Source organism: Variovorax sp. 679 (assembly GCF_003952185.1).
Classification (GTDB): Bacteria; Pseudomonadota; Gammaproteobacteria; order Burkholderiales; family Burkholderiaceae_C; genus Variovorax.
In genome coordinates this window covers 113,321-569,130 of record NZ_RXFS01000004.1, presented here as the reverse complement: position 1 = coordinate 569,130, position 455,810 = coordinate 113,321, and the positions used below count along the sequence as shown (strand labels likewise).

Annotated in this window: 395 protein-coding genes (1 of these 395 cut by a window edge); 170 read left to right on the top strand and 225 right to left on the bottom strand. The window is 68.7% G+C overall.

Features of this window, described 5'->3' with window-relative positions:
- On the top strand, positions 1-1,434 hold the 3' portion of the coding sequence (locus EJO71_RS13000; RefSeq protein ID WP_125949115.1) for an alkaline phosphatase D family protein. It extends 480 nt beyond the left edge of the window; only the last 1,434 of its 1,914 coding nucleotides appear in the window; the start codon falls outside the window, past its left edge; its stop codon occupies positions 1,432-1,434.
- Positions 1,435-1,451: 17 nt separating this feature from the next.
- Here EJO71_RS13000 and EJO71_RS12995 read toward each other — a convergent pair whose 3' ends face one another.
- Positions 1,452-2,162, bottom strand: coding sequence for a response regulator transcription factor (locus EJO71_RS12995; protein ID WP_125949114.1), 711 nt, complete (start codon positions 2,160-2,162; stop codon positions 1,452-1,454).
- A gap of 243 nt (positions 2,163-2,405) precedes the next feature.
- Between EJO71_RS12995 and EJO71_RS12990 the strand changes: the two genes are divergently transcribed.
- Together EJO71_RS12990 and EJO71_RS12985 are read left to right on the top strand one after the other, a co-directional pair.
- Positions 2,406-3,740 (top strand): DotU family type IV/VI secretion system protein, encoded by a 1,335-nt coding sequence (locus tag EJO71_RS12990; RefSeq protein ID WP_125949113.1) that lies wholly within the window; start codon positions 2,406-2,408, stop codon positions 3,738-3,740.
- Positions 3,737-4,840 (top strand): type VI secretion system protein, encoded by a 1,104-nt coding sequence (locus EJO71_RS12985; protein ID WP_125949112.1) that lies wholly within the window; start codon positions 3,737-3,739, stop codon positions 4,838-4,840. The genes EJO71_RS12990 and EJO71_RS12985 overlap by 4 nt, the downstream gene beginning before the upstream one ends.
- A 6-nt stretch (positions 4,841-4,846) precedes the next feature.
- Here the strand turns inward: EJO71_RS12985 and tssJ are convergent, their stop codons facing one another.
- A complete protein-coding gene (gene tssJ / locus EJO71_RS12980; RefSeq protein ID WP_125949111.1) occupies positions 4,847-5,359 on the bottom strand; it encodes a type VI secretion system lipoprotein TssJ in 513 nt (170 codons plus the stop codon).
- 71 nt (positions 5,360-5,430) lie between these two features.
- Between tssJ and tssA the strand changes: the two genes are divergently transcribed.
- From tssA to EJO71_RS12955, 5 genes are all read left to right on the top strand, one after another.
- On the top strand, positions 5,431-6,465 hold the full coding sequence (gene tssA / locus EJO71_RS12975) for a type VI secretion system protein TssA (protein ID WP_125949110.1): 1,035 nt from the start codon (positions 5,431-5,433) through the stop codon (positions 6,463-6,465).
- Positions 6,466-6,525: 60 nt separating this feature from the next.
- Positions 6,526-7,044 (top strand): type VI secretion system contractile sheath small subunit, encoded by a 519-nt coding sequence (gene tssB / locus EJO71_RS12970; protein ID WP_125949109.1) that lies wholly within the window; start codon positions 6,526-6,528, stop codon positions 7,042-7,044.
- 49 nt (positions 7,045-7,093) lie between these two features.
- Positions 7,094-8,590 (top strand): type VI secretion system contractile sheath large subunit, encoded by a 1,497-nt coding sequence (gene tssC / locus EJO71_RS12965; protein ID WP_125949108.1) that lies wholly within the window; start codon positions 7,094-7,096, stop codon positions 8,588-8,590.
- A 166-nt stretch (positions 8,591-8,756) separates the two neighbouring features.
- On the top strand, positions 8,757-9,236 hold the full coding sequence (locus EJO71_RS12960) for a type VI secretion system tube protein Hcp (protein WP_093204164.1): 480 nt from the start codon (positions 8,757-8,759) through the stop codon (positions 9,234-9,236).
- A gap of 86 nt (positions 9,237-9,322) precedes the next feature.
- The gene (locus EJO71_RS12955; protein WP_125949107.1) at positions 9,323-9,862 is read left to right on the top strand and encodes a peptidoglycan-binding protein; all 540 of its coding nucleotides are present in this window, start codon (positions 9,323-9,325) and stop codon (positions 9,860-9,862) included.
- A gap of 73 nt (positions 9,863-9,935) precedes the next feature.
- On the opposite strand, the gene EJO71_RS12950 is transcribed toward EJO71_RS12955, so the two are convergent.
- From EJO71_RS12950 to phnD (EJO71_RS12790), 32 genes are all read right to left on the bottom strand, one after another.
- Positions 9,936-10,730 (bottom strand): PP2C family serine/threonine-protein phosphatase, encoded by a 795-nt coding sequence (locus EJO71_RS12950; RefSeq protein ID WP_125949106.1) that lies wholly within the window; start codon positions 10,728-10,730, stop codon positions 9,936-9,938.
- Between the two features lie 55 nt (positions 10,731-10,785).
- A complete protein-coding gene (gene tagH / locus EJO71_RS12945) occupies positions 10,786-12,531 on the bottom strand; it encodes a type VI secretion system-associated FHA domain protein TagH (RefSeq protein ID WP_125949105.1) in 1,746 nt (581 codons plus the stop codon).
- Between the two features lie 89 nt (positions 12,532-12,620).
- Positions 12,621-12,788 (bottom strand): hypothetical protein, encoded by a 168-nt coding sequence (locus tag EJO71_RS34315; RefSeq protein WP_164546814.1) that lies wholly within the window; start codon positions 12,786-12,788, stop codon positions 12,621-12,623.
- A gap of 3 nt (positions 12,789-12,791) precedes the next feature.
- The gene (locus EJO71_RS12940; RefSeq protein WP_125949104.1) at positions 12,792-14,054 is read right to left on the bottom strand and encodes a TIGR02270 family protein; all 1,263 of its coding nucleotides are present in this window, start codon (positions 14,052-14,054) and stop codon (positions 12,792-12,794) included.
- 32 nt (positions 14,055-14,086) lie between these two features.
- The gene (locus EJO71_RS12935) at positions 14,087-14,995 is read right to left on the bottom strand and encodes a hypothetical protein (protein WP_125949103.1); all 909 of its coding nucleotides are present in this window, start codon (positions 14,993-14,995) and stop codon (positions 14,087-14,089) included.
- 27 nt (positions 14,996-15,022) lie between these two features.
- Entirely contained in the window at positions 15,023-16,288 is a 1,266-nt protein-coding gene (locus EJO71_RS12930) for a PAAR-like domain-containing protein (protein ID WP_125949102.1), read from the bottom strand.
- Positions 16,285-17,319 carry a hypothetical protein gene (locus EJO71_RS12925; protein WP_125949101.1) on the bottom strand — a complete coding sequence of 345 codons (1,035 nt, stop codon included), beginning with the start codon at positions 17,317-17,319 and terminating at the stop codon, positions 16,285-16,287. The genes EJO71_RS12930 and EJO71_RS12925 overlap by 4 nt, the downstream gene beginning before the upstream one ends.
- Positions 17,316-18,437: a DUF2169 domain-containing protein gene (locus EJO71_RS12920; protein ID WP_125949100.1), complete on the bottom strand. Its 1,122-nt coding sequence runs from the start codon at positions 18,435-18,437 to the stop codon at positions 17,316-17,318. The genes EJO71_RS12925 and EJO71_RS12920 overlap by 4 nt, the downstream gene beginning before the upstream one ends.
- Before the next feature lie 13 nt (positions 18,438-18,450).
- Entirely contained in the window at positions 18,451-18,948 is a 498-nt protein-coding gene (locus EJO71_RS12915; protein WP_125949099.1) for a DUF6484 domain-containing protein, read from the bottom strand.
- A gap of 33 nt (positions 18,949-18,981) precedes the next feature.
- Positions 18,982-21,360, bottom strand: a complete 2,379-nt coding sequence (gene tssI, locus EJO71_RS12910; RefSeq protein ID WP_125949098.1) for a type VI secretion system tip protein TssI/VgrG — start codon at positions 21,358-21,360, stop codon at positions 18,982-18,984.
- A gap of 78 nt (positions 21,361-21,438) precedes the next feature.
- Positions 21,439-21,834, bottom strand: a complete 396-nt coding sequence (locus EJO71_RS12905; RefSeq protein WP_125949097.1) for a DUF4150 domain-containing protein — start codon at positions 21,832-21,834, stop codon at positions 21,439-21,441.
- 23 nt (positions 21,835-21,857) lie between these two features.
- Positions 21,858-22,490: a DUF3540 domain-containing protein gene (locus EJO71_RS12900; RefSeq protein WP_125949096.1), complete on the bottom strand. Its 633-nt coding sequence runs from the start codon at positions 22,488-22,490 to the stop codon at positions 21,858-21,860.
- A 42-nt stretch (positions 22,491-22,532) separates the two neighbouring features.
- Positions 22,533-23,591: a pentapeptide repeat-containing protein gene (locus EJO71_RS12895; RefSeq protein ID WP_125949095.1), complete on the bottom strand. Its 1,059-nt coding sequence runs from the start codon at positions 23,589-23,591 to the stop codon at positions 22,533-22,535.
- Entirely contained in the window at positions 23,588-26,179 is a 2,592-nt protein-coding gene (locus tag EJO71_RS12890; RefSeq protein ID WP_125949094.1) for a DUF2169 domain-containing protein, read from the bottom strand. Before EJO71_RS12890 ends, EJO71_RS12895 begins: the two co-directional genes overlap by 4 nt.
- Before the next feature lie 15 nt (positions 26,180-26,194).
- Complete coding sequence (gene tssI, locus EJO71_RS12885; protein ID WP_206169014.1) at positions 26,195-29,263, bottom strand: type VI secretion system tip protein TssI/VgrG; 3,069 nt, start codon at positions 29,261-29,263, stop codon at positions 26,195-26,197.
- Between the two features lie 22 nt (positions 29,264-29,285).
- On the bottom strand, positions 29,286-31,997 hold the full coding sequence (tssH, locus tag EJO71_RS12880; protein WP_125949093.1) for a type VI secretion system ATPase TssH: 2,712 nt from the start codon (positions 31,995-31,997) through the stop codon (positions 29,286-29,288).
- A complete protein-coding gene (gene tssG / locus EJO71_RS12875) occupies positions 31,994-33,058 on the bottom strand; it encodes a type VI secretion system baseplate subunit TssG (protein WP_240651380.1) in 1,065 nt (354 codons plus the stop codon). Before tssG ends, tssH begins: the two co-directional genes overlap by 4 nt.
- On the bottom strand, positions 33,055-34,947 hold the full coding sequence (gene tssF, locus EJO71_RS12870) for a type VI secretion system baseplate subunit TssF (protein WP_125949091.1): 1,893 nt from the start codon (positions 34,945-34,947) through the stop codon (positions 33,055-33,057). The genes tssG and tssF overlap by 4 nt, the downstream gene beginning before the upstream one ends.
- A 7-nt stretch (positions 34,948-34,954) precedes the next feature.
- Complete coding sequence (tssE, locus tag EJO71_RS12865) at positions 34,955-35,470, bottom strand: type VI secretion system baseplate subunit TssE (protein ID WP_093204116.1); 516 nt, start codon at positions 35,468-35,470, stop codon at positions 34,955-34,957.
- On the bottom strand, positions 35,463-36,290 hold the full coding sequence (locus tag EJO71_RS12860) for a type VI secretion system accessory protein TagJ (RefSeq protein ID WP_125949090.1): 828 nt from the start codon (positions 36,288-36,290) through the stop codon (positions 35,463-35,465). Before EJO71_RS12860 ends, tssE begins: the two co-directional genes overlap by 8 nt.
- Positions 36,291-36,318: 28 nt before the next feature.
- On the bottom strand, positions 36,319-36,876 hold the full coding sequence (locus EJO71_RS12855; protein ID WP_125949089.1) for a type VI secretion system tube protein Hcp: 558 nt from the start codon (positions 36,874-36,876) through the stop codon (positions 36,319-36,321).
- Positions 36,877-36,933: 57 nt separating this feature from the next.
- Positions 36,934-39,054 (bottom strand): caspase family protein, encoded by a 2,121-nt coding sequence (locus EJO71_RS12850; RefSeq protein WP_240651379.1) that lies wholly within the window; start codon positions 39,052-39,054, stop codon positions 36,934-36,936.
- Entirely contained in the window at positions 39,051-40,205 is a 1,155-nt protein-coding gene (locus EJO71_RS12845; RefSeq protein WP_125949088.1) for a hypothetical protein, read from the bottom strand. Before EJO71_RS12845 ends, EJO71_RS12850 begins: the two co-directional genes overlap by 4 nt.
- Positions 40,206-40,232: 27 nt before the next feature.
- Complete coding sequence (locus EJO71_RS12840; protein WP_125949087.1) at positions 40,233-40,982, bottom strand: hypothetical protein; 750 nt, start codon at positions 40,980-40,982, stop codon at positions 40,233-40,235.
- Positions 40,983-41,009: 27 nt separating this feature from the next.
- On the bottom strand, positions 41,010-42,635 hold the full coding sequence (locus EJO71_RS12835; RefSeq protein WP_125949168.1) for an MltA domain-containing protein: 1,626 nt from the start codon (positions 42,633-42,635) through the stop codon (positions 41,010-41,012).
- 57 nt (positions 42,636-42,692) lie between these two features.
- The gene (locus EJO71_RS12830) at positions 42,693-44,621 is read right to left on the bottom strand and encodes a serine/threonine-protein kinase (protein ID WP_125949086.1); all 1,929 of its coding nucleotides are present in this window, start codon (positions 44,619-44,621) and stop codon (positions 42,693-42,695) included.
- Between the two features lie 682 nt (positions 44,622-45,303).
- Entirely contained in the window at positions 45,304-45,954 is a 651-nt protein-coding gene (gene tagF, locus EJO71_RS12815) for a type VI secretion system-associated protein TagF (RefSeq protein WP_125949085.1), read from the bottom strand.
- A complete protein-coding gene (gene tssM / locus EJO71_RS12810; RefSeq protein ID WP_125949084.1) occupies positions 45,951-49,553 on the bottom strand; it encodes a type VI secretion system membrane subunit TssM in 3,603 nt (1,200 codons plus the stop codon). Before tssM ends, tagF begins: the two co-directional genes overlap by 4 nt.
- On the bottom strand, positions 49,550-50,878 hold the full coding sequence (locus EJO71_RS12805) for a DotU family type VI secretion system protein (RefSeq protein WP_125949083.1): 1,329 nt from the start codon (positions 50,876-50,878) through the stop codon (positions 49,550-49,552). Before EJO71_RS12805 ends, tssM begins: the two co-directional genes overlap by 4 nt.
- Before the next feature lie 121 nt (positions 50,879-50,999).
- On the bottom strand, positions 51,000-52,331 hold the full coding sequence (tssK, locus tag EJO71_RS12800; RefSeq protein ID WP_125949082.1) for a type VI secretion system baseplate subunit TssK: 1,332 nt from the start codon (positions 52,329-52,331) through the stop codon (positions 51,000-51,002).
- A gap of 164 nt (positions 52,332-52,495) precedes the next feature.
- On the bottom strand, positions 52,496-53,566 hold the full coding sequence (gene phnD / locus EJO71_RS12795) for a phosphate/phosphite/phosphonate ABC transporter substrate-binding protein (RefSeq protein WP_240651378.1): 1,071 nt from the start codon (positions 53,564-53,566) through the stop codon (positions 52,496-52,498).
- Positions 53,563-54,600, bottom strand: coding sequence for a phosphate/phosphite/phosphonate ABC transporter substrate-binding protein (gene phnD / locus EJO71_RS12790; protein WP_125949081.1), 1,038 nt, complete (start codon positions 54,598-54,600; stop codon positions 53,563-53,565). The genes phnD (EJO71_RS12795) and phnD (EJO71_RS12790) overlap by 4 nt, the downstream gene beginning before the upstream one ends.
- A 162-nt stretch (positions 54,601-54,762) precedes the next feature.
- Between phnD (EJO71_RS12790) and EJO71_RS12785 the strand changes: the two genes are divergently transcribed.
- From EJO71_RS12785 to EJO71_RS12775, 3 genes are all read left to right on the top strand, one after another.
- Positions 54,763-56,652 (top strand): hybrid sensor histidine kinase/response regulator, encoded by a 1,890-nt coding sequence (locus EJO71_RS12785; protein WP_125949080.1) that lies wholly within the window; start codon positions 54,763-54,765, stop codon positions 56,650-56,652.
- A gap of 166 nt (positions 56,653-56,818) precedes the next feature.
- Entirely contained in the window at positions 56,819-57,877 is a 1,059-nt protein-coding gene (locus EJO71_RS12780; RefSeq protein WP_240651377.1) for an ABC transporter substrate binding protein, read from the top strand.
- On the top strand, positions 57,874-59,859 hold the full coding sequence (locus EJO71_RS12775; protein ID WP_125949078.1) for an ATP-binding protein: 1,986 nt from the start codon (positions 57,874-57,876) through the stop codon (positions 59,857-59,859). Before EJO71_RS12780 ends, EJO71_RS12775 begins: the two co-directional genes overlap by 4 nt.
- A 332-nt stretch (positions 59,860-60,191) precedes the next feature.
- On the opposite strand, the gene EJO71_RS12765 is transcribed toward EJO71_RS12775, so the two are convergent.
- The gene (locus tag EJO71_RS12765) at positions 60,192-61,157 is read right to left on the bottom strand and encodes a helix-turn-helix domain-containing protein (protein ID WP_125949077.1); all 966 of its coding nucleotides are present in this window, start codon (positions 61,155-61,157) and stop codon (positions 60,192-60,194) included.
- A 101-nt stretch (positions 61,158-61,258) separates the two neighbouring features.
- Between EJO71_RS12765 and EJO71_RS12760 the strand changes: the two genes are divergently transcribed.
- Positions 61,259-61,897 (top strand): cysteine hydrolase family protein, encoded by a 639-nt coding sequence (locus tag EJO71_RS12760; protein WP_125949076.1) that lies wholly within the window; start codon positions 61,259-61,261, stop codon positions 61,895-61,897.
- Between the two features lie 12 nt (positions 61,898-61,909).
- On the opposite strand, the gene EJO71_RS12755 is transcribed toward EJO71_RS12760, so the two are convergent.
- From EJO71_RS12755 to EJO71_RS34310, 5 genes are all read right to left on the bottom strand, one after another.
- Positions 61,910-67,309, bottom strand: a complete 5,400-nt coding sequence (locus EJO71_RS12755) for a filamentous hemagglutinin N-terminal domain-containing protein (RefSeq protein ID WP_125949075.1) — start codon at positions 67,307-67,309, stop codon at positions 61,910-61,912.
- A 2-nt stretch (positions 67,310-67,311) separates the two neighbouring features.
- Positions 67,312-69,042 carry a ShlB/FhaC/HecB family hemolysin secretion/activation protein gene (locus EJO71_RS12750; protein WP_125949074.1) on the bottom strand — a complete coding sequence of 577 codons (1,731 nt, stop codon included), beginning with the start codon at positions 69,040-69,042 and terminating at the stop codon, positions 67,312-67,314.
- A 1-nt stretch (position 69,043) separates the two neighbouring features.
- Positions 69,044-71,086, bottom strand: a complete 2,043-nt coding sequence (locus EJO71_RS12745) for a CHAT domain-containing protein (RefSeq protein WP_240651376.1) — start codon at positions 71,084-71,086, stop codon at positions 69,044-69,046.
- Between the two features lie 249 nt (positions 71,087-71,335).
- On the bottom strand, positions 71,336-73,555 hold the full coding sequence (gene katE, locus EJO71_RS12740; RefSeq protein WP_125949072.1) for a catalase HPII: 2,220 nt from the start codon (positions 73,553-73,555) through the stop codon (positions 71,336-71,338).
- A gap of 24 nt (positions 73,556-73,579) precedes the next feature.
- Positions 73,580-73,732: a hypothetical protein gene (locus EJO71_RS34310; RefSeq protein WP_164546813.1), complete on the bottom strand. Its 153-nt coding sequence runs from the start codon at positions 73,730-73,732 to the stop codon at positions 73,580-73,582.
- Positions 73,733-74,030: 298 nt separating this feature from the next.
- Between EJO71_RS34310 and EJO71_RS12735 the strand changes: the two genes are divergently transcribed.
- The gene (locus EJO71_RS12735; RefSeq protein WP_125949071.1) at positions 74,031-74,849 is read left to right on the top strand and encodes a transglutaminase family protein; all 819 of its coding nucleotides are present in this window, start codon (positions 74,031-74,033) and stop codon (positions 74,847-74,849) included.
- Positions 74,850-74,945: 96 nt separating this feature from the next.
- Positions 74,946-75,962, top strand: a complete 1,017-nt coding sequence (locus tag EJO71_RS12730; protein ID WP_240651375.1) for an intradiol ring-cleavage dioxygenase — start codon at positions 74,946-74,948, stop codon at positions 75,960-75,962.
- 13 nt (positions 75,963-75,975) lie between these two features.
- Here EJO71_RS12730 and EJO71_RS12725 read toward each other — a convergent pair whose 3' ends face one another.
- Positions 75,976-76,968, bottom strand: a complete 993-nt coding sequence (locus tag EJO71_RS12725) for a succinylglutamate desuccinylase/aspartoacylase family protein (protein ID WP_125949070.1) — start codon at positions 76,966-76,968, stop codon at positions 75,976-75,978.
- Between the two features lie 94 nt (positions 76,969-77,062).
- Positions 77,063-77,758, bottom strand: a complete 696-nt coding sequence (gene rpe, locus EJO71_RS12720; RefSeq protein WP_125949069.1) for a ribulose-phosphate 3-epimerase — start codon at positions 77,756-77,758, stop codon at positions 77,063-77,065.
- A 60-nt stretch (positions 77,759-77,818) separates the two neighbouring features.
- On the opposite strand from rpe, the gene apaG reads away from it, so the two are divergent.
- The 4 genes from apaG to EJO71_RS12700 are packed head-to-tail and all read left to right on the top strand — an operon-like array spanning position 77,819 to position 82,721.
- Positions 77,819-78,214, top strand: coding sequence for a Co2+/Mg2+ efflux protein ApaG (gene apaG / locus EJO71_RS12715; RefSeq protein ID WP_125949068.1), 396 nt, complete (start codon positions 77,819-77,821; stop codon positions 78,212-78,214).
- A 39-nt stretch (positions 78,215-78,253) separates the two neighbouring features.
- Positions 78,254-80,239, top strand: a complete 1,986-nt coding sequence (locus tag EJO71_RS12710; RefSeq protein ID WP_125949067.1) for a site-specific recombinase — start codon at positions 78,254-78,256, stop codon at positions 80,237-80,239.
- On the top strand, positions 80,236-81,507 hold the full coding sequence (locus tag EJO71_RS12705; protein ID WP_125949066.1) for a cation:proton antiporter: 1,272 nt from the start codon (positions 80,236-80,238) through the stop codon (positions 81,505-81,507). Before EJO71_RS12710 ends, EJO71_RS12705 begins: the two co-directional genes overlap by 4 nt.
- The gene (locus tag EJO71_RS12700) at positions 81,504-82,721 is read left to right on the top strand and encodes a YbdK family carboxylate-amine ligase (protein WP_125949065.1); all 1,218 of its coding nucleotides are present in this window, start codon (positions 81,504-81,506) and stop codon (positions 82,719-82,721) included. Before EJO71_RS12705 ends, EJO71_RS12700 begins: the two co-directional genes overlap by 4 nt.
- A gap of 33 nt (positions 82,722-82,754) precedes the next feature.
- Here EJO71_RS12700 and phnE read toward each other — a convergent pair whose 3' ends face one another.
- The 10 genes from phnE to phnG all read right to left on the bottom strand — a co-directional run bounded on the left by phnE (position 82,755) and on the right by phnG (position 91,343).
- The gene (gene phnE / locus EJO71_RS12695) at positions 82,755-83,558 is read right to left on the bottom strand and encodes a phosphonate ABC transporter, permease protein PhnE (RefSeq protein ID WP_125949064.1); all 804 of its coding nucleotides are present in this window, start codon (positions 83,556-83,558) and stop codon (positions 82,755-82,757) included.
- Positions 83,559-83,601: 43 nt separating this feature from the next.
- A complete protein-coding gene (gene phnD, locus EJO71_RS12690; protein WP_125949063.1) occupies positions 83,602-84,549 on the bottom strand; it encodes a phosphonate ABC transporter substrate-binding protein in 948 nt (315 codons plus the stop codon).
- Between the two features lie 73 nt (positions 84,550-84,622).
- Complete coding sequence (gene phnC, locus EJO71_RS12685; RefSeq protein WP_125949062.1) at positions 84,623-85,474, bottom strand: phosphonate ABC transporter ATP-binding protein; 852 nt, start codon at positions 85,472-85,474, stop codon at positions 84,623-84,625.
- Between the two features lie 104 nt (positions 85,475-85,578).
- The gene (locus tag EJO71_RS12680) at positions 85,579-86,733 is read right to left on the bottom strand and encodes an alpha-D-ribose 1-methylphosphonate 5-triphosphate diphosphatase (RefSeq protein ID WP_125949061.1); all 1,155 of its coding nucleotides are present in this window, start codon (positions 86,731-86,733) and stop codon (positions 85,579-85,581) included.
- Complete coding sequence (phnL, locus tag EJO71_RS12675) at positions 86,730-87,443, bottom strand: phosphonate C-P lyase system protein PhnL (RefSeq protein WP_125949165.1); 714 nt, start codon at positions 87,441-87,443, stop codon at positions 86,730-86,732. Before phnL ends, EJO71_RS12680 begins: the two co-directional genes overlap by 4 nt.
- On the bottom strand, positions 87,443-88,231 hold the full coding sequence (phnK, locus tag EJO71_RS12670; RefSeq protein WP_125949060.1) for a phosphonate C-P lyase system protein PhnK: 789 nt from the start codon (positions 88,229-88,231) through the stop codon (positions 87,443-87,445). The genes phnL and phnK overlap by 1 nt, the downstream gene beginning before the upstream one ends.
- Positions 88,228-89,115 (bottom strand): alpha-D-ribose 1-methylphosphonate 5-phosphate C-P-lyase PhnJ, encoded by an 888-nt coding sequence (locus tag EJO71_RS12665; RefSeq protein ID WP_125949059.1) that lies wholly within the window; start codon positions 89,113-89,115, stop codon positions 88,228-88,230. The genes phnK and EJO71_RS12665 overlap by 4 nt, the downstream gene beginning before the upstream one ends.
- Positions 89,112-90,203: a carbon-phosphorus lyase complex subunit PhnI gene (locus tag EJO71_RS12660; protein WP_125949058.1), complete on the bottom strand. Its 1,092-nt coding sequence runs from the start codon at positions 90,201-90,203 to the stop codon at positions 89,112-89,114. The genes EJO71_RS12665 and EJO71_RS12660 overlap by 4 nt, the downstream gene beginning before the upstream one ends.
- A gap of 1 nt (position 90,204) precedes the next feature.
- On the bottom strand, positions 90,205-90,843 hold the full coding sequence (phnH, locus tag EJO71_RS12655) for a phosphonate C-P lyase system protein PhnH (protein ID WP_125949057.1): 639 nt from the start codon (positions 90,841-90,843) through the stop codon (positions 90,205-90,207).
- Positions 90,840-91,343: a phosphonate C-P lyase system protein PhnG gene (phnG, locus tag EJO71_RS12650; protein WP_125949056.1), complete on the bottom strand. Its 504-nt coding sequence runs from the start codon at positions 91,341-91,343 to the stop codon at positions 90,840-90,842. Before phnG ends, phnH begins: the two co-directional genes overlap by 4 nt.
- A gap of 77 nt (positions 91,344-91,420) precedes the next feature.
- Between phnG and phnF the strand changes: the two genes are divergently transcribed.
- The 4 genes from phnF to thiL are packed head-to-tail and all read left to right on the top strand — an operon-like array spanning position 91,421 to position 94,434.
- The gene (gene phnF / locus EJO71_RS12645) at positions 91,421-92,176 is read left to right on the top strand and encodes a phosphonate metabolism transcriptional regulator PhnF (RefSeq protein ID WP_125949055.1); all 756 of its coding nucleotides are present in this window, start codon (positions 91,421-91,423) and stop codon (positions 92,174-92,176) included.
- A complete protein-coding gene (locus EJO71_RS12640) occupies positions 92,169-92,888 on the top strand; it encodes a DUF1045 domain-containing protein (protein WP_125949054.1) in 720 nt (239 codons plus the stop codon). The genes phnF and EJO71_RS12640 overlap by 8 nt, the downstream gene beginning before the upstream one ends.
- Positions 92,885-93,457 carry a phosphonate metabolism protein/1,5-bisphosphokinase (PRPP-forming) PhnN gene (phnN, locus tag EJO71_RS12635; protein ID WP_125949053.1) on the top strand — a complete coding sequence of 191 codons (573 nt, stop codon included), beginning with the start codon at positions 92,885-92,887 and terminating at the stop codon, positions 93,455-93,457. The genes EJO71_RS12640 and phnN overlap by 4 nt, the downstream gene beginning before the upstream one ends.
- Positions 93,458-93,477: 20 nt before the next feature.
- Complete coding sequence (thiL, locus tag EJO71_RS12630) at positions 93,478-94,434, top strand: thiamine-phosphate kinase (protein WP_125949052.1); 957 nt, start codon at positions 93,478-93,480, stop codon at positions 94,432-94,434.
- A 119-nt stretch (positions 94,435-94,553) separates the two neighbouring features.
- On the opposite strand, the gene EJO71_RS12625 is transcribed toward thiL, so the two are convergent.
- Both EJO71_RS12625 and EJO71_RS12620 read right to left on the bottom strand, forming a co-directional pair.
- A complete protein-coding gene (locus EJO71_RS12625) occupies positions 94,554-95,264 on the bottom strand; it encodes a DUF3053 domain-containing protein (RefSeq protein WP_125949051.1) in 711 nt (236 codons plus the stop codon).
- Positions 95,265-95,296: 32 nt separating this feature from the next.
- Positions 95,297-96,193 carry a LysR family transcriptional regulator gene (locus tag EJO71_RS12620; protein WP_125949050.1) on the bottom strand — a complete coding sequence of 299 codons (897 nt, stop codon included), beginning with the start codon at positions 96,191-96,193 and terminating at the stop codon, positions 95,297-95,299.
- Positions 96,194-96,290: 97 nt separating this feature from the next.
- On the opposite strand from EJO71_RS12620, the gene EJO71_RS12615 reads away from it, so the two are divergent.
- Together EJO71_RS12615 and EJO71_RS12610 are read left to right on the top strand one after the other, a co-directional pair.
- On the top strand, positions 96,291-97,310 hold the full coding sequence (locus EJO71_RS12615) for a tripartite tricarboxylate transporter substrate binding protein (RefSeq protein WP_125949049.1): 1,020 nt from the start codon (positions 96,291-96,293) through the stop codon (positions 97,308-97,310).
- Positions 97,311-97,328: 18 nt separating this feature from the next.
- Positions 97,329-99,047 carry an FAD-dependent oxidoreductase gene (locus EJO71_RS12610; RefSeq protein ID WP_125949048.1) on the top strand — a complete coding sequence of 573 codons (1,719 nt, stop codon included), beginning with the start codon at positions 97,329-97,331 and terminating at the stop codon, positions 99,045-99,047.
- A gap of 10 nt (positions 99,048-99,057) precedes the next feature.
- Here EJO71_RS12610 and EJO71_RS12605 read toward each other — a convergent pair whose 3' ends face one another.
- Both EJO71_RS12605 and EJO71_RS34945 read right to left on the bottom strand, forming a co-directional pair.
- Entirely contained in the window at positions 99,058-100,524 is a 1,467-nt protein-coding gene (locus tag EJO71_RS12605; RefSeq protein WP_125949047.1) for an MFS transporter, read from the bottom strand.
- 65 nt (positions 100,525-100,589) lie between these two features.
- Complete coding sequence (locus EJO71_RS34945) at positions 100,590-100,715, bottom strand: hypothetical protein (RefSeq protein ID WP_276311659.1); 126 nt, start codon at positions 100,713-100,715, stop codon at positions 100,590-100,592.
- Between EJO71_RS34945 and EJO71_RS12600 the strand changes: the two genes are divergently transcribed.
- Together EJO71_RS12600 and EJO71_RS12595 are read left to right on the top strand one after the other, a co-directional pair.
- Positions 100,714-101,241, top strand: a complete 528-nt coding sequence (locus tag EJO71_RS12600) for a phosphatidylglycerophosphatase A (protein WP_125949046.1) — start codon at positions 100,714-100,716, stop codon at positions 101,239-101,241. The genes EJO71_RS34945 and EJO71_RS12600 overlap by 2 nt on opposite strands.
- A gap of 5 nt (positions 101,242-101,246) precedes the next feature.
- The gene (locus tag EJO71_RS12595; protein WP_240651374.1) at positions 101,247-101,771 is read left to right on the top strand and encodes a CinA family protein; all 525 of its coding nucleotides are present in this window, start codon (positions 101,247-101,249) and stop codon (positions 101,769-101,771) included.
- Between the two features lie 21 nt (positions 101,772-101,792).
- Here EJO71_RS12595 and EJO71_RS12590 read toward each other — a convergent pair whose 3' ends face one another.
- Entirely contained in the window at positions 101,793-102,977 is a 1,185-nt protein-coding gene (locus tag EJO71_RS12590) for a twin-arginine translocation pathway signal protein (RefSeq protein ID WP_164546812.1), read from the bottom strand.
- A 78-nt stretch (positions 102,978-103,055) separates the two neighbouring features.
- On the opposite strand from EJO71_RS12590, the gene EJO71_RS12585 reads away from it, so the two are divergent.
- Genes EJO71_RS12585 through EJO71_RS12575 form a run of 3 tightly spaced genes read left to right on the top strand, consistent with a single transcriptional unit; the run spans position 103,056 to position 104,804 of the window.
- Positions 103,056-103,952: a LysR family transcriptional regulator gene (locus EJO71_RS12585; protein ID WP_125949043.1), complete on the top strand. Its 897-nt coding sequence runs from the start codon at positions 103,056-103,058 to the stop codon at positions 103,950-103,952.
- Positions 103,953-103,986: 34 nt separating this feature from the next.
- Positions 103,987-104,484: a nuclear transport factor 2 family protein gene (locus EJO71_RS12580; protein WP_125949042.1), complete on the top strand. Its 498-nt coding sequence runs from the start codon at positions 103,987-103,989 to the stop codon at positions 104,482-104,484.
- Positions 104,481-104,804, top strand: a complete 324-nt coding sequence (locus tag EJO71_RS12575) for a GNAT family N-acetyltransferase (RefSeq protein WP_125949041.1) — start codon at positions 104,481-104,483, stop codon at positions 104,802-104,804. The genes EJO71_RS12580 and EJO71_RS12575 overlap by 4 nt, the downstream gene beginning before the upstream one ends.
- A gap of 104 nt (positions 104,805-104,908) precedes the next feature.
- Here the strand turns inward: EJO71_RS12575 and EJO71_RS12570 are convergent, their stop codons facing one another.
- Both EJO71_RS12570 and EJO71_RS12560 read right to left on the bottom strand, forming a co-directional pair.
- Positions 104,909-106,090 carry an MFS transporter gene (locus tag EJO71_RS12570; protein ID WP_125949164.1) on the bottom strand — a complete coding sequence of 394 codons (1,182 nt, stop codon included), beginning with the start codon at positions 106,088-106,090 and terminating at the stop codon, positions 104,909-104,911.
- Between the two features lie 167 nt (positions 106,091-106,257).
- On the bottom strand, positions 106,258-107,049 hold the full coding sequence (locus EJO71_RS12560) for a UPF0149 family protein (RefSeq protein ID WP_093301652.1): 792 nt from the start codon (positions 107,047-107,049) through the stop codon (positions 106,258-106,260).
- 55 nt (positions 107,050-107,104) lie between these two features.
- On the opposite strand from EJO71_RS12560, the gene EJO71_RS12555 reads away from it, so the two are divergent.
- A complete protein-coding gene (locus tag EJO71_RS12555) occupies positions 107,105-108,802 on the top strand; it encodes an FMN-binding glutamate synthase family protein (protein ID WP_125949040.1) in 1,698 nt (565 codons plus the stop codon).
- Positions 108,799-109,719: a hypothetical protein gene (locus EJO71_RS12550; RefSeq protein ID WP_125949039.1), complete on the top strand. Its 921-nt coding sequence runs from the start codon at positions 108,799-108,801 to the stop codon at positions 109,717-109,719. Before EJO71_RS12555 ends, EJO71_RS12550 begins: the two co-directional genes overlap by 4 nt.
- Here the strand turns inward: EJO71_RS12550 and EJO71_RS12545 are convergent.
- From EJO71_RS12545 to EJO71_RS12535, 3 genes are all read right to left on the bottom strand, one after another.
- Entirely contained in the window at positions 109,716-109,964 is a 249-nt protein-coding gene (locus EJO71_RS12545) for a hypothetical protein (protein WP_240651373.1), read from the bottom strand. The genes EJO71_RS12550 and EJO71_RS12545 overlap by 4 nt on opposite strands.
- 11 nt (positions 109,965-109,975) lie before the next feature.
- A complete protein-coding gene (locus EJO71_RS12540) occupies positions 109,976-110,236 on the bottom strand; it encodes a hypothetical protein (protein WP_125949037.1) in 261 nt (86 codons plus the stop codon).
- 121 nt (positions 110,237-110,357) lie between these two features.
- Positions 110,358-110,789: a putative toxin-antitoxin system toxin component, PIN family gene (locus EJO71_RS12535; RefSeq protein ID WP_125949036.1), complete on the bottom strand. Its 432-nt coding sequence runs from the start codon at positions 110,787-110,789 to the stop codon at positions 110,358-110,360.
- A 115-nt stretch (positions 110,790-110,904) separates the two neighbouring features.
- Between EJO71_RS12535 and EJO71_RS12530 the strand changes: the two genes are divergently transcribed.
- Positions 110,905-111,390, top strand: coding sequence for a surface-adhesin E family protein (locus EJO71_RS12530; protein WP_125949035.1), 486 nt, complete (start codon positions 110,905-110,907; stop codon positions 111,388-111,390).
- On the opposite strand, the gene EJO71_RS12525 is transcribed toward EJO71_RS12530, so the two are convergent.
- Entirely contained in the window at positions 111,376-112,605 is a 1,230-nt protein-coding gene (locus EJO71_RS12525) for a THUMP domain-containing protein (RefSeq protein WP_125949034.1), read from the bottom strand. The two genes, EJO71_RS12530 and EJO71_RS12525, sit on opposite strands and share 15 nt — an antisense overlap.
- 82 nt (positions 112,606-112,687) lie before the next feature.
- Between EJO71_RS12525 and EJO71_RS12520 the strand changes: the two genes are divergently transcribed.
- The 5 genes from EJO71_RS12520 (at position 112,688) to EJO71_RS12500 (ending at position 117,152) form a co-directional block, all read left to right on the top strand.
- Complete coding sequence (locus tag EJO71_RS12520; RefSeq protein WP_125949033.1) at positions 112,688-114,523, top strand: ATP-binding protein; 1,836 nt, start codon at positions 112,688-112,690, stop codon at positions 114,521-114,523.
- Between the two features lie 75 nt (positions 114,524-114,598).
- Positions 114,599-115,192 (top strand): cytochrome b, encoded by a 594-nt coding sequence (locus EJO71_RS12515; protein ID WP_125949032.1) that lies wholly within the window; start codon positions 114,599-114,601, stop codon positions 115,190-115,192.
- A complete protein-coding gene (locus tag EJO71_RS12510) occupies positions 115,189-115,776 on the top strand; it encodes a YceI family protein (protein ID WP_125949031.1) in 588 nt (195 codons plus the stop codon). The genes EJO71_RS12515 and EJO71_RS12510 overlap by 4 nt, the downstream gene beginning before the upstream one ends.
- A 64-nt stretch (positions 115,777-115,840) precedes the next feature.
- Positions 115,841-116,479: a YceI family protein gene (locus EJO71_RS12505; protein ID WP_125949030.1), complete on the top strand. Its 639-nt coding sequence runs from the start codon at positions 115,841-115,843 to the stop codon at positions 116,477-116,479.
- Between the two features lie 22 nt (positions 116,480-116,501).
- Positions 116,502-117,152 (top strand): LysE family translocator, encoded by a 651-nt coding sequence (locus tag EJO71_RS12500; RefSeq protein ID WP_125949029.1) that lies wholly within the window; start codon positions 116,502-116,504, stop codon positions 117,150-117,152.
- A gap of 10 nt (positions 117,153-117,162) precedes the next feature.
- Here the strand turns inward: EJO71_RS12500 and EJO71_RS12495 are convergent, their stop codons facing one another.
- From EJO71_RS12495 to argS, 7 genes are all read right to left on the bottom strand, one after another.
- Entirely contained in the window at positions 117,163-118,761 is a 1,599-nt protein-coding gene (locus tag EJO71_RS12495; protein ID WP_125949028.1) for a phospholipase D family protein, read from the bottom strand.
- A 10-nt stretch (positions 118,762-118,771) separates the two neighbouring features.
- Positions 118,772-120,361: an RNA polymerase factor sigma-54 gene (rpoN, locus tag EJO71_RS12490; protein WP_125949027.1), complete on the bottom strand. Its 1,590-nt coding sequence runs from the start codon at positions 120,359-120,361 to the stop codon at positions 118,772-118,774.
- 17 nt (positions 120,362-120,378) lie between these two features.
- Positions 120,379-121,173, bottom strand: a complete 795-nt coding sequence (gene lptB / locus EJO71_RS12485) for an LPS export ABC transporter ATP-binding protein (RefSeq protein WP_125949026.1) — start codon at positions 121,171-121,173, stop codon at positions 120,379-120,381.
- Entirely contained in the window at positions 121,170-121,892 is a 723-nt protein-coding gene (gene lptA, locus EJO71_RS12480) for a lipopolysaccharide transport periplasmic protein LptA (protein WP_125949025.1), read from the bottom strand. Before lptA ends, lptB begins: the two co-directional genes overlap by 4 nt.
- 201 nt (positions 121,893-122,093) lie before the next feature.
- Positions 122,094-122,741, bottom strand: coding sequence for a thiol:disulfide interchange protein DsbA/DsbL (locus tag EJO71_RS12475; RefSeq protein ID WP_125949024.1), 648 nt, complete (start codon positions 122,739-122,741; stop codon positions 122,094-122,096).
- A gap of 166 nt (positions 122,742-122,907) precedes the next feature.
- Positions 122,908-123,669 (bottom strand): SPOR domain-containing protein, encoded by a 762-nt coding sequence (locus tag EJO71_RS12470; RefSeq protein ID WP_125949023.1) that lies wholly within the window; start codon positions 123,667-123,669, stop codon positions 122,908-122,910.
- Positions 123,670-123,680: 11 nt separating this feature from the next.
- Positions 123,681-125,366, bottom strand: a complete 1,686-nt coding sequence (gene argS, locus EJO71_RS12465; RefSeq protein ID WP_125949022.1) for an arginine--tRNA ligase — start codon at positions 125,364-125,366, stop codon at positions 123,681-123,683.
- A 131-nt stretch (positions 125,367-125,497) separates the two neighbouring features.
- Here argS and EJO71_RS12460 point away from each other — a divergent pair, with 131 nt between their 5' ends.
- Positions 125,498-125,842 carry a hypothetical protein gene (locus EJO71_RS12460; RefSeq protein WP_125949021.1) on the top strand — a complete coding sequence of 115 codons (345 nt, stop codon included), beginning with the start codon at positions 125,498-125,500 and terminating at the stop codon, positions 125,840-125,842.
- Between the two features lie 88 nt (positions 125,843-125,930).
- On the opposite strand, the gene EJO71_RS12455 is transcribed toward EJO71_RS12460, so the two are convergent.
- From EJO71_RS12455 to EJO71_RS12430, 6 genes are all read right to left on the bottom strand, one after another.
- Positions 125,931-127,967: a fused MFS/spermidine synthase gene (locus EJO71_RS12455; RefSeq protein ID WP_125949020.1), complete on the bottom strand. Its 2,037-nt coding sequence runs from the start codon at positions 127,965-127,967 to the stop codon at positions 125,931-125,933.
- Between the two features lie 7 nt (positions 127,968-127,974).
- Positions 127,975-128,427, bottom strand: coding sequence for a DUF2214 family protein (locus tag EJO71_RS12450; RefSeq protein WP_125949019.1), 453 nt, complete (start codon positions 128,425-128,427; stop codon positions 127,975-127,977).
- Positions 128,428-128,623: 196 nt separating this feature from the next.
- Entirely contained in the window at positions 128,624-129,550 is a 927-nt protein-coding gene (locus EJO71_RS12445; protein ID WP_125949018.1) for a LysR family transcriptional regulator, read from the bottom strand.
- Positions 129,551-129,587: 37 nt separating this feature from the next.
- A complete protein-coding gene (locus EJO71_RS12440; protein ID WP_125949017.1) occupies positions 129,588-130,568 on the bottom strand; it encodes a tripartite tricarboxylate transporter substrate binding protein in 981 nt (326 codons plus the stop codon).
- 4 nt (positions 130,569-130,572) lie between these two features.
- Positions 130,573-131,763: a CaiB/BaiF CoA-transferase family protein gene (locus tag EJO71_RS12435; protein WP_125949016.1), complete on the bottom strand. Its 1,191-nt coding sequence runs from the start codon at positions 131,761-131,763 to the stop codon at positions 130,573-130,575.
- Entirely contained in the window at positions 131,756-132,691 is a 936-nt protein-coding gene (locus EJO71_RS12430) for a hydroxymethylglutaryl-CoA lyase (protein ID WP_125949015.1), read from the bottom strand. Before EJO71_RS12430 ends, EJO71_RS12435 begins: the two co-directional genes overlap by 8 nt.
- A 117-nt stretch (positions 132,692-132,808) precedes the next feature.
- On the opposite strand from EJO71_RS12430, the gene EJO71_RS12425 reads away from it, so the two are divergent.
- Positions 132,809-133,549: an IclR family transcriptional regulator gene (locus EJO71_RS12425; RefSeq protein WP_125949014.1), complete on the top strand. Its 741-nt coding sequence runs from the start codon at positions 132,809-132,811 to the stop codon at positions 133,547-133,549.
- A gap of 4 nt (positions 133,550-133,553) precedes the next feature.
- Here EJO71_RS12425 and EJO71_RS12420 read toward each other — a convergent pair whose 3' ends face one another.
- Positions 133,554-134,522: a Bug family tripartite tricarboxylate transporter substrate binding protein gene (locus tag EJO71_RS12420; RefSeq protein WP_125949013.1), complete on the bottom strand. Its 969-nt coding sequence runs from the start codon at positions 134,520-134,522 to the stop codon at positions 133,554-133,556.
- 70 nt (positions 134,523-134,592) lie between these two features.
- Positions 134,593-135,570, bottom strand: a complete 978-nt coding sequence (gene hisC / locus EJO71_RS12415) for a histidinol-phosphate transaminase (protein WP_125949012.1) — start codon at positions 135,568-135,570, stop codon at positions 134,593-134,595.
- Between the two features lie 208 nt (positions 135,571-135,778).
- Here hisC and EJO71_RS12410 point away from each other — a divergent pair, with 208 nt between their 5' ends.
- Together EJO71_RS12410 and EJO71_RS12405 are read left to right on the top strand one after the other, a co-directional pair.
- Positions 135,779-137,953 carry a malate synthase G gene (locus EJO71_RS12410; RefSeq protein WP_125949011.1) on the top strand — a complete coding sequence of 725 codons (2,175 nt, stop codon included), beginning with the start codon at positions 135,779-135,781 and terminating at the stop codon, positions 137,951-137,953.
- A 144-nt stretch (positions 137,954-138,097) separates the two neighbouring features.
- On the top strand, positions 138,098-139,357 hold the full coding sequence (locus EJO71_RS12405) for an MFS transporter (protein ID WP_125949010.1): 1,260 nt from the start codon (positions 138,098-138,100) through the stop codon (positions 139,355-139,357).
- On the opposite strand, the gene EJO71_RS12400 is transcribed toward EJO71_RS12405, so the two are convergent.
- The 3 genes from EJO71_RS12400 to EJO71_RS12390 form a co-directional block, all read right to left on the bottom strand.
- Positions 139,347-139,784, bottom strand: coding sequence for an EamA family transporter (locus tag EJO71_RS12400; RefSeq protein ID WP_125949009.1), 438 nt, complete (start codon positions 139,782-139,784; stop codon positions 139,347-139,349). The genes EJO71_RS12405 and EJO71_RS12400 overlap by 11 nt on opposite strands.
- Before the next feature lie 77 nt (positions 139,785-139,861).
- The gene (locus tag EJO71_RS12395) at positions 139,862-140,641 is read right to left on the bottom strand and encodes a hypothetical protein (RefSeq protein WP_125949008.1); all 780 of its coding nucleotides are present in this window, start codon (positions 140,639-140,641) and stop codon (positions 139,862-139,864) included.
- Positions 140,634-140,858 (bottom strand): hypothetical protein, encoded by a 225-nt coding sequence (locus EJO71_RS12390; protein WP_125949007.1) that lies wholly within the window; start codon positions 140,856-140,858, stop codon positions 140,634-140,636. The genes EJO71_RS12395 and EJO71_RS12390 overlap by 8 nt, the downstream gene beginning before the upstream one ends.
- Positions 140,859-141,327: 469 nt before the next feature.
- On the opposite strand from EJO71_RS12390, the gene EJO71_RS12385 reads away from it, so the two are divergent.
- A complete protein-coding gene (locus EJO71_RS12385; RefSeq protein WP_240651386.1) occupies positions 141,328-141,840 on the top strand; it encodes a fasciclin domain-containing protein in 513 nt (170 codons plus the stop codon).
- A 7-nt stretch (positions 141,841-141,847) separates the two neighbouring features.
- On the opposite strand, the gene EJO71_RS12380 is transcribed toward EJO71_RS12385, so the two are convergent.
- A complete protein-coding gene (locus EJO71_RS12380; RefSeq protein ID WP_125949005.1) occupies positions 141,848-142,783 on the bottom strand; it encodes a LysR substrate-binding domain-containing protein in 936 nt (311 codons plus the stop codon).
- 82 nt (positions 142,784-142,865) lie between these two features.
- Between EJO71_RS12380 and EJO71_RS12375 the strand changes: the two genes are divergently transcribed.
- Genes EJO71_RS12375 through EJO71_RS12360 form a run of 4 tightly spaced genes read left to right on the top strand, consistent with a single transcriptional unit; the run spans position 142,866 to position 145,614 of the window.
- Positions 142,866-143,219: a DUF2917 domain-containing protein gene (locus tag EJO71_RS12375; protein ID WP_125949004.1), complete on the top strand. Its 354-nt coding sequence runs from the start codon at positions 142,866-142,868 to the stop codon at positions 143,217-143,219.
- Between the two features lie 32 nt (positions 143,220-143,251).
- On the top strand, positions 143,252-144,067 hold the full coding sequence (locus tag EJO71_RS12370; protein WP_125949003.1) for an enoyl-CoA hydratase-related protein: 816 nt from the start codon (positions 143,252-143,254) through the stop codon (positions 144,065-144,067).
- Positions 144,068-144,124: 57 nt separating this feature from the next.
- Entirely contained in the window at positions 144,125-145,381 is a 1,257-nt protein-coding gene (locus tag EJO71_RS12365; RefSeq protein WP_125949002.1) for a 6-phosphofructokinase, read from the top strand.
- The gene (locus EJO71_RS12360) at positions 145,378-145,614 is read left to right on the top strand and encodes a cysteine-rich CWC family protein (protein WP_125949001.1); all 237 of its coding nucleotides are present in this window, start codon (positions 145,378-145,380) and stop codon (positions 145,612-145,614) included. The genes EJO71_RS12365 and EJO71_RS12360 overlap by 4 nt, the downstream gene beginning before the upstream one ends.
- On the opposite strand, the gene EJO71_RS12355 is transcribed toward EJO71_RS12360, so the two are convergent.
- A complete protein-coding gene (locus tag EJO71_RS12355; RefSeq protein ID WP_125949000.1) occupies positions 145,605-146,927 on the bottom strand; it encodes a putative zinc-binding metallopeptidase in 1,323 nt (440 codons plus the stop codon). The genes EJO71_RS12360 and EJO71_RS12355 overlap by 10 nt on opposite strands.
- 128 nt (positions 146,928-147,055) lie before the next feature.
- On the opposite strand from EJO71_RS12355, the gene EJO71_RS12350 reads away from it, so the two are divergent.
- Entirely contained in the window at positions 147,056-148,576 is a 1,521-nt protein-coding gene (locus EJO71_RS12350; RefSeq protein ID WP_125948999.1) for a DHA2 family efflux MFS transporter permease subunit, read from the top strand.
- A gap of 66 nt (positions 148,577-148,642) precedes the next feature.
- A complete protein-coding gene (locus EJO71_RS12345; protein WP_125948998.1) occupies positions 148,643-149,782 on the top strand; it encodes an ABC transporter substrate-binding protein in 1,140 nt (379 codons plus the stop codon).
- Positions 149,783-149,791: 9 nt separating this feature from the next.
- On the opposite strand, the gene EJO71_RS12340 is transcribed toward EJO71_RS12345, so the two are convergent.
- The 7 genes from EJO71_RS12340 to EJO71_RS12310 are packed head-to-tail and all read right to left on the bottom strand — an operon-like array spanning position 149,792 to position 157,513.
- Positions 149,792-150,562, bottom strand: coding sequence for an SDR family oxidoreductase (locus EJO71_RS12340; protein ID WP_125948997.1), 771 nt, complete (start codon positions 150,560-150,562; stop codon positions 149,792-149,794).
- Entirely contained in the window at positions 150,559-151,353 is a 795-nt protein-coding gene (locus EJO71_RS12335) for an SDR family oxidoreductase (protein WP_125948996.1), read from the bottom strand. Before EJO71_RS12335 ends, EJO71_RS12340 begins: the two co-directional genes overlap by 4 nt.
- Entirely contained in the window at positions 151,350-152,741 is a 1,392-nt protein-coding gene (locus tag EJO71_RS12330; RefSeq protein WP_125948995.1) for a transaminase, read from the bottom strand. The genes EJO71_RS12335 and EJO71_RS12330 overlap by 4 nt, the downstream gene beginning before the upstream one ends.
- 15 nt (positions 152,742-152,756) lie before the next feature.
- The gene (locus tag EJO71_RS12325) at positions 152,757-153,425 is read right to left on the bottom strand and encodes an HAD-IA family hydrolase (protein ID WP_125948994.1); all 669 of its coding nucleotides are present in this window, start codon (positions 153,423-153,425) and stop codon (positions 152,757-152,759) included.
- Entirely contained in the window at positions 153,422-154,672 is a 1,251-nt protein-coding gene (locus tag EJO71_RS12320; protein ID WP_125948993.1) for a Tm-1-like ATP-binding domain-containing protein, read from the bottom strand. Before EJO71_RS12320 ends, EJO71_RS12325 begins: the two co-directional genes overlap by 4 nt.
- The gene (locus EJO71_RS12315; protein ID WP_125948992.1) at positions 154,669-156,048 is read right to left on the bottom strand and encodes an aminotransferase class III-fold pyridoxal phosphate-dependent enzyme; all 1,380 of its coding nucleotides are present in this window, start codon (positions 156,046-156,048) and stop codon (positions 154,669-154,671) included. Before EJO71_RS12315 ends, EJO71_RS12320 begins: the two co-directional genes overlap by 4 nt.
- A 22-nt stretch (positions 156,049-156,070) precedes the next feature.
- Entirely contained in the window at positions 156,071-157,513 is a 1,443-nt protein-coding gene (locus tag EJO71_RS12310; RefSeq protein WP_125948991.1) for an NAD-dependent succinate-semialdehyde dehydrogenase, read from the bottom strand.
- Positions 157,514-157,660: 147 nt separating this feature from the next.
- Between EJO71_RS12310 and EJO71_RS12305 the strand changes: the two genes are divergently transcribed.
- The 12 genes from EJO71_RS12305 (at position 157,661) to EJO71_RS12250 (ending at position 170,999) form a co-directional block, all read left to right on the top strand.
- The gene (locus EJO71_RS12305) at positions 157,661-158,188 is read left to right on the top strand and encodes a MarR family winged helix-turn-helix transcriptional regulator (protein WP_164546811.1); all 528 of its coding nucleotides are present in this window, start codon (positions 157,661-157,663) and stop codon (positions 158,186-158,188) included.
- Positions 158,189-158,326: 138 nt separating this feature from the next.
- A complete protein-coding gene (locus EJO71_RS12300; protein ID WP_125948989.1) occupies positions 158,327-159,313 on the top strand; it encodes a helix-turn-helix domain-containing protein in 987 nt (328 codons plus the stop codon).
- Between the two features lie 85 nt (positions 159,314-159,398).
- A complete protein-coding gene (locus tag EJO71_RS12295) occupies positions 159,399-160,874 on the top strand; it encodes an amidase (protein WP_125948988.1) in 1,476 nt (491 codons plus the stop codon).
- Positions 160,875-160,911: 37 nt separating this feature from the next.
- On the top strand, positions 160,912-161,895 hold the full coding sequence (locus tag EJO71_RS12290) for a tripartite tricarboxylate transporter substrate binding protein (protein ID WP_125948987.1): 984 nt from the start codon (positions 160,912-160,914) through the stop codon (positions 161,893-161,895).
- Between the two features lie 116 nt (positions 161,896-162,011).
- Positions 162,012-163,322 carry an ABC transporter substrate-binding protein gene (locus EJO71_RS12285; RefSeq protein ID WP_125948986.1) on the top strand — a complete coding sequence of 437 codons (1,311 nt, stop codon included), beginning with the start codon at positions 162,012-162,014 and terminating at the stop codon, positions 163,320-163,322.
- A 28-nt stretch (positions 163,323-163,350) separates the two neighbouring features.
- The gene (locus tag EJO71_RS12280) at positions 163,351-164,109 is read left to right on the top strand and encodes an ATP-binding cassette domain-containing protein (protein WP_125948985.1); all 759 of its coding nucleotides are present in this window, start codon (positions 163,351-163,353) and stop codon (positions 164,107-164,109) included.
- Positions 164,096-164,794 carry an ABC transporter ATP-binding protein gene (locus EJO71_RS12275; RefSeq protein ID WP_125948984.1) on the top strand — a complete coding sequence of 233 codons (699 nt, stop codon included), beginning with the start codon at positions 164,096-164,098 and terminating at the stop codon, positions 164,792-164,794. The genes EJO71_RS12280 and EJO71_RS12275 overlap by 14 nt, the downstream gene beginning before the upstream one ends.
- Positions 164,795-164,810: 16 nt before the next feature.
- Positions 164,811-165,677: a branched-chain amino acid ABC transporter permease gene (locus EJO71_RS12270; protein ID WP_125948983.1), complete on the top strand. Its 867-nt coding sequence runs from the start codon at positions 164,811-164,813 to the stop codon at positions 165,675-165,677.
- A 12-nt stretch (positions 165,678-165,689) separates the two neighbouring features.
- Positions 165,690-166,742 (top strand): branched-chain amino acid ABC transporter permease, encoded by a 1,053-nt coding sequence (locus EJO71_RS12265; protein WP_125948982.1) that lies wholly within the window; start codon positions 165,690-165,692, stop codon positions 166,740-166,742.
- Complete coding sequence (locus EJO71_RS12260) at positions 166,739-167,857, top strand: class II histone deacetylase (protein WP_125948981.1); 1,119 nt, start codon at positions 166,739-166,741, stop codon at positions 167,855-167,857. The genes EJO71_RS12265 and EJO71_RS12260 overlap by 4 nt, the downstream gene beginning before the upstream one ends.
- Before the next feature lie 45 nt (positions 167,858-167,902).
- Positions 167,903-168,670: a class II glutamine amidotransferase gene (locus tag EJO71_RS12255; RefSeq protein WP_125948980.1), complete on the top strand. Its 768-nt coding sequence runs from the start codon at positions 167,903-167,905 to the stop codon at positions 168,668-168,670.
- A 112-nt stretch (positions 168,671-168,782) separates the two neighbouring features.
- The gene (locus EJO71_RS12250) at positions 168,783-170,999 is read left to right on the top strand and encodes a TonB-dependent receptor (protein WP_125948979.1); all 2,217 of its coding nucleotides are present in this window, start codon (positions 168,783-168,785) and stop codon (positions 170,997-170,999) included.
- Positions 171,000-171,017: 18 nt separating this feature from the next.
- Here the strand turns inward: EJO71_RS12250 and gshB are convergent, their stop codons facing one another.
- From gshB to leuS, 7 genes are all read right to left on the bottom strand, one after another.
- Positions 171,018-171,977, bottom strand: a complete 960-nt coding sequence (gshB, locus tag EJO71_RS12245) for a glutathione synthase (protein WP_125948978.1) — start codon at positions 171,975-171,977, stop codon at positions 171,018-171,020.
- Between the two features lie 127 nt (positions 171,978-172,104).
- Positions 172,105-173,973, bottom strand: a complete 1,869-nt coding sequence (locus EJO71_RS12240; protein WP_125948977.1) for a potassium transporter Kup — start codon at positions 173,971-173,973, stop codon at positions 172,105-172,107.
- Between the two features lie 169 nt (positions 173,974-174,142).
- Positions 174,143-175,465 (bottom strand): glutamate--cysteine ligase, encoded by a 1,323-nt coding sequence (gshA, locus tag EJO71_RS12235; RefSeq protein ID WP_125948976.1) that lies wholly within the window; start codon positions 175,463-175,465, stop codon positions 174,143-174,145.
- Between the two features lie 105 nt (positions 175,466-175,570).
- Complete coding sequence (locus EJO71_RS12230; protein ID WP_125948975.1) at positions 175,571-176,863, bottom strand: glutamate-5-semialdehyde dehydrogenase; 1,293 nt, start codon at positions 176,861-176,863, stop codon at positions 175,571-175,573.
- An 84-nt stretch (positions 176,864-176,947) separates the two neighbouring features.
- Entirely contained in the window at positions 176,948-178,024 is a 1,077-nt protein-coding gene (gene holA / locus EJO71_RS12225; RefSeq protein WP_125948974.1) for a DNA polymerase III subunit delta, read from the bottom strand.
- 28 nt (positions 178,025-178,052) lie between these two features.
- Positions 178,053-178,574 carry an LPS assembly lipoprotein LptE gene (gene lptE, locus EJO71_RS12220; RefSeq protein WP_125948973.1) on the bottom strand — a complete coding sequence of 174 codons (522 nt, stop codon included), beginning with the start codon at positions 178,572-178,574 and terminating at the stop codon, positions 178,053-178,055.
- Positions 178,575-178,609: 35 nt separating this feature from the next.
- Positions 178,610-181,240, bottom strand: coding sequence for a leucine--tRNA ligase (gene leuS, locus EJO71_RS12215; protein WP_125948972.1), 2,631 nt, complete (start codon positions 181,238-181,240; stop codon positions 178,610-178,612).
- Positions 181,241-181,400: 160 nt separating this feature from the next.
- Between leuS and EJO71_RS12210 the strand changes: the two genes are divergently transcribed.
- A complete protein-coding gene (locus EJO71_RS12210; RefSeq protein ID WP_125948971.1) occupies positions 181,401-182,375 on the top strand; it encodes a tripartite tricarboxylate transporter substrate binding protein in 975 nt (324 codons plus the stop codon).
- A complete protein-coding gene (locus EJO71_RS12205; RefSeq protein ID WP_125948970.1) occupies positions 182,368-183,447 on the top strand; it encodes an NAD/NADP octopine/nopaline dehydrogenase family protein in 1,080 nt (359 codons plus the stop codon). The genes EJO71_RS12210 and EJO71_RS12205 overlap by 8 nt, the downstream gene beginning before the upstream one ends.
- Here EJO71_RS12205 and EJO71_RS12200 read toward each other — a convergent pair.
- Genes EJO71_RS12200 through EJO71_RS12190 form a run of 3 tightly spaced genes read right to left on the bottom strand, consistent with a single transcriptional unit; the run spans position 183,442 to position 186,003 of the window.
- A complete protein-coding gene (locus tag EJO71_RS12200; RefSeq protein WP_125948969.1) occupies positions 183,442-184,038 on the bottom strand; it encodes a peroxidase-related enzyme in 597 nt (198 codons plus the stop codon). The two genes, EJO71_RS12205 and EJO71_RS12200, sit on opposite strands and share 6 nt — an antisense overlap.
- A complete protein-coding gene (locus EJO71_RS12195; RefSeq protein WP_125948968.1) occupies positions 184,035-184,529 on the bottom strand; it encodes a CMD domain protein in 495 nt (164 codons plus the stop codon). The genes EJO71_RS12200 and EJO71_RS12195 overlap by 4 nt, the downstream gene beginning before the upstream one ends.
- 13 nt (positions 184,530-184,542) lie before the next feature.
- Entirely contained in the window at positions 184,543-186,003 is a 1,461-nt protein-coding gene (locus EJO71_RS12190) for an NAD(P)/FAD-dependent oxidoreductase (protein WP_125948967.1), read from the bottom strand.
- 131 nt (positions 186,004-186,134) lie between these two features.
- Here EJO71_RS12190 and EJO71_RS12185 point away from each other — a divergent pair, with 131 nt between their 5' ends.
- From EJO71_RS12185 to EJO71_RS12155, 6 genes are all read left to right on the top strand, one after another.
- A complete protein-coding gene (locus EJO71_RS12185) occupies positions 186,135-187,811 on the top strand; it encodes an alpha-glucosidase (RefSeq protein ID WP_125948966.1) in 1,677 nt (558 codons plus the stop codon).
- A gap of 5 nt (positions 187,812-187,816) precedes the next feature.
- Complete coding sequence (gene glgB, locus EJO71_RS12180) at positions 187,817-190,000, top strand: 1,4-alpha-glucan branching protein GlgB (RefSeq protein ID WP_125948965.1); 2,184 nt, start codon at positions 187,817-187,819, stop codon at positions 189,998-190,000.
- Positions 190,001-190,691: 691 nt separating this feature from the next.
- Positions 190,692-192,788 (top strand): glycogen debranching protein GlgX, encoded by a 2,097-nt coding sequence (gene glgX, locus EJO71_RS12170; RefSeq protein WP_125948964.1) that lies wholly within the window; start codon positions 190,692-190,694, stop codon positions 192,786-192,788.
- Between the two features lie 91 nt (positions 192,789-192,879).
- Positions 192,880-194,217 (top strand): glucose-1-phosphate adenylyltransferase, encoded by a 1,338-nt coding sequence (glgC, locus tag EJO71_RS12165; RefSeq protein WP_171022538.1) that lies wholly within the window; start codon positions 192,880-192,882, stop codon positions 194,215-194,217.
- A 10-nt stretch (positions 194,218-194,227) separates the two neighbouring features.
- Positions 194,228-195,697, top strand: coding sequence for a glycogen synthase GlgA (glgA, locus tag EJO71_RS12160; protein ID WP_125948963.1), 1,470 nt, complete (start codon positions 194,228-194,230; stop codon positions 195,695-195,697).
- Positions 195,698-195,717: 20 nt separating this feature from the next.
- Complete coding sequence (locus tag EJO71_RS12155; protein WP_125948962.1) at positions 195,718-198,201, top strand: glycogen/starch/alpha-glucan phosphorylase; 2,484 nt, start codon at positions 195,718-195,720, stop codon at positions 198,199-198,201.
- 102 nt (positions 198,202-198,303) lie between these two features.
- Here EJO71_RS12155 and EJO71_RS12150 read toward each other — a convergent pair whose 3' ends face one another.
- The 4 genes from EJO71_RS12150 to EJO71_RS12135 form a co-directional block, all read right to left on the bottom strand.
- On the bottom strand, positions 198,304-198,777 hold the full coding sequence (locus EJO71_RS12150) for a biopolymer transporter ExbD (protein WP_125948961.1): 474 nt from the start codon (positions 198,775-198,777) through the stop codon (positions 198,304-198,306).
- Positions 198,778-198,798: 21 nt separating this feature from the next.
- A complete protein-coding gene (locus EJO71_RS12145; protein WP_125948960.1) occupies positions 198,799-199,494 on the bottom strand; it encodes a MotA/TolQ/ExbB proton channel family protein in 696 nt (231 codons plus the stop codon).
- A gap of 23 nt (positions 199,495-199,517) precedes the next feature.
- Positions 199,518-200,363 (bottom strand): 4-hydroxy-tetrahydrodipicolinate reductase, encoded by an 846-nt coding sequence (gene dapB, locus EJO71_RS12140; RefSeq protein ID WP_125948959.1) that lies wholly within the window; start codon positions 200,361-200,363, stop codon positions 199,518-199,520.
- 109 nt (positions 200,364-200,472) lie between these two features.
- Positions 200,473-201,036, bottom strand: coding sequence for an outer membrane protein assembly factor BamE (locus EJO71_RS12135; protein ID WP_125948958.1), 564 nt, complete (start codon positions 201,034-201,036; stop codon positions 200,473-200,475).
- 93 nt (positions 201,037-201,129) lie between these two features.
- Here EJO71_RS12135 and fur point away from each other — a divergent pair, with 93 nt between their 5' ends.
- Positions 201,130-201,549 (top strand): ferric iron uptake transcriptional regulator, encoded by a 420-nt coding sequence (gene fur, locus EJO71_RS12130; protein WP_125948957.1) that lies wholly within the window; start codon positions 201,130-201,132, stop codon positions 201,547-201,549.
- A 49-nt stretch (positions 201,550-201,598) separates the two neighbouring features.
- On the opposite strand, the gene hprK is transcribed toward fur, so the two are convergent.
- The 4 genes from hprK to EJO71_RS12110 form a co-directional block, all read right to left on the bottom strand.
- Positions 201,599-202,558, bottom strand: coding sequence for an HPr(Ser) kinase/phosphatase (gene hprK, locus EJO71_RS12125; RefSeq protein ID WP_093053985.1), 960 nt, complete (start codon positions 202,556-202,558; stop codon positions 201,599-201,601).
- Positions 202,559-202,653: 95 nt separating this feature from the next.
- Positions 202,654-203,121, bottom strand: a complete 468-nt coding sequence (locus EJO71_RS12120) for a PTS sugar transporter subunit IIA (protein WP_125948956.1) — start codon at positions 203,119-203,121, stop codon at positions 202,654-202,656.
- A 212-nt stretch (positions 203,122-203,333) separates the two neighbouring features.
- Positions 203,334-203,663: a ribosome-associated translation inhibitor RaiA gene (gene raiA / locus EJO71_RS12115; RefSeq protein ID WP_125948955.1), complete on the bottom strand. Its 330-nt coding sequence runs from the start codon at positions 203,661-203,663 to the stop codon at positions 203,334-203,336.
- A gap of 334 nt (positions 203,664-203,997) precedes the next feature.
- A complete protein-coding gene (locus EJO71_RS12110; protein ID WP_125948954.1) occupies positions 203,998-206,118 on the bottom strand; it encodes an ATP-dependent helicase in 2,121 nt (706 codons plus the stop codon).
- Positions 206,119-206,354: 236 nt separating this feature from the next.
- Between EJO71_RS12110 and corA the strand changes: the two genes are divergently transcribed.
- Together corA and EJO71_RS12100 are read left to right on the top strand one after the other, a co-directional pair.
- Positions 206,355-207,341 (top strand): magnesium/cobalt transporter CorA, encoded by a 987-nt coding sequence (gene corA / locus EJO71_RS12105; RefSeq protein ID WP_057593823.1) that lies wholly within the window; start codon positions 206,355-206,357, stop codon positions 207,339-207,341.
- Between the two features lie 61 nt (positions 207,342-207,402).
- On the top strand, positions 207,403-208,167 hold the full coding sequence (locus tag EJO71_RS12100; protein WP_125948953.1) for a YoaK family protein: 765 nt from the start codon (positions 207,403-207,405) through the stop codon (positions 208,165-208,167).
- Here EJO71_RS12100 and EJO71_RS12095 read toward each other — a convergent pair.
- The 10 genes from EJO71_RS12095 to EJO71_RS12045 all read right to left on the bottom strand — a co-directional run bounded on the left by EJO71_RS12095 (position 208,160) and on the right by EJO71_RS12045 (position 219,580).
- Positions 208,160-208,945: a 5'-methylthioadenosine/adenosylhomocysteine nucleosidase gene (locus EJO71_RS12095; protein WP_125948952.1), complete on the bottom strand. Its 786-nt coding sequence runs from the start codon at positions 208,943-208,945 to the stop codon at positions 208,160-208,162. The two genes, EJO71_RS12100 and EJO71_RS12095, sit on opposite strands and share 8 nt — an antisense overlap.
- Before the next feature lie 108 nt (positions 208,946-209,053).
- Positions 209,054-210,685 carry an ABC transporter substrate-binding protein gene (locus tag EJO71_RS12085; protein ID WP_125948951.1) on the bottom strand — a complete coding sequence of 544 codons (1,632 nt, stop codon included), beginning with the start codon at positions 210,683-210,685 and terminating at the stop codon, positions 209,054-209,056.
- A 35-nt stretch (positions 210,686-210,720) separates the two neighbouring features.
- The gene (locus tag EJO71_RS12080) at positions 210,721-211,767 is read right to left on the bottom strand and encodes a dipeptide ABC transporter ATP-binding protein (RefSeq protein ID WP_125948950.1); all 1,047 of its coding nucleotides are present in this window, start codon (positions 211,765-211,767) and stop codon (positions 210,721-210,723) included.
- Positions 211,764-212,789 carry an ABC transporter ATP-binding protein gene (locus EJO71_RS12075; protein ID WP_125948949.1) on the bottom strand — a complete coding sequence of 342 codons (1,026 nt, stop codon included), beginning with the start codon at positions 212,787-212,789 and terminating at the stop codon, positions 211,764-211,766. The genes EJO71_RS12080 and EJO71_RS12075 overlap by 4 nt, the downstream gene beginning before the upstream one ends.
- Before the next feature lie 131 nt (positions 212,790-212,920).
- Positions 212,921-213,826 carry an ABC transporter permease subunit gene (locus EJO71_RS12070; RefSeq protein ID WP_125948948.1) on the bottom strand — a complete coding sequence of 302 codons (906 nt, stop codon included), beginning with the start codon at positions 213,824-213,826 and terminating at the stop codon, positions 212,921-212,923.
- Positions 213,827-213,830: 4 nt separating this feature from the next.
- Complete coding sequence (locus tag EJO71_RS12065; RefSeq protein ID WP_125948947.1) at positions 213,831-214,835, bottom strand: ABC transporter permease subunit; 1,005 nt, start codon at positions 214,833-214,835, stop codon at positions 213,831-213,833.
- Between the two features lie 63 nt (positions 214,836-214,898).
- Positions 214,899-216,578 carry a long-chain-fatty-acid--CoA ligase gene (locus EJO71_RS12060; RefSeq protein ID WP_125948946.1) on the bottom strand — a complete coding sequence of 560 codons (1,680 nt, stop codon included), beginning with the start codon at positions 216,576-216,578 and terminating at the stop codon, positions 214,899-214,901.
- A 100-nt stretch (positions 216,579-216,678) separates the two neighbouring features.
- Complete coding sequence (locus EJO71_RS12055) at positions 216,679-218,103, bottom strand: NAD(P)(+) transhydrogenase (Re/Si-specific) subunit beta (protein ID WP_125948945.1); 1,425 nt, start codon at positions 218,101-218,103, stop codon at positions 216,679-216,681.
- Entirely contained in the window at positions 218,100-218,429 is a 330-nt protein-coding gene (locus EJO71_RS12050) for an NAD(P) transhydrogenase subunit alpha (RefSeq protein WP_125948944.1), read from the bottom strand. Before EJO71_RS12050 ends, EJO71_RS12055 begins: the two co-directional genes overlap by 4 nt.
- A 20-nt stretch (positions 218,430-218,449) precedes the next feature.
- Positions 218,450-219,580 (bottom strand): Re/Si-specific NAD(P)(+) transhydrogenase subunit alpha, encoded by a 1,131-nt coding sequence (locus EJO71_RS12045; protein WP_125948943.1) that lies wholly within the window; start codon positions 219,578-219,580, stop codon positions 218,450-218,452.
- Positions 219,581-220,029: 449 nt separating this feature from the next.
- On the opposite strand from EJO71_RS12045, the gene EJO71_RS12040 reads away from it, so the two are divergent.
- The 3 genes from EJO71_RS12040 to EJO71_RS12030 all read left to right on the top strand — a co-directional run bounded on the left by EJO71_RS12040 (position 220,030) and on the right by EJO71_RS12030 (position 221,788).
- Positions 220,030-220,752: a response regulator transcription factor gene (locus EJO71_RS12040; RefSeq protein WP_125948942.1), complete on the top strand. Its 723-nt coding sequence runs from the start codon at positions 220,030-220,032 to the stop codon at positions 220,750-220,752.
- Between the two features lie 101 nt (positions 220,753-220,853).
- Positions 220,854-221,288, top strand: coding sequence for a DUF4019 domain-containing protein (locus tag EJO71_RS12035; RefSeq protein WP_125948941.1), 435 nt, complete (start codon positions 220,854-220,856; stop codon positions 221,286-221,288).
- Positions 221,289-221,299: 11 nt separating this feature from the next.
- On the top strand, positions 221,300-221,788 hold the full coding sequence (locus tag EJO71_RS12030) for an NUDIX hydrolase (RefSeq protein WP_125948940.1): 489 nt from the start codon (positions 221,300-221,302) through the stop codon (positions 221,786-221,788).
- A 13-nt stretch (positions 221,789-221,801) separates the two neighbouring features.
- On the opposite strand, the gene mnmA is transcribed toward EJO71_RS12030, so the two are convergent.
- Positions 221,802-222,902 carry a tRNA 2-thiouridine(34) synthase MnmA gene (gene mnmA / locus EJO71_RS12025; protein ID WP_125948939.1) on the bottom strand — a complete coding sequence of 367 codons (1,101 nt, stop codon included), beginning with the start codon at positions 222,900-222,902 and terminating at the stop codon, positions 221,802-221,804.
- A gap of 189 nt (positions 222,903-223,091) precedes the next feature.
- Here mnmA and EJO71_RS12020 point away from each other — a divergent pair, with 189 nt between their 5' ends.
- Complete coding sequence (locus tag EJO71_RS12020; protein WP_125948938.1) at positions 223,092-224,819, top strand: long-chain fatty acid--CoA ligase; 1,728 nt, start codon at positions 223,092-223,094, stop codon at positions 224,817-224,819.
- 6 nt (positions 224,820-224,825) lie between these two features.
- Here EJO71_RS12020 and EJO71_RS12015 read toward each other — a convergent pair whose 3' ends face one another.
- The 4 genes from EJO71_RS12015 to EJO71_RS12000 form a co-directional block, all read right to left on the bottom strand.
- A complete protein-coding gene (locus EJO71_RS12015) occupies positions 224,826-225,818 on the bottom strand; it encodes an LLM class flavin-dependent oxidoreductase (protein ID WP_125948937.1) in 993 nt (330 codons plus the stop codon).
- A 45-nt stretch (positions 225,819-225,863) separates the two neighbouring features.
- Positions 225,864-227,543: an FxLYD domain-containing protein gene (locus tag EJO71_RS12010; protein WP_125948936.1), complete on the bottom strand. Its 1,680-nt coding sequence runs from the start codon at positions 227,541-227,543 to the stop codon at positions 225,864-225,866.
- A gap of 126 nt (positions 227,544-227,669) precedes the next feature.
- Positions 227,670-229,481, bottom strand: coding sequence for a VanW family protein (locus EJO71_RS12005; protein WP_240651371.1), 1,812 nt, complete (start codon positions 229,479-229,481; stop codon positions 227,670-227,672).
- Positions 229,478-230,083 (bottom strand): hypothetical protein, encoded by a 606-nt coding sequence (locus EJO71_RS12000; RefSeq protein WP_125948934.1) that lies wholly within the window; start codon positions 230,081-230,083, stop codon positions 229,478-229,480. Before EJO71_RS12000 ends, EJO71_RS12005 begins: the two co-directional genes overlap by 4 nt.
- 263 nt (positions 230,084-230,346) lie before the next feature.
- Between EJO71_RS12000 and EJO71_RS11995 the strand changes: the two genes are divergently transcribed.
- On the top strand, positions 230,347-231,039 hold the full coding sequence (locus EJO71_RS11995) for a hypothetical protein (protein ID WP_240651370.1): 693 nt from the start codon (positions 230,347-230,349) through the stop codon (positions 231,037-231,039).
- A 53-nt stretch (positions 231,040-231,092) separates the two neighbouring features.
- On the opposite strand, the gene EJO71_RS11990 is transcribed toward EJO71_RS11995, so the two are convergent.
- Positions 231,093-231,461, bottom strand: a complete 369-nt coding sequence (locus tag EJO71_RS11990; RefSeq protein WP_125948933.1) for a helicase SNF2 — start codon at positions 231,459-231,461, stop codon at positions 231,093-231,095.
- 188 nt (positions 231,462-231,649) lie between these two features.
- On the opposite strand from EJO71_RS11990, the gene EJO71_RS11985 reads away from it, so the two are divergent.
- Positions 231,650-232,129 (top strand): DUF6314 family protein, encoded by a 480-nt coding sequence (locus tag EJO71_RS11985; RefSeq protein WP_125948932.1) that lies wholly within the window; start codon positions 231,650-231,652, stop codon positions 232,127-232,129.
- Positions 232,130-232,138: 9 nt separating this feature from the next.
- On the opposite strand, the gene EJO71_RS11980 is transcribed toward EJO71_RS11985, so the two are convergent.
- The 7 genes from EJO71_RS11980 to EJO71_RS11950 form a co-directional block, all read right to left on the bottom strand.
- Positions 232,139-232,732, bottom strand: a complete 594-nt coding sequence (locus EJO71_RS11980) for a biotin transporter BioY (RefSeq protein WP_125948931.1) — start codon at positions 232,730-232,732, stop codon at positions 232,139-232,141.
- Positions 232,733-232,766: 34 nt separating this feature from the next.
- Complete coding sequence (locus EJO71_RS11975; RefSeq protein ID WP_125948930.1) at positions 232,767-233,360, bottom strand: energy-coupling factor transporter transmembrane protein EcfT; 594 nt, start codon at positions 233,358-233,360, stop codon at positions 232,767-232,769.
- Positions 233,353-234,102, bottom strand: coding sequence for an ABC transporter ATP-binding protein (locus EJO71_RS11970; RefSeq protein WP_125948929.1), 750 nt, complete (start codon positions 234,100-234,102; stop codon positions 233,353-233,355). The genes EJO71_RS11975 and EJO71_RS11970 overlap by 8 nt, the downstream gene beginning before the upstream one ends.
- A 42-nt stretch (positions 234,103-234,144) precedes the next feature.
- Positions 234,145-234,981 (bottom strand): isocitrate lyase/phosphoenolpyruvate mutase family protein, encoded by an 837-nt coding sequence (locus EJO71_RS11965; protein WP_240651369.1) that lies wholly within the window; start codon positions 234,979-234,981, stop codon positions 234,145-234,147.
- A gap of 75 nt (positions 234,982-235,056) precedes the next feature.
- Positions 235,057-236,352 (bottom strand): MFS transporter, encoded by a 1,296-nt coding sequence (locus tag EJO71_RS11960; protein WP_125948927.1) that lies wholly within the window; start codon positions 236,350-236,352, stop codon positions 235,057-235,059.
- Positions 236,349-238,664, bottom strand: coding sequence for a LamG domain-containing protein (locus tag EJO71_RS11955; protein WP_240651368.1), 2,316 nt, complete (start codon positions 238,662-238,664; stop codon positions 236,349-236,351). The genes EJO71_RS11960 and EJO71_RS11955 overlap by 4 nt, the downstream gene beginning before the upstream one ends.
- A gap of 11 nt (positions 238,665-238,675) precedes the next feature.
- A complete protein-coding gene (locus EJO71_RS11950; protein ID WP_125948925.1) occupies positions 238,676-240,088 on the bottom strand; it encodes an aspartate aminotransferase family protein in 1,413 nt (470 codons plus the stop codon).
- A 105-nt stretch (positions 240,089-240,193) separates the two neighbouring features.
- On the opposite strand from EJO71_RS11950, the gene EJO71_RS11945 reads away from it, so the two are divergent.
- Positions 240,194-241,111 (top strand): LysR family transcriptional regulator, encoded by a 918-nt coding sequence (locus EJO71_RS11945; protein WP_125948924.1) that lies wholly within the window; start codon positions 240,194-240,196, stop codon positions 241,109-241,111.
- A gap of 7 nt (positions 241,112-241,118) precedes the next feature.
- Here the strand turns inward: EJO71_RS11945 and EJO71_RS11940 are convergent, their stop codons facing one another.
- Positions 241,119-242,822, bottom strand: a complete 1,704-nt coding sequence (locus EJO71_RS11940) for a M14 family zinc carboxypeptidase (protein WP_125948923.1) — start codon at positions 242,820-242,822, stop codon at positions 241,119-241,121.
- 105 nt (positions 242,823-242,927) lie between these two features.
- Between EJO71_RS11940 and EJO71_RS11935 the strand changes: the two genes are divergently transcribed.
- Positions 242,928-243,641: a YebC/PmpR family DNA-binding transcriptional regulator gene (locus EJO71_RS11935; protein WP_125948922.1), complete on the top strand. Its 714-nt coding sequence runs from the start codon at positions 242,928-242,930 to the stop codon at positions 243,639-243,641.
- Positions 243,638-244,051, top strand: a complete 414-nt coding sequence (locus EJO71_RS11930) for a GFA family protein (RefSeq protein WP_125948921.1) — start codon at positions 243,638-243,640, stop codon at positions 244,049-244,051. The genes EJO71_RS11935 and EJO71_RS11930 overlap by 4 nt, the downstream gene beginning before the upstream one ends.
- 36 nt (positions 244,052-244,087) lie before the next feature.
- Here the strand turns inward: EJO71_RS11930 and EJO71_RS11925 are convergent, their stop codons facing one another.
- The 4 genes from EJO71_RS11925 to EJO71_RS11910 all read right to left on the bottom strand — a co-directional run bounded on the left by EJO71_RS11925 (position 244,088) and on the right by EJO71_RS11910 (position 249,043).
- Positions 244,088-246,607 carry a TonB-dependent receptor gene (locus EJO71_RS11925; protein ID WP_125948920.1) on the bottom strand — a complete coding sequence of 840 codons (2,520 nt, stop codon included), beginning with the start codon at positions 246,605-246,607 and terminating at the stop codon, positions 244,088-244,090.
- A 129-nt stretch (positions 246,608-246,736) separates the two neighbouring features.
- Positions 246,737-247,750: a FecR domain-containing protein gene (locus EJO71_RS11920; protein WP_240651367.1), complete on the bottom strand. Its 1,014-nt coding sequence runs from the start codon at positions 247,748-247,750 to the stop codon at positions 246,737-246,739.
- Positions 247,717-248,244: a sigma-70 family RNA polymerase sigma factor gene (locus tag EJO71_RS11915; RefSeq protein ID WP_125948918.1), complete on the bottom strand. Its 528-nt coding sequence runs from the start codon at positions 248,242-248,244 to the stop codon at positions 247,717-247,719. The genes EJO71_RS11920 and EJO71_RS11915 overlap by 34 nt, the downstream gene beginning before the upstream one ends.
- A gap of 46 nt (positions 248,245-248,290) precedes the next feature.
- Positions 248,291-249,043: a hypothetical protein gene (locus tag EJO71_RS11910; protein ID WP_125948917.1), complete on the bottom strand. Its 753-nt coding sequence runs from the start codon at positions 249,041-249,043 to the stop codon at positions 248,291-248,293.
- Between the two features lie 137 nt (positions 249,044-249,180).
- On the opposite strand from EJO71_RS11910, the gene EJO71_RS11905 reads away from it, so the two are divergent.
- The 3 genes from EJO71_RS11905 to EJO71_RS11895 all read left to right on the top strand — a co-directional run bounded on the left by EJO71_RS11905 (position 249,181) and on the right by EJO71_RS11895 (position 252,563).
- On the top strand, positions 249,181-249,534 hold the full coding sequence (locus EJO71_RS11905) for a hypothetical protein (protein ID WP_240651366.1): 354 nt from the start codon (positions 249,181-249,183) through the stop codon (positions 249,532-249,534).
- A 304-nt stretch (positions 249,535-249,838) separates the two neighbouring features.
- Complete coding sequence (locus tag EJO71_RS11900) at positions 249,839-252,022, top strand: TonB-dependent siderophore receptor (protein ID WP_125948916.1); 2,184 nt, start codon at positions 249,839-249,841, stop codon at positions 252,020-252,022.
- Between the two features lie 43 nt (positions 252,023-252,065).
- Positions 252,066-252,563 (top strand): hypothetical protein, encoded by a 498-nt coding sequence (locus EJO71_RS11895; protein WP_125948915.1) that lies wholly within the window; start codon positions 252,066-252,068, stop codon positions 252,561-252,563.
- On the opposite strand, the gene EJO71_RS11890 is transcribed toward EJO71_RS11895, so the two are convergent.
- Positions 252,526-253,011 (bottom strand): transcriptional repressor, encoded by a 486-nt coding sequence (locus tag EJO71_RS11890; protein ID WP_125948914.1) that lies wholly within the window; start codon positions 253,009-253,011, stop codon positions 252,526-252,528. The genes EJO71_RS11895 and EJO71_RS11890 overlap by 38 nt on opposite strands.
- A 259-nt stretch (positions 253,012-253,270) precedes the next feature.
- On the opposite strand from EJO71_RS11890, the gene EJO71_RS11885 reads away from it, so the two are divergent.
- Together EJO71_RS11885 and EJO71_RS11880 are read left to right on the top strand one after the other, a co-directional pair.
- Positions 253,271-253,969 carry an HAD-IA family hydrolase gene (locus tag EJO71_RS11885; RefSeq protein WP_125948913.1) on the top strand — a complete coding sequence of 233 codons (699 nt, stop codon included), beginning with the start codon at positions 253,271-253,273 and terminating at the stop codon, positions 253,967-253,969.
- Positions 253,970-253,971: 2 nt separating this feature from the next.
- Positions 253,972-254,325, top strand: a complete 354-nt coding sequence (locus tag EJO71_RS11880; RefSeq protein ID WP_125948912.1) for a cupin domain-containing protein — start codon at positions 253,972-253,974, stop codon at positions 254,323-254,325.
- A gap of 112 nt (positions 254,326-254,437) precedes the next feature.
- Here the strand turns inward: EJO71_RS11880 and EJO71_RS11875 are convergent, their stop codons facing one another.
- The 7 genes from EJO71_RS11875 to EJO71_RS11845 all read right to left on the bottom strand — a co-directional run bounded on the left by EJO71_RS11875 (position 254,438) and on the right by EJO71_RS11845 (position 261,352).
- Positions 254,438-255,595: an FAD-binding oxidoreductase gene (locus EJO71_RS11875; protein WP_125948911.1), complete on the bottom strand. Its 1,158-nt coding sequence runs from the start codon at positions 255,593-255,595 to the stop codon at positions 254,438-254,440.
- Positions 255,592-257,007, bottom strand: a complete 1,416-nt coding sequence (locus EJO71_RS11870; RefSeq protein WP_125948910.1) for an NAD(P)/FAD-dependent oxidoreductase — start codon at positions 257,005-257,007, stop codon at positions 255,592-255,594. Before EJO71_RS11870 ends, EJO71_RS11875 begins: the two co-directional genes overlap by 4 nt.
- On the bottom strand, positions 257,004-257,384 hold the full coding sequence (locus EJO71_RS11865) for a (2Fe-2S)-binding protein (RefSeq protein ID WP_125948909.1): 381 nt from the start codon (positions 257,382-257,384) through the stop codon (positions 257,004-257,006). The genes EJO71_RS11870 and EJO71_RS11865 overlap by 4 nt, the downstream gene beginning before the upstream one ends.
- A gap of 22 nt (positions 257,385-257,406) precedes the next feature.
- Positions 257,407-257,901, bottom strand: a complete 495-nt coding sequence (locus tag EJO71_RS11860) for an Lrp/AsnC family transcriptional regulator (RefSeq protein WP_125948908.1) — start codon at positions 257,899-257,901, stop codon at positions 257,407-257,409.
- A 78-nt stretch (positions 257,902-257,979) separates the two neighbouring features.
- The gene (locus EJO71_RS11855) at positions 257,980-259,383 is read right to left on the bottom strand and encodes an aspartate aminotransferase family protein (RefSeq protein WP_125948907.1); all 1,404 of its coding nucleotides are present in this window, start codon (positions 259,381-259,383) and stop codon (positions 257,980-257,982) included.
- Positions 259,384-259,537: 154 nt separating this feature from the next.
- Positions 259,538-260,470: a glyoxylate/hydroxypyruvate reductase A gene (locus tag EJO71_RS11850; RefSeq protein WP_125948906.1), complete on the bottom strand. Its 933-nt coding sequence runs from the start codon at positions 260,468-260,470 to the stop codon at positions 259,538-259,540.
- A 3-nt stretch (positions 260,471-260,473) separates the two neighbouring features.
- The gene (locus EJO71_RS11845; protein ID WP_125948905.1) at positions 260,474-261,352 is read right to left on the bottom strand and encodes a GNAT family N-acetyltransferase; all 879 of its coding nucleotides are present in this window, start codon (positions 261,350-261,352) and stop codon (positions 260,474-260,476) included.
- Between the two features lie 587 nt (positions 261,353-261,939).
- Between EJO71_RS11845 and EJO71_RS11840 the strand changes: the two genes are divergently transcribed.
- The 8 genes from EJO71_RS11840 to EJO71_RS11805 all read left to right on the top strand — a co-directional run bounded on the left by EJO71_RS11840 (position 261,940) and on the right by EJO71_RS11805 (position 271,787).
- Positions 261,940-262,605: a haloacid dehalogenase type II gene (locus EJO71_RS11840; RefSeq protein WP_125948904.1), complete on the top strand. Its 666-nt coding sequence runs from the start codon at positions 261,940-261,942 to the stop codon at positions 262,603-262,605.
- Positions 262,606-262,639: 34 nt separating this feature from the next.
- Positions 262,640-263,932, top strand: a complete 1,293-nt coding sequence (locus EJO71_RS11835) for an FAD-binding oxidoreductase (RefSeq protein WP_125948903.1) — start codon at positions 262,640-262,642, stop codon at positions 263,930-263,932.
- A 72-nt stretch (positions 263,933-264,004) separates the two neighbouring features.
- Positions 264,005-265,633: an ABC transporter substrate-binding protein gene (locus EJO71_RS11830; RefSeq protein WP_125948902.1), complete on the top strand. Its 1,629-nt coding sequence runs from the start codon at positions 264,005-264,007 to the stop codon at positions 265,631-265,633.
- Positions 265,634-265,667: 34 nt separating this feature from the next.
- Positions 265,668-266,624: an ABC transporter permease gene (locus tag EJO71_RS11825; RefSeq protein WP_125948901.1), complete on the top strand. Its 957-nt coding sequence runs from the start codon at positions 265,668-265,670 to the stop codon at positions 266,622-266,624.
- Positions 266,625-266,640: 16 nt separating this feature from the next.
- Positions 266,641-267,546: an ABC transporter permease gene (locus EJO71_RS11820; protein WP_125948900.1), complete on the top strand. Its 906-nt coding sequence runs from the start codon at positions 266,641-266,643 to the stop codon at positions 267,544-267,546.
- Positions 267,546-269,183, top strand: a complete 1,638-nt coding sequence (locus EJO71_RS11815; protein WP_125948899.1) for an ABC transporter ATP-binding protein — start codon at positions 267,546-267,548, stop codon at positions 269,181-269,183. The genes EJO71_RS11820 and EJO71_RS11815 overlap by 1 nt, the downstream gene beginning before the upstream one ends.
- Positions 269,184-269,194: 11 nt before the next feature.
- Positions 269,195-270,283, top strand: coding sequence for a tartrate dehydrogenase (locus tag EJO71_RS11810; protein ID WP_125949160.1), 1,089 nt, complete (start codon positions 269,195-269,197; stop codon positions 270,281-270,283).
- A gap of 22 nt (positions 270,284-270,305) precedes the next feature.
- Positions 270,306-271,787 carry an NAD-dependent succinate-semialdehyde dehydrogenase gene (locus tag EJO71_RS11805; RefSeq protein ID WP_125948898.1) on the top strand — a complete coding sequence of 494 codons (1,482 nt, stop codon included), beginning with the start codon at positions 270,306-270,308 and terminating at the stop codon, positions 271,785-271,787.
- Here EJO71_RS11805 and EJO71_RS11800 read toward each other — a convergent pair.
- From EJO71_RS11800 to EJO71_RS11790, 3 genes are all read right to left on the bottom strand, one after another.
- Positions 271,784-272,797 (bottom strand): AraC family transcriptional regulator, encoded by a 1,014-nt coding sequence (locus EJO71_RS11800; protein WP_240651365.1) that lies wholly within the window; start codon positions 272,795-272,797, stop codon positions 271,784-271,786. The genes EJO71_RS11805 and EJO71_RS11800 overlap by 4 nt on opposite strands.
- A gap of 64 nt (positions 272,798-272,861) precedes the next feature.
- A complete protein-coding gene (gntK, locus tag EJO71_RS11795) occupies positions 272,862-274,421 on the bottom strand; it encodes a gluconokinase (protein WP_125948897.1) in 1,560 nt (519 codons plus the stop codon).
- 11 nt (positions 274,422-274,432) lie between these two features.
- A complete protein-coding gene (locus tag EJO71_RS11790) occupies positions 274,433-275,785 on the bottom strand; it encodes a GntP family permease (protein ID WP_125948896.1) in 1,353 nt (450 codons plus the stop codon).
- A 219-nt stretch (positions 275,786-276,004) separates the two neighbouring features.
- Here EJO71_RS11790 and EJO71_RS11785 point away from each other — a divergent pair, with 219 nt between their 5' ends.
- Positions 276,005-277,036, top strand: a complete 1,032-nt coding sequence (locus EJO71_RS11785; RefSeq protein ID WP_125948895.1) for a LacI family DNA-binding transcriptional regulator — start codon at positions 276,005-276,007, stop codon at positions 277,034-277,036.
- Positions 277,037-277,041: 5 nt separating this feature from the next.
- On the opposite strand, the gene EJO71_RS11780 is transcribed toward EJO71_RS11785, so the two are convergent.
- From EJO71_RS11780 to ssb, 22 genes are all read right to left on the bottom strand, one after another.
- Positions 277,042-279,279 (bottom strand): LamG-like jellyroll fold domain-containing protein, encoded by a 2,238-nt coding sequence (locus EJO71_RS11780; RefSeq protein ID WP_125948894.1) that lies wholly within the window; start codon positions 279,277-279,279, stop codon positions 277,042-277,044.
- Between the two features lie 206 nt (positions 279,280-279,485).
- Positions 279,486-281,306, bottom strand: a complete 1,821-nt coding sequence (locus EJO71_RS11775) for a hybrid sensor histidine kinase/response regulator (protein ID WP_125948893.1) — start codon at positions 281,304-281,306, stop codon at positions 279,486-279,488.
- Between the two features lie 61 nt (positions 281,307-281,367).
- Positions 281,368-282,078 carry a response regulator transcription factor gene (locus EJO71_RS11770; RefSeq protein ID WP_125948892.1) on the bottom strand — a complete coding sequence of 237 codons (711 nt, stop codon included), beginning with the start codon at positions 282,076-282,078 and terminating at the stop codon, positions 281,368-281,370.
- A 173-nt stretch (positions 282,079-282,251) separates the two neighbouring features.
- Complete coding sequence (locus EJO71_RS11765; RefSeq protein ID WP_125948891.1) at positions 282,252-283,493, bottom strand: PepSY-associated TM helix domain-containing protein; 1,242 nt, start codon at positions 283,491-283,493, stop codon at positions 282,252-282,254.
- 16 nt (positions 283,494-283,509) lie between these two features.
- Positions 283,510-284,247 carry a DUF4198 domain-containing protein gene (locus tag EJO71_RS11760; protein WP_125948890.1) on the bottom strand — a complete coding sequence of 246 codons (738 nt, stop codon included), beginning with the start codon at positions 284,245-284,247 and terminating at the stop codon, positions 283,510-283,512.
- 11 nt (positions 284,248-284,258) lie between these two features.
- The gene (locus tag EJO71_RS11755) at positions 284,259-286,700 is read right to left on the bottom strand and encodes a TonB-dependent receptor (RefSeq protein WP_164546810.1); all 2,442 of its coding nucleotides are present in this window, start codon (positions 286,698-286,700) and stop codon (positions 284,259-284,261) included.
- 206 nt (positions 286,701-286,906) lie between these two features.
- Positions 286,907-288,052, bottom strand: a complete 1,146-nt coding sequence (locus EJO71_RS11750) for an FAD-binding oxidoreductase (RefSeq protein ID WP_125948888.1) — start codon at positions 288,050-288,052, stop codon at positions 286,907-286,909.
- A 79-nt stretch (positions 288,053-288,131) separates the two neighbouring features.
- Complete coding sequence (locus tag EJO71_RS11745) at positions 288,132-288,884, bottom strand: ABC transporter ATP-binding protein (RefSeq protein WP_240651364.1); 753 nt, start codon at positions 288,882-288,884, stop codon at positions 288,132-288,134.
- The gene (locus EJO71_RS11740; protein ID WP_125949158.1) at positions 288,881-289,930 is read right to left on the bottom strand and encodes an iron ABC transporter permease; all 1,050 of its coding nucleotides are present in this window, start codon (positions 289,928-289,930) and stop codon (positions 288,881-288,883) included. The genes EJO71_RS11745 and EJO71_RS11740 overlap by 4 nt, the downstream gene beginning before the upstream one ends.
- Positions 289,931-289,935: 5 nt before the next feature.
- Positions 289,936-291,126, bottom strand: a complete 1,191-nt coding sequence (locus EJO71_RS11735) for an ABC transporter substrate-binding protein (RefSeq protein WP_125948886.1) — start codon at positions 291,124-291,126, stop codon at positions 289,936-289,938.
- Positions 291,127-291,145: 19 nt separating this feature from the next.
- On the bottom strand, positions 291,146-293,635 hold the full coding sequence (locus EJO71_RS11730) for a TonB-dependent receptor (protein WP_125948885.1): 2,490 nt from the start codon (positions 293,633-293,635) through the stop codon (positions 291,146-291,148).
- Between the two features lie 106 nt (positions 293,636-293,741).
- Positions 293,742-294,728: a FecR family protein gene (locus tag EJO71_RS11725; RefSeq protein WP_240651363.1), complete on the bottom strand. Its 987-nt coding sequence runs from the start codon at positions 294,726-294,728 to the stop codon at positions 293,742-293,744.
- A gap of 4 nt (positions 294,729-294,732) precedes the next feature.
- A complete protein-coding gene (locus tag EJO71_RS11720) occupies positions 294,733-295,239 on the bottom strand; it encodes a sigma-70 family RNA polymerase sigma factor (RefSeq protein ID WP_125948884.1) in 507 nt (168 codons plus the stop codon).
- 135 nt (positions 295,240-295,374) lie between these two features.
- Entirely contained in the window at positions 295,375-296,394 is a 1,020-nt protein-coding gene (locus EJO71_RS11715) for a FecR domain-containing protein (RefSeq protein WP_125948883.1), read from the bottom strand.
- Positions 296,384-296,893 (bottom strand): sigma-70 family RNA polymerase sigma factor, encoded by a 510-nt coding sequence (locus EJO71_RS11710; protein WP_125948882.1) that lies wholly within the window; start codon positions 296,891-296,893, stop codon positions 296,384-296,386. The genes EJO71_RS11715 and EJO71_RS11710 overlap by 11 nt, the downstream gene beginning before the upstream one ends.
- Positions 296,894-296,945: 52 nt before the next feature.
- On the bottom strand, positions 296,946-297,536 hold the full coding sequence (locus EJO71_RS11705; RefSeq protein WP_125948881.1) for a sigma-70 family RNA polymerase sigma factor: 591 nt from the start codon (positions 297,534-297,536) through the stop codon (positions 296,946-296,948).
- Between the two features lie 16 nt (positions 297,537-297,552).
- Positions 297,553-310,122, bottom strand: coding sequence for a filamentous haemagglutinin family protein (locus EJO71_RS11700; protein WP_125948880.1), 12,570 nt, complete (start codon positions 310,120-310,122; stop codon positions 297,553-297,555).
- Between the two features lie 135 nt (positions 310,123-310,257).
- A complete protein-coding gene (locus EJO71_RS11695; protein ID WP_125948879.1) occupies positions 310,258-311,262 on the bottom strand; it encodes a FecR domain-containing protein in 1,005 nt (334 codons plus the stop codon).
- 30 nt (positions 311,263-311,292) lie between these two features.
- Positions 311,293-311,829, bottom strand: coding sequence for an RNA polymerase sigma factor (locus EJO71_RS11690; RefSeq protein ID WP_125948878.1), 537 nt, complete (start codon positions 311,827-311,829; stop codon positions 311,293-311,295).
- A 12-nt stretch (positions 311,830-311,841) separates the two neighbouring features.
- Complete coding sequence (locus EJO71_RS11685; protein WP_164546809.1) at positions 311,842-312,492, bottom strand: secretin and TonB N-terminal domain-containing protein; 651 nt, start codon at positions 312,490-312,492, stop codon at positions 311,842-311,844.
- Between the two features lie 194 nt (positions 312,493-312,686).
- Complete coding sequence (locus EJO71_RS11680; protein ID WP_125948876.1) at positions 312,687-313,124, bottom strand: hypothetical protein; 438 nt, start codon at positions 313,122-313,124, stop codon at positions 312,687-312,689.
- 259 nt (positions 313,125-313,383) lie between these two features.
- Positions 313,384-313,899, bottom strand: a complete 516-nt coding sequence (gene ssb / locus EJO71_RS11675) for a single-stranded DNA-binding protein (protein ID WP_125948875.1) — start codon at positions 313,897-313,899, stop codon at positions 313,384-313,386.
- A 108-nt stretch (positions 313,900-314,007) separates the two neighbouring features.
- Between ssb and EJO71_RS11670 the strand changes: the two genes are divergently transcribed.
- Genes EJO71_RS11670 through EJO71_RS11660 form a run of 3 tightly spaced genes read left to right on the top strand, consistent with a single transcriptional unit; the run spans position 314,008 to position 319,474 of the window.
- On the top strand, positions 314,008-315,408 hold the full coding sequence (locus tag EJO71_RS11670; RefSeq protein WP_125948874.1) for a chloride channel protein: 1,401 nt from the start codon (positions 314,008-314,010) through the stop codon (positions 315,406-315,408).
- Positions 315,409-315,426: 18 nt separating this feature from the next.
- Entirely contained in the window at positions 315,427-318,543 is a 3,117-nt protein-coding gene (gene uvrA, locus EJO71_RS11665) for an excinuclease ABC subunit UvrA (protein WP_125948873.1), read from the top strand.
- Positions 318,544-318,586: 43 nt separating this feature from the next.
- Entirely contained in the window at positions 318,587-319,474 is an 888-nt protein-coding gene (locus tag EJO71_RS11660) for a DMT family transporter (RefSeq protein WP_125948872.1), read from the top strand.
- A 9-nt stretch (positions 319,475-319,483) separates the two neighbouring features.
- Here EJO71_RS11660 and EJO71_RS11655 read toward each other — a convergent pair whose 3' ends face one another.
- The 3 genes from EJO71_RS11655 to EJO71_RS11645 are packed head-to-tail and all read right to left on the bottom strand — an operon-like array spanning position 319,484 to position 323,549.
- A complete protein-coding gene (locus EJO71_RS11655) occupies positions 319,484-320,239 on the bottom strand; it encodes a GntR family transcriptional regulator (RefSeq protein WP_093209064.1) in 756 nt (251 codons plus the stop codon).
- Complete coding sequence (locus tag EJO71_RS11650; protein ID WP_125948871.1) at positions 320,236-322,005, bottom strand: glycerol-3-phosphate dehydrogenase/oxidase; 1,770 nt, start codon at positions 322,003-322,005, stop codon at positions 320,236-320,238. The genes EJO71_RS11655 and EJO71_RS11650 overlap by 4 nt, the downstream gene beginning before the upstream one ends.
- A complete protein-coding gene (locus tag EJO71_RS11645; RefSeq protein ID WP_125948870.1) occupies positions 322,002-323,549 on the bottom strand; it encodes an FGGY family carbohydrate kinase in 1,548 nt (515 codons plus the stop codon). The genes EJO71_RS11650 and EJO71_RS11645 overlap by 4 nt, the downstream gene beginning before the upstream one ends.
- 181 nt (positions 323,550-323,730) lie before the next feature.
- On the opposite strand from EJO71_RS11645, the gene EJO71_RS11640 reads away from it, so the two are divergent.
- The 12 genes from EJO71_RS11640 (at position 323,731) to EJO71_RS11585 (ending at position 339,521) form a co-directional block, all read left to right on the top strand.
- Complete coding sequence (locus EJO71_RS11640) at positions 323,731-324,777, top strand: substrate-binding domain-containing protein (RefSeq protein WP_125948869.1); 1,047 nt, start codon at positions 323,731-323,733, stop codon at positions 324,775-324,777.
- 14 nt (positions 324,778-324,791) lie between these two features.
- Complete coding sequence (locus tag EJO71_RS11635; protein ID WP_125948868.1) at positions 324,792-326,306, top strand: sugar ABC transporter ATP-binding protein; 1,515 nt, start codon at positions 324,792-324,794, stop codon at positions 326,304-326,306.
- On the top strand, positions 326,303-327,334 hold the full coding sequence (locus tag EJO71_RS11630; protein WP_125948867.1) for an ABC transporter permease: 1,032 nt from the start codon (positions 326,303-326,305) through the stop codon (positions 327,332-327,334). The genes EJO71_RS11635 and EJO71_RS11630 overlap by 4 nt, the downstream gene beginning before the upstream one ends.
- A 17-nt stretch (positions 327,335-327,351) precedes the next feature.
- Positions 327,352-328,332 (top strand): aldo/keto reductase, encoded by a 981-nt coding sequence (locus EJO71_RS11625; RefSeq protein WP_125949156.1) that lies wholly within the window; start codon positions 327,352-327,354, stop codon positions 328,330-328,332.
- A gap of 50 nt (positions 328,333-328,382) precedes the next feature.
- Positions 328,383-329,234, top strand: a complete 852-nt coding sequence (locus EJO71_RS11620) for an aldolase (protein WP_125948866.1) — start codon at positions 328,383-328,385, stop codon at positions 329,232-329,234.
- Between the two features lie 217 nt (positions 329,235-329,451).
- Entirely contained in the window at positions 329,452-334,158 is a 4,707-nt protein-coding gene (locus EJO71_RS11615) for an RICIN domain-containing protein (RefSeq protein ID WP_125948865.1), read from the top strand.
- A gap of 167 nt (positions 334,159-334,325) precedes the next feature.
- A complete protein-coding gene (atpE, locus tag EJO71_RS11610) occupies positions 334,326-334,565 on the top strand; it encodes a F0F1 ATP synthase subunit C (RefSeq protein WP_012745530.1) in 240 nt (79 codons plus the stop codon).
- 267 nt (positions 334,566-334,832) lie between these two features.
- The gene (locus EJO71_RS11605) at positions 334,833-336,038 is read left to right on the top strand and encodes an ABC transporter substrate-binding protein (RefSeq protein ID WP_125948864.1); all 1,206 of its coding nucleotides are present in this window, start codon (positions 334,833-334,835) and stop codon (positions 336,036-336,038) included.
- A gap of 132 nt (positions 336,039-336,170) precedes the next feature.
- Positions 336,171-337,091, top strand: coding sequence for a branched-chain amino acid ABC transporter permease (locus EJO71_RS11600; protein ID WP_125948863.1), 921 nt, complete (start codon positions 336,171-336,173; stop codon positions 337,089-337,091).
- Positions 337,088-338,050: a branched-chain amino acid ABC transporter permease gene (locus EJO71_RS11595; RefSeq protein WP_125948862.1), complete on the top strand. Its 963-nt coding sequence runs from the start codon at positions 337,088-337,090 to the stop codon at positions 338,048-338,050. The genes EJO71_RS11600 and EJO71_RS11595 overlap by 4 nt, the downstream gene beginning before the upstream one ends.
- Positions 338,047-338,802: an ABC transporter ATP-binding protein gene (locus EJO71_RS11590; RefSeq protein WP_125948861.1), complete on the top strand. Its 756-nt coding sequence runs from the start codon at positions 338,047-338,049 to the stop codon at positions 338,800-338,802. Before EJO71_RS11595 ends, EJO71_RS11590 begins: the two co-directional genes overlap by 4 nt.
- Entirely contained in the window at positions 338,799-339,521 is a 723-nt protein-coding gene (locus EJO71_RS11585) for an ABC transporter ATP-binding protein (protein WP_093209095.1), read from the top strand. The genes EJO71_RS11590 and EJO71_RS11585 overlap by 4 nt, the downstream gene beginning before the upstream one ends.
- 19 nt (positions 339,522-339,540) lie before the next feature.
- On the opposite strand, the gene EJO71_RS11580 is transcribed toward EJO71_RS11585, so the two are convergent.
- The 12 genes from EJO71_RS11580 to EJO71_RS11525 all read right to left on the bottom strand — a co-directional run bounded on the left by EJO71_RS11580 (position 339,541) and on the right by EJO71_RS11525 (position 350,339).
- Positions 339,541-340,158, bottom strand: a complete 618-nt coding sequence (locus tag EJO71_RS11580; protein ID WP_125948860.1) for a class I SAM-dependent methyltransferase — start codon at positions 340,156-340,158, stop codon at positions 339,541-339,543.
- Positions 340,159-340,165: 7 nt separating this feature from the next.
- Positions 340,166-340,879, bottom strand: a complete 714-nt coding sequence (locus tag EJO71_RS11575; protein WP_093209100.1) for an SDR family oxidoreductase — start codon at positions 340,877-340,879, stop codon at positions 340,166-340,168.
- 112 nt (positions 340,880-340,991) lie between these two features.
- Positions 340,992-341,600, bottom strand: coding sequence for a glutathione S-transferase (locus EJO71_RS11570; RefSeq protein WP_125948859.1), 609 nt, complete (start codon positions 341,598-341,600; stop codon positions 340,992-340,994).
- Between the two features lie 22 nt (positions 341,601-341,622).
- Positions 341,623-343,338 carry an FAD-dependent oxidoreductase gene (locus EJO71_RS11565; RefSeq protein WP_125948858.1) on the bottom strand — a complete coding sequence of 572 codons (1,716 nt, stop codon included), beginning with the start codon at positions 343,336-343,338 and terminating at the stop codon, positions 341,623-341,625.
- On the bottom strand, positions 343,338-344,081 hold the full coding sequence (locus EJO71_RS11560) for an SDR family NAD(P)-dependent oxidoreductase (protein WP_125948857.1): 744 nt from the start codon (positions 344,079-344,081) through the stop codon (positions 343,338-343,340). Before EJO71_RS11560 ends, EJO71_RS11565 begins: the two co-directional genes overlap by 1 nt.
- A gap of 24 nt (positions 344,082-344,105) precedes the next feature.
- The gene (locus EJO71_RS11555) at positions 344,106-344,855 is read right to left on the bottom strand and encodes an SDR family oxidoreductase (protein ID WP_125948856.1); all 750 of its coding nucleotides are present in this window, start codon (positions 344,853-344,855) and stop codon (positions 344,106-344,108) included.
- A gap of 25 nt (positions 344,856-344,880) precedes the next feature.
- Complete coding sequence (locus EJO71_RS11550) at positions 344,881-345,603, bottom strand: ABC transporter ATP-binding protein (RefSeq protein ID WP_125948855.1); 723 nt, start codon at positions 345,601-345,603, stop codon at positions 344,881-344,883.
- Positions 345,596-346,372 carry an ABC transporter ATP-binding protein gene (locus tag EJO71_RS11545; RefSeq protein WP_125948854.1) on the bottom strand — a complete coding sequence of 259 codons (777 nt, stop codon included), beginning with the start codon at positions 346,370-346,372 and terminating at the stop codon, positions 345,596-345,598. Before EJO71_RS11545 ends, EJO71_RS11550 begins: the two co-directional genes overlap by 8 nt.
- Positions 346,369-347,364, bottom strand: a complete 996-nt coding sequence (locus EJO71_RS11540; RefSeq protein ID WP_125948853.1) for a branched-chain amino acid ABC transporter permease — start codon at positions 347,362-347,364, stop codon at positions 346,369-346,371. The genes EJO71_RS11545 and EJO71_RS11540 overlap by 4 nt, the downstream gene beginning before the upstream one ends.
- Entirely contained in the window at positions 347,361-348,263 is a 903-nt protein-coding gene (locus EJO71_RS11535) for a branched-chain amino acid ABC transporter permease (protein WP_093209123.1), read from the bottom strand. Before EJO71_RS11535 ends, EJO71_RS11540 begins: the two co-directional genes overlap by 4 nt.
- A gap of 16 nt (positions 348,264-348,279) precedes the next feature.
- Positions 348,280-349,506, bottom strand: a complete 1,227-nt coding sequence (locus EJO71_RS11530) for an ABC transporter substrate-binding protein (RefSeq protein ID WP_171022537.1) — start codon at positions 349,504-349,506, stop codon at positions 348,280-348,282.
- A gap of 53 nt (positions 349,507-349,559) precedes the next feature.
- Positions 349,560-350,339 (bottom strand): SDR family NAD(P)-dependent oxidoreductase, encoded by a 780-nt coding sequence (locus EJO71_RS11525; protein WP_125948852.1) that lies wholly within the window; start codon positions 350,337-350,339, stop codon positions 349,560-349,562.
- A gap of 146 nt (positions 350,340-350,485) precedes the next feature.
- On the opposite strand from EJO71_RS11525, the gene EJO71_RS11520 reads away from it, so the two are divergent.
- The gene (locus EJO71_RS11520; RefSeq protein ID WP_125948851.1) at positions 350,486-351,208 is read left to right on the top strand and encodes a GntR family transcriptional regulator; all 723 of its coding nucleotides are present in this window, start codon (positions 350,486-350,488) and stop codon (positions 351,206-351,208) included.
- Here EJO71_RS11520 and EJO71_RS11515 read toward each other — a convergent pair.
- The 8 genes from EJO71_RS11515 to gtdA all read right to left on the bottom strand — a co-directional run bounded on the left by EJO71_RS11515 (position 351,183) and on the right by gtdA (position 359,493).
- Positions 351,183-352,082 (bottom strand): acyl-CoA thioesterase II, encoded by a 900-nt coding sequence (locus EJO71_RS11515; protein WP_125948850.1) that lies wholly within the window; start codon positions 352,080-352,082, stop codon positions 351,183-351,185. The genes EJO71_RS11520 and EJO71_RS11515 overlap by 26 nt on opposite strands.
- An 86-nt stretch (positions 352,083-352,168) precedes the next feature.
- Positions 352,169-352,882 carry a hypothetical protein gene (locus tag EJO71_RS11510; RefSeq protein WP_125948849.1) on the bottom strand — a complete coding sequence of 238 codons (714 nt, stop codon included), beginning with the start codon at positions 352,880-352,882 and terminating at the stop codon, positions 352,169-352,171.
- Between the two features lie 30 nt (positions 352,883-352,912).
- Positions 352,913-354,262, bottom strand: a complete 1,350-nt coding sequence (locus tag EJO71_RS11505) for an FAD-dependent oxidoreductase (protein ID WP_125948848.1) — start codon at positions 354,260-354,262, stop codon at positions 352,913-352,915.
- Positions 354,262-355,239: a tripartite tricarboxylate transporter substrate-binding protein gene (locus EJO71_RS11500; protein WP_125948847.1), complete on the bottom strand. Its 978-nt coding sequence runs from the start codon at positions 355,237-355,239 to the stop codon at positions 354,262-354,264. The genes EJO71_RS11505 and EJO71_RS11500 overlap by 1 nt, the downstream gene beginning before the upstream one ends.
- Before the next feature lie 96 nt (positions 355,240-355,335).
- Positions 355,336-356,313: a tripartite tricarboxylate transporter substrate binding protein gene (locus EJO71_RS11495; RefSeq protein ID WP_125948846.1), complete on the bottom strand. Its 978-nt coding sequence runs from the start codon at positions 356,311-356,313 to the stop codon at positions 355,336-355,338.
- 58 nt (positions 356,314-356,371) lie between these two features.
- Positions 356,372-357,637 (bottom strand): 3-hydroxybenzoate 6-monooxygenase, encoded by a 1,266-nt coding sequence (locus EJO71_RS11490; RefSeq protein ID WP_125948845.1) that lies wholly within the window; start codon positions 357,635-357,637, stop codon positions 356,372-356,374.
- A 24-nt stretch (positions 357,638-357,661) separates the two neighbouring features.
- Positions 357,662-358,366: a fumarylacetoacetate hydrolase family protein gene (locus tag EJO71_RS11485; RefSeq protein ID WP_125948844.1), complete on the bottom strand. Its 705-nt coding sequence runs from the start codon at positions 358,364-358,366 to the stop codon at positions 357,662-357,664.
- Positions 358,367-358,431: 65 nt separating this feature from the next.
- Complete coding sequence (gtdA, locus tag EJO71_RS11480) at positions 358,432-359,493, bottom strand: gentisate 1,2-dioxygenase (protein ID WP_125948843.1); 1,062 nt, start codon at positions 359,491-359,493, stop codon at positions 358,432-358,434.
- A 122-nt stretch (positions 359,494-359,615) separates the two neighbouring features.
- On the opposite strand from gtdA, the gene EJO71_RS11475 reads away from it, so the two are divergent.
- The 6 genes from EJO71_RS11475 to EJO71_RS11450 all read left to right on the top strand — a co-directional run bounded on the left by EJO71_RS11475 (position 359,616) and on the right by EJO71_RS11450 (position 363,633).
- A complete protein-coding gene (locus EJO71_RS11475; protein WP_125948842.1) occupies positions 359,616-360,512 on the top strand; it encodes a LysR family transcriptional regulator in 897 nt (298 codons plus the stop codon).
- 102 nt (positions 360,513-360,614) lie between these two features.
- Complete coding sequence (locus EJO71_RS11470; RefSeq protein ID WP_125948841.1) at positions 360,615-361,064, top strand: acyl-CoA thioesterase; 450 nt, start codon at positions 360,615-360,617, stop codon at positions 361,062-361,064.
- Between the two features lie 96 nt (positions 361,065-361,160).
- Complete coding sequence (locus EJO71_RS11465) at positions 361,161-361,640, top strand: phasin family protein (RefSeq protein ID WP_125948840.1); 480 nt, start codon at positions 361,161-361,163, stop codon at positions 361,638-361,640.
- Between the two features lie 120 nt (positions 361,641-361,760).
- A complete protein-coding gene (locus tag EJO71_RS11460) occupies positions 361,761-362,471 on the top strand; it encodes a TetR/AcrR family transcriptional regulator (protein ID WP_125948839.1) in 711 nt (236 codons plus the stop codon).
- A 4-nt stretch (positions 362,472-362,475) separates the two neighbouring features.
- Positions 362,476-363,309: a hypothetical protein gene (locus tag EJO71_RS11455; RefSeq protein ID WP_125948838.1), complete on the top strand. Its 834-nt coding sequence runs from the start codon at positions 362,476-362,478 to the stop codon at positions 363,307-363,309.
- Between the two features lie 66 nt (positions 363,310-363,375).
- The gene (locus EJO71_RS11450; protein ID WP_093209162.1) at positions 363,376-363,633 is read left to right on the top strand and encodes an acyl-CoA-binding protein; all 258 of its coding nucleotides are present in this window, start codon (positions 363,376-363,378) and stop codon (positions 363,631-363,633) included.
- A gap of 16 nt (positions 363,634-363,649) precedes the next feature.
- Here the strand turns inward: EJO71_RS11450 and EJO71_RS11445 are convergent, their stop codons facing one another.
- The 4 genes from EJO71_RS11445 to EJO71_RS11430 form a co-directional block, all read right to left on the bottom strand.
- Positions 363,650-364,564, bottom strand: a complete 915-nt coding sequence (locus EJO71_RS11445; protein WP_164546808.1) for a DNA/RNA non-specific endonuclease — start codon at positions 364,562-364,564, stop codon at positions 363,650-363,652.
- Between the two features lie 59 nt (positions 364,565-364,623).
- Complete coding sequence (locus EJO71_RS11440; protein WP_125948836.1) at positions 364,624-364,875, bottom strand: hypothetical protein; 252 nt, start codon at positions 364,873-364,875, stop codon at positions 364,624-364,626.
- A complete protein-coding gene (locus tag EJO71_RS11435) occupies positions 364,872-366,494 on the bottom strand; it encodes a S8 family serine peptidase (protein WP_125948835.1) in 1,623 nt (540 codons plus the stop codon). The genes EJO71_RS11440 and EJO71_RS11435 overlap by 4 nt, the downstream gene beginning before the upstream one ends.
- A 62-nt stretch (positions 366,495-366,556) precedes the next feature.
- Positions 366,557-367,801, bottom strand: a complete 1,245-nt coding sequence (locus EJO71_RS11430; RefSeq protein WP_125948834.1) for a CaiB/BaiF CoA-transferase family protein — start codon at positions 367,799-367,801, stop codon at positions 366,557-366,559.
- Positions 367,802-368,057: 256 nt separating this feature from the next.
- Between EJO71_RS11430 and EJO71_RS11425 the strand changes: the two genes are divergently transcribed.
- From EJO71_RS11425 to EJO71_RS11395, 7 genes are all read left to right on the top strand, one after another.
- Positions 368,058-368,948, top strand: coding sequence for an AraC family transcriptional regulator (locus EJO71_RS11425; RefSeq protein WP_125948833.1), 891 nt, complete (start codon positions 368,058-368,060; stop codon positions 368,946-368,948).
- Positions 368,949-369,058: 110 nt separating this feature from the next.
- On the top strand, positions 369,059-369,982 hold the full coding sequence (locus EJO71_RS11420) for an ABC transporter substrate-binding protein (RefSeq protein WP_125948832.1): 924 nt from the start codon (positions 369,059-369,061) through the stop codon (positions 369,980-369,982).
- Positions 369,983-370,007: 25 nt separating this feature from the next.
- Entirely contained in the window at positions 370,008-371,516 is a 1,509-nt protein-coding gene (locus EJO71_RS11415; RefSeq protein ID WP_125948831.1) for a sugar ABC transporter ATP-binding protein, read from the top strand.
- Positions 371,513-372,493, top strand: coding sequence for an ABC transporter permease (locus EJO71_RS11410; RefSeq protein WP_125948830.1), 981 nt, complete (start codon positions 371,513-371,515; stop codon positions 372,491-372,493). Before EJO71_RS11415 ends, EJO71_RS11410 begins: the two co-directional genes overlap by 4 nt.
- Before the next feature lie 131 nt (positions 372,494-372,624).
- Positions 372,625-373,755, top strand: a complete 1,131-nt coding sequence (locus EJO71_RS11405) for an alcohol dehydrogenase catalytic domain-containing protein (protein ID WP_125948829.1) — start codon at positions 372,625-372,627, stop codon at positions 373,753-373,755.
- Positions 373,752-375,281 carry an FGGY-family carbohydrate kinase gene (locus tag EJO71_RS11400; protein ID WP_125948828.1) on the top strand — a complete coding sequence of 510 codons (1,530 nt, stop codon included), beginning with the start codon at positions 373,752-373,754 and terminating at the stop codon, positions 375,279-375,281. The genes EJO71_RS11405 and EJO71_RS11400 overlap by 4 nt, the downstream gene beginning before the upstream one ends.
- Before the next feature lie 17 nt (positions 375,282-375,298).
- Positions 375,299-376,036, top strand: a complete 738-nt coding sequence (locus EJO71_RS11395; RefSeq protein ID WP_125948827.1) for an SDR family oxidoreductase — start codon at positions 375,299-375,301, stop codon at positions 376,034-376,036.
- A 12-nt stretch (positions 376,037-376,048) separates the two neighbouring features.
- On the opposite strand, the gene EJO71_RS11390 is transcribed toward EJO71_RS11395, so the two are convergent.
- From EJO71_RS11390 to EJO71_RS11380, 3 genes are read right to left on the bottom strand one after another with little or no spacing between them, the layout of a single operon-like run.
- Complete coding sequence (locus tag EJO71_RS11390; protein WP_125948826.1) at positions 376,049-376,363, bottom strand: polyhydroxyalkanoic acid system family protein; 315 nt, start codon at positions 376,361-376,363, stop codon at positions 376,049-376,051.
- A complete protein-coding gene (locus tag EJO71_RS11385; protein ID WP_125948825.1) occupies positions 376,356-377,492 on the bottom strand; it encodes an aminopeptidase in 1,137 nt (378 codons plus the stop codon). The genes EJO71_RS11390 and EJO71_RS11385 overlap by 8 nt, the downstream gene beginning before the upstream one ends.
- Positions 377,489-379,552, bottom strand: a complete 2,064-nt coding sequence (locus EJO71_RS11380) for a molybdopterin oxidoreductase family protein (RefSeq protein WP_125948824.1) — start codon at positions 379,550-379,552, stop codon at positions 377,489-377,491. Before EJO71_RS11380 ends, EJO71_RS11385 begins: the two co-directional genes overlap by 4 nt.
- A 51-nt stretch (positions 379,553-379,603) precedes the next feature.
- Between EJO71_RS11380 and EJO71_RS11375 the strand changes: the two genes are divergently transcribed.
- Entirely contained in the window at positions 379,604-380,731 is a 1,128-nt protein-coding gene (locus EJO71_RS11375; RefSeq protein ID WP_125948823.1) for an ABC transporter substrate-binding protein, read from the top strand.
- 18 nt (positions 380,732-380,749) lie between these two features.
- Here the strand turns inward: EJO71_RS11375 and EJO71_RS11370 are convergent, their stop codons facing one another.
- The 4 genes from EJO71_RS11370 to EJO71_RS11355 all read right to left on the bottom strand — a co-directional run bounded on the left by EJO71_RS11370 (position 380,750) and on the right by EJO71_RS11355 (position 384,886).
- Positions 380,750-381,844, bottom strand: coding sequence for a M14 family metallopeptidase (locus EJO71_RS11370; protein WP_125948822.1), 1,095 nt, complete (start codon positions 381,842-381,844; stop codon positions 380,750-380,752).
- 31 nt (positions 381,845-381,875) lie between these two features.
- Positions 381,876-383,078 (bottom strand): M20 aminoacylase family protein, encoded by a 1,203-nt coding sequence (locus EJO71_RS11365; RefSeq protein ID WP_125948821.1) that lies wholly within the window; start codon positions 383,076-383,078, stop codon positions 381,876-381,878.
- A gap of 92 nt (positions 383,079-383,170) precedes the next feature.
- Entirely contained in the window at positions 383,171-383,671 is a 501-nt protein-coding gene (locus EJO71_RS11360) for a nucleoside deaminase (RefSeq protein WP_125948820.1), read from the bottom strand.
- Between the two features lie 18 nt (positions 383,672-383,689).
- Entirely contained in the window at positions 383,690-384,886 is a 1,197-nt protein-coding gene (locus tag EJO71_RS11355) for a glycerophosphodiester phosphodiesterase (protein WP_125948819.1), read from the bottom strand.
- A 105-nt stretch (positions 384,887-384,991) separates the two neighbouring features.
- Between EJO71_RS11355 and argE the strand changes: the two genes are divergently transcribed.
- From argE to EJO71_RS11300, 11 genes are all read left to right on the top strand, one after another.
- A complete protein-coding gene (gene argE / locus EJO71_RS11350; protein ID WP_125948818.1) occupies positions 384,992-386,158 on the top strand; it encodes an acetylornithine deacetylase in 1,167 nt (388 codons plus the stop codon).
- Positions 386,151-387,413 carry a DUF445 domain-containing protein gene (locus EJO71_RS11345; RefSeq protein WP_240651362.1) on the top strand — a complete coding sequence of 421 codons (1,263 nt, stop codon included), beginning with the start codon at positions 386,151-386,153 and terminating at the stop codon, positions 387,411-387,413. Before argE ends, EJO71_RS11345 begins: the two co-directional genes overlap by 8 nt.
- A 125-nt stretch (positions 387,414-387,538) precedes the next feature.
- Entirely contained in the window at positions 387,539-389,188 is a 1,650-nt protein-coding gene (locus EJO71_RS11340; RefSeq protein ID WP_125948817.1) for a hypothetical protein, read from the top strand.
- A 136-nt stretch (positions 389,189-389,324) separates the two neighbouring features.
- A complete protein-coding gene (locus EJO71_RS11335) occupies positions 389,325-390,098 on the top strand; it encodes an MHYT domain-containing protein (protein ID WP_125948816.1) in 774 nt (257 codons plus the stop codon).
- Positions 390,099-390,188: 90 nt separating this feature from the next.
- Positions 390,189-391,799 (top strand): acyl-CoA carboxylase subunit beta, encoded by a 1,611-nt coding sequence (locus EJO71_RS11330; RefSeq protein ID WP_125948815.1) that lies wholly within the window; start codon positions 390,189-390,191, stop codon positions 391,797-391,799.
- Complete coding sequence (locus tag EJO71_RS11325) at positions 391,796-393,751, top strand: acetyl-CoA carboxylase biotin carboxylase subunit (RefSeq protein WP_125948814.1); 1,956 nt, start codon at positions 391,796-391,798, stop codon at positions 393,749-393,751. The genes EJO71_RS11330 and EJO71_RS11325 overlap by 4 nt, the downstream gene beginning before the upstream one ends.
- 37 nt (positions 393,752-393,788) lie before the next feature.
- The gene (locus EJO71_RS11320) at positions 393,789-394,694 is read left to right on the top strand and encodes an SDR family oxidoreductase (protein ID WP_125948813.1); all 906 of its coding nucleotides are present in this window, start codon (positions 393,789-393,791) and stop codon (positions 394,692-394,694) included.
- Positions 394,695-394,715: 21 nt separating this feature from the next.
- Entirely contained in the window at positions 394,716-395,876 is a 1,161-nt protein-coding gene (locus tag EJO71_RS11315) for an acyl-CoA dehydrogenase family protein (protein ID WP_125948812.1), read from the top strand.
- Between the two features lie 17 nt (positions 395,877-395,893).
- Positions 395,894-397,057 carry an acyl-CoA dehydrogenase family protein gene (locus EJO71_RS11310; protein WP_125948811.1) on the top strand — a complete coding sequence of 388 codons (1,164 nt, stop codon included), beginning with the start codon at positions 395,894-395,896 and terminating at the stop codon, positions 397,055-397,057.
- 105 nt (positions 397,058-397,162) lie between these two features.
- Positions 397,163-397,924, top strand: a complete 762-nt coding sequence (locus tag EJO71_RS11305; protein WP_125948810.1) for a slipin family protein — start codon at positions 397,163-397,165, stop codon at positions 397,922-397,924.
- A gap of 125 nt (positions 397,925-398,049) precedes the next feature.
- On the top strand, positions 398,050-398,352 hold the full coding sequence (locus EJO71_RS11300) for a Dabb family protein (protein WP_125948809.1): 303 nt from the start codon (positions 398,050-398,052) through the stop codon (positions 398,350-398,352).
- An 11-nt stretch (positions 398,353-398,363) separates the two neighbouring features.
- Here the strand turns inward: EJO71_RS11300 and EJO71_RS11295 are convergent, their stop codons facing one another.
- Positions 398,364-399,641: a DEAD/DEAH box helicase gene (locus EJO71_RS11295; protein ID WP_125948808.1), complete on the bottom strand. Its 1,278-nt coding sequence runs from the start codon at positions 399,639-399,641 to the stop codon at positions 398,364-398,366.
- 32 nt (positions 399,642-399,673) lie between these two features.
- On the opposite strand from EJO71_RS11295, the gene EJO71_RS11290 reads away from it, so the two are divergent.
- The 5 genes from EJO71_RS11290 to EJO71_RS11270 all read left to right on the top strand — a co-directional run bounded on the left by EJO71_RS11290 (position 399,674) and on the right by EJO71_RS11270 (position 403,113).
- A complete protein-coding gene (locus EJO71_RS11290) occupies positions 399,674-400,063 on the top strand; it encodes a translation initiation factor Sui1 (RefSeq protein WP_125948807.1) in 390 nt (129 codons plus the stop codon).
- A 7-nt stretch (positions 400,064-400,070) separates the two neighbouring features.
- On the top strand, positions 400,071-400,307 hold the full coding sequence (locus tag EJO71_RS11285; protein WP_125948806.1) for a DUF3820 family protein: 237 nt from the start codon (positions 400,071-400,073) through the stop codon (positions 400,305-400,307).
- Between the two features lie 187 nt (positions 400,308-400,494).
- On the top strand, positions 400,495-400,908 hold the full coding sequence (locus tag EJO71_RS11280; RefSeq protein ID WP_125948805.1) for an RNA-binding protein: 414 nt from the start codon (positions 400,495-400,497) through the stop codon (positions 400,906-400,908).
- A gap of 191 nt (positions 400,909-401,099) precedes the next feature.
- Positions 401,100-401,588 carry a tripartite tricarboxylate transporter TctB family protein gene (locus EJO71_RS11275; protein ID WP_125948804.1) on the top strand — a complete coding sequence of 163 codons (489 nt, stop codon included), beginning with the start codon at positions 401,100-401,102 and terminating at the stop codon, positions 401,586-401,588.
- A 13-nt stretch (positions 401,589-401,601) separates the two neighbouring features.
- On the top strand, positions 401,602-403,113 hold the full coding sequence (locus tag EJO71_RS11270; protein ID WP_125948803.1) for a tripartite tricarboxylate transporter permease: 1,512 nt from the start codon (positions 401,602-401,604) through the stop codon (positions 403,111-403,113).
- A gap of 129 nt (positions 403,114-403,242) precedes the next feature.
- On the opposite strand, the gene EJO71_RS11265 is transcribed toward EJO71_RS11270, so the two are convergent.
- Complete coding sequence (locus tag EJO71_RS11265; RefSeq protein ID WP_125948802.1) at positions 403,243-404,001, bottom strand: TSUP family transporter; 759 nt, start codon at positions 403,999-404,001, stop codon at positions 403,243-403,245.
- Positions 404,002-404,419: 418 nt separating this feature from the next.
- On the opposite strand from EJO71_RS11265, the gene EJO71_RS11260 reads away from it, so the two are divergent.
- Positions 404,420-405,658, top strand: coding sequence for an ammonium transporter (locus tag EJO71_RS11260; RefSeq protein ID WP_125948801.1), 1,239 nt, complete (start codon positions 404,420-404,422; stop codon positions 405,656-405,658).
- Between the two features lie 18 nt (positions 405,659-405,676).
- A complete protein-coding gene (locus tag EJO71_RS11255; RefSeq protein WP_093206947.1) occupies positions 405,677-405,979 on the top strand; it encodes a hypothetical protein in 303 nt (100 codons plus the stop codon).
- Between the two features lie 7 nt (positions 405,980-405,986).
- On the opposite strand, the gene EJO71_RS11250 is transcribed toward EJO71_RS11255, so the two are convergent.
- The 6 genes from EJO71_RS11250 to EJO71_RS11225 form a co-directional block, all read right to left on the bottom strand.
- Entirely contained in the window at positions 405,987-407,660 is a 1,674-nt protein-coding gene (locus EJO71_RS11250; RefSeq protein WP_125948800.1) for a thiamine pyrophosphate-binding protein, read from the bottom strand.
- Between the two features lie 25 nt (positions 407,661-407,685).
- A complete protein-coding gene (locus EJO71_RS11245; protein WP_125948799.1) occupies positions 407,686-408,915 on the bottom strand; it encodes a pyridoxal phosphate-dependent aminotransferase in 1,230 nt (409 codons plus the stop codon).
- On the bottom strand, positions 408,912-409,814 hold the full coding sequence (locus EJO71_RS11240; RefSeq protein ID WP_125948798.1) for an amino acid ABC transporter substrate-binding protein: 903 nt from the start codon (positions 409,812-409,814) through the stop codon (positions 408,912-408,914). The genes EJO71_RS11245 and EJO71_RS11240 overlap by 4 nt, the downstream gene beginning before the upstream one ends.
- Positions 409,815-409,914: 100 nt before the next feature.
- Positions 409,915-411,453 (bottom strand): aldehyde dehydrogenase family protein, encoded by a 1,539-nt coding sequence (locus EJO71_RS11235; protein WP_125948797.1) that lies wholly within the window; start codon positions 411,451-411,453, stop codon positions 409,915-409,917.
- A gap of 147 nt (positions 411,454-411,600) precedes the next feature.
- Positions 411,601-412,020 carry an MAPEG family protein gene (locus EJO71_RS11230; RefSeq protein WP_125948796.1) on the bottom strand — a complete coding sequence of 140 codons (420 nt, stop codon included), beginning with the start codon at positions 412,018-412,020 and terminating at the stop codon, positions 411,601-411,603.
- Between the two features lie 14 nt (positions 412,021-412,034).
- Entirely contained in the window at positions 412,035-412,904 is an 870-nt protein-coding gene (locus tag EJO71_RS11225; protein WP_125948795.1) for an IclR family transcriptional regulator, read from the bottom strand.
- Positions 412,905-413,122: 218 nt separating this feature from the next.
- Between EJO71_RS11225 and EJO71_RS11220 the strand changes: the two genes are divergently transcribed.
- The 9 genes from EJO71_RS11220 to EJO71_RS11180 all read left to right on the top strand — a co-directional run bounded on the left by EJO71_RS11220 (position 413,123) and on the right by EJO71_RS11180 (position 421,567).
- The gene (locus EJO71_RS11220; RefSeq protein WP_125948794.1) at positions 413,123-414,196 is read left to right on the top strand and encodes an ABC transporter ATP-binding protein; all 1,074 of its coding nucleotides are present in this window, start codon (positions 413,123-413,125) and stop codon (positions 414,194-414,196) included.
- Positions 414,193-415,053 (top strand): ABC transporter permease, encoded by an 861-nt coding sequence (locus tag EJO71_RS11215; RefSeq protein ID WP_125948793.1) that lies wholly within the window; start codon positions 414,193-414,195, stop codon positions 415,051-415,053. Before EJO71_RS11220 ends, EJO71_RS11215 begins: the two co-directional genes overlap by 4 nt.
- A 4-nt stretch (positions 415,054-415,057) precedes the next feature.
- Positions 415,058-415,852 (top strand): ABC transporter permease, encoded by a 795-nt coding sequence (locus EJO71_RS11210; protein ID WP_125948792.1) that lies wholly within the window; start codon positions 415,058-415,060, stop codon positions 415,850-415,852.
- A 6-nt stretch (positions 415,853-415,858) separates the two neighbouring features.
- A complete protein-coding gene (locus EJO71_RS11205; RefSeq protein ID WP_125948791.1) occupies positions 415,859-416,164 on the top strand; it encodes a (2Fe-2S)-binding protein in 306 nt (101 codons plus the stop codon).
- A complete protein-coding gene (locus EJO71_RS11200) occupies positions 416,161-417,567 on the top strand; it encodes an NAD(P)/FAD-dependent oxidoreductase (RefSeq protein ID WP_125948790.1) in 1,407 nt (468 codons plus the stop codon). Before EJO71_RS11205 ends, EJO71_RS11200 begins: the two co-directional genes overlap by 4 nt.
- Complete coding sequence (locus EJO71_RS11195; RefSeq protein WP_125948789.1) at positions 417,564-418,715, top strand: FAD-dependent oxidoreductase; 1,152 nt, start codon at positions 417,564-417,566, stop codon at positions 418,713-418,715. The genes EJO71_RS11200 and EJO71_RS11195 overlap by 4 nt, the downstream gene beginning before the upstream one ends.
- A 21-nt stretch (positions 418,716-418,736) precedes the next feature.
- Positions 418,737-419,792 carry an ABC transporter substrate-binding protein gene (locus EJO71_RS11190; RefSeq protein ID WP_125948788.1) on the top strand — a complete coding sequence of 352 codons (1,056 nt, stop codon included), beginning with the start codon at positions 418,737-418,739 and terminating at the stop codon, positions 419,790-419,792.
- A gap of 146 nt (positions 419,793-419,938) precedes the next feature.
- Entirely contained in the window at positions 419,939-420,295 is a 357-nt protein-coding gene (locus EJO71_RS11185) for a YciI family protein (protein ID WP_125948787.1), read from the top strand.
- 6 nt (positions 420,296-420,301) lie between these two features.
- Positions 420,302-421,567, top strand: coding sequence for a DUF6596 domain-containing protein (locus EJO71_RS11180; RefSeq protein WP_125948786.1), 1,266 nt, complete (start codon positions 420,302-420,304; stop codon positions 421,565-421,567).
- Between the two features lie 4 nt (positions 421,568-421,571).
- Here the strand turns inward: EJO71_RS11180 and tet are convergent, their stop codons facing one another.
- The gene (gene tet, locus EJO71_RS11175; protein WP_125948785.1) at positions 421,572-422,792 is read right to left on the bottom strand and encodes a Tet(A)/Tet(B)/Tet(C) family tetracycline efflux MFS transporter; all 1,221 of its coding nucleotides are present in this window, start codon (positions 422,790-422,792) and stop codon (positions 421,572-421,574) included.
- 89 nt (positions 422,793-422,881) lie between these two features.
- Here tet and tetR point away from each other — a divergent pair, with 89 nt between their 5' ends.
- Positions 422,882-423,565: a tetracycline resistance transcriptional repressor TetR gene (tetR, locus tag EJO71_RS11170; RefSeq protein WP_125948784.1), complete on the top strand. Its 684-nt coding sequence runs from the start codon at positions 422,882-422,884 to the stop codon at positions 423,563-423,565.
- On the opposite strand, the gene EJO71_RS11165 is transcribed toward tetR, so the two are convergent.
- Together EJO71_RS11165 and EJO71_RS11160 are read right to left on the bottom strand one after the other, a co-directional pair.
- Positions 423,513-425,138 carry a GMC family oxidoreductase N-terminal domain-containing protein gene (locus EJO71_RS11165; protein ID WP_125948783.1) on the bottom strand — a complete coding sequence of 542 codons (1,626 nt, stop codon included), beginning with the start codon at positions 425,136-425,138 and terminating at the stop codon, positions 423,513-423,515. The genes tetR and EJO71_RS11165 overlap by 53 nt on opposite strands.
- Before the next feature lie 79 nt (positions 425,139-425,217).
- Complete coding sequence (locus tag EJO71_RS11160; RefSeq protein ID WP_125948782.1) at positions 425,218-426,726, bottom strand: CoA-acylating methylmalonate-semialdehyde dehydrogenase; 1,509 nt, start codon at positions 426,724-426,726, stop codon at positions 425,218-425,220.
- A 119-nt stretch (positions 426,727-426,845) separates the two neighbouring features.
- Here EJO71_RS11160 and EJO71_RS11155 point away from each other — a divergent pair, with 119 nt between their 5' ends.
- From EJO71_RS11155 to EJO71_RS11130, 6 genes are all read left to right on the top strand, one after another.
- Entirely contained in the window at positions 426,846-427,778 is a 933-nt protein-coding gene (locus tag EJO71_RS11155; RefSeq protein ID WP_125948781.1) for a LysR family transcriptional regulator, read from the top strand.
- Between the two features lie 133 nt (positions 427,779-427,911).
- Complete coding sequence (locus EJO71_RS11150) at positions 427,912-429,078, top strand: ABC transporter permease (RefSeq protein WP_125948780.1); 1,167 nt, start codon at positions 427,912-427,914, stop codon at positions 429,076-429,078.
- A 12-nt stretch (positions 429,079-429,090) separates the two neighbouring features.
- Positions 429,091-429,933 carry an ATP-binding cassette domain-containing protein gene (locus EJO71_RS11145; protein WP_125948779.1) on the top strand — a complete coding sequence of 281 codons (843 nt, stop codon included), beginning with the start codon at positions 429,091-429,093 and terminating at the stop codon, positions 429,931-429,933.
- Positions 429,934-429,949: 16 nt separating this feature from the next.
- Positions 429,950-430,909 carry an MlaD family protein gene (locus EJO71_RS11140; protein WP_125948778.1) on the top strand — a complete coding sequence of 320 codons (960 nt, stop codon included), beginning with the start codon at positions 429,950-429,952 and terminating at the stop codon, positions 430,907-430,909.
- A 25-nt stretch (positions 430,910-430,934) separates the two neighbouring features.
- On the top strand, positions 430,935-431,639 hold the full coding sequence (locus tag EJO71_RS11135; RefSeq protein ID WP_125948777.1) for an ABC-type transport auxiliary lipoprotein family protein: 705 nt from the start codon (positions 430,935-430,937) through the stop codon (positions 431,637-431,639).
- Positions 431,640-431,666: 27 nt separating this feature from the next.
- Complete coding sequence (locus tag EJO71_RS11130; protein ID WP_125948776.1) at positions 431,667-431,888, top strand: hypothetical protein; 222 nt, start codon at positions 431,667-431,669, stop codon at positions 431,886-431,888.
- Between the two features lie 6 nt (positions 431,889-431,894).
- Here EJO71_RS11130 and EJO71_RS11125 read toward each other — a convergent pair whose 3' ends face one another.
- Together EJO71_RS11125 and EJO71_RS11120 are read right to left on the bottom strand one after the other, a co-directional pair.
- On the bottom strand, positions 431,895-432,659 hold the full coding sequence (locus tag EJO71_RS11125; RefSeq protein ID WP_125948775.1) for a Sir2 family NAD-dependent protein deacetylase: 765 nt from the start codon (positions 432,657-432,659) through the stop codon (positions 431,895-431,897).
- Positions 432,656-433,519 (bottom strand): IclR family transcriptional regulator, encoded by an 864-nt coding sequence (locus tag EJO71_RS11120; protein ID WP_125948774.1) that lies wholly within the window; start codon positions 433,517-433,519, stop codon positions 432,656-432,658. Before EJO71_RS11120 ends, EJO71_RS11125 begins: the two co-directional genes overlap by 4 nt.
- 146 nt (positions 433,520-433,665) lie before the next feature.
- Between EJO71_RS11120 and EJO71_RS11115 the strand changes: the two genes are divergently transcribed.
- The 6 genes from EJO71_RS11115 to fahA all read left to right on the top strand — a co-directional run bounded on the left by EJO71_RS11115 (position 433,666) and on the right by fahA (position 440,266).
- Positions 433,666-434,625, top strand: a complete 960-nt coding sequence (locus EJO71_RS11115; protein ID WP_125948773.1) for an MBL fold metallo-hydrolase — start codon at positions 433,666-433,668, stop codon at positions 434,623-434,625.
- A 62-nt stretch (positions 434,626-434,687) separates the two neighbouring features.
- On the top strand, positions 434,688-436,325 hold the full coding sequence (locus EJO71_RS11110) for an FAD-dependent oxidoreductase (protein WP_125948772.1): 1,638 nt from the start codon (positions 434,688-434,690) through the stop codon (positions 436,323-436,325).
- 5 nt (positions 436,326-436,330) lie between these two features.
- Positions 436,331-436,531, top strand: a complete 201-nt coding sequence (locus EJO71_RS11105; RefSeq protein ID WP_125948771.1) for a DUF2783 domain-containing protein — start codon at positions 436,331-436,333, stop codon at positions 436,529-436,531.
- Positions 436,532-436,574: 43 nt separating this feature from the next.
- Positions 436,575-437,885 (top strand): homogentisate 1,2-dioxygenase, encoded by a 1,311-nt coding sequence (gene hmgA, locus EJO71_RS11100; protein WP_125948770.1) that lies wholly within the window; start codon positions 436,575-436,577, stop codon positions 437,883-437,885.
- Positions 437,882-438,856 carry a tripartite tricarboxylate transporter substrate binding protein gene (locus EJO71_RS11095; protein WP_125948769.1) on the top strand — a complete coding sequence of 325 codons (975 nt, stop codon included), beginning with the start codon at positions 437,882-437,884 and terminating at the stop codon, positions 438,854-438,856. The genes hmgA and EJO71_RS11095 overlap by 4 nt, the downstream gene beginning before the upstream one ends.
- A 141-nt stretch (positions 438,857-438,997) precedes the next feature.
- Positions 438,998-440,266: a fumarylacetoacetase gene (gene fahA / locus EJO71_RS11090; protein WP_125948768.1), complete on the top strand. Its 1,269-nt coding sequence runs from the start codon at positions 438,998-439,000 to the stop codon at positions 440,264-440,266.
- A gap of 112 nt (positions 440,267-440,378) precedes the next feature.
- Here fahA and mrdA read toward each other — a convergent pair whose 3' ends face one another.
- From mrdA to EJO71_RS11070, 4 genes are all read right to left on the bottom strand, one after another.
- A complete protein-coding gene (gene mrdA / locus EJO71_RS11085) occupies positions 440,379-442,349 on the bottom strand; it encodes a penicillin-binding protein 2 (protein ID WP_125948767.1) in 1,971 nt (656 codons plus the stop codon).
- 54 nt (positions 442,350-442,403) lie between these two features.
- A complete protein-coding gene (gene mreD / locus EJO71_RS11080; protein WP_125948766.1) occupies positions 442,404-442,925 on the bottom strand; it encodes a rod shape-determining protein MreD in 522 nt (173 codons plus the stop codon).
- Entirely contained in the window at positions 442,922-443,881 is a 960-nt protein-coding gene (gene mreC, locus EJO71_RS11075) for a rod shape-determining protein MreC (RefSeq protein WP_125948765.1), read from the bottom strand. Before mreC ends, mreD begins: the two co-directional genes overlap by 4 nt.
- A gap of 172 nt (positions 443,882-444,053) precedes the next feature.
- The gene (locus tag EJO71_RS11070) at positions 444,054-445,097 is read right to left on the bottom strand and encodes a rod shape-determining protein (protein ID WP_007833435.1); all 1,044 of its coding nucleotides are present in this window, start codon (positions 445,095-445,097) and stop codon (positions 444,054-444,056) included.
- Between the two features lie 215 nt (positions 445,098-445,312).
- Between EJO71_RS11070 and gatC the strand changes: the two genes are divergently transcribed.
- The 3 genes from gatC to gatB are packed head-to-tail and all read left to right on the top strand — an operon-like array spanning position 445,313 to position 448,615.
- Complete coding sequence (gene gatC / locus EJO71_RS11065; protein ID WP_056515488.1) at positions 445,313-445,612, top strand: Asp-tRNA(Asn)/Glu-tRNA(Gln) amidotransferase subunit GatC; 300 nt, start codon at positions 445,313-445,315, stop codon at positions 445,610-445,612.
- Complete coding sequence (gatA, locus tag EJO71_RS11060; RefSeq protein WP_125948764.1) at positions 445,612-447,123, top strand: Asp-tRNA(Asn)/Glu-tRNA(Gln) amidotransferase subunit GatA; 1,512 nt, start codon at positions 445,612-445,614, stop codon at positions 447,121-447,123. Before gatC ends, gatA begins: the two co-directional genes overlap by 1 nt.
- 1 nt (position 447,124) lies before the next feature.
- Positions 447,125-448,615 (top strand): Asp-tRNA(Asn)/Glu-tRNA(Gln) amidotransferase subunit GatB, encoded by a 1,491-nt coding sequence (gene gatB, locus EJO71_RS11055; RefSeq protein ID WP_125948763.1) that lies wholly within the window; start codon positions 447,125-447,127, stop codon positions 448,613-448,615.
- 42 nt (positions 448,616-448,657) lie between these two features.
- Here the strand turns inward: gatB and EJO71_RS11050 are convergent, their stop codons facing one another.
- Both EJO71_RS11050 and pyrE read right to left on the bottom strand, forming a co-directional pair.
- Positions 448,658-449,353 (bottom strand): DUF4124 domain-containing protein, encoded by a 696-nt coding sequence (locus tag EJO71_RS11050; protein ID WP_125948762.1) that lies wholly within the window; start codon positions 449,351-449,353, stop codon positions 448,658-448,660.
- 24 nt (positions 449,354-449,377) lie between these two features.
- Entirely contained in the window at positions 449,378-450,064 is a 687-nt protein-coding gene (gene pyrE / locus EJO71_RS11045; RefSeq protein WP_125948761.1) for an orotate phosphoribosyltransferase, read from the bottom strand.
- Positions 450,065-450,076: 12 nt separating this feature from the next.
- Between pyrE and EJO71_RS11040 the strand changes: the two genes are divergently transcribed.
- Positions 450,077-450,880, top strand: a complete 804-nt coding sequence (locus tag EJO71_RS11040) for an exodeoxyribonuclease III (RefSeq protein WP_125948760.1) — start codon at positions 450,077-450,079, stop codon at positions 450,878-450,880.
- 21 nt (positions 450,881-450,901) lie between these two features.
- Here EJO71_RS11040 and EJO71_RS11035 read toward each other — a convergent pair whose 3' ends face one another.
- Positions 450,902-451,807: a LysR family transcriptional regulator gene (locus EJO71_RS11035; RefSeq protein ID WP_125948759.1), complete on the bottom strand. Its 906-nt coding sequence runs from the start codon at positions 451,805-451,807 to the stop codon at positions 450,902-450,904.
- A 103-nt stretch (positions 451,808-451,910) separates the two neighbouring features.
- Between EJO71_RS11035 and EJO71_RS11030 the strand changes: the two genes are divergently transcribed.
- Positions 451,911-453,149 (top strand): flavin-dependent oxidoreductase, encoded by a 1,239-nt coding sequence (locus EJO71_RS11030; RefSeq protein WP_125948758.1) that lies wholly within the window; start codon positions 451,911-451,913, stop codon positions 453,147-453,149.
- A 37-nt stretch (positions 453,150-453,186) separates the two neighbouring features.
- The gene (locus EJO71_RS11025; protein WP_125948757.1) at positions 453,187-454,155 is read left to right on the top strand and encodes a tripartite tricarboxylate transporter substrate binding protein; all 969 of its coding nucleotides are present in this window, start codon (positions 453,187-453,189) and stop codon (positions 454,153-454,155) included.
- Positions 454,156-454,164: 9 nt separating this feature from the next.
- Here the strand turns inward: EJO71_RS11025 and EJO71_RS11020 are convergent, their stop codons facing one another.
- Both EJO71_RS11020 and EJO71_RS11015 read right to left on the bottom strand, forming a co-directional pair.
- Positions 454,165-454,911, bottom strand: a complete 747-nt coding sequence (locus EJO71_RS11020) for a GntR family transcriptional regulator (RefSeq protein ID WP_171022498.1) — start codon at positions 454,909-454,911, stop codon at positions 454,165-454,167.
- Between the two features lie 32 nt (positions 454,912-454,943).
- On the bottom strand, positions 454,944-455,612 hold the full coding sequence (locus EJO71_RS11015) for an isochorismatase family cysteine hydrolase (protein ID WP_125948755.1): 669 nt from the start codon (positions 455,610-455,612) through the stop codon (positions 454,944-454,946).
- Positions 455,613-455,810: the final 198 nt, after the last annotated feature.

Here is a 455,810-nt window from a genome sequence, read left to right as displayed (position 1 = left end):
TACCGCTTTCGCGATGCCAGCGGCGCGTCGTCGACCATAGGCACCACGCGCACACTGCCCGCGACCAACGCTGCGTCGGTCAAGTTCGCCGTGTTCTCCTGCTCGCTCTACTCCGAGGGCTACTTCCACGCATACGACGCGGCCGCGAAATCCGACGCGCTGTACGCGCTGCACGTGGGCGACTACATCTACGAGTACGGCTCGGACCCCGGCAAGTACGGCAACTCGAACATCCCGGGCAACCGCGTCACCAGTCCCGCCAACGACATCGTGACGATGAACGACTACCGCACACGCCATGCGCTCTACAAGTCGGACCTGAACCTGCAGGCCGCGCATGCCCGCATGCCGTGGATCACGGTGTGGGACGACCACGAGCTTGCGAACGACGCCTACGTGAACGGTGCCGAGAACCACAACCCGGCCACGCAGGGCGACTGGGTGACCCGCAAGAACATCGCCGCCAAGGTCTATCACGAGTGGATGCCGATCCGCACACCGGACCCGGCCAACCTGCTGAAGATCTATCGCCGCTTCGACTTCGGCAACATCTTCACGCTGCACATGCTGGACACGCGCATCGAAGGCCGGGACCGCCAGTACAACAACTTCGGCGATGCCGACGGTGGCATCGCGCGCTATCTCGCCGGACTGACGCCGGCCGCGAATGGCGTGCGTCCCGACGCGTCGCGCCAGATGATGAGCGCCGAGCAGCAGAACTGGCTCACCAGCGGCATGAATGCATCGACGGCGACATGGCAGTTGCTGGGCAACCAGACCATCATGGCCCGCATGTGGTTCCCGGCATCGGTACTGACCACAGTGGCCTCCAACCCCGCGGGCACCCCGGCGGCGATCGGCGCGTACCTCCAGGCCAAGGCGGTTCGCGCTTCCGGCGGCACTCTCGATCCGACACAGACTGCGCTGCTCGACCCCGCGACCAATCCGCGGCTGCCGTACAGCCTCGATGCATGGGATGGCTATCCGGCGCAGCGCGAGGCCATCCTGCAAACCATCAAGACGCAAGGCAAGCGGCTGGTAACGCTCTCCGGCGATTCGCACAACGGCTGGTTCACCCATCTGACCACCCTGGCAGGCGACAAGGTCGGCGTCGAGTTTGCCGGCACCTCGGTCACGTCGAGCGGATTCGAAGGCGCCGGGCTTGGCACAGTGGCGAGCTCCATCGATGGCAGCGCCCTCGTCCCGCAACTGGGTCAATCGGCCATCGGGGCAGGACTGGGCTTGATCGACGACGTCGGCTACTGCGACACGACGCGCCGCGGTTACCTGCTGATGACGGTCACGGCCGCCGCGGTCAAGGGCGAGTACGTCTACGTGACCAGCGTCAAGGATCCGACCTACACCGCAACCGTGGGGCGTACCGTCACCGTGGCCGCGACAGTCAACGGGATCGCGGCACCGGTCATTGCCTGAGACCGTGCACGGGCTGCTCAGGCCTGCTGCGCCTCGGTCAGCGCCTGCGCCGCCACCACCGCCTCGGTACGGTTGCGCACGTTGAGCGCCCGGAAGATGGCTGCCAGGTGGATCTTCACCGTGCCTTCGCTGATGCCCAGGCTGCGCCCGATGAGCTTGTTGGGCTTGCCCTGCGACAGCAGCTGCAGCACCTCGACCTGCCGCTCGGTGAGCACGCTGCGCAGGTGCTCCAGCGTCTGGGTGCCACCGCCACCACCGTTGCTGCCGGCGCCGCCGCCACGCACGAGCGATTCGGCTCCGGCCTGCGGCGCCATGCCGGCAACGATGCCAGGCGGCAGCGCCGTCAGCATCATCGGCGGCACGTACACGCCGCCGGCCAGCACCAGCCGCACGGCCGAGAGCATGACGTCGGGCGAATAGGCCTTGGGTATGAATCCGAGCACGCCGCGCTCGAGCGCGCTGCGCATGATGGCCGGGTCTTCGTAGCCCGACAGCACGATCACCGGCACCGCCGGATGGCGCTGCCTGATTTCGTCGATGTGGGCCTGGCCATCGGCACCGGGCATGTTGAGGTCGATCAGGGCCAGGTCGAGGTCGTCGGTGGCTCCGGCAAGCAATTCGTCGACGCTCATCGCCAGGACGAATTCGATGCCGGGCTCCAGCTCCGACAACTTGGCTTTGACCGCCTCGATGACGAGCCGGTGGTCGTCGGCGATCAGTATTTTCATGATGTCTTTTCCCCGTGTCCCAGCGTGCAACGCACGGCAGACGCCGAAGATACCGGCGAATGCCCCGCGCAGCAAGGCCGGCGGCCCCACCAACGGCATAGACCCCAAGCGGTATGGCGCCTGTCGCAAGCACTTTGAAAGAATGAACGCCCACTCGAAGGAACCGGGGACATGGGCATGTGCCATCGCTGCAGACGCCGGTGCAAGGCATCCTTCGCAATGCATGAATGAGCGGGCCCGCCCATGGCCCGCCTCCTAGACTGCTTCTCCAGCTTCATCTCGTCCGGCCTTGCACTGGACGCATCGATCGCGTCCGGCGCGCCCCTGCTGCCGCATGACGCGGCGCAGCAGCGGGCCCGGCAATTGCTCGATGCGGCGCGCGCCGCCGCCGAGGCTTCGGGCACGCCCGCATCGCAGATCGAGTCCGCGGCTTTCGCGATGGTGGCCTGGATCGACGAGATCCTCGCGCGCCACCCCGACGCCGCCACGGCAGCAGGCACGGTGGCCCCGCTGCAGGTGCAGCTCTTCAACTCCAACAACGCGCACAGCGAGTTCTTCCACCACCTGTCGGCCCTGGGCGCCAGCGACGATGCCGTGCGCGAGGTGTACTGGCACGCACTGTCGCTCGGCTTCAAGGGCCAGTACTACTTCGAGGACGGCGACCACGGCGAACTGGGCAAGCTGAAGGACCTGCACGGCCGCCAGCTCCTGCTGCGCCCGCTCTCCACGGGCAGCCTGGTGCAGGACCACATCACGCCGCAGCCGTACGACGTGCCCGACCCGCGCGGCCCCAACGACACGCGCCGGCGCGACCGCACGCTGCTGCTCAGCGGCGCCGCGCTGGCGCTCGCGGTGCCCCTGCTCTACATGCTGTGGCTGTGGTCGAGCGGCCCGCCCGCGGCCGCCACCGGCCTGGCCCAGCGCATCGAGCAGCACCTTCAGACTTTTGCCTGTGCCGACCTCACGGCCAGCGTCGACCACGAGGGCCGCACGCGGGTCACCGGCTTCGTCTCGCTGCCCGGCGACCTGCCGCGCGTGGAGCACGAAGTGAGCGCGCTGCCCGGCGTGAAGGCGCCGCGCTTCGACATCGGCCTGCGCGTATGGCCGCACTGCGAGGTGTTTGCCATCCTCAAGCCTTACCAGATGCGCAACACCGAGAAGGCCTATGGGCTGGACATCGACGCGCCCTCGGCCCGCGAAGGCCGCCTGCGCGAAGGCGACAACGTACGCGTGCAGGTCGTCGCGCCGCGCCACGACAGCTACATCTGGGTCGACTACTACACCGTCGACGGCTCGGTCATGCACCTCAACGCCGGGCAGGTTCCCACCCGGCTGCAGGCCGGCGAGACGCTGCAGATAGGCCGCGACATTCCCTCGAGCTGGCTGGTGAGCCCGCCCTTCGGCAGCGTGCTGATCACCGTGCTGTCGTCGCCCACGCCGCTCACGGAGACTTCCGACCGGCCACCCTTCGAACTGGCCTCGACCTACCTGCTGCGGCTGCGCGAATCGCTCGCGGCCAGCAAGAACAGCGAGCGGCTGATCGCCGACTTCGTTTTTCTCGAGACCGTCCCCCGATGAACGCGCTGCTGCTGTCGCCCACCCATCGCCTCTGGCTGCTGCTGTCGTTGTGCCTGCTAGGTTTCTGCCTGCTGTACGCGGTGGTGCGCGACGCGGGCCGGGGCGCGCGCCGGCGTGGTCTGCAAAAGCGCATCTCGGCGCTCGGCGACCCCGCTGCCGGCGCCGGCGAGAGCGCCATCGCCGCGCTGAGGGAAGGCATGACACAGGCGCAGCAGGCCATGCGCCGCGTGCACCGGCAGAAGCCCGCGGCGCCGGTGCCGTGGTTCCTTTGCTTCGGCGACGCGGCGGCCAACCTGCCGGGCCTGTTCGCGACGGCGCATGCCGAATGCGCGGACGACACTGCCCCCGGCGGCGCGTGGTGGCGCTGGTGGCTGACGTCCCGGCTGATGGCCATCGAGATCGATGCGGCGGCGGTCGGCGACATGGCCGGCGCGCCGCAATCGCGCGGCCTGTGGCTGCACTCGCTGCTCGCGCTGGCCGAGCGGCGCGACCGGCTGCCGCTCAACGGCCTGGTGGTGTGCGTGGCCGCCACCGACCTGCTGGAGGCCGACGCGGCGGAACTGAAAGCCCTGGCCGCGCGGGCGCGCCGCCTGCTCGACGAGACCAGCGACACGCTGCGCCTGCAGATGCCCACCTACCTCGTCGTGACCGGGCTCGAACGGCTCGCGGGATATGAAACCCTGCACGGCGCGCTGCCGCCCGAAGTGCTGGCACAGGTGCTGGGGCACCGCTTGACCGATCCGTCGGCCTTCATAGAGACGCCGGCCGGGGAGCGGCTCGATGCCGTGTTCGACCCGATCGCCGAGCAGTTGCACGCGCTGCGCATGGCATTGCTGCGCGAGCAGCCCGGTGCGACGGGCCGGCTCGCCATTCATGAATTCCTGGAGGCCGTGCGCGCCCTGCGGCCCGGCCTGCGCGAGTTCGCGCAGGTGCTGTTCGAGAACCACGGCAAGAGCCCGCGCGCGCCGCGCTGGCGCGGCCTGTATCTCACGGCCGCCGCATCGGGTGCTGTCGGCGGCGCCTTCGTGACCGACCTGTTCGAGCGCTTCCTTCCGGTCGACCAGCCGCTGGTGCGGCCGGGCCGGCCATCGCAGCCGTAGCTGCTGCTACTTGCTGTCGACGCGCATCGCGCGCGCGCCGAAGGTCACGTCGAGCGACTGCGCCTTGCCCGTGACGACGGGACGCACCTCGCGCCAGCGCGCGCGGTCCAGGTCGCGGTAGGCCGCCATCACGCCCATCGACTTCGCGTCGGGCGGCAGGTTGAAGTCGAGCTTCTTCGTCTCGCCGGGCCGCAGCAGCACTTCTTCGCGCTGCACGAGCTCGGCGCCGAGCGTGGCCTGATCCTTCTCGAACAGCGAGAAGAAGTCGGAGCCCTCGAACGGGCCCGGCGACTTCAGTGCATACACGCGCACGGTGAGCGGAGATGCGCGGCCGCGCGCATCGGGGTTGGCGTCGGCCCCCGCCGTGAGCGTGACGGCCACCGTGGTGACGACCGGCTTCGCCGCGCAGCCCGCAAGCAGAAGACCGGCTCCAGCAAGGCCGAGGATCGCGATGCGGCGCCGCGTTGCCGCGCCGAGGAAGCCTTCATAGGACGAATGGTGTGTACCCAGCGTGCGCATGCTATTCCCTTCGTTGCATTGACCGGTCAAGACGCATCTTTGATTATCACCAGCGGACTCCAACAGGCAACATGCTGAACAACGAACTCGCTGCAACACTGCTCGCGCCCATCGGCGATGCGTCGCCATGCGGCGACGATCTCGAGTACGACGCGGACTTCATGGCACTGGTCGCGGATGCGCAGGGCAAGCCCGAGCAGCAGTTCGGCGACACCGTGATTCCGGCGGTCGAGCCCGAGTGGCGCGAGGTCGGCGAGAAGGCCGAAAACATCCTTCGCCGCAGCAAGGACGTTCGCGCGGCCGTGCTGCTGCTGCGCGCATCCACCCGCATGCAGGGCGTGGAAGGCTTCGCCGCCGGGCTGCGGCTGCTCAACGGATTGCTCGACACCTTCTGGGACGGCATACATCCAAAGCTGGATGCCGACGACGACAACGACCCGACGATGCGCCTGAACGCGCTCGCGCCGCTGACCGACGAGAACATGGGCCTGCGCGACCTCTACGAGGCGCAGCTCGGCATTGCGCGCGGCGTGGGCCCGATCCGCGTGCGCGACATCGCCATTGCCCACAACGCGCTCACCGCCGTCGGCGGCGAGGCGGCGTATTCGATGGCGCAGGTGCAAGGCGGCCTGGAGGCCATCCAGTCCGAGCGGCCCGAGGCGATCCAGGCCGCGCTCGACGTGCCCGCGCAGGTGGATCAGCTGAGGAAGCTCATCGCCGACCGCACCGGCCGCGCCGATGCCTTCGACCTCGATCCGCTGCGCGCCATCGCGCGCGTGCTGCAGAAGGCCTGCGCCTCAGCCAGCGGTGCGCCGGCCGAAGCGGCCGCGGACGAAGCCTCAGGCACGGCGGACGCCCAGGCCAACGGCGCGGGTGCGCCCCGCTCCGCCGCGCGCGGCGAGATCCAGAGCCGGCAGGACGCTGTGCAGATGCTCGACCGGGTGATCCGCTATCTCGAGCAGGCCGAGCCAGGCAACCCCGCGCCGCTGCTGATCGAGCGCGCGAAGAAGCTCATCGGCGTGAGCTTTCTCGAAATCATGGCCAACCTCGCGCCGAACGCGATGGACACCATCGAAACGGTCACGGGGCGCCGCCCTTCCGAGTAAGCCCGGACCACATCTCTATCCGCCTCATCCGCCCCATTCACACCCGCAAGGAGCATCTCCATGGCCAAGAGCAGTCAGAAATTCATCGCCCGCAACCGGGCGCCCCGGGTCCAGATCGAATACGACGTGGAGCTCTACGGGGCGGAGAAGAAAGTGCAGCTGCCCTTCGTGATGGGCGTGCTGGCCGACCTCTCGGGCAAGCCGGCCGATCCGCTCGCACCGGTGGCGGACCGCAAATTCCTGGAGATCGACGTCGACAACTTCGACTCGCGCATGAAGGCCATGAAGCCGCGCGCGGCCTTCGCGGTGGAGAACTCGCTCACCGGCGAGGGCGACCTGAAGGTGGAGCTCACCTTCGAGAACATGGAAGACTTTTCGCCCGCCGCGGTGGCGCGCAAGGTCGGTGCGCTCAACAAGCTGCTCGAGGCGCGCACGCAGCTGTCGAACCTCGTCACCTACATGGACGGCAAGGGCGGCGCCGAAGACCTGCTGGCCAAGGTGCTCGAAGACCCGGCCCTGCTGCAGACGCTGGCCGCGAGCAAGAAACCCGAAGACAGCGGCAGCACGCCCGCCGCCTGACGACGACACCCTTCCGACCGTCACACAGGATCACGAGGAGTAAACCACCATGGCCACCGAAGCACTCGAACAGAGCGCGCTGAAAGATGTCGCGTACGCGGGCAGCGACTTTTCTTCGCTGCTGCAGAAGGAATTCAAGCCCCGCAGCGACGAAGCCAAGAGCGCCGTCGAAGCCGCGGTGCTCACGCTGGCGCAGCAGGCGCTGGCCAACAGCACCGTCATCGGCAAGGACGTGACCAAGTCGATCCAGGCCATGATCGCCGCGATCGACGCCAAGCTCACCGACCAGGTGAACAGGATCATCCACCACCCCGACTACCAGAAGCTCGAGAGTGCGTGGCGCGGCCTGCACTACATGGTGAACAACACCGAGACCGACGAAAACCTCAAGATCCGGGTGATGGACATCTCCAAGACGGAGCTGGCCAAGAACCTCAAGAAGTTCAAGGGCGCGGCCTGGGACCAGAGCCCGATGTTCAAGAAGATCTACGAGCAGGAATACGGCCAGTTCGGCGGCGAGCCCTTCGGCGCGCTGGTGGGCGACTACCACTTCGACCAGAGCCCGCCCGACGTGGAACTGCTCGGCGAGATGGCCAAGATCGCCGCCTCGGCGCACGCGCCCTTCATCACCGGCGCCAGCCCCAACCTGATGCAGATGGAGTCGTGGCAGGAACTCGCCAACCCGCGCGACCTGACCAAGATCTTCTCCACCCCCGAGTACGCCGGCTGGCGCAGCCTGCGCGAATCGGACGACTCCAAGTACATCGGCCTGTGCATGCCGCGCTTCCTGGCGCGCACGCCCTACGGCGCGAACACCAATCCGGTGGAGGAGTTCGACTTCGAGGAAGACACCGCCGGCGCCGACCACGGCAAGTACGCCTGGGCCAACGCGGCCTACGCGATGGCGACCAACATCAACCGCTCGTACAAGCTCTACGGCTGGGGTTCGCGCATCCGCGGCATCGAGTCGGGCGGCGCGGTGGAGAACCTGCCGCTGCACACCTTCCCGAGCGACGACGGCGGTGTGGACCAGAAGTGCCCCACCGAGATCGCCATCAGCGACCGCCGCGAGGCCGAGCTGTCGAAGGCCGGGCTGCTGTCGATGATCCACCGCAAGAACTCCGACTTCGCGGCCTTCATCGGCGCCCAGTCGCTGAACAAGCCGGCCGAGTACGACGACCCCGACGCCACGGCCAACGCCAACCTCGCGGCGCGCCTGCCCTACCTCTTTGCCTGCAACCGCTTCGCGCACTACCTGAAGTGCATCGTGCGCGACAAGGTCGGCAGCTTCAAGGAGCGCGAGGACATGCAGCGCTGGCTCAACAAGTGGATCATGAACTACGTGGACGGCGACCCCGCCAACTCCTCGGAGATCACCAAGGCCCAGAAGCCGCTTGCCGCCGCCGAGGTGATCGTGGAGGAAGTGGAGGGCAACCCGGGCTACTACACCTCCAAGTTCTTCCTGCGCCCGCACTACCAGCTCGAAGGCCTCACGGTTTCGCTGCGGCTGGTGTCGAAGCTGCCCTCGGCCAAGGGCGGCGCGTGAAAACCTGAAAAAACGGGCCGGATCTTCTTGAAATTCCGGCTCCCGTTTCGTTCTATCAACAGCTGCCACATACCGGCCTTGCCAGCAAGCCGGCGGCAGCCCAGGCATCCGTCTCGATCATCAACAGCAACTGCCCGAACGCAATCGGGTTCCAAGGAGTAGGAACATGTCTTCTGACTTTCACATCAAGCTCGACGGCGTCAAGGGCGAGTCTTCCCACAAGGACCACAAGGACGAGATCGAGATCTCGTCGTGGACCTGGAACGTGAGCAACGCGTCGGGCGCAGGCTCCGGCGGCGGCTCGGGCAAGGGCAAGGCCACGCCGGGCGAGTTCCACTTCACGCACACCTACGACAAGGCCTCCCCGGTGCTGGCCAAGAACTGCGTGAGCGGCAAGCACTTCAAGGACATGGTCCTGACCTGCCGCAAGTCGGGCGAAGGCCAGCAGGAGTACCTCAAGGTCACGCTCAAGGAAGTGTTCATCGCCATGGTCGGCCCCGGCGGCGCGCAGGGCGGCGACGTGCAGGAACAGGTTTCGTGCTCGTTCAAGGACATCGAGTTCGCCTACAAGGCCCAGGACGACAAGGGCGCGGCCGGCGGCGAAGTCAAGTTCGGCTGGAACGTCGCCACCACCGAGACCCGCTGACGGACGACGGACCCGCGGGGCACGGCATCGGGCGCGCCAGTGCCCGGTGCGGTTTCCACGCGTCCTCACCGCACCGGAGCAATGCTATGGCATTCAGCACCCCACTCATCGGCACCAGCGGCGCGCTGCTCACCGCCTACAACATCGACTGGTCGGTAGGCCGGATCGGTTCCAACACGCGTGAAGACGTGATGCTGGTACAGGCGCTGTTCAAGATCTTCTACTACGAGCTGATGGGCTTCAACCACGACCTGGACCCACCCCCGGGCCAGACCGAGGTGATCGTCGTGGACGGCTACTACGGGCCGATCACGCAGAAGCACATCACGCACTTCCAGACGCAGGCGATCGCGCTGGGACAGAAGGTCCTGCCGGACGGCATCTTCGATCCGTTCCGCGAGCCCGGCGCGTCCAGCACGCTGAGCAAGACGCGCTACGCGCTCGACCTGCTCAACAACGGCTGCGCCAACTGCTGCAAGGAGCAGGGCATCGACAACTACACCAACCTGCCCAACCGCCAGGACATGCCGCAGCTGCTGCGCAGCGCGCTGAAGAAGGTGAAGAAGACCGCGAGCAAGTACACCTACGTCGCGCCCGCCACCGTGCCCAGCACGGGCGGAGCCTGAGCGAAGGCTTCGGCACCGGAAAGCAAAGGGCCCCATCCGGGGCCCTTTCTTCTTGCGCCGGACGGGTGGGGAATCAGGGGTCGGTCGACGCGACGTTCTCCGGCATCAGCCGCGTCACGTCGTCGCCGTCCTCCTCGATTACCCACAGCGTGAGCGCCGTGTAGTTGTCGTGGCCCGGCTTGGCGTTGGCCTTGACCTGCGCGTCGATCAGCTCGGTCCATTGGCTCGGCGTGCGCGAGGCGTGCAGCGTGTCGATCAGGCATTCGTCGCCCAGCGGCTCCCACACGCCGTCGCTGCACAAGAGCAGCACGTCACCGGGCAACAGGCGCATGCGCTCCGACACCGAGATGTCGGGCGCCTCCTCGATCGAGCCCAGTGCCGACAGCAGCATGTTGCGCTGCGGATGCAGCCGTGCGCCCTCTTCGTCGAGCATGCCGCCGGCCACCATCTGCTGCACCAGGCTGTGGTCGGTGGTGCGCGCCACGATCGCGCCACCGCGAAAAAGATAGGCGCGGCTGTCGCCGCTGTGCACCCATGCGAGCGCCTGGCTCTCGAGGTCGATGGCCGCGAACACGATGGTCGAGCGCATGCCCGCGAGCTTGCCGCCCTCGGCCTGGCGCGCCACCACGTCGAGGTTGGCCTGCTCGACCAGCCCGCGCAGCGTGGCCTCGTCCAGCCCCGGCGTGGCCGAGAAGCCGCCGAGCATGCTGCCGCGCGCGATGGCCGCCGCCACGTCGCCGCCGCCATGGCCGCCCGCGCCGTCGGCCACCAGGCAGGCGACAAAGCGCTCGTCGTGCCAGTGGCCGTGCACGTCCTCGTTGTAGTTGCGGCCGCCCTGCCGGGAGAGCGTGACGATTTCGATTTCCAAGCGGGGTGCCTCGCGGGTGCTGGGGTTGTGTTGTTCGCTCTTCTTTTTCTTCTCTTCAGGCGTCGGACTTCAGGCGCGCCATCTGCTCTTCGTAGGCTTCGAGGAAGGCCTTGCCGAAGAGGCTGTGGAAGTCGTCCTCCGCCTCGCTCGCGATGCCGCCGTAGAGCGACACGAACTGGTCCCACAGCTTGGCCTTGCGGTTGGCGGTGAAGAGCGCGTCGAGCGCCGTCTTCGCGCTGATCTTCTTCTCCAGCTCCGCCGGCTCGAAGCGCGCGATGACATGGGCCAGCGCCGCGCGCATGCCCACCATCACGCCGAACTGGTGCGCGCGCAGGTCGTTGAACGCGTCGCGCATCGCGGCCTCGGGCGGCATGAAGCCGCGCACGCCGGGCCCTAGCAGGTGCGCGAGCGCCACCTCCACCGTGGGCGAGAACTTCAGCGGATTGTTGGCCTGCGCCGCGATCATCGTGACCTCGGCGCGCACCTCGCGCTTGAACTCCTGGCGCGTGAGCAGCAGCTGCAGCGTGCCCTCGGTGGCGCTGCGCAGCATCGAGCCGATGCGCTCCATCAGGCCCGGCGTGAGCATCTCGGGCGGCTGGTGCGTGCTCGCGAGACCGCGCAGGAAAGCGGCGAGCAGCTCGTCGTCGCTGGCCATGCGCTCGGGTGGCGGCGCGGCCGGGCGTGGAGCCGGTGCTGGTGCAGGTGCAACGGCCGGTGCAGGAGGCCGCAGCGGCTCCAGTGGCTTGCCGGAGCCCTCGGGCCCGCTGATGCGGATCGGCTGGCCGGTCATGTCGTCGAACTGCGCAGAGGGCAGAGCTGGTGCCGCCACGGGCGCGGGCTTCGGTGCGGGCGCAGGTGGCGCCATCGCCGGCGGCGGTGGCTCGATGGCCTTCGGCGGCGTGAAGCCGAACTGGTCGATGGGCAGGTGGTCGGAGCGCGGCGTGGGCGTGGCGGGCGCCGCCTGCTGCAGGGCTGCCAGCGGATCGGCGTTGGACGCCGTGTTCGGCTGCAGCAGCGGATCGGCCAGCGGCGACAGCGCGAGCGGATCGCCGCCGATGCCGCCACCGCCGGCGCCTCCCATGCCGCCGAACAGCTCGTCGATGCTCGCCGCCTTGCCATGCGCGGGCGGCGCGCCGAGATCGGAGAAATCGTCGAGCGCGCCGAGGCCGGCCGCCGGCGTCGAGGAGGGCGTGGGCCCGAGCAGGTTGGCGAAGGGATCGACCTGCGCGGCCTGCACGTTGCGCGAGCCGCTTTCCATCGGGTCGGGGAACAGCAGCGAATCGGGCAGCGCGGCGGCGGGCGAGGAAGCGGCGGGTGCCGCGGCCGGTGACGGTGGAGCGGGCGGCGGCGCGAGGCCCGCCAGCAGGTCGGCGAAGGGATCGTCGCTCGTCGGCTTTGCAGCGGCAACAGCGGCTGCGGGAGCGCCTCCGAGCACCGTTTCCGGAATGATGGGCGATGACTGCGCCGGCGCTGCTGCAGCAGCTGCCGGGGCCGTCACGCGCACCGTGAGCTCGAAGCTGCCCACCACCAGCCGCGCGCCATCGGTCAGCGCGGCCTCCTTGCCCGAGCCCAGCGACACGCCGTTGCACTGCATCGGATTGCTGCCCCGGTCGATGACGAAGTACTGCCCGTCGCGGCACAGCACCTGGGCATGCACGCGCGAGACCGTGCGGTCGGGATCGTCGAGCACCAGCGTGTTGGTGTCGGCCCGGCCGATGGTGCCTCCATTGGGGCCGAAGTCCGCCGAGATGGACTGACCAGCCGGAGCGCCTTGCCGGGTGATGACAGCGATATGGATCATGAATCGGCCCCCGAAGGCTCTGCGCCTGAATGCGCCCGAACAAACTCGCAAGGAGTATTCATTCCGTAAGGCATGTTGGCAATCTCGCCTTAAGAGGTATGCCATTGCAGCCAGGCTGCGATGGCGGTGAAGATGAGGGCGATGAGGAGCCAGGTGCGGGTGGCGGGGTCGGCATGCTTGGCGTTGCGTCTCCATCGCAGCGCCGCCGCGAGCAGGAAGGCTGCCGCCAGCAACGCGAGGATGAAGCGGGCTTGCACGGTTCAGGCCTCCATCTGCGACAGCAGCCACTGCTGGCGCCAGGCAGGCGCCGCGGTGTTGAAAAGCGGCGTGCCGGGGGACATCAAAGACAGGTACTCGGCGGCGGCGATGCGCTGGCGCTGCGCGCCCGTTCGCAGCACGGCGAGACAGTGCCGCGACGAGACCGGTTGCCCCATGAAGAAGCAGCTGCCAGAAGGAAAGCGAGCGCCGTTGTGCTGCCACCAGACGTCGATCTTCTCCGGGTCGGGCCAGGGAAGTCCGTCGTCCTCATCCATGGCCACGTCCTCGTCGTCCGGGTCGTCGCCGGGTCCGGACTCGTGCCCCTGCGGAGGCTTCAGCTCGAGATCCCCGGCCGCCAGGTCGAGCCCGGTGATCATGCTGAACGCCTCTCCGGCAAGCCGCGCGAGCTGCGGGTCGGCCATGCGTGCGATGAGCCAAGGCACATGGTGCGGATCACCGCCTGCGCCGACGCCGCGGACCAGGGTGCGCAGCGAAGCCTCTTCCTGCGCAAGCGCGCGCAGCAGCCCTTGCGCCTGAACCACAGGAAGGACTTTGAGGGCCAGCACCACTGCAACCGCCTGCTGCGGGCCGATCACTTCCGCCAGCGCGACAAGCGTCCGCAGCGCTTCCTGTCGATCACCGAGCAGCAGCGCGGCGCGAGCCGCCACGAAGCGCAGCACGGAGTCTTCGCGCGGCAATGCCGCCAGGCACCCGGCGAGCAGGTCGATCCGGCCCAGCTCTCCGGCGACCGCGATCGCTTGCGCCGCGTCCTGCGTATCGGCCATGGCCTCTTCCAGCACGCCTTCCGGATCGGCATGGTGCATGGCACAGGCCGCAAGGCCGATGTCGCGTCGAAAGGCATGAGGTGAATCCAGCAACGCACGGGTGATGCCCCGCAACGCGGTGGCCGGCACCCACCCGAAAGCCGAGACCAGGCCCGGCCGCGATTCGGGCACGGCCTCGGCAATCGACAGCAGCCTTTCGAGCCATGCCGGATCGCGCGCCTCGATCGCGCCCACGGTGTTGGCGAACATCGCACCCGGGCCGGGTGCGTCCAGCGCAGCCAAGCACAGGTCACGCCCGAAATCGCCAGCCACGGCAAGCCCGTCGAGGCTTGCCGCGAGGCGATCGTCCAAGCGGCGCAGGCGGTGGAGCTGGACGTGGGGCGCACACACGAGCACGGCGCGCGTGCCGCTCAGGACGACGGTGTTGTCGAGGTGCTGTTGCACGACGACGGGGATGGGGGGACGGAGCACGGCGGACATGAAGGCGCTTCTGTCTCTATCTCTCTCGGCGGCTAGTCGATGACGAACTCGCGCTGTGGCGTGACGAGCACCACGTCCTTCGCTCCCGTCGACAGCAGGACCTCGCCCCTCTTTGCATCCAGCCAGTAGAAGGCGCGAGGATCGCTGTCCAGCCCTATGGACTGGGGTTCGTCACCTTCGAAGCCGAACCTGAAGAGCTCCAGCGTGGAGGTCGCGATGACGGCATCCTGGTAGAGCGCCAGCGACCAAAGATTCTTGGAGAGTCCCGTCTCCAGGGCCCGCCACGCGCCTCGCCGCCCCTTCACGACAGTGCCCTCCTGCCCGCACGCCCAGAACGTGCCATCCGCGAGACCGATCACGTCGGAGAGGATCAGGTTGACCGGGCTGTCCTGGATCTCCCATTGCCTGCCGTCGAAACACCAGATCGCACCGTCCCATCCGACCGCGACAATGTCCGCGTGGGAGGTTCCGGCTACAGCCTCGAAGCCCAGGCCAAGCCCATCGGCGGGAACGCCGAGGTGCTGCGCCGACAGGTCAAGGCGCTCGTCATCGGGGCCTACCATCGCGCAACAAAAGCCGGTCCCGACGGCAAAGAGCCGGCCGTCGATGACAGCCGCGCCTTTCCAGAGGCACAGCCCGGATGACGCGCAAGTGGGGAGCACGTCCTCCACCAGGCTGCCATCGGCGCGCACCTTCAACAGTTGGCCTTGCTCGCCGATCACCGCGAATTCGGCATCGGGCCAATCGAGGAAGACCGCAGTGCAGGCGGTCCATGCCGTGGTGACTACAGGACGGAAACGCCCGTTGTCCCACAGCACCACGCCAGTGTGCGCCGCCCCTTCTTGCGCCATCTCGTCGTTGACGAGCAGCAGCAGAATGCGGCCATCCTTGCCGAGGCAGCCGCGACGGAATGAGTGAGCTCGGGTGAAGGTGCCTGGCATGGTGTCCGTTCCTGCGCGTTCGTTGATTCAGTGGAATGGAAAGCCCGGCACCCCCGAGGCCATTCCCTCGAGGCCGACGCCCGCGATCTCCATGGGCTCGGGTGCAACGGCCGCACATTCGGCGATGCCGCTCTGCGCGCGGGCTATACCTTCCCCGGGGTTGATGTTGCCCTCGACGACGGCCTTGATCTTCGTGTCGTCGGTGACGCCGCACTGGTTGTGATAGTTGTCCAGCTGGGCTTCCAGGCACTTGGGATCGCACTTGGAGCCAGGAAACACTTTCTGCATGGCCGTGATGGCATTTGCTTTCGCGGCCTTGTAGGTGGTGACGTTGGGAAACTCCTTGTCCACCCCGTTGACCGGAATCATCCCCTTCGGACACTTGTCGTTCTCGACGCTCTGGAGCGTATGCATCCAGCCGTGGGAACCGTCCATGTGCTGGCTCGTGCCTTCCGCACAGACGCATGGCGCCTTGTTCTCGTTGTACACGTTGTCCGGCCCTGTCGAGTTCACGCCGCCCAGCGGAACGGACCCAGTGCCGCCGCGCCCGTCGACAAACAGCGAGGATGCCTCGATGAGGTGATGCGGTGTCTGCGGTGGACAGCAGTTCGTCTTCTTGCGGTCGTACTGCTGGAGAAAGCACCGCCGCGCGCTCTCGCACTCGCTGGCAGCCACGTGCTTGGACAAGTCCCTGCTCTGCGGGCTCTCCAGCGACTGCTTGGGCTTGCCGCTGGCAGTCACCTTCGGGTAGGGCAGAGGTTCCAGCGCGGCACAGCGTTCCTCCTTGTCGCCGCAGTCCTTGCAGGCCAGCGTCGCGCGCGCAGCATCCTCCTGGCATGCCGCCGGCATGCTCATGGCGCTTTCGTCCAGGTAGGGCCAGGTGGGGCTGTTCCCGGGCACGGAGGCATGGTTGTGCGTCGTTATGTCCAGATTGCGCACGACGTTCTCTCCCTCCACCTTCACGTCCATCGACCAGGCGTTGAAGTACACCTTGCCCATGTTCTTGCTGGTGACAGCGCCTTTCTTCGGCGCACACCCGGCCTCGTCGCCCGAACTCTTCTTGAAGTAGCTCTTGTTCTTGAGCATCACCTCCTGGCCCGATATCTGCACGCTGGTCGATCCGTCCGTCGTGTCCGAAGCCATGCCCGTGTTCGGATAAGGAATCGGCACGCCGGGCGGCGTGGCGGGCGTCTGCGGCGGCGTGAAGCATACGTCGGGAAACGCGCATACGGCCTTGCCCGCGGCCTGCTTGCACGACACCTCCATGGCATTGGCGTAGACCTGGTTGCTCATTGGCGCACCGTGTATTGCAGGCAGAGCGCGGCGCGCTGCCCCGCGTCATTGGCCATGTGCGCGAGGATGTTCGGTCCGGGCGCGTACTGCTTGTCGCACGCCGCCTTGGCCGCGGCGACGATTACCACGCCGGAAGCAGCACCTGCCTCCCCCACGCACTCGGCCGGGTGCCAGAGATCGAACGCCTCTTTGCGCACGCGCTGGATGCGGCTGTATGCCAGCGCCGCCTCCTTGAAGTAGTACTGCTCGCCCGCGATGTCGGTGATGCGGAAATCCATGTGATGCAACTGGCAACCTGCATCAGCCAATGCCGCACCGATCGCCTGCATGAGCCCTTCGGCGCGCAGCGGTTGCCCGCCGCCGATGGCCGCGGCTTCGACACCGAATCCGATGCCGGTGCACAGCAGCTCGCCCGCGCCCCCCTGCGGGCGCCCTACCAGCAGAGCGCCGGCAGCTTCTCCGGGCATGAATCCGTCGGAGTTCTTGCCTGTCAACAACCGGTCCTGCCGGTCGTAGTGTCCGAGCGTCGGCCAGGACAGCAGACTGTCCACCGCCGCCACCAGAACACGCGGCGCGCCGAATCCCTCCATCAACGCCTGTGCCCGGGACAACGCCACGGCCACAGCCACACGGCCCTGCGCGACGACCACCGAGTCCGGAGAGAAGGCGATGCCCAGCTCTTCCTGTATCCGCAGAAAGAGCTCATCGTCCAGCTCCGGCCGGCGACCCGGCCGCTGCGCATCGGCAACGCAAAGGATCAAGGGCAGTCGGGCCCGCTCTTTCGCGGGCATGCCTTCCAGCACCTCGTCGATCGCCATCGCGGCCATCTTCGCGAGCTTGGCGATGCCACGCCATGGCTGCGCCAAGGGCACTTGGTGAGCCATGATCCACTCGCCGGCGAAGTCGATGAAGCGCGTCTCGGTGGGATTCGTGAGCTTGGCGCGGAAAGCCGCGCAACTCGACTCCGCATCCAACCCCACCGGGGTGACCAATCCGGTGCGCAGAACGGCGATTGGCGAGATCGCGCTCATGCCTGCGCCGCCCCCCCCGCGGCCATTGGAACCATGACGACCGGTACCGGAAAAGTGACGCGGTCGCGCTGCTGCCACCACTCCCGCCCCTTCTTTCCGACCAGCACTTGCCCGATTTCGAAGATGCTGTTCTCGAGCTGCCGTGTCACCCGCCAGGACAGAGTGAACCGCTGCGCATCCGGCTCGATCAACACCGTATCGAGCATCGCCGCATGGTCTTCGCGCGCTCCCTTTTTCGGAAACACATGCACCGGCGCCACCAGATGCGGAATGGTGAAGCGCGTGATGCCCTCCGGCGTCAGGTTGCCGAGCACCACCTCCACAGGACCTTGCTGAAACATCTCCGGCGGCACTTGCTGGTCCATCGGCGCCGCCTGGAAATATTGCGGATCGAAGTCCCGCGGGAGGAACGGGAAGTCCTTCTCCAGCCACTCGTCGTCGTAGGTGCCAGCGAAGCAGGACCGCGTGGACCAGCCCCTGCCCACCGGGCCGAAAGCCATCGGCCGATAGTTGCCGCCAGGGTCGCTCACCGTGTGCCCGATTTCCTCGGTGCTCGGCAGCGGCATCCCATCGACCCAGCTCGCGCGCAGATGCCTGTGGAAGCCACGACCCACGGGGTTCGGCATGAAGGCGGCATGCTCGGACGGGTCTTCATGCCTCAGGTCGGTCCCACCGAAAGCCACGTCGTACGACAGCGGCTGCCGCACGAACACGCCCGGCGGCGAGGCCGTGGCACCGAGCGGCCCGCATTCCCAGTGGCGCGGCCCCACGACCGACAGGCTCTTGCTCCAGTGGCCCACACGCAGGCCCGCCTCGATGCGGGTCGTCGGCCGACCCTGCGGTGCGTGGGCGCTGCCTACCAGCAGGATGTCGCATCGCTGCTTGCGCGGCGCGAAGTCGACCTCGTAGACCGGCGAGGAAAGGCCCGGCTCACCGGTGAAGGTATCGGCCATCACCAGTGGAAGCTGCTCCTCGTGCAACGAGAAATGACCCGCGGGCGCATCCGGCGGCGGCATGCGGAAGGTGCCCTTGACGATCACCACGAGCGATTCGCGCCCGCTGGGCTCCACACCCAGGTTGTAGCCGGCGACCATGCGCGTGGCGTTGATCAGTTCCACCGCAGGCTCCCGGTCAGTTGAGCTGCACCGAACCGCCCGAGATGCGGTTGACGCCGCTCGACCGGCTCGACACGTAGCTGCCCTGTATCAACACCTTGCCCGCCTTCGTCAACGTGATGCTGGCCTTGCCGCAGCGCAGCACCAGCTGCTCCTTCGCGCTCACGACCAGCCGGTGCCCATCCGCGTCGACATCGACCTGCGGCGCCGGTCCGGGCAACGGCGCGGCTTCGCCGCCTCGCAGCACGCCCATCACGACAGGACGATTCGGGTCGGAAGCCTCGAACAGCAGCAGCACCGGTCTCCCGATGTGCACGCCGTGCAGGTCAACCACGCTGCGCGCCCGAACGGCAGCGCTTCCCGGCTGCCCGGGAAACATGACAAGCGGCGTGCATCCGTCGTCCACGAGGGCGATGAGTTCGCCCGTCACGGCGACGCCGAAGGCCGTGGTGGCGCCGGCCGCATGAAGTTGCGATTCGTGCAGTTGCGCTTCGATCAGGTCCCTGCCGCTCATGGTCGGTCCTCCTTCATTCGTCGGATGGTCGGTTCAGTTCTGCAAGATCTTCGAGCCCTTGATCACCACGTCGCTGCTGGCCTTGACGTTGATCTTCCCGGAGCCCTCGACCGTGATGTCCTTGCCCTTGATCACGATCGTCCCGTCCTTCTTCATCGTGATGCTGGCGCTGCCGGTCTTGATGGAAATGGAATCGCCCGCATCGATCACGAGGTTCTTTCCCACCTTCAGCGCGTCGTCCTTGCTCACGCTGGTGGTCCGGCCCGCGCTCACGCTGCGCGACTCGTCCGCCCCCACGTTCGTCGACAGATTCGCCCCCACATCCACCGATCGGTTCGCCCCGATGCTGCTCGACTGGTTCGCGCCCACATTGATCGTCTGGCTCGCGCCCACCGTCACCGCCTGCATCGCGCCCACCGTGATTTCCTGCGCCGCGCCGACGGTGATGGTCTCGTTGATGCCCACCGTGTGCGTGCGCTGCAGCGCCACCGTCGCCGTCTCGCTCGCACCCACCGTGATGGTGCGGTTCTGCCCGATGGAGATCGTCTCGTTCAGGTCCACCGTCTCCGTGCGGTTCTGGTGGATCGTGATGGTCTCGTTCTTGTCCACCGTCTCAGTGCGCTGCCCGTGCACGGTGATGGTCTCGTTGTTGTCGACCGTCTCGGTGCGGTCGTGCTTCACGTGCGTGGTCTCGTCGTGGTCGATGGTCTTGGTGCGATCGTGGCCCACCCAGTGCGTCTCGTCGTTCTCGACCTCGATGTCCTGGTTCTTCTCGGCGTGCAGGTACACCTGCTCGGAGCCCTTCTTGTCCTCGAAGCGGAACTCGTTGCAGTTGGCCGCGCTGCCCTTGGGCGTGGAGCGCGTGCGGAAGCCGCTCTGCGTGTGAGTGCCGAAGGGAATGGGCTGGTCGTCGTTGTAGACGCGGCCCACGATGAGCGGGCGGTCGGGGTCGCCGTTGAGAAAGTCGACGATCACCTCCTGGCCGATGCGCGGGCAGAAATACCCGCCCCAGCCCTTGCCGGCCCAGGGCTGCGAAACGCGCACCCAGCAGGTCGACTTCTCGTTGCTCTTGTCGTAGCGGTCCCAGTGAAAGTGCACCTTCACGCGGCCGAAGTCGTCGGCGTGGATCTCCTCGCCCGAGGGCCCCACGACGATGGCCGACTGCGGCCCCGGCATCACCACGCGCGGCGTCAGCCGCGGCGGACGGAAAGGCATGTCGACCGGAAACACCGTCAGCAGGAAGGCACTGGTGCCCGGGCGGCTCGCGTCGAGCGAGGGCATGCGCGCGGCGACCGCCTCGAAGGCCGGCAGCGTGTCGGCCAGCACGGCGTCGTCGGCGAGCGCTTCGCGCAGCAGCTGCGTGGGCGGGGTGGGCGGCGCCTCGATGTCGGCGCCCTCGTAGCCCGGGTGGCTCGCGACGAAGGTGCAGGCGGCGATCACGTAGTCGCTGTCGCGCGTGCCGTCGGGGTCGTTCTCGAACTTGAAGCTGCGGCCGGCGGCCACGTCGGGCCATGGCGTGAGCGCCCAGTGCCGCTGGCGGCGCGCGCCGATCTCCTCGCCGCGCAGCTTGCCCTTGTCGTCGGCATCGCCGCCCGTGAAGTAGCCGCCCGCGAACTCGAAGGCTTCGAACTCGGCCAGCTCGTGCTTGTCGGGCGTGCCGCCGGCGGCCTCGAGCTTCTTCTTGATGGCCTTGAAGTCGCTGTCGGCCGAGGCGTACTTGCCGGTGTCGAACTGCCGCTCGCTGACCCAGCGCGAGATCTCGTTGAAGCGCGCCTCGGCGGCGTCGCTCGACACGTAGCGCAGGGTGCCGGCCGCGGACAGCTTCTCGTGCGCCATGTCGCTGGCATCCGAGAGGTGCATGGTGCCGGGCGCGTCGTGCGCATCGAACCAGTAATAGATACCTTCGTCTTCCAGCAGCCGCGATAGGAACTGATAGTCGCTTTCCTGATGCTGCACGCAGTAGCGCCGGGGCTTGTGGGTGCCGACGACGTTGTCGGTCCGGGTCTTCTTGAAGCGCTTGATCGGGCTGTCCTCGAACACCGCGTCGAGTACCTCGAGCACGGGCTTCTCCTGCAGGATGCGCGAATTGGCGCGCTTGGTGAGCAGCCAGAACCACGAGCGCAGGGTGAAGCGGTATTCGAAGTAGCGCCCTGCATGGCCTGCGCGCACGAAGCGCACCGCATGGCCCTGGCAGTGCCGCTCGTGCCTGGCGCCGTCGGCATCCTCGAAGCCGATGACGATGTCGAAGGCGCGCCCGAGCACGTCCTTGGCGTCGATGGCCTTGTTCTCCGACAGCACGGTGAGTTCGTAGGTCGAGGGGCGTGCCAGTGCCTCGTGACCCACGATGCGCCAGAACATCAGCTCGTCCTTCACGGGCGAGTCGCTCTCGATGCGGAACTCCTGATCTGCCATGAATGGCTTCTCCCCTCTTTCTCTGTACATGCGGCGCCTGGTCTGCGCGCCGAGGCTCCCCAGGGCGCTCCAGGCGCTCTATGGCGCCAGCAGCAGCACCAGCGGCTGGCTCGGCACGGTCCGCACGCCGGGGCAGTTGGTGCTGTTCTGCAGCGACACGCTGGTCAGGCGCGATGCGGGCATGCCCATCAGCAGCACCGTGAAGGCGCCGGTGAGATGGCGGCTCGGCCCCATCACCGTGCCCGAGGCCACGCCCAGCATCACGCCCGCGTTGTCGCCGTTGGTCATCGGAATGGTGGTGCCGAGGTTGTGGGCCGGACCGCCCATGATGAGGATCGTCGGGCAGTTCGGAATCGCCATCGGTCCCATGGCGATGTTCGGATACGGCACCGGAATCGGCGAAGGCGCGGCGGGCGTGATGCAGACATCGGGAAAGCCCATGTCCGTGCCCATCAGCTGGCAGTTGGCGAACATTTCTTTTCTTCTCCGCTGCCGCTTCAGCCGAAGTGGATCTGCGCGCCGCGCGCCTTGACGAGTTCGCGGCCGTTGACCAGCGTGTGCTCGCCCTCGATGCGCATCAGCTGCTTCGCCTCGCATTCGACATGCGTGGCCGCCACGCGGTCGATGCCGTCGGTGGTGCGCAGGTAGTGCCTGCTGAAGTGCTGCACGCGGTCCATCACCGACGACAGCACCGAGCCCACGAGCTTGAGGCTGGTGCCTACCACGCTGAGCTGGCGGCCGACGACATCGGCGCTGTCGGTAGCAAGGCGGGTGCGCTGCGTGGCGATGTCGAGCTCCTCGGCCGCGAGTTCGATGCGCCCGCCCTCCGCGGCGATGCGCATGTTGCCGCCTTCGCAGCTCACGACATTGGCCGTGCCTTCCTCGCGCTGCAGCACGGCCATGACCCAGACTTCGTCGGGTGCGATGCGCAGGCAGGCCACGCTGTCGCCTGCCGCGGGCTCTAGCAGGCAACTCGCGGCGCGGCGCGCGCGCAGCTTCAGGTCGCCGCTGGCAACGACCTGGCGGCCCTTCGCGTCGATGCCCAGGATGCCCACGCACCATTCGCCGCCGATGGCCTTCGCGGCCTGGCGCTGGCGTGTGCGGGTCTTCAGCGTCGTTTCGTTGTTCATGGCGTTTCCCCTCTGTGTTCGTTCATTCGTCGGATCGGGCGATCAGGCAACCTGCGGCTGCCAGCGCTCCGATTCCGCGAGCTCCGGATCGGTCTCGAGCGCACGCGCGCGGTCGCTCATCTGTGCGTTCTCGGTGATGGCGGCATGCAGCACGGTGCGCAGCATGGTGGCGCGGTGCAGGTCGGCCGACGTGAGGTCGGCATGCCTGAAATCGGCGTATGTCAGCTCGGCGCCGCTGAAGTTGGCACCCTGCACTTTCGCGCCCGCGAAATGGGTCTGGTACAGGTCGCAGCCCGCGAAGTTGGCTTGCGGCAGCACGGCGCCGGTGAAGAGGGCCTGCCGCAGGCGGGCGCCCGAGAAGTCGGCGCCCTTGCCGGTGGCCGCGCAGAAGATTGCCGACGGCGCGATCGCGTTCACGAACTTTGCGCCTTCGAGATTGGCGTTCTGGAAATTGCACTGCTGCAACGCAACGCCGCCGAAGTCGGCTCCGCTCAGGTCGGCGGACGAGAACTGGCAGCCATCGAGATCCAGCCCGGCGAACGACATGCCCTTGAGCGAGGTCTTGAAGAACACGTTGCGCTGCATGCGCGCGCCGGCCCACGTCAGGTGCGAAAGATCGCACTCGGTGACCGTGGTGTATTGCCAGCCTGTGTCGTCGGCGCACACGTCGAGCAGCACCGACTGGGTGATGACGGCCGCATCGAGCCGGACGCCGCGCAGGTTCGCATGGTCGAGCCGGCACTTGTCGACCGTCGCCATCGACATCGCGGCATCCGCGAGCTGCGCATGCATCAGGTCGCATTCGGTGAACACGGCACCGTGCAGGTTGGCCTGGCGCAGATCCGCATGATCGAGCTGGCAGCGATTGAACACCGCCTTGCGCAAGTTGGCGCCCGAGGCAATGAGGCCGCGCATGTCGCACTGGTCGAACACGGTCTCGCGCAAGTCGGCCTTGCGAAAATCGGCCTCGGCCATGCGTACCTGCGAGAACACGCCGCCACCGAGCGCCGCTCCGGCAAAACGGCCCTTGCCGAGGTCCGTGCCGTTCAGGGTTTCGCCCATGCGCACGGCCAGCGTCAGCAGCTTGGGAGTGACGGTCATTGCGCGGCCTGCTGTTCCGGCGTGAGGCGGGGCCAGGTGCGTGCCCGCTTCAGCAATGCCCCATCGAAGAGGGTGTCGCCATCGAGTCTCACGCGTCCGAGATCGGCGCCGAAGAGATTGCTGCGCCGCAGGTCGGCGCCGCGCAGGTCGGCTTTCTGGAGCACCGCATCGCTGAAATTCACGCCCGACAGCAACGCACCCGCGCAACCGGCCAGGCGCATCAGCGCTCCCTTGGCACTGGAAAGCCTCAGGTCGGCACCGTCGATGCGTGCCTCGCAGAGATTGGCACCATCGAGCGTAGCCCGGACCATCTTCGCGCCACGCAGATCGCCGGCGCCGAAATTGAAGCTGCGCAGATCGGCGCCACTCAGGTCGGCTTCTTTCATATGCGAGTTCTGGACCGCCACGGCGCCTGCACAGCGTGCAGCCCTCAGATCGACGGCATCGAGATTGCTGTTGACGAAGGTGGCGCTCTCGAGCGTCGCGCCATGCAGGTCGACACCCGACAGGTTGCACTCCATGAAGGTCGTGGCCGAAAGATCGGCCTCCGGCATGCGCATGCCCCGCAGATCGCGCTTGTGGAAAGTCTGGCCCGCCAGCTTTGCGCCCTGCCAGTCGGCGCTGCCCCAGGTGGTCTCGAGCAGATTGGCGCCCGCGAAGACGGCGCGGCGCATCTGCGTTTTCGCGAACGCGCAGCCCATGAGCACCGCGCCGGAGAAGTCGGCTTCGTCGAACACCGCGCCGGACAGTGTCGCCTTGCCGATGTTGGCCTTGCAGAACCTGGTGCCGATGGCAATCGCGCCGTCGAGCCGGGCATGCGCCAGCACCGCTCCCGAGAAATTGGCTCCCGAGAGATTGGCATTGCGCAAGTCCGCGGCCTCGAGCCAGGCGCCTTCGAAATTCGCTTCGCGCAAGTCCAGCCCCGAGAGATCGGCTCCGGTGAAGTCGATGCCCGCGAACATCCGGATGCCGGCCGGCACGGCGCGCGCCATTTCGGCGCGCAGTGCCGAAGCTTCCGCAGCCGGCATGGGATCGACCCGCGGCTGCATGTGAGCCGTTGCCAGGTAGCCCTGGCGATGTGTTTTCTCGAGCTCGTAGAGCTTGGGCAGCACCGGCGCGAGATCGATCGGACGGGTTCCCGAAGCCACCAGCGCACGCATCTCGGCCAGATGCTTCTCGGCGCGATAGACGGGCGGTCCGCGGTGCTGGAGTTTCGCGACGTCCATCTTGCCTGGCGGCAGCGCCATCGCCTTCTCGAGAACGCCCACGGCATCCTCGACGGCGGCCCACTGCTGCGCTTCCGCGAGCTTCATCTGCTCTTCGAGGTAAGGCGGCAGGGCGTCGCCGGTGGGCACCTTCTCCCGGGGCGGCATTCGGATGCCGAGCGCGTCGGGGTCCAGTCCCGCCTGTTCGGCCTTTCCACGCGCGATCGCGACATCCGCCTTCGCCCGGCGGTACTGGCCTTCGGCCTGCAGGTTGTCGGTGGCGAAAGACGCCTTCGCGGCCTCGACGCTCGGGTCGGCCGTGCTGACGCCTTCGGGCAGCAGGTCGTTGTCGAACAGCGCGTAGATCGAGCCCGTCTTCGGGTCAACGCGCCTGGCGGCGGCGTCGAGGTAGTACTGGTCGGTGCGGACCTCGCCCAGGCGCTCGACGGCGCCCATGAGGCTCAGCACGTCGGCACTGTCGTCCGTCCCCACTTCGGCCAGCCCCTGGAAGATCGCGATGCAGCGCTCCGCATGCGGGAAGAACCACACGGTGGTCAGGCGCAGCGGAACCTCGCGGATCTTCGGCTCGGCGTCCGGCATGCGATAGCCGGCGAACACGCGCACCCTCATGCCGGGCAGCCGGCCTTCGATCAGCGGCTTGCCGGGGTGCATGTTCTCGAACGAGAACGCCTCGTCACCGGCGAGCGCGCCACCCATCCACTGGTCGGGCTGCGCGAGGTTGAAGTAGCGCCAGTCGGTATCGGGCGCGAAGCCCGGTGCGTGCTGCTTGAGATAGTCGGCGTCGTAGGTGCCGCGGTACTGCGCGCGCTGCGGATGCATCAGGTCGAGCGCGCCAAGGCCGGCCGGCACGATGGCCTGGTCGGGGCGCAGCAGCCGGTCGGCCGGCAGCTCGGTGTTGGGCAGCCAGGTGACTCCATCCTTCGTGTCGCGCCCGCGCCCCTGGGGGTTGCCGGCGAAGTCGGCACCGCCATAGGCCGCGGACCAGTCGAGCGGCATCGATTCGAAAGCCTGCGGCGCGCTGGGCCGGCTGCCGTCCCAGTAGCGGTCGCCGAACACGAGCAGGGTCTTCTCGCGGTCGCCGAAGCGCGCGCGCACCGCGCAGGCCGAAGGCCGGTCCTTCGGCGGAAACGCCTTTCCGTGCACGAGGAACTCGGGCGTGAGCTTGGCCACGCCCTCGTCGATCAGCGGCTGCGCCATCTCCTGCGAGAGGAAGCCCCACATCGACTGCTCGGCCCACAGGCAACCGCGCGCGCCCTGCTCGAAAGGCAGATGCAGGTACGCGCTGATGCTGAGTCCGAAGCGCTTGCGGAACTCGATGGGCCTGGTGGACAGGCCGAGCGCCTGGGGTTTGAGGACTTGCATGCCGAGCTTGCGTCGTTAGATGCCGCCGCCAGAACCACCGCCTGCGCCGCCTGCTCCACCGCCGCCACCACCCGAGGACCCGCCGGAGCTTCCACCGGCGCCACCGCCGCCTCCAGCGCCGCCCCCGCTGCTGCCGCCCGCACCCGTGCCGCTGCCGCCGCCGGTGCCTCCACTGCTCCCACCGCTTCCGCCGCCGGTGCCCCCCGTACCCGAAGACCCACCCGTGCCACCCGCACCGCCGCTGCCGGGTGGCGGTGGCTGCCATGCCTGCGTAGGCTCGATCTCGCCGGGCGGCGGTGGCGGCGCGGCGGTCGTGCCGTCCGCATTGCTCGACTGGTCGCCGGCCAGTGCACCGGTCCCCGTCGAATCGCCGCCGGTGAAGACCTCCAGGAACACCTCGAGCCCCGTTCCGAGCACGGGCACCGCGCCCATGATCCCCTGGTTGTGTCGCATGCGGGTGATGGTCGCCAGGCTGGACAGGCGCCCGGCCAGGCCGGGCAGGCCGGCCGCCTCGGCCTCCTTGGCCGCGGTCTTCAGTTGTTCCTCGGCCGCCGCGTACTGGTCCAGCGTGGCGAGCACGTCCACGATGGCACTGCCCGCGCCGGCGACCGCCCCCAACGCAGCGGCGGCCGCGGCACCTGCACCCGCACTGCCGCCCGCGCCCGGCGTGAAGCACTGCAGCGTCGACTGGCGCACGTTGCTGGTCCTCTGCTCGATCGCCACGGCGGCCACGGTATCGATCGCTATGCCCGCCGTGTTGTCGATCTTGATGCCCACGAAGTTCGACATGCTCAGCGCGAGGGCGTTGTCGACGCTCATCCCCATGAAGGTCGCGCGCGCGATGCCCAGGTTGGCCTCGCTGTTGATGCCGATGTAGCCGCTCGAGTTCGGCCCCAGCACCGTGGTGTTGCTCCCAATGGAGGTGGCGTCGATGTTGCCCACCGCCATCATCTCGATGCCGGTGTTGCTCATCAGCTTGATCTTGTTGGCCATCAGGTGCAGCGGCCCGGTGGGCACCGTGATGTACTTCGAGCTCGCGCCCGTCACCATCCAGTCGATGTGCGCGGCCTCGAAGCTCATCTTCGCGGCCTTGTAGGTCAGGCTCCCGCTGACGGTGATGGTCTGGTTGCCGGTCACGCTGCGGGTTTCGCCGGCCCGCGAGATGTCGCTGCGCGCCCCCACCACCTCGTGCGTGCTGGTGCCCTTCACCTTGAGCGAGTCGTTGCCGTCGACGAAGGAGTCGCGGTTGCCCACCACCTGGTTGTTCTGCTTGCCCTTGACCGTGTTCTTCTGGTCGACCACCACCATGTTGGTGTCGTTGCGCGTCACCGTGCTCTTGCGGTCGCGGTCCACATGGTTGGTCTGGTCGCGCTTGACGGTGACGCTCTGGTCGCGGTCGATGGTGGTGGAGTCGTCGCGCTCCACGCTGCGGCTCATGTCGAGCTCTGCGTGGATGTTGATGTTCTCCTCGCCCTTCTTGTCCTCGAACATGATCTCGTTGTAGTTCGCGGGACCTCCGCCGGGCGTGGAACGGGTCTTGAAGCCGCTCTGCGTGGGCGACTTGTACGGTATGGGCTGCTCGTCGTTGTAGACGCGGCCCATGATGATCGGCCGGTCGGGGTCGCCGTTGAGGAAATCGACGATCACCTCCTGCCCGATGCGCGGAATGAAGTAGCCGCCCCAGCCCTTGCCGCCCCAGGGCTGCGACACGCGGATCCAGCAGGTCGACTTCTCGTTGCTCTCGTCGTAGCGGTCCCAGTGGAAGTGCACCTTCACCCGGCCGTGGTCGTCCACGTGCAGTTCGTCGCCCTTGGGACCGACCACGATGGCGGTCTGCGGGCCCGGCATGGTCACGCGCGGCGTGAGTCGCGGCGCGCGGAACAGGCGTTCGGCGGGCATCACGGTCAGCAGGAAGATGCTGTTGCCGGTCTGCGCGGCCGAGAGCGCGGGCGTGGTGGCGATGAGCTCCTCCAGCACCGGCAGCGTGTCGGCATTCACCGCGTCGTCGCGCAGCACTTCGGCCAGCGCGTCGAGCACCGGCCGGGCCGGGGCGCTTCCGCTCGCGCCCTCGTAGCCGCGATGGCTGGCGACGAAAGTGCAGGCCGCGATGATGTAGTCGCCGTTGCGCGTGCCGTCGGGGTCGCCCTCGTACTTGAAGCCGCGCCCTGCCGTCACGTCGGGCCACGGCGTCACGGCCCAGTGGCGATCGCGGCGCGCATTGAGTTCGTCGCCGCGCAGCTTGGCGCGGGTCTCGGCGTCGTCGCCCGTGAAGTAGCCGCCCGGAAACTCGAACAGCTCCAGGCTCGCCAGCTCGTGGTCGTCCGAGGCGTCGATGTCGGCGCCCAGCTTCTTCTTGATGGCCTTGAAGTCGCTGTCGCGCGAGGCATGCTTGCCTGTGTCGAACTGCCGCCCGCTCACCCAGCGCGAGATCTCGTTGAAGCGCGGCTCGGCGGCGTTGACGGCCATGTGGCGCAACGTGTCGGCCGCCGGCAGCTTGTCGTGCGCCATGTCGCTGGCGTCCGAGAGGTGCATGGTGCCGGGCGCGTCGTGCGCGTCGAACCAGTAGTAGATGCCCTCGTCCTCCAGCAGGCGCGAGAGAAAGCGGTAGTCGCTCTCCTGGTGCTGCACGCAGTAGCGCCTCGGGTTGTGCGTGCCGACGACGTTGTCGGACTTGGTCTTCTTGAAGCGCTTGATGGGGCTGTCCTCGAACACCGCGTCGAGCACTTCCAGCACCTTCTTTTCCTGCAGAATGCGCGAGTTGGCGCGCTTGGTGAGCAGCCAGAACCAGGAGCGCAGCGTGATGCGGTACTCGTGATGCCGCCCCACGTGGCCCGCGCGCACGAAACGCACCGCATGGCCCTGGCAGTGGCGCTCGTGCGTGCCGCCGTCGGCGTCCTTGAACTCGATGACCACGTCGAAGGCATGCCCCAGGATGTCCTTGGCGTCGATGGCCTTGTTCGTCGAGAGCACCGTGAGCTCGTAGGCCGAAGGACGCGCCAGCGCCTCGTGCCCCACGATGCGCCAGAACATCAGGTCGTCCTCGGCGGGTGAATCGCTCTCGATGCGGAACTCGTTGTCGGCCATCTTCTTCTCTTGAGGGTGGAATTCAGTCGAACGCGTAGGTGAAGTCGGCGTCCTTCACATCGAGCGCCACGCGACGGATCTCCCCACCCGAGGCCAGGCGCTGCAAGTACTCGACCGAGATCGTGGGCAGCACGGTGTTGGTGAGGATCGCGTCGATCACGCGTCCGCCCGACTCCGGGTCCTGGCAGCGCGCGACCACCTGCTCGACCACCGCCTCGCTGTACTCGAAGGGCACGCCGTGGTTGGTCTCGACGCGCTTCTTGATGCGGCCCAGCTGCAGCCGCACGATCTTCTTCATCATCTCGGGCGACAGCGGGTAATAGGGAATGGTGACGATGCGACCCAGCAGCGCGGGCGGAAACACCTTCATCAGCGGCGCCTTCAGCGCATCGGCCAGGCTGTTGGGCTCGGGCAGCAGCTCGGGGTCGCGGCACATGCTCATCACCAGCTCGCTGCCGGCGTTGGTGGTCAGCAGGATGATGGTGTTCTTGAAGTCGATCATCCGGCCCTCGCCGTCTTCCATCCAGCCCTTGTCGAAGACCTGGAAGAAGATCTCGTGCACGTCGGGGTGGGCCTTCTCCACTTCGTCGAGCAGCACCACGCTGTAGGGCCGGCGGCGCACCGCCTCGGTCAGGATGCCGCCCTCGCCGTAGCCCACGTAGCCCGGAGGCGCGCCCTTGAGCGTGGAGACGGTGTGCGCCTCCTGAAACTCGCTCATGTTGATGGTGATGATGTTCTGCTCGCCGCCGTACAGCGCTTCGGCCAGCGCGAGCGCGGTCTCGGTCTTGCCGACGCCGGAGGTGCCGCAGAGCATGAACACGCCGATGGGCTTCTGCGGGTTGTCCAGCCGCGCACGCGATGTCTGGATGCGCCGCGCGATCATCTCCAGCCCGTGCTTCTGGCCGATCACGCGCTGGTTGAGCGTGTCGGCGAGCTTGAGCACCGCTTCCACTTCGTTCTTCACCATGCGGCCGACGGGAATGCCGGTCCAGTCGGCGACCACCGAGGCCACGGCCTGCTCGTCGACCGAAGGCAGGATGAGCGGCGACTCGCCCTGCACCGCGTGGATCTTCGCCTGCAGTTCGTGCAGTTCGGCGAGCAGCGCGGCCCTGTCGTGAGCAGGTTCTGCAGCGGCGGGGGCTGCATCGGTGGCCGTGGCGGCAGCCGGCGTATCCACCGGCTTGTTGCCCGCGCGCAGCTTGCTGCGCAGCTCCAGCAGCCTATCGACCAGCCCTTTCTCTTCCTGCCAGCGCGCATTCAACGCATCGAGCTGCACCTTCGACTCGGCCAGCAGCGCGGCCACCTGCGCGGCGCGCTTGGTCACGTCGATGCCGATGGCTTCCTCGCGGCCGATGATTTCCTGCTCGACCGTCAGCCCTTCGATGCGGCGCATGCAGTCTTCCACCTCGGGCGGCGTCGCATGCTGCGACACGGCCACGCGCGCGCAGGCGGTGTCGAGCAGGCTCACGGCCTTGTCGGGCAGCTGGCGCGCGGGAATGTAGCGATGGCTCAGCTTCACGGCCGCCTCGATGGCCTCGTCGAGCAGCTGCACGCGGTGGTGCTTCTCGAGCACGCTGGCCACGCCGCGCAGCATCAGGATCGCCTTGGTCTCGTCGGGCTCCGGCACCTGCACCACCTGGAAGCGGCGGGTGAGCGCCGGGTCTTTCTCGATGTACTTCTTGTACTCGGCCCATGTGGTGGCGCCGATGGTGCGCAGGTTGCCGCGCGCCAGCGCAGGCTTGAGCAGGTTGGCTGCGTCGCCGGTGCCGGCCGCGCCGCCCGCGCCCACCAGCGTGTGGATCTCGTCGATGAAAAGAATGATGGGCGTGGGCGAGCTCTGCACCTCGTCGATCACCTGGCGCAGGCGCTGTTCGAACTCGCCCTTCATGCTCGCGCCGGCCTGCAGCAGGCCGATGTCGAGCGTGAGCAGCTTCACGTCCTTCAGCTGCGGTGGCACGTCGCCGCGCGCAAGTCGCTGCGCGAAGCCTTCGACGACGGCAGTCTTGCCGACGCCGGCCTCGCCGGTGAGCAGCGGGTTGTTCTGGCGGCGGCGCATGAGGATGTCGACGATCTGGCGGATTTCCTCGTCGCGGCCGGTGACCGGGTCCATCTCGCCCTTCTTCGCCTTCTCGGTGAGGTCGACAGCGAACTTCTTCAGCGCGTCGCCCTTGCCCATGGCGGCCGGCGCCATCGCGCCGGAATCTTCGCCCGGCGCGCCGCTGCCCATGCCGGTGCCGTCCTGCGCGCGCATCTGCGCTTCGGGCGATGCATCGCAGATCTTCGCGAAGTTGTCGGCCAGGTCCTCGACCTTTACTTTCTCGAACTGCTTCGACAGTCCGAACAGCGGATTGCGCAGGCTCTGCGTCTTCAGCATGCCCACCAGCAGGTAGCCGGTGCGCACCTGCGCCTCGCCGAACTGCAGCGTGGCGTAGGTCCATGCACGCTCGATGGCGTTCTCGATGTGCGGAGAGAAGTCGCTGATGGCGGTGGCGCCGCGCGGCAGGCGGTCGAGCGCGGCGGTCATGTCCTTGGCGATGACCGATACGTCGAGGCCGTAGTGCTGGATCACGCGGTGCAGGTCGGAGTCCTGCGCCTGCAGCAGCTGCGCGAACCAGTGCTCCAGCTCCACGTACGGATTGCCCCGCATCTTGCAGAACACGGTGGCGCCTTCGATGGCCTTGTAGGCCAGCGAGTTGAGCTTGCCGAAAAGGGCGGTGCGGCTGATTTCACTCATGAGGGACTCCGTATCTCTTCTGAACGAATGAAGATGGGCTTGTTGAAAGACTGGTTGCCGATGCGCACGTCGGCCGCGTCGCGCGAACGCGGGCGCTCGCCGAGCCACGACACCCAGCCGAGGCGCGGCGCGCTGCCCTTCGCGTCGCCCAGGCACGTGGCCGGCACCTGCGCCTTCTCGAGCACGAGCTCGGCATCCCACTCGAGCTCGTCGCCGAGCAGCTGCTGCATCCAGCGCTGGAGCACGGGGCGCGCATTGCCTATGGGCAGGAACATGCGGTACTGATCCAGCGTGAGCGGCCCCAGGTGCAGGCGCACGCGGTGCTGGCGGTCCCATGCTCGGGTGCCGAGCATGGCGCCCATGCCCATGGCGCGCGAGCTCTCGCCCTGCCCCAGCCGCGTGAGTTCACCGGCAGGCAGGCTCATCCAGTGGCCGACCCAGCGCTCCAGCTTCACCGGCACGCCGAAGTAGCTGCACAGCACCGACTCCACGCTCTCCACGTTGTGCACGCGGCGCGCGAGCCAGCCCGAGAAGTGCAGGCGCGCGTCGTCATGAATTTCGTCGCGCTCCACGCGGCCCGGCGTGCCGATGCCCACCAGCGCGCCGATCTGCAGGCGGAAGCGATCCTCGCCCGGCCGGTCGAGTGCCACGGCCGGCCGCGACTGCGCCCATGCGCGGTAGAAGTGCAGCGAGAAACGGTGCGAGAAACTGTCGAGAAAGGCCAGCCACGTGGGGTCGCCATGGTTCAGGCTGCGCTCGCGGATGAAGTCGCTCAGGTGCACCGGCAGCGGCCCGTTGGGGCCGATGTAGCCGAAGAACTGCTGGCGCAGGCGCGGTGGCGATTGCGCGGTGGCAGGCTCGAAGCGGCTGAAGCTCGCGGGCGCGAAAGACAGCGACGGCTCCTGCCCCACGCGCACGGGCTCGGCGCCGGGCAGCAATGCGCGGCCCCAGCGCGGCGTGGTCCGCGCGACCGATTCGAGCCGCCGCATCACGGCGAAGTAGTCGAAGGCCCACGGCTGCGCCGACCACTCGCGCAGTGCGTTGTCGACGCGGGTGCTCACAGAATCTGTCGCGTCCCGCACAGCGGCCTCCAGCGCATGGTCTCGCCCTTGCCCGCGATGCGCAGCACGGTCTCGACGAAATGGTTCACCTCGACATGGCGCGAGAGAAAGCGCGCCAGCACCGCGCCGAACAGGAAGCTGCTGTGGCCGTGAAAGGCATCCTTGTCGACTTCGAGCGTCACCTCGAGCCCGCGCCCGAAGGCGATCGGTCCCTTCAGCGGCAGCCTGCGCGCCACGGGCTTGCACTTCACCGAGAGCAGGCCGCGCACCTGGCCCTGCCGCATCTCGTCGGCATGCACCGCGTAGAGCATCAGCGTCTCGCGCAACGCGGCCGCACCCTGCTCCGGCGTGCTGTCGGACAGCGACAGGTAGTTGAGCGCGAGGTGATCGACCACGCGCCACCCGAGCCCCTGGCTCACCACCGGCGACACCGGCCGCGACGGCCCGCGCACCATGCGCACGCGCTGCACGGGGAATGAGTCGACGCAGTCGAAGTCGTTCTCGCGGCCCAGCGGCATCAAGAGCGGCAGGTCGCGGTTGGTGCACAGCGCCGTCACCGCGAGCTGCCGCAGCGTGGCCGCGTAGGGCGCCTGCTGCGGATCGACGATCTGCATGTAGACCTCGGAGCCGATGTGGCTGCTGCGGTTGCCCTCGGTGCGCTGGCGCACCGACAGCATGCGCGGCTCGCGCGTGGTCGTGAAGTAGGCCGGGTGGCTCATGCGGCTGCCGTGGAAGGCCGAATAGAAAGGCCGGAACGGCTGCTCCACCGCGGCGGCATCGGTACCGGGCACGCCGTGGCCGATGACCTCGGTGACGGTGTGAACCTCGAAGTCCTGCGGCCGCGTGCGGTCGGGCACCAGGTGGAACTGGCTCACGCCCTCGGTCATGGCCACGCGGTCGAGCCGCTTGCTGAAGATGTTCACCGCCGGCACGCAGTGCAGCAGCACGTTGTCGGCACTCACCAGCTTCTCGAGCGCCGCGTCGCCGCGCGAGAACAGCAGCACGATCTCGACCTCGGTGACGGGCATCTCCGACAGCAGCGCCTTGAGCCCGCCGATGCGCACGAACTGGAAGCGCTGCGGGAACGCGAAGTACTCCTGCAACAGCCTGAAGCCCGAGAAGCCGGTGGCGGTCACGGGCAGCAGCGCCTCGTCGTCCTCGAAGCCGACCGCGCCGATGGCGCTGGCCGGCAGGCTGCGCGCCGTGCCTTGCAGGGCACCGCTGGGCGAAAGGGGCCGCACCAGCACGCCAACGGGTTGGCCGAGTGCGCATTCGTGCAGTTGCCAGGCCACGTCCTCGGCGCCGCCGAAGTGCAGCACCAGGTCGTCGAGTGCGATCTGGCTGAAGTCCAGCCCGGCCGTGGCGCGCAGGGCGATGCGCAGGCCGCCGCGGATGGCGCGCGACTGCGGATGGGTGTTCAGCGGCAGGTCGGGCGCATAGGTGAAGTACTGCGCGCGCTGCACCTCGATGGGCCAGATGCGCAGCGCGCTCGCCGTGCGGAACTCGCAGTGCGTGTTCTGCCCCACCGCCTGCCGTGCGCGCAGGCCGCTGCCGCGCGGCAGGCTCGGGCCGGTGGCGAGGTTGGCGTCGTCCGGGTCGGGCGCGAAGGACACGACCACCATCGCCGGCGTGGGCGCGAGGAAGTGCGGATAGACGATGTCGAGCAGGTGGCCCGTGAAGCGCGGGTATTCGGCGTCGAGCTTCAGGCCCACGCGCGCAGAAAGGAACGCGGTCGCCTCGATGAGCCGCTCCACGTAGGGGTCGGCCACCTCCTGGCCCTCGATGCCAAGTCGATGCGCAATCTTTGGAAATGCCCGTGCGAACTCCGAAGAGCTCTCACGGAAGTAGCGCAGTTCCTGTTCATACAGGCTCAGCAGCCGAGGGTCCATGTCGGACTTACCTTGGGTTTTGCGCCATGTCCACGATCTCTATGCGGCCCTCTTCCAGGTCAACGCGGCTTCGCATGAGGAACTCCAGCGGCACGGGCTGCGCCCACAGCATGCCGCGGATCTGCAGGCCGATGCTGTTGTGGGAGTCCAGTGCCGGGCCTTCCATGATGAGTTCGACTTCGAGTGTTCGGGACAAGATGCGCGGCTCGAACTGCAGGATTGCGTTCTTCAAAGCCTGTTCCATGCTGACACGCTGCACCGACGAGGTGAACTGGCCAGACAGCATAGGCAATCCGTAGTTGATGACCGAGCGCGCCGCGTTCGGGTACTGCCTGTCGTCCATCGAGAGGCCGTAGCCGGTGGCGTTGAACAGCCAACCCAGGTCGCGCAGCACGGCCTGCCGCAGCGCCTGCTTGGTCAGCGTGCGCTTGTCGTCGCCTTCGCGCTTCTCGTCGGGCGCGTTGTCGACGAGGCGGTCGAGCAGCGATGGCTGCAGCCGCTCCTGCGCGGTGAGCTCAGCCATCGACCGCACCTTCGTCCGGCATCTCGGACGGCGTGAAGAGGATCTCGCGCACGTCCATCAGCGCATGCTCGCTGCCGTCGCTGCTGCTGAGCACGCGCTGGCCGAAGCCGGCCCAGACCTCGGGGCGCAGCTCGCGCCATTCGGTCTTGCGCGCGAGGCGCAGATCGCCGTCCTCCACCTTCTCGGTGCCCTCGTAGCGCGTCGGGATCAGCGCGAGCGTCTCGCCGCCATTCTCGAACTGCAGGTGCGCGGGCATCCACACGCAGTCCCGCAGGTCCTCGGGCGGATCGATCTTGATGTGCGCGAGACGTGCGTACGGGATCCAGTAGTACTTGCCGTTGACGAAGGCCTCGAGCACCGGCCCGAGGCGCATGTCGGCATCGGACAGCCACTCGAAGGGCTTGCCGTCGATGGTTCCGCCGATGGCGGGCGCGCCGTCGAATGCGCGCTGGCGCAAGTCCTCGGCCAGCTCGCTCTCGCCACGGCCCTGGCGCAGCAGGGACTCGATGAGCAGCGCCAGCCACTCGTCGGGCTGGCCGAAGATCATCGGGGTGCGCGTTCCGGCGAACACTTCGGCGCGCAGGCCCTCGCAGCGCACGGCCTCGCCGTAGACCTGCTTCATGGGCACGGCCAGCGCGTCGAGTTCGGCCGCGACGGTGAGCTGGTTGAGCGCGCGCTCCCACTGCCCCATCACGCACAGCAGCTGCGCCATGAACACGCGGTGCTTGCTGTCGGAGGGCTTGGCGCGCACATCGTCGCTCAGGGCCTTGAGGGCGGCGGCCGGGTCGGCGGCCTTGAGGAATTCGGCGGCGGTCGTCATGGCGTGCGGCTCCTTGTGGCTGTGCGACTCAGGCGCGGGTGAACTGGCATTCGCGCACCGCGCCGCGCAGGCCGGTGGTCTTCTGCGGTGCGGAGCGGATCTTCACCGTGCGGTAGCTGATGGAGATCAGTTCCGAGGGCACGCCCCAGTGGCCGCCGGAGCTCAGCACGAGCCGGCAGATGCGCGCGTTCTCCAGCACCATCTCGAAGGTCGACTGCGCATCGGGCGAACGCTCGTCGCCGCCGGACTTGAAGGCGCTGATCATGACCTTCAGGTCTTTCTCCTGCGCGCGCAGCAGGCTGGCGATGGTGGCGGTGGCCGCGTCGCTGCGGCGCGCGACGATCAGGTTGTTGGGCACGACCTGGTTCTGCGCGGAAGACTCGGGCACCTGCACCGACCAGTAGTAGCCGCCGATGTTCAGGCGGGCCTTGCCGTCGTCGAAGCTGCGGTCGAGTTCGCCTTCCACCGGCGCGCCCTTGTTCTCGATCAGCATGACAAGGTCGGTTTCGGCCGAGCCGGTGCCGATCAGTTCGTAGAACCGCCGGGCGTCTTCAGGGCTCCAGGAGCCGTCGTCTAGAAATGCCATATCACCTCCGGAAATCGAGAGAACAAGAACAGAAAGGAAGAAGAACCGGAACCGTCGTCATGGCCTGGCTCCCGCGTCCGCCGTGCCGCTCCTGCGCAGCAGGGCCGCGAACACCTGCCGCTCGCCGCTGTCGGCAGGCGGCTGCCCGCCGCGCACGCGCACTTCCGACACGTCGGCCTGCGCATAGGCCACGCCGAAGAGGCGCGGCGCGCTGTAGGGCGTCGCGGGCACGGCCATGACCAGCAGGCGCGCGTCGCCGGCGGCGTCGAGCCAGGGCAGGTCGAAGCGCTTCACCGAGGGCTGTTCGGGCGTGCCGCGCTTGAAGCGGTTGGTTTCGCCGGACTCGTCGGGGTAGACAGGCTGCAGGTTGCCGCGCGCGTCGATGCCGGCAATGACCAGGTCGAGCGAACGGCCGCTGGTGTTGCGCACGTTCAGGCGCAGGCGCTCGCCGGTGCGCGGCGGGGGCAACGCACCGGCCTGCGAAACGGGCACGCTGCGCAGCATGCTGTCGGCGTTCCACACTTCGATCGCCGCGTCGAAGCCGTCGAGCTGGCCGTCCTTGCCGTAGCTCTGCAGTTGCGCGAGCCACTTGAGCTGCGCCAGCGCCTGCAGCCTGCGGCGCAGCGCGGCGGTGTCGGGCAGCACCACGGTGGAGACGGTGGCACCGAAGAGCGGCGCAAGCAGTTCGAGGCGCTGGCCCGAGGGGCCAAGGTCGGTCCAGCGCACGTCGGCGGTTGCCACGTCGTCGGCCGGGCGAATCGCGGCCGGGTAGTCGAGGCTGAGGCCGGCGGGCAGCGGCTTGTCGGCGCGCACGCGCAGCGCGGTGGCGGACGGCTCGGTGACGGGCGTGACGCTCCAGAAGGCACTGCCCGGCGCGTCCTTCAGCGCGGCAGGCACGGCGAGCCAGGCGCCGCCGAGCTTGATCTGCGACACCGCGGCGGGTGCGCTGCGCACGGTGCCGTCCTCGAGCGCAGCGAGCACGCGCAGCTCCTGCTGCTGCGCAAGGCCGTCGAGCAGGCCCGCCTTGATGGCCAGGCTGTCGCCGCTGCGCTGCGCGCGCCACACGGGGCGCGTGGATGCGGGCGCGCCGCTGTTCGCGAACAGCGGCGCATCGAGGTTTCCTTCGGCCACCGGCGACGGCAGCTCGCGCGTGGGAAAGCGCTGCGCGAGTTCGTCGATGACCGGCGGGTACAGCGCGAGCACGCCGTCGAACAGCTCGCGCCAGGTGGCGGGCTTGCGCGACAGCGCTTCCACCACCGCCCAGGTCAGCAGGCCCTGCGGCCTGGCGTTGCGCGCCTTGCGCGGCAGGCGCAGCTCGGGCGTGATCTGGTGGCTTTCCGATGCGAAGAAGGCGACGTAGCGGGCGCGCGGCACGGCCTCGGCCGGCACGGGCGGCGCCAACGCGCGCGCAGGCGGAGCACCGCCTGCAAGTTGCGTTGCGCGCAGCCCCCGCCAGCGCACCTCGTCGTCGGGCGGCCCTTCGGCGGTGGCGGGCGCATCGGCGGTGCCGCGTGTCATGGAGTTGGCGGAACAGGTGTCGAACACCGAGGCGACGAACACGTTCTTCGCCAGGAAGGACTGGATCCACGCATCGAAGTCCACGTCGCGCAGGTCGCCGGCGAGCGCGTTGTCGCTGCCGAGCGTGCCGCGCACGTCGCGCGCGAGGAAGTTCTCGGACAGCCCGTCGGGCTCCTGGTAGCGCTTGACGATGTCGCGCAGGCGGGTGCCGTGGCCGGAGAAGTACAGCAGCACGAAGTCGCCGCTCTTCGATTGCGCGAGCAGCCGCGTCAGCGCATCGTGGATGGCCTGTGCCTCGGGCAGCGCGGCGCCGTTCACGCCGTCGGCCAGCACGGCGATGTCGGTCGCGGCAAAGCCCTGCTTCTGCAATGCGTCGCGCATCAGCATCACGTCGTTGCGCGGCGCCTGCAGCCACAGCGCCTGCGGCTGGTTGACGAGTTCGGAAACGCCTACGAGCAGCGCGCGCTGGGTGGCGAAGGCGAGGCTGCAGCAGGCGAGCAGCCACAGGATGAGCAGCACCTGCAGCAGGCGCAGTTGTCGCGTGCCCTCCTTCTTCGGGGAAGGACGGCGGGCTGCGCCGCGCGCCTCCGCTCCCGCTCCCCCTCCCGTTCTCCCCCAATGAGGAAGCGAGAAGGACGACTGGTGCATGGCGCGTCTCATGGCCGCTGCTCCCCGGCCGGTCGTGCCGGCCCGGCCGACTCCACCAGCGGAGAGGCCGCGAGCACCGCCAGCGCATCGACCGGCTCGGGCACCCGCAGGCGCCACACATTGCCGTTGCTGCCCGGCCCACCCACCACGTCGGCCGAAATCGACTGCAGCAGGCGGTCGGCTTCGTCCATGCGAACGCCGGCCTTCCAGCGCACCACCAGGTCGGCCCGCGCCGGTACGGGTGCGGCAGGCACGGCGCGGAAGCGCACTTCGTCTTCCTCGGGACCGGCGCCGCGCCCGCCGAGCAAACCGACGTTCTGGACCACCACGACCAGCGCGAGCACGGCGAAGGCCGGGCGCGCCCAGCCTTCGGCGCCGAACCAGCGGCGGATGCTGCCCCACCAGCCGCCTTCGGGTCCGGGCTGCGGCCGCGCGGGCGCCGGAGCGGGCGAGGAAGAAGCCTCGTCGCCCTGCGGCTGCGTCAGCGCCTTGCCCAGCTGCAGGCCCACGTCGCGGTACAGCTCCTGGTAGTCGGTGCGCGGGTCTTCGGGCCCGAGCGGCGTACCCGACAGCACCGAGAACACGCCGCCCACGCCGCGCAGCGCGATGCGCCCCGGCTCGGGCGCGATGGGCAGCGCCGCGTGCGCGGCCCACTCGTCGTGCACCGCGCGTATCGCCGCGAGCCGCGTGGCGGAAATCTCGCCGACCACGCGCGCGCACAGCTGCGGGCCGGGTTCGAGCCCGAGCACGTTCCAGGCCTGGATCACGCCGAACGCGGGCTCGAAGGGCTCGTCGTCGGGCTCCAGCAGCACGTCGAAGGCACCCGCCCAGTCGGCTTCGCCGGCGGCCATCCAGCCCTGCCAGCGTTCGCCCTGGATGCAGCGGTCGAGCAGCACGCCCAGCATCCGCCCCTGGTGCACCACGCTGACGAGGCGGCCCGGCGCCCAGCGGGCCGGGAAGGCTCGCTGGGCGACAGCCTCGCGGCGCCGGGCCAATTCGGTGAGAGGCAGCAGCAAGTCGGATGCCGGGGCGGCAGGAGCCGGATCCGGAGGCGCGCCGGGCATGGCGACGGCCGCGATGCCGGGCGCGCCGTCGGGCACGGCCGAGCCGGTTTCCAGCGCGCTGCGGATCACGCTGAGCGGGGGCCAGAGGTCGTGGGTCATGGCGTCTGTTCCTGAATGGCTATGTCTTCAGGCGTAAGACGCTTCAGCACCGAGGATTTTGAAAACCTGCAGGATCGCGGCCATGTTGTCGGGCTCGATGGCGATGCCCAGCGTCTGCTGGAGCCAGCCGCCGAGCCGCGTGCGGGCGTAGTCCGCGGTGAGCCCTTCGCGCTTGTGCACCAGCCCAAGCCGGCCCGCGCGGTAGTGGTAGGACGCGATGGCATGGCGCGAGGCGATGCCCGACAGCCCGCCCTCGGCCTCCTTGCCGAAGCCCTCGCACAGCAGCAGGCGCTCGGGCTCGGGCAGCCCGGCGATGAACTCGCGCGCGGCCTGCTGCACGGCCTGCGCGCTCAGGCCGTGCTCGGCGAGGCAGCCGTCGAGGTCCTCGCCCGGGCCGATCTCGTCCTCGAGCTGCGCCTCGGTGATCTGGTCGCCGATGGAGAGCTTGCGGCGGAATGCGCTGGCGCGCGTGCAGTCGATGAGGTAGCGGCGGAAGTAGGCGCACAGCGCGAAGGCGGTGGACGGCGCGCTGTGGCCCGCGCGCTCGTCGGTCTCGTCGGGGTCGGCGTCGAGCCGCAGCACCTTGACGTAGATGAACTGCGCCACCAGCTCCTGCCGCCCTTCGCCCAGCACCTGCAGCTCGGGCGGATTGCAGGCCACCAGCGCGTCGCCCACGATGCGGTACATGGCGCCCATCTCGCCCGGGGACAGCGTCTGCCTGCGCCGCCAGAGGCGGACGAGTTCAGAGCTTTCCGCTGACGAAAGGGTTTCCTGCATGAAGAGTCAAGGCGCCCGATCGACCGATCAATCGTCGACGCAGCTGCCCTCCGAAGGCACCAGGCATTGCGGCAGGTTCGCGCCTACCGGCCCGCCGCGCGTGCGGATGCCCGAGGACACGGCCGCCTGCGCCACCGCAAGGCCGCGCGGCAGCAATATCCAGAGCTGGCCGCGCTCCTTCATGCGGCGCGCATTGGTCGCGGCCTGCTGGCCGTTGCCGAAGAAATAGTCGGCCCGCACCGCGCCGCGAATGGCGCCGCCGGTGTCCTGCGCGATGGTCAGCCGCTGCATCGGCGCGCCGCTGCCGGGCGTGCGCGTGGAGACGAACACCGGGTAGCCCAGCGGCGTGCTGCGCGGATCGACGGCAATCGAGCGCCCCGCCGACAGCGGCACGCCGAAGGCCCCCACCGGGCCGCCCACGGGCGAAGGCGATTCCTTGAAGAACACGTAGCTCGGGTCCTTGATGCCCGAGCCGGTCACCGCGCCGCCGGCCGTCGGCCGCCGCCCCGGCACCACCACCGGGCCGCTCGCCACGGGCCGCACGAGCGTGAAGCCGCGCGTGCGGATGGTGCCGCTGGCCACCGCGCCGACATCGCTGTCGTCATCGTCGCCGTCGTCGAGCTGCAGCTCGATGGACGAGCCGCGCACCTTCACCGGGCTGCGCGGCTTGCCGTTGGCGGCCTGCGCCAGCGTCGGGCGGAAAGGTTGGCCGTTCTGCTCGGCGTAGGCGACGCGGACGATGTCGCCGTTGGCCATCTTGATGCGGCCCGAGCCCTGGATCTGCATCTCGTACAGCGCGGTGGCGCTGCTCACGAAGGCCAGCACCTTGGCGTTGGGCGCGCCCTTGGTCTCGATCTCCTCGCGCGTGTAGTACGGCAGCAGCTGCTTGCCCTCGACGCGCAGGCGCACCTTGCGGTCGAGCGTGTCGCGCGAGATGCCCGAGAGGTCGAGCGCGTAGAGGCCCGGCGCGCCCATGTCGCGCGTGCTCAGGCCGGTCTGCACCACCACGTTGCGCCCGTCCACGCGGGCCGCCACGGTGCCGTTGCCGGGCGGCAGCTTGCGCGCGTCGGCGAACAGCATGTCCTCGGGCTGGCCGTAGACGGGGTAGATGAAGGGCGCGCCGTACTGGCGCGCGCCCGCGATCTCGGGCTCGAAGTAGCCGGTGACCACGCCGTCGGGCCGGCGGTCGTCGTCGCGGATCTGGTAGGCCGAGAACTCGCCTTCGAAGAAGCCACGGATGGCGTTGTTGCTCTTGCCGTCGACCTTCTGTGCGCGGTCGCACACCTCCTTCCACTCGGCGCCGCGACCGTTCAGCACCTTGCAGCTGCCGAGGAAGGCGGGCCAGCTCTCGGAGAAATCGTCGCGCGACCAGCCCGGCACCGCGTCGAAGCTCACCGAGGTGTAGGTGGCGAGCTGGGTCGAGAAGGTGCGCGCCTGGCCGGCCACGCTCGCGCCGGTGGGCGGCGGGCGCGATGCCGTGCTGGATGTGTCGGTGGTGGCAGTCGTGGTGTCCGTGGCCGCCGGTGGCGGCGCGGCGCAGCCCGCCAGCGATGCGATGGCGGCGGCAACGCTCCAGCGGAGCGCACCGGCGAGAAGGCGCTGCCGTGGCTGCTGGTGTTGTTGTTCCTGCTGCGGTTGCGATGTGGTGGTCATCATGAAAGCCTCCTTGTCTGGAAAGTCACGGCCCGGGGGCCAACGCTCTGCAGACGATTACTTCTCGACGATTTTGAAATTGCCGACGCCGTAGACGTCGTTGCACGGGGTGTTGGGCGCGCACACCGGCTTGCCCAGCAGCGGCGACGGACCGGCGCCGCGCGTGGCCTCGAGCGCGGCCAGCACCGGCAGCGGGAACACGGGGAACACGCCGTCGTTCTGCACGCCGGCGGCACTGAAGTCGCGCTCGTGCTCGCTCACGAGCACCGCGAACTGGTCGGTGCCGGCCGGGCCGCCCGCGTCCATCGGCCACGAGGCGCGCGGCAGCGAGAGCGAACCGCCCGCGGTGATCTTGTTGTACTTGTCGAGCAGGTTCGGGAACAGCAGGAACATCTCGCCGCCGCTGGACAGCAGGAACACGTAGACGTAGCCCTCCCGCTTGCTGCGGACCTCGAAGGCGAGCCGGTCCTTGCCGATGGTGACCTCGGCCTTCTTCGGCGTGGCCGTCACGTCGAAGCCGGGCGCGGCGCCCGTGGCGAGCGACTGCAGCGACTCGGCCGGCGTGCGCGGGGCCGGAGGGGGAGCCGGTGGTGGCGGCGGCGGCGGCGGCGCTGGCGGTGCCTCCGCGACCTTGGTGTCGGACGGCGGAGCCGGCGTGGTGGTGACGACCGGCTTGTTGTCGTCGGCGCCGCCCCGGCCCTGGAACCACCACCAGCCACCGCCGGCAGCGGCCGCGAGCACGGCGATCGATGCGAGCGCGATCACTGTCTTTCCGCTGCCGCCCGCAGCGGGCGCCGGCGCGGGCGACGATGGCGACTTGCCGCCCACGGCCTTCTTGCCGCCGGTGGCGATGACCGTTGCGGCATCGGCGTTGCCCGAAGCACCTCCACGCGCGCCCGACGGCGGCTGCGTGCGCGGCGTCGGCGCGATGCTGTGCCCCACTTCCAGGTCGAGCGCCGCACGCAGCTCGGCCATCGACTGCGGCCGCTGCTCGGGCCGAACACCGAGACCCGCATCGATCGCCTCCAGCAGGCGCGGGCTGTAGCGCTTGCGCAGGATCTCGTTGCCCGCCAGCGGCACATAGCTGTCGGACAGCAGCCGCGCCACCGAAGGCGGCGGCGCGCGCCCGCACACCGCGACGTGCATCACCGCCGCGAGCGCGTACACATCGGTCCATGCGCCCTGCGACATGTCGGGCATCTCGGCGTACTGCTCGATGGGCGCGTAGCCCGGCTTCAGGATCACCGTGATCGCCTGCGTCTTGTCGGTGATCACGCGGCGCGCGGCACCGAAGTCGAGCACCACCGGGCGGCCCGAGCCTTCGAGCAGGATGATGTTGTCGGGGGCGATGTCCCGGTGGTAGCAGTTGGCGTTGTGCATCACCGCGAGTGCCTGCGTCACGCCGTCCATGATGCGGATCAGCCAGGCCTCGTCCACGCCGGCCGGGATCGCTACCAGGGCCTCCCTCAGCGTGTCGCCGCGGTAGAAGGGCATGACCATGTAGGTCGTGCCCTTTTCCTGCCAGAAGCGGTAGACCTTCAGCAGCGAAGGATGGTCGAACTGGGCCAGCAGGCGGGCTTCGTTGATGAAGCTGCGCATGCCCAGGTCGAAGGTTTCCCTGTGGCGCTCTGAGAGGGGGACTACTGTGCCGTCGTTCTGTCTTGTCGACAGGGATGTGGGGAGGTATTCCTTGATCGCGACCACGCGTTCGAGCGTGTGGTCCCAGGCTTCGTAGACGACGCCGAAGCCGCCCTGGCCTATGACTCTTGTGATTTCGAATTCTGCGAGGCGGCTGCCTACGGGGAGGAGGCCTGCGTCGGTTACGCCTGTGGCTGGGCCTGTTACCGGGTTTGTGCCGGAGATGCTTGTGGGCTGTGCGCCTGCCGTGATGACTGTGGCTGACGTGTCGCCTGTTGTCGTCGGCTGCGACGGCGGGGGTGATTTGGGGACTACGCGGGTGCGGTCGTCTTCGTTGGAGTCGGTCATTGACTGGCTCCTTGCTTGGTTGTGCTGAGGGTTTGCTTCCCGAGGCCGGGTCTCGGCCCGGCGGCCGACCTACTTTTCTTTGCTTCGCCAAAGAAACGTAGGCAAAAGAAAGGCGACCCCACTGTCTGCGACCCCTTCGCTTCGCTACGGGGCAACCTGCGGTGCTCGCGTTTCGCGGGGTCCGCAGAACTCGCTTCGCTCAAACAGCTGCGGCCCTGATCCGCGAAACGCTGCGCTCCTCGGCGCAGCCAGAGGGGAGTGGAGACGCACGGGCCTTTGCTTCGCTCGGCCACCAAGGCACAGCAAGCGCTTTGCGCCTGCTGTGCTTGGAATGGAGCGTTGGTCTTGTTTGGTTCACTGGGGTTGAATGCGCGGCCGAGCGAAGCGAAGGCCAGTCCAGGCTGTTCTGCGGCCGAGCGCAGCGATGGCGCGTTTCGCTCCCTTCTGGCTGTGCCGAGGAGCGCAGGCGCAGGAGGGATCAGGGCCGCAGCTGTTTGAGCGAAGCGAGTTCTGCGGACCCCCTCCTGCGCCGAGCACCGCAGGTTGCCCGTAGCGAAGCGAAGGGACACAGACAGTAGGGTCGCCTTTTCTTTGCCTACTTTCTTTTGGCGAAGCAAAAGAAAGTAGGTCGCCCGCCGGGGCGAGACCCGGCCTCGGGAAGCAAGACGAGGAGAAGCGCTCATCACCCCTCCTCCGCAAACCCAAGAAACAAAGCATCGAACTGCTCATCCCGAGGCAACCCGGTACTCAGCATCCGAATCCCATGCTCCGCAGCAGGATCACTCAACCACAGCGAAGCCCCCGCCAGAGGCAAGTCCAGCGACTCGACCGCCCCCTCAGGCACACCAGAAGCAGCGCCTTCAACAAACAGCCGATGCAACACAGCATCAAACCGCAAAGCATCCAGATCCCCATCAAGCCCTTCCAACGCAGCCTGCGTAGCATGAGCCCACCACCGCAACGCAGCAGCCAGCGCTTCCCCCCGCAAACACCCGGGCGCCGAAGCATCGAGCTCGATGGCCAGCGCAAACGGAAAGTACCGCCCCACTCCATCGACAGAAGGCATCAGCACCCCGATCCAAGCCTGTTCCCCTGCCACCTGCCGCCCGAGCGCAAAGCACCAGATAGGCGCCTCCAGATACCGCTCGGTCCAATCCGCCCGATCCCGCAGCCGAGACATGCCCCGCTGCAGCCAAAGATCCCACACCGCGCGGAACGGCTCAGGCAGCCGCCGATGCGCGAAGTCCCCCATGCCCGGCAGCTTGCCGAACCATCCCGGCAGCGCAGTCGATGCAAACAGCAGTGGAGAAGAAGAAGAGGAAGCCTCGCTCACAACCCCTCCGGACAAGAGAACTCGCGCAGCTCGCGCAAGCGGATCGGATGCTGCACGCTGTTGGTCGTCACCTCGAAGCGCGTCTTCCGGGCACCGACCTGGAAGGTGATGAAGAACTTCTCCGGCGCATCGCCCGCTTCGAGCTGCCCGTCGTCCAGCGCGCGGAACAGCGCCCACGGCCCGTCCACCGCCGACCCCGAGCTGCCGGTGGTCGAAGGCGGGCTCACCTGGATGCGCACCTGGTTGCTTCCCTTCGGGCCAGGCCACTGCACGGCCATCGGCACCACCGGCCCGTGCGCGTACTTCACGAGCTGTCCATCCACGTCGAGGATGAACTGGGTGATGCCCGCATCCATCTCCACCGGCTTGAAGTCCAGCCGCATCGACGGCCCCCGGCCGCCGCCGCGGAAGAAGATTTCCTTGATGCGCGCGGCGCGCTCGAACTGTGCGATCGCCTGCGTGGTGATGGCGCCGCGCTCGGCCACGGGCTTGTAGCGCCACGGGCGGGTGCTGGTGTCGACGATGGCGGCCAGGCGCTTCTGGAAGAAGTCATCCATCAGGCCACCGGGGCCGAACATCTGGCCGAAGTCCTCGGGCAGCACGTCGCGCTTGCTGCTCTGCACGAAGGGGTAGCGGCCGGCAATGGCGCGCGCGCAGAACTCGGTCACGGGGCGCAGGTCCTGGCTGAGGTTGCCGCGCTCGGCCACCTGCGCCTGCGCGGCGCCGGCCTGGCTCAGGTTCTCGACCATGGAGCGCACCGGCTCGGGCAGGCGGCCGGCGTCGGACTTGAGCTTGCCGGCCACGTCGCCGGGCGGCGGCGATGTGCGGCCCTTCACTGCCGTGTCGACCGCGTTGAGGTACACGTACACCTCGTTGAAGAGCTTCAGCGCGTCGTCGATGGGCGCTGGCTGGTTGGGGCCGCCGGCGGTGACGAGACGGCGCAGCGCCTCGAAGCGGTCGTCCACGATGCTCTCGATGCGCTTGCCCGGCGCCACCTGGCGGCCGGGGTCGCTGCCGAACAGGTCTTCCAGGCCCTTGCGGGTGTTGCGCACGGTCTCGGTGGCCTTGCTGACCACGTCCTTGTTGGCGTCGGCCGCGGGAATCAGCGTGGTCTGCTTGACCACCGCGCGCAGGAAGTTGGCAAGCGGCGAATCGACGCCCGAGAGGATGCGCGCGGTCTCGATGTTCTTCTCCAGCCCGCTCACGCGGATCAGGCGCACGTCGGCGAGCAGCGCCTCCCACTGCTTGACGTATTCCTCGAGGTACAGGCGGCGCACGCGGTCGGTCAGCGCGCCGAGCGCGGCCACGTCGCGCAGGCGGTCGGCGGCGTTGCGGTCCTGTCCCAGCACCCATGGGTCTTCATTCGCGAGCAGGCCGGTGAGCACCGTCACCTCGTTCTGGAAGCGCTTGTGATAGCCGTCGTAGGTGAACATGCCCGGCACGCCATCGGACAGCGGCTTGCCGCTGATGCGCTCGAACACCAGCGGGCCAGAAGGGCCGGTGGCGGCCGCCACGCTGAAGGCCGGAATGTCCTTGCTGGCGCGCTGGCGCTTCAGGCGGCTGAACACGCGCTGCTCCAGCGGATAGCTCGCGAGCACGGCACGCACGCTGCGCACCAGGTTCTCGTCCATCTTCAGCGGCGAGCGCGGCGGGCCCTGGGCGATGAGCACGTCGAGCTGGTCTTCGAGCTGCCTGCGCTGGTCCTCGGGAATGCCGCGGTCGAGGTTGCGCGACCAGTCGAGCGTGATCCAGGCCTTCAGCGCCTCGGCATCGAAGTGCTCGGGCTGGTAAAGCATCAAATAACTCTTGAGCGCCTCGTAGGTGAACTCGAGGTTGTCCTTCTGCGCGGTGCGCAGCTGGTCCTCGATGCGCTTGGCTATCTGCGGCAGGAAGGCGTCGTTGAGCGCGCGCTGGTGCGTGAGCATGGCTGCCGCGTCGAGCTTGTCGCCCTGGTAGAGGCCCAGCGTCATCGACAGCGGCTCGTCGCCCTGGCGGTTGTCGGGCGTCTTCCAGATGTCGCGCAGGCTCTGCAGCACGGGCGCGACCTCGACCAGGTTCTGCACGCGCGCCGGCAGCGCCGCGAGGTTCTGCCGGGCGGGCTCGACGCGGGCCTCGACCGACTTCAGGTAGTTCATGTTCTGCAGCGTGCTGTAGCCCCAGGCCGCGAGCAGGCCGACGGTGAGCAGCGTCATCGCCGTCACGCCGATCACGCGCAGCGTGTGGCGGCGGCGCTCCAGCTTCACGTCGGCGCCGGCAAGGCGCTGCTCGGGGAACACCACCTCGCGCAGCAGCGAAGTAAGGAAATAGCTGCGCCCGCTGGACTTCTGCGGCGCGAGCATCGCGCGCTCGATGCCGAAGCTGCGCGCAAGGCTGCCCATCACGCGGTCGATGGGGCTGCCTTCCTGCGTGCCGCTGGTGAAGTACACGCCGCGCACCCACGGCGGCTGCGCAAAACGCGAGCCGGTGAACACCTGCTCCAGCAGGTCGGACAGCAGCGGGCCGATGGAGCCGAACTGCGCCGGAAAGCCGAAGATCGCCGCGCGGCGGTTGCCGTCGGTCTCGCGCTGCATGCGCGCAATGAGGCCGTCGTTCACGCGGTTGTGCAGCAGCGCGAACTCGCGGTTGAAGGCGACGGAGAGCCCCTTCTCCTCGACCTGCAGGTTCTCGTCGACCGGCAGCGTGAAACCGAAGACCTGCGCGCGCTGTTCCTTGCCGAGGTCGTCGAAGTAGTCGGTGAAACCGTAGAGCAGGTCGCTCTTGGTGACGAGCACGTACACCGGCAGCCGCGTGGTGAGCTTGCCGTCGAGCTCCAGCAGGCGCGCGCGGATCGACGCGGCGAGCTGGGTGCGCGCCTCGGGGCCCTGGCTCAGCAGGTCGGCCACGCTGACGGTAAGGAACACGCCGTTCAGCGGCCGGCGCGGGCGCACCTTCTTCAGCAGGCCCAGGAAGCCCTCCCATGCGCTCTTGTCTTCCGACTGGTGGCTGTCCTGCGTGGTGTAGCGCCCGGCGGTGTCGATGAGCACAGCCTCGTCGGTGAACCACCAGTCGCAGTTGCGCGTGCCGCCCACGCCGCGGATGGCGCCGGGGCCGAACTTCTCGGCCAGCGGGAAGCTCAGGCCGGAGTTCACGAGCGCGGTGGTCTTGCCCGCGCCCGGTGCGCCGATGAACACGTACCAGGGCAAGTCGTAGAGATAGCTGCCGCCCGAGATGGAGAGCCAGTCGCGCCAGCCCGGCTTCTTGCCGGCGGCGTGCATGCGCATCTGCTTGAGCGTGGCGACGGCCTCGCTGAAGCGGGTGTCGAGGATCTTCTGTTCGCCATTGATGGGCGCGTCGGCCTTGGCGGCGGGCGCCTTCATGAGGCCGTCGGTCAGGTGCTGGCTCGCGCGGCGGGCGCGCCAGCGGCGGTACAGCGCACGCAGCACCACGATCAGCACGATGACGCCGATGACGACGGCGCGCGTGGTCTCGCTTTCGAGCGGCGCGAGCGATCCGATCTTCACCAGCGGGCCGATCCACCAGATCAGCAGCGCGACGACGATGAGCGCCAGCAGCGTGAGCAGCAGCGGGCTGAACAGGAAGCCGAAGATTTTCTTGATCATTTCGTCGCTCCAGCGGCAACGACGCCGTCCGGCCCGCTCAACAGCACGATCTCGACGCGGCGGTTCTTCGCACGATTGGCCGGCGTGTCGTTGGGGGCCACCGGCTCGGCGTCGGCCTTGCCGTCGGAGCGCATGCGCGCCGGGTCGACCAGCGTCGACAGAGCGCCCTTCACCGCGTCGGCGCGCGCGGCCGACAGGTGCCAGTTCGACGGGTAGCGCAGCGAGCGGATCGGCTGGTTGTCGGAATGGCCGGTGATCAGCACGTCGCCCTTCACCTCGGCCAGCGCCTGGCCGATGCGGTTCAGCACCGGCAACGACTGCGCCATCGGATCGGCGCTGCCGGAGCTGAAGAAGGAGTCGCCGCGCAGGCGCACCACGCTGCGGTCGGCCTCGTCGGTCACGGTGACCAGGCCCTGCTTCACCTCGGGCTCCAGGAAGCGCGCGAGGCGCGGCGTCTTTGCCGGCAGCGCGGGCGGCGCGATCTGGATGTTGGGCGCGCGCAGGCTGGACACCGCGGCATACGTGGTGTCGGAGCGGTAGTTGAGCGTGAGCCAAAGCCCGAACCAGGCAAGCGCCAGCAGCAGCGCGAAGCCGGCCGCGAACACCCACAGCGGCAGCGACTCGCGCAGCCGCACCGTGCCCGCGCCCTGCCCACGCCAGTGCGGCGAGAGCTCGGCTTCCACCGGCGGACGGTCCTTGGCGATCAGGTCGGCCAGGCGCTGGCGCACCGAGTCGAGCTGCGCGCGGCCGTTGTCGATCACGCGGTAGCGGCCTTCGAAGCCGAGCGCGAGCACGCTGTAGATCAGCTCCAGCAGCTGGCGATGCGTGGGCACGTCCTGCGCGAGCTTGGCCAGCAGCTGGAACACTTTCTCGCCGCCCCATGTCTCGTTGTGGAACTGCACCAGCAGGCTCTGCTTGTTCCAGCCCGCCTGCACGCCCCAGGGCGTGTTGGCCACGGCCTCGTCGAGCGCGGTGCACAGCACGTAGCGCGCGGCGAGCACCGATTCGTTGCCCACGCCGGCACGGCGCGCGCTGGCATCGAACTGGTTCACCGCCTCGGCGGTGGAGGCGCGCAGCGCCGGCACGTTGGGCGGCTGCGCGAGGTTGCGCAGCTTGCCGATCAGCACCAGCAGCTTGCCGGCGGCCGACACCAGCGGATTGAGCAGGCCGAGTTCGCCGACATCGGCGGCTGGCGTGGGGTCTGCGCCACCGAAGAAAGGCGCCGGTGCGGGCGCGCTCGGCGTGCCGCCCGGCGTACGCGGCTTCGGCTTGATGACCGTGCGTTCCGACTCGAAGGCGGCAAAGGGATCGGGAGGTGTGCTCATGATGGCTCCACGCTGACGGCGCCAATTCGCGGAACGCCGCGGAACCGGCTTTGCCGGGCCGCTGGCGTTGCCCTCTGGAAGCGGGTTTGCGTAGCGACACGAAGTGCGCGAAGACTGGGGGTCATGCTCGTATTGCCCAGAACTGGAGGTCGAGGCCGGGGAAGTCGCCCGCGATGTGCATCGCGATGCCGCCCGACTGCTCGAGCTGGCGCCACAGGTCGCTGTTGCGCGTTTCGAGCTCGAAGTAGTTGGCGCCCGTGTGGAAGGGGATCTGCCTCGGCGCCACCGGCATCGGCGTGAGCGTGACGCCCGGCAGCGCGAGGTTGACCAGGTCGCGGATGCGCTCCACCGGGCCGATCTTGACCTGCGTGGGAAAGCGCGCGCGCAGCGCCTCGCTGGGCATGTTGGCGTTCACCGCGAGAACGAAGGTCGCCTTGCGCTGCAGCTCCACGTCGGTGACCACTGCCACGCGCACGCCGTGCTTGCGGTCGTGCAGCTCGATGCGGATGGCCGACTGCTCGAACACCATCGAGAGGCTGCGGCGCAGATCGTCCATGAGCGGCTTGAAGCTCATGGCGAGGTCGTCGTGGATGTAGGGGCCGAAGCGCGACACGCGCCGCGAGTCGCGGAAGCTCGCGAGGTCGCCCGCGAGGCCCAGCGCATGTTCGAAGAAGTGCTGCGGATGCAGCATCGCGCTCTTCGCGAGGTGCGCGAAGATGGCCTCGTTGCGGTTCACGGCCTGCAGCAGCATGAAGTCGGCGATCTCGGCCACGCCGCCTGTGCCGCCCTGCGTGAGGCGGCCGGCCAGCGCCTCGCCGCGCTGGCGCAGCAGGCCCAGCAGCTCGTCGAGCCAGGCGCGGATGACGGCATGGCCGGCCACGTCGAGCAGCGGCGGCAGCATGGCGCGGTCGAGCTGCACCTGGTTGTCGACGCGGCGCTCGACCACGCGGGCCACGCCGATGGTGGTCCACGCATCGGTGGCCTCGCTGGCACGCATCAGGCGCGTGTGGAGCTGGCCCAGCTGCAGCATCGCGGTGCGCTCGCCGGCGGTGTTGGAGTCGGGCACTTCCGACTCGAGCACGCGGTGGCGCACCAGCTCTTCATATTCTTCCGCGTCGGCCTCGCGCGCGCCGGCGCGGCGCAGCGGCAGCGCGAGCACCACGGCCTCGTCGCGCATGGACGAGGGAATGTCGATGGGCTCGGGCAGCGGATCGACCGCCGGCATGTCGAACACCGTGCCGTCGCCGAAGACGCCGACCGCGCGCACCAGCGCCAGCTTGCCCAGCGTGAGCGCGGCGGGGTCGATCTCCAGCTCGGCGAAGCCCCAGGCGTAGGGGGTGGTGGAACGCAGCAGCACGTGCCGCGCGTGATCGGCATGACGCTCGCTCTGCTGCAGGTGCTGAGGCTGCAACAGCATCCCCTCGCTCCAGACCACTTTTGTTCGCCAACTCATCCGCACTCCGTCAACGGCAAGGGTGCCTGAAAGAAACACGAAGTTTCCGGCCCGGGGGACGGCAGGCAAATCCGCCTTAAGGCCTAGCTAATGGCCTAGGCGCGGGGATTTGGAGCTACGGCGAAGGGAGTAGAAAGAAGCGGGAAGAAAGCGGAAAGACCGGCTCAGCGGGCGGCGGCGCGCAGCGTCTCGACCTGCTCCGCGTAGGTCTTCTCGACGCGCTGCAGCCGCTGCTCGCGCGCGGCCTCGTTGACCCATGACGCCGCCATGGCGCGCTGCCTGCCGAGCTGGTGCTCCAGCCGCGCCTGGGGCAGCAGCGCGCTGTCGTCGGCCGCGACGTAGCCGTAGGCCGCGCGCAGGTTCTTGAGCACTTCGCGCTCGGCGTCTCCGCGCGCGCCCTTGCCCTTGCCGTAGCCGGTCAGGAAGTTCTGCAGCCGCGCCTGGAACTCGGGCGGGAAGTCGCGCCGCACCACCATCGGCGCGCCGGGCGGCGGCTCCGACTCCCACACCACCTGCAGCCGCCCGGCCTCCACCGGGAACTGCTGGCGGAAACGCTCGAGGTCGGTCGTGTTGTTGGTGGCCACGTCGGCGTCGCCGTTGGCCACGGCCAGCGCGGTGGCCTGGTGGGTGCCGACGAACTCGCTGCGAAAGCGCGTCTCCATCTCGATGTTGTTCGGCAGGAAGAGCTGGCTCTGCGGCACGATGAAGCCTGTGACGGAGCGGCTGTCGCCGCGCGCGAGCCGCCATTTCTCGGGCTGCGAGAGCACGCCCTCGAGCGTGTTGAGCGGCCCGGCCTTGCGCACCAGCAGCACGGCGCGGTGCTCGGGCACGTTGGAGTGCCGCGCGATCTGCGCCACCACCTTCATGCGCCGCTGCATCACGGCGTCGAGCGCCATCTTGGCCGAGAGGAAGGCCATGTCGATCTCGTCGCGGCCGATGGCGCGGTCGAGTTCCTCGTAGGTCGGCACCGAATACATGCTGACCGGCATGCCGAGGGCGCGGCCCATGTCGGTCATGAGCGGCGTCCACAGCGCGCGCGATTCAACGGTGCCGCCCAGCGGCAGCACGCCGAAGCGGATCATCCTGATGGCGGGCGGCGGCGCTGCCTTGTCGGGCGACGCGGCGGCGGCGGCGGTAGCGTGCTGCGCCGTGGCCGGCAGGACGGCGAAGACGAAGAAGACGAAGGCCAGCAGCACGGCCGCCGCGCGCCGAAGCCTTGCGAACGTCGTCGTCACGGCGAAACGTCCTTCAGCACGGCGACCTGGTCCGCGTAGCTGCTCTCGATGCGCTGCAGGCGGGCTTCGCGCGCGGCGTCGTTCACCCATTGCGCGGTCATGGCGTTCTGCTTCGCAAGCTGGTAGGCCAGCTTGGCCGCCGGCTGCAGCGAGCTGTTGTCGGCGGCCACGAAGCCGGCCAGGTCGTGCAGCGACTTGAGCACCGCGCGCTCGGCGTCGCCGCGCGGGCCCTTGACGCGGCCGTAGCCGGTCAGGAAGGTCTGCACGCGCTTGCGCAACTCGGGCGCGTATTCGCTGCGCACGACGATCTGGGCGTGCGGGATCAGCTCCGACTCCCACAGCACCTGCAGCCGTTCCGACTCGGCCGGAAAGCGCAGCTTGAAGCGCTCGAAGTCGGCGGTGTTGTTGGTGGCCACGTCGGCTTCGTTGTTGGCCACGGCCAGCGCGGTGGCCTGGTGGGTGCCCACGATCTCGCTGCCGAAGCGCGTCTCCATCGCGATGTGGTTCGGCAGGAAGAGCTGCAGCTGCGGCACGATGAAGCCCGACACCGACTGCTTCTCGCCGCGCGCCAGCCGCCAGCGCTCGGGCTGGTCCAGCATGTTCTTCAGCGAATTGAAGGGCGGCGCCTTGCGCGCGAGCAGCAGCGCGCGGTAGCCGGGCAGGCCGTCGTGCCGCACCACCTGCGCCACCACCTTCATGCGACGCTGGGTGACGGCGTCGAGCGCCATCTTCCCGGACAGGAAGGCCATGTCGACCTCGTTGCGCATGATGGCCTGCTCCAGCGCCTCGTACGAGTTGACCGACAGCACGCTCACCGGGCGATTGATGGCGCGGCTGAGTTCGGCCAGCAGCGGATCCCAGTCGCTGCGTGACTCGAAGGCGCCCCCCAGCGGCAGGATGCCGAAGCGCACCGGCCCGTCCAGCGGATTGACCTGGGCCGGGGCCAGCAGCGGCAGGCCCGCCAGCAATGCCAGGGCCACCGCGCGGAGGACCACTGCTGAGAATTCGGCGAATCGGCGCATGGAAGCCAGCATTTCAGGACCTAAAGACATAGGGCCGTTGCGCATCGGCGGGTCTAACATGGGCAGCGCGGACGCCATTAAATATCAATTGCCGACATTTTTTGTGATGTTTTTCCTAGCTTTCCCGCCCCGGATTGCCCTCATAAGCTCGGCGCCCATGCGTCCGAAGCCCCCATGAACTGGAATTTCCGCGTCATCCGCGGCCTGGCCCGCCTGACCTTCGCCCAGCAGCTGATCCTGCTGGCGATGGTGCCGGCGGCGCTGGCCACGCTGGCGGCAATCGCCGTTCTGACGCGGCAGCACTTGGGCAACCTCACCGAGCTGATGCGCGCCAATGCCCAGACGGTGGCGCTGCAGGTGGCCACGGTGGCGCAAGCGCCGCTGGCGCGCATGGACCGCCGCGCGCTGGCCCGTACCGCCCAGTCGGGCACCTACCAGCCCAACGTGCAGCAGGTGCAGATCTGGACGGAGGACGGCGAGATCGTGGCCAACTCCGAGACCGTGGACCGCGCCCGCGGCGACGGCCTGCAGGTGGTGGTGCCCATCGTGGGCGACGACGGCCGCCACAACGGCAAGGTGATGGTCGAGATGAGCCTGGCCGCCGTGCAGAGCGCTCGGCGCTCGGTCTGGTTCAACGTGGGGCTGGTGCTGGCGATCAGCCTGGTCGGCGTGGGCCTGGCGGGCTGGTGGGCGGCGCGCCGCATCAGCGAGCCGATACGCGCGCTGGGCGACGCGGTGGACCGCCTCGGCGCGGGCGAGAACGCGAGCGTGGCCATCGAGGGCACGGCCGAGGTGCGCCACCTGCAGCACGGCTTCAACCAGGCGGCGCGCGCGCTCGCGGAGAGCCACCGGCTGCTGCAGAGCCGCATCAACGAGGCCACGGCCGAGCTGGCGCGCAAGAACCAGCAGCTCGAAGTGGCGAGCCAGGCCAAGACCCGCCTGCTGGCCGCCGCCAGCCACGACCTGCGCCAGCCGCTGCACGCGCTCACGCTGTTCTCCGACGGGCTGGCCAACGGCGAGAACGACCCGGTGAAGCTGCAGCGCATCGGCCACATCCGCGAGTGCGTGGATTCGCTCGACCGGCTGTTCTCGGAGCTGCTGAACCTGTCGCAGCTCGACGCCGGCGTGCTGCAGCCGCAGTGGATCGACTTTCCGCTCGACCGGCTGTTCGAGGAGATCAGCCGCAACTTCCGCCCGGTGGCCGAGCAGCAGGGCCTGCGGCTGGTGGTGCGCAAGACCGACACGTGGGTGCGCTGCGACTACGTGATGCTCTCGCGCATCCTGAACAACCTGGTGTCGAACTCGCTGCGCCACACCATCGAGGGCGGCGTGCTGATCGGCGCGCGGCGGCGCGGCCGGGGCGTGCGCATCGACGTGGTCGACACCGGCGTGGGCATCGCCGCGCAGCACCAGGCGCGGGTGTTCGAGGAGTTCTACCAGGTGGAGCCCGCCGGCCGGCAGGCGGCGCGCGGCGCGCGCGGCATGGGGCTGGGCCTGGCCACGGTGCAGCGGCTGGCCGAGCTGCTGAACACGCGCGTCGAGCTCAGCTCGAAGCTGCACAAGGGCACCTGCGTGCGGGTGCTGGTGCGCTCGGCGCCGGCCGCGCTGCCGGCCCCCGCCGCGTCGCCGGCCTTCGCCGCCATCGAGGAGGAGGAAAGCCTCGCCAACGTGCGCATCCTTGTGATCGACGACGAGCGCACCATCCTCGAAGGCCTGACGGTGGTGCTCTCCAACTGGGGCGCCGAGGTGCTGCCCGCGCAGACCCGCGCCGAGGCGCTGGCCATGGCCGATGCCTGGGAGCAGCCGCCCGACGTGGTCATCAGCGACCTGCTGCTGCAGGGCGGCGACAACGGCCTCGACGTGATCGCCGCACTGGAGCGCCATCCGCGCGGCATCGGCGCCGGCACCGCGCGCCTGCTGGTGACCGGCGAGACCAAGCCCGACCGCCTGCGCGAAGTGGCGAGCGCGGGCATCACGGTGCTCTACAAGCCGGTGTCGCCGCGCGTGCTGCGCCAGGCCATCCAGGCGCAGCGCGCGGCGGCTGCCCAGGCGGTAGGTGCGTAGGTACGCCATCGGACATAGGCCGAGCGGCCATTTCCCCGTGGAATCCGTCACGCCGGCAGGCCCCCTCCGGCACTGACATAAGCCCTCCGCCTTATCGCGCAAAGCAGGGGGCGTCCTTACATTGGATCATCGCCCCTCGCTGCGGAAGCAGTCCATGTTTGTTGCCGTGAATTCCGTTCTCCCGCCCTTCTTTCGAAGGCTGCGGCGCGCCGTCCGCACCGCGCTGGCCGCGGGCCTCGCATGCGCCGCGGGCGTGGCTTTCGCGGCGGTCAATCTCACGGTGCTGATGGGCGACGACATGGCGGCGTCTTCCGAGTTCGTGCAGCAGCTGCGCGCGGACCAGGAGCCCGGCGGCAAGTTCGAGCTGGTGCGCCTCGCGCCCGGGGGCGCGGACCCGCAGGCGGCCGCCGAGCCCACCGACACCGAGCGCGCCGCGAACGCCGGCGTGCGCACGCGCAGCCTGCGCAGCGCCTCCGCCTCTTCTTCCGTCGACATACCGCTCACCATGGCCGTCGGCCCCGCCGCCGCGCGCGCCGCCGTCGAGCGCCCGGGACAGGAGCCGCTGGTGCTGGCGATGCTGAGCCGGCTCGAGTACGAGACCCTCAAGGCCTCCAGCCCCGCGCTGAAGCGCGGCGACCGCCGCGTGGGCGTGCTGCTGCGCGATCCGGCCATGGCCGACCAGCTCGCGCTGGTCAACGCGGTGCTGCCGCAGAAGCACCGCCTGGGCGTGGTCGCAACGCCCGAGTCTGAGCCGCTGGTGCGCGAACTGCAGCGCGCCGCGCAGGGCGCGAACCCGGCCTGGGACCTGCGCGTGGAGTACGCGCCCGACGCGAGGTCTCTCGCCAACGCGCTGCGCCAGGTGGTGCCGCAAAGCGACGCGCTGATGGTGCTGCCCGACCTGATCGGCGACAACCAGGCGGCCACGCTCTCGGTGCTGCGCGCCGCCGCGGGCGCCGGCCTGCCGGTGTTCGGCGCCAGCGAAGGGCTGGTGCGCTCGGGCGGACTGGCGGCGGCGGTTTCCACGCCGTCGCAGCTCGCGCAACAGGCCCGGCTGCTCGGCCAGAAGGTCGCGAGCGCCGGCACGGGCTCCGGCAACAGCAACGCCCCGCTGGTCGAGGCCGCGACGCCCGCCACCGTGCGCGTCAACGCAACCGTGGCGCGCGGACTCGGCCTGCGCCTGCCGGAGGAACGGGAACTGACCGACAGGCTCGCGGCCCCGCGATGAGCACCGCCGCACCTCCCCACAGCCTCGCGGCGTCCACCGGGCCGGAGGACGCCGCCGCGCCGCGGCCGCCGCCTCCGACCCAGCCGACCCCGTCGGCCCACACGCTCGTCGTGCGCGGCAACCTGCAGCGCGACCTGTTCCGCCTCGGCGTGGTGCCGTGCGCGGCGGTGGCGCTGGCGCTCACGGGCTGGTTCACGCACAACCGGCTGCAGACCCTCGAGGCCGCCTTCGACGCCGAAGGCCAGGCCGTGGCGCGGCAGGTGGCGGCCATGTCCGACCTGAGCCTGTACGCGGGCGACGTGCCGGCGCTGCAGAACGTGGCCAACGCGGCGCTGCGCGGCGGCCAGGTGACGCGGGTGGAGATCAGCAACAGCGCGGGCGTGTACGTCACGGCCGGGCCCAAGACGGCGTCGCTCGCGCAGCTGCGCATGTTCACCTCGCCGGTCACGCTGCGCGAGGCTTCGCGCGCCAGCGCCTTCGCGCCCGCCGGCTCCACCGCGGCGGGCGACACGCCCATCGGCCTGGTGCAGACCTTCCGCGACACCACCGCCTACACGCGCGAGCGCGGCCGCTCGCTCATCGCTGGCATCGGCATCGCGCTCGTTGCGCTGATCGCGGCGTGGGCCTCGGTGCGCCACATGGCGCGCACGGTGGCACGGCCGCTGCGGCGCGTGTCGCGCACGGTCGCCGCGCTGGAGGCCGGGCATTTCGAGGTGCGCTGCGACGTGGTGGAAGGCGGCACGCGCGGCACGCACGAGCTCGCGGTGCTCGCGCACGACATCGACCGCCTCGCCGAACGGCTGCAGCGCAACCGCCAGGTCAGCGAGGAGCGCGTGCGCGAAGCCACCGCCGTCGCGCTGCAGCGCATGGCCGAGGCCGAGCAGGCGGCGCTGTCGCGCGCGCGCTTTCTCGCGGCCGCGAGCCACGACCTGCGCCAGCCGCTGCATGCCATGGGCCTGTTCATCGACGGCCTGCTGCCCGGCGCCTCGTCCGCGCAGCGCCCGGCGGTGCTGCGGCTGCAGGAAAGCACCGAGTTCATGGGCGTGCTGCTCGACGACCTGCTCGAGATCTCGCGGCTCGACGCTCAGGTGCTGACGCCGGCCATCGCCAAGGTGCCGCTCGCGGAGCTGTTCGACCAGCTCGACGCGCAGCACGCCGCAGCCGCCGTCGAGGCCCGCGTGCGGCTGCGCTGGAGCGATCGCGGGCTGGCGGTGCGCAGCGACGCGGCGATGCTGCGGCGCATCGTCGGCAACCTGGTGACCAACGCGCTGCGCCACGCGCCCGAGGGCGGCACGGTGCTGGTAGCTGCGCGGCGCGCCGCGGGCGGCGTGCGCATCGAAGTGCGCGACAACGGCGTGGGCATCGCGCCCATCCACCAGGGCCGCATCTTCGAGGAGTTCTACCAGGTGGCGAACACCGAGCGCGACCGGCGCCGCGGCTTCGGGCTGGGGCTGGCCATCTGCGCGCGCATCGCGGCGCTGCTGGGCACGCGCATCACGGTGCGCTCGGCGCTGCAGGCGGGCAGCACCTTCGCCTTCACGCTGCCGGCCGCGCGGCTGGCCGACGTGACGCCGCCCGAGCCGCCGCCGCTGGCTCCCGCGCCGCTGGTGGGCCTGCGCTGCCTGGTGGTGGACGACGACCCCGTCATCCTCGACGGCAGCCGCACGCTGCTGGAGCAATGGGGCTGCCAGGTCGAATGCGTGAACTCCGGCGCCGAGGCCATCGCCCGGCTGGGCACCGGCGACATCCACTACGACGCCGTGCTGTGCGACCTGCAGCTCGCGGGCGACGGCGACGGCGTGGACGTGATCGACGCCGCCAAGCGGCTGCAGCCGGAGGCGCTGGCGGTGCTGGTGTCGGGCGCCACCGGGCCCGAGGTCCTGCAGCGGCTGCGCCATGGCGGTGTGATGCTGCTGACCAAGCCGGTCGCACCGGCCAAGCTGCGCGCGCTGCTCACCACGCGGCGGCAAGTTGCTGTCTGACCCCCAGGCTTCGCGCACTTCGTGTCGCTTCGCCACCCCCCCTTCCAGGGGGCGATACCTGCGGCCCGGCAAAGCCGGTTCCGCGAGAGCTTGAACTCACCCCCAGGCTTCGCGCACTTCGTGTCGCTTCGCCACCCCCCTTCCAGGGGGCGATACCTGCGGCCCGGCAAAGCCGGTTCCGCGAGAGCTTGAACTCACCCCCAGGCTTCGCGCACTTCGTGTCGCTTCGCCACCCCCCTTCCAGGGGGCGATACCTGCGGCCCGGCAAAGCCGGTTCCGCGGTATCCCTGGCATTCAGGGTTTCCTGATGCGAAGCACGCCCTCTTTCTCATTCATGCGCGCGAGAACTGCTGGCGATACGCCGTGGGCGACAGCTTGAAGGCCGAGACGAAATGCTTGCGCAGCGACACCGCCGAGCCGAAGCCGGCGCCGGTGGCCACGCGCTCCACCGGGTGGTCCGTGGTTTCGAGCAGCCGCTGCGCGAGCGCGAGGCGCTGGTTCTGCACCCACTGGCCGACGGTGGTGCCGGTGGATTCGCGAAAGCGCCGCGTGAAGTTGCGCCGGCTCATGAGCGCGCGCCGCGCCAGGTCGTCGAGCTCGTGCGGCGTGTCGAGGTTGCTGCCGAGCCATTCGAGCAGCGGCGCTAGACGGTCGCGCTCGGCCATGGCGGGCACGGGCTGCTCGATGTACTGCGCCTGCCCGCCCTGCCGGTGCGGCGCCACCACCATGCGCCGCGCGGCGCGGTTGGCCGTCTCGGCGCCGTGGCGCACGCGCAGCAGGTGCAGGCAGCAGTCGATGCCCGCGGCCGTGCCGGCGGAGGTGAGCACGCTGCCGTCGTCCACGTAGAGCACCTCGGGCTGCAGCTTCACCTTCGGATACTGCCTGGCGAAGATGGGCGCCAGCTTCCAGTGCGTGGTGACGGGACGGCCGTCGAGCAGGCCCGCCTCGGCCAGCACGAAGGCCCCTAGGCAAAGGCCCATCACGGTGGCGCCGCGCCTGTGCGCGGCCTGCAGCGCGCGGATCAGCTCGGGCGGCGCCACCGAGCAGTCGTCGTGCCATGAAGGCACGACCACGATCTGCGCGCGGCGGATGGCTTCGAGCCCGTGCGGGACGACGAGCGCGAAGCCGGCGTTGGTGCGCAGCTCTCCCGGCTCGGGCGCGCACACCTTCACGCGGAAGCGCGACTCGCCGGTCTCGGTGCGGTCTTCGCCGAAGACCATGCAGGGCACGGACAGGTGGAAGGGACTGATGCCGTCGAAAGCGACGACGGCGACGGTTTCGGCGGTTTGCTTCAGCATGGCCCGATCTTATCGATGAATGGCTTTCGGGCCACTGTCGGAAAACGAGGCCAAGGCGAAGAATCAGGCCATCCGAACAACCGAAGAAAGAGGAGCCTTCCATGAGCACAAGCACAGCAACCCCGCGCCGCGCCCTCGTCGTGATCGACGTGCAGAACGAGTACTTCGAAGGCGGCGGCCTGCCGATCGAGTACCCGCCCATCCTCGACACGCTGCCGAACGTGACGAAGGCCATGGACGCCGCCCACGCCACCGGCACACCCGTGATTGTGGTGCGCCACCATGCGCCCAAGGGAGCACCTGTGTTCCAGGCCGACACGCACAACGGCCAGCTGCATCCCGAGATCGCGAAGCGGCCGCACGACCACCTCGTCACCAAGAGCTTTCCGAGCGTGTTCACCGGCACCGACTTCGCCGACTGGCTCGCGCGCCACGAGATCGACACGCTGAGCGTGGCCGGCTACATGACGCAGAACTGCGACGCATCGACCGTGTTCGAGGCCATGCACCGGGGCCTGAGCGTGGAGTTCCTGTCTGACGCGAGCGGCGCGCTGCCCTACGAGAACGCGGCGGGCAAGGTCACGGCGGAGGAGATCCACCGCGTCTTCAGCGTGGTGTTCCACAGCAACTTCGCGGCCGTGACCACGACGGATGCGTGGATCTCCGCGATGCGCGAGGGCCAGGTCATTCCGAAGGACAACGTCGTCCTGTCCAACCGCCGTGCACGCGGCCTGGCGTAACCCGGTCGCCGGCTAGAAGTCGGCGCAGCCGTTGCGCTTCTCGGTGTCGACGCAACTCGACAGGTTGGGCCGCGAGCGCACGCGCGACCATTCGCGCGCCAGCACGTCGCCGCCCTGCGTCGCGCGGTCGCCTTCCAGCGGCCCGGTGGCGAAGCAGATCGGCGGCGGGCCGATGTTGCGGTCGTACACCCATGTGGCGGGCAGGTCGCGCAGCGCATCGGGCCGCGGCAGGTTGGGCACGCCGCCGACGAACAGGTTGCCCGGCACCACGTTGACCCTGTAGCCCTCGGCCGAGGTGAAGGCGCCGTTGATCGGGTACACGCCCGGCGGGCTCGGCTGCAGCGCCGGCGAGAACATGAAGCCGGCGAAGCCCGCGCCCGTGTCGCCCAGGATCAGCCCGGTCACGAGGTAGCTGAAGAGCGGATTCGGATAGCCGAAGGGCCGGGTCGCATTGGCGATGAGCACCGTGGCCACCGGCTGCTGCGCGTAGATGAAGTGGTTGGCGCCCGCCGGAATGCTCACGGCGCACAGGCCCGAGTAGGCGCAGTGGTACAGGTTGGGATACAGCCCCGAGCCCGCGAGCCCGCCGCGCGTCTCGCCCACCCAGGTGTCGGCCCACACGCGCCACGGTGCGCCGGCGATGGTGTAGCCGCCTGTGTTCTGGAAGCGCGAGGCCGCCACCAGGTCGACTCCATTGGTGCTGCTCACGTTGGTGCCCAGCAGCAGGTCGCCGCTGAGCGTGCGCACGAACACGGTGTCGGCCGCCATCGAGGTGGCGGACACCACCTGCGGCGCATTGCCTGCGGCGTCGTAGCCGGTGACGCTCACCGACCCGAGCTTGACGGTGTCGACGTCCACGTACCGGAAGGCGCCGGCCGCGCCGCCGCCCACGGTGTCGGCGCTGACGTTGTTCGCCGCCTGGTCGAGCAGCACGCTGCCGCCGGTGGAGCGCGCCAGCAGCGTGCCGGCGGTGATCGGTGCGGAAGCGGTCTGCGTGATGTTGCCTGCCGAGATCAGCCCGATGGTCGACGCGGTGAGCGCGCTGCCGAGCTGGATGCCGCCGCCGGCGCCGTTCTGCAGGGTCAGCGCACCGGGCACGGTGAGCGGCCCGACCACGCTGATGTTGCCCGCGTGCGCATTGCTGCCGGCCACGATGGTGGGCGCGTCGAGCCGCGAGAACTCGGCGGCCGACACCGCGAAGCCGGTGGCCGCCGTGCCGCCCAGCGTGATCGTGCTGCCCGTGCGGTCGACCGCGTTGCCGGCGGCATCGACGCCGCCGGGGCGCAGGTCGAGCACGTTGCCGGCGCGCACCGTGCCGGTGAGCACGAGCGCGTCGGTGCTGCCGTCGTTGCTCGCGCGCAGCACCACGTTGCGGTTGCCGTCGATGCGCCCGCCGGTGCCGAGGGTGACACCCGTGCCGTTGGCCTGCGACTCGCCCGCCACGTCGATGTCGCCCGCGCCCAGCGTGGTCACCAGCGCGTTGTTGGCGATCAGCACGCCGCCTGACGTGCTGCTCATGGGACCGGGCGTCACGAGGCCACGGATGCCGATGTTGCCGTCGACGCTGCGCACCGTGACGTTGCTGAGGTCGACGGCCTGCACGGCCAGCGGGCCGGTGCTGGGGTCCGTCACGCCGCTGCCGATGCCGACGATGGAGATGTCGCCGCTGGTGGTGAGGATCTGGCTGGGCCCCGTGCCCGCGCCGATGCGCACGCCGGTGCCGCCGGGCGCCGTGCCCGTGATCGACACGTCGCCGGTGCTGCTCTGGATGGTCGCGCCGCTCAGCTGCACCGTCGCGGTGAAGCCCGAGAAGGTGGGCATGCCGCGCTTGCCCGTGATCTGCACCGAGCCGCCGGGGCCCGCGTCGCCCAGCGCGGTGGTGCGCGTGTCGATCGTGGTGTTGGTGATCGAGACGGCCTGGTTGCCCGTGGGGCTGGTGTCGGCCGTCATCGTGACGTTGCCGCCGTTGGTGGCGATCTTCGCGCCGCTGAGGAAGATCGATCCGTTCTGCCCGCCCACGCCCGCGTTGAACACCACGTTGAGCGCGCCGGAGTTCGACTGGATCGAGTTGTTGCTGAAGGCGTTGATGTTGTGCGCCGCGTCGAGCTCGAAGGTGAGCGGCGTGGCGCCCTTGCTGCGCACGATGGCGGCGTCGGCCGCGAAGGTGATGTTGCCGTCGGTCGCGACCCCGCCGGTGCCGGTGGTGATCGTCACGCTGGTGCCGCCGTCCAGCGCGTTGTTGATGTCGCCGTCCTGGATGGTCGAGTTGGCCAGCGGATCGAAGGGGTTGCCCGTGAGGCTGCCCGAGGCGGTGCCGTGCGCGATGTTGACGTTGTAGGGGTCGATCGTCCACTTGCCCGCCGTGCCCATGGGTGCCGAGGCATCCACGCGCAGGCCGGTCAGATCGAAGTGCGGAGCCGAGGTCTCGATGTTGCCGCCGTTGCCTCCGCTGGCACCGCCGCGTGCCGACAGGCTGCCGTAGCCGCGCAGCGTGTCGCCCGCGATCACGTTGATCGTGCCGCCGTTGCCGGTGGCCGACTTCGCGTCGGCGCGCAGGCTGGCCTGGTCGCTGATGGCGATGGTGCCGGTGGCGCGCACGTCGATGGTGCCGGACTGGCCCGCGCCGCCCGCGTCGATGGTGGTCACGTTGTCGAACGAATCGAGCACCAGCACGTTGCGCCCGGCGAGGCTGACGGTGCCGCCCGCGCCTGTGCTGCTCGACACATCGAGCACCGGCAGGAAGACGGTGCCCGAGGGCACGTCGCGCACATTCACGCGCCCCACGCGCACGTCGCCGCCGCGTCCGTCGATCGCGATGCGCCCGCCCTCGGCGCGCACGGTGCCGCCTGCTTCCATGGCGAGCGCCACCGCCGATGCGTCGCCGCCGATGGTCGCGGTGCCGTTCGCCACGTCGAAACCCTTGCCGCCCGCCGTGCCGGAGATCGATATGTCGCGCCCCTTGCCAGCCGTGATGCTGCCGCCGAAGATGGTCACGCCGTTGCCGGCGGCGTAGGTCACGCCGGCGCCGCCGTTGGCAGCCGACGCCGAGGTCAGGAAGGCGCTGTTCGCGGTCAGCCCCTGCATGTCGCTGCCGGTGCCGTCGATGGCCACGCGCCCGCCTGCGTCGATGGTCGCGCCGCGCATCGAGATGCCGCCGATGTTGCTCGTGGTCACGTCGGGGAAGGAGCTGTCGACGAAGTCCACCGTGCCGCCGTACACAGCGACAGGGTCGGTGGCGGTCCAGCTGCGCGAGCTGCCGGTGATGCTCACGTCGCCGGTGCCGGTGCGCAGCACCGTGTCGTTGCTCTCGGTGCTGTCCATCAGGACGCCGCCCGCGCCGATGCCGCCCGCGCCGGTGATCGAGATGTTGCCCGCGCCGGTGGTCAGGCTGCTGCCCGAGACTTGCACGCCGTCGGAGCTCACGTAGTAGCTCGGATCGCCCGCCGAGGTGCTGGTGCCCTGCCCGCGCAGCGTGATGGAGCCGCTGCCGCCACAGTTGCCGGAGGCCATCGCGCAGGTGTTCAGCGAGCTGTCGAACAGCGAGATGCCCGCGCGCCCGACATTCGGCCCGCCATCGGTGGGCGCGATGCCGCCGACCGCGTAGCCGTTGACCGGATCGCCCTGGCCGTAGAAGCGGATGTTGCCGCCGTTGGTGGCGATGCTCGCGTTGTCGAGCTCGATCACGCCGCCGTTCTTGCCGCTGTTCGAGTTGGCGTCGAAGTCCACGTGCAGCGCGCCGCTCTCCGAGCGGATCGAGGAGCCGCTGCCCATGCGGATGTCGCGCAGCGAATCGACCGTGAGGCGCGCGTCGCGCCCCTCGGACTTGACGATGCTCGCGTTGTCCTGGAACACCACGTCGTTCGACTCGCCGTCGTTGGAGCCGGTGCGCAGCTTCACGTCGGTGGAGCGGCCCAGCGCATTGCCGATGGCGGTGGAGCTCACGCGCGTGTCGGCCGTGTTCAGCCCGTAGTCGTTCGGGTCGTACGCCGGCACGGTGTTGTCCACGTTGAGCGTGCCCTTCGACTCGACCACCCAGGTGCCGTTGGCGCCGCTCGCGCCGCCCGCCGCGTCGATCTGCGCGAGCTCCGTCACCTCGACCTGCCGGGCCGTGGTGGTGATGGTGCCGCCTGCGCCGCTGCCCGCGCCGCGCGCCTGGATCTGGCCGGAGACGTGCGTGTAGTCTGCGCTCAGGCTCACCGTGCCGCCCTGGCCGTTCTCGCCGGTGGCGTTGGCGCGCAGCGCCGAATCGGGCGACATGCTCACCGCGGCGTTGCCGGTCACCTGGATGCTGCCGCCCTTGCTTCCGCTGGCGTCCGCCGTCAGTCCGGACAGCCGCACGTAGTCGGCGCTCGCGGTGATCGAACCGCCGGCCACGCCGGCCTCGGAGCCGGTCGCGTCGATGGTGCCACCCAGCAGCATCTCGTTGCTGCGCGCGCTCGACTGGCCGCCGTCGAGCACGATCTCGCCGTTGCGCGTGGACAGCGAGCGGGCGCGGATCACCCCAGTCTGGCTCACCACGAGCTGGCGAGCGTCCACGTCGGCCGCGGCCGCCATCAGCACCACGCGGCCACCGTCGGCCGTGACCTTGCCGGTGCTCGTGTTCATGAGCTGTGCAGTGGTGGTCTTGTCGGTGGCCTGCAGGTCGGCGAGCTTGAAGGTGGTCTGCCCGTCCAGCGGCACCTTGAATGTGGTGAGCCCGTCGCCGTCGAAGTCCAGGTTCATCGAGAGCTTGCTGGCCGACACCAGGCCCACCGAGCCGCGCGCAACATTGATCTCGCCATCGTTGCGCACCGAGCCGCCGACCAGTGCCACGGTGCCGCCCGGCGAGGCGGTGATCGAGGCCCCCTGCTCCAGCCGCACCTGCGCCACGCTGTTCGCCGGCCCCACGAAGACCAGCTGCTCGCTCTTGTCGAAGGCCTTGTTCTCCGAGCCCGCGGGCATGAAGTTGCTGTTGGCGATGTCCAGCGTGGAGGCCACAAGCCCGCCCACGTTGACCGACGAACCGTTGCCGAACACGATGCCGCTCGGGTTGATGAGAAACACGCTGCCGCCCGGCAGGTTCGGATTGCCGATCAGCGATGTCCTCAGCGCGCCGTCGATGCGCGACGCCTGGATGGTCACGCCGTCGCCCACCACGCGGTTGAGCAGCACGGCGCGCGTGCTGGGCTGCGCGATGTTGACCGTGCCGCCCGCGCCGATGGAGAAGGTCTGCCAGTTCGCGATGCCACGCATCATCGGCTGGTTGATGCTCATCACGCTGCCGCTCTGCGTCATGGTGACGCCGCCGGCAATGGAGTTGAAGCCCGTGGGCAGCACCTGCGCCATGGCCGGCGCGGCGCCCGCGCAGATCAGCGACAGCGCGATGGGCCGCAGCTGCAGCCGCCGTTGTGTGAATCGGTTGCGTTGCTTCATGGTCAGAACGCCTTGATGAGCTGCACGTAGAGGCGCGGGTTGCGCCCGCCGCCGTCGGTCTGTGCAGGCGGCGTGCCCGCGCGCCAGGCCAGCGTCGCGTTGATCGAGAAGTTGCCCGGGCGCGACCAGCTCAGGCCCACGCCGTAGCCGCGCAGGCTGTGGCTGTTGACGCCGTCATAGGGCGTCGGGTTGCGCACGATCTTTCCGTGCGCGGCGTCGTAGAACAGGAAGGGCGTGAGCTCCTCGTTGAACGACCAGCGCCATTCGACCGTGCCGATCACGCCCTGGTCCACCAGCAGTTCGCCGGAAGGGTAGGCGCGTACCGCGCGCGCGCCGCCGAGCGCGAGCTTTTCCGAAGCGTCGAGGTTCTTGCTGGCCCACTGGCCGCCGACGGACAGGTACAGCGAATGGCGCGGCACGATGGCCTGCAGTCGCGAGAACTGGAAGCTCAGCTTGGTGAAGCCGCCTTCGGTGTGATGGCCCGTGACGCCCCGGTCGAAGTCGCGGCTTTCCGGATCTCGGATCGAGAGGTTGCCGTGGTACAGCGTGCCGGAGCTGGCCCAGTAGCCGCCGCCCAGCAGCTCGTCGCGGCGCTCCCAGGTCCAGCCCAGGCTGAGGCCGTTGACGCGCTTCTTCGAGTTGAAGTCGGCCGCGCGCAGTTCGTCGGTGAGGTCCTTCACGTCGACGCCCAGGCGCAGGAACAGGTTCTGCTGCCGCTGGCGGATCACCGGGTAGCTCAGCGAGAAGTCGAGCACGTTGGCGCGGCCGCGCGCATCGAGGTCGGCGAACTGGCCACCCAGCTCGTAGCTCACGCGCGAGAGGCCCACGCCCGCGCGCAGCCCGCTGGTGCCGATGGGCGCCTCGTAGGCGATGCGGCCGAACTGCAACGCGTTGCTGTTGGAGACCATCAGGCGCATGTCGAGGTTGTCGCCGATGCCGAACGGGCTGAGCCAGCGCGCGGTCCCACCGACGCGATAGCGGCCCGACTCCTTGGTGCCGTGGTTGTCGCCCTCGGCGGTGAAGGCCCAGCGCGGCGCGGCGGTCACTTCCACCGCGAGGTCGGTGGTGCCCGGCTGCGTGCCTTCCTGCAGGCCCGAGGACACCTTGATGCCGGGCTGGTCCGACAGCAGCAGCATCGCGCGCTCGTAGTCCGGCGCGCTCACGGCGGCACCCGGCTGCAGCGGTGCGAGGAAGCCGCGCACGCGCGACTCGGCAATCGGCGCATCGGGCGCGACCGTCACGTCGACCTTGCCGAGGCGGCCCTCGATCACGCTGATCTCGACGATGCCGTCGCGCACCGTCTGCACCGGCACCACGGCCTGCGCGAGGAAGTAGCCTCGCTCCTTGTAGCGGGCGGTGATGGCCTTGGCGAGTTCTTCCAGGTCGGTGAGCGTGACGTCGCGGCCGATGTACGGGCCGGTGATGGCCTGCAGCTCCTCGTTGCTCAGCGCCTTCACGCCGTTGAGGCGCAGGTCGTTGAGCTTGAATGTCGCGCCTGCTGCACCACCCGTGTTGCGGGGCGGCGCGGGCAGGCTCTGCGGGGCGACGGTGCCGGTCGGGGCCTGCGCAATGGGCCGGTCGCAACTGCCGCAGGGATCCTTGGTGGGCAGCAGTTCGGTGCCGCTGCTGTCCGCATCGGCGGCGTGCGTGCGCTGGGCCGCAATCAGCAGGGTCGCGCCGACGAGGGCCGTGACAGCGAAGGCGATCGGTGTGGGACGTTGACGGACTTTCATTTCAACTCCCGACCGTCAAGCGCCAGTTGCCGATCAGGTTGAACGGCGCCCAGAAGAAGGGATGGGACATCTTGGGATCCTTCAGCACCGCGAGCTGCCCGGCCTGCATGGCCTTCTGGATGTCGCGGCCCTTCGAGAGCTCGCCGTAGAGCGTGCTCATGAGCACGGCCGTGGCGTCGTCCGACACCGGCCACAGCGAGGCGATCAGGCTGGAGCTGCCGGCCGAGAGAAACGAGCGCGTGAAGCCCAGCACCTCGTCGCCCTGCGCGATGCGACCGAGACCCGACTCGCAGGCCGAGAGCGTGACCAGCGCGGTGCTGTCCATCGGCAGCCCGAGGATCTCGTGCGCCTCCAGGAAGTTCTGCTTGCCGCCCTCGTTGGCCAGCAGGATGCGCGAGTACAGCGGATCGACGGCGTCGGCCTCGGCGTGCGCCGCCACGTGCATCAGCGGCGAGCGCGCGGCCACGTCGCGGAACTGGGTCTTGGTGGCGGCCGCGCCCATGTACACCGCGTTGCGCGGGAACAGTCGCGCGAGCTGCTTCACCTCGGTCTCGGCGCCGGGCAGGTCGTACTTGTCCTCGATGCGCGGATTGCCGAATGCGGTGAGCGATGCGTTCACGCGCGGCGTGCGCTGCGCGAGCTGCACCGCGATGCTCATCGACGGCGCCACCGCCACCGGGTGCGTCTCGATGATGTAGCGGCCGTCGAGCCGAAGCGCCTGGAACGGCAGGTAGTGCAGCGGCCCGTGCGGCACCACGATCAGCCGCTGCCCCGGCGCAAGCCCGAGCGGCCCGAGCAGCGCGGCGCCCAGCTTGTCCGCATTGGTGATGGCGGTGCGGCGGCCACGCACGATGGAATTGCGGAAGGTCTCGACCAGCTCGTTGAGCTCGTCGCGCTTCACCGCCACCGTCTTCTCGGCAATGCCGTCCGGGCTCACGACCCACACCACGAGACGGTCGGGCAGCGAATGGAACTGCACCACGCGCTCGTCGGCCGCCAGCGTGCGCTGCAGCGTGGCCAGGTCGACGGTGGTGGCGGCCTGCTCGTTGATCTTCGCGCGGCCGCGCACCGCGTCGAGCAGCGCGCGCGAGCGGCTGTGCTCGCTCACCTCGAAGGCCTGGCGCGCATCGCCCGCGTCGCTGTAGATGGCCACGCCGCGCTCGAACACCGTCTGCAGGTCCGAGAACAGGCCCATCTTGAATTCCTCGCTGCGGAACCTGGCGCGCACCTTGTCGACGTCGCCCAGCGCACGGCCCACGGCCTCGGCGGCGGCCTGTTTCTGGCCCAGCGCGAGTTCGCTGCGCGCCACGCCGTCCCAGGCCCAGAGGCGGTAGTACTCGGTGTCGGCGCCCACCTGGCGCGCGGTGAGCGCGCGGTACGCATCGCGCGCTTCGGCGGGCTTGTTCTCGGCCAGCAGCAGGCGCGCGCGGGTGCGGTCGAGCTGCGCGGTGAGCGGCGCGTCCTTCGGCGGAGCCATGGTGCCGAGCACCTCGCGCGCCCGTGCCGGGTCGCCCGATTCGATCAGCGCATTGACCAGCGATGCCTGCACCAGCGGCGCATAGCGCTGCGAACTGTTGGCCAGTGCCTCGTCATAGCTGAGCACCGCGCCGGAGTAATCGCCGCGGCGCGAGCGCACGTCGCCGATCACCTTCTGCACGGGGCCGACCACCAGCTTGGGGTCGCGCGCCTGATGCCTGAGCGCTTCGCGTGCGAATTCCTCGGCCTTCTCGAGCTGGCCCGAGTAGCTGTAGACGATGGCCAGGTCGCGATTGGCCATGGCCATCAGGTTGGGATCGTTGGTGGCGTTGGCCAGGTGCAGCGCCTTGCTCGCGGCGCGCACGCTCTGGCGGAACTCGCCCGCCTCGGCCAGCGCGACGGCCTGGCTGCAGTACTGGTAGCCCGAGAGCTTGACCGAGTCCTGCCCGTAGAGCACCGCGCCTTCGCTGGTCAGGGCCAGCAGGGTGTCGGTGTCCGCAAGGCGGGCCTGCTCCATCCTGCTGGCCGCGGCCTCGGCGCTCGTCGCCTGCTGCTGCGCCGATGCCACGGAGCCGTAGCCCGCGAGAAGAATGCATGCCAGACCGAGTGCACCCGCGACTCCCGCACGGCGACGTGCAGGGCACTCCCATCCCCATCTCGAAAACCACGCCATTGGACCCCCGCCCGTGGCCCATGCAGCCGCTGTGCCGCGGATGCTCGACGCGGCGAAAGTGCGCGCCGTTCAGGCCTCGTGGGGGCGAAGTCTAGGAGTGGCCTTTTGCCGCGCCTATTCGCAATACGGTCTAGCGCTAAAGGACTAAGCTGGCACGGCGTCGGTGTTCGCGCGGTCCCAGTGCCGGTGCTTCGCGATGGCGGCGATGAAGCGGTGCGCGATGTCCGTCGCGCTCGTGCTGTCGCCCAGGTTGGTGACCGGCGTTGCGGCCACCACCAGGCCCGCGGGCAGCTCGTCGGCCGGCGTGTCTTCGGCGATGCCGAGCGTGGACAGCAGCCGCGCACCCTCGCCCACCGTGCAGATCGCCTTGCAGTGCTTGTAGGCCTCCAGCACGAAGTGCACCGCGTCGCCGATGGCCGCGAGCGCGGCGGCGCCTTCGCTGCCGGCCGGCACCAGCACGGCGTCGAACATCACCGAGGGCGTGTTGGCGAAGGTCGCGTCCACGTCGATCTGGCGCTTCGATGCGCTGGCCACGGTGCCCAGTCGCGGCCCCACCACCTTGCATTGCGCGCCGGCCTGCTCGAGCGCGTCGCGGATCGGCTTGAGCGAGGCCGAGTCGACGCCATCGGCCACGAGGATCGCGACCTTGCGCGTGCGCACGGATCCGTCGCCGCTGCCGGCCATGCTCAGCGCGGGCGACTCGTCGACGGGCAGCTCGATGCGGTGTTCGCGAAAACCCGCACGGCCGGCCGCGGCCTTCGCATCGGGCTCGCCGATGCCCAGCGGTTCGGCCACGCGGCGCGCGAGTTTCTCGTCGACGTGCGCGAGGTTGTCGACCACGCGCTGGCGGATGGCCGGCACCTCCAGCTTCGACAGCTCGAAGCGGAAGGCCGCGACGATGTGCTCCTTCTCGGCCGCGCTCTGGCTCTCGAAGAACAGGCGCGCCTGCGTGAAGTGGTCGTCGAACGAAGCGCTGCGGCGCCGCACCTTGGGCGGTTCGATCTCCTCGGGGAAAGACTGGAAACCGTGGCTGCCGCCGTCCACGCGGAACTCGGTGCCGCTGCCCAGCGTGTTGGGCTCGTAGGCCACCTGGCCGCGCGCGATGATCTGGCGGTGCATACCGTCGCGCTGGAAGTTGTGGAAGGGACACACGCCCTTGTTGATCGGCAGCTCGTGGAAGTTGGCGCCGCCCAGGCGCGAGATCTGCGTGTCGGTGTACGAGAAGAGTCGCCCCTGCAGCAGCGGGTCGTTGCTGAAGTCGATGCCTGGCACGAGGTGGCCGGGGTGAAAGGCCACCTGCTCGGTCTCGGCGAAGAAGTTGTCGGGGTTGCGGTTGAGCACCAGCCGGCCGATCTTCTGCACCGGCACCATCTCTTCCGGAATGAGCTTGGTGGGGTCGAGCAGGTCGAAGCCCAGTGAATGCTCCCTGTCCTGCGGAATCAGCTGCACGCCGAGCTCCCACTCGGGGAAGTCGCCGTTCTCGATGGCTTCCCACAGGTCGCGGCGGTGGAAGTCGGCGTCCTTGCCGGCGATCTTCTGCGCCTCGTCCCATGCCAGGCCGTGCACACCGAGCTTCGGCTTCCAGTGGAATTTCACGAAATGGCTCTCGCCGCGGCTGTTGACGAGGCGGAAGGTGTGCACGCCGAAGCCTTCCATCATGCGCAGGCTGCGCGGGATGGCGCGGTCGCTCATGGCCCACATCAGCATGTGGGTGCTCTCGGGCATCAGCGAGGCGAAGTCCCAGAAGGTGTCGTGCGCGCTCGCGGCCTGCGGCATCTCGTGGTGCGGCTCGGGCTTGACGGCGTGGATGAGGTCGGGGAACTTCATCGCGTCCTGGATGAAGAACACCGGGATGTTGTTGCCCACGAGGTCGTAGTTGCCCTCGCGGGTGTAGAACTTGACGGCGAAGCCACGCACGTCGCGCACGGTGTCGGCCGAGCCGCGCGAGCCGGCCACGGTGGAGAAGCGCACGAACACGGGCGTCTTCGCGTCCGGGTCCTGCAGGAAGTCGGCGCAGGTGAACTGCGACATCGACTTGTAGACCTGGAAGAAGCCATGCGCCGCCGAGCCGCGCGCATGCACCACGCGCTCGGGAATGCGCTCGTGGTCAAAGTGCGTGATCTTCTCGCGCAGGATGAAGTCTTCCAGCAGCGTGGGGCCGCGCGCGCCGGCCTTCAGCGAGTTGTGGTTGTCCGGCAGCTGCAGGCCCTGGTTGGTGGTGAGGGTCGTCGGGTGCTCGACGGTGAAGCCCTCGAGCTGCTGCTGCTTGGCGCTGCCGGCTTCACCCGCCCTGGCGGTGCTGGCGCGGCGGCCGGCGGCGGCCTTGTTCTGGGGCGACATCGTGGACTTGCTGGAATCTTTCATGGGATGGGAATGAAGGACAGGCGTTCAGCCTGTTCCGTTGCCGCCGTCGAGGAACATGTCGAGCACGTTGACCACGGCGACGAGACAGATGCAGCCCGCCACCGCGGCGACGGACCAGACGAGGATCTCGTCGCCCCAGCTGCCGGCGAGCGAGTCGAAAAGCGTTGAAAACTCCATGGTTCCCCTCCAGGGCGGCAAGCGAAATGCAAGGTTATGTTTCGCATGGTCCGCGCCCCGTAGTGGCCGCCCTCCCACCGCTGTGGGAGAAGGAATGCGCACAAGGTAGGAGTGCGCCGACAGCGCATCGCGCGCGCCTACGCAGCTTCGAGGGCCATCGCCGCAGCGGTGAAAGGGTTCGTCGCATAGGATGGGTCGGCGACGGCATCACGGCATCTTTCGTGCTTGTCGCTCACTGCCTCGCGCACCGGCCACTTCACCAGGATCGCCCGGATAGCACCGGGAAGAAAGTATCTCCATGCAGATCAGGATCGGTTTCGACATCGAACTCGGCGTCACCGCGCCCACGGCCGTCATCTACATGCTGCAGGTGCATCCGTCGCACGCCGGAGCCCTGCAGGGCGGAGAGCACATCACGCTCACCCCGCCGCTGCCCACGGACCACTACCAGGACGGCTTCGGCAACAGCTGCGCGCGCGTGCATGTTCCTGCGGGAGTGAGCAACGTGCGCCTGCGCAACCATGCGGTGGTGTACGACACCGGCTGGCCCGACCCCGTGGACCTGAGCGCCCGCGAGCACGCCGCAGCCGATCTTCCGGTGGAAACGCTGCCCTTCGTGCTGCCCAGCCGCTATTGCGAGGTCGACAGCGAGCTGCTGGCGTTCGCCTGGGCCAACTTCAGGAACGTGACGCCCGGCTGGCCGCGCGTGCAGGCGATCTGCGACTTCGTGCACCGGCACCTGCGCTTCGACTACGCGAGCGCGCGACCCACGCGCACCGCGCTGGAGGGTTTTCGCGAAGGCACGGGCGTGTGCCGCGACTTCGCGCACCTGGCGATCGCGCTGTGCCGCTGCATGAACATCCCGGCGCGCTACGTGACGGGCTATCTCGGCGACATCGGCGTGCCGCCCGTGCGCTCCCCGATGGATTTCAGCGCATGGTTCGAGGCCTACCTGGGCGACCGCTGGCACACCTTCGATGCGCGGCACAACACGCCGCGCATCGGCCGCGTGGTGATCGGGCGCGGGCGCGACGCGGCGGACGTTCCGATCACGATGGTGTTCGGCGCGAACGAGCTGCGGCGCTTCGAAGTCACGACCGAGGAGGCGACCGGCTAGCAGGCAACGGCCTCGCAACAAGCTGCCATACGGTGAAATCCGCGAGCAACATCGCGGCCCGACGCTCGCCGCTCCAACCACGATCGAGGAGCAAAAGTGTCGATTCCAGAATACCGGCAGCCCGGGCAGAACCACAACCACAAGCACGGCCGGAGGCACGCGGTCGCCGAACCGGTGCACGGCCACAACCTGGCCGACGATCTTCCGCTGATGGCTGCGCAGCTCGGTCTCCAGCGCCGCCGGGCGCTGGCGTGGCTCGGCTCCGCCGCCGCGGCCGGCCCGGCGCTTCTGCTGGGCGGCTGCGGTGGCGGCGGAGGAGGTTCCGACGCAAGCAGCAGCCTCGCGGGGCTGGTCGCGGCCTCGGGCACGACCTCGGCGAGCACGACGACGCCGGCCACTTCCACGTCGAGCTCATCCACGACCACCGGCAGCAGCACGAGCAGTTCCAGCAGCAGCAGTTGCACCGCGCTGCCCGGCGAGACGGCGGGGCCGTATCCGGCGGACGGCACCAACAGCTCGTCGGGCTCGACCTCCGACATCCTCACCGCCAGCGGCATCGTGCGCAGCGACATCCGCAGCAGCTTCCTCGGCACCACCACGCAGGCGGGCGGCGTGCAGACGACGCTGACGCTCACGCTGCTGAACACCTCATCGAGCTGCGCGCCGCTTTCGGGCTACGCGATCTACCTGTGGCACTGCGACCGCGACGGCAACTATTCGCTGTACTCGGCGCCCACCGAGAGCTACCTGCGCGGCGTGCAGGTGACCGACAGCAACGGGCAGGTGACGTTCACGACGATCTTTCCGGGCTGCTATTCGGGCCGCTGGCCGCACATCCATTTCGAGGTGTTCCAGAGCCTTTCCACCGCCACGACCGGAAAGAACTCGGTCCTGACCTCGCAGCTGGCGATGCCCAGTGCCGTGTGCAGCGCGGTGTACCCCTACGCCACGGGCTACACAAAAAGCGTGGCGAACTTCGCGGCGATCAGTCTCTCCACCGACAACGTGTTCGGCGACAACACCTCGGCGCAGATCGCGGCGATGACGCCGACCATGAGCGGCAGCGTCGCCGCCGGCTACACCGCGACGGCGACCATCGGCATCGCGCGCTGAGCCGAAGGCGCGGTCAGGTCACCGCCCCGAGCCGGCGTTCGCTCGGGTGCGCGAAGTAGAACCACTCGGCGCCCGGCAGCGCCATCGCGTTGGGAAACACGATGAAGCCGTCGTCGGGCGCGCTCACCAGCGTGCCGTCGTGGCGCATGCCGATGGGCTCGCCGCGCTGCACTTCGTCGAAGGTGGCCCAGTCGCGCACGAAGCTGTCTTCCTCGTGCAGGCGGTCGGTCACGCTGGCAAGGCGCAGCAGCTTCGGCGGCTGCGCGGGGCCGCCCGAAAGCCCCTCGGGCAGCTCGGCCATGCCCAGCAGCGCGAGCGTGCGGCGGATGGCGCGCCACGCGACCTCGGGCGCCTGCGGGTCGAGGTGCTGGCCGCATTCGAGCGTGACGCCGTAGCCGCCGCGGCTGCGGATGTATTCGTTGGTGCCGCGGCCGAAGTCGAGTTCGGCCTCGCTGGCCGGTGCACCGCCCGCGCGCTGCGCGAGGCCGGCGGCGTAGATGTCGAGCCAGCCCTCCACCACGATGGGCGTGCCGATGTGCAGCGCGAGCTGGCCTTCCTCGAACGAACGGGCGAAGGGCTCCAGCGTGCCGCTGTTGTCGCGCGGGCCGATCATGGCGAAGGCCTCGCCCTCGCTCTGGAAGGAATGCAGGTCGAGCAGCACCTCGTGGCGCTCGATGAGAGGGGCCAGCACGTTGGTCACGCGGGCCTCGTAGTCGGCCGGCGCCTCGGTGGGACGGAACAGGCGGTTGAGGTTGCGCTCGCCCTCGCGCTGCAGGCGCCGCCGCGCGAGCGGGTTGGCGACGGGCACCATGGTCAGCTCGCCGCGCAGCAGCCGCAGCGAGCCGGCCGCGAATTCGGCCAGCACGCGCTCGATGCCCAGGGTGCCGGAGACTTCGTCGCCGTGCACGCCGCCCATCACGAGCAGGCGGGGACCGGGGTTCAGCGAGGCGAAGGCGTGGATGCGCAGGCTGTCGGTGGCCACGCCGGCAAAAGGATCGGAAGACATCGGGGGATTATTGCGGAGCCCTTTCCCTGTCCGCAAAAGCGCTATTCATTCAATAGCAACCGGCGGCCCCGCGACCGCCTTGCCGCGACCCGGTTCAGGCCTTGGCGACGCCCGCCAGCTGCTTGCGCATGTCGGTGATGACGGCGCCGTAGTCCTTGGCATTGAAGATCGCGCTGCCGGCCACGAAGGTGTCGGCGCCGGCCGAAGCCACGCGCGCGATGTTGTCGGCCTTGATGCCGCCGTCGACCTCCAGGCGGATGTCGCGCCCGCTCTGCTCGATGCGCTTGCGCGCCTGCTCGATCTTGCGCAGGGCCGAGTCGATGAAGCTCTGGCCGCCGAAGCCGGGGTTGACGCTCATGATGAGGATCAGGTCGATGTCGTCGATGGCCCAGTCCAGCGCCTCCAGGCCCAGCCCCGGGTTGAACACCAGCCCGGCCTTGCAGCCGGCCGCCTTGATGGCCTGGATGCTGCGGTGCGTGTGGGGCGAGGCGTCGGGGTGGAAGCTGATGTAGTCAGCGCCCGCTTGCGCGAAAGAGGCTGCCAATGCGTCGACCGGCTGGATCATCAGATGCACGTCGACGGGCACCGGGGTGCCGTCGGCGGTTTTCGCGTAGGGCTTGAGCGCCTGGCAGATCATCGGGCCGAAGGTCAGGTTCGGCACGTAGTGGTTGTCCATCACGTCGAAATGGATCCAGTCGGCGCCGGCCGCGATCACGTCGGTCAGTTCTTTGCCGAGGTGCGCGAAGTCGGCGGACAGGATGGAGGGCGCGATGCGGAACGGGGTGCTCATAGCCCCTGATTCTCGCAGCCGGCGCAAGCCCGACCAAAGGCCTCCGTTACCATGCGCCCCATGTCACACAGCCCCTTCAGCGTACAAGTCGAGCCGCGCTACCTGGCCGACCAGTCTTCGGCCAAGGACAACATCTACACCTTCTCGTACACGGTCACCGTCACGAACACGGGTTCGGTGGCCGCCCAGCTGATCGCGCGCCACTGGCTCATCAACGACGCCTCGGGGCATGCGCAGGAGGTCAAGGGCCTGGGCGTGATCGGCCAGCAGCCGCTGCTGGCACCGGGCGAATCCTTCCGCTACACCAGCGGCTGCCGCCTGCAGGCGCCCAGCGGCACGATGCACGGCAGCTACTTCGTGGTGACGGAAGAAGGCGAGCGCTTCGACGTGCCGATTCCGATGTTCGTGCTCGAAGCCGACATCGGCGGAGCCCCGGTCTCTCGCGTCCTGCACTGAGCGCAGCGCCCTCTCTTTTTCTTCCCCCCGCCCCCCGACATGGCTGCCGCATCGCGCGACTTGCAGGGGCTGCTTGCCGGCCTCGATCCCACGGCCGATGTGGCGCAGCGCCACATCTGGCTCATCAACATCTTCGACTGGGTGCGCGGCGACCGCGCCTCGCCCCAGGCGGCCATCGGCCGCGTGCAGCTGCTGCTCGACGCCATCGAGGCCCGGCCCGAACTGCGCGAGCGGCTTCGCGCCTGGTGGCGCGCCTTCACGCGGACGGTCGACCTGACCACGCTGCTGGCCGACTACGGCTTCGCCCCGCGCACCGCCTTCGCGAGCGAGCTCGGCGAGAGGCTGCGCCGCAAGATCCTGCCCGGCACGCCCGAGACCACCGACGCCTCGGACCTGTTCCGCATGGTGCTGCCCGGCGTGTTCGACGCGGGCTGGATCGCGCTGCTCGACGAGACGCAGCTCGCCCGCATCGGCGCATTGCTGGCCGACGCCGCGCTCGACGAAGACGGCGCGCCGCGCTGGCGCCACACGGTGATGGACGCCGTCACCTACTGCAGCAGCCAGGTGGTGGCGGCCGGCTTCTCGCCGGAATTGCGCCTGCGCATGAACTCCGAGGTGCTGGGCGAGACGCGCCCCTTCCACTCGCTGATGGCCGACCTCGACGAACTGCGCGAGCAGATGTTCGACCGCCCCGGCGAGCCGCGCAACGAGGAGGCGCTGCAGGCCGCCTTCGTCGCCTTCCGCGACCGGCTCGACGCCTGCCGAGGCGGCGCCGCCTCGGTCTACACGCACCTGGAAGACAACGGCATCTCGGTCGGCCTGGTGTTCCGGCTGCGCCAGCTGCGCGAGCGGGTGCTGCGCATCCGCGAGCTGCTCGACTGCCTGATGGCGCCCAACCCCGGCCCCAGCGTGGCGCGGCTGGTCGGCAGGCTGGTGCTGGCCGGCGGCGAGCGCAACAGCATCCGGGCGCTGATCGCCTCCAATTCGTCGATGCTGGCCGCCAAGGTGACCGAGCGCAGCGCCGAGACCGGCGAGCACTACATCACCCGCGACCGCGCCAGCTACCTGCAGATGGTGAAGAAGGCCGCCGGCGGCGGCGCGCTCACCTCCATCACGGTGCTGCTGAAGTTCAGCATCTACGCGCTGGGCCTGTCGGCCTTCTGGAGCGGACTGGCCGCAGGGCTGATGTACGCGGCCAGCTTCGTCGCCATACAGCTGCTGCACCTGACGCTGGCCACCAAGCAGCCCGCGATGACGGCGCCGGCCCTGGCGGCGCGGCTGCGCGACATCAAGTCGGACGCGGCGGTGAGCGATTTCGTCGACGAGGTCGCGAACCTCGTGCGCTCGCAGGTGGCGGCGGTGCTGGGCAACGTATTGGTGGTGGTGCCGGCGATGGCGGCCGTCGCGCTGCTGGCCCAGCTGGCGCTGGGTCGGCCGCTGCTCAACGCCGCCCACGCGGCCGCCACGCTGAAATCGCTGTCGCTGGCCGGCCCGACCGCGCTTTATGCGGCAATCACCGGCATCCTGCTGTTTTCGGCCAGCATCATCGCCGGATGGACAGAAAACGCCTTTGTCCTGCATCGGATGGACTCGGCCATGCGGTACAACCCCCGCATTGGCGCCTTTCTGGGCGCCGCACGGGCTCGCCGCTGGGCCGATTTCATGCGCACACACATCTCAGGCTTCGCCTCCAACATCTCGCTGGGACTCATGCTCGGACTGCTGCCCGCGTTCGCGGGTTTCTTCGGGCTCGGGCTGGATGTGCGGCACGTGACACTGTCTGCCGGACAGATCGCCGCAGCCGCGGCATCGACCGGTCTGGCAGTGCTGCAGCAGCCCGCGCTGTGGTGGGCGGTGGCGGCGATCCCGGTCATCGGCGCGCTCAACGTGAGCGTGAGTTTCTACTTCGCTTTCCGGCTGGCGCTGCGCGCGCACAGCGTGAGCCTGGGTGACCGCGCGCGCATCCGCAGCGCGATCTGGGCCCGCTGGCGCAGCCGGCCGGTGAGCTTTTTCCTTCCTGGATGAATTTGACGAGCTTCTTCAACGATCTGCTGGGTTTCTGGTCCGAATGGGTTCGCCCCTCGGCGGGCCTGCCCACCGTGCTGTGGTCGCTGCTGCTGGCGGCTGCGGCGGCTTCCGGCCACCTGGTGCAACGCTACCTGGGGCTTCCCAAGGTGATCGGCTACTCGCTGGTCGGCGCCGTGGTCGGCTTCGCCGGCTTCGAGGGCGCGATCTGGCCGCTGCGCGGCATCAGCCTCTTCCTGCTCGAACTCGGAGCGGCCGTGGTGCTGTTCGAAGCCGGCGGGCGGCTGCCGCTGCGCTGGTTCCGCCACAACCCGATGGTGCTGGTGCAGAGCCTGCTCGAAGCCACGCTGACCTACTTCGGCGTGTACTGGATCCTGACGCTGCTGGGCCTGCCCGAGCCGGTGGCCAACCCGATCGCGCTGATGGCCATCGTCGCCTCGCCGGCCGTGCTGAGCCGCGTGATCATCGACACCCGCGCCGCCGGCCCCGTGACCGAACGCGCGATGACGCTGGCCACGCTCAACACCTTCTATGCGCTGGCACTGGGCTACGCGCAAGCGGGGCTGATCGAGCGCGCGCCGCAGACCATGCTGCAGAAGCTCTACCCCATTGCCGTGGTGCTGGGCCTCTCGTTCGTGGTGGGCGCGATCATGGCGCTGGCGCTGCGCTCCGCGCTGCGGGTGATGAGCCCGTCGAGCGAGAACACGTCGATCCTGCTGCTGGCGATCATCGCGGCGGGCGCCGCGCTCACCGCGCACATCGGCGGCTCGGCGCCGCTGGCGGCGCTGATCGGCGGCGTGCTGCTCAAGACGCTCAACCCCAAGCCCTGGGCCTGGCAGCGGCAGCTGGGCACGGCCTCCTCGCTGCTCACCATGCTGATGTTCGTGCTGGTGTCGATCGTGGCGGCGCAGGCCGACTGGACCTTGCCGGTGGCCAGCGTGGTGCTGGCCGTGATCGGCGTGCGCCTGCTGACCAAGATCGCCGGCGTGGCCGTCGCCAACCCCGGCAGCGGCGCGAGCTGGAAGCAGGCCTTCTGGGTCGGCTGCGCGATGTCGCCGCTGTCGTCGATCGCACTGCTCATCGCCTCCAACTTCGCCAGCGCCTCGCCGCTGCTGGGCACGATGATCACGCAGGTGGCGCTGCCCTCGATCCTGCTGATGGAGGTGGTGGGCGCGGTGCTCGCCACGTTGGCCATCCACGCGGTGGGCGAGAGTTCGGTGCCCTGGGCGCCCCAGGCCTTCAGCATCACGGAGGACACGCAGCGATGAGCACCGCAAGCCACAACAGCACGCCGCCCGTCGACCCGGACAGCGACGACGTGCGCTCGGCGCCGCTGCCCTCGGACCCCGAGAGCCGCGCGGTCAAGCTCGAACCCTTCAACAAGTCGGAGGCGCTGTCGCTGGGCGTGGAGCTCGAACTGCAGCTCGTCAACACGCACGACTACGACCTCGCCCCCTACGCCGAGGACATGCTGCGCCTGATGGCGCAGACCCCGCTGCCCGGCAGCGTGGTGCCCGAGATGACGTCGAGCATGATCGAGATCTCGACCGACATCTGCCACTCGGCACAGGACGTGATCACGCAGCTCTCGCCGATCCGCGAGGCGCTGATCCGCAATGCCGACAAGCTCAACATCGCGGTGGTGGGCGGCGGCACGCACGCCTTCCAGCAGTGGCACGAGCGGCGCATCTACGACAAGCCGCGCTTTCGCGAACTGTCGGAGCTCTACGGCTACCTGAGCAAGCAGTTCACCATCTTCGGCCAGCACGTGCACATCGGCTGCCCCGACGCCGACGCGGCGCTGCTGATGCTGCACCGCATGTCGCGCTACATCCCGCACTTCATCGCGCTGTCGGCGTCTTCGCCCTTCGTGCAGGGGCAGGACACGCAGTTCGACTCGGCGCGGCTGAACTCGGTGTTCGCGTTTCCGTTGTCGGGCCGCGCGCCCTTCACGCTGAGCTGGAAGGAATTCGAGGCCTACTTCGAGCGAATGACCCGCACCGGCGTCGTGCGCAGCATGAAAGACTTCTACTGGGACATCCGCCCCAAGCCCGAGTTCGGCACCATCGAGATCCGCGTGTTCGACACGCCGCTCACCGTGGAGCGCGCCGCCGCGCTCGCGGGCTACGTGCAGTCGCTGGCCGCCTGGTTCCTGCAGGAGCAGCCCTTCGAGCCGACGGAGGACGACTACCTCGTCTACACCTACAACCGCTTCCAGGCCTGCCGCTTCGGCCTCGACGCGGTGTACGTCGACCCGGCCACCGGCCAGCACATGCCGCTGCGCGATCACATCCTGATGACGATGACGCAGCTCGAATGGCACAGCGAGGCGCTCAACGCCACCAAGGCGCTGGGCGAGCTGCGCACCAGCGTGGAATCGAACCGCAACGATGCGCGCTGGCTGCGCGAGAAGCAGGGCAAGGAACGCCTGCTGGCCGAAGTCGTGCGGCAAGCGGCGCTGAGGTTCCGGGGCGCGGCCTGACCAGGGTCCGGGGCTTGGCCCCGGGCCGCGGCCTCAGATCAGCACCTTGCGGATGCGCGCCGACACCAGGTCGATGAGGCTCACGCTGATCACGATGATGATCATCACGGCGCAGGTCTCGGCGTACTGGAAGCCGCGGATGATTTCCCACAGCACCACGCCGATGCCGCCTGCACCCACCATGCCCACCACCGACGCCGAGCGCACGTTCGACTCGAAACGGTAGAGCGCGAAGGAGATCCACAGCGGCATCACCTGAGGCAGCACGCCGTACACGATCTCGTGCAGGGCGCTCGCCCCGGTCGAGCGGATGCCCTCCACCGGCTGCGGGTCGATCGCCTCCACCGCCTCGGAGAAGAGCTTGGCCAGCACGCCGGTGGTGTGTACCCACAGCGCCAGCACGCCGGCGAAGGGGCCGAGGCCCACGGCCACCACGAACAGCATCGCAAACACCATCTCGTTGATGGCGCGGCAGCTGTCCATCAGCCGGCGCATCGGCTGGTAGATCCACCACGGCACGATGTTGGCCGAGGCCAGCAGCGCCAGCGGCACGGCAGTGGCCACCGCCAGCGCGGTGCCCCACAGCGCGATCTGCAGCGTGACCAGCATTTCCTGCAGGTAGATGCGCCACTGCGTGAAGTCGGGCGGAAAGAACTCGGCGGCGTAGGTCGCCATGTTGCCCCCGTCCCGCAGCAGGTCGAGCGGCCGCATGTCGGCGCCCTTCCATGAGGCCAGCAGCAGGAGCAGCAGCGCGGCCCAGGAGAGCTGCCACGCCAGGTTGCGCTTGGGGGCCGTCGTGGCGAGCGGCGGGCGGTTCATCGGGATCGAGGAAGACATGGGTGGCGAACGAGCGGTCGTCGGAAAGGAAGCGGTCTTGCGCTCAGTTCAGCGCGGCCAGCTTCTTGTCGATGTCGGCCAGCTTCGCCTTCTTGTCCGCGTCGTTCAGCGCGGCGTCGGCCTCGACCTTGTTGCGCTGGCCGAAGAGTTCGATCTGGCGGATCGGCAGCAGCTGCTTGTCGCTCGACTCCTTGAAGCCCGCGAGCTTCGAGATCTTCATGACGATCTCCTTCTCGCGCGGATCGGTCTTGGCGTAGTTGACGAAGAAGTTGCGGATCTTCGCCTTCGTGGCCTCGGGCAGGTCCTTGCGCATGACCAGCGGATCGAGCGGGATCAGCGGCGAGGTCCAGATCACGCGGATGTCCTTGAACTTCTCGGGGAAGCGTTCCTTGATCTTCTCCAGGTTCTCGCTGTTGTTGGTCGCCACGTCCACCTGCTTGTTGGCCACGGCCAGCGCATTCGTCTCGTGGTTGGCGCTGCGGGTGATGCGGAAGGCGGTCTTGGCGTCGACCTTGTTCTGCGCGAAGACGTAGAAGCCCGGCACCAGGTAGCCCGAGGTGGAGTTCGGCTCGCCGTTGCCGAAGCTCAGGCTCTTGGCGTTCTTCAGCACGTCGTCGAGCGTCTGCAGCGGGCTCTCGCGGTTGACGATGAGGTACGAGTAGTAGCCCAGCGTGCCGTCGGCATTGACCTTCTGCGCGAAGACTTCACCGTTGGCGCGGTCGACCGCCTCCATGGCCGACTTGTTGCCGAACCAGCCGAGCTGCACCTTGTTGAAGCGCATGCCTTCGATGATGCCGGCGTAGTCGGGCGCGAAGAAGGCATTGACCTTCAGGCCGGTCTGCTTGCTCAGGTCGTCGATCAGCGGTTGCCAGTCGGCCTTGAGGTTCTGCGACGACTCGGTCGAGATGAGGCCCATGTTGAGGGTGTCCTGCGCGAATGCGCCGGCCATGCCGAGGCCGAACGCCGCGGCGGCGATGAGTTTCTTGATCATGCATGACTCCAGTGGATGCGGAGGGGAAACGGGGGATGGAAGAAAGGGAGCGTCCGAAGACACCCCGGGGAAATCAGGCCGCGCTTGCAGGCTGTGCGCCCCACGGCAGCGCGGCGGATGGTTGCGGCTCGGGTGCCGGCCCGGCGGGCCGCAGCAGCTCCTCGGCCTGCACGCCGTACAGCTCGTGCAGCAGCGCGGGCGTGAGCGCCGACGAGGGCCCGTCGAACACCACGCGGCCCTGGTTCAGCGCCACGACGCGCGGGCAGTACTTCATCGCGATGTCGACCTGGTGCAGCGACACGATGACGGTGCAGCCGTCCTCGCGGTTGATGCGCGCCAGGATCTCCATGACCTTGCGCGACGACTCCGGGTCGAGCGAGGCGATGGGCTCGTCGGCCAGCACCACCTTCGCGCCCTGCACCAGCGTGCGCGCGATGGCGGCGCGCTGCTGCTGTCCGCCCGAGAGCGTGGATGCCCGCTGCGCATGGCAGTCGGCGATGCCCACGCGCGCCAGCGCCTCCAATGCCTGGGCGCGCTCCTGCGCGGTGAACAGGCGCGCCCAGCTGCGCCACCACGGCATGCGATGAAGCGAACCCACGAGCACGTTGACCAGCACAGGCAGCCGCGCAACGAGATTGAACTGCTGGAACACGAAGCCGACCTGCGAGCGCACCTTGCGGATGTCGCGATGGATGCGGCCGCCCTGCTGCACGCAGCAGCCGTCGATTTCAATCAGCGACTCCGAACCGCCATCGGCCGCCACCAGCCCGGCGACGTGGCGCAGCAGCGTCGACTTGCCCGAGCCTGATGCGCCGATGAGCGCCACCATGTCGCCGCGCGCCACGTCGAGGTTGATGTCGCGCAGTGCGTGCCGGCCGTTGGCGAAGTGCTTGTCGAGTTTGCGGATGCGCAGGAGGGCGTTCATTTCTTGTCTCCAAGTCGTCTAGACAAGTTGAGTTTGTCCAAGCCGTGTGACGAGGCGGCGACACTTCGGCGACGACGGCATGTCAGGCCTGGAGCGCGAGGTTTTCAGAGCACCCTGCGGCCTTCGCGCCAGACGCCGCGCACCACCGGATGCCGCACGCCGTCGGACAGCGTGCACATGCGCACCTGCACGAGATCGGCGCGCAGGCCGGCTTCCAGCGCGCCGCGGTCATGCAGGCGGGCTGCACGCGCCGGCGTGCGCGTCACCATCGCGACGGCCTGCGGCAGCGTGGCGATCTCGTCGTTCACCAGCCGCATCGCAGCGCCCAGCAGGCTGCTCGGCACATAGTCGGACGACAGGATGTCGAGCAGCCCGTGGCGCGCCAATTCGGCCGCGGCGACATTGCCGGAGTGCGATCCGCCGCGCATCACGTTGGGCCCGCCCATCACGTTCGACAGGCCCAGCCCGTGCGCAGCGCGCGCCGCAGCCAGCGTGGTCGGGAACTCGGACATGCTCGCGCCCTCCGCATGCGCCTGCTCGACGTGCGCCACGGTGGTGTCGTCGTGGCTCGCAAGCGCGATGCCGTGCGCGCGGCAGTAGTCGACGAAGTGCCGCCGGTGCGGCTGCGCGTACTCGGCCTGCAACATGCCGGCCTGCGCCACGCGCTCGTCGAACTTGCGGTCGCTCCAGCCCTTCTTGCCGGTGTAGTAGATGCGGGCGAGTTCGATGTTCTCCCACTGCCGCTGGCCGGGCGTGTGATCCATCAGCGAGATCAGCGACACGCGCGGGTGGCCCCTGAACGGCTCGAACAGCTCGATGGTGTTGGGCGCCGGCAGCTCGCAGCGCACGTGCAGGTGATGGTCCGCGCGCAGCACGTCCTGCGCGGCGCAGGCGTCCAGCGTGGCCAGCGTCGCGTCCCAGGTGCTGCCGCGCAGGCTCTCGGGGTCGGCCTCGCCGACGCCGAGCGCGTCGAACACCGTGGTGATGCCTGCGGCCGCCATCTCCGCGTCGTGCGCCAGCAGCGCGGGCAGCGGGTTCCAGTGCACCTTCGGGCGCGGCACCAGGTGGCGCTCGAAGTTGTCGGTGTGCACCTCCACCAGGCCGGGCAGCAGGAAGTCGCCGTCGAGGTCGACAGAGCCTTCGGCGGTGGGACCGCCATCGATGCTTGCGATGCGCCCACCGTGCACGGTCAGGGCACCCGAGATCACCTCGTCGGGCAGCACCATGCGTGCGTTGGCAAAGACCGTCGTCGCACTCATCCCTTGCTCCTGAAGGCGCCGACGTCGACGCGGCGCGTCGCGACGGCCGCGCCGACCTCGGCATCGTGAAAGATCCCGACCGTGGCGGCGCCGCGCGCGGTGGCTTCGCGGATCAGCGAGATCACGGTGTCGGTGTTGGCCGCGTCGAGCGAGGCGGTCGGCTCGTCGAGCAGCAGCAACGGCTTGGGCTTGATCATGTTGCGCGCGATGTTGATGCGCTGCTGCTCGCCGCCCGAGAAGGTGGCGGGCGGCAGGTGCCACAGCCGCTCGGGAATGCGCAGGCGCGCGAGCCAGCGGCGTGCTTCCTCGCGCGCGGCCTCGATGCCGGCGGGGTCGTCGCCCGCGTCCTCGGCCAGCGGCTCGGCCACCACGTCGAGCGCCGGCACCCGCGGGATCACGCGCAGGAACTGGCTCACGTAGCCGATGGTGTCGCGCCGCAGGCTCACCATCTCGCGCGGCGACGCCTGCGTCACGTCGACCGGGCCGGCCGCCGACTGCACGGTGATGCGGCCCGCGCTCGCGCGGTAGTTGGCGTAGACCAGCTTGAGCAGCGTGCTCTTGCCGAGGCCGGAGGCGCCGTCGAGCACCACGCATTCGCCGGCGGACACGCTCAGGTCCACGTCATGGAACACGGGCAGCTCGAGGCTGTTCTGCCGGTGCAGCGTGAAGCGCTTGGCCACGCCCTGGAGTTGAAGCATTGGAGTTGCCATCATGGTTGCAGTACCGAGGAAACGAGCAGTTGGGTGTAGGCGTGCTGCGGGTCGTCGAGCACCTGGTCGGTGAGGCCGGCCTCGACCACCCGCCCCTGCTGCATCACCAGCATGCGGTGCGCGAGCAGGCGTGCCACCGCCAGGTCGTGCGTGACGACGATGGCCGCGAGCTGCATCTGCCGCGTGAGCTGGCGCAGCAGGTCGAGCAGGCGCGCCTGCACCGACACGTCGAGGCCCGAGGTCGGCTCGTCCATGAACACCAGGCGCGGCTGCGTCACGAGGTTGCGCGCAATTTGCAGGCGCTGGCGCATGCCGCCCGAGAAGGTGCGCGGTGCGTCGTCGATGCGCGCCGGGTCGATCTCGACGCGGCCCAGCCATTCGGCGGCGGTGGCACGCAGGCGGCTATAGTGGCGCTCGCCCAGGCCCATGAGCCGCTCGCCGACGTTCGCGCCGGCAGACACGTCCATGCGCAGGCCGTCGGCCGGGTTCTGGTGCACGAAGCCCCAGTCGGTACGCGCGAGCATGCGCTGCTGCGCCTCGGTCATCGTGAACACTTCCTGCAGGCCGCCGCCGCGCACCTGGAACTCGACGCTGCCCGCGTCGGGTTTGTCGCGCGCGGCAATGGCATTGAGCAGCGTCGACTTGCCCGAGCCGGACTCGCCGACCACGGCCAGCACCTCGCCGGGCCAGAGGTCGAACGAAGCGTCGTGCAATGCCACGCGATCGCCATAACGCTTGGCGATGCCGCGCACGCGCAACAAGGGGGAATTCGTATTCGGGGTGTTCATGCAAGGGCCTGTTCGGGTTCGGGCCGTGGCACGGGAGCCTGTTGCTGCTCCTGCTGGCGCGAATGGCAATGGTCGGAGTCCGAGCACACGTGCATGCGGGTGCCGCGGTCGTCCGTGATGATTTCGTCGAGGAAGCTGTCGGTCGCGCCGCACAGCGCGCACGGCTCGTCCCAGCGCTGCACCTCGAAGGGGTGGTCGTCGAAGCACAGGCTCTCGACCGGCGTGTAGGGCGGCACGGCGTAGATGCGCTTCTCGCGCCCGGCTCCGAAGAGCTGCAGCGCGGGGTTCATGTGCATCTTGGGGTTGTCGAACTTCGGGATCGGCGAAGGCGACATCACGTAGCGGCCGTTGACCAGCACCGGGTAGTCGTAGGTGGTGGCGATGTGGCCGTAGCGCGCGATGTCCTCGTAGAGCTTGACGTGCATCAGGCCGTACTCGGCCAGCGCGTGCAGCGTGCGTGTGGCGGCCTCGCGCGGCTCCAGGCGCTGCATCGGCTCAGGCACCGGCACCTGGTAGACCATTACCTGGCCTTCGGCCAGCGGCGCCTCGGGAATGCGGTGGCGGGTCTGGATGAGCGTGGCGTCGACGGTGCGCGTGGTGGTCTCCACGCCGGTGGTGCGCTGGAAGAAGCGGCGGATGTTGACCGCGTTGACGGTGTCGTCCGAGCCCTGGTCGATGACCTTGAGCACGTCCTTCGGCCCGATGACCGCGGCAGTGACCTGGATGCCGCCCGTGCCCCAGCCGTAGGGCAGCGGCATCTCGCGCGAGCCGAAGGGCACCTGGTAGCCGGGGATGGCCACGGCCTTGAGGACGGCACGGCGGATCATGCGCTTGGTGCGCTCGTCGAGGTAGGCGAAGTTGTATTCGGTGGTGGCGGTGGTCATTGCGGCTCTTCTCCTGCGCCGTTGGCGCGCATCTTCCGAACGAGTTCGAGTTCGGACTGGAAGTCGACGTAGTGCGGCAGCTTCAGGTGCTGCACGAAGCCCGAGGCCTCCAGGCTGTCGCTGTGCGAGAGCACGAACTCCTGCATCTGCGCGGGCGCCTCGACGGGCTCGCCCAGCTCTTCCGCGCGCAGCGCGCGGTCGACCAGGCTCATGGCCATCGCCTTGCGCTCGCTGTGTCCGAATGCCAGGCCGTAGCCGCGCGTGAACTGCGGCGGCTCGGTCTTGCTGCCGGCGAACTGGTTGACCATCTCGCATTCGGTGAGCGCCATGTCGCCGATGGAGATGGCGAAGCCCAGCTCTTCCGGCACGACTTCGAGTTCGACGGTGCCCACGCGGATCTCGCCGACGAAGGGATGGCTGTGCGAGTAGCCGCGCTGCGTCGAGTAGGCCATGGCGAGCAGGAAGCCCTCGTCGCCTCGCGCGAGGTTCTGCAGGCGCGTCGCGCGGTCGGCGGGAAAGCGCAGCGGCGTGCGCGTGAGGTCCACGGGGGCCGGGTCGCCGGGGGGAACCTCGTGCGTCTCGATCAGGCCCTCGTGGTTCAGCAGGTCGACCACGCGCGGCGTGAAGGCCGGCGCCTCGCTTGCCGGTGTCGCGGCGGGCGTGTCCTCGGCCTGCTGCCCGTTCGCGAGCAGCGTGAAGTCGAGCAGGCGCTGCGTGTAGTCGTAGGTCGCACCCAGCACCTGCCCGCCGGGCAGGTCCTTGAAGGTGGCGGAGATGCGGCGGTCGAGCTGCATGCGCGCGGTGTCGAGCGCGACGCTGGTCCCCAGGCGCGGCAGCGTGGCCCGGTAGGCGCGCAGCAGGAAGATGGCCTCGACCACATCGCCCGCCGCCTGCTTGATGGCGAGCGCGGCCAGCTCGGGGTCATACACCGAGCCTTCGGTCATCACGCGGTCGACTGCGAGCCTGAGCTGCTCGCGGATCTGCTGCACCGACAGCTCGGGCGTATCCGCGTCGCCGCGGCGCCGCTCGGCGAGCAGCCGGTAGCTGTTGAGGATGGCGGTTTCGCCGCCCTTGACTGCGACGTACATCTCAAGCCTCCTGTGCCATGTGCGTTTCGATGCGCGTAGTGCGCGGAAGGCCGACGATCTGCCGTGGCGAGGCCAGGAACACGTCGATGCCGCGCGGGAAGGCCTCTTGATTGGCACGCCACTGCGCCGCGAAGGCGGTTGCGCCGGTGCGCGGCAGGCCCACGACCGCGATGGACGCGCTGTCGCGGATGCCGGGACCGCGCAGCGTCCATGCATCCGTGCCGCCCTCGTCCAGGGCGACCACGTCGACCACGCAGGTCGTCGACTGGTCGGGATAGGCGTCGCTGCCCTGCGCGAAGCTGCCGAGCCTCGGGCATTCATCGCCCTGCGCAACCCATGCGAACTGCGCGGCCACGGGCGTGTCGACCAGCACGCAGCCGGTGTGAAAACGCAGCCATGCGGCGGCATCGCTGCCAGCGAGAGATGGCGAGAGCCAGAGCGTGCAGTCGGGGTCGAGCAACGCGAGCAGCAGCGCGGCGGAGGCGGGGTGTCCGCGCGACGGTGTCTGCGCGTCGTGCGGCAGGGTGACCGCGCGGCCGGGATGCGAGAGCGCATGCAGCGCCGCGCGGAACACCGACTGGCTGCCCAGGGCCTCGTCGGAAAAGCCGGCGCCCAGAGTGGAAAGATCGAGCGCGGTCATTCGGCGTCGTCCTCGCCTTCGGTGTCGCCGGCTTCGCGCGCGACGGTGAAGAACTCGACCTTGCTGCTCTGCGCACTGGCGTGGCGTTGCGCACGTTGCAGTTCGAGATGGCGGCGCACGGGCGCCAGCAATTGCGTATCCAGCAGCGGCTGTTGCGCGGGGTCTTGCAGCAGCGCATCGGCCACGGCGGCCAGTTGCGCATGCCGGTGCGAGCGGCCCATGACGTAGGCGACGCCGACAGCGGAGCCGACCTCGCCCAATCGCAGGGCACAGCGCGTCACCGTGACTTCACCGAGATTGAAACGCTCGCCCGAACCACCGGCGCGGCCCTGCACCATCACGAGGCCGGTCTCCGGCGCACGCAGCCACTGCGGCGTACCCTGCGCGTGGGTGCCCAGCGCCGGCTCCAGCAGTTCCAGCGGAGCCCGCGCCAGCGTTGCCATCCACTGGGCGCGGTCGAGCGGACGCCCGGCCGGTTCCGTGTCAAAAGCATGAAACATGTAAGTGATACTCTGAGAAAGTTGTATAGACAAATTCGACAACCGGCGCGAGCTTAGATAGCGCCCAAGACAAGTTCATGACAAGCACGACAAGCTCTTCCGCATCGCTTCCCGCACGCACTCCACGCGACAGCTTCTGGACCCGCATCGCAGCCGACATCGCCGACGCCATCGCGCGCGGCGTCTATCCGCCTGGGCAGCGGCTGCCTTCCGAACACGCGCTGGCCGAGCAGTTCGGCGTCAACCGCCACACCATCCGCCGCTCACTGGCCGACCTCACGAGCCAGGGCCTGCTGCGCGTGACGCAGGGCAGCGGCACCTATGTGGAAGACTTCGCGATGGACCTCGCACTGGTCAAGCGGCCGCGGCATCACCAGCGCATGGCGCTGGCCGGCCTGCGCGGCGCGCTGAACGTGGTGGCCGCCAGCACGGTGCGCGCAACCGCTGCGCAAGCCCGCGCACTCGATGTGGCGGCGCGCGGCCCGCTGCTGTGCCTGAACGTGATCGGCGATGCCGAAGGGCAGCCGCTGCATTTCAGCGAGCGCTTCTTTCCGCTGCCGCGCTTCGCGAAGCTCGAGGAAGTGGTGCGCGAGACCGGCTCCATCACCGCGGCCTTCGCGGCCCACGGAGTGGACGACTACACGCGGCGCGACAGCCGCATCACCGCGCAGATGCCCGAACCCGTGGTGGCCGGCCATCTGCGCCAACCGGTGAGCCGGCCGGTGCTCTTCGTCGAGAGCGTCAACGTCGACACCGCCGCCGTGCCCATCGAGTACGCCCGCACCTGGTTCGCAGGCGACCGCATCTCGCTGACGGTGACCCACGATGAGTGACGGGCGCCGTCACCGCTACGCGGCCTACTTCGCGCCGCAAGTCGAAAGCGCATGGTGGGAGGCCGGCAGCCGCTGGCTGGGCCGGTGCGCCGCGAGCGAACGCACATGGCCGCTGCCGGCCATCGCGGAAGTGCCGATGGAACTGCTGCAGCGGCTCACGGCCGCGCCGCGACGCTACGGCTGGCATGCGACGCTCGCTGCGCCCTTCGTGCTGCGACAGCAGTTCGGCGAGCAGGAGTTGCGCGCCGGCATGCAGGCGCTCTGCCGCACGCTGGAGCCCTTCGACATGCCTGCGCTGGAGGTCGCGCTGCTCGACGATTTCCTCGCGCTCGTGCCGGCCCGGCCGAACGCGTCGCTGCGCGCGACAGCCGATGCCTGCGTGACGGCGCTGCATGCCTTCGCCGAGCCGCTTCCACCCTCCGAACTCCAGCGACGCCGCGCGGCCGGCCTCACGCCCGAGGAAGACGCACTGCTGCTGCGCTGGGGCTACCCCTTCGTGATGGACCGCTTCCGCTTCCACATGTCGCTGACCGGCTCGTTGCGCGACGTCGAGCCCGGCATCGTGGCGGCGCTGCAGGCGGCGGCACGGCAGCACTTCGCGCCACTGCTCGCATCGACGGCACCGCTGCGCTTCGAGGCCGTCAGCCTCTTCGCCGAACCGTCGCCCGGAACCGACTTCGTGTGCCTCGCACAGATGGAGCTGGGCCGATGACCGGCCGCCTCGTGTACGTGGCGGGCCCTTCCGGCGCCGGCAAGGACAGCCTGCTCGGCTGGCTGAAGGAACACCTTCCGCACGACGCACCGGTCGCCTTCGCCCGCCGCACCATCACGCGCGCCGTGGCCGCCGGTGGCGAGCAGCACGACAGCGTCGACGTGCCCGGCTTCCTGCAACTGCGCGGGGCCGGCGCCTTCGGGCTCGACTGGGAGGCCAACGGCCTTTGCTACGGCGTGCGCCATGCCGAGCTGGTGCCGCCGCGCGATGACGGCACGGTGATCGTCAACGGATCGCGCGCCTACCTGCCACAGGCCGCGCGCCGGTTTCCGCACATGACGGTCGTGCACGTCACCGCCAGCGTCGAGACGCTGCGCAGCCGCCTGATGGCGCGAGGGCGCGAGTCGGCCGAGATGGTTGAAGCACGCGTGCGGCGAGCGCTCGATTTCCGCATTCCACCGGGGCTGGCGGCCATCGAGATCCACAACGAGGACGTGCTTGCGGACGCCGGCGCCAGGCTGCTTCAAGCGCTGCGGCTGCCGCGCCGGGAACTCCGCCCGGCGGCGTAGCCTTTATGCTCTCACCCCCAATGGGTGAATTCGACCTGATCGCACGCTATTTCAAGCGCCCCGCCACGCGCTCCCCGCTCGGCGTGGGCGACGACTGCGCGCTGCTCGCGCCGGCTGCGGGCATGCAGCTCGCCGTCTCCTCCGACATGCTGGTCGAGGGCCGGCACTTTCTTTCCACCGTCGATCCGGCCCGGCTCGGCCACAAGGCGCTGGCGGTGAACCTCAGCGACCTGGCGGCCTGCGGCGCGAAGCCGCTGGCCTTCACGCTGGCGCTGGCGCTGCCGGGTGTCGACGAACACTGGCTCGAAGGTTTCTCGCGCGGCCTGCTTGCGCTGGCCGACGCGCACGGCTGCGAGCTGGTGGGCGGCGACACCACGCGCGGCCCGCTCAACATCTGCATCACGGTGTTCGGCGAGGTGCCGGCCGGCGCGGCGCTGCTGCGCTCGGGCGCGCGCGCGGGCGACGACATCTGGGTGAGCGGCACGCCGGGCGAGGCGCGCCTTGCGCTCGAGGTGTTCCGCGGCACGATCGCACTGCAGGCGGACGCCTTCGACGTGGCGCGCCGGCGCATGGAACAACCCACGCCGCGCGTGGCGCTAGGGCAGGCCCTGCGCGGCATCGCCACTTCGGCGGTGGACGTGAGCGACGGACTCATCGGCGACCTGGGCCACATCCTCGCATCCAGCAATGTAGGCGCCACGCTCGACGCCGACGCGGCCACCGCGCTGATCTCGGTCGACACCGGCAACCTGAGCGAGGAGCTGCGCCGCACCTGCGCGCTCTCGGGTGGCGACGACTACGAGCTGGTCTTCACCGCGCCCGCATCGGCACGCAACGCGATCGGGCAGGCGGGCATGGACAGCGCCACGCGCGTCACGCGCATCGGCCGCATCGAGGCCGACGCCGGCCTGCGCATCGTCGACGCGGCCGGCGCGCCGGTGTCGCAGCGCTTCGGCTCATTCGACCATTTCATCTAGCCTCCCGCAATCCCGATCTTTCGGGAAACACCGAGGAACCGGCTTTGCCGGGCCTCAGGTGTTGCCCCCGGTAGGGGGAAGGCGAAGCGACACGAAGTGCGCGCAGCCTGGGGGCGAGCCTATCCTCCTCGCACCACCGCCTGCATCTTGCGTTGCGCCGCGTTGATGGCGGCCGACTGGCCGTTGAGCTGCTGCAGCATCTTGTTGAGCTCGGCCTGTACGGCAGGGTCGGTCACGGTGATGCTGCTGCCGGCGATCTGGATCTTCGACTTGTTCTTCTCGAGGAAGTCTCCGATGGCCAGTGCGCTGTCGAACACGGTGTCGAGCGCGGGGAACACTTCCTTGAAGGTGGTGGCCGGCACGGTCACGGTCCGGTCGAAGGCCTTGTCGTAGACCTGCTTCAGGTCGTCGGGCTGCTTGAGCTGCGCGTGCGCGGCATCGGCCTTGGCGGCCTGCTGGTCGAGCGCGGTGCGCAGGCCCGTGAGGCCGTCCTTCGCGGCCTTGAGGTCGTCGCGGCGCGCCGGGAGGTCGGCGATGGAGCGCAGCGCGCCCTTGGCCATGATCTGCGTCATGGGCTGGCTCACCGACTTGTTCATGCCTTCGTTGAAGTCGGTGATCACGGCATAGTGCTGCGCGTAGTCGCCGAACGAGGCTTTTTCTTCCGCGCTGGGCGTCGGCACGTGCAGGCCGGGCCTGTCGAGCACGCGGGCCTGCAGGAAGGTGATGAACGCCTTGCGCTGCTCGGCCTCCTTGTTGCCGCAGGCCACCAGCGCGAGGCTGAAGGCAACGAGGAGCGACATCGCCCCGAGACGTCGAATGAAAGTTCTCATGGGCCGGGCCCTCCTGTTGTTGTGCCGAAAAATTATAGGGAGCGCTTCAGTGCCTCGATGAAGGCGCGCGCCGCGGCCGAGAGCGAATGGCCGCGCTTGGTGACGATGGAGATGTCGCGCGACACGCGCGGCGAGCTCAGCACCTTGATGACCAGCGACGGATCGGCCTCCGCGCGCGCGAAGGCCGAGGGCATGATCGACGCGCCCATGCCGGCGGCCGTCATCCAGATGGCGGTGGATAGGAACGACACCTCGTTCACCACGTCGAGCGCCACGCCCGCCTCGGCCGCAGTGCCGTCGATGAGCGGGCGCACGCCATACCCCGGGCGCACCGTGATGACCGGATGGCCGCCCAGGTCGCTCCAGCGCACCACGCGGGCCCTGGCCAGCGGATGGTCGGTGCGGCAGACCACGGCGAGGTGGTCGCGCATGAGGCGCTGCACCTCGACCTCGGGGCCGGGCCGCTCGGGGGTGCCGATGCCGAAGTCCACGTGCTCGCCGATGATGCGCGAGATGAACTGGTCGGGCGCGCAGTCGTTCACCAGCACGCGGACGCCGGGGTGCTGTTCGTTGAAGGCGCGTATGGCATCGGGCAGCAGGAAGGCCGCGAGCGTGGGCGTGATGGCCAGCGTGACGCGGCCGCGCTCGAGCGTGGCCAGCTCTCGGAAGTCGTTCGACAGCGAATCCACGTCGCGCAGGATGCGCTCGACCGTCACCATCATCTGCTCGGCCGCCGCCGTGGCCTTGAGCGAGCGCGTGGTGCGATCGAACAGGCGCGTGTCGAGGCCCTCCTCGAGCTGGCGGATCAGCATGCTCACCGCAGACTGCGTGACGAACAGCCGCTGCGCCGCCGCGCTGAGCTTTTTCAGCTGGTAGACGGCGAGGAACGCACGCAGCTGGCGGATCGTAGGACTGAAGTTCGCATTCATCAGCAAAGATGATATTTCATTAGAAATTTCTTGATTTACGAATGAATACTCTCATCGTTCAATCATCCAAAAGACACATCACATTCAAGGAGTCTCGATGGCAGCACCCCTTGCCCGCGGGAAGAGCGTGCTTCGCCGGCAACTGCTGCTGGCGGCCGCCGGCGCGGCACTGACCGGCGGCGCGGCGCTCGCGCAGGCGCCCTCTTCGACAGCCGCCGATTTCCCGAACAAGCCCATCCGCCTGGTCGTGACCTTCCCGCCCGGCGGCAGCGCCGACGCAGTGATGCGCATGCTGGTGCCGCGGCTCAACGAGAAGCTGGGACAGCCGGTGGTGATCGACAACAAGCCGGGCGCGGGCGGCAACGTGGGCCTCTCGCTGGTGGCGAAGACGCCCGCCGACGGCTACACGCTCGGGCTGGGCGCGGCGGGCGCGCTGGCCGCCAACGTCAGCCTCTATCCGCAGATGCCCTTCGATCCGGTGAAGGACTTCAAGCCCGTGGCCATGGTCGCGGCCACGCCCTTCGTGATCGTGGGCCACCCTTCCATTGCCGCGCGCACGCAGCGCGAGCTGATCGCGCTGGCCAAGGCCAACCCGGGCACGCTGTCGATCGGCCACGGCGGCAACGGCACGGCGATGCATCTGTCGGCGGCCCTCTTCGCGCAGATGGCCGACGTGAAGCTGGTCGAGGTGCCATACCGCGGCTCGGGCCCGGCGGCGCTCGACGCCATCGCGGGGCAGATCCCGCTCGCGCTGGTCGACCTGCCGGCTTCGCTGCAGCAGATCAGGGCCGGCAAGCTGGTGGCCTTCGCGGTGACGAGCGCGCAGCGCGTGCCGATGCTGCCCGAGGTGCCCACCGTGGCCGAAGCCGGGTTGCCGGGCTACGACTCCACCGGCTGGTTCGGCGTGGTGGCTCCCGCAGGCACGCCGGCACCCGTCGTCGCGCGCCTCAACGCAGAAATCAACGCCGCACTCGGCGACGAGCAGATCAAGGCCTCGATGCGCAACCTCGGCGCGGAGCCCGCGCCTGCCTCCACCGAGGCCTTCGAGGCCTACATCCAGTCCGAAACGAAGAAGTGGGCGAAGGTGATCCAGGCCGCCCGCATCCGGCTCGACTGACGACGCACCCGCCAGAGCATGACCGACCGCCACCACACCTCAGCAGCACTGCAGGCCGACGTGATGATCGTCGGAGCCGGCCCCGTGGGCCTCACGCTGGCCATGGACCTCGCCTCGCGCGGCGTCTCCGTCCTCATCTGCGAGACGCGCCGCTTCGCCGAGCCGCCGAACGTGAAGTGCAACCATGTGGCTTCGCGCACCATGGAACAGTTCCGCCGCCTGGGCGTGGCGCAGAAGCTGCGCGACGCGGGGCTGCCGGCCGACCATCCGAACGACGTGGTGTTCCGCACCACCGTCACGGGCACCGAGCTCACGCGCATTCCGATTCCCTGCCGGCGCGACCGCTACACCGAGACCGAAGGCCCCGACGCGTGGTGGCCCACGCCGGAGCCGCCGCACCGCATCAACCAGATCTACCTGGAACCCATATTGCTGAAGCACACGGCCGCGCTGCCGGGCGTTCAGCTGCTCAACCGCACACAGTTCGCGGGCTTCACGCAGGACCACGAGGGCGTGACCGCCATCGCCACCGACATGGACAGCGGCGTGACGCGCAGCATCCGCTGCCGCTACATGGTGGGCTGCGACGGCGGCTCCTCGGCCGTGCGCAAGCAGATCGGCTCGAAGCTCGAGGGCACGGCGGTGATCCAGCGTGTGCAGTCGACCTTCATCCGCGCGCCGGAGCTGCGCGCGCTCATTCCTGGCAAGCTGGCGTGGTCGTACTACGCGATGAACCCGCGCCGCTGCGGCACGATGTTCGCCATCGACGGGCACGAGACCTGGCTGGTGCACAACCACCTGAACGCGGAGGAGCCCGAGTTCGACTCGGTCGACCGCGACCAGTCGCTGCGCGACATCCTCGGCGTGGGCCCCGACTTCGAGTACCAGATCATCAGCAAGGAAGACTGGATCGGCCGCCGCCTCGTGGCCAACCGCTTCCGCGAGGGGCGCGTGTTCCTCGCCGGCGACGCGGCGCACCTGTGGGTGCCCTACGCGGGCTACGGCATGAACGCGGGCATCGCCGATGCGCTCAACCTCTCGTGGCTGCTGGGCGCGGTGGTGCAGGGCTGGGGCGACGAGGCCATGCTCGATGCCTACGAGGCCGAGCGCCAGCCGATCACCGAGCAGGTGTCGAACTTCGCGATGGACCATGCGCAGAAGATGATCCGCGCGCGCCGCGCCGTGCCGCCGAACATCGAGGAGCCCGGCCCGGCGGGCGACGCATTGCGCGCCGACATCGGGCGCGAGGCCTACGAGCTGAACGTGCAGCAGTTCTGCTGCGGCGGGCTCAACTTCGGCTACTTCTACAGCGGCTCGCCGATCATCATCGCGGACGGCGAGCACAGGGCACCGCCCTACTCGATGGGCGAGTTCACGCCGTCGACCGTGCCCGGCTGCCGCGCGCCGCACTTCTGGCTGTCCGACGGGCGCTCGCTCTACGACGCCTTCGGCCCCGGCTACACGATGCTGCGCTTCGACCGCAGCGTGGACGTGCGGCCGCTCGAGCGCGCGGCGGCCGCCTACAACATGCCGCTCACGGTGCTGGACATCGAGACCGAGGACGTGCCCAAGGCCTACACCCACCGCCTGGTGCTGTGCCGCGCCGACCAGCACGTGGCCTGGCGCGGCGCGCACCTGCCGTCCGAGGTCTACGACCTGGTGGGCCTGCTGCGCGGAGAGATCCAGCGGATCAGGGCGCGCCGGCGGGCGCTGGCGTGGGAAGGCGTGGTCGCCTGAGCCACCCCGCTCACCAGCCGCGCCGCGCAACGACGCGGTACGCGAGCCATGCCGCAGCAACCGGTGCGAGCGCGAAGCCCGCGAACAGCCACACGGCCGCCGACCGGGCACCCTCCGCGCCTCCCGGCACGCTGAGGCCCGCCGCGTTCGCCACCAGCCCCGCCACCGCCGCGCCCACGGCCATGCCGTAGAGCTGCACGGTGGTGATCGAGGCCGATGCAAGGCCCTCCTCGCCCTTCGGCGCCAGCGACATCACGCGCGTGATCAGGTGCGGCCAGCCGATGCCCACGCCGAGCCCCACGGCGGCGAGCGCGGCGGCGATCAGCAGGGTCCCGGCGCCCGCGCCCAACACCCCGGGCGAAGGCAAAAGCAGCGCGAGCGCCACCAGCCCCAGCGTGCAGGCGACCGGCCCGGCGCGCAGCATGGCGTCGGCCTTCGCGCCGCTGCGGCCCGAGGACAGCAGCGAGCCGGCGCTCCAGCCGCCCGCCATCGCGGCCGTCAGGTAGCCCGCCGCCAGCGGCGAGTGGCCGTGCAGCAGCTGCAGGAAGTACGGCACGAAGATCTCGGTGGTGCTGCCGATCAGCAGCAGCGCCACGCTCGCGTAGATGGCGCCGAGCGGCGCGCTCACGGCGTAGGCGCCCGACGGCAGTACGCGCACGGGGGCGCGGCTGTCGATGCGCGTGGCGGCGAAGCCGATGGCCAGGCCCAGCACCACGCCGACGGCCTGTAAGGCGAGGTCAGGCACCAGGCCGCTGGCGGCGATCACCAGCACCGAGGCCGCGAGCAGGCCGATCTGCAGCGCCGGCACGCGCGGCGCAGCGGCGGGCCGCGTGTGCTTCACGCCCATCGAGGGCCGCAGCTGCACGAGCACCAGCAGCGCCTGCGCCGCCGCCACCGGCAGCAGGAACCAGAAGGCCCAGCGCCAGTGCCCGGCCTGCGCGAACAGCCCGCCCACGGCCGGCCCGCACAGCGTGGCCACGCCCCACATGCCCGACACCAGCGCCACCGCGCGCGGCCACAGCCGCTGCTCGAACACCAGCTGGATCAACCCGTAGCTCAGCGCCGCAAGCAGCCCCCCTCCCAGCCCCTGCACCGTGCGGCCCGCGAGCATCCACGGCATGGCCGGCGCGAGCGCGCAGCCCACCGAGCCCGCGCTGAACACAGCCAGCGCCGCCAGGCAGGCGCCGCGCGGGCCGAGCACCGCGAGCAGCCGCACAGACAGCGTGGCGCCGAGGATCGAGCCGATCACGAAGAGCGTGGTGCTCCACGCATACCAGTCGAGCCCGCCGATCTCGCGCACCACCGAGGGCAGCACGGTGGTCACGATGTGCACATTGACCGCATGCAGCGCGACGCCGCCGGTCAGGGCCAGCGCGCGCCAGCCGTTGCGGCCGCTGAACAGTTCGCTCCAGGCGGCGGTGGGGGCGGTGGGAACAGGGGGCGGCAAAGCGGCGGAAGAGGAGGACGCGGAAGGCATGGCGCGGACGGGAAGAAAGGTCTGGAGGAGCCCGGATACTAGGCGCCGCACGCCAATTAAACAAGCTATTGCTTTGATAAATAAAACTGCGCCGAACCGGTGCCGCCGCAGATGCGCGACACTCCTGCCCCGATGCAAGCCGCTTCCTCCATTCCTTCTTCATCCTCGTCCACCGCGACTTCCGGCGCCATGCCCCGACCCTCGATGCGCCGCCCCACGCTGGGCTTCCTGCTCTCCCACCCCGCGCACTTCATCGCGCTGGGCTTCGGCTCGGGCCTCTCGCGCCTCGCGCCCGGCACCGTGGGCACGCTGTGGGCCTGGGTGGCGTTCTCGGTGATGCAGCTGTGGTTCACGCCCGCCACCATCGGCTGGATCATCGCGGCCTCGCTGCCCGTCGGCTGGTGGGCCTGCACGGTGACCGCGCGCGACATGAACGTGGCCGACCCCGGCTCCGTGGTGTGGGACGAGGTGGTCGCCTTCTGGATCGTGCTCTGGCTGGTGACGCCGGCCGGCCTGCTCGCGCAGACCGTGGCCTTCCTGCTGTTCCGCTTCTTCGATGCCGCCAAGCCCGGTCCGGTGGCCTGGGCCGACGCGCTGTTCAAGCAGCGCGACGCGGCGCAGGTGCGCTGGTGGCGCGCGGGCTTCGGCATCATCCTCGACGACCTGGTGGCGGCGTTCTGCACGCTGCTGGTCATCGCGCTGTGGCGCGCATGGTGAACCCGATGGACTCCTCCCCCTCTTCGACCACGCCGCTCGCGGACCAGGGCACGCCCGAGCTGGTCGTGACCCTGGCCGGCCTGCTGCAGAAAAAAGGCTGGATGCTGGCCACGGCAGAGAGCTGCACGGGCGGGCTGATCGGCGCGGCCTGCACCGATCTCTCGGGCTCGAGCGTCTGGTACGAGCGCGGCTTCATCACGTATTCGAACGAAGCCAAGACCGAACTGCTGGGCGTGGACGCCGGCGTGATCGCCGCGCACGGCGCCGTCAGCGAGCCGGTGGCGCGCGCCATGGCCACCGGTGCGATCGCGCATTCGCCGCCCTCGCGCGTGGCGCTGGCCGTGACCGGCGTGGCCGGCCCCACGGGCGGCACGCCCGACAAGCCGGTGGGCACCGTGTGGTTCGGCTGGTCGGTCGATGGCGACGTGCGCACCGAGCGCCGCCGCTTCGACGGCGACCGCGCCACGGTGCGCGCGGCCACTGTTCACCACGCGCTGCAGACCTTGGTCGAACTGCTGCTCGCGCGCTGAGCGGCCGGAACGCTCCGGCGCTCAGACCGTCATGAAATCGGCGAGCGGACGGCGCGGCGCGGCCGGTACCGGCGCCATCGGGTAGCCGAGGCGGCACATCATCTGCAGCGTCGGGCTGCGCTTGTCGCGCGGCGGCGCGGTGCCCAGCAGCATGTCGTGCGCGGCGGCGTGGTGCGGCGCCATTTCCGCGAACTCCTCCAGCGGCTGGCTCATCGGGTGCATGCCCAGGCCCAGGTCGGTGGCGCGCAGCTGCTGGCGCACGTAGGCGCGGCCCGCCGCGATCTGCTCGGTGCGGCTGTTACCGCGCGTGCTGAGCCAGACGAAGCCCATCGCGGTGTTGGCCTGGTCCTCGAACAGCTGCAGGGTGCGGCGGAACGAGAGACTGTCCTCGGCCGCGGGCGCGCCGCGGTCGAACTGCCCCAGCGCAACGGCGACGCGCAGCGCCGGATCGTTGAGCGAGAAACCGTCGCGGTGCTCGAGGATTTCCTGCGGGCCGACGCGCAGCAGTTGCAGGTTTTCCATCGCGGTGCCGGGCGTGGCGAGTTCCACTCGCGCGGCTGCCGCGCAGAGCTTGCGCAGGGGCAGCACGCGCGCCATGTCCACCGTGCCGGCCGAACTCACCGTGCCGCCCGCGGGTGCGATGGCGGTCAGGCCCTGCAGGATGTCGGCCGACACCGGCCGCGAGAGATCGAAGCGCTGCTTGGGCGTGCGCCGCCGCAGTACCTGCGCGAACAGCGGATCGGGCACGCCGCCGCCAGCCAGCCGCAGACGCGCCACCGGGACGTGCGGCCAGTGCCTCGGCTCGCCGGTCAGCTCGCCCTGCGGCCAAAGCTGCACGCCGGCCTGCACGCCCTGCTGGGCGAGTGCCATCACCAGCAGCTCTATGAAGGCACCGTGGCCGATGATGATCTGGCGACCGTACGGATCGGTCTCGGGCTGCACGCGTTCGCGATCGCAATAGACAACGATGGCGTCGGGCTCGCGCAGGTCGACCAGCCAGGGCTGGCGGTTGTACGCGGTGGGGGCGGTGACGGCGTACGCGACGGCGCGCTTGCGCACGTCGGGCTCGTCGCCGGGGCCGTTCCATATCTCCAGCGCGGCCGCCGGCACCTCGGAGTTCAGCCACCAGGTCGCCAGCGCGGCCGCACCCGCCGCAATGACAACGCCGCCTCCCAGCAGCCGGACAAAGTTTCTACGTTCATCCATCGGGCGGATTATCGAAAGCGCACCTGCGGTTAACAATGGCTTAAGCTTTCATAACAGCTATTCAAAACTGAATACCCGATGAGAACCGACAACGAACTCGGCTTCGACTGGCGGCTGGTGCGCGCCTTTCTTGCCGCGCTCGACCACGGCAGCCTGCTCGCGGCCGCGCGCGCCACGGGTACCAGCCAGCCGACGCTGGGCCGCCACATCGCGGAGCTGGAGTCGCAGCTGGGCGTGCTGCTCTTCGAGCGCACCGGCCGGGGCCTGCGGCCGACGGCCATGGCCACACGCCTCGCGGACTCGGCGCGTGCCATGGAAAGCGGCGCGCTCGCGCTGTCGCGCAGCGTGTCGGGCGCCAACACCGCCACGGCGGGCTCGGTGCGCATCTCGGCGAGCCAGGCCACGGCGCGCCAGATGCTGCCGGGCCTGCTGGTGCGGATGCGGCAGGAGCTGCCGGAAATCCAGGTCGACCTGGTGTCGACCAGCGAGATCAGCAACCTGCTGCAGCGCGAGGCCGACATCGCCATCCGCATGACGCAGCCCACCACGGCCACGGTGGTGGCGCGCCGCATCGGCAGCTTCGCGCTCGGCGCCTTCGCCCACACCGACTACCTGCGCCGCCGGGGCACGCCGCGGCAGGCGACCGACCTGTACCGGCACGACGTGCTGGGCTACGACAGCATCGACACCATCATCCGCATGTCGGCGCAACTGGGCACGCCACTGCAGCGCGAGCACTTCTGCTTTCGCACCGACGACATGGGCGCCTATTGGGAAGCACTGCGCCAGGGCATGGGCATCGGCTTCGTCAGCGAGTCGCTCGCGCGCACCGACGGCTCGGTGGTGCGCGTGCTGCCGCAGCTGAAGATCAAGTCGCTGCCGGTGTGGCTCGCGGTGCACCGCGAGATCCGCACCGACCGGCGCATCCGCGCGGTCTATGATTTCCTCGCGCGCAACATCCCGGCGTCGATCTGACGCCACGCCGCTCCGACCCACCCCAAGAGGCCTCATGACAGCAGCCACCAACGCCCAGACCATCGAACGCTTCTACAGCGCCTTCGCCAAGCTCGACGCCCCCACCATGGAAGCCTGCTACGCGCCCGACGCCGTGTTCGACGACGAGGCCTTCTCGCTGCGCGGACGGCGCGAAGTGGGCGGCATGTGGCGCATGCTGGCCGGTGGCACGAGGGCCAAGGGCGCCGATGTGTGGCGCCTGACATGGCGCGACGTAAAGGCCGGCGACGACGGCACCGGCAGCGCCCACTGGGACGCGCACTACCGCTTCAGCGCCACCGGCCGCATCGTCGACAACAGCATCGACGCGCGCTTCACCTTCACGCCCGATGGGCTGATCGCCACGCATCGCGACAGCTTTCCTTTCTGGACCTGGTCGCGCCAGGCGCTCGGCACGCCGGGCCTGCTGCTCGGCTGGAGCCCCATGCTGCGCAACAAGGTGCGCGCCACCGCCGCAGCCAACCTCGCAACCTTTCTCGCACGCCAACCATGAGCAACACCAACGACACCGCCCTCGCCTTTTCGAACAACGAAGCGCAGCACCGCTACGAGGCCACGCTCGACGGCAAGCTCGCCGGCTACGCCGAATACAACATGCTGACCGACGCGATCATGTTCACGCACACCGAGGTGCTGCCCGAATTCGAGGGCAAGGGCGTGGGCTCGGGCATCGCGAAGCATGTGCTCGGCGAGGCGCGCGCCAGGGGACTGCATGTGATTCCGGTGTGCCAGTTCATCGCCGGATATATCCGCAAACACCGCGAGTACGTCGACCTGGTTCGGCCGGACATTCAACGCGCCTTCAAGATCTGAACAAGGCTCGCCCCCAGGCTGCGCGCACTTCGTGTCGCTGCGCCAACCCCCTACCGGGGGCAACACCTGCGGCCCGGCAAAGCCGGTTCCGCGGTGTTCCTTGATCAGGCCGAGGAACTCTTCGGCGCGGGCAACCACGCGAAGGCCGCGATGCCGATCACCAGCAGCACGGCGATGGTCGCCAGCACAGCAGTCAGCGGATCGCCTCCATGCGCCGCCGCCACCGAAGCGGCCACGCCGGTGCCCCACTGCATGAGCGCCACGCCGAGGAACATCGCCATCGTGAACACGGCCATCGCGCGGCCGGTGAGCGTGGCCGGGTAGGCACCGCGCACGTCGGCGTACTGCCAGACAATGAAGCCGGAGAGCACGCCGATCAGCACCATGCCGGCGATGTCGAGCCAGGCCGAGTGCAGCACCGCGATGAGCGCGAAGAGCCCCGCATAGCCCAGGCCGCAGATCACGATCCATCGGCGGCGCGCGGTGCCGTCGCGGTCGAGCCGGCCGAACAGGGGCGCGCCGAACAGCGAGATCACCGACACCGCCAGCGCGACATTGCCGCTCTGCACCAGCGAGTAGCCGTGGCGCTCCATCATCAGCGGGCCCAGCCACAGGCCGCGCAGCGAGATGAAGGCCGCGTACGTGACCGCGCCCAGCACCATGATGCCCAGCGTGTGCGGCATGGCGAACAGCGCGCCGAACTGGCGGATCGCCTCGGGAATTGACTCCCGCTTGCCCGGCACGGCCGAAGCCGGCTCGTGCACCCAGTACCAGATCGCCAGCCACGCCAGCGCCGCGGCCACGGCCAGCACCAGGAAGCCCGCGCGCCAGGAATACGCCTGCACCAGCCACGCCAGCGGCGTGCCGGTGGCCAGCATGCCGATGCCGCCGACAGCCAGCACCATGCCCGACACGGTGGCGAAGCTCGCCGCCGGAAAGTGCCGCGCGATGAACACCGTGCATACCAGGAAGGCCGGCGCGCAGCCGACGCCGATCAGCGCCTGCCCGGCCACCAGCACCAGGTAGCTGGACGACACCGCCGACAGCAGCGCACCCGCGATGGCGACCGGAAAGGCCACCAGCACCGTGCGGCGCACGCCGTGCAGGTCGATGCCGATGCCCATGAACAGCTGCATCGCGCCGAACGCGAAATGAAAAGCCCCCGAGAAGATCCCGAGGGCCTGTGCGGAAAGATGGAAATCGGCCTGCAGCGGGCTCGCCATGATGGCGCCCACCGTACGGAACGCCTGGCTCAGCGCGACCCCGGCGCACAGCGCCAGGACCATCACCCATGCCGCGCGGGGCGTCAGGGGTTCTGCGGCGGAGCGCTGCGCCAGGACTGAGCTCATTTCAGGAATACCGCGGAACCGGCTTTGCCGGGCCGCAGGTATTGCCCCCTGCAAGGGGGTTGGCGAAGCGACACGAAGTGCGCGAAGCCTGGGGGTGAGCCCAGTCACTCACCGTGGCACTTCTTGTACTTCTTGCCGCTGCCGCAGGGGCAAGGGTCGTTACGTCCGGGCGTGGCTTCCTTGCGGATGGTCTCGGCCTTCGGGCCCAGGCTCTTCCAGAGCTGGCGCAGGTCGTACACGGCCCAGATGGCGGCGCCGAAGTCGTCCAGCCGCTGCTGGCTCACGCTGGGCGGGGCGTCGTCGCTGTACATCGACAGCGTGGGCTTGCCGGTGTCGTCCTCGGTGAGGGCGACGATGTTGTCGAGCGCGTCGTTCAGCATGCGCGCGGCGTCCTTGTCGCGCGGCTCGGCCCAATCTTCGGGCCAGTTCTCGACCGCGTACATGAAGCCGAGCGCCCAGACCTGCGCGAACGAAGGAATGGCCTCGCCGGCGACTTCGGCACGCTCTTCTTCCGGCAGGGAGGCGATGGCGCCGCGGGTGTCGAGCACCTCGGGCTGCCAGCTGCGTTCGTCGTCGAGGGTTTCGACGGGGGCGTCGAGGCCCTCCTCGATCTCGATCCAGCGGCGCTTCCAGTTCCAGACGAACTCCATGTGCTGGGCGGACGAGAAGCTGTCGCCCAGCAGGACGGGCCAGTATTCGGACGGCAGGATGGGCCGGCGGGTGCAGATCAGGGCGGCCATGAAGCCTTCGCAGAACTCCCACTGGGGGATTTCCTCGTCGTGCTCGCGCATGGCGTCGAGCGCCTGGTCGAGAGCGTCGAAATCGTCGGGACCGAGGGGAGTGCGGGCTGCGGGGGTGCTGTCGGGGGGCGAAATGGGGTCGGGAATGGTCGTCATGGCAAGTTCGAGGCAGCCCTCTATGATGCAGCAGGCCACGGTCGAGACTATTTCTATGCCCACGATTATTCCGTTTCCGACGCGCTACAGCGCTTTCGCCCTGTGCGTGGTCGGCTTGGTGGCATGCCTGGCCTTCGTGCTGGTTTCGCCCCACCTGTGGCTGGCCTGGATCGGCGTGGCCGTTTTTGCGGTACTCACAGGTACCGGCGTGCACGACCTGCGGCAGGCCCGCCACGCCATCCTGCGCAACTACCCGGTGATCGGCCACCTGCGCTTTTTGCTGGAGTTCATCCGCCCCGAAATGCGGCAGTACTTCATCGAAAGCGACTCCGAGGCCGCCCCCTTCTCGCGCGCCCAGCGCTCGCTGGTGTACCAGCGCGCCAAGGGCGACCCCGACAACCGCCCCTTCGGCACGCAGATGAACGTGACCATCGCGGGCTACGAGTGGATCAACCACTCGATGCGGCCGACCAAGCTCGCCGACCACGATTTCCGCATCGTGATCGGCGGCACGCCGCAGCCGGCGGGCGCCAACCCCGCCCAGGTCTGCACGCAGCCGTACAGCGCCAGCGTGTTCAACATCTCGGCCATGAGCTTCGGCGCGCTGTCGGCCAATGCCATCCTCGCGCTCAACAAGGGCGCCAAGATGGGCGGCTTCGCGCACGACACCGGCGAGGGCTCGATCTCGCAGCACCACCGCGTGCACGGCGGCGACCTGATCTGGGAAATCGGCTCCGGCTACTTCGGCTGCCGCAACGAGGACGGCAGCTTCAGCGAAGAACGCTTCACCGCCAACGCGCGCGACCCGCAGGTGAAGATGATCGAGATCAAGCTGAGCCAGGGCGCCAAGCCCGGCCACGGCGGCGTGCTGCCGGCCCCCAAGGTCACGCCCGAGATCGCGGCCGCGCGCGGCGTGCCGGTGGGTGTCGATTGCATCTCGCCCGCCTCGCACAGCGCCTTCTCCACGCCGACCGAGATGATGCATTTCGTCGCCAGGCTGCGCGAGCTGTCGGGCGGCAAGCCGACCGGCTTCAAGTTCTGCCTGGGCCATCCGTGGGAATGGTTCGGCATCGTCAAGGCGATGCAGGCCACCGGCATCACGCCCGACTTCATCGTGGTCGACGGCGCCGAGGGCGGCACCGGCGCGGCGCCGGTCGAGTTCAGCGACCATGTGGGTGCGCCGTTGCAGGAAGGCCTGCTGCTGGTGCACAACACGCTGATCGGCGTGAACCTGCGCCACCGCATCAAGATCGGCTGCGCGGCCAAGGTGATCACCGCCTTCGACGTGGCGCGCATGATGGCGCTGGGCGCCGACTGGTGCAACGCCGCGCGCGGCTTCATGATGGCCCTGGGCTGCATCCAGGCGCAGAGCTGCCACACCGGCCACTGCCCCACCGGCGTGACCACGCAGGACCCGCTGCGCCAGAAGGCGCTGGTGGTGCCGACCAAGGCCGAGCGCGTGCACAACTTCCACCACAGCACGCTGCACGCGCTGCAGGAGCTGGTGCAGGCCGCCGGGCTCGACCATCCGCAGCAGATCACCGCGCACCACATCGTGCGCCGCATTTCCGACACCGAGGTGCGCCTGTTGAGCAACCTGGTGATGCAGGTGCAGCCGGGCGCCCTGCTCGGCCCGCTCGACGAGCAGCACAATGTCTTCCGTACCTACTGGCCGCTGGCCAGTGCAGAGAGTTTCCAGCCCGTGACGCAGGGCCCGCAGGGGCTTGTGTCGGGCTTTGCATTGGCCGCATGAACCCACTGAGTAGAGGCGCCAGCCGGCGCCTGCAAACGCGCAAAGGCGCAGCTTCGGCGCCCGCGCCCCTGGACGCGCTTTCCCCCAACCCGCCGGCGCCCGGCGACTACGCGGAATTCCTGCGCGCCACCCTGCCCCAGCAGCAGAAGAACGTGGCCAGCCACCGCTTCGGCAGCGAACGCGTGTGGCTCAAGAAGGCCGGCCCCCGGCACGGCAAGTGGGGCTACCGCGTGATGGCGGCGGTCGCGCGTATGGCGCGGCTGGACATCATCAAGCCCGTGCCCAACCCGGGCGGCGAGGCCGCCATCGCCACGGAGGCGCGGCGCCTCAAGCAGCTCGCGGCCGCCGGCCTGCGCGTGCCGGTGGTGCTGGCGCAGCAGCCGGACGGCCTGCTCATTTCCGACCTGGGCGAAAGCGGCCGCGCGACGGTGGTGCTGCAGGAGCGGCTCGACCACGCCGCAGCCGCCGGCCCCGCCGCGCTGCTGGCCGTATGGCGCGAGGGCCTCGCCGCCATTGCCGCCGTGCACGTCTGCGGCCAGCACCTGAGCCAGGCCTTCGACCGCAACCTCGTGCAGTGCCCCGACGGCGTGATCGGCTACATCGATTTCGAGGACGACCCGGCCGAGGTCATGACGCTGGCGGAATGCCAGGCGCGCGACTGGCTGAGCTACCTGCACTCGACGGCCATGATGCTCGAGGCCGCCGCGCCGCAGGCTGCAGGGCAGCACTGGCACGCGGCGCTGGCAGACGTGAACGAGGAAGTGCGCGAGCGCATCGCGAACGCGGCGAGGCGCATGAAGTGGGCGCAGAAGCTGCCGGCGAGCCGGCGCTGGGGGCGGGATACGCAGCGGGTGCGGGCGGTGGCGCGGTTGTTGGGGCGGTGGCATCTGCAGGCTGCCAACGGGGTGCAGCACTAGCGGCTGTCGAGCTGCTTCCGCCGCAATCTGCGGAACAGCCGGTCGCCAAGCCAGCCGCCGATGACGACAAGAATCCCCTGGGCGACAAGCGCGAGAACATAGGCCTGCGACAAGTCGTCGAAATCCTGGGCCTTGTTCATTTCGTACCACTGCCCGATGGGAATCAGTACGGTCTTGGTCCCGAGAAAGCTGAACGCCAGAGCCCCTGCAAGGATGCAAAGCAGCCGAACGAGCAGCTGCGTCAAGGCAGACAGAGTCAAGCTTCGTACCTCTTCCGGCGCCATCTGCGGAACACCAGGTCGCCCAGCCAGCCTCCGGCAAACAGCGCGACCAACTGAACGGCGAGCGCGACCATGTACGCGCGGCCCAGGTCGTCGTCGTTCCTTGCGAAGTTGAACTCGTACCAACGGCCCACCGGCCCGATGAGCTTGTAGAAGACAAGGCCGAGCACGATCGCGCCGACGGCGATGGAGAGTGTGCGAACGACGGGAAGAATGGCTGGGAGATTTCCGCTCATCACGAGTTGGGAGGCATGGCATGGCCCTGCCGGAAATCTAGTGCCGCTTCAAAACCGCTCGATGAACGAAACGTTGTCAATTGCTTCCTGACGCCGGCGCCGACACCGCCGCCAGTCGCCGCTACACCCCGTACGCCGCCTGCACCACCACTCCTCGCAGCGCCAGCCGCTTCTTCATCGACAGCACCGCCCGGTCCTTGCTCAGCAGCAGCGCCTTGTGCGCCACTGCCAGGTCGATGAAGACCTGATCGTCGGGGTCGCTGCACACGCAGGGCGCGCGCGGCGGAGTGCCTTCCACCATCCGCACCCGCGCGTCGAAATCGGCGAGCACCGCCGGCACCTGCAGTTCGCGTTGCGCCATGCGCCTGGCGATCAGGGGGTAGCCCAGTACGCGCTCGAGTTCGGTGCGCATGGCGGCGGTGGCCAGCCAGTGCAGTTCGCCGGCGGCGAGCCGGGCGGTCAGCGGCCCCCAGGCGGGGTCTTCGAAGACCAGCAGGTCGAGGGCGATGTTGGTGTCGATGACGACAAGGCTGGCGGGTTCTGTCAACGTCATGGAATGTGCGGGGAATATCGCCGATGTTGCACCATGCAATGCAGCGGTCAGGCCTTCGTTAGCCCGGCCGACGACAATCGGACCTCACCAATCACAGCCCTCTCTGCCTTCCTTCATGAAACGCCTGCCGCTGCTCTGCCTCGCCCTGCTCGCATCCGTGGGCGTCCGGGCCGAGTGGCTGACGCTGTCGGGCACGCCGGGCGACGACAGTTCCAGCTATGTGCAGGTCGATCCGACCAGCGTCGAGGCGGACGGATCGAAGCGCCTCGTGAGCCTTCGCATGAGCCTGCCGCAGGACCGCACGAGCCGCGACGGCATCCGGTACCGCTCCTTCCAGGCCCAGGCCAGGGTCGATTGCGAGGCCCGCAGCGCGCGCTACGTGAGTGCCACCTACTTCGGACATCCGAACTTCGTCGGCGAACCGGTGGCGGTGAGGCATTTCGAGGAGGACGACCTGCGCACGGTGAGCCTGGCCGGCGCGCGCGACCTCGTCACGCGAACGATCAACGCGGCCTGCGCGGTGCGCCCCAGGGAAGCCGTCAAGGAGCCGCAGCAACCGCAGCCCAGGCCCGAGGGCGAGCCTGCGCTACTTCCGCGCTGAGCCCGCAACCATGTCGAAGCGGAACAGACGGCATTCGATCGGGCCGTTCCACATCGGCACGCGGCGCGATTCCTTCAGGCGCATCTGCCTGGGCAGCTTCAGGTCGGGCGTGAGCACCCAGGCGGTCCAGCCGGCGTAGTTCTTCTTCCAGTGGGTGGCGAGCTGCGCGAAGAAGTCGCCGGCATCGCCTTCGCTGGACTGAGCCGCCTCCCGCGCGCCGGGACGCCCCGCGCCAGCCACGCCGCCCACTTCGATGCGCTCGCCGTACGGCGGGTTGAGCATGATCACGCCGCCCTCGGCCGGCGGCATGCGCTGCAGGGCGTCACCGCCGCGGAACTCGACGGCCTGCGCCACGCCGGCGCGCTCGGCATTGCGCTGGGCGAAATCGACCATGCGGTGCGACACGTCGGAGCCGAAGATCGCCACGCCGCCCTCCCGCACGGCCGCCTCGGCCTGCTGCCTGATGGCGGTCCACACATGCGCCTGGAACGGCAGCAGCTTCTCGAAGCCGAAGCGCCGCAGCGACCCGGCCGCGATGCCGCGCGCGATCTGCGCCGCCTCGATGGCGATGGTGCCGCTGCCGCAGCAGGGGTCGTACAGCGGCTGGACCGACACCTCGCCGGTCTCGGGGTTCCACCAGCCGCTGGCGGCGAGCATGGCGGCGGCCAGGGTTTCCTTCAGCGGGGCGTCGCCCTTGTCCTGGCGCCAGCCGCGCTTGAAGAGCGGCTCGCCGCTGGTGTCGATGTAGAGCGTGCAGGTATCGGTGGTCAGGTGGGCGAACACGCGGCAGTCGGGCCACTGGGTCTCGATGCTCGGGCGCACGCCGTTGGCCTTGGCGCGGAAGCGGTCGGCAATGGCGTCCTTGATGCGCAGGGTGGCGAAATTCAGGCTCTGCAGCGGGCTGTGCTGGGCGGTGGTCTCGATCTTGAAGGTCTGCTTCGGCGTGAACCAGATCTCCCAGGCCACGCCGCTGGCGATGCCGTACAGGTCGTTTTCGTTGCGGTACGGCCCGTGGGCCAGCTCGACCAGCACGCGCTGCGCGAGGCGGCTGTGCAGGTTGAGCTTCAGGCCGTCGCGCCAGTCGGCGCGCACGCGCACGCCGCCACGCAGCGAAAGCAGATCCTGGCCGGCGCGGCCGGTCAGGGCGTGCACCTCCTGGGCGAGGAGTTCCTCGACGCCGGCGGCGCAAGGCAGGAAAAAGGAGAGATCGTTCACGGCAAGCTGACCATCGGGAAGCCCGACTAAGGGACTCCATTGTCGCCGCGCTGCAAACCTTCTCTATATAGTCGATTCGCCGATGACCCCCACCCACGCATCTCCGCCCGCACCGGCCTCCGCCGGCAACGGCAGCGACCCCTTCGCGATCCAGTGCGAGGTGCTGCGGCTGTCCATCAAGCCCATCGGGCCGGTGCTGCTGGTGCAGTTCCTGCTGAACTGCGGCGTGGCGGCGCTCTTCGCCTGGCAGTTCTCGCTCGCGCGCGCCCTGGTGTGGATCGCGCTGATCACCGGCGTGACGGCAATGCGCGGCTTCTTCCCGCAGCGGCTGCCCGAGCCCTTCACGCCCGCCAGCCTGCGCGAGGCCCAGCGCAAGCACACGCTGCGCACCGCCGTCTGGGAGCTGGCGCACGGGCTGGCCGGGGTGCTGCTGTTCGACCCAGGGCGCGTCGACATGCAGCTTCTGCTGGGCGTGATCATCATGGGCATGACGCTGTCGTCGGCCTTCTCCGTGTCGTTCTACACGCCGGCCACGCAGCTGGCGATCACGCTGCTGCTGGCGCCGATCATCGTCACCGGCCTCTGGCTGGGCGCCCCGGTGATGGCGGCGGTGGCCGTGATCGGCATCGGCCTGACCGCGATGATGTGGAAGCTGGTGGCCGAGCGCTCGCGCCAGCTCGAGGAAAACATCGGCCTGCGGCTCAACGAGCACAAGCTGCGCGAACAGGCCCTGGCCGGCCTGCGCGCCTCCGAACAGGCGCAGGCCGAACGGCTGCGCTTCTTCTCGGCCGCCAACCACGACCTGCGCCAGCCGGTGATGGCCATCGGCCTGCAAGCCGAGGTGCTGCGCCAGCAGCTGAACAACGGCGCGGACATGGTGGCGGTTCAGCACACGGTGGACTCGCTGGCGCGCGCACAGCAGGCGCTGGAGGGGCTGACCAACCAGTTGCTCGAAATCGGCCGCATCGAAGCCGCCGTCGACCCGCTGCGCCCGACGGCCGTGGCGCTGGCGCCGCTGCTGCAGGAGCTGGCCCGGCAGGCGGGCGACGGCCGGGTGCTGGTGCGCTGCCCGGGCGGCGCAATTGCCTGGAGCGACACGGTGTCGCTGCGCCGCGTGCTCGCCAACCTGGTCGACAACGCCGTCAAGTTCACGCCGCGCGGGCGCGTGCTGCTGGCGGTGCGGGCGCGACGGCGCGGCACCGGCCTGGCGTGGCGCGTGGAAGTGCGCGACAGCGGCATCGGCATCGCGGCCGAGGCGCAGCAGCGCGTGTTCGACGACTTCGAGCAGATCGGCAACGTCGAGCGCAACCTGCAGCGCGGCCACGGCCTGGGCCTGGCGATCGTGCGGCGGCTGGCGGCGCAGCTCGGCATCGAGGTGTCGCTGCGCTCGGCGCCGGGGCGGGGGTCGGTGTTCAGCTTCGAGCTGCCCGCCGCGCCGGCGGGCGCGGAGGTGGCCGCGCGGCCTGACGCTTCCGCGGCGAGGCACGACGGCACGGGCGCCGACGCCGCGCACGCGCTGCGCCCCGGTCTCGCCGTGCTGGTGGTGGAAGACAACGCGGTGGTGGCCGACAGCCTCTCCGCGCTGCTGCAGCAGTGGGAGGTGGAGCCGCGCGTCTATGCCAGCGCAGCCGAGGCGCTGGCGCTGGCCGACCTGCACGCGCTCGACGCGGCGCTGTGCGACATCCGCCTGCCGGGCGCGCTCGACGGCATCGCGCTGGCCGAGAAGCTGCAGCGGCAGAAGCCCTCGCTGGCGATCGCGCTGATCTCGGCCGACATCAACGAAGCCACCCAGCGGCTCGCCACCGAGCGCGGCTGGCATGCGCTGCGCAAGCCGGTGCAGCCCGAGGAGCTGCGACGGGTGCTGCTGGGAGCGCAGCGGGTGCCCCGGGCGCATCCGGTGCATCCGGCACAGGGCTGACGCGGGAGCTGGCACGGCCCGTGCTGTCATCGCTTCCGGGATATGCTCCGCGCACAGGCCGCCAGCCCTGCCCCGATGTCCACCGACACGCCTTCCTCCCCTCTCGCCGCCGACCCACCCGGCCCGCGCTACGACCCGTTCGCGATCACGCTGCACTGGCTGCTGGCGGTGCTGATCGTCGGCTCCTTCGGCGTGGGGCTCTACATGACCGGACTGCCGTTCTCGCCGCTGCGGCTGAAAATCTACAGCTGGCACAAGTGGGCCGGCGTCACGATCCTCGCGCTGTCGGCGCTGCGGCTGCTGTGGCGGCTGGGGCATCGCCCGCCGGCGCTGCCGCGGGGCGTATCGCGCCTGCAGCTGGCGAGCTACCGCATCAGCCACACCTTGATGTACCTGCTGTTCTTTGCGGTGCCGTTGACCGGGTGGGCCTACAGCTCGGCCATGGGCATGCCCGTCGCGTGGTTCGGCGTGCTGCAGCTGCCCGACTTCGTGCCGGTCGACCACGACTTCGCCGAGGCGGTGCTGCAGCCGCTGCACCGCAACTGCGCCTTCGCGTTGGCGGGCGTCACGCTGCTGCACGTGGTGGCGGTGCTCAAGCATCACTGGATCGACCGCGACGGTCTTCTGAAACGCATGTGGCCCGCGCCACGCCAGGAATCAGCTCGATGACGATGAAGATGAAACTCCCGCTGTTCACCCCGGCGCTGGCCCTGGCCATGGCGCTGCCGGCCGGCGCGGAGCCCCCGGCCGCGAAGCTCGTTGCCGACAAGAGCCAGATCGTCTTCGTCAGCAAGCAGATGGGCGTACCGGTGGAAGGCACCTTCAAGAAGTTCGACGCGCACGTCGCCTTCGATCCGAAGAAGCCCGAGGGCGGCAGCATCGTGCTGCAGATCGACACGGCCAGCGCCGGCTTCGGCGTTCCGATGAGCGACGCCGAGCTGCCCAAGCAGCCGTGGTTCGACGCTGCGCACTTCCCGCAAGCGAGCTTCCAGTCGAGCGCGATCAAGGCGCTGGGCGAGGGCAGGTTCGAGATGGCGGGCAAGCTCACCATCAAGGGCACGTCGAAAAACGTGACGGTGCCCGTCAGCATCGCGCCGGCGCCCGGCGGCAACTACGCGGTGGTCACCGGAAGCCTTACGATCCAGCGGCTCGACTACAAGGTGGGCGACGGCGAATGGACCGACACCTCGATGGTCGGCAACGAGGTGCAGGTGCGCTTCAGGTTCACGCTGGCCGGCCTCGGGCCGCTGTGATCTGCTTGGTCCGCCCGCCCTCCTTCATCCGTTTTTCTCTTTCATGACCCATACGACCAACGCCATGAAAAAGCTTCTTCTTGCCGCGGCCCTGTCGGCCGCCGTGTTCACCGGCGCCACGGCGCAACAACCGCTGCCCTCGGAATTCGCGCCGGCAGCCTCCGCCAAGCCCGCGGGCGGGCCGGCGAAGAACGCCAACTACGTGATCGACCCCACCCACACCTTCGTGATGTACGAGATGGGCCACTACGGCACCACCACCAACCGGGGGCGCTTCAGCACCAAGGACGGCTCCGTGCAGATCGACGGCAGCGGCAACAGCGGCAAGGTCGACATCACGATGGACATCAGCTCCATCAACACCGGCGTCGACCTGCTCAACCGCCACGTGCAGAGCAAGGACTTCTTCAACGTGGCGGAGTTTCCGACCGGCCGCTTCGTGGCCGACCGCATCGAGTTCTCCGGCGACAAGGTGGTCGACGTGCCCGGCAAGCTCACGCTGATGGGCCAGACCCGCCCCGTGACGCTGAAGGCCGTGCGCTTCAACTGCTACCTGAGCCCGCTGATCAACCGACAGGTGTGCGGCGGCGACTTCGAGACAACCGTGGAGCGCAGCGACTGGGGCATCACCTGGGGGCTGAACTTCGGCTTTGAGAACAAGGTGAGGCTGCTGGTGCAGGTCGAGGCGGTCAACGTGCAGTGACACGGATGCAGGAGACAACAACATGATGGACACCACCCTCGCCCTCCTCGGCATCGCCGGCGCCATGACCGTGGGCGCCATGAGCCCGGGCCCCAGCTTCGTGATGGTGGCGCGCACCGCCGTGACCTCGCGTGCCGACGGCCTTGCGGCGGCACTGGGCATGGGAGCGGGCGGGCTGGTCTTCGCGATCGCGGCGCTCGCAGGGCTGCAGGCAGCGTTCCTTGCGGTGCCGGCGCTGTACCTGGCGATCAAGGGGCTGGGCGGCGCCTACCTCGTCTACCTGGGCATCCGCATCTGGCGCGGCGCGCGGCAGCCGCTGGCCGTGGCGCAGGAGGCCGCTGACCCTTCGCAGCGTCCGCAGGGCCGCGGCAGGCGCACCTTCCTGCTGGGCCTCGCCACGCAGGTCAGCAACCCGAAGACCGCGGTGGTCTACGCGAGCATCTTCGCGGCCTTCCTGCCGCGCGAGGTGCCGTTGGTGCTGGCGCTGGCGGTGCCGGCGGTCATCTTCTGCATCGAGACGGGGTGGTACGCCATCGTGGCGCTGGCACTGTCCTCGGCGGCGCCGCGCTCGGCCTACCTGCGCTACAAGGTCTGGATCGACCGCTCGGCAGGCGGCGTGATGGGCCTGCTGGGGCTGCGGCTCGTGTGGTCGGCCGTGCACGACGGCCACTGAGCGGCAGGGCTCAGAGCAGGCTTTCCGGCGTCAGCGGCGCCAGTATCTCGAGCATGGTTCGGTCCCAGAAGCTGGAGTCTGGCTCCTCGGTCAGCACGGTGAGCTTGCCGGCGTCGTCGCTGACCCATTCGATGCGCGACTCGTTGCTGCCCTCGGCAAAGCGCAGCCGGTAGGCGCCCTGCTGCTTGAGCACGTCGATGAGTTTCAGCGCCTGCTGCGCCATCTCGGGGCTGCGGATGAAGAGGCCGATCTCGGTGTTGTGCGACTCCGAGCGCGGGTCGAAATTCATCGAACCGACGAAGAGGATGCGCTGGTCGATCACCGCCGACTTGGCATGCAGCCGGCCTACCGAGGTGCCGAAGAGGCCGAGCCGCACGCTGCGCCGGGTGCGGTTGGTGCTCAGCTCGTAGAGGTCGGCGCCCAGCTTGAGCATGTCGGGCCGGTAGCGGCGGTAGGCGGTGTGCACCAGCGGCTCGTCGGTCGCGGCGAGCGAATTGGTGACTACGCTGATCTTCACGTTGCGCCCGCGGATCTCGCGCATCACGTCGAGCCCGGAAGCCCCCGGGATCAGGTAGGGAGAGACGATGGTCACCTCCGAGCGGGCGCGGCGCATCTGCTCGACGACGTTGTAGCGCACGCTGTCGACGTCGAGCAGCGGCACGCCGCCATAGGAGGCCGTCTTGCCGATCACGCGTTCGGGCGAATCGGCATAGGCCTCGGCGGTGGTCCAGATCAGGCCGAGCTTGCCGGCATCCAGGTCTTCCGCCATCGGGCTGTAGCCGAGCAGGTCGTTCGGCGCGGGCTTGGGCGGCGGCGGCGTGGTGTCAGGACCGGTGGCGGCGTCGAAGCGCTTCTGCAGCTCCTCGCGTGACAAGGCACTGCTCGCCACCGACTGGATCGGCCGCACGTAGACGCTGTTCCAGTACTGGTCGAACAGGCTGCCCAGCCGCGGCACCAGCGCACCGGTGACGAAGGTGTCGAGGTCGATGAAGTTCTCGCCCGCCGTGCGCCTGAAATACTGGTTGCCGATGTTGCGCCCGCCCGCCACCGCCATCGCGCCGTCGGCGATGAACAGCTTGTTGTGCATGCGGCGGTTGACGCGGCTGAAGTCGAAGAGCGAGGCGGTGAAGCGCTTCAGCAGGCTGCCGCGCCCGGCCGGGAAGGGGTTGAACAGGCGCAGCTCCACGTTGGGCGTGGCGGCGAGGCCGAGCAGCAGCTCGTCTTCGCCGGATGTGTAGAGGTCGTCCATCAGCAGCCGCACGCGCACGCCGCGCAGGGCGGCGTCGCGCAGGGTGCGCAGCAGGTAGCGGCCGGTCTCGTCGTTCTCGATCTGGTAGTACTGCACGTCGAGCGTGCGCTGCGCGCGGCGGGCGAGCTGGATGCGGGTGTCGAAGGCGAAGTCGCCGCCGGGCATCAGGCGGAAGCCGCTCAGGTCGGGATCGGGCTGGGAGGCCAGCGCGATCTTGCCGAGGGCGGTGTCGGCCGAGACGGCCATGGCCTTGGTGGGCGTGCGCGGCGCCTCGTCGGGCAAGGTGGCGCAGCCGGTGAGCAGCAATGCCGCCATGACGAAGACCCAGAGCCCACAACGCGACAGCAGGCGACAGGTCATCGGCAGCTTTCTACAGAGCCTTGCGAAGGTTGGCGGGAGCGATGCGCAGCGCTTCGCGGTACTTGGCCACGGTGCGGCGCGCGCACTCGATGCCCTGCTCCTTCAGCATCTCCGAGATCTGGCTGTCCGACAGCGGCTTCTTCACGCTCTCCGAACCCACGAACTGCTTGATGAGCGCGCGCACCGCGGTGCTCGACGCATTGCCGCCGGTCTCGGTGCCCAGCGCCGAGCCGAAGAAGTACTTGAGCTCGACCGTGCCGAAGGGCGTGGCCATGTACTTGGCGGTGGTCACCCGCGAGATGGTGGATTCGTGCAGGCCCAACTCGTCGGCGATCTCGCGCAGCACCAGCGGGCGCATCGCGAGCTCGCCGTGCACGAAGTAGCTCTTCTGCCGCTCGACGATGGCGTTGCTCACGCGCAGGATGGTGTCGAAGCGCTGCTGGATGTTCTTGATGAACCAGCGCGCCTCCTGCAGCCGCTGCGACAGCGCCTGGCTGCCCTCGCCCTTGTGCGACTTGAGCGCGCCGGCGTAGATGTCGTGCACGCGCAGGCGCGGCATCACCTCGGGGTTGAGCATGACGCGGAACTTCACGTTCGTGCCGCGCCCGGTCTTGGTGACGATCACGTCGGGAATGACGATGTTGCGCTCGACGTCCACGAAGCTGCGACCCGGCTTGGGCTCCAGCCGCGCGATGATCTGCAGCGCCGAGCGCACCAGCTCCTCGCTGCTGCGGGTGAGCGTGGCAAGGCGCTTGAAGTCGCGGCGCGCGAGCAGCTCCATGGGCTGCTTGCAGACGGCGATGGCGGTCTTGCGGACCAGTTCTTCTTCCTCGGTCTCGTCCTCGCTGGCCATGGCGCGCAGCTGGATGCTCAGGCACTCGCCGAGGTCGCGCGCGCCGACGCCGGCGGGCTCCAGGCTCTGCAGCAGGCCGAGCGCCACCTGGAAGTGATGCACGAGGTCGTCGAACTGGTCGTTGTCGTCGCCGGCCAGGCCCGAGGCCAGCGCGGGCAGCGAGTCTTCGAGGTAGCCGTCGTCGTTGAGCGATTCGATGAGAAAGCGCAGCGCGGCGCTGTCGTTCTTGTCGAGCCGCAGGCTCAGCGCCTGGCGGTGCAGGAAGGACTGCAGCGACTCCTGGCTGCGCGCGAGTTCGGTGGCGTCGGCACGTTCGTCGTCGCCCAGGTTGTTCTGGCGCGCGGGGGCGTCGCTGCCCCATTCGCTGTCGTCGGGCGCCATGTCGACGGTGCCGTCGCCTTCCCAGTCGGGCTCGCGCTCGGCGACGTCGGCGGTGGGGCCTTCGGAGTCGGCCGTGCTGGCGGCGGTTTCGGTGGAACTGGTGGATGCGCTGGGGGCCGACGAAGCGAAGTCGCTCTCGCCCTCACCGCCTTCGTCGCGTGGCACCGGGGCGTCGGCGGTGTCGAGCCCGAACTCCTCGCGCGCGGCCTCTTCCGCCGTGCGTTCGAGGAACGGGTTCTCGTCCAGCATCTGCTCGACCTCCTGGCTCAGTTCGAGCGTGGAGAGCTGCAGCAGCCGTATGGACTGCTGCAGCTGCGGCGTGAGCGCCAGATGCTGCGAGACGCGAAGGGACAGCCCCTGCTTCATGGAGAACCCGACCTTCCTTACATCCGGAAGTGTTCGCCCAGGTACACCCTGCGTACCTCGGCGTTGTCGACGATCTCCGAAGGCGTGCCTTGTGCCAGCACGTGCCCGTCGCTGATGATGAACGCGTGATCGCAGATGCCCAGCGTCTCACGCACGTTGTGGTCGGTGATGAGCACGCCGATGCCGCGCTCCTTCAGGAAGCTGATGATCCGCTGGATCTCGATCACCGCGATCGGGTCGATGCCGGCGAAGGGCTCGTCCAGCAGGATGAAGCGCGGCTGCGTGGCCAGGGCGCGCGCGATCTCGACGCGGCGGCGCTCGCCGCCCGACAGCGCGAGCGCGGGCGAATCGCGCAGGTGGTCGACGCGCAGGTCGGCCAGCAACTCGGACAGGCGCTCCTCGATGTGCTGCTTCGACAGCGGGGCCATCTTGCCGTTCGCGTCGGGCTCCATCTGGAGCTCGAGCACGGCGCGCACGTTTTCCTCGACCGTGAGCTTGCGGAAGATCGAGGCTTCCTGCGGCAGGTAGCTCAGGCCCATGCGAGCGCGGCGGTGGATCGGCATGTGGGCGATGGGCTCGCCGTCGATGGTGATGTCGCCGGCATCGGCGCGCACCAGTCCCACGATCATGTAGAACGAGGTGGTCTTGCCTGCGCCATTCGGCCCGAGCAGCCCGACGACTTCGCCCTTCTGCACGTCGAGCGAGACGTCTTTCACGACCGTGCGGCTGCCGTAGCTCTTCTTCAGGCCGCGCGCGACCAGGCGGCTGCCCGGTGCGCCGTTGGCGTCCTGCGTTCCTGCGGATTCGATCACTTGCGGGTATCTCCCTGGTCACTGCCGAGCGTGGTGCTCTGGCGCAGGCCCTTGCCGGGTGCCGGGGTGGGCGCCGGCGGCGGAGCCTTCGCGCCGGCCGGGGCCGAGGCGCCGGCAGCGGGCGCGGTGGCGGTCGCGGCCTTGGGGGTCAGGATGGTCCTGACGCGTCCGCCGGGGGCCGAGGCGTTGACGGCGGTGTTCGGCGGCACGGTGGAGCCGTTGACGGTGTAGGTGTCGTTGCTCTGGTCGTAGACGATCAGTGCGCCCTGGCTCTCGTCGTTCGGCGTGGCGCCGAGCAGGCGGCGCATGGTGGCGTTGCGGATGAACTTGACGTTGTCGGCGCGGCTGTCGTACTCGATGACTTCCGACTCGCCCTCGATCCACTCGTCAGGAGCGTTGCGCTTCTGCTTGTAATAGGCCCGTTTGCCGGGCGCCGCCGTGACCACGCCGTACTGGTAGCCCTCGGCGTCCTGGCGCACGTCCAGCCGCGCGCCGCGGATGATGATCGTGCCCTTTGTCACCAAAACGTTGCCGGTGAACACGCTCGTCTGCTTCAGGTCGTCGTAGCGCATCGAGTCCGACTCGATGTTCATCGGCTTGGAGCGGTCGGCGGTCTCGGCCAGGGCGCCCGAAGCGAGGCCGGCCAGCAACAGCGCGCCGGCGGCCAGGCGACCGATGCGACGGAGGAAGGGGGTGGTGGGGTAAGAGTGCAATGTCATAGAGGCACGAAACTTGCTCGGCATTGTATGCGGCTGATTGCGTCAGCCCCGCACGCACAGATGAAAAAGCCCGCCGAAGCGGGCTTGACTTCCTCCCGGATTCCCTTCCGGGAACACCGCGGAACCGGCTCCGCCGGGCCGCAGGTGTTGCCCCCTGCAAGGGGGTAGGAGAAGCGACACGAAGTGCGCGAAGCCTGGGGGTCAGCCCTTTTTAGCTTCGCCGATCAAATAGTTCACGACCTGAAGCACTTTGGTCATGTTGCCGGCGGTTTCGCCGTCCACGTACCAGCGGCCTGCGACGGCCATCGCGGGCACGCCGGCCACCTTGTAGGAGTCGGTCATCTGCGAGGCGCGCTTGGCCTTGCTGGCCACGCCGAAGGAGGTGAAGGTTTCCTTGAACTTGGCGGCATCCAGGCCGTTGGCGGTGGCCCAGGCGATGATGTTGGCGTCGCCGTTCACGTTCTGGCGCTGCGCGTGGATCGCGTTGAACACCTTCGGCTGGTACTCGTCGACCTTGCCCATGGCTTCCAGCGTGTAGTACAGGCGCTGCTTGGCCTCGACGTCGTTGCCCACGAAGGGCACCGGGATGCGGCGGAAGGCGACTTCCTTCGGCGCCGTCTTGATCCAGGCTTCCAGCGACGGCTCGAAGTCGTTGCAGTGCGGGCAGTTGTACGAGAAGAACTCGACCACCTCGATCTTGCCGGCGGGCGCGTCGACCGGCACGCGCTTGTCGAGCACCAGGTACTCGGAGCCGGCCTTGGGCACGCGCGCCTGGGCGTGGGCCTGGTTGGCGGTCAGGGACAGCAGCCCGAGCGAAGTGGCGGCCAGCGAAAAGTCACGACGTTTCATTGAAAGAGCTCTCCAGTTATTACGGCAGACTGAGCCGGCGCGCGGCGGGGAGTTCCCCCGCATCCGGCGCGCCCGAGGCTGTGGATGGTGGCGGCAAATGCCGCACGGCGAAGTTTGGGGGCTATTCGTGTCGGTTGCCGGCCAGCCTGCGCCGGGTAAGGGCCGGTCAGCGCTGCACGCGGACCAGCGCCGAATCCATGCCGCCGCCGTCGAGCCGCTCCTTCAGGCGGTCGGCGTCGTCCTTCTTGTTGAAGGGGCCGGCGCGCACGCGATACACGGTGCGGCCCGCCTGCTCGCGCTCGGTGACCTTGGCCTCGACGCCCATCAGCGACAGCTTGGCGCGCTGCGCCTCGGCGTCCTCGGTGGTACGGAAGGCGCCGGCCTGCACGAAGTACATGAACGGATCGGGGCCGGAGCTGCTGCCGCTGCTGCTCGGCGCGGCCGAAGCGGTGGTCGTGCTGCCGGAGCCGGAAACGCTGCCCGATCGCGCCCGGGCCAGGTCGCCCAGCGGATCGTTCGACGGCGGCAGGGCATTGGCCTCGGCCGGCACCGGCGCGGTGCGCGGCTTGGGCGCCACCACCACGGGCACCGGCGGCGCGGTGTTGGGCGATGCGGTGGCCGGGGCCACGGCGGTGGTGCCAGTGGCCGGCTCGCCGGTGACGGGATTGACAGGGCCGGTCGGGGTGGCGGGTGCCGCCGGCTTGGCTGCGCCGGCCTTGCCGGCCAGCGGCGCGTTCGGATCCCAGTCGCGGTTCTTGCGGGCCTCGGCCTCGTCCTGCTCGGCGCCGCCGCGCTGCGTCTTGGTCACGAACGGGATCGGCACCTTGGTCACGTAGACCGCAATGCCCAGCGCGACGCCCAGGCCGAGCACCAGCCCGATGATCAGGCCGATGACGATGTTGCCGCGTTGTCTGGTTGTCTTCTTCATGGTGAGAGAGTTCACATCTTGCTCGGCGCACTGACGCCAAGAATCGCGAGGCCATTGTGCAGCACCTGCGCGGTCGCGGCGACCAGCGCGAGGCGGGCCAGCTTGACCTTTTCGTCGTCGACCAGGATGCGCTCGGCGTCGTAGTAGCTGTGGTAGCTGGCGGCCAGTTCGCGCAGGTAGAAGGTGACGTCGTGCGGGGCGAAGTCCTTCGACGCGGCGGTCAGCATGGCCGGGTACTTGGCCAGCAGCAGCATCAGCGCCTGGGCGGCCGGGCTTTCCAGCGGCGACAGGTCGACGTCCTTGAGCGCGGCGGCGTCGCCGCCCCAGCCGGCCAGCACCGAGCAGATGCGCGCGTGGGCGTACTGCACGTAGTAGACCGGGTTGTCGTTGTTCTTCGTCACCGCGAGGTCGACGTCGAAGGTGTACTCGGTGTCGGGCTTGCGGCTCAGCAGGAAGAAGCGCACGGCATCGGTGCTGGTCCACTCGATCAGGTCGCGCAGCGTGACGTAGCTGCCCGCGCGCTTGCTGATCTTGACCTCTTCGCCGCCCTTCATCACGCGCACCATGGTGTGCAGCACGTAGTCGGGGTAGCCCTCGGGGATGCCCTCGCCGGCGGCCTGCAGGCCGGCGCGCACGCGGGCGATGGTGCCGTGGTGGTCGGTGCCCTGGATGTTGATGACCTTGTGGAAGCCGCGCTCCCACTTGGCGATGTGATACGCGACGTCGGGCACGAAGTACGTGTACGTGCCGTCCTGCTTCTTCATCACGCGGTCCTTGTCGTCGCCGTAGTCGGTCGACTTCAGCCACAGCGCGCCGTCCTGCTCGTAGGTCTTGCCGGCGGCCACGAGCTTGCGCACCGCTGCATCGACGCGGCCGCTGGTGTAGAGGCTGGACTCCAGGTAGTACTGGTCGAAGCGCACGCGGAAGGCCTGCAGATCCAGGTCCTGCTCGCGGCGCAGGTAGGCCACGGCGAACTCGCGGATGGCGTCGATGTCCTCGATGTCGCCGCTGGCGGTGACTTCGCGGTCTTCCGACTTGACGGTCTTCTTCGCCTTGAAGTCGGCCGCGATGTCGGCGATGTAGTCGCCGTTGTATGCAGGCGCCTTCTCGCCGCTGGGCCATTCGGCGTCGCCGGGCTTGAAGCCGCGGGCGCGCAGCTGCGTGCTGTTGGCCAGCGTCTGGATCTGCACGCCGGCGTCGTTGTAGTAGTACTCGCGCCACACGCTCTCGCCCTGCGAGGCACGCAGGTTGCAGATGGCGTCGCCGAGCGCGGCCTGGCGGCCGTGGCCGACGTGCAGCGGACCGGTCGGGTTGGCCGAGACGAACTCGACCAGCACCTTCTCGCCGGTGGCCGGCTGTTGACCGAAAGTATTCGCGGCCGACAGCACCTCGCGCACGATCTGCTGCTTGGCCGCCGTCTTCAGCCGGATGTTGAGAAAGCCGGGCCCGGCGATCTCGATGGCGTCGACCCACTGGGCGAACGCGGGGGTGGCGAGCAGCGCGGCGCTCAGTTCCTCGCCCAGTTCGCGGGGCTTGCGCCCCAGCGGCTTGGCGAGCTGCATCGCGGCCGTGCAGGCGAAATCGCCGTGCGCGGCCATCTTGGGCGACTCGAACGCGGCCTTGGAGCCGGCGCCGGGCGAGAGGGATTCGAGCGTGTTCGCGAGCGCCGCGAGCAGCTCCTGTTTGACCAATAGCATCCGTGAATTTTACCGGGGGCAAACCCGGGCGCTGTTGACGATGGTCATCCGATCGTTGCCTTGGCCCGTTACGATGGTCGGCCCCGAGGCGGGGAACCTGTCACAACTCAATCTTGCGAGGACATATCACCATGAAGAAGCTCCTTTCCCTGCTTGCACTCGGTGCCTGCCTTTCCTTCGGCGCCGCACAGGCTCAAGACAAGGCTCCCGCTCCGGCTGCAGCCCCCGCCGCTGCCGCTGCACCCGCAGCAGCCCCTGCTGCCGGCGCGACCTGCGAAGCCAAGGCCGTCGACAAGAACGGCAAGGCCCTGGCCGGCGCCGCCAAGGCCAGCTCCATCAAGAAGTGCGAGAAGGAAACCAAGGCCGCAGCGGCTCCCGCCTGTGCCGCCAAGGCCATGGACAAGAACGGCAAGCCGCTGGCCGGCGCCGCCAAGAACAGCTTCATGAAGAAGTGCGAGAAGGAAGCCAAGGCCTGATTAGCCACGCCGGACCGACATCCATGAAAGAGGCCCGCTTCACGCGGGCCTTTTCTTTTGCGCGGCCGCCCGCCCTCCCGCCAGCCCTCTACTTCAGCGCGCCGAGCAGGTTGTTGAAGTCGTCGGTCCAGGGCCGCTGCCCCGGCTGCGTGGCGATGGCAGCGGCGGCCTCCCCCACCGGCTCGCGCGCCAGCACCCGCGGATCGCGCGCGACCAGCACCCAGTCGGTGCGATTCAGCCAATCGGCCTGCTCCGCCTCGTCGTGCACCAGCACCGCGTGCAGCCCGCGCGCCTCGGCCACCTTCGCGACCACGGGCGCCAGCGCCAGGAAGCGGTTGGTCACGTGGAAGGCGATCACGCCGTCGGGCTTCATATGCCTCAGGTACGCATCCATCGCCTCGGCCGTGAGCAGGTGGACGGGCACGGAGTCGCCCGAGAAGGCATCCACCGCGAGCACGTCGAAGCCCTGCGACGGCTCGCGCTCCAGCGCCAGCCGGGCATCGCCGAGCACACGTTCGATGCGCGCGGCGCTGTCGCGCAGGAAGCTGAATTCCTTGTCCGCCATCTCGAACACCTGCGGATTGATCTCGTAGAAGCGGTAGACGTCGCCTGCGCGGCCGTAGGTCGCGAGCGTGCCGGCCCCCAGCCCGATCAGGCCCACGCGGCGCGGCCCTTCGGGCGCCGCCGCGATCGCGAGGCCGATACCCGAGGTCTCGCCGTAATAGGTGGTGGGCTCGCGCCGCCGCGCGGGGTCCATGAACTGCGCGCCGTGCTTGACCGAGCCGTGCGCCAGCTGGCGCAGGCTTTCGGAGGGCGGGTCGAGAATCGTGTCGTACGCGAGCAGCGCCCCGTAGAAGTTGCGCTGCAGGCGGCGTGCGTCCGAGCGGTCGTTGCCGATCTGCAGCAACAGGAAGAAGGCGCAGCAGGCGGCCAGTGCCACGCAGGCGACCCGCAGCCAAACGCGCCTGCGCAGCACGGCGGCGCCGGCCAGCGCGGTCAGCATCAGGCCGAGCCCCAGTTCGTAGTACGCCACCAGCACATGCGGCGCGACCAGCCCGACCGTCACGCCGCCCAGCGCCCCGCCGAGGGACAGCATCAGGTAGAAGCGCGTGAGATGGCGCGGCCCCGGCCGCAGCCTCGCGGTTTCGCCGTGCAGGAACATGCACAGCACGAACAGTCCCGACACATACAGCGGCAGCGCGATGCGCACGTCGCCGCCGATCCAGTGCCGAAGCCCGAACGCGCACAGCAACAGCAGGGCGGCGGCCAGCGGCAGGAACACGCCGCGCCGGTACCAGCGGTCGCTTTCGAAGCACAGGATGAAAGTCAGCAGGTACAGCGACAGCGGCAGCACCCACAGGAAGGGCACCGCTGCGACGTTCTGGGTGATGTGGTTCGTCACGGCCAGCAGCAGCCACGAGGCCAGCGCCGGCAGCGCGAGCCACAGCAGGTAGTCGGCAAGGCGCGGCGGATTGTCCGGCGCGGCAGCCTGGCCGTCCGGCTGCTGCGGCACGACCTCGCCCGGCAACCGCCGCGCCATGTACAGCGTCGTGCCCGCGCACAGCAAAACGAACGCGCCGTAGCCCCACGACCATCCATGCGCCTGCTGCCGCAGCGCACTGAACGGCTCGATCAGCACCGGATAGCTCAGCAGCGACAGCAGCGAGGCCAGGTTCGACAGCGAGAAGTACCGGTACACCTTCGTGCCCCACGGCGTGCGCGCCACCCACGACTGCACCAGCGGCCCGGTGGTGGAAAGCAGGAAATACGGCAGGCCGATGGTGCCGAGCAGCAGGCCCAGGATCCGCCAGGCCGGGTCTTCGGCGCCGGTCGGCTTCCACTGCGCACCCACCACGATCGGAAGAAAAGCCAGGCTGGCGACGAGCAGCGCCACATGCAGCACGGCCTGCGCCCGCATGCGCAGATGGCGTGCCACCCAGTCGGAATACGCGTACCCCGCGAGCAACACCACCTGGAAGAACACCATGCAGACCGACCACACCGCGGCCGAGCCGCCGAACCACGGGAGGATCTGCTTCGCGATCAGCGGCTGGACCAGGAACAGCAGGAACGCGCTGCTGAAGATGGTGCCGGCAAACAGGAGCTGAATGCCGGCGCGTCCCATGTTGCGCCTACTTGCCGAAACCCCGGGCCAGGAACACCGCCACCAGCGGGATCAGCGCGATCAGGTGCGCCTGGATCATCACCAGCTTGCGCGTCTTGAGGATGTCGGCCTCGGCCGGCAGCTTGCCGGTGGCGCGCAGCGTCTTGCGCCAGCGGAAGTAGGTCAGCGTCGGGAAGATCGACAGCACGCCCACGATGATGAAGAGCCCCAGCTTCACGTGCAGCAGCGGGTTGGTCCAGTACCAGGCCGTGCCCTTCACGCCCCACCAGGTGCGCGCGATGCCGGTGGCGAGCACCGCGATGGCGGCGATGCCGTAGACCATGTCGACCTTGGCAAGCCGCTCGACCACAGCCGCATTGAGCCACTGCACGCGGCACAGCGCCGCTTCGCTGGAAATGAACACCACCATCGTCAGGATGGCGAGCAAGTGCAGGTACGCGAGGATGGCTTCGAGCGTCATCGATGGCTTTCAAGGTAGCTCGCCCCCAGGCTGCGCGCACTTCGTGTCGCTTCGCCACCCCCCTACCGGGGGCAACACCTGAGGCCCGGCAAAGCCGGTTCCTCGGTGTTCCGCGAAAGACCTCGATCGCTGTCAGCGTGGGGAGCGTATCAACGAAATTTCAAATGTGAACAGATTGTGCAGCCGCTAGGCGAGCTCAGGCCCTTCCTCCCCAGAATTCCGGATTTCCGTATTGCTCCTTGAGGAAATCAAGCCACAGTCGCACCCGCAGCGGCATGTGCTTGGCGCCCGCGAACACCGCGTAGATGCCGTTGGGCGGCGCGGCGTACTCGTCGAGCAGGGGCACGAGCAGGCCGGCGTCGATCTCGGCCTCGACCTCCCAGGTGCTGCGCCAGGCGATGCCGTGGCCGGCGAGGCACCAGTCGTGCAGCACCTGGCCGTCGGAGCAGTCGAGCGGGCCGCTCGGTCGCAGGTGGATCAGCTCCTGGTTGCCCTCTTCGTTGACGATGCGGAAGGCCCAGCCGCGCGTCTGCGAGGCGTCGCTCGACAGCGTGAGGCAGGCGAAGCGCGAGAGCTCGCCCGGGTGCTTCGGCATGCCGTGGCGGCGCACGAACTCCGGCGTGGCGACGCAGCGGCGGCGGTTGTCGGCGAGCCGCACGCTCACGAGGGAGGAATCGGGCAGGTCGCCCACGCGCACCGCGCAGTCGAAGCTCTCGCCGGTGACGTCGACCACGCGGTCGCTGAGGTTCAGCGAAATGGTCACTTCCGGATGCAGCGCATGGAAGCGCGGCACCAGCGGCGCGACGTGGCGGCGGCCGAAGCCGGCCGGCGCGGTCACGCGCAGGTGGCCGCTGGCCTTGAGGCCGCCGGCGCTCACGCTGGCTTCGGCATTCGCGAATTCGGCAAGGAGGCGCTGGCAGTCCTCGAGGAAGGCGCTGCCCTCGTGCGTGAGCGTGATGCGGCGCGTGGTGCGCACCAGCAGCTTGACGCCCAGCCGCTCTTCCAGCGCATCGAGCCGGCGCCCCATGATCGCGGGCGCCACGCCCTCGGCCTTGGCCGCGGCGGTGAGGCTGCCGCGGGTCGCGACCGAGACGAAGGATTCGAGTTGCTTCAGGCGGTCCATGGGGCGGGAACTATATCGCCCGCCGCCCGGAGGGCGCCTACTCGGGCCGCACGCCCGCCTCGCGCACCGCCGCGCCCCAGCGCGCGTGCTCGGCCTTGATGTACTGCGCCGCCTGCTCCGCGCTGCCTCCGACAGGCGTGCTGCCTTCGGCCAGCAGTTGCGAGATGGTCGCGGGCTTGGCCAGCGCCTTGTCGACCGCGGCGCTGAGCTTCTTCACGATGTCGGCTGGCGTGCCTGCCGGCGCCACGAGCGCCTTCCAGTCCACCGCCTCGAAGCCCTTGTAGCTCTCGCCCACGGTGGGCACCTCGGGCATCACCGGCAGGCGCTTGGCCGAGGTGACGGCCAGCGCGCGCAGCTTGCCGCCCTTCACCATCGCGAGCGCGCCCTGCGGCGTGGCGAACATGTAGTCGGTCTGGCCGCCGAGCAGGTCGGTGATGGCGGGCGCGGCGCCCTTGTACGGCACGTTGAGCACCTTGAAGCCCGCGCGCTTTGCAAGCACCTCGCCGGCCATGTGGCCCAGCGTGCCGGTGCCCGCGAGCGCCTGCCTGATCTCGCCCGGCTTCGCCTTCGCGGCGGCGACCAGGTCGGCCAGCGACTTGAACGGCGCGTCGGCGCGCACCACCAGCACCACGGGCTGCGAGGCCACCACCGACACCGGCACCAGGTCCTTCAGCGCGTCGTAGGGCATCTTCGGGAACAGCGTCGGGTTGATCGCGAGGTTGGCGGTCTGGCCCAGGCCGATGGTGTAGCCGTCGGGCTTGGCCTTGGCCACCACGTCCATGCCGATGTTGCCGTTGCCGCCCGCGCGGTTGTCGACGATGAAGGTCCACCTGGTGTCGTCGGAGAGCTTCTGCGCGACGAGCCGCGCCACGATGTCGGTGGCGCCGCCGGGCGTGTACGGAACGATCAGCCGCACGGGCTTGTCGGGCCAGGCGGTGTCGGCGAGGGCGGGAGCGGCGTTCAGCCATGCGGCGGCCGCGGCGCACGCCAGCAAGGCGCGCCGTGCAGTGAAAAACATGAGGTCAGTCTCCGAGGGTGATGTTGCGCGTTTCGAGCGCGGCGATTTCTTCGTCGCTGTAGCCCACTTCTTTCAGCAGCTCGCGGCTGTGTTCGCCGACGTGCGGCGGCTGCAGGCGGATGCCGGGCCGTTCGCCGTCGAGCGTGAACGGCATCAACGGCACCTTGGCCGTGCTGCCGTCGTTCATGCGCACCGGCGCGAGGCCGCCGGTGGCGTTGAGGTGCGGGTCGTCGAACAGCTCCTGCGGCCTGGTGATGGGCGCGAAGGGCAGCTCGTTCTTCTCGAACACCGCGGCGAGATCGGCCGCGCTGTGGTTCGCGAGGTGCGAGCGCAGGATCGGCATCATCCATTCGCGCGCCAGCACGCGGTCGTTGTTGGTCTTCAGGCGCGGGTCGGCCAGCATCTCTTCGAGGCCGAAGGCCTTGCAGAAGATGGCCCACTGCTTGTCGCTCACCGCCGCCAGGAAGATCTGCTCGCCGTCCTTCACGGTGAACACGTCGTACACGGCCCAGGCCGAGATGCGGCTGGGCATCGGGTCGGCGGCCTTGCCCGTGGCGGCGAACTGCATCATGTGCTGCGCGACCAGGAACACGTTGTTCTCGAACAGTGCCGACTGCACTTCGCAGCCCTTGCCGGTGATGTCGCGCTGGCGCAGCGCGGCCATCGCGCCGATGGCGCCGAACATGCCGCCCATGATGTCGTTCACGCTGGTGCCCGCGCGCAGCGGGTCGCCCGAGCGGCCGGTCATGTAGGCGAGGCCGCCCATCATCTGCACCACTTCGTCGAGCGCCGTGCGGTGGTCGTAGGGGCCGGGCAAAAATCCCTTGTGGCTCACGTAGATGAGGCGCGGGTTGAGCTTGCTCAGCGCGTCGTAGTCGAGCCCCAGCTTCTTCATGGTGCCGGGCTTGAAGTTCTCGCTCACGATGTCGGCGGTGGCGATGAGGCGCAATGCAGCCTCCACGCCCTCGGGTTTCTTCAGATCGAGCGCGATGCTCTTCTTGTTGCGGTTGAAGGTCGGGAAGAAGCCCGAGCCCGAACCCAGCAGGCGGCGCGTGTTGTCGCCCTCGATGGGCTCGACCTTGATGACCTCGGCTCCCAGGTCGGCCAGCAGCAGGCCGCAGGTCGGGCCCATGACCATGTGCGTGAACTCGACGACGCGGACGCCGGCGTACGGCAACGGATTGGCTTCAGACATGTGCGGTGTGTTCCTGGACAAAGCCTTTTGGCAGGCCGGCCTCGGGCGTCATGCCGTAGACCGGTTCGCCGGGCAGGCCGGCCATGAGCGGCGCGCGCGCCGCGATGAGTTTCCGGATGTCGATGCCAGTGCACACGCCCATGGCCTCGAACATGAAGACCAGGTCTTCGGTGACGGCATTGCCCGAGGCACCCGGCGCATAAGGGCAGCCGCCGAGTCCGCCGAGCGATGCGTCGAAGGTGCGCACGCCCTCGTCCCACGCCGCGAGGCAGTTGGCGATGCCGAGGCCGCGCGTGTTGTGCATGTGGGCCGCGCCGGCGTGGCTGCCGATCTCGGCACGCAGCCGCTTGAAGAGACGGCGCACCTGCGCGGGGTTGGCATAGCCCACGGTGTCGGACAGGCCCGATTCGTCGGCCCCGGCCTCGACGCATTGCGCGGCCAGGCGGATCACGTCGTCCTCGGGCACCTGCCCCTGCAGCGTGCAGCCGAAGGCGGTGGAGATGCCGGCCTCGAGCTTCACCTGCGGCGCGATGGCGCGGCGCAGCTCGGAGATGGCGCGCACCTCCTCGACCATCTCGGTCGGCGTCTTGCGCACGTTGGCCAGCGAATGCGCCACGCTGGCCGACACCGGCATCGTGAGCTTGTGCACGCCGGCTTCGAGCGCGGCCTGCGCGCCCTTGCGGTTGGGCACCAGCGCCATCACCACGAGGCCGGGCAGCGTGACGGCGTGGCGCACCACCTCGGCGGCATCGGCCATCTGCGGCAGCAGCTTCGCGGGCACGAAGGAGGCGACCTCGATCTCGCGCACGCCGGCGGCGTAGAGCGCGTCGATCCAGCGCAGCTTGTCGGCCGTGGGCATGGTGGCCTTGACCGACTGCAGGCCGTCGCGCGGACCGACCTCGCTGATGAGGACGTCGGGGGTTGTCATGGGATTCAGTCTCCTGTTCCGGGATCGCTTGACTGTTCTGTCTTGCAGAACTATATTCCGTTAAACAGAATTAGACCGTCGATCCACCACGACTGTCAAGCCGAGCCATTCCCGCCCATGCCCCGCAAAGCCCAGACCGAATCCGTCTCCGACCTCAATGCCGCCCCCGGCGGCGCGGCCGCGGTCGACCGCGCGCTGAGCCTGCTCTCGGCCTTCCAGCCGGGCGACGAGGCGCTGTCGCTCGCGCAGTTCGCCGAGCGCACGCAGCTCTACAAGAGCACCGTGCTGCGGCTTCTGGCCTCGCTCGAACATGCGCGGCTGATCCGCCGCCGCGACGACGGCCGCTATGCGCTGGGCATGGAAATCGCGCGGCTGCACGGGCTGTACGCGGCATCGCTGTCGCTCGACCACATCGTGCTGCCGGTGCTGCGCGCGCTGGTCGCGGCCACCGGCGAGAGCGCGGCGTACCACGTGCGCCAGGAGCAGGGCGACAGCTGGGTGCGCCTGTGCCAGTTCCGGGTCGATTCGTCGCATGTGGTGCGCGACCACGTGCGCGCCGGCGACCTGCTGCCCAACGATCGCGGCGCGGGCGCGCGCGTGCTGATCGCCTTCGGCCCGGAGGCCGAGCTGCCGCGCGGCGCGAAGGAACGCAAGCTGTACGACGGCATCCGCGCGCAGGGGTTTTGCGCGCTGGTGGGCGACCGCACGGCCGAGCTGGCCGGAATCTCGGCGCCAGTGTTCCGTGCCGACGGCAGCCTGGCGGCGGCCGTCACGCTGACGATGCCCACGCACCGCTACGACGAGCGCTACATCGAGCCGGTGCGCGCGGCGGCGAAGGAACTCAGCGGGCAGGTCTGAGCGATCAGGACTCAGCCTTGAAGCCGGAGTTCTTGATCGGCATTTCCCAGCGCTTCAGATGCGCCGCCTGGATGGCCGCCAGTTCGACCGGCCCCGCGTGCGCAGGCACGAGCCCCAGCGAATAGATCTTTTCCTGCACGTCGGGCATGCGCAGCGCATCGGCCACGGCCTTGTCGATCCGCGCGACCAGTTCGGGCGACATGCCCGGCGGGCCATACAGCCCGAAGAAGGCATCGGCCGCCACGTTGATGCCCGCCTCCTTCAGCGTAGGCACCTCGGGCAGCGCGCGGCTGCGCTGCTCGCCCGTCACCGCGAGGATGCGGACCTTGCCGGCGCGGTGGTGCTCGATGGTTTCCGAAGCGGTATCGACCATCAGCGGCACCTGGCCGCCGATCAGGTCCTGCGCGGCCGGCGCACCGCCGCGATAGGCCACGTGCGTCATCGGCACGCCGATCGCCTGTGCGATCAGCTGCCCGGCGAAGTGCGGCACGGTGCCCGCGCCCGAGGTGGCGTAGTTGGCCTTGGCGGGGTTGGCCTTCATCCATGCGAGCACCGTCTTCAGGTCGCCGGCGGGCGCGCCGGGCCCGGCCGTCACCGCGAAGTCGAAGGTGCTGCCGAGGGCGATCGGCGTGAAGTCCTTGGCCGGGTCGTAGCCGAGGTTCGGATAGAGCCACGGGTGGATCACCATCGCGCCGCTGGGCGAAAAGGCCAGCGTGTTGCCGTCGGGCGCCGCGCGCTTCAGCTCGCCCAGCGCGAGCCGGCCGGCAGCGCCGGGCTTGTTGTCGATGATGACGTTCTGCCCGAGCGACACGCGCATCTTCTCGGCCAGCACCCGCGCCACCACGTCCACCGACCCGCCCGGCGGAAAGCCGACCAGGATGCGCACCGTGCGGTCCTGCGCGAACACCAGCGGCGCGGCGGCCGCGACGGCGAGAACGGCAGCGGATTGCGCTGCGAACTGACGGCGTTTCATGGTCTTGTCTCCTCGGGGCGTTGTGGAAATGTCGGACCCGCCGGGCTCCCCCGGCTTTACTCGGCTCGGCTCAGCGCAGGGCCGCCAGCACCGCGCCGTTCTGCCCGGGCAGGCCGATGCTGACGCGCAGCCACTCCGGCAGGCCGTAGGGGCCGAGCAGCGAGACCTCGATGCCGGCCGCCAGCAGGCGCGCATGCACGGCCTGCGCGTCGCCGACGCGCACCATCAGGAAATTGCCGGACGAAGGAACGTACTCGAGGCCGAGTTCCCTGAAGCCCGTGGCGAGCTGGTCGCGCCCTGCCGTGTTGAGTTCGTAGGTGCGCGCCAGAAACTCCGCATCGGCCAGCGCCGCCACCGCCGCGGCCTGCGCCGGCGTCGTCACGTTGAAGCGCGGGCGGTGCGCGTTCATGCGTGACGTGAGCGCCGGCTGCGACACGCCGTAGCCGATGCGCAGCCCGGCCAGGCCGAAGGCCTTGGAGAAAGTGCGCGCCACGATCAGGTTGGGCAGCCGCCGCACCCACTCGATGCTGTTGTAGCGCTGCGCGGGCGACAGGTATTCGGTGTAGGCCTCGTCCAGCAGCACCGTCACGTGCGCGGGCACCGACTGCAGGAAGGCCAGGAGCGGCGCCGCATCGATGAAGGTGCCGGTCGGGTTGTTCGGGTTGGCGACGAACACCAGCTTCGTGTCGTCGCCGATGGCTGCGCGCATCGCGTCGAGGTCGTGGCCGAAGTCGCGCGACGGCACGACAGTTGCGTGCGCATGGGCATGCGCCGTGGCGGCCGCGTAGACGATGAAGCCGTACTGCGAATAGACGACGCCCTCGCCCGGCTTCAGGCTCACCTGCGCCGCTAGCTCGAGGATCTCGCTTGATCCGCTGCCCAGCGTGAGCCAGTCGGCCGGCACGTCGAGCCGGGCGGCCAGCGCGTTCTTCAACGCCGTGCCGTTGCTGTCAGGGTAGTTGCCGGCGCCCGCGAGCGCTTCGGCGGCCGCGCGGCGGGCCGATTCGGGCATGCCGAGGGGGTTTTCGTTGGAGGCCAGGAGGATCATGGAATTGGAATTCGTTTTTTATTTAAGAAGTTAAATATATCCGGCACTTGCGACGCTCTTATCAGTGCCTACCCTTTGCGCCGCGGGGCGCCCGACACCGATTACCTCCATTTTTGTCACGGATAAATCCCGCTTCCGGCTCTTACTCTCCAGCAAAGTATCGAATAAAGTTCGTCCCAGGATTGCATTTGTCTCAAGGAGAACCCCCATGACCGCCCGCACCACCGCCCACGGACTCCAGGTCGCGACCGAGCTGCACCGCTTCATCGAGGACAAGGTCCTCCCCGCCAGCGGCGTGGCCAGCGACGTCTTCTGGAAGGGCTTCGACGCCATCGTCAGCGACCTCGCGCCGAAGAACATCGCCCTGCTCGCCGAACGCGACCGCCTGCAGAGCGAGCTCGACGCCTGGCACAAGAAGAACCCCGGCCCCATCGCCGACATGCCGGCGTACCGCGCCTTCCTCGAGAAGATCGGCTACCTGCTGCCCCAGCCCAAGGGCACCAAGGCCACGACCGCGAACGTCGACTCCGAACTCGCGCTGCAGGCCGGCCCGCAACTGGTGGTGCCGATCCTGAACGCGCGCTACGCGCTGAACGCCGCCAACGCACGCTGGGGCTCGCTGTACGACGCGCTCTACGGCACCGACGCGATTCCCGAGACCGGCGGCGCCGAGAAGGGCAAAGGCTACAACCCCGTGCGCGGCGCCAAGGTCATCGAGTTCGCGCGCAACGTGCTCGACCAGGCCGTGCCGCTGGCCAACGGCTCGCACAAGAACACCACCGGCTACAGCGTGAAGGACGGCCAGCTGGTCGTCGCGCTGCAAAGCGGCAGCACCGGCCTGGCCGACGCCTCGCAGTTCATCGGCTACCAGGGCGATGCCGCCGCGCCGTCGTCGGTGCTGCTGAAGCACAACGGCATCCACCTCGACATCCGCATCGACCGCAGCACGCCCATCGGCAAGAGCGACGCGGCCGGCATAAGCGACCTGGTGCTCGAAGCCGCGCTCTCGACGATTCTCGACCTCGAGGACTCGGTGGCCGTTGTCGACGCAGCCGACAAGGTGGTCGCGTACTCGAACTGGCTCGGCATCGTCGAAGGCACGCTGACGGAAGAAGTCGCCAAGGGCGGCAAGACCTTCACGCGCGGCCTGAACGCCGACCGTGAATACACCGGCGCAGACGGCAAGCCCGTGAAGCTGCACGGCCGCTCGCTCATGTTCCTGCGCAACGTGGGCCACCTGATGACCAACCCGGCCATCCTGTATGCCGGCGGCAAGGAGATTCCCGAGGGCATCCTCGACGCCGTGGTGACCACCACCATCGCCACCATCGACCTGAAGCGCAAAGGCAACTCGCGCACCGGCAGCATCTACATCGTCAAGCCGAAGATGCACGGCCCGGCCGAAGTGGCCTTCGCCAGCGAGCTGTTCGGCCGCGTCGAGCAGCTGCTCGGCCTGCCCGCCAACACCGTGAAGCTGGGCATCATGGACGAGGAGCGCCGCACCAGCGTGAACCTGAAGGCCTGCATCGCCGAGGCCGCCGCGCGCGTGGCCTTCATCAACACCGGCTTCCTCGACCGCACCGGCGACGAGATGCACACCGCCATGCAGGGCGGCCCGATGATCCGCAAGGGCGACATGAAGTCCAGCGCGTGGATCGGCGCCTACGAGAAGAACAACGTGCTGGTCGGCCTGTCGAGCGGCCTGCGCGGCAAGGCCCAGATCGGCAAGGGCATGTGGGCCATGCCCGACCTGATGGCCGCGATGCTCGAGCAGAAGATCGGCCACCCCAAGGCCGGCGCCAACACCGCCTGGGTGCCCTCGCCCACGGCCGCCACGCTTCACGCGCTGCACTACCACCAGGTCAGCGTGACCGCGGTGCAGCAGGAGCTGGAGAAGATCGACGCCGACGCCGAGCGCGACAACATCCTCAACGCGCTGCTGCAGGTGCCGATCGCGGCCGAAGCCAAGTGGTCTGCCGAAGAGCGCCAGCAGGAAATCGACAACAACGTGCAGGGCATCCTCGGCTACGTGGTGCGCTGGATCGACCAGGGCGTGGGCTGCTCGAAGGTGCCCGACATCCACAACGTCGGCCTGATGGAAGACCGCGCCACGCTGCGCATCTCCAGCCAGCACATCGCCAACTGGCTGCTGCACGGCGTCGTGACCAAGGCGCAGGTCGACGAGACCTTCCAGCGCATGGCCAAGGTGGTCGACGAGCAGAACGCGGGCGACCCGCTGTACCAGCCGATGGCCGGCAACTTCAACACCTCGGCCGCCTACAAGGCTGCGCAGGACCTGGTGTTCAAGGGCATCGAGCAGCCCAGCGGCTACACCGAGCCGCTGCTGCACGCATGGCGCCTGAAGGTGAAGGGCGAGGCCTGATAGGCAGCCTGTGCCGCGGCCCGGCGCATTGCCGGGCCTGAACGGATGATCGAACGAACGGCGCCCGAGGGCGCCGTTCTGCATGAGGTGCGGCAAGCCGGTAGCATTCGTGCCGCTTCTTTTCTCCGACCCCCTCCCCTCCTGATGAACACGAACGCGGCATCGCCGCCTCCGCCGCGCTGGTCCTCTTCCGCGGCCGCCATGCTCGTCGCACTGGCCACCGCCTTCGCACTGAGTCAAGCCTTCCGCACCGTCGGCGCGATGATGGCCACGCCGCTCACCAGCCACTTCGGCCTCACGCCGCAGCAGCTGGGCACCTGGGCGGGCACCTTCCACTTCATGTTCGGGATCATGCAGCTCGCGATGGGCGTGTCGATCGACATGTTCGGCGTGCGCCGCACGGTGCTGACGGCCTTTCCGCTGGCCATCGCGGGCGCTGTGCTGTGCGCGATGGCGCCGAACTTCCACGCACTGCTGCTGGGACAGGCGCTGATCGGCGTGGGCTGCGCGCCGGCCTTCCTTGCCTGCACGGTGTTCATCGCGCGGCACTTCGACGCATCGCGCTTCACCGCGATGTCGGGGCTGGTGATGAGCCTGGCCGGCCTGGGCATCCTGTTCACGGGGACGCCGCTGGCCTTGCTGATCGAGGCTTCGTCGTGGCGCGTGGGCTATACGGTACTGGCGGGGTTCGCCGTGCTTTCGTGGCTGGTCATCTCATGGCGAGTGCATGAGCCTGCGCGTGCAGCGGATCTTCCCGGGCAGACCGAACGCCAGTCGCTGCGCAAGGCCGTGCGCGAACTGCTGCCGCTATTCGCCATGCCCCACACGCTGGGGCTGCTGTGCTTCGCCTGCGTTTCGTATGCGGCCTTCATCACGCTGCGCGGCCTGTGGCTCGGCCCGGTGCTGCACGACCGCCACGGCCTCTCGCTGGTGGCGAGCGGCAACGTCGCGCTGGTGATGACCGTCACCGGCATGATCAGCCCCACGCTGTTCGGCCGCATGGACCCGGGCGGCGTGCGGCGCACGCGCTGGATGATGGGTTGCGCGTTCGCCGGTGCGCTGATGTTCGGCGCGATGGCGCTCACGCATTCGCGCGTGGTGGACATCGGCCTGCCGATCATCTACGGGCTGCTGTCCGGCTACAGCGTGCTGCAGTACGCGTACACCAAGAACGCCTACCCGGCCGCCATGACGGGCCGCGCGATGGCGCTGATGAACATGGCCATGTTCCTGGGTGTCTCGCTTATGCAGTGGACGACCGGCGTGGCCGCGTCGTGGGCGGTGGCGCAAGGCACGGAGCCGTTCCGCGCGGTGTTCCTCACGGTGGCGGGCATGCTGGCCGCGGGCACGCTCGCGTTCATGTTGCTGCCGCGGGCGCCCGTGCCAAGGCGACCTAGCGCTTGATTGCCAGCATCAGCACGCCGCCCGCGATCATCGCGACGCCGGCCCACTCGCGCCCGGATGGCCTCTCGCCGAGGAACATCACCGCGAAGAGCACGACCAGCACCACGCTGAGCTTGTCCACCGGCGCCACCTGCGAGGCATTGCCCATCTTCAGCGCACGGAAGTAGCAGACCCACGACGCACCCGTGGCGAGCCCCGAGAGCACGAGGAACAGCCAGGTGCGCGGCGACAGCTCCAGCGGGTTCGTCCACTTGCCGGTGGCGTGCACGAAGACCAGGAGAACCGCGAAGATCACCACAGTGCGAACCAGCGTGGCCATGTCGGAGTCCACGCCGGCGAGGCCGAGCTTGGCGAGAATGGCCGTCAAGGCGGCGAAGACAGCCGACAGGACGGCCCAGAGAAACCAGTTGGAAGCGGTGAGGCTCATGGTGCTTTCTTTCATCGACGGCGAGGGGACGCCCCGATCATGCGCGATCCGACCCCGTCTCAACCTGACGCACGGCGTCAGGCATCTTCGCCAAGCCGCGCCCAAACGGCCTTTCGACTGAGCTGGCGCTTGGTCGCCGCATAGACATCCGGCCGTCCGTACATGGCCTGGTTGCTCGATACGCCGAACTCCGGTCGGCCCCATGCGCAGGTTGTCTTGACGAAGCAGCGTCGCAACACATCGAAGCGCTTGTCCCAGACACCCGGGGCCTTCATCGGTGGCGTTGGCCCCAGCGTGATCTCATACCAGTAGCCGTCCACGCGGTGCCATTGCGTGAGCTCGTCGATCACGATGAACGAGGCCTCCGGCTTCTTGCCGCGCTGCCCGTTTCTCTCGTCCCGCTCGCGCTGCCGCGCCTGGGCGATGCGCCGGTTGGGCAGCAGGATGCCGGTGACCGGGTGCACGAAAAGCTCCACGCTCGAAGCCTCCTCCAGCGGAACGCGACCACCGCGTCCCCACCAGGCAGCACGCACCAGCACTTCGCCATCGCGCATCACCGCATCGCGCACGACGAACTGGTCGATGTGCTCGAAGATGTGCGCCTGCACCGTGCTGCGCTTGTCGATGCCGCTGCAGAGTTCGGCATACACCTTGTCCCACGGCCGGTGCACCTGCTTGTGCAGCCAGCGCTTGAGCGGCGCGAGGTTTTCGTTGAGCCACTTGGTGCGGCCATAGCCGCGCTTCATGCCCAGGTGCGAACCGCGCTCCTTGCTGTTGCGCCACTTGCGCCCATCTCCCTGCACACGGCCGCCGCGGCGCGGCCGCTCGACGATGACCTTGTCCATGTCGTCACGCATCGTCGGCCCTCCCGATGCTGCGCGCGGCCTTCTGCAGCGCCACCTTCTGCGCGCGCCGCTCGGCGCGATGGGTGCGCAGGTGACGCCCGGCCTTCTGGTTCGATTCGCCGCGCGCCATCGCGGCCACCACCGGATTGCGAGGTGCCGCAGTCGGCACCGAAAAATAGAACCGGCCCAGACGCTTGTCGTCGTCTCGGGCCTTTCGTTGAGCACTCATGTGCACACACTCCGAAAAACAAAAAAGCCCCGGCGAATGGCTGCGCGGGGCCTTTGTCGACGGGCCTCGGGCGGGTGCATGGATGCACATCCGGCCGGGGCGGTCGGTGTGCGGGTCAGGTGTTCAGGAAACGGTTCATTGAATTGGTTTGCCGCCCGGGAGGTTGGTCGTCGCCGGGCGCGGTGAAAAGAAACTGTTGCTGAGCTGAAAAACGAAGGGCGGATTCTGGCGAGCGTGCATGCGATGCGCAAGTGCCGCGTGCGCTGCTGTGGCGCAAAGCCTACGCGGCACATCCCGTGAATCCAGTTGCGCGAACGCGCCGTATCCGGTTCAAGCGCTTCGCGCCTCCGAGCTGTTGGCGGTTTCCACAGAGAACTTCAAGAACCAACCATCTTTCCAGGAGCCTTCCATGAAAAAACTCGTGATCGCAGTCGGTGTATCGGTCCTCCTCGGCGCCTGCGCGGGCGGCATGGGCATGAGCGGCAGCAGCAGCGGCATGTCGAACCCGATGGTCGGCGGCGCGCCGATGTACCCGACGAAGGACATCGTCGACAACGCCGTGAATTCGAAGGACCACACCACGCTGGTCGCCGCGGTGAAGGCAGCGGACCTCGTCGGCACGCTGAAGAGCCCCGGCCCGTTCACCGTGTTCGCGCCCACCAACGCGGCTTTTGCGGCGCTGCCGGCCGGCACGGTCGACACGCTGCTCAAGCCCGAGAACAAGCCCACGCTGACCAAGGTGCTGACCTACCACGTCGTGCCCGGCAAGCTCGACGGTGCGGCGCTCATGAGCGCCATCAACGCGGGCGGTGGCAAGGCCGTGCTGAAGACCGCGAGCGGCGGCACGCTGACCGCGACCATGAGCGGCAGCAACGTGATGGTGACCGACGCCAAGGGCGGCACGGCGATGGTGACGATCGCCAACGTCTACCAGTCGAACGGCGTGATCCACGTCGTCAACAAGGTGCTGCTGCCGGGTTGATCCTCGGTCAGCTTCGCTGCGCGGCCTCGGCTTCGTCGCGCAGCCACTGCGCGAAGTCCTGCGCGTCGCGGTTGCCCGCGGCGCGCCTCGACATCTCGATGAAGTAGCCGCGATGCGATGCAACGCCCTCGCCGAGCGGCGCCACGAGCCTGCCATCGCGCACCAGCTCGCCCAGCAGCGGCAGCCGGCCGATCACCACGCCCTGGCCCGCCACCGCGGCGGACACGGCATCGGCGTACTGCGTGAAGCGCAGCGTGCTCTTCATGCGCAGGTCTTCCAGCCCCATCACCTTGAGCCAGGGTTCCCAGTCGACGGTCGGGGCCTCGCTGTGGTCCGGGTACTCCACGGTGAGCAGCGTGAGCTTCGAGAAATCGGATAGCTCGCGCAGCGACGCGGCCAGCTGCGGCGAGCACAGCGGGATCACCGACTCCTCGAACAGCGCCGCTCCGATGCCGCGGCCGATGGGCACGAAGCGCACCGCCAGGTCGATGCGGCTGCTTTCCAGGTCGAGCACGTCGAGCGTGGCCGACACGCGCACGTCGACCTGCGGATGGCTGCCGGTGAAGCGCGCCAGCCTCGGAATGAGCCACAGCGACGCGAAACCCGGCGTGGTGGTGATCGCCACCTGGCGCGGTGCCGAACTCGCGCGCACGCGCGCCGTCGCGTCGCGCAGCCGCTCCAGGCTGTCGGTGACGGCGCGCTGCAGCACGCCGCCGGCCTCGGTGAGCGCCAGCGCGCGATGGCGGCGCTCGAACAGCAGCACGCCCAGGTTGGCCTCGAGCTGCTGGATCTGCCGGCTCACGGCCGACTGCGTCAGGTGCAGTTCGCCGGCCGCGAGCGTGAAGCTCAGCCGGCGCGCGGCCGCCTCGAAACTGCGCAGGAGCTCGAGCGGCGGCAGCTCGCCGCTCATGGCTCCGGGGGCTTTCGCATTCTCTGGATGCATGCAACGAGTTCCGAATGACCGTGTGCAAAGAAGGGATCGGCTCACTATATTCATTCGCATGACGAATGCAATGGAGCTTGCCATGAGCACCTCTTCCTCCTCCGACTCGCCCTCGATCACGTTTTCCTCCAGCACCTCGCGCTTCCACGTGAGCCTGCCGAAGCGTTCCGTCTTCGCCGTGCCCGATGGCGCGGGCGTGGGCATCGAATGCCGCAGCGGCTCGGTGTGGGTCACGCTGGACAGCGACACGCGCGACATCGTGCTGGAGCCCGGCGAGCGCTTCGAGAGCACCGATCACCGGCGCGTGCTGGTGTCGGCGCTGGAGTCTTCGTGCATCACCGTGTCGGATGCGCGGCCGGCTGCAATGCCGCTGCGGACGAGCCCGCGCGCATGGTCGCCATGGCGACTTCTGCCCCACGGGTTGTCCCCGGCTTGACCGGCTCCCATGTGCATCGAACCATCGATGCCATGAGTTCCGACACACCGAATCAACCCTTCATCCTTGTCGAGCAGGCCGACGGCATCGCGACGCTGACGCTGAACCTGCCCGCCAAGCTCAACCCCATCGCGCGCGACCTGCAGGTCGAACTGCGCGACGCGCTGGAGCGCATCCGCGACGACCGCTCGGTGCGCGCGGTGATCCTCACGGGCGCCGGCAAGGCCTTCTGCGTGGGCGCCGACCTGAGCGCGATGACGCCGCCCGAGGAAGGCAAGTCGCTCGGCACGCAGACCGCCGAGTGGATGCAGAGCCTGAGCAATCCGCTGATCGAGACGCTGCGCACGCTGCCGGTTCCGGTGGTGGCCGCCGTGAACGGCCCCGCGGCCGGCGCGGGCGTGGGCCTGGCACTGGCGGCCGACGTAACCATCGCGGCACGCAGCGCCTATTTCTACCTGCCCTTTTTGCCAAAGCTCGGCATCGTGCCCGACCTGGGCTGCACCTGGGCCATTCCTCGCCGCGCCGGCCGGGCGCGCGCCATGGGCATGGCGCTGCTCGACGAGCGCGTGGGCGCTGGCCGCGCGGTGCAGTGGGGCCTGATCTGGGCCTGCGTGGACGATGAGCAGTTGCTCGAAGAGGCCAAGGGCATCGCACAGCGCCTTGCCCGCCTGCCGGCGCATGCGGTGATCGAGGCGCGTGAAGCCTTCGAGGCCTCCGAGCACCACACGCTGAAGGAACAGCTTCACTACGAGAGCGAGCGCCAGCGCGAGCTGATCGACCGCCCGAGCTTCCGCGAAGGCGTGAGCGCCTTCCTGCAGAAGCGCCCGCCGGTCTTCGGGGGCCGCTGACAATCCGACACCGGCGCCCACTGGCGCCGGCCAGGGGGGTGCAGGACAATGCCGCGCATGTCCCTCCCCAACGCCTTCTACGCCCAGTCGGGCGGCGTCACCTCGGTCATCAACGCGTCGGCCTGCGGCGTGATCGAGACGGCGCGCCGGCACCCCGACCGCATCGGCAAGCTCTACGCCGGGCGCAACGGCATCATCGGCGCGCTGACCGAGGACCTGATCGACACCGGCGCCGAATCGGCCGAGGCCATCGCGGCGCTGCGCACCACGCCCTCGGGCGCCTTCGGCTCCTGCCGCTACAAGCTCAAGTCGCTGGAGAAGAACCGCCGCGAATACGAGCGGCTGATCGAGGTGTTCAAGGCGCACGGCATCGGCTATTTCTTCTACAACGGCGGCGGCGACTCGGCCGACACCTGCTTCAAGGTGAGCCAGCTCTCGCAGTCGATGGGCTATGCGCTGCAAGCCATTCACGTGCCCAAGACCATCGACAACGACCTGCCGCTGACCGACTGCTGCCCCGGCTTCGGCTCGGTCGCGAAGTACGTGGCGGTGTCGACCATTGAGGCCTCGTTCGACGTGCGCTCGATGGCGGCGACATCGACCAAGGTGTTCGTGCTCGAGGTGATGGGCCGGCACGCGGGCTGGATCGCCGCGGCGGGCGGCCTGGCGGCGGACCAGGGCATTCCGGTGGTAGTGCTGTTCCCCGAGATCGAGTTCGACAAGGCGCGCTTCCTCGCGCGTGTCGACGAGCTGGTGAAGCAGCACGGCTACTGCTCGGTGGTGGTGTCCGAGGGCTGCCATCACCCCGACGGCACTTTCCTCGCGGAGCAGGGCACGCGCGACGCCTTCGGCCATGCGCAGCTCGGCGGCGCAGCGCCGGTGGTGGCGCAGATGATCAAGGAAGCGCTGGGCCACAAGTTCCACTGGGCCGTGGCCGACTACCTGCAGCGCGCCGCGCGCCACATCGCATCGGCCACCGACGTGAGGCAGGCCTACGAGCTCGGGCAGCGCGCGGTCGAGCTGGCCCTCGAAGGCCGCAACGCGGTGATGCCGACCATCGAGCGCACGTCCGACGTGCCGTATGCCTACCGCATCGGCAGCGCGCCGCTCGAATCGGTCGCCAACGTCGAGAAGCCGATGCCGCGCGACTTCATCTCCGACGACGGCTACGGCATCACCGAAAAATGCCGGCGCTACCTGCTGCCGTTGATCGAGGGCGAGGACTACCCCGCCTACAGCGGCGGACTGCCGGTGTACGTGACGCTGCGCAACGTGGCCGTGCCCAGGAAGCTGCCGGCCTTCGAGATCGCATGATGACGACCCTGGCGACGCCTCCGGGCCTGATCGACGCCACGCGCTGTCCACTGTGCGGCGAGCCGAACCGCTGCGCGATGGAGATCGAGCGCGAAACGGGGCAGGCGCAGCCGCCGTGCTGGTGCATGCAGGTCGACTTCAGCAAGGCGCCGCTCACGAACCTGCCGGAAGACATGCGCGGACTCGCGTGCATCTGCATGCGATGCGCGACGGGCGCGGCGTCTCAGGACTGACCGGGCGTCTGCTGCTGCTGCACCTGTGACTGCGCCTGCCCGGGCGCGGGCTCGGCCACGTCGGCGGCCACCACCATCGTCGGCGCGTCGCCGGGCCGCTGCTGCGTGATCACGCGATGGATGAACTGCAGCTTGCCCACCGCCACGCGCGGCATCACGAAGGGGTAGTAGTCGGGCTGCCCCATGCTGCGCGACAGCTCGTTGAGCACGTTGGTGAGCAGCACCCAGCCGTTGACGAAGTCGAGGAACTTGCCGGCATCGGGGTCGTCCGGCTGCCAGAGGTCGTCGAGGGTGAACAGGTCGCTCGCGAGCTCGACGTTGGTGGCGTCGACGCCGAAGCTCATCGCGGTGTCCGCCGTGTCGGCCATGTGCAGGTAGTGGGCCCAGGTCTCGGCCCAGTCTTCCCACGGGTGCGTGCTCGCATAGCTGCTCACGAAGCGGTCGGCCCAGTCGGGCGGCGGGCCCTGCTCGTAGTGCGTCTGCAGCGCGGCGGCGTAGTCGGCGCGCTCGTCGCCGAAGAGCGTGCGGAAATCGTCGATCCACTGGGTGGGCTGCACCAGCAGGTCCCAGTAGTAATGGCCGACCTCGTGGCGGAAGTGGCCCAGCAGTGTGCGGTAGGGCTCGCGCATCTCGGCACGGATGCGCTCGCGGACGGCGTCCTCGGCCTCCTCTGCGTTGAGCGTGATCAGGCCGTGCTGGTGGCCTGTCATGACGTGCGGGCCGCCCGGCACGTTGCTCAGGAAGTCGAAGGTCAGGCCGTGCACCGGATCGACATGGCGGCTCACCACCGGCAGGCCGAGCGCCAGCAGCTGCGAGACGAGCCGGCGCTTGGCGGTCTCGAGCTTGCGCCACAGCTCGCCGTTGCCCTCCACCGATAGATCGGGAATGGTGCGCGTGACGCTGCAGGCCAGGCAGTAGCCGGGCGCGAGGCCCTGGGTGTCGGCCGGCAACTGCTCGCCGTCGCGCGCGGCAGGCACCATCCAGTTGCACGCGGCCGGCGTCATGAGGTTCGCGCAGCGGGAATAGGTCTTGCCGTGCGGGTCGCCGAACACGGTGAAGGTGTCGGGCTGCGCGCCCTCTCCCGCCGCCGGCGCGAGCGGCACGACGCCCAGCCGTTCGATCACGTAGCCCAGCGGCGTGTGGCACGCCAGGCATTCGCTGTTGCGCAGGAAGATGGGACGGCCGCACTGGCAGCGATAGGCGCGGCTGACGGTGGGCGCGGCCAGCTCGGCGGCGAGCGTGGGTGCGCCCTCCGGCTCACTGGCGACCGGCTGTGCGTTGGCTTGTTGTTGTTCGTCGGGCGAAGAGTCCATGTTCTTGTCTTGATCTTCTTGACGCGGAGGGGACAGCGAAGGCATTGTGCGGCCGCCCCGTGCGTTCCCGCTCACTCAAAGGCCGATATGCTTGTAGGACGACGGACCCCGAGACATTCCGCCGCCCCATGACCTCCCCACAGACATCCGAAGCCGCGAGCACGCCGGCCCCGCCCTCCATCGGCACGCTGCGCCAGCGCTACGGCGAACGCTACCGCTGGTACCTGCTGCTGTCGGTGATGGTGGGGACGATGGCGTCGATCATGTCCTCGACCATCGTCAACGTGGCCATTCCGGGCATGAGCCATCACTTCTCGCTAGGCCAGGAGCGCGCGCAGTGGGTGAGCTCGGGCTTCATGGTGGCGATGACGGTGTCGATGCTCACCACGCCGTGGCTGCTCTCGCGCTACGGCTACCGCCGCACCTACGTGGGCACGATGCTCCTGCTGCTGGTCGGCGGCATCGTGGGCGGCCTGGCCAACGACTTCTCGCTGGTGCTGTTCGCGCGCGTGGCCGAAGGGCTGGCTGCCGGCGTGGTGCAGCCCATTCCGGCCATCATCATCCTGCGCGCCTTCGAGCCGCACGAGCAGGGGCGTGCAAGCGGCATCTTCGGCATGGGTGTGGTGCTGGCGCCGGCCATCGGGCCGAGCATCGGCGGGGTGCTGGTCGACCTGTTCGGCTGGCGCTCGATCTTCTTCATGGTGGTGCCGTTCTGCCTGGCCTCGCTCTGGCTGGCCTACAAGTTCGTGCCCAAGACCGCGCCCGGCGGCGTGGCCGCGACGCGCGGCGACGGGCTCGACGCGCGCGGACTGGCGCTCGGCACGGTCGGCACGCTGTGCCTGCTCAACGGACTGGTGGCGCTGCGCGGCGATTCACCGCTGCAGGCGGCGCTGCTGCTGACCGGCGCGCTGGTGGCATTCGGCGTCTTCGTGTGGTGGCAGAAGCGGCTCGCGGCATCTGGCGGCACGCCGCTGATGAACCTGGCGCTCTTCCAGTACCGGCAGTTCGCGATGGGCAGCGTGGTCGCCTTCATCTACGGCACGGCGCTGTTCGGCTCCACCTACCTCCTGCCGGTGTACATGCAGGTGGGGCTGCACCTGTCGGCTTCGCACGTGGGCACCATCCTGCTGCCGGCGGGCATCGTGCTGGCGCTGACGATCGCTGGCGTGGGCCGGCTGGCCGACAAGCACCCGACCTGGGTGCTGGTGACCATCGGCCTCGCGCTGCTGGCCGCCTCGTTCGCGCTGATGATGATGCTGCGGCTCGACAGCGCGCTGTGGCTGCTGGTGGCCTTCGCGATCATCGGGCGCGTCGGGCTGGGCTTCATCCTGCCCTCGCTCAACCTGGGCTCGATGCGGCCGCTGGCCAAGCCGCTGATTCCGCAGGGCGCGAGCGCAATCAACTTCGTGCGCATGCTCGGCGGCGCGGCCGGTGTGAGCCTGTGCGCCATCGTGCTCGAGTGGCGCCTCGCGGCGCATGGCGATTCGCTCGCCAACCCGATGAGCAGCCCGGCGCGGCTGGCAGCCTTCGACGAGGTTTTCGCAATGCTGGCCGGGCTCTGCGCCCTGGCCATCTGCGCGGCCTGGCAGCTGCGCCAGGGGCCCGCAGAACCCATGAAGCCGGCGGGGCCGCCGCGCAACACGGGGTAAACCCCGGCGGCGGAAGACGGGGCTTTCGCATTCAATTGTTATCAGTTGTATCGTAATCAGGCCCCCATGCATCGCAGAAATTTCATCGCCGCCTCGGCTGCGGCAGTGGCCGGCTTCGGCCCGCTTTCATCCGCCCTGGCCGCCGAGAACGGCGTCACCGACAGCGAAATCGTCCTCGGCCACACCGGCATCCTGAGCGGACCGCTGGGCGTGCCGGTCAAGGTGGTGATGGCCGGCGCGGGGCTGGCCTTCGATGCGGTCAATGCGCAGGGCGGGTTGTCGGGCCGCAAGATCAGGCTGGTCTCGCTCGACGACGAACTGAAGCCCGAGAAGGCCGTCGCCAACTACGAAAAGCTGCTGGCGGAACATCGTGTCTTCGCCTTCTTCGGCTGTGTCGGCTCCGCCACCACCGCCGCGGGGGCCAAGGTGCTGAACCAGAGCGGCGCGCCAACGGTGGGCGGCTACGCGGTGTCCGACTCGGCCCGCGAGAAGGTCGGCGGCGCCGGCTACTTCGTGCGCGCCACCTTCGCCCGCGAGGCCCAGGCGCTGGTGCAGCACCTGACGACCATCGGCGTCTCGCGCATCGCCGTGGCCTACCTCGACAACCCGGGCGGCGCGGAGGTCGCCAAGCTCGTCGGCGAGGCACTGACCGCGCTGAAGCTGAAGCCCGAGGCGGCGGTGGCGGTGAAGGGCGACGGCACGACCAACGAGGCGTCCGGCAAGGCGCTGGCCGACAGCAAGGCGCAGGCCGTGATCATGTACCTGGGCGGCGGCATCGGCGGCGAGGTGATGAAGGCCGCCTGGGCCGCGGGCGGGCGCCAGATGTTCTACGGCATGTCGATCGTGCCGGGTGACGTCACCGCGAAGTTGGTGGGCGACAAGACCAGCGGCCTCGCCATCTCGCAGATCGTGCCCTACCCCTGGAGCGAGGTCGACGCCGGCGCGAAGGAATACCGCCAGCTCGCCGAGCGCGCCAAGGTGGACATCGGCTACCTGAGCTACGAGGGCTACGTGAACGCGATGGTGATGATCGAGGCGCTGCGCCGCACAGGCCGCGACCTCACGCGCGCGAAGCTGCACGCAACGCTGAAGGCCATGAAGCTGCGCATGAGCAACATGGAGATCGACTTCACCGGCGCCAGCAACACCGGCTCGCGCTTCATCGAGATGGTGCGGGTGACGAAGGAAGGCAAGTTCCTGCGCTAGGAACGCCCCTCACGCGGCCCGCGCCGATGCCGGCACCCGCGCGCCGCCGTCGGCCACCAGCGCTGCGCCAGTGACGAACGCAGCCTCGTCGCTGGCAAGGAAGAGACACACGGCGGCCATTTCCTCCGGCGTGGCCATGCGGCCCAGCGCGATGCGCGCCACCGTCTGGGCGCGCGCGGCGTCCTCGTCGATGCCGCGCTCGGCCGCGAGGTCGCGCATCTCCTGCCGGCTCATCGGCGTATCGACCCAGCCGGGGCACAGCGCGTTCACGCGCACGCCCTTCGGCCCGTAGGCCTGCGCCGCCGAACGCGTGAGCGCGACCACGCCGGCCTTGCTCGCCGCGTAGCTCGCCATGCCGGCACCGGCATTGAAAGCCGCGACCGAGGCGATGTTGACGATGACGCCGCCACCCTGCGCCACCATGCCGGGCAGCACCGCGCGCTGGCAACGCATGGTGCCGCCGAGGTTGACCTCGTGCAGGCGCCGCCAGTCGTCGTCGTCGATGTCGGCCGCGTCGTCGTTGCGCACGATACCGGCGCAGTTCACCAGCACGTCGATGCGGCCGAAGGCGGTCTGCACCGCGGCCACGGTGGCGCGCACGGCCGCGTCGTCGGTCACGTCGCAATCGAAGGCAGGGCCATCGCCCATCGGCTGCGGCTTCGGCCAGCCGGCCACCGCGACGCGCGCGCCCTCGGCCGCGAAGCGCGCTGCCACAGCGGCGCCGATACCGGTGGCGGCGCCGACCACTAGACAAGCCTTGCCCTGCAGGCGCCCGGTCATGCCTGCTCCGCGAAGAACGGGCTCTCGGGCAGCGTGGAGCCGCCATCGACCACGATGGTCTGCCCGGTGATGTAGCGCGCCGCCGGGCTGGCCAGGAAGCGCATCGCATACGCGATGTCCTCGGGCCGCCCCAGTTCGCCGGCCGGAATGTGCCGCGCGATGCGCGCAGCCTTGGCCGGGTCGGACAGCAGCGAGCCGCCCTGCTTGGCGATGTAGCCCGGCTCCACGCCGTTGACGGTGATGCCCTCGCGCGCGTACTCCAGCGCCGCCGTGCGGATGAAGCCGTTCACGCCCGCCTTGCTCGCCGCGTAGTGCGCGCTGCCCGGCATCGCCACGCGCGGCCCCGTCACCGACGAGGTGACCAGCAGCCGCCCGCCGCCGCGCGCGCGCAGGTGCGGCACCGCCGCCTGCGCGAGCCAGAAGCAGGCCTTGAGGTTCACGGCCAGCGTGTGTTCGAGCTGCTCGTCGGTCATCGCGTCGATCGCGGCCCAGGGGTTGACGGCCGCGTTGTGGACCACAATGTCGAGCGCGCCGAAGATGCGCACCGCCTCGGCCACTGCTCGTTCGGCTTCATCGCGTCGGCCGATATCGCAGGCCAGCGCCTGTGCGCGAAGGCCACGCTCGCACAGCGCGGCCGCCACCGCCTCGCCCGCGCTGCCGGTGCGATTGGCGATCAGCACCGAGGCGCCGGCCTCCGCGAACACCTGCGCGATGGCCGCGCCGATGCCTCGCCCGCCGCCCGTGACCAGCGCGACCTTGCCTTCGAGGCCGAAAGCGTCGCCCGCGCTCATCCCCTGCACTCCCGCACGAAGTCGGCGAAGGCGGCGTTGTGCTCATCCACCTCGCGCTCGGTGGTGCCGGGGCAGCACAGCATCATGTTGTGGAAGGGCGTGATGAGTACGCCGCGGTTCATCAGGTAGAGGTGCAGCAGCGCCTCCAGGTCGCCGTCGCGCGTGCGGCGCACGTCGGCGGCGTTGCGCGGCGCGTCGGGGCAGAAGAGCGTTTCCACGCGCGCACCGACCTTGGTCGCGTGCCACGGCAGGCCCGCTTGCGCGATGCTGGCGTTGACGCCATCGGCCAGCCGCTGCGCGAGCGTGCGCATGCGCTCGAAGGCCTCGGGCGTGAGCACCTGCGAGAGCACCGCGCGCATCACGGCCACGGTGAGCGCGTTGCCCGCCAGCGTGCCGCCGAAGCCGGCATGCGCCGACTGGCGTTGCGTGGGATGCAGCTTGGGCAGCACCTGCCAGACCCGCTCGGCGGTTTCCGAGCTCAGCCCGAAGGCTGCGGCGGGAATGCCACCCGCGATGGCCTTGCCGATCACGAACATGTCGGGATCGAGCCCGTGCTCGCGGGTGTAGCCGCCGGGCCCGCTGGAGATGGTGTGGGTCTCGTCGATGACGAGCAGCGTGCCGGTCTCGCGCGTGAGGCGGCGCAGTGCCTCGTGGAAGCCCGGGTCGGGCGCGATCATTCCGTAGTTGGTCATCGCGGGCTCGGCCAGCACGCAGGCCACGTCGCCGGCGCGCAGCGCGCGCTCCAGCGCCGGCAGGTCGTTGAACTCGACCACGGCCGAAAGCTTCTCGTGCGGAAAGCCGTTGGGGTGGATGTTGTTGCGCATCGCGATCGCGCCGTCGCGCAGCTCCACGTGCGCCTCTTCCACCGAGCCGTGATAGCAGCCCGAGAACACCAGCACGCGCGGCCGGCCCGTGACCATGCGCGCCAACCGGATGCAGGCGCGGTTGGCGTCCGAGGCCGAGGTCGTGAGGTTCCAGTACGGCAGGCCGAAGCGGCGCGCGAGTTCCTCGCCGACCCAGGCCGCGTCGTCGTTCGGCAGCATCAGCGAGGTGCCCACGCGCGCCTGCCGCGCCATCGCCTCGACGATGGCGGGATGGCCGTGGCCGCACATGCCGCCGGTGTCGCCGAGGCAGAAGTCGGCATAGCCGTTGCCGTCCACGTCGACGAAGCGCGCACCATAGGGCAGCTGCGCATCCTGCACGTACAGCGGCCAGCCGCCGATCCAGCGGCGCATCCAGTGCGATGGGGCGCCGTAGAGCCAGGCCTGCTGGCCCTGGGCATAGAGTTCGCCGGAGCGGGCGTGGGTGCGCGCGTAGCGCTCCTGTTCGGCCCGCATCAGGGCCTGCACGCGCTCGCGCGGCACGGTGGGTTCGAAGGTCGGTGTCATCGGAAGAAAGATCAATCAGTCGAAGGAAGAAGCGACACCCAGCAGCGCCAGGGCCTTCGCATAGCTCGCGCCGGGATGCATCACGTCGAAGTGCACGGTGCGCATGCCCACGCGCTCGGCGCCGGCGATGTTGCGCAGCTGGTCGTCGACGAACACGCACGCATCGGCGCTCAGGCCCAGCTGCTCGATGCATTGCCGGTAGGCGCGTGCGTCGGGCTTGAGGATGCCGGTGTGCGTGGCGTCCACCACCACGTCGAAGGCGGCCATGAAGGGCAGGCGCTTGCGGAAGTCGGCGCCGTAGAACAGGTCGAGTTCGTTGGAGAGGATCGCGAGCCTGCAGCCCGCGCGGCGTGCCGCGTCGATGGCCGCGATCGCCTCGGGGCGGATCGCCGCCTCGGGGTCGGCGCCGCGTGCGCGCTGCACGAAGGTTTCCATGCGGTCCCAGCGCTCGCCGACCAGCGCACCGACTTCGCGGGTGCGCGCCATCCAGTAGTCGCGCTCGGAGATCCTGTCGGCCTGCATGTCGCGCCACAGCGGATCGCTCGCGACGTCGAAGGGGCCGCGCCAGGTCAGCGTGCCGCGCGGCAGCGACAGCGCCTCCTCGGTGAGCGCGTGCGTCTCGAACAGCGTGCGGCTGATGACGCCGCCGAAGTCCAGCACCAGTGCCTGGGTGCCGCGACTCATGCGGGCCTCCCCGCGGGCACGGTGCCGTCGGCCACCCAGGCATCGAACACGCGCAGCGCGGCGTCGCAGAACGCGTCATCGTTGATGTGCGCGTCGAGTTCGATCAGTCGCGTGGCATTGCCGATGCTGCCGCGCAGGCCGTCGGTGAAGGCCGCGAGGCCCTCGGGGTCGTGCAGCGGCTCGCCGGGGCGGTCCCAGCCTTCGATGCCCTGCAGCGGCATCAGCACGCAGGTGGCGCCTTCGGCACGGGCCAGCCGGCGCGCGATCTCGGCCGCGACGCCGCGGCGGAAATCGGGGGCGCTCAGCGCGGAGGCCAGCAGCCGGTTGTGCATGTGCGCGGGCCGGCCTTCCAGTCCCGCAGGCATCGGCTGCCACGCGGGGTAGTCGAGCATGTCGATCGCACCCGGCGCGACGATCTGCGGCGTGCCCGCGCGGCCCGCGCCGAGCAGCCGGTCGGGGCCCGCGTTGACGCAGGAGCCGCCGAGCTGGTTGGCCAGCTCCTGCAGGCTGAAGTCCATCACCGCGCAGAAGCGGCCCTCGGCGGCCAGCGCCTCGAAGGCGCGCCCGCCCATGCCGGTGGTGTGGAACACGGCCACCTCGTAGCCGCGCGACTCCAGCGCGGGCTTGAGCGTCTTCATGTAGGTCAGCGCGCTGGAGCCCAGCGAGGTCATGCCCACCAGCGGCCGCCCGAAAGCCGGCGCGCGCACCTGGCGGCAGGCGCCCAGCACTGCGCCGGCCGCCTGGCTCAGGGCCGAGCGGCACAGGCTGTTGAGGCCGTAGAGGCCGCCGGCCCACAGCACCATGATGAGGTCGGGCGGAATGCGCTCGGGCGGCAGCAGGTGCGAATAGGCGATGGTCGAGACCAGCACCTTCGGCACGCCCAGCGGCAGCGCCTGCGCCACGTCGAGCGCGAGGTCGGTGCCCATGGTGCCGCCGAGCGCCAGCATGCCGTCGATGCGACCCTCGGCCTGCCAGCGGGCTGCAAGTTTCGCGGCGCCGTGCGCCATCAGCGTCATCGCGGTGTTCTCGTCGCCGCTGGCCGCGACTTCGGCGACGGTCTTGCCTGCCGCCGCGGCCACTTCGACGTGGGTGATCTCGGGCACGAAGGGCGCGCCGTCGAGCACGCCCACGTCCATCACCACCGTGCGGCCGCCGCCGGCCTCGATGCACTCGCGCATGAAGAGCAGCTCGGCGCTCTTGGTGTCGGCGGTGCCGATCAGGAGGATGGTCGGAACGGTCGGTGTCACAGCGTCGCTTCCACCTCGGCGAACGCGCCTTCGAGCGCATCGACCATGAAGTCCACCTCCTCGCGCGTGATGACCAGTGGCGGCGAGAGGATCAGGTTCGGCCCCGAGATGCGCACCATCAGACCGCGCCGGTAGGCGGCCTGCGCCACCTTCGCCGCGACCGGGTTGCCGCGCGGCAGCGTGGCGCACGTGGCCTTGTCGGCCACCATCTCGATGCCGAGCATCAGGCCCATGCCGCGCACGTCGCCAACGAAGCTGAAGCGCTCGGCGAAGGGCCGCATGCGGGCCTGGAAATGCGCACCCACGCGCGCGGCGTTGCCGGGCACGTCGAGCGCCTCGATCTGGTCGAGCGTGGCCAGTGCGGCGGCGGCCGCCACCGGGTGCGCGCTGTAGGTGTAGCCGTGGCCCACCGCGGCCTGGCCCGTCGGGTCGTCCATGAATGCCTCGGCCACCTTGGCGCCGATGGCGGTGGCGCCCAGCGGCACGTAGCCCGAGGAGATGCCCTTCGCCAGGCACCAGAGGTCGGCCTTCACGTTCCACAGCCGCGTGCCGAACATCGCGCCGCCGCGGCCAAAGCCGGTGACGACCTCGTCGGCGATCAGCAGCACGCCGTACTTGTCGCAGATCTCTCGCACGCGCGGCCAGTAGTTGGGCGGCGGCACGATCACGCCGCCGGCGCCCTGGATCGGCTCGGCGATGAAGGCGGCGACGGTGTCGGGGCCCTGGAACAGGATCTCGCGCTCCAGCAGCGTGGCGCAGATCTCGCCCAGCTCCTCCGGGTCTTGCGTATACGGGTTGCGGTACAGCCATGGCGTGTCGACATGGAAGCAGCCGGGCAGCAGCGGCTCGTAGGCACGGCGGAAGTTGAGGTTGCCGTTGACGCTCATGCCGCCGAAGTGCACGCCGTGATAGCCCTGGCGCAGCGCGATGAACTTGTGGCGGTCGGCCTGCCCCTTGAGCTTCCAGTACTGGCGCGCGAGCTTGAGCGCGCCTTCCACCGCGTCGGAGCCGCCGTTGCTGAAGAACACGGCCGTCACGCCATCGGGCTCCATGGTCTGCACGATGCGCTTCGACAGCTCGATGGCGCGCGGATGCGTGGTGCCGCGGAACACGTTGTAGAAGGGCAGCTCGTCGAGCTGCGCGACGATGGCGTCGCGCACCGCCTTGTTGCTGTGGCCCAGGTTCGCGGCCCACAGGCCGCCGACGCCGTCGAGCATCCTGTGACCATCGACGTCCCAGATCCAGCAGCCCTCGCCGCGCGCGATGATGTCGGGCTTCGTCTTCTGCATGGCCTGCGGATGGGCCATGGGGTGCCACAGGTACTGGGCGTTGTCGCGCTTGAGCGCCGCCACTGCGGCGGCATCGGTCGATGTCATGCGTTGTCTCCGGAAATTTGCGTCAGGCGGGTACGCCGACGGTGAGGGTCTTGACTTCGGTGTAGTGCAGCAGCCCTTCGGCGCCCATCTCCTGGCCGATGCCGCTTTCCTTCCAGCCGCCGAAAGGCATCTCGGGCTGCGAGACGCCGAAGTGGTTGATGCCGACCATGCCGGCCTCCAGCGCCTCGCCGAGGCGGTGAGCGGTCTGCAGGTCGCGTGTGAAGGCGTAGGCGCCGAGGCCGTAGGGCAAGGCGTTGGCGCCCGTGATGGCCTCGTCGAGCGTGTCGTAGGGCTGCAGCACGGCGATGGGGCCGAAGGGTTCCTGGCGCATCACGCGGCTGTCAGGCGGTGCGTTGGCGATCACTGTGGGCTCGAAGAAGTAGCCGGGCCGCTGCGCACGCTGGCCGCCGCACAGCAGCTGCGCGCCGCGCTCGACGGCGTCGTCGACGAAGCGCTGCATGTCCTCGATGCGGCGTGCATGCGCGAGCGGGCCCATCTGCGTGGCCGGGTCTCTGCCCGGGCCCATGCGCAATGCGCGCGCGGCCTGCACGAAGGCTTCGCTCCATTCGCCGAAGCGGCTGCGCGGTATGTAGAAGCGGATCGGCGAGGCGCACACCTGGCCTGCGTTACGGAACTTGGCAGCGATGGAGTTCTTCAGTGCGAAAGGGAAGTCGGCGTCCTCGCAGACGATCACCGGCGCGTGGCCGCCGAGCTCGCCGGTGAAGCGCTTGACGTGGCGCGCAGCCTGTTCGCCCAGCAGCTTGCCCACCGCGACCGAGCCGGTGAACGACACCTTGGCGATCGCCGGATGGTCGATGAGGAACGAAGAGACCTCGGCCGGCTCGCCGCACACCATGTTGAGCGCCTCGGGCGGCACGCCCGCATCGAGGAAGGCGCGCACCAGCAGCATGCAGGTGCCCGGCGTTTCCTCCGCGGGCTTGATGACCACGCTGCAGCCCGCGGCAAGTGCGCTCGCCAGCTTGCGCGCCGGCAGGTTGGCCGGAAAGTTCCACGGCGTGAAGGCCGCCACCGGCCCCACCGGCCGGCGCACCACGGCCTGCGAAAGAATGCCCTCGACGCGCGGCGGCACCAGCCGGCCGTAGAGGCGCTTGGCTTCCTCTGCCTGGAAATCGACGATGTCGGCCGACAGCGTGACCTCACGCACCGACTCGGCCAGCGGCTTGCCCTGTTCGAGCGTGAGCACCTGCGCAATGGTCTTCGCCTGTTCGCGGATCTTCTGCGCGGCGGCGCGCAGGATGTTGCAGCGCTCGAGCGCGCTCTTCGCGCGCCATTGAATGAAGCCGCGCTGCGCGGCCTCGGCGGCCTCGGCCAGTTCCTCGCGGCCTGCGAGCGGCAGGTGCGCGATCGTTTCTTCGGTGGCGGGGTCGATCACGGCGCGGCGGCCGCCTTGGGTCTGCGTGCGCCACCGGCCAGCGATGTGCAGTGCGAGTTCGGGGTAGTCCATGCCTGCACGATAGGTAGCGACCCGCATGCGGCGTTATCGAAAACTGGCAAACCTCGCGCGGCCCTGTTCGCGATGCGCGAAGGCCTTCCTATACTGCTCCTCGCTCCGATCCATCGACGACACGCACACTCACCACACACTCGCACCGTGCCCCGTTCACGCACTCCATCACAGCCAAGTTCCAGGACCTCCACGCGCGCGCGCAGCAATGCGAGCGTCGATGCATTCGACCTCGAGACCTTCCTGCCCTTCCAGCTTTCGGTGGTCGCCAATCGCGTGAGCCAGACGGTGGGCCAGTCGATCGCAAGCCGCTTCTCGCTGCAGATTCCCGAGTGGCGCATCGTGGTGGTGCTGGGCAAGTACGGTGCACTCTCGGCATTGGAGATCGCGCAGAAGACGAGCATGGACAAGGCCCGCGTGAGCCGCGCGCAGCACCGGCTGGTGGACCTGGGCCTGGCCAACATGCATCCGTCGGCCGAAGACCGCCGCAAGGTCATCGTGTCGCTGGAGGAAGAAGGCCTGGCGCTGTACCGCGACATGGTGCCGCTCGCGCACGACACGGCGCAGCGCCTCTTCGCGCAGCTCACGCCCGACGAGCAGCAGGTGCTGCAGACCATCGTGCAGAAGCTGTTCGACAGCACCACCGGCTTCGAGCCCAGCGGCGAGCTCGAATAGCCTGCGCACAGGCACTTGCCCCTTGCGCTTAGGGGTTTGTCCTGTCACTTTGAAATCGTTGTCAACGAAACAATCTGGTCTGGAGATTGCTTGAGGGAGGGCCACGCACGCCCTTGCCGAAAGACTCGCCGGACCGCCATGAACCGCCAGACCGCCTCCGCCCAACACCAACCCGCAGTCGAGCGCTGGACGCTGACCACGCACGACATCGACGCCTACGCCACCAGCCAGAGCGGCTGGCATCTGGAGTGCGACATGCTCTCCGGCGGCAGCTTCGCGGGCTTCCTCGACCATGTGCAGCTGCCCGGCCTACGGCTGGTGCGCGAGACCACCAACCGCGCGTTGCGCCAGCATGGCGAGATGAACCCCGACTGCTGCGGCTTCGCGCTCACATGCAGGCAGGACGGCGAGGCGCGCTTCTCGGGCCAGCGGCTGGACACGGAATCGGTGATGGTCGGCCGCTGCGACGAACTCGACCTGTGCAGCCCCGCAGGCTTCGAGCTGACGGGCATCGTGGTCGACAACGCACTGCTGCAGTCGCTCGCCGAGCGGCTGAACGATCGCGCGCCGCCCGCGTGGCTCGAACGCCGCGTGGTGCTGCACTTCGACGAGACGACGATGCAGTCGCTGCGCGGCACGCTGCGAGGCGCCTTCACCGCGCTCGACGCCATACCCGCCCTGCTCGACGACCACGTCGCCACGATGCAGCTGCGCGACGACGTGCTGCTGGCCTGGCTCAGTGCGCTGCCCGAGGACGTGGACCTGCGCGAGCTGCGCTCCACCGAGGCGCAGCGCCGCGTGGTGCGCCGCGCCTGCGAGCTGATGATGGCGCGGCCCGACGAACCGCTGTCGATGCTGGAGGTGTGCAACCGCATCGGCGCGAGCCAGCGCAAGCTGAACTACTGCTTCCAGGAAACGCTGGGGCTGAGCCCTGCTCGCTATCTGCGGGCGCTGCGCCTCAATGGCGTGCGCCGCGCACTCAAGCGGCCCGAATCGCGTTCGGTGCAGGACATCGCGGCGCACTGGGGCTTCTGGCACCTGAGCCAGTTCGCCACCGACTACCGTCGCCAGTTCGGCGAGCTGCCATCGCAGACGCTGCGCAGCGCGGCGGTCACGCACCACTGAAGCGCCGGTCCCGCGCGGCGGGCGCGCGAAGTTTGCCGTTTTTCGATACTGGCTTGGCGAGGCGGTCGCTATCGTTGACCGCCATATGTCCGCCTCCACGTCGACCGAGCCGACCACGCTGAGCGCCCGCGCGCTCGCCACCGCCCTGCAGCGCCGCGAGCTCTCGTGCCGCGAACTGATGCAGGCCTGCCTCGCGCAGATCGAGCGCTTCAACCCGGCCGTCAACGCACTGGTCTCGCTGCAGCCCGCGGCACAGCTTCTGCAGCAGGCCGACGCCTGCGATGCACGCCTCGCGCGTGGGGAGGCGGTGGGAAGGCTGCACGGCTTTCCGATGGCACCCAAGGACTTCGTCGCCACCGCCGGCATGCCCACCACCATGGGCAGCCCGGTGTTCGCGAAGCAGGTCACGGCGCATGACGCGATCATGGTCGAGCGCCTGCGCCGCGCCGGCGCCGTCTTCGTCGGCCGCAGCAACACGCCGGAATTCGGCCTGGGCTCGCACACCTACAACACGGTGTTCGGCACCACGCGCAATGCATGGAGCACGGACCACGCGGCCGGCGGCAGCAGCGGCGGTGCCGCGGTGGCGCTCGCGCTGCACATGCTGCCGGTGGCCGACGGCAGCGACATGATGGGATCGCTGCGCAACCCCGCCGCCTGGAACAACGTCTACGGCCTGCGCCCCTCGCTGGGCCGCGTGCCCACCGGGCCGGGGCCGGAGCTCTTCTTCCAGCAGTTGGGCTGCGAAGGGCCGATGGGCCGCACGCCGGAGGACGTGGCATGGCTGCTGTCGGTGCAGGCCGGCCACGACGAGCGCTCGCCGCTGAGCCTCGCGGGCGACGGCGAAGTCTTCGCGCAGCCGCTCGACGCCGAGCTGCGCGGCCAGCGCATCGCATGGCTGGGCGACCTCGGCGGCCATCTGCCGATGGGGCCGGGCGTGATGGCGCTGTGCGAGTCAGCGCTGCGGCACTTCGACACGCTGGGCTGCAGCGTCGAAACGGCCGTGCCCGATTTCGACTTCGACGCGCTGTGGACCGCATGGCTCCGCCTGCGCGGCTTCATCGTCGCGGGCGCGCTGCGAGGCCTGCATGCCGACGCCGCCACGCGCGCGCAGCTCAAGCCCGAGGCCTGCTGGGAAGTGGAACAAGGCGAGCGCCTGAGCGCGGCCATGCTGCATGAGGCCGCCGTCACGCGCACGCAGTGGCACGGCGTGCTGCTGAAGCTCTTCGAGCGCTTCGACTTCCTGGTGCTGCCGGCCGCGCAGGTGTTTCCGCTTTCCGCCGACGAGCACTGGCCGCGCGAAGTAGGCGGCCGCGCGATGGACACCTACCACCGCTGGATGGAAGTGACCATCGGTCCCACGCTCGCCGGCCTGCCCGCGATGGCGATACCGGCCGGCTTCTCGCAGCAGGCCGGCACGCGCGGCCTGCCGATGGGGCTGCAGCTCATCGGCCGCCCCGGTGCCGACCTGGAGGTACTGCGCATGGCGCACGGCTGGCACCGGGCCACGCCCTTCGCGGGCATGCGCCCTCCGCTGCTGCTGCAGCAGCACGCGAACTGAATTTCCGCATCCAGACGACAACACGAGGAGACAACCCATGCGCAGACGTTCACTGATCGGCGCCGGCATTGCCGCCGGCTTCTCCAGCCTCACCGGGCTCGCCGCAGCCCAGGGCCCGGCGGGCAAGACCCTGAGCCTGATCGTCCCCTACCCCGCCGGTGGCGGCTCCGACATCAACGCACGGCTGGCCGCGCCCGAGTTCTCGCGACTGCTGGGCCAGACCGCCATCGTCGACAACGTGCCCGGCGCCAGCGGCTCGCTCGGCGTGATGAAGGCCGCCAACGCGCCCGCCGACGGCTCGGTGCTGCTGCTGGGCTCGCCGATGGAGCTGATGCTCACGCCGTTGACGCTCGCCAGCGCGCGCTACAAGGCGGAAGATTTCCGCCCCATCGGCGTGATGGCCGTCACCTCGATGGTGCTGCTGGCGCGCAAGGATCTCGGCGTGGGCAGCGTCGACGAACTGGTCGCGATGCTGCGCCGCCCCGATGCGAAGGAGCTGAGCTACGGCAGCATCGGCCCGGGCTCGCTCTACCACCTGCTGGGCGAGCGATTCACCCAGCAGACGGGCACGAAGATGCTGCACGTGCCCTACAAGGGCATGGCGCCGGTGGTCAACGACCTGCTCGGCGGGCAGATCGACCTGGTGTTCATGCCGCTGGCCGGCAACGTGCCCGACCTGCTGGACGCGGGCAAGGTCAAGGCGCTGGGCCTTGCGGCCACCGTGCCGCACGAGCGCTTCACGGCCATTCCGCTGATGCGCAACAGCAAGGGGCTGGAGGACTTCGTCTACAGCCTGTGGTCGGGCGTGCAGGTGTCGCAGCGCGTGCCGGAGGAAACGCAGCAGCGGCTGCACGCGGCCTTCAACCAGATGATGCAGAAGCCGGAGATCCGCCGCGGCATCGAGCTCGGCGGCAGCAAGGTGCCGCCCGAGCAGCCGCTGGCCGAGCTGCGCCGCGCCTACCAGGCCGACGTGGAGCGCTATCGGGCGATCGCGAAGTCGGTGAACCTGCGGCCCGAGTGAGGCGCTCGGACCGCGCCTCGCCTTTTGCCAGTTTTCGATAACGCCGCTCGCCGGTGCGGAGAGACGATGCGGCCCAGCCCACTGTCCATCCTCCACACGCCAAGGAGAACCCCACCATGACCGCCGACTCTTTCCGCGAAGCCTCCGGCGCGCTCACGCGCCGCCAACTCGTCATCGGCGGCGGCGCGGCCGCGCTGGCCGGCGTGCCCGTGCTGGCCAATGCGCAGTCGAAGACGATCAAGATCGGCTACCTCACCACGCTGTCGGGCGTGCGCGCCAATTTCGGCGAGGCCGACCCGTGGAGCCTGGAGCGCGTGCGCGCAGCGCTGAAGGACGGGCTCACCATCGGCGGCACCAACTACAAGGTCGAGATCGTGGTGCGCGACACCCAGTCGGACGCCAACCGCGGCGCCACCATGTCGAGCGAACTGCTGCTGCGCGAGAAGGTCGACCTGCTGCTGGTGCAGGACAGCGACGCCGCGCTGGCCGCCGGCCAGCTCTGCGACGTCAACGGCGTGCCGATGGTCTCCACCATGGGCCCGTGGCAGGCCATCACCTTCGGGCGCGGCTCCACGCCGCAGAAGGGCTTTCCGTTCTCGTTCCACTTCTTCTGGGGCGCCGACGACGTGCTGAAGAACTTCTTCGGCATGTGGGAGCCGCTGAAGGTGGAACGCACGCTGGGCACGCTCTACATCGACAACGGCCCGGGCCACGCCTTCGCCGATCCGGCCAACGGCATCCCGAACGGCGCGAAGCAGCGCGGCTACAAGGAGACCAACGGCGGCTTCTTCAAGATCGCGACCGACGACTTCAGCAACCAGGTCTCCAGCTTCAAGGCGGCGCGCGCGAACATCGTCTCGGGCTTCGCCTACGCGAACCACTTCGCCACTTTCTGGAAGCAAGCGCAGCAGGCAGGCTACCGGCCCGAGGCGGTGACGATGGCCGCGGCCTTCCTGTTCCCGAGCGCGGTCGAGTCGCTGGGCGCGGCGGGCAACGGCATGTCGACCGAGATCTGGTGGACGCCGAGCTTCCCGTTCAAGTCCTCGCTCACCGGTCAGAGCGCCAAGGCACTCGCGGCCGACTGGGAGAGCAGCACCGGCAAGCAGTGGACGCAGCCCATCGGCTACGGCCATGCGCTCTTCGAGGTCGGTATCGCGGCGCTGAAGAACGCGAGCAACCCGAAAGACAAGAAGGCAGTGCGCGACGCGCTGGCCAACCTGCAGCTGGACTCGATCGTCGGTCGCATCGACTTCAAGGGCAGCCCGATCAAGAGCGTGGCAGTCACGCCGATGGTGGCGGGGCAATGGCGCAAGACGAAGGCCGGCGCGAAGTTCCCGTACGAGCTGGTCATCACGCACAACAGCACCGCGACGCAGATTCCGGTGGAAGACGAGCTGAAGCTGCTGTCGCAGCTCAAGTCCGCCTGAGCCTCTGCAGCAGAAACATCGCCTCGGCATGACCGGCTGCCTCGTCATCGAAGGCCTGTGCAAGCGCTACGGCGAGATCGTCGTGGCCGACGGGGTCTCGCTCTCACTCGCGCGCGGCGAGTGCCTGGGCGTGGTCGGGCCCAACGGCGCGGGCAAGAGTTCGCTGTTCAACCTGATCACCGGCGTGGCCGTGCCCGATGCCGGCAGCATCAAGCTCGAGGGCCGCGAACTGGTGGGCCTGCGCGCCGACGTGCGTGCGCGGCTGGGCGTTGCGCGCGCCTTCCAGATCCCGCAGCCTTTCGCGCACCTGAGCGCCTACGAGAACGCACTGGCCGCCGCGAGCTTCGCCGCGCGGCTGCCGCGCGCGCAGGCTGAGCGCGAGGCCTGGGCGGTGCTGGAGCGCACTGGGCTGGCCGACCGCGCCGACACGCCGGCCGGCCGCCTGCCGCTGCTGGACCGCAAGCGGCTGGAGCTGGCCAAGGGCCTCGCGGCGCGGCCGCACCTGCTGCTGCTCGACGAGATCGCGGGAGGCCTGACGGAGGCCGAGGTGCAGGTGCTGGTGGCGCTCGTGCTGGAGCTCAAGCAGGACGTGGCGATGATCTGGATCGAGCACATCGCGCAGGCGCTGATGGCGGTGGCCGACCGCATCATGGTGCTGAACTTCGGCCGCAAGCTGCTGGAGGACGCGCCTGCTGCCGCGATGGACAGCCGCGAGGTGCGCGAAATCTACATGGGCGTGGGAGAAGAAGCCACGGAAACCCTGGAGGCCGGCCATGCCGCTGCTTGAGGTGCGCGAGCTGTGCAGCCACTACGGCGACCTGCAGGCGCTGTTCGACCTGTCGCTCGACGTGGGCGAAGGCGAGGCCACCGCGCTGATCGGCGCCAACGGGGCGGGCAAGTCGACGCTGATCCGCGCCATCGCGGGACTGGGTCGTCGCAGCCGGGGCGCCATCCGCTTTGACGGACAGGCCATCGAGGCCGAGCCGGCCGAGCGCATCGCGCACCGCGGCATCGCGCTGGTGCCCGAGGGGCGCATGCTTTTTCCCTCGCTCACCGTGGAGGAGAACCTGCGCATGGGCGCGCTGAGCCAGCGGCCGGGCCACTGGTCGCTGGCGACGGTGTATGCGCTGTTCCCGATCCTGCGCGAGTTTCGCCATCGGCCGGCCACGCAGCTGTCGGGCGGCCAGCAGCAGATGGTGAGCATCGGCCGCGCGCTCATGGCCAATCCGCGCCTGATGCTGTGCGACGAGATCTCGCTGGGCCTCGCGCCGGTGGTGATCGAGCAGATCTACCGTGCGTTCGTCGACATCCGCGCGCAGGGCACGGCCTTGCTGATCGTGGAGCAGGACGTGACCCGCGCCTGCCGCATCGCGCAGCGCGTGTACTGCCTGCTCAAGGGACGCGTCACGCTGGCGGGGCGCGCGAGCGACTTCAGCGCGCAGCAAATAGCCAACGCGTACTTCGGACACTGAAGAAGAAAGAGCAGCCGTGGCCTGGATCGAAACCATCATCAACGGCGTGCTGCTGGGCGGCCTCTATGCGCTCTTCGGCCTCGGGCTGGCGCTGGTCTTCGGCGTGATGCGCATGGTCAACCTCGCGCATGGCGAGTTCGTGGTGCTCGCGGCCTACTTCGCGGTGTTCCTTGCCACGCAGTTTCCGGGCGTGTCGCCGCTGCTCTTCATCGTGCCGGTGGCGCTGGCGGCCTTCGGCACGGGCTACCTGCTGCAGCGGCTGCTGCTGAACCGCGCCGTTGCCACCGACGATCCGCTTACGCCGGTGCTGGTGACCTTCGGCATCGCGGTGGTGCTGCGCAACCTGATGGCCGAGCTCTTCGGCGCCGACCCGCGCGCGCTCGACGGCGGCGCGCTGGCCACGGCCGGCTTCGAGATCGGCGGGCTGCGCATCGGCTGGTATCCGGTGCTGGTGCTGGTGCTCGCGGTGCTGGCCTTCGGCGCGCTGCAGTGGCTGCTGCAGCGCTCGCGCTTCGGCCTGATCGTGCGCGCCACCTCCGACCACCGCGAGATGGTGCGCACGATGGGCGTGCGGCCGGCCCACGTGTACGGCGTGGTGATGGGGCTGTCGCTGGCCTTCGCGTCGGTGGCGGGGCTGCTGCTCGCGCTGCGCACCTCGTTCACGCCGTTCTCGGGCGTGGAGCGGCTGCTGGGTGCCTTCGAGGTGGTCATCATCGGCGGCATGGGCTCCTTCCGGGGCGCGCTCGTGGGCGGCATCGCGCTGGGCGTGGCGCAGCTCGCGGGGCAGCGGCTCGACTCCAATGCGGGCGCGCTGTATGCGCACCTGCTGTTCTTCGTGGTGCTGATGGTGCGTCCCAACGGCATCGCGGGCCCGCGCTCCTGATCGGCGAATTCCATGCGTGACCGCTCTTCTCCTGTTCCCTGGATCTGCTTCGCCATCGCCGCGGCGGCCATCGCGTTCGCGCCCACGGTGGCCGACGGCGGCACGCTGCGCCTGTTGAGCGAAGTGCTCGTCACGCTGGCCATGGCCCAGATGTGGAACCTGCTGGCCGGCTACACCGGGCTGGTGTCGATGGGCCACCAGGCTTTCGTGGGCATCGGTGCGTACCTGCTGTTCATCGCCTCCGACCGGCTCGGCATCTCGCCCTACTGGATGGTGCCGGTGGCCGGCATCGGTGCGGCGCTGCTGGCAGCGGTGGTGGCGCCGCTGATGTTCCGGCTGCGCGACGCGTACTTCTCGATCGGCATGTGGGTGCTGGCCGAGATCGTGCGGCTGCTGGTGGCGAAGTTTCCGCTCTTCGGCGGCGAGTCGGGCGTGCCGCTGCAGGCCGTGCGGCTGGTGGAGGCCGAGAGCTTTCAGCAGAACGCGTTCTGGATTTCGGGCGCCATCGGCCTCGCCGCCGTGGCCGGGGTCTACCTGCTGATGCGCTCGCCCTTCGGCCTCGGGCTGATGGCGGTGCGCGACAACGAACTGGCCGCCACCAGCATCGGCGTGAACGTGTGGCGCAACCGCTTCATCGCCTTCGTGCTCTCGGGGCTGGGCTTCGGGCTGGCGGGCGCGGCGCACTTCATGGGCACGATGTTCGTCTCGCCCGACTCGGCCTTCGACATCAACTGGGTGGTGACCGCGATGTTCATCGTCATCATCGGCGGCATCGGGACCATCGAGGGGCCGCTGATCGGCGCGGTCATCTATTTCGGGCTGCGCGAGCTGTTCAACACCTGGTTCGCGATGTCGGGCGGCTGGTACCTGATCGCCATGGGCTGCATCGCGGTAACGGTGATGCTTCTGGCGCCGCGCGGCCTGTGGGGCCTGGCTCGCGAGCGCTGGGGCTGGCGCGGGCTGAGCGTGCAGCGCCATCCGCCGTCGCGCGATCACACTTCGCCTTCTCCTTCCGCCACTTCCTCTTCCCTTCCTTCCGAATCCACGCGAGGACGCACCGCATGAAGACCGCCACCACCGCCTTCTTTCACGACGAACGCACCTTCTGGCACGTGCCGGGCGGCTTGCATGCGCTGTTCCTGCCCGTGGGCGGCTGGGTGCAGCCCATGGCCGGCAGCGGCATGGCCGAGTCGCCCGACTCCAAGCGCCGCATCAAGTCGCTGATGGACGTATCGGGCCTGAGCGCCCGGCTCGATCTTCTTGGAGCGCCGATGGCCGCCGAGGAGGACCTGCGGCGCGTGCACCCCGCGAGCTACTTGGAGAAGTTCAAGGCCGCCAGCGACGCCGGCGGCGGCGACCTGGGCGAGGTCGCGCCCTTCGGGCCGGGCAGCTACGAGATCGCGAAGCTGTCCACCGGGCTGGCCATCGCCGCGATGGACAGCGTGCTGCAGGGCCGCCACCGCAACGCCTTCGCGCTGACGCGCCCGCCGGGCCACCATTGCCTGCGCGAGCACAGCATGGGCTTCTGCCTGTTCAACAACATCGCGGTGGCCATCGAGACCATGAAGGCCCGCCACAAGCTCGGCCGCGTGGCGGTGATCGACTGGGACGTGCACCACGGCAACGGCACGCAGGCGATCTTCTACGACCGACCCGACGTGCTGACGCTGTCGCTGCACCAGGAGAACTGCTTTCCTCCCGGCTACAGCGGCGCGGAAGACCGCGGCGAGGGCGAGGGGCTGGGCTTCAACGTCAACATTCCGCTGCAGCCCGGCGGCGGCCACAACGCCTACATGTATGCCTTCGAGCGCATGGTGGCGCCGGTGATCGATCGCTTCAGGCCCGAGCTGATCGTGGTGGCGAGCGGGCTGGACGCCAACGGCGTGGACCCGCTGGCGCGGATGCAGCTGCATCCCGAGTCGTTCCGCCAGATGATGCGGCAGGTCAACGCGCTGGCCGCCAGGCATTGCGACGGGCGGGTGGTGGTGGTGCACGAGGGCGGCTACTCGGAAGCCTGCGTGCCGTTCTGCGGGCTGGCGGTGGTGGAGGAGCTGTCGGGGCACCGCACGGAGGTGCAGGATCCGTTCAGCGAGTTCTTCGGGCTGCAGCAGCCTTCGGCACGCTTCGATGCGTTCCAGCGGGAGCTGATCGACGAGATGGCTGCGCTGCACAGTCTCTGACAAGGGCCGTGCGATCGGCGCGCGAATCGCGGTCTAATCGCAGTCATGTGCCAATTGCTAGGGATGAACTGCAACACGCCGACCGACGTGACCTTCAGCTTCACGGGGTTCGCGCAACGCGGCGGCCGCACCGACCACCACGCCGACGGCTGGGGCATCGCGTTCTTCGAGGATCGCGGGCTGCGGCACTTCGTCGATCACCAGCCGGCGAGCGAATCGCCGGTGGCGGATCTGATCCGGCGTTATCCGATCCAGAGCCGCAACGTCATCGCGCACATCCGCAAGGCGACGCAGGGCGAGGTCAACCTGCAGAACTGCCATCCGTTCGTGCGCGAGCTGTGGGGACGCTACTGGGTGTTCGCGCACAACGGCGACCTGAAGGAATTCCGCCCGCGCCTGCACGGCAACTTCCACCCGGTGGGCAACACCGACAGCGAACACGCCTTCTGCTGGATCATGCAGGAGCTGGCCAAGTCGCACGCGGGCGTGCCGAGCATCGAGGAATTGACGCTCACGCTGCGCGAGCTGGCGCCGCAGCTCGCGGGCCACGGCACCTTCAATTTCATGCTGTCCAACGGACAGGCGCTGTGGGCGCATGCCTCGACCAACCTCTGGTACGTGGAGCGGCGCCATCCCTTCGTGACGGCGCAGCTGTCGGACGAAGACCTCGAAATCGACTTCGCGCAGCACACCACGCCCAACGACCGCGTGGCCGTGGTCGTGACCGCGCCCCTGACCACCAACGAAGCGTGGACGCAGTTCGCTCCGGGCGAACTGCAGGTGTTCGTGGACGGACAGCGTCGGCAGCGCTGAGCCCGAAGTCAGTCTTTTGACTGACACTTTTTCGCAACATTGCAAGAAAGTATCGGCGATCGATCTTCAAATGTGAACAATAACAGTTCTCATTTGTATTTTCGAATCGACCATGCCCGCTGCCTTCTTCAATCTCCGGCCTTCCGTGGTCGCAACGCTGCTCGCACTCAATGCTGCGGCGGCACTGGCCCAAACCACCGCGACGGAGCCGGCCGCGCCGACGACATCGAGCGGCACGCTGTCGACGGTGACCGTCGAGGCCAGTGCCGACGCCTCGGCCGAAGGCCTGACCAAGCCCTACGCCGGCGGCCAAGTGGCGCGCGGCGGGCGCGTCGGCATCCTGGGCAACCAGGACATGATGAGCACGCCGTTTTCCAGCAACAACTACACGAACGAGCTGATCCAGGACCAGCAGGCCAAGAGCGTGGCCGACGTGCTGCTGAACGATCCGTCGGTGCGCCAGGCGCGCGGCTTCGGCAACTTTCAGGAGCTGTACGTGGTGCGCGGCTTCCCCGTGTACTCCGACGACGTGTCGTACAACGGCCTCTACGGCATGCTGCCGCGCCAGTACATCGCCTCTGAATTCTTCGAGCGCGTGGAAGTGTTCCGCGGCGCCAACACCTTCCTGAACGGCGCCGCCCCCGGCGGCAGCGGCATCGGCGGCGCGATCAACCTGCTGCCCAAGCGCGCGCCGAACGAGCCGCTCACCCGCGTCGGCTTCGGCGTGCAGACTGGCGGCCAGGGCTTCGTCAACCTCGACCTCGCGCGCCGCTTCGGCCCCGACGACAGCCTGGGCGTTCGCGTGAACGCGGTGCGCCGCGAGGGCGGCACCGGCGTGAAGAACGAGAGCCAGCAACTCAGCGCCTTCGGCATCGGCCTCGACTGGCACAACCGCAACGTGCGCCTGTCGGCCGACTTCGGCTACCAGGACTACGACCTGAAGGACGGTCGCCCGAGCCTGACGCCCTCGTCCACCCTGCCGATCCCGCGCGCGCCCGACGCCCGCACCAACTTCGCTCAGCCCTGGACCTACTCGAAGGAAAAGGACAAGTTCGCCACCTTCCGCGGCGAAGTCGACATCACCGACAACATCACGGCCTGGGCTGCCGGCGGCGTGCGCCGCAGCAGCGAGGACAACGTGCTGTCGAATCCGACGCTCACCGACTCCTTCGGCAACACCAGCAACACGCGCTTCAGCAACACCCGCAAGGACCGCATCGGCACCGCCGAGATCGGCGTGCGCGGCAACTTCGCCACCGGCCCGGTGAAACACACCGTGGTGGTCTCGGCGGCCAAGTACAGCAACGACCGCGACAACGCCTACGCCATCTCGGCGCAGAGCGTGCGCAACAACATCTACACGCCGTACGCGTCGCCCTACCCGATCACCAATGGCGCTTTCGTAGGCAACGCGCTGGACAACCCGCGCCTGACCGACCGCATCGACACCTCGAGCGTGGCCATTGCCGACACCATGTCGTTCATGGACGACCGCCTGCTCGTCACGCTCGGCGCGCGCCGCCAGACCATCGAGCAGACCAGCTACGCCTACAACACGCTCAAGCAGACGAGCACCTACGACAAGAGCAAGACCACGCCGGTCGCAGGCGTCGTGTTCAAGATCACGCCGACCGTCTCGGCCTACGCCAACTACATCGAAGGCCTGGTCAAGGGCAACGTCGCGGGCACCACCGTGAACAACCGCCCGGTCACCAATGCCGGCGAGATCTTCGCGCCCTACCAGGCCAAGCAGAAGGAAATCGGCGTCAAGTACGACGGCGGCACGCTGGGCGCCAGCGCCGCGTTCTTCACCACCGACCAGCCCACCTACTACTACTCGGGCCAGACCTACGGCCTCTACGGCAAGCAGCGCAACCAGGGCCTGGAGTTCTCGGTGTTCGGCCAGCCCACCAGGGGCCTGCGCCTGCTCGGCGGCCTGACGCTGCTCGACGCCAAGCAGAAGAACACGCAAGGCGGCGCCACCGACGGCCTGACCGCCATCGGCGTGGCCAAGCAGCAGGCCAACCTCGGTGCCGAATGGGACGTGCCCGGCATGCGCAACCTGTCGCTGAACGCCCGCGTGCTCTACACCTCGAAGCAGTACGCCAACGCCGCCAACACGCAGTCCGTGCCGTCGTGGACGCGCTTCGACGTGGGTGCACGCTACCTGGTCGACCTCGGCAACGGCCGCCTGCTCACGCTGCGCGCGCGCATCGACAACCTCTTCAACAAGTCGTACTGGGCCTCGGTGGGCGGCACGCAGGGCAGCAACTACCTGGTGCTGGGCGCGCCGCGCACCTTCGCGGTGAGCGGCACGATCGACTTCTGATCGGGCGCTGAGACCGGATCAACGGCCCTGCTGGCGCAGGGTCGCTTCGAGCGCGTCGATGAACATCGCCGGCACGTCGAAGCCGGTCTGCTCGGTGATTTCCTGGAAGCAGGTCGGGCTGGTCACGTTGATCTCGGTGACCGAATCGCCGATCACGTCGAGCCCGATCAGCAGCAGCCCGCGCGGCGCCAGCGCGCGGCCCACGGTCTCTGCGATCTCGCGGTTGCGCGGCGTGAGCGGCTGCGCCACGCCCTTGCCGCCCGCCGCCAGGTTGCCGCGCACCTCGGTGCCCTGCGGAATGCGCGCCAGCACGAAGGGCGCCGGCTCGCCGGCGATGATGAGGATGCGCTTGTCGCCCTGCGAGATCTCGGGCACGAAGCGCTGCACCATGATGGTTTCGGCGCCGTCCTTGTTGAGCGTCTCGACGATGGAGCCGAGGTTCAGCGCATCCTGCTTCACCCGGAAGATGCCCATGCCGCCCATGCCGTCGAGCGGCTTCAGGATGATGTCGCCGTGCTCGGCATGGAAGTCGCGCACGGCCTGCGCGCTGCGCGTCACCAGCGTGGGCGTGGTGAACTGCGGAAACTCCATGATCGCCAGCTTCTCGGGGTGGTCGCGCAGCGCGCGCGGCTTGTTCACCACCTGCGCGCCCTCGCGCTCGGCCTGCTCCAGCAGGTGCGTGGCGTAGATGTACTCGGCGTCGAAGGGCGGGTCCTTGCGCATGAGCACGGCGTCGAAGTCCTTCAGCGCCTTCGCCTCGGTGATGTCGACGCTGTACCAGTCCTTGGCATCGCCGGTCAGCGTGATCTGCTGCACCGTGGCCGTGACCACGCTGCCCGACTTCCACTGGATGTCCTGCGGCAGGCAGGCAGCGATGCGGTAGCCGCGGCGCTGCGCCTCGCGCATCATCGAGAAGGTCGTGTCCTTGTAGATCTTGAAGTGATCGAGCGGATCGGCAACGAAGAGCAGGTTTTTCATCAGGCGTTCTTTCTTGCTGCGGTACCGGCAACGGCTGGTGCTGCTGCCGGGGTATCGGGCGCGATGTTGCCGGAAGCGGCGATGTCCTTGTTGGCGGGGGCCTTTTTACCTGCCCCGCCCCGTCGCGCTAGATCTCGATCTTCGACCCCAGCTCCACCACCGCGTTGTTCGGCAGCCCCAGGAAGGCCGCCGCACCGCTCGCGTTGTGGTGCATCTGCGCGAACAGCTTCTCGCGCCACGGCGCCATGCCGCTGCCCAGCGTGGGAATGACGACGTCGCGCGACAGGAAGTAGCTGGTGGTCATCTGTTCAAGCTGGCAGCCGCGCATGCGGGCGTTCTCGAGCGCACGCGGCAGGTCGATGTCGTTCTTGAAGCCGTAGTGCACGATGATCTGCCAGCAGTGGTGGCCCAGCGCCTCGATCTCGATGCGCTTGTCCATCGGGATCCATGGCACCTCGTGGTTGCGCACGGTGACGAACATGTTCTGCTCGTGCAGCACCTTGTTGTGCTTCAGGTTGTGCAGCAGCGCGTTCGGCACCACGCCCGGCTCGGCAGTGAGAAACACCGCCGTGCCGTCGACGCGCGCGGGCGGGCTCACGAACACAGAATCGAGGAAGGACTTGAGGTCGATCGCGTCGGCGTGCTGTGCCTCGCCCATCAGGCGGCGGCCTTCCTTCCACGTCATCATCAGCGTGAAGACGAAGCCGCCGATCAGCAGCGGGAACCAGCCGCCTTCGAACATCTTCAGCAGGTTCGACGCAAAGAACAGGAAGTCGACCACGAAGAAGACCGCGGTCGAGGCGATGCACAGCGCCAGCGGCAGCTTCCACGCGTAGCGGATCACGAAGAAGGTCAGCACCGTGGTGATCAGCATGTCGGTGGTCACGGCGATGCCGTAGGCCGCGGCCAGGCTGCTCGACGAGCGGAACATGACCACTGCCAGCACGATGGCCACGAACAGGCCCCAGTTGACCAGCGGAATGTAGATCTGCCCCGCGGTGCGCACGCTGGTGTGCTCGATGTTCAGGCGCGGCAGGTAGCCCAGCTGGATGACCTGGCGCGTGACGCTGAAGGCGCCGGTGATGAGGGCCTGCGACGCGATCACCGTGGCGGCCGTGGCCAGCAGCACCAGCGGAATGAGCGCCCACTCGGGCGCCATCATGAAGAACGGGTTCTTCACCGCCTCCGGGTTCTCCAGCAGCAGCGCGCCCTGGCCGAAGTAGTTGAGCGTCAGCGCCGGCATCACCACCGAGAACCACGCGATACGGATCGGGCTCTTGCCGAAGTGGCCCAGGTCGGCGTACAGCGCCTCGGCGCCCGTCACGCACAGCACGGTGGCACCCAGCAGGATGAAGCTGGTGCCCGGGTTGTCCCACATGAACTTCAGCGCATAGAACGGATTCAGCGCCTTCAGGATTTCGGGGTGGTGCAGGATCTGCGACACGCCGAGCACGGCGATCGCGGCGAACCAGGTCAGCGTGATCGGTCCGAAGAACTTGCCGATGCCCGCGGTACCGCGCTTCTGCACCACGAACAGGCAGAACAGCACGACCAGCGTGAGCGGAATCACGTAGTGCGAGAAGTGCGGCGACACCACCTCCAGACCCTCGACCGCCGAGAGCACCGAGATGGCCGGGGTGATGACCCCGTCGCCATAGAAGAGAGAGGTGCCGAAGATGCCGACCACCAGCAGCAGGTGGCGCAGCCTGGGCTTGTCGGCCACCGCGCGGGACGCCAGAGCCAGCATGGCGACCAGGCCGCCCTCGCCTTCGTTGTCGGCGCGCAGCACGAGCACGACGTACTTGATGGAGACGATGACCGTGAGCGTCCAGAAGAACATCGAGAGGATGCCGTAGACGTTCTCGACGGTGAACGGCACGTGGCCGTGGCCGAACACTTCCTTGACGGCATACAGCACGCTGGTGCCGATGTCGCCATAGACGACGCCGATGGCGCCGACGATGAGGCCGGCTGAGAGATTTTTGGGGGCTGACACGAAGTCGATGGAAAAGGACAGGCTGCTGGAGTCGACGCGTCAGTCAGGCACGCCGGGTGCGAAAGGCGAACTTTAGTCCACCTTCATCGCCCTCCCGCCCTTTTGTTTCCGTTGCTGTGGGGCCGCTATTTTGCCGTTGCCCGCTGCCGAGGCAAGCCGCCTCCGGCAATCATTCGTAGATTTCGGCGTCCGGGTCGGTCGCTTCCATTTCGTAGCTGGCGGCCACCATGGCCAGCCGACCGACCACACCGTACATGTAGAAGCGATTGGGTGCACTGGCTCCAGGCTTGGCTCCGGGCTGTGGCAAGTGCGCACTTTCAGAGAAGGCCAGCGGCACGAAGCTCGCGCCCGGCAGCTTCAGGTTCTCGTCGGCGGCGCGCTCGGAATGCACGCGATAGAAACCACCGACCACGTAGCGGTCCATCATGTAGACCACCGGTTCGGCCACGCCGTTGTGCACGCGCTCATTGGTGAGCACGCCTTCCTGGACGATCAGCTCGGTGGGTTCGCGCGGCTCGCGGCCCGCGCCGGTCTTGGTGGCCGGGGTGCTGGCGGCGGCGCCGCGCGGCTTGCCGATCAGCGCCTCGACGTCCTTGGCGTCCCGCACCGTCACCACGCCTGGACTGCCGCTGCCGCTGTGGCCGCCCTTGACGACCACGAACGGCTTCTCGTTGATACCGTATTCCTTGTACTTGCGGCGCACCTTGGTCAGCACCGCGTCCACATGGCTGGTCAGCACGTCGATGCCGCGGCCTTCCGCCACGTCCACGCCTTCGGCGCGCGCATAGATCGGGTTGATGAGCCACGGGTCGATGCCCAGCAGCTTGCCGAAGCGCTTCGACAGCTCTTCATAGCTGTGCAGGTGGTTGCTCTTGCGGCGCACCGACCAACCAGCGTGCAGCGGCGGCAACAGGTATTGCTCGTGCAGATCCTCGAGGATGCCGGGCGTTCCTGCAGAAAGCTCGTTGTTGAGCAGAATTGTGCAGGGATCGAAGTTCTTCAGCCCCAGGCGGCGCTTGCTGCGCACCACCGGCTCGAGCGTCACGGTCTCGCCGTTCGGCAGTTCGATCTTCTTGGGCGACTTGATGGCCGGATCGATCGACCCGATGCGCACGTTGAGCCCCGCCATATGGAAGATGCGCACCAGTTGCGCGACGTTGGCGAGATAAAAGGTGTTTTTAGAGTGATTTTCCGGAATGACGAGCAGATTGCGCGCCTCCGGACAGATCTTCTCGATGGCAGCCTGCGCGGCCTGCACCGCCAGCGGCAGCATTTCCTTGGTGAGGTTGTTCCAGCCACCCGGAAAGAGGTTGGTGTCGACGGGCGCCAGCTTGAAGCCCGCATTGCGGATGTCGACCGCGCTGTAGAACGGCGGCGTGTGCTCCATCCACTCGAGCCGGAACCAGCGCTCGATGGCGGGCATCGAGTCGAGCACCCGCTGCTCCAGTTCGTTGATCGGGCCGGTCAGGGCGGTGACTAGATGCGGAACCATGCGGCGGCCTTGTTGGTTTTTTGCTTAAAGGTGGAGCGGAATTGTAGGATTTGGGGATGGCCGCCCCAATGACAAGACCGCACGCGGGCGCATCGGATGATCGGATCAGGTCCGGACTTCGCCCTGCCCCAGCACCACGTACTTGAGCGAGGTCAGTCCTTCGATGCCGACCGGTCCGCGGGCATGGAACTTGTCGGTGCTGATGCCGATTTCGGCGCCCAGACCGAACTCGAAGCCGTCCGCGAAGCGTGTGCTCGCATTGACCATCACGCTGGCCGAATCGACCTCGCGCAGGAAACGCTGCGCATGCACGTGGTCGCGCGTGACGATGGCGTCCGTGTGGTGGCTCGAATAGCGGTTGATGTGCGCGATGGCCTCGTCCACGCCGGCCACCACCTTGATGCTGATGACGGCGGCGAGATATTCCTCGGACCAGTCGGACTCGACCGCATCGACCACCAGCGCCTTCGGATCGAGCGCGGCGTCGGCGCGCAGGATGGCGGCGGCGGCCGGGTCGCAGCGCATTTCCACGCCCTTGGCCGCGAAGATGGCGGCGATCTCGGGCAGGAAGTCTTCTGCCACCGATGCCGACACCAGCAGGCCTTCGGCGGCGTTGCAGGGGCTGTATTTCTGGGTCTTGGCGTTGTCGACGATGCGCAGCGCCATGTCGAACTCGGCCGTGTCGTCCACGTAGACGTGACAGTTGCCGTCCAGATGCTTGATGACCGGCACCTTGGCGTCGCGGCTGATGCGCTCGATCAGGCCCTTGCCGCCGCGCGGAATGATCACGTCGACGAATTCGGGCATGGCGATCAGCTGGCCGACGGCCTCGCGGTCGGTGGTCTGCACCAGCTGCACCGCCTCGACCGGCAGGCCCGCTTCGGCCAGCGCCTCGGACACCAGCAGCGCCAGCGCCTTGTTCGACTCGATGGCTTCCGAGCCGCCGCGCAGGATGGCCGCGTTGCCGCTCTTGATGGCCAGGCTCGCAGCCTCGATGGTCACGTTGGGCCGGCTCTCGTAGATCATGCCGAAGACACCGATCGGCACGCGCATCTGGCCCACGCGGATGCCGCTGGGCTGCTGCTTCATGCCGATGATTTCGCCGATCACGTCGGCCATGCCGGCGAGCTGCTCGCAGCCCTGGGCGACGGTCTCGATGACCTTGGGCGTGAGCTTGAGGCGGTCGACCATCGGCGCCGAGAGGCCGGCGGCCGTGGCGCGCTCCAGATCCTTCTGGTTGGCTGTCGCCAGCACCGGGCCGGCTTCGCGCAGGCGCCGGGCCAGCGCCTTCAATGCTATGTTTTTGGTAGCTGCATCCGCACGGGCCATGAGGAATGCAGCGGCTTTGGCTTGCAGACCCAGGGTCTGCATGTGTTCGCTGACGTTGAACGCGTTCATCCGTGCATTTTCCCACGGCGGCCTGTGGCCCGGCTTACACGGGCCTTTTGATGGCTCGAGCCATCGTCTCGTGCCGAAGCCGGATCAGGCGCGTCGAGGAGCACCGCCCGCCGCGTTGCCGCAGGCGCGGCACAGCATCAGCGCCAGCCGCTGCAGGGCCTGCCAGCCGCTGGCGGGCCAGTCGGGCTGCTTCAGCCCCTTCACGATGCCGTCCACCACGTGCGCGGCGCGCAGCAGCCGGGCCAGCATGCGGTCGTCCAGCCGCGGCAGCACGCGCTCGAAGGCCCGCTCGCGCGGGCCCCAGATGCGGTTCTCGCGCAGCGCCATCGGCAGCGGACGGCCCGAGGCCATGGCGTCCTTCACGCGCTTGAGTGCGCGGATGTCCTCGGCGATCGCGTAGTGCACGAGCACTTCGGCCTCGCCCTCGGCCTGCAGGCCGTCGAGCATGCGCGCCACACGCTGCGGATTGCCGGCCAGCACAGCTTCCGAGAGCTTGAACACGTCGTAGCGCGCCACGTTGTTGACCGCGCCCTCGACCTGCTCCCAGCTCAGCTCGCCGGCCGGATGCAGCAGCGCCAGCTTCTGGATTTCCTGGTGCGCGGCGAGCAGGTTGCCCTCCACGCGATCGGCGAAGAACTGCAGCGTGCGCTGCCCCTCGTCGCCGGGCATCACGCGCTGGCCCTGCTGGCCCAGGCGCTGCGCGATCCATTGCGGCAGCGCGTTGCGCTCGATCGGATCGACCTGGATGCTCGCGCCGTTGTTCTCCAGCGCAGAGAACCAGGCGCCGGTGCGCGTGGCCTTGTCCAGCCGCGGCAGCATCACCAGCGTGAGCGTGCTGTCGTTGCCCGGCGCGGATTCAGCCAGCTGCTGCAGCGCCGCGCTGCCGTCCTTGCCGGGCTTGCCCGAGGGAATGCGGATCTCGACGATCTGCTTGTCGGCGAACAGCGAGAGCGAGCCCCCGGCCGCGAGCACCGCGCTCCAGTCGAAGTGCGCGCCGGCCACGGTGTACGAGCTGCGCTCGGTGTAGCCCTGCGCGCGCGCGGCGGCGCGGATGGCGTCGGCCGCTTCCTGCGCGAGCAGCGGCTCGTCGCCGTGGATCGTGTAGAGGGGCTTCAGCCCTTTCTGCAGATGGGCCCCGAGCTGGGCACTGGCAAGTTGCATGGAAACGAATCGGCCGTGACGTCCGGGTTCAGAGTTCCTTGACCGCCGCAAGACGGCGCATCAACTGCTGCGCGATGTCCGACTGCATGTCTCGGAACAGCAGGTCGGCCTCGCCTTCCTTGGCCAGCGCGTTGGTTTCGTTGAAGCTCAGGTCGCGCGTCTGTGAAACTTCGGTCGGCGGCAGCAGATCCTTGCCGCCAGGCGTGCGCAGCTTGAAACGCACCTTCAGCTGCAACTGCAGCTCGCGCACCAGACCGGCCGAATTGGTCGAGATCACGATGCGGTTGCGGTCCTCGGCCAGGATCTCGAGCACGACGTCGGCCTTGGCAGCATCTTCGCCCGGCAGCACCGTCACGGAGCCTGTCGCCCGCAGCTCACGCCGGATCTGGTTGATGATGGCCGAGTTGCCCGACACCGACAGCGTCTTGAACGCGAAGACGGGCGCCTTGCGCAACTCGAAGCCGCAACCGGTCAGGCCGAGCGAGGCGCCGGCCGCCGTCAGCCCGAGAAGAAAGCCGCGGCGCGGCAGCGAGACATTGCGAGTGTTCATGCTTGGTTGATTGAGTCGTTCGTTCGTCGTTCAGATCAGATGACCACGTTGACCAGCCGGCCGGGCACCACGATCACTCGCTTGGGCGGCGCGCCTTCGGCGAAGGCGACGAAGTCGTCGCAGGCCAGCGCGAGCTTCTCGATCTCGTCCTTCGACGCGCCGGCCGGCACGCTGAGCTTGCCGCGCAGCTTGCCGTTGACCTGCAGCATGAGCTCGATCTCGTCCTGCACCAGCGCGCCGACGTCGACGGTGGGCCAAGGTGCGTCGAGCAGGCCGCCGGATTCCTTGTCGTAGCCGAGCTCGTTCCAGAGCTGCTGCGCGATGTGCGGCGTGGCCGGGTAGAGGCAACGCAGCAGGATGCCGAAGCCCTCGCGCACCGCCGCCGCGTCGCTCGCGCTGCCGTCGGGCTTGAAGCCTTCCAGCGCGTTGAGCAGTTTCATCGCGCCCGACACCACCGTGTTGTATTGCATGCGCTGGTAGTCGTAGTCGACCTGGCGCAGCACGGTGTGCACTTCGCGGCGCAGCGCCTGCGCGCCCTTGCCGAAGGCCTGGCCCTCGGTCGTGACCGGGGCCACGTCGGCCTGCGAGACGCCGAAGTTCCACACCCGGCGCAGGAAGCGGTAGCTGCCTTCGACGGCCGAATCGTTCCACTCGAGCGTGGCCTCGGGCGGCGCGGTGAACATGGTGTACAGGCGCGCGGTGTCGGCGCCGTACTTCTCGATCAGGTCCTGAGGGTCGACGCCGTTGCGCTCGGTCTTGCCCATCTTGCCGACGCCGCCGTATTCCAGCTTCGTGCCGTCGGCCAGCGTGCCGCCGGTGATGCGGCCCTGCGCATCGACCACCGGGGTGACTTCGGCTGGCGGGAAGTAATTCTTCTCGCCCTTGTCGCCCCGGTTGTAGAAGATGTGGTTGAGCACCATGCCCTGCGTCAGCAGCTTGCTGAAGGGCTCGTCGGCCTTCACCAGGCCGAGGTCGCGCATCACCTTGGTCCAGAAGCGCGCGTACAGCAGGTGAAGAATGGCGTGCTCGATGCCGCCGATGTACTGGTCCATCGGCATCCAGTAGTCGGCGCCGCCGGCCACCATCGCCTCGTCGTTCTTCGGATCGCAGTAGCGCATGAAGTACCACGACGAGTCGACGAAGGTGTCCATCGTGTCGGTCTCGCGCCGCGCGGGCCTGCCGCACACGGGGCAGACCACGCCTGCGTGGAAGCCTTCGTGCTTGTGCAGCGGGTTGCCGGAGCCGTCGGGCACGCAGTCGGTGGGCAGCACCACCGGCAGGTCCTTCTCGGGCACCGGCACCGCGCCGTGTTCGTCGCAATGGATGATCGGGATCGGCGTGCCCCAGTAGCGCTGGCGGCTCACGCCCCAGTCGCGCAGGCGCCAGGTGGTCTGCAGCTCGCCCAGGCCCTTCTGGCCCAGCGCATGCGCCACGGCGGCCACGGCCTCCTTGTAGGTCATGCCGCTGAAGTTGTCGGAGTTGATGGTCACGCCGCGCTGCTTGTCGCCGTACCAGTCCTGCCACTTGTGATAGTCGAAGTGCGGCTCGTCGTCGACCAGCACCACCTGGATGATCTCGATGCCGTACTTGTTGGCGAAGGCGAAGTCGCGCTCGTCGTGCGCGGGCACGCCCATCACGGCACCGTCGCCGTAGCCGATCAGCACGTAGTTGCCGACCCACACCGGCACCTGCTCCTCAGTGATCGGGTGCATCACGGTGAGGCCGGTGGGCACGCCCTTCTTCTCCTGCGTGGCGAGTTCGGCCTCGGTGGTGCCGCCGCTCTTGCACTCCTCGATGAAGGCCGCGACCTTGGGGTCGAGCGTGGCGGCGTGTGCGGCCAGCGGGTGCTCGGGCGCCACGGCGCAGAAGGTCACCCCCATGATGGTGTCGGCGCGCGTGGTGAACACGTACATGCGGCCGTCCTGGATCAGCTTGCCGTCGGCGCCCTTGATGTCATGCGTGAAGGCGAAGCGCACGCCCTCGCTCTTGCCGATCCAGTTCTCCTGCATCAGCTTGACGCGCTCGGGCCAGCCCGGCAGCTTGTGCTGGGTGTGCTCGAGCAGTTCCTCGGCGTAGTCGCTGATCTTCAGGTAGTAGCCCGGGATCTCGCGGCGCTCGACCGTGGCGCCGGTGCGCCAGCCCTTGCCGTCGATCACCTGCTCGTTGGCCAGCACGGTCTGGTCGACCGGGTCCCAGTTGACGACCTGGGTCTTGCGGTAGGCAATGCCCTTTTCGAGCATCTTCAGGAACAGCCACTGGTTCCACTTGTAGTAGCTGGGGTCGCAGGTGGCGATCTCGCGGCTCCAGTCGATGGCCAGGCCCATGGCCTGGAGCTGGCCCTTCATGTAGGCGATGTTCTCGTAGGTCCACCTGGCCGGCGGCACGCCGTTCTTCAGCGCCGCGTTCTCGGCCGGCAGGCCGAAGGCGTCCCAGCCCATGGGCATCAGCACGTTGTAGCCGCTCATGCGCAGGTAGCGCGTGAGCATGTCGTTGATCGTGTAGTTGCGCACGTGGCCCATGTGCAGCTTGCCGCTGGGGTACGGCAGCATCGAGCAGGCGTAGTACTTCTTGCGGCTCGCGTCCTCGGTGACGCGGTAGGCATCGGCGGCGCTCCATTGCGCCTGGGCAGCGGACTCGACGTCGCTGGGTTTGTAGCTGGGATTCATGGCGGTTCGGCAAGAGCCCGGCGCAAGGCGGCCGGGAACGCGGGATTATCGCGCCCGGGCGAAGCCCCGGCCCGCAGACTCTAGACTCGGGGCACGTAACCTGCGTGTTGCGCGGGTAACGCCTGCCGCCGGGCAGGTTCATCGCACCGCCTCGAACACCATGAAACTGCGCCTGAAACACCTCGCCCTGGCCCTCGCGGCCGCCGCCGGCCTTGCCGCCCTCCCCCTCCGGGCCCAGCAGAACGACAAGCCCCTGCGCATCGTCGTGCCCTTCGCCACCGGCGGCGCGCAGGACGTCATCGCCCGCTACCTGGGCGCCAAGCTCACCGACAAGCTGGGCCAGCCCGTCATCATCGACAACAAGGCCGGCGCCGGCGGCATCGTGGCCGCCGACGCGGTGGCCAAGGCGACCGACGGTGCCACGGTGCTGCTGGCCACCGGCGGCGCGGTAACGATCGCCCCTCATCTGCAGGCCAAGCTCCCCTACGACCCGGTGCACGAGTTGGTGCCAGTGGCCCTGGTTGCCGACACGCCCATGACGCTGTCGGTACGCGCCGAAAGCCCCTACAAGACGGTGGCCGACGTGCTGCGCGACGCCAAGGCCAAACCGGGCCAGGTGACCTACGCCTCGACCGGCAACGGCACCGTCTCGCACCTGACCGGTGCGTTGCTGGCGCAGGCCAGCGGCACGAACCTGCTGCATGTGCCCTACCGGGGCGCCGCGCCCGCCCTCACCGACCTGCTGGGCGGGCAGGTCGCGACCATCGTGACCAGCGTGGCCTCGATCGAACCGATGGTCGCCAGCGGCAAGGCCCGCGTACTCGGCACCTTCTCGCGCGCCGCGCTGCCCAGCATGGGCTCGGCCCCGACCATCGGCGAGGCCACGGGCCTGCCGGGAATGGAAGTGCCGGTCTGGGTCGGCGTGATGGCGCCGGCGCGCATGCCGGCGGCGAGCGTCGAGAAGCTGTCGGCCGCGCTGGTCGAGGTGTGCAACCTGCCGGAGACGAAGCAGCGCTTCGCCCAGCTTGGCGCGGTCAATACCTGCGGCGGTGCGGCGGCTCTGGGCAAGGTCGTGACCGAGGACAGCCAGCGCTGGGCCAAAGTGATCAAGCAAGGCGGAATCAAGGTTGACTGAGCCTGCGGGCCGCAAATACCGCGTCGGCATCGCGGGCGCCGGGGCGATCGCGCTGGCCAGCGCGGCCTGGCTGCGGCGGGCGGGGCATGGCGTCACCGTGTGGTCGCCGGGCGGCCGGGGCGCGGATGCCCTGCGCACGCAGGCGCTGGAAGCCGGCGGCATCGAGTCGTTCTCGGTGACCGTCGAGGTCGCCGACGACGCGGCCAGCCTGTGCAACACCGCCGACGTGCTGCTGCTCGCGCTGCCCGTCAACGGCCACAAGCGGGTGATGGACGCCCTGCTGCCCTTCCTGCGCGACGGCCAGACCGTGATCGTCAGCTCGATGGCCTCGCTGTCATCGCTCTATCTGCATGAAGCGGCCCGCCGGGCCGGCCGGCAGGTCACAGTCGCCAGCTTCGGCACGACCGTGCTGACCGCGCGTCGCGAATCGGGTACCCAGGTCAAGGTGATGACGCGGCGCAAGGCCGTCGGTGTCTCCGCCCTGCCCGGCTCCAGGGCAACCGAAGCCGTCGCGCTGTGCACTGCCCTCTTCGGCGAAGGTTTCTCGGAGCAGCCCGGCGCCCTCGCCAGCGCCCTGGCCAACGTCAACCCACAGTCCCACGGGCCGCTGACGGTCTTCAACTGGACCCGCATCGAGCGCGCCGAGAACTGGCCGCAGTACCACTGCATGACGCCCGGCGTGTCGCGCGCGATCGAGGCGCTCGATGCCGAGCGCCGCGCCGTGGCCGCTGCCTTCGGCATCGAAGTCGGTCCCATCGAGGCGCACTTCGCGCGCTCCTTCGGCACCCAGTCGGAAAAACTCGCCGACATCGCCGCCGAGCTGCACGCCAAGCGCGGCGGCCCGCCCGGCCCCACGCAGACCGACACGCGCTACGTGAGCGAAGACATGCCCTACGGCCTGGCCTTCGTCGAGGCGCTGGGCGCCATCGCCGGCGTGCCCACGCCCGCGACCCGCACCATCGTGGATGCGGCCTCGCTGGTCAACGGTATCGACTACCGCCGCGAGAACGACCTGATCGAGCCGCTGGGTCTGGCGAACGAAACCGTCGCCGGCCTGCTCGCACGCCTATGACGCGTCGGCTTCGGGGAACACCGGCTCCCCGAGGTTGAGCATCAGCCGGTTGGCCCAGGCGAAGATGGCCACCGAATGGATCAGGTCGAGGATCTCCAGCTCGCCCAGCCCGACATCCTTCAGCTTGCGGATGTCCTCGGCCGAGACCTTGTCGGGCTCCGCACCGAGGCGGATGGAGAACTCGACGATCGCCTTCTCCCGCGCCGTGGTGCCCGCGCCCGCCGGCTCCTCGAACACCTGCGAGATCACGTCGTTGCGCTTGGCCAGCTGCTCGAAGCGCTGCGCGTGCACCGAGGCGCAGTACACGCAGCCGTTGACGCGCGACTCCACCGTTGCGCCCAGCTCCCGCTCCGCGCGCGGCATGCCGCCCGGCGCGAACATGATCGCGTTGAAGGCGATGGAGCGCTGCAGCAATATCTCGGGCTGGTGCGCCAGCACCAGGAAGTAGGGCGAGGTGCGGGCCTGCGGGCTCATCTCGTCCAGCGCCGCCAGTTGCTGGGGCGTGGCGGTGTCGACGTTCACCGTGTCGAGCCAAGGCTTCCACTTGAGCACTTCGTTGGTGAAGCCCTTGATGCGGATCGGCGCGCTCATGCCAGGGCCTCCATCGCCTTCAGCCCCGCGGCGACGCGGATCTGGTACGAAAGGAAGGCGATCAGCTGGCTCATCGCCACGATGGCCGGCGTCGACAGGCCGCTCGCGGCCAGCGACTGCACAGCCGCCTTGTCGCCTTCGATGGGGCGCTCGATCAGCTTGCCGGTGAAGGCCAGCACGGCCTGCAGGCGCGCATCGGCCACGGGCTTGCCGGCGTCGACAGCCGCGATCACGGCGGCGTCGGCGCCTTCGGCCGCGAGCCGGTCACGGTAGTGCGCAGCGAGGCTGTCGGCCTTCGAGACGCGGCAGGCGTGCAGCGCCACCAGCAGCCGCTCGCTCACCGAAATGCCCTCGACGGAGGGAGCAAACATCGCGTCGTAGCTGCCCTGCGTCGCGGCGAGCACCTTTTCGCGCTGGCGGCGCAGCGCCCAGTTGGGCTGGTCCGGCGTCAGGGGGACGACGGCATCGATCACATCGGTAGTGCTTGTCATGATTCGGTTTTTCTCAATTTCTTTCTTTGGGCGGCAGGGCAGGCGTCCACTCGTCGCCGAAGAGCTCCGGCTCGGCGAACTCCTCGAGGTTGGCCCAGTGATGGTCGAAATCCTCGCGGTAGAACAGGCTGGCGATGCCACTGGCCAGCCGTTTCGCGCCATCGCTGATGGCCGGGATATCGCCCGACACCGTGCCGTGCGACAGCGCCGCCGGGTAGCAGAAGCAGTGGATGCGCCCGAGCCCCGGGCATGCGCCGGACGCGCGCTCCTTGAATTCGAAGGCCGGCCCGAGGTCGGGCGAGTCGTCCAGTTCCTGGTCTTCGTCGCCGGGAGCGGGCACGAAACGGTCTTTCCAGGTGCGCACGTGGGCGGCAATGCCGTCGAACTCGGGGCGGTTGGGCCAGTCGACCTTGAAGCCGGTCGAGACGATCAGGAAGTCGAACTCGAAATCGCCCTTGGGCGTCGACACCACCATCCCGTCGCCCTTCGGCTCGATGGCCAGCACCGGGCAACCGAAGTTGAAGAAGGCATTGGGATGGCGCGACACCCGCAGCGTGCTGCCGTGCGGCGGCGGCACGTTCAGCACGTTGATGTAGTGGCGGATGCGCCACTTGAGTTCGTCCGGCAGGTCGTAGTGCCCCTGCGTGAGCCCCGGCACACCCGCGCCCTTCCCCTTGTTGACGCGCGGCAGGTCGCTGCGGCGGATCAGCAGTTCGACGCTGTGGGCACCGGCCTCCAGCGCGGTGGCCGCGCTGTCCATGGCCGACGAGCCCGCGCCGATCACGCCCACGCGCAGGCCCTTGAGCCTGCCGTAGTCCATCTCGTCGGAGGAATGGGCCCACTTCGATCGCGGCAGGGCATTCACGAATGCTGGAACGGCCGGCCCGCCGAGGCCGTCGCGCCCGGTGGCGAGGACGACACGGCGCGCCAGCACGCTGCTTTCGCCTTCGGGCGTGCGCAGGTCGAGCCGCACGCCGGTCGCGTCGGGCAGGGGCCGGATGCCGGTCACGGCGGCGTCGTTGCGCACGTCCACGTCCATCACGCGGCGATACCAGACGAGGTAGTCCATCCACTGCAGGCGCGGGATCTTGTCCATTGCCGTCCAGGCCTCCAGCCCGAACTGGGCCTCGAACCATGCGCGGAAGGTGAGCGCGGGCAGGCCCATCGCCGGGCCGGTGAGCTCCTTGGGCGAGCGCAGCGTCTCCATGCGCGCCGTGGTCGCCCAGGGGCCTTCGCTGCCCGCGGGCGAACGGTCGAAGATCACCGCGCGAATGCCCAGCTGCGCCAGCGCGACCGAGGCGGCCAGCCCGGCCTGTCCGCCACCGATGATGGCCACGTCGAGCATCGGTTCATCGTCGGCCTGCCGCGGGGGCATCCACTGGCGAGCGGGCCAGCCGAGGCATTGGAGGTCCTGGGCGAGCCGCGCCTCGAGCGCGGCGAGGGAAGAGGAGGAAGCGGGATCGGAAGTCGTCATCTTGATAAACGGGAACGGCGTCAAGTGTAGAAAGCTTCACGGACCTTCGCGCCACGCGCCGCCAACCCGCATGACCGTATCACTGGCCCGGATTTCGCATGCCACAATGATTTCAGACCACAGGGACCGGCATGGGCAGCAAAACCGACGGCAGCAGCAGCGAATGGTGGCGCGGCGCGGTGATCTACCAGATCTACCCGCGCAGCTTCATGGACAGCGACGGCGACGGCATCGGCGACCTGCCGGGCATCACGTCCCGGCTGGAGCACGTGGCCAGCCTCGGCGTCGACGCCATCTGGGTCTCCCCCTTCTTCCGCTCGCCGATGAAGGACTTCGGCTACGACGTGGCCGACTACCGCGCGGTCGATCCGCTCTTCGGCACGCTGGCCGACTTCGACGCCATGCTGGCGCGGATGCACGAACTGGGCCTGAAGCTCATCATCGACCAGGTGCTCTCGCACACATCCGACCAGCACGCCTGGTTCGCCGAGAGCCGCAGTTCGCGCGACACCCCCAAGACCGACTGGTACGTATGGGCCGACCCGAAGCCTGATGGCACACCGCCGAACAACTGGCTCTCGGTGTTCGGCGGCCCGGCGTGGCAGTGGGACTCGCGCCGCAAGCAGTACTACCTGCACAGCTTCCTGGCCGAGCAGCCCGACCTCAACTTCCACAATCCAGAGGTGCAGGCGGCGCTGCTTGGCGAGGTGCGCTTCTGGTGCGAACGCGGCGTGGACGGCTTCCGCTTCGATGCCTGCAACCACCAGTTCCACGACGCGCTGCTGCGCGACAACCCGCCGGCCTCGCTGGCGTCCATCGGAGAAGTCAGCACGGTGCGCGCCGACAACCCGTACGCGATGCAGCAGCACCTGCATGACAAGAGCCAGCCCGAGAACCTGGTCTTTCTGGAAGGCCTGCGCCGGCTGCTCGACGGCTACGGCGCGGTGGCGCTGGGCGAGGTCGGCGACGAGAACGCGCCGCCCGTCATGGCTCGGTACACCGAGCGCGGCAAGCGCCTGCACCAGGCCTACAGCTTCAGCCTGCTGACGGCCGACCACAGCCCCGCGCACCTGCGCCACCAGGTCGAGGCGCTCGACGACGCGCTCGCGCACACGGGCGGCTGGGGCTGCTGGGCGGTGTCGAACCACGACGTGCCGCGCGTCGCCACGCGCTGGAGCGACGGCGGCGCACCCGACACGCGCCGCGACCGGCTCTGGCTGGCCCTGCTGCTCGCGCTGCGCGGCAGCGCGAGCATCTACCAGGGCGAGGAGCTGGGCCTGCCCGAGGCCGAGGTTCCCTTCGAGCTGCTGCAGGACCCGTACGGCCGCGCCTTCTGGCCCGAGTTCAAGGGCCGCGACGGTTGCCGCACGCCGATGCCCTGGACCGCCGAGGCGCCGAACGGCGGCTTCACCACCGGCACGCCCTGGCTGCCTATGTACGGCTCGCACCTGCCGCTGGCCGTCGAACGGCAGGCCGCCGACCCCGGTTCGATGCTGGCCTTCAGCCGCGCGCTGCTGCACTGGCGGCGCACCCAACCGCTGCTGCGCACCGGCGGCATCCGCTTCATCGATGCGCCCGGGCCCCTGCTGCGCTTCGAGCGCAGCGACGGGAACCGATCGTTGCAGGTCGTCCTCAACCTTGGAAGCGAGCCGGTGTCGATGCCACTGCCTGAAGGGCTGATGCCTCTCGTCGGACAGCCGCTCGCGCCGACCGCCGTCATCCAGGACTCAGACGAAAAGCGCATGCTGACGCTGTCGCCATATGGCGTCTTCTTCGGCACGCCCGCCGCGGAAGAAGGACGAAGCTGAGCACCATGTCATCGAAGACGAAGCCGCCGCTGCTGCCCGAATCCGAAATCCACGCGCTGATGCGCGCGGAGCACGGCGATCCATTTGCCGTGCTGGGTCCGCACGAGACTCCCGAGGGCCTGGTGGTGCGCGCCCTGCTGCCCGGCGCGCAGCACGTGGCCGTGGTGCATTCGCGCACCGGCTGGCCGCTTTCCATTCTCTCGCGGCTCCCGGGGTCGGACCTGTTCAGCGGGCTGGTGCCTGCGGCCGAGGCTCGCATGGGCTATTCCTTCCAGATCGACTGGGGCACGCACACCTCGCGGCTCGAGGACCCCTACCGCTTTCCGTTCGTGCTCGGCGACACCGACGTGTGGCTGCTGGCCGAGGGCACGCACCTGCGGCCGTGGGAGCGGCTGGGCGCGCACCTGCGCGAGATGGATGGCGTGAAGGGCGTGGCCTTTGCGGTCTGGGCGCCGAACGCGAAGCGCGTGTCGGTGGTGGGCAGCTTCAACAACTGGGACGGCCGGCGCCACATGATGCGGCTGCGCCGCGAGTGCGGCGTGTGGGAGATCTTCGCGCCACACGTGTCCGTGGGCGACTGCTACGAGTTCGAGATCCTGTCGGCGCAAGGCGATGTGCTGCGCAAGGCCGATCCTTTTGCCTTCTCGTCGCAGCTTCGGCCCGACACCGCCTGCGTGGTGCAGCCCCTGCCCGCGCCGGTGAAGATGCCCGAGGGCCGCGCCGCCGCGAACGGACGCGATGCGCCGATCAGCATCTACGAAGTGCACCTCGGTTCGTGGCGCCGCAAGAACGGTCACGAATGGCAGGACTACCGCGAACTGGCCGACACGCTGGTGCCTTATGCGCGCGACATGGGCTTCACGCACATCGAGCTTCTTCCCATCAGCGAGCATCCCTTCGACGGCTCGTGGGGCTACCAGCCCATCGGCCTCTACGCGCCGACCTCGCGCTTCGGCACGCCGGGTGACTTCCGGTATTTCGTCGAGGCCGCGCACGCAGCGGGGCTGGGCGTGATCCTCGACTGGGTGCCCGCGCACTTCCCCACCGATTCGCACGGCCTCGGCCGCTTCGACGGCACCGCGCTGTACGAGTACGCCGATCCGCGCGAGGGCTTCCACAACGACTGGCAGACGCTGATCTTCAACTACGCACGCACGGAGGTGCGCAACTACCTCGTCGGCAACGCGCTGTACTGGCTGGAGCGCTATGGCGTAGATGGCCTGCGCGTGGACGCGGTGGCCTCGATGCTGTACCGCGACTACAGCCGCAAGTCAGGCGAGTGGGTGCCGAACGCGCTGGGCGGGCGCGAGAACCTGGAGGCCATCGAATTCCTGCGCCGCATGAACCGCGTGGTGGGCATCGAGCGTCCGGGAGCGGTGACGCTGGCCGAGGAGTCGACGAGCTTTCCGGGCGTGACCCGGCCGCCGGAAGACGGCGGGCTGGGGTTTCACTACAAGTGGAACATGGGGTGGATGAACGACACGCTGGCGTATGCCGGCACCGATCCGGTCTACCGCAAGCACCATCACCGGCAGATCACTTTTGGACTGATGTACGCGCACAGCGAGAACTTCGTGCTGCCGCTGTCGCATGACGAAGTGGTGCACGGCAAGGGCTCGATGATCGCGCGCATGCCTGGCGACGAATGGCAGAAGTTCGCGGGGCTGCGCAACCTGTACGGCTATCTCTGGGCTTATCCGGGGAAGAAGCTGCTGTTCATGGGTGGGGAGTTCGCGCAGTACGCGGAGTGGAATGCGGATCGCAGCCTGGATTGGCATCTGCTGGAGCATGCGTCGCATCAAGGGGTTCGGCGGCTGGTGCGCGACCTGAACAACGTGTATCGGCACTTTCCTGCGCTGCATGAGCTCGACCATGACGGGGCGGGGTTCGAGTGGATCGTGCATGACGATGCGGATCAGTCGGTGTTTGCTTTTGTGCGGCGGGCGCGGGGTGGGGCGTTTGTTGTCGTGGTTTGCAACTTCACGCCTGTGCCTCGGCATGGGTATCGACTGGGGGTTCCTTCTAGCGGGTCCTACCGGGAGGTCATCAATACGGATGGGGTTGTCTACGGGGGGAGTGGTGTGGGGAATGGAGTTGTCGAGAGTGCTCCATTGCCTTGGCATGGGAAGGCGGATTCGCTGTCTGTCAGCTTGCCGCCGTTGGGGACCTTGATGTGGGTGCTGGTTTGATTTCTGGGGCTGGTTGTTTCCCGAGGCCGGGTCTCGGCCCGGCGGCCGACCTACTTTTCTTTGCTTCGCCAAAGAAACGTAGGCAAAAGAAAGGCGACCCTACTGTCTGCGTCCCTCCGCTTCGCTACGGGCAACCTGCGGTGCTCGACGTAGGAGGGGGTCCGCAGAACTCGCTTCACTTCGTTACGCTCAAACAGCTGCGGCCCTTATCCCTCCTACGTCTGCGCTCCTCGGCGCAGCCAGAAGGGAGTTGGGAACCGAACAGGCCATCGCTACGCTCGGCCTCTGAACAGCCTGGACTGGCCTTCGCTTCGCTCGGCCACGTATTCACATTCAACTTCAGCGCCTCCAACAGGAGCAGCGATTCATTCCAAGCACGGCAAGCGCGAAGCGCTTGCCGTGCCTTGGTGGCCGAGCAACGCGATGGCCCGAGTGTTCCCTCTCCCCTCTGGCTGCGCCGAGGAGCGCAGCGTTTCGCGGATCAGGGCTCGCAGCTGTCTGAGCGAAGCGAGTTCTGCGAGACCCCGCGAAACGCGAGCACCGCAGGTTGCCCCGTAGCGAAGCGAAGGGGTCGCAGACAGTGGGGTCGCCTTTCTTTTGCCTACTTTTCTTTGGCGAAGCAAAGAAAAGTAGGTCGCCCGCCGGGGCGAGTCCCGGCCTCGGGAAGCAACCTCCCTGGGGAGCCCAAAGCATGCTGAGCCCAGGCAAGCCCTACCCCCTAGGCGCAACCCCCTCCCCACAAGGCGTCAACTTCGCCCTGGCAGCCCCAAAAGCAGAAGCAGTAGACCTCTGCATCTTCGACACCACAGGCAAGAACGAACAACAACGCCTAAGCCTGAAGAATCAAATAGACGGCATCTGGCACGGCCACCTGCCCAGCGGCAAACCAGGCCTCGTCTACGGTTACCGAGTCCACGGCCCCTGGAACCCACAGTCAGGCCAGCGCTTCAACCCAGCCAAGCTGCTGCTCGACCCCTACGCCCGCGAGATCGTAGGCACCTACGACGGCAGCGACCTCTTCCTGAGCCACGACCCGGCGAATCCGGCAAAGAGAGACACCCACGACAACGCAGCAGTCGCCCTCAAGGCCCGGGTAGCGCCGGCAACGACCGGACACGAACCCGCAGGCCGCGCCCGCATCGCATCAGGCGACCGAGTCCTCTACGAACTCCACGTCAAGGGTCAGACAAAGCTCCACCCCGCCGTCCCCGCGGCACTCAGGGGCACCTACGCCGGCCTCGCCGAACCCGCGGTGCTCGACCACCTCCAGCGCCTCGGCATCACCACCCTGAGCCTCATGCCCGTGCAACACCGCGCCGACGAGCCGCGCCTCCTGCGCATGGGCCTGAGCAACTACTGGGGCTACAACACCATCGGCTGGTTCGCCCCCGAAGCCCGCTACTGGAGCGGCCGCCCCGGCACCACGCCCGCCGGCGAGTTCCGCGCCATGGCCGACGCCATCCATGCACGCGGCATGGAGCTGGTGATCGACGTGGTCTACAACCACAGCGCCGAGAGCGACGAGCTCGGCCCCACGCTCTCGATGCGCGGCATCGACAACGCCCTCTACTACCACCTGCGCGCCGACGACCATGCGCTCTACGAGAACTGGGCCGGCACCGGCAACTGCCTGAACCTCGGCGAGCCCCGCGTGCTGCGGCTGGTGATGGACAGCCTGCGCTTCTGGGCCTGCGAGATGGGCGTCGACGGCTTCCGCTTCGACCTCGCCCCTGTGCTCGGCCGCAGCGACGCACGACACGGCTTCGACCCGCGCGCGCCCTTCTTCGCCACCATCGCCCAGGACCCTGTGCTCTCGCGCACGCTGCTCATCGCCGAGCCCTGGGACATCGGCCCCGGTGGCTACCGCCTGGGCGAGTTCCCGCCCGGCTGGCTCGAATGGAACGACCGCTACCGCGACACACAACGCGGCTTCTGGCTGCGGCAGGACCATGACGACAAGGCGAAGCTTGGCGACTTCGCCCATCGCTTCACCGCCTCCAGCAGCCAGTTCGCGCACGATGGCCGCGCGCCGACCGCGAGCGTCAACTTCATCACCGCGCACGACGGCTTCACGCTGCGCGACCTGGTGAGCTACAACGAGCGCCACAACCTGGCCAACGGCGAGGGCAACCGCGACGGGCACGGTCACAACATGAGCAACAACTGCGGCGTCGAGGGCCCGAGCGGCGACCCCGCCGTGCTGGCGCTGCGCACCCGCCTGCAGCGCGCGCTGCTCGCCACGCTGATGCTGTCCCAGGGCACGCCCATGCTGCTGGCCGGCGACGAGATCGGCCACAGCCAGCAGGGCAACAACAACGCCTACTGCCAGGACAACGAAACCACCTGGCTCGCATGGATCGGAACCTCCGCACCCGGCAGCGAGCCGGCCCTCCTGAGCGCCTTCGTCGCGCGCCTGGCCGCCCTTCGCCGCGAGGCCCCGGCCCTGCGCAGCACCCGCTGGTGGCCGGCCGAACCGCCGCAGGGCACTCCGCCGGGCATCCGCTGGCTGCGCCCCGACGGCGAGTCGATGACGCCCTCCGACTGGAATGGCGCGGGCACGGCCCTTGCAATCCTCTTCGGCAATGACACCGACGACGACAACAACAGCGGCAACGCGTGGCTGGTGATGGTGAACGCAGGCCCGCAAGCCGTGCCCTTCACGCTGCCCGCGGGCGCGTGGAGCCTGAGGCTTTCCACCGATCCCGGGCACGACCCGGGCGAGGCCGGCCAGGCGCTGGGCGGCACGGCACAAGTGCCTTTTTCAAGCATCTGGATTGCAAGAACGTAGGAGCCAGGCGCACAACGCGGTGCTAGTCTCGATGCAGAAACTCTGACGGCGGATTCCGGCAAGCGAACAGACCAACGAACGGAGACACAGGATGGACAACCTCACCCCTCGAGCGAAGGCACAGGTGCCGCAGCTACAGCAGCCGCAACAACAGGAGCTGCAGGCCCATCAACTGGTACGCCGCACCATCGCGCTGGTGCTGGCCGGCGGACGCGGCTCCCGGCTCAAGCAGCTGACCGACCGGCGCGCCAAGCCGGCCGTGTACTTCGGCGGCAAGTTCCGCATCATCGACTTCGCGCTGTCCAACTGCCTGAACTCGGGCATCCGTCGCATGGCAGTGGTCACGCAGTACAAGTCGCACTCGCTCATGCGCCACCTGCAGCGCGGCTGGAGCTTCCTGCGCGCCGAACTCAACGAGATGGTCGACGTGCTGCCCGCCCAGCAGCGCGTGGGCGACGAGCACTGGTACCGCGGCACGGCCGATGCGGTGTTCCAGAACCTCGACATCATCCAGACCCGCTCGACGCGGCACGACTACGTGGTCGTGCTGGCCGGCGACCACATCTACAAGATGGACTACTCGATCATGGTGAAAGACCATGCCGAGCACGGCCTGGGCTGCACGGTCGGCTGCATCGAGGTGCCGCGCATGGAGGCCACGGCCTTCGGCGTGATGGCCGTCGACGGCGACCGCCGGATCACCGACTTCCTCGAGAAGCCCGCCGACCCGCCCGCCATGCCCGGCCAGCCCGACGTGGCGCTGGCGAGCATGGGCATCTACGTGTTCGACTCCGAATACCTCTACCAGCTGCTGGAGGAAGACAGCGTCAACCCCGATTCGAGCCACGATTTCGGCAAGGACATCATCCCGCGCGCCGTGGCGCAGGGCCGCGCGCTGGCCCATCCCTTCGGCATGTCCTGCGTCACGCGAGCCTCGCGCGGGCCCGACGCCAAGGCCTACTGGCGCGACGTGGGCACGATTGATGCATTCTGGGCAGCCAACCTCGACCTGGCCTCTATCACCCCGGAACTCGACATCTATGACACGGACTGGCCCATCTGGACCTACCAGCGGCAGCTGCCGCCGGCCAAGTTCGTGCTCGACCGCAACGGCCACCACGGCATGACGGTCAACACCATCGTCTCCGGCGGCTGCATCGTCTCGGGCTCCAAGGTCAGCAGCTCGGTGCTGTTCTCGGGCGTGCGCATCCATTCCTTCTGCGAGATCAACGAGGCCGTGCTGCTGCCCGACGTGGAAGTCGGCCGCGGCGCCAGGCTGCACCGCGTGGTGGTCGACCGCGCCTGCGTCATACCGGAGGACATGGTGATCGGCGAAGATGCCGAGGCGGACGCCGCTCGCTTCGAACGCACCGAGAACGGCGTCGTCCTCGTCACCCGCGAGATGCTGAAACGGCTGGCTGCAGCCTGATCCAAACACGATGCGAATCCTCCAGGTCAGCGCCGAACTCTTTCCCCTCCTCAAGACCGGCGGCCTGGCGGACATCGCCGGCGCCCTGCCCCTGGCGCTCATGGCCGAAGGGCAGGACGCGCGCGTGCTGCTGCCGGGCTTTCCGGCCATCGTGGCCGGCGTGCGCGACCTGGCGCCTGTGGCCGCCTTCAGCGCGCCCTGGGGCGAGGGTTTCGGGCTGCGGCTCGGGCATATCGACATCGACGGGGCTCCGGGCATTCCGGCCTACGTGATCGACGCGCCGGCGCTTTACGGCCGGCCGGGCAATCCCTACGAAGACACCTCGCGCCAGCCCTACGGCGACAACCACCGCCGCTTCGCGTTGCTGGGCTGGGCGGCGGCGCAGCTGGCGCAGGGGCTCGATCCGCAATGGCAGCCCGAGGTCGTGCACGCGCACGACTGGCACGCGGCGCTCGCGCCGGCGTACCTGCACTTCGCGCGGCAGGCAGGCGGCCCGCGCGTGGGCAGCGTCTTCACCGTGCACAACCTGGCCTACCAGGGCATCTTCGCGCCCTGGCACTTCACCGAGCTCGGCCTGCCGGGGACGGCGTTCCAGATGAACGGCCTCGAGTACCACGGGCAGGTCTCCTTCATGAAGGCCGGCCTGTACTTCGCCGACCGGCTCACCACGGTGAGCCCGACCTACGCGCTCGAGATCCAGACGCCCGAGCAGGGCTGCGGGCTCGACGGGCTGCTGCGCCAGCGCAGCGCGGTGTTGAGCGGCATCCTCAACGCGGTCGACGACAAGGTCTGGAACCCGGCGACGGATGCCGCGCTGGTGCAGGGCTATCACACGCCCGAGGGCCGCCACATGGCCGGCAAGGCACGCAGCAAGTCGGTGCTGCAGCACCAGCTGGGGCTGGCCGACCGGCCGGACGCGCCGCTCTTCATCGTCGTGAGCCGGCTCACCGAGCAGAAGGGCCTGCACCTGGTGCTGGGCGGGCTCGACGCACTGCTCGCCCAGGGCGGCCAGCTCGCGCTGCTGGGCAGCGGCGAGGGCTGGCTCGAGGAAGCCTTCCGCAAGCGCGCGGCGGCCGCGCCGCAATCGGTGAGCGTGACCGTCGGCTACAACGAGACGCTGGCCCATCAGCTCTTCGGCGCGGGCGACGTGACGCTGGTGCCCTCGCTCTTCGAGCCCTGCGGCCTCACCCAGATGTACGGCCTCAAGTACGGCAGCCTGCCGCTGGTGCGCCGCGTCGGCGGGCTGGCCGACACGGTGGTCGACAGCTCGCTGGAAGACCTGGCCAGCGGCGAGGCCACCGGTTTCGTGTTCGACCGCTTCGAGGTGACCGACTACGAACGCGCCGTGCGCCGTGCCTTCGCCCTCTACGAGCGCGCCCCCGACTGGCGCCGCGTGCGCGGCAACGCCATGCGCCGGCCGGCCGACTGGGCCGCGGCGGCGGCGCAGTACATCGATGTCTACCAGCAAAGCCTGAAATAACCACTTCCGGGAGCGTTCCGATGACGATCAAGGACTTCGCCTACGACCACCCCGACCGCGACGTAGCGGCCTTCAAGCGCGCGGTGGCCAACAAGCTGATCTACGCGGTCGGCAAGGACCCTGTCGCGGCCAGCCAGGACGACTGGCTCAACGCCACCTCGCAGGCGGTGCGCGACCAGCTGGTCGAGCGCTGGATGATGACCACGCGCGCCAACTACGCGCAGGACCTGAAGCGCGTCTACTACCTGTCGATGGAGTTCCTGATCGGGCGCACCTTCACCAACGCGCTGCTGGCCGTGGACCTGTACGACACGGTGCGCGAGGCGCTGGCCGACTTCGGCGTCGACATGGCTGCGCTGGCCGAGCGCGAGCCCGACGCGGCGCTGGGCAACGGCGGCCTCGGGCGGCTCGCGGCCTGCTTCCTGGACTCGATGGCCACGCTCGGCGTGCCGGGCATGGGCTACGGCATCCGCTACGAGTACGGCATGTTCCGCCAGCGCATCGTCGACGGCCAGCAGGTGGAAACGCCCGACTACTGGCTCACGCGCGGCAACCCGTGGGAATTCCAGCGGCCCGAGGTGAACTACCGCGTGCGCTTCGGCGGCCATGTGCAGAAACGCGAAGGCGCCAGTGCGGCTTCAGGCGCGGCCGACTGGGTCGACACGCACGACGTGCTGGCGGTGGCCTACGACACCATCATCCCGGGCTACGGCACGCAGGCCACCAACACGCTGCGGCTGTGGTCGGCGCGCGCCACCGAGGAGATCGACCTCTCGGCCTTCAACCGCGGCAACTACATGGGCGCGGTGGAAAGCAAGAACCAGTCGGAGAACGTGTCGCGCGTGCTCTACCCCGACGACTCCACGCCCTCGGGCCGCGAGCTGCGGCTGCACCAGGAATACTTCTTCTGCAGCGCGAGCGTGCAGGACCTGCTGCGCCGCTACCTGCGCAACCACAAGACCTTCGACCAGCTGTCGGAGAAGGTCAGCATCCACCTGAACGACACGCACCCGGTGCTGGCTGTGCCCGAGCTCATGCGCCTCCTGCTCGACGAGCACGGCCTTTCCTGGGACGTAGCCTGGGCGCACACGCAGAAGGTGTTCAGCTACACCAACCACACGCTGATGCACGAGGCTCTGGAGACCTGGCCGGTGGAGATGCTCGGGCGCATCCTGCCGCGGCACCTGCAGATCATCTACGACATCAACGCGCGCTTCCTCGCCGCCGTGACGCAGAAGGTCGGCAACGACGTGGAGCTGATGCGCCGGCTGTCGCTGGTCGACGAGGCCGGCGAGCGGCGCGTGCGCATGGCCTACGTGGCAGTGCTCGCGAGCCATTCGGTCAACGGCGTGTCGGGGCTGCACTCGGAGCTGATGAAGCAGTCGATCTTCTCGGACTTCGCGAAGATCTTTCCAGAGCGCTTCAACAACAAGACCAACGGCGTCACGCCGCGCCGCTGGCTGGCGCAGGCCAACCCGCCGCTGGCGGCGCTGCTCGACCAGCGCATCGGCAAGGGCTGGCGGCGCGACCTTTCGCAGCTGGAGGCGCTGAAACCCATGGCTGCGCAACCGGCTTTCGTGCGCGCCTTCCGCCACGCCAAGCGCGAGAACAAGCTGCGGCTGGCCAACTGGGTCGAGCAGCACCTGAAGATCGATATCGACACCGACGCGATGTTCGACGTGCAGGTCAAGCGCATCCACGAATACAAGCGGCAGCTGCTCAACGTGCTGCACGTGGTGGCGCGCTACCACCGCATCCTCGACGCGCAAGCGGCGGGCGGGCCGGTCGACATCGTGCCGCGCGTGGTGGTGTTCGCGGGCAAGGCGGCATCGGCCTATGCGATGGCCAAGCTGGTCATCCGGCTCATCAACGACGTGGCGAGCACCGTCAACGCAGACGCGCGCGTGGGCAAGCTGCTGAAGGTGGTGTTTTTGCCGAACTACAGCGTGAGCCTGGCCGAGGTCATCATGCCGGCGGCCGACCTCTCGGAGCAGATCTCCACGGCGGGCACCGAAGCCTCGGGCACCGGGAACATGAAGTTCGCGCTCAACGGCGCGCTCACCATCGGCACGCTGGACGGCGCCAACGTCGAGATGCGCGAGAACGTGGGGCCGGAGAACATCTTCATCTTCGGCAACACCACGCCCGAGGTGGCCGACATCCGCTCGCGTGGCTACCAGCCGCGCGAAATCTACGAGGAAAACGCCGAGCTCAAGCGCGTGCTGGACGCGATCCGCGACGGAGAGTTCTCACCCGGCGAGCCGGCACGCTACCAGGGCATCTACGACGCGCTGGTGAACTGGGGCGACCACTACCTGCTGCTGGCCGACTACGCGAGCTACGTGGCGAAGCAGGCCGAGGTCGATGCGCTGTACCGCGACTCGGACGCGTGGACGCGGATGGCGGTCCTGAACGTGGCGGGGATGGGGGCATTTTCGTCGGACAGGACGATTGCGCAGTACGCCCACGAGATCTGGCACACGAAGCCCGTGGTATTAGGCTAACCCCCAGGCTTGCCCACTTCGTGTGGCCGCCAACCCCCTTGCAGGGGGCAACACCAGCGGCCCGGCAAAGCCGGTTCCGCGGTGTTCACGAAAAGAGTCGTGTCAGCGTGGAGGCTTCTGCGGCGCAGCTTCCGCCTCTGTCACGAAGCCGATGCGGCTCAGCCCAGCTTTGTTCGCGATACCCATCAGCGCCACCACCTTGCCGTAGGGCACGGTCTGGTCGGCGCGCAGCTGCACCTCGGTGTCCTTGCTGTCGGCGGCGGCTTTTTCCAGTTGCTGCGCCAGCTCCTCGTCGGTCACGGCCTTGTCGTTGAGGAAGACCTTGCCCGAGGCGTCGACCGACAGGCTCACGAACTTGGGCGCGTCGTTGGGCTGGCCGGCGTCGGTCTGCGGCAGGTCCAGCTTGATCGAGCTGGCCATCAGCGGCGCGGTGATGATGAAGATCACCAGCAGCACCAGCATCACATCGACCAGCGGCGTGACGTTGATGTCGGACAGCGGCCGCTGCGCGCCCGCGCCCATTGCGCGACCGCCGCCGCCGGTTGCGCTGCCCAGTGAAGTGCGACCGAAGGCCATGGTTGCCGTTCTTCTATGCGCTCAGACCGGCATCGGCCGTGCGGGCGGCGGCGCGACGGGTGCCGGCGGGGCGCCGAAGCTGCCCAGCAGGTCGTGCGCGAAGCCTTCGAGCTCGGCTTCGATACGGCCGATGACGCGGCCGAAGACGTTGTAGGCCAACACGGCAGGAATGGCCACGGCGAGGCCGAAGGCCGTCATGATGAGCGCCTCGCCGACCGGGCCCGCCACCTTGTCGATGGTGAAGCCGCCGGTCTGGCCGGCGATGCCGGTCAGCGCGCCGTAGATGCCCCAGACCGTGCCCAGCAGCCCGACGAAGGGCGCGGTGGCGCCGACCGTGGCGAGCAGGATCTGCCCCGCCTGCAGCCGGCGCAGCGCGCCGTGCAGGGCGTCGCGCAGCACGCGCGTGAGCCGCTGGTTGCGGTCGACCGTGGCGCCCAGGGTGCCGGCCGGCTCGCCGGCGGCCACGCTCCTGATGGCCGACACGGCGGGCGACACGAGCGTGGCGCGGTCGAAGGCCTTGAGCTTCTGCTCTGCATCAGCCAGCGTGGAAGACTGCCAGAACGCCGCGATGCTGCGCAGCACGTCGCGCGTGCCGCCGCGCAGCAGCCATGCCTTCCAGAGGATGATGACCCAGCTCGCGATCGACATCGCCAGCAGCAGCGCGGCCACCGAACGGCTGACACCGTCACCATGGGCCAGCAGTTCGAGCACGCTCATCGGCGGTCCTTCTTGCTGTGCGGTCAGCGAAGACCGAGCACGTCGTACATGTCGAACAGGCCCGCGCGCTGCCCGGCCAGGAAGCGCACGGCGCGCAGGCTGCCTTGGGCGTAGGTGACGCGGCTCGACGACTTGTGGGTGATCTCGATGCGCTCGCCGGTGCCGGCGAACAGCACGGTGTGGTCGCCCACGATGTCGCCGCCGCGGATGGCCGAGAAGCCGATGGTGGACGGGTCGCGCTCGCCGGTGATGCCCTCGCGGGCGTAGACGGCGCAGTCCTTGAGGTCACGGCCCAGCGCGTCGGCGATGACTTCGCCCATCTTGAGCGCGGTGCCCGAGGGCGCGTCTACCTTGTGGCGGTGGTGCGCCTCGATGATCTCGATGTCGTAGCCGGTGGCCATGGCCTTGGCCGCCATCTCGAGCAGCTTGAAGGTGACGTTGACGCCCACGCTCATGTTGGGCGCCATCATGATCGCGATGTCCTTGGCGATTTCGGCGATCTCGGCCTTCTGCGCGTCGCTGAAGCCGGTGGTGCCGATGACGGCCTGCACGCCCAGTTCGCGGCAGACCGCGAGGTGCGCGAGCGTGCCTTCGGGGCGGGTGAAGTCGATGAGCACCTGCGCGTCCTTCAGGCCGGCGCGCAGGTCGGACACGATCGGCACGCCGCTGTCGAAGCCCAGGAAGGCGCCGGCATCGGCGCCGAGGGCCGGGCTGCCGGCGATGTCGAGGGCGCCGGCCAGGCGCAGGTCGGGCGCGTTGCGCACGGCCTCGATCAGCATGTGGCCCATGCGGCCCGAGGCTCCGGCGATGGCGACACGGCGCGGCGCGGAGGCGGAATTGCTGTTGGGAGTGGAGGTGGGTTCGGTCACGCTGGTTCAGTCTTCGGGAATTTCGAAACGGCCAATGGCATGCATGGACACGGAACGGACGCCGCCCGACTGGCGGGCGCCGCCCGCAGCCGCCGATGCTCCTGCGCGCTCAGCGCGCGGCTTCGAGCGGGGGGTAGGCGGCCGGCAGCGGCGGCAGGGAGGCCGATGCGCCCGTGGCGGAACCGGCTTTTTTCTCGTCGTCCTTGGGCGCGTATTTCTTGAGCTCGTCTTCCGAGGCCTCGAGCGTGGGCACCTTGCCGGATTTCTTGCGGGTGTCGAGCGTGGCGACGAATTCTTCTTCGCTGGGCATTTCGTCGCCCTCGAAGCGGTCCATCAGCTCGCCGTTGAAGAACACCGTCAGGTGGCGCTCCTGCGGGTCGACGCCCTGGCGGCGGATGGTGAACACGTAGTCCCAGCGGTTGGCGTGGAACACGTCGTTCAGCAGCGAGGTGCCGAGGATTTCACGCACCTGCTGGCGGGACATGCCCGGCTTGAGCGCCGCGACCTGTTCCTTCGACACGAAATTGCCCTGAACCACCTCGACTTTGTAGGGGGTTACGGCGGCCAGCGCGCCACGCGTGCGCTCGGTGAAACCGCTGCAGGCACCGAGGCCGAGCGTTGCCGCGACGGCGACAGCCAGCAGCCAGGGCCGGCGTTGGAAGTTGGCAGGCATGGGAGGAAAAGGGGGTAGCGATATGATCGGCCATTGTAGCGGCTGGCCTTTTCGGGGCCTTTAGCCGCAGCCCTCCGGGGCGCAGGAACCAACATGGCCAACATCGACGAACTGAAGAACACAGGCCTCAAGGCCACCCTCCCGCGCCTGAAGATCCTGGAGATCTTCCAGACCGGCAGCCAACGGCACATGACGGCGGAAGACGTCTTCCGCGTGCTGCTCAATGAACACTCCGACATCGGCCTGGCCACGGTCTACCGCGTGCTCACCCAGTTCGAGCAGGCCGGCATCCTGGAGCGCAGCCACTTCGAGAGCGGCAAGGCGGTCTACGAGCTGAACGAAGGCACCCACCACGACCATCTGGTCTGCACCTCATGCGGCAAGGTCGAGGAGTTCTACGACGCCGAGATCGAGCGCCGCCAGCAGATGATCGCCAAGGACAAGGGCTGGATCCTGCAGGACCACGCCATGTCGCTCTACGGTCTTTGCGGGGACTGCGCGAAAAAGCGCTGACCCCGGAACGGGAGACGCGGCCCGGCGGCGGCCGCATCCCCGGGATCGATCAATCCCCGTCGCGGGAGTTTTCCATCGCCTTGTGGTGGCGCGCCACGAAGTCGGCATAAGTGTCGATGCCGCGCAGCTGCAGGATCGAATTGCGCACCGCCGCCTCCACCAGCACGGCGATGTTGCGCCCAGCCACCACCTGGATGATGACCTTGCGCACGGGGATGCCCAGCACGTCCTGCGTGAGCGGCGCCGAAGGCATGCGCTCGTAGTCGCGCTCGAAGCTGTCGCGCCGCACGAGGTGCACGATGAGCTTGAGCCGCATCTTCCGGCGCACCGCCGTCTCGCCGAAGATCGCGCGAATATCCAGCAGGCCGATGCCGCGAACCTCGAGCAGGTTCAGCAGCAGGTCGGGGCAGCGCCCCTCGATGGTGTTCTGGTTGATGCGGAACAGGTCGACCGCGTCGTCCGCCACGAGGCCGTTGCCGCGCGAGATCAGCTCCAGGCCGAGCTCGCTCTTGCCCAGACCCGACTCGCCCGTGATCATCACCCCCATGCCCAGGATGTCCATGAACACGCCGTGCATCGAGGTGCGCTCGGCGAAGTGCTTGGACAGGTAGGCGCGCAGCAGGTCGATCACGAAGGCCGACGACTCGCGCGTGGCGAACAGCGGCAACTGGGCGCGCTCGCAGATCGACAGCAGCTCGTCGGGCGCGGCCTGGCCGTCGGCCAGCACAAGCATCGGCGGCTCCAGCGTGACGATGCGGGCGATGCGCCGCGCGCAGTCTTCCTCGCTGCCGCGCGTCAGATAGGCCACCTCGCGGGCGCCGAGGATCTGCACGCGGTACGGGTGGATGTAGTTGAGGTAGCCGACGAGGTCGGCCGCCGACTGGGCGCGGCTGATGACCTCGGGGTCGAACTGGCGCTCCGAGGCGCCGAGACCGGCGAGCCATTCCCAGCGGAGCGAGCCGCGGAACTCCTCGAACATGGCATCGGCGCTGATGACGGTCGGCTTCATGCGTTCAGGAGGCGGCGCACGGGCGCCGGCATTGCGTTGGAGTGAGGGAGGGTGCCGCGCAGCTTATCAGCAGCCGCGCGCGCCGACGCATGCGCTCAGGCGACCTGCGTGGACTGCCAGCTGGCGATGAGGTCGTGCAGGGCCGCCGCGTCAGTGCTGGACTTGATCTGTTCGCGGAGGCTGGCGTCGCTCAGCAGCTCGGCGATTTCGGAGAGGATTTCGAGATGCTTCTGCGTGGCCGCCTCGGGCACCAGCAGGAAGATCAGAAGTGCGACGGGTTGCTCGTCGGGAGCATCGAAGCCGATGGGATTGGCCAGCTGGAACACGGCGGCCATCGGCGACTTGAGGCCCTTGATGCGGCCATGCGGAATGGCGACGCCATGGCCCAGGCCGGTGGAGCCGAGGCGCTCGCGCGCGAACAGGCTGTCGGTGATGAGGGCACGGCCCAGGCCGTGAAGGCTTTCGAACAGCAGGCCGGCTTCTTCGAAAGCACGTTTCTTGCTGGTAGCGTCAACGCTCACAAGCACTTGAGCGGGCGGCAGGATGGACGCGAGGCGATTCATGGTGGGTGCAGAGCGGGGGCGATTATGCACCCGCTTGGTAAAAACCCCCAGTCCCCTTATTTACTTTCTGTCTACATGTTGCCCGGAGGCCTCGCGCTCCCCTCTGGGCGCTTGCCAAAAGACCCAGTGCCCCGGTCGGAAAACACGGGAAGGCGCGGAAAAACAAAAGGCCGCCCGAAGGCGGCCTGTGATGCGAGCCCTGAGGCTCCTATTTACATCACGCGCTTGGGTGCCGCGTGATGGTGATCCTGCAGGCGGTCCTTGTGGCGCACCACCTGGCGGTCGAGCTTGTCGACCAGTTCATCGACCGCAGCGTAGAGATCAGCGTGGCTCGACTCCGCGAACATGTCATTGCCCTTGACGTGGATGTTGCATTCCGCCCTTTGGCGGCGTTCCTTTTCCTTCTGCTTTTCCACCGTGAGGATCACCTTTACATCGACTACCTGGTCGAAGTGTCGGATGACCCGGTCCAGCTTGCTCGTGACGTAGGTGCGCAAGGCAGGTGTGACGTCGAGGTGATGACCGCTGATCGTCAAATTCATGAATGACCTCCTGGAATTGACGGTTGGGGAAATGACCGCGCCGCGGAATGCGGTTTGGCCGGCGAAACGGGAGTTCTCTGGGGACGGGGAGAGGAAAGAGGGGGAGAGGGAAAGAAGAGGGGAAGGTCGATTCACTATGCCCAAGCTGTCACGGTATTGCAATACCTGAGTTGCCCGGGGTTTTGCAGCTTTGTGCGCAGCTTTTCACACGCTAGTGAATCGATAGCAGCTGGCGCGCGCGGGGCAGGCGATGCCGCGTTTTCGGAACAAGTGTTTCACCGGTGGTCAGCCTGTGACCCTGCCGCCGGAAGGGCCTGCCACCCTGCCCGATCGCTCAGCGCCAGGCCGCACGCATCCTGTTGCGCAGGTCGATCACGGCGCTGGGCGGCGGCACGGCCGGCGGGCGCTCCGGCGGAGGCGGCCAGGTCTGCTGCTCGAAGCCTTCGAGATCGGCATCGGCGATGAAGCGCGTGCGGTTCGCGTACAGGTGCCGGTCGCCGCGCGCCGCCTGCTGCGTGATGTGGAAGCGCTGCGGCACCAGCAGATGCAGGTGGTCGCGCGCCCGGGTCATGGCCACGTAGAGCAGCCGGCGCTCCTCTTCCAGCTCGTGCGCGCTCTGCGCCACGTCGGCCGGCAGGCAGCCGTCGACCACGTTGAGCACATGCACCGAGTTCCACTCCTGCCCTTTTGCCGAATGGATGGTGGAGAGGATCAGGTAGTCCTCGTCGAGCAGCGGCGGCCCCGGGCGGTCGCTGGTGGCTTCGGGCGGGTCGAGCGTGAGTTCGGTGAGGAAGCGTTCGCGCGAGGCGTACCCGGCCGCGAGCCGGGCGAGCTGCTCCACGTCGGCGCGCCGCACGCCGGAGGTGTCCTCGTACAGCCGCTCCAGATGCGGCAGATACCACTCCATCGCCAGCTCGATGTCAGCCGGCCATTTGAGCGCGGGCGCACGCAGGGCGGCATAGGCCTCGGCGAAGTCGGCCCACTGCGCGCGAGCCGCCGAGGGCGGCACGAACTCGCGCACGGCTTCGGCCGGATCGGCTGCCAGCTCCATCGCGTCGAGCAGCCGCGTGGCCGTGGCTGGGCCGATACCCGGAATCAGCTGCGTCACCCTGAACCCCGCCATGCGCCCGCGCGGGTTCTGCGCGAAGCGGAGCACCGCGAGCAGGTCCTTCACGTGCGAGGCTTCGAGAAACTTGAGCCCGCCGAACTTCACGAACGGGATGTTGCGCCGCGCCAGCTCGAGTTCGAGCGCCGCGCTGTGCGTGGAGGTGCGGAACAGCACCGCCTGCGACTTCAGCGCAAGCCCGCCTTCGCGATGCGCCAGCACCTTGTCGGCCACCCATCGCGCCTGGCCCGCCTCGTCGGGCACGAGCACCAGCAGCGGCTTGCCGGCCGAGGGCTTGTCGGTCCACAGCGTCTTGGCGTGCCGCTCGGCGGCCTGCGCGATCACGCGATTCGACACGTCGAGGATCGGCTGCGTCGAGCGGTAGTTGCGCTCGAGCGTGACCACGCGCGCGTCCTGCGTGAACTGCGACGGAAAGTCGAGGATGTTTCGCACCGTGGCGCCGCGGAAGGAATAGATCGACTGCGCGTCGTCCCCCACCACCGTCACGCCGCGCCCGTCGGGCTTGAGCGCCAGCAGGATCGAGGCCTGCAGCAGGTTGGTGTCCTGGTATTCGTCGACCAGCACATGGTCGAAGCGCGCGCCGATGTGCGCGGCCAGCGCGGGCTCGGCGGCCATTTCGGCCCAGTAGAGCAGCAGGTCGTCGTAGTCGAGCACGTTCTGCCGCTGCTTGGCCTCGACGTATGCACCGAACAGCTTCTTCAGCTCAGCCTCCCATTCGTCGCACCAGGGAAAGGCATCCTTCAGCACCTCCACCAGCGGCGCGCGCGTGTTCACGCAGCGCGAGTAGATCGACAGGCAGGTGCCCTTGCGCGGAAAGCGGTTGACGGTGGAAGACAGGCCCAGCTCGTGGCGCACCAGCCCCATCAGGTCTTCGGCGTCGCCGCGGTCGTGGATGGTGAAGTTCTCGTCGAGCCCGATCTGCGGCGCGTACTCGCGAAGCAGCCGTGCGCCGATGCCGTGGAAGGTGCCGGCCCAGGGCAGCGCGGGAGGCGCCTCGGACTTCAGGCCCAACACCTGCGCCAGCACCCGGCCGGCACGACGCTCCATCTCCTGCGCGGCACGGCGCGAGAAGGTCAGGAGCAACAGGCGCTGCGGATCGACGCCGCCGGCGATGAGGGTTGCGACGCGGTGCGCCAGCGTGCTGGTCTTGCCCGAACCCGCACCGGCGATGACGAGCAGCGGACGCTCGTCGCATTCGGCCGTGGCTGCGCTCACTCCATGCTCGACCGCCGCGCGCTGCGCCTCGTTGAGCGAGGCGAGCGCGTCGGCCAGGCGTTCGGCCTGGGTCTTCGGTGCGGCGGGAAAAACGGGGAGCGCAGTGGTCTGCATGACGCACGACTTTACTGTATGTCCGTCCAGTCCGGCCGCCGTGCCGACATATGGCCGGTGACATAATCGCGCCTCGCTGCAACCGGAGATTTTTCCAATGGAAACCGCCCCGTCTCGGCAGCTTTCAACTCCCTTCCACTGACGCGCTTTTCGTTGTTCGCGCACGTCGGGCCGGGAATTGAAAGCGCCCCCTCCCCCGCCCATCGTCCAGTCAGTCACCCCCGGGAGTGAGCCCAATGCTCAACATCTTCACGCTCGCCAACGGCCGCCTCGTCCAGGAAGAGATCGAGGCCCTCGAAGAGCTCTCCAGGTTCCAGCCGATCTGGGTCGACCTCGAGTCGCCCACGCTCGAAGAGAAGCGCTGGATCAAGCAGTACTACGGCCTGTCCATCCCCGAAGACGCGATGGACGAGGACATCGAGGAATCGGCGCGCTTCTACGAGGAAGACAACGGCGAGCTGCACATCCGCTCCGACTTCCTGATCGACGACGACGAGGCCCCGCGCGCGGTGCGCGTGGCCTTCATCCTCAACCAGCACAACACCGACCTGCGCAGCCGCGGCGTGCTGTTCTCGATCCACGACGAGGACGTGCCCGTGTTCCGCCTGCTGCGCATGCGCGCACGCCGCGCACCGGGGCTCATCGAGGACGCCAAGGAAGTCATGCTCAAGCTCTTCGACGCCGACGCCGAATACTCGGCCGACTCGCTGGAGAACATCTACGACGAGCTGGAGGCGGCCAGCAAGAAGGTGCTCTCGGGCAACGTCAGCGACGAACTGGCCGGAGAGGTCCTCGGCGCCATCGCACGGCAGGAAGACCTGAACGGGCGCATCCGCCGCAACGTGATGGACACACGCCGCGCGGTCAGCTTCATGATGCGCAGCAAGATGCTCAATGCCGAGCAGTTCGAGGAAGCGCGGCAGATCCTGCGCGACATCGAGTCGCTGGACAACCACACGGCTTTTCTCTTCGACAAGATCAACTTCCTGATGGATGCGACCGTCGGTTTCATCAACATCAACCAGAACAAGACCATCAAGATCTTCTCGGTGGCCAGCGTCGCGCTGCTGCCGCCCACGCTGATCGCCAGCATCTACGGCATGAACTTCAAGTTCATGCCCGAGCTCGACTGGGCCATGGGCTACCCCTATGCCATCGTGCTGATGGCGGCCAGCGCGCTGGTGCCCATGTGGTACTTCCGCCGGCGCGGCTGGCTGAAGTAGTCCCGGTCCGGGGGCACGGTGCTAGAGTGGCCGGCAGCCAGGCGCTGACCGGAGAGCCACCGTGCGCAGACTTCGTTTCCTCACCAACCGCCATCGCGCGCCGTCGACCAATGCCGCGCTCGGCCTGCTGCTGGCCTTCAACGCCGGCGCCGTCAACGCGGGCGGCTTCCTCGTGCTCCACATGTACACCTCGCACATGACCGGCTTCGCCTCGCAGCTGGCCGACGGCATGGTGCTGGGCAACGTCACGCTGCTGCTGAACGCGCTGGGCGCGATCCTGGCCTTCCTGAGCGGCGCCGCCGTCTGCGCCGTGCTCGTGAACTGGGGCCGGCAGCACCGCATGCACGGCGTGTACGCCCTGCCGCTGATGCTCGAGGCCGCGCTGATGTTCCCGTTCGGGCTCATGGGCGCCATCACGCTGACCTGGGCGACGCCGTTCGCGGTGCCGCTCACCGTGCTGCTGCTGTCCTTCATCATGGGCCTGCAGAACGCGGTGGCGTCCAAGACCTCGGGCGGCAGCATCCGCACCACCCACATGACCGGCAACATCACCGACCTGGGCATCGAGATCGGCAAGATGCTCTACTGGAACCGCCGCTCGAAGTCGGCACCGGCGCCGGCCCTGGTCGTGCGCCACGACCGCAGCCGCATGCGCCGCTCGGGCGGACTGTTCGGCATGTTCGTGCTCGGCGGCGCGGTGGGGGCGCTGGGCTTCAAGTACGTGGGTTTCGTCTGCGTGGTGCCGCTGGCTGCGCTGCTGCTCGCGTTGTCGATCCCGCCGCTGCTGCGCGACATTCCGCGCCGCCGCACGCCCTCGCTCAGCTGAGCTCCTGCGGCAACGACGCCACCAGCCACGCGCCGACGAGCGCAAGGCTGTAGCGGCTCGCGACCGCAACGACGAAGCGCGAGAAGTCGCCGTGCGCAGCATCGTCTGCGCGATCGGAGATCGTCCGCATCGCCGCGAAGGGCACGCCGTAGTCGTGGCACACCTGCGCCACCGACGCACCCTCCATCTCGACCGCGAGCGCATCGGGCAAGGCGCGCTGCAATGCCTCGCTCTCGGCGGTGGTCGAGACGAACCGGTCGCCGCTCACCAGCAGCCCGCGGTGCACCTTCGGCGAACGAAGGCCGAACTCGTCGACAGCCTCCTGGCCCAGCAATGCCACCGGATCGCGCAGCGTCGCTTCGGCAACGTTCGCCAGCGCATCGCCGATGGCGGTGTCGGCCGCGAAGCGCGACAGGCCCATCAACGGCACTTCGTATTTCGGGAAGATCGGCGAGGCATCGAGGTCATGCTGCAGCAGCTGCGTCGCGACGACCACGTCTCCCACATTCACGCCCGGCGCAAGCCCGCCCGCGACGCCGGTGAACACGATGGCCCGCACGCCGAAGCGCTCCAGCAGCACCGTGGCCGTGATTGCCGCCGCGACCTTGCCAATGCGCGACAGCACCGCGACCACCGGCTGGCCATGCAGATGGCCCACCCAGAAGTCGCGGCCCGCGACGCGCACGCGCTGCTCGTCGGGCATCAGCGCGAGGAGCGCGCCCAGCTCCTCGTGCATCGCCGCGACGATGGCAATGGGCGCGCGTGACAGAGAGCTCAAGCTACTTCTCTTTCCAGGAACACCGTGGAACCGGCTTTGCCAGGCCGCAGGTGTTGCCCCCTGCAAGGGGGTTGGCGTAGCGACACGAAGTGCGCGAAGCCTGGGGGTTTACTTGATATCCACACCGTAGAAGGTGTGGCGGCCGAAGGGGCTCAGCTTGAAGTCGACGACCTCCTTGCGCACCGGCTTCAGCTGCACCGCGTGCGCGATGGTGAACCACGGTGCCTGCTCCTTGAAGATCACCTGCGCCTTCTTGTAGAGCGCGTCGCGGTCGGCCTGCTTCACGGTGCTCTTGGCCTTCACCACGAGGTCTTCGTACGGCTGGTAGCAGAACTTCGAGATGTTGCTGCCGCTGGCCGACTTGGCCGAGGAGCAGCCCAGCAGCGTGTACATGAAGTTGTCCGGGTCGCCGTTGTCGCCGGTCCAGCCCAGCATGCCCATCTGGTGCTCGCCGGCCTGCAGGCGCTTGCGGTACTCGCCCCACTCGAAGCTCTTGATCTCGGCCTTGACGTTGATCTTGGCAAGGTCGGCCTGCATCAGCTCGGCGATGCGCTTGGCGTTCGGGTTGTACGGGCGCTGCACCGGCATGGCCCACAGGTCGGTCGAGAAGCCGTCAGGGAAGCCGGCCTGCGCCAGCAGCTTCTTCGCGGCTTCGGGATCGTACGGGTCGTCCTTCACCGCGTCGTTGTAGGACCACATGGTCGGCGGGATCGGGTTCTTCGCCGCCACGCCGGTCGACAGGTACACGCCGTCGATGATGGCCTTCTTGTTGATCGCCATGTTGATGGCCTTGCGCACGCGCACGTCGTCGAAGGGCTTCTTCGTCGTGTTGTACGAGAGGTAGCCCACGTTCAGGCCGGGCTGCTCCAGCAGTTGCACGTTCGGGTCCTTGCGGATCGCGTCGAGGTCGGCCGGGTTCGGGTACGGCATGACGTGGCACTCGCCCTTCTGCAGCTTGGCCCAGCGCACCGACGCGTCGGGCGTGATCGCGAACACGAGGTCGTCGATCTTCGCCTTGCCGCCCCAGTACTGCGGGAAGGCCTTGAAGCGGATGATCGCGTCCTTCTGGTACTGCACGAGGTAGAAGGGGCCGGTGCCGATCGGGTCCTGGTCGACCTTCTCGGGCGTGCCGGCCTTCAGCATCGCGATGGCGTACTCCTTCGACTGGATGCCCGCGTACTGCATCGCCAGGTTCGCCAGGAACGGCGCCTCGGGCTGGTTGAGCACGATCTTCACCGTGTAGTCGTCGATGCGGTCCACCGTCTTCAGCAGCTTGGGCATGCCCATGTCGTTGAAGTACGAGTGGTTCTGGCTCGTCACCTTGAAGAAGGGATCGCTCTCCTTCCACTGCCGCTCGAGCATGAAGATGAAGTCGTCGGCGTTGAAGTCGCGCGTGGGCTTGAAGCTCTTGCTGGTGGAGTGCCACTTCACGCCCTTGCGCAGGTGGAAGGTGTAGACAGTGCCGTCGGCCGAGATGTCCCATTTCTCGGCGAGGCCCGGCACGACCTTGGTGCCGCCGCGCTCGAATTCGACGATGGTGTTGTAGACCTGCGTGGTCACGTCGAACGAGGTGCCGGTGGTGTTCATGCCCGGATAGAAATTCTCCGGGCTGCCTTCCGAGCAATACACCAGCGTCTTGGCTGACACGGCGCCGCAGGCCAGGGTAAGGGCCGCAAGCGCAGTCGGTGCCAGGAGCGCCAGGCTTTTTGAGCGGCGCGAAACGGTGGGCTGGGTCTTCATTTGGACTCCTTGATACACGGTTGAAAAAACGAACGTTAAGGATTCGTCGCCATCGCAATGGCGGCGGAGGGAACATCCGCGCGCACGAGCGGCGCGCCTTCGAGGAACTTCTCGGAGAAGTGGCAGGCCACCAGCCGCTCGTCGAGCATGCGCGGCAGCGGCCTCTCTTCGCGGCAGCGCGGCTCGACATGCGGGCAGCGCGTGCTGAACACGCAGCCCGATGGCGGATTCAGCGGCGACGGCAGCTCGCCCTTGAGCACGATGCGCTGGCTGCTGAGCCCCGGCGTCGACGCCAGCAGCGCCTGCGTGTACGGATGCAGCGGCCGCGAGAAGATGCGCGACTTGGGGCCCTGCTCCACCGCATGGCCGAGGTACATCACGAGCACGTCGTGCGCGATGTGCCGAACCACGCCGAGGTCGTGCGAGATGAAGAGATACGCGAGGCCCAGCTCGGCCTGCAGGTCGGCCAGCAGGTTCAGCACCTGCGCCTGGATCGACACGTCGAGCGCGGACACCGGCTCGTCGGCCACCAGCAGGCGCGGGTTCAGCATCAGCGCTCGCGCGATGGCGATGCGCTGGCGCTGGCCGCCCGAGAACATGTGCGGATAGCGGTTGGCGTACTCGGGCCGAAGGCCCACGCGCGCGAGCATGTCGCGGGCCTTCGCGGCGCGCTCGGGCTTGCTCATGGTCGTGTTGATGGCGAGCGGATCCTCAAGCACCGCCGAGATCTTCTTGCGCGGATTGAGCGAGCCGTACGGGTTCTGGAACACCAGCTGCACGGCCTGGCGCAGCTCGCGCTTGCGCTCGGCCGGCGTGTCGACCGCGTCGGTGCCGACCAGCGTGAGCTGTCCCGCCGTAGGCTTCTCGATCAGCGCGACCATGCGCGCCAGGGTCGACTTGCCACAGCCCGACTCGCCCACCACGGCCAGCGTGCGGCCACGCTCGATGCGGAACGAGATGTCGCCCACCGCGCGCAGGTGCGAGGGCGCGCGGAACAATCCACGGCGGATGTCGTAGGTGCGCTGGAGGTTCTTCGCTTCGACGACCAATTCGGTCCACGCGCGGGTGGAGGCTTCGCTCATGCCGCCACCTCCGCGGCCTGCCGCTTCGGCGGATCGCTCGCGATGGCCTCCCCGCGCCCCGGATCGCCGAGCGGGAAATGGCAGCGCACCTCGGCGCCATGCGATTCCCGCAGCGCGGGCCGCACCTGGCAGGCGCGCTCTGTGACATAGCCGCAGCGCGGCGCGAACAGGCAGCCTGCCGGCCGGTCGTGCACGCCGGGCACCATGCCGCTGATGGTGGCCAGGCGCCCCTCCGGCGCGGCACGCTCGGGCAACGCCGAGAGCAGCGCCTCGGTGTAGGGATGCTGCGGCGACGCGAAGAGCCGGTCGACGCGCTGGTGCTCCATCACCTGCCCCGCGTACATCACGGCGATGCGCTGCGCCATCTCGCTGACCACGCCCATGTTGTGCGTGATGAGCACCAGCGCCATGCCGCGCTCCTTCTGCAGCTCGCGCAGCAGGTCGAGGATCTGCGCCTGGATGGTCACGTCGAGCGCGGTGGTCGGCTCGTCGGCAATCAGCAGGCGCGGGTTGCAGGCGATGGCCATGGCGATCATCACGCGCTGGTTCATGCCGCCCGAGAGCTGGTGCGGATAGCTGCCCAGGCGCGACGAGGCGGCCGGAATGCCCACCTGCTCGAGCAGCTCGGTGGCGCGCTTCTTCGCCTCGCGCTTGTCGAGCTTCAGGTGCAGACGCAGCGTCTCCATCAGCTGGAAGCCGATGGTGAAGCAGGGGTTGAGGCTGGTGGTCGGCTCCTGGAAGATCATCGCGACCTCCTTGCCTACCAACGCGCGGCGCGCCTTGTCGGAAATGCCGAGCAGGTCGTTGCCGGCGAAGCGCATGTGCTCCGCGCGCACGCGGCCCGGGAAGCCGACGAGGCCCATCAGCGCCATCATCGTGACGCTCTTTCCCGAGCCCGATTCGCCGACGATGCCGAGCACCTCGCCTTCCTCGAGCGTGAGGCTCACGCCGTCGACTGCATGCAGCACGCCGCCTTGCGTGGGGAACTCGACGTGCAGGTCCTTTATTTCAAGCAAAGGCATATCAGTGACTCCGGCCCGAAAGGCCTGTTCCAGGAACACCGCGGAACCGGCTTTGCCGGGCCGCTGGTGTTGCCCCCTGCAAGGGGGTAGGAGGCCACACGAAGTGGGCAAGCCTGGGGGTGTACTTCATGCTAGCGCTTGAGCTTCGGGTCCAGCGCGTCGCGCAGGCCGTCGCCCAGAAGATTGAAAGCCAGCACGGCCGCGAGGATCGCCATGCCGGGGAAGGTGACGACCCACCATGCGCGCAGCACGAACTCGCGCGCGTCGGCCAGCATGGTTCCCCACTCCGGAGACGGTGGCTGCGCGCCGAGGCCGAGGAAGCCGAGCGCCGCAGCATCGAGGATCGCGGTCGAGATGCCGAGCGAGGCCTGCACGATCAGCGGCGCGGCGCAGTTGGGCAGCACCTCGCGGAACATCAGCCGCAGCGTGCCGGCGCCGCTCACACGCGCGGCGGTCACGTAGTCGCGCGAGACCTCGGCGATGACGGCGGCGCGCGTGATGCGCACGTAGTGCGGCAGCACCACGATGGCCACCGCAAGCATCGCGTTGACCAGCCCCGGCCCGAGGATGGCAACGATCACGATGGCCAGCAGCAGGCTGGGCAGCGTGAGCACGATGTCCATCAGCCGCATGATCGCGATCTCCAGCACGCCGCGGAAGAATCCCGCGATCAGCCCGAGCACCACGCCAGCAACCACCGACAGCGCAACCACTGCGACGCCGATCGACAGCGACAGCCGCGCGCCGTACATGAGCCGCGAAAGAATGTCGCGCCCGATCGCGTCGGTGCCCAGCAGGTAGCTCATGGAGCCGCCCTTCTGCCACGCTGGCGGCTGCAGGAAGACGGCACTGTTGGTTTCGTTGGGCGCGTGCGGCGCGATCCACGGCGCGAACAGCGCGACCAGCAGCAGCAGGACGATGGTGGCGAGCCCGATGACCGCGCCGCGGTTGGCCGAGAAGGCCGTCCAGAACTCGCGCCAGGGGCCGGGAGGTGCGGCGCTTTTCACGCCGTTCGAAATGATCTGTGTCGAGGCCATGAGCTCAGCGCCGGATCCGAGGGTTGATGACGCCGTATGCCACGTCGACGAGAAGATTCACGAGCATCACGATGCCGCCGAGCAGCAGCATGCCGCCCTGCAGCACCGGGTAGTCGCGCCGGCCGATGGCCTCGATGAGCCACTTGCCGACGCCGGGCCAGGAGAAGATGGTCTCGGTGAGGATCGCGCCGGTGAACAGCACGCCCACCTGCAGGCCGATGACCGTCACGACCGGGATGAGCGCGTTGCGCAGCGCATGCAGCCCCACCACGCGAAAGCGCGACAGGCCCTTGGCACGCGCGGTGCGGATGTAGTCCTCGCCCAGCACCTCGAGCATGGCGGAGCGTGTCATGCGCGCGATGACGGCGAGCGGCACGGTACCGAGCACGACGGCCGGCAACACGAGGTGATGCAGTGCCGACCAGAAGGCGCCGGTGTCGCCGGCGCGCAGCGCGTCGATCAGCAGGAAGCCTGTGTCGGGCTCGACGTAGTACTGCACCGCGATGCGGCCCGACACGGGCGTCCATCCGAGCTGCACCGAGAAGAACAGGATCAGCAGCAGCCCCCACCAGAAGATCGGCATCGAGTAGCCAGTGAGCGAGGTGGCCATCACGCCGTGGTCGAAGATGGAATTGCGCCGCACCGCCGCGAGGATGCCGGCCGGCAACCCGAGCAGCAGCGCGAAAAGAATGGCGCACACAGCGAGTTCGACCGTGGCCGGGAAGAGCGAGAGGAACTCGCTCATCACCGTGTCCTGCGTGATGAGCGACTTGCCGAGGTCGCCGTGCAGCACGCGGCCGATGTAGATGCCGTACTGCACGATCACCGGCTTGTCGAAGCCGTAGGCGGTGCGCAGTTCGGCATGGCGCGCGGGGTCTATTCCGCGCTCGCCGGCCATGGTTTCAATGGGATCACCCGGCACAAGCCGGATGAGGAAGAAGGCGAGCAATGTCATGCCGAAGAAGGTCGGCACCAACAAACTCAAACGGGTAAAGACAAACCTGATCATCGACCCGCGAATATGCAAGATCGATGCCTCGGCCCCACCCGGGCCGAACCCTTATTTCGGCACTTACTTCTTGGCGTCGCGCAGCTCGCGGCGAAGGATCTTTCCGACCGGTGTCTTCGGCATGTCGGTACGAAACTCTACGATGCGCGGTTGCTTGTAACCCGTAAGGTTTGCTCTGCAGTATTCGCGCACCTGAGCCTCCGTGAGCGAAGGGTCTTTCTTGACGATCACGAGCTTCACGGCCTCGCCGGTCTTGTCGTCGGGCACGCCGACCGCGGCGCATTCGAGCACGCCCGGAATCAGTGCGACCACATCCTCGATTTCGTTCGGGTACACGTTGAAGCCCGACACCAGGATCATGTCCTTCTTGCGGTCGACCACCTTGAAGTAGCCGCGCTCGTCGACCACGCCGATGTCGCCGCTCTTGAAGTAGCCGTCGGCCGTCATGACCTTGGCGGTCTCGTCGGGACGCTGCCAGTAGCCGGCCATCACCTGCGGACCCTTGATGGCGATCTCGCCGCGCTCGCCGACGGGCACTTCGTTGCCGTCGTCGTCGAGCAGCTTGAGCCAGGTGCTCGGCAGCGGCAGGCCGATGGTGCCGGTGTAGGCGGTGCTGTTGGTCGGGTTGCAGGTGGCCGAAGGCGAAGTTTCGGACAGGCCGTAGCCTTCGCAGATCGGGCAGCCGGTCTTCTCGAGCCAGAGCTTTGCGACAGCGGCCTGCACCGCCATGCCGCCGCCAACCGAGACCTTGAGGTTCTTCCAGTTGACGGTGTTGAAGTCGGGATGGTTCGCCAGCCCGTTGAACAGCGTGTTGACGGCCGGGAAGCTGTGGATGGTGTGCTTCGACAGCTCCTTCAGCACGCCGGGGATGTCGCGCGGATTCGGGATCAGGATCAGCTTGCCGCCCGTGCGCATGCTCAGCATCATGCCGACCGTGAACGCGAAGATGTGATACAGCGGCAGCGCGCACACACCGGTGGGCTGCTCGTTGGCCGGCACCTTGTTCATGACCGGCTCGTTCCAGGCCTCGGACTGCAGCACGTTGGCGATCACGTTGCGATGCAGCAGCACCGCGCCCTTCGACACGCCGGTGGTGCCGCCGGTGTACTGCAGCACAGCCACGTCGTCGGGGCCGATGGCCACCGGCTTCAGCGAAGCGCTCGCCCCCTTGTCGAGCGCGTCGTTGAAACGCACCGCGCCCGGCAGGCTGAACTGCGGCACCATTTTCTTGACGTTGCGCACCACGTAGTTGACGAGTGCGCCCTTCAGGAAGCCGAGGCGGTCGCCCATGGAAGCCAGCACGATGTGCTTGACCGGCGTGGCCGCGATGCATTGCTGCAGCGTGGTGCCGAAGTTCTCCATGATGACGATCGCCTTCGCGCCCGAGTCCTTGAGCTGGTGCTCGAGTTCGCGCGGCGTGTACAGCGGGTTCACGTTGACCAGGATCAGGCCGGCGCGCAGGATGCCCGCGACCGCGACCGGGTACTGCGGGCAGTTGGGCATCATGACCGCCACGCGGTCGCCCTTGGCGAGGCCCAGGCCCTGCAGGTAGCCCGCAAAGGACTTGCTCTGCCTGTCGGTCTCCCCGTAGCTGATGTCCTTGCCCATGAAGCTGTAGGCCGTGCGGTCGGCGTACTTCGTGAAGCTCTCCTCCATGAGCGCGACCAGCGAAGGGTACTGCGAGGCATCGATATCGGCGGGCACACCTTGCGGGTAGCTGCTGAGCCAGGGACGATCGGTCATTGGATTTGTCTCCTCCGGGAGTCGGACTGTTGAAAACGAAAACGGCGCACGAAGTGGCGCCGCGAAGAACTCGCCCGCCACGCGGGCAGGGACCTTCGGCCTATTCGATGGCCTTGCCCATATCTTCCACTACTTTTTTGGCATCGCCAAAAACCATCATGGTCTTGTCCATGTAGAAGAGTTCGTTGTCCAGGCCGGCGTAGCCCGCGGCCATGGAGCGCTTGTTCACGATGACGGTCTTGGCCTTGTAGGCCTCCAGGATCGGCATGCCGTAGATCGGGCTGCCCTTGGTGTGGGCAGCGGGGTTCACCACGTCGTTGGCGCCCAGGATGATCGCCACGTCGGCCTGGCCGAACTCGCCGTTGATGTCCTCCATCTCGAACACCTGGTCGTAGGGCACCTCGGCCTCGGCCAGCAGCACGTTCATGTGGCCGGGCATGCGGCCCGCCACCGGGTGGATCGCGTACTTCACGGTCACGCCCTTCTCGACGAGCTTCTGCGCGAGCTCCTTCACCGCGTGCTGGGCACGGGCCACGGCGAGGCCGTAGCCGGGCACGATCACCACCGTCTCGGCGTTGCCGAGCACGAAGGCCGCGTCGTCGGCGCTGCCGCTCTTCACGGGGCGCTGCTCCTTCGCGCCACCGGTGGCAGCGGTCGCGTCGCCGCCGAAGCCGCCCAGGATCACGTTGAAGAACGAGCGGTTCATGGCCTTGCACATGATGTAGCTCAGGATCGCACCCGAGGAGCCCACCAGCGAGCCGGCCACGATCAGCATCGCGTTGTTCAGGCTGAAGCCGATGCCCGCGGCCGCCCAGCCCGAGTAGCTGTTGAGCATCGACACCACCACCGGCATGTCGGCGCCGCCGATCGGGATGATGATGAGCACGCCCATCACGAAGGCCAGCGCCAGCATCGCGAAGAAGGCCGGCCAGCTTTCGGTGAAGACGAACACGAGGCCCAGGCCGATGGTCGCCAGGCCCAGCACGAGGTTGAGCATGTGCTGGCCTGCGAACTGCACCGGCGCGCCCTGGAACAGGCGGAACTTGTACTTGCCCGAGAGCTTGCCGAAGGCGATGACCGAGCCGCTGAAGGTGATGGCGCCGATGGCAGCCCCCAGGAACAGTTCGAGCCGGTTGCCGCTCGGGATCGGATCGCCCTTGAGCGCGATGCCGAAGGCGTGCGGCTCGGCCACGGCGGCCACCCCGATGAACACCGCAGCCAGGCCGATCATGCTGTGCATGAAGGCGACCAGTTCGGGCATCTTGGTCATCTCGACCTTGTTGGCCATGTAGGCGCCCAGGCCGCCGCCGACGACCAGCGCGACCAGCACGTAGGCCAGTCCGTTGAGGTTGCCGCTGGCGAGCTTGTAGATCAGCGCGCCGGTGGTCAGCACGGCGATCGCCATGCCGGTCATGCCGAAGATGTTGCCGCGGATCGAGGTGGTGGGATGGCTCAGGCCCTTCAGGGCCTGGATGAAGCAGATGCTGGCGACGAGGTACAGCAGCGTGACGAGGTTCATGCTCACTTGGCGGCTCCCTCTTCGGCCTTCGGTGCGGCCTTCTTCTCTTTCTTCTTGAACATCTCCAGCATCCTCCGCGTGACGAGGAAGCCGCCGAAGACGTTCACCGCGGCCAGCGCCACGGCGAGCACGCCCATGGTCTTGCCCAGCGGCGTGTCGGTGAGCGCGGCCGCCAGCATGGCGCCCACGATCACGATGGCCGAGATGGCGTTGGTCACGGCCATCAGCGGCGTGTGCAGCGCTGGCGTGACGGTCCACACGACGTGGTAGCCGACGTAGATGGCCAGCACGAAGATGATCAGGTTGATGACTGTGTGAGAGACGATGTCCATGTTCTTCTCCTCGGCGGGCGTTATTTCTTCGTGACCTGGCCGTCCTGCGTGACGCGGCAGGCGGCGACGATGTCGTCCTCGAGGTCGATCTTCAGCGCGCCCTCCTTGGTGACGATGAGCTTGAGGAAGTCGAGCACGTTGCGCGCGTAGAGCGCCGAGGCATCGGCCGCCACGAGCGCGGCGAGGTTGGTCTCGCCGACGATGGTCACGCCGTGCTTCACCACAGTCTTGTCGGCTTCCGACAGCGGGCAGTTGCCGCCGATGCCGTCCGCACCCTTGCCGGCCGCGATGTCGACGATGACGGAGCCCGGCTTCATCGACTTGACCATGTCCTCGGTGATGAGCGTCGGCGCGGCACGGCCCGGAATGAGCGCGGTGCTGATGACCACGTCGGCCAGCGCCACGCGCTTGGCGACCTCGGCTTGCTGGCGGGTGAGCCAGCTCGCGGGCATGGGCCGCGCGTAGCCGCCGACGCCTTCGGCCGCGTCTTTTTCTTCCTGCGTCTCGTAGGGCACGTCGATGAACTTGCCGCCCAGCGACTCGATCTGCTCCTTGACGCTCGGGCGCACGTCGGACGCCTCGATGACTGCGCCCAGGCGCTTGGCGGTGGCGATGGCCTGCAGGCCCGCCACGCCGACGCCCAGGATGACGACGCGCGCGGCCTTCACCGTGCCGGCAGCGGTCATGAGCATCGGGAAGAAGCGCTGGTACTTGTCGGCCGCGATCATCACGGCCTTGTAGCCGGCGATGTTGGCCTGGGAGCTGAGCACGTCCATGCTCTGTGCACGTGTTGTGCGCGGCGCGGCTTCGAGCGCGAAGCCGGTGACGCCGGCGGCCGCCAGGCGCTGCAGGCCGGCTGCGTCGAAGGGATTGAGCATGCCGATGACGACGGCGCCGGACTTCAGCAGCGCGGCTTCGGACTCGGTGGGCGTGCGCACCTTGAGCACCATGTCGGCGGAGAAGGCACCCGTTTGATCGGTGATCTCGGCACCTGCGGCCTGATAGGCACCGTCGGTGGCGCTGGCCGCGATGCCCGCCCCCGACTGCACCCGTACGGTGTGCCCTGAGGCGACAAGTTTCTTCACCGTCTCAGGTGTAACAGCCACGCGGGTTTCGCCTGCCAGTGTCTCGGCGGGCACGCCTATCAGCATAGAGATCTCCTCAGAGCAAGGGGCACAGGGGGAATGCCGGCAGCTTACAGCAAGATTACAGCCGATCGCTGTCGCCGGAGTGCTCTGTCGTTTTCATCCCAAAGCGTCGAGGAGCTTATGGATACTATAACTTCAGCTATTCAATTGATAGCGAATTCGGGTATTCGATAGCGGCCCGCGAGAAGAAGTCGGGCATGTTTCTTCAGCGTGCCGGACGAATTCCTGCCGGATTGCCCGGCAAAGTACCGCCAACGGCTGACGGAAGCTCGTCATTCGAAATCTCTATTTGTATCCAATTGCGCCCATCTTCGTTAACAAGCCATCAGAAATCATCGATTTGCGTGCATTATTTGCAAATCCAAAAACTTTACCTTAGTCGCAGATAGATACACTTCTACTAACAATCGCCAGTTCACGGAAGCTGACGAAGGGAGGAAGAAGGGGCAGGAATGCGAATCGCGGTACTCGATGAAGGTGCAGAGCACTTCAAGCGGATCAATCAGACAATGGCGGCGCTCGAGCACGAGTGCCATCCCTACACGGAAGGAAAGGCGCTGCTGCAGGCAATGCGCCGCCAGACCTTCGATCTGCTGATACTCGGCTGGAGTCTCCCTGACATGAAGGGGCCCGACGTGGTGGCGACCATCCGTCGGGATCTCAACAGCCGGCTTCCCATTCTTTTCGTGTCCGACCGGCCAGGCGAGGCGAACATGGTCGAGGGCCTGAACGCGGGCGCGGACGACTTCATGACCAAGCCCGCCCGCGCCGGCGAGCTCGAAGCCCGGGTGAACGCGCTGCTGCGCCGCTCCTATCCGGCCCAGCACGAGATCGAACTGGTCTTCGGCCCCTATCACTTCTATCCACCCTCGCGCGTCCTGAAGGTTCGCGGCGTCCAGGTCGAGCTCAAGAATCGCGAGTACGAACTCGCCCTGTTCCTCTTCCAGAACCTTGGCCGGCTGCTTTCTCGGGAGCATCTGCACGAGGCCGTCTGGGGCCTCGGCATCGAGGCGCTGTCGCGATCGCTCGACACCCACATCTCGCGCCTGCGAACGAAGCTCGACCTGCGCCCCGCCAACGGATTCCTGCTGCTCGCCATCTACGGCCTGGGCTATCGGCTGGAAACCATCGAGGCCGACTCGCTGCCACGTGTCGCCAGCGCGCGCGGAGCCTGAATCTCCCGGCGAGCTAAAGTAGTCTCACACGGCTTGCGCGGCGACAGAAACTGCGCCGCAAGAACGGGCCGCATGCCCCGCCGTCACGAGGAACGAGACGAATGAATCCGATGATCCGGCTGCTGCTCGCCGTCACATTGATCCTGAGCTGGCTCCACCCCGCCGCCGCACAGGAGGTCGAGCCCAGCGACATGGTGCGTGGCGGCATGCAGGTGATCGAGATGATCGACCAGGGCAAGGCCGGTGAGCTGTGGGACGGCGCCACGCCGGCCACGCGCAAACGGGTGACGCGCGCCGACTTCATCGGCCAGGTCGCCCGGAACCGCGCACAGATCGGCGTGCCGCAAATGCGCACCTGGGTATCGGTCAATCGCCAGGTCGTTACTGCTTCCGATGGCGACGCCGCCGGCCAGTACGTCAGCGTCGAATACGAAACCCGCTTCGCCAACAGGCCCGACACCACGCTGCGCGAACTCGTGAGCTTCCACCTCGACACCGACCGCGTCTGGCGCTTCAGCGGCTATGTTCTGAAATAAGGGGCCAAGACATGGCAAGTCCACGCTGGAAACCCAACGTCACCGTGGCCTCGGTGATCGAGCGCGACGGGCGCTTCCTGCTGGTCGAAGAGCAGACCGGCAACGGCCTGCGGCTCAACACGCCGGCCGGCCATCTGGACCCCGGCGAGTCGCCCGCCGAAGGCTGTGCGCGTGAAACGCTGGAAGAAACGGCTCATCATTTCACGCCAACTGCGCTCATCGGCATCTACATGGCGCGTTCCCGGCCGCTGGCCGAGCGCGGTGAAGACACCACCTACATGCGTTTCGCCTTCTCAGGCACGCTGGGCGCGTTCGAAAAAGATCGCCCGCTCGACGAAGGCATCGTGCGCACCGTGTGGATGACGGTGGACGAAATCCGCGCGAGCGTCGCGCGGCATCGCAGCCCGCTGCTGCTCCAGTGCATCGAGGACTACCTGGCTGGCAAGCGCCATCCGCTGGACCTCGTCCACGTCGACGGGTCGGTGCGGTCGGCGCCCTGACGAGAAATCAGGCTCAGACGATGACGCCGCCGCCAAGGCAGCGCTCACCGTCGTACAGCACGGCCGACTGCCCCGGCGTCACCGCCCATTGCGCATCCCCGAAGCGCAGGCCGAAGGTGGAGGCATCGCCCGCATCCAGCTCACAGGCCGCATCCGCCTGCCGGTAGCGCGCCTTCGAACCGTAGCCGCCCGGCGCCGGCGCCTCGCCCGAAACCCAGCTTGCGTCGCCTGCCTTCAGCTCCGAAGACAGCAGCCACGGATGATCGTGCCCCTGCACCACCCACAGCGTGTTCTTCTCGACGTCCTTGCGCGCCACGAACCACGGCGAGTGGTCGCCCGAGCCGCGCTGCGCGCCCTTTTCCTTCACGCCGCCGATGCCCAGCCCCTGCCGCTGCCCCAGCGTGTAGAAGCTCAGCCCCTGGTGCTCGCCCAGCTTGCGGCCGCGGTCGTCCTTGATCGGGCCCGGCTCCTTGGAGATGTAGCGGTTCAGGAATTCGCGGAACGGCCGCTCGCCGATGAAGCAGATACCGGTCGAGTCCTTCTTCTTCGCATTGGGCAGGCCGATTTCCTCGGCGATGCGGCGCACCTCGGTCTTGTGCAGCTCGCCGACCGGGAACATCGTCTTCGACAGCTGCGCCTGGTTCAGGCGGTGCAGGAAGTAGCTCTGGTCCTTCGACGGATCGAGCCCCTTGAGCAGCTCGTGCCTGCCGGTAGCTTCGTTCAGCCGCACCCGGGCGTAGTGCCCGGTGGCGATCTTCTCTGCGCCCAGCCGCATCGCATGGTCGAGAAAGGCCTTGAACTTGATCTCGGCGTTGCACAGCACGTCGGGATTCGGCGTGCGGCCGGCCTTGTACTCGCGCAGGAATTCGGCGAACACGCGGTCTTTGTAATCGGCTGCGAAGTTGACGTGCTCGATCTCGATGCCCAGCACGTCGGCCACGCTGGCGGCGTCCACGAAGTCGATGTTCGACGAGCAGTACTCGCTGTCGTCGTCGTCTTCCCAGTTCTTCATGAAGATGCCGACCACCTCGTGCCCCTGCTGCTTGAGCAGGTGCGCCGTCACCGCGGAGTCCACTCCGCCGCTCAGTCCCACAACGATCCGATGCTTTGCCATAAGCCCCCTATTGTCCCAGCCTCCCGCAAGAGGCTTCCGGCGTGTGGGAAATCGGGAAAACCCGTGTCGCCGGCTTGTCAGGCACGGCTCCCCGGCTCGAAGGCCCGGCGCTACAGTGCCGCTGGATGAAGGCGGCACAGATCCGCCACGCAATTTGCAACAGACAACAGCAAAGCGGAGACAAGACGCATGGCCACCCCCTCCCCCGCCGCCCTCTCCGGCGACATCACTCCCTGGACACGCGCCTACCCGCCCGGCATGCGCTGGGACGCCGACCTGCCCGTCAAGCCGGTGCAGCAGATGCTCGACGAGGCCGTCGAGCGCTGGCCCGACCGGTCGGCCGTCGAATTCATGGGCAAGGTCATCACCTACCACGAGCTCGGCGCAGCAGTCGAGCGCGCCGCCAAGGGCCTGCAGGACCTGGGCGTGAAGCCAGGCGTACACGTCGGCCTCTATCTGCCGAACACGCCGCACTACCCGATCGCCTTCTTCGCCGTGCTCAAGGCCGGCGGCACGGTGGTGAACTACTCGCCGCTCGACGCCGAGCGCGTACTGGCCCACAAGATCGAGGACAGCCGCACCGACATCCTCGTCACGCTCGACCTCGTCAACCTCTACCCGCAGATGGCGCGCCTGCTCGACAACTCGCGCCTGAAGACGCTGGTGGTCGGCAGCCTCGGCGACTACGGCGCCATGGGCGACAAGGTGCAGGCCCAGTTGCAGGGCGCCGGCCAGATCGCCCCGGTGCCCGTGGACGACCGGCACGTGCGCTTCACCGATCTGCTGACGAGCGAAGGCACGCACGCGACCTATCCGCTGGGCGACCTCGCCGAAGAGATCGTCGTGCTGCAGTACACCGGCGGCACCACCGGCCTGCCCAAGGGCGCGATGCTCACGCACGCAAACCTCACGTCGGCCTCCGCGCAGTACTACGAGTCGACCAAGGGCGACCCGCCCATCCTGGCCGAGGGCACCGAACGCTTCCTCGTCGTGCTGCCGCTCTTCCACATCTTCGCGCTCAGCGCCGCGATGCTGCTCGGCGTGCGCCTGGGCGCCGCGCTGGTGCTGCACACGCGCTTCGACGTCGACGCGGTGATGAACGAGCTCGCCGCCAGCCGGATCAGCGTGTTCCCTGGCGTGCCGACGATGTACACCGCGATCCTCTCGCACCCCAAGGCGAAGGAGATGGACCTGCGCTCGCTCAAGTTCTGCGGCTCGGGCGGCGCCCCTCTGCCGGTGGAAGTGGAGCAGCGCTTCTTCGAACTCACGGGCTGCCACCTCAACGAAGGCTGGGGCATGACCGAGACATCGCCCGTGGGCACCTTCACCCCCGCGCGCGGCCTGCGCAAGGCGGGCTCGTGCGGCATGCCGCTGCCCCGGGTGCACATCAAGCTCGTGAGCCTCGACGACCCGTCGAAGGACATCGCCACCTTCGGCGAAGCCGGCGAGCTCTGCATCAAGGGCCCGAACGTGATGAAGGGCTACTGGAACAACCCCAAGGCCACGGCCGAATCGATGACGGCGGACGGCTACTTCCGCAGCGGCGACGTCGCGAAGATGGATGCCGACGGCTACCTCTACATCGTCGACCGCACCAAGGACATGCTGCTGTGCGGCGGCTACAACGTCTATCCGCGCGTGCTGGAAGAGGCGGTGTACGAGCACCCCTCGGTGGCCGAGGTCTGCGTGATCGGCATCCCCGACGAGTACCGCGGCCAGTCGCCCAAGGCCTTCGTGAAGCTGAAGGACGGCGCCCCCGAACTGACGCTCGACGAGCTCAAGTCGTTCCTGAAGAACCGGCTCGGCAAGCACGAGATGATCGGCGCGTTGGAGATCCGCGCCGAGCTGCCCAAGACGCCGGTGGGCAAGCTCTCGAAGAAAGATCTCGTCGACGAGGAAGCCCGCAAGCGGGCCTGAGGCCTGCTAGCGCCTCTTCTGCCCGAAGGCCTCGGCGAGCAGCTCGTACGAGCGCAGCCGGGCGACGTGGTCGAACACCTGCGAGGTGATCATGAGTTCGTCCGCGCCCGTGCGCGCGACGAAGGCCTCCACGCCCTTCTTCACCGTCTCGACCGAACCCACCGCGGAGCACGACAGCACCGAGTCGAGCAGCGCGTTCTCCGCCGGCCCGACCTTCTGCCGATAGTTCTCCACCGGCGGCGGCAGGCGTCCGGGCCGTCCGCTGCGCAGGTTCACGAAGGCCTGCTGCCACGAGGTGGCGCGGAACTCGGCCTCCTCATCGGTGTCGGCCGCGAACACGTTGAATCCCAGCATCACGTACGGCTTCTGCAGCTGCGCCGAGGGCTTGAAGGTCTCGCGATAGATCTGGATGGCCTGCATGATCTGCTGCGGCGCGAAGTGCGAGGCAAAGGCATAGGGCAGGCCCAGGTGCGCCGCGAGCTGCGCGCCGAAGGTGCTCGATCCGAGGATCCACACCGGCACCTCGAGCCCCGCGCCCGGCACGGCCCGCACGGGCTGCTGCGGTGTCTTCGACATGAAGTCCATCAGCTCGACCACGTCCTGCGGAAACTGGTCGGCGTCCGATTCGAGGTTGCGCCGCAGGGCACGCGCGGTGCGCTGGTCGGAGCCCGGCGCACGCCCGAGACCCAGGTCGATGCGCCCCGGGTACAGCGATTCGAGCGTGCCGAACTGCTCGGCGATCACCAGCGGCGAATGGTTCGGCAGCATCACGCCGCCGGCGCCGATTCGGATGGTGGACGTACCCGCCCCCACGTACGACAGCAGCACGGCGGTGGCCGCGCTCGCGATGCCCGGCATGCCGTGGTGCTCGGCCAGCCAGTAGCGCGTGTAGCCCAGCTTCTCTCCGTGCTGCGCCAGCGAGAGCGAGTTGCGGAACGACTGCGCGGCGTCGCTGCCCTCGGTGATCGGGGAAAGGTCGAGGATCGATAACGGAATCATGGCCGCGATCATGGCGCGAACCGCCCAACGCCGCTGCCCCAGGGGCTATTCGGTTTGGTATAGCGTCGTCACGCTCGCGAAGTCGCGGCCGTTCTGCTCCACGCTCACCTGGAAGGGCACGCTCTCGCCCGGCGCGATGGCCGGCAGGTTCTCCACCAGCTTGAAGCCCGTGAGCTGCCCGTTGCGGTCGCGCAGGCTCACCCACAGCCGCACCTTGCCGACGATGCCCGTGCCGGGGTTCTTCACGCTGCCGCTGACCTCGACGTACTTGTAGGCGAAGCGCTGGCTGAAGTTGAGCAGCACGCTGCCCGTCGCGGCCTTGGTGCCCGTCACCTTCACCTCCAGCGGCTTGCGCGGGCCGGGCAGCGCCGCACGGCGCATCGGCTTCCACTCGATGCGGGTGTCGGTGAAGCGCTCCATGTCCTGCGGCTCCAGGAAGATCGGGAAGCGCTCGCCGGGATAGAGATACGCCAGCCCCGCGATGGTGGTCGTGCCATGCGCCTTGCTGCCGCTGAAGCGCGAGATCACGCCGCCCGGCGCGAGCACAACGGCGTCGGTGCTGCGGTTGACGAGCTCGCCCAGGAACAGCCGCTGCTGGATGTTGTTGCGCCCGTCCACCAGCGGCAGCAGCTCGAGCAGCTTGTCGTCGAAGCGCTCGCTGTCGTCGGCCAGCAGGTCGTCGGTGCCCAGGCGCAGCTCGGGGTTGAAGGTCTCCGGGCCGCCCGCCGTGCGGATCACGCGATCGCCGCCGGTCAACACCGGCGTGCGCGCGCCCGATGCGTCGACCGTGCTGTAGCCGACGCGGTAGTCCCACGCCGCGATGGCCGCGGCGCGGCCGAAGCGCGAGATGCTCACGTCCACCGACGTGCGCGCGCCCGGCTTGATCTCGTTGGCCTGCCCGTAGCCGTGGCCGAAGCCGATCACCTGCCCCGCGTCGTCGTACAGCGTCGCCAGCACCTCGAAGCCGCCGAGCACGGCGGCGTCCTTGCGGTCGTTGACGATGCGGCCCACCAGCCGCACACGGTCGCCCTGCTGCACGAGCCGCACGCGCGACAAGGCCATGCGCAGCCCTTTCACCGCGCTGTAGGGCTCGGCCAGCTTCTGCACGCGCAGCTCCTGCCGCGTGACGTTCTTGCCGCTGGGCATGTCGATCAGCGCGGGCGCGCTCTCGCCGGGCTCCAGCACGGACACCGGCAGCATCTCGCTGCGCTCGTCGAGCTTGTTCTCGCCATCGAAGTACACGGCGCGGATGCCCGCGCGCGACAGCGGCTTGCCGGTTTCATTGCGCGCCACCACCAGCAGCTTGGGGCTGGCCGAACTGCCGCTGCCCACGAGCACCTGGCGCGGCTCGTCGAGCTTGAGGCCGTCGACGGGAATCGTGCGGTCGACCGCGGCCACGACACGCTGCGAGCCGGACGCACCGCGCGTGTCGGCATTGCGGCTGCCGAGGAATACGCCCACCACGCTGAAGAGCACCACCGCGACGGCCACCCCGATGCCGACCTTGCGCATCATGAGCGCCTGCTTGCGCGCCTCCTCGGCCGCGAGCCGGCGGCCGGCTTCGTTCTTCACCTGGTCGAGCACGCGCTCCAGCCGGTCGGATACGTTGTCTTCCACCAGCGTGACGGAGCCGCAGTGCTCGCAGGTGTATTCGTTGAGGCCGGTGCGCTTGAGCACGCTGCTGCCGCATTCGCCGCACTTGAGTGTCTGGAGATCGATGGTCATGTCTGAAATGCTGCTCCCGTGTTCTTCTTTTGCCGCGGCCCGCTGAAGGCCGAAAGTGTTCGCGCGATGATCGGCACCGCGAGGCCCGCGCGAGCCCATGCTATCGATGCCACGTGTCGTCTCCGTTCAGGAAGAGCGGCAGGCCGCGAGCAACGCGGCGCGAAGCGCATCCACGTCACCGGGCGCGATTTCGCGTACGCCGTGCAGCCCACCGAGGCCGCATGCCGCCGACGCTACCACCGGCACGCCGGCCGCCACTGCGCGCAGCACCGCACGCGGCGAATGCTCGATGTGCGCGGGCAGCGCCACGACGTCGGCGCCGGCCAGCCAGTCGCCCTGCCAGTTCATGTGTTCGACGTGCCCGATGCCCTGCCAGAGCCGCGCATCGTCCGAAGCCGATCCCAGCACGCGCAGCCTGCACGGCCAACCCTGCAGCGCGGCTGCGAGTTCGCGTGCGCCCTTGCGCGCCAATGCGCTGGCGGCGAACACGACGAGTGGAAGCTCCTGGCGTTCGACGTTGGCACGATGAATGGCTCTCGCATCCGGCAGCGCCCAGTCAAGTCGCCTCGACGCCGCTTGCGGCGCCAGTGCCGCGAGTTGCCGGACGACTTCGGCATGCGGCGTGACCACGACCGACGCGCGCGCAAGCGCCTGCGACTCGGCCCGCACCAGCGACGGTTCGGCCCGGAAGTCGCGCAAGGTGGCGTCGCCGGGCCAGCGCTGTGAAGCTTCGTCGAGCCGCTTTTCGATGTCGGTCATCGGCAGCGCGCCGGCCAGCACGATGATGCGGCGGCCGTCGAGCGCGCCGATGCGCTGCAGGTGCGGCAGCAACGACTGCTCGACCACCAGCTGCGTGTGCTCCGGTTTCAGCCTCGCAGCGAAGGCCTGCGCGAGCCAGCGCTGGCCGTCGATCAGGCTGGCCTGACGCCGTCCCGGCTGCCGCGCCCACAGCCGCTGCCACAGCGCGCGGCGCAGGCTCGCGGCCCATGGCTCCCGCGCGGGCGCGACACCCTCTGCCACCGGTTCGCGATGCCAGCCCGTCGCGGGGCGGCGCCAGAACGCCAGCCGCAACGGCACCGGCTGCATGCGCTGCGCGCCCGGATGTTCCTCGCGCAGGAAGCGCGCGAACTCCGGCGTCCAGCCATCGAGCAATGCAGCGGTGAGCCCCTCGGGTCCGACGTCGACCTGCGGACGATGGCGGAAGCACGCGGTCTGGTCGCAGCTGAGGCAGCCGCGCGCCACGGGCAATGCAGCGCCCGCGTCCTCGCTTGCGCGGTGCATCGTGACGGGCACGAAAGGCGCAACCGGCGCGTCCCGCCCCCGGATGCGCAACACCAGCTCCGTGCCGGTCAGCTCCACTTCGAGCCGCCATGCCTGCCTGGCGCGCACCTTGAGATCGACGTAGTTCCAGAACACCGTCGCGTCGACGGCATCGCCAACCAGCTCGCCCGCCTGCTCGATGCGCGCCGTGTGCCCGTGCCGCTCCACCAGTTCGAAGCCCGCGCGCACCGCCGCGGTGGCGAGCGCATTCGACAGCTGGCACAGCCCGCCGGCCAGCGTCGGCACCACGCAGCCGCCGCGCAGTTCGCGGCCCTGCACGAAGCCGCGCCACGAGGCCGGCCTGCCCAGCTGGCGCCAGAAGCTCAGTACCTCGCCGGCCGGTACCTCGACGGCGTCGAAGGCACGGCGTGCCACGCGAAGGTTGTGCACCTTGCCGGCCACGAGCGGGAATTCGTCCGCGCGGCCGTCGGTCCACAAGGGTGCGCGGTATTGCGCGAGCACCGGCGCGTCGGCCAGTGCGTCGCTGGCAGCAGGCCATCGGCGGGCCGAAGGCCGCAGGGTCTCGCGCAGCGCATGGGCCGCGGCCAGCAGCCGCGAACGCAGCCAGAAGTCGATCGCGTCGATGCGGCGCGGCGGCTGCCAGGCCTGCACGCTCACGCGGAGGGGCCTCGCTTGCGCCATTGGCCGAGGTCGGCTTCGATGCGCTCGTTGATGTTGCCGCTCCAGTGCGCGCCGAAGCCGGCCGCGCGCAGCAGTTCGACGATGCGATGGCCCACCGCCGCGGTGTTGGCCTCGCGCTGCTCGATCTCGGGGATCATGCCGCCGCTGAAGGCAAGGTGCAGGCGGCCGGTGCGCACCGCCGTGTCGAGGTCCTGCGCGTGATAGAAGCAGCAGCCGCGGATGCCCGACTCGGCCCGGCCGGCGGCGCGCCACTGCTCGCGCACGTCGTCGTGGCCATCGGCGAGGGTGTTGCCCGCACGGTGCAGCGCAATGATCTTCTCGCTGCGCAGTTGCGCGAACACGGCTTCGAGCCGGTCGTATTCAGTCTGCGCAGGCCAGCCGGCCTCGGCCGCGCGCCTGGCGGCGCAGGCGCTCGCCGCCTCGGCCTTGACCCAGGCGCGGTCTTCGCTGGTGATTTCGTCAGGGTCGAGGTACTCGTCGGTGATCATCCACTCGACATCGGCGTCGGGATAAAAGCCGCTCCATACCAGGTCGTGGATGCGTCCGCGCGTGTCTTCTGGGTCGAGAGTAAGGGCCATGCGTGTTGGGCTGCCGCTTCGGCGGCAACGGGTCATGCTTTCTTTTTTCCTGGCGGAAGCGTGTTCGTATTTTTACCCGAGCGCACCACGATGGCGCAGTAGTGCGAAAGCATGATGTCCAGCGGCATCCCTTCCGTACCGCACCATCATGAAGGATGCGCAATGGCAAGGCAATGCGCCTTATGGCGAAGCCGGCTCTGCCACTTGGCCGGGGCTGCACCACCCGGGGCCGCCGGGCTGCTGGCTATGCTCGGCGGCTCTTCATGCCGCATCGACACCATCCAGACATCGCCCCTTCGTCGGCCGGCGAACGCCTGCCCACCTCGTGGACTTCGGCCATGCCGCAGGCCACGGAACGGGTGTCGAGGTCGGCCGCCGACCGCATCGCCTGGCTGGTCGCGCTGGCGGTGCTGGTGTTCATGGCGGTCTTCGGCTTCCAGGCAATGCGCTGGTCGCTGGCCGGCGGCTGGCAATGGCTCTGGATGCTGGTGGGGGTGCCTTTCTTCGGCGTCTTCTCGGTGCTGTCGGTGCTGGCCGTCGTCACGAGGCTGCGCGAACGCCGCCGGGTGCGGGTCGCGCTGGAGAACATGTCGCTGGAGCGCGGGGAAGGCTTTCGCATCGGCGAGCCCTTCGAGCTGCGCCTGCACGCGACGGTGCCGGCTGCGCAAGAAAGCGAACGCACCGTGGCGCCTGAGCGCATCGCAGTGCGGCTGGTGCGGCGCTGCGTCCTCGATGCGGCTGACGGTACGCGCTCGCTGGCCGGGGAGTGCTGCGATGAAACGATCGCGTCGCGCGAGGATGCGCGTGCCGGAAGAGTCGTCTATGCCTGCGAACTTCGCGCGCAATCCGGGCGCGGTGATCAAACCGCGCAATGGTCCGTCGAGCTGCGCGAAGCGGCCGGCGGCAGCGGCGAGCCCCTGCTCGTCGCCGCGCTGCGGCTGCTGCCCCCGCGCTGATGCCGGCAAAAAAGCCGGGCCATGGCCCGGCTTTCTTTCAACCCCGCAGGGAATTACAGCGGCAGTGCGTCGCCATGAGCGGCAGCGCGGGCTGCGGCGCGGTCCACCGAGCTGGCCACGATGGGGGCCACGCCCGAGGAAGCACCTTCGGCATACGGGTCACCGCTGCGGGCGGCGGCCACGGCTTCGGCGCGAACGGCGGAGCGGCTGGCGGTCGAGACGATCACCTTGGCCGGGCCGGCATTGGCACCGGTGGCGTAGGGGTTGGCGCTATGGGCGGCAACCACGGCCTGGCCGGCGACGTCGGCGCGGCTGGCGGCCGAGGTCAGCTGGTGCACGCCTTCATAGGTTTCGGCGTGGGCACCGCCGGCAACGGCCAGCAGGGCGAGGGAAACGGCGGAGAGGAGCTTCGAGGCGGTCATTTGGATGTGTCCTTCAATTGGTTCGGTTCTTGTTTCTTGGTCTGGATCAGCTGAAGGGCTGGTCCATGGGAAGAATTGTGCGCCGTTATCTAAGTAAAAACCCTTAGACAATGGAACCGCGGTGTTCACACCATGGAAACAATCAACCGCCAAGAAAGCAGATCACCGCCTGCCGTAGAGTCCCCCGCATGAGCGAACCGGCCCCTGCCCCTTCACCCCCCTTGGCCCCTTGGGGCAGCCCCGACGCCGTGTTCGACAGGCTGGCGGGCGAATGGACCCTGCAGCGGAACATCGAGGGCCAGGCCAGCATGAGCGGCGTCGCCACGTTCACGCCGCTGGAAACCGGAATGCTCAAGTACCGCGAGGAGGGCCGGATCCGCCTGACCGACGGCAAGGAATTCGACGGGCACCGCGAATACCTCTTCGAGCGTGCGCCCGGCGGCTTCCTGGTGCATTTCGCCGAGACGCCGCCGCGCCTGTTCCACGCCATCGCCATCGTTCGCGATGGCGACGCGCTCGCCGGCTCGGCCACGCACCTGTGCACGCCCGACACCTACGACAGCAGCTACCGCTTCCTGCCCGACGGGTCATTCACGATCCGCCACACGGTGCACGGCCCGCGCAAGGACTACCTCTCGGCCACCGTCTTCAGCCGGCGCGCCGGGTAGCCGGAAAGCTCAGTCGCGGTCGAGCCGCCAACCGGGCATGCCGCGCATCACGGTCTGCACCAGCATCGCGCAGATGCCGCACTTGATGAGGTCGCCGGGAATGAATACCAGCATGGCCAGCGCGGCCTGCGACAGCGACATGTGCGCGATCAGCGAGAGCCCGACGATGCCGAAGGCGTAGACCACGCCGATCCCGCCCACCACCGACGACAGGAAGGCCGCCACCAGCAGCCCCGTGCCCGTGGCCTCGCCCATGCGGCGCACAGCGAGGCGCATCAGCAAGCCGCAGGCGAAGGCACCGAACATCCAGCCGAACAGGAAGCCCCCGGCCGGTGCCACGAACACGCTCAAGCCGCCACGGCCGCCCGGCAGCAGCGGCAGGCCCAGCGCCACCGCGAGCAGGAACAGCGCGATGGCCAGGAAGCCGCGGCGCGGCCCCAGCAGGCAGCCCGCGAGCATCACGCCCAGCGACTGCAGCGTGATCGGCACGCCGAACGGCAGGTCGATCTTCGGGATCAGGCCGAACACCGCCATCAGCGCCGCGAACAGCGCGATGTACGAGAGCGAACGGGAGGAAGTGAGGGAGCCTGAAGTGGTGGTCATGGCAGTCGCAATCGAGAAAAGACGGAAAGAAGGATCAGCGCCCGAGCCGCGCGGCCAGCGCGTCCGCCACGCGCTCCGCCGTCTGCAGCGTGCGGATGGTCAGCGGCGCCAGCAGCCGCAGGCCGCCACCGTGGCCGGAGCGCGCGCGGTAGGCATCGTCGAGGCGCTGCCACTGCACATAGAAATTTTCGGCGAAGCGCAGCATCAGGCCAAGGCCCAGCGCGATCCGCTCGGTCGGGACGCCGAAGCGCTGCAGCGGATGCAGCACCGCCTCGAGCACCGCCAGCAGGTCTTCGAAGCGGGTGGTCAGCGTGAGCATCAGCGCGAGCGTGGCTGCGCTGGCGAGGCGCAGCGCACTGGCCACGCCGAGCGGTGTCGTGCCCATCGCCCAATGGAAGCCGACGATCAGCCCACCGGCAACGGCCACGCCAACCAGCATGCGCACGCGGCGCCACGCAGGCGCCCCGAGCGAGACGAAGATCAGCATCACCGCCGCGCAGGCGATGGCCAGATGCACAGGCCGCTCGACCAGCACCAGCAGCGTGCCGCACACCGACAACACCGCGAGCTTGATCCATGCCGCGATCGCATGCATCCACGTCGGCTGCTCCGAATAAAGGCTACGCATGACGGCGCGCCCGTTCCGCCTCGGCGCGCTCCCGCACGTTCTCGGCATAGGCCTCGCACACCTCGCGGCCCGGTCCATCGCCGCGCACCTTGCCCCGTTCGAGCCACAGCACGCGCTCGAAGTCGTAGACGTGTTCGAGCAAATGCGTGGACACGAGGATCTGGTGATCGCTCGCCTCCAGTTGCGCGGCCAGCCGGGCCTGGCTCAGGAGGTCGAGGCTGGCGAATGGCTCGTCGAGCAGCAGCGTGGCGGGCTCGCTGATCTGCAGGGCCAGCAGGCATACCTGCTGGCGCTGGCCCTGGCTCAGCTCGCTCACCGCGCGCCCGGCCCAGGCTTCAAGCCCGCGCTGCGCAAGAAAATCGCGCGCCTGCTGCCGTGCCGCCTGTCGCGTTTCGCCGCGCGCGGTGAGGCTGAAGGCCAGCTCCTCGGCCACGGTCGGGAAGATGATCTGGTCGTCGGGGTTCTGGAACATCAGCCCCACGTGCCTCGACAGCTGCCTGCGGTCGGCCTGCGTGTCGCAGCCATGCACGACCACGCGCCCTTCCTGCGGCTGGTCGAGCCCACTGATGAGGCGGAACAGGCTGCTCTTGCCGGCGCCGTTGTCGCCGATCAGGCCGATGCGCATCTCCTGCAGGCCGAGCGTCAGCCCCTCGAAGACATGCTGGCTGCCGCGCACCAGCGTCACCGCCTCCAGGCGGATGCTGTGCGGGGAAGCTGTTTCGGACGGGGTCGGCTGCGGCAAGGGGCGCCCACTGTACCCGAAGCCGCTCCCGCGGCATGGGGCTCAGGGCGTGGCCGGAAAGAGCCCATTGAGTTCGCCGACCGACAGCATGCCCTCGCCCATCGTGCCGAAGCGGCCGTGCTCGAAGGCTTCGGTGGCGATGCGGGCCACGAGCCCCAGCGCCGACTGCAGCGGGCCGCAGCCCAGGCTGATGCGCCTCGCGCCGGCCCGCACAAGGCTTTCGGCCGGAGGAGCGCCGGCATAGCCCGCGTACACGTTCAAAGGCAGGCCCAGCACGCCGGACAGTCGCCCGATCTCTTCGGGGCTGGACATGCCCGGCACGAAGATGCCGTCCGCACCCGCCGCCGCGTAGAGCTTCGCGCGGCGCAGCGCCTCCTCGAAGCGGGCCGCCGGGTCGTCCCAGGGCACGAAGTACACATCGGTACGCGCGTTGATGAAGAAGCGCGCATCGAGCTTCCGGATGGCGGCGATGCGCTCGCACTGCACCTCGGGCGGCGCCAGCTCGCGCGTGCCCGGCCGCGTGCCGTCCTCGATGTTGATGCCGGCTACGCCCATGTCGATCAACGCCCCCGCCACATCGCACACCGCCTGCGTGCTGTCGCCGTAGCCGCTTTCGACGTCGACGCTCACCGGCACGCCCGCCACGCGGCTGATGCGCGCGCAGGCCGCAAGCAGTTCGCCGACGGGCAGGCGCTCGCCATCCGCGTAGCCGAGCGACCAGGCCATGCCCGCGCTGGTGGTACCGATGGCCGTGGCCCCGGCGCGCTCGACGATCCGGGCGCTGGCGGCGTCCCACGCATTCACCAGAACCAGCGGTTCAGGGCCGGCATGCAGCCGATGAAAGATGTCAGTCTTCTGTTGCGCGTCGCTGGATCGCATGGCCATTCGTTCCGAGGCAGTTGAGGATTGGCCACAGCCTAGGCGCGGCGCACCTCCGCGACTTGGAAAAAACTGCTATTTCACGCCGTACCGCCGCGCAGCCCGCAGCGCCGCCAGGCTCACCAGCACGCCGAAGCCCACGTAGAACGCCGGCGCGATCTTGCTGCCCGTGGCCGTGATGAGCCAGGCGCTGATGAAGGGCGCGAAGCCGCCGAAGATCGCCACGCCGAAGCTGTAGCTCACCGACAGCCCGGTGCCGCGCGTGGCCGCGGGGAACAGCTCCGACATCGCCGCCGAGATCGGCCCCCAGTAGGCCGAGGCCACCACGCCCATGGCCGTGAGCGCCAGCATCAGCGCCGGCACCGAGGGATGGTTCACCAGCAGGTAAAAAAGCGGCACGATCATCACCAGCATGACCAGCGCCGCAGCGCGCATCACCGGGATACGCCCCACGCGGTCCGACATGCTGCCGAACAGCGGCACCAGCGCGAACTGCAGCACGCCGAACCAGAAGGTGCCGGCGAAGGCCATCGACGGCGGCAGGCCCAGCTGGCGCACCGCGAAGGTGGGCATGAAGAGCCCCGTGTACGCGACGATGGTCGCGAGGATGATGAGCCCCATCGCCGCCAGCGTGCGCCCGCGCTGATCCACCAGCGTGGTGCGCACCGGCGTGGCCTCCTGCGCCGCGCGCTTGAACTCCACGCCTTCGTCGAGGTGACGGCGGATGTACAGGCCGGCCGGCCCGATCAGCAGCCCGAAGAAGAACGGAATGCGCCAGCCCCACGACAGCAGCTGCTCGGGCGTGAGCAGCGCGTTGAGCCCCATGCCGAAGCCCGCCGCCAGGAAGGTGGTGATGCCCTGGCTCGCGAACTGCCAGCTCGAGAAGAAGCCGCGCCGGCGCGGGTCCTGCTCGGCCAGCAGCGCAGTGGCGCTGCCGAACTCGCCGCCCGCCGCGAAGCCCTGCAGCAGCCGCGCGAGGATCACGAGCCCAGGCGCCCACAGCCCGATCTGCGCGAAGGTCGGCGACACCGCGATCAGCAGCGTGCCGCACAGCATGATCGCCATCGACAGCGTCAGTGCGTTCTTGCGTCCGCGCGCATCGGCATACGCGCCCAGCACCAGCGAGCCGACCGGGCGCATCACGAAGGTCACGCCGAAGGTGCCCAGCGTGATGAGCAGCGACACAGTGTCGTTCTCGGCGGGGAAGAACAGCTTGGAGATGGTCACGGCGAGAAAGCCGTAGATCACGATCTCGAACCACTCCAGCGCGTTGCCGATGGAGATGGCGGTAATGACCCGCAGCGTGCTCTGCCGGGTGGCTGGCCCGGCGGGTTCGGAAAGCTCGGCGGCGCGTGGGGCGAGTGTGCTCATGGTGCTTCGTGCTCCAGGGATGGTTGAACTGCAAGGTCCGCGCCCGTCTCGGGGCGGACGCCGAAGTGATGCAGTACGTTGCGCAGCACCCCTTCGAAACATGGATCGACGCCGAGCACCCAGCTCGCACCGACGGCACCGGCGTTGAACACGCGGCCGCCCTGCGGGCGCTCCCAATAGATCATCTCGGCCGAGAGCCCGTCGAGCGATTCGGTCACGTTCGAGAAGTAGTCGAGGTACGCATCGAGGCGCCCTGGCCGGTGCCGGCGACCCTGCGCGATCACCTGGATGCCGCGCTGCGGCTCGGGCAGGCTCTCGCCCGCGGGCAACACGTGCGTCATGCGGCGCAGCGTCGCCACGCTCAGGTCCCACTCGTGCCCGATGGCGCGCGGCAGGCCGCCGCCCGGCGCATGCCCGAAGGTCGCGCCCTCGGCCAGGCCCAGCGCGTGCGGCCGCGTGAACAGGAAGTGCCCGGGCTGCGTGGCGTGGTACACGCCGAAGTCGCTGCCGTCGGCAAAGGCCCAGCCCGCCGACTCCAGCCCGATGAGCTCGGCGCAGGAGCGCCCGGCCTGCCTGAACTGGCCGCCGCGCGCCCAGTCCTGCGAGTGGTACTGCTCGCCGTAGGGGCCGGCGGGCGGGCGCACCTTGGCGGCTTCCTCGCTGTCTTCGTCGTTCGGGCCGAGCACCTTGCGCTGCTCCATCACCGTGCAGTCTTCGTCGTAGCTCACGCGCAGGTACATGGTGTTGCCCGACAGCACGATGGCGGTGCCGCCGCCCGACAGGTAGTCGTCGAGCCCGTCGCAGGCCGGCAGCGACCAGTACTCGCTGTGGCCGTTGATGACCACCGTCCTGTAGGCCTTCAGCAGGCCCGGGTCGCGGTGCAGGTCGAGGTCGCTGACCACGTCGTAGTCGTAGCCGGCCCGGTCGAGCCACACATGCAGCCGGCGCTCCAGCCGGGTCCACTGGCTGAAGCCGGCGTCGGCCGGGTCGTACAGCGCGTTGGGGCTGGCGTTGGGCCAGGGCATGCGCAGGCCGACCTGGTAGGTGGGCTGGCCGCCGCGGTGGTAGGTGTAGCTGCAGAAGGCCGGCGCCTCGGGGTGGCTGTTCTCCAGGCCCGCCGAGCGGCGCGGCCACACCGGGTCGCTCGCGGCGTTCTTCGCGAAGGGCGTTGCCGCGTAGGCCAGCCAGCTGTTGGTGGCGCACAGCACCAGCACCGGCGCGGGCGCCTGGTGCGCGGCACGGCGCACGATGAAGGTGATGTCGTGCTCGACGGGCCGGCCGTCGAGCAGGAAGTGCACTCGGCCCACGTACACGCCAGACTTCGCGTTCGCCGGAACGCGGAAGGTGTGGCCCTCTGGCCAGCGGCAGTCGTAGAGGTCGTCGCTGGCCAGCCGCAGGCCGTGGCCGCGCGTCGGATCGGCCAGCGGGTCGTAGCCGTCGTCGGAAAACTCGTTCACGCGCGCCGGCTCGAAGGCCGGTCCGACGATCATCCAGGTGCCATGGTTGACGATGCGGCCGGTGCGCTGGTGGCCGCTGGCATCGGCCACCACATCGCCGCGCTCCTCGCGCAGCGGCCAGCAGGCGAGCACGGTGCGGCCGCGCGGCGTGTGCAAGCCGCGGTCCGCGAAACGGGCGCGCACCTCGTCGGCCTGCAGCGCGTGCGAATAGATCGCCGGCATGACGACGTCGCCCTCGAGAAATGCGTCCGCAAAGCCATCGATGCCGCTGGCGCCCAGGCGCAGCGGTGCGCGCCCCGGATGCAGGGAGCCGGTCCATCGACCACGCGCGACCGCCTCGCCATCGACCCACAGCACCGTCTCGCTGCCGTCCCAGGTGGCGACGATGTGATGCCAGCGCTTCGGCTTCAGCGCGCCGCCCGCAAGCTCGCCTTCCGGGCGGAAGGCACCGCCATCGCCCAGGTAGAACACCGCGCGACCTGCCTCGTCGACGAAGAGCCCGTAGCCGCAGACGGCGGGCAGGTCGAACTGCCCGATCACGCTCTGGCGCGTGCCCACGCTCCACACCTGCACCCAGCACTCCAGCGTGAGCGCACGCAGCGGCTGGTCGAGCCCGCGCTCGACGCGCACATAGGAGCCGGGGTGGATCGGATGCACGCGCGCAGGCGATGGCTCGAAGGCATGCAGCACCGTGTCTGCCGAACGGCCCTCGGTGTCGGGGCCGAGCCGGCACACCGAGAGCGCATAGGGCACGTCGCTGCTGATGTGGAAGCGCACCACCTCGCCGGCGGCCACGCTCTTGCGGTCGGTGTAGCCGTGCACGCCGGGAACGTGCAGGCTGCGATGGGGCGGCATCGGCATGGCCTTCATCGCGCCGGGCTGGCGAAGCCCTTGGCCGCGATCTCATCGGCCAGGTCGCGCAGCGAGCGTTCGAGCAGGTCCGCCAGTTCGTCGATCTCGGCGGGCGTGATGGTCAGCGGCGGCGTGATCATCTGGAAATCACCGAAGGCGCCCAGGTTGGCACGCCGGTTGTACAGCGCGATGCCGTGCTTCAGCCCGTGCTCGGTGAGTCGCGCCGGCGCATTGAAGCTCGCCGGCAGCTGCCGCTTCGTCGCCTTGTCGGCCACGATCTCGATGGCGGTGAAGAGCCCCTTGCCGCGCACGTCGCCCACGATGGGCGAGCGCTCCGCCACCTCGCGCAGGCGCGCCATCAGCAGCTCGCCCATGTCGCGCGCGCGGTTCACCAGGTCCTGCCGGATGACTTCGCCGAGCACCGCGTTCGCCACCGCGCACGACAGCGGGTTGGTGAAGTAGGTGTGGCCATGCACGAAGCCGCCGCTGCCCGCGATCGCGTCGACGATGCGGTCGGGCGCCAGCAGCGCGCCCAGCGGCGTGTACCCCGCGGCCAGCCCCTTGGCCAGCGTGACGAGGTCTGGCCGCGCGCCGGCCCAATGGTGCGCCGCGAGAAAAGCCCCGGTGCGGCCCGCGCCGCTCATGATCTCGTCGTAGATCAGCAGCACGCCGTGGCGGTCGCAGATCTGGCGCACGCGCTCGAAGTAGGCGGCGGGCGAGACCGCCGCGCCGGTCGACAGCCCGCCGATGGGCTCCATGATGAAAGCCAACACCGTGTCGGGCCCTTCGCGCACGATGGCGGCCTCGAGCTCGTCGGCGCAGGCCATCGCATGGCTCAGGGCGGTGTGGCCCTCGGGCACGCGGTACGACAGCGGCGCGCTCACTTTCGGCATCTCGCGCACCATCGGCCCGTAGATCGACTGCGTGTGCGCGTCGCCCGTCACCGCCAGCGCGCCGAGCGTGGAGCCGTGGTAGCTGGGGTTGCGCGAGATGACCTTGGCGCGGCGCGGCTGGCCCGTGACCACCGCGTACTGCCGCGCCAGCTTGATCGCCGACTCGTTGGCCTCCGAGCCGCCCGAGACGAAGAAGGCGCGGTCGAAGCCATCGCCCGCCAGCGCGCAGACGCGGTCGGCCAGCTCGATGCTGTGCTCGCTCTCGAAGAAGCGCGGGTAGGCGAAGGTCACGCGCGCTGCCTGCTCCTGCATCGCCGCCAGCACGCGCGGATTGCCGTGGCCGATGTTGGCGACCACCGCGCCGGCCGTCGCGTCGAGGAAGCGGCGGCAGCCCGTGTCCCACAGGTAGATGCCCTCGCCGTGCGCGATGCGCGGTGGCCGTGGCGTGCCCCTGGCGGCGTAGAAGCCGAGCACGGAACCGCCCTTGGGCGTGTCGCCCACGGTGCGTGGGGTGTCTTCGATCGAGGCGCTCATCGGGAAATATCCATTCATTCGCTTGTCTTGAACGGCCCAGACGATAGGCAGCACCCGCTGCCGTGGGTAGACGTATGGTCCGATGAAGTGCTATACGTCTGGCGCATGAAGAACACCCACGACCGGCTCGACCTGCTGCAGACATTCATCCGCATCGGCGAGAGCGGATCGCTCAGCAAGGCGGCGCGCCTGCTCGACACCACGCAGCCCACCGTGAGCCGCCGCCTGCTGGAGCTGGAACGACTGCTGGGCTGCAAGCTGGCCATTCGCAACACCGCGAACTTCTCGCTCACCGACGAAGGCCGCTCGCTTCTGGCCGAGGCGCACGACCTCACCGACCGCTGGTCGGGCCTGTCGCAGCGGCTGCAGGGCGGACAGAGCCGGCCCGAGGGCACGCTGCGCGTGATCGGCCCATCCGGCTATGGCACCGGCTTCCTCACCGACGCGGTGACTGACCTGCGCGCCGCGCATCCGCAGCTGCGCGTGGAGCTCACGCTGACCGACCGCGTGGTCGACCTCGCGGCCTCCGGCGCAGAGTGCTGGGTGTGCGTGGGCGAGGTGCGCGACCCCGGCCTCGTCTGCCGCACGGTGGGCCGCATGGAGCGCGTGCTGATCGCCACGCCCGAACTGCTGAAGCGCACCGGCCCCGTCACGCTGGCCCGGCTGCCTCAGTTGCCGTGCGTGGGCCTGATCCCGTACGTGACGGGCAACGTGCGGCTCATCAACCGCGCGGGCCGCTCGCGCATCGTGCCGCTCGACACGCCCATCCGCACCGACAGCCTGCTCGCGAGCTACCGCGCGATCCTCAACGGCGCAGGCATCGGCGCGGCCGCGCCATGGATGTGCCACGAGGACATGCAGGCCGGCCGCCTGAAGCGCGTGCTGCCGAACTGGTGGCTGGAGCCGATCGGCGTGCACGTCGCGCTGCCGCCGGGGCTGTACCGGCCGGCGCGGGTCACGGCTTTCGTGGAGGCCCTGCGGCAGCGCATGCATGCGCTGCCGGGGTTCAGGCCGGCGGGGTGAGCCGCGACTACATCAGCGCGACCACCGGGTAGCAGCGCCACTCGGGCTCCGCGTGGCGCCTGCCGTGCGCGAAGATGAAGCCCAGCACCGCCTTCTGGTCGCCCAGCTTCTCCGGGTTCCCGGCCTTCCATTGCTCGAACAGGCGTCTCAGCTCGGGCTCTTCTTCCAGCATGCGCAGCGCGGTGTCCTCGAAGACATAGGGCGAGAAGTTCTCCTTCTTCTCCAGCACGCTGTTGAAGAAGCCCCAGCGGAAGAAGCTGTCATGGGCCTGCGGCTCCAGCGTCTCGACCGCGTAGCGGGCATTGGGCTGGTCCAGCGACACCAGCACGTCGCCCGCCCTCGCCTGGAACGGCTCGATGCCTTCGGCGAGCTCCACCTCGTCGTGGAACATGTGGCCTTCGTAGGCGTTCGCGCGGGAAGTCACGCTGCGGATGCGGTACACGCGCGCCGCGTCGAAGAGCCTGTCTTCGTCGAGCCGGCTCAGCTCCACGCCGTTCCACTCCAGCCGCTCGATCGCCTCTCGCCACGCCTGCGGCACGAGGTAAGCCCTGGGCGCCGCGACCGTCGCCTCCTCGATGCAGCGGTCGAAATGGACGATGTCCTTCTCCCACGGCTGGCTGCGGTCGTAGGCCAGGCGCTCGTAGCTGCCCAGCAGGCTGGGCTTGCGGACCGCGCGATAGCCCTTGAAGCGCAGGCTCGCCGGCCGGCTGCGGTCGTTGCGCCATGCCAGCGGCCAGCGCGCCTGCCGCGCGGCCGCGGCCTTCGCTTCGCGCCGCAGTTCCTGGATGCGCGCCGCATTCGCGATGCTGAAGTCCAGCACCGTCTCGACCAGCGCCCGCATCGAAGCCACGCGGTCGGCGAAGGGCTTGAGCATGTGGGTCTCGGGCATGAAGCCGATGGTGTGGTGCAGCGCCGCATAGCCGGTGGAAAAGCGCGGAGTGTCGAGAAAGTCCTCGATGCCGTCGCCGGGCGTCTCGGCCAGCAGGTTCATGTACGGGCAGGTGGGCCAGCCGCGGCGCTCCATGCCGCCGTAGATCGCGGGCAGCATGCTTTCGCGCAGGAAGGCGCCAAGCCCGCCGCCCAGCTTGTCGGGCTGGGTCGGGATCAGCGTCATGGTGTAGCTGTAGTCGGCGCCGTTGGAGGTGTGGGTGTCGACCATCACGTCCGGGTCCCACGCGGTGAAGAAGCGGTTGAAGACCTGCGCCGCGAGGCTGTCGCACTTGATGAAGTCGCGGTTCAGGTCCAGGTGCCGGCCGTTGCCGCGGAAGCCGAACGATTCGGGCCCGAGCTGGTTCACGCGGGACCTGTCCTGCCGGTTGATGCAGCCGTCCACGTTGTAGACCGGAATGAAGAGGAACACCGTGCTGCCCAGCGCCGCGAGCCGTTCCGGCTGGGTGCAGAAGTCGCGCACCAGCGCCATGCAGGTGTCGATGCCCTCGGGCTCGCCGGGGTGGATGCCGTTGTTGTTGAAGAACACCGGGCGCTGCTGCTGCTTGAGCGTCTCGCGGTCGAACACGCCGTCGGCGGTGACCACGCCGGCGTGAATGGGAACGCCGGTGTCCGACCTTCCGATCTCGCCCCAGCGCAGCACGCCGGGAAACTCCCTGGCCAGCCGCTCGTAGAAGGCGATGCATTCGGCCCAGGTGGTGGTCTGGTTGCCGTTGCCCGATTCGAACGGCGTGGGGTACAGGGCGTCTTGTGGAGCGGTCATGGGAAGAAGGCTACAGTAGTCGCCCCTCTCGGTCATCCAGCCCTTCTTTCTTCAAAAGAGCCAGACAAGGCCGCAAGCAATACATATTCATTCAAGGACACGGACATGGGCGCCCAATGGAAAGCCAAACACAAGGACATCGCGGCCAATGCCAAGGGCCGGCTGTTCGGCAAGCTGGTCAAGGAAATCGTGGTGGCCGCGCGCAACGGCGCCGATCCTGCCTCCAACGCACGCCTGCGGCTGGTGGTGGAGCAGGCCCGCAAGGTCTCGATGCCCAAGGACACGCTCGACCGCGCCATCAAGAAAGGCGCGGGCCTCACGGGCGAGGCGGTCAACTACGAGCACGTGATCTACGAAGGCTTCGCACCGCACCGCGTGCCGGTGATGGTCGAATGCCTGACCGACAACGTGAACCGCACCGCGCCTGAAATGCGCGTGCTGTTCCGCAAGGGTCAGCTCGGCACCTCTGGCTCGGTGTCGTGGGACTTCGACCACGTCGGCATGATCGAGGCCGAACCCGCGAAGCCCGACGCCGATCCCGAAGTGGCCGCCATCGAGGCCGGCGCGCAAGACTTCGAGCCTGCCGGCGAAGACCACCCCGCGGTCTTCCTCACCGACCCCACCGACCTCGATCTCGTGAGCCGCGCCCTTCCGGCGCAGGGCTTCACGGTGCTGTCGGCCAAGCTGGGCTACAAGCCGAAGAACCCGGTCGATCCGGCGAGCCTGAGCGCTGAAGACCTGGAAGAAGTCGAGACCTTCCTGGCGGCCATCGACGCGAACGACGACGTGCAGAACGTGTTCGTGGGGCTGGCGGGTTGAGCATCCTTGCCGGCAGGTGCCTGTGCGGTGCCGTTCACTACGAGGTGGCGGATGAGTTCGCCTACTCGCTGAACTGCCACTGCCCGGACTGCCGGCGCGCGACGGGCTCGGCCTTCAAGCCTTTCGCGGGCATCGAGCGCGGCAAGTTCGCCATCACGCTTGGTGAAGACGCGTTGATGATCCACGGCAAGCCCGATGCGGGCGACCTGCATTGCGCGAAATGCGGCTCGCTGCTGTGCTCGGTGGTGCGCGACGGGCAATTCGTGCACGTCGCGATGGGCACGCTGGTCGATGCGCCGTCCATCCGCCCGACCGCGCACATCTTCGTGGGCTCGAAGGCGCCGTGGTTCACGATCACGGATGACCTGCCGCAGCACGAGGCGCACGCGGGGCCGACGCCGAAAGCCTGAGGAGCCTTCGGGCAGGCGCCGCGCGGCGTTCATTGCTCACCAGCGGTGGGTGTAGCTCACCTTCAGCACCGCCCCCGCGGCCGGCAACCGACTGGTGTTGTTGCTGTTGCGTAGCAGCTGGCTGTAGAGCGGGAAGTAGCGTCGGTTGAACAGGTTCTCGACACCCACGACGACGGTGTTCTTCTCGTCGATCTTGAACCGGCTGACGAGGTCGAATGTGGTGTAGCCGCTGACGTCGCGGCGGCCGAAGCTGTTCACGCCGTCGAGCCGGTAGTCCTTCGAGCCATAGGACACGGCCTGCAGCCGGTGGCTCCAGCGCGCACTCGGCCTGTATTCGACGTATGCCGTCAGCTTGAGCGGCGGAATGCGGTAGCCCCACATGTCCTGGTAGCGCGTGCCGCCCTGCGGCAGCTCGCGCCCCTTCATCCACGTGAAGGAGCCGCCCGCGCCCCAGCGGTCGCCGCTGTCGACGTAGTCGATGGCGCCTTCGATGCCGTGGATGCGCTCCTTGGTGCGGGTCATGATCAGTCCGTTGAACGAGCTCTGCACCGCGCCCAGCGCGGACTGCGACTGGAACACGCTCAGGTTGGCCACCGCGTTGTCGAAGCGGCCGCGCCAGCCGAGCTCCACGGTGTCGGTCTTCACCGGCTGCAGGTCGGAGCCGCGGATGTTGAAGCTCGGCGTCGCGTTGCGAACCTGCAGGCCGATGTCGGGCAACTCGAATCCCTGGCTGTACGAAGCGTAGATGTCGTGGCGCGACGTCGGGTTGTAGACCACGCCGGCGTTGTAGGTCCACGCGCCGTAGTCGACCGTGCCGCCCTTCACCTGCGCAGGGTTGCGTGCACGCAGCTGCGACAGCGGCGTGAAGCTGTCGAACCTCGCGCTGGCCTTGTCGTAGCGCGCGCCGCCCTCGACCGACCAGTTGTCGTTGAAGCGATGCTGCAGCTGGGCGAAGCCGCCCATGGTGCGCGTGGTGATGGGCGGCATGAAGATCAGCGTGCCGGTCCGACTGAAACTCAGGCCGCGGCTGGCGTCGTAGAGCTTCGGGTCGAACACGTCGAGCGGCATGTCGGTGCGTTCCTGGTTGAAGTCCGCGCCCCAGGTGAGCTGCGTCTTCCGGTCGGCGCCGAACGGCGTCTTGACCGTCAGGCGGCCGCCGAACACGCGCGAGTTCTGCATCACCTGGTCGACGCTCGATCCACGGGCCACGACGCCGCGCGCGTCGAAGGGCGCGAAGCGGGTGAAGAAGTCGCGGTAGTAGAGCTGCGCGGCCAGCGTGCTGCCAGCGATGTCGCGGTTCGTGTAGTCGAGGCCGAGCAGGCTGTTGGTCACGCGGTTCTGCTTGTCGAGCTGCAGTCCCTTCAGGGGCCGCGCCGCGACGCTGCCCGCCGGCAGCCTGGCCACGGACTGGTCGGAGGCGTAGTCGGTGTCCTGCTTCGCGTCGTAGTGGCTCGCCGAGAACTGCAGCCGCTGGTTCGCGTCGATGCGGTAGCCGATCTTGGCGGAGGCGTTGTAGATGTTCGAGTCGAACAGGTCGCCCTGGCTGGGCTCGGGCGCGATGCGGTCGCCGCGCGCGTCGTAGGAGCCGCCCACGTGCCGCGTACCAAGGCTCACCGCGTAGTCGAAGACTTGGCCACTGCCCGAGATGTAGTGCTGCACTTCGCCGCCCAGTCCGGCCGAACCGATGCGCGAGAGCGGCGACACGCCGGTGATGGTGGTCTCGGCGCGCGTCTCGCCGCTGGGCTGCCGCGTGCGGATCGACACGATGCCACCCGCCGCGCCGCTGCCGTAGATCGCGCTGCTGCCGCGCAGCACCTCGATCTGGTCGACGTCCGCCGGGTTGATGTTGGCGAGGTTGCGCGAGGAGTGGCGGTTGGTGTTGAGCGGGATGCCGTCGACCAGCACGAGCATGTTGCGCCCGCGCAGGGTCTGGCCGAAGTCGGTGATGGTGTGGCTCGAATCGGCCATGCCGGGCACGACCTTGCTCAGCAGCGTGGCAACGCTGTCGGAACCCTGGCGCAGGTTGTCCAGTTCATCGCGCTCGAGCACGGTGACCTGGCGGGTGGGCGCCATGAGGCTGCTCTGCGTGCGCGCGGTCACGGTGACGGCCGGCAGGGCATCGGCCGATGCGGCGGGCTCCACGGGCGGGGCGGAGGCGGTGGGCGCCGGTGCGGCGTCGAGCGTGAAGTCGCCACTGGCGAGCCGGCGCGCGCGCAGGCCGCTGCCGGCCAGCAGCCGGCCGAGGCCCTCCTCGGCGGAAAACTCCCCGGTCAGGCCCGGCGTGGTCAGGCCGCGCGTGCGGGCGAGGTCGAAGCTGAGGTTGAAGCCCGCCTGCCCCGCGAAGGCCAGCAGGGCCGGCCCCAGAGGACCGGCCGGAATGCTGTAGGCCTTGCGCGCCGGGGCCGCCACGGCATCGGCCGCATGGGCCGGCAGCGAGGCGAGCCCCAGCGTGGCCACGCCGAGGGCGTACAGCGCGCCCTGCACGGCGCGCACGGTCCGGCGCTGTCTGCGCCTCGGGCCGTGGGGATTCTGGGGAGCGGAGGGCCTGTCGGTCATTGGGAGCGTCCTTGTCGCATGTCGGGATGTGGATTGGTTTCAATCGACATGACAGGCGAGACGCAGAAACCGGACACGCATCGGCAAGAAAAATCGCCCGCCGATGCGAGCCTCACGAGGAAATGGAAATCACCGGGCGGTCACCGTCACCCAGTAGCGGGTGCGCGCGTCGACGCGCACCGGCAGCGTCTGCGCGAGAACGGAAAGGATGCGATCGGTGTCGTCGAGCTGGAAGGCACCCGACACGCGCAGCCCTGCCACCACGGGGTCGCAGCGCAGCACGCCGCTGCGGTAGCGGCCGACTTCCGAAAGCAGGTCGGCCAGGCGCATCTCTTCGGCATAGAGCACGCCCTGGGTCCATGACTCCGCACCGGCTGCAACCGGCGCCAGGGGGCTCGTCGCATCGGCGGTGAATGCGATCTGCCGCCCGGCCGGTACGACGACCGGTGCGCCGGACGCACGCGCGGGGTTCACCTCGACCGCACCGGCGAGCACGACCAGGCGGCTGCGCTGCGCTTCCTCGTCAACGCGCACGATGAAGCGCGTGCCCAGCGCGCGCAGCCGGCCTTGCGGCGTATCGACAAGAAAGGGCCGCTGGAAGCCGGCGTTCGGGTCCGGCGCCGTGTCGACCAGGATCTCGCCGTTGCGCTGCCGCACCAGGCGCTGAGAGGCGTCGAACAGAACGTCGATGGCGGTCGACGTGTTGAGGATGACGCGGCTTCGGTCGGCCAGCTCGATGGTGCGGCGCTCGCCGGTCGCCGTGCGGTACTCGGCGCCCAGCGATTGCCACGGCACGGCGCGATAGCCGATCCAGGCGGCGGACGGCGCGCCCAGCAGCAGCGCCACCGTCCTGAGCAATGCGCGCCGGTTCGCGAGCATGCGGCGCCGGCCCAGAACCGGCATGCCCACGCCGGGCGGCACCGCGCCGAACCTGGCGCTCAATTGCTCCGCGCTCTGCCACACGCGCTGGTGCTCGGGGCTCTGGTCGCGCCACTGCGTCCAGCGCAGCGCATCGGCCTCGGTGAAGCGGCCCGCATGCATGCGCGCGAGCCACTGCGCGGCCTCGTTCACCAGGCGCGGATCGACGGCGCCGGAGCCCTGCGCCGCGCTCACGGCTGCGGCGTCAGCATGAGACGCAGACACTGCGCGAATCCCTGTGCCATGTAGCGGGTGACGGTGCGAACGCTGACGCCGAGCTGCACGGCGATGTCCTCGTACGCGAGGCCTTCGAGCTGCGACAGCAGGAAGGCGGTGCGCACCCTGTCGGGCAGTTCGTCGAGCAGCGCGTCGAGCTCGTGCAGCGTCTCCAGCAGGATCGCGCGCTCCTCGACGGAAGGCACAAGCGCCTCGGGCAGCAGCGCGAGCGACGCCTGGTAGGCGCGCTCCAGCGATTGCCGCTCGTGGTGGTTGATCACCAGGCGCCGCGCCACGGTGGTCAGGTAGGCGCGCGGCTCGCGCAGCGTCGGGATCGCGCCGGCGCGCAGCCCGATCCAGATGCGCATGAACGTGTCGTGGGCAATGTCCGCGGCGTCGAAGCTGTTGCCCAATCGCCCGCGCAGCCAGTTGAAAAGCCAGCCGTGGTGCTCGCGGTAGAGATGGTGGACTTCGCGCTGGAGTGACGGCTCGCCGGCAGCCATGGATGAGTGCGTCGCTTCGATGTCGGGGAAGAGATGGCAGCCGCGCTCAGCCGGCTTGCCGGGTACCGCCCCACCAGCCGCGGACCATGTGCAGCAGCGGGACCAGCATCAGGGCGGCGCAGAGCCAGAAGTGCAGCGCGCCGCCTTCCAGGAACGGATCGATGGCAGCGGGCCATGCATCGCCGCCGCGGGCGGTGGCCTGCAGGCGCAGCAGGTCGCTGATGCCGTGCAGCATCATCTGGATCGACAGCAACGACAACAGCAGCGCCGACGCCCGGAAGAGCACGAGCAACCCGGAGCGGATGCGCAGCCATTTCCAGATCGGCACCAGCAGGCCTGCGGCGACCATGCCCAGCAGCATCCCGGCAAGCGCTTCCGCCACGCCGGAGCGGGCGCTGATGGAACGCATGAACACCGCGACTTCGAGCGACTCGCGAAAGGCCGCCAGCGCGATGAATCCGACGATGATTGCCGGCGCGCCCCGCCGCTCGAGCCAGCCTTCGATCAGGATCTGCACCCGGCTCTTGATGCTGCCCGCGGAGGCGGCCATGCTCATCGCCACCAGCAGCACGCCGAAGCCCATCACGGTCGACAGGGCCGCCTCGACGACGCCGTCGAACGCGGCATCCATCAGCACCACGGCCAGCGCCGCGGCCGGCACCAGGCCGAGCACGAGGCCCCAGGCGATGTACGGCATCAGCCGCAGCCGGCGCGTCTGGAACAGGCATGCGCCGAGTGCGCCGACGATCAGCATCAGCTCCGCCAACTCGCGCAACGTGACCGCGAAAGCATCAAACATGGGGGTGCGGCAGGGAGCCGGAATCAGGGAAGATGACAATCATTCGCATTCCCAGAAGTATCGCATGACCGGCATTCCCATCCGGCGTGCGACACTCCTCTCCCACTTCGCGCCCCCTCCAACCCACCCTCCCAGACATGCCTGCCCCGATGAGCGACCAGGAAATCCTCGGCATCGTGGACCGCGCCGTGGACGACTTCAACGGCGACCTCGACGACCTCGAGAGCGCCATCGGCATGCTGATGCTCGGGCGCCACTACGGGTGGCGGGTGATCCTGCTGATCCACAGCCCGACCACGGTGCGCAAGTACCTGAAGATCCTCGGCCTGAAGAACCTGCGCGACGTGCTGCCCGAGGTCGGCGTGCTGGCGCACCGCTCGAACGCATGGCGCCTGCTCGACGGCACCAAGAACTTCTGGAAGGTCGTGCGCGGGCAGATCAGCGGCGTGCGATCGCCCCGCGTCGAGAAGGCGCCCCGCGAGCCGTCCTGAGCGGGCTGCGCACGACCGGCCCTCGGCGGGCCATCTCCCGATCGCTGAAGTAGTCATCCGAACAACCACTCGGATCGGCCGCTTGCACGCCTTCGCAGGCTGTTGCATGACACCCTCACTCGGCTTCGCCCGAAAGCAGTAGCACTTGACAGTACTACTTCTCGCTTCTACATTTCTCCGAAATTGCGAATCGTTCGTATTTCCTGCTTCCCGGCGCGGCCGCGCGGAGAAAGCCCGGAAGGCCGGCGCTCGCCTTTTGCAGACGGCGCGCAGGCGCCAGCCCTTTTCCTCCATCCGTTTCGCCATGAACATGAAATCCAGTCCGCGACGCGCCGTCGCGGCGCCCCGCTTCGCCCAGCCGTCGATCGTCAAGGCCGTCCACCTGCTGGCCGCCGGCGCCACGCTCGCCATCTGCACGACACCCGCCTGGTCGCAGACCGCCAGCGGCGCGCTGCCGCCCGTCACGGTGACGGGTGAAGGCGATCAGGGCTACTCGGCCAAGCGCAGCACCACCGCGACCAAGACCGACACGCCGCTGCGCGACACGCCGCAGTCGATCAGCGTCATCACCGCCGACGAGATGCGCGACCGCGCCGTGCAGAGCATCGCCGAAGCCGCGCGCTACGTCCCCGGCGTGGGCTTCGCGCAGGGCGAAGGCAACCGCGAGACGCCGATCTTCCGCGGCATCAGCACCACCGGCGACTTCTTCATCGACGGCATCCGCGACGACGTGCAGTACTACCGCGACCTGTACAACATCGAGCGCGTCGAGATCTTCAAGGGCCCGAACGCCATGGTCTTCGGACGCGGCGCGACCGGCGGCCTGATCAACCGCGTGAGCAAGCAACCCGAGTGGACGCCCTCCTACGGCGCCTCCCTGACGCTGGGCTCGCAGAGCAACCGCCGCGTCACCGTCGACCTGAACCAGCCCATCAACGACCAGCTGTCGTTCCGCCTCAACGGCCTCTACGAGAACTCGAAGAGCTACCGCGACGGCGTGTGGCTGGAGCGCTCGGGCATCAACCCGACGATCAGCTGGCGGCCCAGCGCGAAGACGCTGGTCACCCTGGGCTACGAGCACTTCAAGGACGACCGCATCGCCGACCGCGGCATCCCGTCGTTCCGCGGCGTGCCGGTCGTCACCGATCCGTCGACCTTCTACGGCAACGCGGCCGGCAGCCCCACGGGCTCGAAGCTCGATGCATTCAATGCGCTGGTCGAGCACGAGTTCGACAACGGCGTGCTGCTGCGCAACCGCACCCGCTGGTCGCAGCAGGACAAGTTCTATCAGAACGTGTTCCCCGGCGCGGTGAACAACGCAGGCACCGGCGTGGCCCTCAGCGCCTACAACAACGCCACCTCGCGCAAGAGCATCTTCAACCAGACCGACCTGACGTTCTCGCTGAACACCGGCGCGGTGAAGCACAAGCTGCTGGTGGGCGCCGAGCTCGGCCAGCAGGACACCGACAACTTCCGCAACACCGGCTTCTTCAACAACACCGCCACGAGCGTGACGGTGCCGCTGGCGTTCCCGACCACCTTTGCGCCCGTGGTGTACCGCCAGTCGGCGACCGACGCCAACAACAGCGGCAAGGCGACCGTCTCGGCGCTGTACGTGCAGGACCAGATCGAGCTGAGCCCGCAGTTCCAGGTGATTGCCGGCCTGCGCTACGACCAGTTCAAGGTCGACTTCCGCAACAACCGCAACTTCGACCGTTTCAAGACCACCGACGACCTCGTCTCGCCGCGCCTGGGCGTGGTCTACAAGCCGGTCGAGCAGGTTTCGCTGTACGCCAACTACAGCATCGCCTACCAGCCGCGCGCCGGCGACCAGCTCTCCTCGTTGACCCTGAGCAACGCGGCGCTCAAGCCCGAGAAGTTCAAGAACTACGAGATCGGCGCCAAGTGGGACGTGCTGCCCAACCTCGCGGCCACGGCGGCGCTGTACCGCCTCGATCGCTCGAACGTCATCGTGCTGGACCCGACCGACCCGACCAACACGCGCACCATCCTCAGCGACGGCCAGCGCACGCAGGGCCTCGAGCTGGGCCTGAGCGGCAACATCACGCCGGCATGGAGCGTCGCGGGCGGCTACTCGTACACCGATGCGAAGTTCAAGGCCGACACCTCCGCCACCATCCGCGCCGGCGCCACCGTGGGCCTGGTGCCGAAGCACACCTTCGCGCTGTGGAACCGCTACGACTTCTCGCCGATGTGGGGCGCCGGCCTCGGTGTGATCCACCGCACGAAGATGTTCGCCTCGAGCGAGCAGATCGTGACCGCCGGCACGCCCTTCCCCAACGTCGTGCTGCCCGCATACACCCGCGTCGACGCCGCGCTGTTCTTCACGCTGAACAAGAACGTCCAGATGCAGGTCAACGTCGAGAACCTGTTCAACCGGAAGTACTTCCTCAACGCGAACAGCAACTCGAACATCACGCCGGGTTCGCCGCGAGCCTTCCGCGTCTCGCTGAACGCGAAGTTCTAGGCATGCGGCGCGAGCGTCCTTCCTCCCGAACATCGTGAACACGGTGCAAAGACGCGCAGGCACCCGCTCCGTGCTACGGCACGAGCGGGTGATGCGGGTCATGGAAGAGGCGCGCGGCGCCAGCCTCAACGCGATCGAAATCAACAAGAGGCTCGGACAGGACGGGGCATTGCTCGCGATGTCCGCGCTCTACCGGGACCTGAAGCGCCTGGTCGAGGCCGGTCGCCTGAACCACGAATGGACGACGCGCAACGGCCATGTCTCGTCGGTCTACCGGATAGCCGCCGTGAGCCCGCCCGCCGCTCCGGTAAGGCTCATGTGCAGCGCCTGCGCGAGCGCGGTCGACATGCCCGCGGCAGGCCTGCTCTCGCAGCTCATCGCGCAGGCATGCAACGCGCAGGGCATGCCCGTTTCCAGCGACCCGATCGAGATCCGCATGCTGTGCCGGCGTTGCGGGCAGCTGCCGCAGGCCGCCTCGCCCGGCACCGATGAAGCAACGGCTGTCAGCCCGACGCGCCGGCTGCGCACCGGCTGCAGGTAACCAGCACCAGCGTTTCTCCCTCCGATACCGGAAGGCCCTGCAGCGCGCCCGCGCTCTCCAGCTGCTCGCGCAGCCGCTCGTCGTTGGCCTCCACCAGGCGGTTGCAGCTGCGGCATCGAAACCGCAAGGGCGACTTCGCCCCGGCGAGCCTATAGCCCAGACTCGGCCGTCCCGAAGACGCCTCGATCTCCCTCGTCACCACGCCCCGCTGCTCCAGCAAATGGAGGGTGCGATAAAGGCGCGTGATCGCCGCCGGGTCGGACGCCGCGCCCAGGCCCGACTGCGCGAGTTCCTGTGCAGTCCACGCGCGGTCATTGAACCTGATGAGCAGCCCCAGGACCCGTACGCGCTCCGCGGTGACGCCGATTCCGGCATCTTCCAGGCGCGCCGTGGCGGTCGCGCGAAGCTCTTCGTCTTCTTCCTTGTTTGTCGGATCGGCCTGGGTCATCGAAAGATTCCGGATGTGAATGGGCTTGCCGCATCGTCGCGAGTGCCGAAGGCACCCAGGGCATCGCCGGTCTGATCGTAGACCTTATGGAGCCGGCATCCCGCCCGGAGTTTCACCATTCGACGCCGTGCAAGAAGATGCCGCGGCAGCGCCGACAACGACATCCTGTGCCGCCACGCGGCCCCAGTTCGGGACGCGCGCCGAAGCGCCACATCTATGCTCGATGGAGCCATCCCCACTTCATCCCTGGAGCGTTTCCATGTCCCTGCAAGATTTCAAGGTCCTCACCTTCGACGTCGTCGGCACGCTGATCGATTTCGAGGGCGGCATGCTCGCCTACCTGCGCAGCGTGGCGCCCGATTCCAAGGTGAGCGACGACGACTTCCTCGCCGCCTACCGGCGCGCACGCGCCGACGGCAACGCCGGCTGGTATCCCGACGACCTCGAGCGCTGCTGGCACGCCGTAGCCCCCGCGCTGGGCCTGCCCGACACCGATGCCATCGCGAAAGGCCTGCGCGACTCCGTCTCGCAATGGCCGGCATTTCCCGACTCGGTGGAGGCGCTCAAGCGCCTTGGCAAGCGCTTCAAGCTGGTGACGATGACCAACGCGCAGGCCTGGGCGCTCGCGCATTTCGACAAGACCCTGGGCTCGCCCTTCGACATGCTGCTGAGCTGCGACGACGCGCTGTGCGAGAAGCCCGACGCGCGCTACTTCGCCTATGCACGCGGCCGCTTCGAAGGCGCCTGGGGCTACAGGCAGGCCGACAACCTGCATGTGGCGCAGAGCCAGTACCACGACATCGGCATCTCGAAGCAGCTGGGCATCACCACCTGCTGGATCGAGCGGCGCCATGCGCAGAAGGGTTCGGGCGGCACCATCGAGTCGAAGCACACGGTACCCGACTACCACTTCCACACGCTGGCCGAGCTGGCCGACGCGGTAGAGGCGGGACGTTGAGCATGACGGGCATCACCATCCTGCGCCAGTCGGCCACCATCGGCGGCCTGCAAGACCAGGGCACGCCCGCGCGTCCCCTGAGCCAGCCGCCCTGCCGGCTCAGCGGCATCGACGTCGAGCTCGCCGGCGCGGGCGAGAACAAGAGCGGCATCTGGCAATGCGAGCCCGGCCGCTTCGAGCGCCAGCTGGCCAACGCCGAGGTCATGCACATCCTGGCCGGCGCCTGCACCTTCACGCCCACCGGCGGCGAGGCTCTGCAGATCCGCGCGGGCGACACGCTGTTCTTTCCGGCACACACCACTGGCGAGTGGCATGTGCACGAGACCCTGCGCAAGGTCTTCGTCGTGATGGCATAGGGCTCACCCCCGGCTTGCTCACTTCGTGTAGCCGCCACCCCCTTGCAGGGGGCCATACCGGTGGCCCGGCAAAGCCGGTCCCACGGTATGGCTGGAAGGGCAACCCTTGAACTCAGGCCGCTTGCTTCGTCAGTTCGCTCGCGAACCTGCCGATGGAGAAGCTCTCGATCGGCGTCGAGGCCCGGCCGGTGGCGATCAGCTCGGCCATCGTCTCGCCCACGCCGGGGCTGATCGCGAAGCCCTCGCCGTTGAAGCCGAAGGCGTAGTGCAGGCCCGGCACGCGGGCGCTCGGGCCCATCACGGGCTGCCAGTCCGCCGTATAGCCCTCGATGCCGCTCCACACTCGGATCAGCTGCACGTGCTCGAAGGCCGGCACGAAGCGGCGCAGCTCGCGCATCTGGCGCAGCACGTTGTCGGGTTTCACGTAGGCGCGGATGTGCTGCGCATGCGCCGGCCCCTTGAGCCCGCCGCCGAAGACGATGTTGCCGCGCGCGATCTGCCTGAAGTACAGGCCCTCGTGCTCGATGGGCGAAGAGATGCCGATCGACGGCCCGATGGCATAAGGCAGCGGCTCCGTCACGCCCATCTGCGGGCCACGCGCCTCCATCGGCACGGCCTCGCCGAACTGTTCGGCCATGCGGTTCGACCACGCGCCGCAGGCCACGAAAAGCTGCGCCGCGCGAAAGCGCCGGCCGTCCGCCGTATGGGCGACGAAGCCCGCGCCGTCGCGCTCGACCTGCACTACCTCGGCATGCTCGACGATGTTCGCGCCCGCGCGCCGCGCGGCCCGCGCGAAGGCAGGGCCGGCCAGCCGCGGGTTGGCATGGCCGTCGTTCGGCGACAGCGAGCCGGCCACGATGCCTGGCGCGAAGATGCCCCAGCGCCTGCGCAATTGCTCGGCGTCGAACAGTTCGAGATCGAGGCCCAGCGGCTTCACGTCCCTTGCGTACTGCTCCAGCACCGCCGCCTGCTTCTCGGTGTAGCAGACACGCAGGTGGCCGTAGGGCACGAACTCCAGGTCTTCGCCGAGCAGTTCCTTCACGCGGCCCCAGACGGCGCGTGCGCGGTTGGCCAGCGGCATCTGCGCCAGCGCGCGGCCCTGCCGCCGCACGTTGCCGAAGTTGGTGCCGCTGGCCTGGCGACCCACGAGCTCGCGTTCGAGCAGCGTGACCGACAGCCCATGCTGGCGACGCAGGAAGAAAGCGGCGGTGGTGCCCATGAGGCCGCCGCCGAGCACCAGCACGTCGGTGGTGGTCGTCGTATCGCTCATGCCTGTTCCACCTCGCGCATGTTCATCATCATCGGTTTGACGGGCGCCTGCGAGCGCAGCCGCCCCACCAGCTCCACCGGCACGCCGCTGGCCTGCGCCACGATCTCGGCCGACGCATGGCCGCAGAAGCGGCCCTGGCAACGCCCCATGCCGACGCGGCTGAAGGCCTTGGCGCGATTGACTTCGTGGCTGTCCATCTCGTTGACGCAGCGGCGCAGCTCGCCGGCCGTCACGGCCTCGCAACGGCACACGACCGCGTCGTCTGGAAGTGCCGCCGCCTGCGCATGCGGCCATGGAAAGGCACGCGCCAGCCCTTCGCGAAAGCGGTTCATCTGCGCCAGGGTGCGGCGCAGCGCGACGGACTCGGCGTCGTGAAGAGCACGGCCCTGCGCGTGGCCCAGGTCGGCCAGCGCGGCGAGCGCCGCCAGCCTGCCTGCCGCCTCGGCACCGTCGGCCCCGAGGATGCGGGCGCCATCGCCGGCCAGGTACACGCCCTTCGTGCTGCTGCGGCCATCGGCATCGATGCGCGGCAGCCACTGCCGGCTCAGCGGCTCGAATTCGAAGTCGCAGCGCGCCAGATCGGCCAGTTGCGTTTCGGCGCGCAGATGCCAGCCGAGGCCCACGGCATCGCATTCGAAGCGTTGCTCGCGCCCCCGGGCGTCGCGCACGACCACCGCCTGCACGCCCAGGCTGTCGTCGCCGTCGATGCGCAGCGGCGTCACGCCCTGCAGCACCGGCACGCCCGCACCGCGCAGGCTGCGGATCAGCGCGAGCCCGCGCAATGCCAGCCGCGGCCGCGCGAGCAATCCGGCTACCGCGCTCCAGGACTTGGCGGCCGGCGCGGTGTCGAGCACCGCCGCCACCTGCGCGCCGGCCTGCACATACTGCGAGGCCACGAGGTACAGCAGCGGACCGCTGCCCATGAAGACGACACGCGAGCCGATCGCGCAAGCCTGCGCCTTCAGCGCGATCTGCGATGCACCCAGGCTGTAGCAACCTGCGCGATGCCAGCCGGCAACAGGCATCAGCCGATCGGTCGCGCCGCTGCACACCAGCAGCGCATCGAATGGCAGCGTCTGCGGCTCGCCGGCATGCACGACGTGCAGCGCACCTTCGCTGACGTTCCAGGCCAGCGTGTCGCCGCGGTAGTCGATGTGTTCGCGCAGCGCGTCGAAGTCGCCGTGCAGCGCCTGCGCCTTCGCGGCCTCGGTGCCGTAGAGCTTGGCGTAGGAGCGCTTGAAACCCTCGGGCTGCCGGCGGTAGATCTGGCCGCCGTCGCGCCGGCTTTCGTCGATGACGATGGGCCGCACGCCGGCGCGCACCAGCGCCTGCGCGGCGCGCACGCCGGCGGGCCCCGTGCCGACGACGACGATGCGCGGTGAAGAAGAAGAAGAAGAAGAAACCCCGCTCATGCCCCGGCCTCCGGCGCATGGCGGGCCAGCGACTGCTGCAGGTCCGGCGTCGCCGTCCATTGGTTCACGGGCGGATGCGTGAGCACCGACATGCCTTCCTCGACAGCCGTCGAACAGGCACGAAGGCGCTCGCCGGCCGGCGTCCACACCCAGCAGTCCTGGCAGGCGCCCATCAGGCAGAAGCCGGCGCGCGGCCCGTCGCCGAACTCGCTGTCGCGCACCCGTCGCCCGTTGCTCAGCAGCGCCACCAGCAGCGTGTCGCCGGCCAGCGCCGTGCGGGCCTCGCCGTCGATCTGCAGGGTCAGCGCGGGCCGGTCGGTTTCCGCGAGCCGCACGAAGCGGGCCGACGGTGGGAGGCGAGGCGTGGGTTCGGGCATGGAGAAGCGTCGGGAGCGCCGGTCAGCGCTCGTGGGGAAAAAGCCGTTCGATCGGACAGTGCGTCTTGATGAACGGCGACTTGATGACGATGTAGCTGAAGTACTTCGAGATGCCGATGTTGCGTTCGAGCAGCCCCTCGATCACTTCCTGGTAGTGGTTCACGCCGCGCGTGAGGAAGCGCAGCAGGTAGTCGTAGCCGCCGCTGACCAGGTGGCATTCGAGCACCTCGTCGACCTCGCGGATGGCGGCCTCGAAGCGCACGAAGTCTTCGCGATGGTGGTCCTGCAGCGTGACCTCGGTGAACACGGTGAGCGTGTCGCCGAGCTTTTCGAGCCGCAGGTGCGCGCCGTAGCCGGCGATGTAGCCCGCCTGCTCCAGCCGCTTCACGCGGATCAGGCAGGGGCTGGGCGACAGCCCCACCGCATCCGCCAGGTCGACGTTGGTCATGCGCCCGTTCTTCTGCAACTGGGCCAGGATACGCAGGTCGAGTCGGTCGATCTTGAAAGCTTCTGACATGGCGGGGCCTGATAACGAAACGAGAGATCCCGATTCTGCGTCGGCGGCCGGCTCTTGCGGGTATTGCGGGACGCCGTTTCAGGCGGCCATCGCGGCGCGGACGTCGGGCGCGGCCAGCACCTCGTCGAGCGTCTTCTTCAGCCGCGCGAACATCTGCGCGAACTCGTCCTCCGTGAAAGTGAGCGCGGGCGCGAAGCCGAGGATGTGGTCGCCGAAGGAGCGGAACACCAGGCCGTTGCGGTAGCCGGCCGCGAAGATGCGGTCGGACAGCCCGAGCGCGGCGTCGAATCCGCGCTTGCTGGCCTTGTCGCTCACCAGCTCCAGCGCGCCGAGCAGGCCGCGATGGCGCGAGTCGCCCACCAGCGGGTGCTCGAGCAGCGCGTCGAGCCCGGCCGCGAAATGCGCCGCGCCGCGCTGGCCGTTGGCGAGGATGCCGCCTTCCTCGTAGAGCCGCAGCACCTCGAGCGCGACCGCGGCGCCGACCGGGTGCGCCGAATAGGTCGCGCCGTGGCCGATGGCGGCGCCCGCCGGCGCGCCGTCGGCGATGCCGGCGTAGACCTTCTCCGACATCATGGTCGCGCCCATCGGCACGTAGCCCGCCGTCAGGCCCTTGGCCATGGTCATCAGGTCGGGCTCCACGCCTTCGGCCTCGCAGGCGAACATGGGGCCGGTGCGGCCGAAGCCGGTGATGACCTCGTCGACCACGAAGAGGATGTCGAGCTCGCGCGCGGCCTCGCGCATGGCCGTCAGCCAGCCCTTGGGCGGCACGATGACGCCGCCCGAGCCCTGGATCGGTTCGCAGAAGAAGGCGGCCACGTTGTCCGCGCCCAGCTCGGCCACCTTGGCGCGCAGCGCAGCGACCGACGAGGCGATCAGCGCCTGCGGGTCGGCACCGTCGGCATGACGGTACGCGTAAGGCGAGGCGATGTAGTGCTGCGTGGGCAGCGGCAGGTCGAAGCCGCGGTGGAAGGCCGGCAGCGCAGTGAGGCCCGCGCCGGTGGACGACGAGCCGTGATAGCCGCGCTCCAGCGAGATGAACTGCTTCTTCGACGGACGGCCGGTCGCGTTGTAGTACTGCACGATGAAGCGCACGGCGGCGTCGACCGCCTCGGAGCCGCCCAGCGTGAGGTACACGCGCGTCAGCGAAGCGGGCGTGATCTGCACCAGCTTCTGCGCGAGGCGGATGGCCGGCTCGCTGCTGAAGTGGAAGTAGCCGGTGGCGTACGGCAGCTGGCGCATCTGCTCGGCGGCGGCCTGCACCACGCTCTCCTGCCCGTAGCCCACGTTCACGCACCACAGGCCCGCGAAGGCGTCGAGCAGTTCGTGGCCGTTGCTGTCGGTCAGCCATGCACCACGGCCCGATGCCAGCACGGTGGGGCCGCGCCGTTCGTGCGTGCGCCAGGGCGAGACGGGGTGGATGAGGTGCGCGCGGTCGATGGCGTCGAGCGCGGCGTTTTGAGGTAGTGCGGAGGGGTGCGTCATGGGGTGTGAAGGAGCGAGAGCGAAGGGAGCTTTCGATGCCTTCAGCTTAGGCGGCGCACCGCATGAGGTGGTGCTTCTTTGGGGGTGTCGCACGAAGCAGGCTGCGGTTGTGCGTGCGGTGCGCAGCAGATCGTGCGGTGCTCTTCGTCCCCGATCAGTACCCGCGCGAGCGATCGACCAGGCCGAGCATCGGCTCGCCCGTCTCGAACCTCTCGAGGTTGTCGAGCACCACTTCCGCCGCGCTCAATGGCTGCGTCATGCTCGCGATGTGCGGCGTGAGCTGTATGTGCGGATGCCGCCAGAAGGCATGCTCCGGCGGCAGCGGCTCGGGGTCGGTCACGTCGAGCACCGCATCGCCGATCTGTCCGCCTGCGAGTGCGGCGAGGAGGTCGGCGTCCACGAGCTGCGGTCCGCGCCCCACATGCACCAGGCCTGCGCCCTTCGGCAGCAGCGAGAACAGTCGGGCATCAAGAAAGCCGCGCGTCGAATCGGTCAGCGGCAGCAGGCACACGAGGATGTCGGTGCGGGCCAGGAATGCCGGCAGCTCGTCGGCGCCGGCGTGACATTGGACGCCGTCGACTTCATGCCACGAGCGGCTCCATCCCGCGCAGTCGAAGCCCAATGCGACGAGTTGCGCCAGCACGGCCTGCCCGAGCGAGCCCAGTCCGAGCACACCGACGCGTCGCTCGCCGGCAGGACGCACCGTCAGCGGCCTCCACAGGCCCTGCTGCTGCTGGCGCCGGTACTGCGGGATGTCGCGATGCAGGCCGAGCACCGCATGCGTCACGTACTCGACCATGCCGCGCACGATGCCGGGCTCCACCATGCGCACGACCGGCAGTTCGGCAGGCAGCGCCGCGAAGTCGAACTGGTCGACGCCTGCGCCGGAGGAGAACAGCACCTTCAGATTCGGAAAGCGCGTCGCCAGGTCGTCCGGCGGCTCCCACGCCGCGAGAAATCGCACCTGCGCCGGATCGCCGATGTCGGGCCAGATGCGAAAGTCGATGTCGGGAGCGCGGCGGCGAAACACCTCGGCCCAGAGGCGGCCTCTTGCCGGGTCGGATTTGTAGAGGAAAGTCGCTCTCATCGTTCACCCGACAGCCTGGGTCACGATGGCAAAGAGCGAAGGCCCGCCCGCCGGCGTGAGAAGCGGCGCCCCTCGCACCATCGTCGTTGGCGCATCCACGCGCAGCAGCCCGATGCTTTCCAGGCACTCGGCCAGCCCGCTGTCGAAGTCGATGTCGATGCGGGTGAAGTGCCCCGCATTCACGCTGGCGAGATGAGCGATCAGCGCCTTCGCGCCATCCAGGTCGGGAGCGACCACGGGGCCGATCGAATGACCGCGCCCGAACCGGCGCAGCATCGCGAAGCCGCGCGGCTCGTTGTCGTGGTCCAGCACCACGCAGGCATCGGCACCGGCAAGCAGGTCGGAGATCAGTGCATCGCGCGGCATGCCGCGCGCGGCGGTGTCCAGGGCCTGCAGCGCCGCGGCTTCGTGAATGCCCGCGGGCCGCAGTCGCCAGCCCGGCTGCAGGGCCACCAGCGGCGCCGGCTGCGCGATGCCCTGGTGCTGGCGCAGCTCGCCGGTGCGCACGAAGCCCAGCCGCTCGTAGAGGCCGCGCCCTTCGGCGGTGGCATGCAGCAGCACCGTGCGGTCTTCCAGGCCCTCGAGCACCGCGCTCATCAGGCGATGCCCGATGCGGCGCCCCTGGCAGGCCGGCGTGACGATCACGAGGCCGACGGTGGCGTGGCGCTCGCCCCAGAGCCAGCGCAGGGCGCAGCCGACGATCTCGCCATCGCGCTCGGCCACGACGCCTTCGGCATGCGCGAACACCTGCTCCCAGTCCGCCAGCCGGTGCGGCCAGCGCAGCAGGTCCGTCATCGCGTGAGTGAACGGCAGGTCGGCGGGCGTCATCGGTCTCAGCGCCACGCCGTCGTCGGCGGGTGCATTCGGGGTCTGGTCGGGCATTGAAGGATCTCTTGGCGAAGGTATGTCCCTTCCATCTTGGACGACATCGGGCCGCGGTGCCAGACCGAAATCGGCCTTCGCCGCAACTTGCAAGCTTCGGCTGCGACGCGCCCGGGTTTTGCAATTCGCTGCGGTGAAGCGCCTGCGTACGCATACAAATGCTGCGCCGGCCTGCCCAGGATCGATCGCCGCTTCCGCGGAGCCTCATCGATCACGAGCCCATGCAAGCCTTCGACCCGCGACGGACTCACCTGCCTTCGGGCGATTTCACCGTCGGGCGCAGCGGTGCGCGACGCCGTCGCATGGGCCATTCCCTTCTTTCACCGCCGGGAGCCTGCGCTTCAAAAGCGTGCTCATCGACTTTGCCGCGACGCGCCGAGGTGCACGCCGCACGCATGGAGGGCAGACCGCATGGCATGCCGTCGCCGGCCCTCCAAACCGCAGCTTCGTCGTGGCAGGCAACGTATTTCCCTACAACCTCCGCGCTGCTGCGTGCTGCAATCAATCCGTAATTTGCTTGTCGCAATTGCCGTCTGAAGAAGTGGCCGGCGACCGGTACGAACCGACCCAACACAGGAATCGAGACCATGACCTTCAAGCCCAAGTACGTGACCTTCGACTGCTATGGAACGCTGACCCGCTTCCGCATGAAGGAGATGACGCGCGATCTTTTCGCAGACCGCATCCCCGCCGATCGCATGGAGCAGTTCATCGCCGACTTCGCCGCCTACCGCTTCGACGAGGTGCTGGGCGCCTGGCAGCCCTACGAGGTGGTGCTGAAGAACGCGGTGCGGCGCCTGTGCCGCAAGTGGAAGGTCCAGTACTTCGACCTCGACGCCCAGAAGATCTACGACGCCGTGCCCACCTGGGGCCCGCATGAAGACGTCGCCGCCGGGCTGGCCAAGGTGGCGAAGGAAATCCCGCTGGTGATCCTGTCGAACGCCTCGGACGACCAGATCCAGAAGAACGTCGCGATGCTGGGTGCGCCCTTCCATCGCGTCTACACCGCGCAGCAGGCCCAGGCCTACAAGCCGCGCCTGACGGCCTTCGAGTACATGCTCGATTCACTGGGCTGCAACCCCGAGGACGTGCTGCACGTGTCGTCCAGCCTGCGCTACGACCTGATGTCGGCGGACGACCTGGGCATCGTCAACAAGGTGTTCGTCAATCGCGGCCATGGCCCCGGCAACCCGGCCTACCGCTACACGGAAATCAAGGACATCGGCGGCCTGCCGGGCGTCGTGGGCCTTTGATCTTTCTTCTTTCCGGAAACAGCCTCGACAAGCCATGAAGCTCGACTCCTACTGGACCGACTCGGCGCCCGCCTTCGAGCCCGAAGCCCGCGAGCTTCCGGCGCAGGTCGACGTGGCCATCGTCGGCGGCGGCTTCACCGGCCTGTCGGCGGCGCTTGCGCTGGCCCGGCGCGGCGCGAGCGTCGCGGTGCTGGAAGCCGGCTCGCGCGTGGCGGCCGAGGCCTCGGGACGCAACGGCGGTCACGTCAACAACGGGCTTGCGGTCGACTACGCCGATGTGGCGGCCAAGGTCGGCGTGGAGCGCGCGCGCGGCTGGTACCACGCGTATGACGATGCGGTCGACACGGTGGCGCGGCTCGTGCGCGAGGAAGCCATCGACTGCGACTTCATGCGCCACGGCAAGCTCAAGCTCGCCACGCGGGCGAACCAGATGAGCGCGCTGGAGCACAGCGCGCGGCGCCTGGTCGACGACGGCGTGGACAGCGACGTGGAGATCCTCGACGCGGCAAGCGTGCGCGCCGAGGTGCAGAGCGACCGCTTCCACGGCGGCCTGCTCTACAGGCGCAGCGGCCAGATGCACATGGGCCGCTTCGCGCACGGGCTGGCAACGGCGGCGCAGCGCAGCGGCGCGCAGATCCACACCGGCACCGAGGTGAGTCGCATCGAGCGCGTGGGCCAGGGCCATGCCCACCGGCTGCACACCGCGCGCGGCACGGTCGCCGCGCAGCAGGTGCTGCTGGCCACGGGCGCGACGCGCCATGGCGGCTACGGCAGCTTCGGCTGGCTGCGCCGGCGCATCGTTCCCATCGGCAGCTTCATCGTCGTGACCGAGCCGCTGGGCGCGGAGCGCGCGCAGGCGCTGCTCGCGGGCCGGCGCACCTACACGACCATCGCGAACATCCACCACTACTTCAGGCTCACGGCCGACCACCGGCTGGTGTTCGGCGGGCGCGCGCGCTTCGCCATATCGAGCCCGCAGTCGGATGCGGCCAGCGGCGAGATCCTGCGCGCGGGGCTGGCCGAAACGTTCCCGCAGCTCGGCAAGGTGCGGCTCGACTATTGCTGGGGCGGACTCGTCGACATGACGCAGGACCGCCTGCCCCACGCCGGCGAGCGCGACGGCCTCTACTACGCCATGGGCTACAGCGGCCACGGCACGCAGATGTCGGTGCACATGGGCCAGCGCATGGCCGCCGTGATGGGCGGCGACGCTGGCGCCAACCCCTGGCAGGGGCGCGACTGGCCCGCGATTCCCGGCCACTTCGGCCCGCCGTGGTTCCTGCCGGCGGTGGGCCTCTATTACCGGCTCAAGGACAGGCTGGCCTGAGGGCCCGCGGTCATCTCTTTCTTTCGTTCGTTCCCGATTTCTTCCACCCCACGGCCCCCAGGAGCACTCACCATGAGCGACAGCAGCAGCGACAACAAGAGCTTCGACAAACTCGTCGGCCCCGATGAAAGCCTTCGCGTGATGGCATCGCTGCGACGCGGCGCCACGCGGCGCGACATCCTGTCGATGCTGATGGCCGGCGGCATGCAGGCCACGCTGGCCGGCAGCCTGGCGGGCATGGCGGTGTCGGCCCACGCGCAGACGCCGCGGCGCGGCGGCCGCATCCGGGTGGCGGGGGCCACCGCCGCTGCGACCGACACGCTCGACCCCGCCAAGCAGTCGAACCAGACCGACTACTCGCGCGGCAACATGCTCTACAACTGCCTCACCTCGCTGGACGGCAGCCTCACGCCGCAACCCGCGCTGGCCGAGTCGTTCACCACGAAGGACGCGAAGACCTGGGTGTTCACGCTGCGCAAGGGCGTGGTGTTCCACGACGGCAAGGCGCTCTCGCCGGCCGACGTGGTCTTCTCGGTGATGCGCCACAAGGACCCGGCCACGGCCTCCAAGGCCAAGGTGCTCGCCGACCAGATCGAGAGCGTGAAGGCCACCGGCCCCAACGAAGTGACGGTGCTGCTGAGCGCACCGAACGCCGACCTGCCGGTGATCCTGGGCACCTTCCACTTCCACATCGTCAAGGACGGCACCACCGACTTCAACGCCGGCATCGGCACCGGCCCCTACAAGCTCAAGGAGTTCAAGCCCGGCATCCGCTCGCTGGTGGTGCGCAACGAGGCCTACTGGAAGCCCGGCAAGCCCTACCTCGACGAGATCGAGTTCGTCGGCATCGGCGACGAGAGCGCACGCGTCAACGCGCTGCTGTCGGGCGGCATGGACCTGGTGGGCTCGGTCAATCCGCGCTCGGTGGAGCGCGTGAAGGGCACGCCGGGCTTCGGCATCTTCGTCACGCAGTCGGGCCAATACTCCGACCTGGTGATGCGCAAGGACGCGGGCCCCGGCGCCAACCCCGACTTCGTGCTCGGCATGAAGCACCTGTTCGACCGCGAGCAGATGAAGAAGACCATCGCGCTCGACTACGCGGTGGTCGCCAACGACCAGCCGATCGACCCGACCAACCGCTTCCACTTCGCCGGCCTGCCGCAGCGCCCCTTCGATCCGGAGAAGGCGAAGTTCCATCTGCAGAAGGCCGGCATCACCGGCAAGGTGCCGGTGGTTGCATCGCCGGCGGCGCTCTACTCGGTGGAGATCGCGCTGATGCTGCAGCAGACCGCGCAGCGCGTCGGCCTGGAACTCGACATCAAGCGCATGCCGGCAGACGGCTACTGGTCGAACCACTGGCTCAACAGCCAGGTGGGCTTCGGCAACGTCAACCCGCGCCCGAGCGCCGACGTGCTGCTCACGCAGTTCTTCCAGTCGGGTGCGGCCTGGAACGAGTCGCGCTGGAAGAGCGAGAAGTTCGACCAGCTGCTGCTGGCCTCGCGCGCCGAGACCGACCTGGCCAAGCGCAAGCAGATGTACGCCGACATGCAGACCATGATCCACCAGGACGCGGGCATCGGCATTCCGCTGTTCCTCGCGAGCATCGACGGCCACAGCTCGAAACTCAAGGGGCTGTCGCCGATTCCGCTGGGCGGCCTGATGGGCTACAACTTCGCCGAGAACGTGTGGCTAGACGCATGACGCGCATGGGTCGGTCCTCGCTGGGGTGTTTCCCATGAACCAGGTGATCCTCAAGCTCCTTGCACAGCGCATCGCGCTCGCGCTGCTGTCGCTGCTGGCGGTGTCGGTGATCGTGTTCTCGATCACCGCCGTGCTGCCCGGCGACGCGGCCGAGGAACAGCTCGGGCAGGACGCCACGCCCGAAGCGCTGGCCGCGCTGCGCGCGCAGATGGGGCTGGATGTGCCGGCGCCCAAGCGCTATGCGCAGTGGTTGCTCGGCATGACGAAGGGCGACCTCGGCCGCTCGGCCACGACGCAGATGCCGGTGTCGGAGCTGGTGGCCAGCCGGCTGCCCAACTCGCTGCTGCTGGCTGCCGTCACCGCCCTGTTCTCGGTGCCGATCGCGCTGGCGCTGGGCATCGCCTCGGCGGTGTGGCGCGGCTCGTGGTTCGACCGCGCGGCCTCCACCTCGGCGGTGGCGGTGGTGTCGGTGCCGGAGTTCCTGGTGGCGACGCTGGCGGTGCTGGTGTTCGCGGTGAAGCTTCGCTGGCTGCCGGCGCTTTCCTTCGTCAACGACATCGATTCGCTGGGCCAGATGCTGCAGGCCTTCGCAATGCCGGTGCTGGTGCTTTGCTGCGTGATCGTCGCGCAGATGATGCGCATGACGCGCGCCGCGGTCATCGACCAGCTGGAGGCGCCCTACATCGAGATGGTGCGGCTCAAGGGCGCATCGCCGATGCGCACGGTGTTGGCGCACGCGCTGCCCAACGCGGTGGGGCCGATCGCCAATGCGGTGGCGCTGAGCCTGTCGTACCTGCTGGGCGGCGTGATCATCGTGGAGACGATCTTCAACTACCCGGGCATCGCCAAGCTGATGGTCGACGGTGTCTCGCAGCGCGACATGCCGCTGGTGCAGACCTGCGCCATGATCTTCTGCGGCGCCTACCTGATCCTGGTGACCGCCGCCGACATCTGCGGCATCGTCGCCAACCCGCGGCTGCGGCACCGCTGACGCAGAGGCCACCGACATGGAATCGTCCACCTCCTCTGCGCCTTCGCCGTCTTCTCCGGCCATGAGCGCCGCGGCTCCTGCCTCCCGGGCATCGCCGCTGCGCTGGCTCGCGGGCTTCGGGCCCTCGGGCCTGCTCGGGCTCGCGGTGCTGCTCTTCTGGCTGCTCGCGGCGGCTTTCGGCCCCTGGCTGCTCTCGTACAGCACAGTGGCCACGGGCACCTCGAACGTGTTCTCGCCGATCAGCGCGGCGCACTGGCTCGGCACCGACTACCTCGGCCGCGACATGCTGGCGCGCGTGATCGAGGGCGCGCGCTACACGGTCGGTGTCGCGCTGCTCGCCACCGTCGTGGCCAGCGGCGTCGGCACCACGCTGGCGCTGCTGGCGGCAGCCAGCGGCCGCTGGATCGACGCAACGCTCAGCCGCGGGCTCGACACCCTCACTGCCATTCCGAGCAAGATGTTCGCGCTCATCATGGTGGCGGGCTTCGGCTCCTCGGTGCCGATGCTGGTGGCCACGGCGGCCATCATCTACGTGCCGGGCGCCTTCCGCATCGCGCGCTCGCTGGCCGTGAACATCAACGCGCTCGACTACGTGACGGTGGCGCGCACGCGCGGCGAAGGCACGCTCTACATCATGCTGCGCGAGATCCTGCCCAACATCGTCGGCCCGATGCTGGCCGACCTGGGCCTGCGCTTCGTCTACATCGTGCTGCTGCTGGCGAGCCTGAGCTTCCTGGGCCTGGGCATACAGCCGCCCGCCGCCGACTGGGGTTCGCTGGTGCGCGAGAACATCGGCGCACTGGCCATGGGCGGCGCCTCGGTCATCGTGCCGGCGCTGGCCATCGCGAGCCTGACCATCGCGGTCAATCTCGTCATCGACAACCTGCCCGGCCGTGCCGCGCGCGAACGGGGGACACGCTGATGGGCGCACCACTTACCGTCGAAGGCCTGAGCATCTGCGCCGGCGCCGCCACGCTGGTCGACAACCTGAGCTTCTCGGTGCAGCCCGGCGAGGTGCTGGCGCTGATCGGCGAGTCGGGCTCGGGCAAGACCACCACCGCGCTGGCGCTGATGGGCCATGCGCGCCACGGCTGCAACATCTCGGCGGGCAGGGTGCTCATCGGCGACACCGACGTGCTGGCGCTCGATGCCCGTGCGCAGCGCGCGCTGCGCGGGCGTACCGTCGCCTACATCGCGCAGAGCGCGGCGGCATCCTTCAACCCTTCGCGCACGATCATGGACCAGGTGGTCGAGCCCACCGTGATCCACGGCCTGTGCAAGCGGGCCGAGGCGGAGGCCAAGGCGGTGCAGCTCTTCCGCGAGCTGGCGCTGCCCGATCCGGAAGGCATCGGCGCGCGTTATCCGCACCAGGTGTCGGGCGGCCAGCTGCAGCGGCTGATGGCGGCGATGGCGCTGATCGGCGACCCCGACCTCGTGATCCTCGACGAGCCGACCACCGCGCTCGACGTGACCACGCAGATCGAGGTGCTGCGCGCCTTCCGCCGCGTGGTGCGCGAGCGCCGTGCCACCGCGGTGTACGTGAGCCACGACCTGGCCGTGGTGGCGCAGATGGCCGACCACATCCTGGTGCTGCGCAACGGCACCATGCGCGAGCTGAACGCGACCGGCCGGATCCTCGCCGCGCCGGCCGACGACTACACGAAGAGCCTGCTGGCCGCCGCGCGGCCGCAGACGCGCGCTTCGGCCGGTGCCGCGGACGACGGCCGTGAACTGCTGCTCGAAGTGCGCCAGCTCTCGGCAGGCTACGGCCCGGTGGATGCACAAGGACGCCCGGCCAAGCCGATCCTGCAGGACATCGACCTGAAGCTCTACCGGGGCCAGGCGATCGGCGTGATCGGCGAGTCGGGCTCGGGCAAGACCACGCTGGCGCGCGCGGTGGCGGGCCTGCTGAAGCCCAGCCACGGCAACGTGCTGTTCCACGGGCGGGAACTGAAGCCCACGCTGCAGCAGCGCGAGCGCGACGAGCTGCGCCGCATCCAGATCGTGTTCCAGATGGCCGACACGGCATTGAACCCGTCGCAGACCATCGAGCGCATCCTGGCGCGGCCGCTGGAGTTCTACAAGGGACTGCGCGGCGAGCCGCTGCGCAAGCGCATCCGCGAACTGCTCGATCTGGTGAAGCTGCCGCAGACAGTGGCCGGCCGCCTGCCGGGCGGCCTCTCGGGCGGGCAGAAGCAGCGCGTGAACCTCGCGCGTGCGCTCGCGGCCGAGCCGGACCTGATCCTCTGCGACGAAGTGACCTCCGCGCTGGACACCGTGGTGGGCGCGGCGGTGCTCGACCTGATCGCGGAACTGCGGCGCGAGCTGGGCGTGTCGTACCTCTTCATCAGCCACGACCTGCACACGGTGCGCGCGGTGTGTGACGAGATCGTGGTGATGCAGCATGGCCGCAAGCTCGCGCAGGTGGCGCGCGCCGACTACGACCGCGGCCCGCACCACCCCTACTACGAGCTGCTTGCGCGCTCGGTGCCCGAATTGCGCCAGGGCTGGCTCGACGAGATGGACCGCGTGGACCACGCCAAGGCGCTCGCATCATGAGAAAGACCGAAATGACCCCCACCTTCCGCATCGCCGTGATTCCCGGCGACGGCATCGGCAAGGAAGTGATGCCCGAGGGCCTGCGCGTGGTGCAGGCCGCCGCGGAGCGCTTCGGCTTCGAGCTCGACTGCCGCACCATCGACTGGGCGAGCGCAGACTATTACGCCGCGCATGGCCAGATGATGCCGAACGACTGGAAGGAGCACCTCAAGGGCGTCGACGCGCTGTACTTCGGCGCGGTCGGCTGGCCCGCCACGGTGCCCGACCACGTGTCGCTCTGGGGTTCGCTGCTGAAGTTCCGCCGCGAGTTCGACCAGTACATCAACCTGCGCCCGGTGCGCCTGTTCGAGGGCGTGCCCTGCCCGCTGGCCGGCCGCAAGCCCGGCGACATCGACTACCTCGTGGTGCGCGAGAACACCGAGGGCGAATACACCTCGCTCGGCGGCGTGATGTACGAGGGCACCGAACGCGAGATCGTGATCCAGGAGTCGGTGTTCTCCCGCCACGGCGCCGACCGCGTTCTGCGCTTCGCGTACGAGACCGCGCGTGCGCGCGGGCGCAAGCACCTGACGGTGGCCACCAAGAGCAACGGCATCGCGATCAGCATGCCGTGGTGGGACAAGCGCGCCGACGCGGTCGGCCTCGACTACCCGGAGGTGACGGTCGACAAGCAGCACATCGACATCCTGTCGGCGCGCTTCGTGCTGCAGCCCACGCGCTTCGACGTGGTGGTGGCGAGCAACCTGTTCGGCGACATCCTCTCCGACCTCGGCCCCGCGACCACCGGCACCATCGGCCTTGCGCCGTCGGCCAACCTCAACCCGGAGCGCAAGTTTCCGTCGCTGTTCGAGCCGGTGCACGGCTCGGCGCCCGACATCTACGGACAGAACATCGCCAACCCGATCGCGATGATCTGGTCCGGCGCGCTGATGCTGGACTTCCTCACGCAGGGGCAAGGCGCGGGGCGCGCGGCGCACGACGCGATCCTGGGCGCCATCGAGGCGGTGCTGCGCGACGGTCCGCGCACGCGCGATCTCGGTGGCTCGGCGAGCACCACCGAAGTGGGCATCGCGATCGCCGAGCGCGTCGCGGCGGCCTGAAACGAAGAAAGACTTTTCGACAATGACTCTCGAACTCCAACGTGAAGACCTGATGCCGGGACGGCATCTCATCGGCGCCGAGTGGCGCGAAGCCGGCGACGGCCGCCGCCTCGATGTCACCGACCCCGCGACCGACGGCGTCTTCGCGAGCGTGCCGGACGGCACGGCCACCGACGCGCGCGCGGCCACCGATGCAGCACATGCGGCCCTCCCCGCCTGGCGCGCGGTGCCCGCAAAGCAGCGCGCGCAGATCCTCAAGCGCTGGAACGACCTCGTGATGGCGCACCAGGAAGACCTGGGCCGGCTCATCTCGCGCGAGCAGGGCAAGCCGCTGGCCGAAGGGCGCGGCGAGGTCGCCTACGCGGCCAGCTACATCGAATGGTTCGCCGAAGAGGCCACGCGCGCCAACGGAGAGATCATTCCCGCACCGGTGACGGGCCGCCGCATGCTCGCGCTGCGCGAGCCTGTCGGCGTGGTCGCCGCGATCACGCCGTGGAACTTCCCGGCCGCGATGATCGCGCGCAAGATCGCGCCGGCCCTCGCTGCCGGTTGCACCGTGGTGTGCAAGCCGGCCGAAGACACACCGCTGACCTCGCTGGCACTCGTGAAGCTGGCACAGGAAGCCGGCGTACCTCCGGGCGTGCTGAACATCGTGACGGCCTCGCGCGAACGCACGCCCGAGGTGGTCGACGCCTGGCTCGACGACCCGCGCGTGCGCAAGATCACCTTCACCGGCTCCACCCCCGTGGGCAAGCACCTCGCACGCCGCTCGGCCGACACGCTGAAGAAGCTCTCGCTCGAACTCGGCGGCAACGCACCTTTCATCGTGTTCGAGGACGCCGACATCGATGCCGCGGTCGAAGGCCTGGTGGCCGCGAAGTTCCGCAACGGCGGGCAGACGTGCGTGTGCCCCAACCGCGTGTTCGTGCAGGCTGCAGTGCACGACGCCTTCGTCGACAAGCTGGCCTCGCGGGTCGGCGCGTTGAAGGTCGGCCCCGCCACGGAGCCCGACTCGCAGATCGGCCCGATGATCAACGCGCGCGCGGTCGACAAGATCGAGCGTCACGTGCGCGATGCCGTCTCGCGGGGCGCCCGCGTGGTCGTCGGCGGTAAGCGGCTGCGCGACGCGCGCTGCGACGGCCCCAACTACTACGCGCCCACCGTGCTGGTGAATGCCGACCCGACGATGGAATGCAGCTGCGAGGAAACCTTCGGGCCCGTGGTGCCGGTCACGCGCTTCGAGAGCGAGGTCGAGGTGGTCGCCGCCGCCAACGACACGCCATTCGGCCTCGCCGCGTACTTCTATTCGACGGACGTGCGGCGCATCCAGCGCGTGGCCGATGCGCTGGAGTCGGGCATCGTCGGCATCAACGAAGGCGCGCTGGCGGCCGAGGCCGCGCCCTTCGGTGGCGTGAAGGAATCAGGCTACGGTCGCGAGGGCTCCGTGCATGGCCTGGAGGACTACATGCACATCAAGTACGTCTGCCAGGGCGGCCTGAGCTAGCCGCCCCAGGCACGGCCGGCGCGGAACTCGCCCGGCGTCATTCCCTCGATCCGCCGGAAGTGCCGGTTGAAGTTCGAGATGTTGTTGAAGCCGACCTCGTAGCAGATGCTGCTCACGTGCTGGCGCGTGGATGCCAGCAGCCGGCAGGCCCTGGCCACGCGCAGGCCGATCACGAAGTCGGTGAAGGTCTGCCCCGTGGTGCGGCGGAAGCTGCGCGAGAAGGCGTTCTCGCGCATGCCCACGATCGCGCCCACCTCGGCCAGCGACAGGTCCTCGGCGTAGTTGTCGCGGATGTGGTCGATCGCCTTGTGCATGCGCAGCGCACGGGCGTCGTCGCCCAGGCCTTCGCCGGCCAGGGCAACGCCGGAGAGCACGCGGTAGTTGCTCCACTGCGCGAGCTCGTTCAGCAGCGCGGTGAATTCGGAAAATCGCGCGAGCCCGCGCAAGGTTTCGATGCGGCGCAGGCGCGCGAGCGTGCCCGCCTCCAGCCCGACGAACTGCACGCCCAGCCGCGCGCGGGCCAGCAGCGGCCCCGCGTCGGCGAGTTCCGGAAAGAGCGCCATGCCGCGCTTCAGCGGCTCGTCGCTGAAGCGCAGCACCAGTCCACCCGCGCTGCTGCTGTCCGGCTGCACGCGGTGCTCGAAGGCGAGGCTGCGCGGCAACCGGGGACCGAGCAGCACGACGGTGCCCGGCGCGAAGCTGTGCATCTCTTCGTCCGCGCCGCTGCCGATGCGCAGGCGCGCGGGTATCGAGCCGATCAGGTGCAGTTCGTGATCGTGCAGGCAGCGCGCTGCGCTTGCGTGGGCCGCGGGCGCGGTGGCCGGCTCGCATCGGACCGTGGCGGAAGCATCGCGCGGCGCTTCGGCGCGAGCCGGCGCGGGGGCCGTCGGCGCACGCCATGCGACCGTCTCCATGCCGCGTGAGCCATGCCGCCGCACCGGCTGCACCAGTGGCATGGGGCGCGCGGCTTTCGCATGCGGATGCGCATGGGTGATGGAGGCGGGCGTCATCGTGTTCAGCAAGATCAGTTTTCCTCCAGCACATCTCCGATGGACAACGACGACCCTGGAGCCGTCAGCTTCGCCGCGCCGGCGGCGGCATCGCCGTCTGCTGCTGGAACGCGGCGAGCAGGCGGTATTCCTCGCCGAGCTTGCGCGGCAGCGAGAGGTACACCGGCAGCAGCTGCCGGTAGAGCGCGGCGTTCTTGGCGTTGGGCGTGTGGCGGTGCGTGGCGCCGACCATGCCCGCGACGGCGTCGAGCGAATCGACGTGGCCCAGCGCATAGAGCCCCAGCACCGCGGCGCCGAGGCATGAGCTCTCGAAGCTCTCGGGCACGACCACTTCGCGGTCGAACACGTCGGCCATCATCTGGCGCCACATGCCCGAGCGCGCGAAGCCGCCGGTGGCCTTGATGCGCGCGCTGCGCCCGGCGATCGACTCGACCGCCGGCAGGATGCTGTACAGGTTGAAGATCACACCCTCGAGCACCGCTCGGATCATGTGCTCCTTGCGGTGGTGGATGCCCAGCCCGAAGAAGGAGCCGCGCAGGTCGGCGTTCCAGTAGGGCGCGCGCTCGCCGGTGAGGAAGGGGTGGAACACCAGCCCTTCCGAGCCGGCCGACACGCGCTCGGCGATGCGCGTGAGCACCTCGTAGGTGTCGATGCCCAGGCGTTTGGCGGTCTCGGCTTCGGCCGAGGCGAACTCGTCGCGCACCCAGCGCAGGATGATGCCGCCGTTGTTCACCGGTCCGCCCACCACCCAGCGCCGTTCGGCGAGCGCGTAGCAGAAGGTGCGGCCTTCGGGGTCGGTCATGGGGTGGTCGACCACGGTGCGCATCGCGCCGCTGGTGCCGATGGTCACTGCCACCTCGCCGGGCGCCACCGCGTTCACGCCGAGGTTGGAGAGCACGCCGTCGTTGGCGCCGATCACGAAGGGGGTGTCGCGCGACAGGCCCAGCTGCGCCGCCACGTCGGCCGCGAGGCCCTCGATGTGCCAGGTGGTCGGCACCGGCTGCGACAGCTGTTCGGCGCGCACGCCGGCGAGAGCGAGCGCCGCTTCGTCCCAGTCGAGCTTCCCGATGTCGAAGAGCCCCGTGGCCGAGGCGATCGAGTGGTCGACCTGCCACTGGCCGAAGAGCCGGAAGAACACGTACTCCTTGATGCCGACGAAGCGCGCGGCGCGCGCGAAGAGCTCGGCGCGCTCGTGGCGCAGCCACACCAGCTTGGCCAGCGGCGACATCGGATGGATCGGGGTGCCCGTGCGGCGGTAGATCGCGAGCCCGTCCCACTCGTCGCGGATGCGGCTGGCCCAGGCCGAGGCGCGGTGGTCGGCCCAGGTGATGCTGTTGGTGAGCGGCGCGCCCGCGTCGTCGACCAGGATCAGGCTGTGCATCGCCGCGCTGAAGGACACCGCGAGCACGTCGGCCGGCGCGGCCTTGCTCTGCTTCACGCAGCTGGCGATGGCCGAGAGCACGGCCTGGAAGATCTGCTGCGGGTCCTGCTCGGCGGCCGCTGCCTCGGGCTGCAGCAGCGGGTACTCGATGGTGTCGTGCGCCAGCACGCGCCCGGCGGGCGTGAAGGCCACGGCCTTGGTGCTGGTGGTTCCGATGTCGACACCGATGACGATGCGGCCCATGGCGCGTCTCCTCAAACGATCAGGCTCAACAGCATGATGAAGATGATGGCCACGACCGAGATCAGCGTTTCCATCACTGTCCAGGTCTTGAAGGTTTCGGCCACCGTCATGTTGAAGTATTGCTTGACCAGCCAGAAGCCCGCGTCGTTGACGTGGGACAGGATCAGCGAACCCGCGCCGGTGGCCAGCACCAGCAGTTCGCGGTTCACGCCCGGCACCATGGTCGCCAGCGGCGCGACGATGCCCGCGCCGGTGATGGTGGCGACGGTGGCCGAGCCGGTGGCGATGCGGATCAGCCCCGCCACCAGCCAGGCGAGCAGGATCGGCGAGACCTGCGCATGCAGTGCCATCTGCCCGATCGCGTTGCCCACGCCGCTGGCCACCAGCATCTGCTTGAAGCCGCCGCCCGCGCCGATGATCAGCACGATGGCCGCGGTGGGCGCGAGGCTGTCGTCGACGAACTTCATGATCTGCTTCGAGGTGAAGCCGCGCGCGAAGCCGAAGGTGTAGAGCGACAGCAGCAGCGCCGCCAGCAGCGCGGTGATCGGGTGGCCGATGAAGTCCATCCACTGGCGCACGATGTTCTTCTCGTCCAGCGCCACGTCGGCAAAAGTCTTCAGCAGCATCAGCGCCACCGGCAGCAGCACCGTGACCAGCGTGATGCCGAAGCCGGGCAGCTCGCGGGCCTCGGGCTCGCGCGCCAGCTGCTCCATCAGCTCGGGCGAGGCCTCGCCCGGCACGTACTTCGAGATGAACTTGCCGAAGATCGGGCCCGCGATCATCGCGGTGGGCAGGCCGACGATCAGGCCGTAGAAGATGGTCTTGCCGATGTCGGCATTGAAGACGCCGATGGCCAAGAGCGGCCCCGGATGCGGCGGCACCAGGCCGTGCACCACCGACAGGCCCGCCAGCAGCGGAATGCCGATGCGGATGAGCGACACGCCGGTGCGCCGCGCCACGATGAACACCAGCGGGATCAGCAGCACGAAGCCGATCTCGAAGAACAGCGGGATGCCGACCAGGAAGGCCGCGAACATCATCGCCCAGTGCACTCGCTCGCGGCCGAAGGCGTCGATCAGCGTGCGCGCGATGCGGTCGGCGCCGCCCGACTCCGCCATCATCTTGCCGAGCATGGTGCCCAGGCCCAGCACGATGCCCACGAAGCCCAGCACGCCGCCGAAGCCGTCCTGGAAGGACTTCATGACCTTGTCGACCGGCATGCCCGAGGTCAGGCCGAGGAAGCCGGCGGCCAGCGTCAGCGCGATGAAGGGGTGCACGCGCCAGCGCGTGATCAGAAGGATCAGCCCGACGATCGCCACCAGGGCATCGACGAGCAGGAACATCTCTTGGCTCATTCCGAACATGGTTGTCTCCTGAATCCGGGCCTGCCCATGAAAAAGAAGGCTGGAAGGCTGCCCGGCGGGTGGGACAACAGTCTGGATAGCGCTGTCCCGCACAATTCAAAAAAACCAGCTCTGGTGCGCGCTCGGGTTTTTCCGAATCGGACAAGGGCTGGGATAGCGCTATCCTAGGACAGCGCTGTCCAAATCCAGCTTGGTACTAACCCTAAGATCCGCCCGACCATGGCCGACACCCCCGACCGCCCGCGCTCCCGCTCTTCCAGCCACGTCACGCTCGACGACGTGGCGCGCGCCTGCGGGGTGAGCCCGATCACCGTGTCGCGGGCGCTGCGCGGTGCGCGCAACGTGGCGCCCGAGCTGCAGGCCCGCGTGCAGGCGGCGGTCGACCAGCTCGGCTACGTGCCCAACGTGGCGGCGCGCGCGCTGGCCTCGGCACGCAGTTCGCACGTGGCGGTGCTGATCCCCTCGCTGACCAACCAGCTCTTCGTGGAACTGCTGGAGGCGGTTCAGGACGCGCTGTCGCCGCACGGCTTCCAGTCGCTCATCGGCGTGACGCACTACGACCCGGCGCAGGAAGAGGCGCTGCTGCGCAGCTACCTCTCGCAGCGGCCGGCGGGCGTGCTTCTGACGGGCTTCGACCGCAGCGCCGCGGCCGTGCAGATGCTCGAGCGCAGCAAGGCGCCCTGCGTGTACCTGATGGAAACCTCGGCCGAACCCGGCGTGCACAGCGTGGGCTTCTCGCAGCAGGACGCGGGCCGAGCCATCGTGCAGCACCTGCTGCAGCGCGGCCGCCGGCGCATCGCGTATGCCGCCGGCCAGCTCGATCCGCGCGTGATGCTGCGCTTGGAAGGCTATCGCGAGGCGCTGCGCGCGGCGGGCTGCCACGATCCGGCGCTCGAACTGCTGGTGCCGGGCCCGACCTCCATGGCGCTGGGCGGCCGCCAGTTCGAGGACCTGCTCGCGCGCCACCCCGACGTGGACGCCATCTTCTATTGCAACGACGACCTCGCCCAGGGCGGGCTGCTCGCCGCGCTGCGCACCGGCGTCGAGGTGCCGAAGCGCGTGGCGATCGCCGGCTTCAACGATCTGGGCGGCAGCGACCAGATGCTGCCGCCGTTGACCACCGTGCGCACCCCGCGCCAGGAGATCGGCGAACGCGCGGCCAACATGCTGCTGGCGCTGATGCGCGAGGAGACGGTGGCCGAGCGCACGTTGGACCTGGGCTTCGAGCTGGTGGTGCGGCAAAGCAGCTGAGGCGCCTACAGCGCCAGCGCCGCCACTTCCGCGCTGCCGAGCGCACCGCCGTAGACGCGGAAGTCGTCGATGCGGCCCTGCAGATAGGGATCGCTCGAGAACTGGGAGCGCCCCAGCCAGTTCTGCGTTGTCGCGCCCAGGTCGAAGGGCGCCAGGCTCATCTGCGCATTGGAGCCGGCCTCGACGCCATCGACGTACAGGGTGCCGAGCGCGCCGGAAACAGTGACCGCGACATGCACCCAGCGGCCGGTCGGCAGCGCCGCCGAGCCATCGATCACCTGCTCGTTGTAGCCATGGACGGTGGAAATCGAGAACCGCGGCACGCCGCTGCCGTTGCGCACGGTCAGCATCATGTAGCGGCGCTCGCCCGAGCCGAAGTCGAAGACGCGCGACCAGGTCGAAAGCTTGTCGAGGTAGAGCCAGGCGCTGACGCTGAAGTCGCCGAGGCTCTTCGCCGCGCCCGTCGGCAGGACGACGTGGCCGGTAGCGCCGTCGAGGGCGACCGCGTTGCCTTCGCGTCCGGCGGCCAGGGTCGCGCCGCCTTGCAGCCCGCTCGCGGCGAACCGGCCGGTCGCGTCCGCCACCTGCGTGCCGCCCGATTCATCGAACTTCAGCTGCATCAGCAGCTCGGGCTTGAGCGCCGCCCTTTCCTCGTTGGACGCAGCACTCTCGCCCGACGCGCTCACCGCGACGACCACGTAGTACCAGACCTCCCCGGCGTTGACGGTGCCGTCGGTGAACGTGAGCGTGTCGGTGATGCCCGGGGCGACGGTGGAGTAAGGCCCGCCCGCCGTGCTCGCGCGCTTGACGGTATAGCTCTGCGCATCGGGGCAGCCCCACCACGACAGCACCACCTGCGTGCCGCGCACGTGCGCGGTGAGCCTGCTCGGCTTGCCCTGCGCCGTGAGCGGGTCGCGCGTGAAGGTCAGCGTGCCGAAGCCCAGCTGGTCGCCGTTGCCGCTGTCCGACTCCGGGCGCATCTGGATCGCCTGCAGCGAGGTGTAGGGCGTGGCAATGCCGAGACGGTTCGCGTAGTGGTTGTAGACGCTTTCCCAGATGCCGCGCCGGTGCCCCTGCCCTGCGGTCGACAGCACGGACTGCGTGCCCTGCCTGTTGATGTTGGTGAAGAAAGGCACCGTGTAGAAGTCGCCGGTGCTGCTGTCGGTCAGGTTGGACTTGGCGACGTACTCGGCGCCCGCGAGGAAGCGGTTGTTCTCGTAGCCGTAGGTGTCGTCGCCCTGGTTCCACGCCATCTCGTGGAACGCGCCGGCAAGGCCGATGCCCAGCGTGCAATGGCCCTGGTCGCGCCCGCTCTCCTGCCACTGGCCGAGGTAGCCCGGATGCACGTGGTAGACCGCCTGCAGGCCCGCGCCGTTGCCCTGCCCGGTCTTGTAGTAGCTCATCGCCTCGTCGTAGATGTCGGGCCGGTCGCACAGCACGCCGATGGCCAGCATCGAGGCCAGCGTGCACTGGTCCCAGTTGGCCCAGTAGTTGGTGATCTCGGAGCCGTTGTGGTCGATCAGGAAGCTGTGGTTCAGCGGATAGAACACGGTGAGCATCATGTTCTGGAAGCGCGCGAAATCGCTCGCCGCCCAGCCCTCGTAGGTGCGCATGATCTCGCCCGCGTTGGCGAACTGGTAGCCGTAGATGCCGGCCGCGAGGAAACGGTCGGAGTTGCCGGTGACCAGGGTCAGCGTGGACGACCATGCGTTCAGGAAGGCGACGGCGAGGTCGGCATAGCGCGTGTCCTGCGAGACCTTCCAGCGCAGCGCGAGTTGATAGGCACGCGCGATGTCGATGTACATCTGCGCGAAGTTCGAGCCGTCGCCGCCGCGGATCACCGTCGCCAGCGGCCGTGGCGTGGCGCCCAGCTGCGAGCGGCCGTTGGAAGTCAGCGTGTTCCAGCCGTCGAGCCAGGGCTGCGCCTGCGCCGCGACCTTCTGGCGCATGCGCTCGAAGTCGGCCTCGGTGTGCAGCAGGCCGGGGTGGACGAACTTGCGGGCTTGCGCCGCGGGTGTCGCCGATGCCGGGTCGGCGGCCGTGGTGGTGCCGGCGGTATCGGTGGCGCCTGCCGTCTGCTGCCCGGCAGCGGTCTGCGCGCCAGTGCCAGTCACCGGAAAGGAGAAGCCGCCTCCTCCACCTCCGCAAGCCGTCGTTCCCAGAACGAGGGCACCTGCGGTGCCCAGAAAGAAAACACGGCGGTCCAGGGAGAAGCCGTTCTTGTCATCGTCCAACGAATGCATCCTTGCCGAAATCTGTAAAGATTTGATTCAGCAAAACGCGTGCCCCGTCGCCTGCGCCGCAACATGTCGTGCCATTACCGGCACCGGTGAATGCAATGGCACGCATTGCATCGAAGAATGCATGTACCGGAGTGACATTCGCTGTCACCACGGGCGCCCGGCAGGCCCGGGAATGTCAGTGCCAGTTCGCGGACCGCGCGGCGAACTCAGAGGCTGTCCGCCCGCGCCTCGACATTCATGACCTCGGCGATGGCCTGCATGAGCGTGGCCGCGCTGACGGGCTTGAACAGCACGGGCACGCCCCACTCGCGCACGCGCTGCAGCCGTTCGGGTGCCGTCTCGCCGGTGATCAGCAGCATCGGCGCGTCGAGCCGGAAGCGCTCGCGCAGCCGCAACCCCACCTGCAGCCCCTCCGCGCCCTCGCCCAGCCGGTAGTCGCACACCAGCAGGGCCACGGGTTTCACTTCCGCGTCGGGCTGCATGAGCACTTCCTCGGCCTCGGCCTCGCCGGCCACCGCCACGACCTCGATTCCGTAGGCATGCATGAGCTCCGTCATCGCCTCGCGGATGTCTTCCTCGTCGTCGATGAGAAGGACGCGCCCTTCCAGCTCCGGCACCTGGAAGAAGTGGCGCACGGGCGATTCGAGTTCGCGCAGATGGAGGTCGTCCTGCGATGCCTCCGTCGGCTCGGCCAGGGGCACCGTGAGACGAAAGCGCGTGCCGCGGCCGGGGCGCGACCGAAGCTCGATCGGATGGTGCAGCAAGCTGCCCAGGCGCCGCACGATCGACAGGCCGATGCCGAGGCCGCGCGAGCGGTCGCGCCCCGGGTTGTTCACCTGGTAGAACTCCTCGAAGATCCGGCTCGATTGCTCCGGCGCGATGCCGATGCCGGTGTCGCGGACCTCGATCCATGCGTGCTGGCCGCGCGTGCGCGCCACCACCGTCACGCCGCCCTGCCTCGTGTACTTCAGTGCGTTGTCGACGAGGTTCGAAAGCATCCGGTACAGCAGCTGCGGGTCGCTATGCACCCACAGGCCGCTGGCGCGCACACGCAGCTGCAGCTTCTTGCGCTCGGCCTGTACCGAGAAAGTGTTGTGCAAGGGGACGAACAACTCGTCGAGCTCCAGCGCGTGCGACACCGGCTGCACCACGCCGGCGTCGAGGCGCGAGATGTCGAGCATGGTGTCCAGCGACGCACCGAGCGCATTCACCGCGCGCATCATGCGCTCGACGTTCCTGACCTCGGGGCGATGGCGCAGCGTGTTGCCCAAAGCGGCGCCGAACAGCGCAATGGCATGCATCGGCTGGCGCAGGTCGTGGCTGGCGGCGGCCAGGAAGTGGGTCTTCTCGGCGCTGGCGCGCTCGGTGGCGGCGATCTGCTCGCGCAGCTGGGCTGCGAGCGCTTCGTTCTCGAACTGCAGGATCAGCGAAGCCGTCAGCCGCTTGTTCTGCTTGACGCCCTCACTCAGCGTCAGCACCAGGTTGACGAAGGCGAAGCCGGCCAGGAACCAGTTGAGCGCGCCGCCATACCAGGCCAGCGAGACGATCAACCCGCTCATCATGGGAATGCCGTAGCCGAACATCGCCCTCTTCAGCGGCCAGCGGGCCTGCACGGCGCGGGTCCAGCTGCCCATGATCACCACCGTCACGAAGGTGGTCAGCATCGGGTCCTGGATGCTGACGAGAAAGAGGCTGCTGGGCGCGGTGATGGTGCTGATGATGGTGACGACGCGGGTGTACTTCCTCTCCCAGTAGGGCGTCTCGGACAGCGGCACCGACGGCGTCCAGCGCGGCGTGAGCAGCGCGTACAGATCCACCAGCACGATCGCCGTGATCAACGCGACGATCAGCAACCTGAAAGCCGGGTCCACGTAGAAGTAGCCGAAGCAGCCGATGACGACGGCGAAGCCCATGTGCGCGGCAATGGCCGTGGTGTTGCCCGCGTACACCGAGGCCACGTGCTCGCGCAGCACGCGCATCTCGAGCGTGGCGTCGACGGGCAGGCGCCCGGGGGTCTGGTCGTTCATTGCCTCTGTCTCCCTCCGGGGTCTTTCGCGAGCCCCGCTTTTTTCGCTTCGCCCGCAGGACTCAGCGCAGGCTGCTGATCAACTGCGCGCGCGAGCGCATGCCGAATTGCAGGAGGATGCCCGCGACATAGTTCTTCACCGTGCCTTCGCTGATCTCGGCGAGCACGGAGATCTCGTGGTTGCTCTTTCCCTCCAGCAGCCAGTTGAGCACCTGCAGTTGCCGCCTCGTCAGCTTGTGCCTGGCATTGCTGGAAAGCGGCTGCGCGACTTCGGCGGACGACGGCACGGGAAAGGCCTGGTAGTTCACCGCGTCGCCGCCCAGCAGCCCGCAGGCTCGGATGAAGCTCACGACTTCCCTCAGCGTCGCGGACTTCGGCAGGAAGGCGAAGGCGCCCAGCGTCATGGCGCCCTGCGCCAGCGTGTCCTGCGCGAGCGAGGTGGTCCCGGTGCCCGAGAGCACCACGATGCGTGCGGTGGGGTAATGCGAGCGGAACTCCATGAGACCGCTCAGGCCCTGCGTATCCGGCAGGGCCAGGTCCAGCAGCACCAGCTCGATCGCGTCCTCGTTGTCCTCGTAGATGGCCATGGCTTCCGCGAGAGTGCCGGCCTCCATGACTTCGATGGGCGTCGACGACACATTGGCCTGCAGCAGCGCGCACACGCCCATCCTCACAAGATCGTGATCGTCCACGACCAGGATGGCGCGCGGCCTGGCCGCGGTGTCTTGCGGTGTCTCGGAAAACGGGAGTGAAGTCCTGTCGGGCTCTGTCATGGGCGGATGCTATGCGGCGCCCGCGCCGCCCCATAAGTGCCCAAAGTCATGTCGGTGCATGCATTCGGGGCACCGGAACCTCATGGCCGCCGGGGCGGGCCAAGGAAGTCGGACAAAAGGCCTCTCCCGGGAAAAAACGAAGAGCCCGCCACCGACAGGCTCGAGGCCGCGATCTACGTCGGCGAGGCAGCTGCCCCGGGGCGGCGCGATGCGATGCGCGCCCTGGCCCTGCGATACCAGACGAGCAGGCCGGCCGCCGACATCAGTGCGACGCCGATGCCCAGCAGCGCGACCAGCGCCTTGTAGGGCGTGCCGAAGTTCCGGGCCATGTGCAGCGCGCCCAGCCACTCCTCCAGTGCTCCCGCGCGCGAGTCGCCCGCGAAGCCGCGCGCCATGCCGGTCGTCGCATCGACGAGCACGGTTGTCGCGCCGGCGGCACCGGGAATGTCCAGGCTCGATCGGACCCGATACACATAGACACCACGATGACGGTCCAGGCGAAGGTCGCGCTCCGCCTCCACGATGAAACCTTTCTGCCGCGCGATCGAGTCCAGTGCGTTTCGCGCCGCCATGTGAGCGGAGCGCCAGTCGATCGCCGGCTGCAGCATCGGCGTGCGCCTCGGCGGCACGCCGGCCCAGAGGTCCGGTGCGGAGACGACGACCGACATGACGGGCCGGTAGACACTTTCGCGCATGTTGAACATCACGCTCGACCACGCGAAGACCAGCATCGCCGGCCACAACCAGAGACCGGATGCGCGATGCAGGCCCAGCACCACGCGAGCCATGCCGCCCGAAGGCGAGAAGCGCCAGGCCGTGCCCCACCGCCGCCACCAGCCCTGCTCGGAGCGGCCCGCGCCGCGACGCGGAAACGTCAGCCACAGGCCGACGAGGCAGTTGAGCGTCCACAGCAAGCCCACGGTCCCCAGGATGCGCGCGCCCCACGGCGCGGGCATCGCCAGCGAGTAATGCAGCCTGTAGAGAAAGCTGACGGCGGTTTCGCGCCGGAACAGCGACTCGCCCCACAAGCGCGTGCCGAGCACCGCGCCGGTATGCGGATCCATGAACAGCTCGTCGACATCGAGCGGCAGCGGCCGGCCCGTCTCCGGATCGGTCCGTGGCGACAGGATGAAGCGCAACGACCGGGAGGGCTGGAGACCCAGGATCACGGTGTCGACATTCGCCTGCGGGGGCGCCGCGCGCTGCGCCATGTCCCGCAGTTCGAATGGATCGAACTGCCGCGGCCGATCGGGGCCCGCCGGTGGCGCGACGACGAAGAGCCCGGGGTTGAACCGCACCTCGAGCTCGTCCTCGAACGCCAGCAGGCTGCCGGTCAGCCCCGCGAGCACCAGGAAAGCCGCGCTGGCAAGGCCCATCCAGCGGTGCAGGCGCAGCAGCAGCTGCCGTCGAAGCATCGCCTGCGCCGTGCGTTCAGTCGCCGGCGCGCGGCAGGGTGAAGGCGAGCGTGGCTTCGAGCCCGTCTTCGTCCGCCTCGCGCCTGTCGCTTCGCGGCCTGTTCAGCGACACGGCCACCACGTTCAGCCCGCTGCTGCCCACCACGATGCTCGCGCGTCCGGCCTTGTCGGTCTTCACGCGCGGGCCCGCAGTGTTGCCGATGAAATCGCCGATGACCGCCGCGCCAGCCACCGGCTGTCCCCTGGACAGCACGCGCACGGGCAGCAGCTGCCCGCGACGCAGCTTCGACGGATCGATCAGCGGCACGATCTCCAGGTCCAGGCCAAGCGGAGCGAAGGGCATGGCCACCGGCTTGAGCAGCGTCGTGCCGAACTTCATGTAGTAGCCCGCGCGCCGCGCATCGGGCACTTTTGCCCGCGAGCCGCTGACCCATTTGCCGTCGGCGCCTTGCGACCAGAAGCCGTCTTCCACGGCCACGGAGAGCACCGCAGCGTCGGCTTCGGGTACGACGACGACGTTGCGCTCGCGCGGCTGCAGCTTCACGCCCGAAGGCGCACCGTTCGCGGTGAACGCCTTGGCTTCGCGCACCTGCGCCGGTTCGTAGGCTTCGTCGAGCGCGCCTTCGCCGAGGACCACCGCCAGCTCGCCGGCACGCTGCGCGACCCAGACGCCATGCGCGCCCGCCGGCGCGCACAGCAACGCCGACAGGCCGCAGGCAGCCAGCAGGCAACGGATGGGTGATGTCGATTTCATGGTCACGCCCTTCAGAAATTCGTCGTCATCGCCAGGCGGACGATGCGCGGGTTGCCCTGGGTCACGCCGCCGTAGTTGACCGAGCTCCAGTAGCGCCTGTTGGTCACGTTCTCGATCGACAGGCGGATCACGGAGGACTTGCCCATCAGCTTCGTCACGTACGCCGCGCCGAGGTCCCAGCGCGTGAAGCCCGGGACGATCATGGTGTTGGCACGGTCGAGCGGCCGGTTGCCGACGTGGTAGACGCCGGTGTTGAACGACAGCCCCGGCACCGACGCCAGGCGGTAGTCGAGAAACACGTTGGCCTGGAAGCGCGCGACGTTGCTGGGGCGCCGGCCTTCGAGCGCCGCGTCTCCCGTGTCGCGCTGCTCGGCGTCGAGCCAGGACACGCCGGCGATGCCGCTGAGCTGCGGCGTGATCTCGCCGTTGGCCGTGAGCTCGATGCCGCGATGCCGCTGGCTGCCCTTCTGGCGGAAGATGTTGTCCGAAGGCGTGACGGCCTGCAGCGGCTTGTCCATGTCGAAGGCCGCGGCCGTGACCATCAGGCCGTCGAGCACCCTGCTCTTCACGCCGATCTCGTACTGGCGGCTCTTGATGGGGCCGAGCTTCTGCAGTGCGTTCTCGGCGTAGCTCGGCGCGTAGGCGCCCTGCTCGAAGCCCTCGCCGTAGGTGGCGTAGACGGTGGTGCGCTCCGTCGGCTTGTACATCACGCTCAGCGTGGGCACGGTGACGCGGGTCGTGTACTTGGGCGTGCCGTCGTACTTGCTGCCGATGTCGCTGCTGTAGCTGATGTGCCGCGCGCCCAGCAGCAATTGCCACTGGGGCGTGAAGGAGATCGTGTCGCTCAGGAACACGCTGCTCTGCCGCGCCGTGCTCGCGGGCAGGTGCGTGTCGCCCGGCAGGTAGGGCTGCGCGTACGGCAGCGGACGGAAGACATTGCCGATGAACTGGGGAAAGCGCAGGTAGTCGCCGTCGGGCGACTGCAGGCTCGAGTACGAGTAGCCGATGACGGCCTCGTGCCCGATCGAGCCGGTCTTGAAGCGCCCCGTGGTGAACACCTGCCCCGCCGCGGTCGGATAGGCCTCGCCTTCGTAGCGCGTGTTGCCCTTGAGCACGTTGCCGTTCGCGTCGATCTGCGATGCGTTGAAGAAGATCGCGTTGCGCTTGGTGCGGCTGAATCCGAGCTGGGCCGTCAGGTCCCAGTTGCTGTTGAGCGCGTAGTCCAGGCGCGCGCCGAGGTTCCAGGCGTCGGTCTTGTATTGGCCCCAAGGCTGCCCGACGAGCGTGCGCGGGTCGAAGCTGGAGGCCGGTAGCACGGTGCCGTTGCTGCGCGGGCCGATCATGCCGCTGGCGGCGAGCGATTTCTTCTGCCAGTCGAAGTCCAGCTGCAGCAGCGCGTCGCGGTTGATCTTGATGTCGACCGCGCCGCTGAGGAAGTCGCGCTTCAGGTCGCCGAAGTGCGTGAAGTCGCCGACCTTCTCGCTCGCGGCGTTGAAGCGGTAGCCCACCGTGCCGTCGGTATTCAACGGGCCGCCCGCGTCGACGGCCGCATAGCGCCCGCCGTAGCTGCGCACTTCGGCGGTCACGCTGGCGAAGCGCTCGCGCGTGGGCCGCTTGACCACGTAGTTGACGATGCCGCTGGGCTCGCCCACCCCGTACAGGAAGCCCGACAGGCCCTTGAGCACGTCGACGCGCTCCTTGTTCTCGAGCGGCACGTCGCTGTAGATGTTGGCCAGCAGCCCGTCGCGGCGCACGTTGTTGAACGAGTTGGCCGAGAAGCCGCGCACGGCCACGCCGTCGAACGACGAGAAGCCCGAGGTCGGCGTGACCGACGGATCGTTGCGCAGCACGTCCAGAGCGGTGCGTGCGCGCTGGGTCTCGATGGTGTCCACGGTGTAGGAGCCCACGGCGAACGGAAGGTCCTGCAGCGAACGCATCCCGAGCGCGCCGGCGTTGACGTCCTGCACGTCGTAGAGCCGTTCGCGCTGGGCGCTGACGACGATCGGGGCCAGCATCGGCCCGCCCGCATCGGTGCGCGGGGTTGCGCTGTCGCGCGCGTCCGCTGCCGGCGTGCCCGGCGATGCCTTGCGCAGGCGCCATCCGCCGTTGGTGCCTGCCACGGCTTCGAGGCCGCTGCCGGCAAGCAGTTTGCCCAGGCCGTCGGAGACGCTGAAGCTGCCCTGGAGCCCGGGGCTGTCGAGGCCCCTGGTGAGAGTGGGATCGATGGCGATCATCACGTTCGCCTCGCGGCCGAAGCGGCCCAGCACGCTGTCCAGGGTTCCGGGAGCAATCGCATAGGCCCGGCTCGGCGCGCCCGCCTGGGTGGTCTGCGCCCAGGCCGGCGCGCCGCTTCCCGCCGCCGCGCCCAGCGCAGCGGCGAGGCAAGCGGCGCGGGCAACCGCCGTCAAGGGAGAAGGCACGAAGCGCCGTCCGGACTTTGCAATGAATGCCATTTGAGAGTTCTCTGTGATCGGATGAAATGAAGGTTGCACCGCTCGCTTTTGCGGTACCTGCATTCCTTGATGCACGAGATTCCGGAACCTGCCGGTTTCTGCAAAATATTTTTGAAACGCCGCGAAACGGCTGACTTGCCCGATCGACGACACCGGCCGGGAGCCGGCCGATCGTATGTCGGCGGCAGCCCGTTGCGCCCGTGGCGTCATGCCCCGGGTGCGGAGGCAGGCAGGGCCTGGCGATCGGGTGCCAGCGCGGCGAAGCTCAGGCCGAGCTCACGCTGCACGGGCGGAAGCTCGTCACCGAGGACCGATGCCGCGAGCGCCTGCGCCAGCGCCGGGGAAGCAAGGATTCCGCAGCCGCCTTGCCCGGCCAACCAGTGAAAGCCTTGCGAGCCGGCGCGGGGGCCGACCACCGGATTGCGGTCGGCCGCGAAGGTGCGCAGCCCGGCCCATTGCGACTGCACCTGTTTCACGCGAAAGGTGGTGTCGCCCTCGATGTTGGCGATGGCTTGCGCCACGTCTTCGTCGCGCGCGCGAAGCTCCTCGGGCGCGGCGAGCACCGCGTCGCACAGGCTGCCCAGCATGTGCCCCCTCCCTGGCCGGATGTACCACCGGTAGTCCAGGTTGCTGACGAAGGGCCATGTGTCGGGGCTGGCGCCGCCCTCGGCCACGAAGTTGAACGCCGTACGGCGCATCGGCTGCAGGCCCAACGGCGTTTCGCCAGCCAGCACGGCCACCTGATCGGCCCATGCGCCGGCCGCATTGACCAGCACCGATGCCTCGATCGTGGTGCGCGGCGTACGCAGGTGCCACATGCCACCGCGACGCTCGATCGACAGCACAGGCTCGCCCGGCACGAACACAGCACCGCGTGCCTTGGCTCCGCTTGCGTAGCCGTTGAACAGCGCTGCAATGTCGAGATCCATGGCGTCCGGCTCATGGACACCGGCCGCCACGCCACCGGGGCGCAGGGCCGGGAACAGCGACAGCGTCTCGCCGGCATCGGTGATGCGCGCCCGCGCGCCCACGCTCCGGATCTGCTCGCGAATGCCCTGAAGGCGCGACTCCTGGCCGCTGCGGGCGACCGTGAGGCAACCCCGCTGCGCGATCAGGGAGCCGCCGCAGAAACCGGCGGGCGGCTGTTCGAAGAAGTCCTTGCTGGCCGCCGCCACGCGCCGCATGGTGTCGGCCGCGATACCCAGCGTGTACTGGGCGGCGGTGCGCCCCGAACTGTGATGGCCCAGCGTGCTCTCCCGCTCCACCAGTGCCACCGACATTCCTTGCGACAGGAAGAAGGCCGCCGAGACGCCAGCGATTCCGCCACCCACGATCACGACATCTTTTCTCATCCGAACCCTTTTGTTGAACTGCGATGCCGCTGCATGGCGATTTCAGGCCGTCGGGCCTTGGCGGGCGCGGCAGGCCGATCTACGCAATGCCGTCCACGATGACCCGCGCGGTGCCACGCGAGCACCGCTCGACGCGTGCATCGACCCGGTAGACATCGCGCAGCATGGCCGGCGTGATCACATCCTCGCAGCGCCCGCTGTGCAGCGCCCGGCCGTGGGCGAGCACCACGACCTGGTCGGCGAATTGCAGCGCCTGGTTCAGGTCGTGCAAGGCGATGACGACGATCTTTCCGCGCTGGCGCGCGAGCGAACGCAGCAGCGCGAGCACCTGCGCCTGCCGGCGCATGTCGAGCGCGCTCGTCGGCTCGTCCAGCAGCAGGATGTCCGGGTCGCGCACCAACACCTGCGCGATCGAGACGAGCTGGCGCTGGCCACCGCTCATCTCGTCGAGCGTCCTGAAGGCCAGTGCCTCGATGTCGAGCCCGGCCATCACCGCGTCGATCCGCGCGAGGTCGGACGCCTGCACCGCCCAGCCGTGTTGCTGCTGCTTGCACGCCAGCAGGATGCCTTCGTAGGCCGTGAGCCGGGCCGTGACGGTGCCGTCCTGCGGCATGTAGCAGACCCCGGCCTCGCCCCGTGAGGCCGGGCCGAATCGCACGACGCCGGGCCCGGCGAGAAGCCCGGCGATGCGGCGCAGCAGCGTCGACTTGCCTGCGGCGTTGGGACCGATCAGCGCGATGACCTCGCCGGCGTTGAACCGCGGCGTGCCGACTTCCGACAAGATCTCCAGGCCCGCATACGAGGCGCCCACGTTCTCGAGCTGCAGCGTCACCACGAGCGCCCCTTCGACCGCAGGATGAGCGAGATGAAGAACGGCACGCCGACGAGCGACGTCACGACGCCGATCGGAAAGATCGCACCCGGCACCAGGGTCTTGCTGACCACCGAGCTGGCCGACAGCATGAGCGCGCCGGCCAGCAGCGAGCCCGGCAGGAAGTAGCGCTGGTCCTCGCCCAGCAGCATGCGCGCGATGTGCGGGCCGACCAGGCCGACGAAGCCGATCACGCCGATGAATGACACCGGCAGCGCCGCGAGCAGGCTCACCATCACGAGGGACTCCAGGCGCAGGCGCTGCACGTCGACCCCCATGCTCGCGGCCTTGTCGTCGCCGAGCCGCATGGCCGTCAGCGACCAGGCGCGCCGTGCGAACAGCGGCAGCATCAGCAGCAGCAAGGCGAGCACGGCACCGACCTTCGGCCATGTCGCGCGGCCCAGGCTGCCCATGGTCCAGAAGACCACCGCGGCGACGGCCTGCTCGCTGGCGAAGTACTGCACCAGCGCCAGCAATGCATTGAAGGTGAAGACCAGCGCGATGCCCAGCAGCACGATCGTCTCGGAGCCCACGTTGCGCCGCGTGCTCACGAGATGGATCAGCACCGCCGACAGCATCGCCATCACGAAGGCATTGACCGGCACCAGGTAGTCGGCCAGCAGCGGAAACAACCTGACGCCGAAAGCGAGCCCGAGCGCGGCGCCGAAACTCGCCGCCGCCGAGATGCCCAGCGTGAACGGGCTCGCCAGCGGGTTGTTGAGGATGGTCTGCATCTGCGCGCCCGCCAGCGACAGCGCTGCACCTGCGACCACCGCCATTGCGGCGACGGGCATGCGGATGTCCCACATCACGACGCGCAGCTGCACCGGCACGCCGTCGGGCCGCACCAGCGCAAGCGCCACCGACGCGAGGTCGTGGCGCGCCGGTCCCGTGGCCATGTCGAGCATGAAGCTCAGCAGCAGCAGGCCGGACAGCGCGGCAAGGATCCAGCGCTTGCGCCGCACGAGTGCGCGGTACGTCGCCCCGAGCGCGGGCTGCCGCGTCATCGCGGTCACGGCGTCGGCGCCTTCGGCAGGCTGACGAAATAGCCGGGGGCGTAGTCGAGCGGCAGGAATCGCTGGTGGAATTCACGGAAGGTCGCATCGGGATCCAGGCCGGCGAACAGGTCCGGATGCAGCCATCGGGCCAGCTGCTGGATGGCGACGAAGTCGTACGGGCTGTTGTAGAACTGGTGCCAGATGGCGTGGAACGCACCATTGCGCTGGGCTGTGGTGCCCGCGTAGGCGGACCGCCGCGTGAAGCCGCGCAGCTTTCGCGCGGCCTCGTCCAGGTCGGCGCCGGGGCCCACGCCGATCCACGGGCCCTTGGGCACGAAGGCTTCCCAGTTGGCGCTGGTCACGAGCACCTGCTCGGGATCGGAGGCCAGCACCTGCTCGGGGTTCAGCTGGCCGAAGGTGCCGCGGATGATCTGTCCGGCCAGGTTGTGGCCGCCGGCCATTTCGACGAACTTGCCGAAGTTCTCGTTGCCGAAGCTCAGGCAGCAGTCCTCGGTGTAGCCACCGATCCTCTCGATGAAGACGCGCGGCCGCGCAGGTGCCGCGGCCCGGATGACATCGGTCACGCGCCGGATCTGCGCCGCGCGGAAATCGATGATGTCGCGCGCTCGCGCTTCCTTGCCCATGAGCTGGCCGAGCAGGCGGATGGTCGGCTCGGTGTTCTCGACCGGGTAGTGCCGGAAGTCGACGTACACGATGGGGATGCCGACCGCCTGCAGCCGCTCGACATAACGTGCGTCCTCGGTGGCACGCTGCGACTCGATGTTCATGAGGATGACATCGGGCTTCAGCGAGATCGCGAGTTCGAGATCGAAGGTGCCGTCCTCGAAGCCGCCGAACTGCGGCAGTTCGGCGATGCGCGGAAACTTGTGCAGGTAGGCGGCGTACGTGTCGGGGTCGGACTGGATCAGATCCTTGCGCCACCCCACGACGCGCCCGATCGGGTCTTCGGTGTCGAGCGCGGCAAGCAGGTAGAGCTGGCGGCCTTCGCCGAGCATCATGCGCCGCACCGGCAGGCGCACCTCGACCTTGCGCCCGAGCAGGTCGGTCACGATGGTGGGGGCGCGCGCATCGGCCTGCCCGGGTGTGCCGGGCCCGCCCGGGCTCGGCGAGAACCACAGCACGGCAGCCACTGCAAGAACGGCAGCGGCCACGACCGCACCGACAAGGAACTTCGTTCGGGTCATGGCGCGGCGTACCTGCGGTCTAGAAGTCAACCGAAGCGGACAGCACGAAGGTGCGCGGAATGCCTTGCGAGATCGTGCCGTACGAGGCGACGCCCGACCAGTACGCGCGGTTGGTGGCGTTCGCCAAGGTGCCCCGGAAGGTGGTCGTGCGTCCGGCGATGCGGGTCGTGTAGCGCACGCCGACGTCGAGCGTGGTCCAGGAGGGGATCGACTGGGTATTGGCCTGGTTGACGTACTCCTTGCCCGTGTAGGTGAGGCTGCCGTTGAGCGAAAGGCCGCTGACGCCCGGAACATCCCAGTCGGCACCGAGATTGGCCATGACCGCGGGAACGCCCACGGGGCGGTTGCCGAGCGTGGTGCGGCTGTTGGTCTTCGTGAGCTTGCCGTCGAGCAGCGTCAGGCCGCCGGTCAGTCGCAGGCCCTTGACGGGCTCGCCGAACACGTTGAATTCGAGTCCGCGGTTGCGCTGTTCGCTGTCGGCCGCATAGAGGTTTCCCGTGAGCTGGCCGCTGGGCTTGGTGATCTGGAACGCGCTCACCGTGGCCATGGTGCCGTCGAGGTCGAACTTCGCGCCGACTTCGTACTGCTTCGACTTGTAAGGCGAGAAGATCTCTCCCGCGTTCGAGGCGGTATTGGGAGCGGTGTCGCCCTTGCTCAGGCCTTCGATGTAGTTGGCGTAGATCGACACGTTGCGCGCGGGCTTGAAGACCACACCGGCCAGTGGCGTCACCGCGCTGCGGTCGTAGCGGGCGGTCACGGCGCCGGTGCTTGCGCTGAAGTTGTTCGACTGGACGCGCTGGTGGCGCAGGCCCAGCGTGAGCTGCAACCGGTCGTCGAAGGCGCTGAGCGTGTCGGCCAGCGCCACACCCGAAAGACGCGAAGCCGAAACCTTCGGCGTGCGCAGCGGCTCGGCAACGTTCTGGTAGGGGCGGTCGACCGGCGCGTAGATGTTGGTCAGCATCGCCTTGCCGGTGTTGTTGGCCTGTGCCACCCGGTCCTCGTAGTTGCTGAACTGAAGACTCACCGTGTGCTTGACCGCGCCGGTTTCGAAGCGTCCGCGCAGACCCGCGTCGGCGGTGTGCCGGTCCACCTTGAACTTGTAGTTGGTGGGCGTGGAGGTCGCGAGACCGAAGCCGTTGAGCAGCGTGGGCGTCTGGTCGGACAGGCGAGCGATGCTGACCGTCGAGCCGCCGGCATTGGCGAACAGCGTGAGCCTGTCGCTCAGGTCGTACTCGGCGCGCAGCAGCGCGGATTTCCCATCCGATTTCCACCAGCCCCATGGCTGCGAGATGTTGCGGCGGCCGTCCGGCGCGTCGGGCACCTGGATGCCGGACGCCACGAGATAGGGGCGTGTCGGCGCATCGACGTTCTCGACCTGCGACAGGAAATCGAACGAGGCGCGCAGGCGTTCGCCCTGGTAGTCGAGCGACAGTGCGCCGATGTCGGTACGCGATTTCTGGTTGTCCAGCGGCGTGTCGCCTTCGCGGTGCGCGCCGTTGAAGCGGATGCCCCATTCGCGATTGGCGCCGAAGCGCCGGCTCAGGTCGAGGTGCTGGCCCAGCTGCGAGCCGCTGCCGTAGTCGAGCGAGACCCGGCTCAGGTCTTCGGGCAATGCACGCTTGGGCACGATGTTGATGACGCCGCCCACGCCGCCATTGGGCGACATGCCGTAGAGCAGCGCGGCCGGGCCCTTGACGACCTCGACGCGCTGCGCGTACTCGGTGAACACGTGGTAGTTGGGCGCAACGCCGTACACGCCATCGAATGCCACCTCGCTCAGGTTGCCCTCGCCGATGGGCAGTCCGCGGATGTAGAAGGAGTCGGTGACGCCGCCGAGCTGCCCCGTGAACCGCACCGAGGAATCCTTGTTGAGCACTTCGGGCAGCGTGGCCGCCTGCCGGTTGGTCATCGCTTCCGACGTGAAGCTGCTGGTGCTGAACGGCGAGTTCATGATGTCCGCATTGCCGAGAAGGCCGAGCCGGCCGCCGCGCGCCATCTGTCCGCCGGCGTAGGCGCCAGGCAGCTCGCCGGGCAACGGCTCGACCGCCGTGACCGTGACGGTGGGCAGCACGGCCGAGTCGCCGGCCCTGGGTGCCGGTGATGCGCGCAGCGAATAGCTTCCATTGCCTGCCTCGACCAGCTCGTAGCCCGAGTCGCGCAGCAGCCGCGAAAAGCCTTCCTGCACCGTGAAGCTGCCGCGCAGGCCGGGACTCCGGACGGCGGCGAGCGGTGTCGGGTCGAACGACAGCGGCACGCCCGCGAGACCTGCGAACTGCGCCAGCACGTCACCGAGCGGGCCGGGCTGGATCGCGTAGGAGCGCTTCGATTCGTTGCTGGACGGCTGCGCGGCGTGCACCGCCGTGAGCGGCGCGACCACGGCAAGTCCGAGGCCGGCCAGCGTCCATTGCACGCAGAGCACGAGGCCGATCGGCCTGCGGATCGACGGAGGCGCGCAGCGGGGACGACTGGAGGCATCCTCGCGCAGGCGAGGGAAAAGGCCGGGGACCATCAAGAGAATCCTTTCGCAGGTGAACGCATGGGTGGCGCGCTGAAGCGCCTTCACCCGGTACACCGTACGAAGCGAAAAAAGGTATCACCCCCGGGAGAAAAAATAATCACCGCGGCTCGATGACGACCCAGTAGCGCGTCATGGTCGAGATGCGCACCGGCAGGGTCTTCTGCAGCAATTGCAGGCTGGCATCGGTGTCCCTGAGCGGAAAGGCGCCCGAGACCCGCAGGTCCGCCACGTCGGGGTGGCAGCGCAGCACGCCGGCGCGATAGCGGCCGAGTTCCGCGGCAAACGCGCCCAGCCGCATGTCGCTGGCGACCAGCATGCCCTGCTCCCAGAGCGCGGCGGTAGGCGATGCGGCGCGCGGAGGCTCGATGGCCGTGGCGCTGAACACGGTCTGCTCTCCCGCCCGCAGCACGAGCGACTGTTCATTTTGTTCTGCCCGGATCCGTACCGAGCCTTCGAACAGCGCGACGCGCGTGCCTTCGCCTTGCACGCCGACCGAGAAACGGGTGCCGAGCGCACGCACGGTTCCTTGCGCGGTCTGCACGATGAACGGCCGGTCGACCGGCGACGGATCGTCGTGCGAAGTGGTGACGAGAATCTCGCCGTGTCGCAGGCGCAGGCGGCGCTCGGCACCCGTGAAGACGACATCGACCGCGCTGGAGGTATTGAGGACGAGACGGGTGCCGTCGGCCAGCGTGATCGTCTTCTGCTCACCAGCCGCGGTATGCAGGTCGGCGTTCCAGCTCGCTATCCAGGTGCCGACGGACGGATCGCGCCATGCGAGCCAGACGACCGGCGCGGCAACCGCGGCGATGCCCAGCGCACGCAGAGCCTGGCGGCGCCCCGGGCCGGCCAGGCGTTGCATGGTCTGGCGGCCGATGGCCTTGGGCACGATCTCGAAAGTGCCCATCACGGCCTCGGCTCGCCTCCAGGCTTCCGCGTGGGCGGCGCTGCGTGTCCGCCATTGCTCTAGCTGGCGCAGCGAAAGCTCCGTCATGTCTCCGGACTGCAGCCGGACCATCCAGTCGGCCGCTTCCCCGAGCAGTTCGTCGGCGCCGCCAGCCATCGGCAAGGGTCTGCAGCTCATCGGTTCAAGCGGCCGCCAGGCACGCCGCGAAGGCGCGTCGCATGTGGCGCTTCACGGTGATCAGCGAGGTGTCGTGCTGCTTCGCGATTTCGGCATAGGTCATGCCGTCGAACTGGGCCAGGAAGAACATGTCGCGGGTCTTCTCGGGCAGGTCGCGCAGCATGGCTTCGATGCGCTGCAGGGCTTCGAGGATCAGCAGGCAGGTCTCCGGCGATGGGGCGGCGTCCGCCGATATCACCGCAAGGCTGTCGAGATAGGCGCGCTCCACATCCTGCCGGCGCCAGTGGTCGATGACGAGGCCCTTGGCGATGTGCGTCAGCAACGCGCGCGGCTCGCTGCGCAACGCAGCGAACTTCCGGCCGATCAGGACACGCACGAAGGTGTCCTGTGCCAGGTCGGCCGCATCGCAGCCGTTGCCCAGCTTCTTGCGCAACCACGCGTGCAGCCAGCCGTGATGGTGGCTGTAGAGCGCATGGAGTTCCGCGGAAAAGGATGATTCAGCAACGGACACGAAGAGCACCAGGACGAGGTCGGGAGTCAGGAAGAATGAAGTAAACGATTCTCATTTTATTGCCGGCGTGATATCGAGGTGTCCAAACTGTCTGCGCGGCGTGACCGACAGCAGCCGCGTCCTGTCGCTTCGCCGTTATCCCGCTGCGACCGTGACCCAGTACCGGCTCAGCGACCGCAGCCGCACGGGCAGCGTCTCGCCGAGCATCGCCAGCACGGCGTCGGTATCCGCCAGCGGGAACGCGCCGCTGACCAGGACGCCCGCCACCTCCGGGTCGCAGCGCAGCACACCGGTGCGATAGCGCGCCAGTTCGCCGATGAAATCGTCCAGCCGCATGCGTTCCACGACGAGCATGCCGTCCGCCCACGCCGCGGCGCCGTCCGGCGGCGTGCTAAGGCTGCCGACGCCGGTGCCGCTGAATCGCACGCGGCTGCCGGCGGGCACGCGGGTGACCTGCGAGCGCTCGCCGGCGCTCAGGTCGACGGCTCCTTCGAGCACGGTCACCTCGCTGCGCCGGTCCCCTGCATCGAACTCGCGGACCAGGAAGCGCGTGCCGACCGGCACGATCCGGCCATCGCGTCCGAGAACGACGAACGGACGCCCGGCGGAGTCCTTGGCGGTGGTCACCATGATTTCACCGCCCACGAGCCGCAGCGTCCGGGCGGTGGCGTCGAATCGCACGTCGATCGCGCTGCGCGTGTTCAGCAGCACCCGTGTGCCGTCGGGCAGCACGATGTCGCGGCGCTCGCCCGCGGCCGTCCGGTAGTCGGCATTCAGCAGGGCGAGGTCGTGCCGCATCGCCCATGCGGTCCACGCGCCCACGCCCAGCCCCGCGATGGTCTTGAGCGCCCACCTGCGGCGCTGCCGGTCCGCACCGCGCAGTGCCATGCGCGCAACGTGCGGATCGACCGCCCCCGTGCCTTCACGCAGATCCCGCCCGAGGCCGCACACCCGCAGCCAGGCGCGCTCGTGGTCGGGGTGCGACTGGCGCCATCGGGCGCAGGCATCGCTGTCCTCTGCCGAAGAGCGGCCGGACTGGATCTTCACCAGCCACTCCACGGCCTGATCGACGATCCTCGCGTCTATCGGACGCGCCGCGTCCGCGATCGACCGGAACACCGACTGCTCGACACGGGCACCGGCCTCACTCGCCATACACAGCGTCGTAGCAATGCCGGTAGGCCTTCACCATCGCCTTCTGCACCACGTTGACCGAAACCCCGAGCTGCTGCGAGATCTGCGGGTAGGTCAGGCCGTCGAGCTGCGACAGCAGGAAGATCTCCCGCACATGCGGCTTGAGTCCCTCCAGCACGCGGCTGATGGCAGTCAGTGCCTCCAGCACCAGCAAGCGGTGCTCCGGCGAAGGGCTCGCCGCCTCGGGGAGATGCGAGATGGCGTCGAGATAGGCGCGCTCGAGGGCGAGACGGCGGAAATACTGCGCGGCGATGCGTGTCGCCACGGTCGTCAGGTAGGCGCGCGGCTCGCGCAGAGGCCCAGCCTCGTTGGACGACAGGATGCGCGCAAAGGTGTCCTGCGCGAGGTCAGCGGCGTTCTCCAGGTTGCCGAGCTTGCGGCGAAGCATCTCCAGCAGCCACGAATGGTGGTCGCTGTAGAGCCTGTGCACGAGGCGAACGGAAGCTTCGGTAGTGGGCATGCAGGCTTGCTACGGAACCGCGACGCTTGTTGAGAATAATTATCATTGTAGTTCATTGGTATTGCAGTCGATGCCGGCCCGCAGGCAGGACCGACAGGTGCAGCAGCGCCTGCCGCAGCGCGGTGTCCACCCTTCGCAGCGACAGCCCGTGCCGCACCGCCACTTCCTGCCGGGTGAGTTCGTGCACCCGCAGCGCCACCAGGATGTCCTGGTGCCGGTTGGGCAGGCCCTGCATGGCGCGCTCGACCGCCTCCAGGTCGGAGCGCACCTCGGCGATCAGCTCGGGCCCCGGCGAGTGGTCGACCACCTGCTCCAGCATGTCTTCGGCATCGCCCGCGTATTGCCACGGCCGCTCGGCGCGCAGCCGGTCCGTGACGGCGTTGCAGGCCACGCGGTAGATGTAGGCCACCGGGTTCTGCACCGTGCCTTCGAAGCGGGCTCCGGCCAGCTTCATCCAGGCCTCGTGCAGGCTCTCGCTGGCCGCGTCGGCGCAGCCCAGGTACCGTGCGAGCCTGCGGTGCAGCCCGGTGTAGTTCTCCACCAGCAGCGCCTGGAAATCCGGTTGCGGATGCTCCGGCGGCGACGGCGGGGCGCAGTCGATCTCTGCGGCCTCGCCGCAGGGCTCGTACATGAACATGGTCATGGCGCGACGGCGTGGCCTAGCGTCCGCGCGGCAGGCCGCGGCGCTCGCTCTCGCTGAGCCGCGCGATCTGCGCGTCGGTCAGCGCCCCGTGCCCCACCATCTGGATGAAGCTCGACGGGTCGTAGCTCGCCTGCTCCGCCGGCTTGCGCCGCACCTCGCCCGCGCCGGGCGCCCCGCTCGCAGGCTCGTCGCCGAAGCCCAGCACCCGCACCGTGAACACCGAGGGAAGCGCCTGGCGCTGCGCCGCGCGCTCGCGTTGCAGCACCTCCTGCGCGGCACCGGCCGCCTGCGATGCGGCCGCGCTGGCGTTGGTGAGCGCGCCGACGTTGACCGCCGCCAGCGTCGGAATGCCCGCCGACTCGCCCTTGACCGCGATGTTGGCCGCGTTCACCACCTGCAGGGCCGCCAGGTTCACGTTGCCCGACACGCGGATGCCCGCTTCGCCCGCGTCGATGGTGCCCAGCGGCGCGATCAGGTCGATGTCGCCGGCCGGCACCTCCGGGATCGGCGCCAGCGTGGCAATGCCCGCGCCGGTGCTCGGCACGTTCGACGACAGCGTCACGTTGCCCCACTGGTCGTACTCGCGCTTGGGCGGCGTGTAGACCACCGTGGTCTTCGAGCCCCGGCCGGCGTTGATGTCGCCCTCGGCCGACCAGCCCATGATGTGGCCGCCGAAGGTGGTCATGATGCGGCTCTGGCCCAGCAGGATGCTGCCCAGCGAGTAGGTCGAGATGTCGCCCTTGCCCTGCGTGATGACGCCCGGCGTGATGCCGCCCCTGGCCACAGGCGCATTGCCCTCGATGCCGAACACCTGCGCGCCGCCGGGCGTGAACACCTGGATGCCGCCGCCGAACAGCGTGTTGACGCCGGCCGGCCCGTACATGGTGATGTCGCCGCGGTAGCCGATAGCGCCGCCCGCGGCATCGCTCTCGGGGAAGAGCGCCGCGATGGCGTTGCGACCGCGCAGGTAGCTGCCGAAGCGCGCGCTGCGTGCATCGTTGTACTCGCGCCCGCTCGCCTTCAGCTCGGCGAAGTACACCTGGCGCGCGAACACGCGCTGCTGCTCGGCCGGCAGCGCGTCGAAGAAGGCCTGCGCCTCGTTCGCCGTGCCGCTGAAGCCCAGGCCGTTGTCCTTGTCGGAGAGCCACGCGAGCAGTTCCGCCTCGTAGGTCTTGACGACCTTGCCGGACTGGCTGGCCAGCGAGGCGCCGGCCTGCGCGCGGTTGGCCGCGCCGAGATAGCGCGCCAGGAAGCCCGAATAGTCGGCTCCGTGCGCGCCCGTGCCGGCCATCATCGCGATGCTCGCGCCCAGTCGCTTGTCGCCCGCCGTCAACGGGCCCAGGCTGGCGATGGCGGCGCGGTCTTCCATCACGATGTTGCGGCCCGCGCTGACTTCCAGCGTGCCGGGGCCCGCCACGTTGAAGCTGCTGTAGAGGATGTCGCGCCCGGCGACCACGCGCGAGACGTCCTGCGCATGGCCGTGGATCGCGAGATTGCCGCTGGACGTCGCACCATTGTTCGAGCCACCCAGGCTCGTGAACGTGGGCTGCCCGAGCACGGTGCCCGCGCTCACGATGTCGCGCCCGGCGATCACCCAGCTCGGCGCCGCGGCTTCGTACCAGGTGCTGCCGTCTTCGCGCGCGACGATCTCGCCGCTTCGCAGGCCGACGATGTCGCCGGTCATCGCATAGAAGCGGGACGGCGTGCGCAGCGCATCGGTGGCCGCATAGGTTTCGGGAGCGAACGCGAACAGGCGGAACGGGTCGGTGCGGGCTGTCATCGTCAGCCCCTCCGTGCCGAGGTTGCTGGCCACGCGCGTGTTGCCGTTGAAGCCGGTGAAGGCTGGCCTCGACGGGCTGGGCATCGCCGCCGGGTCCGCGCCCGACTGGTTGATCGGGTAGCTGCCCATGTACAGCGAATCGCCGGCCAGCAACTCGAGCTGACCGCTGCGCGACGGCGCGAGCAGCAGCGACGTGCGCGACGCGAATTCGTTGACACCCTCGCTCGCCGCGTTGGCCGCCGCACCGTTGTAGATGCTGCCGCCCGCAGCCACCGCGCGCAGGATCGCCGGATAGACGAAGCGGTAGTCGCTGGCCGACGCATTGACGCTGGTGGTCAGCGACTGCAGGGTCGATTCGCTCATCTGCGTGCTCGGGGTCAGGCTGCCGCCGGCCGAGAACAGGTCGATGGCGGTGCGGTCGGTCCACAGCGAGAACCAGCTCAGCCCGCCGCCACCGTAGGTGCCGGAACCGGTACTGAAAGGCGAGCTGTTCTGCATCCGCACGCGGCCTGCATCGGCCGCCGCGCCCACCACCAGGTCGCCCAGCGTGTCGATGCGCATCGCCGAGTCGCCGGGAACCAGCACCAGGCCGCCGGTCGATTCGGCGCTGTTCGAGCTGAAGGGATCGAAGGCGCGCGGGTCCTTCAGGTCGCGCCCGCCCAGGATCATGCCGCCGACCGATGCCGCGCTCAGCTGCGTGGCGCCGCGCAGGTTGACCAGCGCGCCCTGCAGGTCGTGGTTCGGAACGAAGGTGGTGTTGGCGTTGCCGCGCGCGAGTTGCGAGCTGTTGACACCGCCGCCGATGCGCATGTCGATGTCGCCGCCGCCCGTGAGCACGATGCTGCCGTCGTCGGCCACGCGGCCGGTACTGCCGACCGCCACCACCAGCCCCTGGCTGCGCGCCGTGCCCTTGCGCTCGAGCATGCCGGCGTTGCCGCCGGCCTGCACCTGCACGTTGCCGCCGCCGAGTGCGCCGAAGCCGGTGAAGCCCACCAGCGACGGCTTCACGTCGGCGGCCAGCAGGCCCGCCGGGTCCACCGCGTAGCTGCCGAAGTTGATCCACCACGCCGTCGGCAATTGCGCGCTGCCGTCGCCCTGCCGCCAGAGCCAGTTGCCCACGCCCACGCTGGCCTTCTGCGCCGCGTCGTTGGCGGGCGTGGACAGCATGTCGCTCGTGAGGTTGCCGCCCGCGCGCACCGTGAGGTTGCCGCCGGCCTCGGGGAACCACGCCTGGTAGACGCGGCCGTCGCCAGCCACCAGCGATTCGTAGTCGGCGCCGCCCGCGCCGAGCACGCTGCCCGCGCCCGGCGCGTTGCCGCGCGCCCGGTTGAAGCGGCCGTCGACACCCGCCGACTGCGTGCCGGCGGTGTAGATGCCGTAGAGCGAGCGGGCGTCGATGTCGCCCGAGGCGATCAGGTCGAGGTCGCCGGTGCCGGTGCGCACCACGCTGATGCCCTGGCCGTGCGCGGCGATCACGTTGATGGCCATGCCGTAGTCGATGCAGGCGTCGACGTTGGTCAGGCAGCGCGGCAGGTCCTTGTCGGGAACGGTCGTGCCCGCGGGCTCGCCGAACACGTTGCCCGGCGCCCATACGATGCCCGTCTTGCTGACGCAGTCGCCCGGGTCAATGAGCGGGCACAACGCCTCCTCTTCCTTGGTCACCGGCTGCCCCGCGGGCATGCCCCAGTTGTTGTTCTCCGCCCAGACCAGCGTGCCGCCGCCCTTGGTGACGGTGGCGCCATAGTGGGTGTCGGCCAGGCGCAGGCTGCCGGTGTTCGCCAGCGCGATGCGGGTGTCGGCCGCGCCCAGGTCGGCGCCCGCCACCAGCCGCACCGCCCACGACTCGCTGCCTGCGGGCAGCATCGGCGCCAGCGCCCAGTTGCGGCCGCGCGTGCCGTTGCTGTCGGGGCGCAGCTCGATGTAGCCGACGCCGTTTTCGAGCACCACCCGCGTGGTCGACGGGATCAGCGCGCCGCGTCCCAGTTCGAGCGCACCGCGCAGCAGCACGGTGTTGCGCACGACGTCGTTCTCGTAGGCCACCGGCAGCGGCACGCCCTTGGGCCACAGCATGGCGCGCAGCGCGGTACCGCTCGGCAGCGGCGTGCCGGCGCCCAGTTGCGTGCCGGCCGGCAACGTGACGGCGTCCTTCAGCAAGGTGCCGCGCGCATGCAGCAGCTTGCCCGCCGCGTCGCGCACATCGGCGGCAAGCACGGTGCCGGCGGTCAGGGTGAGCGGTTTCGCCAGCGTCGCGGCCGCCGGCAGGCGCACGGCCGCGCCCAGCGTCAGCTCCTGGATCGGCAGGTCGTAGTTCAGCGTGGTGCCCGACGGAAACGCCGTGCCCTCGGCCAGGCGGACGCCGCCGATCGGCAGCACCAGGTCGCCGTTGTAGGGCTGCACGCCCGGCACCAGCGCCCAGCCGTTCTCCTCGGGCGTGACCGGCGGCGGCGCGAAGCCGTCGTTGATGCTGCCGTAGATGTCCATGTTGCCGGCGGCGCGCAGCACCAGGCTGCCCGCTTCGCCGGAGCCGTACACGCCGGTCTTCTGCGTGCGCGGGTTCAGGCTGGCGTAGCGGTAGCCCGACAGGTCGAGGTCCCCCTGCACCACGAGATCCTTGCCGGTCACGATCTCCACGCCGGGGCGCAGGTGCAGCGCATCGGCATAGGAGGCGTTGTTCAGGCCGGCGAGCTTGCCGTGCAGCAGCTCGCCGTTGGCGAGCGCGGCGTCGATGAACTTCGTGCTCTGCGCGTGCTTCTGGTCCAGGTAGGCCTGCGTGATCTCGCGGTACGGGCGCCCGCTCACCGAGTCCAGGCCATCCTTGATGACGGCCAGCGGGTCGGTGTCGTCGTAGCGCCAGACGGCATTGAGCGCGATGGAGCGCGCGCCTTCGATGTTCAGGCTGCCGCTGGCGTCGATCCTGATGTCGCCGCTGGTCTCGCCGGTGCGCGGCGCATTGAGCTCCAGCGTGCCGCGCTTCTGGCCGTCATGCTGGCCGGGCTGGTTTCCGACGGTGGCGCCGGTGCCGTGGCGCAGGTCGATGTGAGCGCCGCTGGCCAGTGTCAGTTGGCCGTCGCCGCTGCTGAGTTCGACGATGGCGCGATTGGGCGCGTCGATGATCTTGCCGCGGCTGTCCACGCGCAGCACCGTGCCGTGCGCATCGAGCAGCGCACCGCCGCCGATCGTCAGGCCATGCTTGCCCGCGAGGCGGATGCTGCCCACGCGTTCTCCGCTGGCGTCGATCGTGCCCAGCACCGTGAGGCTGCCGTTGTCGACCGAGACATTGACCTCGCCGGCCTTCAGGCCGTTGCCGATGACGAGGTCGCCCTGCTTCAGCTGGAAGCTGCGGTTGCCGAACACCGCGCCGTCGTTCAGGCGCCGGTTGAGGCCCGCGAACTGGTCGTCGAGCGTGCCGCTGTCGCCCAGGCGCTGCGCGCGGATGTCCACGCTGCCCGCCTTGAACGGCACCATCGTGCCGCCGGCGTCGTAGTGGCCGCTGCTGGCGCCGAGGATGCGGCCCTGCAGGTCGACCACGCCCGCCGAGGCGCCGAGCGCCACCGCCTTGAGCGTGCCGGCGCGGTTGCCCTGCGCCGACAGGTCGATGGTCGCGCCGGCCGCCTGGCGGATGCTGCCCGCCTGGCTTTCGAGGCCGACGTCGCCGCCCCAGCTGAACTTGTCGAGGTCGTTGAAGCCCAGCTTGCGGCCACCGACGTCGATGAGCGCGCCGTCGGCCAGCGCGATGTCGTCCTTCGCCGTCAGCGTCAGCTTGCCGGTGGGCAGCACGATGGCGGTGTCGAGCACGATGTCGCGGGCGTTCAGCGCGAGGTCCGCGCCCAGCGCCCGGATGTCCTTGCCCACCGCCGCGTCGTGGCGGTTGCCTGCGGACGCGCCGATGCGCAGCGTGCCGCCCGCGGTGATGCGGTTGACCGCGCCCGCCTCGCCGGTGACCAGCGGCGTCGCGATTTCCAGGTTGCCGCCGCTGTAGACATAGCCCTTGCCGTCTTCGTAGGCGCCCTGGCTCTGGTAGACCGAGAGACTGCCCCTGCGGCTGCTGGTGAGGCGATCGCTGGCGCCCAGCTTCACGGTGGCGAAACCGAGCGCGAGGCGCGCGTTGTCGTCCTGGCCGTTGCTCACGGTGTGGGGCATGTCGCCGAGTTCGATGCGTTCGGCCCGGATGTCGAGCGTGCCGCTTCCGGTGCCCGCGCCGCCGCCTGCCACCGCGCCCGGGGCCTGCGTCGCGCCGCTCCAGACCAGGTTGCGCGTGCGGATGGTGGCCACGTCGCCCGCGCCGCCCGAGCCGTAGATCGCCGGGGTGCCGAGCACCAGCGTGTCCAGGCGCGACTTGCCCGTGGCCGGATCGGTGGTGTCGAGCGTGACGCTGCCGTAGAAGTTGATCGCGTCGCGCGCCGTGAGCGTGAGCGACTCGAGCGCCGGCGCGCCGGTGCTGGTGTCGCCGTTCAGCAGGCGCTGCAGCACGTCCTGGTTCAGCGTGAGGCCGTTGGCCAGCACGCCGCGCGCCTGCGCGTCGGCCAGCGCCGGCACCGAGCCGGCGTTCACGCCGCCCACCGCCAGCGCCAGGTGGCGCGTGCCGTAGCGCGACGCTTCGCTCAGCTCGAACGCGCCGTTGGTGGCCGCGGTGATCGTGCCCTCCGAATAGAAGGTGCTGTTGGCGCTGCACGACGAGGTGTTGCACACGCCCAGCAGGATCGAGCCCTTGCCCGTGGCGGCTGGCGCCAGCACGTCGAGCCGGCCGTTCGACACGGCCAGCAGGCTCGAATCGCCGGGCTGGTAGACAAAGCCCGAGGACGAGTCGTAGATGGCGGCGCCCTGCCCGAGCGTGGAGATGCCGGCGCCGGCCTCGACGGCCAGGTTGCCACGGCCCGCGAGAAAGACCTCGGGGGCCTTCAGCACGGCACCCGCGCGCAGCTTCACGTCGCTCATCGCTTCGCTGAAGCCGACGTAGCGCCCCTGCTGGCCGTAGATCACCGTGGGTCTCGCGCCGACCACCAGCCGGTCGGCATGCAGGTCGTTCAGCGTGTCCGCACGCACCGAGGCGCCCTCGAAGCCCGCGGTGCGCGACTGCCCCGCGCCCAGCACCTCGACGTCGCCGCCCAGCACCATGGCGGTACCGCCACGGCCGCCCTGCGCGGCCTGGAAGCGCGCGAGGCCGTCGAAGTCCAGCGACATGCCGCCACGCCCGGAGCCCAGCACGAAGGCCAGCGATCCGGCATCGGCCGGCAGCACCCCGCGCGGCACGCCCAGTCGCGCGGCGTCGGCGCGCACGAAGTCGGCATAGCTCGTCTCGTTGTATTGCGCGTAGGTGCGCAGCACGTCGGCCGGGGTCACGATCACCTGGCTGGGCAGGCTGTCGCGCAGGCCCGTGCCGGCCACCGAGAGCCGGCCCGTGGCGGCCCAGGAACCGTTGCGCATCGCCAGCGCCTGCCCGGTAGTGCCGACGTTTCCGGCCGCGCCGTTGAGCTCCACGCGGAAAGCGCCCGGCAGCAACGCATAGGTCGACGGCATCAGCGTGTAGGTGCCCGCCGGCAGGCCGGGCACGCCCGCCCCGATGGTGATCTGCCGGCCCGTGGCCGCCTGCGAAGCCCCCGCCGGACCGCTGGCCGGCGCGGCCAGCGGCTGTGCACCGGGCACGATGGCGTACACCGCGTTGGTGGACAGCGAAGGCAGCGAGAAGCGGCCGTCGGCGCCGATCTGCATCAGCGGATGGAAGCGCGCGTCGGTCGAGCCGCCGCGGCCCGCGACGAAGCCGGCGCCGGCGAGTTCACCGCCGCCCGAGAGATCGAGCAGCGCGCCGGCCTGCACGTCCACATGCTCGGCGCCGAGCCGGATGCCCGCGCCGCCGCCCGCGCCCACGGGCCGCACCGAGCGCCCGTCGTACTTGTAGTCGATGCCGTCGGTCGTGCCGCCGTAAGGCATCGTCAGCCCGGCACCGCTGACCGAGGTGATGCTGCCCGGCAGCAGCGCCACGTTCAGCGCGCCCTGCTCGAGATCGGTACCCAGACGGATGCTGCCGAGCGGCGCGCGGACGACACCGGCCTGCTCGATCACCGCGGCGCCGAATTCGAGCGCGCCGAAGGCCGAATACGGAACGCCGGCCGGCGCGTCGCCGCGACGTTCGATGCGCAGCACGCTGTCGGGGTCGTACACGACACGCAGCGCCACCGGGTCCATGCGATAGCCCGCGTTGACCTGCGCGATGGCGCCGGTCTCGGGGTAGAGCTGCGCCGCGGCGAACGTGAGGCTGCCGTGCGTCCACAGGCGCGAGCGGCTGTCGTTGTCGTTGGCCAGCAGGAAGCGGATGTCGCCGTCGCTCGCCAGTTCCACCTTCTCGAAGCCGCGCCGCTCGACGTGCACCGGTGTGAACTCGCCCTGCATGGCATAGCGGCCCTCGGTGCCGAAGGAGATGCTGTTGCCCAGGTCGAGCAACCGGCCGGCCTGCACCGAGAACTCGGCCGTCGAGTCCAGCGGCGTCATGCCGTGCAGCATGCGCGGGCGCAGCACCCCGACGGCCGCGTAGTACGCACCCGTGCCCGACAGCTTCACGTAGGGCGCCGCCAGCTGCACGCGCGCCGACGCGCTGGAGGACTCGGCCAGCGACAGCGAGCTGGAGAACAGCGTCAGGCCCTGGCCCATGCGCAGCGACACGTCGCCGTCGAACGAGAGCTGGCCGTTGGCCAGCAGCGTGAGGTTGTCGAAGCCGCCGGCGCCCAGCCGATCGGCCGACAGCCGGGTCTTGCCGTAGCGCAGCGCCGCGTCCGCCTGGCCGGGCGCGAGATCGTCCGGCAGCAGCGAAGCGCGCGACTGCGACTGGGCCACCGTCAGCTCGCGCGGAACGATGGCTTCCTGCTGCGCCCGGTCGAGCCCGCCGGAGTCGTACAGCGGCGACTCGAGCGCGATGTCGAGCGAGCCGCCTGCGGCTCCCGCGCCGCCGGCCGCCGCGCGCAGCGAGCCGTCGATGTGCAGGCCGAGGTACGAACTCAGCGAGATGCGCCCGCCGTCGGTGGCAACGGTCGTGGGGCCCAGGCCCGGCACGTCCAGCACCGCCTGCGCGCCCGAGGCATCGAGCTTCGCGCCGGGCCGCACGATCACGTAGGCGTCGGCCGAACTCGCCACCGCGCGGTCGTGGTCGATGACGCCGCCCAGCACGATGCTGCCGCCGCGTTCCACGCGCCCATAGGTGCGCCCGTGCACGTCGGTGGCCGTGTGCGCGCGGCCCGACACGTCGAGCACCGCGTTGTCGCCGATCCAGATCGAGCGCGTGTGCACCTTGCCGTCGGCCTCCGGCGTGAGGCCGGCGACGTCGACGAAACCGTACTGCTGCTGGCGCACGTCGATGCTGCCGCTGTGCGCGGTCAGCGCGCCGTCGATGGTGATCTGGCCGGCTCCGCGCAGCGCGATCGATTGCCCCGGATCGACCTCGATCCGCGCGCCGCGCCCGACGGCCAGCGTGCTCGTTGCCGGATCGATCTCGGTGATCAGGCTGCGGCCGGCCTGCAGGCTCAGGCTCGCGCCCTTGCGCTGGCGAAGAACGGCATTCACCGCGTCTTCCTGGTAGAGCGGCGGCGTCCACAGTTCGAGCGCGCGCGCCGGGCCGGCGCCGCTGGCCACGCGGCGCGCGTCGTCGCGGAAGCGATACACCGGCATCGTCACGTCGACCTGCGTGCCTTCGGCCACGGTGAGGCCTTCGCCGCCGGTGATCTCGTAGGCGGAGAAGCCCTTGTCGAAGAAGTTGCCGCCCAGCACCAGCGTGCCGGGCGGCGTGGCGCTGGCGCTCGCCGGCTGGTCGGAGACCAGCACCTTGCCGGCCTGGATCGACAGCGTGCCGCCGCCCGCGACGCCGTAGCCGCGCAGTTGCGCCTCGGGGTCCAGCTGGAGGCTGCCCTTGCGCGTGGTGGTGGCCAGCGTCACGTTGCCGCCCTTGCCGGCCTGCGTCTTGCCGCCCGTTCGCATGACCGCGCCCGAGGACACGTCGATCACGCTCGCCCTTTGCAGCGCCACGTCGCCGGTGCCGCGGATCGACACGCTGCCGCCGTTCGCATATGCCAGGTCTGGCGTGAAAGGGTCGAGCTCGGCGTTGCGCCACAGGCCGCTCGCGTCGAGCCTGGCGCCCTCGGTCAGGGTCACATGCCCGAGGGGCTCTTTCGCGTTCACGAGGGTGTCGAGCGTGCCGCTCGGGCCGGTCTGCGCGAGCGTGTTGCCCAGCATGATGCTGCCGCCGTGCGCGCTCAGCCCGGCCTTCACCACGACGTTGTTGCCGTACAGCGTGATGTTGCCGCCCGCGGCCGCCTGCAGGTCCGCGTTGACGTCGATGCGGTCGCGCGCGGCGATGCGCACGGCGCCCAGCGACATCCCGTTGAGCTGCGCGGTGTCGAGCAGCAGGCTGTTCCTGCGCTCGGCCGGCAGGGCCGTGGCAAGGTCCAGCGCCGCCGCGATGCGTTCGCCCGTGTCGCCCATTTCCTTGAGTTCCACCCGATCCATGTTGGCGCTGAGCAGGTGGTTGAGCGCGCCGGTGCGCCGGTCGAACATCGGCAGGTATTCGCCGACGATGAGCTGGCCCCTGCGCGATGCGGCGTCGTGCGACTGGTTGTAGCCGTCCAGCCCCGCCTGCGGCGCCTGGGTCTGCCGCGTGCCCTGGAAGGCTTCGGCGGTGATGCCGCCTTCGAGCACCGCGGCACCCGTGGCGACGACCAGCTTGCCGGCATCGCGCCCGACCGTGTAGCCGTTCTCGAGTCGCTTCTGCGCACCGATCAGCGGGTTGTAGAAGTAGCCGGTGGTCTTGTCTCCCCAGCGCTTGTGCTCGTCCTCGAAGCCGCGGTAGAGCCCCTCGTAGCGCTGGTCGCCGGGCGCCTTCGACACTTCATACAGGCGCCCGTCCGCGCCCTTGAGCCAGGTCTGGCGGATGAAGCCGGTCTGCACGTTCAGCGTGCCGCCCGAGAGATTGATGCTCGAGCCGCCCTGGGTCACGACTTCCGCGCCGCCGAAGGTGACGGTGCCGCCCTGCGCCATCCATTCGCTCGCGGTGTGGCCTTCGGTGCCGAGATAGCCGCCCACTTCCAGCAGGCCCCCGGCCGTGTACCAGCGGTCGCTGGCGTAGCCGTTGGTGCCCTTGGGCACGAAGACCAGGCTGCGCCGGTCGATCCACACGTCGTTGTTGTTCAGCCGCTTGCCGTCGCGGTTGAGCGGCGCATCGCGCTGCTCGTTGCCCTGGACGTTGATCTTGACGTTGTTGCTCTCCATGGCCAGGCTCACGCCCACGGCGCCGGAGACGTCGATCTGCGCGCGATCGCGCACCAGGGTGCGGGCGGCGGCGGTCACCGCGATCTGCCCGCCGGTCGCGAGCGTCAGGGAGTCGGCCTGGAAGTCGACCGTGCCGCCGCTGGCGATCTCGATGCGCGACTGGTCGCGGCGATCGGCCACCGCCACGATGTCCGGGTTGCCGTTGACCAGCGCGGGGCCGCGCAGGCCGTCGCGCTGGCTGTCCAGCGCGGTGGTCTTGCCGTCGTCCTCGATCACCACGGCCGTGGTGGCGCCCTGCCCGAGCGCGACCTTGCCGTCGGCTCCCACCGCGGCGAGGTGGACGGTGCCGCGGGTGTTGACCGTGGTGGCGGCGAGGGCCACGCCGTCTTGCCGCACGTCGCGCCCCACCATCGTCACGTCGCCCTCGCGCGCGACGATCAGGCCGGTGTTGCTCACCTTGCCGGCGGTGCTGTCGGCACCGAACTGCGGCGTGACCTCGTTGCCGCGCGTGGTGGAAGCCTGGTTGCCGCCCGTGCCCGAACCCTTCTTGATGAGGAAGCTGTCGCCCGCCGCGAGCACCGCCTGCCCCCTGGGCGTGGCGATGTCGCCGGCGTTGTGCACCTCCTGGCCCACCAGCAGCACGTAGCCGCCGCCCTCGGTGGAAATGGCCGGCGCGCGCGTCGCGATGCGCGCGCCGGCCTGCACCTCCACCTTGCCTTGCGCGCCGGTGAAGCTGGGCGCGGTGCCCGCGCTGTAGATGCCGTTGGCGTTGAACTGCGAATCGGAAATGTGCGCGGCCGCGGCGACCAGGTTGCGCGTGTCGACCTGGCTGGTGCCGCTGAAGACGATGCCGTTGCGGTTCGCGATCAGCACCGTGCCGTCGGCCTTGATCTGCCCCTGTATCTGCGAGGGCCGCGCCTGCGGGTCGTTCACGCGGTTGAGCACCGCCCAGTCGGCCTGCTGCCTGAAATCGACCGTGGTATTGCGCCCGACGTTGAAGGTCTCCCAGTTCAGGACGGCCCTGTCGCCGGTCTGCTGGATCGCCACGTTCGTGCGCCCGTCGGCCTGCCGCGTCTGCACCGGCGCGTTGGCGTTGGCCCAGCCGGCCGTGAGGCTGTTGGTGTCGACCCTCAGGCCGCCGTCGGCCAGGCCGTCGGGCACCGAGGCGTCGTTCTGCGCGGCCGCGCGTGCGGCGGCCTGGGCAGCCTGTTGCGCCGCGATGCCGCGCGCCGCCAGGTTCAGGTTGTTGATCGACTGCTGCAGCTGCGCGTTGGCGCGCTGTTGCTGCGCCTGCGGGCTGGCGAGCATCGACGCGGGCATGCCGTTGGGCAGGCGGCCGGTGGCGGCGGCGGCGTTCTGCGCCATGTTCTTCTGCGCCATCCACGCCGGGCTGAAGGCCTGCTGCGCGTGGGCCGGCGCGGTGATCGTGGTGGTCGCGCCGGCGGCCAGCGCCAGGGCCAGGGCCTGGGCCAGCGGCGAAATGCGGAAGCTCCTCTGATGCACGACGGCGGCGCCCGGCTTGCGGCTGCGGCTGTCGTGTCCCTCGTGTTTTTTCATCTGGCGCCCGGTAAGGAATGAACTGCATGGGCACGGAAGGCGCGCCCCTTACTTGTCAGACCGGGCGAAGTAAACAGAACCGCTAACTTTTTCAATCCTGACCGGGCTCGGGGGCCAATCGAGCTGTCACAAACATCAGCTAAGCACCAGCACGCGGCCCGGCAATGTGCGCGCCTCGAGGTCGTACGAGCGCTGGATCTGCACCAGCACCGTGTCGAGCGAGGCGATGGCGAAACGCCCGCTCACCGGCCGGTCGGCCAGTGCGCGCGCAAGCAGCACCACGCGGCCCGGGCGGTAGCGGTTGATCTCGGCGATCACGTGCGCCAGCGGCGTCTGCCTGAACACCAGCACGCCCGAACGCCAGGCCGATACGTCGGTGCCCTGCACGCCGGTGGCGGCGCCGATGGAACCAGCGTCGTACACCACCTGCTGGCCGGCCTGCAGGGTGCGCGCGCCCCTGGCGTGCGCGACGCTCACGCTGCCCTCGATGCAGGTGACGCAGGTGCTGCCGTCGATGTGGCGCACCTCGAAGCGGCCCGACTGCGCGTCGCTGCGGCCCGCGCCGGCGACCACGCGGAACGCGGAGGCGCCGGATGCCGGGGAGAGATCGACCGCCGCCTCGCCCGAGATCAGGTCGATGCCGACCGTGCGACCGTCGCGCGTCTGGCGCTGCGCGCTGGTCTGCGTGTTGAGCACGAGGCCGACGCCTTCGGCGAGCACCACGGAGCGCTGCTCGCCGGTGGCAGTGTGGAAATCGGCGCTCCACTCGCTCACGGATGGCCACAGCGCCAGCGGCGGGTACACGGCTGCAGCAACGCCTGCTGCGCTCACCGCGGCACCGAGGAATGCACGACGCGCGAGCCGCGGCGACTGCGCCTTCTGCCGCATCGACTCGCGGTGGTCGGACAGCAGCGCGGGCTGCGCCTCCATCATCTGGCCGATGGCCGGATCGAGCGTCTTCCACAGCCGCTTCGCCTCGGCGAACGCCTGCGCGTGCAACTCGCTCGCTTCCTGCCAACGGCGCAAGCCCTCGAGGTCGCGCTGCGTGGCCTCGCCGGACGTGAGCCGGCGCAGCCAGGCCTGCGCTTCGCGCTGGACCTGGGCGGCCTTGTCGGGCTCGGCACGGATGTTCATATCCATGAGACGGCTGCGGGCACGGGGAACCGCATTTTATTTTTCATGGGCCCCCGGCGCATCGGGCGGACGACCCATGCGGGCCGCGCAGAAATCGTGGGCGTCCTTCAGCTCCTTTTCCACCGTGCGCAGCGAAACGCCGAGCCGCGCGGCCACCTCGCGCTGCGGCAGATGCTCCCAGCGCACCATCACCAGCACCTGGCGGCGGCGCGGCGGCATGCGTGCGATGAGCGCCGCGAGCGCGGCCATCTCGGAACGGTCCTCGGCGATCTGCGCGGGGCCGGGGGCCGTGTCGGGCGCGTCCTCGAGCAGCGCGTCGATCTCTTCCGACGTGGCCAGCCGGCCCTGCCTTGCGAGCTGGTCATAGGCCAGGTTGACGGCAACACGCAGCAGGTAGGACGCGGGGTCGCGCACTCCGTCGATGTCGTCGCGGCTTTCCAGGCGCAGCCATGTGTCCTGCAGCGCGTCGCCCGCGCGGTCGGCGTTGCCCAGCCGGCGCGTGAGCCGCTGCTTGAGCTCGTCGTAGCGCGAGACCAGGAAGTCGCGCAGCGCCGGCAGCGCGTTCTCGGGCATGACGGCGCGGCCTCAGCGCTGCGCCGGGCATTCGAGCCCCGGCGTCTGCGAGCGCGGCAGTATCAGCATCGTGAGCGGCTGCGCCATCCCGGGCGGCGGCGGTCGGTCGATGCGGATCTGGCCCAGGGTTTCGAGGATCGCGCCGTCGCGCGCGCGGTCGCCGCTGGTGTGCAGCAGGAAGGCGTTGGCGATGCGGCCTGTGCCGTCGATCACGAAGCGCATCGCGGCCCGGTACCCGCCGGGCGCGGTGCGCGGGTTGCCGCAGAAGGCCTCCCAGATGCGGGTCTGCACGAGGCCGTCGTAATTGCGGTCGGGCGATGCGGCAGGCACGGGGCCGGAGCCTTCGGTGTTCGAAGCCGGCGCGGCCACGGCATCCGTCGGGGCGGGCTTGAGCACGAAGGCGGCCGTTGCGCCGGAGCCCGCGTAGTCGGCCACCAGGCCCGTGCCCCGCAGCATCGCGCGCAGTGCCTCGGATGGTGTCGCCTCGGCATGCACGGCATTCGACTCGCGCTCCGCAACCAGCGCCGCGTCGAAGAACACCGGAAGGCCCGTGCGCAAGCCGTACTGTTCGAGCGCGGCGTGCAGCGGCTGGCGCGCGATGTCGAAGCGCAGGGGCACTGCCTCCTGCGGCTGCGCGCGCGCGTCCACGGCGGGCAACGTCATGCAGCACGCGAGCACGAGGCTTGCCAGATGAAACAGAAAGGGAGGGTCATGCCGCATGAGTTCGAAACGCCCGGCGAAGGCCGCCGCCCGGGGGCATGTTGCAGCGGATGCTAGGGCTGCTTCGTGACGATCGAGTGACTCGCACGGCGCCTTGCCGCCGGATCAGCACCGCCGCATGAAGCGAGGGGCGAGCGTCAGGTCGCGCCGAGGCTGAGCTGCAGCACCATCGGCTGGCGCATGTCGCGCGGCGGCGGCTCGGCCAGCGGTTGCGTGGTGAGCAGCGTGCGCAGGTCGGTGTCGGCCTGCGCATCGCCCAGCGAGTCGAAAGCCACGCGGTCGATCTTGCCGCTGGGCGCGACCCAAACGCGCACCACCACCGGCGGAGGCGGCACCGGCTGGCCCTCCTTGGTCGATATGCGCCCCTGCATCCACGCGTGCAGGCGCACCACCGTCTCGCTGGCGGGGTCGCCCAGCGTCGACTGCAGCTGGCTGCCGGCGAGGTTGGCGTAGCTGATCCAGTGCTGCGGCACCTGCTGCTGTGTCTGCGCCAGAGCGGTCACGGGCACGGCGGCACTGGCAAGCCCCAGGCCGAGCCAGCCGAGCGCGACGCGCAGGCGGGCCCGGCGGGGCATGGATCCTGGGGACTGTCGCTGGCCGCGAAGGCGAGCGAGAAAAGCGGCGGGGGGCATGAATGACAAGTGCGGTCGCGGAAGCTCCAATACCTCGACGGTTCGGAGCGCACGGGACTGCGCTTTGTCATGAAAATTTCATGAGAACGTCAGTCCGCAACGATTTGGACGGGCAGTAGCGCCGAACCGTCGCGGAAAAAAACAAAGAGCTGCTCCCATGCGGAAGCAGCTCTTTCATCTGCAAGACCCCGAAGGGTATTTTTCAGAACGGAATATCGTCGTCCATATCGTCGAAGCCCGACGACGACTTGGCCGGAGCCTGGCGCGGGGCCGGTGCCGGGGCACGCGGTGCAGCCGCTGGTGCGCGCGGGGCGTAGCCGCCACCGCCGCCGCCGCCATAACCGCCGTCGTCGTCGCTCGGACCCGACGGACCGCCCTGGCCCTGGCGGCTGCCGAGCATCTGCATCTGGTCGGCGCGGATCTCGGTGGTGTATTTTTCGATGCCGTCCTTGTCGGTCCACTTGCGCGTGCGCAGGCTTCCTTCGACATACACCTGCGAGCCCTTGCGCAGGTACTGGCCGGCGATTTCGGCCAGGCGGCCGTTGAAGACGATGCGGTGCCACTCGGTGGCTTCGCGCATTTCGCCGCTTTGCTTGTCTTTCCAGCGATCGGTGGTGGCCACTGTGACGTTCGCGACCTGATCGCCGCTCGGGAATGTACGCATCTCGGGGTCGCGCCCCAGATTGCCGACGACGATGACTTTATTGACCGATGCCATATGCACTGCCCCTGATAAGTAGATGGAGGAGGAGGTTGAGAAGAACCCTCGATTGTGCCCCAAGGCAGCCCGCCCTACTCCCGCCCGGTGCCAGAATGGGCCCCTGCGATGAACAGGGAACCTGACTTTTTCGAGCATCTGCGCGCCGAGCTGTCGAGCGGGCGTGTATGGCTCGACCGGGCGATCGTGCTGGGCTACGCCATCGCGGCAGGCCTCTTCGTGGTGGGCTTCACGCTGGCCAGCGACTGGGTCTTCGGCGAATTCCACCGCTTCTACCGCGCCTGGCCCTGGGCGGTGCTGCTGACCACGCCGCTGCTCACGGCCGGCATCGTCTGGTTCACGCTTCGATTCTTCCCCGGAGCCGGCGGCTCGGGCATTCCGCAGATCAAGGCCGCCCTGCATCCGGCCCTGCCCGGCGAGCGGCGCTTCGTCTTCGCCTCGCTGCGGCTCACGGTCGCGAAGATCGGGCTGGGCGTGGCGGGTTTCGCGGCCGGCCTTTCGATCGGGCGCGAAGGCCCCTCGGTACAGGTGGCGGCGGGCGTGATGCAGCATGCGCGCCGCTGGCTCTCGCCCAACACGGCCATCGACGGGCGCGCGCTGCTGGTGGCCGGCGGGGCCGCCGGCATCGCGGCGGCGTTCAACGCACCGCTGGCGGGCGTGGTGTTCGCCATCGAGGAGCTGTCGGGCCGGCTCGAGGCGCGCTCCAGCGGCCTGATCATCACGGCCATCGTGCTGGCAGGCCTGGTGGCGGTCTCGGCTTTCGGCAACACCAGCTACTTCGGCGTGATCCACGTGCCCCGGCTGGGCTGGGACGTGCTCGGGCCCGGCCTGCTGGTCACCCTGCTGAGCGGCGCCGCGGGCGGGCTGTTCGCGCGGCTGCTGATCGCCTCGCTCACGGGCACGGCCGGGCGCTTCAACCGCTGGCGGGCGCGCTTCCCCGTGCGCTTCGCAGCCATCGGCGGACTGGCGGTGGCCGTCATCGGGCTGGTCACGGGCGGCGTCACCTTCGGCGCGGGCTCGGAAGCGGTCAAGCAGATGCTGCAGGGCCACGACGAACTCACGCCGCTCTACACCGTGCTGAAGTTCGTCGCCACCTGGCTCACGGCGTGGTGCGGCGTGCCGGGCGGCATCTTCGCGCCCTCGCTGTCCATCGGCGCGGGCATCGGCGACGCGGTGGCGCGGCTGGCCAGCAGCGACCAGGGCCCGGCGCTCATCGCCATGGGCATGGCCGGCTTCCTGGCCGCGGTGACGCAGGCGCCGCTCACCGCCTTCATCATCGTCATGGAGATGGTCGACGGCCACTCGATGGTGCTGAGCCTGATGGCCGCCGCCATGCTGGCCAGCCTGGTCTCACGGATGATCAGCCGCCCCCTGTACGACACGCTGGCCGAGCACATGGTGAGCCGAGCGATCAGCAGTGGGGGCAGCGGAGGTGGCACCGACCCGGTGCACCCGCCTCCCGCAGAAGCCCCGAAGCCCGAACCGCCGGTTCCCTCCCCCTCGCCATGAAATCCCCGGCGGTCTATCATGTCCGGTTGCCCTCGGACGATCGCCCCCTTGAATTCAAAAGCCACTGAATACACCGACGCCGACGCGGAAAGCGCCCGCGACGCGGAACTCGAACGCAATACCTACCTCGGCGCGGTGCTGGCGCAGCAGCGCATCAGCATCCGGGGTGCGCGCACGCACAACCTGAAGAACGTCGATCTCGACATTCCTCGCAACAAGCTGGTGGTCATCACCGGCCTGTCGGGCTCGGGCAAGTCGAGCCTGGCCTTCGACACGCTGTATGCCGAAGGCCAGCGGCGCTACGTCGAGAGCCTGTCGGCCTATGCGCGGCAGTTTTTGCAGCTGATGGACAAGCCCGACGTCGACGTGATCGAGGGCCTCTCGCCCGCCATAAGCATCGAGCAGAAGGCCACCAGCCACAACCCGCGCTCCACCGTGGGCACCGTGACCGAGATCCACGACTACCTGCGCCTGCTGTACGCCCGCGCCGGCACGCCCTACTGCCCCGACCACCACCTGCCGCTGCAGGCGCAGACCGTGTCGCAGATGGTCGATGCCACGCTGGCATTGCCCGACGAGCCGCGCCTGATGATCCTGGCGCCGGTCGCGCGCGAGAAGAAGGGCGAGTTCCTCGAGCTCTTCGCCGAGATGCAGGCGGCCGGCTACGTACGCTTCCGCGTCGACGGGCAGACCTACGAATACAACGACCTGCCCAAGCTCAAGAAGACCGAGAAGCACGACATCGACGTCGTCATCGACCGCCTTCGCGCGCGCCCCGACATGCAGCAGCGCCTGGCCGAGAGCTTCGAGGCCGCATTGCGCCTGGCCGAGGGACGCGCCATCGCGCTGCAGTTGGGCGCCGAGGGCGCGCCCGACAAGGAGCACCTGTTCAACGCCAAGTTCGCCTGCCCGATCTGCCACTACTCGCTGTCGGAGCTGGAGCCGCGCCTCTTCTCGTTCAACTCGCCCGTGGGCGCCTGCCCGAGCTGCGACGGCCTCGGCCACCGCGAGGTGTTCGATCCGGCGCGCGTGGTGGCCTTTCCATCGCTCTCGATGGCCAGCGGCGCCGTCAAGGGCTGGGACCGCCGAAACGGCTACTACTTCAGCATGATCGAGAGCGTCGCGAAGCACTACAAGTTCGACGTCGACGCGCCCTTCGAATCGCTTCCCGCCTCGGTGCAGCACGTGCTGCTGCACGGCTCGGCCGCCGAGGAGATCAAGTTCAACTACACCATGGAGTCGGGCAACTTCGCGGGCAAGAAGCTCACGAAGAAGCATCCCTTCGAGGGGATCATTCCGAACATGACGCGGCGCTACCGCGAGACCGACTCGGTGATGGTGCGCGAAGACCTCGCGCGCTTCCGCAACCTGCAGCCCTGCCCCGACTGCGGCGGCTCGCGCCTGCGGCCCGAGGCGCGCAACGTGTTCCTGGTCGACGAGGCGAACCGCCCGGCCGACGGCGGCGAGCCGCCGCGCATGGCCATCTACGAACTCAGCCGCCTCACGCTGCGCGATTCGTTCGCATGGTTCGAGAAGCTCAAGCTGCGCGGCGCCAAGGCGGAGATCGCCGACAAGGTGGTGCGCGAGATCGGCCTGCGCCTGAAGTTCCTGAACGACGTGGGCCTCAACTACCTGAGCCTGGACCGCAGCGCCGAGACGCTTTCGGGCGGCGAGGCGCAGCGCATCCGCCTCGCCTCGCAGATCGGCTCCGGCCTCACTGGCGTGATGTACGTGCTCGACGAGCCCAGCATCGGCCTGCACCAGCGCGACAACGACCGCCTCATCGGCACGCTCAAGCACCTGCGCGACATCGGCAACAGCGTGATCGTGGTCGAACACGACGAGGACATGATCCACGCCGCCGACCACGTGATCGACATGGGCCCCGGCGCCGGCGTGCACGGCGGCCGCGTGATGGCGCAAGGCACCTACACCGAGGTTTCGTCGAACCCCGATTCGCTCACCGGCCAGTACCTGTCAGGCGTTCGCAAGATCGAGGTGCCGAAGCACCGCACCGCCTGGCTGCCGGCGACGAAGCAACCCGCCTTCCACGAGGGAAAGAAGCCCCCGCGCTTTCCGCCCAGCCCGGCCGCCGAGCGCCGCGCCGCACGCGAGGCAGCGCACCTCGCCACGCAGACCGACCTGCAGGAAATCCGCGTCGTCGGCGCCACCGGCAACAACCTGAAGAACGTGAGCGTGGCCTTCCCCGTCGGCCTGCTGACCTGCGTGACGGGCGTGTCGGGCTCGGGCAAGTCGACGCTGGTGAACGACACGCTCTACACGGCCGTCGCGCGCACCCTGTACCGCGCCCACGAGGAGCCGGCCGCGCACGAATCGGTGGAAGGCATCGAGTACTTCGACAAGGTCATCAACGTTGACCAGAGCCCCATCGGCCGCACGCCGCGCAGCAACCCGGCCACCTACACGGGCCTGTTCACACCCATCCGCGAACTCATGGCCGAGACCAACACCGCGCGCGAGCGCGGCTACGGCCCGGGCCGCTTCAGCTTCAACGTGGCGGGCGGGCGCTGCGAGGCCTGCCAGGGCGACGGCGTGGTGAAGGTCGAGATGCACTTCCTGCCCGACGTGTACGTGCCCTGCGAGGTCTGCCACGGCCAGCGCTACAACCGCGAGACGCTGGAGGTGCTCTACAAGGGCAAGAACATCGCGCAGATCCTGGAGATGACGGTCGAGGCCGCGCACGATTTCCTGCGAGCCGTGCCCACCATCGAGCGCAAGCTGCGCACCCTGCTGGACGTGGGCCTGAGCTACATCAAGCTGGGCCAGTCGGCCACCACGCTGTCGGGCGGCGAGGCCCAGCGCGTGAAGCTCGCGCTGGAACTCAGCAAGCGCGACACCGGCCGCACGCTCTACATCCTCGACGAGCCGACCACCGGCCTGCACTTTGCCGACATCGAGCTGCTGCTGAAGGTGCTGCACCAGCTGCGCGACGCGGGCAACACCATCGTCGTGATCGAGCACAACCTCGACGTCATCAAGACGGCCGACTGGCTGATCGACATGGGCCCCGAAGGCGGTGCCGGCGGCGGCACGGTGGTGGGCGAAGGCACGCCGGAGGACATCGCGGCGAATGAAGCGAGCCATACGGGGCGGTATCTGAAGCGGCTGCTGTAGCCGCTCCAGCACGAATGCCCGGGCCGCGCCACAATCGCGGCCCATGCCCTCCTTCACCCCGCGCCAGTTCGTCCTTCTCGTTCTCCTGACCCTCGCGTGGGGCTTCAACTGGCCGGTGATGAAGCTCGGCGTGGCCGACTACCCGCCGCTGGCCTTCCGCGCAATCTCGATCTGGCTGGGCCTGCCGGTGCTGGGACTGGCCCTGGTCTGGATGAAGGTGCCGTTCCGCGTGCCGCGCAGCGCGTGGTCCGAGTTGGTCTGGCTGGGCGCCACCAACATGTTCGTCTGGCACGCCTGCATCATCCTCGCGGTGAAGGCGCTCTCGGGCGGGCGCGCAGCGATCCTGGGCTACACGATGCCGGTGTTCTCGGCCGTCATCGGTGCGCTGCTGTTCTCCGCCGCGCTCACGCGGCGCGCGTGGCTGGGCGTTGGCGCCTGCGCGGTCGGCGTGGGCCTGCTGCTGTGGCACGAGCTCACGAACCTGTCGGGCCGGCCCGGCTACGTGGCGCTGGCACTGGTGGCCGCGGCCACGTGGGCGCTGGGCACGCAGCTGCTGCGCCACACGCGCATCGGCCTGCCGACGCTCACGCTCTCGTTCTGGATGACCGCGATGACGGCCGTGGTGATGACGGTGCTCTCGCTGCTGTTCGAGCGCGACCAGTGGCGCTGGCCGGGCCAGGTGACCTGGGGATCGATCCTCTACAACGCGGTGCTGATCTTCGGCTTCGCGCACGCCGCATGGTTCTACCTCGCGCGCGGCCTGCCGCCGATCGCGTCGACGCTGAGCGTGATGTTCATCCCGGTGCTCGGCGTGTTCAGTGGCGCGGTGTGGCTCGGCGAGGCTGTGCACTGGCAGGACTGGGTGGCGGTGGCGCTGATGATGGTCGCCATCGCCTCGGTACTCTGGCCCTCGAAGGCGGCCAGGAGCTGAACCCGGACCTCAGGTCGTCGTCTGCACGTGCAGGCGGCTGGTCTTGCAGCGGTGCAGCGCGCGGTAGTGCTCCAGCGGCCTGCCGTTGGCCCCGTAGGCAATCGACTCGATGCGCAGCAGCGGCTCGGGCTGCGGCAGATTGAGCAGGTCGCAGGTCTCGGCGTCGGGCAGCACGGCATCGATCCAGCGTTCGGCGCGCACCAGGCGCAGGCCGTACTGGCGGCGCAGCACGTCGTAGAGCGAGCGATCGTCCAGGCGCGTGCGGTGCAGGCCCGGCGCCAGGTCGGCGGGCACCACGGTCTCCACCAGCAGGCGCAACTCGCCGTCCACGCTGCGCAGGCGCTTGAGCGCCACCACCTGCGTGTCGTCGGTCAGGCCGAGCGATGCGGCCTCCTGCTCGGTGGGCGCGCGCAGCTCCTGCGTGAGGATCTGCGTGCGCACCGAGCGGCCCTTGCGCTCCATCTCGTCGGAGAAGCCGAGCACGGTGGAGACGAAATCTTCATCGCGCTCGCGCGCCGAGACGAAGGCGCCACGGCCCTTGATCTTGTAGATGAGGTTGTTGCGCACCAGGTCGGCCAGCGCCTCGCGCACCACGATGCGCGAGATGCCGAACTGCTCGCCTAGCTCGGCTTCGGACGGCAGCTTGGCGCCGATGGGCAGCACGCCCTGCAGGATCTGCATGCGCAGCGCGTCGCGGAACTGGGCCCACAGCGGGGACTCGGAGTCGCGGTCGAGGACGGTCGAAATTTCGGTCTGAGAGTTCACGTCGAGGGCTGGCCCATGGCCTGAGGAGTCATCAATGATGCATCGAAAGATGCCGGCGCATCGGCCGCCACCGGCGAAAGCCGCACGCCGTGGCGCTCGCGCAGCGCGGTGGCGCAGGCCTTCAGCTCGGCGTGCTGCTGCGCCGAGTCCCAGCCCAGCGCCTCGGCGGCGATGCCGGCCATCTCGGCGAGCGCGGCATCGGTGACGAGCCCGCGGATGGCCAGCAGCGTGCGGCGGATCACGAGGTCGTCGAGATGCACCACGCCGGTTTCGAGGCAGAGATACGAAAGCTCGGCGACCGAGTAGTCGGGCGCATGGTGCAGCGGCATGTCGCCCGAGGCCGCCAGGCGCTGTGCGAGCGGCAGCGCCTTCGATCCGTAGCGCCGCAGCAGCACCTGCGCGCGCGTGCGGCTCATGCCGGAGGCACCGACCATGCGCTCGACGAAACGTTCAGCCGCCTGCGCGTCGGCCGGCAGCTCGGCACCACCGCCGATGGGCAGCATGTCGGTCGATGCCGTGCGCGGACGGCCCAGCTGCTTCAGCACTTCGTTGGTGGCTTCCTCGGCAAGCGCGCGGAAGGTGGTCCACTTGCCGCCGACGAGGCCGACGACGGGAATATCGCGCGTGGCGCTCGGCGGGTCGAGCACCACCGAGTGGTCGCGCGAGATCTGCCCCGGCTTGTCGGCATCGGAGCGCGCCAGCGGCCGCACGCCGACATACGTGTACACCACGTCGCCGCGGCCGAAGCGCAGGTTCGGGAACACCTCGGCCAGCACGTCGAGCAGGTAGTCGACCTCCTCGGGCTCGGTCACGATCTTGTCGGGGTCGTCCACCGGAATGTCGGTGGAGCCCACCAGCACGCGGTCGAGGAAGGGATAGACGATGCATACGCGCCCGTCCACCGCCTCGAAGTAGGCCATGCGGCCTTCGAGCGCGTCGCGCAGCGCGGGGTGGTCGAGCACGAGGTGCGAGCCCTTGGTGCCCATCACGCGCGGGCCGGCGCCGCCGAGCACTGCCGTGCTGCGGTCCAGCCATGCGCCACTGGCGTTCACCACGGTGTCGGCCGTCACGCGTACCAGCGCGCCGGTGATCTCGTCGCGCAGCGTGATGATGTTGCCCGCGCAGCCCATCACGCGGCAGTAGTTGGCGGCGGCCGAGCGCGGCTGGTCGCGGCAGGCATCGCCGATGAGTTCGAGGATGAGCCATTCGGGGTGGCTGATCCACGCGTCGAAGAAGGTGGCGGTCCAGCGCACCGCGGCGCGGAACAGGCTGCGGTCGTTCTGCGGCACGCGGCTGATGCGGTGGTTGGGCATCACGCGCTGGCGGCGGCCGAGCAGGTCGTACAGGCGCAGGCCCGCCGCCACGGCCAGCAGCCCGCGCGTGCGTTGCGGCGGCGTGCGGCCGAAGAACTTGAGCGCGCTGCTCATCAGGCCGCCGAAGAAGCTCGACAGCGGCACCACCGTCTTCAACGGCTGCACCAGGTGCGGCGCATTGCGCAGCAGCAGGTTGCGCTCGCGCGTGGCTTCGGCCACGAGCGAGAAGCTGCCGTTCTCGAGGTAGCGCAAGCCTCCGTGGATCATGCGCGAGGGCGCGCTGCTGGCGCCCGCGCTGAAGTCGCCCTTGTCGACGATGAGGCAGTCGACGCGCTGCAGGCACAGGTCGCGGAACACGCCGACGCCGTTGATGCCGGCGCCGATGATGACTGTCGAGAAATGGCGGTCCGCCAAAGAAGCAGGACGCACGAAGGGCAGTTGCCAGGCGCTCATCGGGAAACCTCCGCGCTGGGCGCTGCGGTGCGGACGCCTTCGGGCGGCCGGGCGGCGCCCATCGCGCCTCCCGCCAGATGGGAAAACACAGGAGACATGGTGTCGATCAGTTCGTTGAAGCCGGCAATGAAGTCGGCATGGGCGCGCGCCTCGGCGGCATCGGGTTCTACGGTGTCGCAGGGCGCGAGCAAGGCGCTGTCCTCTTCGGCACGGTCGATGCCCTGCGACATGGCCGCGTAGATGGCGGCACCGCGCGCGCCGGTTTCATCGTCGGCGCAGCGTTCGACCGGATGGCCGAGGAAGCCCGCGAGCAGGCGCACGAGGCGCGTGTCGCTCGCGCCGCCGCCGAGCACGGTGGATGCGGACACGGGCAACCCGCAGGCCGCGAGACGCGCCGTGTGCCGTGCATGCAGCGCGGCGACCGCATCGACCACCGCGCGCGCCATGTCGCCGCGCGTGTGATGGCTCTTGAGGCCGACGAAACCCGCCGTCACGCCTCCACCGCCGTTGACGAAAGGCAGGAAGCGCAGGCCGCCGGCACCCAGCGGCACCGACATCGCCAGGTCGACCACCGCGCGCGAATCGGGCAGCCCGAGCACGCCGGCCAGCCACGCGATGTTGGCCATCGACGAAGGGCTGTTCTCCATGTAGAGCCGCTTGTCCTCGCGACCGAAGTTGACGACGGCGGCCACGGCCGGCTTGGGCTCGATCACCGGCCCGATCACCGCATTCACGCACCAGGTGCCGAAGACCGACACCGCGCGCCCGCGCCCTTCGGCACAGATCGCGGTCATCGAGGCGAGCAGGTCGATGGCGCCCATCGCCACGGGAATGCCCGATGGCAGACCGCACAGCGCGGCTTCCGAAGGCCGCAGCCTGCCGACGATCTCGCCGCTGGGCACCAGCGGACCGAAGACGTGGGGGCCGAGGTCCGCGATGCCCGAGGCATCGAAGGCCGCCTGCGACCACGTGCCCGTCGCGATCGACACCAGTCCGGCGGTGCTCGCGTCGCTCGCATCGGTCGCGATCTCGCCGGTCAGCAGGAAGCCGAGATAGTCCTTCGCAAACATCAGCCGGCGCACCGCGCCGCGCTGCACGGCGTCGGTGCCCAGCAGCTCGGCCGCGATCACCGTGGGCTGACCCGGCCAGGGCTGGCAGCCCACGTCGGCGAAGAGCGCCGGGCCGTGGCCGAGCGCGAGGGAACGCGCACGCGCGTCGGCGCGCTGGTCGGTGGAAGCGACAGCGCGTCCGCCCACGAGCTCGTTGCGCGCGTCGAGCGCATAGAGTCCCGCGCCATGGCCGGTGCAGCCGATGGCGCGGACCTCCGCCACGCGGTCTCCGAGTTGATGGGCGACGTCGCGCAGCACGTGGGTAAGCGCTGCGCGGATGGCCGTCACGCTCACTTCGCATCCCCCTCCGGGCAGCCGGTCGTGCGGCAGTGGCATTCGGGACAGGGCGACGGAGCGGCCGCTCCCGGCTTCGAGGGCCAGGGCTTTCAGGCTGCTCGACCCCATGTCGATGCCGATCAGTATGTTTGGCTTCATGTCATAACAGCTTCGGCTGAATAAAAGCGCCTTGCCAGTAGCGTTTCCCCTAGTTATGCCTGCAAACGGCCAGCGCGTACATTCTAGCCTGTCATAACAACTGATGTGACAAAGAGGTTCCAGGTGCTGCCCTGAAAAGCAGCGCCGACAAGCTGTGCCACCCAACGTGAGGAGACAAAAAATGAGGCGTAATTTCCTGAAGTCCGCCGCGGCAGCCGGCATCGGCCTGGCCGGCGCGAGCGCATTCGCGCAGCAGCAGGCGGCTGCCCCCGCCGCGGCAGGCGGCCTGCGCGGCAACCCCAGCGACGTCTACGTGATGAACGTGATGGTGTCGGGGGTCGAGTACTGGTTTCCGGTCTACGAAATGATGAAGCAGCTCGGCCGCACGCTGGGCGTTCGCACCCGCTACACCGGCACGCCGGAGTACGACGTGAACAAGCAGCTCGCGTCCTTCGAGCAGGAACTGGCGCGCAAGCCCGCGGGCATCCTGCTGCACCCGATGAACCCCGACCCGTTCATCGAGCCGATCAACCGCGCCGCGGCAATGGGCATCCCGGTCGTCACCTTCGCGGCCGACTCGCCGAACTCAAAGCGCACTTCCTTCGTCACCTCCGACAACGACCGCGAAGGCACGCAGGCGGCCGACGCCATCGCGGCCTCGCTGGGCGGCAAGGGCGAATACGCCGTGCTGGAGAACCCGGGCCAGGACAACCACGACCGCCGCATCGCCGCCTTCGTCAACCGCATGAAGGCCAAGCACCCCGGCATGAAGCTGGTCGGCCGCGCCGCCAGCAACCAGGACCCGAACAAGGCCTACCAGGCGGTGCTGAGCCTCGCGCAGGCCAACCCGAACCTGGGCGCCCTCTTCATGCCCGAGGCCAACTCGGCGCTCGGCGCGGCGCAGGCCAAGGTCGAGACCAAGAAGAACATCAAGGTGATGTGCTGCGACGTGAACGCGAAGATCCTCGACATGATCAAGTCGGGCGACGTGTTCGGCTCCATCAACCCGAACCAGGGCATGCAGGGCTACATGGGCATGATGATGCTGTTCCTGGCCAAGAACCCGACGCTCATCGACCCGATGAACGACGCCAAGCGCAACGGCACCAACCCCATGGCCGTGCCCTTCCTGGACAACGGCCTGTCGGTGGTGAGCAAGGCCAACGCCGACGACTTCTACTGGGACAAGTACCTCGCCCGCCGCGGCACCAAGGGCATCGGCGAGTGAATGGGCACGAAGCGATGAGCGCACTGCTCGAATTGCGGCGCATCAGCAAGCGCTTCGGCGCTTCGCGCGCGCTCTCGGGCGTGGACTTCACGCTGCACAGCGGCGAGATCCACGCCCTGTGCGGCGAGAACGGCGCGGGCAAGTCCACGCTGATGAACATCATCGACGGCATCCACCAGCCGGACGAGGGCACGATCGCGCTCGACGGGCAGCAGGTGGTCATAGACGGCCCGGCGCACGCCATGCGCCTGGGCATCGGCCTGGTGCACCAGGAGATCGCCCTGTGCGGCGACGCCACCGTGGCCGAGAACATCTTCATGCCGGAAATCAACGCCGGCAAGAGCGCGTGGATGAACTACGCGAGCCTCAACGAACGCGCGGCCAAGGTGCTGCAGCGGCTGGGGCAGGACGTCGATCCGTCCGCGCTGGTGAAGGACCTGAGCATCTCCACGCAGCAGCTCATCGAGATCGCGAAGGCGCTCACGCTGGACTGCAAGGTGCTGATCCTCGACGAACCCACCGCCGCGCTGACCGACAACGAATCGGCCGCGCTCTTCAAGGTGCTGCACGACCTCAAGGCGCAGGGCATCGGCATCATCTACATCAGCCACCGCATGGCCGAGATCTTCGCGCACTGCTCGCGCGTGACCGTGCTGCGCGACGGGCGCGACGTGCACAGCGGCCCGCTGGCCGAGCTCGACGCCGACGGCCTGGTGCGCCGCATGGTCGGGCGCGACCTCGGTAACTACTACCCGCCCAAGCAGGATGAGCCTGCATCGGGCGAACACGTGCTCGAAGTGACGGACATCGCCGACGGCGAGCGCGTGCACGGCGTGTCGTTCAGGCTGAAGCGCGGCGAGATCCTCGGCATCGCGGGCCTGATGGGCGCCGGCCGCAGCGAACTCGCCGAGACCGTGTGCGGCCTGCGCACGGCCCGCGGCGGCAGCGTGCGCCTGCGCGGCAGGGAACTCGCGATCCGCAAGTACAGCGACGCGCTGCGCGAGGGCATCGCCTATCTCAGCGAAGACCGCAAGGCGGCCGGCGTGTATCTCGACCTGCCGATTGCGCAGAACATCGCGTCGATGGCGCTGAAGCGCGTGAGCTCGCGTTTCGGCCTGCTGCAGCGCGCGGCCGAGCGCAGACTCGCGATCGACCTGGGCGCCAAGCTCAAGCTCAAGTCCGACGGGGTCGACATCGACGTGGCGAGCCTGTCGGGCGGCAACCAGCAGAAGGTGGCCATCGCCAAGCTGCTGGCCACCAATCCGTCGGTGCTGCTGATGGACGAACCCACGCGCGGCGTGGACGTTGGCGCCAAGTCGGAGATCCATCACATCCTGCGCGAGTTGGCCGGCCAGGGCGTGGGCGTGATCGTGATCTCGTCGGAGTTGCCCGAGATCATCGGGCTGTGCGACCGCGCGCTGGTGATACGCGACGGCCGGCTCGCCGGCGAAGTGCAAGACAAGGACATGACGGAAGAGGCTCTGCTGCGGCTGGCCTCCGGACTTTGCGAAGAGGAAGCGACAGCATGAATTACCCAGCACAACTCGATGCGGGGGCCGCCCCAGGCCTCCAGCCACGCCAGTCGGGCGGAGGAGGCCCCGTGAAACCCGCCAGCAAACTCGGCAGCATGCGCGAGATGGGCTTGCTGCTCATCATTGCCGCGCTGTGCGTGGGCATGAGCTTCGCCTCGCCCTACTTCCTCACGTGGGACAACGTGCGCGCGATGCTGCTGTCGTTCTCCATCGAGGGCATCGTGGTGGTGGGCATGACGATCCTGCTGATCGTCGGTGGCATCGACCTGTCGGTGGGCTCGGTGGTGTGCTTCGCGATGGTGGTCACGGGCAAGCTGTTCCTCATGGGCTTCGACCCATGGACGGCGGGGCTCATCGCCATTGCCGCCAGCGCCATGATCGGCGCGATGATCGGCGGCTGCGTCACGCGCATCGGGCTGAACCACTTCATCGCCTCGCTGGCCTTCATGGTGATCGTGCGCGGCCTGTGTCTCGCACTCACGCAGGGCACACCGCAGTCGCTGTTCTCGTTGCCGGCGGAGTTCAAGTTCATCGGCCAGGGCACGCTCTTCGGCATTCCGGCGGTGATCCTGATCTTCCTGGTGATCGTGGTGGTGAGCGACTTCGTGCTGCGCCGCTCCACCCTGCTGCGCCGCGTGTTCTACACCGGCAGCAACGAGAAGGCGGCGCTCTATTCGGGCATCCGCGTGGGCCACGTGAAGTTCTGGGTCACGGTGCTGTGCGCGGCCTCGGCCGGGCTCGCTGGCGTGATCTACACGGCGCGCTTCGGCGCGGCCACGCCCACCTTCGGCATGGGCATGGAGCTCAACGTGATCGCCGCGGCAGTGATCGGCGGCGCCAGCCTCAAGGGCGGCTCGGGCACGGTGCTCGGCGCGGTGCTGGGCCTGGCGCTGCTGTCGGTGGTGACCAGCTCGCTGATCCTGCTCGACGTATCGCCCTACTGGCAGGACGTGATCAAGGGCCTGATCCTGCTCGCGGCCGTGACCATCGACCACCTCATGAACACGAGAAAGACAAAGCGATGAGCAACAACGCATCGACGATGAAGAAAACCACCCTCGGCCCTTCCGGCATCGAATGCTCGGCCATCGGCCTTGGCACCTGGGCCATGGGCGGCTGGATGTGGGGCGGCGGCGACAACGCAGCGGCCGTGCTCGCCATCCAGGCCTCGCTGGACGCGGGCGTGAACCTGATCGACACCGCGCCGGCCTACGGCCTCGGGCGCTCCGAGAGCATCGTCGGCACCGCGCTGAAGGGCCGGCGCCACGAGGCCGTGATCGCCACCAAGTGCGGGCTGGTGTGGCACACCCAACAGGGAACGCACTTCTTCGAAGAAGACGGCCACCCGGTGTACCGCTACCTCGGGCGCGAGTCGATCTTCCATGAATGCGAAGAGAGCCTGAAGCGCCTGCAGACCGACTACATCGACCTCTACATCACGCACTGGCAGGACGCCACCACGCCTGTGGCCGAGACCATGGACGCGCTGCTCGAACTCAAGAAGCAGGGAAAGATCCGCGCCATCGGCGTGAGCAACGTGAGCCCCGAGACGCTTGCCGAGTACCTGCGCTACGGCCCCGTCGACGCCGCGCAGGAACGCTACAGCCTGATCGACCGCGAGATCGAACAGACGCTGGTTCCGCTGTGCACCGAGCACGACGTGGCGGTGCTGGGCTACTCCTCGCTCGCGCTGGGCCTGCTCGCCGGCCCCATCGACCCCGAGCGCAAGTTCACCGGCGATGACCAGCGCGCCGCCAACCCGCGCTTCAGCGCGCAGAACCGCGCGAAGCTCAAAGCCTTCTTCGAGGAGCTGGAGCCGCTGCGCACGCAGCTCGAATGCTCCTTCGGCCAACTGATGATCGCCTGGACGCTGGCGCGCGGAAGCATCTCGGTGGCGCTGTGCGGCGCACGCGTGAGCAAGCAGGCCATCGAAAACGCGGGCGCCGGCGCTGTGCGCCTGCACGACGCGGCGCTGGAGCTGATCGACGCGGCGGCCGGCAGGCACCTGGGCTCGCTCGCCTGATCCATTTTTCTGTCACACCCACAAGCAACCCAACAAGGACTTCTTTTCGTATGTCGAAGGACAAGACCGCACGCCTGAACAGGCTGCTCAACAACGGGCGCTGCCTGGACATCGCACTCGACCACGGCGTGTGCAACGAGCCCAGCTTCCTCGACGGCCTCGAGGACATGCCCTCGGTGATGGACCGTCTCGTGGCCGCCCGCCCCGACGCGATCCAGCTCAACTACGGCCAGTCCGACCTGCTGCAGGACCGCCCGGGCCGCGACAAGCCGGCGCTGGTGATGCGCATCGACATGGGCAACCCCTACAACGCCACGCGGCACCGCGTGATGTGGGCCGTGCTGCAGAACGAGCACGACCCGGTGCTGCCGGCAGTGCAGCGCGACGCGGCCTGCGTGGTGGTCAACCTCTTCATGCTGCCCGACGAGCCCGACCTGTTCCGCCAGTGCGTGCAGAACATCGCCCGCGTGCGCGCCGACTGCGACCGCTACGGCATGCCGCTGATGATCGAACCACTGGTGATGCAGGCGCCGTCGGCCGGCAGCCGCTACTCGGTGGATGGCGATGCCGAGAAGATCGTCACGCTGGTGCGCCTGGCGCGCGACATGGGCGCCGACATCATCAAGGCCGACCCCACCAGCGACCCCGCGGACTTCCACCGCGTGGTGCAGGCCGCGCGCTGCCCCGTGCTCGTGCGCGGCGGCGGCCGCGAGGACCTGCAGCAGGTGTTCGCGCGCTCGCGCGTGCTGATGGACGAAGGCGCCGTCGGCATGGTGTACGGGCGCAACGTCTACCAGCACGGCAATCCGTCGGCGGTGGTGGACGCGCTGATGGCCATGATCCACCGCGGCGCCAGCGCCAAGGAGGCATGGGACATCTACGAATCGGGTGGCGCGAAATGACATGACGAAGACGCGCCCTCTTTAGGAGGAAGAAAGAAGGAAGAGAGCTCACGGCGGGCGACGGATGCGTCGCCCGCCGGGGTGCGTCCTGCGCGCGCGTTTTCCGCCATGCGCGCAGGCGGGCAAGGAAGAGACGAGCGAGACAAGACAAACACGGAGTTAGTTGGCCGAGAAGAAAACGGTTCCCCTGCGGACTTCAAACAACCTGGAGGCGACGATGAAAATCCGGTATTACTTGATGGCGTTCCTGCTGCCATTCGTCACGCTGCTGACGCATGCGGCAATCACGGGGGTCAGTCCGATGACGACCCTGAACAACATGGCGACGGCAATGGCCGAAGCCGTGGCCGACCCGCTGCCGCTGCAGGGGCCCGGCCTGGGCAATCTCACCTACACCTCGGCCGAGCTGTTCAAGCCGGTCTCGATGATCACCAGCGCCGCGCATCCGCTGGACCCGGCGCACAGCAGCGCCTACGAGTCGCGCGAGGTGCCCGCCACCTACCCGGGCCGCAAGGACTACGGCATGAACGCCGGCATCATGGTCAACGGCTACTTCCTCACCTCCTTCGCGCCGGACAGCGGCCTTGGCCCCGGCGGCTTCCTGCTGTACGACATCTCGAACCCGCGCCAGATCAAGCTCGTGAAGAAGATCTACGAGCCCGAGGGCCGCACGCAGGAGTTCCGCGAGACGCACTCCTTCGGCACCGCGAAGATCGGCGGCAAGACGTACGTGGTGCTGCCCAGCATCAACGGCGTCGAGTTCTGGGACTTCACCGACGTCAACGACATCAAGCAGGTCAAGAAGCTCGCGCTGCCCGGCGTCAACGGCGGCGACTACGAGAACGTCGCCTGGCAGCTCTGGTGGCAGGCGCCCTACCTGTACGTGGCCTCTGCAGGCCGCGGCATCTTCATCGTCGACGCCACCGATCCCGCGAACGCCGTGGTGGCGAACCGCGGCGCCGGCAAGCCCAACCCGGTGCCCACCGGCGAACTCGGCGGCTTCCGCATCGGCCCGATCTTCACCATGGGCAACCACATGGTGCTGACCTCGATGGACAACACCGCCGGCTTCTCCAGCCTCGACATCTCCGATCCGCTGAACCCCAAGGTGCTGGACACCGTGGGCTCCAACCCCAACTACTACGCCACCTGCTTCGACGGCAAGACGCTGCACGCCTCGGCGCGCGGCGGCGGCGCGAAGATGTACAGCTACGACCTGAGCGACCGCGCCAACTTCGTGGCCGAGGACAACCGCCTCGTCATCGACGAGCAGCTCTACTGCGCCACGCAGGACCACTACGTCATTCAAGGCGCGCAGACCTACATCCACAAGGTCGACGTGAGCAATCCGCTGAACCACGTCGAGGTGGGCCGCGGCAGCATCCTGCGCGAGGACGATCCGAACTTCTCGCATTCGGACAACGGCCAGGTCGCCGCCTTCGGCAACCTGATCTTCGTGGGCAACGACCACGGCTCGGGCAGCGGCTTCGTCGTGCACCAGGTCGAACCCGACACCACCAAGCCCGAGGTGAAGCAGGTCTCGCCCGCCAGCAACGCGAAGCAGCAGGCGCTGACCTCGCGCATCGGCCTGGGCATGAGCGACAGCATCCGGCCCGAGAGCGTGAACTCCAACACCTTCATCGTGCGCCCGGTGGGCGGCAACACGCTGGCGGGCACCTACAGCGTGCAGCTGGGCATCATCAACTTCCACCCTGCGGTGCCGCTTTCTCCCGGCACAAGCTATGAAGTGTTCCTGCCGGCCAACGGCGTGAAGGACTATGCGGGCAACGCGATTGCGGCGGACTACAAGTCGGTGTTCCACACCGGCAACGCCGCCGAGATCGGCCTGATGCACTACTGGTCGCTGACGGGCAACCTCTCCGACCAGATCGGTGCCAACAACGGCACGCCCGCCACCGGCGACGCCTTCGAGAGCATCGGCCTGAACTTCGCGAACCGCACGGCCGGCGTGCCGCTGAAGAGCGACACCGTGGCCACCGTGCTCGGCGGCAGCGCCTCGCTGAGCTTCTACATGAAGACCACGCAGGCCGGCGGCCCCAACTCCTGGACCGCGCCCGGCATCTTCGGGCGCGACCAGTCCGGCGGCGCCGACGACGTGTTCTGGGGCTGGCTCGACAACAGCGGGCGCATCAAGCTGTCGGTCGGCAACGACGCGGGCACCACCTCCACGGCGGCGGTGAACGACGGCACCTGGCACCACGTGGTGATGACGCGCGACGCCGCATCCGGCGCACAGGCCGTGTACGTGGATGGCGTGAAGACCACCTCCACCGGCTCCACCGGCAACAAGGGCCTGTCGAACAAGTTCGCCGTGCTCGGCCAGATCCAGGGCAATACGGCGCTCTTCAAGGGCACGCTGGCGGAAGTGCGCGTCTACGGCCGCGTGCTGAGCGACACCGACGTGAGCACGCTGCGCGGCCAGGCCATCATCGGCGACCCCGGCATCGGCGGCGGGCCCAAGCTGGTCAACGGCCAGCTGACGTTCAACCCGGCCACGCTGGGCAGCAGCGGCGCGCAGTACCGCTGGAACTTCGGCGACGGCACGCAAACCGCCTACTCGAACCAGGCGAACTACAGCTACACCTACACGCGCCCCGGCCACTTCACGGTGACGCTGACGGTGAAGGACGCCAACGGCCGCGAGACCTTCTACACCTACAACCTCACGGTGATCATGCCGGTGACGGCAACGGCGCCGAGGCACACCACCAACATCGCGGGCGATGCGAACTCGGTGTACTCGGTCAACCCCGACAGCGGCACCGTCGCCGCCATCGACGCGCAGAGCCTCGTCAAGCGCTGGGAGGTCCGCGTGGGCGACGAGCCCAAGACGCTGGCCATCGGCCCCGACGGGCGCATCTGGGTCACGGTGCAGGGCGAGGACAAGCTGGTGGCGCTCAACGCGGCCGATGGCAGCCTCTCGGCCACCGTGCCGCTGGCCTACGGCAGCGGCCCCTACGGCGTGGCCTTCACACCGAACGGATCGAAGGGCCTGCTGACGCTGGAGAGCAAGTCGGTGCTGATGAGCTTCGACCCGAGCAACGGCGCCACCACCGGCGCGGTCGCGCTCGACGGTGCGCTGCGCGGGATCGCCATCGAGTCCGGCTCGCAGGTGGCCTACGTCACCCGCTTCAAGTCGAAGATGACGGGCGGCCAGCTGCACAAGGTGAACCTGCAGAGCATGAGCGCCATGAGCACCATCGCGCTGCCGGTCGACACCACCACGGTGGACACCGAGAGCCGCGCACGCGGCGTGGCCAACTACCTGAGCCAGGTGGTGATCTCGCCGGACGGCGCGCGCGCGGTGCTGCCTTCGAAAAAGGACAACATCGTGCGCGGCAAGTACCGGGACGGCAACAACCTGGTGCACGACCAGACGGTGCGCTCCATCCTGTCGCAGGTCAACCTGCAGACCGCGGCGGAAGAGTTCGGCGAGCAGATCGACTTCGACGACCGGGCACCGGCACGCGCGGCGCTGTTCTCTCCTTCGGGCGACTACCTGTTCGTCGCGCAGATGGAAGGCAACCGCGTCGCCATCGTCGATCCGTACAGCCGCGCGGTGCGCGGCGAGATCAACGCCAGCAGCGCGCCGCACGGCCTGTACCTGGACGCCACGCGCAAGCGGCTGTTCGTCAACAACTTCCTGGCGCGCTCGGTGTCGGTGCACGACGTGGCGACGGTGCTGTCGTCGGAAACCAATGTGCCGACCTTCCTGCAGACGGTGTCGACGGTGGCTGCGGAACCCATGTCGCCGGCGGCCCTGCGCGGCAAGCAGGTGTTCTACAACGCGTCTGATCGCCGCATGAGCAAGGACAACTACATCTCCTGCGCGAGCTGCCATGCGGACGGCGGCGACGATGGCATGGTGTGGGACTTCACCCAGCGCGGCGAGGGCCTGCGCCGCACCATCAGCCTGCAGGGCCGGCGCGGCATGGGCCACGGCAAGCTGCACTGGACGGCGAACTTCGACGAGCTGCAGGACTTCGAGAACGACATCCGCAACGAGTTCGGCGGCACCGGCTTCCTGACCAATGCGGACTTCGCTGCCACCTCCGACCCGCTGGGCGCGCCCAAGGCCGGCAAGAACGCGCAGCTCGACGACCTTGCCGCCTACCTGACCTCGCTGAACAAGTTCATGCGCAGCCCTGCGCGTGCGGCGGATGGCAGCCTCAGCGTGGACGCGGCGCGCGGCCAGACAGTGTTCAACACGGCGCAGTGCGCGACCTGCCACACCGGCGCCACCTTCCGCGACGGAATCCGGCATGACGTGGGCACGATCCAGGCCTCCTCGGGCAAGGGCATGAACCAGCCGCTCGCCGGCGTGGGCTTCGACACGCCGACGCTGCTGGGCACCTGGAACACCACCGCGTTCTTCCACAACGGCCAGGCGGCCACGCTGCAGGACGTTCTCAACAGCGGCCACGGCAACGCCTCCAGCCTGCCGGGCAACGACGTGGTGGCGCTGCGCGAATACGTGCGTTCGCTCGACAACGACCCGACGCCGGTGGTCACGCGCATCCGCTCGAACCACAGCAACCTGTGCGTGAACGTGAAGGGCGCGGCGACCACGAGCGGCACGACGGTGGTGCAGTGGCCGTGCGGCAACGCGGGCAACGAGCGCTTCACCGTGACCCAGCTCGGTGGCGGCTTCGTGCAGTTCAAGGCCGAGCACAGCGGCCTGTGCCTCGCACAGAGCGGCACCGCGACGACCAATGCGGCCGTGGTCCAGCTGGCCTGCTCGGCCGGCGACACGACGCAGTGGAGCCTGGTCGGCGCGGCCCTGCGCAACCGCGCCTCGGGTTCGTGCCTGGACGTGCCGAACAATGCGACCGCGCAGGACACGGCGCTGATCACGTGGACCTGCAACGGCGGCAACAACCAAAATTGGACACAGCTTCCGTAAGCACTACCGGCGCACTCGCCTGAAAGCCGCCCGTTCCGACGGGCGGCTTTTTTTCGTGCAGCCCATGACCTCTGACGTCATGGACCGTGCGCAGCCGCTCTGGGAAAGTACGTCCATCGAGGCAGCAACCGGTGACTCGATTCACCAACCAACCAGGAGAAAACACCATGACCGGCTTCAACATCCTTCCCCTCGCAGTTGCACTGCTGATCGGCGTCGCCGCCCTCGGCTCGTGCCTCGGCATCGGACTGGTCGGCCAGAAGTTCCTGGAGAGCACCGCGCGCCAGCCCGAGCTGGTCGACACGCTCCAGACCAAGTTCTTCCTGGTGGCGGGCGTGACCGACGGAGCGTTCATCATTGCCACCGGCATCGGCCTGTGGTTCGCCACGGCAAATCCTTTTGGCTAACCCCCAAGCTTCGCGCACTTCGTGTCGCTACGCCAACCCCCTTGCAGGGGGCAACACCTGCGGCCCGGCAGAGCCGGTTCCGCGGTGTTCCTGAAACAGGCCCGCGCAGCAGAAAGCAAGACAACGCACTGGCACCATTCGTGCTAGCACTGTTGACACCGAATTGTTTACAGCTAAAGTATTTAGCCATCAACGGTTTGATGTCACCGGTGCCGCATGGGGCGGTGCCGGAGCGTTGTTTCTGCATCCTTCCCTGCCGGAGAATCCATGAGCCACCTGCCCCCGAAGTCGCCCGCGCTGCCGCGCACCCTGCTCTCGCTGCTGCTGTGCGGCTCGGTCCTCGGCACTGCAATGTCCGCCGCGGCCGCGCCCGTCAAGGTGGGCCTGGCCCTCGACATCTCGGGGCCGTTCGCGGCGTTGGGCGCCGAGGCGCGCGACGGCTTCGCGCTGGGCATCAAGCAGCTGGGCGGCAAGCTCGGCGGGCAGGACGTCGAATTCGTGCAGGCCGACATGGCCGGCAGCCCCGACCAGGCCAAGCAGCTGGTCGACCGCATGATCCAGCGCGACAAGATCGACATCTTCAGCGGCCCCATCGGCTCCAACGTGGCGCTGGCCGTGGGCCCGACGCTCTTCAACGCGAAGGTGCCCTACCTCTCGGCCAACGCCGGCCCTAGCCAGTTCGCGGGCGCGCAGTGCAATGCCTATTTCTTCGGCACTGCCTACCAGAACGACCAGTTCCACGAGGCCGCAGGCAAGTTCGCGCAGGACCGAGCCTTCAAGAAGATCGTGCTGATCGCTCCCAACTACCCGGCCGGCAAGGACGCACTGGGCGGCTTCAAGCGCCAGTTCAAGGGCCAGGTGGCCGACGAGCTCTACACCAAGCTCGGCCAGATCGACTACGCCGCAGAACTCGCGCAGCTGCGCGCGGCCAAGCCCGACTCGATCTACTTCTTCCTGCCCGGCGCGATGGGCATCAACTTCATCAAGCAGTTCGTGGGCGCGGGCCTGTCGAAGGACATCACGCTCGTGACCAGCGGCTTCTCGGCCGACGAGGACGTGATCGGCGCCGTGGGCGAACCCATGCTCGGCCTGTTCAACACCTCGCACTGGGCGCACGACCTCGACAACGCCGCCAACAAGGCCTTCGTGGCCGCGTTCCGCAAGGAATACAACGGCCGCTACCCGTCGGTGTATGCGGCCCAGGCCTATGACGCGATCCTCGCGATGGACGCCGCCGTGAAGCAGGCCGGCGGCAACGCGCAGAACCGCGAGGCCGTGGTGGCCGCGCTGAAGAAGGCCAACTACGCCTCGACGCGCGGCAACTTCAAGTACGCCAACAACCACTATCCCATCGAGAACTTCTACCTGCGCGTGATCGGCAAAGACGCGCAGGGCAAGGTCACGAACAAGCTGATCAACACCGTGCTCACGAACTACGGCGACTCCTACGCCGACAAGTGCCCATTGAAATAGGCTCGCCCCCAGGCTGCGCGGCACTTCGTGTCCGCTTCGCCAACCCCCTACCGGGGGCAACACCTGAGGCCCGGCGAAGCCGGTTCCTCGGTGTTCCCTGAAATCAATGCGGGCAACCCTCCTGATGGTTCTATGAGTGGAATTCTTGTTCTCGAGCAGCTGCTCAACGGCCTCGGCTACGGGCTGATGCTGTTCCTGCTGGCTGCGGGGCTCACGCTGGTGTTCGGCATCATGGATGTGCTGAACCTCGCGCACGGCTCGCTCTTCATGGCCGGCGCCTACGTGGCGGCCGAGGCGCACACGCGCACCGGCTCGTTCGCGGCGGCCATCGTCATCGCGGTGGCGGTCACGGTGGTCGTGGCGCTTCTGCTCGAAGTGCTGCTGATGCGCCGGCTCTACACGCGCGACCACCTCGCGCAGGTGCTCGCCACCTTCGGCGTGATCCTGGTGGCCGACGACATCGTGAAGATGGCCTGGGGCCCCTCGCCGGTGATGGCGCCGACGCCCGCCGAGCTCTCGGGGCCGATCGACCTGATGGAGGGCCTGCCCTATCCGGCCTATCGCCTCGTGATCCTCGTCGGCGGCCTGCTGGTGGCGCTGGCGCTGTACCTGCTGGTGAACCACACGCGCATCGGCATGCGGGTGCGCGCGGGCGCCTCCGACCGGCCGATGGCCGAGCTGATGGGCGTGCGCGTGGGCCGCATCTTCAACGGTGTGTTCCTGCTCGGCGCGGCGCTGGCCGCGCTGGCGGGCGCGCTGATGGGGCCGATCGTTGCCGTGCAGGTCGGCATGGGCGAGGCCATCCTGATTCCGGCGCTCGTGGTGCTGGTGATCGGCGGCATCGGCTCGGTGCGCGGCGCCTTCGTGGCCGCACTGCTCGTGGGCGTGGTCGACACCGTGGGTCGCGCCTTCGTGCCGATGCTGCTGCGCGCCACGCTGCCGCCGGCGACCGCGGCCGACCTGGGCCCGCTGTTCGCCGAGGTCGCGATGTACGCGCTGATGGTGGTCGTCCTCATCTTCCGGCCCTCGGGGCTCTTCTCGGCACGCGCATGAAGACATCCTCAAGCTACATCGGCCTCGGGCTGCTCCTCGTGCTGCTCGCGGCGTTCCCGCTGGTCGCGCCCGTCTTCGGGCTCGAGTTCTACATCGGCTTCGTACGGCGCGTGCTCATCGTGGCGCTGGCCGCCGCGAGCCTCAACTTCATCCTCGGCTTCGGCGGCATGGTGGCGCTGGGGCACGCGGGCTTCATCGGCGTGGGGGCGTACACGGTGGTGGCGCTCAGCGACGCGGGCGTGATGTCGGGCTGGCTCATGTGGCCGGCCGCGGCGCTGGTCGCCGGCCTTGTCGCCGCGCTGATCGGCACGGTGGCGCTGCGCACGCGCGGCGTGTACTTCATCATGACCACGCTGGCCTTCGTGCAGATGCTGTACTTCGTGGTGGTGTCGCTGCGCCGCTATGGCGGCGACGACGGCTACACGCTGATGTCGCGTCCCACGCTGCTGCCCGGGCTGGACCTTGGCAACGAGGCGAACTTCTACTGGGTGGTGCTGGCGATCGTCGCGCTCGCGCTGTGGTGGCTCCATCGAGCGACGCAATCGCGCTTCGGCCACGCGCTGATGGGCATCCGCGACAACGAGACGCGCATGCGGGCGCTGGGCTATCCGGTGTTCCGGCTGCAGCTGGTGGCGTTTGCCATCGCTGGCGCCATCGCCGGGCTGGCCGGCGCGCTGCTCGCTGGCGGCAACGGCTTCGTGAGCCCGGCGACGATGCACTGGACGCAGTCGGCCACGCTGCTGGTGATGGTCGTCATCGGCGGGCTCGGCCGCAGCTGGGGTGGGCCGGTGGGTGCCGTCGTCTGGCTGGTGCTCGAAGAGGCGCTGAAGCAGCACACGGAGCATTGGCACATGCCGCTGGGGCTGCTGCTGATCGCCGTCGCGCTGTGGGCGCCGAAGGGACTCGCTGCGCTGTCCCGCCGCAAGGCCACTCTCACCCCGGGCAAGACGACACCATGAGCCTTTTCCGAATCGAAGGATTGGTCAAGCGCTTCGGCGGACTGCTGGCGACCGACCATGTGAGCCTCACCGTGGAGCGCGGCGAAGTGCATGCGCTGATCGGGCCGAACGGCGCGGGCAAGACCACGCTGGTGAACCTGATCACCGGCCTGCTGAAGGCCGATGCCGGGCGCATCCTGCTCGACGAAGCCGACATCACGAAGCTGAAGGACCACCAGCGCGTGGCCGCCGGCATGTCGCGCTGCTTCCAGGTGACGCGCGTGTTCCCGAAAGAGACCGTGCACGACAACCTGATGCTCGCGGCGCAGGCCCATGCGGGCACCAGCCTGCGCTTCATGGCACCGCGCGCGAAGGAGCGCGATCTCGTCGATCGCGCCGTGGCGCTGGCCGACCGCGTAGGTCTCGGCGCCGAACGCACACGCATCGCAGGCACGCTGCCGCACGGCGCGCAACGCGCGCTCGACGTGGCGCTGGCGCTCGCGGCCGAACCCAAGCTGCTGCTGCTCGACGAGCCGATGGCCGGCATGGGCCCGGACGAATCGGCGCGCATGGTGGAACTCATCGAATCGCTGCGCGCGTCGATGGCCATCCTGCTGATCGAGCACGACATGGACGCGGTGTTCCGCTTGGCCAACCGGCTCACCGTGCTGGTGCAGGGCAAGGTGCTGATGAGCGGTACCGCCGACGAAGTGCGGGGCCATCCCGACGTGCAGGCCGTCTACCTGGGCACCGAAGCGGAGGGCCACTCATGAACACGGCCACCATGACATTGCTCGAAGCGAAATCCATCGAAGCCGGCTACGGCGCCAGCCAAGTGCTGTTCGGCATCGACCTCGACATCCGCCCCGGCGAAGTGCTCGCACTGCTCGGGCGCAACGGCATGGGCAAGAGTACGCTGCTGAAGGTGCTGACGGGCACGTTGTCGCCGATGCGCGGCAGCGTGCACTTCGGCGGCGCGGCCATCGGTGGACACAAGCCCGACGCCATCGCGCGGCGCGGCGTGGCCATCGTGCCCGAGGGACGGCATGTGTTTCCGAACCTCAGCGTAGACGAGCACCTGCGCGCCTTCGCAAGGCCGCGTCCGGGCAGCGCGCCGCGCTGGACGCTGGAGGCGCTCTACGGCCTGTTCCCCCGTCTGTCCGAACGCAAGGCCAACGCAGGCAACCAGCTATCGGGCGGCGAGCAGCAGATGCTGGCGATTGCGCGCGCGCTGTCGACGCACCCGCGCCTGCTGATCCTCGACGAAGCCACCGAGGGCCTGGCCCCGGTGATCCGCGAGGAGATCTGGCATTGCATCGCCACGCTCAAGGCCGAGGGCGAAGCGATCCTGGTGGTCGACAAGTACGTGCAGCGCCTGCTGCCGCTGGCCAATCGTCATGTGATCCTCGAACGCGGCCGCGTGGTGTGGCAGGGCGACTCGGCCGCGCTGGACGCCGACCGGTCGCTGTGGACGCGCTACCTGGGCGTGTAGAAGCGGCTTCGCCACCGGCTCACGGCTGCTGCGGGCGACGCGCCAGGAAGTAGACCCACGCCTCGTCGTTGCGGCCGATGCGCTCCATCTCCCAGCAGGGGTGCAGGCCGGCCGCCTCGAGCTCCGCGGCGAACCGGTCCTTCGCCCAGCACACCGTGTGATAGTCGCCGTTCTTCTCGCCTTCGCCGACGCGCATGGACACCAGGAAGACGCCGCCGGGCCTGAGCGCATCGAAGACCTTGCGCAGCACCGGGGCGACCTGCGCGCGATCAACATGGATCAGCACGCACATCGCGAGGACGGCGTCGTAGGGCCCGCCCAGCGCATCGGTAACGACGTCGAGCAGATCGCCCTTCTTGCCTCGCTGCGCCTGCAGATCGAGAAATGCCTGCGCCGCATCGGTGCGCCGGACCACGCCGCCCAGCGACTCGACGAAGTCGGCGTCGCGCCCCGGACCGGAGCCGATCTCGAGCACGCTGCCGCCAGCGGGCACGTACTCCATCATCCGTCGCATCGAATCCGCGATCTCGGGCTGCAGCGGATGCTCGGCCACGATCGCGTTGTACTCGCGGGCATGCGCGTCGTAGGACTGGACGGTGCGGCGCGCATTCTCCAGCGCCTGCGCGGGGATCTTCATGGGGGCCTCACACCGATCGCGTGATGCCACCATCCACGCGCAGGTTCTGCCCGGTGATGTAGCCCGCGCCTTCCGAGGCGAGAAAGCCGATGACGGCGGCGATCTCGCTGCTCTTGCCGTAGCGGCCCATCGGAATGCGCGAGCGGAACTCGGCCTTCTCGGGCAGGCTGTCGATGAAGCCGGGCAGCACGTTGTTCATGCGCACGTTCTTCGCGGCGTAGGTGTCGGCGAAGAGCTTGGTGAAGGCCGCGAGGCCGGCGCGAAACACGCCCGAAGTGGGGAACACAGGGTCGGGCTCGAAGGCGGCGAAGGTGGAGATGTTGATGATCGCGCCGCCGCCCTGCTGCACCATGAGCGGCGCGACGAGCCGCGCGGGGCGCACGGCGCTCAGCAGGTAGACGTCCATGCCGCGGTGCCAGTCTTCGTCAGTGATGTCGAGGATCGGCGCGCGCGGGCCGTGGCCTGCGCTGTTGACCAGCACGTCGACGCGGCCCCACTGGGCCACGACCTTGTCGACGAGTCGCTTGAGGTCGTCGTTCGACTGGTTCGAGCCGGTCACGCCGATGCCACCCAGCTCGGCGGCCAGTGCTTCGCCCTTGCCCGACGACGACAGGATGGCCACGCGGAAGCCGTCGTCGGCGAGCTTGCGCGCCGCGGCGGCACCCATGCCGCTGCCGCCTGCGGTGACGATGGCTACTTTTTTCTGGTCTTCAGAAGACATTCGGGATTCCTTGGTTCATGCGAGAGCTCGCATTTAGCCAAGGATTCGGATCTCCTGCCAAGTAGAGACTTTCGGCTAGTCCGGGGTGCGTGCACAGGCCGCCGAACGAAACTCAGGCGGTGGGCAAGGTCGCCTGCATCGAAGCCCGCTGGTTGAACACCTTGAACCACTTCGCGCTGTTAGGTGCCTCGGCGCGCCAGTCCACGGAAGGAAAGCGGAAGTCCATGTAGCCCAGTGCGCAGCCGAAGGCGATGGTGCCGATGTCGACGCGGTCGCCGAATGAAGGGGCGGCGGTTTCCAGCCATTCGAGGCCGGTGCGCACCTTGGCGAGCTGGCCGTCGGTCCAGTCGGCCCAGCGCAGTTCCTCGGGGCGCAGCACGTTCTCGTAGCGCGCAAGCAATGCGGCGCCGGTCATGCCGTCGGCCAGTGCGAGTTCGGTGAGACGGGCCCAGCGCTCGGCGCCATCGGACGGGAAGAGCTTGCCCGACTGCGTGGCGTTGAGGTACTCGCAGATCACGCGGCTGTCGAACAGCACCTGGCCGTCGTCGGTGATGAAGGTGGGCACCTGGCCGAGCGGGTTCTTCGGGATGATGGTGGCGTCGCGCTTCACCGGGCCGGCCGCGCTCGGCAGCTTCTCGATGCGGTCGGCGATGCCGAGCTCGTGGGCCACGACCATGCACTTGCGCACGAAGGGGGAAGCGGGGGAGAAGAAGATTTTCATGACGATGTTCAGAGCTTGTGTTTCAGACGCGTGCCTCGGAGCCGTGCGCCAGATGCATGCCGGCCACCCAGCCGAAGGTTAGCGCGGGGCCGAGCGTGATGCCAGGTGCGGGGTACTCGCCGCCCATGACCGAGTGCATGTCGTTGCCCGCCACGTAGAGGCCGGCGATGGGTGCGCCCTGCGCATCGAGTGCGCGGGCGTTGCCATCGGCGCGAATGCCGAGTGCGGTGCCGATGTCGCCCGGGTACACCTTCACCGCGTAGAACGGCGCCTTCTTCACCGGCGCGAGGCAGGCGTTGGGCTGATGGTCGGGGTCGCCCAGGTAGCGGTTGTAGGCGTCGCCGCCCTTGCCGAACGCCGGGTCCTGTCCCTGTTCAGCGGGCGGGTTGTACCCGGCCACCGTACGTACAAGGCCGGCCGGGTCGACGCCCGCCTGCTTCGCCAGGTCCTGCAGCGTGTCGGCGCGGAAGAGGTATCCCGCGCGCACCAGGTGCTCACGCGGCCGGCCGCCGGGCAGCGCGAGGCCCAGGCCCCATTTCTCGACGAAGTCGCTGTCGCACACCAGCAGCGCCGGAATGCTCGTGGACTTGCCGTTCGCGCGGTACATGCCGCGCACGAACTCGTGGTACGAGGTCGACTCGTTGACGAAGCGCTCGCCGCGCGCATCGACCGCGATGAGGCCCGGCTTGGCGCGGTCCCACACTAGATGCGGATAGCGCAGCACGCTGCCGTCGGGCCGCGTCAGCAGCGAGACAGGCGCCCACAGCGCCGGCCCCGCATGGCCCGTGCCGAGCACGCCGCCAGCCTGCTGCGCCATGGCGATGCCCTCGCCCGCGTTGTCCTGCGGGGACATCGAGTACGGCCCGGTGGGAGCCGGATAGTGCTGGCCGCGCATGGCTGCATTCCACGGAAAGCCACCGGTGGCGATGACGACGCCGCGCCGCGCGTGCACGGTGACCTCCCTGCCGTCGCGGCGCAGCTTCACGCCGGTGACCTTGCCGCCAGCGTCCTGCTCCAAGCCGAGCGCCGGCGTGTCGGTCCAGAACGGAATGCCCTGCTCCAGAACGCTGTGAAAGAGCCGCGCCGCGAGTGCATTGCCCAACAGCAGCCGTGTTCCTCGGTGATGGCCGCTCAGCCTGTCACCGAAATAGCGCAGCACCAGCTTCGCGCCGTGCTTCCATGACGCGAACGAACGCCAGACGCCGAGCAGGTGCTTCACGTCCGTCATGTTGACCATCATCCCGCCGAGCACGCAGAACTCGGGCAGCGGGTCGCGCAATGTCTTGAAGTGCGCACCGAGCAGCCGGCCGTCGAACTCGATGGGGTCCAACGAACGCCCGCCCATGGCGGCGCCTTCGCGGTCGGGGTAGTAGTCGGGCGAGTAGGTGCGCGCTGCGAGCTTCACGTCGGTGCGCTCGCGCAGGTAGCGCAGCGCACGCGGGCCCGCATCGAGAAAGGCGTGGCGCAGCGCCTCGTCCCCGGCGGTACCCACCGTGTTCTGCAGATAGGTCAGGGCCTTCTCGCATGTGTCGGGATGGCCCGCCGCCTCCGCCTGGTCGTTGAGCGGCACCCAGACTGCGCCGCCGGAAATCGCAGTCGAGCCACCGATGCGGTCGGTCTTCTCGACCACGAGCACGTCGAGTCCTTCGAGCTTCGCCGTGAGCGCTGCTGAAAGACCGCCGGCTCCACTGCCGATGACGATGACGTCGTACCCGGTTTTCTCTTGCTGCTGCGCCATCAGGCCCCCGAGCCGCCGAGCGACTTGCCGCCGTCGACGAAAAGCACCTGCCCGGTCACGAAGCAGGTCGAGGGCGATGCGAAGAAGGCCACGGCATTGGCGATGTCCTCGGGCCGGCCGGCCGCGCCCGTGGGTTGCAGCGCGAGCTGCGCGGCCAGCCGCTCGGGCGAGAGCGCGCGCAGCAGCGGCGTGTCGATGAGCCCCGGCGCGATGGCGTTGACCATGATGCCGCGCGGCGCCAACTCCATCGCGCTGGCGCGCGTGTAGCCGACCAGCGCAGCCTTCGAGGCCACGTAGTGCGGGTGGTTCTTCGCGCCCAGGTAGGCGCGCGACGCGATGTTGACGATGCGCGCGCCGTCCGCCATCGTGCGCGCGGCCTCCTGCGTGAGCGTGGCCACGGCAAGCAGGTTGACTTCGTACATGCGACGGAAGTCGGCGGAGCTCACGTCCATGAACTTGCGCTCATCGAAGATGCCTGCGTTGTTGACCAGCGCGGTGAGCGGCGGCAACGCCTGCACCATCGCGCGCACCGCCGGCTCGTCGGTCAGGTCGATGGCGCGGCATTCCACGTCGAGGCCTTCGGCGCGCAGCGCATCGGTCTCGCGCTGCGCAAGTTCGCCGTTGTAGTCGGCCATCACCACGCGCCAGCCGTCGCGGGCCATGCGTTCGACGATGGCGCGGCCCATGCCGCTGGCACCGCCGGTCACGAGGACGAGCGGCTTTTCTTCACTGCTGTTGTTCATGTTTGTTCCGTTGGAAGGCAGCCGTCAGACCGCCAGGTAGCCGCCGTCGACCGGCAGCACCACGCCATTGACATAGCTCGCCATCGAGGAAGCGAGAAAGACGACAGGGCCCGCGATCTCGTCGGCCTCGCCGTGGCGCTTGACGGGCACGCGGCTCATGTACCAGTCGGTGCCGTGCTCGGTCTCGCGCTGGCCGGCCGTCATGTCGGTGACCATCAGGCCCGGCGCCACTGCGTTCACGCGCACGCCATACGGCGCGAGGTCGCGCGCCAGCACCTGCGTGAGCGAGCGCACTCCGCCCTTCGCCACCACGTAGCCGGCCGAGGAGATGCCCGCGCCGAAGGCCACGATGGACGAGAGATTCACGATGTTGCCCTGCGTGCGCTTGAGCGCGGGCACGAAGGCCTGCGTCACGTTGAACACGCCCTGCAGGTTGACCGACATCACGCGGTCCCAGGCCTCGCGCGCGCCGGGCTCGTCGAACTTCGAGCGCGCGGAGATGCCGGCGTTGTTCACCAGGATGTCGATGTCGCCGTGCGATGTTGCGATGCGCGCCGCGAGCGCGTCTACCGCCGCGGCGTCGCTCACGTCGACGCTGTCTGCATCGGCGCGGCCGCCTGTCTCGCGGATCGACGCAGCCACCTGCCGGGCCACATCAAGGTCGCGGTCCACCACCAGCACGCGCGCGCCTTCGGCCGCCATGCGGCGCACGATGGCCTCGCCCAGGCCGCGCGCTGCGCCGGTGACGAGCGCGAGTTTGTCTTCGAGAAGCATGAGGGTTTCCTTTGCGAAGGCGCCGTCAGACGCCGAGGTAAGCGCGGCGCACGGCTTCGTCGTTGGCCAGTTGCGAAGCAGGGCCGTGCAGCGAGATCTCGCCGTTCTCCAGGATGTAGCCGTAGCTCGACACCGCCAGCGCGAGCTGCACGTTCTGCTCGACCAGCAGGATGGTGATCTTCTGTTCGCGGTGCAGCCGCTCGATGATCCCGAACATCTGCTCCACCAGCAGCGGCGACAGGCCCATCGACGGCTCGTCGAACAGCATCACGCGCGGACGCGCCATCACGGCGCGGCCGATGGCCAGCATCTGCTGCTCGCCGCCCGAAAGCGTGGCCGCCATCTGGCCCTGGCGCTCCTTCAGGCGCGGGAACATGCCGTACACCGCCTCCAGGTCGTTGCGGATGCCCGCGCGGTCGCGCCGCAGGTAGGCGCCGAGGTCGAGGTTCTCGCGCACGCTCATGTCGCGGAACACCTGCCGGCCTTCGGGCACCTGCACGATGCCGCGCTTCACCAGCGCGTCGGAGCCGAGGCGGTCGATGCGTTCGCCCGCGAGCCGCACTTCGCCTTCCGTGCAATCGACGATGTTCGAGATGCAGTTGAGCGTGGTGGTCTTGCCCGCGCCGTTGCTGCCGAGCAGCGCGACGATCTGCCCCTCGGGCACTTCCACCGACACGTTGCACAGCGCCTGGATGCGGCCGTACGCCGCCGAGATGCCGCGCAGCGACAACAGTGCTTCCTCAGCCATGCGCGGCTCCCTTTCCACTTCCCTTGCCCAGATAGGCCTCGATCACGCGCGCATTGCTGCCGATCTCCGAAGGCGTGCCCTCGGCGATCTTCTCGCCGAAAGCCATCACGGTGATGCGGTCCGAGATCGACATCACAAGTTGCATCACGTGCTCGACCAGCAGCACGGTGATGCCGTCGCGCGCCACCAGCTCCTTCAGCAGCCGGTCGAGGCTTTCGATCTCGCGGTTGCGCAGGCCGGCTGCGGGCTCGTCGAGCAGCAGCAGCTTCGGCTTGATGGCCAGTGCGCGCGCCAGCTCCAGAAGCTTCTGGCGGCCGAAGTCGAGGTCGCGCGCCGGCTGGTGGCGCTCGTCGGCCAGGCCCACGCGCTCCAGCAGGTGCATCGCGAAGTCTTCCGTCTCGCTGCCGGGCCTGCGCAGCAGGCGGCCGATGGTGTTCGCGGCGCGCGCATGGGTACCGAGCAGCACGTTCTCCAGCACCGACAGCTCGGCGAAGAGCTCCAGGTTCTGGAAGGTGCGCGCGATGCCCAGCGAAGCCATGCGGTGCGGCGATACGCGCGTGAGCTCCTGGCCTTCGAAGGTCACGCTGCCGCTGCTGGGCGTGTAGAAGCGCGAGATGCAGTTGAAGGTGGTCGACTTGCCGGCGCCGTTCGGCCCGATCAGCGCATGGATGCGGCCCTGCTCCACCTGGAACGAGAGGCCGTTCACCGCCTTGAGGCCGCCGAACACCACGCTGATGTCGCGCACGTCGAGGAATGCTGTGGCGCTCATGCGTGCTTCTCCGCCACGTCAACGCTGCTCGCGCGTTTCGATTTGCGGCGCGCCGCAAAGAGCGACGCCATGCCCTTGGGCAGGAACATCATGAAGAGCATGAGGATGCCGCCGTAGATGATTTCCTGGTACGACGGCGCCTGCCGCAGCAGCTCCGACACCAGTCCGAACACGATGGCGCCCGCCACCGCGCCGCGCACCGAACCGAGGCCGCCCACCACCACCATCGTGAGGATCAGGATGGTGGTCTGGAAGCCCAGGCTCTCGGGGTGGATGAACGAGGTGAACAGCGTGTACATGCCGCCCGCCACGCCCGCGAAGGCCGCCGAGAGCACGAAGGCGGTGACCTTCACCGCGCGCGTGTTCACGCCCATGGCCACGGCCGCCACGTCGCTCTCGCGCACCGCGCGGAACGCCGAGCCCAGCCGCGAGCGCGACAGCGCCACCGTGAGCCAAAGCATCAGTGCCGCGATGGCCACCACGAAGGGATACGCCTGCAGGTCGTTCATCAGCTGCAGTCCGCCCAGCGAAGCCGGCTTCATCTGCAGGCCGTTGGAACCGTTGGTCACCGACTCCCAGTTCAGGAACACCCACTGCATCGCCTCGCCGAAGGCGAAGGTGGCCAGCGCGAGGTAGATGTCGCGCATGCGCAGAGCCAGCAGGCCGATGACCCAGCCCAGCGCGGCCGACAGCACCGCACCCGCGAGGATCGACACGAAGAACGGCGGCTGCCACTGGTTGTTGATGAGCCCAGCCGTGTAGATGCCGATGCCGAAGAAGGCCGCGTGCGAGAGCGCGAACTGGCCCGTCTCGCCGATGACCAGGTGCATGCCGAGCGCGAGAACGGCGAACACCATCAGCAGGTTGACCACGTACAGCACGTAGCCGCTGGTGGTGAAGGGCAGCACCGCGAGCACCACGGCCATGGCCAGCAGCACCCCGCGGTCCCACCATGGCGAAGCGATGGGGGAAGAAACCGTCGACGCGCTCATACCTTCTTCACCTGCGGCTTGCCGCCGAGCAGTCCTTGCGGGCGCACCAGCAGCACCACCATGATCGCCACGAAGGGCGCGACCACGATGGCGTTGGACGAAATGAAAAGCCCCACCAGGTTCTCGACGATGCCGATGATGAAGCCGCCCACCACCGCGCCCGGCAGGCTGGTGAAGCCACCGACGATGGCGGCCGCGTAGGCCAGGATGGCGATGTGGCCGATGTCCGGCGTGATGAGGATCTTGGGCGTGATGAGCAGCGCCGAGATGGCCGAGATGACACCGGTGAGCGCCCAGATCTGCATGCGGATGCTGCCGAGCTTCACGCCGACGATCTGCGCGCCGCGCGGGTTCATGCCCACCGCGCGCATGGCCTGGCCGGTGCGGGTGCGCGTGAACATCAGGTACAGCAGCACCATCACCACCACGGCCGAGCCGAAGATCGCGAGGTCGAGCAGCGTGAGCGATGCCTGTCCGATCATGATCGGGTCCTGCGGCACCAGCGAGGGCAGCGAGCGCGGCGTGTCGCCCAGGCCGGTCTTGCGCACCAGACCCTTGAGCAGGTAGGCGAAGCCCAGCGTGGCGATGACCAGCTGCACGCCCACGCCGCGCGAGGCGGTCACGCGCTGCATCACCACGCGCTGGAACAGCGCGGCGAGCAACGCGGTGACGGCGATGCTCGCGAGCACCGCGCCCCAGTAGGGCCAGCCCCACACCACCAGCGGAAAGAGCGCGGCATAGCCGCCGGCCATGAAGATTTCGCCCTGCGAGAAGTTCGGCACGTCGGTGGTCTTGAAGACCATGACGATCGCCACCGCGAGCAGCGCGTAGACGCTGCCGGTCACGATGCCGGACAGCACGCCCTGCTGCACGAAAAGCCAGATGTCGGAAAGGCTCATGAGATCGCAGCCGCCCTCAGGGCTTGTACTTCCACACGCTCTTGTAGCTGCCGGGCACCAGCGCCATGCTGCTGCCGTCGAACTTGATGTAGATCGCAGACTCTTGCGCCGCGCGGTCGTCGGGGCCGAACTCGATGGGGCCGGCCATCACGCCGGAGTCGAACTTCATCGTCGACAGCGCCGTGAGCACCTTCTCGCGCGTGGGGTTCGGGCCGGCCGCCTTCAGCGCGTTGACCACCGCCATCGCCGGGGGAATGCCGTAGGGCATGTAGGCCTGCGGATGGCCGGGCTTGGAGGCCAGGTCGGGGTAGGCGGCCTTGTACATGTCGTACACCCACTTCAGCTTGGGACCGCCGGGCACGTCGGCCAGCACTTCCTGGATGTAGACGTTCTTGAAGGCGTCCTTGTTGCCGACGTTCTCCACCAGCTGCTTCAGGTCGGCGGTGGAGTTCACGGCCAGCACGATGGGCTTGTTGAAGCCCAGCTCGAAGGCGCGCTTGACGATCAGGCTCACGGGCCGCGCGTAGGTGGTGAGCAGCAGCACGTCGGGGTTGGCGGCCTTGATCTTCAGCATGGGCGCCGTGACGTCGGTGATGTTCGGGTTGACCGACTGCACCTGCAGGTCGATGCCGCCGAGCGCCTTGGCCTGCGCCTGGGCCGACTCCAGGTTCCAGCCGCCGTAGGCGTCGTCGTGGTTGATGTAGCCGATCTTCTTCGCCTTGAGCTGCTCGCTCGCGAACTGCACCATCGAGCCACCCACCGCGTGCTGCGAGATGGAGAACGCGCCGTAGATGTACTTCGACGGCGGATACAGCGCGCCGTCGCCCGAGGCGTTGAGCATCACCAGCGGGATCTTCGCGCGCTCGACGTATTCGCGCGCGCCCACCACGGCGGCCGAGCAGGAGCCGCCGTTGAGCAGGAACACCTGGTCCTGCTCGGTGAGCTTCTTCACCGCGGCCAGCAGGTCGTTGGCGTTGCAGCGGTCGTCTTCCACCACCAGCTCGATCTTGCGGCCGTTCACGCCGCCTTCCTTGTTGACCTTGTCGTAGTACATCTTCGCGGCGTTGATGACGTCGAAGCCGTAGTTCATCGACGCGCCCGACATCGGCGAGAACATGCCGATCTTGATGGTCTTGTCGGTGAGGCCGGGTTCGGCCTGCGCGAGCGCGGCGGGCGACGCCGCGCAGAGCGCTGCGCCGAGTGCCAGGGGTGCGAGGGCAGAAATCAGGAAGTTCTTTTTCATGAGCTGTCTCCGTTCGTTGGAATGAAGGGGTGAAGGACCGGCGCGGCGCCGCGTCACTGCATGCGGTAGCCGCCGTTGACGTCGATCACGTTGCCCGTGATGTACGCCGCCTGTTCCGAGACCAGGTAGTCGACCGCGCCCGCCACGTCGTCCACCGTGCCGATGCGCCCGAGCGGGATGCTGGCGGCGGCCGCGTCGAGCGCGCCGCTGCTGCGTACGGTGCCGCGCAGCATGTCGGTGTCGATCAGGCCGGGCGCCACCGAATTGACGGTGATGCCCATGTGCGCCGATTCGCGCGCCATGGCCTTGGTGAGGCCCAGCACTGCCGACTTGGCACCGATGTAGGTGGCGCTGGAGCGGTAGCCGCCGAGCTGCGCCGCCACCGAGCCGAAGGTGACGATGCGCCCGTGCGCCACGGGCTTCGCCTCGCGCCGGCGCAGGTATGCACGCCCGCAGAGGAACACGCTGCGCGCGTTCACGGCGAAGGTGCGCTCCCAGTCTTCGAGCGTGGTGTCCTTGATGAGGGAGCGCTCGCCGCCCGGCATCAGCAGCACGCCGGCCACGCAGACCAGCGCGGCGATGGGGCCGATGCTGCCCTCGATGTCGTCGAACACGGTCTCGACCGCCGCTTCATCGCTCACGTCGAACTGGCGGAAGTGGTGCCCCTCGCCCATCGACTGCGCCACGGCGCGCGCGTTGTCGCCGTCGATGTCGGCCACCACGACGCGAAGGCCGCTGGCCGCGAGCCGGCGGCACACGGCCTCGCCGATGCCCCGGCCGCCGCCGGTCACGAGGGCCAGCCGGCCGTGGGGTTGTGCATGATGTTCCGCCATGGGCTGCAGGGTCTCCGGGCCGCGCAGGGGCGGCTTGAAAGTTGATCGAGGGCCGCATTGTGTATACATGAAATCATTCATGCGCCCTCGTTTACCCTAATAACTCGAACTATTCGTTCAATTTCACGGTATCATGTATACCTGACATGGACACACTCTCCCAACAAGTCACAGAGACGCTGCGCACCTGGATCCTTCACGGCAGGCTCTCGCCGGGCATGCGCGTGGAGGAAGTGCCGATCGCCGAAAGCCTCAAGGTGTCGCGCACGCCGGTGCGCGCCGCGCTGGCCGCGCTGGCGATGGAAGGGCTGATCGACCATCAGCCGAAGAAGGGCTACCTGGTACGCGCCTTCGCGCTCGAGGACATCCTCGCGGCCTACGAGGTGCGCGCGGTGCTGGAGGGGCTGGCCTGCCGGCGCTTCGCGGCGCTGGGCGTGGACGAGCCCACCGCCGCCCTGCTGCGCGAATGCCTGCGCGAGGGCGACGAAATACTTGCGAAGGGAAAGCTGCTGGTGGAAGACCTCGCGCCCTACCAGCAGATGAACGTGAAGCTGCACAACGCGCTGATGCACGGCGCGGGCAACCAGTGGATCGTGCGCTTCGGCGCGCAGGCGCAGGCGGTGCCCTTCGCGTCGGACCGGATCATGCTGTGGAACGACCACGGCGTGATCCTGCGTTCGCACGACGACCACCACCGCATCGTGCAGGCCGTGATTTCAGGCGACGCGGCCCGCGCCGAGCAGCTGATGCGCGAGCACGTGTATTACGCCGGCATCCTGCTGCGCGACAACTACCAGCGGCTGCTGGACGAACGCAGCCGCGACGGGCTGCCGCCCACGCTCGTCACGAACGAGCAGCCGGCTTCCTGATGCGCAGCATGCCCTCCTGCGCGGCCGAGGCCACGAGCCGGCCGTCGCGCGCATAGAGGCTGCCACGGCACAGGCCGCGCGCGCCGCCGGCGCTGGGCGAATCGAGCACGTACAGCAGCCAGTCGTCCATGCGGAAATCGCGGTGGAACCACATCGCGTGGTCGAGGCTGGCCGGGCGCACCTGACCGCTCATGAAGCTCAGGCCGTGCGGCAGCATCGCGGCGCGCAGCAGGCCGTGGTCGGAGGCGTAGGCCAGCAGCGCGCGGTGCACCATCGGGTCGTCGGGCAGCGGCGCGATGGCGCGCATCCAGATGGCGCTCTGCGCCGAGGTCGGGCGCGGCAGCGGCGCCATCAGGTCCTCGGGATCGACACGGCGGTACTCGATGCCGTGCGGCTGGATCGCCTTGGTGCGCCACGGCTCCGGCAGGCGGTCGCCGAGGGCGATGCGCTGGTCGAGCTCGCTGATCAAGCCCTCGGGGCCGGCCACCTGGGGCATGTCGAACTGGTGCTCGACGCCCTCGTCCACGGTCTGGAACGAGGCCGACATTTCAAAAATGATGCGCTCCTGCTGGCGCGCCACCACATGGCGGGTGGTGAAGCTGCGGCCGTCGCGCACGCGGTCGACGCTGTACTCGATGGGTGCATGCTCGCCCGGCAGCAGGAAGTAGGCGTGCATCGAATGCACCGGGCGCTCGGCGCCCACGGTGAGGCTCGCGGCCATCAGCGACTGGCCCAGCACCTGGCCGCCGAACACGGCGGGCGTGCCGATGTCCTCGCTCTGGGCCCTGAAGCGGTCGCCGCCCAGTGGCTCGAGCTGCATGAGCGCGACGAGTTCGTTGACGAGGCGGGAGGCGGTGGCGGAATCGGTGGTCATCGGAGGGGAAGGCAGTCGGAAAGCAACCCTCGACCATAGCAAAGCCCGCGCCCGCCGGCTGTCGCGGGCCTGTCAGCGGCCTTGCGCTACTTGTAGAAGCACATGCCCATGAGACGGGCGCGGCAGCCGTAGTCCGTGCCGCCCTGCACGACGCGCACCGGCACGCCGGCCAGCAGCAGCGAGCCGTCGTCGGCATACACCAGCGGCGAAGGCGCGGCCTTGCTGAAGGGGGCGCTGAGCGTTTCCTGCTCGACGTAGCCCAGGTACTGCCGCCGGGAGAAGTCGACCGTGTCGGCCGACTTCAGCGGCGCCGCCGCATAGCGCTTGCCGTAGACGGTGCCGAAGTAGCGCAGCGTCGGCCCGGGCCGGTCGCCGTATTTCGCGTCGGTTTTGGCAAAGCCGGTCTGGATCAGGAAGGCCCGGTCTTCAGGCGTCAGGTCGGCATCGAAAGCCATCAGCACGTACTGGCCCTCGAAGCTCTGGTTGCGCGCCACCTTGAACTCCCCCAGCAGCGCAGGCGTGACCTTGGTGCGCCCTTCCCAACGCAGCAGCGCCGCCACGGAAGGATCGCCGTCGAACACGTAGTGGTAGTTCTCGCCGGCGATGGCAACCTTGCGGCCGTCCTTGGCCGCGAAGAAGCTCAGCAGCCGGTCCTTGCCGTGCACCGGCTCGCCTTCGGGAGTACTGGCGCAGCCGGCCAGCGAAAGACCGATGGCGGCGCAGGTCAGCGCCAGAAGGGTGCGACGCGCGGGTGTCGACAACGAAGGGAAGTGCACGTTTCGTCCGGGGTTCGAGTTCATCAAGCCCCGGACTCTAGCGCGCCGCTGCGCTCAGCGGTCGAGGTCGACGCCGTCGGCGAGCAGCTTTTTCTGCAGCGCGGGAACGTCCACCTGCGCGAAGCTGCCGCCGCCCAGCGACGCCGCCGCCGTGCCCGCGGCCTGCCCCATGACGAAGCAGCCGCCGCTCGCGCGCGCGGCCGACTGGCCCTCGTGCGTCATCGACGCGCAGCGCCCGGCAACCAGCAGGTTGTCGAGCGTCTGCGGCACCAGCATGCGCCAGGGCAGGTGGTTGTAGGCGTTGTTTTCATCGTCCGGGAAGGCCCACACGATGCGGCCATCGGCGTGCATCTCCATCGGCCAGGCGTTCAGGCCGATGTTGTCGTCGAACTTCGCCGAGCCCAGGATGTCCTCGCGCCCGAGCGCGTACAGGCCCTGGATGCGCCGCGTCTCGCGGATGCCGACCTGCGGAGCGATCTCCACGATGGCCGACTGCGCGAAGCCCGGCACCTCGGCCTGCAGGAACCTGAAGTACTCGCTGATCTGGCGGCGACCTTCGAGTTCGCCCTCGGTGAGCTCGCGCGCATCGACGCCGTTCATCGCGCGGCCCTGCGAATTGCGGATCTGCGTGACGTTGGCGCGCCATTCGCGCGGGTCCTTGTTGGGCCGCAGGATCGCGCCCTCGCGCGGGAACTTGTAGACGCCCGGCTTCTGCTGCTCGGCGCGCGCCATGAAGTCGTTGATGGCCTTGAACTCGCCCACCGCCTCCAGCGCGGCCGGCGCGTCGACCTGGCCGATGCGGAACATCGTGGTCGGAAAGAGCCCGCTGCCGTGGCCGTCGCCCACCTCGAAGGACACGCCCGCGAAGGCGGCCACGTCGGCGTCGCCGCTGGCGTCGATGAAGGCATTGGCGCGGATGGCCTGACGGCCCGACTTGGTCTCGACCACCAGCGCCGCGATGCGGTCGCCGTCGCGGATCACCGCAGCCGCGTACGCATGGAACAGCAGCTTCACACCCGCGTCACCCAGCAACTGGTCTGCGGCGAGCTTGTAGGCCGAGGTGTCGTACGAGCGCACGCAGATGCGCCCGCCCATGCCGTTCTGCGGCTGGTTCATGCCGTTGAAGCCGGCGATGCGATCGATCAGCTCGTCGACCACGCCGCGCACCAGCTGCGTCATCTCGCCCTTGCGCTTGCCGTACAGGCCCGCGAAGTTGGTGACGCCGCCGGCCGTGCCCATGCCGCCGAGAAAGCCGTAGCGCTCCACCAGCAGCGTATTGGCGCCGTGGCGCGCGGCGCTCACGGCAGCCGCGATGCCGGCGGGGCCGCCGCCGACCACCACCACGTCGTATTCGCCGAAGACCGGCAGCGCGCGCGCCGGTTCGTTCAATGTCCGGGCTGTCATCACTGCAACTTGATGCCGCGGGCCGAGATGATCTTGGTCATGATCGCGGCCTCTTCGTTGACGCGGGTGCGCATGCCGTCCGGCGAGGTGCCCACGGCCTGCCAGCCCTGCTCGAAGAGCTTGCGGCGCACGTCGGGGTTCTTCATCACGGCTTCGAGTTCGCGGCTGATGCGCGCCTGCGCCACCTTCGACAGGTTGGCCGGGCCCAGCAGCGCCACCCACACCTCGAGGTTGAAGTCCTTCACGCCGGCGTCGGACAGCGGCGGGATCTCGGGCACCAGCGCGCTGCGGCCACCCGTGAGGCCGATGGCCTTGAGCTTGCCGGCCTTGATCTGCGGCATGGCCACGCCCGGCGGGATCAGGCCCATCTGCACCTGGTCGCCCAGCATCGCGGTGATGACCTGCGGGTTGCCCTGGTAGGGCACGTGCTCGGGCTTGAAGCCGGGCACGCGGGTCTTGAGCAGCTCCATGCCCAGGTGGCCGACCGAGCCGATGCCCACCGAACCGTAGTTCCACTTGTCGCCAGCCTTGCGGCCTTCGTCGAAGAAGGCGGTGCCCGAGGGCAGGTTGTTCTGCGCCACCAGAACCAGCGGCGCGGTCGCGATCAGCGAGAGGTACGTGAAGTCCTTGACCGGGTCATAGGGCAGCTTGGGGTAGAGCATCTTCGACGACGTGAGGTTGCCGTTGATGACGAGTCCCAGCGTGTGGTCGTCGGTGGCCTTGGCCACCTGGTCGGCCGCGATGTTGCCCGAGGCGCCGGCCTTGTTGTCGACCACGATCGGCTGGCCCAGCGCCTTCGACAGCGGCTCGGCAATGGTGCGCGCGGCAATGTCTGGCGTGGAGCCGCCCGGGAAGCCCACCAGCAGGCGGATCGGCTTGTTCGGCCAGGCGGCGTTGTCTGCGCTGGCGCTCAGGGGCAGCGCGGCAGCGGCGGCCAGGCCGCAGGCAATCAAAAGGGCTCTCTTGGTGGCGTGCATGAAGGGAAAGTGTGAAAAAGTTGTCAAAAACCAAAGAGGGCCAGCTTAACTGCCGGAGAAGACACCGGGCAAGACCGGAGCCCGGCAATGCCCTCGCTATTCGAGGCTGATGTTGCCCCTGCGCACCAGCTCGCCGTACACCTTCGACTTGGCCTCGGCGTTGCGCTCGATCTCCTCGGGCGACCATGCGAGCGGCTCGAAGGCGAAGGTGTCGAAGCGGGCGCGGATTTCCGGGTCGGCGATGACCTTGGCCACGTCGGCATTGATCTTCGCCTTGATGGCCGCCGGCACGCCCTTGGGCGCGAGCAGCGACACGAAGGAGTTGACCTCCAGCGAGGCCGGGCCGCCGGCCTCGGCCATGGTCGGCACGTCGGGCATCTGCGGAATGCGCTTGCTCGCCGCGACCGCGATGTATCGCAGCTTGCCGGCCTTGTAGATGCCCTGGCTCGACGGAATGCTCGCGAAGGCCCACGGCACCTCGCCGGTGCCCACGTTGGAATAGAGCTGCGACACCTCGCGGTACGGCGCGTGGCGCATATGGATGCCGGTGAGCGCCTCCAGCTGCTGCGCGCCCAGGTGGCCCGGGCTGCCCACGCCCCACGAGCCGTAGACGATGCCGTCGGGGTTGGCCTTGGCGGCACCGATCAGGTCGCCCATGTTCTTCCACTTCGACTCGGTGGCCACGGCCACGAAGAAGGGCGTGCGAAAGAGCGAGGCCACGGGGTCGAAGTGCTGCAGCGTCACGAAGTTGCGCGACTTGTACAGGTGCGGCAGCGCGGCGATGTGCTCGCTGTCGAGCTGCAGCAGCGTGTAGCCGTCGGGCGCGCCGCGGCGGGCCTGGTCGATGGCGATGAAGCCGCCGCCGCCGGGCCTGTTGTCGATGACCACGCGTTGGTTCCACAGGCGCGAGAGCTTGTCGGAGACGAGGCGCAGCACCGCGTCGGGGCCGCTGCCCGCGGCGAAGGGCGTGACCAGGGTCACGGGCTTGCTGGGGTAGTCGGCGGCTTGTGCCAGAGCTCCGGTGGTGGCCGTCAGGGCCAGGAGGCCCGTCAGCAGTACGCGCGAAAAGTTCATGTCTTCTGTCTCCTGGGCCTTCGGCCTCGATGGTTATGAATGCGGAAAGAAAGCTGCTTCAGTGCGGCGAGAGCGCGGCTGCGGCTTCGGCGACGGCCGCGGGCGAAGGACGCAGCGCCTCGGGCGCGTCGTCCAGGCAGCGCTCGGGCCGCCATGCGTAGAGCCACTCGACCGCGTCGTAGAAGCGCTCGGGCGTACGGCCCGGCCACAGGCTGTTGCGCACCAGGCGCTCCACGCCCTTGGCGTGATACAGGCGCCCCATCTCGCGCACGGACAGCACCACGCGCGCCGTGCGGGCGACGCGCGCCGCCTCGTAGAGCTTGAAGGCGGCAGGCATGTCGAAACCGCAGGCCTTCACTGCCTCGCCGAGCGTCACGGCGTCTTCCAGCGCCATGCAGGCTCCCTGCGCGAGGTACTGCATCATGGGATGCGCCGCGTCGCCCAGCAGCGTGGCCGGGCCCTCGCTCCAGCGTTCGACCGGATCGCGATCGGCAGTGCTCCAGCGGCGCCACGAGGTCGGGCGGTCGAGCAGCTGGCGCGGGCGCGCATGCACGCCCTCGAAGTACGAGAGCACTTCTTCCTTGCTGCCGTCGGTCACGCCCCACTCCTCCTGCTCGCGGCTGTGGAAGGTGACGACCAGGTTGTATTGCTCGCCGTGGCGCAGCGGGTAGTGCACCAGATGGCAGTTAGGGCCGGCCCAGACCACCGGCGCGTTCCAGCGCAGGTCGGCCGGCATGTCGGCAGCCGGCACCACGGCACGGTAGACCACGTGGCCCGACACGCGCGGCGCATCGCCGATGAGCTTGCTACGCACCACCGACTTCACGCCGTCGCAGCCGACGATGGCGTCGGCCTTGAAGCTGCGGCCGTCGCGGGTGATTGCCGTGACGCCCTGCCCTCCCAGTTCGATGGACTCGACTTGCGCCGAAGTGTGGAAGCGGATCAGCGGATGCTGCTTCACGGCTTCATGGATCGCGCCATGCAGGTCGGCGCGGTGGCTCACCGCATACGGATTCTTGAAGCGCGCGCGGAAGGCTTCACCGACCGGCACCGAAGCCACTTCGCCGCAATCGACGGCGTCCATCATCACCAGCCGGTCGGTGAACACCGAGCCCCGGCGCACCGCCTCGCCAACGCCCAGCGCGTCGAGCGCGGCGAAGGCATTGGGGCCGAGCTGCAGGCCGGCGCCGATCTCGCCGATGATGGCGCTCTGCTCGAGCAGGTCGATGGCAACGCCCAGCCGCGCGAGCGCCAGCGCGGCGGCCATGCCGCCGATGCCGCCGCCGACCAGCAGCACGGTGGGAGGGTTCTTCGATGAGGTCATGGCGGGCTCGTGCGGTGAAGAAGATCAGTCGATCTGCACAGTCAGCGAAGGCAGGCGCTCGATGCTCACCTTGATGGTCTGGCCCGGCTTCACCGCGCCCACGCCTTCGGGCGTGCCGGTGAAGATCAGGTCGCCGGGCTGCAGCGTGAAGAGCGTCGAGAGGTTGGCGATGACCTCGTTCACCGACCAGATCAGGTGCGTGATGTCGCTCTTCTGGCGCACCTCGCCGTCCACTTCGAGCACGATGGCGCCAGCGTTGATCTCGCCCACGTCGGCCAGCGTGCGCAGCGGCGCGACGGGCGCGGAGAAGTCGAAGGCCTTGCCGATCTCCCACGGGCGGCCCTGCTCGCGCATTTTCATCTGCAGGTCGCGGCGGGTCATGTCCAGGCCCACGGCGTAGCTGTGGATGTGGCTGGCGGCCTGCTCGACCGGGATGTTGCTGCCGCCCTTGCCGATGGCGACCACCAGCTCGGCCTCGTAGTGGTAGTTGCTGGTGAGCGGCGGGTAGGGAATGGACGCGCCCTTGCCGTCGAACACCGGCACCACCGAGGCGTCGTCGTTGGGCTTGCAGAAGAAGAAAGGTGGCTCGCGGTCGGGGTCGAAGCCCATCTCGCGCGCATGGGCCGCGTAGTTGCGGCCGACGCAGTAGACGCGGCGCACGGGGAACTGCTGGTCGGAGCCCACGATGGGCAGGCCGACGATGGAAGGAGGCGTGAAGACGAAGGACATGGGAGGCTCCTGCCGCTCGGGGCGGCACAACGGTCAAACAGGAAAAGGGACGATCGCCTCGGGCTTCAGGCGTCTTCGAGGAAGGCTTCGCGCAGGATGCCCATGGCCTGCTGCACCGGACGGTCGGAGAAGCTGAAGAGCACGGCGTCTTCGCTCGGCGACGACAGCTTCAGTGGTGCCCACGAGGGCACGACGAAGGTGTCGCGCGGGCCGAACGCGAAGCGCTGGCCGGCGATCTCGGCCGTGCCGTGGCCCTCGACCACGCTGTACACGGCGCCGTCGGTCGCGCGATGCGTCCTGCCGGCGAAGCCCTTGGGAAGCAGCTGCAGGTTCGTCGAGATGGTCGGCATCGGCGAGCCGCCCGTCAGCGGGTTGATGTAGCGCAGCTTGTGCCCCAGCCAGGCATCGGGCGCTTCCTGCTTCTGCAGCTGCGCCAGCGCCTCGCGGCTGCGCGCATAGGGGTAGTTGAAGATCGGCGAGGTGGCCGACGCGTGGTCGTGCCGCACCGGCACCATGTTGTGGCCGAAGCGCGCGAGGCTGTTGCCCTCGGGGCGCGAGACGTGCTGCACCTTGGAATCGTCGTTCTCGGCGAAACCGGCGTCGAAGAAGCGCAGCATCGGGATGTCGAGGCCATCGAGCCAAACCACCGGCTCCACGCTGCCGCCGATGCCTTCGTTGCCGTGGTCGTGCCAGGCCCACGAGGGCGTGATGATGAAGTCGCCCGGGTACATGGTGGTGCGCTCGCCGCCCACCGTGGTGTAGGCGCCCTTGCCGTCGACGATGAAGCGCAGCGCCGACTGCACGTGGCGATGCGAGGGGGCGACCTCGCCCGGCATGATGAGCTGCAGCCCGGCGTAGAGCGACTGCGTGATCGACGAGTTGCCGGGCAGTGCCGGGTTCTCGAGCACCAGCACTCGGCGCACGGCCTCCTCGGCGGTGATGAGATCGGCCGACTGCATCAGCAGCGGGCGGATCTCGTCGTAGCGCCACAGGGCGGGCACGCAGGGCGTCTGCGGTTCCTTCGGCACCAGCGCATGCAGCGACTCCCACAGCGGCGTGAGGTGCAGCGGACGGATGCGGTCGTAGTAGTCGCGGCGTTCGGCCGCATTGGAGGGGGCGGGTTTCATGGGGCGGGTGTCTCCGTGGCGGCATTGTTGGCCCGCACCACTATTTCCTCAAGACCTACAGCCAATACACGGAATTCGAAATTTCGATAATGGTGTCTTTCGCACTCCCAGGCAGAAAGCCCATGTCCAAGCTCGACCTCGAATGGCTCGCCGTGTTCGACGAGGTCTACAAGACCGGCAATGTTTCGAAGGCGGCCGAACGGCTGGGCATGGCGCAGGCGGCGGCCAGCACCGCGCTCAACAAGCTGCGCGCGCACTTCGACGACCGCCTGTTCACCCGCACCGCCCAGGGCATGCAGCCCACGCCGCACGCCGAGCGCATCTACCCGAACCTGCGCGAGGCGCTGGCCCAACTGGCGCAGGCCCAGGGCAACCGCAGCAGCTTCGACCCCGCGCAGGCGCAACGGCGCTTTCGCATCTGCATGACCGACATCAGCGAGGTGGTGCTGCTGCCCGGCCTGCTCGACCACCTGCGGCATGCGGCGCCGGGGGTGCAGATCGAGACCGAGATCATCTCCACGATCAGCGGCCGCCGGCTGCAGGACGGCGAGGTCGACCTCGCGGTGGGCTTCATGCCGCAACTGGACGCGGGCTTCTACCAGCAGACGCTCTTCATGCAGAACTTCGTCTGCCTGGCGGCGCAGAACCACCCGCGCATCGGCGCCAGGCTCACGCGCAAGCGCTTCGAGGCGGAGGCGCATGCGGTGGTGTCGACCTCGGGCACCGGGCACGCCATCGTCGACACGACCATCGCGCGGCTGGGCCTGAAGCGCAACGTGGTGGTGCGGCTGTCGAGCTTCCTGAGCGTGGCGCGCATCGTGGCGCACACCGAGCTGATCGTGGTGGTGCCGCGCATCCTCGGCAAGGTGCTGGCCACGCAGGAGCCGGTGAAGCTGCTGGAGCCGCCCTTCACGCTGGCCGACTACGCGGTGAAGCAGCACTGGCACGAGCGCTTCCACGCCGACCCGGGCAACGCCTGGCTGCGGCGCACCCTGGCGCAACTGTTCAGCGGCAGCTAGCCGGGCGGGCCTGTCCGGACGACGGGCGGCACCGGAAAGCGTGCGCCCGCTCGCATAATCGCGGCTCCCCACTCCATAGCCATATTCACAAAGGCGGCTTCCATGTCTTCGATCACCCTGCGTTTTCTTGCCGAACCCAGCACCGTCAACTTCGGCGGCAAGGTCCACGGCGGCACGGTCATGAAGTGGATCGACGAGGCCGGCTACGCCTGCGCGACCAGCTGGGCCAAGCGCTATTGCGTCACCGCCTTCATCGGCAGCATCCGCTTTCACCGGCCGATCATGATCGGCGACCTCGTCGAGGTGGAGGCCCGCCTCGCCTACACCGGCAACACCAGCATGAACATCTCGGTCGAGGTGCGCAGCGGCGACATGAAGGGCGGCATGATGGAAAAGACCACCGAATGCCTGATCGTGTTCGTCTCGGTCGACTCGCACGGCCGGCCGCTGCCGGTAGAGGCCTACGTGCCCGGCACGCCCGGCGAAATGGCGCTGGCCGAGCGCGCCAAGGCACACCTGGACGCCAGCCGCGCGGCCGGCGGCACGCCCTGAGCCTTGGTCAGCGGGCCATCCCCGTAGACGCGAAGCTCTAATGCCGGGCGTGTCGAACGGCTAGAGTCAGGCGATTGTTTTCAAAGGAAGATTCGCATGGCTACCCAGGACGACGACAGCAACGGCAAGGCCGCCGACCGCATCAAGGATTCCGCCCAGCAGATCTGGCTTGCCGGCCTCGGTGCCTTCGCCAAGATGCAGCAGGAAGGCAGCAAGGCCTTCGAGGCGCTGGTCAAGGACGGCGCGGGCATGCAGAAGAAGACCCAGCAGGCCGCCGAGGAAACCCTGGCCCAGGCCCAGCAGCGCATGGCCGGCTTCGCCAGCGAGTTCGGCACCAAGGCCGCCGGCCAGTGGGGCAAGCTGGAGAACATCTTCGAGGAGCGCGTGGCGCGCGCGATGGAGAAGCTCGGCGCACCCAGTGCCGCCGACATGGCCGCGCTGCAGGCGCGCGTCGAGGCGCTCGAGGCCCAGCTGAAGAAATCGCAGGGCGCCGCCGCTCCGCGCAAGACCGCGGCCCGCAAGACGGCTGCCGCGCCGGCCGCCAAGAAAACCCTGCGCCGCAGCAAGGCGAGCTGAGCCGCATTGCGGCGCTGCACAAGAAATCAGCGCCCAGAAACATGTCCCGCACCGTTCATGGTGCGGTGCACATACGCTAGAGTGCTCCCAAGAGACCACGAGACATCCGGGGGCAACAGCATGGCAAAGAAGGCGCCACGCCGCACAGCGCAACGCATCCTCGAAGCCGCATTGGATCTGTTCAACCGCTTCGGGGAGCCGAACGTCTCGACCACGCTCGTGGCGAGCGAGCTCAACATCAGCCCGGGCAACCTGTACTACCACTACCCGGCCAAGGAAGAGCTGATCAACAAGCTCTACGAAGCCTACGAAGCCGAGCTCGACGAACTGCTGCACGCCAGCGAGGGCGTGCACGACGTGGAGGACGCGTGGTTCTTCATGCACAGCCTGTTCGAACTGATCTGGCGCTACCGCTTCCTGTATCGCGACCTCAACGACCTGCTCAGCAAGAACCGGCGGCTGGAGACCCAGTTCCAGCTGGTGCTGAAGAACAAGGCACGCGCCATCCGCCAGCTGATCGCCGGCCTGAGCCGCGCCGGGCACCTGGAAATCGACGTGCACGAGGTCGATACGCTCGCGCAGAGCATGGTCGTCGTGCTGACCTACTGGCTCAGCTATGAATACGTGCGCAACCCGCGCGAGGCGCTGGAGCCCGCGCATGCGCAGGGCGCGCTGATGCGCGGCGGCCTCCATTCGCTGCACCTGCTGGCGCCTTATCTGGGACGCGAGCAACGAAGGCATCTGCTGGCGCTCGGCAATGCCTACAACGGCGAAGACCCCGGCAGCAGCAACGCCGGCGCCGCGGCTTCCCCTGTCGATATGGCGGTCTAGAACCATGCCCCACCACGATTTCAAACCGCTCTCGCTGATGTCCGCCAGCGCCGCCACCGACACCGCCCCCTGGGCCCCCCTGCCCTGGGCCGACGCACCCCGGTACGACGCTCGCAGCGTGCTGCCCCACTGGCCGCGCCTGCACGCCGGCCACGAGTTGCCGCTGCCGGCCGAAGGCTCGCCGCTCGCCGAGGGCTGGGCGCTGTATCACAGCGGCGAGTTCGAACGCGCCGCCGCCATCGGCCTGCAGCAAGGCGCGGAAGGAATGGCGCTGGCCAACCAGGCGACCGCCATCTACGCCAACTACCTCGAGCCGCGCGAATCGGTGCGACTCGCAATGTTCCGCCAGGTGATCGAACGCGCGGGCGCGCAGGCCGCCGCCGAGCCCGAGAACTGCCAGGCGCTCTACTGGCAGTCGTATGCGCTGGGCCGCTACAGCCAGGGCATCAGCGTGGCACGCGCGCTGGCGCAGGGCCTGGGCAGCAAGCTCAAGGGCGCGCTGGAGCGCGTGATCGAGCTGCAGCCGCGGCACGCGGACGCGCATCTCGCGCTGGCATCGTTCCACGCCGAGGTGATCGACAAGGTGGGCGCGCTGGTCGGGCGCATGACCTACGGCGTGCGCTCGGAAACCTCGGTCGAGCTGTTCGAACGCGGGCTCGAGCTGCACCCCCACTCTGCCGCCGGAATGATGGAGTACGCCCGCGCGCAGCTGATGCTGCATGGCGAATCGCGCATGGGCGAGGCGACGCGGCTCTACGAGAAGGCCGCGGAACTCAAGCCCGCGGATGCGCGGGAGCGGCTGGATGTGGAGCTGGCGCGGGCGGGGTTGAGGGACTGATCTGGTACCGCGCTGTACCGCACGATTTAAGATGCGTGCTTTCCGCTTTTCATCACCCTGACCGCCATGTCCGATCTCAACGCCCAGTTCGAAGCCGCCCAGGCCAACTCCAAGCTGCTCGCCGAGCGCCCCGACAACCCGACGCTGCTGAAGATCTACGCCCTGTTCAAGCAGGCCACCGAAGGCGACAACACCGCCAAGAAGCCCAGCTTCAGCGACATCGTCGCGCGCGCCAAGTGGGACGCGTGGACGGCCCAGAAGGGCGCGAGCGCCGACGAGGCCAAGCAGAAATACATCGACCTGATCGAATCGCTGCGCGGCTGACAGACAGCCCCTCGGCTCAAGCCGGCAGCTTCGTGTCCGTGAAGCGCCGGATAGGCTGGACGAACGCGAGGTCCGCGCCGTCGAGCACGTCGCGCCCCGCGAGGCTTTCGAAGCCGAGCCCCGTTTCCGCCTCGATGAACGCCAGCGGCCGCTGCGAGGTGCCGAAATCCTCGAGGTCGCGCGCCACGCCCGAATCGAGATACCTGCCCTGGCTCATCAGGTAGGCGATGGCGGCCAGTTCGCCGGTCGCCTCGCTGACGAAGGCGACCACCTTCCAGAAATCGCGCGGGATCCGGATGCCGAATCTCTCGGGGTCGTCCGCCCGCAGGATCGGGCCGGTGAAGACGCTGATGCGCTTGTCGTCGCCCTGCGCGTTGCCGAGGACGTAGTCCTCCAGGTCACCCCAGAGCCCGTCGTTGAACGGCTGCCATTGCGGGCAGGCGTTGGTGGCGAAGAAGGTGTCGATGTTGGCCTTGCGGGCCGTCGCCAGCTGGCCCCAGTTCGGGTCCTGCCTGCGCGTCATGTGGCCGCGGGAGAACTTCCCGTCCTGCTGGGGGCCGTAGGCCTCGCGCAGCATCTGGTGCTCCTTCGCGATGCGGCCGTCGTAGCTCCAGGTGTCGTGGCGCGGGACGTTCTTCGACTTCGAGCCGTCGATGTTGCAGGCCGAATAGAGCGGCACGCGCCGGGACATGCTTTGCACCGTGCTGAAGTGCTGGTACCTGAGCTCGAAGGAGCCGTCCTCGAGCCTCGCGATGTCGTCCATGGCGATGGGCTCACCCATCGATGGCAGCTCGACCTGCGCGGCGTGCCCCAGGAAGCCGGCCGAATAGCCCTGGCGACCCTCGAAGAACTCCGGCGGCTTGGGCGTCGCGGCGACGCGCTGGATGCCGGCCCACGAGTCGCTCACGACCTGGATGTCTGCATCGGACATGAAGAACCTCCCTCTTTCGGAAAACTCCACGGCCATCGGCGGCAGTGGGCGCCTTGCGGCTACTTCGCGAGCTTGGCGCGTGCGTTTTTCAGATTGAAGGCAGGTTTGCGGATTTCCGCGAAGGTGGGCTGGGACACTGCCCATTCCGGGTTCTGCTCGAGCGCGGCCAATTGCTCCTCGTCGACCTGGGCTTCCAGCAGGGTGCTGGTCTTGGCCGTGAGGACGACACCGGGCACGCGGCGACGCAGCCGCGCCTTCGCCGACAACTTCTTGTCGGGGCTGCCTGTGTAGGTCAACACCACGCTGGTCACTTCAGAACTCCGAATCCTTCGTACTCGGCCGGCCAACCCACCCTTTGCGCTGCCTCGGACAGCATCCTGACGATGGCGTCGGCCTTTTCAGGGCCTCCGGGCATGGTAAGCAGCTTCGAATTCCCTGACAACAGACGGGCCGCCATGCCCGAGGAGTACGGCGTGGCCATCGAGGTACCGGACATCATGGCGTACCTTTCGCCCGGAAAGGTCGACAGCACCGCCACGCCGGGGCCGATGAAATCGGTGGAGAGCCCGTAGTTGGAGAACTCGGCGACGAACTCCTTCTTCCGGCGGATCTCGCTTTCCTGGAAGCTCTCGGGGCAATCCGCCGGAAACGTTCCGTCGCGCCCCAGCGCGCCCACGGCCAGGGTGTGGCTGTAGCGGGCGGGAAAGCGCAGCAGCGGCTGGCCGTCGTTGCCGGTGGCCGCGAACACCACCACGCCGGCATTGCGCGCCTTCTCGAGGATGTCGGGCATCTCCGGCATCGGCTCCAGGCTGCCCATGCTGATGTTGACGATGTGGCAGCCGTCGGCGATGGCGCGGTCGAGCGCACTGGCGATGTCGGTCGATTTCGCGCGCCCGCGCTCGCCGCTCTTCGGGCAGACGCGGTACGCCATCAGGCGGCAGGCCGGCGCGAGGCCGTGGATGCCGGTGCCTTCCGCCATCCGGCCCGCGATGATGCCGGCCACGTGCGTGCCGTGGCCGATGCCGTTGTCCAGGAAGTCGGCCGGGTTCTCGCCGGTGACGAAACAGCCGCCGCCCGCCACGGCGATATCCGCATGCGGCCCGACGCCGCTGTCGATCACGCCGACCGTCACGCCCGCCCCCGCCTGGGCATCGTAGGGCGCGTAGTGCGACAGCAGCCGGAAGGAATCGGGCGCCAGCGGCAGGGCCCGCACGTCCAGCCGCCTCGGTGCCGCCGCGCGGTCGAAACCCTTGAGGAAGACCGACCAGTGCGTATGCTCCGGCTCGACCAGGATCATTTCCACGCGCGGATAGAGCACGGGAATCCCGATGCTCGCGATGCCTTCCTTGTCGGTCACCGCCGGCACGTGCGCGCCGTCCCAGTCCACGAGCGCCTTGACCCGCACGCCCGCCACCGGCTTGCCATGCGGATCGGCAAAGCGCAGCTCGAATCGCTTGACCTTGGTCCCCGCCGCGACCTGGATCGCGCCGGCTTCCAGCTCGTCGCCCAGCGGCCGGATGTATTGCAGATACGCCCACGCGGCGGGCGCGACGCGCAGCCCCGGTGTGTTGCGCCGCATCGCCAGCAGGGCGGCCGAATTGGCGCTCATCACCGATACGCCATCGACCTGCTTGAGGAGCTTCATCCGGGGAACGCCGCGGCCTTCCATCCTCTGCCCGATCGCAGCCGCTGCGTTGCCTAGATTGATCGCGCTCAGCGTCGCCAGCTCGGCGCCGCCGGCCACCGCGCTGCGCGGGGGCCAGACGATGACGTCGTCGGAAAACCTGGGCTCCACTGCCATGCGGCGCAGGCGCAGCTCCTGCAGCAGGCGCTCCAGCTTCTGCTCGTCCGATTTCGACAGCTCGCTCTTCACGGGCTGATGGTGGATTTGCCTCGGTGCCTCACGTCGCTCGTTCGCTGCTGCAGCCATGGACTCTCTCTCCTTGTTGCCGCTTTATCGCACGAAGGCCATTTCGCCCCGGTGAATCGAGCCTATCCCACGATCCCGCGCTCGCGCAGCGCGGCGATCTGCCCCTCGTTCAGGCCGATCTCCTTCAGCACCGCATCGGTGTCCTCCCCCAGCGCCGGCGCGTTGTGCCGGTGGCTGGCCGGCGTGAGCGACAGCTTGGGCACGAAGCCGGGCACCGCGAGCGCGCTGCCGTCGGCCATGCGCACCTGCTGCAGCATGCCGCGCGCCGCGTAGTGCGGATCGGCCGCGATGTCTGCGATGGTGTAGATGCGCCCGGCCGGCACATGCGCCGCATCGAGCGCCGCCAGCACCTCGCCCACGGTGCGCTGCGCGGCCCAGTCGCCGATGGCGGCGTCCAGCATTTCGACCTTCGCCACGCGGCCCGTGTTGCCGGCCAGCGAAGAGTCCGCCGCCAGGTCGGGCCGTCCGATGCACTCCATGAGCCGCCGGAAGATGCTGTCGCCGTTGCCCGCGACGATGGCGTAGCCGCCGTCGGCGCAGTGGTAGGCGTTGGTCGGCGCGATGCCGGGCAAGGCACTGCCGGCTGCCTCGCGCACCGCGCCGAAGGCGTCGTACTCCGGCAGCAGGCTTTCCATGCAGTTGAAGACCGCCTCGTACAGCGCCACGTCGACCACCTGCCCGCGCCCCTTCGGATACTCCGCGCTCACCGTCGCATGCCGGTGCTGCATCGCCATCAGCACGCCGATCACGCCGTGCAGCGAGGCCAGCGTGTCACCGATCGACACGCCCACGCGCACCGGCACGCGGCCCGGCTCGCCAGTGAGATGGCGCAGCCCGCCCATGGCTTCGGCCACCACGCCGAAGCCGGGGCGGTCGCGATACGGGCCGGTCTGGCCGTAGCCGCTGATGCGCAGCATCACGAGCGCGGGGTTGGCGGCCAGCAGCTCGTCGGGGCCGAGGCCCCAACCTTCCATCGCGCCAGGGCGGAAGTTCTCGACCATCACGTCGGCCTCCGCCGCGAGCTTGCGCACCACGGCCTGCGCCTCGGCCTCGCGCAGGTCCAGCGCCAGCGAGCGCTTGTTGCGCGACTGCACCTGCCACCAGACGGAGGTGCCGTCCTTCAGCAGCCGCCAGGTGCGCAGCGGATCGCCGGCGCCGGGCGGCTCGATCTTGATGACGTCCGCGCCGAAGTCGCCCAGCGTGCGCGCGGCGAAAGGCCCGGCGATGAGCTGCCCGAGCTCGATGACCTTGAGGCCGGCCAGAGGGCCCGCCGAGGGAGATGAGGTTGTGCTTGTGGTCGTCGTCATGGCGCCAGAGTGTGCCGCCCCGCCGGGCCGGGAAGGGAAAACACCTATGAATTCTTGACTCCGCCGATCCGGCGCCTTCCGCGGTGCAGCAATCGATGCCCGTGCCGGCCTCCCTCCCCGGGGAGAAAGGGCTTTGCTGCGGCGCAATGCGTGTTACGGCACCCGGCTTTCAGGCCTCCAGGAAGGTCAAAAAAGTATCGATTCCGGGCGCTATCTCTGGTTGTTGGCATCAGGAGCGATTCGTACAGTCCGCCCCATGCAACCCGACCTGGAAATCGTCGAAGTCCGCGGTGACGAATCGTTCACCTGCTGGGCGCACGGATACCCGTACCGCACGGTGCGCTGGCACTTCCATCCCGAGTACGAGATCCAGCTGATCGTCGAGACCCAGGGCGTGTATTTCGTGGGCGACCACGTCGGCCACTTCGAGCCCGGCAACCTGGTGCTGATGGGCCCCGACCTGCCGCACAACTGGATCAGCGACGTGCCCGCCGGGCAGAGCGTGGAACGGCGCGGCATCGTGATCCAGTTTCCGGCTTCGCTGGCGCAGGCCATGGCCGCGAGCTTTCCCGAGTTCGAGCGCATCGCGCCGCTGCTGGCCGAGTCGGGCTCCGGCCTGCTGTTCTCGGCAGAGACCGCCGCCGCGGCCAAGCCGATCATGGAGTCGCTGCTTGAGGCGCGCGGCCTGCGCCGGGTGATCCTGCTGCTGTCGCTGCTCGAGCTGCTGGCCGACGGCCAGGACCGCCAGCGCCTCGCGAGCCCCGCGTTCAAGCCCGACCCGAAGGCCTTCATGTCGCACGCGATCAACAACGTGCTGGCGCACATCGCGGCCAACCTGGGCGACGAGCTGCGCGAGCCGATGCTGGCCGAGCTGGTGGGCCAGAGCCCGAGCGCCTTCTCGCGCTCGTTCCGCAAGCACACGGGCCAGTCGTTCGTGCGCTACGTGAACCGGCTGCGCATCAGCCGCGCCTGCGAGCTGCTCACCAACAGCGAGAAGCCGGTGCTCGACGTCTGCATGGACGTGGGCTTCAACAACGTGTCGAACTTCAACCGGCAGTTCCTGCTGCACAAGCGCATGCCGCCGACCAAGTTCCGCAATTTCCACCGCATGCAGGCAGCCGCCTCGCGCGCAGCCAGCCCGCCGTAGCCGGGCTTCCGTGTTCCCCGCGTCGTCACCGACGCGGCCCTTCGGGCGCCGCGTGGGGCGAGCCTTTGTCCGCGTTTTTCGACAGTCACAAACCCAAGGAGACAGCCACCATGAAGAACATCCTCAAAGCCACCGCCCTTACTGCCGCGCTGGTCTGCGGTGCCTCGGCCGCGCAGGCACAGCAGGCGCCCAAGCAGCCGCTGCGCATCGGCATGACCTTCCAGGAGCTCAACAACCCCTACTTCGTGACGATGAAGCAGGCGCTCGAAGAGGCCGCCGCCAGCATCGGCGCGACCGTGGTCGCCACCGACGCGCGGCACGACGTGGCCAAGCAGATCGGCGACGTGGAGGACATGATCCAGAAGAAGGTCGACATCCTGCTGCTGAACCCGACCGACTCCACCGGCGTGCAGTCGGCCGTGCGCTCGGCCAAGAAGGCGGGCCTGGTGGTGGTGGCGGTGGACGCCAACGCGCAGGGTCCGGTCGACTCCTTCGTGGGCTCGAAGAACACCGACGCCGGCCGCCTGGCCTGCGAGTACCTCGCGAAGAGCATTGGCGAAAAAGGCGACGTCGCCATCCTCGACGGCATTCCGGTGGTGCCGATCCTGGAGCGCGTGAAGGGCTGCCGCGAGGCGCTCGCCAAGTACCCCGGCATCAAGGTGGTGAGCACGCAGAACGGCAAGCAGGAGCGCGCCACCGCGCTCACCGTGACCGAGAACATCCTGCAGGCCAACAAGGACCTGAAGGGCGTGTTCAGCGTGAACGACGGCGGCTCCATGGGCGCGCTCGCGGCCATCGAGGCCAGCGGCAAGGACGTGAAGCTCACCAGCGTGGACGGTGCGCCCGAGGCCATCAAGGCGATGCAGAAGCCGGGCTCGAAGTTCATCGCGACCACCGCGCAGTACCCGCGCGACCAGATCCGCCTGGCCATCGGCATCGCGCTTGCCAAGAAGTGGGGCGCCAACGTGCCGCTGGCGGTGCCGGTCGACGTGAAGCTGATCGACGCCGAAGGCGCGAAGACCTTCACCTGGTAACCCGGGCCCCGACGAGTTCACGGCCATGGAAGACACCGCCGAAATGCTGCGGCTCGAAGGCGTCTCGAAGAGCTTTCCCGGCGTGAAGGCACTCACGGGCATCGACCTCTCGATCCGCAAGGGCGAGGTGCACGCGCTGCTCGGCGAGAACGGCGCGGGCAAGTCGACGCTGATGAAGATCCTCGGCGGCATCCACCAGGCCGACGAGGGGCGCATCTTCATCGAGGGCAGCGAGCACAGGTTCGCGGGCTACAACGACGCGATCGCCGCGGGCATCGGCATCATCTTCCAGGAGTTCAGCCTGGTGCCGTACCTGAACGCGGTGGAGAACATCTTCCTCGGCCGCTACCTGAAGAACCGCTTCGGGCTGATGGACAAGGCGGCGATGAAGCGCTCCGCGCGCGAGCTCTTCGACGAGCTGGGCGTGCAGATCGATCTCGACGCGCCGATCTGCCGGCTCTCGGTGGCGCAGCAGCAGTTCGTGGAGATCGGCAAGGCGCTGTCGCTGAAGGCGCGCCTGCTGGTGCTCGACGAACCGACCGCCACGCTCACGCCGAACGAGGCGGGCCATCTGTTCAGGATCATGCGCGAGCTGCGCGCCAAAGGCGTAGCGATGATCTTCATCTCGCACCACCTCGACGAGATCTTCGAGGTGTGCGACCGCATCAGCGTGCTGCGCGACGGCGCCAACGCAGGGCACGCCGAGGTGGGCGAGACGAACGTCGACGCGCTGGTCGAGATGATGGTGGGCCGCCGCATCGAGCACAGCTTTCCGCCGAAGCCGCAGCCCGCGCCGCGCGGTCGCAAGGTGCTCGAAGTACCCCACATCCAGCTCGCGAAGGGCGGGCCGGTCAATGCCTTCGAGCTGCACGAAGGCGAAATCCTCGGCTTCGCGGGGCTGGTCGGCTCGGGCCGCACCGAACTGGCACTGGGCATGATGGGCGCCGACCGCGTGCACCGCAAGACGGTGCTGCGCAACGGCAAGCCCGTGCGCCTGGACGATCCGACGCAGGCGCTGGAGAACGGTATCGGCCTGCTGCCCGAAAGCCGCAAGGTGGAAGGGCTCATCACCGACTTCACGATCCGCTTCAACATCTCGCTGAACAACCTGGGCAGGCACCGAAGCGCGGGGCTGGTCAGCAGGGCGTCGGAAGAGCGCTCGGCCGCCGAGCTCTCGCGCCGCGTGGGCGTGAAGGCGCCCGGCATCGAGACCCGCGTGGCCACGCTGTCTGGCGGCAACCAGCAGAAGGTGGTGATCGCGCGCTGGCTCGGCCACGAATGCGAAGTGCTGATCTTCGACGAGCCCACGCGCGGCATCGACGTGGGCGCCAAGGCAGAGATCTACGGGCTCATGCGCGAGTTCACGCGGCAGGGAAAGTCGATCGTGATGATTTCGAGCGAGCTGCCCGAGATCGTCGGCATGTGCGACCGCGTCGCGGTGTTCTCGGGCGGCTCCATCGTGGCCACGCTCGAGGGCGACTCCATCAACTCCGGCGACATCATGCGCCACGCAACCAAAGGGGGCCTGCAATGAACGCCACCGCCACCCATCCCGTGCCGCCGGTTCCCGCCGGCGGGCTCTTCACCCGGCTGCGCCGCTCGACGGCCTTTCTTCCGCTGGTGGGCCTGATTGCGATCTCGGTCTTCATGATCGTGGCGACCGACAACTTCCTCTCGTGGAGCAACCTGCAGAACATCGCGCTGCAGTCGTCGATCAACGCGATCATCGCGGTGGGCATGACGGCCGCGATCCTCACCGGCGGCATCGATCTCTCGGTGGGCGCGGTGGTGGCGCTGTCGGGCACGCTGGCCTCGGGGATGATGGTGCAGTTCGGGCTGCCGCCGATGCTCGCCGTGCCGCTCGGCCTGGGCGTGGGCGTGGTGATCGGCCTCTTCAACGGCTACTGCGTGGCCTACCTGCGCATGCCGCCCATCATCGTGACGCTGGCCACCATGGGCATCGCGCGCGGCATCGCGCTGATCTACACCGGCGGCTATCCCATCGACGGACTGCCCGACTCGTTCGCCTTCCTCGGCGGCGGCGTGCTCGCGGGAATCAAGGTGCCGATCCTCATCATGCTGGCGACGTATCTCGCGGCCTACGTGCTGCTGAACATGGCGCCCTTCGGCCGGTACGTGTATGCCATCGGCGGCAACGAGGAAGCCACGCGGCTTTCGGGCGTGCGGGTGTCGCGCTACAAGCTGCTGGTGTATGCGCTCAGCGGATTCACCGCCGCCATCGCGGGCATCGTGCAGGCCTCACGCGTGACCAGCGGACAGCCCGGCGTGGGCGTGGGCTTCGAGCTCGACGCCATCGCAGCGGTGGTCATGGGCGGCACCTCCATCGCGGGCGGTCGCGGTGCCATCGCGGGCACGCTGGTCGGTGCACTGCTGCTGGGCGTGCTGAACAACGGTCTCAACATGATCGGCGTGTCGCCGTACCTGCAACTGATCATCAAGGGCGGCATCGTGCTGCTCGCCATCTTCATAAGCCGCGAAGCAAAAAGATGAACTCGCCCCCAGGCTTCGCGCACTTCGTGTCGCTTCTCCTACCCCCTACCGGGGGCAACACCGGCGGCCCGGCAAAGCCGGTTCCGCGGTGTTTCGCGAAAGAACCGCAACCCTTCTGACCAGAAAGAACCATGAGCTACCAGAAACTCCAGCCCGGTACATCGGGCGCCATCGCCCAGCTCGCCTCCATGCAGGCCGTCGTCTGCCACGGCCCCAAGGACTACCGGCTCGAAACCGTCGACATGCCGGCCATCGGCCCGAACGAGCTGCTGATCTCCATCGCGGCCTGCGGCATCTGCGCCTCCGATTGCAAGTGCCACTCGGGCGCGAAGATGTTCTGGGGCGGCGACGGACAGCCCTCGTGGGTCAAGGCGCCAGTCATTCCGGGCCATGAGTTCTTCGGCTATGTCGAGGCGCTGGGCGAAGGCGCGGCGGAGCACTTCGGCGTGGAGAGAGGCGACCGCGTGATCGCCGAGCAGATCGTGCCCTGCGGCAAGTGCCGCTTCTGCACCTCGGGCAAGTACTGGATGTGCGAGGTGCACAACATCTTCGGCTTCCAGCGCATCGTGGCCGACGGCGGCATGGCCGACTACATGCGGCTGCCGCCGACTTCGCGCGTGCACAGGATCCCCGACGGCATCTCGCTGGAAGACGCGGCCATCATCGAGCCGCTGTCGTGCGCGATCCACACGGTGAACCGCGGCGAGATCCAGCTCGACGACGTGGTGGTGATCGCCGGTGCAGGCCCGCTGGGGCTGATGATGGTGCAGGTGGCGGCGCTAAAGACACCGAAGAAATTGATCGTGATCGACCCCGTACCCGAACGCCTCGCGCTCGCGAAGCAGTACGGCGCCGACGTCGTCATCGACCCAAAGGCCGGGAACGCCGACGCGGTCGTGAAGGGCCTGACCGAAGGCTACGGCTGCGACGTGTACGTCGAGACCACGGGCGCGCCCATCGGCGTGACGCAAGGGCTGGACATGATCCGCAAGCTCGGCCGCTTCGTGGAGTTCAGCGTGTTCGGCTCGGAGACGAGCGCCGACTGGTCGATCATCGGCGACCGCAAGGAGCTCGACGTGCGCGGCGCGCACCTGGGGCCCTACTGCTACCCCATTGCCATCGACCTGCTGGCGCGCGGCCTCGTCACCTCGAAGGGCATCGTCACGCACGGTTTTCCGCTGACCGAATGGGAGCGCGCATTCGCGCTCGCGAACTCGCTGGACTCGATCAAGGTGCTGCTCACGCCACAATCCCGGCCATGAAGAAATACGTGATCGGCGTCGACATCGGTACCCAGAGCACCAAATGCCTGCTGGTGGGCATCGACGGCAAGGTGCATTCGCAGGCGAGCGTGACCTACCAGCCTGAGACGCCGAAGCCGCTGTGGGCGCAGCAGGATTGCACCGTATGGTTCGATGCCGTGTGCGAGAGCGTGCGCGCCTGTGTGGCTGGTAGCGGCGTCGCGCCGTCGGACATCGCGGCGATGTGCGTGAGCAGCCTCTACGGCGGTGCAGGAATTCCGGTCGACGAGGAGATGCAGCCGCTGCATCCCTGCCTGATCTGGATGGACCGCCGCGCCACGGCCGAAGTCGCCTGGGTGAACGCGAACGTGGACGTGCCGCGGCTCGAAGCCATCACCGGCAACGGCGTCGACAGCTACCACGGCTTCACCAAGATCCTGTGGGTGCGCGAGCACCTGCCCGAGGTGTGGACGAAGACGCGCCACTTTCTGCCGCCCAACAGCTATGTCAACTGGCGGCTCACCGGCGAGCTGGCGGTCGATCACAGCTCGGCCGGCAACATTGGTGGCGTGTACGACGCGGCGCGCCGGCAGTGGTCGCAGGAGGCAATGCGCATGCTGGACGTTCCGTCGCGCATGATGCCGGCGCGCCTCGTCGAGTCGAGCGACGTGGTCGGCGGCTTGAGCGCCGAATGGGCCGCGAAGCTCGGCCTCGCCGAGGGCATGCCACTGATGGCGGGCGGCGTCGACGCCGCGGTGGCCACCTTCTGCGCGGGCGTGACCGGCAGCGGCGACCACGTCGCGATGATCGGCACCAGCATGTGCTGGGGCTTCGTGAGCCCCACGGTCGATGCGCGGCACAAGCTCATCACGATGCCGCACGTGTATCGCGGCGCGGACCGCAGCTACGTATTCGGCGGCGCAATCACGGCGGGTGCCGCGATCACATGGTTCCGCGAGGCCTTCTGCCAGGCGGAGATCGCCGAGGCGGCGCGCACCGGCGAGGACGCGCATGCGCTGATAGAGCGCAAGGCCGTCGACGTTCCACCTGGAGCGGACGGCCTCGTGTTCCTGCCCTACCTGATGGGCGAGCGCAGCCCGATCTGGGACGCGCAGGCCAAGGGTGCCTTCATCGGCCTGTCGCTCGCGCACAGCCGCGCGCACCTTTACCGCGCGGTGCTCGAGGGCGTGAGCTTCGCGCTGCAGCACAACATCGAGGCCGGACGCCGCAGCGGGCAACCGCTGGACGACCGGCTGATCGTGGTGGGCGGCGCGGCGCACTCCGACCTGTGGATGCAGATCGTGGCGGACATCACGGGCTATCCGGTGTTCACCATCGAGGAGGAAGTGGAAGCTGCGCTTGGTGCGGCGATGCTTGCTGCGCTCGGCGCCGGATTGGTGGATGCAGCCACGGCAGAGCGCGGCTGGGTCACGCTGGTGGAGCGGGCGCGGCCCGAGCCTGCGGCGCAAGCGGTGTACCGCGAGCGCTTCGAGATCTACAAGGCGCTCTACCCTGCGTTGCGCGATGCGATGCATCGGCTGAAATGAAAGCAGGAGCATCCGAAATGCCGATCGCCTTCGACTTCTCGGGCAAGCGCGCACTGGTGACCGGTGCAAGCAGCGGCATAGGTCGCGCGGTGGCGACGCAGTTGGCGCAGTCAGGCGCGCAAGTCACCGCCGTGGGACGCAACGCCGCAGCATTGGAAACCTTGCAGGCCGAAACCGGCTGCACACCACTCGTGCTCGACGTGGCCGATGCGAATGCACTGGAACGAGCGCTCGCCAAACTGCGGGCATTCGACTTCGTTGTGAACTGCGCAGGCATCGCACTGCTCGAGTCGGCAATCGACCTGCAAGCCGGCAACTTCGACGCCGTGATGGCCGTCAACGCACGCGCCGCCGCGCTCGTGGCCTCGCGCTGCGGCAAGGCCATGATCGCAGCCGGCACACGCGGCAGCATCGTCAACGTATCGAGCCAGGCTTCGCTGGTCGCGCTCGACGCGCACCTCTGCTATTGCGCCTCGAAGGCCGCGATGGACGCCATCACGCGCTCGCTGTGCCTGGAGTTCGGCCCGCACGGCATCCGGGTGAACAGCGTGAACCCGACCGTCACGCTCACGCCGATGGCCGAGCAGGCATGGGCCGATCCGGACAAGAGCGCAGCCGCCCTGAAGAACATTCCGCTGGGCCGCTTCGCGCAGGTGGAGGAAGTGGTGGCGCCGATCCTCTTCCTGCTGGGCGACGGCGCGTCGATGATCAGCGGCGCGGCGCTGCCGGTGGACGGCGGCTACACCATCGTCTGAGACCGGGGAAACTCAGGCGAGCCGCGTGCCGCCCCGGGACGATTCGAGCATCGCGTCGAGGTTGCGCGTGATCTTCTGCTCGATCATTTCGCTGAAGCTGCTGAACAGGAAGCCCAGCGTCGCGTCGAGCTTGAAGGTGGTGTCCGTGACCTCGACGGTGCCGTCGATGCCCGCGCGGGTGAAGGTCGCGGTGTCGCAGCCTTCGCCCGGGGTGTAGACGCATTCGAGGCCGAACTCCTGTTCGGCCTGCTGTATCCACTTGCGCGCGACGACACGCGCTCTCGCGATGCCCAGCGTGTGGTTGCGTTCGATATGGATGTCAGGCACCGTGATCTCCGTTTTTTTGTTCCGGGCTGGAATGGGTTTGCAGGATGCCGGTCGCCGCCTGCAGTGCAGTGCGGCGCTCTTGCGTGGTCGGCAGCGCGGCGATGCGCCGGACCTCAGTGTAAAAGCGCGGCCAGTCGCGGCCCTCGCGCTCGAAGAGTTTCTCGAAGCTGGGCACGAGGTCGTCGTATGCGCCCTGCGCACCGAACGCCGCATTGTTGGCGCGCGCCACCCAGGCGTCGTAGGCGTTCTGGCGCGGACCGCTCCAGCCGGCCTTCAGCTTCGCATAGCGTTCGCGGAAATCGGCCATGGCCGCCTGCTTCATGACCTCCACCTTGGCCCAGTCCTTGGCCCTGGCTTCGGGCGATTCGTAGACCTGCGTGAGTGCGCGGCGGGTGTTGAGCGCCAGCGCGCGGAAGTCCTGGCGCTGCGAGTCGAACTGCGCGTACTCGCGCCGCGCCGCGTCGCCGGCCTCGCGCTGCAGCCACATCGCGCCGCCGATGCGCTCGACCGCCGTGGCATACGACTCGTTGAACACCGTGTCGCCGGCCACATACAGCACCTGGTGCGCCAGCTCGTGGAACACGATGCGGGCCAGCTCGCCCTCGGGGTAGCCGATGAAGGTGGACAGCAGCGGATCGCCGCCGGCCCAGTTCATCCAGCCCAGCGTGGAGTACGCGGGCACCGGGTACACGGACACTTCCAGGTCCTGCTTCTTCTGCTCCTCGGCTTCGGCCTTGGCCGCTTCCTCGCTGTAGTAGCCGCGATAGCCCACGCAGCCCGCCACCGGGAAGCACCAGCTCTTGAGCGTGAGCGAATACGGCGGCGCCGCCACCACGTTCCACACGGCCGCGGGGCGGTGAAGATCGGCGTACGACTTGTAGCTGGCGTTGTCGGGCAACCCGAGCTCGGCCGACGCGAAGCTGCGGATGCGCTGCGTGAGTTCGAGCTTGGCCTTCAGCGCCGCCGACACCGACGGATCGGCCAGCCACTCGGGCACCGGCTTGGCGGCCCGCATGATGCCGATGTGGCCGCTGGCCGACTGCCAGTAGTAGCCCAGGTCGGCGCAGCCGGTGAGAAGGAACAGCGAGCCGGCGAGCGTGAGCGCCGGAAGAACGCGAAGAGGCCTCACACCTTCTCGACTTCGACCAGGCAGTCGTAGAACGTCGGCCCGCGGCCGATGTCGGTCAGGCGCTGGCTGGTGAGTTCGTTGACGTTGGTGCCGTCCATGCCGAGCTTGCGCCACCAGATGCCCATGCCGTGCACCACGCCCTGCCGCGCGCGGCGCGAGACCTCGGCGCGGCAGCGGTGCTCGCCGCGCTTGTTGAACACGCGCACCGTCGCGCCGTCCTCGATGCCGCGCGCGGCGGCGTCGGCCTCGTGGATCTCCAGCAGCGGCTCGACCTCGATGGCGCGCAGGCTCGTCACGTTCACGAAGGTCGAGTTGAGGAAGTTGCGCGCGGGCGGCGAGATCATGGCCAGCGGGAACTCTGTCGAACTGCCGGCCGGCTCCCAGTTGGGTACATGGTCGGGCAGGCCGTCCATGCCCATGGCTTCGAGGCGCGCGCTGAAGAATTCGCAGCGGCCCGAGGGCGTGGGGAAGCGGCCTTCGGCGAACGGCGCCTCGGGCAGCTTCACGCTGGTGAAGCCCTGCGCCAGCAGTTCGGAGAAGTCGATGGCCTTCTCGGCGAAGGCCGTGCGGCACAACGTCTCGTCGGAATCCGAGAAGCAGGCTTCGTCGAAGCCCATGCGCTTCGCCAGCTCGCGGAACACCCAGGCGTTGCTGCGGGCCTCGCCGCGCGGCGCCACGGCCGGGCGGTTGAGCAGCACGTCGGTGTGGCCGTAGCTGCAGTGGATGTCCCAATGCTCCAGCTGCGTGGTGGCGGGCAGCAGGTAGTCGGCGTAGTCGGCGGTGTCGGTGCGGAACTGCTCCAGCACCACGGTAAAGAGGTCTTCGCGCGCGAAGCCCGCAGCCACCTTGGCCGACTCGGGCGCCACCGCCACCGGGTTGCTGTTGTAGACCACGATGGCCTTCACCGGGTTCGCGGTGTCCAGCAGCGCGTCGCCGATGGTGCTCATGTTGATGGTGCGCGGCTTGCGCCCGGCCAGCAGGTCGGGGCGCTGCAGCGCGGCGCGGTCCACCGGGTAGTGGCCCGAGCTGCTCAGCAGCAGGCCGCCCGCGCGGTCGCGCCAGGCGCCCACCAGCGCCGGCAGGCAGGCGATGGCGCGGGCCGCGTTGCCGCCCCCGCGCACGCGCTGCATGCCGTAATTCAGGCGGATGGCGGCCGGCTTCGTGGTGCCGTAGGCCTTTGCCAGCGAGACGATCTGCTCTTCCGGCACGCCGCAAACCTCGGCCGCGCGCGACGGCGGCCATTGCAGCGCGCGCTCGCGCAGTTGCTCCCAGCCCAGCGTGTGGCTGGCGATGTAGTCGTGGTCGAGCCAGTCGTTCACGATCAGCTCGTGCATCAGGGCCAGCGCCAGCGCGGCGTCGGTGCCGGGCAGCAGCGCGATGTGCTCGTCGCACTTGTCGGCGGTTTCGGTACGGCGCGGGTCGATGCACACCAGCCGCGCGCCGGCGCGCTTGGCGGCCTGGGCGTGGCGCCAGAAATGCAGGTTGCTGGCGATGGAGTTGCTGCCCCAGATCAGGATCAGCTTCGCCTCGGCGAAGAACTCGATGCGCATGCCGACCTTGGCGCCCAGCGTGTAGACCATGGCCTCGCCACCGGCCATGGAGCAGATCGTGCGGTCGAGCAGGGTGGCGCCCAGCTTGTGGAAGAAGCGCCTGTCCATCGACTCGCCCTGCACCAGGCCCATGGTGCCCGCATAGCTGTAGGGGACAATAGCTTCGGGTTTTCCCTGTAATACTCGAAGATTCGCGGCGATGTCGTCCAGCGCGGCGTCCCAGCTCACCGGCTCGAACTGGCCGCTTCCCTTGGGGCCGACGCGTTTCAGGGGCTGCACCAGCCGTTCGGCATGGTCGTTGCGTTCGATGTAGCGCGACACCTTGGTGCACAGCACGCCGCCGGTGTGCGAATGGGCGGCGTTGCCCTGCAGCTTCACGGCCACGCCGTCCCTGACGGTGGTGACGAGCGCGCAGGTGTCCGGGCAGTCGTGCGGGCATGCGCCCAGCACGGTGGTCGTTACGGGCTGGGCGGGCGCTTCTTCGAGCGAGGTATCCGGTGCGTGGGCCATCGGGCGAGTCTAATTTGTGCGCGTATCAGAGCGCGGGAGTGGGTTTTCATCATGTTGAATCGACGTCATTTTTCTCTGGCCGCAGGCGCGGCCGCCACGCTGGGCGGCTTCGGCATCGCCCGGGCGCAGGGCGACATGCCGCTGGTGCTCGGCCAGTCGGCGCCGTTCACCGGCCCGGCGGCGCAGCTGGGCATCCAGTTCCACCAGGGCGCCAAGCTGTTCCTGGACCAGTACAACGCCCAGCCGGGCCGCCGCAACGTCGTCATCAAGAACCTCGATGACGGCTACGAGCCCGACCGCTGCGCGGCCAACACGCAGAAGCTGATCGACGAAGACGTGTTCGCGCTGTTCGGCTATGTCGGCACCCCGACCAGCCTGGCCGCGCTGCCGCTGGCGGCGAAGGACAAGGTGCCTTTCGTGGCCCCCTTCACCGGCGCGATGTCGCTGCGCGAGCCCTTCCAGAAGAACGTGTTCCACCTGCGCGCCTCGTACAACGACGAGACGGCGCTGATGGTGAAGCAACTCACCCACCTGGGCCTGAAGAAGATCGCGGTCTTCTACCAGAACGACGCCTACGGCAAGGCCGGGCTCGACGGCGTGACGCTGGCGCTCGCCGAGCAGCAGCTCAAGCCTGTGGCGCTGGCCACCGTGGAACGCAATTCGGCCGACGTGGCGCAGGCGGTGAAGACCATCGTGGCGGCGCGGCCCGACGCGGTGGTGCAGGTGGGCGCGTACAAGGCCTGCGCGGCCTTCATCCGCGAGGCGCGCAAGGCGGTCTACGGCGGCACCTTCTTCAACATGTCCTTCGTGGGCACGCAGGCGCTGGCGGACGAGCTTGGCAAGGACGCGGCCGGCGTGATGGTGACGCAGGTGGTGCCCTCGCCCTACAACCAGGCGAATGCGCTGGCGCGCGAGTTCAACGAGGCGGTGCGCAAGGCCGGCGGCAGCGCGAGCGCCAATTTCTCGAGCATGGAAGGCTACCTGGCCGCGAAGGTGCTGACCGAGGGCCTGCGCAAGGCGCCGGGCAAACCCACGCGCGAAGGCCTCATTGCCGGGCTGGAAAGCCTCGACCGCCAGCAGTTCGGCGGCTTCGAGGTGTCGTTCTCGGCGAAGAACCACGTGGGCTCGAAGTTCGTCGAGCTCTCGATGCTGACGGGCGACGGCCGCGTCAGGACCTGAGGTTCTTCGACCGCTGCGTCAGGCCGTCAAACCGTCGACGGCCTGGAACATGGCTTGGCGCGCCTGGCTGACGATCTGCCCGCGCCAGGCGTCGGTGTCCGTGTAGAACGCCTCCACCATGCGCGCCCGGATGCCGTCGGCCAGATCGGCCGGCGCCTCGGGGTGCTTGTGCAGCCAGTGGTCGGCACGCAGCGCGCCGGTCACTTCGAGGATCGGCAGCGTGCCGTACTCGAGCGCGATGCCGGTGTACTCGGCCTGCGGGCACTCCTCGTACACCGAATCCCACATCAGCCCGCGCAGCAGCGCCGAAGTGGAGGAGCCGTCGTAGATCGAGGTGACGGGCGCCGCGGGCGTGCCCCACCACGCATTGGCGCGCGCATAGGCGACCTTGTCGTCGCGGCAGGCGAAGATGCGTTCGCCCAAACCGTTCGGGCCCAACCCCGTGTGCAGGTCGATCCAGGCGATGCGCTTGGCGCGGCCCGCATGGCGGCGCAGCACCTCGCGGATGGTCTTGTTGCTCCAGGTCGGCGCCTTGCCGCCATAGAACAGGCCGTCGTCGAACTGGTATTGGCCGCTGGTCACGGCAGCCTGATAGGCGGTGGCGCCGTTCTTCTCGATCCACTTGCCCACGGCCGCCTGGTTCTCCGGCGTGGGCGGCCAGGTGTCAGGCAGCAGCAGCTCGTGCAGCTTGGCGTAGGGCTCGTTGACCGGCACCGGCTTCGAGAAGTCGATGAAGTTGCGGTTCAGGTCGACGTTCTCGTGCGTCACGCGCCGGCCGTACGAGAAGCCGTGCGGGTTGAGCGCGTGCACGTACAGCACCGCCACGCCCTGCGCCTTGGCCTTCTCGCGCCATTCGGCGTCGTGCAGCGCGAACACCTGCACGCCGCTGCCGCAATGACCCTCGACGCCGTGGCATGCACTGCTGACGACCAGCAGGTTCTGCGCATCGGGCTCGCCGTCGAGCGCCACGTCCATCGACAGGTCTTCGCCCTCGCGCCCCTTGAGCGGATGCGCGTGCGGCTCGACCGTGATGCCGGCGCTCACGCAGCCCTGCAGGAATTTCTGGCGCGCCTGTGCGTAGCGCGGCGAAAAGGCTTCGGCTATTCCGATCATGTGACGCTCGACCTCCGGTTGAATCAGGCGATCAGGCAGCAGTGCCGCCGGGCTTGAGGAACTGTTCCGCGATCTGCACCCAGCAGGTGGCGCCCAGCGGGATCAGGTCGTCGTTGAAGTCGTAGCTCGCGTTGTGCAGCGTGCACGGGCCCTCGCCGTGGTGGACGTCGCGGTGCGCGCCATCGCCGTTGCCGATGAAGGCATAGGCGCCGGGCTTGGCCTGCAGCATGAAGGCGAAGTCTTCCGAGGTCATGGCGGCTTCCTGCTTCAGCACGTTCTCGGGGCCGACGATGCTGCCCATCACGCGGCGCGCGAAGTCGGCCTCTGCCTCGGTGTTGATGGTGGGCGGGTAGTAGCGCTCGAAGCGGAACTCGCAGGTGGCGTCGTGCGCCGCGCAGATGTGGTCACAGATCTGCTTCATGCGCGCCTCGATCATGTCGAGCACCTCGATGGAGAAGGTGCGCACCGTGCCCGACAGCTCGCAGTTGTCGGGAATCACGTTGTTGGTCTCGCCGGCATGGATGGTGGTGACCGAGATCACGGCCGAATCGGTCGGTTTCATCTTGCGCGTGAGGATGGTCTGGAAGGCCTGCACGATCTCGCAGGCGATCGGCACCGGGTCGACGCCGGTCTGCGGCAGCGCCGCGTGGCCGCCCTTGCCGACCACGTTGACGAAGAACTTGTTGCCCGAGGCCATCACCGGGCCGGGGCTCACGGCGAACTGGCCGGCCTTCATGCCGGGCCAGTTGTGCATGCCGAACACGGCATCCATGGGGAATTGCTCGAACAGCCCTTCCTTGATCATCTCGCGGGCGCCGCCGCCGCCCTCTTCGGCCGGCTGAAAGATCAGGTAGACGGTGCCGTCGAAGTTGCGATTCTTCGCCAGGTGCTGCGCGGCCGCGAGCAGCATGGCGGTGTGGCCGTCGTGGCCGCAGGCGTGCATCTTGCCGTGGTGCTTGCTGGCGTGGGCGAAGGTGTTGAGCTCGGTGACGGGCAGTGCGTCCATGTCGGCGCGAAGGCCGACCGCGCGGTTGCTGGTGCCGTTCTTCACGATGCCCACCACGCCGGTGGTGCCGAGGCCGCGGTGGATGGGAATGCCCCATTCGGTGAGCTTGCCTGCCACCACGTCGGCGGTGCGGACTTCTTCGAAGCAGAGTTCGGGATGAGCGTGGAGGTCACGTCGGACGGCGGCGATGCCTGCCGCCTGCGTGACGAGCGAGTCGATGAGTTTCATGGGGTGGGCGTCTCAAAATGCCAGTCTATCCACTCTGGCGTTTCGAGGCACCTCGGAAAACACGCAACCGGAGGGGCTGCAAGGGCCGTTCTTCAGTGCCCCGCGCTCCAGAAGCCCACGTGCGGCGCGGCGGCTTCCTGCTCGAGCAGCGGCCCCACCACCTCGACGCGCCGCTGTCCGCGCGCGAAGACTTCGCGGCAGGGCAGCGAAAAGGTCGGGTTCTCGGGGTGGTCGCCGGTCAGGCCGAGCAGCGCATGCTCCGAAAGCGCGTAGACCACGCGGCCGATGTTGGTCCAGTAAATGGCGCCCGCGCACATGCAGCAGGGCTCGGCGCTGGTGAAGAGCGTGCAGCGCGCAAGCTCCTCGGGCGTGAGCAGCCGCGCGGCCTGCGCGGCGGCCACCAGCTCGGCGTGCTGCGTGGGATCGCCCTCGGGGGGCATCGAGTTGTTGCCCGCGGTGACCACCACCTCGCCATGCTCGTTCGCCACCAGCGCGGCGAAGGGATGGCGCCCGCGCGCCTTCGACTCGTCCGACAGCCGGATGGCCATGCGGAGCAGTTCGAGATCGCGCGGGGAAAGGTCGTCGGTGGTCATGCGCGGACGATACCCCGGTCAGCGGCCGATGCTCTTGAGGTAGTCGGCGCGCGCGGCCAGCGCGGTGTCGGTGAAGTCGGTGAACACGCCGTCCACGCCGAGCTTGTAGTACACGCCGTATTCGTTCTTGCCGTCCTTGTTGTAGTCGGAAGCCAGGCGGCGCGACTCGTTGCGGAAGGTGAAGGGGTGCACGAACAGGCCCGCCTTGTGCGCGTCGGCAATCAGCGAGGTGGGCGCCATCGAGGTGGCGTCGGCGTCGTTGATCTTGCCGTCCTTGTTGACGTCGACCGGCTTGCCGTCGGCGCCGATGGTGCCCTTGACGCTCACGATGTAGCGCTTCCAGGGGCCGATGCCGTCGGCGTAGGTCTTGATCTCGGCCAGGCCCGCGGGCGTGACCATGGCGTCGAAGTTGCGCTTGTCGCCGGCCTTGGTCCAGTCGTAGGGGCGGTCGCTGGGCACGGCGAAGGTCACGGCGCCGGTCTTCAGGTCGACGCTGTCACCGTCGATCAACTGGATGATCTTGGTGTTCAGGCCCTTGCTCTTCATGTACTTCAGGCTGCCGGGCTCGAAGGACTGAACGTAGATGGGCGCGGTCTTGCTGTTCCAGCCGGCCGCGTTGATGGCGGCGACGACCTTGTCTTCCATCGGCAGGCCGAGCTCGCGGAAGTAGGTCGGGTTCTTGGTCTCGGGGTAGATGGCGATGGTGCGGCCGGTTTCCTTCGACTTGGCCTTGGCGAAGTCGATGATTTCCTGGAAGGTCGGCACCTTGTACTTGCCGTTGAATTCCTGCGGGCGCTCGGCGTCGGTGGAGATGGCGCCCAGGGTCTTGATCTCGGCCAGCGTGAAGTCGTTGCTGAACCAGCCGGTCTGGGTTTCGCCGTCGACCTTGATGGTCTTCTTGCGCGAGGCGAAGCGGGGGTGCTTGGCCACGTCGGTGCTGATGGCGAGGTTGGGGTCGTGGCGGGCGATGAGCACGCCGTCCTTGGTGGAGATCAGGTCCATCTCGATCACGTCGGCGCCGAGTTCGATGGCGCGCGTGTAGGCCTCGAGCGTTTCTTCCGGCAGATAGCCCGATGCACCACGATGGGCAATGACCAGCGGCGGGTTGCCGTCGAGCGTCAGCAGCTTGCCGCTGCTGGAGGGGCCTCCGGTGCTGCTGCAGGCTGCGAGAGCGATGGCGGCGGTGGCGGTCAGGGCGATCTGGAAGGTGCGCATGGTCCTTGTTTCTCCGTTCAAAAGAAGAGGCGCAGGGTACCCGTTTCGCGTGACAGCTTCGACCTCGACGCACGCATGGAGCCGACTTCCGGGAGAATGTGTTGCATGCTCCATACGCTTTCTCCCCAAAGCCTGCTGCTGGCCCAGACCCTGGTGCGCATGAACACCATCAGCGCCAACAGCAACCTCGAACTGATCGACTTCGCGCAGAGCCACCTCGCGGCCCTGGGCGTCAAGAGCCGCATCACCTACAACGCCGAACGCACCAAGGCGAACCTGTTCGCCACGCTGGGCGAAGGCAAGCCGGCCGGCGTCATCATCTCGGGCCACACCGATACGGTGCCCTGGGACGGGCAGGACTGGAGCGTCGACCCGCTTTCCGCCGTGGTGCAGAACGAGCGCCTCTACGGGCGCGGCTCGGCCGACATGAAGAGCTTCATCGCCATCGCGCTGTCGAACGCGAAGCGCTTCCTGGAAAGCGACGCCCCTTTCGCGGTGCACTTCGCCTTCAGCTACGAGGAAGAGATCGGCTGCTTCGGCGTGAAGGAACTCATCGCCGACATGCGCGACGCCGGCATCAAGCCTGTCGCCTGCATCGTGGGCGAACCCACCAGCATGGTGCCCGCCATCGCGCACAAGGGCGTGTACCGCTACAAGTGCTGCGTGCGCGGCAAGGAGGCGCACTCCTCGCTCACGCCGAAGTCGGTCAACGCCATCGAGATGGCAGCCCGGGTGATCGGCAAGGTGCGCGACATGGCCGAGGGCTTCGAGCGCAGCGAGCCGCGCTACGAGGGCTTCGACGTGCCTTTCAGCACCGCGAGCGTGGGCCAGTTCCACGGCGGCATCGCCGACAACGTGGTGCCGCGCGACGCCGAGTTCCGCTATGAATTCCGCGACCTTCCCACCGCCGATGCCGGGAAGATGCAGGCCGAGGTGGTCGCCTATGCGGGCAGCCTCGAACCCGCGATGAAGAAGGTGGCGCCCGACACAGGCTTCAGCTTCGAGACCATCTGCGAGATTCCGAGCTTCCTCGGCGCGGCCGAGAACCCGATCACCAAGCTGGCACAGCGCCTCTCGGGCGAAGAGCGCACCACGCTGGTGGCCTTCGGCACCGAAGCGGGTCTTTTCAAGAACGCCGGCATCCCCACCGTGGTGTGCGGCCCGGGCAGCATCGAGCAGGCGCACCAGCCCGACGAATTCGTGAGCCTCGAGCAGCTGGCGCGCTGCGAGCTGTTCATGGAGCGCCTTGCGTCCACGCCGAGCATTGGCTGACAGCAGCGACAACGACGACGCATCGCGGCGCATGAAGCGCGTCGCGCTCGGGCTGCTGTGCGGCGCGGCGCTGCTCTACGCAGTGGCGAGCGTGCTGCATGCGCAGCATCCGGCCTGGGGCTACGTGGCGGCCTTCGCCGAGGCCGCGATGGTCGGCGCCATTGCCGACTGGTTCGCTGTGGTGGCGCTGTTCCGCCATCCGCTGGGCCTGCCGATTCCGCACACGGCGATCATCCCGAGCAACAAGGACCGCATCGGCGCCAAGCTCGCGGGCTTCATCTGCGACAACTTCCTGAGCACCGCGCAGGTGCTCGGCAAGCTGCGGCAGTTCGACGCGGCCGGCCGCATCGCGGACTGGCTGGCGCGTCCGGCCAGCGGCGAGAAGCTGGGCGAATGGGGCGTGGCCGCCACGCGCTACGGCCTCACGGCCTTCGACGACGAGCGGGTGCGCGACTTCCTCGGCCGCGCCGCCGCGGCGGGCCTGGAGAAGATCGACCTCTCGCGCCTCACGGGCCAGGCGCTCGACGCCCTCACCGCCGGCGGACGCCACCAGGCGCTGCTCGACGACGTGCTGCAGCAGGTGGCCGATCTGCTCGAAGGCGAGGAGGTGCAGGCGCACATCACCGAGGCCATCGCGCGCGAGATCAAGACGCTGCGCTACGTGGGTCTCGACCAGGTGGCTGCCAAGCTGGCCACGCGCAAGATCGTCGCGGCCGTGGCGCGCACCATCGGCGAGCTGGCGGCCGAGCCCGACCATCCGATGCGCAAGCGCTTCGACCACTTCGTCGACGACTTCGTGGTGCGCCTGAAGCTCGACCCCGAGTTCCAGCAGCGCGGCGAGCAGATCCGCGCCGAGCTCATCGCGCACCCCGCGCTGGGCGACTACCTGCACGGGCTGTGGGGCGAGCTGCTGGCGTGGCTGCACGACGACCTGGGCCGCGGCGACTCGGCCATCCGCCGGCGCATCGCCTCGATGGCCGGCGCACTGGGCACGCGGCTGCAGGGCGACGAGGCCATCCGCCGCTGGATCAACGAGCAGATCGAGGCGGCCGCGCCGCTGGCCATCGAGCGCTACCGCGAGGACATCCGCCGCTACATCGAGGAGCGCGTGGGCGAATGGAACGCGCAGGAGATGACGGTCGAGCTCGAACGCCACATCGGGCGCGACCTGCAGTTCATCCGCATCAACGGCACGCTGGTGGGCGGGCTGGTCGGGCTGCTGATCCACACGGCCACGCAGCTGCTGCGCGGCTGAGTTGGAGCCAAGCGAGCGCGGGTAATCCACAGCGGACGAAAGTCCGCATCGTGTCCCCGGCGGGACTCCGCGGCCCACCTGGCCTCCTAGACTGCTTCGCGCATCAACAAGAGGAGACGCCAACCATGCCCCGTCGAAGCAGTCTCGGCGCCATTGCGCTGACCGCCACCCTCGCCCTGCTGGGCGCCTGCAGCAGCCTCGCGCCGCCATCGGCCACCCGGCCCGCCTCGTGGGCCACGCCCGAAGCGCTGGTCGCCCCGTCGGCCTTCATGGGCGTGCACGGGCTGGCCATCGACGCGAAGGGCCGGCTGCTGGCGGGCTCCGTGCTCGGCAACACGATGTGGGAAGTCGACCGCAACACCGGTGCGGCCAAGGTGTTCATCGACGCGCCCGAAGGCCAGGCGGACGACATCGCCGTCGGCCCGAAGGGCGAACTGGCCTGGACCAACTACCTCATGGGCATGGTGCGCTACCGCGAGAGCGACACCGCCCCCATGCGCGTGCTCGCCAAGGACCTGCCCGGCATCAACTCGCTGGACTTCGACCGCCGCAACGGCAAGCTCTACGCCTCGCAGGTGTTCCTGGGCGACGCGCTGTGGGAGATCGACCGCGAAGGGCAGAAGCCGCCGCGACTCATCAAGAAGGACATGGGCGGCTTCAACGGCTTCGAGGCCGGCCCCGACGGCATGCTCTACGGGCCGCTGTGGTTCAAGGGCCAGGTGGTGAAGATCGATCCGGCGAACGGCAACATGGCCGTGATCGCCGACGGCTTCAAGATCCCGGCGGCAGCCAACCTCGACGGCAAGGGCAACCTCTGGGTGGTCGATGCGCGCAGCGGCGAGCTGGTGCGGGTCGATCTGGCCACCGGCCGCAAGACCGTCGCGAAGCAGCTGAAGCCCTCGCTCGACAACCTCGCCATCGCTCCCGACGGGACGATCTATGTCTCGAACATGGCGAACAACGAGGTGCAGGCCTTCAACCCCGCCACCGGCGAACTGCGCACGCTCACCAGCGGCAAGGTGGCGGCGCCGGCCGGCATGAAGATCGACGGCAACGACCTCTGGGTGGCCGACGTCTTCGGCTTCCGCCAGGTCGACGTGCGCACCGGCGAAGTGCGCGACGTGTTCCGCATGCAGCGCGATCCGGAGCTCGACTACCCGTTCGCGGTCGGCCTCTCGCCCAGGCTCTTCGCGCTGACTTCGTGGTTCACGGGCTCGGTGCAGCTGGTCGACCGGCAGACGCTGAAGACGGTCGACACCCTCCACGGCCTGAAGGCGCCCTTCGACGCCATCCCCATGCCCGACGGCAGCGTGATCTACGCCGAGATCGCCACCGGCAGCATCACGCGCGCCAGCGGGCCGAAGTTTGCCGAAAAGTCAGTGCTCGCCAGCGGCCTGAACGGCCCGGTGCAGATGATCGTCGGCCAGGACGGCGCGCTCTACGTGACCGAGGCGGCCGGCAAGCTGCTGCGCATTCCGCTGGACGCCAGCGCGCCGCTGCGCACCGTTGCCGACGGGCTGGCGCTGCCCGAGGGCGTGGCGCAGACGCCTTGGGGGAGCTTCGTGGTGGCCGAGAGCGCGGCGCGGCGACTGGTCGAAATTGCGCCCGACGGCACGCGCCGCACCGTCGCCGAGAACCTGCCGATCGGCGTGGCGCCGGGCCCCGGACTGCCCCCGCCCTACGTGGTCACGGGCGTCGCCGTGGGCCGCGACGGCACGATCTACATGGCCGCCGATCGCAACAATGCGATATATCTAATCCGTCCCGTAAGGTAGGGTAACAATAAGTGTAAATTGCAGTTTACTTTTAAAAACAAATATTACAGACTGCGCGGGACGTCTTGCGGCGCCCCGTTCGCATCCGGCGGCCGGGGTCTGCGAGACGCTCTTTTTGACCTGAAAGGGACATCGCATGACTCCGCTCGTCGTAGGCCAGATCCTGTCGCCCGAGTACTCCCTGGGCATGGTGGCGCTCTCCTTCCTCATTTCATTCGCGGGCTCGCTGGTGGCCCTCATCTGCGCCGGGCGGATGGTCGGCGCGGATGGCAAGCCGAACCTCGCTGTCGTGGCCTGCGCCGCGGTGGCGCTCGGCGGCATCGGCATCTGGTCGATGCACTTCATCGGCATGCTGGCCTACCGGCTGCCCGTAGCCATTTCGTACAACATGCCGCTCACGGTGGTGTCGCTGGTGGCGGCCATCCTGATCTCGGGCATCGCGCTCTACATGGCCGGCGGACGACGCAGGTTCAGCAAGCCAGGCTGGCTCGCCGGCAGCCTGCTGGCGGGCATCGGCGTGTGCGTGATGCACTACATGGGCATGTTCGCGATGAACATGCGCGCCTCGATGAACTTCGATCTCGCGACGGTCGGGCTGTCGGTGCTGATCGCAGTCACCGCCGCCGGGGCCGCCCTCTGGCTCGCCTTCAACCTGCGCAAGTTCACGCACAAGGTCGCGGCCGCCGCCGTGATGGGCGTGGCGGTCTGCACCATGCATTACGTGGGCATGAGCGCGGCCAGCATGGTCTGCATCGCGGCCGCGCCGACCGACGCGCTGGCCATCGGCGGCAGCTACATGGGCCTCACGGTGTTCGGCACGGCCGGCGCGGTGCTGATCTTCATCTACTGGGTCGTCACGGGCAGCAGCCTCGACGCCCCGGTCGCGGCCCGGCGCGCCCGCGCCGGCTGACCCGGCACCAGCCAGTAAGCGCAAGCGGGCGCCGCGCCCGCGTCCTAGAGTCGGTGCAGAGCGAAAAAAACGATCTGCACAGACTCTCACATGCCAGTCATCGAATCCCGGCTGCAAGCGGCCAGCGACACCTTCCAGGCCAACAGTGCCAGCATGCTGGCGCTCATCGGCCAGGTCCGCGAACACGAGGCGCGCGCCGTCTCGGCCTCGGGCGCATCGGCCGAGCGCTTCGCCAGGCGCGGGCAGCTGCTGCCGCGCGAGCGCATCGCGCTGCTGCTCGACACCGGCGCGCCCTTCCTGCCGCTGGCCTCGCTCGCGGGGCTGGGACAGGACAACCCCGACCTCTCGAAGAGCGTGCCGGGCGGCGGCCTGATCTCCGGCATCGGCTACGTGTCGGGCGTGCGCTGCATGGTCAATGCGTCGGACTCCGGCATCGACGCCGGCGCGCTGCAGCCCATGGGGCTGGACAAGCAGCTGCGCGTGCAGGAAATGGCGCTGGAGAACAGGCTGCCCTACGTGCAGCTCGTGGAAAGCGCCGGCGCCAACCTCATGCAGTACCGCGTGCAAGACTTCGTGCGCGGCGGCAACATCTTCCGCAACCTCGCGCGACTGTCGGCCGCCGGGCTGCCGGTGGTGACGGTGACGCACGGCTCCTCGACTGCCGGCGGCGCCTACCAGACGGGGCTTTCCGACTACATCGTGATGGTGCGCGACCGCACGCGCGCCTTTCTCGCCGGGCCGCCGCTCTTGAAGGCGGCCACCGGCGAGATCGCGACCGAGGAAGAACTGGGAGGCGCCGTGATGCACACCCACGTCTCGGGCCTCGGCGACTACCTCGCGGAGGACGACCGCGACGCCATCCGAATCGCGCGCTCGATCCTCGGCGGCATCGACTGGGCACGCGAGGAAAAACCGCGCACATTCGCTGCGCCGCGCTACGACGCCGAAGAGCTGCTCGGCATCATGCCGACCGACGGGCGGAGGCCGGTGGACATGCGCGAGGTCATCGCGCGCATCGCCGACGGCTCCGAGTTCCTGGAGTTCAGTGAGCACTACGGCAGCGCCACCGTCTGCGGCCACATCCGGCTCGAAGGGCATGCGGTGGGCATCATCACCAACAACGGCCCCATCGACTCCGACGGCGCCACCAAGGCCACGCACTTCATCCAGGCCTGCTGCCAGTCGTGCACGCCCATCGTCTACCTGCAGAACATCACCGGCTACATGGTGGGCCGGGCGCACGAGGAGGCCGGCATCATCAAGCACGGCGCGAAGATGATCCAGGCCGTGACCAACGCCACGGTGCCGCAGATCACGCTGCATTGCGGCGCCTCGTACGGCGCGGGCAACTACGGCATGTGCGGCCGGGGCTTCGCGCCGCGCTTCTGCTTCAGCTGGCCCAACGCGCGCACCGCCGTGATGGGCGGCGAGCAGGCGGCGAAGACCATGGCCATCGTGATGGAAGCAGGCATGGCGCGAAAGGGCGCGGTCGACCAGGCGAAGCTCGACGCGATGCAGCAGCAGATCGTCGAGCGCTTCGACCGGCAGATGAGCGTGTTCACCACCAGCGCACTGCTGCTGGACGACGGCGTGATCGACCCGCGCGACACGCGCGCGGTGCTGGCCGAAGTGCTATCCATCTGTCGCGATGCCGACGCACGCGTGACGCAGCCCATGCAGTTCGGGGTGGCACGTCCATGAGCAGCAACACCAGATTCCACAAGATCCTGATCGCCAACCGCGGCGAGATCGCGATGCGCGTGATGCGCACCGCGCGCACCATGGGCTACCGCACGGTGGCCGTGTACTCCAGCGCCGACGCGAATGCCGAGCACGTTCGGTTCGCCGACGAGTCGGTGCACATCGGCGCGCCGCTGCCCGCGCAGAGCTACCTGAACATCGCCGAGATCATCGAGGCCGCGCGCGCCAGCGGTGCCGACGCGGTGCACCCCGGCTACGGTTTCCTCGCGGAAAACGCCGCTTTCGCCCAGGCCTGCCGCGACGCCGGGCTGGTCTTCATCGGCCCCTCGCCCGAAGCCATTCGCGCGATGGGCGACAAGGCCGGCGCCAAGCGGCTGATGCAGGCCGCGGGCGTGCCGTGCATTCCCGGCTACCAGGGCGAGGACCAGGGCGAACGCACGCTGGCGGCCGAGGCGGCACGCATCGGCTGGCCCGTGATGATCAAGGCCACCGCCGGCGGCGGCGGGCGTGGCATGCGGCTCGTCACCTCGGCCGCGAGCTTCGCCGAGCAGCTGCGCAGCGCGCAGTCGGAAGCGCTCAATGCATTCGGCGACGCCACCGTGATCCTGGAGCGCGCCATCGTCGCGCCGCGCCACGTCGAGGTGCAGGTGTTCGCGGACCGGCACGGCAACGCCATCCACCTCGGCGAGCGCGACTGCTCGGTGCAGCGCAGGCACCAGAAGGTCGTCGAGGAAGCGCCCTCGCCCGCAGTATCGGAAGCGCTGCGCGAACGCATGGGCGCCACTGCCGTTGCCGCGGCGAAGGCCATTGCCTACGAAGGCGCGGGCACGCTCGAATTCCTGCTCGACACCGAAGGCCAGTACTGGTTCATGGAAATGAACACGCGCCTGCAGGTGGAGCACCCGGTGACCGAAGCGGTGACCGGCCTCGATCTCGTCGAGCTGCAATTGCGCGTCGCGGGAGGCGAGCCCCTGCCGCTGACGCAGCAGGACGTGCGCATCTCCGGCCATGCGATCGAGGTGCGCCTGTGCGCCGAAGATCCGCTGCAGGGCTTCATGCCGCAAAGCGGAACGCTGGCGGCATGGCGCCCCTCCGCGGCGCTGCGCACCGAGCACGCACTGCGCGATGGCTCCGAAGTCCCACCCTTCTACGACTCGATGATCGCCAAGCTGGTGGCAAGCGGCCGCACGCGCGAGGACGCACGGCAGCGGCTCATCGCGGGGCTGCAGGACACCGTCGCGCTCGGCATTCCCACCAATCAGCAGCTTCTGCAACGCACGCTGGCGCACGAAGTTTTCGCCAACGGCGATGCAACGACTGCCTTCGTCGGCGATCACCTCGACGCCCTGCTCGCCATCGACAAGGCGGGCGAAACCCGCGCGGCGCTGCTCGCCGCCCTGCTGCTCCAGCTGGGCGAACGCGGCTGGCCCTCGCCGCTGGTGCACACGCTGCCCAACGCCCTGCGCTTCTCGCTCGACGGCACGGTGCACGCGGCCCGCGTGACGCCGCGCGGCGCCAACACCTTCGACATCGCGCTGGACGACAACCAGCCAGTGCAGCTCGCGCTGCTCGCCCTTCCCGGCGACGGCAGCCTCCGCTTCTCGTGCGGCGGCCTGTCCGCGCAGGCTTTCGTCGCACGGCATGACGACCGCGTGTTCTTCCACCACGACGGACAGGCGCACCAGCTGGACAACCTCACGCACGTCGCGGCGGCCCGTGCCGACGGCGGCGATGGCGACGGCCTGCTGCGCGCCTCCATGAACGGCCGCGTGATCGCGCTGCTGGTGGCCGAGGGCGATGCGGTCGCCGCGGGCCAGCCGCTCGTCACGCTCGAAGCGATGAAGATGGAGCATGTGCATTGCGCGCCACGCGCGGGCCGCGTCGCCCTGCATGTCGCGGTGGGTGCGCAGGTGGCGGCACGGCACGTGGTCGCGCAGGTCGCCGAGGCGTGACAGAGACAGCCCTCAAGGACTCCACAAGGTCATTCGCATGAACGCTTCATCCTCCTCCCGCTACCGCTCCGTCTTCGCGCCCGGCCTGTTCGACGGACAGGTCATCGTCGTCACGGGCGGCGGCTCGGGCATCGGCCGCTGCACCGCGCACGAACTCGCCTCGCTCGGGGCGCATGTGGTGCTGGTCGGCCGCAAGCCCGAGAAGCTCGACGCGGTGCGCGCCGAAATCGAAGCCGCCGGCGGCAGGGCCGGCACGCAGGCCTTCGACATCCGGCAGGAAGAAGCCGTGCGCGAAGCCGTCGCGGCCATCGTCGCGGGGCATGGCCGCATCGACGGCCTCGTCAACAACGCGGGCGGCCAGTACATCACGCCGCTGCACGCCATCACCGCCAAGGGCTGGGAGGCGGTGATCCACACCAACCTCACGGGCGGCTTCCTCGTCGCGCGCGAGTGCTTCGTGCAGAGCATGCAGGCCAACGGCGGCGCCATCGTCAACATCGTGGCCGACATCTGGGGCTCCATGCCCAACATGGGCCACAGCGGCGCCGCGCGCGCCGGCATGGTGAGCTTCACCGAGACCGCCGCGCTCGAATGGGCCGCAAGCGGCGTGCGCGTGAACGCTGTCGCACCCGGCTACATCGCGTCGAGCGGCATGGACCACTACCCGCCCGAGGCCGGCGACATGCTGCGCGCCATGCGCAAGACCGTGCCCGCCGGCCGCTTCGGCAACGAGGCAGAGACCTCCGCGGCCATCGCCTTCCTGCTGAGCCCCGCGGCCAGCTTCGTCAGCGGCACCGTGCTGCGCGTGGACGGCGCGCGGCCGCAGGTGCGCATGGGCTGGCCGATGGCGATTCCCGATGCGCAGACTCAGCAGCGCGCGGCGGTGAAGCCCTTCGACGGATTCCACCTGGCGCAGGCGCCGCGCGTGTTCCAGGACAAGTAAAGAACGAACGGAGACCATTTCATGCAGTACACCCACGAACACCTCGAGATCCAGAAGACCCTGCGCCGCTTCATCGACGACGAGATCAACCCGCACGTGGACGAATGGGAGGCTGCCGAGATCTTCCCGGCGCACGAGGTCTTCAAGAAGCTCGGCAACCTCGGCATGCTGGGCCTGAACAAGCCCGAGGCCTTCGGCGGCGCCGGGCTCGACTACTCGTACGCGATGGCCATGGCCGAAGCGCTGGGCCACATTTCCTGCGGCGGCGTGCCGATGGCCATCGGCGTGCAGACCGACATGTGCACGCCCGCGCTCGCACGATTCGGCAACGACGAACTGCGCCGCGAGTTCCTGGCGCCCGCCATCGCGGGCGACATGGTCGGCTGCATCGGCGTGAGCGAGCCCGGGGCGGGCAGCGACGTGGCGGGCCTGAAGAGCCACGCGCGCAAGGACGGCGGCGACTACCTCATCAGCGGCCAGAAGATGTGGATCACCAACAGCCTGCAGGCCGACTGGATGTGCATGCTGGTCAACACCAGCGACGGCCCGGTGCACCGAAACAAATCGCTCGTCATGGTGCCGATGAACCTGCCGGGCATCGAGAAGGCGAAGAAGATCCGCAAGATCGGCATGGATTCGAGCGACACCGGGCTCATCTACTTCGACAACGTGCGCGTGCCGCAGCGCTATCGCATCGGCGAGGAGGGCCAGGGCTTCGTCTACCAGATGCAGCAATTCCAGGAAGAGCGGTTGTGGGCCGCCGCGAGTTCGCTCGAATCGATGGAAGACTGCATCGCGCAGACCATCGAATGGGCGCAGCAGCGGCAGATGTTCGGCGCCACGCTGGCCGACCAGCAGTGGGTGCAGTTCAAGCTCGCCGAGCTCAAGACCGAGGTTGAAGCACTGCGCGCACTCACCTACCGCGCCTGCGACCTGCATGTGAAGGGCGAGGACGTGCTCGAACTCGCGTCGATGGCCAAGCTCAAGACCGGGCGGCTCACGCGGCAGGTGGCCGATACCTGCCTGCAGTTCTGGGGCGGCATGGGCTTCACGCTGGAGAACCGCGTGTCGCGGCTTTATCGCGACGGTCGGCTGGGCTCCATCGGCGGCGGCGCCGACGAGGTGATGCTGGGCATCCTCGCGAAGACGATGGGCATCGCCAAGCGCCCGCCGCGCGGCTGATCGGGAAAGTGCATCGCATGGACGCCGAACTGCGATCCGACCGCGCCGCGCTGGCCGACACGGTGCGGCGCTTCGCCGAAAGCGAGATCGCGCCGCACGTGCAGGCGTGGGACGACGCGGGCGAGTTCCCGCGCACGCTCTATGCGCGTGCCGCAGAACTCGGCCTGCTGGGCCTGGGCTATCCGGAAGAGCTTGGCGGCACACCCGCCTCGTATTCGCTCAAGCTGCCCGCATGGATCGCGCTCGCGCGCCACGGCAGGAGCGGCGGCGTGCTCGCGAGCCTGTTCTCGCACAACATCGGCCTGCCGCCGGTGGTGCTGCATGCGAGCGATGCGGTGCGCCGCGAAGTCGTGCCGCCGGTGCTGCGCGGCGAGAAGATCGCGGCGCTGGCCATCACCGAGCCCGGCGGCGGCTCCGATGTGGCCGCGCTGCGCACGACGGCGCGGCGCGATGGCGACCACTATGTCGTCAACGGTGAGAAGACTTTCATCACTTCCGGCATGCGCGCCGACTGGATCACGGTGGCCCTGCGCACCGGCGAAGGGCGCGGCGCGGGCGGCATATCGATGCTGCTGGTACCGGGCGATGCGCCGGGCCTCACGCGCACGCGGCTTTCGAAGATGGGCTGGCTGTGTTCCGATACCGCCACGCTGCACTTCGACAACGTGCGCGTGCCTGCACGCTACCTGCTGGGCGACGAAGGCGCGGGCTTCCGCATGATCATGGGCAACTTCAACGGCGAGCGCATCGGCCTCGCGGCGGGGGCGCTGGGTTTCTCGCAGGCATGCCTCGACGAGGCGCTGGCTTGGGCGCGCGACCGCAAGACCTTCGGCGCCGCGCTCATCGAGCACCAGGCGGTGCGCCACAAGCTGGTCGACATGCAGATGCGCATTGCATCCACCGAAGCCTGGATCGAGGCGGTGTCGGCCGAGGGCGACGCGCTCGAGGCGGCCGGGCGCTTCAACGCGCCCGAATGGGTCGCGCAGATCTGCATGCTGAAGAACCACGCCACGCAGACCATGCAGTTCTGCGCCGACCAGGCAGTGCAGATACTGGGCGGCATGGGCTTCATGCGCGGCACGGTGAGCGAGCGGATCTACCGCGAGGTCAAGGTGATGATGATCGGCGGCGGGGCCGAGGAAATCATGAAGGAGCTGGCGGCCAGGCAGATGGGCTGGTAGATGGGCCGGTAGGCGCCGGCCCCTTTTCCCGAGGCCGTGGCGGAACGCTGCCGCGCGCCGGGTGTCCAACCATCCAGCGCTTTCGCTGGGTCGCAGGAGACCGACATGCTCTCTCTCACCTCAGGCATCGGCGCCGTCATCCTTGTTCTGCTGGCGGTGCTGCTCTTTTCCGCGATTTGGATCTTCCGGGAGTACGAACGCGGCATCGTGTTCACCCTCGGGCGGTTCTCGAAGGTCTCGGGCCCCGGCCTGGTGCTGGTGATACCCGCCATCCAGCAGGTGGTGCGCGTCGACCTGCGCACCGTGGTGCTCGAAGTGCCCACGCAGGACGTGATCTCGCGCGACAACGTGTCGGTGAAGGTCAGCGCGGTCGTCTACTTCCGCATCGTCGACGCCGAGAAGGCCATCATCCAGGTCAAGGACTTCTTCAACGCCACCAGCCAGCTGGCCCAGACCACCCTGCGCTCGGTGCTGGGCAAGCACCAGCTCGACGACATGCTGGCCGAGCGCGAGCAGCTGAACCTCGACGTGCGCGAGTCGCTCGACACGCAGACAGCCTCGTGGGGCATCAAGGTGTCGAACGTGGAGATCAAGCAGATCGACCTCACCGAATCGATGGTGCGCGCCATCGCGCGGCAGGCCGAGGCGGAACGGGAACGACGCGCCAAGGTGATCCACGCCGAGGGCGAGCTGCAGGCCTCCGAGAAGCTCTCGCAGGCCGCGCGCGTGCTGGCGCAGGAGCCGCAGGCCATCCAGCTGCGCTACCTGGAAACGCTCACGGTGATCGGCGCCGACAAGAACACGACCATCGTGTTTCCGCTGCCGGTGGACCTGCTGGCGAACTTCCTGGGCAAGCGCGCCACATAGCGGCAGCGGCACGAATGCGGAAAACTGTTCTTCACCGGCGCCGCTCGTGGCGTCTGGTATTTCGCGCGCGCCCTGCCTACGATCGGCCGCACGACCCTCGCCATTTTTTCCGACAAGCCCGACTCATGTTCAAGCACATCGTGATGTGGGACCTGCGCGCCGATTCACCGGCGCAGAAGCAGCAGGCCACGCAGCTGCTCAAGCACAAGTTCGAATCGCTGCGCGGGCAGATCCCGGGCCTGCTTCATCTGGAAGTTGGCATCGATTCGAGCCGCGTCGGCTATGCCTGCGACGTGGTGCTCTACAGCGAGTTCGACAGCCAGGCCTCGCTGGACGGCTATGCCACGCATCCGGCGCACCTGCGCGTGCGGGAGGAACTGGGCGATCTGCGGATCGCGCGGCACCAGGTGGATTACGCGGTGGGCTGACCGGACTCCGGTCAGTCGTTCGTCTCGGGAGCGTCTCCGGTCGTGGCAGCCTTCGCAGCCGCCGCCCGCAGCTTGTCCTTCTTGCTCGGCCGCTTGCCCTTGATGCCGCCCGTGCCCGACGCATCGACCAGCGGCGGCGCCACCTCCACCGGCTCGAAGCCCTCGACGCGCTCCCGCGGCAGCCGGAGCCCCTGGCGCTTCTCGATCAGCCGGAAGTGCGCCTCGGTCGATGCGCTCACGAAGCTGATCGCCAATCCGCTCTCGCCCGCGCGGCCCGTGCGGCCGATGCGATGGGTGTAGTCGGTCGGCGAGCGCGGCAGGTCGTAGTTGATGACCACGGGCAGCTGCGCGATGTCGAGGCCGCGCGCCGCGAGGTCGGTGGCGATCACCACGTCCCAGCGGCTCTGCTTGAACTGCGAAAGGATGTCGGTGCGCGTGCGCTGCGCGATGTCGCCGTGGAAGGGCACGGCGTAGATGCCGTTCCTGTAGAGCTTCTCGGCCACGGTCTGCGCGGCATGCTGCGTGGCGACGAAGACCAGCACGCGGTCCCACTCGTTCTCGTGCTGCTTGAGCAGGTGGCGCAGCAGCTGCGTGCGGCGGCTGGCGTCGACCTCGATCACGCGCTGCACGATGTCGGGCGCGGTATCCGGCTCTCCCTGCACGTCGACGACGGCCGGGTCGTGCAGCATGCCGTCGGCCAGTGCCTGGATGGCGCTCGGGAAGGTGGCGGAGAACAGCAGGTTCTGGCGCCGCTTCGGCAGCAGTTCGAGGATGCGGCCGAGCTCCTCCGCGAAGCCGAGGTCGAACAGGCGGTCGGCCTCGTCGAGCACGAGCATGGCCACGGCGTCCAGCCTCAGCGCGTTGTGCTCGACGAGGTCGAGCAGCCGGCCCGGCGTGGCGACGACGATGTCGGCGCCGCCGCGCAGGCTCATCATCTGCGGGTTGATCGACACGCCGCCGAAAGCGACGACGATCTTCAGCCGCTCGGGCAGGTGCTGCGCGAAGCCTTGCATGGTTTCGCCGACCTGGGCCGCGAGTTCGCGGGTGGGCACGAGCACCAGGGCGCGCACGCGACGCGAAGCCTGCGGCCGCTCGGTGGCCAGGCGCTGCAGCAGCGGCAGGGAAAATGCGGCGGTCTTGCCGGAACCGGTCTGCGCCGAGCCCCGCACGTCGCGGCCTTGCAGAATCGCGGGAATGGCCGCGGCCTGGATGGCGGTCGGCGCGGCGTAGCCGCTTCGGGCGGCAGCCTGCACGAGCGCGGGGGCCAGGCCCAGTGAGTCGAATGGCATGTAGGCAGACAGAGAAAAGAAAGACGGATCGGATGTCGACGATGAAACAACAGCAGCAGCGTAAGGAAACCGGCAGCGCCCTGGTGTACTCCACCGAGGCGGGGGGCCGCATGTGCCCCGACTGCGGGGAGCCCATTGCCCAGTGCCGCTGCAAGGAACTCAAGGCGCGCCCGCCGGCCACGGATGGCATTGTCCGCGTATCGCACGAGACCAAGGGGCGCAAAGGCAAGGGCGTGACCGTCATCAAGGGTGTCGCCCTGAACGCCGAGGCCCTCGTGGCGCTCGGCAAGCAGCTGAAGACGGCCTGCGGCACAGGCGGCACGGTGAAGGACGGCGTGATCGAAATCCAGGGCGACCACCGCGAAACGGTGATCGCCGCGCTCGCGAAGCTGGGTCACACGGTCAAGCGCACGGGAGGCTGAGCACGCGATGAACCCCGAAGACCTGCAACGACTGGTTACGCTCGAAATGCCCTTCGGCAAGCACAAGGGCACGCTGATTGCCGATTTGCCCGGAAATTACCTGAACTGGTTTGCACGCGAGGGTTTTCCCTCGGGAGAAATTGGCAGGCTGCTCGCGCTGATGCATGAAATAGACCACAACGGGCTTTCGGATCTGCTCAAACCGTTGCGAAACCGCCCGTCTGTCCGGGGAGTTTCCCCATAACACACAAATTCACCGCGCTTTTTGCAAATCGGGCGGGATAATGCCCGCTACGTGTCAGCGGGCCTTGCGGCTCCCGTGCACGTAATTCGGTGATCGGTCAGTTTCGCGCCACAGCGCATTTTGTTTGTTGTGATTCTGGGACTCCATCGCTTTTTGTTTTTGTTTGGTTTGAATCAGGAGTCCCTCAATGGGCAAGAAACTCTACGTAGGCAACCTCGCCTACTCCGTGCGTGACAACGACCTCGAACAAGCCTTCGGCGAGTTCGGCGCAATCGTTAGCGCCAAGGTCATGATGGAACGTGACACCGGCCGTTCGAAGGGCTTCGGCTTTGTCGAAATGGGCACGGATGCCGAAGCACTCGCAGCCATCGAAGCCATGAACGGCCAACCCCTGCAGGGCCGCGCCCTGACGGTGAACGAAGCCCGTCCGATGGAAGCCCGTCCCCCCCGCACCGGTGGTGGCGGTGGCTACGGCGGCGGTGGTGGCGGCGGCGGCTACGGCGGTGGCCGCAGCGGCGGTGGCGGCTACGGCGGCGACCGCGGCGGCGGTTACGGCGGCGGCGGTGGTGGCTACGGCGGCGGTGGCCGCGGCGGCTACTGAGCCCTTTCCCTCCGGAAGCCTTCGGGCCTCTGAACAAAAAAGCTCCTTCGGGAGCTTTTTTTCATTCCGGAACCGGCAAAGCCCGGGGAGAACCCTTGCACCCCGGTACGCATTTGTTCGTACCGCACTGGTCAGCCAACGGTCAGGCTCGCAGAACGACCCTCGTCCCCTCAAAACAAGAGGAGCGAGACATGCGCATCAAGAGTCAGGCGGACTTCTTTTCAGGAGTCATGTTCACCAGCGTGGGGGGCGCCTTCGCGATAGGCGCGACCACCTACAGCATCGGCGACGGCGCCCGCATGGGGCCGGGCTACTTCCCGCTGATGCTGGGCATCCTGCTGGCCGTGCTGGGCGCGATCATCATGTTCCAGGCGCTGGTGGTCGAGACCAACGACGGCGACCCGATCGGCAAGTGGGCCTGGAAGCCGCTGGCCTTCGTGCTCGGCGCGAACCTGGCCTTCGGCGTGCTGCTGGGCGGGCTGCCCAGCATCGGGCTGCCGGCCATGGGAATGATCATCGCGATCTACGCGCTCACGATCATCTCGAGCATGGCGGGCGAGCAATTCAAGCTGCGCGACGTGCTGATCCTCGCGACCATCCTGGCGGCCGGCAGCTACGTGGCCTTCATCTGGGCGCTCAAGCTCCAGATCCAGGTCTGGCCCACTTTCATCTCGGGTTGAGGAGCACACCGCCATGGAACTGTTCAGCAACCTCGCGACCGGCTTCGGCGTCGCGTTCACCTTCACCAACCTGCTGTACTGCCTGATCGGCTGCATCCTGGGCACGCTGATCGGCGTGCTGCCGGGCATTGGCCCGGTCGCGACCATCGCGATGCTGCTGCCGGCCACGTACGCGCTGCCGCCCGTGTCGGCGCTGATCATGCTGGCCGGCATCTATTACGGCGCGCAGTACGGCGGCTCGACCACGGCCATCCTGGTGAACCTGCCCGGGGAGTCGTCCTCGGTGGTCACCTGCATCGACGGCTACCAGATGGCAAGGCAGGGCCGCGCAGGCCCGGCGCTGGCCGCGGCCGGCCTGGGCTCGTTCTTCGCGGGCTGCGTGGGCACGCTGATCCTGGCCGCCTTCGCGCCGCCGCTGACCGAGCTGGCCTTCAAGTTCGGCCCCGCCGAATACTTCTCGCTGATGATCCTGGGCCTGATCGGCGCCGTGGTGCTGGCCTCGGGCTCGCTGATCAAGGCGGTGGCCATGATCGTTCTGGGCCTGCTGCTGGGCATCGTCGGCACCGACGTGAATTCGGGCGTGGCGCGCTACAGCTTCGACATTCCGGAGCTCACCGACGGCATCGGCTTCGTGGTGATCGCCATGGGCGTGTTCGGCTACGGCGAAATCATCGGCAACCTCTCGCAGCCCGACGACGAGCGCGAAGTGTTCACGCACAAGGTCAAGGGCCTGTGGCCGACCAAGGACGACTTCAAGCGCATGCTGCCCGCGGTGCTGCGCGGCACGGCGCTGGGTTCGGCGCTGGGCATCCTGCCCGGCGGCGGCGCGCTGCTGGCCTCGTTCGCCTCGTATGCGCTGGAAAAGAAGATCCGCATGCGCCCCGGCGAAGTGCCCTTCGGCAAGGGCAACATCCGCGGCGTGGCATCGCCCGAGTCGGCCAACAATGCCGGCGCCCAGACCTCCTTCATCCCGCTGCTGACGCTGGGCATTCCGCCCAACGCGGTGATGGCGCTGATGGTGGGCGCAATGACCATCCACAACATCCAGCCCGGCCCGCAGGTGATGACCAGCAACCCCGAGCTTTTCTGGGGCCTGATCGCCTCGATGTGGATCGGCAACGCGATGCTCATCATCCTGAACCTGCCGCTCATCGGCATGTGGATCAAGCTGCTGACGGTGCCCTACAGGTTCCTGTTCCCGGCGATCGTGCTGTTCTGCGCGATCGGCGTGTACTCCACCAACAACAACACCTTCGACGTTTGGATGGTGGCGGCCTTCGGCTTCATCGGCTATCTGTTCATCAAGCTGCGCACCGAGCCCGCGCCGCTGCTGCTGGGCTTCATCCTGGGCCCGATGATGGAAGAGAACCTGCGCCGGGCGCTGCTGCTGTCGCGCGGCGCGTGGAGCGTGTTCGTCACGCGGCCGCTGTCGGCGGGCCTGCTGATCGCGGCCGTGCTGCTGCTGGGCATCGTGCTGCTGCCGGCCATCAAGGCGAAGCGCGAAGAAGCCTTCGTCGAGGACTAGGCCCGCCCCCAGGCTGCGCGCACTTCGTGTCGCTTCGCCTTCCCCCTGCCGGGGGCAACACCTGCGGCCCGGCAAAGCCGGTTCCGCGATGTTCCTGAATTGAGAAAGGCCCGGAATTCCGGGCCTTTCTCATTTGAGGAACGCGTCGTAAGCGGTCTTCAGGATCAGCGCGCTCACCACCACGATGAACACCACCCGCACGAAGCCCGCGCCGTGCTTCAGCGCGACCCGGGTGCCGAGCACGCTGCCCGCCACGTTGGCCACCGCCATCACCAACCCGTAGTGCCACCAGACATGGCCCTTGGCCGCCAGCAGCACCAGCGCGGCGGCATTGGTCAGGGTGTTGATGATCTTGGCCGAGGCCGAGGCGTTGAGGAAGTCGTAGCCCATCCAGCGCACGAAGAGAAACACCAGGAAGCTCCCCGCACCCGGCCCGAAGAAGCCGTCGTAGAGCCCGATCGCAAGGCCGATGGCGCAGGCCGCCAGCGTCTCGGCCCGGCCGGAGAAGCGCGGCGCATGCATGCGCCCCATGTCCTTGCGCGCCAGCGTATAGAGCAGCACGCCCAGCAGGATGAGCGGCAGCGCCTTGCGCAGGAAATCGCCCGGGAACATGGTGACGCCCCAGGCGCCCAGCATCGAGCCTGCGAAACCGAGCAGCGCGGCCGGCCACAGGGCGCCCCAGCGCATCTGCACCCGCTGGCTGAACTGGGCCGCGGCGGCGGCCGTGCCCCAGATGGACGCGCTCTTGTTGGTGCCAAGCAGGGTCGCTGGTGGTGCACCCGGAAAAACGGCGAACAGCACCGGCACCAGGATCAACCCGCCTCCGCCCACTATCGAATCGACAAAACCAGCGAGCAGAGAGGCGCTCGTCACCACCAGCATTTCCATGGCGGCGATTGTCGCACCGGGATCGCTATCGAAAAGATAGCTTCATGACTCCATGCCGTCGGCACTGGAGCCTGGTTTGGCCAGGGAGAAAAAGCACCGCCGGCGCGATGCGCGCGGGCATAAAAAAGGCGCCGACCAGCGGCGCCTTCCAAAGTCGAACAGGCATCTCGTATGGAGCCTTTGAAGATTTTTCTTGTTGCTTGGGGGGATTGTCTCCTCGGACCCTCGGCACACGAGCAGGGCCCGTTCGCGAGTGCGCAGACTTTATGGGCACGCACCTCCTCAGTGCATTGGGAATTACCCGCTTTGCCTTACCGAAGAAGCCCGGTTTGCAAACCAAAGTGTTTCTGATAGTTAACGACGTGGCACGACTTGTGCACGGGGCGCCATGGTCCATCACTTGAAGAAGAAAGCGACCATGGCCCTGGCACCGCAAGCCTCCATCAACGCGGCAGACACCGCCTGGATGATGACCTCGACCGCGCTGGTGCTGCTGATGACGCTGCCCGGCATCGCGCTCTTCTACGCGGGCATGGTGCGCCGCAAGAACGTGCTGGCCACCATGGCGGCGGTGGTGGCGATCGCCGCGGCGGTCTCGCTGACCTGGTTCGCGGTGGGCTATTCACTCGCCTTCACCGAGGGCTGGCCCTGGCTGGGCGGCACCGGCCGCCTCTGGTTCTCTGGCTTCGACTATCTGAAGGAAGCCGGGCAGCTGGCGGTGAGCCACGTGGCGCCCAACGTGCCCGAGTCGGTCTACGCGATGTTCCAGCTGACCTTCGCGATCATCACCACCGCGCTGGTGCTGGGCGCCTTCGTCGAGCGCATGCGCTTCTCGGCGATCCTGTGGTTCGCGCTGCTGTGGAGCGTGCTGGTGTACGCCCCCATCGCCCACTGGGTGTGGGAGCCGGGCGGCTGGCTCGCGCAGATGGGCGCGCTCGACTTCGCGGGCGGCTCGGTGGTGCACGTCAACGCCGGCATCGCGGGGCTGGTGTGCGCCTACGCCCTCGGCTCGCGCAAGGGCTACGGCCGCGAGGCCTTCGAGCCCTACAACCTGGCGCTCACCATGACCGGCGCGGGCCTGCTGTGGGTGGGCTGGTTCGGCTTCAATGCCGGCTCGGCGGTGGCGGCCGACGGCCGCGCGGGGCTGGCGATGCTGGTGACGCACATCGCGGCCGCCGCCGGCGCCCTGAGCTGGATGCTCGGCGAGTGGATCGTGCGGCGCAGCCCTTCGCTGCTGGGCCTGTGCTCGGGGCTGGTCGCGGGCCTGGTGGCCATCACACCGGCGGCCGGCTTCGTCACGCCGCCGGCCGCACTGGCCATCGGCGCCATCGCCGGGCTGGCCTGCTACTGGGGTGCCACCGGGCTCAAGCACCTGCTGGGCGCCGACGACTCGCTCGACGTGTTCGGCGTGCACGGCATCGGCGGCATCGTGGGCGCGCTGCTGACGGGCGTGTTCGCCGACCCGCGCATCTCGGGCTCCACCGGCGACGTGCTGACGCAGGCGATCGCGGTCGGCAGCGTGGCCATCTTCAGCGCCACGGGAACGGCGGTGGTGCTGTTCCTGGTGCACGTGCTGGTCGGATTGCGCGTCGACGCCGACAGCGAGGTGCTGGGCCTCGATCTTGCACAGCACAGGGAACATCTCGGGAGCAGTTGAACCACCGACGGAGGAACCATGCCATCCATGTCCGAAAGCGAACGCATCGCCCTTGCCGCCCGCCTTCACGTGGCGCTTCGGCGAAAGCATGGCCGCGTGACCGACACCGAGTGGATGGCGACCAACGCCGAGTACGCCGCCGAGATCGTGCGCATGACGCGCGCGCACGCGGCGGACACCAAGGACGAGGAGCTCTACCTGCTTGCCACGCGGCTGGAGCAGGCGATGGAGCCGCTGGCACGCGCCGCCCGGCTGGCGGCGCGGCAGCCCGACGGCCAGCCGCCCACGCCGCCGCCGCGCTACGTCGGCGGGTTGCGCTGACGCGGACTCAGCTTGCCGCGAGCGCCGCCTTGCGGATCGATTGAAGCGTGCTGGCCGGCGTGATGGCCTCCGGGTCCAGCAGGCAATGCAGGATCGCTGGCTTGCCGCTGGCCCTCGCGCGGGCCAGCGCGGGGCCGAATTCCTCTGTGCTGGTCACGCGCTCGCCGTGGCCGCCGAACACCTCGGCATAGCCGCGGAAATCCGGGTTCTTCAGCTGCGTGGCGCTGATGCGGCCGGGATAGTGCTTTTCCTGGTGCATGCGGATCGTGCCGTACATGGCGTTGTCCAGCAGCACCACGATGATCGGCAGGCCGTACTGCACGGCGGTGGCGAACTCCTGGCCGTGCATCATGAAATCGCCGTCGCCGGCGAACACCACCACCTCGCGCTGCGGCCAGAGGCGCTTGGCGCCGACGCCGGCCGGCAGGCCGTAGCCCATCGAGCCGCTGGTGGGCGCAAGCTGGCTGGCGTACGAGCGGAACGGCCAGAAGCGGTGCACCCAGGTGGCGAAGTTGCCCGCGCCGTTGCAGAAGATGGTGTCGGCCGGCAGCACCTCGCGCAGGTGCTTCATGACCTCGCCCATCTGCAGCGGGCCGGGAATGCGGATCGGCGACGGATCGCTCCAGCGCAGGAAGTCTTCGCGCGCGGCCTTCGTCTCCGCCTGCCAGGCCGACACCTGCGCGGGGCGCAGCATGGACACGGCCTCGGCGAATGCCTGCGGCGTGGCGTGGATGCCTTGCGCCGGGCGATACAGCTTGCCGAGCTCGTCTGCGTCGGCGTGCACGTGCACCAGCGCCTGCTTCGGCTGGGGAATGGACAGCAGCTCGTAGCCCTGCGACGGCACTTCCGACAGGCGCCCGCCCACCAGCAGCACCAGGTCGGCACTGCGGATGCGCTCCAGCATGCGCGGATTGGCGCCGAGCCCCAGGTCGCCCGCATAGCTCGGGTGATCGGCCGACATCAGCATCTGGCGGCGGAACGAGCAGTACACGGGCAGCGAGAACGCTGCCGCGAAGTCCGCGAACTGCCGCGATGACTTCTCCGACCAGCGGCTGCCGCCCAGGATGACCACCGGCCGCTGCGCCTGCGACAGCCGCTGCTGCAGCTCGGCGATCTGCGCCGCGCCGGGATGGGTTTCGGTGACGGCATAGGGCTGCGCGTCGGCCACCGCCGCGGCCTCGGTCAGCATGTCCTCCGGCAGCGCGATCACCACCGGCCCGGGGCGGCCCGAGGTCGCGACATGGAAGGCGCGCGACACCAGTTCGGGCACCCGCGCCGGATCGTCGATCTGCACCACCCACTTGGCCATGGTGCCGAACACCGCGCCGTAGTCCAGCTCCTGGAAGGCCTCGCGGCCCAGCGCGTCGCGCGCGACCTGGCCGACGAACAGCAGCAGCGGCGTCGAGTCCTGGTGCGCGATGTGCACGCCGGCCGACGCATTGGTGGCGCCCGGCCCGCGCGTGACGAAGCACACGCCCGGCTTGCCGGTGAGCTTGCCCTGCGCCTCGGCCATCATCGTCGCGCCGCCTTCCTGGCGGCACACGGTCACTTCGATGGAGGCGTCGTGCAGCGCGTCGAGCACGGCCAGAAAGCTCTCGCCGGGCACGCAGAAGAGCTGCTCGACGCCGTGGGTGATGAGCTGGTCGACCAGGATCTGGCCGCCGGTGCGGGGTGTGGTCATGGGGTTTCCGATGAAATGAAGGAAGTCATTCGAGCGCGGCGCAGGCAGCGGCGATGCGCTCGCACGCCTCTTTCAGCTGCGCCATCGAGGTCGCATACGAGATCCGGAAGTACGGCGCCAGACCGAACACACTGCCCGGCACCACCGCCACCTCGAAGTCCTGCAGCAGGTAGCGGCAGAAGTCGCTGTCGCTTTGCAGCAGCGCGCCGCCGCGGGTGCGCTTGCCGAGCACGCCGGCGCAGCTCGCGAATGTATAGAACGCGCCTTCGGGCACGCGGCAGTGCAGGCCCGGCGCGCGGTTCAGCGCAGCGACCACGAAGTCGCGGCGCGCCTGGAAGTCGGCGCAGCGCTCGGCCACGATGTCCTGCGGCCCGGTCAGCGCCTCGATGGCCGCGGCCTGGCTGACCGACGAAGGGCACGAAGTCGTCTGGCTCTGCACCACGGCCATGGCCGCGATCAGCGCGCGCGGACCGGCGCCGTAGCCCACGCGCCAGCCGGTCATCGCATAGGCCTTGGACACGCCGTTCACCGTCAGCGTGCGCTCGCGCAGCCGCGGCTCCACCGCCACGGGCGTCGCGAAGGCCAGTCCGTCGTAGAGGATGTGCTCGTAGATGTCGTCCGCCAGCACCCACACCTGCGGATGGCGCAGCAGCACTTCGCACAGCGGCTTCAGTTGCTCTGCGCTGTAGGCCGCGCCGCTCGGGTTCGAGGGCGAGTTCAGGAACAGCCAGCGCGTGCGCGGTGTGATGGCGGCCTCGAGCTGCGCGGCATCGAGCCGGAAGCCGTTGGCTTCGGTGCCGGCCACGGGCACCGGCACGCCGCCGCAGATCTGCACGATGTCTGCATAGGAGGTCCAGTACGGCGCGGGCAGGATGACTTCGTCGCCGGGGTTCAGGCTGGCCATCAGCGCGTTGAAGATCACCTGCTTGGCGCCCGCGCTCACGCTGATCTCGTCGAGCGCGAAGTCGAGCGCGTTGTCGCGCCTGAACTTGAGCTGCACCGCCGCCTTCATCGCCGGGCTGCCGTCGAGCACGGTGTAGCGCGTGTCGCCGCGCCCGATGGCGCGCACCGCGGCCTCGCGCACGTTCTGCGGCGTGTCGAAGTCGGGCTCGCCCGCGCCCAGCACGATCACCGGGCGGCCCGCGCGCTTCAGCGCATTGGCGTGGTCGGTGATGCGCAGGATCTCCGAGACGCCGATGGCGCGCACGCGCTGTGCGGGCTCGAAAGCGATGGAGGTGGCGGTATCTGCTGTCACTTGGCGTAGGCCTCCAGCGGCTTGTCGTTGGGCTCCGCGATGAGCTGCTTCAGCGTCGTGCTCATCGGCAGGTTCAGGCTGGTGTTCTTCGGCGGAATGGCCGCCACGAACCACTTGGTGTAGATCTTCTCGAGGTCGCCGCTCTTCATCATGCGGCGCAGCGACTCGTCCACCGCGGCCTTGAAGGCCGGGTCGTCCTTGCGGAACAGCAGCGCGATCGGCTCCGAGCCCAGCGGCTCGCCCACGATGCGGTAGGCCGACGGATTCTTCGAGTTCGCGATGATCCCGGCCAGCAGGTTGTCGTCGAGCACGAAGGCATCGGCGCGGCCCGACTCCATCAGCAGGAAGCTCTCGAGGTGGTCCTTGCCGAGCATGGTGTTGTACGAGACGTTCTGCGCGCGCTCGCGCTTGCGCAGCAGCTGCACGGCAGTGGTGCCGGCGGAGGCCGACACGTTGCGGCCGGCGAGCTGGTCGAGGTTGGTGATGCCCGAGTCGACCTTGGTGGCCATGCGCACCTCGCTCACGTAAGTGGTGAGCGCGAAGGCCACCTGCTGCTGGCGCGCGGTGTTGTTGGTGGTGGGGCCGCAGCCGATGTCGAGCGTGCCGTTCTGCACCAGCGGGATGGTGTTCTGCGCGGTCACGGCCATGTACTCGAGCTTCGCCTGCGGAGCGATGTCCTTCAGCACGCGCTCGCACAGCTCGACGTGGTAGCCCACGTACTTCTCGCCCGCGCCCAGCATGTAGGCCATGGGCGGCGAGGCTTCGCGCACGCCGAGCACCACCTTGCCGCTGGACTTGATCTTGTCGAGCGTGCCGCCAGCGGCGGTCTGGGCCGTGGCGCCGAGCGAAAGTGCCAGCAGCGCGGCTGCGGCAGCGATGGCTTTGAAGGAAATCCTCATTTTTTCTGTCTCCTGGTTGTGGTTCTGGTTGCGATGAATGCATGCGGCTGCCGGCCTGGCGCACGAAGCGGCAGGCTCGGACAAGCCGGAAAGCGATCGGTCAGTCGCCGATGTCGAAGGTCACGCCCTGCGCCAGCGGCAAGGCGGTCGAGAAGTTGATGGTGTTGGTGGCGCGGCGCATGTACGCCTTCCAGCTGTCGGAGCCGGCTTCGCGTCCGCCGCCGGTTTCCTTCTCGCCGCCGAAGGCGCCGCCGATCTCGGCGCCGCTCGGGCCGATGTTGACGTTGGCGATGCCGCAGTCCGAGCCCGAGCTCGACATGAAGCGCTCGGCCTCGCGCATGTTCAGCGTGAAGATCGACGACGACAGGCCCGCGCCCACCGCGTTGTGCTGTTCGATGGCCTCGTCGAGCGAGCTGTAGCGCACCACATACAGAATGGGCGCGAAGGTCTCGCGCAGCACCGGGCCTTCGTGCGACTTCAGCTCCACCAGCGCGGGGCGCACGTAATAGGCGTCGTTCGTGCCGATGCCTTCCACGCGCTGGCCGCCGTGCACCTTGGCGCCGATCTCGCGGCTTTCGGAAAGCGCCTTCTGCATGCCGTCGAAGGCCGCGCGGTCGATCAGCGGACCGACCAGCGTGCCGGCCTCGCGCGGATCGCCTACCTGCACGTTGCCGTAGACCTTGGCGAGCTTGGGCACCAGCTGGTCGTACACGCTGTCGTGCACGAACAGGCGGCGCAGCGTGGTGCAGCGCTGGCCGGCCGTGCCCATGGCGGCGAAGGCGATGCCGCGCAGCGTGAGGTCGAGGTCGGCCGAGGGCGTGACGATGGCGGCGTTGTTGCCGCCGAGTTCGAGGATGGCGCGGGCGAAGCGCGCGGCCAGCTTCGGCCCCACCTGCCGGCCCATGGCGGTCGAGCCGGTGGCCGAGAGAACGGGCACGCGGTGGTCGTCCACCAGCACCTCGCCGATGTCGCGCTGGCCCAGCAGCAGGCCCAGCAGGCCTTCGGGCGCGTCGCCGAAGCGCTCGATGGCGCGCTGCGCGATGGCGTGCACGGCCAGCGCGGTCAGCGGTGTCTTCTCGGAAGGCTTCCACACCACCGGGTCGCCGCACACCAGCGCCAGCGCCGCGTTCCACGACCACACGGCCACCGGGAAATTGAAGGCCGAGATCACGCCGCACACGCCCAGCGGATGCCAGGTTTCCATCATGCGGTGCTCGGCGCGCTCGGTGGCCAGCGTGAGGCCGTAGAGCTGGCGCGAGAGACCGACCGCGAAGTCGCAGATGTCGATCATTTCCTGCACCTCGCCCGCGCCTTCGGACGGGATCTTGCCGGCCTCCAGCGTGACGAGCAGGCCGAGGTCGCGCTTGGCGGCGCGCAGTTCCTCGCCCAGCAGGCGCACCAGCTCGCCGCGGCGCGGGGCCGGCACGTTGCGCCAGGCCTTGAAGGCCTCGTGCGCGCGGCCGATGACCGCCGTGGCCTCGGCCGCCGAGGTCTGCCGCACCTGCGCGATCACCTCGCCGCTGACGGGCGAGCGCACCGTCAGCTCGCCGCCGATGTGGGCGTTGCGGGGAACGCCCAGGCGCTCCAGCAGCTGTTCGATTTCGGTGGCGACGGAAACGGGGGCTTGGGATTCGGACATGGACGCGCTCCGGGGAGGAGGTGAAGGAAATGAGCGGAAAGGGTCGGCGGAATGCGGCCAATATCTGCGAATCCCGCGCGATTGCCTAGTGAAAATATGGAAGGACCTGATGCGTTTCAGGAAGGATCCCAAGCCTTTGACGTGCGGTCAGCGCACAAGCCGGGTCGCCGCCAGGACCCACAGCATCACCAGCACCACATTGCTCGCCGCGAACAGCCCCAGCCGGTGCAGCACGTGGTTGTAGGTCAGGTGGACGACGCTGTGCAGCGCCCGCAGCCCGACATAAGCCCAGGCCAGCCAGACCGCCGCGGGCGTCGGCTGCACCGCCACGTAGAAGATCAGGCACACCACGTAGAACAGCACGGGCAGCTCCAGCAGGTTCATGTAGTTGCGGTTGGGGATGCGCACCGCGTCCGGCACGGCCTCCGACTCACCCAGCCTGAAGTCGGCCGCCCGGATTTCGCGGCGCAGCACGGCTCGAACGCGCGTGAAGGGGATGAGCAGCAGCACCATGCCGGTGAGGGCTGCGAGGGCGAAGACGGGGTAGAGGATCGAGGGGTTGTTCATAGTCGGCTCCTTGTTCAGCCCGGCCCCGGTGCCTCGGGCAACGGAATCTTCTGCCCCGCCGGCGACCCCGCCAGGCTCTGCGCGGGTCGCCTCAGCGTCGCGTCGAACGGATTGATCCTCGGCCCGATCGCCGCCGCCTCGCGCTTCAGCAATTCGACCACCGTCGGCATGCGATCCGCGTTCAGCCGGTCGGCGATCGTGCCCACGCTCAGCGCCGCCACCGCGCGCCCTTCGCGGTCGAGGATCGGCACGGCCACGCCGGCCATGCCTTCGAGCAGCCCGGTGTTGCGCCCCGCGTAGCCCTGCTGCCGCACGCGCTCGATCTCGGTGCGCAGATACACCTCGTCGTACACGCCGTACTCGCGCACGCGCGAGAGGTTGAAGCGGATCACCTCCTCGCGCTCGGCCTCGGGCAGGAAGGCGAGGATCGCGAGCGCGCCCTGCCCCACGCCCAGCGCGATGCGCCCGCCGATGTCGCCGGTGAACGAGCGGATGGGGAACGGCCCCTCGCTCCTGTCGAGGCACACGGCGTCGAAGCCGCTGCGCGCCAATAGAAAGATGCTGTCGCCCAGGCTTGCGCACAGCCGCAGCAGCACCGGCCGGCAGATGGAGCGCAGGTCGCCCGGGTTGCCCGCGCTCGCGGCAAGCGCGAAGAAATCGATGCTCAGGCGGTAGAGCTTGCTGCGCTCGTCCTGCTCGACCATGCCCTCGGCCATGAGCGACTGCAGCAAACGGTGCGTGGTGGCCTGGGTGAGGCCCACGGATCGTGCGATCTGGGTCACGCGGCCGCCCTCGGCCTGCACCGCGCCGAGCGCGCGAATCACCGAAAAGACGCGCGGCACGCCGCTGCTGCTGGCCGCGGGTGGCGCCGAAGTGGTCTCCATACCTTGCTCCTGTGGAATCCGAAGTATCAGTCGCGACCATCATATTTCATTGAACGGAATAAATTGAAGAAATATTCTGATTAATGGAATACCCGAGGCGATCTGGCGCAATCGTTGCAATAGAGTGAATCAAGAACAGCAAGCTGTCCATGGCCCGCACCAAGGTGAAACAAGGTGCCTGGAGCCATCTTTTTCGCCCCCGAAGAAAGGCCCGTTCCATGTCATTCCTCCGGCTCACCGACGTGACCAAGTTCTATGGCGCCACCCGCGCGGTGTCGGCCATGAACCTCACGGTGGAAAAGGGCGAGTTCGTCTCGCTGCTCGGCCCCTCGGGCTGCGGCAAGACGACCACGCTGCAGATGATCGCGGGCTTCGAGGCCGTGAGCAGCGGCCGCATCGAGCTCGCGGGCAAGGACATCACGCATGCCAAGGCCAACACGCGCGGGCTGGGCATCGTGTTCCAGACCTACGCCCTCTTCCCGCACATGACGGTGGCCGACAACGTGAGCTTCGGCCTGGAGATGCGCAAGATGCCCAAGGCCGAGCGCACCGAGCGGGTGAAGCAGGCGCTGGCGCTGGTGCACCTCGAAGCGCATGCCGGGCGCTACCCGCGCGAGCTTTCGGGCGGCCAGCGGCAGCGCGTGGCGCTGGCGCGCGCGCTGGTGATCGAGCCGCCGGTGCTGCTGCTGGACGAGCCGCTGTCCAACCTCGACGCCAAGCTGCGCGAGGAGATGCAGTTCGAGCTGCGCCAGATCCAGCGCAAGGTCGGCACCACCACGGTGATGGTCACGCACGACCAGAGCGAGGCCATGTCGATCAGCGACCGCGTGGTGGTGATGGAAGGCGGCTGCGCCACGCAGATCGATCATCCGCAGCGCGTGTATGAACACCCGAGCACGCGCTTCATTTCCACCTTCGTGGGCAAGGCCAACCTGCTCGATTGCCGCGTCTCGAACAGCGGCGCCACGCGCACCTGCGTCGAAGTCGGCGCGCTCTCGCTCGACGTGGACGACACCGGCTTCAGCGTCGACGCCGCCGCACTGCTGAGCGTGCGGCCCGAAAAACTCCAGCTGGTGCCGCCGGGCCGGGGCCGCCTCGACGGCGAGGTGCAGGAGCGCTTCTTCCTCGGCAGCCAGTGGCTCTACCGCGTGGCGACCGCCGTGGGCGAACTCACGGTGCTGAGCCCCAACGACGGGCGCGAAGCGCTCGAGGAAGGCAGCCGCACCGGCATCGACTGGCCGGCTCACTGCATGCGGCTGCTGCCTGCGGAAGAAAAGGCCGTCGCAGCATGAGCGCCACGAAGAGCAAAGCCACCCCGTGGTGGCTCTCCGGCCCTGCGCTGGTGCTGTTCACCGTGCTGCTGCTGGTGCCGCTCGCGCTCACGGCGGTGCTGTCGTTCAACGTGTACGACCCGGCCACCGGCCCGAAGTCCGGCGAGTTCACGCTCGCGCACTACGCGCTGGTGTTCTCCGACTCCTACTACCTCGGCATCTTCTGGCGCACCTTCTGGGTCTCCGCGCTGGTCACGCTGATCTGCGTGCTGGTCGGCGCGCCCGAGGCCTATGTGCTGAGCCGCATGCGCAACCCCTGGCGCTCGGCGCTGCTGCTGGTGGTGCTGGCACCGCTGCTGGTGTCGGTGGTGGTGCGGGCCTTCGGCTGGAGCATGCTGCTGGGCCCCGAGGGCGCGGTGAACGCGCTGCTGCAGTTCGTCGGCATCGGGCCGGTGAAGATCCTCTACACCAGCGCGGCCGTGGTCATCGCGCTGGTGCACGTGATGCTGCCCTTCATGGTGATCCCGGTGTGGACCTCGCTGCAGAAGCTGGACCCGGGTGTCGAGAACGCTGCCCTCTCGCTCAACGCCACGCCCTTCACCACGCTGCGGCGCATCGTGCTGCCGCAGGTGATGCCGGGCATTCTCTCGGGCAGCCTGATCGTGTTCGGCCTGGCCGCGAGCTCGTTCGCCATTCCGGGCCTGCTGGGCGGACGCCGGCTGAAGATGGTCGCGACCATCGTCTACGACGAATACCTGAGCGAGCTCAACTGGCCGCTCGGTGCGGCCGTGGCGCTGGTGCTGCTGGTAGCGAACCTCGTCGTGATGCTGAGCTACAACCGCCTCGTCGAAGGCCGCTACAAGAAAGCGCTGGGCTGAAGCCATGACTAAGAACGGCCCCATCGCCCTCGCGTTCAACGCGCTCGTCATCGTCTTCATGCTGGCACCGCTGGTGGTGGTGTGCGTCGTGGCGTTCACGCCCGAGAACACGCTGACCATTCCGACCACGCACTTCTCGCTGCGCTGGTTCGAGGCGGTGTTCGCGCACCCCGACTTCATGCAGTCGTTCTGGAACAGCCTGTGGCTCGCGCTGAGCTCGGCCACCATCGCCACGCTGCTCGCTGTGCCGGCCGGCATGGCGATCACACGCTACGAGTTCCCGGGGCGCAACTTTCTCAACGGCCTGTTCCTCTCGCCGCTGATCGTGCCGCACCTGGTGCTGGGCGTGGCGCTGCTGCGCCTCTTCTCGCTGGTGGGCGGGGCGGGCAGCTTCGGCTGGCTGGTGCTGGCGCATGCGCTCATCGTCACGCCCTACACGCTGCGCCTGGTGGTGGCTGCGCTGGTGGGCTTCGACCGCAGCGCCGAGCAGGCCGCGCTCTCGCTGGGCGCGAGCCAGGCCACGGTGTTCAGGCGCATCACGCTGCCGATGATCCTGCCGGGCGTGACGGGCGGCTGGATGCTGTCGTTCATCAACAGTTTCGACGAAGTGACGATGTCGATCTTCGTCACCTCGCCGAGCACGGTCACGCTGCCGGTGCGCATGTACATGTATGCGACGGAGTCGATCGACCCGCTGATGGCGGCGGTGTCGGCGCTGATGGTCGCGGTGACCGCCTTCGCGATGGTGCTGCTCGACCGCGTGTACGGGCTCGACCGCGTGCTGGTGGGGCGCAGATAAATGAAGATGACCATGACTGCACACGCATTGCTTCACCGCGTAGCCGAGAAGACCGGCCGCGAGGCCGTGCCCTTCACGCTCGACGGCGAACCCGCGAGCGCCCTGGCCGGCGACACCGTGCTGACCGCCGTGCTCACGCAGTGCGGCCAGCTGCGCCGCAACGAGTTCAGCGGCCAGCCGCGCGCGGGCTTCTGCATGATGGGCGCCTGCCAGGACTGCTGGATCTCCACGAGCGAAGGCGATCGGTTTCGCGCCTGCTCGACCTTCATCGCGCCGGGCATGACGCTGGTCACCGGAAGGAACGGCGCATGACCGCGACGGCAAAAGAGATCCGCCCCGTGATCGTCGGTGCCGGCCCGGCCGGGGTGCGCGCGGCGCAGGCGCTGGTGGCGCATGGCCTGCGGCCCGTGGTGATCGACGAGGCCCCGCGCGCCGGCGGCCAGATCTACCGCCGCCCGCCCGTAAGCCTCGCACAGCGGACCGCGCGAACGCTCTACGGCTTCGAATCGAAGCGCGCAGACGCAGTGCACGCGGCCTTCGACGCGCTGCGCGGCAGCATCGAGCACCACCCCGACAGCCTCGCGTGGAACGCGCAGGACAAGGTGCTCGACGTGATGCACAACCCCACGCTCGGCAACCGCCGCGTGCCCTACAGCCATCTCATCGTGGCGACGGGCGCCACCGACCGCGTGCTGCCCGTGCCGGGCTGGACGCTGCCGGGCGTCTACACGCTGGGCGGCGCGCAGGTCGCGCTCAAGTTCCAGGGTTGCGCCATCGGGCGGCGGGTGGTGTTCATGGGCACGGGGCCGCTGCTCTACCTGGTGGCTTATCAATATGCGAAGGCCGGCGTGGACGTGGCCGCGGTGCTCGACACGGCGCGCCTCGCCGACCAGATCGCCGCCGCGCCTGCGATGCTGGCGCAGCCTGCCGTGCTCGCAAAGGGCATGTACTACGTGGGCTGGCTGCGCACGCACGGCGTGGCGCTGCACAGCGGCGTGCGTCCGCTGCGCGTGCTCGGCGATGAGGCGCAGGGCCGCGTCACCGGCGTGGCATGGCAGGACGGCAATGAAGAGCGCTCAGTGGCATGCGACGCCGTCGGCTTCGGCTACGCGCTGCGCTCCGAAACGCAGCTCGCCGATCTGCTCGGCTGCCGCTTCGAGTACGCACCGCTGCACCGCGCGCACCTGCCGGTGCGCGACGCGGCGGGGCGCTCCAGCGTGGAGGGCGTGTACCTCGCAGGGGACGGCGCCGGCATCATGGGTGCGGACGCGGCCGAATGGGCGGGCGAGCGCGCGGCGCTGGCGCTGCTGGCGGACGCAGGTATCGCCATCGACACCGCGCGTGCTGCAGAACTCGAACGCAAGCTCGACAGGCTCGCCGGATTCCGCCAAGGCCTCGAACGCGCCTTCCCAGTACCGCAGGACTGGGCTGCGCATGCAAGCGACGACCTCGTGATCTGCCGCTGCGAGAACGTCACCGCCGGCACGCTGCGCCAGACCATCGCCAACACCGGCGCCGACGAGATGAACCGCCTCAAGGCTTTGTCACGCGTCGGCATGGGCCGCTGCCAGGGCCGCATGTGCGGCGCGGCGGCGGCCGAGATCCTCGCCCATGCGACGCGGCAACCGCTGCAGCAGGTGGGCCGGCTGCGCGGGCAGGCGCCGATCAAGCCGATTCCGATCAGGCTCGTGCCGGCCGAAGGGAGCGGCGCATGAGTTCGATCAGGAAGCTGCGCACCGACGTAGCCATCGTCGGCGGCGGCATCGTCGGTTCTTCCGCCGCGCTGGCGCTGCGCCGCATGGGCCTCGGCGTGGTGCTGCTGGAGCGCGACCTCTGCGGCTCGCGTTCCAGCGGCGTCAACTACGGCGGCGTTCGCCGCCAGGGCCGGCCGGTGAGCCAGCTGCCGCTGGCGCAGCGCGCGCATCGCATCTGGGGCAACCTGGCCGGGCTGCTGGGCACCGACGGCGAATACATCCGCTCGGGCCATTTCAAGATCGCGCGCAGCGAATCGGACATGGCCTCGCTCGAACGCTACCGCGCGTTGAGCAGCGACTTCGACCTGGGGCTGGAGCTGATCTCCGCCGCGCGCCTGCGCGAGCAATGCCCGTGGCTCGGCACGCGCGCCGTGGGCGGCTCGCTGTGCGCGGAAGACGGACAAGCCAATCCACGCCTCGTGTCGCCGGCCTTCGCGCTCGCGGCACAGCGCGCGGGCGCTCAGGTCTTCGAACGCCACAAGGTCGACGAGGTGGCGCACGACGGCGCGATGTTCATGGTGCGCAGCGGCAACGCGCTCGAAGTGCAGGCGCCGGTGCTGCTCAACTGCGCGGGCGCCTGGGCCGGCGCCATCGCCAGCCAGTTCGGCGAGGCGCCGCCGATGTTCGCGCGCAGCCCGCTGATGGCTGTGACCGAGCCGGTGCCGCATTTCATGCAATGGAGCCTCGGCGTGGAAGGCGGCGGCATCTACTGCCGGCAGGTCGCGCGCGGCAACGTGGTGCTGGGCGGCGGCACGGGCATCACGCTCGATGCCGAACGCTCGCGCGCCGAGCGCGACGGCATCGCCACGCTCGCGGTTCAGGCCGTGGAACTGCTTCCCGCGCTGCGCCATGCCCACATCATCCGCACCTGGGGCGGCACCGAAGGCTACCTGCCCGACCGCGAGCCGGTACTCGGGCCCAGCCGCACCACGCCCGGCCTGTTCCACGGCTTCGGCTTCGCGGGCGCGGGCTTCCAGATCGGCCCCGCCGCCGGCGAGGTGCTGGCCGAACTCGCGCGCGACGGCCGCACAGAGACACCTATCGACGCCTTCGCCATCGAGCGCTTCGACAGCGTCGCCGAAGAATCCCTCACCGTTTCCCCCACCTGACCCTGATTGGAGAGCATCGCCATGTCCCGCACTGCCAAGTCTTCTTTCCTTCTCGTCCCTCTCGCCGCGGCGTTGCTCGCGGCAGCCGGCGGCGCCGCCGCGCAGACCAAGACCCTCTACATCGGCATGAACGGCGGCACGATGGAGAAGGCGTACACGCAGTACGTCTTCCCCGCCTTCGAGAAAGCCTACGGCGCAAAGGTGGTGGTGGTGCCCGGCACTTCGTCCGACATCCTCGCGAAGGCGCAGGCCAACAAGGACAAGCCGCAGATGCACGTGATGTTCCTCGACGACGGCGTCATGGTGCGCGCCATCGGCATGGGCCTGTGCCAGAAGCAGAAGCCAAGCCAGTCGCTCGGCGAGATCTACCCGGCCGCGCGCTTCAAGGACGACATGGCCAGCGGCGTGAGCCTGGGCATGACGGGCCTGGCCTACAACGCGAAGATGTTCAAGGAAAAGGGCTGGGCCGCGCCCACGTCATGGATGGACCTGGCCGACCCGAAGTACAAGGGCAAGGTGGTGTTCCAGTCGATGTCGTCGTCTTCCTTCGGGCTGCACGGCTTCCTGATGTTCAACCGCATCCAGGGCGGCAACGACAAGAACGTGGAGCCCGGCTTCAAGGCCTGGCCCACCACCATCGGGCCGAACGTGCTGGAGTACATCCCGAGCTCGGCCAAGCTCTCGGAGATGGTGCAGACCGGCGAGGCGGCTATCTTCCCGCTGACGCCCACGGCCGTGGCCGCGATGAAGAGCAAGGGCATCCCGGTCGAGTACGCGCCGCCCAAGGAAGGCGCGGTGGTGCTCATGGTGGGCCAGTGCGTGATCGCCAACAACACCGAGCCCGAACTGTCGCAGAAGCTCGCCGAGTTTTTGCTGAGCCCGCTGGCCCAGGCCAACGTGCTTCAGTACGGCGCGCAGATTCCGACCAACCCCAAGGCACCGGTGGTGGGCGAAGGCGCGGCGCAGGTGGCCGACATCAACAAGTGGATGAAGACCGCCGTGACCATCGACTGGGAGAGCATCAACGCGAACCGGCCGGCCTGGAACGCACGCTGGAACAAGACCATCGAGCGCTGAGCCGCCGCATCATTCCCGGCGCAAGGGCCGCAGGTTTTTCTTGCGGCCTTTTCTTTTTTTGTGATCCGATGTCGAAACCGCGCCGCGCCACGCGACATTGTCCAGGCGAGGCATGGTGCCGCGCCGTCACCTGAAGGAAGATCGTCATGGAATACATGCTGCTGCTCTTTTCGGACCCCACCGGGTTCGCGGCCCTGACCCCCGCGCAGACGAGCGAAGCCCTGGCCGCCTACGGCGCCTACGGCGAAGCCCTGCGCAAAGCCGGTGTGATGCGCCACAGCAGCCGGCTGAGGCCGGCGACCACGGCCACCACCGTGCGGCTGCAATCCGGCAAGACCGAAGTGCTCAACGGCCCCTTCGCCGACACGCGCGAACAGCTCGGGGGCTACTACCTGATCGACGTGCCCGACCTCGACGCGGCCCTGTCCTGGGCCGCGCGCTGCCCTGGCGCGAGCCACGGCGCGGTCGAGGTGCGGCCGCTCTGGCCCGCCACCGACTACTGAGACCCGATGACGGCCGACGAAGCCCGTGCGGCGGCACGCGCGGCCGAATCGGCCGCGCGGCACAGCTACGGCAAGCTGGTCGCCTTTCTCTCGGCCCGCACGCACGACGTGGCGGGCGCGGAGGACGCGCTGTCCGAAGCCTTTGCCGCCGCGCTGGCCGACTGGCCGGTGCAGGGCGTGCCCCGGGCGCCCGAAGCCTGGCTGCTTACCGTGGCACGGCGACGCCGGGTCGACGCGGTGCGCCAGCGGGTGCTCGACGAGGACGCGGCCGCCCACCTGCAATGGCTGGCGGAGCTGACGGCCGACGAACACGAGGGCCGGGACGATCCGTCCGGCATGCCCGATCGCCGGCTGGGCCTGCTCTTCGCCTGCGCGCATCCGGGCATCGACCGCGGCGTGCGCGCGCCGCTGATGCTGCAGGTGGTGCTCGGCTTCGATGCCGCGGCGATTGCCTCGGCCTTCCTGGTCGCGCCCGCCGCCATGGGCCAGCGGCTGAGCCGTGCCAAGGCGAAGATCCGGCAGGCCGGCATCGGCTTCGAAGTGCCGCCGCGCCATCTGCTGGCCGAGCGGCTCGACGCGGTGCTCGAAGCCATCTACGCGGCCTTCGCCGAAGGCTGGTCGGACCCCGAGGGCGCCGACGCGCGCCGCCGCAATCTCGCGGAAGAGGCCATCTGGCTGGGCCGCTTGGTCGCGTCGCTGCTACCCGACGAAGGCGAGGCGCTGGGCCTGCTGTCGCTGATGCTGCATGCGCACGCACGCCGCGAGGCACGACGCGATGCCTCGGGCGCCTATGTGCCGCTGGGCGAGCAGGACACGCGGCGCTGGGACGCCGCGATGATCGACGAAGCCGAAGCGCTGCTGTCGCGCGCCAGCCGCTGCCAGGATGACGGCGGCCGCTATCAGCTGGAGGCGGCGGTGCAGTCCGCGCACGCGGTGCGCCGCCACACCGGCCGCGCCGACTGGGTGGCCGTCGGACAGCTGTACGACGCGCTGTGCGCGCTCACCGGTTCGCCGGTGGCGGCGCTCAACCGGGCGGTGGCCCTGGCGCAGACCATGGGGCCCGCGGCCGGCCTGTCGGCGCTCGATGCGCTCGCCAGCGACACGCGGCTGGCGGACTACCAACCCTACTGGGCCGCGCGCGCCGACCTGCTGGCCCGCTGCGGCGACGTGCCGGGGGCGGCACAGGCCTACCAGCTGGCGATCGGACTCGAACGCGACCCGGCCGTGCGGCAGTTTCTTCAGCGACGCGCTGCGGTGGCTGCCGGCGTCTGAGGCTTTAACGCCCCGGCGCCTGAGGCGCTGTCCTGCGCAGCAGCACCGGCAGGCACAGCACATAGAGCGATGCGCCGGCCAGCCACACGATGCCCGGAAAGCGCGTGCGGAACGCGAAGTAGAGCGGGCTGATCAGCAGCGGGCCGAACACCGCCGCCAGGCTGGTGATGCTCGCGAGCACGCCCTGCAGCCGCCCCTGCTGTGCCTCGCCCACGCGCGCCGAGAGCGTCGCCTGCAGCGCGGGGGCGCAGACGCCGCCCATGCACAGCAGCGGCAGCAGCGCGATGACCATCCAGCCCTGCGTGGCGAAGGCGATCAGCGCGTAGCCCGTGCCGTCGGCGATGGTGCCGACGGCGATGGCCGCCCGCTCGCCCCAGCGCTCGACCAGCGGGCCCGCCGCGAAGCCCTGCACCAGCGCATGGAGCAGGCCGAAGACCGCGAGCGAGAAGCCGACCATGGTGCCGTTCCAGGCGTAGCGGTCCTGGCCGTAGAGCACCCAGGTCGTTCCGGCGACCTCGCCCACGAGCACGAGCAGCAGGAACACGCCGAGCAGCGGCAGCAGTGCCGGAAAGCTCGTGGCCCAGCGCAGCGGCGCGAGCGGATGCAGCACGCCGCGGTCGAAGGGCTGCGACGCAAGCGCCGGTGGACGCGACTCGCGCAGCAGCAGCAATCCCGCGAGGAAGGTCAGGCCGTTGAGCACGGCGGCGGCCATGAACGGCAGCCGCACGCCGTGGTCGCCGAGCACGCCGCCGATGGCGGGCCCGGCGATGAAGCCCAGCCCGAAGCAGGCACCCATGCGGCCGAACCAGCGCGCGCGCTGGTTCTCGGGCGTGAGGTCGGCGATGGCGGCGGAAGCCACCGCCATGTTCGCGCCCGTCATGCCGGCGATCGCCCGGCCGACGAACAGCAGCCACAGCGAGGGCGCGAAGGCCATGAAGAGCGCATCGATGGCCGCGCCCGCCACCGAGACGAGCAGCACCGGGCGCCGGCCGAAGCGGTCGCTCAACGCGCCGAGCACGGGCGCGCAGAGGAACTGCATCAGCGCATAGAGCGAGAGAAAGGCGCCGAAGCGCCAGCCGAGGTCGCCGGTGTGGCCGACCTCGCGCAGCAGGCTGGGCACGATGGGCATGACCAGGCTGATGCCGACGGCGTCGAGCGTGACGATCGCCAGGATCACGGCATGCGCGTGGCGCCCGCCAGCGAATGGGTTCGAGGTGGAAGACATCTTGGAATTTATCGTTGATAAGGAATTATCAGCGATAAATTCCAGGCCGTGAAGTACCCTCCCGGCTCGATACCGGCAAGCACACCCGAATGAAACTGGACCGCGAAGTGATCCTCGAGACAGCCCTCACGCTGCTCGACGAGGTCGGAATGGACAAGCTCAGCACCCGGCTGCTGGCCGAGCGGCTCGGCGTGCAGCAGCCGGCGCTGTACTGGCATTTCAAGAACAAGCGGGCGCTGCTCGACGCGATGAGCAGCGAGATCCTGCGCCGCACCCACGAGCGCAAGCTGCCGCTGCAGGGCGAATCGTGGGAAACCTTCCTGCGCGAGAACGCGCGCAGCTTCCGGCGCGCACTGCTGGCGCGGCGCGACGGCGCGCGGCTGCATGCCGGCACCGAGCCCGACCCGGGCGACCTGGAGATGGTCGAAGCCCAGCTCGCCGCCGTGGTCAGCCGCGGCGTGCCCGCCGTGCAGGCGATGACGCTGCTGATCGCGCTGGGCCGCTACACCGTGGGCTGCGTGCTGGAAGAACAGGCGGCACCGCCCGATGCCGAGGCGCGACAGCAGGTGCTCGATGCCTCCGCCGCCTCGCGCCCCTTGCTGGCTGAAGCCTTCGCCGCCTATCGCGAGGCCGGCCCCGACGCGATGTTCGAGATCGGCGTGGACCTGATGATCGAAGGCGCGAAGGCACGCCTCGAGCGCCAGGCCGAAGCCGCCGGGGCTAAGCCGCGCCGCGGATCCAGCCGGCGGCCTTCTCCGCCATCATCAGCGTAGGGCTGTTGGTGTTGCCGCTGGTGATGGTGGGCATCGCGCCCGCATCCACCACGCGCAGGCCCTGCACGCCGCGCACGCGCAGCCGCGAGTCGAGCACGGCGGTCGGATCGTTGTCGGCGCCCATCTTCGTGGTGCCCACAGGATGGAAGATGGTGGTGGCGATGTCGCCGGCCAGCCGCGCCAGGTCTTCGTCGGTCTGGTACTGCACGCCGGGCTTCCATTCCTGCGGCTTGTACTTGGCGAGCGCGGGCTGCTCGGCGATGCGGCGCGTGACGCGCAGCGAATCGGCCGCCACCTTGCGGTCCTCGTCGGTGCTCAGGTAGTTGGGCGCGATGGCCGGGGCGTCTTCAAAGCGCCTGCTCTTGATGCGCACCGAGCCCCGGCTCGTGGGGTTGAGGTTGCACACGCTCGCGGTGAAGGCCGGAAAGCTGTGCAGCGGATCGCCGAAGGCATCGAGCGACAGCGGCTGCACGTGGTATTGCAGGTTGGGCCATTCGCGATCGGGCGAGCTGCGCGTGAAGGCACCCAGCTGCGACGGCGCCATGCTCATCGGGCCGCTGCGCTTCAACAGGTATTCGAGGCCGATCTTCGCCTTGCCGACCATCGACGAAGCCATCACGTTGAGCGTGGGCGCGCCCTCGATCTTGTAGACCGCGCGGATCTGCAGGTGATCCTGCAGGTTGGCGCCGACGCCGGTCGCGTCGAGCACCACGTCGATGCCGTGCTGGCGCAGCAGTTCAGCCGGGCCGATGCCCGAGAGCTGCAGGATCTGCGGCGAGCCGATGGCGCCCGCGCTCAGCACCACCTCGCGCGCGGCGTGCGCGGTGACCATCTCGCTGCCGTTCCACACCTCGGCGCCGGTGCAACGGCGGGTACCGTCGGGCAGCGTCTCGAACAGCAGGCGCGAGACCTGCGCGCCAGTCCAGAGCTCGAAGTTGGGCCTGCCGTAGCAGGTCGGGCGCAGGAAGGCCTTGGCGGTGTTCCAGCGCCAGCCGTTCTTCTGGTTGACCTGGAAGTAGCCCACGCCTTCGTTGTTGCCGCGGTTGAAGTCGGCGGTGTGCGGCACGCCGGCCTGCGAAGCAGCTTCTGCAAAGGCGTCGAGGATGTCCCAGCGCAGGCGCTGCTTCTCGATACGCCACTCACCGCCCGCGCCGTGCATCTCGTCGGCGCCGAGGTAGAAGTCCTCGTGCTTCTTGAAGGCCGGCAGCACGCTCTGCCAGCGCCAGTCGTCGTCGCCCGTGAGGTCGGCCCAGTGCTCGTAGTCGCGCGACTGGCCGCGCATGTAGATCATGCCGTTGATGCTGGAGCAGCCGCCCAGCGTCTTGCCGCGCGGATAGCGCAGCACGCGGCCGTTGAGGCCCGCGTCGGGCTCGGTGCTGTAGAGCCAGTCGGTGCGCGGATTGCCGATGCAGTACAGATAGCCGACCGGGATGTGGATCCAGTGGTAGTCGTCCTTGCGGCCCGCCTCGATGAGCAGCACGCGCTTGCTCTTGTCGGCGCTGAGCCGGTTGGCCATGAGCGAGCCGGCGGTGCCGGCGCCGATGATGATGTAGTCGAATTGGGTGTCGCTCATGGCGTGCTGCCTTGTCTCTCTTTTTTGTTCGACGGAATTCCCGGGCGGAATCGCGGCGCCCCTCGCGCCGCGCCCGATGCTACTTGGCTGTCGGCATGACGAACTCGGCGCCCTTGCCGATGCTCTCGGGCCAGCGCTGCATGACCGACTTCTGCTTGGTATAGAAGCGCACGCCCTCTTCGCCATAAGCGTGCATGTCGCCGAACAGCGAACGCTTCCAGCCGCCGAAGCCGTGCCAGGCCATGGGCACCGGGATCGGCACGTTGATGCCGACCATGCCGACCTGGACGCGGCGGCTGAATTCGCGCGCCACGTTGCCGTCGCGGGTGAAGCAGCTCACGCCGTTGCCGAACTCGTGCGCGTTGACGAGGTCGATCGCGTCCTTGAAGTTGGCCACGCGCACGCAGCTGAGCACCGGGCCGAAGATCTCTTCCTTGTAGATGCGCATCTCGGGCGTGACGTGGTCGAACAGCGTGCCGCCCATCCAGAAGCCGTCGCCGCAGCCTTCGCCTGCCTTGTTGCCGTCGAACTGGCGGCCGTCGACCAGCAGCTTCGCGCCTTCTTTCTCGCCCTGCGCGATGTAGCCGGTGATGCGCTCGTGCGCGGCGCGCGTGACGATCGGGCCCATTTCGGCGGCGAGGTTCTCGCCGTTGAGCACCTTCAGCGTCTTCGTGCGTTCGATGAGCTTGGGAATGATCTTGTCGGCCACGTCGCCCACCAGCACCGCCACGCTGATGGCCATGCAGCGTTCGCCGGCCGAGCCGTAGCCCGCGCCGATCAGCGCGTCGACCGTCTGGTCGATGTCGGCGTCGGGCAGCACCACCATGTGGTTCTTCGCGCCGCCCAGGGCCTGCACGCGCTTGCCGTTGCGAGCGCCGGTCTCGTAGATGTAGTTGGCAATGGGCGTGGAGCCGACGAAGCTGATGGCCTTGACGTCGGGGTGCTCCAGCAGCGCGTCGACCGCGGCCTTGTCGCCCTGCACCACGTTGAACACGCCGTCGGGCAGGCCGGCTTCCTTCAGCAGCTCGGCCATGCGCAGCGAGGGCGTCGGGTCGGTCGGGCTGGGCTTGAGCACGAAGGTGTTGCCCGCGGCGATGGCCACCGGGAACATCCACATCGGCACCATCACCGGGAAGTTGAAGGGCGTGATGCCCGCGACCACGCCGAGCGGCTGGCGCAGCGTCCAGTTGTCGATGCCGGTGCTCACCTGGTCGGTGAAGTCGCCCTTGAGCAGTTGAGGAATGCCGCAGGCGAACTCGACGATGTCGATGCCGCGGCTGACTTCGCCCTGCGCGTCGGTGAAGACCTTGCCGTGCTCGGCGGTGATCATGTGGGCCAGCTCGTCCTTGTGCTCGTTGAGCAGCTGCAGGAACTTGAACATGACGCGCGCGCGGCGAATGGGCGGAGTGTCGGCCCAGGCCGGGAACGCGGCCTGCGCGGCGGCGACGGCGGCGCCGACCTGGTCGGCATTCGCCAGGCCGGCCTTGCCGGTGACTGCGCCGGTGGCGGGGTTGGTCACGTCCTGCGTGCGGCCGGAAGTGTTGGCGACGAGCTTGCCGCCGATGAAGTGGTCGATGGAAGTAGGCATGGGGAGGGCTCTGGAAGGAGGTTCGCTGACGAAGGAGTGCGGCCAGTTTAGGCAGCGTGTTGTTCCTCGCCTAGTCACGAAGACTGAACTTATTGTTCAGAATAACGAACAATGGAACCATGAAACCCCAAAATATCGAGTCGCTCTGGACACACCTGCACTGGCTCACGGTGCTCGCGCAGCAGGGCAGCTTCACGGCCGCCGCGCTGCGCCTGGGCGTGAGCAAGGCAGCCATGAGCCAGCGCATCGCCGAGCTCGAACGCGCGGCCGGCGCGCCATTGGTGCAGCGCACAACGCGCAGCGTGCGGCTCACCGAAGCCGGCCAGCGGCTGGTGGAAGACATGCGCGGCCCCTTCGAGCAGATCGCCCACAGCTTCGCCGGCGTGCGCGACCTCGCGGGCGTGCCGCGCGGGCTGGTGCGGGTGACGGCGCCGGTCGCCTTCGCGCGCCAGCAGCTGGTGCCCAGGCTGGCCGACTTCCTGCGCGCGCAGCCCGAGGTGCGCATCGAGCTCGACCTGTCCGACCGGCTCAGCTCGCTGGCAATGGAAGGCTTCGACCTCGCCATCCGCCACACCGCCGCGCCGCCCGACACGCACGTGGCCTGGACGCTGTGCGAAACCCGCTCGGTGCTGGTGGCCAGCCGCGCCTACCTTCGCCGCCGGGGCACGCCGCGCGAACCCCAGGCGCTGGCCGACCACGACTGCCTGCACTACCCGCGCGCGCAGGAAACGCCGACCTGGCACTTCGAGGCCCGCAAGGCCTCGGCGCCGCGCATCACGGTGCCGGTGTCGGGTCCGCTGGTGGCGAACAACAGCGAGGCTCTGCGCGACGCAGCCCTGAGCGGACTGGGCATCGCGCTGGTGCCCGACTTCAGCGCGCAGGCGGCGCTGCAGTCGGGCAAGCTGCAGCAGGTGCTGCCGCAGTGGCGCTCGGTTGGGGCGTTCGGCGAGCGGCTGTATGCAATTCGCCCGTACGCCACGCACGTGCCGCAGGCGGTAACCGCTTTCGTGGGCTGGCTGCGCGAGGCGTTGTCGGAAGGTTTCGAACCCTGAAGAAATCATGAAGAAACGGCGTCGTGCCCTACGCGAACGAAGGGTCTGGAGCACCTTGACTCCGGATGCACGCGGTTACGATGCGCGCTTGCGCCCCTGCTTTTGTTAACTTTCCCGCTCACCTGCCGTGTCTATGTCTCCCGCCACATCGCCTGCCGACGCCTCCGCCGCCGACAGCGCGTGGCCCCGCATCGGGCAGCGGGAGCAGGATGGCCGGCAGTGGACGGTGGCCAGCGGCTGCTGGACCACGCTGGCGATGTCGTCCAAGCCGGCCTGGATGGCGCTGGCGAAAAGCCTGGAAGCCGCCCCACCCGCCGACGACCGGGCCTGGGACCTGCGCCCCATCGGGCAACTCGACCACATCGGCGCGCAGCTGCTGTGGGAACACTGGCGCCACCAGTGGCCGGCCACCCTCGAAATGCTGCCGCAGCACAAGGCCGTGCTCGACCAGGTGGCGCAATACACCGTCGCCACGCCGGACGAGCCCTCGCCTTCGCTGAACGAGCGCATCCGCGCGTTCTCGCACAACGGGCCGCGCGCCATGTATGTGATGCGCGACTTCACGATGCTCGTCGGCCAGCTCGCGCTCGACCTGGGCCGGCTGGTGCGCGCGCCGCATCGCGGGCCGTGGCGCGATTTCTCGGGGCACCTCTATCAGTTTGGCGCGACGGCGCTGCACATCACGGCACTGGTCGGGCTGCTGATCGGCGTGGTGCTGGCCTACCTGATCTCGCAGCAGCTGCGGCAGTACGGCGCCGAGACTTTCGTGGTGAACATCCTCGGGCTCTCGCTGATCCGCGAGCTGGGGCCGGTGCTGGCGGCAGTGCTGATCGCCGGTCGCTCGGGCTCGGCCATCACGGCGCAGATCGGCGTGATGCGCGTGACCGAGGAGCTCGACGCCATGCGCGTGATGGGCATTCCGCACGGCTTTCGCCTGGTGATGCCGCGCGTGCTGGCGCTGGCCATCGCCATGCCGCTCATCAGCCTCTGGACCTCGATGGCCGCGCTCGCGGGCGGCATGCTGGCGGCCGACGCGGCGCTCAACATCTCGCCCTCGTACTTTCTTTCGGCGCTGCCGCGCGCGGTGCCGATCTCGAACCTGTGGCTGGCCATGGCCAAGTCGGCGGTGTTCGGCATCCTGATCGCGCTGATCGGCTGCTACTTCGGCATGAAGGTGAAGCCCAATACCGAGAGCCTCGGGCGCGGCACGACTTCGTCGGTCGTCACCTCGATCACGGCCGTGATCCTGGTCGATGCGTTGTTCGCCGTGCTCTTCAAGGGCATCGGCTTCCGCGCGTGAAGGCATGAAACCATGAGCATGCCCGTGCGCCCCGACAGCTACGCCACCGTGGTGGACATCCGCGGCCTGTGGACCGTGTTCCAGAGCGCCGACGGCGAGCAGGTGGTGCACCGCGACCTGCAGCTGCACATCGACCGCGGCGAGGTGCTGTCGCTGGTCGGCGGATCGGGCACCGGCAAGACTGTGCTGCTGCGCCAGATCCTCGGCCTGGAGAAACCCACGCGCGGCCACGTCGAGGTGCTGGGCCAGGAGCCCGGCGAGCTCAGCGCCTCGGGCGCGGCCAACGTGGGCATGCTGTTCCAGCATGGCGCGCTGTTCTCCGCCTTCAGCGTGCTGGAGAACGTCGCCTTTCCGCTGCGCGAGCTGAAGCTGCTGCCCGACGAACTGATCCGCCACGCGGCGCTGGTGAAGCTGCAGATGGTGGGCCTGGGCCCGCAGCACGCGAACAAGAGCCCGGCGGACCTGTCGGGCGGCATGATCAAGCGCGCAGCTCTGGCGCGCGCGCTCATCATGGACCCGCCGCTGCTGCTGCTCGACGAGCCCACCGCCGGCCTCGACCCCGAGGCCTCCGACAGCTTCTGCGACCTGCTGCGCGGCCTGCACCGCGAGCTGGGCCTCACGGTGGTGATGGTCACGCACGACCTGGACACGCTGTTCGACCTGAGCACCCGCATCGCGGTGCTGGCCGACCAGAAAGTGATCGTCACCGGCGCGGCGCGCGAGGTCATCGCGTACCCGCACCCCTTCATCCACGAATACTTTCTCGGCGGGCGCGGCCAGCGCGCCCTGGAAGCGCTGCATGACAAGCCAGCCGGACAATCCCCCGCGCAGCCCGCCCCCGGGGCGGCGCGCTGAAAGGTAGGTAGCAACCATGGAAAACAAGGCCCATGCCCTCGCCGCCGGCGCCTTCGTGCTCGGCCTGATCGCCGCGCTCGTCGCGTTGGTGATCTGGTTCACGCGCGACAACACCGTGCGCAACATCTACGAGCTCTCCACGCGAGAGGCCGTCAGCGGCCTGCAGCCGCAGGCCATGGTGCGCTACCGCGGTATCGCGGTGGGCAAGGTGGCATCCATTGACTTCGACCCGAAGGTCAAGGGCAACGTGCGCGTGCGCATCACTGTGGACGAGCGCGTGCCGCTCACCACATCGAGCTTCGCCACGCTGAGCTACCAGGGCGTGACCGGCCTGGCCTTCATCGCGCTGGACGACAAGGGCGAATCGACCGTCTCGCTCAAGCCGAACGACGACGACCCGCCGCGCATTCCGCTCAAGCCCTCGATGCTGGCGCAGCTGCAGGACCGCGGCGAGGCCATCATCAACCAGGTCGAGGAAGTGACGAAGCGCGCCAACCAGCTGCTGAGCGACCCCAACCAGAAGCGCGCGGCCGATGCGCTGGAGAACATCGCGGCCGCTTCGGCCAGCGCCAACACGCTGCTCAAGACGCTCGACGGCACGGTGAAGACCGGCCTGAACCCCGCGCTCACCAAATTGCCCGACACGCTGGCGTCGGTGAAGAAGGCGGCCGGCGACGTCTCGCGCGTGGCCAACAACTTCAACACCACCGTGGGCCGCCTGAACGCGCCCGACGGCCCGATGGAACGGCTGGGCGACGGCACCAGGGCGCTGGCGCAGGCGGTCGACTCGTTCAACGCGGCCACGCTGCCGCGCGTGAACCGCGTGGCCGACGACACCTCGCACGCCGTGCGCCGGCTGGGCCGCGCGGCGGACAGCATCAACGACAACCCGCAATCGCTGCTGTTCGGCAACGGCGGCACGGCGGCGGGCCCGGGCGAGCCGGGCTTCCAGGCGCCGGCCGCGACGCGGCCCTGACCTCGACGGGAGAGGATCACCGACCATGAAAGCCATTCGCTCCTTGACGACGAAGACCCCTTCCACCATCGCGCTCGGCTTCGCCCTGCTGCTTGTCGCCGGCTGTGGCGCGCTGCCCGACAAGCCCGCGCGCACCATGCTCTACGACTTCGGCCCCGGCGCCACGGCACCGGCCGCCGCGCCCGCCGCCGCCACCTTGCCCACGCTGTCGCTGGCCGAGTTCGACAGCAATGCCCGCCTCGACGGCACGCAGATCCTCTACCGGCTCGGGTACGCCGACGCCAACGAGCTGCGCCCCTACGGCCAGTCGCGCTGGAGCCTGCCGCCCGCGCAGCTGCTGCGCCAGCGGCTGCGCGACACGCTCTCGGAGCGCCGCATGGTGCTCGGCCCGGAAGAGGCCGCCACCATCTCGCGCAGCCGGGGCGAGACGCCCGACACGCTGCGCATCTCGCTCGACGAGTTCAGCCACTACTTCGATTCGGCGAGCGCCAGCGTGGGCCTTGTGCGGCTGCGCGCCACGCTGGTCCGCAGCGCGCCCGGCGGCGACCGCGTGCTGGGCCAGCGCACCTTCACCGTGCGCCGCCCCGCTCCCAGCACCGACGCGCCCGGCGGCGTGAAGTCGCTGATCTCGGCCAGCGACGCCGTGGTGGCCGAAGTTGTGCAATGGGTGGACCAGCTTCAGCAGCAAGCCCCGCAACAACAGCAACAGCAGCAGCAGCCCCGGCGGTAGCCAATCAACGGACGGAGGATCGACACCATGAACGCAACACGCATCATCGGCATCCTGCTGATCGTGGCCGGCATCGCCGGCTTGGGCCTCGGCAGCTTCAGCTTCACCAAGGAAACCCACGAGGCCAAGATCGGCCCGCTGGAGTTCTCGATGAAGGAGAAGCAGACCGTCAACTTCCCCACCTGGGCCAGCGTGGCCGTGATCGTGGTGGGCGGGGCGCTGGTGCTGCTGGGCGGCAAGAAGGGCTGAGCGCCCTCAGCCTCTCGGGCCCGGCAAGCCCGCCAGCAGCTGCGGCAGCAGGTCTTCCGACGCGCCGCGCAGCACCACCGTCGCGGCCTCGTCGAGGTGCGGCAGCGGTTCCAGGTTCAGCGTGACGAGCCGCGCGCCATGCGCCAGCGCGGTCTGCGGCAGTTCGGCGGCCGGGTAGACGATGGTGGTGGTGCCCACCACCACGAACAGATCGCACTCCTGCGCCGCCACCTGCGCGTCGAGCAGCACGCCGGCATTCAGCATCTCCCCGAACATCACCACGTCGGGCCGCGCGTGCGAGCCGCAGCGCAGGCAGCGATGAAACGGCCAGGGACCGCTGCGGTTGCCGCAGTTGTCGCAGCGCCAGCGGCGCAGCGAGCCGTGCAGCTCGAGCACGTCCTGGCCGCCGGCCAGCGTGAGCAGGCCGTCGACGTTCTGCGTGACCAGCCGGGTCGCGGGACGCAGCCGCTGCAGCAGCGCGAGCGCGGTATGGCCCGGGTTGGGCTGCGCCGACTCGATCATCGACAGGCGCTGCGCCCAGAACTTCGTGAAGCCCGAGGGATCGCGCTGCAGATCTTCGGCGTGGGAGAACTGCAGCGCGTTCTGGCTCTTCCACAGGCCGTCGGCGTCGCGGTAGGTCGGGATGCCCGAGGCACGCGAAAGCCCGGCACCCGAGAACACGACGATGCGCCGGGCATCGCGGAGCAACTCGATGGCCGCGTGGAGGGGAGAAGAAGAGGAAGAAGAAATATCTGTTGTGACTGGCGTCATCGCTCTGGTCTGGGGGAATTCGCGGCGGGCGGCGTGGCGGCGGCGCCAAGGCGCTGCGACACGGTGCCGGCGCAGGCCTTGAGTTCGCGGGAAATCTCGCCGTCCCACGCGGTGTCGAAGATGCCGGCCGGGCCGATGGCGGTCACGGCCAGCACGATGGCGCCAGTGTGGTCGAAGACGGGCGCGGCCATGGCGCTCACGCCCTCGATGACCTCGCCGTCGGAGCGGCTGATGCCGTGCGCGCGCACTTCCTGCAGCTGGCGCTCGAAGTCGCTCCACGAGGGCAGCGGCTGCACCGGCGGCATGCCGGCGGCGGGCGCGGGCTCCGCGCCCTTGCGCTGCTTCTGGCGCTGGCGCTCATCCTCGAGCAACTGGCGCACCACGCCGGCATCGAGGTAAGCGGCGAACACGCGGCCCGAGGCCGTGTTGGTCAACGAAAACACCGTGCCGTGCCGCATGTTCACGTGCACCGGCGAGGGCGATTCGGCCGTGCGCACGATGGTCGCGCCGCGCGCGCCCCACACGGCCAGCGCCACGGTGTGGCCGATCTGCTGGGCCAACTGGGCGATCAGCGGGGTGGCGATGTGCACCGGGTCGGCCTGCTGCAGGCTGATGAGCCCCAGTTGCAAGGCGAGCGGGCCGAGCAGATAGTGGCCGCTGGCGCGGTCCTGCTCGATGAGGCCCAGGCGCCCGAAGCTGACCATGTACGGGTGCGCCTTGGCGGCCGTCATGTCCGCCTCGCGCGCCAGATCCTTCAGCGCCATCGGCCGGCCGTGATGCACCAGCGCGCGCAGCAGCTGGCCGCCGACTTCGATGCTCTGGATGCCGCGCTGGGCGCGGTCGTTGTCACTGGCTGCCATGGCCGGCCTCGCCTTCTGGTCGTTCGTTCATGAAGAAGGGATTAGACATTAACTGATCCGCGGCTTACACTGCGATCATTCGTTAACCGCAAATTCGTTCGACTTAGACGAATTTCAAGATTCCACCCCACCGACGGAGACACCCGATGAGCCAAGCCAAGAAATTCGCCAGCCAGGCCGACATGGAAGAGAAGAAGGTCACCTTCAGCCAGATCTCGGAACATGCCTGGGCCTACACCGCCGAAGGCGACCCGAACACCGGCATCGTGATCGGCGACGACTGCGTGCTGGTGGCCGACACCCAGGCCACCCCCGCCATGGCCGCCGACGTGGTGCGCCGCATCCGCGAGGTGACCGACAAGCCCATCAAGTACGTGGTGCTCACCCACTACCACGCGGTGCGCGTGCTGGGCGCGGCTGGCTACGGCGCCGAGCACGTCCTGGCCAGCCAGGACACGCGCGACCTGATCGTAGAGCGCGGCGAGGAAGACAAGGCCAGCGAGATCGGTCGCTTCCCGCGCCTGTTCCAGAACGTCGAGACGGTGCCGCCGGGCCTGACCTGGCCCACCATGACCTTCACCGGCAAGATGACGCTGTGGCTGGGCAAGCTCGAGGTGCAGCTGATCCAGCTCGGCCGCGGCCACACCAAGGGCGACACCGTCGTCTGGCTGCCGCAGGAGCGCACGCTGCTGTCGGGCGACCTGGTCGAGTTCGGCGCCACGCCGTACGCCGGCGACGCCTACTTCAAGGACTGGCCGCAGACGCTGGACAACATCGCCGCGCTGAAGCCCGTGGCGCTGGTGCCGGGCCGCGGCGCCGCGCTGACCACGCCCGAAGCCGTGGCGGAAGGCCTGACGGGCACGCGCAACTTCATCTCCGACGTGTACGCCAGCGTGCAGGAAGGCGTGAAGGCCGGCCGCGACCTGAACGCGGTCTACAAGGACACCTACGAGAAGCTCAAGCCCAAGTACAGCCAGTGGGTGATCTTCGACCACTGCATGCCCTTCGACGTGAGCCGCGCCTACGACGAGGCCTCGGGCCATGCCGATCCGCGCGTGTGGACGGCCGAGCGCGACGTCGAGATGTGGAAGGCGCTGGAGGGCTGATTCCCGGCTCCCCGAAGGAGCAAGACAGAAGAAAAGATCAGAGAAGACACGGAGACAAGTACGTGATCGACTATCAGAGCCTGCGCTTCGACTACCGCCGCCACGTCGACCAGGATGCGGCCGAGCCCGCCCGCCACCCGGTGGTGGTGGTCGGCGCCGGCCCGGTGGGCCTGGCGCTGGCCATCGACCTCGCGCTGCGGCAGGTGCCCGTGGTGCTGCTCGACAACGACAACACTCTTTCCAGCGGCTCGCGCGCGATCTGCTTCGCCAAGCGCACGCTCGAGGTGTTCGACCGCCTGGGCTGCGGCGACCGCATGGTCGACAAGGGCGTGTCGTGGAACGTGGGCAAGGTGTTCTTCCACGACGAGCAGGTCTACCGCTTCGACCTACTGCCTGAGCCCGGCCACGAGCGCCCGGCCTTCATCAACCTGCAGCAGTACTACGTCGAGGGCTACCTCGTCGAGCGCGCGGCCGAGCTGCCGCTGATCGACCTGCGCTGGAACAACAAGGTCACCGGCATCGAGCAGCGCGACGACGGCGCCGTGCTGACGGTGGAAACGCCCGACGGCAGCTACCGGCTGCAGGCGGACTACGTCGCCGCCTGCGACGGCTCGCGCTCCAACCTGCGCCAGATGCTGGGCCAGGAAGCCAAGGGCCGCGTGTTCCGCGACCGCTTCCTGATCGCCGACATCACGATGGACGCGCACCTGCCCACCGAGCGGCGCTTCTGGTTCGACCCGTCGTTCCACCCCGGCCAGAGCGTGCTGCTGCACAAGCAGGCCGACGGCATGTGGCGCGTGGACTTCCAGCTCGGCTGGGACGCCGACCCGGCGGAGGAGCGCAAGCCCGAGAACATCACGCCGCGCGTGCGCGCGCTGCTCGACAGCATCGGCTTCGAGGGCGTGCAGTTCCAGATCGGCTGGGCCAGCGTCTACACCTTCGCCTGCCAGCGCATGGAGCGCTTCCGCCACGGCCGCGTGCTGTTCGCGGGCGACTCGGCGCACGGCGTGTCGCCCTTCGGCGCGCGCGGCGCCAACTCGGGCGTGCAGGACGCCGACAACCTCGCCTGGAAGCTCGCGGCCGTGGTACGCGGCGACGCGCCCGACGCGCTGCTCGACAGCTACGCCAGCGAGCGCGAGTTCGCGGCCGACGAGAACATCCGCAACTCCACGCGCGCGACCGACTTCATCACGCCCAAGAGCGAGGTGAGCCGCCTCTTCCGCGACGCGGTGCTGGAGCTGACCAAGCGCCACGCCTTCGCGCGCACGCTGGTGAACAGCGGGCGGCTGTCGGTGGCCACGGTGCTGCGCGATTCGCCGCTCAACACGCCGGACGACGAGGCCTTTGCTGGCGCGATGGTGCCGGGCGCCGCGGCGGCCGATGCACCCGTCGTGCATGCGGATGGCAGCACCGGCTGGCTGCTGCGCGAATGCCATGTCTCGCAATTCACCGCGTTGCTGTTCGGCCAGGGCCAAGCCGTCGAGCGCAGCCTGCAGGCACTGAAGGCGAGCGACTTCCCGCTGCACGTGGTTCGCGTGGAAGGCAGCGGCGCCGACGCCGAGCTCGCCACGCAGCGCTACGACGCGCGACCCGGTACCGTCTACCTCCTGCGGCCCGACCAGCACGTGTGTGCGCGCTGGCGACAGCCCACGGCGGCGAACATCAGCGCGGCCATCGACCGCGCACTGGCAAAGGCGTGAACACCATGCAGCAGCAACAACACCTCATCACCGCGCCGAACCTCGAAGCGCCCGACGACTTCTACGAAGCGCTCATCGAGGCGCACCAAGGGCTTTCCACCGAGGAGAGCCATGCCTTCAACGCGCGCCTCGTGCTGGTGCTGGCCAACCACGTCGGTTCGCTGGCCGTGCTGCGCGAAGCCTTCGACGCGGCGCGCGCCGGCTAGACCCGAATCCGACCTCAATCGCGACTCCCGAAAGAGAAAGCACATGACCCAAGCAACCCCGCCCTCCGAACGGCGCTACCAGAGCGGCTTCGGCAACGAATACGCCTCCGAGGCCGTGCCCGGCGCCCTGCCCCAGGGCCGCAACAATCCGCAGCGCGGGCCCTTCGACCTCTACACCGAGCTGATCTCCGGCACCGCCTTCACCGCGCCGCGCCACGAGAACCGCCGCACCTGGCTCTACCGCCGCCAGCCCTCGGTGGTGTCCGGCCGCTACCAGCCCTACGCGCAGGCGCACTGGACCACCGGCGCCGACCGCGAGATCGCGCTGCCGCCCGAGCCCCTGCGCTGGCACCCGCAGCCGCTGGACGGCGCGGCCGGAGCCGACTTCATCGACGGCATGCGCACCATCGCGGCCAATGGCGATGCCGAGTCGCAGGTCGGCATCGGCTCGCTGATGTATCTCGCCGGCCGCTCGATGGAGCGCCGCGCCTTCGTCAACGCCGACGGCGAGATGCTGATCGTTCCCCAGCAGGGCCGCCTCGTCATCACCACCGAACTCGGCGTGCTCGACGTGAAGCCCGGCGAAATCGCGGTGCTGCCGCGCGGCATGGCCTTCAAGGTCGCGCTGCCCGATGGGCTTTCGCGCGGCTACGTGTGCGAGAACTACGGCGCGCACTTCCGCCTGCCGGAGCTGGGCCCGATCGGCTCGAACGGCCTGGCCAACGCACGCGACTTCCAGGCGCCGGTGGCGGCCTTCGAATCGGAAGAAGGCGGCTACGAGGTCGTCAAGAAGTTCGGCGGCCGCTTCTGGCAGGCGCCGATGAAGCAGTCGCCCTTCAACGTGGTCGCCTGGCACGGCAACCTGGCGCCGGTGAAGTACGACACCGCGCACTTCATGGTGATCGGCTCGATCAGCTTCGACCATCCCGATCCGTCGATCTTCACCGTGCTGACCTCGCCCAGCGACACGCCCGGCACGGCCAACTGCGACTTCGTGATCTTCCCGCCGCGCTGGATGGTGATGGAGAACACCTTCCGTCCGCCATGGTTCCACCGCAACCTGATGAGCGAGTTCATGGGCTTGGTGCTGGGCGAGTACGACGCCAAGCCGGGCGGCTTCAAGCCCGGCGGCGCCAGCCTGCACAACTGCATGGTGCCGCACGGCCCCGACGAGGAAGCCTTCGACAAGGCCACCCACGCCGACCTGAAGCCGCACAAGCTGGACAACACGCTGGCCTTCATGTTCGAGAGCCGCTACCGCTTCATTCCGACGAACTTCGCGCTGAAGAGCCCCGCGCTCGACACCGACTACGCCGACTGCTGGGCCGGCCTCAAGGATCAATTCAAGGCATGAAGACCGTGTTCACCCTCACGCGTCGCGCAGCGGCCGTGGCCCTGCTCGCCGCGCCCTTCCTCACGCATGCGGCCGACTATCCGTCCAAGCCCATCCGCTTCATCGTGCCCTACACCCCGGGCGGCACCACTGACCTGGTAGCGCGCACCGTGGGCCAGAAGGTGTCGGAGAAGCTGGGCCAGCCGGTGCTGATCGACAACCGCGGCGGCGCGGGCGGCAACATCGGCATGGACGCGGTGGCCAAGGCCGCGCCCGACGGCTACACCATCGGCTTCGGCGCGATCTCGACCAATGCGCTGAACCCGCACATCTACAAGTCGATGGCCTTCGACCCGCGCAAGGACTTCACCGCCATCAGCCTGCTGGGCACCTCGACCATCGTGCTCGAAGTGCCGGCGGCCTCGGCCGTGAAGTCGGTGCCCGACCTGATCGCGGCCGCGAAGAAGAACCCCGGCATGCCCTACGCCACCGCGGGCGCCGGCACCTCGATGAACCTGGCCGGCGTGATGTTCGCGCAGATGACCGGCACCGATCTCGTGCACGTCGCCTACAAGGGCAGCGGCCCGGCCATCACCGACATGCTGGGCAACAACATCGGCGTGATGTTCGACAACCTGCCGGCCTCGCTGCCGCACATCCAGGCCGGCAAGCTGCGCGCGCTGGCGGTGGCGGGCCCCACGCGCTCGCCCTCGCTGCCCGACGTGCCGACGATGGCCGAGGCAGGCCTGAAAGGCTATGCGCTGGAGCCGTGGTTCGGCGTGTACGGCCCGGCGAAGCTGCCGGCGCCGGTCGTGAAGGCACTGAACGAAGCCTTCGTCGAGGCACTCGCGATGCCCGACGTGAAGGCCAAGCTGGCGCAGGCCGGCTTCTCGCCGCGCGGTTCGTCGGCACAGGAGCTGACGACGCTGACAGAGACCGAATACAAGCGCCTGGGCGACGTGGCCAAGAAGGCCGGCATGACCGCAGAGTAAAGCTCGCCCCCAGGCTTGCCCACTTCGTGTGGCCGCCAACCCCCTTCCGGGGGCAACACCTGCGGCCCGGCAAAGCCGGTTCCGCGGTGTTCCCCGAAAGAGTCTGGACCCTTTAGAACATTTGCCTGAAAGACATCCTCCATGACCGCACTGAACGCCACCCATGACCCGAAGCTGCGCAGCTGGGTCGCATCGGCCAACGAGGCCGGCACCGACTTCCCGATCCAGAACCTGCCCTTCGGCCGCTTCCGCACCGCGGGCAGCAGCGAGGCCTTCCGCATCGGCGTTGCCATCGGCGACCAGGTGCTGGACCTGCGCGCCGCGGGCCTCGTCGACACCGACGACATGAATGCGCTGATGGATGCCAGCACGAAGGACCGCCAGGCGCTGCGCGCCGCGATCTCCGCCGGCCTCGCCGAAGGCAGCGACAAGCAGGCTGCCTGGTCGAAGGCCCTGCTGCCGCAGGCCAGGGCCGAGATGACGGTGCCCTGCCGCATCGGCGACTACACCGACTTCTACACGGGCATCCACCACGCGACCACCATCGGCAAGCTGTTCCGCCCCGACCAGCCGCTGATGCCCAACTACAAGTGGGTGCCCATCGGCTATCACGGCCGCGCATCGTCGATCGGCGTGAGCGGCCAGTCCTTCAAGCGCCCGCAGGGCCAGACCAAGGCGCCCGATGCGGAGTCGCCCAGCTTCGGCCCCTCGAAGCGGCTCGACTACGAGCTGGAGCTCGGCTTCCTGGTCGGACGCGGCAATGCGCAGGGCGAGCCCATCGCCATCGCCGATGCCGAGGAGCACCTGTTCGGCGTGACGCTGCTCAACGACTGGTCGGCGCGCGACCTGCAGGCCTGGGAATACCAGCCGCTCGGCCCGTTTCTCTCGAAGAACTTCGCGAGCACGCTGTCGCCGTGGATCGTGACGATGGAGGCGCTGGCGCCGTTCCGCGCGAAGTTCGAGCGGCCCGCGGGAGACCCGCAGCCGCTGCCCTACCTCGACGCGGCATCGAACCGCGAGAGCGGCGCGCTCGACATCACGCTCGAAGTGCTGCTGCAGACCGCGAAGATGCGTGCCGAAGGCGTCGCGCCCGTGCGCCTGACGCGCGGCAACACCACCGAGGCCGCCTACTGGACGGCCGCGCAGCTCATTGCGCACCACACGGTGAACGGCTGCAACCTGCAGCCGGGCGACCTGCTGGGCTCGGGCACGCTGTCGGGCCCCAAGCCCGACGAGGCCGGCTCGCTGATCGAGCTGACGCTGGGCGGCAAGCAGCCGATCACGCTGGCGAACGGCGAGAAGCGGACGTTCCTGGAGGATGGGGACACGCTGACCATTCGCGGCTACTGCGAGCGCGCCGGAGCAGTGCGCATCGGCCTGGGTGAAGTCAGCGGAACGGTATTGGGCTAACCCCCAGGCTTGCCCACTTCGTGTGGCCGCCAACCCCCTTGCAGGGGGCAATACCTGCGGCCCGGCCAAGCCGGTTCCGCGGTATTCCTGAAGGAGCCCTTGCCCTGAGCGGTCAGGGCGCGGTAGCAGGGATCGCAGCCGGCGCCGGCCATGCCACTTCGCTCGCCACGCGCGGCTTGCCGATCGGCGCGGTCGCCTTGCCGATCTTGATCGCCGCCATGTCGGCCTCGCTCGGGTACTGGTTCGCAAGCCAGTAGTCGAACACCCGGCGCGCGATGGGGGCCGCGGCGCCCGCACCCCAGCCGGCGTTCTCCACGATCACGGCCACGGCGATCTTCGGATCGTTCACCGGTGCGAAGGCCATGAACAACGCGTGGTCGCGCTGGTGCTCCTCGAGGGCGCGCGCGTTGTACTTGGTGTTCTGCGCCTGGGTCACGGCCTGCGCCGTGCCGGTCTTGCCGGCCGCCTGGTAGGCCGCGCCCGCGAACACGCCGCGCGCGGTGCCGCTGGTGACCACGCTGGTCAGGCCCTCGCGGATCACCGCGACGTTGGCGGCCGAGTAGCCCAGGTTTTCCGCCGGCGGCTGCGCCAGCGGCACCACCTGCCCGCTCACCGTGTTGCGCGTGGCCAGCACGAGGTGCGGCTTGTGCTTGAGGCCGCCGTCGGCCACGATGGCCGTGGCCTGCGCCAGCTGCAGCATCGTGAAGGAGTTGTAGCCCTGCCCGATGCCCAGCGAGATGGTCTCGCCCGCGTACCACTTCTTCTGCTCGGGGCGCTTGTAGGCGTTGCGCTTCCACTCGGTGCTGGGCAGCACGCCGCGCACCTCGCCGCCCAGGTCGATGCCGGTGATCTGGCCGAAGCCCAGCGGCTTCATGAAGTCGTGGATCAGGTCCACGCCCATCTCGTTGGCCAGCGAGTAGTAGTAGATGTTGCTCGACAGCTGGATCGAGCGGCGCATGTCGACACCGCCCAGGTAGCCTTCGGGGCTGCCGAAGCGGTGGCCGCCGAAGTTGAAGTAGCCAGGGTCGTTCACCACCACGCTGGGTCCGCGCTTGCCGGTCTGCAGCGCCGCCATGGCCATGAAGGGCTTGTAGGTGGAGCCGGGCGGGTAGGTGCCGCGCAGGGCGCGGTTCAGCAGCGGCTTGTCGATGGATTCGGTCAGCGCCGCCCAGCTTTCGTTATCGATGCCCTCGACGAAGAGGTTGGGGTCGAAGGTGGGCTTGCTCACGAAGGCCAGCACCTCGCCGGTCTTCGGGTCGATGGCCACCAGCGCGCCGCGGCGGTCGCCGTACATGTCCTCCACCAGCTTCTGCAGCTTGATGTCGAGCGACAGCATCACGGTGTTGCCCGGCGTGGCGGGGTGGCTGGCGAGGCGGCGAACGGCGCGGCCGCCGGCCGAGGTTTCCATCTGCTCCACGCCGGTCTGGCCGTGCAGCGTCTTCTCGTAGCTCTGCTCGATGCCGAGCTTGCCGATGTAGTCGGTGCCCTTGTAGTTGGCCTGGTCTTCCTCGTCCCAGTCTTCCATCGCGGTCTTCTCGCGCTGGTTGATGCGGCCGATGTAGCCGAGCACGTGCGAGGCCAGCTCGCCCTGCGGGTAGTTGCGGAACAGGCGGGCCTTGATCTCCACGCCCGGGAAGCGGTAGCGCTGGGCCGCGAAGCGCGCGACCTCCTCGTCGCTCAGGCGGGTGCGGATGGGGATGGAGTCGAAGCTGCGCGAGTCTTCGCGCAGGCGCTTGAAGCGGCGGCGGTCGCGCGGCGAAACCTCGAGCACCTGCGTGAGGCTGTCGATGGTCTCCTCGACGTCGCCCACCTTCGAGGGCGTGATCTCCAGCGTATAGGCCGAATAGTTGGAGGCCAGCACGATGCCGTTGCGGTCGAGGATCAAGCCCCGGTTGGGCACCACCGGCACCACCGCCGTGCGGTTGCTCTCGGCCTGCTCGGCCAGGTCTTCGTGCCGCGTGACCTGCAGGTACACCAGCCGCGCGCACAGCAGCCCGAACGCGAAAAGCACCGCCAGCCCGATGACGATCACACGGCGCTTGAAGCGCGCGAGGTCTGCGGCGACGTTGCGGATTTCGGTCATTGCGATGGGAGCTTAGGCGCGCGCAGGTGCGATGGCAAATGCGGGGAACGGGGCTTAGAGGGGGCGGTTCTCGTCCGGTTCCGGGGTTCTGCGCTGGGGTGCCAGCAGCAGGGCCGTTGCGAGCGGCCACAGCGCAGCCTCGATGGCGGGCGAGGCCAGCACCGTCCAGCCCGGAAACACGCCACCGCCGATCATCCGCGTGACCACCTCGATGAACTGCGACAGCGCGAAGAGCGGCAGCACCTGCAGCGCCTGCGAGGCCACCGGATACCACAGCAGGCGCCGGTGGATGGTGATCGCGAAGAAGCCCAGCGTGGTGTAGGACAGCGCATGCTGGCCCAGCATCGACGACTGGTGCACGTCCATGCACAGGCCGAACACGAAGGCCGCGCCGATGCCCACGCGCGCGGGCTGGTGCACGCCCCAGAACACGATCACCAGTGCCAGCAGGTCGGGCATCCAGACCGCGCGGCCGATGGGAATCATGTTGACGAGCAGCGCCACCACGAGGCTGCTCCACATGAAGAGAGGGCTGACGGGCAGCAGGAGCTGCTGCTGGCCGGGACGCTTGATCATGGGCGGACTCCCGGCTTCTTCTCGTTCTTGCCCGCGCCAGGCTTGCCCTCGGGGCGCTTGCGCTGGGTCGTGACGGGCGCGGCCGGCGGCGGCGCGGCCGGCGTGCCCGTCGGTTCGAGCACCAGCACGTAGCGCGCGGCCGTCACATGGGCCAGCGGCACGCAGTAGATGCGGGCAAAGGCCGAGTCGGCGCGACGCTCGATGCGTTCGATCTTCGCCACCGGTAGGCCGGCGGGGTAGATGCCGTCGACGCCGCTGGTGGAGAGCAGGTCGCCCTCCTGCAGATCGGCATTGGCAGCCATGAAACGCAGCTCCAGCCCGCCGCCGTGGGCCGAGGCGTCGCCGAAGGCCACGCTGCGCACGCCGGTGCGGGTGTTCTGCACGGGAATGGAAAGGTCGCGGTCGATCACCAGCGTGACCTCGCTCGTGAAGGGCAGCACCTGCGTGACCTGCCCGAGCACGCCGCGCGCGTCGATCACCGGCGAGCCTGGCTGGACGCCCTGGGCCAGGCCCTGGTCGATGACGATCTTGCGGGTGTAGGGGTCGGCCGCGTCGTAGAGCACTTCGGCGGCGCGGCCCGGCGTGGTGGTGGTCTGGCGCAGCTCGAGCAGCTCGCGCAGGCGGGCGTTGTCCTGCGCCAGCGTGTCGGCCTGCGCGGCGCGCTCGGCCTGCATCATCAGCGCCTTGCGTGCGTCTTCCTCGTTGCGCTGGGCGGTCTGCAGGTCTTCGAGGTAGCGCCCGCCGCCCAGCACGGCCTGCACCGGCTTCAGCGCCACCCATTGCACCGGGTAGAGCACCGCGCCGATGCCGGCGCGGATCGGCTGGACGATGTGGAAGCGCGCATCGGCCACCATGAGGAACAGGGCGAGCGCGCCGAAGAAGATCAGCTTGCTGAGTGCCGACTGCCCCTGGTTGAACAGGGGTGGCGCTGTGCGATCGAGCGTGCCCAGAGGCATGAATTCGGCCTAGTTTTCACCGCGCCTTGCGCGACTTGCAACGCAGGAAATTAACACACGATCCATTGCCAGGAATACCGCGGAACCGGCTTTGCCGGGCCGCTGGTATTGCCCCCTGCAAGGGGGTTGGCGCAGCGACACGAAGTGCGCGAAGCCTGGGGGTGTGCCTTGGTTATTCGCTCGTGAAGATGCTGCCCAGGCGGTCCATGCGCTCGAGTGCGATGCCGCAGCCTCGCACCACGCAGGTCAGCGGATCTTCGGCCACCAGCACCGGCAGGCCGGTTTCCTCGGCCAGCAGGCGGTCGAGGTCGCGCAGCAGCGCGCCGCCGCCGGTCAGCATCATGCCGCGCTCGGCGATGTCGGCGCCCAGCTCGGGCGGCGTCTGCTCCAGCGCGTTCTTCACGGCCGAGACGATGTTGTTGAGCGGATCGGTCAGGGCTTCCAGCACTTCGTTGCTGCTGATGGTGAAGCTGCGCGGCACGCCTTCGGAGAGGTTGCGGCCCTTGACTTCCATTTCCTTGACTTCGGAGCCCGGGAAGGCCGAGCCGATGTTCTTCTTGATGACTTCGGCCGTCGGCTCGCCGATCAGCATGCCGTAGTTGCGGCGGATGTAGTTGATGATGGCTTCGTCGAAGCGGTCGCCGCCCACGCGGACCGAGCCCTTGTAGACCATGCCGCCCAGCGAGATGACGCCCACCTCGGTGGTGCCGCCGCCGATGTCCACCACCATCGAGCCCGAGGCTTCGCTGACGGGAAGGCCGGCGCCGATGGCCGCGGCCATGGGTTCCTCGATGAGGTAGACGGAGGTGGCGCCCGCCGCCTCGGCCGCGTCCTTGATGGCGCGGCGCTCGACCTGGGTGGAGCCGCAAGGCACGCAGATGATGATGCGCGGGCTCGGCGTGAGCAGTGTGCGCGGGTGCACCATCTTGATGAACTGCTTGATCATCTGCTCGGTGATCACGAAGTCGGCGATCACGCCGTCCTTCATCGGGCGGATCGCCTCGATGTTGCCGGGCACCTTGCCCAGCATGGCCTTGGCCTCGCGGCCGACGGCCTGGATCACCTTCTTGCCATGGGGACCGCCTTCGTGGCGGATGGCGACGACCGAAGGCTCGTCGAGCACGATGCCTTTGTTGCGGGCAAATATCAGGGTGTTGGCGGTGCCGAGGTCGATCGCAAGGTCGGTGGAAAAGTACCGACGGAAAGCTCCAAACATGTGCGGAATCCTCTGAGCACGGCCTGCGCATCGGCAGGTCGTCGCTCTATTTTCTGGGTCGTTTGACGGGGTGAATTGATCGTTTTTGGCGCAAAAGCCGGCGCGTTCGCGGGGGTTGCGGCAAAGGCGGGATAATACCCGAATCCCCTCTGATTCCCGTATTAGCACCCGTTTCGGCGTGCGATTACCTCCGCTTTTTTGGGCCGTTCCGACCTATGTCTCTCTCCGCTTCCGATATTGCGCGCATCGCCTCGCTGGCGAGGCTGCAACTTGCTCCCGACGAAAGCGAGCGCATGCTCAGCCAGATCAATGGCTTTTTCGACTTAGTCGAACGTATGCGTTCCGTGGACACCGCGGGCGTCGAGCCGCTGGCCCATCCCGTGGCCGCGCTCGAAGACATCACGCTGCGACTGCGTGACGACGTGGTGAGCGAACCCGACAACCGCGAAGCCAACCAGAAGAGCGCCCCGGCCGTCGAAGCCGGCCTGTTCCTCGTGCCCAAGGTGATCGAATGATGAGCAGCGGTGAACTGCACCAATTGAGCGTCGTCGAGCTGGCCAAGGCGCTGGCCGAGCGCAAGGTCTCGGCCGTCGAGGCATCGCAGGCTTTCCTGGGCCGCATGAAGGCGCACGAGTCGCTGGGCACCTTCGTCGACGTGAATGAAGAAACCACGCTGGCCCAGGCCCGCGCCGCCGACGCGCTGATCGCCAAGGGCGATGCGCCCGCGCTGGCCGGCGTGCCGATCGCGCACAAGGACATCTTCGTCACCACCGACTTCGCCACCACCGCCGGCTCGAAGATGCTCGCGGGCTACCGCTCGCCCTTCGACGCGACCGTGGTGCGCCGCCTGGCCGAGGCCGGCGCGGTCACGCTCGGCAAGCTGAGCTGCGACGAGTTCGCCATGGGCTCGGCCAACGAGAACGTCGCCGTGCCCGCCGTGGGCCACGACAAGGTCGTGCCGGTGCAGAACCCGTGGAACCGTGAGCGCATTCCGGGCGGCTCCTCCGGCGCCAGCGCCGCTGCAGTCGCTGCACGCCTGGCTCCCGCAGCCACCGGCACCGATACCGGCGGCTCGATCCGCCAGCCCGCATCGTTCTGCGGCGTCACCGGCATCAAGCCGACCTACGGTCGCGCCTCGCGCTACGGCATGGTCGCCTTCGCCTCGAGCCTCGACCAAGCCGGCCCGATGGCCCGCTCTGCCGAAGACTGCGCGCTGCTGCTGTCGGCCTTCTGCGGTCCGGATCTCGATCGCGATTCGACTTCGCTCGACAAGCCCGCCGAGAACTTCGGCCGCTCGCTGAACGACTCGCTCGAAGGCCTGCGCATCGGCGTGCCCAAGGAGTTCTTCGGCGAAGGCGTCGCACCCGGCGTGCGCGCGGCCATCGACGCAGCCCTGGCCCAGTACGAGAAGCTCGGCGCAAAGCGCGTCGAGGTCACGCTGCCGCGCACCGAGCTGTCGATTCCCGTCTACTACATCATTGCCGCGGCCGAGGCCTCGAGCAACCTGAGCCGCTTCGACGGCGTGAAGTTCGGCCATCGTGCCAAGGACTTCATCGACCCCGCGAGCAAGAAGAGCGCGCTCACGCAGATGTACGAACGCACGCGCGCCGAAGGCTTCGGCGACGAAGTGAAGCGCCGCATCATGATCGGCACCTACGTGCTCTCGCACGGCTACTACGACGCCTACTACCTGCAGGCGCAGAAGGTGCGCCGCATGATCGCCGACGACTTCCAGCAGGCCTTCAGGCAGTGCGACGTGATCGTCGGCCCCGCCGCGCCCACCACCGCATGGAAGCTCGGCGAACACGGCGACGACCCCGTGGCCGACTACCTCGCCGACATCTTCACGCTGCCCGCATCGCTGGCCGGCCTGCCCGGCATGAGCGTGCCCGCGGGCTTCGACGGCGGCATGCCCGTGGGCCTGCAGCTGATCGGCAACTACTTCGGCGAAGCGAAGCTGCTCAACGCGGCGCACCGCTTCCAGCAGGCCACCGACTGGCACATGCGCACGCCGGAGGGCTTCTGAAATGAGCGAGACAGTGAACACCTTCGAAGCACAACAACAGGGCCGCCCGACCGGCCCGCTGGTGCGCGGCTATGAAGTCATCATCGGCTTCGAGACGCACGCGCAACTCTCCACCGCGAGCAAGATCTTCAGCCGCGCCTCCACCGCCTTCGGCGCCGAGCCCAACACGCAGGCCTGCGCGGTCGACCTGGCACTGCCCGGCACGCTGCCCGTGATGAACAAGGGCGCGGTCGAACGCGCCATCAAGCTCGGCCTGGCGCTGGGCTCGCACATCGCGCCGCGCAGCGTGTTCGCGCGCAAGAACTACTTCTACCCCGACCTGCCCAAGGGCTACCAGATCAGCCAGTTCGAGATTCCCGTGGTGCAGGGCGGCTCGGTGTCGTTCTTCGTGGGCGAGGAGCAGAAGACGGTGCGCCTGGTGCGCGCCCACCTCGAGGAAGACGCCGGCAAGTCGCTGCACGAGGACTTCATCGGCCAGAGCGGCATCGACCTGAACCGCGCCGGCACGCCGCTGCTGGAGATCGTGACCGAGCCCGACATGCGCTCCACCGCCGAGGCCGTGGCCTATGCGAAGGAACTGCACAAGATCGTCACCTGGATCGGCATCTGCGACGGCAACATGCAGGAAGGCAGCTTCCGCTGCGACGCCAACGTGTCGGTGCGCCGTCCCGGCGACAAGCTCGGCACGCGCCGCGAGATCAAGAACCTGAACAGCTTCAAGTTCATGCAGCAGGCGATCGACTACGAGATCCGCTGGCAGATCGAAGAAATCGAGGACGGCCGCGCCATCGAGCAGGCCACCGTGCTGTTCGATCCCGACACCGGCAAGACGCGCGCCATGCGCGCCAAGGAAGACTCGGCCGACTACCGCTACTTCCCCGACCCGGACCTGCCTCCGCTGGTCATCGCCGCCGACTGGATCGAGCGCGTGAAGGCCGCCATGCCCGAGCTGCCGCGCGCGATGGCCGAGCGTTACGTGCGCGACCACGGCCTGTCGGAATACGACGCAGCGCAGCTCACCCAGAGCGCGGCGCTCGCCGGCTACTTCGACGAAGCCGTGAACGCGGGCGCCACGCCCAAGCTCGCGAGCAACTGGATCACCGGCGAAATGGCGCGCCGCCTTAACGCCGCCGAGATCGGCATCGAGGCCGCTCCCGTGAAGGCGCAGCAGCTCGCCCAGCTGGTCAAGCGCATCGCCGACGGCACGCTGCCGAACAACGCCGCGCGCCAGGTGTTCGAAGCCCTGTGGACCGGCGAAGGCAGCGATGTCGACGCGATCATCGAGGCCAAGGACCTGAAGCCGATGAACGATGCCGGCGCGCTCGACAAGATCCTCGACGAGGTGATCGCGAAGAACGCGAAGAACGTCGAGGAATACCGCGGCGGCAAGGAGAAGGCCCTCAACGCCCTCGTCGGCCAGGTCATGAAAGCCAGCGGCGGCAAGGCGAACCCGGCGCAGGTCACCGAGCTGCTCAAGGCCAAGCTGGCCTGATCGAATGAAGCCGGGGCCTTGCGCAAGGCCCCGGTTGACGCCTCAGCGGGGGTTCCCGCCGTTCTGCGGAGTCCAGAGCGTCTTGAGCCGCGTGCGCTCTTCGTCGAAGCGCGCATTCACCCGCTTCTTCTCGTCTTCCTGCTCCGAAATGAAGCGGTTCTGCACCGCCACGCTCTTCGTGTTCTCGTCGATCTTGCGGCGCAGCGCACCCGGCGCCTTGCTGGTGTCCTGCTTGTAGAACTCCATTTCCTCGTCGATCTTCTTGCGGTCTTCGCCCAGCTCGGCGATGCGTTTCTTCGCTGCCTCCGCCACGGCATCGATCTGCGACAGCGCCTCGCTGCGCTCGCGGTCGTGCGTGGCGAGGTTCGGGTAGCGCACCAGCAGGGCCCGCTCGCGGCGGCGCTCGTCGGTCTGGCGCGCCGCCACGATGGCGGCTTCGCGGGCGCGGTCCTCGCGCTCCTGCAGCTCGCGCGCCGTGTAGGTCGGCTCGACCTTGCGGCGCACCGATCCGCTCGGGTTGAGCTCGCGCTGCTCACGGTCGCTGCACTCGGCAATGGGCCGGTCGGCCGTCAAGGTGCGGCCGCGGGCGTCGGTGCAGGTGTAGATGCCGGCGGACGCGCCTTCCACTTTCTGCGATTGGGCCTGCAACGGGCCGCAGAACGAGGAGGCAATGAGGAGGAATGATGCCGCCGCCAGCAGGCGGACCGGTGAACCGTGATCGTCGCGTGCGTGGTGCATTCGGCAGCCCTGCTCCTTTTGTCTTCAGCTGGCGCCGTAGCGCGTGCGATAGGCCAGCACCCGATCGCGGTGCGTACCCAGGTCGGCCGCTGCGCTGCCGGAGAGGTAGCTCAGCAGGTCGTCCAGCGTGGCGATGGCGATCACCGAAAGGCCCAGCTGGTTGCGCACGTACTGCACGGCGCTGTGGTCCACGTCGACGCCGTTCTCGGTGGCCTTTTCCTGCCGGTCGAGCGCGATGGCCACCGCATGCGGCGTGGCGCCCGCTGCCTCGATGGCGGCAATCGACTCGCGCACCGCGGTGCCGGCGGACATCACGTCGTCGACGATCAGCACGCGCCCCTTGAGCGGCGCGCCCACCAGGTTGCCGCCTTCGCCGTGTGCCTTGGCTTCCTTGCGGTTGTAGGCGAAGGGGTAGTTGCGCCCCCGGCGGGCCAGCTCGGCGGCCACCGTGGCGCCCAGCGGAATGCCCTTGTAGGCGGGGCCGAAGATCATGTCGAACTCGAGGCCGCTCTCGATCAGGCGGTCTGCATAAAATCCGGCGAGCCGGGCGATCTTGCCGCCGTCGTCGAAGAGGCCCGAATTGAAGAAATAAGGACTCATGCGACCGGCCTTGGTCTTGAACTCCCCAAAACGCAGTACACCCGCATCCAGTGCGAACTGGACGAAGTCCTGTGCGACCGCGCTGCTTTTCTTCTCACCATCTACAGCCATCGGAAATTCCTTGTGTTCAAACTGACCAGTCTCAATCTCAATGGCCTGCGTTCGGCCGCTACCAAGGGCGTGGCCGACTGGGTGGCCGAACTTGCGCCGGATTGTATTTGCATGCAGGAGATCCGCGTCCAGGCCAGCGACATCGAGGGCCGGTTCGAGGAAATGGCCGGCCTCAAGGGCCATTTCCACTTCGCCGAGAAGAAAGGTTACGCCGGCACCGCCGTCTACACCAAGCACGCTCCGAGCCAGGTCGTGGTGGGCTGGGGCGACCCCGAGTTCGACGCCGAGGGCCGCTACCTCGAACTGCGCTTCGACACGCCCAAGCGCAAGTTCTCCGTCATCAGCTGCTACTTCCCGAGCGGCAGCTCGGGCGAGGAGCGCCAGGAGGCCAAGTTCCGCTTCCTCAAGGGCTTCTTTCCGCACCTGGTGGCGCTGAAGAAGGAGCGCGAGTTCGTGCTGTGCGGCGACATCAACATCGCCCATAAAGAGATCGACCTGAAGAACTGGCGCGGCAACCAGAAGAACAGCGGCTTCCTGCCCGAGGAGCGCGCCTGGATGACGAAGCTGCTCGACGCCGGCACCGAAGGCGCGGGCCTGGTGGACGTGTATCGCATGCTCAAGCCCGACACCACCGGCGAGGCCTACACCTGGTGGAGCAACCGCGGCCAGGCCTACGCGAACAACGTGGGGTGGCGGCTGGACTACCACCTCGCCACGCCGAAGATCGCTTCGCTGGCGCGCACCGAGCAGATCTACAAGACCGTGAAGTTCAGCGATCACGCGCCGATCACGGTGGATTACGACTTCAAGCTGTAGACAACCAAGGCGTCCGCCCGCTCATCGCGACAGCGCGGGCAGCGCCTTCTCCAGCGTGGCCACGAAAGCCTGCATGGCCTCCGTCTCGTGCGCTCCGCGCTTGGTGATGCGATAGAAGTCCAGCCCCACCTTCGGCTTGGTCAGCACGTCGGTGCGCACGCGGTGGCGGCGGCAGGCGGCGAGCGCGAAGGTCGGCATCACGGCGGTGCCGAAGCCCGCCTCCACCATCGAGATCAGCGTGCCGAAGAAGTTGAAGGCGGTGCGCTGCGCGTCGGCGCGGCCGATGGCGGCGAGGTGCTGGTCGATCACCTTCTGGATCGGATTGCCGGGCGGCAGCCCGACGAGCTCCGCGCCGCGCAATGCCGACCACGGCGCGGTGCCGACGGTCTGCAGCTCCGCAGTTTCATCGGCCGGCGCCACGCGCATCAGGTGGAAGCGCCCCACCGGCTCGCGAGCCAGCCCCGGCGCGGCCTTGAAGAAGAAACCCAGGCCCACGTCGGCCTCGCCGGCCGTCACCATCGCCTCCACGTCCCGCAGGTCGGCGTCGAACAGGCGCAGGCTCACCTGCGGATGGGTAGCTCGGAAGCTGGCGAACACCTGCGGCAGCAGATGGGACGACACCAGCGGCGTGGCCGCGATGCGCAGCGTCTGGCGCGCCACGTCGCCCTCGGCGCCCAGCTCGGCAGCCACGTCGTCGAGGTCGGTCACCATGCGCTCCACCACCGGCAGCAGGCGCCGGCCCGCGGGCGTGAGGCTCACCACGCGCGTGGTGCGGTCGAACAGCCGGCAGCCCAGCTGCTTTTCCATCTCGCGGATCAGGATGCTGAGCCCTGCCTGCGTGATGTGCGCCTGCTCGGCGGCGCGGGTGAAGTTGCCCACGCGCGCCACCTGCAGGAAGGCGCGCAGCTGGCGGGTCGATAGATTCATATGGATTCATGATAAATCCATATCACATCTAAATTTCACAAATGATCTATCCAAGTTCCTAATGCGGGCCGAGACAAGAACGCACGCAACGAGACCGATCATCATGAGCAACGAAGTCATCATCCTTGGCGCCGGCATCGGCGGCCTGACCCTCGCGCTGAGCCTGCACCAGGCAGGCGTTCCCTGCCGCGTGTACGAGGCCGTGCCCGAGCTGAAGCCGCTGGGCGTGGGCATCAACCTGCTGCCGCACGCAGTGCGCGAGCTCACCGAACTCGGTCTGCTGGAGGCCCTCGACAAGGTCGGCGTGCGCACGCAGGAAGCGGTTTTCTTCACCGAGCACGGCCAGCTGGTCTTCCGCGAGGCGGCCGGCCGGCATGCAGGCTACGACTGGCCGCAGTTCTCCATACATCGCGGCGACCTGCAGACGGTGCTCTACGAAGAGACGCTGAAGCGCCTCGGCCCCGACAGCGTGGTGTGCGGGCGCCGCTGCACTCACGTGGAACAGGACGCGGACGGCGTCACCGTGCATTTCGCCGACGCACCGCCGGTGCGCGGCGCGGTCGCCGTGGGTTGCGACGGCATTCATTCGGCGCTGCGCAGGCAGCTCTACCCAAATGAAGGCGCGCCGCGCTACTCGGGCGTGAACATGTGGCGCGGCACCGCACGCCGAAAGCCTTTTCTCTCGGGCGGCAGCATGGTGCGCGCGGGCTGGCTGTCGGTCGGCAAGATGGTGATCTACCCGATCCGCAACGACGTCGATGCCGAGGGCAACCAGCTCATCAACTGGGTCGCCGAAATCGAGGCGCCGAAGCCCGCCATGCGCGACTGGAGCCGCGAGGGCCGCCTCGAAGACTTCCTGCCGGCCTTTGCCGGCTGGCATTTCGACTGGCTCGACGTGCCAGCGCTGATCCTCGCCTCCGACACCATCCTCGAGTACCCGATGGTCGACCAGGACCCGCTGCCGCGCTGGACGCACGGCCGCCTCACGCTGCTTGGCGACGCCGCGCACCCGATGGTGCCGCGCGGCTCCAACGGCGCGGGGCAGGCGATCATCGACGCGCGCTACCTTGCGGGCGCACTGAAGAAGACCGGCGTCGGCACGGCCGCGCTCGAAGACTACGACCGCGTGCGCGTCAAGGCCACCACCGAGGTGGTGCTGACCAACCGCAGCAATCCGCCCGACGCCATCCTGCGTGAGGTGTTCGAACGCTCGGGCGGCAAGCGCTTCGACAGCATCGACGAGGTCGTGCCCGTCGCCGAGCTGCAGGCCATCTCGGACAACTACAAGCGCGTGGCCGGCTACGACCCGACCGCCCTGAAGGCGCGCGCTTCCTACCTTTGAACAGGCAACCCACGGAAGAACACGGAGACAAGAGACCATGCGCTCGCTGATCAAGAAGACCCTCGCCACACTGCTCGTCGCCGCCGGCACCGCCACCAGCGCATTCGCATGGCCCGACCAGCCGGTCACGCTCGTGGTGCCCTACACGCCAGGAACCGGCATCGACCTGATTGCGCGCCAGCTCTCCGCGCGCCTGCCCGCCTTGCTGGGCCAACCGGTGATCGTGGAAAACGTGGCCGGCGCCAGCGGCAACATCGGCAGCGAGCGCGTGGCGCGCGCCAGGCCCGACGGCTACACGCTGCTGGTGCAGGTCAACACACTGGTGATGAACCGCAGTCTCTACCGCTCGCTGAGCTACGACCCGGTGTCCGACTTCGCACCGGTGTCGCTCACCTCCTGGGGCACGCTGCTGCTGGTGACCAACCCGAACGTGCAGAAGACAGCGACGGTCGCACAGATGGTGAGCGCCGCCAAGGCCGCGCCTGGCAAGCTGGCCTATGCCACGCCGGGCGTCGGCACGCCGCACCATCTGTCGATGGCGCTCTTCATGCAGGGCACGGGCACCGAGATGCTTCACGTGCCGTACAAGGGCACGGCCGGCGCGGTGACCGACCTGCTCGGCGGCCGCATCGACTACATGTTCCTGCCGGTGCACGTGGCGCTGCAGCACATCCAGGCCGGCAAGCTCAAGGCCATCGCCACCGGCAGCGGCAAGCGCCTGCCGCAACTGCCCGACGTGCCGACTCTGGCCGAGGCCGGCGTGACCGCCGACAACGTCGACATGTGGTACGGCGTGCTCGCGCCCAAGGGCACGCCGCCGGACGTGGTGGCGCGGCTCAACAAGGAGATCGCGGCGGTGCTCAAGCAGCCCGAGGTGGCGAAGTCATTCGAGTCGCAGGGCATGGTGCCGGCAAGCTCGACGCCGATTGAATTCGGCACGCTCATCAGGAAAGACGCCGACCGCTGGGCCGCCGTGGTGAAGCGCGGCAACATCACTGCGGACTGAAGCAGCCGTTCAGCGCGGGCCCGAAGCCTTCCCCGCATGCCGCGCCAGATGCACCTGGTGCAGCGTGATCTTGCGCACCTCGGCCTGGCTGGTCTCGATGTGCGCGCGCAGCAGCATCGCGGCCTGGTCGCCGCGGTTCGCGCGCACGGCCTTCAGGATCTTCGCGTGCTCGTCGTAGGTGGCGTCGATGCGCGGCTGCTTGGTGAAGTCGAGCCGGCGGATGATGCGGATGCGGTCGGTCACGTCGCCGTGCACGCGCGCCATCTCGGCATTGCCGGCGGCGGCCACGAGCGCGCAGTGAAAAGCCTCGTCCCACTGCGCCACCTGCGCCATGTCGGCGCTGCGCTGCGCCACGGGCACCAGCCAGATGTCGGCCAGCGTGTCCAGCAGGGCGCGGTCGATGTGGCGGTCGGTCTCGCACAGGCGGTGCACGGCGGTGGTCTCCAGCACCATGCGCAGGTCGTAGAGCTGCTCGAACTGGTCGAAGTCGAAGGGCAGCACGCGCCAGCCGCTGCGGAAGAGCACCTCGACGAAGCCCTCCTGCTGCAGCCTGAAGAGCGCCTGCCGCACCGGCGTGCGCGAAACGCCGAGCCGGTCGCTGATCTCGCTCTCGGTGAAGCGGTCGCCGGGCACGAGGATGAAATCGGCCACGTCGCGCTTGAGCTGCGCGTAGACCTCGTCGGCCCGCGTACGGAAGACGGCCGCATCGGCGGGGGCAGGAGCGGAAGCTTCGGAGCGGGGGCGAACGGTAGACACGGATGGAATGTTAGTCGCTGGCGTCGGTGTCACTACGGACTCTTCAGCGCCGCAAGCAGCGCGGTACCCTGCGCCGTCCAGCCGACGATGGCGCCCTGTGCGCGCACCATGTCGAGCGTGGCCGCCTTGAACGCCGGGAAATAGCTTTCGGTGCAGTCTTCCAGCAACAGGCTGTCGTAGCCGCGATCGTTGGCTTCGCGCATGCTGGTCTGCACGCAGACCTCGGTCGTGACGCCACCGAACAGCAGGTGGGTGATGCCGCGCGCTTGCAGCAACTCGTGCAGGCCGGTGGCGTAGAACGCGCCCTTGCCCGGCTTGTCGATCACGATCTCGCCCTCGACGGGCGCGAGCGCCTCGATGATCTGGTTGCCCGGCTCGCCCGCGACGAGGATGCGGCCCATCGGCCCTTCATCGCCGATACGCAGCGTGGGGTTGCCGCGATTGCGCTTGGCGGGTGGGCAGTCGGAAAGATCGGCCTTGTGCGCTTCCCGCGTATGCACGACGAGGCCACCGGCTTGCCGCCATGCCTGCAACACCGCCTTCGTCGCGGGGACGATGGCTTCGAGCAGCGACACGTCATTGCCCAGCGTCTCACCGAAGCCGCCAGGCTCGATGAAGTCGCGCTGCATGTCGATCAGCACGAGCGCAGTGCGGCCGATGTCGAACTCGTAGGGAAACGGATTGGCTGGCTCTATGCGCATGCTCGGCCTCGCGAGTTTCCAGGGCTACGGCAATCACCCCACGACAAAGCCCGGCGAGCGGCGCGGCTTGGCCGCCCCCTCTGTGCCGCCGAGGAGCGCAGCGTTTCGCGGATCAGGGCTCGCAGCTGTTTGAGCGAAGCGAGTTCTGCGAGACCCCGCGAAACGCGAGCACCGCAGGGGAGCCGCGAAGCGGCCGGC

Bases quoted from the DNA above. Each gene is read 5' to 3' on its own strand.
- holA (WP_125948974.1), bottom strand. From the start codon at position 178,024: ATGCAACTTGCCAGTGCCCAGCTCGGGGCCCATCTGCAGAAAGGGCTG.
- EJO71_RS12765 (WP_125949077.1), bottom strand. From the start codon at position 61,157: ATGCTGAAGCAAACCGCCGAAACCGTCGCCGTCGTCGCTTTCGACGGC.
- EJO71_RS11510 (WP_125948849.1), bottom strand. From the start codon at position 352,882: ATGAACTCGAACCCCGGACGAAACGTGCACTTCCCTTCGTTGTCGACA.
- EJO71_RS11585 (WP_093209095.1), top strand. From the start codon at position 338,799: ATGAACACGGCCACCATGACATTGCTCGAAGCGAAATCCATCGAAGCC.
- corA (WP_057593823.1), top strand. From the start codon at position 206,355: ATGCTCAACATCTTCACGCTCGCCAACGGCCGCCTCGTCCAGGAAGAG.
- EJO71_RS12420 (WP_125949013.1), bottom strand. From the start codon at position 134,522: ATGAAACGCCGTCAGTTCGCAGCGCAATCCGCTGCCGTTCTCGCCGTC.
- mreC (WP_125948765.1), bottom strand. From the start codon at position 443,881: ATGCCTCTGGGCACGCTCGATCGCACAGCGCCACCCCTGTTCAACCAG.
- EJO71_RS11735 (WP_125948886.1), bottom strand. From the start codon at position 291,126: ATGACCCGAACGAAGTTCCTTGTCGGTGCGGTCGTGGCCGCTGCCGTT.
- EJO71_RS12085 (WP_125948951.1), bottom strand. From the start codon at position 210,685: ATGAAGACCCAGCCCACCGTTTCGCGCCGCTCAAAAAGCCTGGCGCTC.
- thiL (WP_125949052.1), top strand. From the start codon at position 93,478: ATGGGTGAATTCGACCTGATCGCACGCTATTTCAAGCGCCCCGCCACG.
- EJO71_RS11565 (WP_125948858.1), bottom strand. From the start codon at position 343,338: ATGGCGCAGCAGCAAGAGAAAACCGGGTACGACGTCATCGTCATCGGC.
- EJO71_RS11700 (WP_125948880.1), bottom strand. From the start codon at position 310,122: ATGAAAAAACACGAGGGACACGACAGCCGCAGCCGCAAGCCGGGCGCC.
- EJO71_RS12805 (WP_125949083.1), bottom strand. From the start codon at position 50,878: ATGAGCACACCTCCCGATCCCTTTGCCGCCTTCGAGTCGGAACGCACG.
- EJO71_RS11790 (WP_125948896.1), bottom strand. From the start codon at position 275,785: ATGTTCGGAATGAGCCAAGAGATGTTCCTGCTCGTCGATGCCCTGGTG.
- gtdA (WP_125948843.1), bottom strand. From the start codon at position 359,493: ATGAAACCCGCCCCCTCCAATGCGGCCGAACGCCGCGACTACTACGAC.
- EJO71_RS11740 (WP_125949158.1), bottom strand. From the start codon at position 289,930: ATGACGCGGCAGCCCGCGCTCGGGGCGACGTACCGCGCACTCGTGCGG.
- tssC (WP_125949108.1), top strand. From the start codon at position 7,094: ATGGCCACCGAAGCACTCGAACAGAGCGCGCTGAAAGATGTCGCGTAC.
- tagH (WP_125949105.1), bottom strand. From the start codon at position 12,531: ATGATCCATATCGCTGTCATCACCCGGCAAGGCGCTCCGGCTGGTCAG.
- EJO71_RS12135 (WP_125948958.1), bottom strand. From the start codon at position 201,036: ATGCCTGCCAACTTCCAACGCCGGCCCTGGCTGCTGGCTGTCGCCGTC.
- EJO71_RS11645 (WP_125948870.1), bottom strand. From the start codon at position 323,549: ATGAAGCCAAACATACTGATCGGCATCGACATGGGGTCGAGCAGCCTG.
- EJO71_RS12855 (WP_125949089.1), bottom strand. From the start codon at position 36,876: ATGGCATTTCTAGACGACGGCTCCTGGAGCCCTGAAGACGCCCGGCGG.
- EJO71_RS11670 (WP_125948874.1), top strand. From the start codon at position 314,008: ATGAACAGGGAACCTGACTTTTTCGAGCATCTGCGCGCCGAGCTGTCG.
- EJO71_RS12615 (WP_125949049.1), top strand. From the start codon at position 96,291: ATGGCAGCACCCCTTGCCCGCGGGAAGAGCGTGCTTCGCCGGCAACTG.
- EJO71_RS11520 (WP_125948851.1), top strand. From the start codon at position 350,486: ATGGACACACTCTCCCAACAAGTCACAGAGACGCTGCGCACCTGGATC.
- EJO71_RS11370 (WP_125948822.1), bottom strand. From the start codon at position 381,844: ATGATCGGAATAGCCGAAGCCTTTTCGCCGCGCTACGCACAGGCGCGC.
- EJO71_RS12830 (WP_125949086.1), bottom strand. From the start codon at position 44,621: ATGACCGACTCCAACGAAGACGACCGCACCCGCGTAGTCCCCAAATCA.
- EJO71_RS11455 (WP_125948838.1), top strand. From the start codon at position 362,476: ATGCCCCACCACGATTTCAAACCGCTCTCGCTGATGTCCGCCAGCGCC.
- EJO71_RS11580 (WP_125948860.1), bottom strand. From the start codon at position 340,158: ATGAAGATCCCCGCGCAGGCGCTGGAGAATGCGCGCCGCACCGTCCAG.
- EJO71_RS11450 (WP_093209162.1), top strand. From the start codon at position 363,376: ATGTCCGATCTCAACGCCCAGTTCGAAGCCGCCCAGGCCAACTCCAAG.
- EJO71_RS12985 (WP_125949112.1), top strand. From the start codon at position 3,737: ATGAACGCGCTGCTGCTGTCGCCCACCCATCGCCTCTGGCTGCTGCTG.
- EJO71_RS12150 (WP_125948961.1), bottom strand. From the start codon at position 198,777: ATGGCCTTCGGTCGCACTTCACTGGGCAGCGCAACCGGCGGCGGCGGT.
- EJO71_RS11975 (WP_125948930.1), bottom strand. From the start codon at position 233,360: ATGCGTAGCCTTTATTCGGAGCAGCCGACGTGGATGCATGCGATCGCG.
- EJO71_RS11335 (WP_125948816.1), top strand. From the start codon at position 389,325: ATGACTCCGCTCGTCGTAGGCCAGATCCTGTCGCCCGAGTACTCCCTG.
- EJO71_RS12625 (WP_125949051.1), bottom strand. From the start codon at position 95,264: ATGAGAACTTTCATTCGACGTCTCGGGGCGATGTCGCTCCTCGTTGCC.
- EJO71_RS11300 (WP_125948809.1), top strand. From the start codon at position 398,050: ATGTTCAAGCACATCGTGATGTGGGACCTGCGCGCCGATTCACCGGCG.
- EJO71_RS11725 (WP_240651363.1), bottom strand. From the start codon at position 294,728: ATGAGCTGCAGACCCTTGCCGATGGCTGGCGGCGCCGACGAACTGCTC.
- EJO71_RS11995 (WP_240651370.1), top strand. From the start codon at position 230,347: ATGCCGCATCGACACCATCCAGACATCGCCCCTTCGTCGGCCGGCGAA.
- EJO71_RS11785 (WP_125948895.1), top strand. From the start codon at position 276,005: ATGGCCGACACCCCCGACCGCCCGCGCTCCCGCTCTTCCAGCCACGTC.
- EJO71_RS12995 (WP_125949114.1), bottom strand. From the start codon at position 2,162: ATGAAAATACTGATCGCCGACGACCACCGGCTCGTCATCGAGGCGGTC.
- lptE (WP_125948973.1), bottom strand. From the start codon at position 178,574: ATGAACACTCGCAATGTCTCGCTGCCGCGCCGCGGCTTTCTTCTCGGG.
- EJO71_RS11560 (WP_125948857.1), bottom strand. From the start codon at position 344,081: ATGAACAACAGCAGTGAAGAAAAGCCGCTCGTCCTCGTGACCGGCGGT.
- EJO71_RS12280 (WP_125948985.1), top strand. From the start codon at position 163,351: ATGACCGGCTGCCTCGTCATCGAAGGCCTGTGCAAGCGCTACGGCGAG.
- tet (WP_125948785.1), bottom strand. From the start codon at position 422,792: ATGTCTTCCACCTCGAACCCATTCGCTGGCGGGCGCCACGCGCATGCC.
- EJO71_RS11470 (WP_125948841.1), top strand. From the start codon at position 360,615: ATGTCTTCGATCACCCTGCGTTTTCTTGCCGAACCCAGCACCGTCAAC.
- EJO71_RS11215 (WP_125948793.1), top strand. From the start codon at position 414,193: ATGAGCGCCACGAAGAGCAAAGCCACCCCGTGGTGGCTCTCCGGCCCT.
- EJO71_RS11690 (WP_125948878.1), bottom strand. From the start codon at position 311,829: ATGCCCGAGAACGCGCTGCCGGCGCTGCGCGACTTCCTGGTCTCGCGC.
- EJO71_RS11810 (WP_125949160.1), top strand. From the start codon at position 269,195: ATGACCCCCACCTTCCGCATCGCCGTGATTCCCGGCGACGGCATCGGC.
- EJO71_RS11445 (WP_164546808.1), bottom strand. From the start codon at position 364,564: ATGTCCGATGCAGACATCCAGGTCGTGAGCGACTCGTGGGCCGGCATC.
- glgC (WP_171022538.1), top strand. From the start codon at position 192,880: ATGGACAACCTCACCCCTCGAGCGAAGGCACAGGTGCCGCAGCTACAG.
- tssI (WP_125949098.1), bottom strand. From the start codon at position 21,360: ATGGCAGATCAGGAGTTCCGCATCGAGAGCGACTCGCCCGTGAAGGAC.
- EJO71_RS12570 (WP_125949164.1), bottom strand. From the start codon at position 106,090: ATGGTCCTGGCGCTGTGCGCCGGGGTCGCGCTGAGCCAGGCGTTCCGT.
- EJO71_RS11360 (WP_125948820.1), bottom strand. From the start codon at position 383,671: ATGACCACCGACGACCTTTCCCCGCGCGATCTCGAACTGCTCCGCATG.
- hprK (WP_093053985.1), bottom strand. From the start codon at position 202,558: ATGAAGCCGACCGTCATCAGCGCCGATGCCATGTTCGAGGAGTTCCGC.
- EJO71_RS11515 (WP_125948850.1), bottom strand. From the start codon at position 352,082: ATGACCACCGATTCCGCCACCGCCTCCCGCCTCGTCAACGAACTCGTC.
- EJO71_RS12380 (WP_125949005.1), bottom strand. From the start codon at position 142,783: ATGCATCCAGAGAATGCGAAAGCCCCCGGAGCCATGAGCGGCGAGCTG.
- EJO71_RS11625 (WP_125949156.1), top strand. From the start codon at position 327,352: ATGAAGAAAACCACCCTCGGCCCTTCCGGCATCGAATGCTCGGCCATC.
- EJO71_RS11255 (WP_093206947.1), top strand. From the start codon at position 405,677: ATGCCATCCATGTCCGAAAGCGAACGCATCGCCCTTGCCGCCCGCCTT.
- uvrA (WP_125948873.1), top strand. From the start codon at position 315,427: ATGTCCGGTTGCCCTCGGACGATCGCCCCCTTGAATTCAAAAGCCACT.
- EJO71_RS11550 (WP_125948855.1), bottom strand. From the start codon at position 345,603: ATGGCTGAGGAAGCACTGTTGTCGCTGCGCGGCATCTCGGCGGCGTAC.
- phnC (WP_125949062.1), bottom strand. From the start codon at position 85,474: ATGAACGCCCTCCTGCGCATCCGCAAACTCGACAAGCACTTCGCCAAC.
- EJO71_RS11225 (WP_125948795.1), bottom strand. From the start codon at position 412,904: ATGGAGACCACTTCGGCGCCACCCGCGGCCAGCAGCAGCGGCGTGCCG.
- EJO71_RS12590 (WP_164546812.1), bottom strand. From the start codon at position 102,977: ATGGATGAACGTAGAAACTTTGTCCGGCTGCTGGGAGGCGGCGTTGTC.
- EJO71_RS11035 (WP_125948759.1), bottom strand. From the start codon at position 451,807: ATGAATCTATCGACCCGCCAGCTGCGCGCCTTCCTGCAGGTGGCGCGC.
- EJO71_RS11990 (WP_125948933.1), bottom strand. From the start codon at position 231,461: ATGACCGCCTCGAAGCTCCTCTCCGCCGTTTCCCTCGCCCTGCTGGCC.
- EJO71_RS11400 (WP_125948828.1), top strand. From the start codon at position 373,752: ATGAAGAAATACGTGATCGGCGTCGACATCGGTACCCAGAGCACCAAA.
- EJO71_RS12640 (WP_125949054.1), top strand. From the start codon at position 92,169: ATGAGTGACGGGCGCCGTCACCGCTACGCGGCCTACTTCGCGCCGCAA.
- hisC (WP_125949012.1), bottom strand. From the start codon at position 135,570: ATGATCCTCCTGGCCTCCAACGAAAACCCCCTCGGCATGCCCGAATCG.
- EJO71_RS11815 (WP_125948899.1), top strand. From the start codon at position 267,546: ATGGGCGCACCACTTACCGTCGAAGGCCTGAGCATCTGCGCCGGCGCC.
- gatB (WP_125948763.1), top strand. From the start codon at position 447,125: ATGAGCGAGACAGTGAACACCTTCGAAGCACAACAACAGGGCCGCCCG.
- gntK (WP_125948897.1), bottom strand. From the start codon at position 274,421: ATGGGCCGCATCGTCATCGGTGTCGACATCGGAACCACCAGCACCAAG.
- EJO71_RS12890 (WP_125949094.1), bottom strand. From the start codon at position 26,179: ATGCAAGTCCTCAAACCCCAGGCGCTCGGCCTGTCCACCAGGCCCATC.
- EJO71_RS12455 (WP_125949020.1), bottom strand. From the start codon at position 127,967: ATGGGACGCGCCGGCATTCAGCTCCTGTTTGCCGGCACCATCTTCAGC.
- EJO71_RS12385 (WP_240651386.1), top strand. From the start codon at position 141,328: ATGGGCATGAGCGGCAGCAGCAGCGGCATGTCGAACCCGATGGTCGGC.
- EJO71_RS12540 (WP_125949037.1), bottom strand. From the start codon at position 110,236: ATGAGCGGAAATCTCCCAGCCATTCTTCCCGTCGTTCGCACACTCTCC.
- mnmA (WP_125948939.1), bottom strand. From the start codon at position 222,902: ATGGCAAAGCATCGGATCGTTGTGGGACTGAGCGGCGGAGTGGACTCC.
- EJO71_RS12460 (WP_125949021.1), top strand. From the start codon at position 125,498: ATGAAGAAGCTCCTTTCCCTGCTTGCACTCGGTGCCTGCCTTTCCTTC.
- EJO71_RS11500 (WP_125948847.1), bottom strand. From the start codon at position 355,239: ATGCACGCCACCAAGAGAGCCCTTTTGATTGCCTGCGGCCTGGCCGCC.
- EJO71_RS12610 (WP_125949048.1), top strand. From the start codon at position 97,329: ATGACCGACCGCCACCACACCTCAGCAGCACTGCAGGCCGACGTGATG.
- EJO71_RS12080 (WP_125948950.1), bottom strand. From the start codon at position 211,767: ATGAGCGAAGCCTCCACCCGCGCGTGGACCGAATTGGTCGTCGAAGCG.
- EJO71_RS12435 (WP_125949016.1), bottom strand. From the start codon at position 131,763: ATGTCTGAAGCCAATCCGTTGCCGTACGCCGGCGTCCGCGTCGTCGAG.
- EJO71_RS11380 (WP_125948824.1), bottom strand. From the start codon at position 379,552: ATGGCCCACGCACCGGATACCTCGCTCGAAGAAGCGCCCGCCCAGCCC.
- EJO71_RS11165 (WP_125948783.1), bottom strand. From the start codon at position 425,138: ATGAGCGACACCCAATTCGACTACATCATCATCGGCGCCGGCACCGCC.
- EJO71_RS12145 (WP_125948960.1), bottom strand. From the start codon at position 199,494: ATGAGCGTGCTCGAACTGCTGGCCCATGGTGACGGTGTCAGCCGTTCG.
- EJO71_RS11965 (WP_240651369.1), bottom strand. From the start codon at position 234,981: ATGCGATCCAGCGACGCGCAACAGAAGACTGACATCTTTCATCGGCTG.
- EJO71_RS12315 (WP_125948992.1), bottom strand. From the start codon at position 156,048: ATGACATCGACCGATGCCGCCGCAGTGGCGGCGCTCAAGCGCGACAAC.
- EJO71_RS12930 (WP_125949102.1), bottom strand. From the start codon at position 16,288: ATGAGCAACCAGGTCTACGCCAATGCCATGGAGGTGTCGTGCAAGCAG.
- EJO71_RS12030 (WP_125948940.1), top strand. From the start codon at position 221,300: ATGGCAAGTCCACGCTGGAAACCCAACGTCACCGTGGCCTCGGTGATC.
- phnD (WP_125949081.1), bottom strand. From the start codon at position 54,600: ATGCTGGCTTCCATGCGCCGATTCGCCGAATTCTCAGCAGTGGTCCTC.
- EJO71_RS11525 (WP_125948852.1), bottom strand. From the start codon at position 350,339: ATGGCGGAACATCATGCACAACCCCACGGCCGGCTGGCCCTCGTGACC.
- fur (WP_125948957.1), top strand. From the start codon at position 201,130: ATGGCCAACATCGACGAACTGAAGAACACAGGCCTCAAGGCCACCCTC.
- tssK (WP_125949082.1), bottom strand. From the start codon at position 52,331: ATGAGTTGGCGAACAAAAGTGGTCTGGAGCGAGGGGATGCTGTTGCAG.
- lptA (WP_125949025.1), bottom strand. From the start codon at position 121,892: ATGACATTGCACTCTTACCCCACCACCCCCTTCCTCCGTCGCATCGGT.
- EJO71_RS12750 (WP_125949074.1), bottom strand. From the start codon at position 69,042: ATGAAAGTCCGTCAACGTCCCACACCGATCGCCTTCGCTGTCACGGCC.
- EJO71_RS12035 (WP_125948941.1), top strand. From the start codon at position 220,854: ATGAATCCGATGATCCGGCTGCTGCTCGCCGTCACATTGATCCTGAGC.
- EJO71_RS12470 (WP_125949023.1), bottom strand. From the start codon at position 123,669: ATGAAGAAGACAACCAGACAACGCGGCAACATCGTCATCGGCCTGATC.
- EJO71_RS11270 (WP_125948803.1), top strand. From the start codon at position 401,602: ATGGAACTGTTCAGCAACCTCGCGACCGGCTTCGGCGTCGCGTTCACC.
- phnF (WP_125949055.1), top strand. From the start codon at position 91,421: ATGACAAGCACGACAAGCTCTTCCGCATCGCTTCCCGCACGCACTCCA.
- EJO71_RS11365 (WP_125948821.1), bottom strand. From the start codon at position 383,078: ATGAAACTCATCGACTCGCTCGTCACGCAGGCGGCAGGCATCGCCGCC.
- EJO71_RS12560 (WP_093301652.1), bottom strand. From the start codon at position 107,049: ATGACGACCATTCCCGACCCCATTTCGCCCCCCGACAGCACCCCCGCA.
- EJO71_RS12680 (WP_125949061.1), bottom strand. From the start codon at position 86,733: ATGAGTGCGACGACGGTCTTTGCCAACGCACGCATGGTGCTGCCCGAC.
- EJO71_RS12365 (WP_125949002.1), top strand. From the start codon at position 144,125: ATGTCCCTCCCCAACGCCTTCTACGCCCAGTCGGGCGGCGTCACCTCG.
- EJO71_RS11730 (WP_125948885.1), bottom strand. From the start codon at position 293,635: ATGGTCCCCGGCCTTTTCCCTCGCCTGCGCGAGGATGCCTCCAGTCGT.
- EJO71_RS11540 (WP_125948853.1), bottom strand. From the start codon at position 347,364: ATGAGCGCGTCGACGGTTTCTTCCCCCATCGCTTCGCCATGGTGGGAC.
- EJO71_RS12195 (WP_125948968.1), bottom strand. From the start codon at position 184,529: ATGACAAGCACTACCGATGTGATCGATGCCGTCGTCCCCCTGACGCCG.
- atpE (WP_012745530.1), top strand. From the start codon at position 334,326: ATGACCGGCTTCAACATCCTTCCCCTCGCAGTTGCACTGCTGATCGGC.
- EJO71_RS11660 (WP_125948872.1), top strand. From the start codon at position 318,587: ATGCCCTCCTTCACCCCGCGCCAGTTCGTCCTTCTCGTTCTCCTGACC.
- EJO71_RS11630 (WP_125948867.1), top strand. From the start codon at position 326,303: ATGAATTACCCAGCACAACTCGATGCGGGGGCCGCCCCAGGCCTCCAG.
- EJO71_RS11435 (WP_125948835.1), bottom strand. From the start codon at position 366,494: ATGGCTGCAGCAGCGAACGAGCGACGTGAGGCACCGAGGCAAATCCAC.
- EJO71_RS12335 (WP_125948996.1), bottom strand. From the start codon at position 151,353: ATGAGCGCGGGCGACGCTTTCGGCCTCGAAGGCAAGGTCGCGCTGGTC.
- EJO71_RS12735 (WP_125949071.1), top strand. From the start codon at position 74,031: ATGCAGATCAGGATCGGTTTCGACATCGAACTCGGCGTCACCGCGCCC.
- EJO71_RS11195 (WP_125948789.1), top strand. From the start codon at position 417,564: ATGAGTTCGATCAGGAAGCTGCGCACCGACGTAGCCATCGTCGGCGGC.
- EJO71_RS12775 (WP_125949078.1), top strand. From the start codon at position 57,874: ATGAGCACCGCCGCACCTCCCCACAGCCTCGCGGCGTCCACCGGGCCG.
- EJO71_RS11765 (WP_125948891.1), bottom strand. From the start codon at position 283,493: ATGCTTCGACGGCAGCTGCTGCTGCGCCTGCACCGCTGGATGGGCCTT.
- EJO71_RS11495 (WP_125948846.1), bottom strand. From the start codon at position 356,313: ATGAACTTTTCGCGCGTACTGCTGACGGGCCTCCTGGCCCTGACGGCC.
- EJO71_RS12400 (WP_125949009.1), bottom strand. From the start codon at position 139,784: ATGAGCCTCACCGCTTCCAACTGGTTTCTCTGGGCCGTCCTGTCGGCT.
- EJO71_RS11210 (WP_125948792.1), top strand. From the start codon at position 415,058: ATGACTAAGAACGGCCCCATCGCCCTCGCGTTCAACGCGCTCGTCATC.
- tssJ (WP_125949111.1), bottom strand. From the start codon at position 5,359: ATGCGCACGCTGGGTACACACCATTCGTCCTATGAAGGCTTCCTCGGC.
- EJO71_RS11120 (WP_125948774.1), bottom strand. From the start codon at position 433,519: ATGGCAGCCAGTGACAACGACCGCGCCCAGCGCGGCATCCAGAGCATC.
- EJO71_RS11315 (WP_125948812.1), top strand. From the start codon at position 394,716: ATGCAGTACACCCACGAACACCTCGAGATCCAGAAGACCCTGCGCCGC.
- glgB (WP_125948965.1), top strand. From the start codon at position 187,817: ATGTCATCGAAGACGAAGCCGCCGCTGCTGCCCGAATCCGAAATCCAC.
- glgA (WP_125948963.1), top strand. From the start codon at position 194,228: ATGCGAATCCTCCAGGTCAGCGCCGAACTCTTTCCCCTCCTCAAGACC.
- EJO71_RS11015 (WP_125948755.1), bottom strand. From the start codon at position 455,612: ATGCGCATAGAGCCAGCCAATCCGTTTCCCTACGAGTTCGACATCGGC.
- EJO71_RS11685 (WP_164546809.1), bottom strand. From the start codon at position 312,492: ATGACGTTGCCCGCCGTGGACGCGCGCGCGCAGCCGCAGGAGGCAGTG.
- EJO71_RS11145 (WP_125948779.1), top strand. From the start codon at position 429,091: ATGAGCATGCCCGTGCGCCCCGACAGCTACGCCACCGTGGTGGACATC.
- EJO71_RS11900 (WP_125948916.1), top strand. From the start codon at position 249,839: ATGAACATGAAATCCAGTCCGCGACGCGCCGTCGCGGCGCCCCGCTTC.
- EJO71_RS11265 (WP_125948802.1), bottom strand. From the start codon at position 404,001: ATGGAAATGCTGGTGGTGACGAGCGCCTCTCTGCTCGCTGGTTTTGTC.
- EJO71_RS11935 (WP_125948922.1), top strand. From the start codon at position 242,928: ATGGGCGCCCAATGGAAAGCCAAACACAAGGACATCGCGGCCAATGCC.
- EJO71_RS12445 (WP_125949018.1), bottom strand. From the start codon at position 129,550: ATGGACCGCCTGAAGCAACTCGAATCCTTCGTCTCGGTCGCGACCCGC.
- EJO71_RS11850 (WP_125948906.1), bottom strand. From the start codon at position 260,470: ATGAGAGCGACTTTCCTCTACAAATCCGACCCGGCAAGAGGCCGCCTC.
- EJO71_RS12935 (WP_125949103.1), bottom strand. From the start codon at position 14,995: ATGCCAGGCACCTTCACCCGAGCTCACTCATTCCGTCGCGGCTGCCTC.
- EJO71_RS11355 (WP_125948819.1), bottom strand. From the start codon at position 384,886: ATGCGCACCTTCCAGATCGCCCTGACCGCCACCGCCGCCATCGCTCTC.
- EJO71_RS11800 (WP_240651365.1), bottom strand. From the start codon at position 272,797: ATGACGCCCGCCTCCATCACCCATGCGCATCCGCATGCGAAAGCCGCG.
- EJO71_RS11305 (WP_125948810.1), top strand. From the start codon at position 397,163: ATGCTCTCTCTCACCTCAGGCATCGGCGCCGTCATCCTTGTTCTGCTG.
- EJO71_RS12260 (WP_125948981.1), top strand. From the start codon at position 166,739: ATGAAGACCGCCACCACCGCCTTCTTTCACGACGAACGCACCTTCTGG.
- EJO71_RS11910 (WP_125948917.1), bottom strand. From the start codon at position 249,043: ATGTTTGATGCTTTCGCGGTCACGTTGCGCGAGTTGGCGGAGCTGATG.
- EJO71_RS11395 (WP_125948827.1), top strand. From the start codon at position 375,299: ATGCCGATCGCCTTCGACTTCTCGGGCAAGCGCGCACTGGTGACCGGT.
- EJO71_RS11865 (WP_125948909.1), bottom strand. From the start codon at position 257,384: ATGCCCGAACCCACGCCTCGCCTCCCACCGTCGGCCCGCTTCGTGCGG.
- EJO71_RS11775 (WP_125948893.1), bottom strand. From the start codon at position 281,306: ATGAACGACCAGACCCCCGGGCGCCTGCCCGTCGACGCCACGCTCGAG.
- raiA (WP_125948955.1), bottom strand. From the start codon at position 203,663: ATGAATTTGACGATCAGCGGTCATCACCTCGACGTCACACCTGCCTTG.
- EJO71_RS12425 (WP_125949014.1), top strand. From the start codon at position 132,809: ATGCCCCGCAAAGCCCAGACCGAATCCGTCTCCGACCTCAATGCCGCC.
- EJO71_RS11680 (WP_125948876.1), bottom strand. From the start codon at position 313,124: ATGCCCCGCCGGGCCCGCCTGCGCGTCGCGCTCGGCTGGCTCGGCCTG.
- EJO71_RS11290 (WP_125948807.1), top strand. From the start codon at position 399,674: ATGTCGACGATGAAACAACAGCAGCAGCGTAAGGAAACCGGCAGCGCC.
- fahA (WP_125948768.1), top strand. From the start codon at position 438,998: ATGACCGCACTGAACGCCACCCATGACCCGAAGCTGCGCAGCTGGGTC.
- EJO71_RS11220 (WP_125948794.1), top strand. From the start codon at position 413,123: ATGTCATTCCTCCGGCTCACCGACGTGACCAAGTTCTATGGCGCCACC.
- argS (WP_125949022.1), bottom strand. From the start codon at position 125,366: ATGCTATTGGTCAAACAGGAGCTGCTCGCGGCGCTCGCGAACACGCTC.
- EJO71_RS12020 (WP_125948938.1), top strand. From the start codon at position 223,092: ATGGCCACCCCCTCCCCCGCCGCCCTCTCCGGCGACATCACTCCCTGG.
- EJO71_RS11240 (WP_125948798.1), bottom strand. From the start codon at position 409,814: ATGAGGATTTCCTTCAAAGCCATCGCTGCCGCAGCCGCGCTGCTGGCA.
- EJO71_RS12375 (WP_125949004.1), top strand. From the start codon at position 142,866: ATGAGCACCTCTTCCTCCTCCGACTCGCCCTCGATCACGTTTTCCTCC.
- EJO71_RS12755 (WP_125949075.1), bottom strand. From the start codon at position 67,309: ATGAAGCAACGCAACCGATTCACACAACGGCGGCTGCAGCTGCGGCCC.
- EJO71_RS12915 (WP_125949099.1), bottom strand. From the start codon at position 18,948: ATGAGCGGCAGGGACCTGATCGAAGCGCAACTGCACGAATCGCAACTT.
- mrdA (WP_125948767.1), bottom strand. From the start codon at position 442,349: ATGACCGAAATCCGCAACGTCGCCGCAGACCTCGCGCGCTTCAAGCGC.
- EJO71_RS11340 (WP_125948817.1), top strand. From the start codon at position 387,539: ATGCCCCGTCGAAGCAGTCTCGGCGCCATTGCGCTGACCGCCACCCTC.
- EJO71_RS12275 (WP_125948984.1), top strand. From the start codon at position 164,096: ATGCCGCTGCTTGAGGTGCGCGAGCTGTGCAGCCACTACGGCGACCTG.
- EJO71_RS12555 (WP_125949040.1), top strand. From the start codon at position 107,105: ATGCCCACGATTATTCCGTTTCCGACGCGCTACAGCGCTTTCGCCCTG.
- EJO71_RS11130 (WP_125948776.1), top strand. From the start codon at position 431,667: ATGAACGCAACACGCATCATCGGCATCCTGCTGATCGTGGCCGGCATC.
- hmgA (WP_125948770.1), top strand. From the start codon at position 436,575: ATGACCCAAGCAACCCCGCCCTCCGAACGGCGCTACCAGAGCGGCTTC.
- EJO71_RS11410 (WP_125948830.1), top strand. From the start codon at position 371,513: ATGAACGCCACCGCCACCCATCCCGTGCCGCCGGTTCCCGCCGGCGGG.
- EJO71_RS11925 (WP_125948920.1), bottom strand. From the start codon at position 246,607: ATGACCGACAGGCCCTCCGCTCCCCAGAATCCCCACGGCCCGAGGCGC.
- EJO71_RS12075 (WP_125948949.1), bottom strand. From the start codon at position 212,789: ATGCCTTTGCTTGAAATAAAGGACCTGCACGTCGAGTTCCCCACGCAA.
- EJO71_RS11885 (WP_125948913.1), top strand. From the start codon at position 253,271: ATGTCCCTGCAAGATTTCAAGGTCCTCACCTTCGACGTCGTCGGCACG.
- EJO71_RS12045 (WP_125948943.1), bottom strand. From the start codon at position 219,580: ATGCTGATAGGCGTGCCCGCCGAGACACTGGCAGGCGAAACCCGCGTG.
- EJO71_RS12705 (WP_125949066.1), top strand. From the start codon at position 80,236: ATGAATTTGACGAGCTTCTTCAACGATCTGCTGGGTTTCTGGTCCGAA.
- EJO71_RS12990 (WP_125949113.1), top strand. From the start codon at position 2,406: ATGGCCCGCCTCCTAGACTGCTTCTCCAGCTTCATCTCGTCCGGCCTT.
- rpoN (WP_125949027.1), bottom strand. From the start codon at position 120,361: ATGAAGCAGGGGCTGTCCCTTCGCGTCTCGCAGCATCTGGCGCTCACG.
- EJO71_RS11330 (WP_125948815.1), top strand. From the start codon at position 390,189: ATGCCAGTCATCGAATCCCGGCTGCAAGCGGCCAGCGACACCTTCCAG.
- EJO71_RS11275 (WP_125948804.1), top strand. From the start codon at position 401,100: ATGCGCATCAAGAGTCAGGCGGACTTCTTTTCAGGAGTCATGTTCACC.
- EJO71_RS11985 (WP_125948932.1), top strand. From the start codon at position 231,650: ATGAGCGAACCGGCCCCTGCCCCTTCACCCCCCTTGGCCCCTTGGGGC.
- gatA (WP_125948764.1), top strand. From the start codon at position 445,612: ATGAGCAGCGGTGAACTGCACCAATTGAGCGTCGTCGAGCTGGCCAAG.
- EJO71_RS11190 (WP_125948788.1), top strand. From the start codon at position 418,737: ATGTCCCGCACTGCCAAGTCTTCTTTCCTTCTCGTCCCTCTCGCCGCG.
- EJO71_RS12660 (WP_125949058.1), bottom strand. From the start codon at position 90,203: ATGTACGTCGCAGTCAAGGGCGGCGAAACCGCCATCCTCAACAGCTAC.
- EJO71_RS11050 (WP_125948762.1), bottom strand. From the start codon at position 449,353: ATGCACCACGCACGCGACGATCACGGTTCACCGGTCCGCCTGCTGGCG.
- EJO71_RS11555 (WP_125948856.1), bottom strand. From the start codon at position 344,855: ATGCTTCTCGAAGACAAACTCGCGCTCGTCACCGGCGCAGCGCGCGGC.
- rpe (WP_125949069.1), bottom strand. From the start codon at position 77,758: ATGAGCACCCCGTTCCGCATCGCGCCCTCCATCCTGTCCGCCGACTTC.
- EJO71_RS11030 (WP_125948758.1), top strand. From the start codon at position 451,911: ATGAGCAACGAAGTCATCATCCTTGGCGCCGGCATCGGCGGCCTGACC.
- EJO71_RS12450 (WP_125949019.1), bottom strand. From the start codon at position 128,427: ATGACGCTCGAAGCCATCCTCGCGTACCTGCACTTGCTCGCCATCCTG.
- EJO71_RS12010 (WP_125948936.1), bottom strand. From the start codon at position 227,543: ATGACCATCGATCTCCAGACACTCAAGTGCGGCGAATGCGGCAGCAGC.
- EJO71_RS11230 (WP_125948796.1), bottom strand. From the start codon at position 412,020: ATGAACAACCCCTCGATCCTCTACCCCGTCTTCGCCCTCGCAGCCCTC.
- EJO71_RS11070 (WP_007833435.1), bottom strand. From the start codon at position 445,097: ATGTTTGGAGCTTTCCGTCGGTACTTTTCCACCGACCTTGCGATCGAC.
- EJO71_RS11420 (WP_125948832.1), top strand. From the start codon at position 369,059: ATGAAGAACATCCTCAAAGCCACCGCCCTTACTGCCGCGCTGGTCTGC.
- EJO71_RS11425 (WP_125948833.1), top strand. From the start codon at position 368,058: ATGCAACCCGACCTGGAAATCGTCGAAGTCCGCGGTGACGAATCGTTC.
- EJO71_RS11415 (WP_125948831.1), top strand. From the start codon at position 370,008: ATGGAAGACACCGCCGAAATGCTGCGGCTCGAAGGCGTCTCGAAGAGC.
- gatC (WP_056515488.1), top strand. From the start codon at position 445,313: ATGTCTCTCTCCGCTTCCGATATTGCGCGCATCGCCTCGCTGGCGAGG.
- EJO71_RS12960 (WP_093204164.1), top strand. From the start codon at position 8,757: ATGTCTTCTGACTTTCACATCAAGCTCGACGGCGTCAAGGGCGAGTCT.
- EJO71_RS11825 (WP_125948901.1), top strand. From the start codon at position 265,668: ATGAACCAGGTGATCCTCAAGCTCCTTGCACAGCGCATCGCGCTCGCG.
- EJO71_RS11250 (WP_125948800.1), bottom strand. From the start codon at position 407,660: ATGACCACACCCCGCACCGGCGGCCAGATCCTGGTCGACCAGCTCATC.
- EJO71_RS12905 (WP_125949097.1), bottom strand. From the start codon at position 21,834: ATGTTCGCCAACTGCCAGCTGATGGGCACGGACATGGGCTTTCCCGAT.
- EJO71_RS12575 (WP_125949041.1), top strand. From the start codon at position 104,481: ATGAGCAACACCAACGACACCGCCCTCGCCTTTTCGAACAACGAAGCG.
- EJO71_RS12535 (WP_125949036.1), bottom strand. From the start codon at position 110,789: ATGACGTTGACAGAACCCGCCAGCCTTGTCGTCATCGACACCAACATC.
- EJO71_RS11505 (WP_125948848.1), bottom strand. From the start codon at position 354,262: ATGACAGCCCGGACATTGAACGAACCGGCGCGCGCGCTGCCGGTCTTC.
- EJO71_RS12285 (WP_125948986.1), top strand. From the start codon at position 162,012: ATGACCGCCGACTCTTTCCGCGAAGCCTCCGGCGCGCTCACGCGCCGC.
- EJO71_RS12840 (WP_125949087.1), bottom strand. From the start codon at position 40,982: ATGCAGGAAACCCTTTCGTCAGCGGAAAGCTCTGAACTCGTCCGCCTC.
- katE (WP_125949072.1), bottom strand. From the start codon at position 73,555: ATGAAAGATTCCAGCAAGTCCACGATGTCGCCCCAGAACAAGGCCGCC.
- EJO71_RS11820 (WP_125948900.1), top strand. From the start codon at position 266,641: ATGGAATCGTCCACCTCCTCTGCGCCTTCGCCGTCTTCTCCGGCCATG.
- EJO71_RS11460 (WP_125948839.1), top strand. From the start codon at position 361,761: ATGGCAAAGAAGGCGCCACGCCGCACAGCGCAACGCATCCTCGAAGCC.
- EJO71_RS12155 (WP_125948962.1), top strand. From the start codon at position 195,718: ATGACGATCAAGGACTTCGCCTACGACCACCCCGACCGCGACGTAGCG.
- EJO71_RS11235 (WP_125948797.1), bottom strand. From the start codon at position 411,453: ATGTCCGAATCCCAAGCCCCCGTTTCCGTCGCCACCGAAATCGAACAG.
- EJO71_RS12000 (WP_125948934.1), bottom strand. From the start codon at position 230,083: ATGGCCCTTACTCTCGACCCAGAAGACACGCGCGGACGCATCCACGAC.
- EJO71_RS11705 (WP_125948881.1), bottom strand. From the start codon at position 297,536: ATGACCATGTTCATGTACGAGCCCTGCGGCGAGGCCGCAGAGATCGAC.
- tssE (WP_093204116.1), bottom strand. From the start codon at position 35,470: ATGGCTGAGCTCACCGCGCAGGAGCGGCTGCAGCCATCGCTGCTCGAC.
- EJO71_RS12015 (WP_125948937.1), bottom strand. From the start codon at position 225,818: ATGATTCCGTTATCGATCCTCGACCTTTCCCCGATCACCGAGGGCAGC.
- EJO71_RS11135 (WP_125948777.1), top strand. From the start codon at position 430,935: ATGAAAGCCATTCGCTCCTTGACGACGAAGACCCCTTCCACCATCGCG.
- pyrE (WP_125948761.1), bottom strand. From the start codon at position 450,064: ATGGCTGTAGATGGTGAGAAGAAAAGCAGCGCGGTCGCACAGGACTTC.
- EJO71_RS12505 (WP_125949030.1), top strand. From the start codon at position 115,841: ATGAAAAAGCTTCTTCTTGCCGCGGCCCTGTCGGCCGCCGTGTTCACC.
- EJO71_RS11125 (WP_125948775.1), bottom strand. From the start codon at position 432,659: ATGACGCCAGTCACAACAGATATTTCTTCTTCCTCTTCTTCTCCCCTC.
- phnL (WP_125949165.1), bottom strand. From the start codon at position 87,443: ATGGCAACTCCAATGCTTCAACTCCAGGGCGTGGCCAAGCGCTTCACG.
- EJO71_RS11155 (WP_125948781.1), top strand. From the start codon at position 426,846: ATGAAACCCCAAAATATCGAGTCGCTCTGGACACACCTGCACTGGCTC.
- EJO71_RS11960 (WP_125948927.1), bottom strand. From the start codon at position 236,352: ATGAGCACACTCGCCCCACGCGCCGCCGAGCTTTCCGAACCCGCCGGG.
- EJO71_RS11260 (WP_125948801.1), top strand. From the start codon at position 404,420: ATGGCCCTGGCACCGCAAGCCTCCATCAACGCGGCAGACACCGCCTGG.
- leuS (WP_125948972.1), bottom strand. From the start codon at position 181,240: ATGAATCCCAGCTACAAACCCAGCGACGTCGAGTCCGCTGCCCAGGCG.
- phnK (WP_125949060.1), bottom strand. From the start codon at position 88,231: ATGAACACCCCGAATACGAATTCCCCCTTGTTGCGCGTGCGCGGCATC.
- EJO71_RS11205 (WP_125948791.1), top strand. From the start codon at position 415,859: ATGACCATGACTGCACACGCATTGCTTCACCGCGTAGCCGAGAAGACC.
- argE (WP_125948818.1), top strand. From the start codon at position 384,992: ATGCTCCATACGCTTTCTCCCCAAAGCCTGCTGCTGGCCCAGACCCTG.
- EJO71_RS12700 (WP_125949065.1), top strand. From the start codon at position 81,504: ATGAGCACCGCAAGCCACAACAGCACGCCGCCCGTCGACCCGGACAGC.
- EJO71_RS12350 (WP_125948999.1), top strand. From the start codon at position 147,056: ATGACCTCCCCACAGACATCCGAAGCCGCGAGCACGCCGGCCCCGCCC.
- EJO71_RS11955 (WP_240651368.1), bottom strand. From the start codon at position 238,664: ATGCCGCCCCATCGCAGCCTGCACGTTCCCGGCGTGCACGGCTACACC.
- EJO71_RS12310 (WP_125948991.1), bottom strand. From the start codon at position 157,513: ATGGACTACCCCGAACTCGCACTGCACATCGCTGGCCGGTGGCGCACG.
- EJO71_RS11905 (WP_240651366.1), top strand. From the start codon at position 249,181: ATGCCTGCCCCGATGAGCGACCAGGAAATCCTCGGCATCGTGGACCGC.
- EJO71_RS12600 (WP_125949046.1), top strand. From the start codon at position 100,714: ATGCCCCGACCCTCGATGCGCCGCCCCACGCTGGGCTTCCTGCTCTCC.
- EJO71_RS12325 (WP_125948994.1), bottom strand. From the start codon at position 153,425: ATGAGTCGCGGCACCCAGGCACTGGTGCTGGACTTCGGCGGCGTCATC.
- EJO71_RS11860 (WP_125948908.1), bottom strand. From the start codon at position 257,901: ATGTCAGAAGCTTTCAAGATCGACCGACTCGACCTGCGTATCCTGGCC.
- EJO71_RS12835 (WP_125949168.1), bottom strand. From the start codon at position 42,635: ATGACCACCACATCGCAACCGCAGCAGGAACAACAACACCAGCAGCCA.
- EJO71_RS12250 (WP_125948979.1), top strand. From the start codon at position 168,783: ATGCCCGCTGCCTTCTTCAATCTCCGGCCTTCCGTGGTCGCAACGCTG.
- EJO71_RS11605 (WP_125948864.1), top strand. From the start codon at position 334,833: ATGAGCCACCTGCCCCCGAAGTCGCCCGCGCTGCCGCGCACCCTGCTC.
- EJO71_RS11430 (WP_125948834.1), bottom strand. From the start codon at position 367,801: ATGACGACGACCACAAGCACAACCTCATCTCCCTCGGCGGGCCCTCTG.
- EJO71_RS12495 (WP_125949028.1), bottom strand. From the start codon at position 118,761: ATGACCTGTCGCCTGCTGTCGCGTTGTGGGCTCTGGGTCTTCGTCATG.
- tetR (WP_125948784.1), top strand. From the start codon at position 422,882: ATGAAACTGGACCGCGAAGTGATCCTCGAGACAGCCCTCACGCTGCTC.
- EJO71_RS11185 (WP_125948787.1), top strand. From the start codon at position 419,939: ATGGAATACATGCTGCTGCTCTTTTCGGACCCCACCGGGTTCGCGGCC.
- EJO71_RS11595 (WP_125948862.1), top strand. From the start codon at position 337,088: ATGAAGACATCCTCAAGCTACATCGGCCTCGGGCTGCTCCTCGTGCTG.
- EJO71_RS11160 (WP_125948782.1), bottom strand. From the start codon at position 426,726: ATGCCTACTTCCATCGACCACTTCATCGGCGGCAAGCTCGTCGCCAAC.
- EJO71_RS11715 (WP_125948883.1), bottom strand. From the start codon at position 296,394: ATGGCGAGTGAGGCCGGTGCCCGTGTCGAGCAGTCGGTGTTCCGGTCG.
- tssF (WP_125949091.1), bottom strand. From the start codon at position 34,947: ATGGACCCTCGGCTGCTGAGCCTGTATGAACAGGAACTGCGCTACTTC.
- EJO71_RS12300 (WP_125948989.1), top strand. From the start codon at position 158,327: ATGAACCGCCAGACCGCCTCCGCCCAACACCAACCCGCAGTCGAGCGC.
- EJO71_RS12785 (WP_125949080.1), top strand. From the start codon at position 54,763: ATGAACTGGAATTTCCGCGTCATCCGCGGCCTGGCCCGCCTGACCTTC.
- EJO71_RS11325 (WP_125948814.1), top strand. From the start codon at position 391,796: ATGAGCAGCAACACCAGATTCCACAAGATCCTGATCGCCAACCGCGGC.
- EJO71_RS12040 (WP_125948942.1), top strand. From the start codon at position 220,030: ATGCGAATCGCGGTACTCGATGAAGGTGCAGAGCACTTCAAGCGGATC.
- EJO71_RS11115 (WP_125948773.1), top strand. From the start codon at position 433,666: ATGAGCCAAGCCAAGAAATTCGCCAGCCAGGCCGACATGGAAGAGAAG.
- EJO71_RS11695 (WP_125948879.1), bottom strand. From the start codon at position 311,262: ATGGATATGAACATCCGTGCCGAGCCCGACAAGGCCGCCCAGGTCCAG.
- EJO71_RS12520 (WP_125949033.1), top strand. From the start codon at position 112,688: ATGACCCCCACCCACGCATCTCCGCCCGCACCGGCCTCCGCCGGCAAC.
- phnH (WP_125949057.1), bottom strand. From the start codon at position 90,843: ATGACCGCGCTCGATCTTTCCACTCTGGGCGCCGGCTTTTCCGACGAG.
- EJO71_RS11840 (WP_125948904.1), top strand. From the start codon at position 261,940: ATGACCTTCAAGCCCAAGTACGTGACCTTCGACTGCTATGGAACGCTG.
- EJO71_RS11095 (WP_125948769.1), top strand. From the start codon at position 437,882: ATGAAGACCGTGTTCACCCTCACGCGTCGCGCAGCGGCCGTGGCCCTG.
- EJO71_RS12580 (WP_125949042.1), top strand. From the start codon at position 103,987: ATGACAGCAGCCACCAACGCCCAGACCATCGAACGCTTCTACAGCGCC.
- EJO71_RS12330 (WP_125948995.1), bottom strand. From the start codon at position 152,741: ATGACACCGACCTTCGAACCCACCGTGCCGCGCGAGCGCGTGCAGGCC.
- EJO71_RS12255 (WP_125948980.1), top strand. From the start codon at position 167,903: ATGTGCCAATTGCTAGGGATGAACTGCAACACGCCGACCGACGTGACC.
- EJO71_RS12410 (WP_125949011.1), top strand. From the start codon at position 135,779: ATGACCGCCCGCACCACCGCCCACGGACTCCAGGTCGCGACCGAGCTG.
- EJO71_RS11650 (WP_125948871.1), bottom strand. From the start codon at position 322,005: ATGAGCGCCTGGCAACTGCCCTTCGTGCGTCCTGCTTCTTTGGCGGAC.
- EJO71_RS12050 (WP_125948944.1), bottom strand. From the start codon at position 218,429: ATGGACATCGTCTCTCACACAGTCATCAACCTGATCATCTTCGTGCTG.
- EJO71_RS11615 (WP_125948865.1), top strand. From the start codon at position 329,452: ATGAAAATCCGGTATTACTTGATGGCGTTCCTGCTGCCATTCGTCACG.
- EJO71_RS12895 (WP_125949095.1), bottom strand. From the start codon at position 23,591: ATGACCGTCACTCCCAAGCTGCTGACGCTGGCCGTGCGCATGGGCGAA.
- EJO71_RS12060 (WP_125948946.1), bottom strand. From the start codon at position 216,578: ATGACCGATCGTCCCTGGCTCAGCAGCTACCCGCAAGGTGTGCCCGCC.
- EJO71_RS11750 (WP_125948888.1), bottom strand. From the start codon at position 288,052: ATGAGAAAAGATGTCGTGATCGTGGGTGGCGGAATCGCTGGCGTCTCG.
- EJO71_RS12295 (WP_125948988.1), top strand. From the start codon at position 159,399: ATGTCCGCCTCCACGTCGACCGAGCCGACCACGCTGAGCGCCCGCGCG.
- EJO71_RS12500 (WP_125949029.1), top strand. From the start codon at position 116,502: ATGATGGACACCACCCTCGCCCTCCTCGGCATCGCCGGCGCCATGACC.
- EJO71_RS11590 (WP_125948861.1), top strand. From the start codon at position 338,047: ATGAGCCTTTTCCGAATCGAAGGATTGGTCAAGCGCTTCGGCGGACTG.
- EJO71_RS11570 (WP_125948859.1), bottom strand. From the start codon at position 341,600: ATGAAAATCTTCTTCTCCCCCGCTTCCCCCTTCGTGCGCAAGTGCATG.
- EJO71_RS12360 (WP_125949001.1), top strand. From the start codon at position 145,378: ATGATGACGACCCTGGCGACGCCTCCGGGCCTGATCGACGCCACGCGC.
- apaG (WP_125949068.1), top strand. From the start codon at position 77,819: ATGTCACACAGCCCCTTCAGCGTACAAGTCGAGCCGCGCTACCTGGCC.
- EJO71_RS11805 (WP_125948898.1), top strand. From the start codon at position 270,306: ATGACTCTCGAACTCCAACGTGAAGACCTGATGCCGGGACGGCATCTC.
- tssB (WP_125949109.1), top strand. From the start codon at position 6,526: ATGGCCAAGAGCAGTCAGAAATTCATCGCCCGCAACCGGGCGCCCCGG.
- EJO71_RS12725 (WP_125949070.1), bottom strand. From the start codon at position 76,968: ATGTCTTCCGATCCTTTTGCCGGCGTGGCCACCGACAGCCTGCGCATC.
- EJO71_RS11855 (WP_125948907.1), bottom strand. From the start codon at position 259,383: ATGACGCACCCCTCCGCACTACCTCAAAACGCCGCGCTCGACGCCATC.
- EJO71_RS12200 (WP_125948969.1), bottom strand. From the start codon at position 184,038: ATGAGCGCGCCGATCCGCATCAAGGGCTTCACCAACGAAGTGCTCAAG.
- EJO71_RS11620 (WP_125948866.1), top strand. From the start codon at position 328,383: ATGTCGAAGGACAAGACCGCACGCCTGAACAGGCTGCTCAACAACGGG.
- EJO71_RS12210 (WP_125948971.1), top strand. From the start codon at position 181,401: ATGAAACTGCGCCTGAAACACCTCGCCCTGGCCCTCGCGGCCGCCGCC.
- EJO71_RS12405 (WP_125949010.1), top strand. From the start codon at position 138,098: ATGAACACGAACGCGGCATCGCCGCCTCCGCCGCGCTGGTCCTCTTCC.
- EJO71_RS34310 (WP_164546813.1), bottom strand. From the start codon at position 73,732: ATGGAGTTTTCAACGCTTTTCGACTCGCTCGCCGGCAGCTGGGGCGAC.
- EJO71_RS12605 (WP_125949047.1), bottom strand. From the start codon at position 100,524: ATGCCTTCCGCGTCCTCCTCTTCCGCCGCTTTGCCGCCCCCTGTTCCC.
- EJO71_RS12345 (WP_125948998.1), top strand. From the start codon at position 148,643: ATGCATCGCAGAAATTTCATCGCCGCCTCGGCTGCGGCAGTGGCCGGC.
- EJO71_RS12850 (WP_240651379.1), bottom strand. From the start codon at position 39,054: ATGAGACGCGCCATGCACCAGTCGTCCTTCTCGCTTCCTCATTGGGGG.
- tssA (WP_125949110.1), top strand. From the start codon at position 5,431: ATGCTGAACAACGAACTCGCTGCAACACTGCTCGCGCCCATCGGCGAT.
- EJO71_RS11105 (WP_125948771.1), top strand. From the start codon at position 436,331: ATGCAGCAGCAACAACACCTCATCACCGCGCCGAACCTCGAAGCGCCC.
- EJO71_RS34945 (WP_276311659.1), bottom strand. From the start codon at position 100,715: ATGGCGCCGGAAGTCGCGGTGGACGAGGATGAAGAAGGAATGGAGGAA.
- EJO71_RS11950 (WP_125948925.1), bottom strand. From the start codon at position 240,088: ATGAGCGCCTCGATCGAAGACACCCCACGCACCGTGGGCGACACGCCC.
- EJO71_RS12230 (WP_125948975.1), bottom strand. From the start codon at position 176,863: ATGAACGCGTTCAACGTCAGCGAACACATGCAGACCCTGGGTCTGCAA.
- EJO71_RS11940 (WP_125948923.1), bottom strand. From the start codon at position 242,822: ATGACCGCTCCACAAGACGCCCTGTACCCCACGCCGTTCGAATCGGGC.
- EJO71_RS12510 (WP_125949031.1), top strand. From the start codon at position 115,189: ATGACGATGAAGATGAAACTCCCGCTGTTCACCCCGGCGCTGGCCCTG.
- EJO71_RS11295 (WP_125948808.1), bottom strand. From the start codon at position 399,641: ATGCCATTCGACTCACTGGGCCTGGCCCCCGCGCTCGTGCAGGCTGCC.
- EJO71_RS11545 (WP_125948854.1), bottom strand. From the start codon at position 346,372: ATGAGCGCCACAGCATTCCTCGACGTGCGCGACATCAGCGTGGTGTTC.
- EJO71_RS11485 (WP_125948844.1), bottom strand. From the start codon at position 358,366: ATGTCCTTCGTCTTCACGCCTCCTTCCATCGTCGGCCTGCCCATCGTG.
- EJO71_RS11310 (WP_125948811.1), top strand. From the start codon at position 395,894: ATGGACGCCGAACTGCGATCCGACCGCGCCGCGCTGGCCGACACGGTG.
- EJO71_RS12860 (WP_125949090.1), bottom strand. From the start codon at position 36,290: ATGACGACCGCCGCCGAATTCCTCAAGGCCGCCGACCCGGCCGCCGCC.
- EJO71_RS11140 (WP_125948778.1), top strand. From the start codon at position 429,950: ATGGAAAACAAGGCCCATGCCCTCGCCGCCGGCGCCTTCGTGCTCGGC.
- phnD (WP_125949063.1), bottom strand. From the start codon at position 84,549: ATGATCAAGAAACTCATCGCCGCCGCGGCGTTCGGCCTCGGCATGGCC.
- EJO71_RS12710 (WP_125949067.1), top strand. From the start codon at position 78,254: ATGGCTGCCGCATCGCGCGACTTGCAGGGGCTGCTTGCCGGCCTCGAT.
- EJO71_RS11490 (WP_125948845.1), bottom strand. From the start codon at position 357,637: ATGACCTCATCGAAGAACCCTCCCACCGTGCTGCTGGTCGGCGGCGGC.
- EJO71_RS12900 (WP_125949096.1), bottom strand. From the start codon at position 22,490: ATGAACAACGAAACGACGCTGAAGACCCGCACACGCCAGCGCCAGGCC.
- EJO71_RS11575 (WP_093209100.1), bottom strand. From the start codon at position 340,879: ATGTCTTCTGAAGACCAGAAAAAAGTAGCCATCGTCACCGCAGGCGGC.
- mreD (WP_125948766.1), bottom strand. From the start codon at position 442,925: ATGATCAAGCGTCCCGGCCAGCAGCAGCTCCTGCTGCCCGTCAGCCCT.
- phnG (WP_125949056.1), bottom strand. From the start codon at position 91,343: ATGTTTCATGCTTTTGACACGGAACCGGCCGGGCGTCCGCTCGACCGC.
- EJO71_RS12515 (WP_125949032.1), top strand. From the start codon at position 114,599: ATGTCCACCGACACGCCTTCCTCCCCTCTCGCCGCCGACCCACCCGGC.
- EJO71_RS11200 (WP_125948790.1), top strand. From the start codon at position 416,161: ATGACCGCGACGGCAAAAGAGATCCGCCCCGTGATCGTCGGTGCCGGC.
- EJO71_RS12120 (WP_125948956.1), bottom strand. From the start codon at position 203,121: ATGAATCGCCTCGCGTCCATCCTGCCGCCCGCTCAAGTGCTTGTGAGC.
- EJO71_RS12530 (WP_125949035.1), top strand. From the start codon at position 110,905: ATGAAACGCCTGCCGCTGCTCTGCCTCGCCCTGCTCGCATCCGTGGGC.
- EJO71_RS12955 (WP_125949107.1), top strand. From the start codon at position 9,323: ATGGCATTCAGCACCCCACTCATCGGCACCAGCGGCGCGCTGCTCACC.
- EJO71_RS11600 (WP_125948863.1), top strand. From the start codon at position 336,171: ATGAGTGGAATTCTTGTTCTCGAGCAGCTGCTCAACGGCCTCGGCTAC.
- EJO71_RS12925 (WP_125949101.1), bottom strand. From the start codon at position 17,319: ATGAGCGCGATCTCGCCAATCGCCGTTCTGCGCACCGGATTGGTCACC.
- EJO71_RS12355 (WP_125949000.1), bottom strand. From the start codon at position 146,927: ATGGACTCTTCGCCCGACGAACAACAACAAGCCAACGCACAGCCGGTC.
- EJO71_RS12395 (WP_125949008.1), bottom strand. From the start codon at position 140,641: ATGCGTGACGACATGGACAAGGTCATCGTCGAGCGGCCGCGCCGCGGC.
- EJO71_RS12065 (WP_125948947.1), bottom strand. From the start codon at position 214,835: ATGATCAGGTTTGTCTTTACCCGTTTGAGTTTGTTGGTGCCGACCTTC.
- EJO71_RS11465 (WP_125948840.1), top strand. From the start codon at position 361,161: ATGGCTACCCAGGACGACGACAGCAACGGCAAGGCCGCCGACCGCATC.
- EJO71_RS11755 (WP_164546810.1), bottom strand. From the start codon at position 286,700: ATGGCATTCATTGCAAAGTCCGGACGGCGCTTCGTGCCTTCTCCCTTG.
- EJO71_RS11710 (WP_125948882.1), bottom strand. From the start codon at position 296,893: ATGCCCACTACCGAAGCTTCCGTTCGCCTCGTGCACAGGCTCTACAGC.
- EJO71_RS12475 (WP_125949024.1), bottom strand. From the start codon at position 122,741: ATGAAACGTCGTGACTTTTCGCTGGCCGCCACTTCGCTCGGGCTGCTG.
- EJO71_RS11760 (WP_125948890.1), bottom strand. From the start codon at position 284,247: ATGAAATCGACATCACCCATCCGTTGCCTGCTGGCTGCCTGCGGCCTG.
- phnE (WP_125949064.1), bottom strand. From the start codon at position 83,558: ATGTCTTCCTCGATCCCGATGAACCGCCCGCCGCTCGCCACGACGGCC.
- EJO71_RS12070 (WP_125948948.1), bottom strand. From the start codon at position 213,826: ATGGCCTCGACACAGATCATTTCGAACGGCGTGAAAAGCGCCGCACCT.
- EJO71_RS12265 (WP_125948982.1), top strand. From the start codon at position 165,690: ATGCGTGACCGCTCTTCTCCTGTTCCCTGGATCTGCTTCGCCATCGCC.
- EJO71_RS11405 (WP_125948829.1), top strand. From the start codon at position 372,625: ATGAGCTACCAGAAACTCCAGCCCGGTACATCGGGCGCCATCGCCCAG.
- tssH (WP_125949093.1), bottom strand. From the start codon at position 31,997: ATGAGTGAAATCAGCCGCACCGCCCTTTTCGGCAAGCTCAACTCGCTG.
- EJO71_RS12940 (WP_125949104.1), bottom strand. From the start codon at position 14,054: ATGTCCGCCGTGCTCCGTCCCCCCATCCCCGTCGTCGTGCAACAGCAC.
- glgX (WP_125948964.1), top strand. From the start codon at position 190,692: ATGCTGAGCCCAGGCAAGCCCTACCCCCTAGGCGCAACCCCCTCCCCA.
- EJO71_RS11780 (WP_125948894.1), bottom strand. From the start codon at position 279,279: ATGCATTCGTTGGACGATGACAAGAACGGCTTCTCCCTGGACCGCCGT.
- EJO71_RS12190 (WP_125948967.1), bottom strand. From the start codon at position 186,003: ATGACGACTTCCGATCCCGCTTCCTCCTCTTCCCTCGCCGCGCTCGAG.
- EJO71_RS11890 (WP_125948914.1), bottom strand. From the start codon at position 253,011: ATGACCCAGGCCGATCCGACAAACAAGGAAGAAGACGAAGAGCTTCGC.
- EJO71_RS12290 (WP_125948987.1), top strand. From the start codon at position 160,912: ATGCGCAGACGTTCACTGATCGGCGCCGGCATTGCCGCCGGCTTCTCC.
- EJO71_RS11285 (WP_125948806.1), top strand. From the start codon at position 400,071: ATGAACCCCGAAGACCTGCAACGACTGGTTACGCTCGAAATGCCCTTC.
- EJO71_RS11845 (WP_125948905.1), bottom strand. From the start codon at position 261,352: ATGCCCGACCAGACCCCGAATGCACCCGCCGACGACGGCGTGGCGCTG.
- EJO71_RS11835 (WP_125948903.1), top strand. From the start codon at position 262,640: ATGAAGCTCGACTCCTACTGGACCGACTCGGCGCCCGCCTTCGAGCCC.
- EJO71_RS12595 (WP_240651374.1), top strand. From the start codon at position 101,247: ATGGACTCCTCCCCCTCTTCGACCACGCCGCTCGCGGACCAGGGCACG.
- EJO71_RS11980 (WP_125948931.1), bottom strand. From the start codon at position 232,732: ATGACCACCACTTCAGGCTCCCTCACTTCCTCCCGTTCGCTCTCGTAC.
- EJO71_RS11180 (WP_125948786.1), top strand. From the start codon at position 420,302: ATGACGGCCGACGAAGCCCGTGCGGCGGCACGCGCGGCCGAATCGGCC.
- gshA (WP_125948976.1), bottom strand. From the start codon at position 175,465: ATGGTTCCGCATCTAGTCACCGCCCTGACCGGCCCGATCAACGAACTG.
- EJO71_RS11530 (WP_171022537.1), bottom strand. From the start codon at position 349,506: ATGAAAAAGAACTTCCTGATTTCTGCCCTCGCACCCCTGGCACTCGGC.
- EJO71_RS11635 (WP_125948868.1), top strand. From the start codon at position 324,792: ATGAGCGCACTGCTCGAATTGCGGCGCATCAGCAAGCGCTTCGGCGCT.
- EJO71_RS12620 (WP_125949050.1), bottom strand. From the start codon at position 96,193: ATGAATGCGAACTTCAGTCCTACGATCCGCCAGCTGCGTGCGTTCCTC.
- EJO71_RS11535 (WP_093209123.1), bottom strand. From the start codon at position 348,263: ATGAGCCTTTCCGACATCTGGCTTTTCGTGCAGCAGGGCGTGCTGTCC.
- EJO71_RS11025 (WP_125948757.1), top strand. From the start codon at position 453,187: ATGCGCTCGCTGATCAAGAAGACCCTCGCCACACTGCTCGTCGCCGCC.
- EJO71_RS12110 (WP_125948954.1), bottom strand. From the start codon at position 206,118: ATGCAGACCACTGCGCTCCCCGTTTTTCCCGCCGCACCGAAGACCCAG.
- tssI (WP_206169014.1), bottom strand. From the start codon at position 29,263: ATGGCCGACAACGAGTTCCGCATCGAGAGCGATTCACCCGCCGAGGAC.
- gshB (WP_125948978.1), bottom strand. From the start codon at position 171,977: ATGAAAAACCTGCTCTTCGTTGCCGATCCGCTCGATCACTTCAAGATC.
- EJO71_RS12585 (WP_125949043.1), top strand. From the start codon at position 103,056: ATGAGAACCGACAACGAACTCGGCTTCGACTGGCGGCTGGTGCGCGCC.
- EJO71_RS11945 (WP_125948924.1), top strand. From the start codon at position 240,194: ATGAAGAACACCCACGACCGGCTCGACCTGCTGCAGACATTCATCCGC.
- EJO71_RS12390 (WP_125949007.1), bottom strand. From the start codon at position 140,858: ATGAGTGCTCAACGAAAGGCCCGAGACGACGACAAGCGTCTGGGCCGG.
- EJO71_RS12550 (WP_125949039.1), top strand. From the start codon at position 108,799: ATGAACCCACTGAGTAGAGGCGCCAGCCGGCGCCTGCAAACGCGCAAA.
- EJO71_RS11375 (WP_125948823.1), top strand. From the start codon at position 379,604: ATGTTGAATCGACGTCATTTTTCTCTGGCCGCAGGCGCGGCCGCCACG.
- ssb (WP_125948875.1), bottom strand. From the start codon at position 313,899: ATGGCATCGGTCAATAAAGTCATCGTCGTCGGCAATCTGGGGCGCGAC.
- EJO71_RS12440 (WP_125949017.1), bottom strand. From the start codon at position 130,568: ATGTTTTTCACTGCACGGCGCGCCTTGCTGGCGTGCGCCGCGGCCGCC.
- EJO71_RS11915 (WP_125948918.1), bottom strand. From the start codon at position 248,244: ATGGCTGCCGGCGAGCCGTCACTCCAGCGCGAAGTCCACCATCTCTAC.
- EJO71_RS12370 (WP_125949003.1), top strand. From the start codon at position 143,252: ATGAGTTCCGACACACCGAATCAACCCTTCATCCTTGTCGAGCAGGCC.
- EJO71_RS12430 (WP_125949015.1), bottom strand. From the start codon at position 132,691: ATGACAACCCCCGACGTCCTCATCAGCGAGGTCGGTCCGCGCGACGGC.
- EJO71_RS11870 (WP_125948910.1), bottom strand. From the start codon at position 257,007: ATGAGCGGGGTTTCTTCTTCTTCTTCTTCTTCACCGCGCATCGTCGTC.
- EJO71_RS12845 (WP_125949088.1), bottom strand. From the start codon at position 40,205: ATGACCCACGACCTCTGGCCCCCGCTCAGCGTGATCCGCAGCGCGCTG.
- EJO71_RS11280 (WP_125948805.1), top strand. From the start codon at position 400,495: ATGGGCAAGAAACTCTACGTAGGCAACCTCGCCTACTCCGTGCGTGAC.
- phnN (WP_125949053.1), top strand. From the start codon at position 92,885: ATGACCGGCCGCCTCGTGTACGTGGCGGGCCCTTCCGGCGCCGGCAAG.
- EJO71_RS11830 (WP_125948902.1), top strand. From the start codon at position 264,005: ATGAGCGACAGCAGCAGCGACAACAAGAGCTTCGACAAACTCGTCGGC.
- EJO71_RS12665 (WP_125949059.1), bottom strand. From the start codon at position 89,115: ATGACCACCGCCACCACCGAATACAACTTCGCCTACCTCGACGAGCGC.
- EJO71_RS11880 (WP_125948912.1), top strand. From the start codon at position 253,972: ATGACGGGCATCACCATCCTGCGCCAGTCGGCCACCATCGGCGGCCTG.
- EJO71_RS11770 (WP_125948892.1), bottom strand. From the start codon at position 282,078: ATGACAGAGCCCGACAGGACTTCACTCCCGTTTTCCGAGACACCGCAA.
- EJO71_RS12185 (WP_125948966.1), top strand. From the start codon at position 186,135: ATGGGCAGCAAAACCGACGGCAGCAGCAGCGAATGGTGGCGCGGCGCG.
- EJO71_RS11875 (WP_125948911.1), bottom strand. From the start codon at position 255,595: ATGAGCGATACGACGACCACCACCGACGTGCTGGTGCTCGGCGGCGGC.
- EJO71_RS11320 (WP_125948813.1), top strand. From the start codon at position 393,789: ATGAACGCTTCATCCTCCTCCCGCTACCGCTCCGTCTTCGCGCCCGGC.
- EJO71_RS11640 (WP_125948869.1), top strand. From the start codon at position 323,731: ATGAGGCGTAATTTCCTGAAGTCCGCCGCGGCAGCCGGCATCGGCCTG.
- EJO71_RS12760 (WP_125949076.1), top strand. From the start codon at position 61,259: ATGAGCACAAGCACAGCAACCCCGCGCCGCGCCCTCGTCGTGATCGAC.
- tssM (WP_125949084.1), bottom strand. From the start codon at position 49,553: ATGATCAAGAAAATCTTCGGCTTCCTGTTCAGCCCGCTGCTGCTCACG.
- EJO71_RS11150 (WP_125948780.1), top strand. From the start codon at position 427,912: ATGTCTCCCGCCACATCGCCTGCCGACGCCTCCGCCGCCGACAGCGCG.
- EJO71_RS11475 (WP_125948842.1), top strand. From the start codon at position 359,616: ATGTCCAAGCTCGACCTCGAATGGCTCGCCGTGTTCGACGAGGTCTAC.
- EJO71_RS12340 (WP_125948997.1), bottom strand. From the start codon at position 150,562: ATGACCGGGCGCCTGCAGGGCAAGGCTTGTCTAGTGGTCGGCGCCGCC.